We start from the raw sequence: 453,092 nt of genomic DNA on the forward strand, positions 1-453,092 counted from the left end.
TACCTGGAATGCGAACGCGACTACCGGTCCCTGGGCGTGCCGCTGGGGCTGATCCGCCGCAAGGTGCTGGAACAGGAACACTTTGCGCTGGCGGCAAAGGTCGTGGCGACCACGCCCAAATCGTGTTCGAACAACATCATGATCGCGTCGGCGGCGGGCTTCGGCATCGACTTCGAATGCGCGCCGGACGAAGCGTTTCCGCTGTACCCGGACGACGGCCTGATCGTGCACGCGAACCACTGGGTCGGCGCCATCGCGCTGTCCAAGCTGCGCGACACGGGCATTCCGCACGTGCCCGAGAGCTTCTACCGCGATTGGCGGGTGCGCCGGCTGCTACAGGCGCAAGGCCGCCTGCTTGACCGCGAAGGCGTCAAAGCCGCTCTGTTCGACGACTTCCTGGCGCCCTATTCCGTCTGCCGCCCCGCGCGCCACGGCGACGGCGGCAACCTGACTGCCACGGTGGCGATGATCGTGATGGAACCGGCACTGGGCATCATGGAAATCGCCCCCATGCCCGCGGCCAATCGGCGCTTCACCACCTACCGGCTGGATGGCGCCGAACCGGGCGACGCGGTCGACGTGCGCGAGTCCGAACTGGCGGCACGCTGACGCCATGCTCAGATTCGTCGCCTCGCGCATCGGCATGGCGCTGCCCACGCTGCTGATCGTCGCGCTTGCCGTGTTTATCCTGGTGCGGTTGATCCCGGGAGATCCGGCCGCGCTGATGTTGGGCGACTCGGCCGATGCGGCCAGTCTTGCCGCGTTGCGCGAACAACTGGGGCTGAACGCCAGTTGGCCGACGCAATTCGCCATCTGGGCCGGGCACGTGCTGCAAGGCGATCTGGGGCAATCCATCGCCAACCGGCAACCAGTGATGACGCTGATCCTGGACCGGTTCGCCGTCAGCGCGCAGATCGTGCTGCCCGCCGTGGTGCTGGCCACTCTGGTGGCCGTGCCCGCTGGCATGTTCGCCGCCTGGCGCCAAGGCCGCATGGCGGATCTGGCGCTGGTGGCCGGCGCCACGCTACTGCTGTCGTTGCCAGCGTTCTGGATGGGCCTGCTGCTGTTGCTGCTGTTTGCGCTGAAACTGGGCTGGTTCCCCGTCGTGGGCTTCGTGGCCTTTAGCGAAAACCCAGGTCGCGCGCTGCTCTACCTGGTGCTGCCGGTCGCCACGCTGCTGCTACACGAAATCGGCGTGATCTTGCGCATGACCCGGGCCTCGACGCTGGAAGTGCTGCACCTGGACTACATCACGCACGCACGCGCCAAGGGCCTGCCGGAAAGCAAGGTGATGTGGCGCCACGCCTTCAAAAATTCGTTCGGCCCCACCTGGACGCTGCTGGGCCTGATTCTGGGCAACCTGCTGGCGGGCATCGCGGTCATTGAAACCGTCTTCACCATCCCCGGGCTGGGGCGTTTGCTGGTGGACGCGATCTTCGCCCGGGACTATCCCGTCATCCAGGGCTGCCTGCTTTTCATCGCCACGGTCTACGTCCTGGTGAACTTGCTGGTGGACCTGCTTTATCCGATTTTCGATCCCAGGGTGGCCGCGAAATGAACCGTCGTTCCCTTACCGCCGTCCTCGGCGGCACCTTGGTCGCGGCCGTGGTGATCACGGCGTTGGTGGCCCTGTTCTGGACGCCCTACGACCCGCTCAAGCTTGATTTCAAGGCGCGCCTGGCCGCGCCCAGCCTGAGCCACCTGATGGGCACCGACGAACTGGGCCGCGACGTGTTCAGCCGGCTGATGCGCGGCACCACCGCCAGCCTGCGCGTCAGTCTGGTGACCGTGCTGCTGGCCACCGGCGCCGGCGTCCTGATCGGCGCCATCAGCGGTTATCTACGCGGCTGGCCTGACCGGGTGCTGATGGCGCTGAACGACGCGCTGCTGGCCTTTCCCGGCCTGCTGCTGGCGCTGGGCCTGCTGGCCGTTTTCGGCGCCAGCGAAACCGGCATCATCCTGGCGCTGGCGCTGGCCTACATGTCGTCGGTCGTGCGGGTGGTGCGCGGCACCGTGATGAGCCTGCGCGAACGCGAATTCGTCCGGGCGTCCCGCGTGATGGGCAATTCCGAGCTCTATACGCTGATGCGGCATCTGCTGCCCAACTGCCTGGCGCCGGTGATCGTCATGGCAACGTCGATGTGCGGCTGGATCATCCTGGCGGAAAGCTCGCTCAGTTTCCTGGGCCTGGGCGTGGCGCCGCCCGCGCCGACCTGGGGCAACATGCTGGCCGGCAGCCGTACCTACATTGGCCAGGCTGCCTGGCTGGCTATTTTTCCCGGCCTGGCGATCTCGCTGTCGCTACTGGGCATCAATTTGCTGGGCGACGCACTGCGCGACCGGCTGGACCCGCGCATGCGGAGGCGCGTATGACTTCCCCCGTCCTGCTCGATATCGACGGCTTGACGCTCACCGCCGGCCATGGCCACAACGTGGTTTCGCAAGCCAGCCTGCAGGTGGCGCGTGGCGAGATCGTCGGTGTGGTCGGCGAATCGGGCTCCGGCAAGACCATGCTGGGCCGCGCCATCATGCGGCTGACCCCGCAGGCCATTGACCGCGCGGGCGGCGACATCCGGCTGGACGGCACCTCCGTCTACGGGCTGCGGCCCGCGCAATTGCGCGCCCTGCCCGGCCCGAAGGTGGCGATGGTGTTCCAGGAACCCATGACGTCGCTGACCCCGTCGCTGACCGTGGGCCAACAATTGGTCGAGGGGCTGGAACAGCATGCGCCCGGCGAACGCGCCACGCATCGCGATCGCATCGAAGCCATGCTGCGCCGCGTGGGCCTGCCCGATGTGTCCCGCGTGCTGGATGCCTATCCGCACGAATTCTCGGGAGGCATGCGTCAACGCATCATGATCGCCTCGGCCATGCTGCTGCGCCCGGCGTTGCTGATCGCCGACGAACCCACCACGGCGCTGGACGCCCTGATCCAGCGGGAGGTGATGGAAATGCTGGTGGAGCTGACCCGCGAAAACGGCACGGCCGTGCTGCTGATCAGCCACGACCTGCCGATGGTGGCCCGCTATGCGCAGCGCATGGTGGTCATGCGGCGCGGCGATATCGTCGAAGCCGGCCCAACCGCGCAATTGCTGGCCGCGCCCGCGCATGACTACACGCGGCAACTGCTGGCGACGCTGCCGCAACGGCGCCCCCCGCGTCCGCTTGCCACGCAGGCGCCGTTGCTGTCGGCGCGCGGCCTTACGGTGGAATACGGCGCACGCCAGGGCTGGTTTACCCGGCAGGCCGGCAACCGCGTGCTGCACGGCATCGATCTGGACATCCATCCCGGCGAGGTCGTGGCCGTGGTGGGCGAATCCGGCTCCGGCAAGACCACGCTGGGGTCCGTGCTGACGGGGCTGGTCGCGCCGACGGGCGGCGTGCTGCGCTACAAGGGCCAGCCGCTGGCCGCGCGCGGCGCCGCCTTCAACGACTATCGCTACAACTGCCAGATGGTTTTCCAGGACCCGTATTCGTCCTTGGACCCGCGCATGACCGTATCGGCGCTGGTGGCCGAAGCGCTGCGGCTGGCGCCCGGGTTGAGCCCCGCGCAGAAAGACGAGCGCGTCGCCTCGACCTTGCAAGACGTGGGCCTGGGCGGCAGCTTCGGCTTGCGCTACCCGCACGAACTGTCCGGCGGCCAACGCCAGCGCGTGGCCATCGCCCGCGCGCTCGTGCGGCGGCCGGCGCTGCTGATCGCCGACGAAGCGGTATCGGCGCTGGACGTCACGGTCCGCGCCCAGGTGCTGGACCTGCTGGCGGACCTGCAACAGCGCTACGGTTTTTCCTGTCTGTTCATCAGCCATGACCTGGGCGTGGTGGAACAGATCGCCGACCGCGTCATCGTGATGCAGGCGGGCCGGATCGTCGAAGCCGGCACCCGCGACGCCATCTTTGACCGCCCCCGCGAACCCTATACACGTCAGTTGCTGGGCGCCATCCCCCTGCTTGAAGCCACCGCCGCAGGCGGCGTCCGCCTGAAGTGGCGCAACGACGCGCTTGCCATGGCGCAACCCGCCGAATCGTTTTCCTAGGAGATCCCGCCCATGTCCACGACACCCCCGCCCCGCCAGGGCCACGGCGTCAAACTCAGCTTCTACGACTTCGGCGCCACGCCGTTCTTCGCCAGCCAGTTCGACCAGCGCTTCAGCTACTGCCTCTATGTGCCGCCCGATTATGACGAGGCCGGCTCCAAGGCCTACGACCTGGCCGTCATCGTGCACGGCACCGGCCGCACGGCGGCGCAGTACCGCGACCGCTTCGCTGATTTCGCGCAACGCAATGACTGCATCGTGCTGGCCCCCCTGTTCCCGGTAGGCATTATCGAACCGGGCGACCTGGCCAATTACAAGCGCATCCAATTCCACGATATCCGCTACGACCACGTGCTGCTGTCCATGGTGGACGAGGCCATCGCCAAATACCGCATCAACGGCCGCCGCTTCCTGCTGTACGGCTATTCGGGCGGCGGGCAGTTCTGCCAGCGCTTTTTCATGCTGCACCCCGAACGCCTGCAGGCCGTCTCCATCGGCGCCCCTGGCGTGGTGACGCTGTTGAATCAGGACTACGACTGGTGGGTGGGCGTGCGCGACGTGCCGGCGCGCTTTGGCCGCGCGATCGATATCGACGCCATGCGCGACGTTGCCGTGCAGACGCTGGTGGGCACGGAAGACACCGCCACCTGGGAGATCACCATTCCGCGGGACAGCAAGCTGTGGATGCCGGGCGCCGAACTGCAAGGCGACAACCGCATCCAGCGGATCGAGGCACTGGCCGCAAGCTTCGAGGCCCATGGCGTGAAGGTGCGCCGCGACACCGTTCCGGGCGTAGCCCATGAACCGTTCAATGTCATTGAAGCGGTGGAAAATTTCTTCGAGGACTTTTTGAAGTCCCGGCGCTAAGCACTTAACAATAAAGGGGAAATCATGAACCGACACCTTGCTTTTCTCGCCCTGCTGTCTGGCGGCCTGCTGACCGCGAGCGCCCACGCCGCCGGCGACGCCCAGATGTTGCGCGTGGCGCTGCACGCCGACATCGCCAGCCTCAACCCCGGCGTCAACCGTGACGCCAACGCCGACATGGTCTTGGCGCACGTCGTCGAAGGCCTGGTGGCCTATGGCGAAGACCTGAAGATCAAACCCGTGCTGGCGCAAAGCTGGCAGGCAAGCGACGACGGCAAGGTCTACGAGTTCAAGTTACGCCCCCAGGTGCATTTCCAGAACGGCGCGGTGCTGACCGCCGACACCGTCGTCTGGAACTTCAAGCGCTATCTGGACCCCAAGACCAACTTCCAGTGCGTCAACCGCTACAACGGCAAGATCGGCCCCGCGTTGCAGGAGGTGCAAGCGGTGGACCCGCTGACCGTGCGCTTCACGTTCGCCGCGCCCGCGCCCAACTTCCCCATGACGATGGCTACCGTCCAGTGCACGCCGTGGATTCAGCACCCGGAATCCGTCAAGGCGGACGGCAGCTTCGACACCCCCATCGGCACCGGCCCCTACGCCTTCGGCGGCATGATGCAGGGCCGCCAATTGGACCTGAAGCGCTTCGCCGGCTACGACGCGCTGCCCGGGGCGCGCGATGGCTATGCCGGCAACAAGACGGCCACCATCCCCGTCCTGCGCTTCATGACCGTGCCGGACGCCAGCACCCGCAGCAACGGACTGCTCTCGGGCGACCTGGACGTGGTGGACGGCATTGAACCCACCACCCTGGCCACGCTGCGCGCCCAGGGCATCCCCGTACAGGTGCAGCAAACGCCCAGCTGGCTTGTGATGCAGGTGCAATCCAACGCGCCCGCCCTGCAAGACGTGCGCATGCGGCAGGCCATTGCCCAGGCGCTGAGCCTGCCGGATCTGGCCGAAGCCTCGGGCGAAGGGCTGTACACGGCCAACCCCTCGGTGTTGGTCCCGCAAAGCCCCTATTACGACGAACGCAGCAAGACGTGGCCGGCCTACGACCCCGCCGCGGCCCGCAAGCTGCTGGCGCAGGCCGGTTACAAGGGCCAGCCGATCACGCTGCTGGTGGCCAACCGCCAGGAACGCGTGCAGGCGGCCACCATCGTGCAGGCCATGCTGGCCGCCTCCGGCATCAATGTGGAACTGAAAGTGCGCGATTGGGCGTCGCAGCTGGACCTTTACGGACGCGGCCAGTATGAACTGGCCATCTTCGGCTATTCGGCGCGTCTGGACCCGTTGCTGATGTACGAATCGCTGATAGGCGACAAAAAGCTCGAACCCACCCGCCAATGGGACGACCCCAAGGCCGCCGCGCTGCTCAAGCAGGTGGCGATGGAGCCGGATCTGGCCAAGCGGCGCGACCTCTTCAACCAACTGCACGAACTCATGGCGCGCGACATCCCCATCATTGGCCTGTTCAACCTGCCCGTCGTGACGGCCTTGCGGCCCGTGGTGCAGGGCTACGCGGGCTGGCCTGCGGGCACGCACCGCTTCTGGGGCGTGACCAAAACCCAACCCTGACACGGCCGCCCAATATGTCCTACGCTGATATCGATTACCGTCACGCCGACGCCACCGCGCTGGCAGCCGCCATCCGCGGCGGCCAACTCAGCCCCGCCGAGGCCGTCGCGCAGGCGTTCGCCGCCATCGGCCGGGCCAATCCCCGCTTGAATGCCGTCATCCTGACCATGCGCGAAGCGGCCGAAGAGCAACTGCGTCACTTGCCCGCCAACGCGCCGCTGCGTGGCGTGCCAGTGCTGCTGAAAGACGACTGCCCGACCTACGCCGGCGTGCCGATGTCGTTCGGCTGCCGCGCCGCCCGCGGCTACGTGCCGGCGCACGACCACGAAATCGTGCGCCGCTACAAGGCCGCAGGCATGGTGATCGTAGGCAAGACGAACCTGCCGGAGTTCTCCGGCAACATCGCCACGTCGCCCACGCTACACGGCCCCACGCTGAACCCCTGGGACGCCAGCCGCAGCATCGGCGGCTCATCTGGCGGCGCGGCGGCGGCCGTGGCCGCTCGCATGGTGCCCTTGGCCTATGGGAACGACGGCGCGGGCTCGATCCGCATCCCGGCATCCTGCGGCGGTTTGTTCGGCCTGCGGGCGTCTCGCGGGCGCACGCCTTGCGGCCCGGTGTCCAGCGAAAACTGGGGCGGGCTGGTCAGCCACCACGCCCTGACCCGGTCCGTGCGCGACTCGGCCTTGCTGCTGGACCTGACCGACGCGCCGGAACCCGGCGCCCTCTACGCCGCGCCCGCCAAGTCGGGACCCTACGTCCAGGCGGCCGCGCGCGATCCTCGGCCGCTGCGCATCGGCGTCGTGGCCCGGCCAGGCATGGGCTTGCGCCTGGATGACGACATCGCCGCCGCGCTGGACGATGCCGCGGCCCTTTGCCGCCGCTTGGGGCACCGCGTCCAGGCCGCCGCCTTCAACTTCGACGAATCCGCCCTGGCCGACGCCTACCTGCGCATCATCGCCGCCTACACGGCGCTGGAAGTGGACGCGCTTGCCGCCGACACCGGCCGCCCGCCCGACGCGGACGGCTTCGAACCCGTCAATCTAGGCCTGGCCGAGTACGGCCGTGGCCTGTCCGCCCCCGCCTTGCTTGCCGCGCGCAACACGGCCAACAGCGTCGCCCGCAGCATGGGCCGCTTGTTCGCGGACGTCGACGTGCTGCTGACGCCCGTCCTGCCGACCCTGCCCGCGCCCATGACCGCCCTGGACGTGCGCGGCTCGGACTGGCGCGCCTTCGCGGACGAATTCATGCAGGGCACGGTGTTCACCCGCCCGGCCAACGCCGCCGGCATCCCCGCCATGAGCGTGCCGCTTTGCCAGACCGCGGCGGGCCTGCCCATCGGTATCCAGTTCATGGCGCCCTACGGCGACGAAACCACGCTGTTCGAACTGGCCGGCCAACTGGAACGCGCGCGTCCCTGGGCAGGCCGGCTGCCCCCGACCCATGCGTGACGCCTTCGCCCTGCTCGATCGCCAAGCCCGCGGCAAGCGATAAACCCCGGCAGGCAGCGCCCGCGCAGACGCGGGCTTGCGGCCGATGACAACCGCCGCAAGCCGTCGCTTTGCCCCTACGGACCGTCGGTTTACCCGACGCCGCCAGCGTCGGGTCGTGATAATGTCCGTCGCCTCCAACCTGGCGCCGGCCTCTTGACGCCAGCCCCTGTTCCCCGCCGCTTTCAGTAGGAATCCCCGCGTGTTTCATGTTTTCACCGGACTGATCAGTCTCTATGTCATCTGGCGTTTCGTTCTGCCGCTGTCCGTTTCCAAGCCTGCCAAAGCGCTGCTTTCCCTTCTGCTGGTGGCGGCGGCGGAACATCATCTGGTCACGCGCAATTTCTTTGGCAGCATGGCCTCGCCGGAAATTCCGGCCACCCTGTTGATGCTGCTGGGCTGGCTGTTCGGCAGCCTGCTTCTGCTGGCCATGCTGCTGCTCGCCCGCGACGTGGCGGGCCTGGCGGTCTACGCCGTCTCGCGCGAACGTGGCCGCCGGCTGTGGGCCGCGCCCCGCTGGCGCCAGGCCGCCGCCGGGCTGGCCATGGCCCTGGCGGCCATCGGCGTCTGGCAGGCGGTGCGCGTGCCGGACGTGAAGACGCTTGAAATCGTCTTGCCCAAGCTGCCGCCCGAGCTGGACGGTTTCCGCGTGGTGCAACTGACCGACCTGCACGCCAGCCGTCTGCTGGAAGCGCCCTGGATCGACGCCGTCGTCAAAAAGACCAACCACCTGAACCCGGACCTGCTGGTCATCACGGGCGATCTGGTCGACGGCACGACCGCCGCCCGCGTCGCCGACGTGCTGCCCCTGCAAGCGCTGCGCGCCCGCCACGGCGTCTACGCGATTCCCGGCAATCACGAGTACTACGCCGAATACCAGCGCTGGCTGCCGGCGTTCGACAAGCTGGGCCTGCGCCTGCTGTTGAACGACCACGTCACGCTTACGCCGAACGGCAAGCGCCTGGTGCTGGCCGGCGTCACCGACAGAATGGCGGCGGCCTACGACCAGCCCACGCCCGACGTGAAGCAGGCGCTGGCCGGTGTGCAGGCGGATGATCCCGTCATCCTTTTAAGCCACCGCCCCGCCGGCGCGGCGCTGAACGCAGAAGCCGGCGCAGGCCTGCAATTGTCCGGGCACACGCACGGCGGCCAAATCCTGGGCCCGCACCTGCTAACGCAACTGGCCAACGAAGGCTATGTTTCCGGGCGCTACCAAGTGGGCGGCATGAGCCTGTATGTCAGCAATGGCACCGGCCTGTGGCCCGGCTTCCCGATCCGGCTGGGCCGCCCCTCGGAAATCACGCAGATCGTGCTGCGTTCGCCCGCGGCGTCCGCACCGCAATAAACTCGCCGACATGACGTATCTTCTGTGGTCCCTGCCCGCCCTGACCGTGATCGCCGCCATCGCCAGCGGGCGGGTCAACACCACGATCGCCGCGGTGCTGGGGCTGCTTGCCGCCGTTCCCATCGCGCTCTACGCCGCGCCTGTGCCCTTTAGCGGCGCGCAGCTGGCCGTGACGCTTGAACGCGGCCTGTGGATCGGCTGGATCATCACCCCGTACATCCTGGGCGGGCTGCTGTTCTGGCAAATGGCCTCGCAAGGGAACACGCCGTTGGCGGCAGGCCAGGCCGGGCTGCACGACCCGCTGGCCCGCCGCCGGCGCCTGTTCTTTGCCTGTTTCCTGGTCGGGCCGTTCGCCGAGTCCGCCACGGGTTTCGGCGTAGGCATGCTGGGCACCGTGCTGCTGATTCGTCCATTGGGCCTGAAACCGCGCGACATCATGGTGTTCGCCTTGCTCAGCCAGACCCTGATCCCCTGGGGGGCAATGGGCAGCGGCACCTTGCTGGCGTCGGCGTATGCGCGCGTGCCGGCCCCGCAGCTGGCGTTGTACAGCATGGTGGCGGTGGCGCTGCTGATGGCCGTGTGGATGATCCTGTTCTGGCGGACGGCCCGCCGCGCCGGCCTGCGGGCGGACGCCGCCGAACACGGGCGGGAAGCCGCCTGGATGGCGGCCAGCCTGGGCCTGTTGACGGCGGCCACGGCCTGGCTAGGACCGGAAACGGCATTGCTGGCCGCCTACGGCCCGTTGATCGTGCTGCGCTTTCTGCTGGACCGCCGCCCCGACCGCCCGCAAGCGCTGGCCGCGGCGCGGCGCGCGTTACCGTACATCCTGGTCATCGCCTGTCTGGTGGCGACGCGCCTGATCCCTGCCGTCAACCACGCCTTGGGCGCGCTGGCCGACTTCCGCCCATTCGCCGATCTGCCGGCCTGGCTGCCGTTCCTGCATGCCGGCAGCTGGCTGATCGCGGGCGCGCTTGCCATGGCTGCCTGGCGCCGCCAACCCGGCACGCTGGCCGCCCAGGCGCGCGCATCCTGGCAAACGGGCCGCCATGCCGTCATGTCCGTGTTCCTTTTCGCCATGATGGCCGAAGTGCTGGCGGGCGCCGGCATCTCGCAGGCGTATGCGGACGGCTTGTTCGCCGCTTTTCAGGACTGGACCATCCTGGTGACCCCGGTGCTGGCCGGCGCGTTCGGCATATTGGCCAACAGCGGCAACGCGCCGAACAGCCTGTTCATGCCGTCCCAGCTATCATTGGCAGTTCAAGCGGGCCTGAACGTGCCGGCAGCGGCTGCGCTGTTACACGTATCGGGCACGGCGATGGGCATTTTTTCACCGGTAAGAATGTCGATCGCGGCCGGTTTGGCTCACGGCCAAGGGCAAGAACGCGGCGTGTATGTTCTACTACTGCCGTTCGCCTTGGCCGCGTTCGGCATTCTTTTGTCCCTGGCACTGCTTGTCGTGGTGTCGGGATAGCCGCCGGAGCGCTGATGCTCACGGCCTCAACCTTTTTTTTGTGTAGCACATGGGACTAGAACAGTTAGCCGCGATCCGGGCATTGATCACCAAGCAAGCGCCCGAAGAGCCGACCCCCAAGAAGGAATCGCGTCCGCAGGGCGGCGGCAAGGGCCCCCGTTCGCCGCAAGGCGCCGGCAAGGGCCCGCGTCCGCAAGGCAGCGATAAAGGCGCCCGCCCGCAAGGCGGCGACAAGGGCCAACGGCCGCAGCGCGCGGAACGCCGCGAGCGCGAAACGCCCGTGGACCCAGTCGTGGTCGCGATTTCGCGCCTGCAACGCCACTTCCCCAAGGCATTCCCCAAGAATCCCGCTCCCAAACTTCCGCTGAAGCTGGGCGTGCTGGCGGACCTGGTGCAACACGCACAGGCCCTGCAGCTGGACGAGGCGCAGATCAAGGAAGCCGTCAAGACCTGGTGTGATGGCCGCCGCTACTGGACCTGCATGGTGGAAGACGCGCCGCGCGTGGACCTGAACGGCGAGCCCTCGGGCGCCGTGACGGCCAACGAAGCCAAGCACGCCAAACGCATGGCTTCGCGCAGCGCTTCCAAGAACGCCGCCGCCCGCAACAAGGCCAAGAAGGCGGAAGCCGCTGCCGCGGCAGGCGCTCCTGCCGCCGGAACGCCGGCCGCCGGAACGCCGGCCGCCGACGAGGCTGTTGCCAAGGTCGCTGATGGAGCGGTTGCCGATACGACGGCTACTGATTCGCCGGCACCCGCCGCCGCCACGCCCGCTGCCACCGAAGCGCCCGCGGCTGACGCATCGGCCAATACCCCGGCTGATGCCCCCGCCGATGCCCCGGCATCCGGCAAGCCCGCGTCCGATACGCCTGCGTAATACCGCCGCCAGGCGGTACTGATGGCGACAAGCAACCCGGCCTGCGGCCTATGCCGCAGGCCGGGTTTGCCATTGCGCGGCCAACAACGCGTCAGCCAGCCAGCGCCTTTTCGATATGCGCCATCCCTGCCGGCGAATACGGCAGCGTCAACGCCCACTTATGGCCGGCCGCGTCCATCTTCAGCAGCGACTTCTTCAGGATATCGACGATCTTCTCGCCGTGGGCGGGATGAAAATCTTCGTACTGGTATTGCAGGAACACCAGACACAAGGCGTTTTCCATCGTCTGCACATCGGCATCCTGCTTAATGCCTTGCTTCATGACAATCGCCGTCACGCGGTCGATCACGTCTTGCGGGTAGCCGGTATCGCGCAGAATGCCTTCTGCGATGCCCGCATGATGGCGCGCCAACGCCTTGCGCCACGTCAGGTAGCCGATACGCCCTTCAGGGTAGGACTTTCTGGTGATCTCCCAGCGCCCGATATGCTGGCAACGAGAGGCCAGGATCAGCGGCTCGGACGCATCCGGCGCCAATTTCAGCACCCATTCATGCAGCTTTTGCGCCAGGAACAATTCTTGAGGACAGGTTTCGCCCTGCCACGAAAACAGATTGGGGTCGGCGCTGTTGTACTGGTCGAACCGAAGCAGCGCCTGTTGTAGACGGTCATCCATGCGTAGCGTATCCAAGAAGGCGCCGGTGGCCGGCGGAAGTCCGGGTGCGTCCGGAAAGGAAATCATCATAGCGCCCGGATGGCAGGCACATCGCGGCGAAGCGGGACCAATATGCCTCGCCCTTATTTGGCCGGGCGCCGCGAAGCGCGTCATACTGACGGGATGCGAGCACTGGAATTTATATGAGCAACGCCACCTTCACCCCTGCCCTGGCCGCCGACGTGCTGGCCGCGCAAGCACTGGCCAAGCAGCACGGCGTGGGTACGCCCAACGTGCTGACCACCCCGCTAGCCGAAACCCGCGAGCAAAGCCGCGCGTACCAACAATGGCTGAGCCAGCCCGCGCCGCCGGTCGGCCGCGTGGTCGAACACCGGCTGGATCATTTGCCAGTGCCCGCGACGTTGCGCCTGTACTACCCGGAAGGCGCCTCGGACGCCCCGCTGCCGCTGTATCTGCACCTGCACGGCGGCGGCTTCGCGCACGGCGACCTTGACACGCTAGACCGCTGGAAGCGGGAAATCGCAGCCGACGCCGGCATCGTCACCGCCGGCCTGTCTTACGCGCTGTCGCCTGAAGCCCGCTACCCCGTGGCGCTGGAACAGGTGTTGGGCGCGCTGCGTTGGCTGCGCGACCAGGCGCCATCCCTGGGCCTGGACGCGCGGCGCTTGTCGGTCGGCGGCGAATCGGCCGGCGGGAACCTGACGCTGGCCGCGTTGCAGCGGCTGCGCGACGAAGGCGACGCCTTCATCAAGACCGGCGTGGTGATCTACGGCATGCTGTCGGCCCGGCGCGATACGGCCTCGCACGAGTCATTTGGCGACGGGCGCTTCGGGCTGTCGACGGAAAAACTGGACTGGTTCTGGCGCCAGTACGTGACCGACGCCGCCCAACTGACCGATCCCGGCGTCGCGCCGCTGCATGCGGACGTGGCCGGCCTGCCTCCGCTGATTCTGCAAGCCGCCGCATTGGACCCCCTGCTGGACGACACGCTGGACTTGGCCAACAAGCTGTTCGCCGCTGGCGCCGCCCCGAACTTCATTGTGTATTCCGGCGTGCCGCACAGCTTCATCGGCATGACGCGCCTGCTGCCCCAGGCGCAAGAAGCCCGGGCCGACCTCGTTCAGGCGCTGAAACGCAATCTGGCGGCGTAGCAGAGCGCCCTGCGCCAAAGGCCCCACGAGACTCCGATCCGATGGGGCCTTTTTGCGTCGGGGGCAACGCCGGCCAACAGCCGCCGTCAGCTGCGCGCCGGCTTGTTGCCGTGCGACACGCTGGGCGTATCGCGGAACAGCGACATGTGTGTATGGGTGGCGACCCAGGGTTCGCCCACGGCCTCGCGCGCGAACGACACCGTAGCGCGGCCGACACGCTCGAACGGCTTGCCGTCCGGGTGATAACCGGTCGAATCCCACACCGCCATCCCCACGGCGAACAGGCGGTCGGGCGACACGAAATTCTGCACATCGTCCAGCCGCCACACGAAATCGTCGATCGTGAACCACACGTTGCGCCACTGCGTCTTTTCCGCATGGTCGCGGCCGGTGACGAAATTCGTATACGTGCCAAAGGCGACGAAATCGTCGGCGAACAGATGACGGGCGGCCGCGTAATCCACGGCTTGCACGTGGTCGGACAGTTCTTTGAACCAGGCGCGCACAGCGGCGGCGTCAGCGGGGTCCACGGGAACCAGGGCTTGCACGGACATGGGCATAACTCCTTTTGTTGCGGCGATAAAGCCAAAGCGGGCTAGCGACGGCGTGCGGGCGTCTTGCCGGGGGGGCCTCCCGACCCCGACCCTGGGCCCGGCCCGCCCAGCATGCGCAGACAGTCTTCCGCCACACGCTGCGCGAACGCCGAACAATCGTCCAACCGCGCCGCGATGGCATCGTCACTTACGCCGTGCACGCCCGAGTAGATCAGTAAGGCGGTGATCCTGGGCTGCGGCAACGGCCATGCGCCGGCCGCCTTTCCGCCCTGCAGGATCTGCAGCAATTGGTCCAGGATCGCGTTCTTTTCGGGGTTCTGGCGGTCGTGATGGTGGTGGTTGCCGTAGACGATGTCATGCGTGCGGTAGGTATCCACGTAGGTCTGGATGCTGGCGTGGATCCAGGCTTGCAGCTTGCCCGCCCAATCGTCGTCCTCGCAGGCGGCCACGGCGCGCTCCAGCGCGTCCAGGTACTGGCGCGTGTAGCGGGCGGCCAGTGCCGCCAGCATGTCGGTCTTGGCCGCGAAGTAATGGTAGAAGGTGCCCTTGGCGACCTGGGCCTCTTCCACGATGCTGCTGATCGTGGTGGCCTCCACACCGTTAGCCAGGAACAGCTTTTCGGCGGCGGCCATCAATTCCTCCAGGCGCACTTCGGCAGGCTTGGTCCGGGGCGGACGCGGCTGAGAGGTCGGCTGGGGCGCGTTGGCGCGGGGTGAAGTCATGAGCGAATCGGCGAACGGATAAAGACGCCAAGTGTAGGGGACGGCGGCCCCATCATGCCAAGCCGCCAACATCCTAGTGGTTTTCCCTGAAAACCATAGAAAACGGGCGATTCCCGATTCCCAAGCGGAATGTCGTCCGGTACATTTCGTCCAGTGGCCTGACCACTGGACCATCAGGCACCTGAACCCCATTTCCGCCCTCCTTCGATCCCGCGCAAGACACCGCCGCCCCGGACCTATTACGCTCTACCCCCCAAACACTCCTTCCTCCGCCACAATGACTTCCCTTCAGGCCGTAGCCTCGACCCGCCTCTACCGCATGATCGCCGACCAGATCGCCGCGCGCATCAAGGCGGGCGATTTCCCCGCCGGCGGCAGATTGCCCGCCGAACGAGAGTTGGCGGAACAGTTGCAAGTCAGCCGCGCGTCAGTGCGGGAAGCGCTGATCGCGCTGGAAATCGAGGGTTATGTGGACGTGCGCGTCGGCACCGGCGTGTTCGTCTGCCCGCCGCGCGAAGACGGCGGCTACCAGGACGCCCCCTTGCCCCCGCCGGCGGACAGCGTCGAAGCCACCGACATCGGCCCCTTCGACCTGCTGGAAACGCGCCTGCTGATCGAGCCGGAATGCGCCGCGCTGGCCGCGCAGAAGGCGTCGCCCGCGCAGATCGCGGCGATCCGCGTGGCGCACGAAGGCATGTCGTTGACCGAATCGCCCAGCGTGCATGACCGCGCCTTCCATAGCGCCATCGGCGCGGCCTGCGGCAATGCCGCGCTGGCGGCGGCCATCTCGCACATCTGGCACCTCAGCACGCTCAGCCCGGTCTTTCACCGGCTGGAAGAACACTTCGTGACCACCAAAGTGTGGAGCGAAGCGCAGAAAGAACATGAACGCATCCTCGCGGCCATCGTCGACCGCGATCCCATCCGCGCGCGCCATGCCATGCACGACCATCTGGTCGGCATCCTGGCGCGCTTGCGGGAAGACTTCGGCAACGCTGGGATCCGATGATTTGATGACCCGATAACCCGCCGCCTGGACGCCCCGGGCCTCTCTCCCTACCGACCGTGCATGCACCGCCGGCGCAAAGCGCGCCGCCTGCGGCAAGGGGAGCGGCTTGCCTGCGATTTTGCATGTCTGCGCTGTTCCTGCTGTACCTGCTGTTCCCGTAAGACCCCGTAAGACCTGTACGTCAAATACTTAAAACACATCAAGGTGAAAACATGCAGCTGACCCGTACCATGAAGCTAATAAGCGCGGCGCTATTGGCGCTAGGCGCCCATGCCGCCCAGGCCAACAAGGCCGACAACTCCCTCAACATCGCCTTCGACGCGGCGCCCGCCACGCTGGACGCGTACAAGGAATCGGACCGTCCCGGCCTAGCGCTGGCGCGCATGGTCTTCTCGGGGCTGCTGCAAAAAAACCAGGACACGGGTGAATTCGGCCCCGCCATCGCCACGGGCTACAAGTTCGTGGACGACACCACCATCGAACTGCCCATCCGCCGCGATGTGAAGTTCCACGACGGGTCGCTGCTGACCATCGACGACGTGCTGTACACGCTGAATCTGGTGTCGTCCGACGGCTACAAGGCGCGCTTCCAGAACCAGGTTGCCTGGATCGCCAAGGCCGAAAAGGCCGGCGACGACACCGTGCGCATCAAGATGAAGACGCCCTACCCGCTGGCGCTGGAGATGCTGTCCGAGAACCTGCCGATCTACCCGCGCAAGTACTACGAGGCCAACCAGTCCGACATGGGCGCCAAGCCGATCGGCACCGGTCCGTACCGCCTGACCGACAGCCAACCCGGCAGCCGCTACGTCTATGAGCGCTTCGACGACTACTTCGGCGCCAAGCCGGCCGTGAAAAAGCTGGTGGTGCGCGTACTGCCCGACGCCAACACCCAGTACGCCGAACTGCTGTCCGGCGGCCTGGACTGGATCTGGCGCGTACCGCCGGACGTGGCCCGCCGCATGGAGAAGACGCCGTCGGTCACGGTCAAGAGCAGCAGCATCATGCGCATCAGCTATATCTCGCTGAATCCGCGTTTCGACGACGGCAAGTCGCCGCTGGCCAAGCAGGAAGTGCGCCAAGCCATCAACTACGCGATTGACCGCGAAGCGATCCGCCGCGCGCTGGTGGGCGGCGCCTCGAAGGTCATCAACGCGGCATGCAACCCGGCCCAGTTCGGTTGCGCGGCCGACGTGCAGACCTACAAATTCGACCCGGCCCGCGCCAAGCAGTTGCTGGCGTCCGCCGGCTATCCCAACGGCATCACGCTGGACCTGGTGATCTCGGCCCCGCCGCGCAGCATCCTGGACGCGGCCGCCGCGCAAATGGCGCAGGCCGGCATCAAGCTGAACCTCGTTGAACAGCAGTACGGCACCGCCATGACCAACTGGCGCGACGGCAAAATCGCCATGCTGTCGTCCAACTGGGGCTCTTACGGCATCGCCGACGCGGCGCTGTCCACCAGCAATTTCTTCCGCGGCGGCCCGGACGACCAGGCCCGCAACCCCGAAGTCATCAAGTACCTGGAAGCGGCCGACACGTCGGTAGACCGCGACCTGCGCGCCAAGAACTACGCGGCGGCCCAGAAGATCGTGGCGGATCAGGCGTACTGGGTGCCGCTGTGGAATCACTCGCTGAATGCGGTGCAGGCCAAAGACCTGAACTTCTCGGTAGACGGCGACGAATTCCCGCGCTTCTACAAGGCCACCTGGAACTGATCCGGAGGGCCGCCGCGCCGGCGCGATGCTAGTCCGGCCGGGGCGCTTCGGCGTCCCGCCCGGCGGCGTGCCGGTGCATCGGTGCATCGGTGCGCCACGACAAAGGTTGACCCATGATTGCATTCCTGTTTCGCCGCTTGCTGGTTGCCGCCTTGCTGGTGGTGTTCGTATCGCTGATCAGCTTTTCGCTGGTGTTCGCCTCTGGCGATCCGGCCGCGCGCCTGGCCGGTGAAGGCAGCGCCGCCGACGCCGCCCGGCTGTCGCAGCAGCACGGCTTCAGCGACCCGATTTTGGTGCAGTATGGCCGTTGGCTTTCCGGCGTCGTGCGCGGTGATTTTGGCGACAGCCTGTACTTCAGCCGCCCCGTGGCCGAATTGCTGGGCCAGCACTTCCCCGCCACCGCCAAGCTGGGCCTGGCCGCGATGGCGTTCGCGCTGTTGCTGGCAATTCCGCTGGGCGTGCTGGCCGGACTGCGCAAGGGCTCGCTGATCGACCGCGCGACCATGCTGCTGTCGGCCTGCGCGCAGGCCATGCCGCCGTTCTGCCTGGCTTTCCTGCTGATCATCGTGTTCAGCGTGCGCAACCAATGGCTGCCTGCCTCGGGCTTCGATAGCTGGAAACACTACGTGATGCCCGTCATCGCGCTGGGGCTTTTCGCCATGCCGGCGATGCTGCGCCTGATGAAATCCGAAATGGAGACGGTGCTGGCCACCGACTACATCCGCACCGCCCGCGCCATGGGCCTGGGCGGCGCCAGTGTCGTGCTCAAGTACGCGCTGCGCAACGCCCTGCGCCCCCTGGTGTCGCTGGCGGCTGCCCAGATGGGCACGCTGCTGGCCGGTTCTGTCGTCATCGAAACCGTCTTCGCGATCAACGGCGCCGGGCTGCTGGCCTGGACGTCCATCCTGCGCGGCGACTTCCCCACGATGCAGGCGTTGATCCTGATCTTCGCGCTGATCTACATCGTCCTGACCCTGGCCGCCGATTTGATCAATGGTTGGCTGGATCCTCGCGTGCGAGCCGCCTCATGAGCACCCTCCTCTCTTCTTCCCTGCCCGCCGCGCCGCGCGGCGACCGCATGGCCCGCGCCGGACGCCGCATCGGCCTGGCCGTGCTGGCGCTGCTGGTGCTGGCCGGCCTGGTCGGCCCCTACCTGATTGCGCACGACCCGTATTCCCAAGACCTGCTGGCACGGCTGCAAGAACCCGTGTGGGCCGAAGGCGGAGACTGGAACCACATCCTGGGCACCGATCAACTCGGCCGCGACGTGCTGGCCCGCGCCCTGTACGGCGTGCGCGTATCGGCGCTGATCGGCCTGTCCGTCGCGCTGATGGGCGGCCTGATCGGCACGACGCTGGGCGTCGTCGCGGGCTACTTCGGCGGCACCGTCGACCGCGTCGTGTCGTTCCTGATCACCGCCCGCCTCGCGCTGCCCATCATCCTGGTGGCGCTGGCCGTGGTGTCGGTGGTGGGCGCCTCGTTGACCGTCGTGATGCTGGTGCTGGGCCTGCTGCTATGGGAACGCTATGCGCTGGTTGCGCGCACCATGGCGGCCGGTCTGCGCAACGCCGAGTTCGTCACCGCGTCGCGCCTGCAAGGCTGCACGCACTTGCAGATTATCTGGCGCGACATCCTGCCCAACCTGGTGGGCAACCTGCTCATCATCGGCACGGTGGACGCCGCCATGGCGATCACGCTGGAAGCGTCGCTGTCGTTCCTGGGCCTGGGCGTGCCGGCCCCGATGCCGTCGCTGGGCCTGATGATCGCCGAGGGCAAAGAGAACATGCTGTTCCAGCCGTCGCTCGTGGTCATTCCCAGCATCGTGCTGTTCGTGCTGGTCCTGTGCGTGAACCGCGCGGGCGAGACGCTGCGCGCCATCCAAATGAAAAAGGGCTGACGCCATGACCGCCACCGGCCACCCCCTTCTGCAGGTCCAGGGCCTGCACATCGACATCCACACCCCCACGCACGTCAAACACGTCGTGCGCGCGGTGGACTTCAGCCTGGAACGCGGCAAGACCCTGTGCATCGTCGGCGAATCGGGCTGCGGCAAATCGCTGACCGCGCTGGCGCTGCTGGATTTGCTGCCCGCCGCCGCGCGCCGCCGCGTGGCCAAGCTGGAATTTGCCGGCCAGGACCTGTCGGCCCTGACGCCTCGCCAACTGGCGGCGTTGCGCGGAGCGCGCATCGCCATGATTTTCCAGGATCCGATGACATCGCTGAATCCGGTGTTTCCGATCGGCACGCAGTTGATCGACGTGCTTCGGCGGCACCAGCCGGTCAGCCGCCGCCAGGCCGCCGAACGCGCCGAATACCTGCTGCGCCGCGTCGGCATCGCCAACCCGCAAGACCGCATGAAGCAGTACCCATTCGAGCTATCCGGCGGCCTGCGCCAGCGCGTGATGATCGCCATGGCGCTCATGTGCGGTCCGGAACTGCTGATCGCCGACGAGCCCACTACCGCGCTGGACGTGACCGTGCAGGCCGAGCTGCTGGACCTGCTGCGCGACATCCAGGCGGAATTCGGCTTGGGCATGGTGTTCATCTCGCACGATATGGGGCTGGTGGCGCGCATCGCCGACCACGTCATCGTCATGTACGCAGGCGACATCGTTGAAGCCGGCAGCGTCCAGGATGTGCTGGGACAACCCCGCCACCCCTACACCGCCATGCTGTTGAACTGCATTCCGCAGCCCGGCCGCACCGCGCCCCGCACCGATCTGCCGACCATCGCGGGCGCGGTGCCATCGCTGGACACGGCCATCCGCGGCTGCGCCTTCCAAGAACGCTGCCCGGTGGCGGAAGCGCGCTGCGCGCAGCCGATCGCCGCCCGCGTGCAGGGCGCGCACCGCTGTCTTTGCATCAAACCCGGCGCCATGCGCGCAGGAGCCCCGGCATGAATCCGACCTCCGCCAGCATCAGCCTGAATGGCCTGTGTTTCCAGTACGGCCGCGCCAGTCTGTTCTCGCGCCGCCCCGCGCCGCGCATCCTGCACGACATCGACCTGCACGTGCCGGCCGGCCAGACCATCGGCCTGGTAGGCGAATCCGGCAGCGGCAAATCCACTATCGCCAAACTGATGCTGGGCCTGTTGGCCCCAACGCAGGGCCAGGCGCTGCTGGACGGCCAACCGCTGGCCGCAATGCCGGCGCGCGCCCGCGCCCGCCGTATCCAGATGGTCTTCCAGGACCCGTACTCGTCGCTGAATCCGCGCCGCACCATCAACGAAATCCTGACCGCGCCGTTGCGCGTGCACGGGATGGGCGACGCCGCCAGCCAGGCGGCTTCAGTGCGCCGGATGATGGACGCCGTGGGGCTGGTTCCGGCTTTCGCGGCGCGCTATCCGCGGGAATTGTCCGGCGGCCAGCGCCAGCGCGTCGCCATCGCCCGCGCACTGATGCTGGAACCCCAACTGCTGATCTGCGACGAACCCACATCGGCGCTGGACGTATCGGTGCAGGCCCAGATCCTGAACCTGCTGATGGCATTGCAGCGCGAGCGCGGCCTGGGCTACCTGTTCATCAGTCACAACCTGGCCGTCGTGCAGCACATCGCGGACCAGATCGTCGTGCTGCAGGGCGGCCGGGTGGTCGAACGCGGCGACGCGGACCGTGTGTATTTTTCGCCCGTCCATCCCTATACGCGCCAACTGATCGGGGCGACGCTGGCCGTGCCGCAGCCCCAGGAGTTGGCGGCATGACATCGGCGCCCCACTTCCTGCTGGTCGGTAACGACGAGAAAGTCACCTGGGACGATGGCCAGATCCGTTTCCTGGCCCCCGGGCGCGACACCCTCAGCATCTTCGACGCCGCCGCCGATCCCGCCGCGCCCACGCTGGTGGCGACCTTGCCGCTGCCCAACTCGCTGTTCGGCCCGCCGGTCAATCTGGCCGTCACGCCGGACCAGCGGCTGGCGTTGGTCGCCGATTCCATGGCGTGGCCGGCACAAGACGACGGCGCGGGCTGGCAGCCGACGCCCGGCCGCGACCTGCACGTGATCGACTTGCGCGCAAACCCGCCCGTCTTGGTGCAAACACTGCGGATCGGCCTGCAGCCGTCCGGCTTGTCCATCAACCGCGCGGGAACGCTGGCCCTGGTCGCCAACAAAGCCGGCCGTTCCGTGTCGGTGTTGAAGATTGCCGATGGCCGCGTCGAGTCCTGCGGCGAAGTCGACGTGGGCACGCCCGTGGTCGCGGTCTCGTTTTCCGCCGATGGCCGCCGCGCCTTCGTCGTCAAGACCGACACGCATCGGCTGGGCGTCCTGCGCATCAACGAAGACGGCCCCGCGCCCCGCGTCACGCATGACCCTGCCGAAGACCTGACCACCGGCCTGGTGCCCTTCAACCTGGTCGTGTCGCCAGACGGCACGCTGGCGCTGGTGGTGGACATGGGCAGCCCCACGGCGTCCGATGGCCATGCGGACTCCGTCAGCGTGGTCGACCTGTCGGCCACGCCGCCCCGCGTCATTGACCGCCTGATGGTGGAAGACGGCCCGGAAGGCATCGCCATCAGCCCCGATGGCCGGCATGCCGCCGTGGCCATCGTGCAGGGGTCCAACAACCCGGCGTCGGCATGGTTCCACCATCCCCGCGGCCAGATCGTGCTGCTGCGCATCGACGGCCGGCGCGTCGCGCGGGTCAACGCCATCGACGTCGGCGCGCTACCGGAGGGCGTGGCCTTCAGCCCCGACAGCCGCTACCTGTATGTCGGCAATTTCCTGGATGCCACGCTGCAGGTGCTGGCCGTCGGAGACAACGGCCTGACCGATACCGGCACGCGCATTCCTTTGCCCGGCCACCCCGCATCCATGCGGGGGCAATCCTACTGAGCGGGGCCGCACCCTGCCTTCGATCTCCTATCCATCCATCCCCTTTCGCTTCTGGAATCCCACCATGATCCAAAAACTCAAGAAAACCAACGTCCTGCTGGCGGGCGCCGTCTTCGCCATGGCGGGCCTGGCGCCGTTGTCGGCCCACGCCCTGGACATCAAACTGGGCCACGTGCTGGCGCCCAGCCACAGCTGGAACAAGGCCGCCGAAGGCTTCGCCGCCGAGGTCAAGGAAAAGACCGCCGGCCGCGTCAACTTCATCCTGTTCCCGAGCGGCCAGCTGGGCAACGAAAAGACCATGCTGGAAGGCCTGCAGATCGGCAGCCAGGGCGCGGCCATCATTGGCTCGGGCTCGCTGCAGCCGATCGAACCCAAATTCGGCGTGGTGGAACTGCCCTACACGTGGTCCAGCTCGCAGCAGGCCTACAAAGCCTATGACGGCGAACTGGGCGAGGCGCTGGCCAAGCTGGCCGACAAGAAGAACCTGACCATCGTTTCGTGGTGGGAAAACGGCTTCCGCCACGTCACCAACAACCGTGGCCCGGTGGCCAAGCCCGCCGACCTGAACGGGCTGAAAACCCGCGTAACGCCCGACAAGATGCGCCTGGACACCTTCACCGCGCTGGGCGCCAACCCGGCCCCGCTGGCATTTGGCGAACTGTATTCGGCGTTGCAGCAGAAGGTATTCGATGCGCAGGAGAACCCGCTGTCCATCATCTACACCTCGTCGTTCTTCGAAGTGCAGAAATACCTGTCGCTGACCGGTCACGTCTGGGGCCCGGCCAACCTGATCGTTTCCAAGCCGGTATGGAACCGCATTTCGGCCGACGACAAGAAGATCGTGCAGGCCGCCGCCGATAAGTGGCGCGACGCCCAGCGCAAGATGATCACCGACGGCGACCAGCAGTTCGTGGCGCAGCTGAAAGAAAAAGGCATGCAGGTCAACGAGGTGGACAAGGCCGCCTTTGCCGCGGCCGTCCAGCCCGTGTGGAAAACCTATTCGGTCACCTACGGCCCCGAGCTGATGGCCATCGTGCAGAAGTACCGCGAGGCCCGGTAATGCTGAACCGACTGTCCGCCATCCTGTCGGGCATCAGCAAGGCCTTCGCCGCGTTGGCGGTGGCCTTGCTGGCGATCCTGATCACTTATGTGGTGTTTTCCCGCTTTGTTACCCACACCACGCCCCATTGGGCCGAAGAACTGCCGCGCCTGGTCCTGGTGTGGTCCGCCTTCATCGGCGGCGTCGCCTGCAGCTACGAACGGTCGCACCTGATGGCCGGATTGCTGCCCTTCGTCGTGCGCAGTCCGCGCGTGCTGAATGTGTTCGAACGCATCAACCAGGTGCTGGTTATCGCCGGACTGGCCGCGCTGGGCTACGCCGGCTGGCAGCTGGCCGAGCTGACGATGGACCAGACGCTGCCCGCGCTGGACGTGTCCGCCGGCACGGTCTACCTGGCGCTGCCGTTCGCCTGCGCCATCACCATCATGGTGCATTTGGCGCAACTGTTCTCGCCCGCTCCCGCCGCGGCAAAGGATTAACAAGATGTCTTCGGGTGCTCTCTTCCTGATGGGCGTGTTCACGATCACGGTGTTGATCGACATGCCCATCGCATTCGGCCTGGTGCTGTCCTGCCTGGTCTATCTGGCGGTGTACGATGCCGCGCCCATGATGGTGGCGGCGCAGCAGTATGTCGTGGGGCTGGACAGCTTCACCTTGCTGGCGATCCCGCTCTTCATTCTGGCCGCGCAACTCATGAACAGCGCGGGCCTGACCCAGCGCATCGTGCGCCTGTGCGCCGCCATCGTCGGCGACATCAAGGGCGGCCTGGCCGTCGTGGCCGTGCTGGCCTGCCTGATGTTCGGCGCGCTGTCGGGTTCCGGGGTGGCCGACGTGGTGGCCATCGGCAGCCTGTTGCTGCCCGCCATGGCGCGCAGCGGTTACGACAAGGGCTTTTCCTGCGCCCTGGTCGGCAGCGCCGGCGCCACGTCCACCATCATCCCGCCCAGCATCGTGCTGATCGTCTACGGCACCATCACCGACACGTCGGTGGGCAAGCTGTTCGTCGCGGGCATCATCCCGGGCATTCTGCTGGGCCTGTCGCTGATCGGCGTGGCCATCTGGCAGTCGCGCAAGCACAACTGGGCTGGCGGCCAACCCTTCTCGTGGGGCGAACTGCGCGCCGCCGCCATCGACGCCCTGCCCGCCCTGATGGTGCCCGTACTGATCATCGGCGGCATCCGCTTCGGCATCTTCACGGCCACCGAAGCCGCCTCCAGCGCCATCGTCTACGCGTTGCTGATCGGCTTTTTCTGGTACCGCACGCTAAGCGTGAAGTCGCTGTGGAACAACCTGAAGTCCACGGGCGAAAGCAGCGCCTCCATTCTGCTGATCATCGGCGCGTCCGGCTTGTTCGCCTGGGTGCTGGTGGCCGAACAAGTGCCGCAGGCGCTGTCCACCCTGCTGGTGGAATGGACTGACAGCAAGACGGCCGTGCTGCTGGTGCTGACGGTGGTGCTGTTGCTGCTGGGCACGTTCATGGAAGCCATCCCGGTCATCATCATCGTGGCGCCCGTCGTCATGCCCGTGCTGGCCCACTACAACATCGATCCGGTGCACTTCGGCATCCTGCTGTCCATCAACATGGCTATCGGCGCCAACACGCCGCCCGTGGGGGTCGACCTGATGGCCGCCTGCAAGATCGGCGGCATCAACATGATGCAGACGCTGCGCCCCCTGTCGTGGATGATGCTGGCAATGACCGCCGTCATGCTGCTGCTGACCTTTGTTCCTGAACTGGTACTGTTCCTGCCGAGGCACGTGCAATGACCCATTCCACCTATCTCCGCCGGCCCGCGGCGCTGCGCCGCAGCTGGATGTTCGTGCCGGGCCTGGACGCAGCCGCCCAGGCCACGGGCCTGGCCAGCGGCGCCGACGCCCTGGTTGCCGACCTGGAAGAATTCACCGCGCCGGCCGACCGCCCGGCGGCGCGTCCGCGCATTGCCGCGTTGTTCGCCCGCTGCCGCGCCCGGGGCGTGGTGGCCGCCGTGCGCATCAATAAGCTGGAAGACGACGGCCTGGCCGACTTGCGCGGCGTGATGCCCGGCGCGCCGGACGCGGTGTTTCTGCCGCATGCCGAAAGCGCCGCGCAGATCATCGCGCTGGACGAAGCCATCACCGCGCTGGAAACTACGCTGGGCTTGGCGCCGGGCAGCACCGAAATCGTGCCCACGCTGGAGTCGGCGCTGGGGCTGGTGCGCGCCCATGACATCCTGACCGCCAGCCCGCGCGTGTCCGCCTGCCTGCTGGCCGCCGAGGACTTGACCGCCAGCCTGGGCGCGGAACGCGGCAAGGACGGCATCGAACTGCACGCCGTGCGCGCCCGCTTCCTGGTGGACTGCACCGCCGCCGGCTGCATCCCGATCGACTGCCCGTTCAACTACCGCGACCTGCCCGCGCTAGAGACGGACCTGCGCTGGGCGCGCCGCCTGGGCCTGAAATCGAAATGCGCCACCGTGGCCGAACAGGTCCCGCTGATCCACGCGGTCTTCACGCCCAATACCGCCGACGTCGCCGCGGCCCGCGACTGCGTGGCCCGCTTCGAGGCCCAGCAGGCCGGCCGCCACGACGCCGAGCGTATCGATCCCCCGACTTACAACACCGCGCGCCGCCTGCTGGCGCGCCATGACCAATTCGAACGATGGGCCGCCGAGCGCCAGGCGCAGGCCGTCCCGCAACAAGGAGACTCCGCATGACGTCAGCCGCATTACCCGAACGCAATGGCGGTCAGATCTTGATGCAGCAATTGCGCATACACGGCGCGCGCCGCGTCTTCATGATTCCCGGCGAAAGCTATCTGCCCTGCATCGACGCGCTGAACGAGCACACCGATGCCATCGAACCGATCGTCTGCCGCCAGGAAAGCGGCGCGGCCTATATGGCCGAGGCCTACGGCAAGCTGACCGGCGAGCCCGGCATCTGCTTCGTGACGCGCGGTCCGGGCGCCACCAACGCCAGCATTGGCGTGCACACCGCCTACCAGGACTCCACGCCGATGATTCTGTTCGTCGGCCAGGTGGGCAACGACTTCATGGAGCGCGAAGCCTTCCAGGAAATCGACTACCGCCGCATGTTCGGTCAGATGGCCAAGTGGGTGGCGCAGATCGACCGCACCGACCGCATCCCCGAGTACATTTCCCGCGCGTTCGCCGTTGCCACCAGCGGCCGTCCCGGCCCGGTGGTGCTGGCCCTGCCCGAAGACACGCTGTGGGGCACCGCCCGGGTGGCCGACCTGCCGCGCTATCCGCGCGTGCACAGCCACCCCGGCGCCGCCGACCTGGCGCGCATGACGCAATTGCTGGATGCGGCCGAACGCCCCTTCCTGCTGCTGGGCGGCAACGGCTGGCAGCAGACCGCCATTGAACAGATCGCCGGTTTCGCCGAACGCTTCGAGCTGCCGGTAGGCACCGCGTGGCGTCGCCTGGAGTGCTTCGACCAGCGTCATCCCAACGCGGCCGGGCACGTCGGCTGGGCGATGACGCCCGCGCTGCGCCAACGGCTGCGCGACGCCGACCTGGTGCTGGCGGTGGGCACGCGCCTGGGCGAGGCCACCACCGAAGGCTATACCGTCATTGAAAGCCCGCTGCCGCGCCAGAAGCTGATCCACGTCTACCCCGACGCCGCCGAACTGGGCCGCGTGTTCTCGCCCACGCAAGCCATCGTGGCCGACGTGGCCAGCTTTGCCGCCAGCGTCGCCACGCTGGCCCCCGGCCACGTTACGCCGCGCGGCGACGCCGTGCGCGCCGCGCACCGGGAACTGGTGGACAGCCTGACGCCGCTGCCCTCGCCCGGCCCCATGAGCCTGGACGCAGCCGCCGCCTATGTCGACGCGCATGTGCCGCCCGATGCCTGCATCACCGTGGGCGCGGGCAACTACGCGCTGTACCCGCACCGCTACCGCCGCTACACCGGCCCCGGCACCAGCCTGACCCCGACGGTCGGCTCGATGGGCTACGGCCTGCCCGCCGCCATTTCGGCCAAGCTGGAAGACCGCCAACGCACCGTCGTCTGCTACGCCGGCGACGGCTGCTTCCAGATGAACATGCAGGAACTGGGCGTGGCCTTGCAGTACAAGCTGGGCGTGGTGGTGCTGGTGTTCAACAATGGCATCTGGGGCACCATCCGCGCGCACCAGGAACGCGAATTCCCGGCGCGCACGATCGCCCTGGGCTTCCAGAACCCCGACTTCACGCAGATCATCCGCGGTTACGGCGGCTATGGCGAAGCCGTCGAGCGGACCGAGGATTTCGGCCCGGCCTTCGAGCGCGCGCTGGCCTTCGCCCAGGAACACAGCATGCCCGCGCTGCTTGAGATCCGTTACGACGCCGACGGCATCGCACCGGGCGAAACGCTCATGGGCATCCGCGAAGCCGCGCAAGCGCGCATCGCGCGGGCCGGGCATTAATACGGGAACACGACACAGGAACATGACACAGGAACAATGACGATGACCACGATATCAATCAACGGGCAGCGGCTGTGGCAGTCGCTGATGGACCTGGCCAAAATCGGCGCCACGCCCAAGGGCGGCAACTGCCGGCTGGCGCTGACGGCGCTGGACGGCCAGGGGCGCGACCTGGTCACGGGGTGGATGCGCGACGCGGGCATGACGCTGCGCGTGGACCAGGTGGGCAATATCTTCGCGCGCCGCGCCGGCCGCGACAACAACCTGGCGCCCGTCATGACCGGCAGCCACATCGACACCCAGCCCACCGGCGGCAGGTTCGACGGCTGCTACGGCGTGCTGGCCGGGCTGGAAGTCATCCGTACCCTGAACGACCATGGCGTCGTCACCGAGGCGCCGCTGGAAGTGGCCATCTGGACCAACGAGGAAGGCTCGCGCTTCCTGCCCGTGATGATGGGTTCCGGCGTATTCGCGGGCAAGTTCCCGCTGGAAACCGCGCTGAACGCCCGCGACCATGACGGCAAGTCGGTCGCCGACGAGCTGGCCGCCATCGGCTACGCCGGCCCGGACCCGGTTGGCGGCCGCCCGCTGGGCGCCTACTTCGAGGCGCATATCGAACAAGGCCCGATCCTGGAACACGAAGACAAGGTGGTCGGCGTGGTGACGGGCTCGCTGGGGGTGCGCTGGTACGACGTGGTCGTGACCGGCATGGAAATGCACGCCGGCCCGACGCCCATGCCGATCCGCCGCGACGCGCTATACGCCACCACGTTCTTGCTGCAATCGGTCATCGGCATCGCCAACGACAATCAGCCCCATGGCCGCGGCACCGTCGGCGAGATCCACGCGCACCCCGGTTCGCGCAACGTCATCCCCGGCCAGGTGCGCTTCACCGTGGACCTGCGCCATGAAGACGAAGCCACGTTGACGCAGATGGACGCGCGCTGGCTGGCGGCCTGCACCGACGTGGCCGAGCGCCACGGCGTAACGGTGGACGTCAAGCAAGTGCAGTACTTCCCGCCCACGCCGTTCGACCCGGACCTGATCGGCAAAGTGCGCGACGGCGCGGTCCGCCGTGGCCTGCCCGCCATGGACATCGTGACGGGCGCCGGCCACGATGCGGTCTACATGGCCAGCGTCACGCCCACCGCCATGATCTTCGTGCCCTGCAAGGACGGCGTGAGCCACAACGAAATCGAAGACGCCAAGCCCTCGGACCTGGAAGCCGGCTGCAACGTGCTGCTGGACGCCATGGTCGCGCGCGCCAATTCCACGGGAGCCCCCGCATGAGCCACCACGACTCCGCCACCTGGCACGCCCGCGCCGCCGCCCTGCGCTTCAATGGCCGGGCCTACATCGACGGCGCCTATTGCGACGCCGCCGATGGCGCGACCTTCGCCGCGTCCAGCCCCATCGACGGCCGCAAGCTGACCGACGTGGCCGCCTGCGGCCAGGCCGATGTGGACCGCGCCGTGCAGGCCGCGCGCCGCGCCTTCGACGCCGGCGTCTGGAGCGGGCTTGCGCCGCGCCAACGCAAGGAACGCCTGCTGCGCCTGGCAGCCCTGATCAACCAGCACACCGAAGAACTTGCGCTGCTGGAAACACTGGACATGGGCAAGCCCATCCGCGATGCGCTGGCATTCGACGTGCCCGAGACGGCGCGCTGCTACGCCTGGTACGCCGAAGCCATCGACAAGATCTACGACGAGATCGCGCCGACCGGTCCCGATGCCCTGGCCACCATCACGCGCGAACCGCTGGGCGTGGTAGCCGCCGTGGTGCCGTGGAACTACCCGCTGATGATGGCCGCCTGGAAGGTCGCGCCCGCGCTGGCCGCCGGCAACAGCGTCATCCTGAAGCCGGCCGAACAGGCCTCGCTGTCGTCCATCCGGCTGGCGGCGCTGGCCGAGGAAGCCGGCATCCCCGCTGGCGTCTTCAGCGTCGTGCCCGGATTGGGCGCGGTGGCCGGCCAGGCGCTGGGCCTGCACCCGGACGTGGACTGCGTGGCCTTTACCGGATCCACCGCTACCGGCAAGCGGTTCATGACGTACTCCGGCGAATCGAACTTGAAGCGCGTGTGGCTGGAATGCGGCGGCAAGTCGCCCCACATCGTGTTCGACGACTGCCCTGACCTGGACCGCGCCGCGCAGGCCGCGGCCCTGGCCATCTTCTCGAACCAGGGCGAGGTCTGCATCGCCGGGTCCCGCCTGTATGTGCAGGACGGCATCTACGACGCGTTCATGGACAAAGTGGCCGCCTATGCCGCCACCCTGCAGCCCGGCGATCCGCTGGACCCCGCCACCGCCATGGGCGCGATGGTGGACGAACGCCAGATGCAAGGCGTGTTGGCCCGCATCGCGGCCGGCCAGGCCGATGGCGCCAGCCTGCGCATGGGTGGCAAGCAGGCCCGCACCGCGACGGGCGGCTACTACATCGAACCCACCATCTTCGATTGCGCGAACCAGGATTCCGCGCTGGTCCGCGAAGAGATCTTCGGGCCGGTGCTGGCGGCGCAGCGCTTCGCCACCGAAGACGATGCCGTCCGCCTGGCCAACGATTCGGTCTATGGACTGGGCGCCGGCCTGTGGACGTCGAACCTGTCGCGCGCGCACCGGCTGTCGCGCCGCCTGCGCGCCGGCCTCGTCTGGGTCAACTGCTACGCCGACGGCGATATCACGGTGCCTTTCGGCGGCGTCAAGCAGTCAGGCTTCGGCCGCGACAAGTCCCTGCATGCCCTGGACAAGTATTCAGACCTGAAGACCACCTGGATCAGCCTGACGGTGTAACGCCGCCCCGTCCGCGCAGGCGCGAGACTCGCCCGGGCCGAATGCGCCCGGCCAGCCTCGCCCATGCCGTTTCGCGCTATCTGCTTGGCCGCCCGGGGCATTGAACCGCCCCGCCCCTTGTGCCACCTTGGACGGCATCGGGGCAGGATGAGGAGCCCGCCCCGATGCGGGCCGGCGCCAGCGCGCTCCCGCCATGAAAAACATGACAGGAGACAACCATGCGCAATCCCCCCGCCCTTGCCTTTGCCCGGCGCCGCCGGCTAGCCGTCGCGTTGGCACTGGCTGCCCCACTGTGGGCAACCAGTGCCGCGGCACAGGCGCAGGACGCCCCATACCCCGCCAAACCCGTGACCATCCTGGTCGGCTTCCCGCCCGGCACCGCGACGGATACCGTTGCGCGCATGCTGAGCGAGCGGCTGGCCCAGCGCATGGGTCAGCAATTCATCGTCGAAAACAAGCCTGGCGCGGGCGGCTCGATCGCCGCGGGCCTGGGCGCCCGCGCCAAGCCCGACGGCTACACCCTGATGATCGGCGCCTCGGCCCCCCAGGCGATCAACCCGCACGTCTATCCCAACCTGAACTACGACGCCCGCAAGGACTTCGCGCCTATCGGCCTGATCACCTGGCTGCCGTACCTGTTCGTCGTCAGCCCCGACAACCCCGCCCGGGACTTGAAGGGGTTCCTGGCGGCGGCGAAGGCCAAGCCCGGTCAGCTGACCTACGCCACCACCGGCATGGGCACGACCAGCCATCTGGTCACGGCCGTGCTGTTGTCCAAGGCCGGCGCCACCATGGTCCACGTGCCCTACAAGGGCAGCAGCCAGGGCCAGACCGACATCGTCGGCGGCCGCACCACCGCGACTTTCGACACGATGGTGTCCTCGCTGGCCATGGTCAAGTCGGGCCGGCTGAAGGCGCTGGCGGTCAGCACGCCCGAACGCGTCGCCATGCTGCCGGACGTGCCAACCGTGGCCGAGCAAGGCTTCCCGGGGTTCGACATGGGCGCCTGGCTGGGCCTGATCGCACCCGCCGGCATCCCGCCCGCTATCCAGGAACGGCTGGCCCGCGAGATGAACGCCGTGCTGGCCGACACGGCGGTGCGCGACAAGCTGGGCGACCTGGGCGCCCAGGTGCGGACCACGCCCACGCCCGCCGCCTTCGGCGCCATGATGAAGTCCGAATACGACGCCTGGGGCGCCATCGTCAGCGAATTCAAGGTCAAAGCCACCGACTGAACAGGACACAACCATGCACGCCCACCCCGACATGAGCCCGCAGGAACACGACACACGCATCCAATTGGCCGCCTGCTACCGATTGGTGTCGCATTTCGGCATGAGCGACCTGATTTATAACCACATCACCGCACGCATTCCCGGCACGGACGATCACTTGCTGATCAACCCTTACGGCATGATGTATGACGAAATCACCGCGTCCAGCCTGGTCAAAATCGACCTGGCCGGCCGTATCCTGACCCCGTCGGCCACCGGCTACGGCATCAACGCCGCGGGCTATGTGATCCACAGCGCGGTGCATGGCGCCCGGCCGGACGTGGGATGCGTGATCCACACGCACACCCGCGCCGGCATGGCCGTATCGGCGCTGGAATGCGGCCTGCTGCCGCTGACGCAGACCGCCATGCGCTTTGCCAAGATTCCGTATCACGACTACGAAAGCGTCGCCATCGACCTGAGCGAACGCGAGCGGCTGGTGGCGGACCTGGGCGCGTCCGAGGCGATGATCCTGCGAAATCATGGTCTGCTGGCCGTGGGGCCCACCATCGCCCAGGCGTTCAATACCCTGTACTGGCTGGAGATGGCCTGCAAGGCGCAGGTGGACGCCCTGAGCGCCAACCAAGCGCTTTGCCTGCCCTCGCCCGACGTCATCGAAAAAACCTGGCACCTGTACCAGCCGACGACGCGCCGGCCCTTCGGCGAACTGGAATGGCCCGCCATGCTACGCCTGATGGACCGCAAGGATCCCGGCTACAAGGAATGACGGCCGCCGCCCCCGGCCCCTTTTCGCCGGCAGGCCGCCGGTTCATGCCCGTTCGTCTCGCGGCACCAGGTCCACGCCCGCGGCATGGCCGGCCCCGGCGGGCAGGATGACGGACAAGCTGGTGCGCACCTCAAGAAAATACGGGCGGGCGGACGCCAGGCCGCGCGCGATGGCGGCGTCCAGTTGGTCCACGCGCGTCAGATATTCGGCCTGCATGCCGAAGGCGCGCGCCATCATCGCGAAATCCGGGCTGGACAGGTCCGTGCCCACATGGCGGCCCGGATACGTGCGCGCCTGATGCAGGCGGATCGACCCGTAGCAATTGTTGTTCGACACGATGAATAGAATGGGCAAGCCTCGTTCGGCGGCGGCCGTCATCTCGTTGCCCGTCATCATGAATCCGCCGTCGCCCACCAGGCACACCACCTTGCGGTCGGGGTGCCGCAATTGCGTCGCCACCGCCGCGGGCGTGCCGTAGCCCATCGCGCCGGATTGCGACGCCATCAACCGCTGCGGATACACGAACGGAAAGTGCCGGTACACGGGCGCGGCGAAGGTACCCGCGTCCAGGCAGATCGCCACGTCGTTGGGCGCCTGCCGCGTCAGCGCCCGCACCACCGACACGAAGGGCACGCCGTCTTCCGCGTCGGCTTGCGGCCATGCAGCGGTGCGCTGCTGGATGGCCCGCAACGACGCCGCCCAGTCATCCCGCGCAAGACCCTGGCCCGTGGCGGGCAGATTGGCCAGCGCATGGGCGGTGGCAGCGGGGTCGGCCACCAGGCCGATATCCGCGGCAAAATGCTGGTTCACGATGTGCGGGTCGGGGTAGCAATGGACCAGCGCCTGCGCCGGCTTGGGATAGTCCGGAAAGGCGTAGCCCTGGGTCGTGATGTCGCCCAGCCGCGTGCCCAGGGCCAGGATCAGATCGCTGGAATTGAACGCCGCCACCTGCGCCGCGGGCGTCGCCAAATCCAGGTCGCCGGCGTACAGGGCGTGTGTGTTGGGAAAAATATCGTGTTGCCGGAACGACACCGCCACGGGAACCGTGTGCCGCTCGGCCAGCCGCCGCAGCGCCTCGCGCCCGTCGGGCCGATTGAAGGCGCCGCCCGCAATGATCAGAGGCCGGCGCGCCTGCGCCAACAATCCGTGGATGCGTTCCAACGTGCCGGGGGCTGGCTGCGCGGGGCTGTCCGGCGCCGCGACCCACGCGGGCTGCGGCACGGCAGCCTGCTGCACGTCTTCCGGCACCACCATCACCACCGGTCCCGGCGTGCCCGACACCGCCACGCGGATCGCCTTGAAGGCCGCCGCCGCCAGTTCTTCCGGCGTGGACACTTCGACCACCCATTTAGCCATCGACCCGAACATCTTCTGGTAGTCGATCTCTTGGAAGGCTTCCTTGCGCACATCCTTCTTCGGCACCTGGCCGATCAGCAGGATCATCGGCACGCCATCCTGCTGCGCGGCATGCACGCCGATGGACGCGTTGGTCGCGCCCGGTCCGCGCGACACCATCGCCACACCCGGCCGTCCGGTCAGCCGCGCATCCGCGCCCGCCATGAACGCCGCGCCGCTCTCGTGGCGGCACGTCACCACGTCGATCCGCGGAAAATCATACAGGGCGTCCAGCACGCCCAGATAGCTTTCGCCGGGCACCACGAAAATGCGGTCGATGCCATTGGCGGCGAAGACCTTCAGCAAAGCATGGGAAGACGTGTTCGAGTCGGCGGATACGGTCATGGGCGTCGTCTGGAGTCAGGGTGGGATCCTGGAAATTCTAGATTGGCAAGGCGGGACCGACTAGGCATACTCTGGCAATCAGATATACAAGAAACGCACACTAGAGACAGCGGCGCGCCCCCGCGCGCGGACCCGGGATGGACCTACGCAAGATCGAAAACCTGATCCACGTCGCCGATCAGGGCAGCTTTTCAAAAGCCGCTTCCGTGCTGGGCATCGCCCAGTCGGCACTGGGCCGGCAAGTGCGCAAGCTGGAAGATGAATGCGGCTGCGCGCTGCTATACCGCAATGGGCGCGGCGTGTCGCTGACGCCCGACGGCGAAAAGCTGTTGGACCGGCTGCGGCCGCTGTTGCGGCAGATGGACCACGTGGTCACCGAATTCCACAACGACCAGAAGTCACCGTCCGGCCAGGTCACGCTGGGCTTGACGCCAACGCTCTGCCACATGGTCGGCACGCGTTTAGTGGCCGAGGTCTGGAAGCGGCACCCGCGCATCCAGCTCAACATCATCACCGGATACAGCGGCTATGTGCATGAATGGCTGACCAATGCCCGCGTGGATATCGCCGTGCTGCACGACGCGCGGCGCTCGCAGCACATCGCGGTGGACCCGCTGGCCGAACTGGAATTGGCGCTGGTGTCGCCGCCGCAGAGCCTGTCGCCCGCCGCGCGCGCCATGACGTCCATCGACTTCGACCAATTGCGCAGCCTGCCGCTGGTTCTGCCCACGCGCAACCACGGCCTGCGCCGCACGCTCGAGCACGCCGCCACGCAGGCGGACATGCCGCTTACCGTGGCGTTTGAAATCGACGCGCTGGAACTGATGAAGGAAATCGTGGCCGAAGGCCTGGCCCATACCGTGCTGGGCCTGCCCGCCGTGATCAAGGAAGTGGCCGCCGGCCAGCTGATCGCCCGACGCATCACGCATCCGGGCCTGTCCACCCGCCTGATGCTGGCCACGGCCGCCAGCCGCCCCATGACGCAGGCCGTGAAGATCGTGCAGGGAATGCTGCGAGAGGTGCTGGCGCAGATGACGGCGGCGGAGCCTTATCGGGATGGGATGAGAATGGTGGACGCCCCCTTCACCACCTGATGCACGAACTGCAGCTTGCCAACCACCTGGGTCGGCAGCACGAAGGGATAGAAATCCCGTTGCCCCATGCTGCGCGACAGCTCGTTCAACACCCCGGTCAGCGCCACCCAGGCATTGAGCAGATCCAGGAAGGCCTGCCCGTCGGGATCTTGCGGGTCGTAGAGCGACGCGGTGGTGAACGGCTCGTAGGACTGCTCGACGGCCATCCGGGTGACGCCAAAGCTGATGGCCGTGTCCAGCGTATCCATCATGTGCAGGTAGTGCGCCCAGGTTTCGGCCCAGTCTTCCCACGGATGGCAGGACGCATACGTGCTGATGAAATGCAGGTCCCAGTCCGCCGGGGGGCCCTGTTCGTAGTTGCGTTGCAAGGCTTGCGCGTAATCGGTCCGTTCGTCGCCGAACACCTGGCGGAACGGTTCCAGCCACGAACTGCCCGCAATCAGCTGGTCCCAGTAGTAATGGCCGATCTCGTGGCGAAAGTGGCCCAGCAAGGTCCGGTACGGCTCACGCATGTCTTCGCGCACCTTCACGCGGTAGGCGTCGTCGGCCTCCAGCACGTTGATGGTGATGAGGCCCTGCGCATGCCCCGTCAACAGCGGCGCGCCATCGGCGCCGGGCGCCAGCAAATCAAAGGCCAGGCCGCCGTCATCGGGCTCCACCGATCGGCGGATTGGCAGGCCCAGCGTCATCAGTTGCGCGATCATCTGGCGCTTGGCCGCTTCCACCTTGAACCACAGCGGGCCGTTGTCCGGCACGGACATGTCGGGAATCGTGCGGTTCAGGCTGCACGCGGTACACAGCGCGTCGGGCGAATGCGCCGGCAGCAGCCAATTGCACAAAGCCGGCAGCGTGAAGTTGGCGCAGCGTTTGTAGGTTTTGCCTCGCGCCCGGCCTGCTTCCCGCCAGGTGCCGGGCGTGGCGCCTTCGTCCAGCGCCAGCACGTGGCCGCGCTTGGGGTCAAAACCAAGTTGCCGATGGCAGTTCAGGCATTCGGTGTTGGAAAAGAAGATGGGCTGCCCGCACACGCATTGGAACGCCTTCGCGCGGGCGTGCCGCACGCGCTGGCGTTTCGGGGCACGCAGCTGGCGGTTGATCGCGTCGAAAAAATAGCTCATGTATCCGTCCCGAGGGGAAACTCGTCGATAGGCGCGACCGTCACGCGCACATCCAATTCATGGCCGCCGCCCCGGATCACGCCGCGTAGCGGCGTGACGTCGCCGTAGTCCCGCCCATAGGCCAGGATGACGTGCGCGGCGCCCGGCACCACGTCATTGGTGGGGTCCATATCGACCCAGCCCGCGTTGGCCGGCACCCCGGCGCAATGCACCGAGACCCACGCGTGCGAAGCGTCCGCGCCGATCAGCCGCGGTTTGCCGGGCGGCGGCTGCGACATCAGGTAGCCGCTGACGTATCGCGCCGGCAGGCCGATCGCGCGCAGGCAGCCGATCATTACATGCGCGAAGTCCTGGCACACGCCTACCCTTTCCTGAAACGCCTGCAGGACGGGCGTGGACACCTGCGTATGCGCCGGCCGGTAACAGAAGTCGGCGTGAATGCGGTGCATCAGATCGATCGCGGCCTGGGCCACGGGCCGCCCGGCGGTGAACGACAGCAAGGCGTATTCCCGAAATTCCGCGTGCAACGGCACGTAGGTCGACGGAAACGTGAACTCGGCCTCGGGCGCGAACGGCACGGCGGGGTCATAGCGCAGGCGCTGCGCCGCGGCTTCCCAAGGCAACCCCGCCCCGGGGTCCAGGCCGTCGAAACGGGGGGTGACGGTGACGCGGCTGGTGGCTCGCACCGTCAACGATTCATGCGGCGCGGCCAACGCAAACGTGCAACGCGTATTGCCGAACCCGTCGACGGATTCACTGAAATCGGACGGCGCGGGCGTGACGGTCAGCGCGTAGTCTTCCACCACTTGGCAGGCGTCATTCAACGGGCGCAAATAGCCCAGATGGTGGGCCAATTCCACGGGCGCGTCGTAGCGGTAGGCGGTTTGATGATCCACCCCCAACGTCACACCCGCTTCGCCTGCGAAAACAGCGGGGGGCAAGAAGGTCGGCAAAGTCATGGCGGTGGCGGGCTGGAATGGCGGTCGGTTGGGGGGACGGGCGGGTTTTGTTGCCGGCGACTACGCCGACAGCGTCTGGCCGTAGCCGGCCGCGTGGCTGAAATAACGCCGGCTGATTTCGTTGGACAACGCACCGGCCGCGGCATCCAGTGTGTCGGACAGCGCCAGCACGCCGGCATACAGCCCCTGCGTCTGCTGACACAGCGCGGCCAATGTCGGCCCCGCGTCTTCCGACGGCAGCCACCCCAGCAGGTCCGTGGCGGGGCCCGCCACGGTGGCGGGCAATCGCGCCACCTCCGTGCGAAGCACGCTTAGTACGCAGGCGATGGATCGCGGGTTGGCGGGTTCGTGCACCAGCAGGTTCAGCAGCGCGGGCACTTCCTGGCGGCCCGGATAGTAGGCGCGATACGTAATCTTGCTGTCGAACAGGTCCAGCAGGATATTGAACCCGCTGTCGCCCAACACCGCGTTGCGGCGGAACAGCTCGCCCAGCAGGCCGGCCATGGCCGACAGCCGTTCAATCTGCCGTCCGATGGTCAGCAGCCGCCAGCCGTCGTCGCGCGTCATGCGGTCGGTTTGCGAACCCGTGATGGCCGACAGCTGCATGCCCAGGTTTTTCAGCGCGCGCAGCACATCCGGCGCGGTCGCCGGCGCATCGGCGTCGCGGTCCTTGGCGCCCGACGCCATGCGCCTGAAGAGCTCGTTCGCCGTTACCACCAGCCGCCAGTGGTCCGGCGACAGGCGGTCGCGGATCTGTCCGGCCGCAAAGGCCAGCGCGCCCAGATTGCGCGATACGCCGCCCTGGGCGTCCGCACCCGCCAGTTCCGCAACCAGCGTGGATTCGAACATGCGCACCGACAGGGTCGGCGCGGGCGGCACCAGGCCGCTGCGCCGGCATAGCGCGGCGACGGCGGCGAACAGCTCGCCCGCGTTGTCCTCGTCGCTGTTCAGCCAGGTCAGCGCCACGTTGGCCAGCCGCACGTCGTTTTCGGCGCGCTCGGTATAGCGGCCCATCCAGAACAGGTTCTCGGCCGCCCGGCTGGATACCGGGCGATGCGCGGGCACCAGGTCTTCGGGCCGCAACTGCGCGGGCAGCATCGAAAACGTGTCGACCGCGCCGCGGGTCGTGACCCAGGTGTCCATGCTGCTGCCGCCGCGCTGCATCGACACGATCTGCTGTTCGCGGCTGGCGATGCGGGTCAGCCCGCCAGGCAGCACGTTCCAACCGCCCTCGCCGTCGGCGATGACGAATACGCGCAGCATGGCGGCGCGCGGCACGATGCGGCCCGCGATCCAGCTGGGCGCCTGGGATAGCGGCAGGTATTCCTGGATGGTGTAGGCATCGGGATTGGCGGCGATGCGCGCCTGTAGCGCCTCGCGCTCGGAGGGCGGCACGGCGCCGCCGATCACCGGTTCGAACCCGCCACGCGCATTGCTGGGATAGGTGGACTTGACCACGGCGCCCGGCAAGTTGGCCAACACTTGTTCGCGCGCCGCGGCCTCGCCGCACCACCATGACGGCAGCGATGGCAGCAACAGGTCGGCGTCCAGCAGGCGGCGGCTGATGGCCGGCAAAAAGCCATTGATGGCGGGCGACTCGAGAAAGCTCGTGCCCAGCGAATTCGCCACCAGCACATTGCCCGCCCGCATCACCTGCAACAAGCCGGGCACGCCCAGCGTCGAATCCGAACGCAGCTCCAGCGGGTCGCAGAAATCGTCGTCCAGCCGGCGCAGCACCGCATGCACGCGTTCCAGTCCGTGCAGGGTCTTCAGGTACAGCAGCTTGTCGCGCACGACCAGGTCGCCGCCTTCCACCAGGGTCACCCCCAGGTAGCGCGCCAGATAGGTCTGTTCAAAGTAGGTCTCGTTGTAGGGGCCCGGCGTCAGCAGCACGATGCGCGGCGGCGTCTGCGCCGACCGTCCGCCGGGGCTGAGCTTGTACAGCATGTCCATCAGCCGCCGGTAGCTGGTGGCCAGATGCTGCACCCGCAGCTCCTGGAACGCCTCGGGGAACATGCCCGAGATGGTCAGGCGGTTTTCCAGCAGGTACCCCAGCCCGGACGGCGCCTGGGTGCGCTGCGACACGACCCACCAACCGCCGTCGCTGGCCCGCGCCAGATCGAAAGCGGCGATGTGCAAGAACGTGTCCCCCGGCGGCGCGTACCCGCGCAGCGGACGCAAATAACCCGGGTGGCCTAACACCAGCGCGGGCGGGATCAACCTGTCGGCCAGCAGCGACTGCGGCCCGTAGACGTCGCCCAGCAGCCGGTTCAGCAAGGCGGCCCGTTGGCGCACTCCCTGTTCGATGGCCGCCCAGTCGGTGTCGTTGATGACGAATGGCAGCAGGTCCAGCGACCAGGGCCGCGCCGACCCGTTGGCCTCGGCGTAGATGTTGTAAGTGATGCCGTTTTCGCGGATCCGGCGGGCCACTCCGTCGGCGCGCCGGTCCAGATCGGCAAAGCCGCCGGTGCCCAGGAGCTCGAAAAAACGGGGCCACGGTTCACGCAGGCGGGTGGCGCCCGATGCACCGGTGGTGTCGCGCAGCTCGTCGTAATGCCCGGGCCGTGCGGGCAATGCCGCATGAACCGCCAGGGATGCGACATCCTGCGACGGGTCCGTCTGAAAAAGAAATTGCGGCATAGCGGCTTTATCGCCGGCGGCTAGGCCGGGTTTCAACATGCGGTAAGGCTCAATCGTGCCTCAAATCCAACGAGAACGGAAATTCCCGGCCGGCCACGGCTGGCGCGACGTCCATGCGCCCCGGCGTATGACCGGTCTTTTCAAAGCGCGCCAGCCGGCGGCTTTCGGCCTCGTAGGAATTGACGGGGAACGATTCCGGGTTCAGCCCGCCCGGATGCGCGACATGGTATTTGCAGCCCCCCAGCGATCGCTGGTTCCAGGTATCGACAATATCCACGGTCAGCGGCACATGCACGGCAATGGTGGGATGCAGCGCCGACGGCGGCGCCCACGCCTTGTACCGGACGCCCGCCACGTATTCACCGACCCGGCCGGTGGGCTGCAACGGCAGCGCGCGGCCGTTCACCGTCACGACATAGCGGTTACCGTTCAGGCCCGACACCCGGATTTCCACCCGTTCCAGCGACGAATCCACATAGCGCACCGTCCCGGCGGACGAGCCCTCTTCGCCCATGACGTGCCAGGGTTCCAGCGCCCCACGCAACTCCAGATGGATGCCGCGTGCCGCGACGTCGCCGAACAGCGGGAAGCGGAATTCGAAATGGGGAGCAAACCAGGCGGGATCGAAGCCATAGCCGGCCTCGTTCAGATCGGCCAGCACATCCTCGAAATCCATCTTCACGAACGTGGGCAACAGGAACCGGTCATGCAGTTCGGTGCCCCAGCGCGTCAGCCGCGCCGTGTAAGGCGTCTTCCAGAAGCGCGCGATCAGGCCGCGCAACAACAATTGTTGCGCCAGGCTCATGCGCGCGTGCGGTGGCATTTCAAAGGCGCGCAGTTCCAGCAGCCCCAGCCGGCCCGTGGCGCTGTCGGGCGAATACAGCTTGTCGATGCAGAACTCCGAGCGATGAGTATTGCCGGTCACGTCGACCAGAATGTTGCGCAAGGCCCGGTCTACCATCCACGGCGGGACCGCCGCGCCCGGCTCCGCGCAGCGCCGGTGGATTTCCTGGAATGCCAGTTCCAGCTCGTAGACCTGATCGTTGCGGGCTTCGTCGATGCGCGGCGCCTGGCTGGTCGGTCCGATGAACAGGCCGGAAAACAGGTAGGACAGCGAGGGGTGGTTCACCCAATACGCGAGCAGGCTGGCCAGCACGTCGGGGCGGCGCAGGAACGGGCTGTCGGCCGGCGTGGCGCCGCCCAGCACGAAGTGGTTGCCGCCCCCCGTGCCGGTATGGCGGCCGTCCGCCATGAACTTTTCGGTGGACAGCCGGGTTTCAAATGCCGCTTCGTAAAGGAACTCGGTGTGGTCGACCAACTCTGCCCAGTTGCTGGCCGGGTGGATATTGACCTCGATGACGCCAGGGTCCGGCGTCACTTGCAGCACCTGCAATCGCGGATCGCGCGGCGGCGGATAGCCTTCCATCACGATCTTCACGTCCAGGTCGCGCGCCGTGGCCTCTATCTGGGCGACAAGCGCCAGGTAATCTTCCAGGCGCGGCAACGGCGGCATGAACACATACAGGACGCCGTTGCGCGTTTCGACACACATCGCGGTCCGCGTCAGCCCGGCGGCGGATTCAAACCGGGCGGGCGCGGGCGTTTCCGGCATGCCCGCCGCCCCGCCGTGGGATGCGCCCGGTGCATCGCACGCGGCGTGCGGATCGTGGCGCGTGGCGGCGCGCAGGTTCTGCGTCAACAGCTGCGCCGGGCCAGGCAGCGAACGCCGCGCATCAAACGGATCGCGTTCCACCGCCATGGGCGCGTCGGCCTCATCCGCCCACGGCAGCGAATCCAGCGGCAGGCGGTAGCCCATTGGGGAATCGCCGGGAAACAGGTACATGCGCTCGTCGCGCAAGAACCACGGGCCGGACACCCAGGGGCCGCCCTCGCCCGGCTGGATCGGCAAGGCGTAACCCACCACGCTGTCCAGCTTCTGTTCGAACACGCGGCGCAGGCGCGCCCGCTCCATCTCGTCGTCCAGCCGCGAATCGAACGGATCCACGTTGGCGGGCAGCCGGCGTTCACGCCACAAGTAATAGAACACGTCCTCGTAGCCGGGCACGACATGCTGCCCGCTAACGCCCAGCCGCTCGCACAGCCTTGCCATGAACCGCCGCGCGTCCGCCACCTTGTACGCGCTGCGCTGGCGCTCGTCGGCGAATAGCGCCGGGTCGTCCCAGCACGGCTGGCCGTCCGCGCGCCAATAGATCGACAACGCCCAGCGTGGCAGTTGCTCCCCCGGATACCACTTGCCCTGCCCGAAATGCAGGAAGCCATTACCGCCATAGCGCGTGCGCAGCCGGTTCAGCAGTTCCAGCGCATAGCCGCGCTTGGTCGGCCCCAGGGCGGCGGTATTCCACTCCGCGCCCTGCCGGTCCGATACGGACACGAACGTCGGTTCGCCGCCCATCGTCAAACGTACATCCATGTGGTCCAGGTGGTCGTCGATCTTGTCGCCCAGGTCGAGGATGGCGTGCCACTGCGCGTCCGTATAGGGCTTGGTCACGCGCGGGGACTCGAACACCCGCTTCACTTCCATCGTGTGCGTGAACACCACCTCGGCCTCGTCGACCGCGCCCGTGACCGGCGCGGCGCTGCCGGGTTCGGGCGTGGCCGCCAGCGGGATGTGGCCTTCACCGGCCAGCAAGCCCGACGTCGGATCCAGCCCGATCCACCCCGCTCCCGGCAAATAGACTTCGCACCACGCATGCAGGTCGGTGAAGTCCGATTGCGCGCCGCTGGGGCCGTCAAGCGCGCGCACGTCGGGCTTCAACTGGATCAGGTAGCCCGACACGAAGCGCGCCGCCAGTCCCAGATGGCGCAGCGCCTGCACCAGCAGCCACCCCGAATCGCGGCACGATCCGGCATTACGCGCCAGGGTTTCTTCAGGCGTCTGCACGCCGGGCTCCATGCGGATCAAGTAGTTGATCTCTTGATGGATCTGTTGGTTCAGGCCCACCAGGAAGTCCACGGTGCGCTGCGGGCGCACGTCCACGCGAGACAGGAACTCGGCAAAGCGCGGCGTGGCCTTGTCGCACACCAGGTACGGCGCCAGCTCACGCGCCAGGCCGTCGTCATAGGTGAAGGGAAACGTCTCGGCGTCCGGCTCCAGAAAGAAGTCGAACGGGTTGTAGACCGCCATCTCGGCAACCAGATCCACGGTGATCTTGAATTCGCGTGTCTTGCCGGGAAAGTTCAACCGCGCCAAGTAGTTGGCGAACGGATCCTGCTGCCAGTTGATGAAGTGGTCCGCCGGTTCGACGGTCAGTGAATACGACAGGATGGGGGTGCGGCTGTGCGGCGCGGGGCGCAACCGCAGCACTTGCGCCGACAGCCCCACAAGGCGGTCGTATTGGTATTGCGTAACGTGCTTGAGGGCTACGTGGATCGTCACTGCCATCTCCGGGTGTGGACTGGGGCGGCCGCAACACGGCCAATGCACTGCTACGGGATCACGCGGATGTTTCAGTGGCTGGTCTGCACCTGCACCGACACGTTCATGGTCAACGCGGCGGCCGCGCCGTGCAGCCATCGCACGGGCGAGGCCGATTCATAGTCGCGCGCCACCGCCAGCCGGCAATGGCCGTCGGACGCGAAGCACGCGTGGCTGACGTCCACGCTGACCCAGCCGTGCCGCGCCAGCCAGACATCCGCCCAGCCGTGGCTGGCGGCATCGTCGCCTGCCATGTGCCAATAGCCGCTGACGTAGCGGGCCGGCGTACCGAAAGCGCGCACGCAAGCCAGCAGAAGATGTGTGTGGTCCTGGCTGCCGCCGCGCCCTGCCGCCAGCACTTGCGCCGCCGTCATCGGCGCATCGTTCAGCCCCGGCGCATAGGCCACCCGTTCGCGGATGGCGGCGCTTAACCGCAGCACGTCCTCGGGCGCCTGCATGCCGCGCGGAACGACGTGGCGGCAGAATTCCCGGATGCTGTCATCGCACTGGGTCAACGCCGTCGGCACGCCGTAGATGTGGACGGGCAAGCGGTCGTCTTCGTCGCCCACATGGCCCTGGGCCAACGGATGGATGTCCACCTGGCCCACCGCATGGATTTCGATTTCGCTGTGGGTACGATGCAGGGTCAGCGTGTGGATGACGTTGCCGTAGGCGTCCACCTGCGGCTGGATCTCGCCGGGCGTCTGGATCTGCCATCGCAGCGCATGCTGGTGGTCGTCGCGCCGTGGCGTCAGCCGTAGCGTCTGGATGCTGTAGTTCACCGGGGCGGCATAACGGTAGCGAGTCACGTGCTTGATGAGATGCTTCATGAAGGTCTCCACACTGCAAAGTCACGCTGACAACGTCGGGGCCGTCCGCCCCCTGGCCCGGCGGGCATGACGACCGATAGTAGCAATAGTGCGTTGAAATAATTAAGCAACTTGCATGCCAAGCGCGGGCGCCGACCGTTGTCGACAACTTCCCCTGGGGAAACGGGCCGCGACGGCCCCGGCGTCAAGGCCGCGGCTCCCCGGGACGACGCGCTTGGCACCAATGCGGTGCATGCTTCGCCCGATTGCGGGTCGCGCCGTGCGCGCGGCCCAACGTGGCCACGGCACGGTCCAGAACCGGCTGCGCAATCACAATCTTCAAACCGGCGGACAAACGTTCAATACGCCAAGTGGGCGCGCTGGCACATTGCAGGGGTTTTCCCACCCAGGCATTCGCAGGAGTCATCCATGCCCATCACCGCTACCCCCACCCCCGGCGCCAAGCTGCTTTCCCCCAAGGACCACACGCTCATCATGATCGACTTCCAGTCGCAGATGGCGTTCGCCACGCATTCCATCGACGCGGTCACGCTGCGCAACAATGCCGCGCTGGTCGCCCACGCCGCCGCAGGCTTCGGCGCGTCCACGATCCTCACGACGGTTGCCGAAAAGAGTTTTTCGGGCCCGATGTTCGACGAAGTCGTCCAGCCCTTCCCCGGCAAGACCCTGCTGGACCGCACGTCCATGAATACGTGGGAAGATGCCGCAGTCATCAAGCAGGTCAATGAAATCGGCAAGAAGCGCATCGTGCTGGCCGGCCTGTGGACCAGCGTCTGCATCGTCGGCCCGGCCCTGTCCGCGATGGATCAGGGTTTTGAGGTGTACGTCATCACCGACGCGTGCGGCGACGTTTCGGTCGAAGCCCACAATCGCGCTATCGAGCGTATCGTGCAAGCGGGCGGCCAGCCGATCACGGCGCTGCAGTACCTGCTGGAAATGCAGCGCGACTGGGCACGCACGGATACCTACGACATGACCACCGGCATCGCCAAGCGGTTCGGCGGCGCCTATGGCTTGGGCATCATTTACGCCAAGACCATGTTCAACGCCCACGAAGGCTGATCGGAGTCTGCGAATGAAGGTCTACCTGGTTTCATTGGGGCTCGGCCTGCTGGTCGGGATTATCTATGCGCTGTTCAATGTGCGGTCTCCCGCGCCTCCCGTGATTGCCCTGGTAGGCCTGCTTGGCATCCTGGCGGGCGAACAGATTCCCCCGCTGGTCAAACGCCTGTTGTCCGACGAGGCCACCCGCACGTCCTGGCTTCATCAACAGGTTAAACCGCACATGTTCGGCGAACTGCCCAGTTGCCCCAAGCCCCCCGCCAACCCCGCCCAATCGACCCCGGATGCCTGTGGAGACAAGCGCAATGCCTGACACCCCCGAGACCGCGCGCCACGGCGCGCCCGACCTGATCCTGCATCAGGGCCGCTTCACGACGCTGGACCCCGCCAACCCCACGGCCGATGCCGTCGCCATCCGGGACGGCCGCTTCACCCGCGTGGGCACGGCCGCCGACATCCTGCCGCTGGCCGGCCCCCGCACGAAGGTCATCGGCCTGAACGGGCGCGGCGTGCTGCCTGGCCTGATCGACAACCACCTGCACATCATCCGCGGCGGGCTGAACTACAACATGGAGCTGCGCTGGGACGGCGTAACCAGCCTGGCCGACGCCATGTCCATGTTGCGCCGGCAAGTCGCCATCACCCCCGCCCCGCAGTGGGTGCGCGTGGTGGGCGGCTTCACCGAACATCAGTTCGCCGAAAAGCGCTTGCCGACCATTGAAGAATTGAATGCGGCGGCGCCCGACACGCCCGTGTTCATCTTGCATCTGTACGACCGCGCGTTGCTGAACGCCGCCGCCTTGCGCGCCGTGGGCTACGACAAGACCACGCCGGCGCCCCCGGGCGGCGAGATCGTGCGCGACGCGGCTGGCAACCCCACGGGGCTGCTGCTGGCCAAGCCCAATGCTTCGATCCTGTATGCCACCCTGGCCAAAGGCCCGAAGCTGCCGTTCGACTATCAGCTGAATTCCACGCGCCATTTCATGCGCGACCTGAACCGCTTGGGCGTCACCGGCGCGATCGACGCCGGCGGCGGCTTCCAGAACTACCCCGAGGACTATCAGGTCATCCAGCAACTTGCCGACGCCGGCCAGTTGACGATCCGCCTGGCCTACAACTTGTTCACGCAGAAGCCCAAGCAGGAAAAGGAAGACTTCCTGAACTGGACCGCCACGTCGCAATACAAACAAGGCACGGATTACTTCCGCCATAACGGCGCTGGCGAAATGCTGGTGTTTTCCGCAGCCGACTTCGAAGACTTCCGCCAGCCGCGGCCCGACATGGGCCCCGAAATGGAAGGCGAACTGGAAGAAGTCGTGCGCATCCTGGCGCAGAACCGCTGGCCGTGGCGCTTGCACGCAACCTACGACGAAACGATTTCGCGCGCGCTGGACGTGTTCGAACGCGTCAACCGGGACGTGCCGCTGGCGGGCCTGAACTGGTTCTTCGACCACGCCGAGACGATTTCGGAACGCTCCATCGACCGCATCGCGGCGTTGGGCGGCGGCGTGGCCGTGCAGCACCGCATGGCCTATCAGGGCGAGTACTTCGTCGAGCGCTATGGCGCGGGCGCGGCAGAAGCCACGCCGCCGGTCAAGCGCATGCTGGAGCAAGGCGTGAACGTGTCCGCCGGCACCGACGCCACGCGGGTGGCGTCCTACAACCCCTGGGTGTCGCTATCCTGGCTGATCACCGGCAAGACGGTCGGCGGCCTGCGGTTGACGCCGCAACGCAATTGCCTGGACCGCGACGCCGCGCTGCGCATGTGGACCGAAAACGTCACCTGGTTCTCGAACGAACAAGGCAAGAAGGGCCGCATCGCCGAGGGCCAGCTGGCCGACTTGATCGTGCCCGACCGCGACTTTTTCGCCTGCCCGGAAGCCGACATCGCCGACACGGCAAGCCTGCTCACGATGGTGGGCGGCAAGGTCGTGTGGGGCGCCGGCGAATTCGCCGCCCATGACGAGGCCGCACCGCCGCCCGCGATGCCGGATTGGTCGCCCACGCGGCTGTTCGGCGGTTACGGCGCTTGGGGCGACACGGAAGGCAAGCCCTTGCAAGCCGCCGTGCGCGAAGCCGCCTCGGGCTGCGCGTGCGCCAACGACTGCAATGTCCACGGTCATCAGCACGCGGGCGCCTGGGCCAGCCAACTGCCCGTCTCGGACCTGAAGGGTTTCTGGGGCGCGCTGGGTTGCGCATGCTGGGCTGTATGACGATGCACGCGGCATTCACCTCGCGCGCCGTCCATTGGCTTGCCCTGCTGGCGCTATGCGGCGCCTATCTTCAGGGCGGGCTGGTCAAGCTGCTGGACTTCGATGGCGCCCAGGCCGAAATGGCGCATTTCGGCCTGCATCCCGCCCCGCTCGCGGCCGCTGCCGTTATTCTGCTGGAATTGGGCGCAAGCGCGCTGGTCCTGACCGGCCGGCTGCGCTGGCTGGGCGCCCTGGCGCTGGCTGGCTTTACCGCCGTGGCCGCGCTGATGGCCAACCGGTACTGGGAAGCGCCCGCCAGCACGCGTTTCATGACCATGAACGCCTTCTACGAGCACTTCGGATTGGCCGGGGCATGGGTCCTGGTCGCATGGCATGACTTGACAGGGCGCTCTCATGACAAGCGTTAACCGCAACACCCCTCCGCCCGCCGCCGCTGTCGGCGGCATGGCCCCGCTCAAGCACACGCTGTTCGCCGTGCTATGGGGCGCGACCATCCTGGGCAATATCGGCAGCTTCATGCGCGACGTGGCCAGCGCCTGGCTCGTCACCGATCTATCCTCCAACCCTGCCGCCGTCGCGATGATGCAGACCGCCGCCACGCTGCCGGTCTTTCTGCTGGCGATCCCGGCCGGCGTGCTGTCCGACATCCTGGACCGGCGCCGGTTCCTGATCGTCATCCAGGTGCTGCTAGCCTGCGTCAGTTTCACTCTGCTGATGATGGCCAAGACCAACACGTTGACCGTGGAGTATCTGATCGCTTTGACCTTTCTGGGCGGCGTGGGCACCGCGCTGATGGGCCCCACCTGGCAGGCCATCGTGCCCGAACTGGTGCCCAAGGCCGAACTGAAAACGGCGGTCGGCCTGAACTCGCTGGGCATCAACATTGCGCGCGCCTTGGGCCCGGCGGTGGGCGGCCTGCTGCTGGCCGCGTTCGGCGCCGCCGCCGCGTATGGGGCCGACGTGCTCAGCTATGTATTCGTGATCGGCGCCCTGCTCTGGTGGAAGCGGCCCAAGAAGGTGGACGACGGGCTATCCGAACAGTTCTTCGGCGCATTCCGCGCTGGTGTGCGCTTCGCCCGCGCCAGCCGCGAGCTGCATGTGGTGCTGCTGCGCGCTGCGGTGTTCTTCATTTTTGCCAGTTCCGTCTGGGCGTTGCTGCCGTTGGTGGCGCGGCGAATGCTGGGCGGCAGCGCGGGCTTTTACGGCATCTTGCTGGGCGCCGTGGGCGTTGGCGCGATCCTGGGCGCCGTCATCCTGCCCAAGCTGCGCCAGCGCTTGAACACGGACGGCCTGGTGTTGGCTGCCGCCGCCATGACGGCCGTCGTGATGGCGGCCCTGTCCTTCGCGCCCCCGCAATGGGCGGCGGTGCTGCTTCTGTTGCTGCTGGGCATGGGCTGGATCGTCGCGCTGACCACCTTCAACGGCGTTGCGCAATCCATCCTGCCCAACTGGGTGCGCGGCCGGGGCCTGGCGATCTACCTGATGGTCTTTAACGGCGCGATGGCTGCCGGCAGCTTGGGCTGGGGCTTGCTGGCGCAAGAGATCGGCGTGCCGGCCACCCTGCTTGCCGGCGCTGCCGGCCTGTTCATCGCGGGACTCGTGCTGCACCGCATGCGCCTGCCGCAAGGCGAGGCCAATCTGGATCCCTCCAATCATTGGCCCGAACCGTTGCTGGACGCGCCGGTGGAACATGACCGGGGCCCCGTCATGGTGCAGATCGAATACCGCATCCGCGTCCAGGATCGCCCGGCTTTCCTGCAAGCGCTCAAGGCCGTGGCCGAAGAGCGTCGGCGCGACGGCGCTTACGCCTGGGGCATTGCCGAACATACCAGCGACCCGGAACGGGTGCAGGAATGGTTCCTGGTGGAGTCCTGGGCGGAACACCTGCGCCAGCATCAGCGGGTGTCGCAGGCCGACGCCGACTTGCAGGGCGAAGCCCAGCGCTTTCACATCGGTCCGGAAAAGCCCGTGGTGCATCATTTCCTGGCGTTGGACATCCGCCAGGCCAAGCCGGGGCCCGTGGCCTGACGGCGCGGCGGCCTCAGTGCGCCGAGGCGTCCAGGAAGCGGTGCACCACGCGCACCGCGGCCGCGCCTTCGGCGATGCTGGCCAATACGTGCTTGGCCGACCCCGCCCGCACCGCGCCCACCGCGAACACGCCGGGCTGCGAGCTCTCATAGGCCCTGGCCTGCATGGAGCCCGCCGCCGCGCGGCCGGTATGGATGTAGCCCCGGTCATCCATGTCCAGGCAACCGTCCAGCCACGCCGTGTTGGCCTCCGGCGCCGCCAGATGCGGGCCATCTCGCATGCCCGTCGCCACAATCAGGCTGCGGGTTTCGATGACCTGCCCGTCGTCCAGCGAAATCCGGTAGGGATAACAGTCGCTATCGAACGCATGCGCCGTGCGCAGCGGCAGCACATGCGATCCGAAGCGGCGGCTTTGTACCTCGGCCCGGCGCAGCAGGCCGCCGCCGCACAACCCCGAAATGGTGCCCGGAAAACCCGGCAGCACATCGGCGCGCGGAGAATTGGCGCGGCATAGGGAACTACCCACCAGCAGCGTGTGCAATCCTTCGGACGCGGCATAACTCGCGGCCGCCAGGCCCGCCGGCCCGCCGCCGATCACAGCCAGATCCAGCACGGAATCTTCCTGCTCCGGCTTCGTGGTCGAACGGAGGATCGCCCCGCCGTAGGGCCGTTGGCGCAAATAGCTGATCCGGCGCAGCATGAAGGCCCGCAACACCACATCGGCAAATTCGGGGTCGGCCAGGATCAATTGCGCCAGCGCCGCCCGGCTGACGCGCAGCAACCGGCTTGCGGATTCCGCGCGCACGGTCACGGCATTGGGGCGGTCGGTGAACAGATCAAGGCTGCCCGTGAACTCGCCGTCGCGATGGGTCAACAGGCGTTCCATCGTGCCGTCGGGCTCGCATTCCAGCACCTCGACATACCCTTCCAGGACGACATAGAACGCGCCCTCGCGCTCGCCGCAGTTCAACAGGACGCTGCCGCTGGCCGCCGAGATTTCTTCGCCATAGGACGCGGCCCGCATCATCAAGGCGGGCGGCAGCATCGGAAACGCCTGCGCATGCAACGCCGGCAAATCGGCCGGGCGGCAGGCAGAGGCGGCAGAAGCGCCAAGATGGTTGCTGAACTCAGTCACGGATCCTCCGGGAAAGCGGCACGATACCCCGAAAGGTAGCGCTCTGCTGCCGGCCGCGTCTTGCGCGCTTGCGCCCTGCTTTGTACGAAAGAGCAATGACGCGACGGCGGACTTATGACGCGTTCGCGCGGCGCCAGGCGCCCGGCGACACGCCCACCAGACTGGTGAACACCCGCGTCATATGCGCTTGGTCGGCAAAGCCGCAGAGCTGCGCGATATCGGTGATGGACCGTCCGGGCGCCCGCAACAGGTCCTGGGCTTTTTGCACGCGCTGCTCCAGCAGCCAGCGGTGCGGCGTCGTGCCCACCGTTTGCCGGAATGCCTTGATGAAGTAGCTACGCGACAGGCCGCAGGCTTCGGCGATGTCGGCAATGGAATTGTCGTCGCGCACGGTGGCCAGCAGCATGTCCTTGGCGCGCGCCTCCAGGTTGCGCGACAACACGCGGCCGCCGCCCGAGTCCGCCCAGCCCGAGGTGCCGCCCGCGCCATACCGCTCAAGCACGTGGGTGCCGATGGCCAGGCTCAGGTGATCGACGAACAAGCCGCTGCTTTCCGCAGGCTGCTCCATCACGCAGCCCACCACTTTCGACAGATGCGCCAATACGGGGTCGTGCGTGCCCGCGCGCGGCAACAGGCTGCTGATCCGCGGCCCGCCTCTTTCGTCGTTCACGCGTTCGATGAACGCACGCGACAATTCGATCAGCACGAAATCGAATCCGCCATTCAGGTCGGCGCGGTAGTCGTTGTTGAAGTCCCGGATGTAGATCGAACCGGTGTCGAAGTCATGGGTCGATGCGTGATGGCCTTCCAGGATGCGCCGGCGGTGTCCGCTCTGCATCGCCACGCCAACGAGAAACCCGCGGTCGGAGCCGGGCGTCGAGACATTGCCGAAGTGTTCCCGGGCGGTGCTCTTGCGATAGAAGGTCAGGCCGCCGCCTTCGAATTGCTGATTCACCAGCAACTTGCTGGCCGCGCAGCCCAGCGCGTCGGTGGACGGCGGCGGCATCGGGACGGGATCAAGGGACAGGCGTTGACGGGCAGGCATGGATAAGGTCCCCAGGGTGCGGCGAACGCGTAACGGGCAAGAAGATAGCAGGCTATGTTGCCACGCAACAAGCACCGTCATGAATTTTTTCAAGCTGGCCGCGCGCGCCTTCAGTTCGGTTTCCTAACGCGGCAATACGGGTCCTGGCGTCAACGGCCCGATGGGTTGCCCCGAGCGCGATGGCATCGGCGGAAGCCGGGGCTGGGCGGGCCCGCTCCAGGGGGCGGGGGCCGGACTTGCGCCCGGTTTCGCCCCCGGCACCGAAGAACCGGCACCCGAACAAGCCGTACCCAGGCATGGCGCTTGGCTTCGTCCGGGATCCACCGTCTTCGGGCACGAGGTTCCCAAACATGCGTCGGGCAACGTGCGCGCTGACGCCGGCGGTTGCGGCACGCTTGGCACGCCGTCCCGCGCCCAAGCGGGCGCGGCGGCCAGCGCCATCCATGCGGCAAGAATCAGGGCTTTCATGACGGCTCCGTGACAAGACGGCATGCCGGCCAGTGTGCGCCCATCCTTACCGCATCGCAAGACGCAGCGTCCGCGGCTCGGGGTCAATCCAAGCGGATATCCGCGCTTTGCACCACCTTGGCCCAACGGGCGCGCTCGCTGTTGAAGAACTGCGTCAGCTCGGCGGGATTGCGCGTCACGATCTCGGCGCCCTGCTCGTTCAACTGCGCCTTCACGTCTGGCTGGTTGACGATCTGCGCCATCAGCATCGCCAGCTTTTCCGCCACCGGATCCGTCGTCGTGACCGGCGCCATCACGCCTTGCCACGTGCCCGATTCAAATCCTTTGACGCCTTGTTCCGAAATGGTCGGGATGTCCGGCACCAATTGCATGCGTTCTCCCTTGGAAATCGCGATCGGCCGCAGCTTGCCCGCCTTGATGTGCGGCAACGTGGCCAGCAGTCCGTTCATGATGATCTGCGTCTGCCCGCCGATCGTATCCGTCACCGCCTGCGAACCGCCCTTGTAAGGAACGTATTCCCACTGGGCGCCGGTGGCCTGCTGCACGGCGACCGCGGCCAGGTGCGGCGCGCTGCCGATCGCCGTCACGGCGAAGTTCAGGCGTTGCTGCTTCGACAGCGCCACCAGTTCCTGCACGGTCTTGGCCGGCACATCGGGATGCACGGCCAGCACGTGCGGCGAATACGCCAGCATGCTGACGGCGCGCAGGTCTTTGGAGGGGTCGAACGACAACTTGGTGTAGACGGACGGGCTGATCGCCAACGCGCCCACATCGCACAACAGCACGGTATGGCCTTCCGCCGCCGACTGCACGACCAGGCCGGCGCCCAGGTTGCCGTTGGCGCCCGGCTTGTTCTCCACGACCACGGTCTGCTTAAGCGCGTCGGCCAGGCGTGGCGCCAGGATGCGCGCGATGATGTCCGACGATCCGCCGGGCGGATACGGCACGATGATGCGCACGGGGCGCGTCGGCCAGTTGGCGGCGGCGCCGGCCGTCGATGCGTTGGCCTGTCGCGCCCAGGCGGGCACCCACGGCGACAGGCAAAGCGCCGCGGCGCCGCCCAGGAATTGCCTCTTGCTTACGTTCATGCTGTCTCCACACGGTTTGATGTGTTGTCGGTCAATCGGGCGCAGGCGGCTGTCTCGCCGCCTTGCGCGAAAGTCAGGCGGCGCCCCGCGTTTCAACGTACAGGGCGTAAAGGGAATGGCTGCTGGCCATGAACAGGCGGTTGCGCTTGGCGCCGCCAAAACACAGGTTGGCGCAGCGCTCGGGCAGGCGGATGTGGCCGATGGGCTTGCCGGCGGGGTTGAACACCATCACGCCATCCAGCTCGTCGGATTTGGCATTGGGCGCGCCGTTGCTGCCCCAGCCGCACCACAAGTTGCCGTCTTCGTCGCACTTGATGCCGTCGATGGCGCCCGGGCCCTGCGCGTCCACCACCACCCGCTTGCCCGACAATGCGCCGTCCGCGCCCACGTCGTAGGCCCAGATCACGCGATTGGGCTGATGGCGCGACTCCACCACGTACAGCAACTTTTCGTCCGGTGAAAAGCACAGTCCGTTGGGGCCGGCCAGATCGTCCACCGCGCGCGTCACGCGGCCGTCCGACGGGTCGATGCGGTACACGCCATGCGGTAGTTCGGGCTTGGCCTTGTCGCCCTCCCAGTGGCCGCCGATGCCGAACGGCGGGTCCGTGAACCAGACGGCGCCATTGCGCTGGCAGACGATGTCATTGGGGGAATTGAAGCGTTTGCCGTCAAAGCGGTCGGCCAGCACGGTGATGGACCCGTCGTACTCCGTGCGCGTGACCCGCCGCGTCAGGTGTTCGCAGGCCAGCAATCGGCCTTGCCGGTCGCGAGCCAGCCCGTTGCTGAAGTTGGCGGGTTGACGGAATACGCTGATCGCGCCCGTGGTTTCGTCCCAACGCAAGATGCGGTCGTTGGGAATGTCGGACACCAGCAGATAGCGTCCGTCGCCCACCCAAACGGGCCCTTCCAGCCACCGAAAACCGCTGGCCAGTTGCTCGACGCTGCTGCTGTAGATGCGGTATTTGGAAAACTCCGGGTCCAGGATTCGCACGGACGGGTCCGGATAACGCTGCTGGGGCGTAAAGCTGAACGACTGCGCTTGTGCCAGTGCGGCCGGTCCCAGCGCCAACGCGGCGCCCAGCAGCCGGCGGCGGCCGGGCTGGGCCAAGGGGGCATGCTCCATCGGTGTCTCCTCTGTTATCGGTGTATTGCGATGGCAATGCGGCAAGGGCTGCGTGCGGCTCTCAGGTCACCGGGCCGGGATTGAACAGCGCCAGCGCGTTGTGCAGCTTGAGCTTTTCCGCACAGGTCTGCTGCCGGCCGCTGGCCACATCCAGCATCAGCCGGAACAGCTCCCAGCCCACGTCTTCGATCGTGGCCTGGCCCGTGGCGATGCGCCCCGCATTCACATCCATCAGGTCATGCCAACGGCGCGCCAGGCTGTCGCGCGTGGCCACCTTGATAACCGGCACCTGCGCCAGCCCATAGGGCGTGCCGCGTCCGGTGGTGAAAATATGCAGGTTCATGCCCGCGGCCAGCTGCAACGTGCCGCAGATGAAATCACTGGCGGGCGTGGCCGCGAATATCAGGCCTTTTTGCGTCAGGCGGTTGCCAGGCGACAGCACGCCATGAATCGGCGACGAGCCCGATTTCACGATCGACCCCATCGCCTTTTCGACGATGTTCGACAAGCCGCCCTTCTTGTTGCCCGGACTGGTATTGGCGCTGCGGTCGGCCATGCCGCGTTGCAGGTAGTCGTCGTACCAGGCCATCTCGCGCACCAGCGCCTCGGCCACCTCGGGTGTGGCGGCGCGCGCGGTCAGTTGATCGATGCCGTCGCGCACTTCGGTGTTCTCGGAAAACATCACCGTGCCGCCGGCCCGCACCAGCAGGTCCGTCGCGAAGCCCACGGCCGGGTTGGCGGTCACGCCGGAAAACGCGTCGCTGCCCCCGCATTGCACCCCGACGGTCAGGTCCGACACGGGGCAGGTTTCCCGCCGGCGCGCATTCAGTTTTTGCAGATGGCGTTCGGCCGTGCGCATGATCAGGTCGATCATGGATTGAAAGCCGATGTTCTCTTCGTCCTGCAATACGATGGTGTCCACGCCCTCGCCCTCGGCACCCATGCCCTCGCCCGCGCGGATCGGGATGGCGCCCGGCGCCAGCAGCCGTTCGGGCTGGAGCTTTTCGCATCCCAGGCTGACCACCATCGACGTGCCGCCGAAATTCGGGTTGCGCGCAATGTTGTGCAGGGTGCGGATGGGGATCGCGGCGCCGGGCGCATCAATGGCCACGCCGCAGCCATAGGTGTGTTCGATGCCCACCACGTCGTCCACGTTGGGATAGCGCGGCAGCATTTCCTGCCGTATCCGCGCCACGGCGTGCTCCACCACGCCCTGCACGCACTGCACGGTGGTGCTGATGGCCAGAATGTTGCGCGTACCCACGGTGCCGTCCGCGTTGCGAAAGCCTTCGAAGGTATAGCCTTCCAGCGGCGGCAACGGCGTAATGCGCGTGCCCACGGGCAGATCCTGCAACGTGCGCACCGCGGGCATGGTCGTGACGCGTTCATTGATCCAGCTGCCGCGCGGCAACGCTTTCGCGGCAAAGCCGACCACCACGTTGTAGCGCACGACGGCGTCGCCTTCGGCCAGATCGGTCAACGCAACCTTGTGCCCCTGCGGCACCGCGTCCACCAACCGCAGCCCGTCGGGCAGTTCGGTACCGGCGGGCAAGCCGCCCTCGTTGGCCACGATCGCCACATTGTCCTGGGGATGAATCTTGATAAGCACCGGCGCTTGGTCTGCCGCAACCTGCATGAAGAATCCTTTCACATGGGGATGCGCCTACATCGCATCCGATACGTTATCGTACAACTAAGAGAATATCCTCGAACAGTATCAGAAATAAATTTCGGGTTTCCCCTTGTCTACAAGTAGTCTCATAGGGAAACATCCCTTGAAACGAACAAAATCGTGTTGTACGATGACTTACCTTTTCAACCCCCGCCCACCGTTCCACGCCGCAACCGCCGGCCGCAACGGACCCACCGGACGATCGCGCTATGACCACCCCGCAGGAACTCAAGGAAATCGTGTCGGAAGGATTGCTCTCCTTCCCCGTGACGGACTTTGACCAGAACGGCGACTTCAACGCCAAGACCTACGCCGCCCGCCTTGAATGGCTGGCCCCGTATGGCGCCACCGCCCTCTTCGCCGCCGGCGGCACCGGCGAGTTCTTCTCCCTCGCCCCCCAGGAGTATTCGGACGTCATCCGCACCGCCGTCCAGACCTGCGCCGGCAAGGTGCCCATCCTGGCCGGCGCCGGCGGCCCCACCCGCACCGCCATCGCCTACGCCCAGGAAGCCGAGCGCCAAGGCGCCAAGGGCATCCTGCTGCTGCCCCACTACCTGACCGAAGCCTCGCAAGACGGCATCGCCGCTTACGTCGAACAGGTCTGCAAGTCGGTCAAGATCGGCGTTATCGTCTACAACCGCGCCCAATCCCGCCTGTCGGCCGACAGCCTGGCCCAACTGGCCGACCGCTGCCCCAACCTGGTCGGCTTCAAGGACGGCATCGGCGACATCGAAGCCATGGTCCGCATCCGCCGCAAGATGGGCGACCGCTTCTCGTACCTGGGCGGCCTGCCCACCGCCGAAGTCTATGCCGCCGCCTATCGCGCACTCGGCGTGCCCGTCTACTCGTCGGCCGTCTTCAACTTCGTGCCCAAGACGGCCATGGATTTCTACCGCGCCATCGCCGCCGGCGACACCGACACCACCAACCGTTTGCTGGACGATTTCTTCCTGCCTTACCTGGAAATCCGCAACCGCAAGGCCGGCTACGCCGTCAGCATCGTCAAGGCCGGCGCCAAGCTGGTCGGCCACGATGCCGGCCCCGTGCGTGCACCGCTGACCGACCTGACCGGCGAAGAGCTTGAAATGCTTAACGCCCTGATCAAGAAGCTCGGCCCGCAGTAAGCCGCTAGCCAGGCGCGCAACCCCGCCACGCATTCCTGCCCCCGCTTCGGGGGCGCTTTTTTTCGGAGAATCCTCATGACCTTGACCGGCCAAATGCTGATCGGCGCCACCGCCGTCCTGGGCTCGGGCGCCGCCCAACACGCCATCAACCCCGCCACCGGCGAACGCCTGGAACCCGGCTTCCCCGCCGGTTCGTCGGACGACGTTGCACGCGCGGCCGAGCTGGCCCGTGCCGCATTCGATCCCTACCGCGCAGCGCCGCTGGAAACGCGCGCGCAGTTCCTGGAGACCATCGCGGAAGGCATCTTGGCGCTGGGCGACGCGCTGATTGAACGCACCCACCAGGAAACCGGCTTGCCGATTGCCCGCCTGCAAGGCGAACGCGGCCGCACCGTCGGCCAACTGCGCCTGTTCGCCCGCGTGGTCCGCGACGGCTACTTCCTGGACGCCACCATCGACCCCGCCCAGCCCGACCGCCAGCCGTTGCCGCGCGCCGACCTGCGCCTGGCCAACGTGCCGCTTGGCCCCGTGGCCGTCTTCGGCGCCAGCAACTTCCCGTTGGCCTTCTCGGTGGCCGGCGGCGACACCGCGTCGGCACTGGCCGCGGGTTGCCCCGTCATCGTCAAGGCCCACAACGCCCACCCGGGCGCCTCTGAAATGGTCGGCCGCGTGATCCAGGCCGCCGTCGCGCACCACGGCCTGCCCGAAGGCACGTTCTCGCTACTGTTCGGCGCCGGCAGCGAAATCGGCACCGCGTTGGCGACGCACCCCGCCATCACCGCCGTCGGCTTCACGGGCTCTCGCCGCGGCGGCCTGGCGCTGGTCGCCGCCGCCAACGCCCGCACCGTGCCGATTCCCGTCTACGCCGAGATGTCCAGCATCAACCCGGTGTTCTTGATGCCGGCCGCACTTGAGGCCCGCGCCGAAACCATCGCCCGCGGCTTCGTGGATTCGCTAGCCATGGGCGTCGGCCAGTTCTGCACCAACCCCGGCCTGGTCATCGGCATCGAAGGCCCTGCGCTGGAACGCTTCCGCCAGGCCGCCGCGCAAGCGGTCCAGGCCAAGGGCGCGGCCACCATGCTGACCCCGGGCATCTTCGCGGCCTACCAGCAAGGCGCCGACGCGCTGGCCAAGCACGCCAGCGTCGCCACGCTGGGCCGTGGCGAAGCTTCGAAACCGGCCGCCAATGCGGCCGGCGCCGTCGTCTTCGGCACCCAGGCCGACCGCTTCCTGGCCTCGCACGAACTCGAAGCCGAAGTCTTTGGCCCGGCCTCGCTGGTCGTCGCTTGCCAGGACGTTGCACAGATGAAGGCCGTGGCCGAACACCTGGAAGGCCAACTCACCGCCACGATTTTCGTGGACGATGCGGATGTGACGCAGGCGCAAACGCTGCTGCCCGTGCTGGAACGCAAGGCCGGCCGCATCCTGGCCAACGGCTACCCGACCGGCGTCGAAGTCAGCCACGCCATGGTGCATGGCGGCCCCTTCCCCGCCACGTCGAATGCCGCCTCTACCTCGGTGGGCGCCACGGCAATCCGCCGCTTCCTGCGCCCGGTCTGCTACCAGGACCTGCCCGACGCGCTTTTGCCCGACGGCGTGAAGCGCGGCAACCCGCTGGATCTGATGCGCATGGTTGATGGCGTGATGACGGCAGGCTGACCGCCCACCCGGCACCTTGTAGAAGCGCCGCGCCCCAGGCATGCCCTTCGGCAGCCTGAGGCCGGCGCGCCACACTCGGCTTTTCCCAGGGTTGCCAAGGCGGTCCGCGGCACGCCATAATCTGCGCTCATTTATTAATTGATACGTGTTCGCATTAGCAATGGTGCGGCCCCTTATCGTGAGCGGGCAAGATCGTGAGCGCATCACAAGGTTTATCCCAGGACTTCGAGCACCTGTACGGCAATCATCATCACTGGTTGCTCGCCTGGGTGAACTGGCGTCTGGGCAATGCCGCCGATGCAGCAGACCTGGCGCATGACGCGTTCGTGCGCCTGCTGACACGGCCCTGCCATTTCGAGAACCCGCAGCAAGTCCGCGCTTACCTGCGCAAAATGGCCAATGGCATGTGTGTCGACCTTTGGCGCCGGCGCAGCCTGGAGCAAGCGTGGCTGGAAGCGTTGGCGGCACAGCCGGAACCCACGGCCGCTTCCGCGGAACAACAGGCCATGGTGCTTGAGGCCCTGGGTGAAATCGACGCCATGCTGCGGGAATTGCCGCCCAAGGTGGCGCACGCCTTCGTCATGGCCGTCGCGTGCGACATGACGGACAACGAAGTCGCCGCGACGCTCAACGTGTCATCACGCATGGTGCGCAAATATGTCGCGCAGGCCATGCTGTGCTGCATGAAGCTGGAAGCCCGCTTGACCGCCGGCCTGGCCGACGCCTCGCCGGCTGTGGCCGCTTCCTTGTCCACCGAGCCATGACCGTCACGGCCCCGCCCGAGCCCTCGCACCGCGCCATGGAAGAAGCCGCCGAGTGGTACGCCTTGCTGCGCACCGGAGACGCTTCGGCCGCCGACCAACAGAAATGGAAACAGTGGCTGGCCCGCGATGACGCGCATCAGCAGGCGTGGCGTTACGTCGAACGTGTCGGCCGCCGCTTCGCTCCGCTGCAAGCCAGCCCGGACCGCGACGCCGCTGTCGCGGCGTTTCACCAGACCGTCAGTGCTGCGCCACGCCGGCGGCGCCAGGTGTTGCTGGGTCTGGCCGGCGGCCTTGGGTTGTCCTGGCTGGGATGGACCGGCTGGCGCCAAACCCCCTTGTCCGCCCTGGCATCGCTGTGGGGCACGGACTATCGCGCAGGCGTGGGCGAGACGCCTCGGGTGGCCCTGCCCGACGGCACCACGGTCTGGATCAAGGCCCTGAGCGGATTCAATCTGGCCTACAGCGGCACCCAGCGCCGCCTGGATTTGGTGGCCGGGGAAATCCTGATCGATACCGGCAAAGATCCGCTGCGCCCCTTCGTCGTCGACACCACGGAAGGCCGATTGCAGGCCTTGGGAACGCGTTTCTCCGTCAGCCTGGGCAATGCCGGGATCCTGGTTGCCGTCTACGACGGCGCTGTCCGCGTGACCCCGGCCGGCGCGGGCGCAAGCGCGGTCGTGCCGGCAGGCCGCCAGGCCCGTTTCACCGCCGACACGCTGCAGCCGCTGATGCCGGCCGATCCCGCGCGGGAAAGCTGGCGCAACGGCCTGCTGCTGGCCGATGGCACGCCCCTGGCCGACGTTGTCGCCGAACTGCGGCGCTATCACGCCGGGCACTTGGGCCTGTCACCCCAGGTGGCGCAATTGCGCGTCTTCGGCAGCTACCCCCTTGACGACGCGGATCGCGCGTTAGACATGCTGGCCTCGGTGCTGCCGATCCGGCTGAGCCGCGTCTTGCCTTGGTGGGTAAGCATCGAACCGCGAATGAAGTCGGATTGACGTTGCAAAAATAAAAGCGCCTGGCGGTTCCGCATTTCGCCGCCTCGTTCGATTAAGGAAAGTGAGAGTCAGAGAGCCCAGCCGCCGCCGTGCCTCTCGCTTCCTTCCTATCCCTTGATCGAGCGCACAGATTCCGTCATGCCCCATCGTTTCCCGCCTGCCCTGGCTATTTCCGCCCCGCCGCCTGCCGTGCGGCCCACGGCCTTGCGCGGCCACTTACACGGAACCCGTCTGCCGTTGGCGCTTGCCATCGCCCTTTCGGCCCTTTGGACGCCGGCGCCGCACGCCCAACCCGCGCCCGCCGGGTCCGGTCAAGCGTCCGAGTCGCTGACGTTCGACATTCCCGCAGCCCCGTTGAACCAGGTCCTGACGCGCCTGGCCAACGAATCGGGCATCTTGCTGGCCGCGCCCCCGGAATTGCTGGCAGGACGCCAGAGCGGCGGCGTGCGCGGACGGTATTCCCGCCCGGAAGCCCTGGACTTGGCGTTGGCCGGCACGGGCTTGCGCGCCACGCGCGAGGCCCCCAACCAGTACCGCCTGGTCGCTGCTCCCGACAGCGGGACGGCGCTGCTGGACACGGTGACGGTGACCGCCAGCGCGCTGTCCAGCGGCTTGCCTCCCACGTATGCCGGCGGCCAAGTGGCAAGCGGCGGACGCGTGGGGCTGCTGGGCAATCTGGGCGACCTGGACACCCCGTTCAGCGCCACGCAATACACCGCCAAGCTGATTGAAGATCAACAGGCGCAGAACATCGGCGATGTGTTGGTCAACGACCCTTCCGTGCGCAATACCTATTCGCGCGGCGCCGGGCGCGACGAATTCAATATCCGCGGCTTCACCCTGTTCAACTACGACGTCGCATTCAATGGCTTGTATGGCGTTTCGCCACGCAATTCAAGCTCGCTGATCGGCGTTGAACGCGTGGAAGTCCTGCGGGGCCCGAACGCGCTGCTGAACGGCATGGCGCCCTACGGGTCCGTAGGCGGCGCCATCAATCTCGTGCCCAAGCGCGCCGGCCCCGACCCGCTCAACCGCTATACGCTAAGCTACATCGGCGACTCCCAGTTCGGCGTCCACGCGGACCTGGCGCGCCGCTATGGGGACGATCAGCAATGGGGCGTGCGCTTGAACGTGGCCGGCAGCGGCGGCGACCTGCCCCAGGACGGCTCCAAGGAAGACCTGGGCGCGGTCGCCCTGGGCCTGGACTATCAAAGCGAGCGGTTTCGCGTCGACGGCGACATCAACTACCAGAACCGGACCACCGACGCGCGCAGCGGCTTGCTGTTCCCGCCCGAGCCCGGGATGGACATCGGCGCCGCGCCCGATGCGCGCCGCAACTTCTTCCCATCCTGGACCTATTGGAAGACAAAGGAATGGTCGGGCGCCCTCAGGGCCGAGTTCGACGTGACGCCGGATTGGACGGTCTATGGCGCCGTGGGCGCCCGCAAGCACGATTTCGAAAGCCTGCAGACCAGTTGGCTGATGCTGGACAGCGCGGGCGATATCGGCGCGGTCCCCGCGCGCCTGAACGAGTCGCTGCTTAGCAAGACGGGAGAAATCGGGGTACGCGGCCGTTTCAACACCGGTCCGGTCAAGCACGAGCCGTCGCTTTCGGCCAGCGCGCTGGCGATCGACTATTCCTCTGCCCGCATTCGCTCAAGCACCGTCTTCTCCAACCTGTATCACCCCGCCGACTTGCCGAAACCGGACATCGCCCGGCCGGACGACCTGCCGAAGACCAGCGAATCCCGGCTCTACAGCATTGCGCTGGCCGACAAGATCTCGTTCGCCGACGACCGGGTCCAGGTCATCGCGGGCGTGCGGCACCAGCGGATCGAGTCCACCAACTTCGACGCCGCCACGGGGCGCACCGCTTCGGAGTACGAGAAATCCGCCGTCACGCCGGCGTTCGCGTTGACGGTCCGGCCCACGCAGCGGCTGTCGCTGTACGGCAACTACATCGAAGGCCTCAGCCAGGGCGGCACCGCGCCGGAAGGCGCCATCAATGCCGGGCAGATGTTCCCGCCGGAGATCTCCAAACAATTCGAAGTGGGAGGCAAATACGACTTCGGCGATTTCTTCACCACGCTCAGCGCCTTCCAGATCGAGAAGCCCAACAGCTACCTGGACCCCGTCAGCCGTCGCTATGTGTCCAATGGCCAGCAACGCAACCGCGGCTTGGAATTCCTGGTGCAAGGCGACGCCGCGCCCGGGGTCCGCCTGTTGGGCGGCGTGGCCTACACCGACGGACGCCTCACGCGCACGGAAGGCGGTGTCAACAACGGCAACGTCGCGCCCGCGGTGCCGCGCTTCCAATTCAATGCCGCGGCCGAATGGGACACGCCGTTTCTTCCAGGGCTGACATTGACGGCGCGGATGCTGCGAACCAGCCAACAGTATGTGGATGTCGGCAATACGCAGCAGATTCCGGGATGGACGCGTTTCGACGTGGGCGCGCGCTATGCGTTCAAGGCCAACGGCACGCCGATGGTGGTCCGCGCAACGGTCGAAAACGTGTTCAACAAGGACTACTGGCAATCCGCCGCGCGGGAAGGCCTGACCGTCGGCGCGCCGCTGACGGTGCTGTTGTCGGTGTCCGCCGAGTTCTGATCCGGCTGACACCCGCGCCGCGCGGCGGGCCTACGCGCCGTCGCGCGTGGCCTCACGCGGCAGGTCCACCCGGAAATGCGTCAGGCCGCCTTCCGAAGACGCACTGAGGCGGCCGCCGTGGCTCAAGACGATCTGCTGCGCGATGAACAGGCCCAGGCCCAACCCCTTGTGGCCATCGGAACGGTGCTCACCGCCCCGGAACGGGTTGAACAAGTGGGGCAGCAGCGCCGGGGAGATGCTGCCCCCGTTGCTGACCGTGACGGCCACGCGGTCAGTCGCCGTCCCGTCTGCCCGGATGCGCACAGGGATGTCGGGAGTGCCGTGGTGGAGCGCGTTGCCCACCAGGTTGCTGAATACCTGGGAGAGACGCGCGGCATCCCAAGCGCCCGCCAGATGCCCGCCGCACGCGCATTCGATCTGGCGCCCCGGGTAGCCCGTCTGCACTTCGTCAACGGTCCGTTGCAGCAAGGCGTCAAGGGACATCCATGCCGGCTCTAGCGTCAGGCCGCCCGCCTGCCGGATGCGCGTGACGTCCAGCAGGTCGTCGATCAGGCGCGCCATGCGCTCGCTGCTTTGGATCATGCGCTGCGCCACGCTGGCCACGCGCGCGTCGTCGTTCTGGCGCTGCAACAGCGCGGCGCCCATGACGATGGATTGCAGCGGCGTGCGCAGATCGTGGCTTAGCACGGCCATGAACATTTCGTTGATGCGCAGGGCCTCCGTGCGCTCGTCCAACTGCTTGGCCAACGCACGCTTGCGCTCATGCAGTTCAAAGAAGACGTTCGCCTTCATGCTCAGCATGTGCGGATCGATGGGCTTGTACAGGAAGTCGACCGCGCCGCTTTCGTAGCCGCGGAATTGCCAGTTGTGCTCGCGCGAGCCGGCGGTTATGAAAATCAGCGGAATGTGGCGCGTGCGTTCGCTGCCGCGGATCAGCTCGGCCAATTCGAAGCCGTTCATGTCGGGCATTTGCACATCCAGCAGCGCCAGCGCCACATCGCCATGATGCAGCAGCAATTCCAGGGCCTCCGGCCCGGATTGCGCTTTCAGCACTTCGACCCGGCCGCTTTCCAGCAGCGCTTCCAGCGCGACCAGGTTTTCCGGGACGTCATCGACCAGCAGGCACTTGATGCGTTCGTCTTGCGGTTTGGCGGAAGTCAGGAACATAGTGTCGGAACAGGTTGGGATTACGGCAGGCGCGAGGTGCGCAGTTGAGCGAACAGCATGGCGATTTCACCTGGAGTCAACGCGTCGTGCGCGGGCTGGCGCGTCAACGCCGCCCGGGGCATGACGGGCATGGCGGCGCTGGACGGCGCTTGCACGATGCTGCGGCCGCCTGCGGCATGGATCGCCGCCAGGCCAGCGGCGCCGTCGCCATTCGCCCCGGAAAGCAGCACCCCCAGCAACTTCTCGGCATAGCAGTCGGCGGCGGACTCGAACAGCACGTCAATCGATGGCCGGGAAAAATACACCGGCTCGCCGACGGACAGCGCCAGCCTGGGGCCCTGATCCACCAGCAAGTGGTAGTCGGGCGGCGCGAAGTAAAGATGGCCGGGGCGTATCGGAAGCTGGTCTTCGGCCTCTTGCACGGTCAAGGCGCAGCGCTCGCTGAAAATATCGACAAGCAAGCTGCGCCGGTCGCGCACCAGATGCAACACGACGATCACCGCGGCATCCAGGTCCGCCGGCAACGCAGGCAGCAGCGTATTCAACGCATCGATCGCGCCGGACGATCCGCCGATGACGATCGCCTCCCAGGGGCAGGCCGCCGCCGGCACACGCGAAACGGACGCGCCCGCGATCATAGGCCCGCCTTCTTGCGGTAGATGCGGTCGTCCAGCACGAAGTCATCGAAGTTGCCGGCTTGCGAGGAAAACCGCAGGGACTCCCGCGACCCCAGCCCCAGGAAACCGCGATGGACCAGCGCATCATGGAACAGGCCCAATGCCCGGCTCTGGAGATCGCGCTCGAAATAGATCAGGACATTGCGGCAGGAAATCAGATGGACCTCGGCAAACACGCTGTCCGTGGCCAGGCTGTGATCGGAAAAGACCATGTGTTCGCGCAAGCGCTTGTCGAACACCACCCGGCCGTACCGGGCGGTGTAATAGTCCGACAGCGAACTGCGTCCGCCAGACCGGGCATGGTTCGCGGAAAAGGCGGCCACGCGGTCCATATCAAAAATGCCTTGCTCGGCGGCGCGCAACGCATGCGGATTGATGTCGGTCGCGTAGATCATCGCGCGCTCAAGCAGGCCCTCTTCGGCCAACAGGATGGCAAGCGAATAGACTTCTTCGCCCGCGCTGCACCCCGCCACCCACACCTTGATCGACGGATAGGTGCGCAGAATCGGCAAGACTTCGTTGCGCAACGCCAAAAAATATTCCGGATCGCGGAACATGTCGCTGACCTGCACCGTCAGGAACTGCAGCAGCGCCGTGAACACCGGGGGGTCGTGCAGCACGCGGTCCTGCAATTGCGACAACGTCTTGCACCCAAACTGCGTCAGCGCGCTTTGCAGGCGCCGCTTCAGCGACGCCTGCGCATACTCGCGGAAGTCATAGTGGTAGCGGTGATAGATCGCATCGAGCAACAGCCGTTGCTCGATGTCTGCGATACGCGCTTTGGGAGTGGTTGGCATGGTGGTGATCAACAGAGCGTTGCGCCGGCGGACGTCTTAGCTGCGCATCCAGACACGCACAAGCGACAGCAAGCGTTCCACGTCCAAGGGCTTGGCGATGTAGTCGTTGGCGCCCGCGGCCAGGCATTTCTCTTGGTCGTCCTTCATGGCCTTGGCGGTCAGCGCAATGATGGGCAGGCGCCGCCACTCGGGCCGCTTGCGGATCTCGCGCATCGCTGTATAGCCATCCATTTCGGGCATCATGATGTCCATCAGCACCAGGTCGATGGCCGGCCCGCCGTCAGATCCGGCACGGCCCAGGGCGTCCAACGCCTCGCGGCCGTTGCGCGCGATCTCCACGCGCACGCCGGTGGGCTCAAGGATGCTGGACAGCGCGAACACGTTGCGCACGTCGTCTTCCACCACCAGCACGGTGCGGCCTTCCAGCGCGGAATCGCGGCTGCGCGCCAGCTCCAGCATCTGGCGCTGTTCGGGCGGCAATTCCGCTTCGACCTGGTGCAGGAACAGCGTGACTTCATCCAGCAGGCGTTCGGGCGAGCGCGCATCCTTGATGATGATGGACTTGGAGAAGCGCCGCAAATGCTGTTCTTCATCGCGCGACAGCGCGCGGCCCGTATAGACGATGACCGGCGGGAACGACACGCCCTCCTGCTCGGTCATCTGCTGCAGCAGCTCGTAGCCGCTCATGTCGGGCAAGTTCAAATCCATGACAACGCAGTCGAAGGTCGTCTGGCGCAGCAGCGCCAGCGCGTCCGCGGCCGTGGCGGCCGGCGCGATCTCGACGTCGTTGCGCGCCAACAGCTGGCGCACGCTTTCGCGCTGTCGATCATCGTCTTCCACCACCAGCACATGCCGCACATGACGGGTGAATTTGGCTTCCAGGCGCTGCAAGGCGTGAACCAGTTCCTCGCGTTTGACCGGCTTCAGCGCGTAGCCGGCCGCGCCACGGCCCATGGCTTCACGGGCATAGTCGGCCACCGACACCACATGAACCGGAATATGCCGGGTCTGCGGGTTGCGCTTGAGCTGGTCCAGGACGCCCAGGCCCGAGAAGTCAGGCAGATTGATGTCCAGCACGATGGCGTTGGGACGCTCTCGCGAGGCAAGAGCCAGGCCGTCCGTGGCGGTGTGGGCCACCAAACACCCAAAGCCCATCTCGCGCGACAGGTCTGCAAGAATGGCCGCAAAGCGCTCATCGTCCTCGATGACGAGGATCCTGCGTTCGTTGGCGCCCGAATGGCCGGCCGTCTCGGAAGCTGCCCTGGTGGCGGACGCATCGGGCGTTCTGCCGGCGGCAGGGGTGTCCGCCCGACGGGCCGGCTCGTCCGGCGCGTCGCCCGAAAGCGCCACCGGCGCCGCGTGCGGGAACGCGGACGAGAACGCGGACGGCACGGCAGACGCCGCCCCGCTGCGCGCGCCCGGCACGGCGCGCGCGCCTTCCAGCCGCACAGGCAGCTCCAGCGTGAACACGCTGCCTTGCCCCGGCGTGCTTGCCACGGAAATGCCGCCGCCCAGCAACGCCGCCAGATCGCGTGAAATCGACAGGCCCAGTCCCGTGCCGCCAAATTTGCGGTGCGTGCTGCCGTCGGCCTGGCGGAAGGCCTCGAAAATCAATTCCTGCTGGTCCGCCGGCACGCCGATGCCGGTGTCCTGCACCGCAAACGCCACCCTGTCACGCGAGGCCCGCGAGACCCGCAACGCGACCGTACCGCGCTGCGTGAACTTGAGGGCATTGGACAGCAGGTTTTTCAGCACCTGGCCCAGGCGCTGCGGATCGGTCTGCAAGGTGGCGGGCACCGCCGGATCGATGTCCAGTTCCAGCGCCAACCCCTTGTCCAGCGCCATTGGCCGCAGCGGCTCCAGCAAGCGCTGCAGCATCGGGGCCACCGCCACCTGCTCGACCTCCAGCGTGGCCTGTCCGGCTTCGATCTTGGACAGATCCAGGATGTCGTTGATCAGCGTCAGCAGATCGCTGCCGGCCGAATAAATGGTCTGCGCGTACTTGACCTGCTCGGCGCTAAGGTTGCCGGGCTTGTTGTCCGATAGCAGCTTGGCCAGAATCAACGTCGAATTCAAGGGCGTGCGCAGCTCGTGGCTCATGTTGGCCAGGAACTCGCTCTTGAACTGGCTGGCCTGCGACAATTCGCGGGCCTTCTCGGTTAGCGCGCCCTGCACCCGCAGCAGCTGCTGGGTCTGCGTTTCCAGGTTGGCATTGGTCTGCTCAAGTTCGGTCTGCTGCAGTTCCATGCGCGCCTGGGACTCTTGCAGGATGCGGCTTTGCTGCTCAAGCTCTTCATTGCTGACGCGCAATTCCTCTTGCTGGGTCTGCAATTCTTCCGCCTGTTGCTGGGTTTCTTCCAACAGCGCTTCCAGCCGTGACCGGTCCTGGCCCGAGCGAATCGCCGAGGCCAGCATTTCCGAGGCCCTTTCCAACAGGTTGCGCTCGCTCTCGCCGACCGGGCGGTTGAAGCCCAATTCGATCACGGCATATACGCGTCCGTTCTGGATGGCTGGCGTCAGGACGAGCTCGGCGGGATTCGAGCGGCCCGTGGCGGAGGCGACCTCAAGGTGCCCCGCCGGCACATTACGCACGTGCAACAGCCGCCGCGACGTGACGGCCTGCCCGGCCAGGCCTTCGGGCGGCTGGATTTTCTGCGCCAGGCGTTCGGGCGGCAACGCAAAGCCGCCGAAGAGCTCCAGTTCGCCGCTGCTGCGGTCAACCACGTATCCCGCGCCCACGTCGGCGTCCAGGTACTCGGCCAGATAATCCAAGGCGCGCTTGCCGATCTCGTCCAGGCGGTGATCCCCTTGCAGGCGCAGGCTCAAGCCCGACAGGCCGGCCGTTACCCAAGATTGGCGCGCCTTGGCCCGGTACTCCCGCATGGTCATCCCGGCCGACGCCAGGATCAGCACCAGCAGCAACGCCGATCCGCCCCACGAGTAATAGGTCGACGTGGCGGCCGCCGCGGCCCAGGCTTCCTTGCCTTCAGTCAGTTCATCCATCTGCCGCGCGTACAGGTCGCCCACCATATCGCGCAACCGGTCCATTGCCTCTTTGCCGGAATCGGTGCGCACCACGGCCATCGCGGCGTCCACATTGCCGGCCTTGCGCATCTCGACCGTGTCATGCAATTCAGCCAGTTTTTGCCGCGTGATGCCTTCAATGTCGCTGATGATGCGCCGTTGCGCCGGATCGTTGGCCACCGCCTCTTTCACCCGAGCCAGGCGTTGATCGATGAGCCCCAGCGAACGCAGATACGGCTGCAGGTAGGTCGCGTCGCCGGTCAGCAGATAACCCCGCTGGCCGATCTCGGCATCCTTGAGCGCCGAGTTGAACAGGCTGAGCTGGCGCAACGTCTCGGTGGTGCGGTCCACGGCCCTGACCGCCTGCTGGCGGGTGTCTGCCGAACGCACATTGACGAAGGCGATAACCAGCGTCGCCAACGCCGCCGTCACGAACCCCGCCAATAGCGTCCGGGGAAAGGCATAGCGGTTGGCAGGCTGCGACGACGGATTCGGCATGGTAGCGGGTGGCTTGTTCTATAGAGGGGGGCGCGGCCCAGCGGTGCAACGATGCGGACGCCTGATGGAACAAGACGCGGTCGCTGCAGTGGCCTAAGCGATGGACTATACCTGTTTTGGCGGCACGGAAAAGTGGCCCGCCGCCTCACGATTCAATAAAGCGCGCGGCCTCGAATCTGGGTAAAGTCGCTCTGACGCAACGGCTCGGCCCATCCGCCTGCGCACCCCACATTTCCAGACACCGCGCCCTCTTGAATCGATGACAAACCCGCCCCCCACTCCTATCGTCGTGGTCCTGGCCGCCGGCGCCGGACGCCGGTTCCGCGAGGCCGGCGGCGTCGGCAACAAACTTGACGCCGACCTGCTGGGCCGGCCGGTGCTGGAATGGACGCTGGCCGCGGTGCGCGACAGCGGCTTGCCCTGGATCTTGGTGGAACGGCACGACGACGCCCCCGAGGCCAGCGGCATGGGCGACTCCATCGCCCGCGGCGTGGCTCGCCACGCGGACGCGCCCGGCTGGTTGATATTGCCGGGCGACCTGCCCTTGATCCAACCCGCCAGTCTGGTCGGCGTCGCGCAGTCGCTACGCGAAGCCGCGCTTGGCGAGCCCTGGGCGGTGGTGCGCCCTCAAGTGGCCATCGCCGACGGAACCCACCCGCCAGGCCACCCCGTGGGATTCGGGCCAGCATGGCGCAGTGCGCTGTTGAACTTAAGCGGCGAGTCCGGCGCAATGCCGCTGGTACGCCGGGCCGCCCAGCTAGGCACGCTGCGTCCGCTGGCGTCGCAAGACGCCGGGTGCGTCCAGGATATCGATCATCCCGACGACATCATCCGGGCAGAACAAGCGCTGCAAAGCCGGCCAGGCTGACGGCATTCGCCGGGCGTTCACCTTTGCGCCGCGCGGATCCGCTCCGCGCGGCTGCACTATTTACTGCACTCTTTACTGCACCCGCAGTTTCCCGTCGGCGATGATCTTTGCCCACTTGGCTTGCTCACCGGTCTGGAATGCCGTGAACTCGGCCGGCGTGTTCGGCGTGTAGGCCAAGCCCAGGCCCTTCATCTTGGCGTTGACGTCCGGCTTGGCGATGATGGTGGCGATGGCTTTGTTCAGCCGGTCCACCACGGCCGGCGGCGTGTTGGCCGGCGCGTAGATGGCTTGCCAGCTGCTGACGTCAAAGCCTGCGACGCCGGCTTCCTGCATCGTCGGCACATCCGGCATCACGTCGGTGCGCTTGGCCGATGTAACCGCCAGCGCGCGCACCTTGCCGCTTTGCACGTAAGGCAGCGCGACCAGCGCCGTTTCGAACGAACTGGGTATCTGGCCGCCGATCAAATCCTGGATAGCGGGCGCGCTGCCCCGGTACGGCACATGGGTCAGATGGGCGCCGGTCAATTGCTTGAAGACTTCGCCCGACAGATGCTGCGACGTCCCCTGCCCGGCCGATCCGAAGGCGATGGTATCCGGGTTGGCTTTGCCCGCGGCCACCACGTCCTGCACCGTTTTGTACGGCTGGCTGGCGCCCACCAGCAACACGTTCGAAATGCTGCCCAGCAGGATGACCGGCGCAAAATCCTTGGCCGCGTTGTAGTTGATGCCCGGCAGCAGCGACGGGTTGATCGCGTGGGTAGCGATCGTGCCCAACAACAGGGTGTAGCCGTCGGGCTTGGCCCGCGCCACGGCGTCGGCCCCCAGCACGCCGCCGGCGCCGCCCTTGTTCTCGACCAGCACGGTCTGGCTCAAGCTGGCGCCCAATTCCTGCGCAATCATGCGGCCCAGGATGTCCGACGTGCCGCCAGCGGCAAACGGGACCACCAGCGTGATGGGCTTGGCCTTCGGCCAATCGTCCGCGGCGTGCGCGCTGGCGGCGGTCAAGGCGGTCAACGCCAACGCGGCGAACGTGTGCTGCAACAAGGGGAATGCCTTCAAGCTTGTCTCCTGAAAAGGGATAGTTTCTTATCTTGTACGTTGTCGTATAACTACGCGACAAGGAGAATACTGTTGGCCGGTTCGCCTTTCAATCTAGGGAAATTCCGGACGCGCGACGTGATGGATCCTCATTCCTGGCCAGTGATACACAGACGACGGCTCACCCCTTGCCGCGATAACTTGTATGTTGTACGATGACATACATCTACTTCCCCTTTAATGGATGACAGGCATGACGACTCCCCAGGAACTCAAGGCAATCGTGTCGGAAGGGTTGCTTTCCTTCCCCGTGACGGACTTTGACCAGAACGGCGATTTCAACGCCAAGACCTACGCCGCCCGCCTTGAATGGCTGGCCCCGTATGGCGCCACCGCCCTCTTCGCCGCCGGCGGCACCGGCGAGTTCTTCTCCCTCGCCCCCCAGGAGTATTCGGACGTCATCCGCACCGCCGTCCAGACCTGCGCCGGCAAGGTGCCCATCCTGGCCGGCGCCGGCGGCCCCACCCGCACCGCCATCGCCTACGCCCAGGAAGCCGAGCGCCAAGGCGCCAAGGGCATCCTGCTGCTGCCCCACTACCTGACCGAAGCCTCGCAAGACGGCATCGCCGCTTACGTCGAACAGGTCTGCAAGTCGGTCAAGATCGGCGTTATCGTCTACAACCGCGCCCAATCCCGCCTGTCGGCCGACAGCCTGGCCCAACTGGCCGACCGCTGCCCCAACCTGGTCGGCTTCAAGGACGGCATCGGCGACATCGAAGCCATGGTCCGCATCCGCCGCAAGATGGGCGACCGCTTCTCGTACCTGGGCGGCCTGCCCACCGCCGAAGTCTATGCCGCCGCCTATCGCGCACTCGGCGTGCCCGTCTACTCGTCGGCCGTCTTCAACTTCGTGCCCAAGACGGCCATGGATTTCTACCGCGCCATCGCCGCCGGCGACACCGACACCACCAACCGTTTGCTGGACGATTTCTTCCTGCCTTACCTGGAAATCCGCAACCGCAAGGCCGGCTACGCCGTCAGCATCGTCAAGGCCGGCGCCAAGCTGGTCGGCCACGATGCCGGCCCCGTGCGTGCACCGCTGACCGACCTGACCGGCGAAGAGCTTGAAATGCTTAACGCCCTGATCAAGAAGCTCGGCCCGCAGTAAGCCTGCGCCGCGGCACCGCAGACGCCCTCCCTCCGGAGGGCTTTTTTATTGCCGGGCGTGATGGCTTGGGCGTGGGATGGGCCGCGCCAACGTCAAACAGACATTGGCGAAATCGCCGCTGTATGTTGTCATATGGCCATTCTTTTTTGCAGTCTGCCGGCCTGTTGCCGGACGGCCGCCACCGGGCCGGACACCCGGGTGGCGGGTTTGAAAAGCGTACACTTGCGGCTCCGGCCGCTGGCTTACGGCCTGCCTTTCCGCCTTATCCATAAGAGAGACGATGCAAACTCCTGCCCGGCCCCGCCCGCGTTCGCGCCTGACCGATGTGGTGATCGAGGAACTGACCAAGCGCCTGGATTCGCGCCTGTACCGCGCGGGCGACAAACTGCCTTCCGAACACCAGCTTTGCGACGAGTTCGACGTCAGCCGCACCGTCATTCGTGAAGCGGTCGCGTCGATGCGCCTGAGCGGCCGCCTGGTCAGCAAGCCCGGCATTGGCGTGTTCGTCACGGAAGACCGTGAAAAACCCATCGACTTCGTCATTGAACCCGCCGCGGATCCGCGCTGGGCCCTGCACATCATGGAACTGCGCGCCGGCCTTGAAGTCGAGGCCTGTGGGCTTGCGGCAGAGCGCCGCACCGCCACCGACCTGAGCGGCATCGTCGAAGCTTTTGACGCCTTCAACCGCGCCACGCGCGACATGGAAGCGGCGGTGAAGGCCGACTACGAATTCCACTTGTCCATCGCCAAAGCCTCCAACAACCCGCACTTTCCGGCGCTGTTGAAAGCGGCGGTGCGCGACGTGATGCTGGACCTGAACATCAAGCACGGCGGCAAGACGCCCGAAGAGCTTGAAACCTACGAAACCCGCAACGTTCGCGAACACGAAGCCATCCTGACGGCCATCATGCGGCGCGACCCCGGCGCCGCGCGCGCCGCGATGGCGCGCCACCTGGGCGACAGCATCGCGCGCTACCGCAAACTACTGTCGCAAGCGCCGGCTCAATAGACCTTTGCGTATCGACGGGTGCCCCTCCAACGCCCACGGCGCATCAGGGAATTACGGGATTCCCCTTACTTGCCTACTTGTATGACGGCTGCCATCATACGTCTTATGACCTAGCGCCGCGCTGCCCGACGATGTGTCGGCCAGAACGCCCCGCTACCGTATGACCCACGTTGTACAAGTGCCGCCGATGAGCCCGATCCTTTCCCTTCGCACGACGTTCCACCGCTACGCCACGCGCATCCATCGGCATATCACCTGACCGGCCTCCGGTCGCTTGCGGCTTCGCCGCGAACCTTCCCCGTTTCCATCCCCGTCCGCTTACGCGGCGCCGCTTGCTCCGGGCTCCTTCCGGGGTGCGTCGGCGCGCACCTGGCGGACCCGATTTTCCCGCTTATCCCAAGCGCTTTCCGACCCCCAGGAGAATTCTCCATGCGTAAATTCCTAAGCACCGCCGTTGCGGCGACCTTGCTGTGCGCCGCGTCCGGCGCCCAAGCCGGCGTGACGTTCGACGCCGTCAAGAAGAAGGGCTTTCTGCAGTGCGGCTTTGCCGGCATCCCCGGCTTCTCGGTGCTGGACAGCAAGGGCGAATGGACCGGCCTGGACGTGGACATGTGCCGCGCCGTGGCCGCCGCCATGTTCGGCGATGCGTCCAAGGTGAAGGGCAATGTGCTGACGGCGCAGGCGAAGTTCACGGCGCTGCAATCGGGCGAAATCGACATGCTGTCGCGCAACACGACGCAGACGCTGACCCGCGACACCACGCTGGGCCTGATTGGCGTGGGTGTGAACTTCTATGACGCGCAAGGCCTGATCGTCAAGAAGTCCATGAACGTGAAAAGCGTGAAGGAGCTGGACGGCGCCACGATCTGCGTGCAGCCGGGCACCACCACCGAACTGAACCTGGCCGACTACTTCCGCAGCCGCGGAATGACCTTCAAGCCGGTTCTGGTCGAGAACTACGACGAGAACTTCCGCCTGCTGGAGTCGGGTCGCTGCGACGCCTACACCAACGACAAGTCGAACACCGCCGCCAATATGCGCACGCGGCTGGCCAAGCCGGACGACTGGGAAATCCTGGACGAGAACTTGTCCAAGGAGCCGTTGGGCCCGATGGTCCGCCAGGGTGACGAGCAGTGGTTCAACGTGGTCCGCTGGTCGTTGAATGCCATGCTGGAAGCCGAGGAATACGGCATCACGTCCAAGAACGTAGACGACATGCTAAAGAGCACCAACCCCAACGTGCAGCGCATCCTGGGCGTGACGCCGGGCATGGGCAAGAACCTGGGGCTGGATGACAAGTGGGCCTACAACATCATCAAGCAAGTGGGCAACTACGGTGAAAGCTATGACCGCGCCATGGGCAAGGACAGCCCGCTGAAGCTGGAACGCGGCTTGAACAAACAATGGACGCAAGGCGGCCTGATGTACGGCTGGCCGGTGCGCTAATCATGAACAGCATCGTCAACGCCCGTCTTAAACAAATCAAACCTTCGCCCAGCATGGCCGCCAAGATCGTGGTCGATGAGCTGCGCCGCCAAGGCCGTGAAATCGCCGACTTCACGCTTGGCGAACCCGACATGCCCACGCCCGCCCACATCGCGCGCGCCGGCCAGGAGGCCATTGCCGGCGGCGATATCCGCTACACCAGCCCCAACGGCACGGCAGGCCTGCGCCGCGCCATCGCCAACAGCCTGCAACTGGGCCTGGGCGTGTCCTACGGCATGGACCAGATCACCGTGGGCGCCGGCGCCAAGCAGATCATCGGCGCCGCGCTGACGGCCAGCCTGGAACCGGGCGACGAAGTGATTGTGTGCGCGCCGTACTGGGTGTCGTATCCCGACATGGTGCTGCTGAACGAAGGCAAGCCCGTGGTCGTGACCGGTCCGGAATCGCAAGGCTTCAAGCTGGACGCCGCCACGCTGGAAGCCGCCATCACGCCGCGGACCCGCTGGCTGATCCTGAATTCGCCCAGTAATCCCAGCGGCGCCGTGTACAGCGCCGCCGAGTTGCGCGCCCTGACCGACGTGCTGCTGCGCCACCCGCAGGTATGGGTTCTTAGCGACGAGATCTACGCGCCCTTCTGCTATAGCGGCCAGGCGCACGCGTCGCCCGTGCAGGTGGAACCGCAACTGATCCCGCGCACGCTGATCGTCAACGGCATGTCCAAGTCCTATGCCATGACTGGCTGGCGCATCGGCTACGGCGCCGGCCCCGCCGACCTGATCAAGGCGATGAGCACGGTCATGTCGCAAAGCACATCCTGCCCCAGCGCGATCTCGCAGGTGGCGGCACAGGCTGCGCTGGAAGGCGACCAATCCAGCGTCACGCAAATGGTCGACATCTTCAAGGCGCGCCGCGACCTGATCGTGCGCCGCCTGAACGCCATTCCCGGCATCTCGTGCGCCATGCCCGACGGCGCCTTCTACGTGTATGCCAACGTGCAGGGCCTGATCGGACGTACCGGCCCGGCCGGCGAACTGAAGACCGACCTGGACGTCAGCCTGTTCTTCCTGCGCGAGGCTGGCGTAGCGGTAATCGACGGCGGCTCTTACGGCTTGTCGCCCTACGTGCGCTTTTCGTTCGCAACGTCGACCGAGGTGATCGAACAAGGCATGGACCGCCTGGAAGCGGCCGTCAAAGCCTTGATGGCGGGATAAGCCGTGGCCAAGCACACCGCGCAATCCCCGGTGCCGCGGCCCGCGCACCGGGTTTCCTGGAACGATCCGGCCACCCGCGCGCTGGTCTACCAGGTGCTGGCCCTGACCCTGGTCGGGGCCAGCGTCTGGTTCCTGGTGCACAACACGCTGCACAACCTGTCGATGCGCAACATCGCCACGGGGTTCGGTTTTCTGGACCGCGAGGCGGGCTTTGCGATCGGCGAATCCGTGATTGCCTACGGCCCGGCGGACACCTATGGCCGCGCCATCTTCGTGGGCGTGCTGAACACGCTGCGCGTGGGATTGCTGGCGCTGGTCGCCGCGACGTTTCTGGGCATCTTGATCGGCATCGGCCGCCTGTCGAAGAACTGGCTCGTCAAGAAAATCACCTCGGTGTACGTCGAGGTGATGCGCAACGTGCCGCTCTTGCTGCAACTGTTCTTCTGGTATGCGCTGATCACCGAAAACATGCCCGGCCCGCGCCAGGCGCACACCCCCCTGCCGGGCGTGTTCATTTCCAACCGGGGCCTGAAAGTGCCCGGGCTGGAAGGCACGTCGCTGGACTGGGTGCTGGCCGGCCTGGCCCTGGCCGTCCTGGTAATCCTGGTGCTGGGCCATTGGGGCACCAAGCGCCAGGAAGCCACGGGGCGCGCGTTTCCGTTGGGCCGCGTGGCCATCGGCCTGTTGATCGGCCTGCCGTTCGCGGGGTGGCTGGCCGGCGGCGCATCGCTGACGCTGGACATGCCGGCATTGAAGGGCTTCAACTTCGTCGGCGGGCTGACCCTGTCGCCGGAATTTGTCGCCCTGTTCCTGGGCCTGACCGTCTACACCTCGGCGTTCATCGCCGAAGTGGTGCGCTCGGGCATCCAGGCGGTCAACAACGGCCAATGGGAAGCCGCCGGTTCGCTGGGCTTGCCACGCGCCAAGGTGCTGCGTCTGGTCGTGCTGCCGCAGGCCTTGCGCGTGATCATTCCGCCGATGACCAGCCAATACCTGAACCTGCTGAAGAACAGTTCGCTGGCGGTCGCCATCGGCTACCCCGATATCGTGTCGGTCGTGAACACCACGCTGAACCAGACGGGCCAAGCCATCGAGGGCATCCTCATCATCATGGGCGCCTACCTGACGGTCAGCCTGTCGATCTCGATATTCATGAACTGGTACAACAAGCGCATCGCGCTGGTGGAGCGTTGAGATGAGCAGCACTACGCATTCCTTCACCGACGCCCTGCCCCCGCCCAGCACACAGGTGGGCGCGTGGGCCTGGGTACGGTCCCGCCTGTTTTCGTCGCCGCTGAACATCCTGATCACGGTACTGCTGGCGTGGTTCCTGTTGATGTCGCTGCCGGCGCTGGTCGAATGGGCGTTCCTGAAGGCGAACTTCACCGCCACCAACGCAATGGAGTGCCGCGCTTCGGCGGGCGGCGCCTGCTGGGCGTTCATCATCGAAAAGCACAGGCTGATCCTGTTCGGCACCTATCCGTTCGACGAGCAATGGCGCCCTCTGATCGCGACGCTGATCCTGGTTGGCGTGATCGCGTGCAGCGGCATGCGCCGCTTCTGGAATGGAAAGCTGGCGGTTATCTGGACCGTCGGCCTGACGGCCGTGGCGCTGTTGATGTGGGGCGGCGTGTTCGGCCTGACCTACGTGGAAAATGCGCGCTGGGGCGGCCTGCCGCTGACGCTGATCCTGGCCACGTTCGGCATTGCCTTCGCGTTTCCCATCGGCGTGCTGCTGGCCCTGGGCCGGCGCTCGAAAATGCCGGCCATCAAGGCGTTGTGCGTCGTGTACATCGAGCTGATCCGGGGCGTGCCGCTGATCAGCCTGCTGTTCATGTCATCGGTGATGCTGCCGTTGTTCCTGCCGGAAGGGTTCACCATCGACAAGCTGCTGCGCGCGCAGATCGCCATCATCCTGTTCGCCGCCGCCTACATTGCGGAAACGGTGCGCGGCGGTTTGCAGGCGATTCCCAAGGGGCAGTACGAAGGCGCCGATTCGCTGGGCCTGAACTACTGGCAGCAGATGCGCAAGATCATCCTGCCGCAAGCGCTGAAGATCGTGATTCCGCCCCTGGTCGGCATTTTCATCAGCCTGTTCAAAGACACGTCGCTGGTCGTGATCATCGGCATTTTCGATTTGACGCTGGCGGCCAAGGCGGCCCTGTCCGATGCCGCATGGCGGGGTTTCGGGGTAGAGGCTTATCTCTTTATCTCGCTGATCTACTTCGCCTTCTGCTATTCCATGTCCAAATACAGCCAGGCGCTTGAAAAGCGGCTGGCCACCGGGCACGCGCGTTGAACGCGGCGCGTCAACCCGGTAACCCTTTACGGAGACCAAGCATGCCGGATTCCATTATCCGATTGCAGGGCGTGAACAAGTGGTACGGCCAGTTCCACGTGCTGCGCAACATCAACCTGGACGTCGCACCCGGTGAGCGCATCGTGGTGTGCGGCCCGTCGGGCTCGGGCAAGTCCACCATGATCCGCTGCATCAACCGGCTGGAAGAGCACCAGCAGGGGCAGATCATTGTCGACGGCACCGAGCTGACCAACGACCTGAAGCATATCGAGACCATCCGCCGCGAGGTCGGCATGGTGTTCCAGCACTTCAACCTGTTCCCTCACATGACCGTGCTGGAAAACCTGACGCTGGGCCCCATGTGGGTGCTGAAGCAGCCGCGCGCCGAAGCCGAGGCCACCGCGATGAAGTATCTGGAGCGCGTGCGCATCCCGGATCAAGCCAAGAAATTTCCCGGCCAGTTGTCGGGCGGCCAACAGCAGCGCGTGGCCATCGCACGCTCGCTTTGCATGAACCCCAAGGTCATGCTGTTCGACGAACCGACATCCGCGCTGGATCCAGAGATGGTCAAGGAAGTGCTGGACGTGATGGTGACGCTAGCCCAGGAAAGCGGCATGACGATGATCTGCGTGACCCATGAAATGGGCTTCGCGCGCAAAGTCGCCAACCGCGTGATCTTCATGGACCGCGGCGAGATCATCGAACAGAACAACCCGGACGCGTTCTTCGATAACCCGCAGAACGAGCGGACACAGCTGTTCCTGAGCCAGATCCTGCACTAAACCGGTGTGGCTTCATCCCCCCGCGCACCGATTCAATACCGGTGCCGGATTCCGATGGCGTATTGCGACTCGTGCCACGACGGGTCCGCCCATGCGCCACGCAAATAGCCATAGACGGCGTACAGGTTGGTGCGCTTGGACAGGTCGAAGGCGTAGCCCGCCGAATACGTCTGCTGCGTATGCGTGGCGCCCTGGCGAGCCAAACCGCCGCCGCCTGGCAAGCTGGCCTGCCATGACGCCATGATCGTGCCGGCGCCGATGCGCCACGTGGCGCCCGCCATCACCCCATGCACGGTGCTGCCGGGAAAATATACGCGTTGCCCTGGCGATGGCACGGAAGGAATCGTCGAACCATGGCGCATGACGGAACCGGCCGCATACAGCGTGAACGCGCCAAGGGTGGCGCGGCCCGCCAGTGTGTAGGCATCGGGCTGCTGCGCGCCGCCCGCCCGGGCCATGGCGGCCGACTGCGCCGTACCGTTGGCCCAGCGCGCGCCCTCGTAGGTAACCGTGACGGCGTAGGCAGGCTGTTCATAGATCAACGCCGCGCTGTACAGCTTGTTGGTGGACGCGGTTTGAAACCCGCCGCCCCCGTCATAGTCCAGGCTGACGCCGGCCGCCGCGCGCCACCCGCCCGCCGACGGGCTCCAGAACGCCATGGTGTTGTCCGCCCGATTGGCGTTGAACGGCAGCAGCGCGGTCTGTGCGCCCAGGTTCAGGTAGGACGCCAGGAACGCGTCGTAGTCCGCCAACGTGGCCGAGGAGACCGACGTCTGGCGGCCCAGCCGCAGGTCGCCCCACGCCCCGGAAACCCCCGCCCACGCGGCCCGGCCGAACAACCGTCCGCCCTGCGCGGATTTGCCGTTGTTTGCCGCAACACCGCTTTCCAGCTGGAAGTTGGCGCGCAGGCCATTGCCCAGGTCTTCGGTGCCGCGCAGGCCCCAGCGCGATCCCGACTGCACGCCGGACTGCATGCTGAGCGACGTGCCACGGTCCGGCGTCGACACGCCCGTCATGCTTAGGTCCACCACGCCATACAGCGTGACGGAGCGGGACTGGGGGCTGGACTGGGCCCCGGCCGCGCACGCCGCCGACAAGGCGGCCACGCCCACGCACCTGACACGCCACCGGCACCGACCCTTAGCCATCACAGGTATTTGAGCCAGAAGATGTCGCGGCGCGCCGCCTTCAGGCGGCCGAACCATCGCACGGGCCAATACAGCGCTACCGCCAGCAGCGCCGCGATCAGCCAGACCGCCCATAACTGATCCACGCCAAAGAACTTGCCGTGGTTCAAGCCCCAGACGCCCTCGCCCGCCAGGTACAGCGCCTTCAACACGTAAAGGTGCAGCAGGTAGAAGAACATCGGCGCGGCGCCGAACACACATAGCACGCCGACCCACGCGGCCGACTGTGCGCGTTCGATCAGCACCAGCAGGCACATGCCAAGGCCCAGCGTCAGCAGCAGGAACATCAGCGACGGCGGGTACTTGGTGATATTCAGGAAGCTCATCACGGTATGCAGCGCATCCGTCTGCACGGCCCACGCTTGTGCCTGCCCATAGCCGTTGATCGCGCGCAGCACGGCAAAGCCGGCCAGCGCCGCGAAGCCCGCCAGCCACAGGCGGCGTTGCCGCACGGCGGCCGGCATTCCCGCCTGGAACCACGGACCCACGGCAAAGCCCAGCGCGATCACGCCGATCCAGGGCAGCAAGGGATACGACGTCCGCAGACGCAAGGCGTCGCCCAGGTGTATCCAGCCCCTGTCGTGCAGCACCGCCCAGGGCACGTGCATGATTTCGCCTTCGGCGAAGTGCACGGCGTCCAGCGCGTTGTGCCCCGCCACCAACACCACGCCGATCACCACCAGCGCGGCGCGCGGCAGCCACAGCAAGGCGGCCAGCGCAAGCATGCTCAAGCCGATCACCCAGATCACTTGCAGGTAGACGACCGACGGCGGGAACTGGAACGTCCACGCGAAATTCACGACCAGCACTTCCAGCAGGACAAGGAACAGCCCGCGCTTGGCCAGGAATGCGGCTGCCGCGCCCCGGCTACCCGCCTTGGCGCCGTACAGCCAGGCGGACATACCCGTCAGAAAAACAAACACCGGTGCGCAAAGATGCGCCAGCAGACGTGAAAAGTACAGCGCGGGGTCCGTGGCCGACACATCCATCGGGTCGACGACCTGATGATGCAAAAAGAAGGTCTCGCGCACATGGTCGAGCAACATGATGACGATGACCAAGCCGCGCAAGGCGTCAATGGAACGCAGGCGCGCGCCCGGTGCGGCGGGTGAGGCGAAAGGCTGGGATGACATGGATGCGGCTGCGGCGAATGCAAATCGGCCGCGTCAGAATGGAGCAAACGGGCCGCAAGTGTAATGTAATAACATTCTTAATTTCAAGGCAGCGATTGTGGGAGCGGGATCCCGGGCGGTATATAGTCACCCCCGTGACGTTTCATCATGCACGCCATCCAGGGGAGCCCGCCGAATGACGAGAAGCCGCATCATGGCGTTTTTTCTAAGCTTGCTTGCCGCGCCTGCGGGCGCCTCGGTGGTCTACGACCACCACGGCCTCGTCGTCGAAATCACCACCAATGGCCGCCACGACTGGAATACCGGCCAGCGCCAAAACACCCGCAGCACCACCATTTCGTTCCAGGGCAACAAGCTCTGCGGCAAGGACGTGGGCAAGCTGTTGTACCCGGATGGGCGCAACATGGCCGCTGGCGCCTTCTTCTGTGCGGCCAATGCGCGCGCGCTGGAGACCGACGCCGTGCTGGCCTACTTCACCAGTTCCAGCGCCGACCCCGCGCTGGCGCACTTGCAAGTGGTCAACGGCGCGTTGCGCGTGAACCGGTTGGCGCTGTCCACGCAGCCCGGCCGCGACAAGCCCGGCGGCACCCGTTTTGAAGACGCGCGCCTGCCCGGCTGGACGCGCGTGGAAACCTCATGGGCCGAAACCGTGATGATCCGGCACGCGCCGCTCAAGGCCGCGAACCTGGGCGTGGGCAAGTTGCTGGACGTGGATGGCGACGTGGTCTATCTGGCCATTCCGCCCGGCCGCGACGCCGTGGTGGTGCAACCGGCAACGCGTATCAAGGACGCGCAGGGCGACATGCGGATCGTGCCGGAGGTGGTCAAGTTCGTGGACACGCCCCTGGCATTTCGTGCGGTGCGCCTGTCCACTGGCCAGGAACTGGCGCGCCTGGATGTCAAGGACACCTGCGTCGCCTTGCCCGCCATCGAATTCAATCGGCCGGATCCGCTATATCCGTCTTCGACCAAGCGCGACGTGCTGTTTGACGACGTGCCCGCCTGGCGCGCCGCCACGCTGCAATTGGCGCAGGAGGCGGGCCGCGCCACGTTGCAGTTCAAACCCGGCGTGACCTTGCCGTCCAAGCCGAATTGCAAACGGGGCTGAGCGGCAGACTCATCTACGTGGCGCTTAGATCAGAAACTGCCGATACGCCTCGTTGTCGGTTTCTTCGAAGTGCGCATAGCCCAATTGCAGCAGGAACGCGTCCAGCGCGGCGCTGTCGGCCAGCGGCGCCTGGATGCCCACCAGCGCCGAACTGAAGTCCGCACCCTGGTTGCGATAGTGGAACAGGCTGATGTTCCAGTTGGGCGCCATTTCCGACAGGAACTTCATCAGCGCGCCTGGCCGTTCGGGGAACTCGAAGCGGAACAGGCGTTCGCCGCCCGCCAAGGGCGAACGCCCGCCCACCATGTAGCGGATGTGCTGCTTGGACACCTCGTTGTTCGTCAGGTCGCTGACCGAAAATCCCTGTTCCTCCAGGGCGGCCATGATGTCGGCGGCCTCTCCGCGGCGCGCGATCTGCATGCTGACGAAAATATGCGCGGTACGCGCATCGGCGATGCGGTAGTTGAATTCGGTCACGCTGCGCGGCCCCAGCACGCGGCAAAAGCGGCGGAAGCTGCCGCGCTCTTCGGGCACCGTCACGGCAAACACGGCTTCACGCGCTTCGCCGACTTCTGCGCGATCGGCCACGAAGCGCATGCGGTCGAAGTTCATGTTGGCGCCAGACGTCACCGCCACCAGCGACAGCCCCTGCGCACCTTCGCGTTCCACGTATTTCTTCAGTCCCGCCACCGCCAGCGCGCCGGCCGGCTCCAGCACGCTGCGCGTGTCCAGGAACATATCCTTGATCGCCGCGCATACCGCGTCCGTGTCCACCAGGATCACTTCGTCCAGATACTCGCGGCACAGGCGGAACGTTTCCTCGCCCACCAGTTTGACCGCCGTCCCGTCCGAAAATAGCCCCACTTCCGGCAGATTCACGCGTTCGCCCGCCCGGATCGATTGCGCCATCGCGCAGGAATCCTCGGTCTGCACGCCAATGACCTTTACCTCTGGATTCACCGTCTTCACATACGCCGATACGCCTGCCGCCAGGCTGCCCCCGCCGATCGGCACGAAAATCGCATGCAAGGCGCCGCGGTGCTGGCGCAGGATTTCCATGCCGACGGTGCCCTGCCCCGCGATCACATACGGATCGTCGAAGGCGGGAATGAAGGTCAGATCCTGCTGTTGCGCCAGCGTTTGCGCATGCGCGTAGGCGTCGCTGTAGGAGTCTCCCTCCTGCACCACCGTGACGGTCGGGCCGCCATGCGCGCGCACCGCGTCCACCTTGACCTGCGGCGCCGTCTGCGGCACGACGATAATGGCCCGCACGCCCAGCTTCGCTGCTGAAATGGCCACGCCCTGCGCATGGTTGCCGGCCGACGCGGTGATCACGCCGCGGTCCAGCGCCGCTTGCGGCGTGTTGCGCATCTTGTTGTAGGCGCCGCGCACCTTGAACGAAAAAACGGGCTGATTGTCTTCCCGCTTCAGATGAACCGTGTTGTTCAGGCGGGCCGACAGGCCGCGCGCGGGGTCCAGCTCGGTCTCGCGGGCAATGTCATACACCCGGGCGGTCAGGATCTGGCGCAGGTATTCCATGGGCGAGGCATTGCCGTCCTGGAACGTGCGGGGGTTGTTCGGGGTGTCGTTCGGGGTGTCGTCTGGACTGTCGGCGGGGGTGTCGACAGGGACAGCGGCGGAGGAGCAAGCGGACATGGGGTTCTCTGCGGTGGGGTTTTGCCCTGCAGAGGCGGCCACAAAAAACCCGCCTCGTGGGGCGGGTGGCTGTGACTGACTGCGGTCGCGCGCTAACCCACCATTCCAGGAATGATGGTAATAATCAGCGAAATGCGGACGGCGCGGGAAGTCATGGACCAAAGCTTGCGCCCGGCGCGCCGCTTTGTCAAATACGGGCGCCATGCCCGGGCGGGGTCCGTTGCTGAAATTCGGCCATCCCGCCATATCGAGGCCGTATTGCTGCGATATCGAGCCCATAAGACAGACTTTGGCGGCTATTTCCATGCGCGTTGGCGGTATCGCGGTATTACAATGTTCGGTTCGTGGCAGTCGCACCTCTCGGAATGCGCCGGACAACCGGCCATCAAATAAAGGGCGGGCTCCTGCCGATTTGGGCCGATCCGGGTCATTGATCCGCGTCTGCCCATACGAACCCACTCTCGATAACATCTACCGGCGTATGCCGCTTAGCATGTTCGGGTTTGCGCCCAAAGCGCCTCAGCCGAACAGATTCAAGGATCATGTCTCTTACTCCGAAGATTATCTATACCCTCACCGATGAAGCTCCGGCGCTTGCAACCCGTTCGCTGCTTCCCATCGTCCAGGCTTTCGCCAAGCCCGCGGGCATCACGGTCGAGACGCGCGACATCTCCCTGGCCGGCCGCATCATCGCCCTCTTCCCGGATTATCTCGAAGACAGCCAGAAGCTCTCGGATGCACTGGCCGAGCTGGGCGCGCTGGCCGTCAAGCCGGAAGCCAACATCATCAAGCTGCCGAACATCAGCGCCTCGATGCCCCAACTGAAGGCGGCCATCAAGGAACTGCAGGAACAAGGCTACAAGCTGCCCGACTATCCGGACGCCCCTGCCAACGACACCGAACGCGACGTGAAAGCGCGCTACGACAAGGTCAAGGGCAGCGCCGTGAATCCGGTCCTGCGCGAAGGCAACTCCGACCGCCGCGCGCCGCTGTCGGTCAAGAACTACGCCCGCAAGCACCCGCACAAGATGGGCGCGTGGTCGGCCGATTCGAAGTCGCATGTGGCCCACATGTCCGAAGGCGATTTCTACGGCACCGAAAAATCGGCGCTGATCGCCGAAGCCGGCGACGTCAAGATCGAACTGACCGCCGCCGACGGCACCAAGACCGTGCTGAAGGAAAAGACCCCGGTCAAGGCCGGCGAAATCATCGACGCCGCCGTGCTGTCGACCGCCAAGCTGAAGTCCTTCCTGCAAGCCCAGATCGACGACGCCAAGGCCACCGGCGTGCTGTTCTCGGTACACCTGAAGGCCACGATGATGAAGGTCTCCGACCCCGTCATCTTCGGCCACGTCGTGTCCGTGTTCTACAAGGACGTGCTGGCCAAGCACGCCGCCGTGCTCAAGCAAGCCGGCTTCGACGCCAACAACGGTATTGGCGACCTGTACGCCAAGATCCAATCGCTGCCCGCTGACCAGCAAGCCGCGATCACCGCCGACATCGACGCCGCCTACAAGACGCTGCCGCAATTGGCCATGGTGAATTCCGACCGCGGCATCACCAATCTGCACGTGCCCAGCGACGTCATCGTCGACGCGTCCATGCCCGCCATGATCCGCGACTCGGGCAAGATGTGGAATGCCGAAGGCCACCTGCAAGACACCAAGGCCGTCATCCCCGACCGCAGCTACGCCGGCGTCTACCAGGCCGTCATCGACGACTGCAAGAAAAATGGCGCCTTCAATCCGGTCACGATGGGCAGCGTGCCCAACGTCGGCCTGATGGCGCAAGCCGCCGAAGAATACGGTTCGCACAACAAGACCTTCGTCGTCCCGGCATCGGGCACCGTGCGCGTCACCGATGCGTCGGGCAAGGTCCTGCTGGAACAAGCCGTGGAAGCCGGCGACCTCTGGCGCATGTGCCAGACCAAGGACGCCGCGATCCAGGATTGGGTCAAGCTGGCCGTCGCCCGCGCCCGGGCCAGCAAGACGCCCGCCGTCTTCTGGCTGGACGAAAAGCGCGCCCACGACGCCCAGGTCATCGCGAAGGTCAAGCAGTACCTGAACGACCACGACACCAGCGGCCTGGACCTGCGCATCCTGGATCCGGTTGAAGCCACCAAGTTCTCGGTCAAGCGCATCCGCGAAGGCCTGGACACGATCTCGGTCACCGGCAACGTGCTGCGCGACTACCTGACCGACTTGTTCCCCATCATGGAACTGGGCACCAGCGCCAAGATGCTGTCGATCGTTCCGCTGGTCGCCGGCGGCGGCCTGTTCGAAACGGGCGCGGGCGGTTCGGCGCCGAAGCACGTGCAGCAGTTCCTGGAAGAAGGCTTCCTGCGCTGGGATTCGCTGGGCGAATTCATGGCCTTGGCCGAATCCCTGGACCACCTGGGCCGCGCGTACAAGAACCCGACCGCCCAGATCCTGGCCAAGACGCTGGATCAGGCAACCGCCAAGTTCCTGGACGAGAACAAGTCGCCCGACCGCAAGGTCGGCGGCCTGGACAACCGCGGCAGCCACTTCTACCTGGCCATGTATTGGGCACAGGCCGTGGCCGCGCAAACCGACGACCGCGCACTGGCAGCCCAGTTCGCCGGCGCCGCTGGCGCGCTTGCCGAAAGCGAAGGCAAGATCGTTGAAGAACTGAAGGCGGCCCAAGGCAAGCCGGTCGACATCGGCGGCTACTACCAGCCGAACGAATCGAAGGCCAGCCAAGCCATGCGCCCCAGCGCCACGCTGAATCAGGTGCTGGCCTCCATCGGCTAAGCCCTTCATCGCCGGGCGGCTGCTCGCCGCCCGCGCGAAGAAAAAGCCGGCAGCCCTTCCAGGCTGCCGGCTTTTTTTCATGGCTCAGCGGTCAGCGCGGCGGCTGACCGTCAGCGGGCGGGCCCGCGCACATCCGCTGACGGAACGCCACATCGATATCAAGACGCCACACCGCGCGCGTTTCGCCGGCGATGCGCGCGGGAACGCCGGTGATGGCGGGGTAGCGTGAGGCATCGTCGTCCCGGCCCCATATCCAGAAGCGCGCGCCGTCGGCCGACGCGCACAGGCGGGCGGTCAAATCAGCGTTGTCGACCAGCACCCGCTTGCCCGCGACGGGATCGAACTGCGCCGCGTCGTACAACTCTTTGCGCCAGTTATCCCGGGTGGGAATCTCGGGGTCTTGCCAGTTGTCGACGATCCAGGCGGGCGCCAAGGCGTGGGTGTAGAAGCCCAGGTCGAACGGCAGCGCATGCAAGGCGACCTGCCCGTCTTGCGGCCGCATTTCGCCGCGCAATTCCTGCATGGCCGGGCCGGCGCTGCCGCGCGGGTTGGTCGATGCCACAATGACCGCGCCCACGCAAACGACAGCCGCCACGCCCACCGCGATGGCAACGCCCCGACGCCTGCCCGCCGCCCAGGCTGGCGCGATACGTTCGCTGAGCAGCAGCGCCAGCGGGGGAAATACCGGCAGCACATAGCCGATCAGCTTGGACTGCGGGATGGAGAAGAACACCACCACCACCGCGATCCAGATCGCCATCAATCGGCGCAAGCCCTGCGGATCGGCTTCGCGCCAGAATGCGGGCGCCAAGAGCGACACGCCCCAGACCGTCCACGGCAGCGCCAACCCAACCATGATCGGAACATAGAACCACACCGGCTGCGCATTATTGAAGCCGCTCTGCGCGAAACGTTCAAAGTGCTGATAGACAAAGAAATAGTGGAAAAAGCCCGGAAACTTTACCTGCATCAACCAGAACCACGGCACCGCCACGGCCGCGAACGCCAGCAAGGCCGGCACCCAAAGCAGCGCGCGCATGCCGCGCCAATCCCGCCGCAGCAGCAACCAGGCCAGCACGATGGCGCCGGGCAGCGCCAGGCCGATCAATCCCTTGGCCAGCACGGCCAGCGCCGCCAGGACGCCAGTGGCGACTGACATCGCACGAAACGGCCGCCCCTGCCCTCGCCGCAACGCCGTGTCGGCAGCGGCCAGCACGCATAACGTGATCATGCTGGCGACCAGCATGTCCATATTGGCGAATTGCGCCGCCCCGAAAAACAAAGGCGTCAGCCCCAGGATGGCCACGGCCCAGCGCGCCTGCGCCGCGTTCCGGTAGCGCGAGACAAAGGCATAGAGCCCCGCGCCGGCGCTCCAGGCGCCGATCAACGACGGGATGCGTGCGCTGAACTCGTTCACGCCGAACAACGCATAGCTGGCCTGCGCCAACCAGTAATACAGTGGCGGCTTGTGGAAATACGGCATCCCGTCCAACAGCGGCACCATGGGAGAGCGGCTACGCAGCATCTCCCAAGCCACGCCGGCATAGCGCCCTTCGTCGGGCAGCGTCAGCCAACGCGCCCACGCCAGAGCGGCCAGCCACAGGGCCAGGCACGACAGAACCCGCCAGGCGGAGACGGTTTTTTGCATGCTGGCGGGCCGCGCGGCGGCGAACGTCATGACGGCGCTCATGCACGGCGCTCCGGATTGCAGGACGCGGCGGCAAAACGGGCCAGCAGGGGCAAAAGGGGCAAGCAAGACTCAAATGGCATCTGATTGGGGGAAACGCATTCAAAAGAAAGGGAAGCTCGCGCCATTATGGAAAGCCCCGCGTCGATTTCTCATGAAATTTCGCGCCCCACGCTGCCTTTTTCAGTCATCCGGAGCCTGCGGGAATGGACAGGCGCCGGCGATAGGCGCCGCGCAGCCGCAGCACCCGGGCGGCGTCAGCCAGCCGCTCGGCTCTCGGCCGCCGCCAACATGGATTGCGCGGGCGCCGGTTGCGCCGCTTCGGCCTTCACCCAGTCGATGAACGCCTGCACTTCCGGCCGGGCCACGGCGTCCGGCCGGCTGACGATGTAGTACGCAAACCGCGCCGGCCAAGGCCGGTCCAGCGCCAGCGCCAGCCGGCCCGAATCGATGTCTTCCCGGGCATGGGTGTCCTGCACCAGCGCGATGCCCTGCCCCGTGCCGGCCGCGCGCAGCAACAGCAGGTCGTCTTCAAAACTGGGGCCGCGCTGCGCGTCGGCCCCGGCGTCCACCCCGTGCGCCTGCAGCCACAGCGCCCAATCGGCGCGGTCGGAATCCTGCAGCAACGGGTACTTCAGGCAATCTTCGGGCGATCGGATGGCCGGGCCTTGCGCCAGCAGGGCCGGACTAGCCACCGGCAGCAGCACGGGCGTCATCAGCCTGAACGTCGACAAGCCCGGGTAATGCCCCAAGCCATGGCGCAACGCCACGTCGATGCGGTCGCGCTTGAAGTCCACCAGCTTGGACGACGCCTCGACCCTGACTTCGATATCGGGATGCAACGCCGAGAACCGGCCGATGCGCGGCACCAGCCACGACGACGCGAACGACGGCACCGTGCTGACCGTCAGCGTGCGCTGGGCGCCGTAGGACTCCAGCAGCGACAACGATTTTTCAATCTGGTCGAAAGCACGCAGCAAGCCGGGATAGGCGCTGGCGCCGGCGGGCGTCAGGCGCACGCCGTGACGTTCGCGCACGAACAGCGCCAGGCCCAGCCGGTCTTCCAGCAAGCGGATCTGCTGGCTGACGGCGCCCGGCGTCACGCCCAGGGCCTCGGCGGCCGCTTTGAGGCTGCCCAGGCGCGCAGTCTCGGTAAAGGCTCGCAAGGCAAGCAAAGGCAGCACGGCACCCATGACGCATTCCTTTAGAAAAACTAATCTCTTATCCAGGCAAGAATATCACGGACTAGCGGCAACAATTACCATGATGTGGAGACTACCTGATCCCTCAAAAGATAGCTGAACTAAAAACAAAACAGCCCGCTGGAAGGCGGGCTGCTACGGGCGATGCCAGGCCGCAAGCGGCCACCGGATCAGAGCATATGCGCCAGGAACTCCCGGCTGCGCGCGTGCTGCGGGACACGGAAGAAGTCCGCGGATGGGGCTTCCTCGACGATGCGGCCCTCGTCCATGAAAATGACGCGGTGCGCCACTTCGCGGGCGAAGCCCATTTCGTGCGTGACGACCAGCATCGTCATGCGCTCGTCGGCCAACTGCTTCATCGTGCGCAGCACCTCGCCCGTCAGTTCGGGGTCCAGCGCGGACGTGGGTTCGTCGAACAGCATGATGTCGGGTTCCATCGCCAGCGCGCGGGCGATCGCCACGCGCTGCTTCTGGCCGCCAGACAGGCGCGTGGGATAGTTGTCGCGTTTGTTCAGCAGGCCGACCTTGCGCAGCAGCTCTTCCGCTTTCGGAATGATCTGGGCCTTGGACATGCCCTTCACCGTCAACGGCGCTTCGATGATGTTCTGCAGCACCGTCATGTGCGGAAACAGATTGAACGACTGGAACACCATGCCCATCTTGCGGCAGATGCGGCGCACGTCGGCGTCGCTGGCGTACTGGCTGCGGCCGCCAGCGACGGCGCGGGCCATGGTTTCGCCTTCGATGTCGATGCTGCCTTCGTCGATGGTCTCAAGATGGTTCAGGCACCGCAGGAACGTGCTCTTGCCCGACCCCGACGGGCCGATCACCGCCACGACCTCGCCCTGGCCCAGGGTCAGCGACACCTGGTCCAGTACGCGGTTGGCGCCGAACGACTTGATGATGCCGCGGGCCTGGATCATGACGGGACGCGCGGCCGCGTCGGCGCCGGGCGTCGGATCACTGATCATATTTGGCATAGCGCTTTTCCATGTGCTGGAAGAACCACGTCAACACCAGCGTCATGAGGAGATAGAAGGCGGCGGCGACCAGGAACGGCGTGGTCGTGAAGTCGCGCTGCACGATGCCGCGCGCCGTCCGCAGGATGTCGTTCAGCGCCAGCACGTAGATCAGCGACGTGTCCTTCACCAGCGTGATGGTCTCGTTGCTCATCGGCGGCAGCACGCGCTGCACCATCTGGGGCAACACGATGCGGCGCAGCGTCTGCAGGTAGGTCATGCCCAGCACCTTGCTGCCTTCGTACTGGCCGCGGTCCACCGACTGGATACCGGCGCGGAAGATCTCGGCGAAATACGCCGCGTAGTTCAGCGCGAACGCCACCACGGCGGCCGGAAAATCCGGCAGGCGCACGCCCACCACCGGCACGAACGGCAACGCGAAATAGATGAACAGCATCTGCAGCATCAGCGGCGTGCCGCGCATCAGCCAGATGTAGCCATTGACCAGGCTGCTTAGCAGCGGCCATTTCGAAATACGCGCCAGCGCCAGCACCAGCCCCAGGGGCACTGCCAGGGCCAAGGTGATGAAAAACAGCGTCAAGGTCACTTTCGCGCCTTCCGCCATGGGCCCCAACAGGGAGAGTACGTAGTCCATTCAGTGGATCGCGCCGCTCGCTTACTTGATGATGTTGGCGCCGAACCACTGGGTCGCGATGCGGCCGGCGGTGCCGTCCTGCTTCATCGAATCCAGCGTCTTGTCCAGCTTGCCCAACAGTTCGGTGTCGTCCTTGCGCACGCCCACACCGTAGTCTTCGGTGCCGAAGTTCTCTTCCAGCACGCGGTATTCGCCCGCGCGCTTGCTGATCAGGTAGCGGCCCACCACTTCGTCGACGACGATGGCGTCCAGGCGACCGGCGGCCAGGTCCATCAAGGCCGTGACGTTGTCGCCGAATTTCTTCACTTCCTTGATCTGGGCGGCAACCGGGTCCTTGGCGATGGCGTCGGTAGCGCTGCTGCCGTCCTGCGCGCCCACGGTCTTGCCCGCCAGATCGGCCTTCGCCTTCACGGGCGAGGCGTTGCCGACGATGATGATCTGGTGGTTGGCCATGTACGGCGCGGTGAAGCTGATGTTCTTCTTGCGCTCTTCGGTGATGGTCAGGCCGTTCCACAGGACGTCGACCCGCTTGCCGTTAAGTTCGGCTTCCTTGGCGCTCCAGTCGATCGGCTTGAATTCCACTTCCAGCCCCAGGCGCTTGCTGGCTTCCTTGGCCATGTCGATGTCGAAACCGACGATCTGGTTGCTCGTGTCACGAAAACCCATGGGCGGGAAATTGTCGTCCAGGCCCACCACGACCTTCTTGGCGGCAGCCGGCGCCTGCGCGCCAGCGGTGGGCGCGTTGTCGCTGGGGCCGCAAGCGGTCAGCATCGTGGTTGCGGACACGAGAAGAACAGCAGTCAGTTTTTTCATAGTTATGGGTGCGCGGGGCGCAAAAATGAAGAAGCCGGAGGGGCTGGGCATTCAGCCGAGAGCCGACATTTTAGCGTCACTACGGAACCTGCCCATGGAAGGCCAGCCTGCGTCCTGCCGCCGGCCGGCCAGGCGCGGTGAATCACCCGCGATGGGGCGTGATGGAACGCCTGCGGATCACGGCGCTGGTCAGCCTGATCGGCATCCCGCCGGGCATGCGGATCGGCGCCCTGGCCGCCCTTTTCGGCGCGGCATGATAGGCTTTCCCGTTAACTTGGGAAGGCAGCATGCAACTGAAGACCAATGACCGTGGCGCAACCTCCCGCTATCTGACCGGAGCGGGCGCATGATGCCCGCCCTGCGCCTTGGCCCGCTTGTCATCCCCACCGACTTCGCCCTCCTGATCGCGGCCGCCGCCGTGGGCCTGCTGGCGGCGCGCCTATTGAACCGCCAACGTGATCTGGCCACTGACCTGAGCACCGCCTTGTGGCGGGCGCTCTTGATCGGCCTGCTGGTGGCCCGGCTGAGTTTCGTCTGGCAGTACCGCGAACACTACCTGCCTGATCCGCTGAAGGTGCTGGACCTGCGCGACGGCGGCTGGCACGGATGGGCCGGCCTGGCCGCCGCCTGGGCCTACACCCTGTTCGCGGCCCTGCGGCGCCATGCCCCGCGTGCCGCGCTGGTGGGCGCCTTGGCGCTGGCAAGCGCCGTCTGGGTGGGCGGCGGACGCTGGCTGGCGCCCACGCCGCAAGCGCAGCCAGAACTGGCCGCGTTGGCCGTGCAGGGTGTCGACGGCGCGCCCGCCGCGCTGACCGCCTTCCACGGCAAACCCACGGTCATCAATCTGTGGGCCAGTTGGTGCCCGCCATGCCGCCGCGAAATGCCGGCTTTCGCCAAAGCGCAGGCCGCCAATCCCGACGTCAATTTCGTGTTCCTGAATCAGGCCGAGGCGCCGCCAGACGTGGCTAAGTTCCTGGAGCAGCATGCGCCCTCCCTGCGTAACGTGCTGCTGGATCCGACAGGCGCTGCCTCGCGCAAGTTCAGCAACCGCGGCTTGCCCGCCACGCTGTTCCTGGACGCGCAGGGTCGTTTGGTCGACTTGCGCGTGGGCGAGCTGTCCACGGCGTCGCTCGCGCAGCGCCTGGAAGCCATTCAGAAAGCGGACGGCGGCTGACCGGCGCCTCAGTGCGGCGTTGCGCTTGCCCAGGGCAACGCCAGCCCCTGCGTCATCCGCACAAAGAGATGCAGGCGCTGGCCGGCATGGGTGGGCGGCGCGTCCAGCCGCACCACCATCTGGGGGCCGTCAGGCAAGGCGCGCACGGTGGCAATAACGGCGGAAGCCGCGTCGCCCGGCTTGGCGGGCATCTCGGTCCACGCCAGCAATTCGGCAGCTTGCACGGCGATTTCTCGCGCCTGGTTCTGATCCTGTCCGCAGGCCGGGCACCACAAGCGCGCGGGATACACGCGATGACCGCATGCCTGGCATTCAAAGACGTTCGCGCTCATGCTTCCTCCGCTGCAAGCACCGCGGCATTGGCACACATGCCGTAGCGCAGCTGCACCATGCCGTAGCCGGTGACGACGCCATATCGCAACCCGCGCAATTGGCGCCCACCTGCCTGACCCAGCAACTGCCGCGAGACCTCGACCAACCCGTGCATGCCGCCCGCCGTGCCCGCCTGCCCCGCAGACAGCTGGCCCCCCGCCGTATTGACGGGCAAGGAACGCGTGGCAATGCGCCGGGCGATAAAACCCGGCAGATCGTTCGCATCGGCAAACCCCAGATCGCACAATTGCGCCAGCGCCATGGCGGGATAGTCGTCGTATACGCTGACGACGTCCATGTCTTCCGGCCCCACGCCCGCGCGGCGCCACAGCGCCGGCGCGAACTCGGCGATGCCGGTTTGCAGACCATCCCCTTCCTGCTGATCGGCGTTATAGCGCCCGTCGCTGGCGATCAACCGCACGCTGATGCCTTGCGGCCTCGCGCGCAGCACCAACGCGCTGGCCCCGCTGATGACGGGCACGCAATCCAGCCGGCCCAGCGGCGGCGCCACCAGCGGTGCGTCCAGGTATTGCGCCAGGGTCAGCGGCTGGCGATATGCGGCATTCGGGTTTTCGGCCGCCCACTGCCGTTGCGCCACGCACAGGGCGCCATAGTCTTCGCGGCGCAAACCCGTGCGCGCCATTTGCCGCTGCGTCAGCATGGCGAAAAGCGGGTTCGGCCCTTCGCAGCCCAGCGGGCTGAGATAATCTTGCGCGCTGCGGTTGTAGCCGCGCACCAGCCCCGCGAAATCCGCGCCGGTGAAATGGTCGCCCGACACCAGCACGATGGTGTCGGCCTGCCCGGCTTCCAACGCCAGCCACGCCTGGCGCAGCAGATTGATGGCGCTGGCGCCGCCCATTTCGTCCTGCATGCACCAGTTCAGCCGCAGCCCCAAGCGCCAGGCCAAATCGATAGCCCGGTCGGGGCGCAGCGTGAACGACGCCACGCCCAGCCCGTCCACATCCGCCGGGGCCAGGCCCGCGCTGCGCAGCGCTTCGCCAATGGCCTGCGCCATCAGTCCAGCGGTACTGCACGACGCGTCGGGGTGGCGCAGCGACGGCGTTTCGCCCACGCTGACGATGCCGGGACCACGGGCCACGCTCATTCCGAGTCCTCGCGGGGCGGCTCGCGCGTCAGCAGCAAGGTGACCACCGTGATGGCGGCCATGCCCACCAGGAACCACGCGACCGGCGTGGCCGATTCATACTTGCGCAGCAGCGCCATCGCGATCAACGGCGACAAGCCGCCCGCGAACACCGACGCCAGTTCATGCCCCAGCGCCAGGCCGGTATAGCGGACTTCGGCCGGGAACAGTTCCGCGAAGTACGCGGGCTGCGTGCCGATCATGGCGGCATGGCACACCGTGTTGCCCAGAAAGAAGGCCAGGAAGATCCAGACGGGTTCCTTGGTCTGCACCAGCCAGAAGAACGGAAACGCCACCAGCAACAGCCCGGCTGAACCGATCAGGTACACCGTGCGGCGCCCGATGCGGTCGGACAGATGGCCGAACCACACCAGCGACCCCAATTCGACGAACATGGATGCCAGCACACCGCCCAGCATGACGTCATTAGGGATGCCCAGGAATTTTCCGTAGGCCAGCGCAAACGCCAGGAAAATGTATGACCCGCCGTTCTCGGCCACGCGCAACCCCATCGCGGTCAGGACCTGGCGCGGATAGCGGCGGAAGACTTCCACGGCGGGCATGCCGCGCTTAGCCGTCTTCTTGGCCTGCACGAATTCTTCACTTTCGGGAATGTGCTTGCGGATGTACAGGCCCACGCCAAAGATCAGCACGCTAAGCAGGAACGGCAAGCGCCATCCCCAGCTCATGAACGACTCTTGCGGCAATTGCTGGGCCAGCATGAAGACGGCTGACGACAGCACGAAGCCGCCCGCCACGCCCAGCTGGCTGAACGACGAGAAATACCCGCGCCGCTTGCCGCCAACGGCCTCGCTGATCAGCAACACGCCGCCGCCCCATTCGCCGCCCGCGGCCGCGCCCTGCAAGATGCGCAGGACCACCATCGCCACCGGCGCCCAGAATCCAACCTGGTCGTAGGTCGGCAGCAGGCCAATGAGGAACGTCGCCGCGCCCATCAGTCCCAGCGTCCATTCCAGCGCCAGCTTGCGGCCATAGCGGTCGCCGATGTGGCCGAACACCACCCCACCCAGGGGTCGCGCCAAAAAGCCCACCGCGAAACCCGCGAACGCGCCCATCGTGCCCAGCAACGGGTCGGTCCCTTTGGGAAAGAAGAGTTCTCCGAACACCAGCGCCGCCGCCGTGCCGTAGATGAAGAAGTCGTACCACTCCATCGCGTTGCCCGCGACCGAGGCCATCACCACGCGCCGGGTTCGCTTTCTTTTCGCCTCGTCGCCAGCGGACAACGCCGCCCCCTCGTATGCCATCGTCATTGCCGCCCCTTGGATTTTTGAATGGATCAATGGCGCGAGATGCGCCGGTTAGCGCTATCGCGCCACGCGATAGCCGGCGGCGTCCCGGTCCCAGGTGTCGCCGGTGACGCCTTCTTCCCGCAAGCGGAACTTGCGGACCTTGCCGTTCTCGGTGCGCGGCAGATCGTCCAGCACGCGCAGATAGCGCGGCACGGCGAAATACGGCATGCGGGGCTGGCAGAAATCCAGCAGCGCCGCATGCGTCAACGATTGGCCGGGCTTGTAGACCACCGCCGCCATCACTTCGTCTTCGGCCAGCTCCGAGCGCACGGCATAAACCGCCACGACCGCCACGGCCGGATGCGCGAGCAGCACTTGTTCCACCTCGTAGGACGAAATGTTCTCGCCCCGGCGGCGGATGGCGTCCTTCGTGCGGTCCAGGAATCTGAAATAACCGTCGGCGTCGCGGACCACGCGGTCGCCCGTGTGGAACCACAGGTTGCGCCAGGCTTCGACCGTCTTGTCGTCCATGCCGAAGTAGCCCGTCGCCACCGCGAACGGCGGCCTGGCGCGCAACAGCAGTTCGCCCGGTTCGCCGTCCGGCACCGGCGCGTCGTCCTCGTTGGCCACCATCGCGTCGAATTCGGGCGCAACGCGGCCCATGGTGCCGGGTCGTTGTTCGGCCAGCGTCCCGCCCAGTGCGAAATTGGTTTCGGTGGACCCGTAGCCCTCCAGCAGCGCAATGCCGGTACGTTCGGTGAAGGCGCCATGGAAGCGCTCGGGCACGCCGGGCGCCAAGGCGATGCGCGTGCGGTGCCGGCGCTCCGCCGCCGTCGGTTCATGCGCGAGCAGCATCGGCACCATCGCCCCCAACAGATACGTCACGGTCGCGCCGGTGGCTTCCAGCCGATCGAAGTAGCGGCTGGCCGAGAAACGCTCGTCGCAAATGATGGAAGCGCCCGTCACCAGCGCCTGGAAACAGGCGTTCAACGCGTTGGTGTGAAACAGCGGCAGGCTGGTGTAGAGCACATCGGCGTCGCGGATCTCCAGGTTGCGCGCCGCGATCGTGCCCCACCAATAGAACTGCGCATGCGGGCAGCACACGCCCTTGGACAGGCCCGATGTGCCCGAGGTGTACAAGATTGCCAGCATGTCGCCAGGGCGGATGTCGGCGGCCGGCGGCAGCGGCGCATCCGGCGGCGACGGTGGTGGACTGGCCGGCGCGGGCAGGCCGGCGACCGGCGCGGCCGCGTCCAGCAGCCAGATGGCGCGCAGCGCCAAGCCGGCAACAGATTCCGTGTCGGCCAACGCCGACACGGCCGCGCAGGACGCCGCGTCCGCCACCAGCAGCACGCATCCGCTATTGGCCAACATGTGCCGAAGCTGCATGCCGCGCGACGCGGTGTTGATGGGCACCACCACCGCGCCCAGCCAGCCGCAACCCAGCACCACGGACAGGAACTCGTGCCGGTTGCCCGACATCAGGCCCACGCGGTCGCCCCGCCCCACGCCAACCGACGCCAGGCGCGCGGCCCAGCTTGCCGCGTGGTCCGGCGCATCGCCGAAGCGCAGGACGCCGCCCGGCGCCTGCACCCATACGCGCTCGCCCAGACGGGCGCCCTGCTCAACCAACAACGACGGCAATGTCAACGCATGCATGGCGACGATTTCCCCGGTGGCGCGGCCGCTGCCAAGGCGGCGCGGCTCTGAGAAATTAGTCTAAGAATCAACTATTTATGTGTCAAATTTATGGGTATTATTTATCTTATAAATCACATTGATATCAAGGGCATGCGTGGACTTCGACCTGAATCTCATGCGGGTTTTCCTGATCGTGCTGCATGAACGCAGCGTCACGCGTGCGGCGCAACGCCTGAACCTCACGCAGCCCGCCGTCAGCTATGCGCTGGCCCGGCTGCGCGAGCGCTTCGACGACCCGCTCTTCGTGCGCACGGCCACGGGAATGCAACCCACGCCAATCGCATTTGCGCTGGCGGGCCCCATCGAACGCGGCATGAACAGCTTTGCCGAAGCGGTCAATCTGCGCCAGCGGTTCGACCCGGCCACCAGCACCCGCCGTTTCCGGCTGTCGATGTCCGACATCGGTGAAATGGTCTTCCTGCCGGTACTGATGGAACGCGTCCATGCGCTGGCCCCGCGCTTACGAGTCGAAGTGGTCGAGATCGCGCTGGAACAGTTGCCGCAGGCGCTAAAGGACGGCGAGATCGACCTGGCCATCGGCAATCTGGCGGGACTGGGCCGCCACACCCGCCATGCCGACCTGTTCAGCGAGCGCTACGCCTGCATGGGCCGGCGCGGCCATCCGGTGTTGTCGGCCGGCCTGACGCGCGGCCAGTTCAAGCGCCTGGACCATATCCTGGTGGCGGCGCGCGGCAGTGCGCACCGCCTGTTGGACGACGTGCTGGGCGAAGCCGGCCTGCACCGTCAGCCCTATTTGACACTGCCGCACTTTTCCGCCGCCGCCGAGATCGTGCGCCGCACCGACCTGACCGTCACGCTGCCCTTTCGCGCAGCCCTCTGGTTCAACCGCGACAACGCCTTCCACATCCGCCCCCTGCCCATCGCGCTGCCGCCCTTGTGCGTTACGGTGCACTGGCATCCGCGCTTCGAAAACGATCCTGGCACGATGTGGCTGCGCAATCTGGTCGAAACCACCCTGGCTGACGAGAAGCCCGGTTGATATGAACGATATATGCAACAGACTCAGCCGAAAGCGCGGATAGATCCGAACGTTTCATGCAACTAGACTGGCTCCACTTTCACTCACTTCCGTCCGAGAGCCCGCCATGCCCCGCCTTTCTTCCCTGCGCCGCCTGCTGCAAACCGTCACGCTCGCCATGCTGGTCGCCCCGCTTCACGCCGCAGGAACCGACCTTGCGCTGACCCATTTCAATCCCGGCAACGACGCGATTTTCCAGGTGTCTTCGGTGCTGGTCAGCGGCCAGCATGAAGCCATCCTGATCGACGCCCAGTTCGGCAAATCACAAGCCGAGAAAGTCGTGCAGATGGTGCGCGCCAGCGGCAAGAAACTGACCACCATCTACATCAGCCACGGCGACCCCGACTTTTATTTCGGCCTGGACACGGTGCTGGCCGCCTTCCCCGACGCCCGCGTCGTGGCCACCGAACCGACCGTGCGGCACATCAAGGAAACCGTGGACGGCAAGCTCGCGTTCTGGGGCCCGAAGCTGGGCGCCGACGCGCCTTCCAAGGCCGTCATCCCGCAAGTGCTGCCCGGCCGCACACTGACGCTTGAAGGCAAGACGCTGCAAGTCACCGGGCTCGACGGCCCGCAACCGGACCGCAGTTTCGTATGGATCCCGTCGCTTAAGGCCGTGGTGGGTGGCGTGGTGGTGTTCGGCAATCTGCACGTCTGGATGGCCGACACGCAAACGCCGCAATCGCACCAGGACTGGCTGGCCACGCTGGCCCGCATTGAAAAGCTGGCCCCCGTTACCGTCATACCCGGCCACTATGCACCGGGCGCCCCGCTGAACCTGGAATCGGTCCGCTACACGCAAGGCTATATCCGCGCGTTCGACCAGCAAACCGCCAAGGCCGCCGACGGCACCGCGTTGATCGCCGCGATGAAGGCGCAATATCCCCAGTCTGGCGCGGCGGCATCGCTGGACATCAGCGCCAAGGTCGCCAAGGGCGAAATGAAATGGTGATACCTGCGGCGCGGTGACCCCTGCCGCAGGACAAGACTATGCGGCCAGCATCAGGTTCAGGTTCTGCACCGCCGCGCCCGACGCGCCCTTGCCCAGGTTGTCGAACACCGCGGTCAGCAGCACCTGGCCATGTGCCTCGTTACCGTAGACGGCCAGGCGCAAATCGTTGGTGCCATTAAGCGCCTGCGGATCCAGATGGGTGTGGCCCTGGGCTTCCAGGTTGTCCACCACCTGCACGTGCGCCGTGCCTGCGTAGTGCTGTTGCAGGCAATCATGCAGCCGCTGGCGCGTGACGCCCGCCGGCAACAGACGCAAATGCAGCGCAATCGTCAGCACGATGCCTTGGCGGAACGCGCCGTAGGCCGGCACGAACACGGGCCGTTGCGTCAGGCCGGCGTGCGCTTCGATCTCGGGCGTGTGTTTGTGCGCCAGGCTCAGCCCATACAGCTGGAAGGCCGGACCTTTCGCGCCATCCGGTCCTTCATAAGCCTCCACGCTGGCGCGGCCGCCGCCCGAATAGCCCGATACCGCGTGCACCACGGCCGGGTAGTCCGCCGGCACCAGTCCGGCGTGAATCAACGGGCGCAGCAAGGCAATGGCCCCGGTCGGATAGCAGCCCGGGTTGGTGACGCGCGTGGCACGGGCGATCTTCTCCGCCTGGGCCGCTTCCATCTCCGGAAAGCCGTACACCCAACCCGGCGTCGTGCGATGCGCCGAACTGGCGTCGATTACGCGCACCTTGGGGTTGACGACGGAGGCCGCCGCCTGGCGCGCCGCCTCGTCGGGCAGGCACAGGATGGCCACGTCGCTGGCATTGATCGCTTCGGCGCGGCGCTGCGGATCCTTGCGTTCGGCCTCGGGCAGCGTCAGCAGGCGCAGATCAGTCCGGCCGTGCAACCGTTCATGAATCTGCAGGCCCGTCGTGCCTTGGTCGCCGTCGATGAAAACAAGAGGATGGGTCATGGCGTGCTCCGTCCCGTTCGGGAGGTGAGAATGGTAGTGACAAGTCCGTATCATCGATCGGGTCTCAACATAAGAAAAGTCGAATATCATGACTGTCGAATTCACGTTTTCTGAACGATAAGCCGATGCGAGAAATCAGCCTGGACCGCTTGCGTACCCTGGTGGCCATTGCCGACCTGGGGTCGTTCGCGGACGCCGCCCGCGCGCTGCATCTGGCGCCCCCTACCGTCAGCCTGCACGTAGCCGACCTGGAAGCCCGCATCGGCGCCCCGCTGCTGACCCGCAAGCGGGGGCAGGTGCGGCCTACCTCGATCGGCGACACGCTGCTGGAACGCGCACGCCGCCTGCTGGCCGAGGCCGACCAGGCCCTGGACGACGTGCAGCGGCAGGTACAGGGCCTGTCCGGCCGCGTGCGGCTAGGCGCATCCACCGGCGCCATCGCCCATCTGCTGCCCCAGGCGCTGGAGTCGCTGGGCCGCCATCACCCCGGCATCGACGTGCAAGTCGCGGTGCTGACCTCTCAGGAAACGTTGCAGCGCCTGCATGACGGCACGCTGGACGTGGGGCTGGTGGCGCTGCCGCAACCGCCCCTGGACGGGCTGGTGCTCAAGCCCTGGCGGCGCGACCCGGTCATGGCATTCCTGCCCGCCAGTTGGGCAGCGCCGGCGCGCGTCACGCCGGCCTGGCTGGCGGATCGGCCGCTGATCCTGAACGACGCCACGACACGGCTATCGCGCCAGACCGGCGAATGGTTCGCCAACGCCGGCTTGAACCCACGCGCCCGTATCCAGCTGAACTACAACGACGCGATCAAAAGCCTGGTGGCGGCCGGCTACGGCGCCACGTTGCTGCCGCACGAAGCCACCGCGCCCCAACCGGATCCGCGCATCGTCATGCGCCCGCTGCGGCCCGCGTTATGGCGCCCGCTGGGCATCGCGCACCGGGCGGAAAAGGTGGAACAGGCCACCCGCCATGTGCTGGATGTGCTGTGGGAACTACGGGCGGCAAACGGCGGCGGATAACGCCAACACCGTCACGGGGCGCGGCGGAAGTACGCCATGCGTTCGCTTTCGTCGCGCAGCCGGCGCGCGCGCGAACGGAACAGGTCCTTGCGGCCCACGATGACCAGGCGGCCCGTCGCGCGATCCACGATGGGTACGCGTCCCGCCAGCGTGCGTCGATACGGAAATTCAAGAAAACAACACGAAGAAAGCGCCGGGGTTTGCGCCAGATCATTTATATCGTATCCCGACATATATTAGAATCGGCGGGTGAAAACCTCTCCGTCCCCCACTCCGCTGTCGCCCGCTGATTACGAACTGCTGGCCGACTTCCGCTACGCGTTGCGCATGTTCGCCGCCTTCAGTGAAGGCGCCGCCGCGGAACTGGCACTGACCCCGCAGCAGCACCAGACCTTGCTGGCCATCAAGGGCACCGGCAAAAGCCCGTCTGGCCGGCGCGGCCTGTATGTGGGCGAAATCGCCGACCGCCTGTTGATCCGCCCGCACACGGCGGCCGAACTGGTCGGCCGCCTGGCCCGGCTGGACCTGGTCAGCCGCGAGGCCGACCCCGAAGACGGCCGCCGCGTCGAAGTCGTGCTGACCCCTAAAGCCGAACGCGTGCTGGAAAGCCTGTCCGCCTCGCACCTGGAGGAACTGCGCGCCATGCGGCCCCTGCTGGCCCGCCTGCTGACTCGCATCGGCGACGACCCCGTCTGAATCCCCCGACCACGACTCGCGGTGCCCCACCGCCGCGTGATAAATTGTCGTCCCCCGACATATTTAAGGCATGCAAGGAGATCGTTTTGGGTGTGGCAATCAAGCGCTGGCTGAGCGCGTTCGCGCCGGCGCCTGTCGGCGTCAACCGGCGCGAGAAGCTGTATGGCGCCGTGGGCGCGCTTGTCGGGCTGTTCTGCACGGAATGGGTGGGGCACCACGCGCTGGGCAGCGCCAACCCGTGGTTCATCGCCCCGATGGGCGCATCCGCCGTGCTGCTGTTCGCCGCGCCCGCCAGCCCGCTGGCCCAACCCTGGTCCATCCTGGCAGGCAACCTGGTGTCCGCCCTGATCGGCGTGTTCTGCGCGCAAATGATCCCGATGCCAGGCGTGGCCGCCGCCGTCGCGGTGGCGCTGGCCATCGGCGCCATGTTCAGCCTGCGGTGCCTGCATCCGCCCAGTGGCGCCGTCGCGTTGACCGCGGTGTTGGGCGGACCTTCCGTCGCCAGCCTGGGCTACGGCTTCGCGCTGTGGCCGGTGGGATTGAATTCCCTGATCCTGCTGTGCATCGCCGTGGCATTCAATGGCGCGCTCAAGCGCAACTATCCCCGCCGCCACGCCGACCCGGCCCCGGGCCACCACACCCGCGACGCCGCGCCCAGCGCCCGGCTGGGCTTTAGCCGCGCGGATCTGGACGACGCCCTGTCCCAACGCGGCGAACTGCTGGACATCAGCAAAGAAGACCTGGAAGACATCGTGTTGGCCGCCGAGCTGCGCGCCAGCCTGCGCCGCTTCGGCGACGTGTCCTGCGCCGACATCATGTCGCGCGACGTCGTCACCGTGCAGGAGCAAGACCCGCTGGACGACGCGATCCGGCTGTTCGACAAGCACCGCCTGCAGGCGCTGCCGGTATTGGATTCGGCCGGCCGCTATGCCGGCATGCTGGCGCAGGGAGACGTGCTGGCGCGCAAGAGCCGGCTGGTGACCGCCACCGTCGACGGCGTTCCGACCTTCGACCTGCGGGTGGCCGACTGCATGCGCAGCGAAGTGCCTTTCGCCACGCCCGGCTTGCCCGTGATCGAACTGGCGCGCCCCATGTCCGACAGCCTGCACTGCGTGCCGGTGCTGGACGCGTCGCGCACCTTGCAAGGGCTGATCACCCAGTCCGATCTGGTGGCGGCGCTGTACCAGATGGCGGTATCCGCCAGCTCGCAGGCGGCTGCGGGCGCGGATCCGGGCAAGCGCGTCGCCTGAGTCCTCCGTAGCCCTACGGATTCCTGTCCGCGCTGGCCGCAAGGCATAATTTCAGGCGTGAACCTCTTATCGCGCACGCGCGCCCTCTTCTGCTGGCTGTTCCTGTTCTGCCTGGGCGCCGCCTGGATCGCCCGCCAGGAATACGTCGACCAGTACGACCGCTTCTTCCAAAGCACCAGCATTGCCCAGCGCATGCTGAGCCAAAAGACGGTGCAGCACGAAGCCGTGTTGGCCACGTTAACGGCGCTGTCGCATCCGCCCGCGCCCGAGCGCCTGTACCCCAGCCTGCAACCTGCCCTGCCGCAATTGTTGGGCCTGGGCTATTTGGCCGACGGCGCGTGGTCGGGCAGCACGGCCGCGCCCCCCGGCTGGGCCGCCGCGCGGGAACGCGCGCGCCAGATCGGGCGGCCCGTCGCCTTGCCGGTAGACACCGCGCAGTACTGGTTGATCGCGCCGTCCAGCTGGAGCCTGCTGCTGGATGCCCGCCAACTGGTGCCCGCCGCCGACTTCCCGCCGGGCTTGGCCAACCTGAGCCTGACGGTGGACCGCGTTCCTTTGCCGCTGCTGGACAAGCAGCCGGCTGACGCGTTGGGATTAACGATGAGCCTGCAGAAACCGCTGGGTGCAATCAGCCAGCCTTTCCAGATGCGCAGCACGCGCACGGCGACGCCCGGCTACTGGCCATGGCTGGCCTGGCTGGCGTGGGCCGTGGCCAGCGCGTTGCTCGTGGCCGGCGCGGCGGCGTGGCAGCGCTCGCGCGCCGACGCGCGCCGGCAGCAGGAACAGGTGCGGTTGGCGGCGATGGCCCGCTTGAGCACGCTGGGCGAAATGGCCGCGGGCATCGCACATGAACTGAACCAACCCCTGACCGCCATTCTGGCGCATACGCGCGCCGCCGACCGCCTGCTGGACGACGATGACGAACGGCCCGCCGTGCGCCATGCCCTGCTGGCCAGCTCTGAACAAGCCAAACGCGCCGCCGACATCATCAGCCGCCTGCGCGCCCTGGTGCAGCCCAGTTCGCCGGCGCAGCGCCAGGCCCTGGATCCGGACGCGCTGGTGGCGTCCTTGCGCTTTCTGCGCGAACCGGACCTGGCCCGGCAAGGCATCCGCCTCGGGTGGCACAACGCCAGCCCTGGCGCGCAGCCGCTGGGCGACCGCGTGGCGCTAGAGCAAATCCTGCACAATCTTGTTCAAAACGCCGCGGATGCGCTGGCGGGTGCCGATGGCCCGCGCCACATCCAGATCGAAGGCCGCGCCGAAGGCGACGACTACCTGTTCATCGTGACTGATACCGGGGCGGGCATTGCGGCCGACGCGCTGCCGCGCCTGTTCGCGCCGTTCTACACCACGCGACCGCAGGGCATGGGCCTGGGGCTGGCGCTGTGCGACACGCTGGCCGGCGCCATGGACGGCCGCATCGCTGCCCGCAACCTCCACCCTTGCGGCGCCTGCTTCACCGTCAGCCTGCCGCGTTCAGGAGCCTCCGCATGACCGCCACCGACGCGCGCACCCTGGCGCTTTCGCCCCAGGTTTATCTGGTCGACGACGACGACGCCGTGCGGGACGGGCTGGCGCTGCTGTTGCGCAGCGTCGGCCTGCGCAGTGCCGGTTTCGGCGATCCGTTGGCCTTTTTGGCGCAGTTGGTTCCCAGCGCCATCGGCTGCGTCGTGCTGGATATCCGCATGCCCGGCATCAGTGGGCTGGACGTGCTGAGCCGGCTGGCCGAACAATCCGACTTGCCCGTGGTCATGCTGACCGGGCACGCCAACGTCGACCTGTGCCGCCGCGCCTTCAAGGGCGGCGCCATGGAATTCCTGCAAAAGCCCGTGGATGACGACGTGTTCCTGGACGCCGTGCAGGCCGCCGTACGCACCCACATCGCCAGCCGCGAACGGTTGGCTGTGACGCAAGCCGCCGCCGAACGGCTGGCGCGGCTGTCGGGGCGCGAACACGAGGTGCTGGAACGCATCGTGCAAGGCCTGAGCAATAAAGAAATCGCGCGCGAGTTCGACCTGTCGCCTCGCACGGTGGAAACCTACCGCGCCAATGTCTTTGCCAAGTTGGAAGCCGATTCGCTGGCGCAGTTGATCCGCCAGTACGCCACGTTGCTGGATCGAGGTCCTCCGTAGCGCTACGGAGGCATCCGCGTATTCGGGCGTATACCGCCCGCGCGGGGTTTTGGCCACACTGACGGCTCCTACCGAATGTTCCCGAAAAGGACGCAGACCATGACCCGTTTCTCGCTTGCCACCTTGATGTCCACCCTGGCCTTCGCCGGCGCCGCCAACGCCGCCGTGCTGAACGAAAGCAACCTGTCCATGGCCGATGCGCAAAAGCTCGCTACCGCCACCGTGGCCGCGTGCCAGGCCAAGGGCTACAACGTCAGCGCCTCGGTCGTGGACCGCGCCGGCTTGCTCAAGGCCTTTGCCCGCGCCGACAACGCCGGCCCGCACACCATCGAAGCCAGCCGCGCCAAGGCCTTCACCGCCGTCTCGGCCAAGACCCCGACGCTGACCATGATGGAAAACGCGCAGAAGAACCCGGGCGCGGCCAACCTGAAAGACATCCCCGGTTTCCTGCTGCTGGGCGGCGGCGTGCCGGTCAAGGCCGGCGCCAACGTCATCGGCGCGATCGGCGTGGCCGGTGCCCCCGGCGGCAACCTGGATGCGCAATGCGCCGACGCCGTGCTGGAAGAAAACGCGGCGATGTTCAAGTAAGGCGGTTGGGAGGGTTGCGGTTGGAAGCGTTGCGGCGGGTCCTGGTGCCCTGATCGCGCAATCCGCATCACGTCAGCCGGGCCCGCTTCATGCGACACTGCTGGTCATTGCCTGACCGCTGATGCTTGCCAATGCCGCTGCCGCCCTCCCCACCGTTGCTGGACACGATTCTCCGCACCGTTGCGCGGCGCTACCGCGTGCCGCCCACGCCCGAAGCGGCAATGCACACGCCGAATGCCGGCCCGGCCGCCCACCTGGCCATGACCATCGAACATGCACGCCAGGCCCTGGCCCAGGGCTTGACGCCAGGAACGGCGACCCAGCAGGATTTTCTTCGCGCGCTGGCACAACTGATCCACGAGGCCATGCGCGCGAAAGAAGGCGACCCCGCCTTCCAGGCCATCGTGCTGCGGCATCGGGCGCCGCAGGTACGCGAATTCGCGTCGCTGTCCGCCGTCGCCGACCAAGACCGCCGCCAGATCCATGCCGCCGCCAACGCGATCGCGCATCCGGCCAAGCTGCAACGCATGGCGCCGGGCCCGGACCGTGACGCCCTGGCGCCGCTGCAAGCGGCAGTCTCCACCGCGTCCTGGACGGCGCTGCGTGACGCTGCGCGCCGACTCCGCGCCGTCTCGGATAAGGGGGGCGACCCCTCCGTCCAGCGAGCCCTGGCCCGCCTGCTGGACGATCAGGCGCTGGAGCGCCTGCAGCGCCTGGAGGCCTTGGCGCCGGATGCGCAGGTGCGGCAGTATCAATCGCTATGGGACCGCCACGGCCCGCGCTCCGGAAGCCCTGGCGCCGCCGCGCAAGGTTCAGCGGCCCAGCGCCGTGGCGCCGCTGTCGAAGCGTTGGCCACGCAAGCGCTGGAGGCCCTGGCGCAGCGCCTGAATAACGCCGAAGGCGACCCTGCGCGTTATCGCGTGGTGACGGCAATGTTGGTGCCATCGTCCATACCCGCCAGTTCGGAACGCGCCAAGAGCGAATGGGACGCCGTCCTGCTACGCCAGACCGGCACGGCCGCCGCCGCGCCGGTCTGGGACGTCTGCCTGCTGATTGAAGCCAAGGCGTCGGTGGACGCCGCCACCGCCGACCTGCCCCGCCTTCAGCGCGGCTTGCGCCTGCTTGCGCACGCCGAAGCCCACATGGTCTATCCCTTCCAGACCCGGCAAGGAATCGTGAACCTGCGCGGCGCATCGCTGCGGGCGCTGCCGACCGATTCGCCCGCGCTGAATGGCACGGTGCTCTATTGCTGCGATGCGCCGGCCGACGCCGCACCGCGCCTGCTCAGCGCCGCCAGCCGGATGCAACTGCTGTCGGCGCCGGCCAGCGTGGACTACGCGTGCAAGCTCGAGGCCGGGCAGCAGCCAGATCCGTCGGCGCTGGAACCTGTTTGGCGGCAATTGCTGGAGTCGCCTCAGTGGGTGCCGGTGCTGCACCAGTATCCGACGCTGCGCCAAGTTCGCGATTTGATGGTTCACGTCGACGATCTGCTGGCTGTGGTGTAGCCGTTCGGCGGCCGCAATGACCACGGTGCCGCTTGACCCAATTGGCGGGGCCGGCCGCGGCCGCCCAGGCTGCCGCGGACACGCATCAGCCGGCCGAGCGTCCAATCCCGTCCAAGGCCTGGATCTCCGCGGCCGGCAGCGTCAGGGTCGCCGCAGCCAGGTTCTCGCGCAGGTGGGCCACCGACGAGGTACCGGGGATGACCAGGATATTCGGCGCGCGCTGCAACAACCATGCAATCGCCACCTGCATGGGCGTCGCGCCCACCCGCTGCGCCACCTCGGTCAACGTGGCGGATTGCAACGGACTGAAGCCGCCCAACGGAAAGTACGGCACATAGGCAATGCCGTCCCGCGCCAGCGCGTCAATCAGCGCGTCGTCGTGGCGGTGCGCCAGGTTGTACTGATTTTGCACGCAGACGATGTCGCACAGCCCGCGGCCTTCCTGAACCTGCGCGGCGGTAACGTTGCTTAGGCCAATATGCCGCACCAGGCCGCGTTGCTGCAGCTTGATCAGCGCCGACAACGGCTCGGCGATCGACCCTTCCTCGGGCCCGTGCACGCCAAACATGATGCGCATATTCACCACGTCCAGGACGTCCAGCCCCAGATTGCGCAGATTGTCTTCGACCGCGCTTTCCAGGTCGGCCGCGCCATCCGCGCGTATCCAGGAGGCATCCTCGCCGCGCCTGGCCCCGATCTTGGTCACCAGCACCAGGTCATCCGGGTAAGGTGACAACGCCTCGCGAATAATCTGGTTGGTGACGTGCGGCCCGTAGAAGTCGCTGGTGTCGATGTGATTGACGCCGTTGGCCACGGCTTCGCGCAGCACGGCCAGCGCCGCGTCGCGGTCGCGCGGCGGGCCGAAGACGCCCGGGCCGGCCAATTGCATCGCGCCGTAACCCATGCGTCTGACCGATTTGGTCCCCAGCGTGTAGGTGTCTTGGCGATGACCTTCGTTGTGTAGCGTTGGCATGTCGGATCTCCTGGCGAAAAGGAAAGATTAGCCCTTTCCGCCGCCTTGGATAATCAGGCAAAAAACCCGGACGCGCTACCGCCCCGCGCGGGTTTGGCGGCCGGGCCGCCCGCCCGGGTGCCCTACCCCGCCGCAATCAGCCGGATGCCCCCGCTGCCCTCGCGTTCCAGCTGCGCGACCAACCCCAATTCCCAGTCCAGATACTCGCGGAACCCTTGGTCTCGGGCCGACAGGTCGTCGAACAGATACGGGCTGATGCTTTGATCGTCGTCGCCGGTCAGCACGCCTTCGCTTCCGGTCGCCAGCGTCAGGCCCTGCGCCTTCCAGGCGCGCGTGCCGCCCAGCAGATACTGAACCGGGCGTTTGCCGCGCCAAGCCAGTTCTGCCGCCACGACGGCCGCCAGCACGCCGTCGGACGACGTCAGCACGATGACCCGCGCGTCGTCGGGCGACAGGAACTCCGCCAGCCGATCCGGCGCCGCGAACCGCGCGCCCGGCACGTGGCCGCGCTCGTAGGCCACGCGCGATTCCACGTCGAACACGATGGCCTCGTCCGATTGCAACGCGCTATTCAGCGCGGCCGGGCGCACGCCCACGGCATGGGGGCGATGGCGCAGCACGCGGCGCGGTTCGGGGCCGCTTTGCACGGAGGCCAGCGCGGGCGGCTGGTACAGGTAGACCTCGACCGCGCCCAATTGCGCCAGCCAGGCGCCGGTCGTCAGCGCCCGCACGCCGTCCCAGTCGGCCAGTACGACGCGGGCGCGGCGGGTGGCCAGATATTCGTCAGTCGCCTGCACAAGCTGCCCGCCTGGCGCCCAGCGCCAGCCTTCCAGGTGCCCGGTCTCGTATTCCTCGCGGGTGCGCACGTCGAACTTGTAGAGCGTGCGCGTCGCCTGTTCCGCTTCAAACGCGGCCAGCGCGGCGTCATCGATGTACCCGATGCCGGCGCGCTGCGCCACGTCGCGGGCTTGTTCGCGCGCGGCGGCCAGCCCGGCGGCGCCCGGCTCCGGCAACGCGGCGTGACGGCCATAGGCCAATTCGCGGCCCGACAGCAGCCATTCCATCGTGCCGTTACGCAACGAGGCCACGCGGTTGGGGATGCCGGCATCGATCAGCGTCTGCGCGCCCACGATGCTGCGCGTGCGGCCGGCGCAGTTCACCACCACGAAGGTCTTGGGATCGGGCGCCAGCTCACGGATGCGGTAGACCAGTTCCGCGCCCGGCAAGCTATGCGAAAACGGCAGCGTAAAGTTGTGGAATTCTTCAGGCGTGCGGCTGTCGACCACGACGATGTCATCGCCCCGCGCCACGCGTGCGTGCAGCTCTTCCACGTCTATCCACGGCGTGTGTTTCTCGTGTTCGATCACTTCGCCGAACGCCTTGCTGGGCACGTTGGTGCCCGAAAACAGTTCCAGACCCGCCTGCTCCCAGCCGTCCGTTCCGCCGGCCAACACCAACACATCGGTCCAGCCCAGGCGCGTCAGCTTGGCGGCGGCCTGATGGGCCTGCGTCTCATCGTCGTCCACCAGCACGATGCGGGTGCTGCGGCGCGGCACCAGCCGGTCGGCCAACAGCTCCAGGCGCCACAACGGCGCAGGCACGGCGTAGAGCAGATGCCGGCGCGCATACCGCCCGGCCTCCCGCACATCCAGCACGGCGATCTCGGCCTCGCCGCGCAGCTCGTCTTGCAGCGCCTGGGGCGACAAGCGCGCGTGGTAGATCGCCGCAGGCGGAGAAAAGGTGCGGTACGTGCCGCCCGCCGTGCTCTCGAACACCACGCGGCCGGGCAGCCGGTCCAGCGCCAGGCCATAGAAATGCAGATGCGCGCCAGGCTGATCGCCGATCAGTTCAATCGTGTGCACGTCGCCTGGCCCCAGCACGATCGAAACGCCGGGACCGACATCCACGCGCCGCGCGTGGGTCAGGGTGTCGCGCGCGGGGTCCTGGGTCGAGGCGCGCGTGTAGACCTCGTTGCGCTCGTTGCCGTTCACGCCGGCGATCATGGCCCACGTCGTATGGTCGTGCGGCGGCTGCGCCTTGCCCGGTTCGCCCAACGACAGGTACAGCGCATAGCAGCCATCGATGTCCTCGGCCAAACGGTAGATGGCGGTCGGACGACCCGGCACCGCCGCGAATGCGTCGGCGCCGAACAGGTCGCGGCGTTGGCCCAGCGTTTCCAGAAGCGCGGCCACCTTGGCCAATTGCGCGGGCGTGGCGCGCGCCGCATCGGGCGCCAGTTGCCGGGCCTGTTCAATAAAGGCCTGCACGGCTTGCGCGCGTTCGGTGTGTTTGCTGAGGGCCGGCGCGGCCGCTTGGACAGAGGTGCTCATGGGGTAGCCTGGGCTTCGTGAAATGACAAGAAGCCCAGGCTACGTGCGCGCCTCGCGCGGGACAACGTAAAAATGCGTCTATGGATATGCGGCGGCCGGTACAACGCGTATCAAGCGCGACATGCCGCGCTTGATACGCGCCCCTCAGGCCTCGCCCTTCAATTCCCGGTCCACCACGTCGCGCGTCAGCGTCGGCACGAACATCTCGATGAAATGGAAGGCGTAGCCGCGCAGCCAGGCGCCGCGGCGAATGGCCAGCCGCGTCAGGTTGATCTCGAAGAGGTGGCGCGCGTCGATGGCCGTCAAGCGCGTGTCGCGCTCCGCGTCCCAGGCCACCGCCGCCACGATGCCCACGCCCAGCTCCAGTTCCACATAGGTCTTGATCACGTCCGCATCCATCGCGGTCATGACGATGTCGGGCGTGATGCCAGCACGCGCGAAGGCCTCGTCGATATGCGCCCGGCCGGTGTAGCCGTGCCCATACGTGATGAGCGGGTAGCGCGACAGCTGCGACAAACTAATGCCGTCATGTTCGCGTTCCAGCGGGTGGTCACGCGGCACGATGATGCTGTGGCTCCACCGGTAGCAAGGCAGGTTCACCAGCCCGGGATAGTCCGCCACCGCCTCGGTCGCCACGCCGATGTCCGCCTCGCCCTCAAGCAGCATTTCAGACACCTGTTTGGGCGATCCCTGGTGCAGATGCAGCACCACATCCGGGTAGCGCTGGCGGAATTCCTTGACGACGGGCGGCAACGCGTAGCGCGCCTGCGAATGCGTGGCGGCGATGGAGAGCACGCCCTTGCGGCTATCGGCGTACTCCGCGCCCGCGTGCCGGATGTTGTCGGCGCATTGCAGGATCTGTTCGACCAAGGGCAGGATCAGTGCCCCGGGCGGCGTCAAGCCGATCAGCCGCTTGCCAGAACGCACGAAGATGTCCACGCCCACCTCTTCTTCCAATTCGCGGATCTGGCGGCTGACGCCGGGCTGGGACGTGTGCAGGCTTTCGGAGACATCGGTCAGGTTGAAGTCCTGGCGCACGGCTTCGCGCACCGACCGGAGTTGCTGGAAGTTCATCGCGCGCCTTCAGCCTAGAAAGGCCAGTTGATTGCCGGACGGGTCTTTCACGTACATGACGCGCGGCTGCGCATCGGGCAGCGAACAGACGGGGTGGTGCCCGGCTTGGCGCAAACGCGCCAGCAAGTCGTCGTAGGCGGGCGTCTTGAAAGCCAGGTAATCAGGTTTGACGGCCCGGCTCACTTCCGCCACCGGCGACAACGACAACGTTGCCCCGCCCAGAGAAAAAAGCAGGCGCTGACCATCGGCGCCCGCCAGTTCTTCCAGGCCGATCACGCGGTGATAAAAATCCCGGACCGCTTCCGCCCGGCGCGACAAGAACGGAAGCTGTACCGATTCGATCGAAAGAAATGGAGTCATGCCCTGCTGCCAGCCATGGAACAAGGCAAATTCTAGTACCCGCGGGTACAACCGGACAAAGAGGTTGTAATTGCTTCTACATAGCCAGAAACCCTAAAGCGCGGGGCTTATTTGCATATGCGTCAGGCGCTGCGGCGCAAGGCATCGCGGGTGACGGCGAACGCGTGATCCAGGTCGCCGATCAGGTCCAGCGGGCTTTCCAGGCCGATGTGCAAGCGCACGACGGAGGGCTTGCCAGCGCCCTGCTGCCAGACACTATGCTCTGCCAAGCGCTCTGGCGCCGCCTCCAGCGCCAGGCTTTCATAGCCGCCCCAGGACGCGCCAATCGAGAAGTAGCGCAGCGCGTCGATGAAGCGCGACGCGGCCGCCGGATCCGGGTTGTCGAATGCGAACGAGACCAGCCCGCTCGCGCCGCTGAAGTCGCGCTGCCACCGCGCATGGCCGGGGTCTTGTGGCAACGGCGGGTAGTACACCCGCGCCACGTCCGCATGCCGCGCCAGGTATTCGGCCACGGCCAGCGCGTTTTCGTGATGGCGCGCCAATCGCACGTCCAACGTGCGCAGGCCCCGCAACGTCAGGTAGGCATCGTCCGCGCCCACCGACAAGCCCAGCGCGTCGTAGGCCACGCCGATCTTCTGCGCCAGCTCGGCGCTGTCCACGGTGACGACCCCCATCATCACGTCCGAATGGCCCGCCAGGTACTTGGTGGCCGCCTGGATAGACACGTTCGCGCCCAGCGCCAGCGGCTGGTAGTACAGGCCGCCGCTCCAGGTATTGTCGGCCGCGACCAGCACGCCGTGGCGTCGCGCCGTGGCGGCCAGGGCGGGCAGGTCCAGCACCTCGAACAACAACGAACTGGGGGACTCCAGGTACAGCAGCCGCGTATTGGGCCGGATGCGCGATTCCAGCGTGTCCTGCGCGGGCGAAAAATACTCTACCTCGATGCCGTAGCGTTGCAGCAGCGATTTATCCACCTTGCGCACGGGCGAATAGACGCTATCGGCCACCAGTGCGTGGTCGCCCGGCGCCAGCGTGGCCAGCAGCACCAATGCAATCGCCGACAGACCCGAGGGCGTCAGCAGCGCACGGTAGCCGCCTTCCAACGATGCCACCGCTTCCTCCAGCGCCTGGTGCGTATCCAGGCCATGCCGGCCATAGGTGGCCACGCGATCGCCTGCGGCGCGCTGCTTGTTCAACGCCGCATGGGTCGCGGTGTCGGCGAAACGCACGGTGCTGGTGCGCACGACGGGCACGTTCACGGGCCCGGAGCCGTTTTTCAGCGCCGGCGATCCCGCATGCACCAGCCGGGTCTGCACTTGCGCGTGACGCAGGTCGCCGCTCATGCGCGCACCTCTTGGCCGGGCTTCATCTGCGTGGCGTTGTAGTTCAGGATCTGGCCGGTGGCCAGGTCGATACCGATGCGGCCGGACAGCGTTTCCAGCGGCTGGCCATAAAGGTGGAAATGCAGCGTCGGCGTGTCCCCGGTAACGTGGATGCTATGGATATCGTCGGGCAGGAACGACACGGATTGTCCCGGCTGCACCACCACCTCGCGCACTTGCTCCAGCGTGGCGCGGCCTTCCTGCGAACCGTCGTCGCTGCGGCGGTAGACGCGATTCAGTTCCTGGCCCGACAGCGCCACGATGACCGCCCACGTCGTATGGTTGTGCGGCAAGGTCGTCTTGCCCGGGTTGATGGAATTCAAATACAGCGCCGGCGCACCCGCCGCATCGTCGGGGTTCAAGCGGTAGCGCGTCGATGCGCCCACGCCCTGTCCGGCCGTGGGCGGCGGGAAATCTGACACGGGAAACAGTTCACGGCGCTGGGCCAATTGCTCAAGGCGCGCGGTGACCGCGGCCAGCTGCTCGCGCGTCACGGAGCCGGTCGCGGGACCGGCACGCAACAAGGCTTGGATGTCGGACAGCGCCGCCTGAATGTGTTGGCGGCGTTCGATGGCGATTGCGGATTCAGTGCTCATGGTCAGGCTCCAATGGAAATCACACCGCCAGACGTAGCGGATCAAAGGTCAGATAGCTTGCGATGGGGTCGGGCGCAGCATGCCGGGCGGCCGGCGCGCCGGCCGACCGCTGCAGGAAGGCGCGCGTGCGCTCGCTCTGCGGCGAAACGAAGATGCGCGACGGCGGTCCGGACTCGACGATGCGCCCGGCCTCGGTGAAGTAAACGGTGTCGCTGACCTCTTCGGCAAAGCGCATTTCGTGCGTCACCAGCACGCAGGTCAAGCCGTCCTGCACCAGGTCGCGGATCACGGTCAACACTTCGCCTACCATCTCGGGGTCCAGCGCCGACGTCACTTCGTCGAACAGGATCAGTTCGGGTTGCAGCGTCAGCGCGCGGGCGATGGCCACCCGCTGCTGCTGGCCGCCCGACAATTCGCCGGGGTAGGCGCCTGCCTTGTGGTCCATCCGCACCTTGGCCAGCAATTCGCGCGCCCGGGCCTCGGCCTGCGCGCGCGGCTGCCCGCCCACTTTGATGGGCGATATCACCAGGTTTTCAAGCACGCTCAGGTGCGGAAACAGGTTGTATTGCTGGAACACGAACCCCACGCGCTTGCGCAGCGCGATGAAGTCGGATTCCGTCTTCAGCCCGTCCACGCGCACGTCGCCCACCTGGATCGCGCCGCGCTGCGGACGCAGCAACCCCGTGATGCAGCGCAGGATGGTCGATTTGCCCGAGCCGGACGGGCCGATGATGGACACGGCCTGCCCCTGCTTGACCTCAACGTCGATGCCCTTCAGCACCTCGGTATCGCCAAAAGCCAGGTGGACGTCGCGCAGGCTGACCAGCGGCGAAAAATCAATAATGTTCATGGCGTCGTTCCAGATACCGCGTCCAACGCGCGATGGGGTAGCAATAGGCGAAGAAAAGCGCCAATAGCGTGAAATAGACCAGGACGGTGAAGTCGCTGCGGGCCACGGTATTGCTGGCGACGGTGGCGGTGTCGACCAGATCGTGCACGCCCACCAGCGAGGCCAGCGATGTGCTCATGGTGATACTGGCCATCAGGTTCATCCACGACGGCAGCATGCGCCGCACGCACTGCGGCAGCACGATCATCCGGAAGATCTGCGACCGCCTGAACGCCAGGGACTGCGCGGCCTCCCATTGCGCGCTGGGAATCGACTGGATCGCCCCGCGGAAGATCTCGGCCACATTGGCGCTGGCGGGCAGCCCCAGTCCGATCACCACCTTGATCCAGTCCGGAAACGGCAAATACCACCCCGCCACATTGACTTCGAACGGGAAGACGTAGGTCGTGAAATACACCAGCACCAGAATGGGCGCGTTGCGGAACAACAGCACATAGGCGCGCGTCACGCGCCGCAGCAGCCGCGACGGCGACAAGGACAATGCGCCCACCACCAGCCCCACGACCGTGCCCAGCGCCATCGCCAGCACGCTGATCTGGATGTTCATGCCCAGCCCGCGCAGCAGTGCCGGCGACCAATGCCACAGCGCCAGCACGGCAGCGGGCGTGGTGCCGGTCACGGCCCAGCCGGCAGCCAGCGCCGCAAGCGCCAGCAACAGCCCAAACCACGGATCGCGCAGCAGCGCGGGCAGGAACCGTCCGGACGCCGGGGCGCGGCCGGGTTGCAATGCCAGGTCATTGGCCATAGCCGGGCATCCTCAAGCGATCTTCCAGCCAGCGCCCCGCCAGACTGACCAGCCAGGTCAGCAGGCCGAAGTAAAGCAGGATCAATAGCAGCAGTTCCAGCACGTTGTCGCGATGCGACCAGATCATGATGGACTCGTAGGTCACGTCGCCCACCGCGATGGCCGACGCGATCGCGGTCATCTTCACCAGGTCGACCAGGTTGTTGACCAGTGCCGGCAAGGCGAAGCGCACCGCCAGCGGCAGTTGCACCTGCGTAAGAATCTGCCGTCGCGAGAAGGCCAGCGATCGCGCCGCCTCCATCGTCACCTGCGGCACCGCCTCGATCCCCGCACGCAGCGCTTCGGCATGGAACACGCCCTTGTGCAGCGCCACCACGATCACCACCCAGGCAAATGGGGTAATGGGATTGCCGCCGCCCAGCTTTTGCGTGATCAACATGTTCAGTACCAGGAAGGCGCAGTACAGCTGCACCAGCGTGGGCGTATTGCGGGTAAGTTCCACAAAAGCCTGCAACGGCCCCGCCAGCCACGGCCGGCCGCTGGTCAGCGCCGCCGCGATCAGCACGCCAAACAGCAGGCTGACCGGGATGGTCCAGGCGCACAGCTGCAACGTGACCAGCAGGCCATGCCCGAACGCCGATAGCTCCCCTGCGTCTTGCACGAAGCTGTAGTTAAGACCCAGGGGCTTGAAGAACGCGACCCAGGCGTGCAACACCGTATCGATCATGCGGCGGCCTCCTGCGGCAGAGGCAGCGACAACGCCGCCACCGCCCGGCCGATACGTTCCAACGCCGCGTCGATATGCGCATCCGACGCGGCGAACGACAGCCGCAGGTACGGCGACAAACCATATGCCGCGCCGCGCACCACCGCCACGCCCTGGGACTCCAACAACCAATCCACGACGTCGCCATCGTCTTCGATGCGTCTGCCGTCGGGCCGCGTCGCGCCGATCAGCCCGCCCACGCCGATCCAGGCAAAGAATGATCCCTGCGGCGCGTGCACCTGCACACCGGGCACCCCGCCCAGGCCGTTCACGACCCGCTGCGCGCGACGCGCGTAGGCGGCACGGGCGGTATCGACAAAGCCATCCGCCGCGCCCTGCAAGGCCGCCAGCGCCGCCGCCTGGCCCACCGAGCTGGGGCCGGACGACACTTGCGACTGCACGGCCTCCAGCGCATGGATCAGGGCCCTCGGGCCCACGCCCCAGCCGATCCGCCACCCCGTCATGGCGTAGGCCTTGGATACGCCGTTCACCACCAGCGTGCGGCCGGCCAGGTCGGGCGCGGCGCGCAGCCAGTGCGCGGGCGCCTGGCTGAACCAGATTTCTTCGTACATTTCGTCCCACAGCACCAGCACGTTCGGCGCAGCGCGCAGCACGTCGGCCAGCGCCAGCAGTTCATCGGCCGTATAGACCGCGCCGGTCGGGTTGCTGGGCGAGTTCAGGATCAGCCACTTGGTGCGCGGCGTGATCGCGTCGCGCAGCGCCTGGGGCGTCAGCTTGAAACCGTCATCCGCTTGCGTGCCCACAACGACGGGCACGCCGCCGTTGATCCGCACCGCATCCGGGAACGTCGGCCAGTACGGCGCCGGCACGATGACTTCGTCGCCGTCGTCCAGGGTGGCGTTCAACGCAAGATAGATCACCTGCTTGCCGCCGTTGGAAATGATGACGTTGGACGTGTCGACGTCCAGTCCGTGGCGTTGGCGATAGCCGTCGGCCACGGCCCGGCGCAGCGCCGCCGTGCCTGCAGTGGGCGTGTACTTGGTCTGGCCGCGCTCCAGCGCCGCGCGGGCGGCATCCTTGATCGGGGCCGGCGTGTCGAAGTCCGGTTCGCCAGAGGTCAGCACAATGATCGAGCGGCCCTCGGCCGCCAGCCGCGCCGCGCGGGCGCCCGCGGCGGCAATAGGAGACAGCTGGGCGCTACGGGCGCGCCGCGACAACACGGCGGGGAACAGGGTTTCGTTCATCTTGGCTGTCATGGCTTGGCCTGCGCCTCGGGCGGCGCGCTATCGAACTCGCCGGTTTGCGCCTGCGCGGTCGCTTGCTTCAGATAGTCCGCCGGCACCCCAAAGCGGTCGGCTTGTTTCACCAACAAGCCGGTCTTCAGCCAATCCCGGATCACGCCGTCGACGAAGGCGCGCGTGTCGGTCTCGTTGCGGCGCGTCCAGATGACCGTGGGCGACGGAATCAACTGATCCGACGTGGCCAGTTCGAAGTCGTTCCACTCCTTGCCGTTCGGGCCATGCAGCGTTTCGTACAGCGCGGGCTGGATATGCACTGACGCGTCGCAACTGCCGCCTTTCAGCGCCAGCAACGATTCGGGAATGTTGCGCAAGCCCTTGACCACCGCGCCGTAGGTATCCTGCAAGGGTTTGGCGAAGTTGCTGCCCTGCGACACGCAAGCCACCTTGCCCTTCAGGTCTTCCCAGCGTTTGATGCCGCTTTGCTTGGACACCATCGCCGCACCGCCCACCAGGTTATAGGGCGTGGGCGCATAGCTCAGGATCTCGCTACGCTCCTGGGTCCACTGGATGTTGGCGATCAACACGTCGACTTTGCCCGCCTGCAGGAACTGCACGCGCGTGGACGCCGTGACCGGCACGGTTTCCAGTGTTACGCCCAGGCGGCGGGCGATGTCTTCGCCCAGTTCGGTCTGAAAGCCGCCGACTTTGCCGGTTGCCGGATCCAGGATGCCGAATGGCGGGCTGGCCCCGTCCACGCCGATCACGATCTTGCCGCGCTGCTTGATTTTGTCCAGGGTCGCGTCCGCCTGTGCGGCGCCCGAGGCCAATCCGGCCAGGACGGCCAAGGCCGCCGCCGCTTTCATTCCCGTCTTCATTACTGTTTCCTTCCCGATTGCTGCGCGCAGATAAGCGCCATGTCTTCTTTCCGTACCCGGCCCGGCTCAGCTGCCTTGCTTGAATTTCGCGTTGAGTTCCTGCAGCAGGGGCTGCGCCGGCTCGATCCCCAAGCGCTTTTCGGTGGCGATCAGCCAGCCCGTGCGGTGCCAGTCCTGCACCACCTTGTCGACGGCGGCGATGGTGTCGGCCTCGCCCTTGCGGGTCCACACAACGGAATTGGCTGGCAGCACCTCGGTCGCGATGGGCGCGTGATAATCGGCCCATTCGGGATTGCTGCGCAGCAACGGATGGATCAGCGTGGAATCGTGCACGGCCGCCACGCATTGGCCGCCCCGCAACGCCAGCAAGGAATCCGACGAACTTTTGTAGCCCTTGACCACCGCGCCGTAGTCGGCCGACAGCGGCCGGGCAAAGCTGCTGCCCTGCGATACGCACACCGGCTTGCCGCGCAGATCCTCCCACTTGGCGATGCCGCTTGTCTTCAGGGTGGCGGCCGCGCCGCCGACGCGAAAGAACGGCGTGGGGGCATAGCCGAGAATGTCCGCACGCTCCGGGTTCAGCTCCATCGACGCGATCAGCAGATCCACCTTGCCGGAAATCAGGAACTGCGTGCGGGTGGCGGTCTGCACCTGCACCAACTCGGCCTTCACGCCCAGGCCCCGGGCCAGCTCGCGCGCCAGCTCCGGGTTCCAGCCAACCAGTTGCTGCGTGGCGGGGTCCAGCGAACCGAACACGCCGCCGTTGGCCAGCACGCCAATCGTGACAGTGCCGCGCGCTTTGATCTTGTCCAGCGTGGCGTCGGCGTGGGCGGCGCCGGCGGCGCATGCCAGCGCCAGCGCGATTGCGATGCGGGCGTGGCCCGATGTCTTGCGGATTGCCATGTTGTCGTCTTGTCGTATGCATTGAACGGAGGTCCATGCTGCGTGCCGCGCGCCGGCAAGACAAAGAAGACTTTCAGATATCAATATGCGGCGCGTCGTTTCCCCGAGGGAAGACGCGCCCGCGCCTATAACGATATGACACGGAACCGCACTACTTAAGCTTCACTTCGGCAGAAGCGATCACCCGCCGGTACGTCGCGATGTCGTCCCGCACGGTCTGGTCGACGGCTTCGGGCGTGGTCGCCGCGATGGTGAAGCCCTGGTTCTCCAGCAGCGCCGCGGTCTCGGGTTCGCGCAGCACCGCCACCACGTCCCGGTTGATCCGGTCCACAATGGCGCGCGGCGTCGAAGCCGGCACCGAGAACCCTTGCCAGCTTTCGACCGCGTAGTCCGCGAGCCCCGCCTCCTGGATTGTCGGCACCTGTGGCAACGCCTTGGAGCGGTACGGCGTGGTGACGGCCAGCGCCACGAGCTTGCCGTTGCGGACGTTCTCGGTAGCCGCGGCCAGCGTGATCAGCATGGCGTCCACATGGCCGCCCAGCACGTCCAGCGTGGCCGGCCCGCCACCCGGATACGGGATTTGATTGGTTTTGGCTCCGATGCGCTCGTTCAGCAGTTCCACCGCCAGATGCTGCAAACTGCCGGTGCCGCCGGGCAACGCCAGCGATATCTCGCCCGGACGCCGCTTGACCAGCGCCACGAACTCCTGGAAGGTTTTTACGCCCAAGCCGGGCCGCACCACCAGCAGTTGCGGGTTCACCACCGCCTTGGTCACCCCTTGCAGGTCCTTCACCGGGTCATAGGGCAACTTGCCCGGCTGCAAGGCGTTCAGCGACAGGGCGTCGCCGCTTAGCAGCAAGGTGTAGCCATCGCCCCGCGCATGCGCGACCGCCGCATTGCCGATGGCGCTGCTGGCGCCGGGCTGATTCTCGACCACCACGCTTTGATGCCACTTTTCGCTGAGTTTCTGCGCCACCGTGCGCGCCAGCTTGTCGGCGCTGCCGCCTGCGGACACCGGCACGATGATCTTGACCGGACGGTTCGGATAGCGGTTGGCGTCTTCACCCGGCACCGGCGCCGAGCCAGCGAAATTGCTTAACAGCCCTGCCCCCAGCACCACGCCCGCCAGCAACCCCGCGCCCGCCCGCCATGCGGACGGGCGGAACCATCTGCGAATCACGCTCATGCCGCGGCTCCCGCGTCTGCCCGATAAATGAAATCGCCGCGCAGCGGCAGGATGTCCCGCCGCGTGTGTACCATCGTGCTCATATGCCGCCCCTGTCTGTTCGGTAAAAACAGAATAGGTGCGGCGCAGGGCCTCAACAAATACCGATAGGCAATGTGGAAATAGCCCGGGTTCCGTGCGATGACGACCGTTATGCGGGGGCTGTGTGGCCGGCCAGAACTTGGGCCTGCGACCCTTGCACCGGTCAAGGACCTGACGGGCTGATCCGGCGTCTTAGTCGACGCCGGAAAAGAAGGCGCACTGCCCCGGGTATCCGGGCCGCGCATCGCAGGCCTTCAGGCAGCCGGGTTTGCCGCCCGGAAAGCTGGCCGCAACCGACATCCCGAACCCATACGTCGGCGTCGTTACGTCAAAGCGGCTGTCGCACACCGATTTCGGGCTGTAGGCGAACGTCATGCCCTCGCGCCGGCCGTTGATGGCAAACGCAACCTGGAAGCTATTCATGCTGTTCCATCCCGGCCGCGGCAGCACCACGAAGCGATAGTGCGTCGGGTCCAGCCGTTCGCCGAAGATCTTCAATTGCGCGGCAGTTGTCCGAATGGCCGGCGACGGGTAGGGCAACGCCAGCAAAGCTCTCGGATCGCCCAGCACGCCCAGGTCGAAGCCCACGCCCTTCTGGTAGAACGGCACGTCCAGGCTGGGATAGCCGGAATATTCCACCCGCTTGGCCGTCGATCCGTATTCGTTCGTCTTCGGCTCGTAGTCGGGGGCCCGCGCGAACGTCACGTCAAGCGTCAACGCCACATCGGCCGGATCGGCGTCTTCCGCGCGGACGTGTTTCTGGTACACGTCGGGCGAGCTTGCGCACCCGGCAAGCACCGCGACACACGCCAGGACCAGGCCGCGCAGAACAGGGAACACAGGAATTCGCATCACGTCATCGCTCCTGCCGAGACGGGACCGGAAGCGCGACGGCCTTCAGGCCCTGCCCAACGAACTGCCAGCCGTCCTTGCTTTCCTGCCATCTGAAATTCCGGTTGATCCATTCCGCCTTCAGGTTGGCGTAGAGGCGGCGCTGGTCGATACGCTTGCCTTCATCCAGCGCTTTTTTGGCCAGCACGTAGCTCTGGTCCCATGCCGCCTTGAACGCGTTCTGCTGCATCGCCTTGGTGAACGGCACGCTGGCATAGGGGCCTTTGTCGAACATGCTCAGCCGGATCTCGTTATCCAGCAGCAACGCCCCATGGCGGTTGTCCGGCGACACCGACACGAGCAGCGGAAGGGAATGCACATATTCCTTGGGCAATGCGTGCTCGAACCACAGCACCTGTCCCGTGGACGTGACCAACGCGCGAGAGCCCGCCGTGAACAGCAACAAGTCCTGCCGCCCGGGTTGCGCCAGCCCCATGTCGGGGTCGCGCATATCGACGGTCGGGCTCAATACGCGCGCAAGCGGCGTGCCGTTCTGCACGGCGATCAGTATCGTGCCCACGCCCATGAAGTCGTTGGATACCGCCAGCAGCATCGGCTGGCCGCCCTGTGTCGGCCCCAGCGCCTTGACATAGATGAACTCATACGCGTTCAGAGGTCGGTAGACTTTGCCGCGATACTTGATTTGCCGCAGATTGGAATCGGGGTAGCCTTCCAGCTCGAAAGCGCCGCCCAGCGGCTCGGTGGCTTTCAGATGATTGGGCGCGGGCGCCGCTGCCTGCGCATGCGCGGCGGCGGGCATAAACAAGGCCGCCCCCAGCACGACACCGGCACACGCTTGCGTGCAGCGTCGACGGCTCAGAACGGTTCTACTCGGATAAAGCAAGGCATCCTTGGCGGACAGCGCCGCATGAAAGAGGTGCCCGCATTCTAGGGCAAGCCGCCGGGCGACGCTGGCCCGCTACGCGCCAGGCAGCCGCAACACACAATCCGCATCCAGCGCCTTCAGGTCCACCACGCCCATCAACCCCATGTTGCGGCGCACCTCTTCCACGATGAGGCCAATCGCATGCGCCACGCCGCGCTGCCCCGCCACCGTCGCCGCATAGTTGAAGGGCCGCCCCACGAAGACGCAGCGCGCGCCCAGCGCCATCGCCTTCAAGACGTCCGACCCGCGCCGCACACCGCTATCCAGCATCACATCCATGCCGCCCGCCGCGTCCACGATCGCCGGCAATGCCTGTAGCGGCGACAGGCTGCCGTCCAACTGCCTGCCCCCATGATTCGACACGATCACGCCGTCCATGCCGTGCGCGCGCGCCGTCCGCGCATCGTCGGGATGCAGGATGCCCTTGATCACCATCCGCCCCTGCCAGCGGCGCCGGATGGCCGCGACGTGCCGCCAGTTGAGGTGGCCCCGGTCCGAAAAATCTCGAAGCACATTGGCGGACAGAATGGGCGCGCCGCGCGTCGCGTAGTTGTTCTCGAAATGCGGCATGCCGTGGCGCCATAGCGTGCGCAGGAACGTGCCGAACAGCCAGCGCGGGTGGGTCAGCCCCTGCCAAGCCAGCGCGGCGCTGGGACGCAGCGGCGTCGAAAATCCCGCGCGCACATTGTTCTCGCGGTTGGCGGCGACCGGCGTGTCGACCGTCAGCACCAGCGTCGTGACGCCGGCCGCCGCCACGCGGTCGATCAACGCGGCGATCTGCGCGTCGTCGCCGGGCAGATAAGCCTGGAACCAGGTGCCGGGCGCCGCCTGCATCACTTCCTCCAGCCGGATCAGCGACGACCCGCTCATGATGCAGGGCACGTCCGCATCGGCGGCGGCGCGTGCCAGCACAATATCGCCGCGATAGCTGGACAGGGCCGAAATGCCCATGGGCGCCACGCCCACCGGCGCGGCGTACTCGCGGCCCAACACCGCGGCGCGCGTGCTGCGTTTGGACACATCCACCAGCACTTTGGGCCGAAAGCCGTACTGGGAAAACGCCTGCCGGTTAGCGCGTTCGGATTGGCCGTCTTCCACCGCCCCCGACACATAGGCGTAGATCGGCTTGGGCAAGCGCTTCTTCGCGACCGCCTCGAAATCGTGCAGGCTCAGCAGGTGGCGCAAGGGGTCGGGCATGGCATGGGCTCCGGGCGGGGATCGGCCGGCCATGGCTGGGGCCGCCGCGTTGGTCATGGGATGGCGGATGACTATAGGCGCGGCGCCACTTTGAATAAAGTGACTTTATCGATATTGGTTATTACACTTTTATTCGCCCTGGTCTCGCCTGCCTGTCTTTCCTGCCGTTCGCCATCTGAACCTCGCCCGGACACCCGACACCCGCCATGACGCTAAAGCAACTTGAAGCCTTCTACTGGGCCGCCACCTGCAAGAACTTCGCCATCGCCGCCAACCGGTTGAATATCTCGGTGTCGTCGCTATCCAAACGCATCGGGGAACTGGAAACCTCGATCGGCGCGGACCTGTTCAGCCGCAGCGCACGCAGCGCCACGCTAACTGCGTTGGGTGAGCAACTGGTGCCGCACGCCAAAGACCTGCTGCGCAACGCCGACCAGTTCATGCAGCAGGCCAGCAACAACCTTACGTATTCCGGGCGCTGCCGGTTTGGCGCGGGCGAACTCACGTCAATCACCTGGATGCCGCGCCTGATCGAGGAAATCCAGCGGGCGCATCCAAATCTGCTGGTGGAGCCCTACGTGGGTGTCGGCGAACTGGTGGAGCGCGGGCTGGAAGACGGCGACCTGGATTTCGCCGTGATCGCCGGCCCGTCGTCGCGCGCGTCCATCGCGTCGCACCTGATCGGCAGCGCGGACTTTGAATGGGTGGCGTCGTCCCGCGCCGTGCCCGATCCCGCCGCCGTCACGCCCGCCGACCTGCCCGGGCTGACCCTGATCACGCAGCCGCAAAGCTCCGGCGTGATCCGCATGCTGGACGACTGGTTGACCGAACAAGGCGTATCTCCCGGCCGCACCCAATGCTGCAACAGCTGGGGCGCGATCGCCGGCATGCTGCGCCAAGGCCTGGGGCTGGGTTTTTTGCCCACCGCCTGGGCGCGCATCCTGATTCAGCGCGGCGACTTGCACCGCTTGCCCGGCCTGGCACCGTTGCGCCCCCTGCCCTATACCTTCCAATGGCGGCGCGACGACACGCGCCCCATGCTGGAAAGCATGCGCATCATGGCCCAGGAAACGCTGGATTTCGATGCGCCGGCCGGGATGGTCTGACGCCGCTACTGTTTACTAAAATTCGCCCTTTCCTTAGAAAATTATTCGCTTTATCTCCGGTGTGCGCGGGCGTAGAGTCGCCTCGACAGCAACACCATGCCCCAGGAGACAACGCGCAATGCCGGATTTCGGTTCCCCCCCGCAAGACTTCCCCAAACGCCTGTGCCGGCTGGACCTGTGGCTGAACCCGGTGTTCGACCAGATCATCGGGGCGGCGTCCGACATCGGCTTGTCGGTGCTGCCGGCGCACGGCGACGATGCACGCACCCTGGCGGGCCTGAAGGCTGCGCATGCCTATCACGTGTCCGCCGCAAAAGATGAGCTGCCCCGCCAATGGTTCGTGAACGCCGCGCTGATCGCCCAGTGTCCCGACCTGGTGTGCGTGTCGTCCGGCGGCGCAGGCTACGACACGGTGGACGTGCCGGCCTGCACGGCGGCCGGCATCGCCGTGGTGAACCAGGCGGGCGGCAACGCCGCATCCGTCGCCGAACACACCTACGCGCTGCTGCTGGCCGTGCAGCGCCGCGTGGTCGAATCCCACCAGCGCCTGCGCCACGACACCGGCTTTTCCCGTGAAGACCTGATGGGCCACGAGATCCATGGCACGGTGATCGGCCTGGTGGGAATCGGCCAGATCGGGTCGCGGGTGGCGCGCATCGCGCAAGGCTTCGGCATGCGAGTAGTCGCGCACGATCCGCTGCTGGATGCCGACACCATCCGCCAGCGCGGCGCCGAGCCCGTGTCGCTGGCCGACCTGCTGGCGCAATCCGATGTCGTATCGCTGCATTGCCCGCTGGACGCGTCCACGCGCGGCCTGATCGATGCGCGCGCGTTCGCCGCCATGAAGCCGGACGCCGTATTCCTCTCGACCGCGCGCGGCGGCATCCATGACGAAGCAGCGCTGTACGACGCCTTGCGCGGCGGCCATCTGCGCGGCGCCGGCCTCGACGTCTGGCAGCAAGAGCCGCCCGCGCGCGACGCCCCGCTGCTGGGCTTGCCTAACGTGGTCGCTACGTTCCATACCGCGGGCGTTACCCACGAGGCCCGCCGCAATGTCGCGCAGTCGTCCGCCACGCAACTCATCGCGATGCTGCGCGGCGAACGGCCGCCGCAACTGGTCAACCCCGAAGTCTGGCCGATCGCGGCCGCACGCATCGCCGCACTGAAGCCGTAGCCGCACGAAACCGTCGTCCCGCCGAAGCCGTAGCCCCACTGAAATCGTGCAGTCCCCGCCGCGCCTTCCCCGCGTTGCGGCCCCTGATAAAACAGCGCGGCATCAAGCCGCCGACCCATCCCTTGAGGAGACAACATGCAACAACCCAACAAGCGCCGCACGCTGCGCGTCCTGGCGGCGTCCGCCGCCCTCCTGTCGGGCGCCGCGATCTTTGGCGGCACGGCCATCGCCGCCGGCTACCCGGAACGCCCCATCAACCTGATCGTGTCCTATGGGCCCGGCGGCGGCACGGACCTGGTGGCGCGCATGATGGCACCCTTCCTGCAGAAGTATCTGGGCAACGATGCCCGCATCGTGGTGTTGAATCGCCCCGGCGCCGGCGGCGCCATTGGCTTCACGGAGTTGGCCCGCGCGCAGCCTGACGGCTACACCATCGGCTTCATCAACACGCCCAACATGCTGACCATCCCCATCGAGCGCAAGTCCAATTTCACCTGGCAAAGCTACGACTTGCTGGGCAACCTGATCGACGATCCGGGCGCCTTCACCGTGCGCAGCGACAACGAGATGAAGACGCTGGCCGATCTGTCGGCCTATGCCAAGAAGAATCCGGGCAAAGTCACGGTGGGCACGACCGGCACGGGGTCGGACGACCATCTGGCCATGCTGCGTTTCGAGCGCGCCTCGGGCGTGAAGCTCAGCCACATCCCGTACAAGGGCGCCGGCGAAGTGCGCGGCGCCTTGGCGGGCGGAGAAATCACCATCGGCGCGATCAATGTCGGCGAGGCGCTGCAATATCAGAAAGGCGGTACCCCGCTGCGTTTCCTTGGCCAGATGGGCAAGGCGCGTTCGGCGGCGCTGCCCGATGTGCCCACCTTCAAGGAACAGGGGTACGACGTTGAACTGGCATCCCTGCGGGGCCTTGCCGCGCCCAAGGGTTTGCCGGCGGAAGTGCGGGGCAAGCTGGTGGACGCCGTGAAGCGCACGCTGGACGATCCGGAGTTCCAGACCAAGGCCCGGGACATGTTCGCGCCGCTGCGCTACCTGCCCCCGGCCGACTACGCCCGTGAACTTGCTGCGGGCGAAGCAGAATTCCAGACGTTGTGGAAGCAGACGCCCTGGCTGGACAAATAAGCGGGGCCGCAGGCCGGCGCAGAGGCCGGCTTGCCCCGCAAACCCTTATTGCGACTTGGCGTCCTGGCCCTTGTAGCCGTCCATATAGGCACGGCCCGAGCACCGCACCATCGCCACGCAAGCTGGCGCGCCGGTCTTGGCCGTGCAGGTCTCGCGGGACGCTTCGCGCGCCGAAACGGAGTCGGGGTTCAACGCGGTAAAGCGCGTGCCCCGGCCTTCGCTGCCCTTGATCCAGGCGATGCCCACGCAGGTGTCCTTATAGGTCAGGAGCTTGCGGCAGTCCTTGCAGTCTTCCCACTTCAGCAACGTATTGATCGCCTCGTCCTCGGAGGGATAACCATCCGAATAGACCGCCCCGCCATCAGCGTTTTCCGCCACGGCGCCCCAGTAGGCGCGGCTGTCCAGCTTGGCGGACAGCGCCTCAATGTCAGCGGGTTTGGCCCGCTTGGCGGCCGCCAGATCTTCGGCGCTATAGCCCGGGCCCGCGCACACCGGCAGGGAAGTCAACCGGCAGTTGCCGTCCGGGCTGCCCGCCGTGCAACGGCGCATGGCCTTCTTGGCCGCCATTTCGGGCGCCACGCTATTGCCCGGGAACAGATCCTGGCGCGAATTGCGCGCATAAACCATGCAGCTGTCCCAGAAGGTGGTCAGCGTCTTGCACCCTTTTCCCCCCGCGCGCTTGCACTCCGCGATGGCCGCCATTTCGGCCCATTGCTTGTTTTTTTCCGGCGCCACCGAGTAGACCTTGGTGTGGTCGCCGTCTGTCGCCATACCGCCATAGGCGTTTTGCGCCTGCGCCGAGGCAGAGGCCAGGCCTGCCACCAAAGCAAGAGCAGCGAATGCAGCGCGGATCACAGGAAAAAATCGAGCAGGCATCATCGTCGGTGTAACGGGTCGAGTGGAGAGCGGGGACGATCTTAGCAAGAAGCCCGTGGGGTCCGTCCCCGTGGGAATCTCCCAGCCGGCATATTACGTAACAAATTTCACACAGATCAAGGGCGATACTGGCCCCGATTTCCGGTAAAAATGTCGAACTTTTCGTAAGCGCGCCATCAGCGTCCGTCCCCTGCACTCCCGGGCGTCCCCCGCAGACGGGCCAGAAGCCTGTCACGAAAAGAAACAAAACGCGTTGAGCCACCTTGACCTGCCACGGAGCATCGACAGCACGCCATGAAGTCGTCCCAGCCCTCTCCAACCCGCCGCACGCCGCTCTGGCTGCCGGCCAGCCTGATTGCCGCTGCGGCCGCGCTCTCGGGATGCGCGCCGATGCCCACCGGCGGCAGTTCCTCGCTTCCTTCGCTAGGCAACGTGTTCAAGTCGGGCCTGTCGTTCTCGCCCAGCGTGAACGTGGCCAAGAACATGGAAGGCCGCTCGATCAATGACGCCATCGCCGCATTGGGCGAGCCGTCGAAGACGCGCGTCGTGGGCAACGAAGTAGAGCTGGAGTGGTCCGACTATCAGACCGCCCCCTACACGGAATGGGTCACCACCGGCTCCAGCCAGCAGGTGGTCGGCATGATTCCCGCCACCAACACCAGCGCCGCCACGCCCGTTTTCCAGACCAACACCACTGGCCACTACCAGAACCGTTCGCGGGTCTACGAATGCACCGTGCTAATGCGAATGCAGAACAGCGTCATCGTCAGTTCCAGCGTCGACGGCAACGTATGCCCCGAGTTCATCGCATCGCTGCGCAAATGGGCGGGCGAAAACGAGGCGAACAATTACGTGGTGAAGAAGTAAACGCGGCGGGTCAGCGCTACACCGGCTCCGGCAATTTCGCGATCACCTTGATCTCGAAGTCGAACCCGTACAGCCACGTCACGCCCACCGCGGTCAAGGCCGGATACGGCGCCTCGCCCCAGTATTCCGGCACCACTTGCCAAAGCGTTTCAAACTTGGACTGCGGGTCGACCATGAAGACCGTCACGTCCACGACATCGTCGAACGTGCAGCCTGCCGCCTGCAAGACGGCGTTCAGGTTTTCGAACGCCCGCCTCGCTTGCGTTTGAAGCTCGGGTTCCGGCGAGCCGTCTTCGCGGCTGCCCACCTGCCCCGACACGAACAGGAAGCCATTGGACCGGATTGCCGGCGAATAGCGGTTACGTTCATAAAGCGCCTGGCGGCCAGGCGGAAACACGACGTCGCGGGTTGCCATCGGTCATCTCCATCAATGGGCCGGAAGCGGCCCGTGGTTAACGATGGGTTCACTGTAGAGATCCGCCGGGCGCCGATAAACGGGCAATACTGTCCATCACTGTTTGTAGAATCCAAACAGTCCGCAACCCCGCGCCACCTCCTGGAGCCGCTATGGACCGATTCGATGCGATGCAGGCATTCGCCCGCGTGGTGGAAGCCGGCAGCTTCACCAAGGCGGCGCAAACGCTGCACATGAGCAAGACCAGCGTCACGCAATTGGTGCAGCAGCTGGAAGCCCGCCTGCGCGTCAAACTGCTGAACCGCACGACGCGTCGCGTCGCCGTCACCGCGGACGGCGCCGCGTATTACGAACGCGTCGTCAAATTGCTGGCCGACATGGATGATGCCGAAACGGGCCTGTCCGCCGCGTCGGCCGCGCCGCGGGGCCGCTTGCGCGTGGACGTGCCCAGTCCGCTGGCGCGCATGATCCTGATCCCCGCCCTGCCCGCGTTCCACGCGCGCTATCCCGACATCCAACTGGACATGGGCGTCAGCGACCGCATCGTGGATATCCTTGGCGAGAACGTGGATTGCGTGGTGCGCGGCGGCGAGATCACCGACCAGTCGCTGATGGCGCGCCGCGTTGCCGATCTGCGGCTGGGCGTCTACGCCGCCCCCGCCTATCTCGAGCGCGCCGGTCTGCCCGCGCATCCGCAAGAACTGGAAGACACGCACCACCGGATCGTCGGCTATCTATGGTCGCGTCTGGGCCGCGCCTTTCCCTACGCCATGCACCGCGGCGACGAAAGCGTGAACGTGCACGGCCGCTATGTGCTGGCGGTGGATGACGGCAACGCCTACCTGGCAGCCGGGCTGGCGGGATTGGGCGTGCTGTGGCTGCCGCATTACATGGCCGAGCCCTACCTGACGCGCAGCGCGCTGGTGCCGCTGTTCGAGGACTGGCGCCTGGACCCGATGCCGCTGACCATCGCGTTTCCACCGAACCGGCACGTCAGCGCCAAGCTGCGCCTGTTCATCGATTGGGTGACGGAATTGATGGGGCCTTATGCGCCCGCCCCGACCGACGCCGTGACGGCGCAAGCAACCGCAGCGCGATAACGCCGTCACGCCGGAACTGATCCCGACGACGCCGTCATGGCAGGCCTGCTAAGCCAGCCGTTCTAGCAAGCGGGGCACGCTGGAAGCCAGCAAGGCCAGGCCGGACGCCGTCAGCAAGCCCAGAACAATCTGCCGGAAACGCGCCTCGCTGATGCCGATGTAGAGCTTGGCACCCACCAGCGTCGGCACCAGCATCGCCGGTGCCACGATGGCGAACATCGGCAGCATGTCCCGCGTCACGATCCCCGTCGCCAGGTAGGTACCCATCGTCACCGCCAGCATGGACAGGTTGAAGTTCTGGATGACGGCACGCTGCTTGTCTTTGTCGAAACCGCGCAACGTGCACCACAGCGTGGGCAAGGTACCGGAAAACCCGCCGATGCCGCCCAGCACCCCGCCAGCGAACCCCACCGTGCCATCGGCCAACCTTCCGCCTGCCGAGATCCTGGGCAAGTTCCTGGCCACCAGCATGATCGGGCACCACACAATCAGCAAGGCGCCCAACAACGCCTTGAACCAATCCATGTCCAGATGGGGCAGCACCGCCACGCCCAGTGGAATACCGGCCAGGCCGCCCAACACGAAAGGCAGCAGCAATTTCAAGTTGAACCCGCGCCGGACCGTAACGGCCGCCAACACCTGACCCACCAACGCGCCGAACACCGCAAGCGTGGCCGCCAGGCGCGGCTCCAACGCCCACGCCCAGAACGACATGGCCACTAGCCCGAAGGCAAACCCCGACAATCCCTGGACGAAACCGGCGACCACCGCGCCCAGCGCCACCACCAGATACACCGATTCCATCATCGTCATCTTCTGTGCCCTGTGTCTCTTATGTTCTACTTTCTGGCCTCGCGCTTGTTGCTGGCGGGCGGTATGAATTGTGGTTCACAGCCATAACAGAACGATTCTATTTTTTGATGGACGAATAACGGATTGCTTATGAAGCGTCCAAGACCAAGCACCAAGGCCACCGATGGACACCCCCACGATCGCACTGCCCGACACCCTGCTGGCCACGCTACGGCCGCTTCGACCCCACGATGCCATTGCTTGGTCGGCGTATCTGAACAAGCCGGGCGTCATTGAACATACCAGCTGGGGCGATATCAGCCCGTCCGCGCTTGCGGTGCTGATCGAGAGTTATGCCGGCCACCGCGATGCGCTGCGCTGGGCCATCGTGGACGCAGGCGACGGGCTTTTGGGCACCGTCGGCTTGAACGAGATTTCCCCCGCGAATGGGCGCGCCGAATTGGCTTATGACCTTGACCCGCTGCATACCGGCCGTGGCCTGGCAACCCAGGCCGCCCGCGCCGTCACCGAGTGGGCGCAAGCGGCCTTGAAGCTCCAACGCGTCCAGGCCACCGTCCTGGACAGCAACGCGGCGTCCATCGCCGTTCTGGAACGCATGGGAATGCAACGCGAGGGCTTGCTGCGGCAGTACAGAAAAGTACGCGGGCAGTCGCGCGACTATTGGATGTACGCACGCTGTTTCTCGATGCCCGAATGATGGCCCGCCGATGACGGGTGAGTCGGGACGTTAAGCCTCTGATCGGGGGGGCTGCCCTCGTTTTAAAAATCTATAGCATCCCAGACGGCCATTTTAAAAATCAAAGGATGCCGGCCTTGAATCAACGCGGTTGGCTCCTATATCCGCATTGAAGCGATCGAGTGTGCGGGTCGCTATTGCGGTGACGTAGCTCGGTCTCGATCCTTCCGGACAATTCCTTGGAGGTAATTATGGCCAACTACCCTTTCAGCGATAACGGAGTCGACTCTCTCTTTGACGCGGTCCAGGAGCAGATGGACCGGATCTTTCGTAGCGCGGGCCTGCCGGCCACATTGCGGACGGTGCCACGCGGACGCTTCCCTGCCGTCAACATTGGGGTTTCCGACGACGCGGCCGTCGTCGTCGGCTTCATTCCCGGCATCGAACCCGAGACCTTGAAAGTGTCCATAGAGAAGGGGCTGCTCACCATCAGCGGCACGCGCAACATGCCGCCCTTGCCCGAAAACGGCCGCTACTACGCGCGGGAGCGCGCCGAAGGCGACTTCACCCGCGTTATCGAGTTGCCCGGGGACGTCGATCCCGACAACGTCGAGGCGAAATACATCGACGGCTGCCTCTTGATATCCATCAAGAAAAAAGAGTCGTCGAAACCGCGTCTTATCGCAATCCAGTGATGCAAGCGTCAAGCAAGACTCAGGAGAAACGATCATGAATGAGCGTAACGAACTCGTTGTTGAACCGGGCGGCCGTTCAAAAGAGCAACGCCCCGCCAACCTGCCGGTGGTCGACATTTTTGAAGACGCAACCGGTGTCACCGTGGTAGCCGACCTGCCTGGCGTCACGAAAGACACGTTGAACATTAAAGTGGAATCGGAGGTGCTTGTCATCGAAGGACAGGCGTCGGTGCCAGTTCCCGCCGATGTCCGGCTGATCCATTGCGAACTGCGCGAACCACTGTTTCGCCGCTCGTTCAGGTTGGGGCCGGAGTTCGACAAGGACGCCATCAGCGCCAGCCTGAAGCACGGTGTGCTAACCCTGCAAGTTCCGCGCATCCGCGAGGCGCAGCCGCGTCAGATTCCGGTGACGGTGATGTGACCGTACAGCCCGTGCCGCAGCGGCGTAGCGCCGCTGCGGCGTGTCGGAGCCCATCCATGAACGATCTCGTCCTTACCGAACACAAAGGCTTTCGCCTAGGGGTCCGGGCCGTGCCGTTGCGGTGCCTGGAGCAATTCGGCACGCTGCCCGAGGGGTTCCTGCCACTGGTTCAGGTCACATACTCAACGCTGGTGCTCCTGGATTGGTGCATTCCCTGCCCGCTGACGCCACGCGACACGCCCGCCCGCGCGATTTCCGAGGGCACGGCCTATTTGAAGCTGTTCATCGACTCGGGCAAGATCAATCAATACCTGCCCAGGTCGTAAGGCCGCCCTGGCAACGAAACGGCAGCGGGCCATTCCTCCCCGGAACAGCCCGCCCGATGAACGGCGCTACAATCCCCGCCGGTTTTCGCCCTTGGGCGGCGCCCGCCTCCCCCTCAGAAAAACCACCGCAGGCCCGCGACGGCGCCGGTTGTGATTTCCCCTGACTTTTTCATAGCAGTAATCCGGCCAGGCCGGATGGTTTTTCGCTTTTCGCGATCGAGGATGTCATGTCTCGGCAGTTGTTGGCCTTAGTCCTGGGGCCGCTTCTTGGCTTGTTCGTTGTCTGCATCGGCAACGCTTTTATTTCCTCCCTTACCACCTTGCGGCTGGACGCGGCCGGCGAGTCCGCCACGGTCATCGGCCTGATTTCGTCGTCGTATTTCATCGGCCTGACGCTGGGCGCCATCTTCAATGACCGGCTGATCGTGCGCATCGGCCATATCCGCGCCTATAGCAGTTTCGCCTCGCTGATCGCGGTCACGGTGTTGCTGCAAGGGCTGATCTTCGGCGCCGAGGCATGGTTCGTCCTGCGGCTGATCAACGGATGGGCAAGCGTTGGCGTGTTTTTGGTGGTGGAAAGCTGGCTGCTGCTGGCAGGCGACCCGAAGATGCGCGGACGCTTGCTGGCGTTCTATATGATTTCCCTGTACGGCTCCGGCATGCTGGGCCAGATTCAGCTGGGCGCTCTGGCGCAATTGGGCGACATGGCGCCTTTCATGGTGGCCGGGCTGCTGGCCTCGCTGTCAGTGATGCCGATGGTCATCATTCCGCGCATTTCACCGCTGGTCGAGCGCGTCGAACCGTTGATGCCACACCACCTGATCCGCATGACGCCCACCGGTGTCATGGGCTGCTTCGGTTCGGGAGTCGCTATCGCGGCGGTCTATACCCTGCTGCCGCTTTACCTGCAACGCATCGGGCTGGACGTAGCCGAAGTCGGCAAGATGATGGGCGCGGTGATCCTGGGCGCCATGGTGCTGCAGTATCCCGTTGGCCGCTGGTCGGACCTGCGCGACCGTCAGGTCGTGCTTATCGCGTTGGCCGTTTTCTGTACGGTGCTCAGCCTCTTGATCCTGCTGCTGCCCACCGGATCGCCGCTGCTGATCGTTCTGCTGTTCTTGCTGGGCGGCGGCGTGTTCGCCATCTATCCGGTCGCCGTGAGCCACGCCGCGGACCGTGCGCCCGCCGACGCCCTGGTGCGCATGATCCAAGGCCTGCTGCTGATCAATTCGCTGGGGTCGGCGTTGAGCCCGCTGGCAATCTCGCAGGTAATGGCCAAGTACGGCGCGGCCGGGCTGTTCTGGTGCTTTGCGGTGCTGAACGTCGGCCTGATGGCCTTCTTCATGTGGCGCCGCGGCGAACGCCCCGCCCCGTCGCCCGTCGCGCCATTTGCCGCGGCCGCCCAGATGTCGCCCGCTGGCGTGGAGCTACGCGTTACCGAAGACCTGGTCCAAGGTGCGTTGGACCATGAAATGACCGAAGACCTGACGAATGTCCTACCCGGCACGGACGCTGCGGAACCGGTGCTGTCGGCTGCGCAGGAAACGCCGCCCGTTTCGGGTGGCGGGTGAAACGCCGTCGGATGGAGTATATGTAACAGGTTAGCAATAACTGCAATATCGTGAAGCCTGGACGGCAAACAGGCCCCTTATACTCGCCTCCGCATCGAAAACCTGCCGGCGGTTAATGCGTTTCTGTGGCGACCCCGCGTCGGAAGATCGACCGTTCTATACCGACATCAACAATCAAAACGCTTTTATAGATATTCGACAGGACGTTCCCCAACTCATGAGAACCCTTATGAAGGCCAGCCCGAGTTTCAGCCGCCGGTGCGCGCGCACCGCCCTGGCGGGCCTGATTGCCGCCACTTTTGCCGTCCTGAGCCACCCGGCGCCCGTGCTCGCCGCCACGGACAACGCACCGGCAATTCAACGTTCCGTTGCCGCCGCCGTGACGCCTCCCGATGCCGCCACGGTGATGTATTTCATCTATCAAATCGACGGCAAAGGCGAAACGTCGTATGAAGTGGCAAACGGCAGCATCGCCACGTATTGGTTCGGCCATGCCTTCGAATCCGCAGGCCAGCATTACTACACCGGCTTTGTGTGGAAAACCGCGCAACGCTACGGCAAACCGGGCGAAGACCAGGTCGGACCCGAAACGCGGGTCAATATCGCTGAATCCACATTCGTGCTGAACGACCCGGCGTCCGAACGCCCCTGGAAATTCCTGGGCATGGAACCCTCCATCGGCGAATTCGGCGCCTACGAAAGAGCCCCGGACGTCGACACCCGCCGCAAGCCGGTCGAATACCGCACGCCCGCTGGCAAGCTGTTGCTGGCCGTGCCCGATACAAGCTTCGACAACGGCATCAATAGCGACGGCTATACCCTGCTGGTGTTCGATCCCCAACAGCTGAAACCCGACTCGGACAACAACGTCTGGACCTACGTCGGCAGCGTCCTGACCGGCGAAGACAATAGCGCCGCGTGCTCGGACGGCGAAGTCATGCCGTGCACCAGCAGCGCCGGCGAACTGGTGTTCACGGCGGCCGCCGGCAACGATATGCCGCGTGTGTCGGTCAAGCCCAGCGGCACGACGATCTCGGGGCCGAACAAGACCCGCCAGCTTGGCGCCGCCGACGTCACGCATTACACGTTCGACGCCAAGACCAAGCGGTACGTCAGCCAGTAACGTTTCGCCGCTACGCGGATAGCGGCATTCCATTCCTGCGCCATGACCCTGATCCTGCTCGTTCTTATCGCGCTGCTCGCGGCGGCAAGCGTCGCCCATCGGTGCCTGCGCCGGCAGCCTGGCGACACCGGCCGTTCCATCACGCGTAACGTCATTGCCGGCGCGTTGACCTACGGGTTGATCGGCCCGGCGATAGGCTTGCTGGTCGTGATGGGCACGATGACGCTTCCGGTCAGCCTGTACAGTTTCGACGGGTTGCGCGCCGCGTATCTATTCGGCGCGGCGCCGGCCGTGCTGTGCGGCGTGACGGCGGGTGCGCTCAAGCCCGCGCAATCGGCTTGGTCACGTCTGGCGTGGGTAGGCGCCGCCGGCACCGCATACGGATTCCTGTTCATGCTGGCCGTGTTCGGGACGGCGCGAATGGCGTATGTGATCGACGCCTTCAAAGCCGGCGCCCTGCCCAGCCTGGCCGCCGCCGTGGTCTGCACGCTGCTGTTTTACGGCGTGCCCGGCAAGCCGCGCGCAACACCTTCGCAACAACCCTGAAAGCCGCTTGAAATGTCGCTGAAACACGGCTGAAAACACAGCAAAACATCGTGAAATTCGTGGTGTTTCGGCCGCTGCTTAAAGCTGTTATTAAGCCCGCATGACTACAATTTTCGAATCGCATTCCCGGTTCGTCTGTCATGCCGTTTTCTCAGTTTTCACCGATAGATCCAGACCGGGGCGGCATCCTTATCGCACCGTCCGAGGCGCCTCAGGCGGCTCGCGCGCTGCCCGCCATCCAGCACTATCTGTCCGCGTTGGGCCTACGCGATATGGCGAACTGTTCCGGCGTTGCCGGCGCGGCGCCAGGTGCGCAGGCATGGCTTGACACCGCCTTCGCGGCAGCCCGCATGCCGAGCCACGACACCACCGGCGTCGCCCGCGCACTGAACCTGCGCACGGATACCTACGACATCGACCTGGACCGCGAGATCGTGCTGGCGATGCTGGCCAGCCCGGTCGCGTTCACGTTCCCCAGCATCGCGGAACTGGAATCGGCGGTGCGCATTCGCCGTTATATCGTCCAGGCCGCGCGCAAGACCGCGTTGGCGTTCGACACCGAACACGCCGAGCGGCCGTCGGACTACTGGACTTACGACGAAGCGCGGGGCTTTACCGTGCGGCCCGGGCGATCGCTGATCGAAGGCCTGCGCAAAGCCACGCAACCCGAGGCGTCGGGTCAGCTGTATGCGTTCTCGTGCTATCGGGCGACCGAGTATGTGACGGTTCTTGGCATTGCGCAGGAGCTGCAACACGTGAACCCGGAACTTGGACACCGCCTGCAGCGCCAATGGGAAACGCGCGCGGTCATGTCCGGCCGCTTCCACGAAACCTTCCTGCACGAATACGGTTCCCTTGCCGCCCCACTGCCCCACCACTTCTACGTGCCAGGCGACCGGCTGTGGTTCCGCAACCCGGACGCGGCCTCGTCCGACGTTGAAGGGTACGAGGGGTCGTGGGTGTTCTATCTGGGCAGCGGCCAGTTCAACAACTTCTGGGAACGCGGCAATCCATTCACGCTGACGACGAAGTGCGTGGAGATCTACCATTGGCGTCACGGCCTTCGGGTGGACGCCGCCGGTCAGCCCTTCATCGACGAACAGATCGTCAAGGAGCGCGTGCGGCAGACGCTCGCCAACCCCAAGGCTACCGCTGACGTCCTGGCGCGCATGTCGCGGATCCGGGATCCCCAGGGCATTTATGGCCAGGGCGGCTGCATCGACGCGACGCGCGAACGGGTACGCTGGGTGGGCTTGGGTCACTCGGATATCGCGCTACCCGACGTGCCGGAGGGGCCTCGGTGGTCGATCGCGGCCTGACCGCGCCCCATCCGTCCATTGGGGCGCTGGCGCCGCGTTACTTGGCCAGCCCTGCCGCCAACGCCAACGCCCGCGCCAGGAACGGCGACTGATCGTCTTTGCGGTAGCTCGCGATCACCGGCGACACGAACGCATCTGCCTCGATCCGCACATGGGCAATGTCCTGCCGCTGCAAGCGCTGTACCGAAGCCGGCACCACCGACACGCCCAGCCCCGCCGCCACCAGGCCGATCGCGGTCTGGAGCTCGTTGGCTTCCTGCACCACCTGCAACGCATGGCCCGCTGCGCGGAACAGCCCCAACACATGGTCCGCGAAATTGGGCCGCGGCCTGGCGGGATACAGCACGAAAGGCTCTTGCGCCAGGCGTTCGACCGACACGCTGCCCATCGCCGCCAGCGGATGTTGCAACGGGACGGCGGCCATCAGCGGTTCGGTCATCAACACCCGGCGTTCGATGGTGGGATCGTCCAGCAGGATCCGGCCAATTCCCAGGTCGATGCGCCCCGCCTTCAGGGCCTCGAGTTGGGGCAGCGTCGTCATTTCCGTCAGGCCGACTTCCACTTGCGGGTCCGCGCTGCGCAGTTGGCGGATCAGCTCGGGCACGAAGCCGTACAGGGTCGACGGCACGAATCCAATGCCGAACCAGCGCCGCTGCGTCTGCCCAAGACGGCGCGTGCCTTCCAGCACTTCGTCCAAACGCGCGGTCAACAGCCGTGATTGCTCCAACAGGAAGCGCCCGGCTTCGGTCAGCCGCAAGGCACGGGTGGTGCGTTCAAACAACTGCACGCCCAGCGCCTCCTCGAATTGGCGGATCTGGCGGCTTAGCGGCGGTTGGGCCATGTGCAATCGGGCAGCGGCACGAGTGAAGCTGCCTTCTTCCGCCACGGCCTGGAAATAGCGCAGCTGTCTGAGTTGCATCGCTTATTTAGACTATATAGGTATAAATCAGAACCCATATAGTCTTGGACTAGAAGGGAAAACGCAAGCCATACTGGCAACATCGAGACATTACTGGCAATAAAAGTATGAATCCGGCAAGCATTCTCTCCATCGAAACCATTCTGGTGGACCTGCCCACCATCCGCGCCCATCAACTGGCCATGGCGGTCATGCAGCGCCAGACGCTCGTGATGGTTCGCCTGGTTTGCAGCGACGGCATCGAAGGCATCGGCGAAGCCACCACCATTGGCGGGCTGTCCTATGGCGAAGAAAGCCCCGAAGGCATCAAACTGGCCATTGATACCTACCTGGCCCCGGCGTTGGCCGGCATGGACGCGACCAACATCCATGCGGCCATGCAGCGCCTGGAAAAGGTGGCGCGCGGCAACCGCTTTGCCAAGTCCGCGCTAGAGACGGCCTTGCTGGACGCCCAGGGCAAGCGCCTGAACGTACCGGTATCGACCTTGCTGGGTGGCGCGGTCCGCACGCGCATGCCGGTGCTGTGGACGCTGGCCAGCGGCGACACCGCGCGCGATATCGAAGAGGCCGAATCGCTGCTGCAAAGCCGCCGCCACAATACGTTCAAGCTGAAGGTGGGCCGCCGCGCGGTATTGGAAGATGTGGCGCACGTGGCGCGTATCAAGCAGGCGCTGGGCGACCGCGCCCGCGTAACGGTGGACGTGAACCAGGCCTGGAACGAGGCCGATGCCGCGGGCGCGATCGCGCGTCTGGAAGCGGCCGGCGTCGACCTGATCGAACAGCCCATCGCGCGCGCCAATCTGGCCGGCATGGCCCGGCTGGCGGCGCGTTTCGTGGTGCCCATCATGGCGGACGAAGCCGTGAACGGCCCCGAGGACGCGCTGGAGATCGCGCGCCAGGGCGCCGCCGACGTCCTGGCGTTGAAAATCGCCAAGTCAGGCGGCCTGTATGAAATGCTGCGCACCGCGGCCGTGGGCGATGCCGCCGGTATCTCGCTGTACGGCGGCACCATGCTGGAAGGCTCGGTCGGGTCGATTGCGTCGGCGCATGCGTTTGCATGCCTGCCGCGCCTGTCCTGGGGCACCGAACTGTTCGGCCCGCTGCTGCTCAAAGACGACATCGTCGCCAACCCGCCGCGCTACGCCGATTTTGAACTGGAATTGCCCGACGGCCCGGGCCTGGGCCTGACGCTGGACGAAGACAAACTGAATTTCTATCGCCGGGACCGCTGACGGGCAGGCACGCAAACAGCACCACGCGACTCGACACCCGGCCGCGCCCGCCTTGAAGGGCGCACCCACAATAATTCAAGCACCACGGAGACAACCATGCGCATGCGCCATGTACTCAAACCCTTTGCCCGCGCCGTCCTGGCGCTGTCGATGCTAAGCGGCGCGTCCGCCGCGCTGGCGGACAACTATCCCGACCGTCCGGTCAAATGGGTCGTGCCCTTCCCGCCGGGCGGCGCGATGGACAGCATCGCCCGCACGCTGGGCGAATCCATGGGCAGACAATTGAACACGTCCTTCATCGTGGAAAACCGTGCTGGCGCCGGCGGCAACATCGGCGCGGCCACGGTCGCGCGCGCCAAGCCCGACGGCTACACGATCTTGATCGTCGCCAATGGCATGGCCGTCAATCCGGCGCTGTACGCCGACCTGAACTACGACCCCATCAAGGACTTTGCGCCGATTTCGCTCTTGGCCGTCGTGCCCAATGTGCTGGTCACCAACCCCACGCGCACCGGCGCCACCAGCGTGCAGGACGTGATCGCCAAGGCAAAGGCCCAGCCCAACCATTACACCTATGCCTCGGCCGGCGTGGGCACGTCGATCCACCTGGCGGGCGAGCTTTTCGTGTCAATGACCGGCGTCGATATGCTGCACGTGCCTTATAAGGGCAGCGGCCCGGCCGTGGCCGATCTGCTGGGCGGCCAGGTCGATTACATGTTCGACAGCATCACGTCCGCCAAGCCGCACATTGCCACCGGCAAGCTGCGCGCGCTGGCGGTCACCACCGCCAAGCGCTCCGCCGCCCTGCCCGACGTCCCGACGCTGCAGGAAGCCGGCGTGCCCGGCTACGAACTGATGCCCTGGTTCGCGGCCTTCGCCCCCGCCGGCACCCCGCCGGAAGTGGTCGCCAAGCTGAACGAAGCCATGCGCACCGCGCTGGCCGAGCCGAAGGTGAAGGCGACCCTGGATTCGATCGGCGCGGAATCGATCGGAAGCAGCCCGGACGCACTGCGCGACCATCTGGGCAAAGAAACCGAACAGTGGAAGACCCTGGTCAAGGAACGCAACATCAAGATCCACTGATGCGTCGGGGCGGGCGCTGCCCGCCCCAACCTTACGCGGGCGAAAGGGTTGTCGAGGCATCCAGCAAATGGTCGACGATGGCCAGAATCTGTTCGGCAGCCAACCCGATGTGCCGTTCCAACGCCGCCTCGGCTTTCTCGGCCTGTCCCAGGCGGCTAAGCGCGATCAATTCCTTGTGCTCGTCATGGGCCTGCTGCCGGATCGGCGCATTGACGACCTGGAAGCGGAAATAGCGTTCGGATTTTTCATGCAGCGCACGCACCATGCCCAGCGCCGCCGGCCGTTGCGCGGATCGGTACAGCCACTCGTGAAGCTGCCAATTCAGCCGTCCCCACTGCTCGGGCGCCGCTGTATCCATCTGCGCCACCACCGCTTCGGCCCGGTCCAGATCGCCAGCGTCATGCTGCTGCACGGCAAGCCTGAACAGCCAGGGCTCCAACCGCATGCGGATATCGAAGAACTCTTGCACCTCGGTGCGCGACAGCATCGACACATAGGCGCCCCGGTGCGGGATCATGTCGATCAGGCCTTCGGCGCTTAGCTGGCGGATGGCCTCGCGCACCGGCAGACGGCTTACGCCCAACTCTTCCGCGAACAACTCCTGGCGTAGCGCCGAGCCTGGCGGGATCACACCGGAAAGAATGCGGTCCCGCAGTTCGTCCACCACCAGATCGACGGCGGTCTTGCGGACAAGCCGGCCGGCGGTTCCTGCCAAAGGACGGATCGGGGAAGCGGAAAGCGGCGAATTCTGGGACACGTGAGACCTGCCTGGTTGGGCCGCCCGGCAAACACCCGGCGGCATGGGAATGCCGGCGCCGGGAGCGGTGTGCCCAGGAAAACCCCGAGAGACAACCGGACCCCGAAGCCCGTTTAATGCGAGTATATTGGATCCATGATCCAGTTGGTACCGCCCGTCCCAGGATGCGGCGATCCGAGGCCAAGCGCCTCATTTTTTACACCGCTTATTTTTGGATCCAATATCCAATAACCAATATCCGTCTGCGGATCCCGCAGGCGGGCACGCATCAGGAGCCGCAGCATGAGCATTCAATGGCAAGGCGTTTTCCCCGCCGTGACCACCAAACTGAACCCCGATTTTTCGCTGGATCTGGACGCCTTGCGCCAGGGCCTGGAACGGCTGATCGTCAACGGCGTGGGCGGCGTCGTAATGATGGGCATGGTGGGCGAAAACGCTCAGCTATCGCCCGACGAAAAGCTGACGGTGCTGCGCACGGCCGTCGAAACCGTGCGCGGCCGCGTGCCGGTGATCTCCGGCGTGGCCGAAACCGGAACCGCCCGCGCCGCCGCGTTCGCGCAGGAAGCCGCCAAGATCGGCGTGAATGGCCTGATGGTGTTTCCCGGCCTGACCTACAAGTCGGACAATCGTGAAACGGTGGCGTTCTACCGGACGGTGGCGCAGGCCAGCCCCCTGCCCATCCTGCTTTACAACAACCCGCGCGGCTACGGCGTCGACCTGACGCCGGACGTGGTGGCCGAATTGCTGGAAGAACCGACCATCGTGGCCATCAAGGAAGAGTCTTACGACACCACCCGCGTAACCGACCTGATCACCCGTTTCGGTGACCGCCTGGCCGTGGTGTGCGGCGTGGACGACCTGATCCTGGAAAGCGCCGCGCTGGGCGTGACCGCCTGGGTATCGGGCATGGCCAACGCCGTTCCAAAAGCATCGGTCGACCTGCTGCGGCTGGCCGCCGAGGGCGATTTCGTGCGCGCGCGCAAGCTGTACGCGGCGCTGACACCGTTGTTCCACCTGGACACCGTGGTCAAGCTGGTGCAGCACATCAAGCTGGCCGAGCACCTGATCACCGGCAGCGCCGAAACCGTCAAGCCGCCGCGCCTGGACCTGGCCGGCGCCGAACGCGAACGCACCATCGCCATCACCAAACAGACGCTCGCGGACCTGTCCGCCCTGGGCTACTGATCACCGATTCCGGAACCGCCACCATGCGACTTATCCGCCTGCCCGCGCTGATCATCAGCGCCCTGATTGCCCAGTCCGCCGCGCATGCCGCGGACTACCCCACGCGCTCCATGGAACTGGTGGTCGCCTACCAGCCTGGCGGCGGCAGCGACAACACGGCGCGCGCCATCGCCGAAGCCGTGCGTCCGCCGCTGCTGGCGCAGCCCACCGTCGTGATCAACAAGCCCGGCGCAAGCGGTTCCATCGGTTGGTCGTATGTGGCCAATGCGCAGCCCGATGGCTACAAGCTCGTCCTGATGACCCCGGAAATGCTGGTGGTGCCGCTGATGGGCATCGGCAAGACGACGGTCAACGACTTCCAGCCGATCGCGCGCTTCACGGACGATCCGTCGTCGGTGACGGTGCGCGCCGATGCGCCATGGAAAACGGTGCAAGAGTTCCTGGAATACGCCAAGAAGAACCCGGAGCGGGTGGCAGTGTCCAACGCCGGCATCGGCACCGTACCGCACATGGCGGCCGCGGCGCTGGGCGAGCAAACCGGCGTGAAGTTCGTGCACGTGCCCTATCAAGGGTCGGCGCCGGCCATCATGGGCCTGCTGGCGGGCGACGTGCAAGCGACGACGGTCGCCTACGCCGAACTGCAGCAGCACGTTGAAACCGGCAAGCTGCGCACGCTTGCCGTGATGGCGCCCCAACGGCTGGAAAACCTGCCCGCGGTGCCCACCATGAAAGAGCTTGGCGCCGACCTGCAATTCAGCGTGTGGCGCGGCATCGGCCTGCCCAAGTCCGCCCCCGCGGATGCCGTGGCGAAATGGCGTGCCGCCGCCAGCCACGTCGCGCAATCCAAGGAATTCCAGAGCCTCATGCGCAAGCAGAACCTGACGCCCTCCTATGCCGACCAGCCCCAGTTCGCGGCTGACGTGGCCCGTCAGGAACAGGCCTTCAACATCCTGGTGCCCAAGCTGAACCTCAAACCGTAAGCCCAGCCGGGCGCCCAGCGCGTTATTCCACCGTTGCGCCGGACCGCTTCACCACTTCGGCCCAACGGGGAATCTCGGTGGCCATCAGCGCGCGCAGTTCGTCGGGCGTGCTGCCCACCAGTTCCATGCCCATGGTCTTGCCCAGCTTTTCCTGGACGTCGGGCTCTTTCAGGATGATCGCGATCTCCTGGGCCAGCTTGTCCAGGATCGGCTTGGGCGTGCCCTTGGGCGCATAGACGGCCTGCCATGAAGCCATCTGGAACCCCGCCACGCCAGCTTCCTGCATGGTCGGCACGTTAGGCGCCAGCGAGATGCGGTCCTTCGTGGTGACGGCCAGCAGCTTCAGCTTGCCCGTCTGCAACAGCGGCAAGGCCGCCGTCATCTGATCGAACATGAAGGTCACGGCGCCGGACGACACGTCCACCATCGCGGGCGGCGTGCCCTTGTACGGCACGTGCGTCAGCGGCACGCCGATCATGCTGGCAAACAGTTCGCCCGCCAGGTGCGTCGACGTGCCCGCGCCCGACGAGGCGAACGTGCGCTTGTTCGGATCGCGCTTAAGCAACGCAATCAGGTCGGCCACCGAATTCACGCCTAGATTGGGATCCACCAACAGCACGTTGGGCAGGTAGGCGATCAGCGATACCGGTTCAAAATCCTTGACCGGGTCGTACTTCAGGTTCTTGTACAGGCTGGCGTTGATGGCGTGCGTGCTGATGGTGCCGCCGAACAACGTGTAGCCGTCGGGCGGCGCCTTGGCCACATAGGTGGCGCCGATGCCGCCGGCCGCGCCGGGCTTGTTCTCGACGATGACGTTCTGGTGCAGGCGGTCGCCCAGCTTCTGGGCCAGCACCCGGCCCACCACGTCGGTCGAACCGCCGACGGTGAACGGCACCACGTAGGAAATCGGCTTCTGGGCGGGCCAGTCGGCCGCGCTGGCCGGCATGGCCGCAAGGCCAAGGGCGGCGCCGGCCAGCAGCGCGCCCAACGCACTGCGTCGTTGTGGGTTCATGTTGTCTCCTGCCTTGTTTTATGGGTATGGGTCGCCGGCCGGACGGCCGGCGGCAAGGCTCAGCGGCCCTGTTCTTTGCGCCAGGCGGCGAATTTGTCTTTAGTGCCCGGATCGGTGGGCGGATACAGACCCAGGATGGACGCGCCCTGCTGCACCTGGCTGGTCACGAAGTCTTCGAAGGCGGTCATTTCCACGGCTTCGACCGAGATCTCGTCGGCCAGATGCGCGGGAATTACCACGACGCCCTCGCGGTCGCCCACCACGATGTCGCCCGGCCACACAGCCACGTCGCCGCAACCGATGGGTGCATTGATGTCCAGCGCCTGATGCAGCGTCAGGTTGGTGGGCGCCGACGGCCGCTGGTGATACGCGGCAAAGCCCAGTTCGGCGATTTCGGGCGAATCGCGAAAGCCGCCATCGGTGACGACGCCGGCCACGCCGCGCTTCATCAGCCGCGTGACAAGGATGGAACCGGCCGACGCGGCGCGCGCGTCCTTGCGGCTGTCCATGACCAGCACCGCGCCTTCCGGGCAGGTCTCGACGGCGACGCGCTGCGGGTGCGAACGGTCTTCGAACACCTTGATGGTGTTCAGGTCTTCACGGGCGGGGATATAGCGCAGCGTGAAGGCCGGCCCGACCATATTGGGCAAATTGGCGTTCAGCGGGCGCACATCCTGGATGAACTGATTGCGCAGGCCGCGCTTGAACAGCGCCGTGCACAGCGTGGCCGTGCTGATGCCGGCCAGGCGGGCGCGGGTTTCGGGATTCATTTGGGACACGATGACTCCGGGGGTCGAAAGATGATGAAAAGCGGGCAAGCCGCCCGACGGGCCCTGCCCGCCTGGGCGCTTAGAAGATTTCGGGCTCCGGCACGGGCGCGCCGAATCCGGTTTCCAGGAAATCGAAATCGCAGCCGTCATTGGCTTGCAGGATGTGTTGGGAATACATCCAGCCATAGCCGCGCTCGTAGCGCTTGGGCGGCGGCGTCCAGGCGGCGCGGCGCGCGGCAAGTTCCTCGTCGCTGATGTTCAGGTGGATGCTGCGGGCCGGCACGTCCACCGTGATCATGTCGCCCGTCTTCACCAGCGCCAACGGACCGCCGATGTACGCTTCGGGCGCCGCGTGCAGAATGCAGGCGCCGTAGCTGGTGCCGCTCATGCGGGCATCCGACAGGCGCAACATATCGCGCACGCCCTGCTTGACCAGCTTGGTCGGAATGGGCAGCATGCCCCACTCCGGCATGCCGGGGCCGCCTTGCGGGCCGGCATTGCGCAAGATCATGATGTGCTCGGGCGTGACGTCCAGGTCCTCGTCGTCGACCGCGGCCTTCATGCTGGGATAGTCGTCGAACACCAGCGCCGGGCCGGTGTGTTGCAGGAACTGCGGCGCGCACGCGCTGGGCTTGATCACGCAACCATCGGGGGCGATATTGCCGCGCAGCACGGCCAGCGCGCCTTCGTCGTAGATGGCGGTGTCCAGCTTGCGGATCACGTCGTCGTTATAGACCTCGGCGCCCGCGATGTTCTCGCCCAGCGACTTGCCCGTGACGGTCATCGCCGTGGGATCCAGATGATCTTGCAAGCGCGACATCAGCGCGGGCAAGCCGCCCGCGTAATAGAAGTCTTCCATCAGGTAGGTGTCGCCGCTGGGCCGGATGTTGGCGATGACCGGCACCTTGCGGCTGGCGGCGTCGAAGTCGTCCAGGCCCACCGCATGGCCGGCACGGCGCGACATCGCAACCAGGTGCACGATGGCATTGGTGGAACAGCCCATCGCCATGGCGACGTTGATAGCGTTCTTGAACGACGCCAGGCTCAGGATGCGCTTGGGGGTCAAGTCTTCCCAGACCATCTCCACCACGCGGCGGCCGCACTCGGCGGACATGCGCATGTGGTTCACGTCCGCCGCCGGAATCGAGGACGCGCCCGGCAGCGTCATGCCAATGGCTTCCGCAATGGCCGTCATGGTGCTGGCCGTGCCCATCGTCATGCAGGTGCCGTAGCTGCGGGCGATGCCGCCTTCCACTTCGGTCCATTGTTCTTGCGTGATCTTGCCCGCGCGGCGCTCGTCCCACAACTTCCAGGCATCCGAGCCCGATCCCAGGATCTTGCCCTTCCAGTTGCCGCGCAGCATGGGGCCGGCGGGCACGTACACGCACGGCAACCCGGCGCTGATGGCGCCCATGAGCAAACCCGGCGTCGTCTTGTCGCAACCGCCCATCAACACGGCGCCGTCGACCGGATGGCTGCGCAGCAGCTCTTCCGTTTCCATCGCCAGGAAGTTGCGATACAGCATGGTCGTCGGCTTGACGAACGATTCCGACACCGAAATGGCCGGCAACTCCACCGGAAAACCGCCCGCCTGGAACACGCCGCGCTTCACGTCTTCGACGCGTTGCTTGAAATGGCTGTGACAGGGATTCAGGTCCGACCACGTGTTGATGATGGCGATGATGGGACGGCCGACCCAGTCGTCGGGGCCATAGCCCATTTGCATCATGCGGGAACGATGGCCGAACGAACGCAGGTCATCCTTGGCCATCCAGGCGGCGCTGCGCAGACTTTCGTAGGTACGTTTCATAGGGGAATAGGGAGTGAAGCGTGGTGGGGATGGGATCATTTAAACACTAATACATTAGTGCGTCAGCTAGGTAAAAACCCGCTACACTGCGGGCTTCGACCACCGTACTCCCGACACGCCTTCGGATGCAAAGCCCAAAGCTCAGACTGGACCGTTCGCGCCACGCGGCGCCCCAGGTCTTTGAACACTTACGCGAACAGATCGTATCGCTGGAGCTCGCCCCGGGTGCCGCCTTATCGCGCGTCACGCTGGCCGAAACCTACGGCCTGAGCCAGACGCCTATCCGCGACGCCCTGATGCGCCTGGCCGAAGAGGCGCTGGTCGAAATCTACCCGCAGCACACCACGGTCGTCAGCCGCATCGACATCCCTGCCGCCCGGCAGGCTCATTTCCTGCGCCAGTCGCTGGAACTGGAAATCGTGCATCAACTGGCGCAACGGCCCGACCCGATGCTGCACAAACGCCTGCAAGCCAGCATCGACCTGCAACGCGTGAGCCATGCCAATGGTGAATACCAGCAGTTCATCGACGCCGACCAGGCCTTCCATCGCGACATGCACGCCGCCGCAGGCGTGATCAGCCTGTGGCAACTGGAGCAACGCTATAGCGGCCACCTGGATCGCCTGCGTCGGCTGCATCTGCCGGAAGCCGGCAAGGCCGAACGCATCATGGACGACCATCAACGCCTGCTGGACGCCATCGTGGCGCAAGCGCCGGAGCGCGCGCAGCAGGTGCTGCGCGAGCACCTGTCCGGGACGCTCAGCCAGGTCGCCGAGATCTGCAAGCGCTACCCCGAGTACGTGCTGGCGGAGTAACGTCGCCCTGCCCGAAAATGTCCTCCTGCGCGGCCTTGTTAAGCGCGATGATGGCGGGATGCTGTAGCTGCCGGTCCGTGGTCAGCGCGTAAAGCTGCTCTTTAACGGCCGTGGTGCTGCCGATGGCGCGAACCCGATATTGCTTCACCAAATAGGCGGCCGTGGCCGTCGGCGCCACAAACAGGCCCACCCCCGTTTGGCCGAATGAATTCAACAAGGCGCTGTCGTCGAATTCGCCGACGATGCGGGGCCGGATATCGTGGTCGTCGAACCACTGCACCAGCCGCGCCCGGATCGCCGCGTCTTCGCCCGGCAGCAGGAATGGCGCCTGGTCCAGCATCTTGGGAAAACGGCCCGGTAATTGTTCAAGCAAGGCCGGCGCGCCAAAAAACGTCAGGCCGCTTTCGCCCAGCAGATGGCTGAAGCCACGGACATTCAAATGGCTGGGCATGGGACGATCGGCGATCACCATGTCATACCGGTGCACCGCCAGATCCGCCAGCAAGAAGGCAAGCCGGCCTTCGCGGCAAATCAGCCGCACGCGTTCTTCCAGGCGCAGCACCGGTTCGATCATCCGGTACACCAGCGATTTGGGCACGCCTTCGGCGATGCCGATCCGGAACTCCACGGCGGGCCGCGCGGGCCGGTTGCGAAGGTCGTCCAGCAATTCGTCGCCAAGGGTGAAGATGCGATCCGCATACTGCAACGCGCGGCGGCCGACATCCGTCAGTTCCAGGCCGCGCCCCACCCGCCGGAACAGTGGGGAATCCAGCGAGTCCTCCAGTTCCTGCAACTGGCCGCTGATCGATTGCGGCGTGCGCTGCAATTGCTGTGCCGCGCGGGCAATGCTGCCCGCCTTGGCGACCATCCAGAAATAGCGCAGATGTTTGTAGTTAAGAGAGACCATCGCGGATCCATCCAAAAAATCTGACTATCACTTCATGATATGCGAATTGTCCGACGAATAAGCCTGTTCTAGACTGGCCTTGTCCCTTGCAGGAGGCGGCAAATGGGTCAGATCGAGACTTTTGCCACAACGCCGATGTGGGTAGGGTTCATCGGCTTCGTGCTGGCGGTGCTGGCGCTTGATTTATATGCGCTGGGCGGCCGTCGCGCGCACCGGGTGTCGTCGCGGGAAGCGCTGGGCTGGGTGCTGGCCTGGGCCACGCTGGCCACGTTGTTCGGGCTGTCGATGTGGGCGTTTCTCGACGCCAGCGCCGGCCGCGCCGTGGCCAACCAGAAAACGCTGGAGTACTTCACCGGGTACCTCATCGAACTGTCGCTGTCCGCGGACAACATGTTCGTCTTCTCGCTGATATTCACGTACTTCGCGGTGCCTCCCGAACTACAGCGGCGGGTGTTGCTTTACGGCGTGCTGGGCGCCATCGTGATGCGCATCGGGATGATCCTTGCCGGGGTCTGGCTGTTGTCGAAATTCGTCTGGCTGTTCTACGTGCTTGGCGTCTTCCTCATCCTCAGCGGCGCCAGGATGCTGGCGACGGCCGGACGCCAGCCCGACATCGCCCAAAACCCGCTGGTCCGCTTCATGCGGGCACGAATGCGCATCACCCCGGACTACCACGGCCAGTCCTTCTTCGTCCGCATCGACGGGCTGCGCTACGCCACGCCGATGTTCGTCGTCCTGCTGATGATCGAAGCCACGGATGTGGTCTTTGCCGTCGATAGCATCCCGGCGATCTTCGCCGTCACGCGGGACCCCTTCCTGGTCTTCACCTCGAATATCTTCGCCATCATGGGCTTGCGGGCGCTGTACTTCCTGCTGGCGGACATGGTGGACCGCTTCCACTATTTGAAGTATGGACTGGCGATCGTGCTGATCGTCATCGGCGGCAAGATGCTGGCGGCGCAGTGGATCCATGTGCCGGTGCACTGGTCGCTTGGCGTGGTCGGGCTGGTATTGGCCGTCTCCATCGGCGCCAGCTTGCTGCTGCCCAGGCGGCGGGCGTCGGCCGGCCGCTATAACGTGAAGAAGTCACACTCCGAGGAACTGCCATGAACACGATCATTCTCGCTACCGACGGATCGACATACAGCGATGAAGCGGCCCGCTACCTGGTCGCGACGCCATTGCTGAACCGCGATTTCATCGTGCATGTGGTCCATTGCGAACCTCAGGTGTCGGGGGACGTCGAATCGTTCATCGGCAAGGCCGAGATCGACGCCTGGCACCACGAAGAAAGCGGCAAAGCGATGCGCTCGGTGGTGGACATCCTGCGCAGCGGAAACGTCAACTACGAATGCCACGAGCTGACCGGATTCACGCCCGAAAAAATCGTCAAGTACGCGGCAAGCGTCAACGCCGCGGCGATCGTGCTGGGATCGCATCACCGAAGTCCGGTGGTCAACGCCTTGATGGGGTCGGTCAGCGGAAGAATCTTGGCGCATGCGCCATGCCCGGTGCTGGTGGTTTAAGGTGGACGACCCGGTCGCACCATCCACCGACTGCTTGAATACCTTCCACTTAATCCAGGGGATACCGCCGGATCACCGTTTTTCCATCCCGTTCCGCCAGCGCTAACAAGGCTTCGCCCGAGGCATCCAGGCCCAGTAGCCCCGTCTCCACGTCCGGCGGCATTTGAAATGGGCGCCACGTTTTGCCCTGGTCGCGCGTGGCGAAATAGGTTTTGGTGTATTCGTTGAACGAAAACAGGTGGTCCGCGTAGGTCTTGATCACCCAGACTTTGCGGCCAAACCAGGCTTTGCCTATCCAGGTAGGTTCGCCACGCACGGCGGGCGACGCCGAACGCCGATGCCATGTCCGTTCGGCCTTGTCCAGTTCATAGATGGCATTGCCCGACGTTTCGAACACGGGTTCGTCGCGGGTATAGCGCGCGTCGGGCGCGGGGGTGGGGACGGGCGTCGCGTGCGGGGTAATGCGAAAAGCCGGCGATGCGCCATTCTGGAACTCCACTTCAAAACGCCGGGTTTCCAGCACTTCGTTCTTTTCCGCCGCGTTCAAGCTGATCCGCGTGCGCCAACTCCAGCCCACCGCCCGCCTGTCATCCAGCGGATATAGCGACCAGTCGTAGGCCAATTGGCTGCCGTCCTTGCCCGCTTTTTCCTGGAAAGCGCGGTCGAAGGCGCGGGCGTCGGGCCAAACCTGCTCATCAAGCAAGGTGGCCGACCAGTGCCGGGCGCCGTCTTCACTGACCAGCAGGCGTTGGCCGGCGTCATGCCGTTCCAGCGCGATCACGCGGTCTTGCGTCAGGAACACCGTGTATTGCAATGGCGGACCCAGGACGGCGTCCGGATCATACGTCCACGTCTTGCCCTGGTCGTCGGAGCGCAGCGTTTCCCAGGCAGCGGGCGGATCGCCGTTGCCGTTCTGGACGCCCGGGCTACGCGGCGTGCCCGTGATCAGGTACAGCGTGCGGCCTTCAGGGGAACCGATCAGCGTGACACCGGTATCGCCGCTGATGGACCCCAACAGCTCGAATACGCCTGTGCCCTGCCCGCCGTAGATCAGGTTGCGCGTGTCGGCCAGTTGCCATGGATTCTGCGGCCGCGTGTTCAGGGCAGGCACCAGCGCGTCAAGCAGCGGCGCTTTTTCAAGGCCGGCCATGTCTTTGCCCGTGACAAGACGTTGCCCGATCAGCAATTGGCGTTCGCCAAACCGTTGCAGCGACACCCGGGAAGACGAGGCCAACGGCGGGCCATTGAGCTCGCCGATGCGCTCGTGGCGGACGAGCGGCTGGCCCATCGGCGCGAGTTGATAGAGGCCATAGCCGATCACCCCCGCGACGACGATCGCGGCACCGCTGGCAAGCAGTCTAAGATTCATGGCTGCGGAGCATCCTGATGCGTGGGCGCCCGCCATCCGGCCGGCATCTTTTGGGGAATAGGCGAAACTATAGCGTGTTGCGCGACGTTCTCTATACTGGCGTGACATCCTCTCACGCCGCAACCGGCCTCACACGGAACCCCCACATGATCGCAAGGCATGCACGCTTCGCTCTGGCCCTGGCTTTGTCGGGGGTAGCCAGTTGGATGCCATCCGCCTTGGCCGCGCCGCCCGACGTCTGCCAGGCCGTGACCGTGCGCGAAGGCGATCCGATTCCACCGGATGCTTGCGCCGTGGATATCGTGCCTCGAGACCTGGACGTGTCGCGCATCGCGTTTGGCGACGGCCCGGCATGGACGCCGCTGGATCCCCGGGCCATGCCGGGCGTGTTCTACGACAGCTCGTCGATTGCCCCGGTATCCGAAAAGCCGGTGGTGATGGCAGTGACGGTCGCTTGGTTCTATGCGCAGCCCCGCGTGTCGGAGACGAACGGGCAACCTTATGGATCGGTATCGCAGCCCGTGCTGCTGAATTGCGGCGCCAACACCTATACGGTCACCGAGACCCGGCACTACGCCGGCAACGACGCGACCGGCGCGCTGGTGGAGTCGATTCCCGTGGCGGGCATCCACGATGCGCCGGTGGCGCGCGACCCCGTCCAGCGCAAGCTGCGCGCCATGGTATGCCCGCCCCCGGGAAAGACCGTGCGCAAGTAGGCGCGGCGCCCTACCCGCGCCAATAGCGGTACAGGGCCCGCGCCGCCGCGTCCAGCAAGAAGCCCAGCACGCCGATCATCAGCACCATGGCCATCAGTTCCGAATAGGCCAGCCGGTCACGCGTGTCCAGAATGAAATACCCCATTCCTGCCGACACGCCCAGCATTTCGCAAGGCACCAGGACAATCCACAGGATGCCTATCGCCAGCCGCACGCCGGTCAGGATGTGCCCAAGCACGCCGGGCAGGATGACGCTGCGCAGGGTCTCCCAGCGGGTGGCGGCCACGCTTTGCGCCAGTTGCAACCAGCGCGGGTCCAGCTGCTGCACGCCTGCCGCGGTATTCAGCACAATGGGCCAGACGGCCGCGAACGTCAGCAGGAAATAGACGGGATCATCCCCGACTCCGAACACCATGACGGCAATGGGCATCCAGGACAGCGGCGAGATCATCCGCAGGAACTGCATGGCGGGCGATACGGTGGCCTCCAGGCGCCGCCAGCTGCCAATCGCCAATCCCAGCGGCACGCCGATCAACAGTGCAAACCCCAGCCCCACGGCAATGCGCCGCAGGCTGACCAGGATGTGCATGGGCAGGTCGGATGCGGTCAGCAATTCCGCCAGGCTCACGAAGGTGGCGGCCGGCGAAAAACGCCGCGCCATGCCGCCAGCGGGCGACAAGACGTCGGTGCCCAGCCACCACAACGCCAGCAAGGCCGCCAACCCGCCCAGGCCCAACAGGCACCGGCGGCCCAGGCCCAAGCCACCGGCGCCCGGACGGCGTGACGGCTTGGCGGTTGATTCGGCCGGATCGGCGCTTCCGGCGGATCCGCCAGGCGCGGCCGCTGCGGGCGCTTGCGAACCGGCAAATGACTCGCGTGCCGTCACGCCTGCACCATTTCAGTCCGCGTGTAGGCATCCGGGAAGCCAAAGCGGTTCAGACCGCCCACGGATTCGATGGCGCGCTTGACGTAGCGGTCATCGACGAGTTCCCGGGCCGCGCGCGCCGGATCCAGGTCGGCCAGGAAGCCCCGATCGGCCTCGATCACCGTATCGCGCAAGCGGCGCACCAGCTCCTCGGTGTAGCTGGGAAACGGATAGGGCTGGAAGTCGATGCGGCGCTCGTCCCAGTCGGCATGGCGGATGGCGCCGCTGCCCAGGTAGCCTTCGCGGTCGGCGGCGGGCGGCGCCAGCACCTTGGTCAAGGCCGGCAAGCCGTGCGGCGTATAGCGGTTGATGCCTTCCTTGGACAACAGCTGCGCGGTTTCGGCCCGGTGGTCGCGTATCCATAATTGAGCCTGAACGATGGCATCGACCACCTTCTGCGACCACGCTGGGCGCTGTTCAAGGTCGCGTTCGTGCATGAACACGACGCAGCAGGCATGGTTGCGCCAGATGTCGCCGGTAAAGCGCAGCACCTTGCCCACGCCCAGCGTTTCGGCGACGGCATTGAAGGGCTCGGCCACGATGTAGCCGGCGATGCGGTTCTGCGCCAGGGCGGGCGGCATGTCCGAAGGCGCCATGACGATCAGGTTGACCTCGGTCGCACCGACCGAGCCGTCTTTGCGCGCCACAGGCGTCAAGCCGTTTTCGCGCAGCAGGTATTGCAGCATGACGTTGTGGATGGAATACCAGAACGGGATGGCTACCGTCTTGCCGCCCAGTTCCTTGACGCTGTTGATGGCCGGCGCGACGGTCAGGCCCGATCCGCCCACGTGGTTCCAGGCCACGACCTTGGCCGGCACCTTGCTGCCGAAGCGCGCCCATACCGTCATGGGAGACAGCAGGTGCACCACGTTCACCTGGCCGGAAATGAAGGCTTCGATTACCTGCGCCCAGCTGCGCAACAGCGTGGGCTTTTCCGCTTTGACGCCCGCCTTGTCGAACAAGCCGTTGTTGTGCGCCACCAGCAACGGCGCGGCGTCGGTGATAGGCAGGTAGCCGATCCGCACCGGCGCGTCCGGCTCGCTTTGCGCGCGGGCGTTGAACGCCGACAGCAACGTGCTTGCGCCGCCTGCCGTCAGCAGGGCCGAGAGTTTCAACCAGTCGCGACGCGACATGTGTTCCAGGCACATCTATGAGCTCCTTGGTGGACGAACGTCCGTTCAAACCAGCGCGGGATCGCCGCGCACGGCCCGCAGCGCGGCGCGCAGACGGGTCAGGATTTCCAGGCGCAGCACGCCCATTTCCGGCAGCAGGTCGGCGCGCGGCTGCGGCAGATCCACCTGCCATTCGCCCAGGATGCGTCCGGGCGCGCCGCCCAGCAGGACGATCCGGTCGGCCAGCACCAGCGCTTCGTCGATATCATGCGTGATCAGGACGGCGGCGGTCTGGAAATCGGCCACCACTTTACGCAGCAGCGTTTGCATGTCGCTGCGGGTGACTTCGTCCAGCGCGCCGAAGGGTTCGTCCAGCAGCAGCACCGACGGCTGACGCGCCAGGCAGCGTGCCAGCGCGGTGCGCTGCGCCATGCCGCCGGACAATTGCGACGGCCGCTGGTGCCGGGCATGCGACAGGCCGACTTCGTCAATGGCTTGGTCAATCCGCGTCCGGCGCTGGTCGTCCGTCAACACGGGTTGATGGGCGAAATCCAGACCGAACGCAACATTGCGTTCCAGCGACAGCCAAGGCAAGAGGCTGGGATCCTGGAAAGCAACGGCCACGCGGGGGTGCACGCCCGTCAACGGCGCGCCTTCCATCAACAGCGATCCGGCCGTGGCGGGCTGCAAGCCCGCCAGCACGCGCAGCAAGCTGGACTTGCCCGCCCCGCTGGCGCCCAGCACCGCCACCACTTCACCGCGCGCCAAATCCAGATCCACGCCATGGAAGACGGGGCTGGCCGCGCCGGCATAGCGCAGCGCCAGGCCGCGCGCCTGCAGAACCGGCGGTGTGCCGGCCGTCATGCGGCGACCTCGGCAGCCAGTCTGGCCTGCCGTTTGGCCAATTCGGTCTTCAATTGGACCAGGCTGGGCGTGACGATCGGCAGGAAGGCGGCTTCGCGCCAGCGCCGCGCAAAACCTGCCCCGGCGGGCTTCAGATACGCCGCGCCGCCGCTGGCCTGCAATTCCAGCTGCACCGCCTGATTGGCGGCTTCCGCCAGCGCGATGCGGATCTCGAACAAGGCCCAGGGTTCGGCCACGAAGCGTTCGCTGCGCACGCCGGCGATCAGGCTGGCGGCCAGCCCATCGACCTGCGCCCGCAGCGCTTGCAACGGTTCACCCAGGATGCCGCGCGACGCCTGGCCTTGGCCGGTTTGCGTTGCGGCTTGCAGCGCACGGCGGGCCAGCCCGATGGACAGGCCGCATTGCAGGCCGGCGAAGGCCGGACGCGCGCCGGGCAGGTACTGCCGGGCATCGGGATGGATCAGCCATTCCGGGCCGATGCGCACGCCCTGCACGGCCAACGCCGCGGTGTTGCTGGATTGCAGGGCCAGCAGGGACAGATCCGGGCTGCGGACCAGGCCCGCGATGTCGTGCGGCAGCGCCACCACGGCGGGCGTGCCGTCGGGCGCCGTAACGGCCGCCGCCACCAGAAACCCCTGCGGACGCAGGTTCGTCACCCACGGCATGCGGCCATCCAATACCCATTCGCCGCCAGCGTCGCTGGCGCCGATCTGCAGCGACTCGATACCCGACAAGAACTTCATGGCGTTCGATAGCGCGGTGGCGCCGGCCTGTTCGCCCGCCAACAGCCGCGCCATCCAGGCGTCGGCCAACGCCGTGTTCGGGCTGCGCAACAGGTATTCGATGAAGACGCGCTGGCTCCAGACCACGAAGGCGCTGGCGACCGAACGTTCCGCCACCTGCGATACCGCTTCGATCGCGTCGCCGATGTCGGTGCCGCGCAGGCCGCCCTGCTCTGCCGGCACGCCGATGCGGAACAGGCCGGCGCTAGCCAGCCGGGGCAGCACGGTGGCGGCGTCCAGGCTGCCGTCGTCCAGGGCGTCGGCGTGCTGATCCAGCCATGCCGCCAGATCCTGGGGCAAGGCCCAGCCCACGGCGCGCCCTGCGCCGAGCGGTTGCCCCGCCATCACGCGCCGCTCCAGGCGTAGTCGCGCAATTGATCGTTCAAGGGCGTCTGGGCCAGGTTGTTGCCAAAGTTGCAGATCGTGGCCAGCCCGACGCCCACGATGACTTCCAGCGCATTGCCATCCGAATAACCAGCGTCGCGCAGCGCCTGCAAGGCGTCGTCGCCCACACGGCCGCGCGTCTGGATGACGGCCTCGGTGAAGGCGGCCAGGGCCTGCAAACGTTCATCGGGCAGCACGCCCTGGGCGCGCAGCGCGTCCACGACTTCCGGCGATAGCCGCGCCTTGTTGCGCGCGATCGCCGTATGGCCGGCCACGCAGAACGTGCAGCCATGACGCGTTCCGGCCACCAACTGGACCACTTCGCGCTCTTGCAAGGTCAAGCCCGCGCGCGCATTGATCTGCGATAGCGTCTGATACGCTTCCAGCGCGACAGGCGCGTTAGCCAGCACTCCCAGCAGGTTGGACAGGTATCCCGACGCCTGTTCCGCCGCGGCCAATGCAGCGCGCGTGGGTTCGGGAGCGCTTTGCGCGGTATGGACGGGCAAACGAGCCATGAAGATCTCCTGGGGTATCGTAGAAAACCATATTGTGCGGGTGGCCGGCGGCAAGCGACAATGCATGAAGATCGCAACTTGATGCTAGATCTTATCGACTTTCAGCTATGCGCTTATAACCGGATTCAATCCGCGATCATCCTCCTGAACTGCACCGGCTTGCCGACCGGATCAGTTTCATGCCATCACCGCCTGCCTAACCACCTTGCCCTTGCATCCCGATCATACCGACCAGGCCGCCGTCGACGCGCTGCTGCTGTCCAGCCTGGAAGTTCAATCCAGCCTGTATCACCTGGGGCAGTACTGCGGCAATTGGTCCGCCAGCACCAGCGGGCGGGCGCGCGCCAGTTTCCATTTGATCTTGCACGGCCGCTGCCGGGTCGACCTGGGCGAAGACGAAGCGCCCTTGACCCTGGCCGCTGGCGACGGCATTTTTTTCCTGCGCGACATCCCGCATGCCTTGACGCCGCTGGACCCGCCCGCGCCCGGCGCCGCCCGGTGCGCCGCCATGGAACCGCTGCTGCCGCGGCAAGCCGACAGCACGGGCCTTGCTTGCGGTTTTTTCCAGTTTCGCCCCGGGCTGGCGGACCTGCTGGCCGATACCCTGCCCGACTATCTGGTGCTGCGCGCCGACGACGAACGCTTCCGCACGGCGCGGGGCGTGTTTGAATTGATATTGGGGGAAACCGCGCGCGAGCCCGGCGCGTCGCCCGTGGTGCTGGAACGGCTGACCGACCTGCTGATCTTCTTCATGCTGCGTCATCTGGCCATCCACGACCGGCAGGCCTACGGCCTGTTCGTGCTGGCGCGGGATCCGGCCATGGCGGGCCTGCTTCAAGCCATTCTGGAAGATCCCGCCGCCACCTGGAGCCTGCAGGACATGGCCGACCGCCTGCATATGTCCAAGGCGACGTTCCATCGGCGCTTCACGCTGCAAAGCGGCACAACCCCTGCGCAATTGCTGCAACGCCTGCGCATGCGCGTGGCGCGACGCCTCTTGAGCCAGGGCATGGGCATCCAGGACGCCGCCGAACGCGTGGGGTACCAATCCCAGGCCGCGTTCAGCCGCGTGTTCCAGCGGACAGAGGGCGTGGCCCCTTCGTCCTGGCGCAAACGGGGCGCTGCGCAAGGCTAGGCGCGCGGGCGCGCCCCGTCCTTCGGCACCGCCCCTTCAGGCGGCGTGCCATGAAGGAATCGATGTCAAGGCGTCACACCTGGGCCAGCGCCTGTTCCAGGTCGGCGATCAGGTCGTCGATGTGTTCGATGCCGATCGACAGGCGCACGGTCTCTTCGCGCACGCCGGCCTTTTGCAGCTCTTCCGGATTCAATTGACGGTGCGTGGTAGAGGCCGGATGCGTGGCCAGCGACTTCGAGTCGCCGATGTTGACCAGGCGCGTGAACAGCTGCAGGGCGTCCTGGAAGCGCGCGCCGGCATCGCGGCCGCCGTTCACGCCAAAGGTGAACAGGCCCGGGACCTTGCCGCCCAGGTATTTCTGCGCCAGCGCGTGGTCGGGGTGGTCCGGCAGGCCGGCGTAATTGACCCATTCCACCTTCGGGTGCTCGCGCAGGTAGCTGGCCACCTTGACGGCGTTCTCGACGATGCGGTCGACGCGCAGCGCCAGGGTTTCGATGCCTTGCAGGATCTGGAAGGAGTTGAACGGCGAAATCGCCGCGCCCGTATTGCGCAACGGCACCACCCGCGCGCGGCCGATGTACGCGGCCGCGCCGAAGGCTTCGGTATAGACCACGCCGTGATAGCTGACGTCGGGTTCGTTCAGGCGCTTGAAACGCGCTTTATGCTCGGCCCACGGGAACTTGCCGGAATCGATGATGGCGCCGCCCAGGCTGGTGCCGTGGCCGCCCAGGTACTTGGTCAACGACTGCACCACGATGTCGGCGCCGTGCTCGATCGGGCGCAGCAGGTACGGCGACGGCACGGTGTTGTCCACGATCAGCGGCAGGCCATGGCGGTGCGCCACGTCGGCCAGCGCAGCGATGTCGGTGATGTTGCCCAGCGGATTGCCCACCGATTCCGCGAAGATGGCCTTGGTGCGGTCGTCGATCAGCGCCTCGAAAGCCGCCACATCGCTGGGGTTGGCGAAGCGCGTCGTAATGCCGTACTGCGGCAACGTGTGCGCCAGCAAATTGTAGGTGCCGCCGTACAGCGTGCTGGACGACACGATGTTGTCGCCTGCTTCGGCGATGGTCAGGATGGAATAGGTGACCGCGGCCTGGCCCGAAGCCAGCGCCAGCGCGGCGATCCCGCCTTCCAATGCCGCCACGCGTTGCTCCAGCACGTCGGTCGTGGGGTTCATGATGCGGGTGTAGATGTTGCCCGGCACCTTCAAATCGAACAGGTCGGCGCCATGTTGCGTGTCGTCGAACGCATAGGCGACCGTTTGATAGATGGGCACGGCCACCGCGCGCGTCGTGGGGTCAGGCCGGTAGCCGCCATGCACGGCAATGGTTTCCAAGCGCCAATTGGGTTTCTTCGGTTCAGTCATGTGTCTCTCCTGGAAATACGTTATTGATGATTTTGGTCAGACGCCAAGCGCGCGCACCGCGCGCAAGATGCGTTCGACGTCTGCATGATTGTTATAGGCGCCGACGGACAAGCGCACGTAACCATACTCCACTACGCTGGCGATCACGCCCGCCTGGCGCAGATGCGCCAGGGCTGCGGCGGGATCGGGCACGCGCAATGCCGTGGTCGTGCTGCGCAACGCGGCGTCAGGCGGCGACACCACCTGCGCGCCCAACGCACGCAGGCCATCGCCAAGCGCCTGCGACAGTTCCAGCACCCAGGGTTCGATGCGCTCGGGTTCGGCGCCTTCGATCAAATCCAACGCCCCCGCCCAGCCGGCAATACCGGGATAGTTCAGGTTGCCGGATTCCAGCCGGCGGGCATCGCCCGCATCGGACACCCCCACCTGCCATTGCAGGCCGGACTTGTCCAGGGTGGTCACGCCTGACGGGCCGATATACAGCGGGTCCAACGCGTCCAGCAGCTTGGGGGACACATGCAAGAATCCCACGCCCAACGGGCCAAGCAGGCCTTTGTGCGCGCCGCAGGCGAACGCGTCCACGCGCCATTCGTCGACCTGGGCGCGTAGCAGGCCCGCGCCCTGGATGCCGTCGACAACCAGCCAGATGCCGCGCGCCGCGCAACGGCGGCCCAGCTCGGCGATGTCGGTGCGCAAGCCCGTTCCGTACTGCACCCAGGACACCGCGACCAGCCGGGTGCGGGCATCCACGTGGCGCCATAGATCATCCACTGTGTAGCGGTGCGCGTTGGCTTGCGCCACCCGCACCTGCACGCCGCGGCGGCGCAGATTCAGCCAGGGTAAGGCGTTTGTAGGGTGTTCCTGGTCGTCGACGATCAGGTTGTCGCCGTCTTGCCATGCCAAGCCCTGCGCGACGGTGTTCAAGCCTTCGGTGGTGTTCTTCGTGAAGGCCAGCCGGCGCGGGTCTCCGCCGATCAAACGGGCCACCCGCACGCGCAATGCGTCTGCATCGCGCAGCCATTGCGGCTTGTCGCTACGGGCATGCGTGATGCCGTCGAAGAAGGCGGCGACCGCGTCCGCCACCTTCGGCGACAACGGGCTGGTATAGGCGATGTTGGCGTAGGCCTTGTCACGCGTGATGGGAAACAACTGCCTGAATTCGTCCTGCCAGCTCATGCGCGACCTTCCCTGAGATTCCAACTTGGTATGCCGGAATTCTAGGTATATGACGCGGATCTGGATAAGGCTTAGTTCTTATATTGATATGACCATATAGTCGCTCGGAAACCCGGGGTGTCCGCCCATAATTCATGCCTTTCTTGCATACAAACGATACGGGAACGGCATGCGACTGACTCAACTACTCAACGTGGCGGGCGTGGCGGCGGCGCTGACGATCACCGGCGCGGCCCACGCCGGCACGGTGGACACCATCAAGAAACGCGGCGAACTGGTGTGCGGCGTGAGCCAGGGGTCGGCGGGCTTATCCATCGCCGACAAACAAGGCCGCTGGACCGGCCTGGACGCGGATCTGTGCCGCGCGCTGGCGGCCGCCGTGCTGGGCGACGCCGAGAAAACGCGCTTTGTCCCGCTCAGTTCGCAACAGCGGTTTCCGGCGTTGCAGTCCGGCGAGATCGACGTGCTGAACCGCAACACAACCATCACCTCCAGCCGCGACGCGGGCTTGGGGATCGTGTCCGCCGGCATCGTCTTCTATGACGGCCAGGGCTTCCTGGTGCCGCGCAAGCTGGGCGTCAAAAGCGCTACCGAACTGGACGGCGCGCAGGTCTGCGTGCAGCCTGGCACGGTCAACGAACAGAACCTGGTCGATTACTTCAAGAAGCACAAACTGACGTATCGCCCGGTGGTGATCGAAAACCTGGTGGAACTTGAACAGGCCTTCTATGCCGGCCGCTGCGACGTCTACCTGTCGGACGCCTCCACGCTGGCGGCCAGCCGCGCCGCGCGAGCCGGCAAGCCCGATGACTTCGTGATCTTGCCCGAACGCATCAACAAATCGCCCCTGGGTCCTTTCGTGCGGCAGGACGACGCCAACTGGGCGGCTATCGTGCGCTGGACCGTCAACGCCCTGATTGCCGCCGAAGAGCTCGGCATCACGGCCAAGAATGCCGACAGCCAGACGCAAAGCAGCGACGCGCAAGTCCGCCGCCTGCTGGGCGTGGATGCGGGCATCGGCAAGAGCTTCGGCCTGGACGAAAGTTGGGCGAAGAACGCCATCAAGGCCGTCGGCAACTATGGCGAAGTGTGGGACCGCAACCTGGGCGCCGCCACGCCGCTGAAATTGGACCGCGGCCTGAACGCGCAATGGAACCAGGGCGGTCTGCTGTACTCGCCGCCGTTCCAATGAATTTGACCTTCTGAGCGCGGCAGGCGGGCCCATGGCCCGCCTTTTGCATTGCTACTGGCCATGATGACCGTAACGACCCACCCCTTCCCTTCCCCCGGCCCGCTGCGCCGCTGGCTGCCATCCCTGGCCTGGATCATCGCGCTGGGCGCCATGGCGTCCGTGCTGCTGGGGCATATCGAATCCGTGCAGGCCTTGCGCGGCATCCAGGGCGGATTCGGATTCCTGCTTCAGCCTGCGGGCTTCCGGATTTCGGAAAGCCTGCTTGCCGTCACGCCGGACGACCCTTACTGGATGTCGATCGCGGCGGGCCTGGCCAATACGCTGACCGTTGCGGCCGTGGCGATTCCGCTTGCGACCGCGCTTGGCATCGCGTTGGGTCTCATGCGCTTGTCGGCCCATCCGCTGGCCGCGCGCTGCGCCGCCGCCCTCATCGCGCCGTTGCGCAACACGCCCGTGCTGCTGCAATTGTTCCTCTGGTACGGATTGCTGCTACGCCTGCCGGACGTGCGGCAGGCGTGGTCGCCCTTGCCGTCGGTGCTGTTGTCCAACCGCGGGCTGGCTTTGCCCGCCGTGCAAGGCGCGTTGCCTTATGCCGCCATCGCGCTGCTGGCCCTGGCGTTGGGTTGGCGGGCAAAACGCCGTTGGGGCAATAGCGCCGCCATCGCCACATTGGCCTTCGCCGCATTCGCCATCGCCATATTGGCGGGCACCCTGCTGCCCGCCATGCGGATTGACCTGCCGGTCAAACGCGGTTTGGGCCTGCAAGGCGGATGGCAACCCAGCATCGAGTTCGCGGCGCTGCTGATCGGCCTGGTCATCTTCCATGCCGCGTACATCGCCGACATCGTGCGGGCCTCGGTACGCGCCGTGCCGGTCGGGCTGGTCGAGGCGGGGCAGGCCATGGGCCTGACGCCTTGGGGCGTACTGCGCCGGGTGATCGCCCCCTACGCCACGCGCGTCGCCCTGCCCCCTTATGCAAACCAATGCCTGGCGCTGGTCAAGAACAGCACGCTGGCCATCGCCATTGGCTACCAGGAACTGATGGCCGTCATCAACACCGCCATCACGCAGACCGGCCTGGCGCTGGAGGGCATCGCTCTGGCGGTGGCGGTCTATCTGACGCTGGCGCTGGTGCTGGGCGGCGGCCTGTCGGCCTGGAACGCGCGCATTACCCGCCATGGCCCGGGCGACACGCACGGCGCAAGGCTGGGCGACCGCCCGTTGTGGCGCGCAGCCGGCAGCGACGCGCGCCCGTGGCGCCGCAAGGCGGTGTCGTTAGCCTTGACCGTGCTACTGGCCGCCGTCGCCTGGGCGCTGCTGGACTGGGCCGTGTTGCGGGCCGTCTGGCGGGGCGACCCCGCAGCGTGCGCCAGCGCGGCCGGCGCCTGCTGGGCCGCCGTGGGGGAAAACCTGCCGCTGCTGTTCTTCGGCACGATGGCACCGGCCGACCGCTATCCCGGCGCCATCGCCTGCGCGGCGCTGCTGGGCGGCATCGCGTTGACGCTGGGCGGGCAACGCGTGCCCGCCAGGACGCGCCTGGCCACGTTGGCCGCCCTGCTGCTGATCGTCGTCAGCGCACTGACGGGCTGGCCCTGGGAAGGCGCCTTGATCGGCCCGCAACGCTGGGGCGGGCTCTTGGTGACGCTGATACTCGCCATCGCCGCCTTGGCCGCCGCCGTGCCGCTGGCCTTTGCGCTGGCGCTACTGCGCCGGTCCGGCAGCCGCGTGGGCGCGCTGGCCGCCGCCGGCCTGATTGAAGCCGTGCGCGGCGTTCCACTGGTGACACAGTTGCTGTTCGCCTCTTTCGTGCTGCCGATGCTGCTGGGCGGCGGCGTGTCGAAATTCAACATGGCGCTGGCCGCGCTGACGCTGCATACCGCCTGCCTGCTTGCCGAAGTGCTGCGCGGTGCGCTACAGGCCATCCCGCCGGGACAATTGATGGCGGCGCGCGCATTGGGCATGCGCCCCGCCACGGCCTATGCCACGGTGATCTGGCCCCAGGCCCGCCGCATCGCCGCGCCGGCCGCCCTGGGCGTCTTCGTGGGCGCCGTCAAGGACACATCGCTGGTCAGCATCATTGGTGTATTTGACGTGCTGGGCGCGGCCAAGGCGGTGGTTGCCGGCACCGACTGGCGGCCCTACCACGTCGAGGTCTACCTGGCCGTGGCGTTGTTATATTTCGCGGCAAGCCTGGCGCTATCGCGCGTGGCCAAACGGATGGAAATCAACCCGCCCGCGACGCCAGCGGCGTGCGGCTTAAAAAGCGGTCGAAGGCATTCAGGTACGCCACTTCCACCGCGGTAAGCTTGCGCTGCTTGTGCCACGTCAGAAACACATCGATCTCGGCCACGGATTCGGCGGGCGGCAAGCGCCGCAGTTCGCCGTTGACAACATCCTGGCGAATCAGGTGTTCGGGCAAGAAGCTCAGCCCGATGCCGGCCACCACCATGCGCCGCACCTCTTCGATATTGGGCGACGTGCCGACGATCCGGCCCGTGAAGCCTTGCTGGTCACGGAAAATGGTCAGCGGTGACAGCGTGTCGCCGATCTGGTCGCTGGCAAAGCACACAAAGTTCTGGTCCATCAGGTCTTCGATGGTGACCCGTTGCTTCGAGAACAGCGGATGGTGGCGGCCGCAAACCACCGCGTACTGATGCCTAAGGAACAGGCGCCGCTCCAGGGCGTCGACCGGCTTGCGGCACAGGCAGATGCCTAAGGCTGGCACCCGCTTGGCCAGCGCCTCCAGGATGGCCGCGCTGGGCAGCACGTCCATGTGGAATTCGATCTTGGGATAGCGCCGATGGAATTGCGCCAGGAAGTCGTCGTAGGCCGGGCTTTGCACCTTGCTCATCACCAGCAGCCGCAGCGTGCCCGCGATTTCCGCCTTGTCCTGCGTGGCGGCATTCTCGATGCGCGCCATCGTGCCGTACATGTCGCGGGCAATCGCGTAGATCTCGTCGCCCAGGCCGGTCAAGCGGAATTCGCCGTTACGCCGGTGCAGCAGCAAGCCGCCCACCGCCTCTTCCAGCCGCTTGAGCGCCTGGCTGACGGCCGGCTGGCTCAGGTGCAGCGCCTGCGCCGCCCGGCCGACGCCGCGCTCTTGCACCACGAACATGAACGTGCGCAACAGGTTCCAGTCCATGCGTTCGGGCGCAAGTGTCAGCGCGGTGGGCGGCGAAGTGGGTTTTCGGGCAGGCGGCTGGGGCATGGCGTCGCGGAAGGGATCGAAAAAAAGGCTGTCGAACCCCGCTGGCCATGCCGGCGCCGCGCGCGTCAAACGCCGGACAGCCCCGCGAAAAACCGCGATGCGTTGGATTCCAACCCTTCGATATAGTAGCCGCCTTCCTGCACGATCACGGTCGGCAGCCGCAAGCTTCCGACTTCCCGGCCCAGACGTTCGAAGCCGTCTTCCGTCACACTGACCATGGCTTGCGGGTCTTTTTCAAAGATGTCGAAACCCAGCGACAGGACCAGCGCGTCCGGTTGGAACAGGTCGATCGCCCGACGCGCCTGGGCCAGCCGTTCGAAGAATACCGACTCGGGGGATCCATGCGGCATGGGCAGGTTGATGTTGTAGCCATAGCCCTCGCCGGCCCCGCGCTCGTCCTCGAAGCCCGCGACAACCGGGTAGAAATTTTCGGGGTCACCGTGGATGGACACGTACAGCACGTCGTTGCGCTCGTAGAAAATCTCCTGGATGCCCTGGCCGTGGTGCATGTCGGTGTCAAGAATCGCCACGCGGCCGAATGCCGACCGAAGACGCTGGGCCGCGATGGCGGCGTTGTTCAGATAGCAGAAACCGCCTGCCGCATCACGACGCGCATGGTGGCCGGGCGGGCGGCAGATGGCGTAGGCGTGGCGGTCGCCGGCCAACACGGCTTCGGCGCCGGCGACCGCGCACTGCGCCGCCCAATACGCCGACTGCCAGGTGTGCGGCCCCACCGGGCAACTGCCATCGGCCAAATAGCGGCCCGCCTTGGCCAACACGCCACGCAACGCATTGGGTTCGCGGACAAACACGTTGGAGACGACTTCGCCGCCCCAATCGCCCGGCAGTTTCATCCAGTCTTCATGGGCGCTTTGCAGGAATTGCAGATAGTCCAGGGAGTGCACGGCGGACAAGGCCCCTGCCCCGTGATCCGCCGGCGCCTGCACGTCGAACCCCAACTTGCGCGCCGCTTGCACCAGGCCATCCAGCCGCGCCGGCACCTCCTGCGGCGTGCGCATCTTGCCGCGCGAGAAATAGGTCTGCGGATGGTGCAGCTTTTGGTCGTCGTGGAAAAATGCCTTCATGCTTGCTGATCCTTCAGTTGGAAGTGCTGGGTGCGCTGGCCGGCATTGCCCAGCAGCAGGACGGAAACCAGGGAAAGCAACGATATCGCCGAAAACAGCAGCGCCAGCGGCCACCACTGGCCTTTGAAATTCTCGGCCAGCACGGTGCCCAGCAACGGCGTCAAGCCGCCGAAGATGGCGCCCGACAGCTGATAAGCCATGGAGATGCCGGTGTAGCGGATGCGGGTCGGAAAGCTGTCGCTGACGTACCCCGCGATCACCGCGTAGTAGGCGCCCATGAAGAATACCGCCACGCCGACGCCCAGCGTAATACTGGTTAGCGAGCCCTGGTCGACCAGGTTGAACATGACGTAGGGCGTGAACATCGAGACGAACGCCATGGCGCCCAGGAACCGCAGGTTGCCCACACGGCTGGCCACGTAAGCGGCCAGCGGCGTGATGAAGAACTGCATGATCGATACGACCAGCAGGCAGTCCAGGATCACGGCACGGTTCAGGCCCACGTACTGCGTGGTATAGGCGATCATGAACGTGTTGGTGAAGTAGAAGCCCGCGATGCCCAGCACATTGGCCCCAACCGCCAGCATCAACAGACGGGGCGCGCCGCGCAGCACCTGGGCAAGCGGCGCCTGCACGGGCGTGGCGGATGTGGTGCCCGAGGCGGACTTGGCGCGATCGGCCTGTGCCTGCTTCTCGGCCAGGAAATCGGGCGATTCATTGACGCTCAGGCGGATCACGAAACCCACGATCAGCAGCACGGCCGAAAACAGGAACGGCACGCGCCAGCCCCAGCTCAGGAACGCGTCGTCGTCCAGGCCCGTCACCAGCTTGAACATCAGCATCGACAAAATCAGGCCGGCGGGGCTGCCCAATTGCGCAAAAGACGCGAAGAAAGTGCGCTTGCTCTGGTCCGGCGAATGCTCGCCGGCCATCAGCACCGCCCCGCCCCATTCGCCGCCCACGGCGATGCCCTGCACGATGCGCAGCAGGATCAGCAGCACTGGCGCCCAGAAACCGATAGAGGCGTAGGTGGGCAACAGGCCGATCAATACGGTCACGCTGCCCATCATGACCAACGTGATCACCAGCGATTTCTTGCGCCCGATCTTGTCGCCAATATGGCCGAAGATCGCGCCGCCCAGCGGGCGTGCGAAAAAGCCCACCGCGAACGTGCCCAATGCGGCCAGGGTGCCGTAGAAGCCCGTGGCAGATGGGAAAAAGAGCTTGCCGAACACCAGCGCCGCGGCAGTGGCGTAGATGTAGAAGTCGTACCACTCGATCATGGTGCCGACGAAAGCGGCGGTCGACGCGCGCACCGGCTGGTGCCCTGTCGCAGGTTTTCCCCTCATGTTTGTCTCTCTTAAGGTGGTTGAGGTCTATCAGCCCGCTGTTATAGCCCTGGCCCCACCATAAGAAAAATTCTTATTTCTTATCCCCCGAATTACTTTGACTAATGAGTGAAAACCCTTATTTTTCCGCGCTATCGCGGGGCCGCCGTGGCGCTAAGCCGCCGCCCCGCGCAGCCGCTCCAGCCAAGCTGGCCGGGGCGCGGCATCCAGCCAGTTCTTCACGATCAGCCCAAGTTCCGTATCGCCCGAAATCCGCAGGCGGCGTTGGAAGAACAAGGTATCCGCGTCGGTTTCCGCCCGAACCAGGCTGACCAGGTCGGCCAGCTTGGCGCCCAGTTCCAGGTCACACACCGCACGGTCCCAAGCGGGCCGGAATGCGCCGTCACGCACCGAAAAAGCGCTGCGCAGGCCCAAGTCTTCAATGGTGATCGCGAAACTGCGGCCGTCCAGTTCGGCTGGCGGCTGCAACCAATTAAGCCGTCGCGACAGCTCCAGGCCCGCGACGAAGTGCAACGATACGATCGGCGTCGGCAGGCGCCGGCCCACGCGGGCAAGCCACGCCGGCGGACGCAGGTTCAAGGCGGAACTCATGCCGCGGCCTCCAGCAATTCGATGCCGGAGCGGCCGTGGTAATAGCCGTTGCATCGCCCCATGCCGGCCGGCGGCGCAACCGGCGCGGGCGTGCCGCCGCGACGGGTCGCGTCCAGCGCCGCCACGGCATCCAGCGTGCCGGCCGACTGCGGGCTGACGCGCAAGACATCCACGCCCATGCGGGCAAGGTCGGGCGCTTGCGCCAGCAAGTCCAGGCAGGCGGCGGACTGCACCTGAATGCCGTTGATGCCTAGGAATTCGCGCGACTCGCGGGTGCGCATGTCGAGCCCGTCGGGGTGTTCGATGCAACGGAAGCCGCAATCGTCCTTCTTTAGCCGGAAGTGCCGGGCGGTGAAGCAACGCGCCGAGAAGGCCAGCGCCATGCGGCCCCACACCATCACTTCGGCCGCCATGCCCTCAGGGCGCTCTTCCAACAGGCGCGCCAGGGTGGCGCCGTCCATTTCCAGCGGCGCCACGAAACGGACCGCGCCCTGGCTCGCCAGCCATTGCAGCGTGCCGCCGTGATAGGCGTTCACATGCGGGCCGGCTACGAAGGCGCGGCCTGCCAGATGCCGCATGGCGCCGAGTTCGCCGGCCTCGACCATGAAGTCGTCCTGGCCGCAGAGCTTTTTCAAGGCGTGCGCCTCTGCCCCGGTTTCGATCAGGGTGCGCCCCGACAGCACCACGGTCTTGCCGGCATCGCGGAGGTCTCGGGCCAGGTCCAGCCAGTCGTCCGCGCGCAGTTCGTGGCGGCGGCTACAGACGGTTTCGCCGATGTAGAGGATGTCGGCCGGGCTCTCGGCCAGGTCGGCGTAGAAGTCCAGCGTGCGCTGGCGCGGCCAGTAGTACAGCAACGGGCCAACGGATATCTGGAATGCGTTCGGGTTCATTTCCATGGACGTTCAAATGCGCCTTGGGTGACTTGGGATCCTTCCGCATGGCGCGCCAGCAAGGCGTTCCATTCGGGCCGCGGAGAAAAACGCGCGGCGTCGGCATGCACGCTGTCCAGCGCTGCGCGCAGCGTGGACACCACCTGCGTGACATAGGCCGGGCTGCGCTGGCGGCCTTCGATCTTGATGGCGGACACGCCCATTTCCGCCAAGCGCGGCAACAAGCCGATCGCGTTCAGGCTGGTGGGTTCTTCCAATGCGTGATCGGCCACGCCGTCGACGTCGAAACGCCCTTTGCACAGCGTGGGATAAGCGGCCGGCTCGCCGGGTTCGTAGCGGTCGATGAGAATGCCGGACAGGCGCGCGTCCATGCGGCCGTTCTCTTCCACCCAGCGCACGGCGTGCGCGGGCGAACAGACGCCTTTGTTGTTGGGCGAATTGCCCGTGGCGTAGGACGACAGCAGGCACCGGCCTTCCGCCATGACGCACAGACTGCCGAAGCCGAAGACTTCGACTTCCACGCTGACGTTCGCGCAGATGCGGGCGACTTCGGCCAGGGTCAGGACGCGTGGCAGCACCACACGGCGGATGCCGAACTGCGATTTCATCAGTTCAATGGCGTCGGCGTGCGTGGCGGAGCCCTGCACGGACAGGTGCAAGCGCAAGTCGGGATAGCGATCGCTGGCATAGGCCAAGAGGCCGGGATCGGCCATGATGACCGCATCCGCGCCCAGTCCGTGAGCGGCATCCACCGCGTCGCGCCACTCTTGCGCGCGACCCGCCTGCACGAATGTGTTGATGGCAAACAGCACCTGGCGCCCTTTTCGGTGCGCCAGTTCGACGCCGGCCCGGATGTCGTTTTCGGTGAAATTTAGCCCGGCGAAATTGCGGGCGTTGGTGGCGTTCTTGAGCCCGAGATAGACGGTGTCGGCGCCCGCCTCGATTGCGGCTTTCAAGGCAGCCAGGCTGCCGGCGGGGGCCACGAGCTCTATAGGAGAGGTTCGAGTTTGCATGCCGGCCAGTCTAGGGTCCGGCCGCCATCCGGGCCTTGTCGCAGATCAAACGCGGCCACGCCCGCGCGCTGAAAAACGCGGCGCTATTCTTCGGAATGCAGGCCGTGTTCCACGGCGTACACCGCGACCTGGACGCGGCTGGTCAGGTTCAGCTTCTTCAGCACATTCTGCACATGGATCTTGACGGTGCTTTCGCTGACGTCAAGCTCGCGCGCAATGACCTTGTTGCTGGCGCCGCGCGCCAGGCATTGGACGATCTGCGTTTCACGCGCGGTCAGCCGGTGGCGCTCCGCGTTGCCGGAAGCCTGCGCCGCCAGCGTGGCCTGCCCGCGGAATTGGTCGACCAGCTTGGCGGTCATGCTTTCAGCGATGACCGATTCGCCGGCCGCCGCCCGCCGGATGGCCGTGGTCAGCACTTCGGCGTCGATGTTCTTCACCAGATAGCCGCGCGCGCCGTCGCGCAGGGCCTGGCCCAGCTCGTCGGCCTCTTCCGAGACCGTCAGGATGATGACGGCACAAGACGGCAGGTCTTGGGTCAGCAGTTGCAGCGTTTCCAGGCCGGACAGGCCCGGCAGGTTCAAGTCCAGCAGCACCACATCGGGCTTCAGTTCCTTGGCGCGCTTGATGCCTTCGACGCCGTCCCCCGCCTCGGCCACCACTTCAAAATCGGGCTGGCGTTGCAACAGCAGGCGCACGCCGGAACGGAACAGCGTGTGGTCATCGACAAGGAGGATACGGATAGGCATGTTCGGAACGTGTCAGGCGGCCTGGCGTTCGCTGCCAGGCAAAGTCAGCGCGACGCGCGTGCCGGCGCCGGGCTGGGATTCGAGTTTTATCACGGCGCGCATTCGCGCGGCGCGCTCTTGCATGATGTGCAGGCCAACATGGGACTCGCCGCGCGCGGCCACTTCGTCCGCGTCGTAGCCTTGTCCGTTATCACGGACCGACAGCGAGAAGTCGCGCTCGTTGCTTACCGATATCTGCACCTGGCTGGCTTCGGAGTGCTTGCGCACATTGGATAGCGCCTCTTGCAGGATGAACAGCACCTGCAACTGCTGCTCGGGCGGCAGCGGACCGCCTTCGTCTCCACCGAACCGCAGCTCGGTGTCGATGCCGGTCTGGCGGCGGAAGCGATCCACGGTGGATTCGATGGCGGCCTGCAGATCCCCCTGCCCCAGCTTGCTGCGGAAGTTGGTCAACAGTTCGCGCACGTCCTGGTAGCTTTCATCCACGCCCGTGCGCAGCAACGGCAGGATCTCGGTGACTTCTTCCTGGTCGCCGCGCTTGACCGCGCCGTCCAGCATCTGCAATTGCAGGTTCAGGAAATTCAGGCCCTGCGCCAGGCTGTCGTGCAGGCCCTGCGCGACCAGCCCCCGTTCCTGCACCACCGCCAGTTGCCGCGCCTGCGCGCTTAAGCGCCGGTTGTCCAGCGCCACGCCCAGGTGCTGGCCCAGGGTCTCCAGCAACTGCGAATCGGACGGCGCCAAATGGCGTTGCTGGCGGAAATGCAGTGAATACGATCCCAGCACCTCGTCGCGGGTCACGATGCGGAACACCGCCACGCTGGCAAAGCCCTCGCGCTGGCAGTTCAGGTCCAGTTCGGGCGGCGCATGGCGGAAATCCTGGATGACGATGACGCCCGCCTGCCGGGTCGCCACGCCGCAATAGCAGTCGCCGACCTTCATGCAATGTTCGGATTCCACGAGTTCGTCGGACAAGCCCACCGACACCACGAGGTTCAGCTTTTCGTTGGTGGGATCCAGCGCGCGAATGCTGCCGCCTTCGGCGTCGAACTGCAGCATGACGCGGCGCAGGAAGCCGTCGCACATGGCCTCGATCTCGTTCGGCTGGTTCAAGAAAGCCGCCATGTCGTACAGCGCGCCGATGTCGCGGTTCTGCGCGGCCAACTGCGCGGTCTTTTGCTCTACCCGCTGTTCCAGGCCGGTGTAGAGGTCTTGCAGTTCGTCCGCCATGCGGTTGTAGCCACGGGCCAGCAGGCCGAATTCATCCTGGCTTTCCACTGGCAAACGCGTGCTGAATTCGCGTTCGGCCATGCGCTTCAAGCCGTCGCGCAACCGCAGCACCGGCGCGATAATCCATAAATACAGCAGATAGATCATCGCCAGCGTGCCGGCGCTGGCGATCGCGGCCAGAATGCCCTGCGACAACCGCAGCGACGTGGTCTTGCCCGCGTTGTCCTGCTCAATCATCCCCACCAGCGTATCGGCACGCGAGACGAACTCAGGCAGGGTCTGCAGATACGTCGCCGCGTCGGGCTGCCCCATGCTGCGCAGCGCGGCCGGCTTCATGACGTCTTGCCAGTAACTGGCCACGTCGTGCCATTGTGTGCGGATCTCGGCGTTGCTGGGCAGGAAGAGCGGACGGGCCGGGTTGCCCCGCGCCAGCCGCGCGATGGTTTCGTCCAGCACCGCGATTTGCTCTTGGGTGCGGGCTTCGCGGCCCGCCTGCGGGCGCATCAGTTCAACCGCCACGCGGTTGGCGCGCATGCGCAGGCTGCCCGTGTCGTTGATGGCCGCGCCCGCGCCTTCCAGTTGCCAGGACAGCCATAGCGTCCAACTGATCATCGACAACACCACCACCAGCGCCGCCAGTGAACTGGCGATGATGCGCGTGGACAGGCGATGCCGGGGCGAAGGCAGGCCATCAAGTCCGGCGATGGGTGAGGAAGACGTCATAACGATCGGTGCAGGCGGGGCGGTACGGCTGACAGTGTAGACGCCTTCATTCCAGGCCCAGCGCGCCGCACAGGAAATCCGCCACCCGCGCCGGCTCGTTCAACGGCAGGCAGGGCAATCCGGCGTCCAGCGGCGCGTCGGTCGCGACCGCCAGGAAACTGCTGTCTTGGGCGTGCAGCGGCGGTTTGCCCAGCGCGGGCCGGAAGACCTCGATCCGCGGGATCGCCGCCTGCTTGAACCCTTCGACCAGCACCAGATCGGCCGGCGACAGCCGGGCCAGCTGTTGCGCCAGCGACGGCTCCGGCGCATCCCGCAGCTCGTGCACGATGGCGTAGCGGTACGGCGACGCCACCATCACTTCCTGCGCGCCGGCCAACCGAAAGCGCGCGCTGTCCTTGCCCGGCGGTTCCATCTGGAAGTCGTGATGGCTGTGCTTGATGACATTCACGCGCAGGCCCCGCGCCGCCAGCAACGGCAACATCGCCTCGATCAGGGTGGTCTTGCCGCTGCCGGACCGGCCGGCAATACCGAAAACTGGGATCATGCATGCTCCGTAAACAAGGGACAGACCATGGGCAGAAACGCATCTGCCCGCGGCGAGTATGCCAGCAATGCCCCGGCTACCAGATCGAAGTACCAGCCGTGCAGCGTCAGATCGCCCGCCTGGACGGCACGGCGCACGAAAGGAAGGTCCTCGAGGTTGCGCAGCGAGATCAGGATGGACGCCTGTTCGCAGGCGCGGCGGCGCTCCGCGTCGGTGGCAGCCGGCATCTGCCGCAGCACGCGGTGGCGCGCCGGCTCGGCAATATCCATCCACCGTTCCAGATAATCGGTTTCGCCGTCGCTGCGGGTGCGCCGCTCCATCAGCGCCCGGATACCGCCGCAATGCGCGTGCCCCAGCACGATGACGCGGCTGACCCGCAACTGTTCCACCGCGAACTGTATCGCCGCCAGCACGCCCTGCAGGCCCCGATCCGCGCTGGCGGGCGGCACCAGATTGGCCACATTGCGCACCGCGAAGATGTCGCCGGGGTCGCAGCCCAGCATCATGGCGGGGTCTACGCGCGAATCGCAGCAGCCGATCAGCAGCGTGCTGGGGTGCTGGCCGTCGCGCAGGTTGCGGTACAGCGCGGGCGCCTGTTCGTAGTATTGCTGCTGAAACCGCTGGAAGCCGTCGATGAACCGTTCGATATCTCCCATGTCAGCCTCCCGTTTGCGCCATGAACCGCACGATACGTTCAGGGCGGCTTACGAAATCGTGGCGTTCCGGTTTGGCGGCGATGCCCGCCAGAATCGCCCGCGTCAGTTGGGCGTTGCTAGCCCCGCCGCGCAGCAGCCGGCCCAGCGGCAACTGGTCTTCCTGCCCCAGACACAGGTATAGCGTGCCGTCCACGCCCAGGCGCACCCGGTTGCACGCGGCGCAGAAATGGCGCGACATCGGGGTAATCACGCCCAGCACCGGCGCACCCTCGCCCGCTGTCCAGTACCGTGCCGGTCCGGTGCCCGCCCCGGCCAGCGACGGCACCAGCCCGGCGTCGGCCGCCAGCCGCGCGCCCAACGCGTTCAGGTCCGTATGCGTGAAGCCCCGGCCGCATTCGCCCATCGGCATCGGTTCGATCAGGCGCAGCACAAACCCTTGCGCCACGGCGTAGTCCAGTAAGCGCCGCACTTCGGCCTCGGGCGTGGCGGCGTGCACCACGCTGTTCAGCTTGATGGGGGAATAGCCCGCTTGCCGGGCCGCGGCCAAGCCGGCCAGCACCGAATCCAGGCAGTCCCGTCCGGTGATCTGGCTGAAGGCCGCGGCATCCAGGGTGTCCAGGCTGATGTTCAGCCGGTTCACGCCCGCGGCGCGCAGGGATTCGGCATGGCGGACCAGTTGCGTGCCGTTGGTCGAGACGGACAGGTCGGCCAGCCCCGGCATCGCGGCGATGTCTTGCGCCAGATCGGCCACGCCCCGGCGCAGCAGCGGTTCGCCGCCCGTCAGCCGGACCTTGCTGACGCCCAGGCCCACGAATAGACCGACCAGTCTGGCCATTTCGTCATGGCGCAGCCAATTGGCCGGCGTCTCGAACCCCTTGAAGTCCTTCGGCAGGCAGTAGCTGCAACGCAAATCGCAGCGGTCGGTAACGGAAACGCGCAGGTAATCGATCCGGCGCCCGAATCCGTCTGTCAGCGGTCCCGCAGCGGGCTCGTCCATCATGCGGCGCTCCCGCCGTAGACACGTTCGGGTTCGCCGCCAGCGGCAAGATCGATCCCCTGAACGTCGGCGCGCTCGACCAGCAGCTTGGTGTACTGCCGCCAGGCCGTGTCGCGGCTCATCGAGGTGAGCGCCATGGCAATCTGCTGCGCCACGTGCTCATACGGCAACAGCCGGCCTTCGATGCGGCGCGTCACCCGCACGATGTGCAGCCCGTGACGGGTTTGCAGCAACTGCGGCAGCAACCCGCCCGAGGGCAGCGCGAAGACGGCCCGTTCGAACTCCGGCACGGTGTCGCCGCGGCCCAACTGGCCCAAGTTGCCGCCCACCGTCGCCGATGGGCAGTTGGACTGCTCGCGCGCGACCTCGGCGAAGCGCGAAGGATCGGCCAGCAGCTCCTGCAGCACCACGTTGGCGTGGGCGCGCAGCATGTCCAGGTTCACGCTGGGCGTGACCTGGAACAGGATGTGGTCGGCTTCAACCAGCTCACCCACCATGAAACGTTGCGGGTGCATCTGATAAAAGCGGCGGCAGGCAGCGTCGTCGGCTTCGGGCGCCGGCGCCTGCGCGGCGAGCAAGGCGCCGAGGGCGGCCTCTTCGTCTTCGGCGGCCAGCCCAAGCCGTTCCGCTTCGTCCAGCAGCACCCGGCGCAAGACCAGCGCGGTGACCGCGTGGCGCATCGGATTGTCGGCATCCGCGTGCAGCGGCAGTTCACGTTCCAGATCTGCGTCGTTCAGTTCGACGCCATTGACGATGACAGGCATGTTCGGCTCCTGGGTGCGTGTCGATTCAGCGCGGGCGGACCAACTGCCACGCGCGGCCCAGATAGCCCAGCGAGGCAAAGCCGCTCCAGACGTGCACCAGGCGGGTGAACGGGAAGATGACAAACAGCGTCAGGCCCATGAACAGGTGCGCCTTGAACAGCAGGGGCACGTCGGCAATATGGCTGGCGGCGTCGCCCTGGAAGGTGACGATGTGCTGCGCCCAGGTCATCAGGCGCACCATCATTTCGCCGTCCATGTGGCCAGCCGACAGCACGATGGTCGACAGGCCCAGCAGCAAGGTGACAAGGATCCACAACAGCAGCAGCTTGTCGCCGGGGCGCGTCGTGCGGGCGATGCGCGGATCGGTCAGCCGGCGGTGGATCAGGATCAACAAGCCGATCAGGCAGATGCCGCCCATGATGCCGCCAGCCGCCATCGCGACCGTCTGCTTCAGCGTGTGCGAGACGCCCAGGATCTCCCACACCACGACCGGCGTGAGCAGGCCGGCCAGATGGCCGAAGAACAGGCCCAGGATGCCGACGTGGAACAGGATGTTCCCCAGCCGCAACTGGCCGCGGTGCAGCAGTTGCGAGCTATCTGTCTTCCAGGTGTATTGCTCGCGTTCGAAGCGCGCCAGGCTGCCCAGCAGGAAGACCGTCAGCGCAATATAGGGATAGATGCCGAAGAGAAACTGATTCAGGGAATTCATGATGCGTCGTCCTGAGCATTAATGGGCGGTCGGCGCCCGGGGGTAGAAGCGCAGGGTTTGCGCGCCATCGCCCGAGAACGGCCGCAGCAAGGGTTCCACGCCGTCCTGGCTGACGCCGAAGGTCTCCATGGCGTCATCCATGTCGCGCACGGGCGGCGCCGTCTGTTCGCGCGGAGTCACGGTGGACTGCGCGCGCAGCACCGCGAAGATGCCCGCGTAGGGGCTGCCGCCCTTGGCGAGCCGCGCGCCGATGGCGGCCAGCACATGGATCGCTTCGTCCAGCAGTTCCTGCGCTTCTCCGGGTTCGATCACCCCCAGAAACTCAAGGAACAACGGCACATGGTCGGGCAGCTCGGACACGATGGGTTCGAAGCCGTGGCCGCGGTAGGTCTCCAGCAGGTCGACCATGGCCTGGCCGCGGTCGCGGCTTTCGCCGTGCACGTGTTCAAACAGGTGCAGCGAATGCGAGCGGTTGCGGTCGAACGTGGCCACGTAGTTCTCTTGCACGGCGATCAAGCCGTTGGTGGCCAGGTAGGCGATAAGCGGCTGCAGGGATTCCTCGGCATCGGGGTCGGCGGCAAGCGCCGACTCCACGTCGCCCAAGGCGTCCAGCAGCTCGGGCTCGGGATAGCTGAGCAAAGCGGAAAGCAAACGGTACAGGTTCATGGAGTTCTCCTTTCCTAGCGCGCCACGGCGGCTTTCTTGCGGGATTTCGGCATCTCGATGAAGATCTCGCTGCCTTCGGGCTTGCGTCCGAACAAGGTGCCTTCGGACACGCCGCCCGAGCAGCCATTGCCGAATGTGAACCCGCAACTGCCCTTCTCGTTGAAGCTGTCTTCCACGACTTCCTTATGGCTGCTGGGCACGACGAAGCGGTCCTCGTAGTCGGCAATGGCCATGATCTTGTACATGTCCTGCACGGTGGCCTCGGTCAGGCCGACCTGTTCCAGCAAGGCTGTGTCGCGTTCGCCGTGCACGGTTTCCGACCGCTTGTAGGCGCGCATGGCCAGCATGCGCTCCAGGGCTTGCAACACCGGCGCTTCCTTGCCGGCCGTCAGCAGGTTGGCCAGGTAACGCACGGGAATGCGCAGGCTGGACACGTCCGGAATCATCGCGCTCTTGCCCACGGTGCGCTGAGGCATCTGGCCGGCTTCCGCGGCCGTCTGGATGGGCGACAGCGGCGGGATGTACCAAACCATCGGCAACGTGCGGTATTCCGGGTGCAGCGGGAAGGCAACGCGCCATTGCACCGCCATCTTGTAGACGGGCGATTGGCGCGCGGCTTCCAGCCACGATTCCGGAATGCCCTGTTCGCGGGCGGCGGTGATCACTTCCGGCGAATGCGGGTCCAGGAACAGATCCAGCTGCGATTCGTACAGGTCTTGCTCGTCGGCGGTGGCCGCCGCGCGCTCGATCTGGTCGGCGTCGTACAACATGACGCCCAGGTAGCGGATGCGGCCCACGCAGGTTTCCGAGCAGACGGTCGGCTGGCCGGCTTCGATGCGCGGGTAGCAGAACGTGCACTTTTCGGCCTTGCCGCTGCTCCAGTTGTAGTAGATCTTCTTGTACGGGCAGCCCGAGATGCACATGCGCCAGCCGCGGCACTTGTCCTGGTCCACCAGCACGATGCCGTCGTCTTCACGCTTGTAGATGGAACCGGACGGGCAGCTGGCGACACAGGCCGGGTTCAGGCAGTGTTCGCACAGGCGCGGCAGGTACATCATGAAGGTGTTCTCGAACGTCGAGTACATCTCTTTCTGCACGCCTTCGAAAAGCGCGTCCCGGCTGCGCGAACTGAATTCGCCGCCCAGGTCGTCCTCCCAGTTCGGGCCCCAGTGGATCTTGTCCATCTTCTTGCCCGTCAGCACCGAAATGGGGCGGGCGGTGGGCGGCGTCTGCAGCAAAGGCGCGTTCTGCAGATGCTCGTAGTCGAACGTGAAGGGTTCGTAGTAGTCGTCGATGGCCGGCAGGTTCGGGTTGGCGAACAGGTTGGCCAGGATACGCAGCTTGCCGCCCTGGCGCGGTTCCAGCTTGCCGGCGGCGGTGCGCTTCCAGCCGCCCTTCCACTTGTCCTGGTTCTCCCATTCCTTGGGATAACCGATGCCGGGCTTGGTCTCGACGTTGTTGAACCAGGCGTATTCGACACCGTCGCGGCTGGTCCAGACGTTCTTGCAGGTCACCGAGCAAGTGTGGCAGCCAATGCACTTGTCCAGGTTCAGCACCATGCCGATTTGGGCGCGTATCCTCATGATTGCTTCTCTTTTTGTTGCGTTGCTTCCATGGCGGGGTCCTCAACCAACGGGCCTTCCAGCCAGTCCACTTTCTTCATCTTGCGCAGCACCACGAATTCGTCGCGGTTGGCGCCGACCGTGCCGTAGTAGTTGAAACCGTAGGCCTGCTGCGCGTAGCCGCCGATCATGTGCGTGGGCTTGAGCACCGTGCGCGTGACCGAGTTGTGGATGCCGCCGCGCTTGCCGCTGGTTTCGGCGCCCGGCACGTTCACGATCTTTTCCTGCGCGTGATACATCAGGCACATGCCCACCGGCACGCGCTGGCTGACCACCACGCGCGCGGTCAAGGTGCCGTTCACGTTGAAGACTTCCACCCAATCGTTGTCGACCAGTCCGGCCTGCTTGGCTTCGGTTTCGGACACCCACACGTGGGGGCCGCCGCGGCTGAGGGTCAACATCCGGAGGTTGTCCGAGTACGTGCTGTGGATGCCCCATTTCTGGTGCGGCGTCAGCCAGTTCAGGACCAGTTCCTTTTCGCCGTTCGGGTAGCGGCCCAGCATGGGCGCCACCGTCTTGGTGTCGATGGCCGGCTTGTACACGCAGGAACCTTCACCAAAATCCAGCATCCAGCGGTGGTCCTGGTAGAACTGCTGGCGGCCGGTCAGCGTGCGCCACGGGATCAATTCGTGCACATTGGTATAGCCGGCGTTGTAGCTGACCTCTTCGCTTTCCAGGCCTGACCACGTCGGCGCGGAAATGATCTTGCGCGGCTGCGCCTGGACATCGCGAAAGCGGATCTTGTCGTGCTCGCGGCCGGCGGCCAGGTGCGTGTGTTCGCGTCCGGTGATCTTGCCCAGCGCTTCCCAGGCTTTGACCGACACGTGGCCGTTGGTCTCGGGCGCAAAGGTCAGGATCATTTCGGCGGCGTCGATGGCGGTATCCAGGCGCGGACGGCCCTGGCTGACGCCGGCCTCGGCCACGCTTTCATTGATGCCGGCCAACTCGCGCACTTCGTGCTCGGTGTTCCAGTTGATGCCCTTGCCGCCGTTGCCCAGCTTGTCCAGCAAGGGGCCGACGGACGTGAACTTGCGGTAGATGTCGTTGTAGTCGCGTTCGACGACGGTCATGGACGGCGCGGTCTTGCCCGGCACCAGGTCGCACTCGCCCAGTTTCCAGTCCTTCGGCTCGAAGGCCTGGCCCAGTTCTCCCGGCGTGTCGTGCATCAGCGGCGTCAGCACCAGGTCGCGGCGCTTGCCCAGGTAAGGACCGCCGATCTCGCTGAACTTCTTGGCCAGCAGTTTGTAGATCTCCCAGTCGGTCTTGCTTTCCCACAGCGGTTGCACCGCTTCGCTCAAGGGGTGGATGAACGGGTGCATGTCGGACGTGTTCAGGTCGTCCTTTTCATACCAGGTGGCCGTCGGCAGCACGATGTCGCCATACAGGCAGGTGGTGCTCATGCGGAAGTCCAGTACGGTCAGCAGGTCCAGCTTGCCTTCGGCCGCGTCGTCCTGGAACGTCACTTCCGTGGGCTTGATCGCGTCGCCTTCGTCGCCGAACACCGCGTTCTGCGTGCCCAGGAGGTACTTCAAAAAGTACTCGTGGCCCTTGCCGCTTGAACCCAGGATGTTGGAACGCCAGACGAACATGTTGCGCGGGAAGTTCGCCGGATCGTCCGGGTCTTCGCACGACATGCGCAGCGCCCCGGACTTCAGTTGCTCGACGGCATGCGCCACGGGGTCGACGCCGGCGGCTTCGGCCTGGGCCACCACGTCCAGCGGGTTGGTGCGCAGTTGCGGCGCCGACGGCAGCCAGCCCATGCGCTCGGCGCGGGCGTTCAGGTCGATCATGCTGAATTCGCCATACTTGGCGCGGTCGGCGGTCGGCCCCAGGATTTCCTGCACATTCAGCTTTTCATGACGCCACTGGCTGGTATGCGCATAGAAGAAGGACGTGCCGTTCATCTGGCGCGGCGGGCGCACCCAATCCGATCCGAACGCCAGCGGCGCCCAGCCAAACTGCGGACGCAGCTTTTCCTGGCCCACATAGTGCGCCCAGCCGCCCCCGCTCTTGCCGACGCAGCCGCACATCATCAGCATGTTGATGATGCCGCGGTAGATCATGTCCATGTGATACCAGTGATTCAGGCCAGCGCCCACGATCACCATCGACTTGCCTTCGGTATCGTGCGCGTTCTGCGCGAATTCGCGCGCCACCTGGATCACCTGCGCGCGCGGCACGCCGGTGTGCTTTTCCTGCCATGCGGGCGTATAGGGCACGTCGTCGTCGAAGGACGACGCGACGTTGCCGCCGCCCAGGCCGCGGTCCAGCCCGTAGTTGGCCATTTGCAGGTCATACACGGTGGCGACCAGCGCGTCCGTGCCGTCGGCCAGGCGGATGCGGCGGGCCGGCACGTTGCGCACCAGCAGTTCGTCGTGTTCGCTGCCGAAGTACGGAAAGCCCACGCCCACTACGTCGCCGTCGGCGCCGACCAGGCTCAAGGTCGGTTCGATCTCGCGGCCGTTGCCGCCGTCCTTGGATTCCAGGTTCCAGCGCCCGACCTTTTCGCCGCCGTTGACCGCGCCTTCGCCCCAGCGAAAGCCAATACTGCCGTTGGGCGCCACCAGGTCGCCGCTGCGCGCGTCCAGCACCAGCGTCTTCCAATCGGGGTTGTTCTGCTCACCCAGCGCGCCATCCAGGTGCGAGGCACGCAGGAAATGGTCGGGCGCATAGAAGCCGTCGCGTTCTTTCAGCAAGACCAGCATCGGCATGTCGGTATAGCGGCGCACGTAATCCTGGAAGTACGGCGACGGATTCGCCGACAGGTGGAATTCCTTCAGGATCACGTGCCCCATGGCCATCGCCAGCGCGGCATCGGTACCCTGTTTGGGCGCCAGCCAGATATCGCCGAACTTGACCATTTCGCCGAAATCGCTGGAAACAGCGACGGTCTTGGTGCCCTTGTAGCGGACCTCGGTGTAGAAGTGCGCGTCGGGCGTGCGGGTCTGGGGCACGTTCGAGCCCCACACCATCAAATAGGTGGAGTTGTACCAGTCGGCCGATTCCGGCACGTCGGTCTGTTCGCCCCAGACTTGCGGGCTGGCGGGCGGCAGATCGCAGTACCAGTCATAGAAGCTCAGGCAGGCGCCGCCCAGCAGGCTGAGGTAGCGCGCACCAGCGGCGTAGCTGACCATGGACATGGCCGGGATGGGCGAAAAGCCGATCACGCGGTCCGGGCCGTATTTCTTGATGGTCAGCGCGTTAGCGGCAGCGATGATTTCGGTGGCCGTATCCCAATCGGCGCGCACGAAGCCGCCCAGGCCGCGAATGGCCTTGTAGCGCTTGGCGCGAACGGGGTCCTGGCTGATCCATTCCCAGGCGGCGATGGGGTCCATGGTCTTGCGCGCTTCGCGCCACATTTCCATCAGGCGGCCCCGAATCATCGGGTACTTCACCCGCTGCGCCGAATACACGTACCAGCTGTAAGAAGCGCCACGGGGACAGCCGCGAGGTTCGTGGTTGGGCAGGTCGGGGCGCGTGCGCGGGTAGTCCGTCTGCTGCGTTTCCCAGGTGATCAGGCCGTTCTTGACGTAGACCTTCCACGAACACGACCCCGTGCAGTTCACGCCGTGGGTCGAACGCACGACCTTGTCGTGCTGCCAACGGGAGCGATAGGCGTTTTCCCACTTGCGGTCTTCGTTGACCGTTTCGCCGTGGCCGTTCGCGAAGGTGGACTTCACCCGCGACATGAACTTCAGCCGGTCCAGAAAATGACTCATTGTGTTTCTCCAAGAACGCCGGCCTGGCCGGCGCGTACTGCGATCAATGCCGTTGAAACCACTTTAGGCGCCGCTCCGTCCCCCGCCTATTCGCCAGTGGCACAGGCCGGGCGCGGCAAAGTGACTAGTCACCTGGCCGCGCGCGCGGCGCGCGCTCAGCAAGGCACCGGCGCGTTGCGGCGCGCGTAGAACCACCAGGTGATCAGCATGCAAGTGGCGTAGAAGCCGATGAAGCAATACAGCGCCGCCTGCACGCCGCCCGTCATTTCCAGCGACGTGCCGAAGCTGCGCGGGATGAAAAAGCCGCCGTAGGCGCCGATGGCGCCGGAAAAGCCCAGCACGGCGGCGGATTCCTTGGCCGCTTCGCTCATGGCCTGCTTCTGGCCCGCAGCGCCCTTGCCTTGCGCGGCCTGCGTGCGTTCGCGCAGGAAGATCACGGGGATCATGCGGAACGTGGACCCGTTGCCCAGGCCGGTCAGCGCGAACAGCACGATGAACATGGCCAGAAAGCCGTTGAAATCGCCGCCCTGCCCGCCCACGGGCAGGAACATCACCACGCCCAGCACCGCGGCGATCATGCCGGCGAAGGTGAACAGCGTGACGCGCGCGCCGCCCAGCTTGTCGGACACCCACCCGCCCACGGGACGCGTCAGCGAACCCACCAGCGGGCCGAGAAACGCGTAGGTCATGGGATTGACCTGCGGGAACAGCGTCTTGGTCAACATGGCGAAGCCTGCCGAAAACCCGATGAACGAACCGAACGTGCCGACGTACAGCCAGCACATCAGCCAGTTGTGCTTGCGTTTGAAGATCACGGCCTGATCGGCGAACGATGCGCGCGCGTCGGCGATGTCGTTCATGCCAAACCACGCGGCGATGGCCGCGATGGCGATGGGGATCACCCAGATGAAGCCCGCGTTCTGCAGCCACAGGTTCTGCTGCGCGCCGTTGACGGTGATTTCCTGCGGTGCGCCGCCCGCCACGCCGAAGACGCCCACCGAGATCACCACCGGCACCACGAACTGCACCAGCGATACGCCCAGGTTGCCGATGCCGGCGTTCAGGCCCGTGGCCAGGCCTTTCTTTTCTTTGGGAAAAAAGAAGCTGATGTTGGCCATGCTGGAACTGAAGTTGCCGCCGCCCAGGCCGCACAGCAGCGCCAGGATCAACAGCGTGGGAAACGAGGTGGTCGGGTCGCGCAGCGCAAAGCCCATGCCCAAGGCGGGGATCAGCAGCGAGGCCGTGGAGATGGCCGTCCATTTTCGGCCACCGAAAACGGGCACCAGGAAAGAATAGAAAATGCGCAACGTGGCGCCAGACAACGCGGGCAACGCGGTCAGCCAGAACAGCTGGTTCTTGGACAGCATGAAGCCGGCGCGGTCCAGGTTGACCACCACCACGCTCCACAGCATCCAGATACTGAAGGCCAGCATCAGCGCCGGAATGGAGATCCAGAGATTGCGGTTGGCGACGCGCGCGCCGGTCTGCTTCCAGAAACCGGGGTTATCCGGCTCCCAACGCGATAGCACTTGAGTGGACATGATGAAGGCTCTTTTTAGGTGAAGGGGTCGGACGCGGGATCAAGCGGTTTGCTTGCGAACGGCCGCCGAGGCGCTGGCCGCGCTTTCCGGCCGGAAACTGAAGTGCATGAAGACCAGCGATACGCAGACCGTGCCGTACAGCAGCATGAATGCGCTGGAGCGCACGCCGGTCAGGTCCAGCAGCACGCCGAACAGGATGGGCAGGACGAAACCGCCCAGGCCGCCCGCCAGGCCGACAATGCCGGACACGGCGCCGATGTTGTCGCCGAATTCATCCGAGATGAACTTGAAGACCGATGCCTTGCCGATTGCCATGGCGATGCCGACGATGAACAGCAGCACGGTGAACGAGACCGGCCCCAACGCGATGCCGAAGCTGCGCGGGCCATCGGCCGTCATGATGGTGAATTCGGTTTGCGGATAGCTCAGCAGGAAGAACGCCACCCAGCACACCCACATCACCCACCACGTGGTCTTGTAGGCGCCGTGGCGATCAGAAATCCAGCCGCCCAGCGCGCGCAGCACGCCGCCGGGCAACGAGAAGCAGGCGGCCAGCAACGCGGCCAGCTTCATGTCGAAGCCGTATTCGCCGATGTAGTACTTGGTCATCCACAGCGCCAGCGCGACGTACCCGCCGAACACCACCGAGTAGTACTGGCAGTAGCGCCAGACGCGCGGGTCTTTCAGCATGGCGAACTGCGCGGACAGCGTCGCGCCGCGCGTGACGCGGTGGGCGGGGTCCGACGCGGAAAACATCCAGAACAGCACGGCGGTGACCAGCAAGGCCACGGCATACACCTGGGGCACGATGACCCAGGCGCCGCCAGCGGCCGCGATCAGCGCCGGCGCCACGAACTTGGTAATGGCCGACCCGGAGTTGCCCGCGCCGAACACGCCCATCGCCAAGCCTTGCTTGCTGCGCGGGAACCAGCGCGCCACGTAGGGCGTGCCGACCGAGAACGAGCCGCCCGTCAGGCCGACGAACAAGGCCAGCACCAGGAACTGCCAGTACTCGGTGGCATAGGACAGCAGCCAGATCGGCACCACCGCCAGCAGCATCAGGATGAAGAACACCGGACGGCCGCCATAGCGGTCGGTCCAGATGCCCAGCGGCACCCGCACCAGCGACCCGGTCAGCACCGGCATGGCGGCCAACAGGCCGAACTGGGTTTCGGACAAGCCCAACTGGGCCTTGATGGGGATCCCCAACACCGCGAAGATCATCCAGACCGCGAAACAGATGGTGAAGGCGAACGTGCTGGAAATCAGGACCCGCATCGGCCTGCCGGACGGGGAAGTTGCTGCTGTCATGGTTACTCTCGCTTGGCTCACGGATACATGCGGCTAGCCTAGGGGCCAAGCGCCCCCGCCGCCATTCGCCGGCTGACCATCCGGCCCCTGCCAATGTGCCTAGTCACCGCAGCGTTCCCGGACCGGTTTGCGTTGCGTCAAACAACCGCGCTGGCGACTGCGCGGCCTCGGTATTAATATGTATTTTCAATACACCTTAAACACCGCAGACCGCCATGCCTCCGCTGATGACCATCGACGAACCCGCTCCGGCCGCCCGGCCGCCCCGCCCCCAATGGCGCGCCTTCACCGAAATGGGGTTCCGCCCGCTGTACCTGGCGGGCTGCTTCTGGGCGCTGGCGTCCGTGTGGCTGTGGGTACATGCCCCGGCGCGCATCACCGGCGTCATGGGCGGCATGTTCTGGCATGCCCACGAGATGCTGTGGGGCTTTGTCGCCACCATCGGCGTGGGGTTCCTGCTGACCGCCGGCGCCAACTGGACGGGCAAGAACCCGTTGCGCGGCAACGCGCTGGCCGGGCTGTGCCTGCTATGGATCGTGGCGCGCGCGGGCTACCTGATGCCGGGCCGGCCGGCGTTCCTGGTGGCCGCCGCCGCGGATATGGGCTTTTTCCTGTGGGGCGCCGCCGCCTTGGGCCGCGCCGTCTGGGTCACGCGCAATCAGCGCAACGCGGGCGTGCCTTTCCTGTTGTTGGGGCTGGCGGCCGCCAACGCGATGTACCTGTGGGCCGTCGTGCAGGGCGACTATCTGGCCTTGATGCGTTATTTCAATGCGGGGCTGCTGTGCATGGCGGTGCTGACGCTGCTGATCGCGCGCCGCGTCCTGCCCTTCTTCGCCAAGCGTGCGGTGGCCGGCCTGGACATCCCGCCGCATACGCGCAGCGGACATTGGCAACTGGCGCTGGGCGTGGTCGCCATCGCCTGCCTGGTTGCCGGCGCGCCGCGCGCGGCCTCGCTGGCGCTGGCCGCGACAGGACTGATCGCGCTGGCGCAATGGGTGTCGTGGAAGCCCTGGGCCGTGCGCCGCGTGCCGCTGCTATGGATTTTGTATGCCGGGTATCTGGGGGTGGGGATCGGCCTGCTGGTGGGCGCCGCGCACTTGGCCGGCTATGTCGTGCGCCCGGCCTGGCCCGCCCACGTGGTCGGGGTGGCCGGCTTTGCGGTGCTGATCCTGGGGATGGTCACCCGTACTGCCCTGGGCCATCTGGGCCGGCCGCTGCAAACCGACCGCAGCATGGTCGCCAGCTACGCGCTGATGATCCTGGCGGCGCTGCTACGCCTGGCCGCGCTGCTGCCCACCGCCGCGTCCGTCGGCTTCCTGCACGCGTCGACCACGGCCTGGGTGTTGGCGCTGGGGCTGTACCTGTGGCGTTTCTTTCCGATGATGATCCGGCCGCGCGCCGACGCCGCCAAGCCGGCGGCGCCCGTCATGCGCGTGGTGCCGGTGGCGCGGCGCACGTAGCACCCGCGGCGCGGGCGCCGACAGGGCCGCGCGTCTGGCGCGCAGCCCACCCGGCCCGGCAACGGCCTCAGTCGCGGCCCGCCCGGCCTTCCCGGCGCTCGATGGCCTCGACTTCGCGCTTCATCGCCTTGAGCCAGGACTTGAGCGCCCCCTGGTCCGAAAACTGCATGACCTCGTGCTCAAGTTCGCTGATGTATTCCTGGATGTCGACGATATCGGCGTCCAGTTCCTCGATCACCGTTTCCGGATCGAACGAGGCGAAGGGGTCCAGGTCGTAGCGCAGCTTGAAACCCGCTTCCGCATACGCGGACTGGTGCAACACCTCATCCAGCTGGGCTTGCAGGATGGCGTTGAGCTGCGGCAGGCGCGCGTCGGCGATGTCGCCAGCAGTGTCCACGTCGGCTTGAAGATCCGGATTACCGGCGGCCTGGCTGGCGCGTTCGCGCTCGGCATCTTGCAGCGCTTGCCACGCCACGGCATTCGGCGTGGTGGTCCGGGTGGCCAGGCGTGCCAGCGCCAGCAGTTCCTCGGCCTCGTCATCCTCGTATTCGTCCTGGATACGCTGGAGCAGTTGCGCCGGCGACCAGGCGGCCGCATCGGCGTCAGGGTCCAGGCCTAGCGCGTCGGCCAGCTCGATCTTGGCGTCTTCGGTCTCTTCGGACACGTCCGTGTCGTAATCGGAGCCGCCATGTTTCTTGTAAAGCGTCTTGAGCCGGCCCGTGTCGCAGCCCGCCGGCAACGCGCCCTTGGCGGCCAATTGCAGCAGTTCTTCCGAAAATTCCACCACCAGTTCGGACACGAATTCACGCTCCGACTTGGACAGCCCCATATTTTTGTGCGCGTGGTCGAAACACAGCACCAGCTTCATGCGCAGTTCATGCAGCTGGTGTTCCAACGGCACCAGCCCTTCGGCGTACTTCTGCCGGTAATCCGCCTCAATGGCGTGCCATTGCCGCAAACGGGCGCGTTCGGTCTCCAGCCTTGCCTGAAGGCGGTCGAACAACTGCCGCGGATTTTCGAGGGGATGCTCGCCCATGAACCTGCTCCTTGCTGATCGGGTATTGAAAATAGCCGCCACTATAACGACACGCGGGTCATGCGGCGGCGGAACTTGCCGGCAAGCGCGCCAATTCGACACGGTCGCCGCCCAGCGCCTTGGCGTGGTACAGCGCCCGATCGGCCTGGGCCAGCCCCGCAGCCAGCGCGGGTGCGTCGCCGTCGAACTGCGCCAGGCCGACGCTGACCGTGGCCCGCACGCCAACGCCCAAGGCCGGATCGGCCACGGCCTCGGCGAAGCGCCTGACGATGGCTTCGGCCAATAAATGCGCGCGGCGCGCATCGTCGCCCGACAGCAGGCACGCGAACTCTTCTCCGCCGATGCGGGCCAGCACGGCGCCGGGCGCGACCGCGGCCTGGGCCACGCCCGCGAACAACGTCAGCACCTTGTCGCCCGTTTCATGGCCATGCACGTCGTTGATGGCTTTGAAGTGGTCCAGGTCGAACGCCAAAATGGAAACCGGGCCGTGCCCGGCGGTGCCGATGACGCGCGCCCCCTGCTCGAAGAACCACCTGCGATTGCCCAGCCGGGTCAGATAATCCGTCTGGGATTCCTGCAAGAGCTGGCCGTGGGCCTCTTCGCGGATCAGCTTCAGCAGCGTCATCGGCAAAATGACCGAATACAACACGCCTTCGTACATGGTGATGTTGCTGGCGGCCATCAACACCGTCTGGCCGTATTCCGCCACCATCCAGGGCAGCACGAACGCCCTGCCCGTATACAGCAGCGCATGAATGGCCGTCACCACCACGATGATCCGCCGCGGCTGTAGCGGCTGCAACGCCCGGCACCGCAGCATCTCTAGCGACGTCATGCCACTGATCAGGGCGATCGGCACCGCGCTGGCATAGGCCCACACGACTTCCGGCCATCGGGGACCCGCCACGGCCCACACCAGCGCCATCACGGCCAACAATCCCAAGGAGGCAGCGCGAACCTGCGTCCCACGCAGGGACGACACGCCATTCAGGACCAGGAGATAGCCCGACAGCACGACCAGATTACTGAGGGCCGCGCCGTACACGCCGGGCAGGTCGCGGCGGAACAGGATCAGGACGCATCCCGCTGCCAACGTCGCAAAACCGGTACCCAGCAGGCGCAGCGTCTTGCTGCGCCGTGGATGGGCCCGAAGCTCCCAGAAGATCATCGCCGCGCTGGCCAGCAGCGTTCCGATGATAAGGAGATAAAGGGTATGGAGATCGACGTACATGCCGTGTGGAGAGGCGTATTGGGCCGATGCTTCGCGGCGTCGGCCGGATTTTACGTTGAATCCCCCACTGGGACATGGCGAAAACCCCTGTTGAAATCCATCGTTAATAACGCTAATCATTATTATTAATATAGAATCTCGGCTGTCCGCAACATCCTGCCTGGCAGCCCAGATGTCACTGCCCTATTCCGCGGGCCGCCCACCCCGAATCCAGCGCCTGATCCTGATTGCTGCCATCCTGTTGCTGGCCGTATTGATCGGGGTCGCGTACTGGTTGATGAGAAAGGGCCCCGCCGCCCCGCGTCCGCCCGAATACGGGCAAATCCCCGTCGCCGTCAGCGTGGCGGCCGCCCACGTGGGTCCGTTGCAGCGCGATCTGCACGCGTTGGGCACCATCACGCCGCTGGCGCAGGTAACGCTGCGTAGCCAGGTCGACGGCGAACTGATCCGCCTGCACTACACCGAAGGCCAGGCCGTCACCCGGGGCCAATTGCTGGCCGAGATCGACCCCCGCCCTTACTTGGCGGCGCTGGCGGCCGCCGAAGGCGCGCTGGCGACGACCCAGGCGTTGCTGGACAATGCCCAGGCCGATTTGCAACGCTACCGCCGGCTGGCGCGCCAGGAATCCGTGGCGGGCCAGCAGCTGGACACCGCGGAAGCGCAGGTGCGCGCGTACACGGCGCAACGGCAATTGAACCGCGCCCAGGTCGCCGACGCCGAGCGCCTGCTGTCCCATACGCGCATCGTCGCGCCGCAGGACGGCCGCATCGGGCTGCGCCGCATCGACGCCGGCAATCATGTGCGCGCCGACGACGCCAACGGTCTGACGACGTTGGTGCAGACGATGCCTATTTCCGCGATTTTCAGCATTTCCGAAACCCGGCTGGACATCCTGCGCCGCGCCCAGGCCAAGACGGCAGTCTTACGCGTGCAGGCCTGGGATGCGGACGACCGCCGCATCCTGGCCGAAGGCACGCTGGAAGCGCTGGACAACCGCATCCAGGCGGCCAGCGGCACCGTGCGGCTGCGCGCCCGCTTCGACAACGCCGACGAATCGCTGTTTCCCAACCAGTTCGTGAACATCCGGCTGGCCGTCGTGCAGCAGGATAACGTCATCACCATCCCCACTGCCGCCGTGCAGTACGGCACCGAGGGCGCTTTCGTCTTTGTCATCGGCGACGACCAGCGCGCCGTGCGCCGGGTCCTGCAACTGGGGTCCGCCAACGCCGGCCGCGTCGTCGTGGAAGCAGGCCTGGCGGCTTCCGAGCGCGTCGTGGTCGAGGGCGTGGACCGCCTGCACGACGGACGCGATGTCCAGATCGTCGAGTCCCTTACCTGAATCGCGCATGAGCCTGTCACGCCCCTTTATTCTGCGCCCGGTCGCAACGTCCTTCCTGATGATCGCGCTGCTGCTGTCGGGCATTCTGGCGTGGCGCATGCTGCCGGTGGCGGCGCTGCCGCAAGTGGATTACCCGATCATCCAGGTCACCACCCAATACCCCGGCGCCAGTCCCACCGTGACGGCGCGCGCGGTCACGGCCCCGCTAGAGCGGCGCTTTGGGCAGATACCGGGCGTCAAGCAGATGTCGTCAACCAGCGGCAGCGGCATGTCGGTGATTACGCTGCAATTCTCGCTGGACGTGTCCCTGGGCGTGGCCGAACAGGAAGTGCAGGCGGCGATCAGCGCCAGCGGCTCGCTGCTGCCCCCGGACTTGCCGACGCCGCCCGTTTATCGGAAGGTCAACCCCGCCGACGTGCCCATCCTGACGCTGGCCGTCACGTCGGACTCCCTGCCGTTGCCCAAGGTGTACGACCTGGTGGACACGCGCATGACGCAGCGGCTGTCGCAACTATCCGGCGTGGGCATGGTCAGCCTGGCCGGCGGCCAGCGGCCAGCCGTGCGGGTGCAGGTCAACCCGATGGCGCTGGCGGCCCGCGGCCTGCAACTGTCCGACGTGCAGGAAGCCATCGCCAAGGCCAACTCGAACCAACCCAAAGGCAGCTTCGACGGCCCCGTGCGGTCCGTCATCATGGACGCCAACGACCAATTGCAAAGCGCCGAGGAATACCGCGAGCTGATCGTCGCCTGGAAGAATGGCGCGCCGGTGCGGCTGGGCCAGGTCGCCATGATCGAAGACGGCGCGGAAGACCGTTACCTGGCCGCCTGGGTCGACAAGCAGCCCGCCGTGCTGGTCAACATCCAGCGCCAGCCGGGCGCCAACGTGATTGCCGTGGCCGATCAGGTCAAGGCCTTGCTGCCCCAGTTGACCGCCAGCCTGCCCGCCGCCGCGCAAGTGCGCATCCTGACCGACCGCACGGAGAGCATCCGCGCATCGGTGCGCGGCGTGCAGTGGGAACTCGTGTTCGCCGTGGGCCTGGTGGTGTTGGTGACCTTTCTATTCCTGCGCAACCTGCCGGCCACCCTGATCCCCAGCCTGGCGGTGCCGCTGTCCTTGATCGGCACCTTCGGCTTCATGTACCTGGCCGGCTTTTCCACCAACAACCTGACACTGATGGCCCTGACCATCGGCGCCGGTTTCGTGGTGGACGACGCCATCGTCATGCTGGAGAACATTGCGCGCTATCGCGAACAGGGGCACAGCCCCATGTCGGCCGCGCTGAAAGGCGCGGGGCAGATCGGCTTTACGCTGGTGTCGCTGACGCTATCGCTGATCGCCGTGCTTATTCCGCTGTTGTTCATGGAAGACGTGGTGGGCCGCCTGTTCCGCGAATTCGCCATCACGCTGGCCGTGGCCATTCTGATATCGCTGGCGGTGTCGTTGACGCTGACGCCCATGATGTGCGCCCGCCTGCTGCCCGCCCACGTGGAATCGCGCCCCGGCCTGCTGGACCGCGTGCAGGCGCGCTACGCCGGCTGGCTGGACGTGACCTTGCGCCACCAGCGCCTGACGCTTTTGGCCATGCTGGCCACCGTGGTGCTGACCGGCCTGCTGTACCTGGCGGTGCCCAAGGGCTTCTTCCCGGTGCAGGACGGCGGCGTGCTGCAAGGCGTGACCCAATCGTCGCAGAACACCTCGTTCGACGCCATGTCGCGGCGCCAGCAGGCGGTGGCGCACAGCCTGCTGGCCGACCCCGACGTGCAAAGCCTGTCGTCCTTCATCGGCATCGACGGCATGAACACCACGCTGAACACCGGCCGCCTGCTGATCAACCTGAAGCCCTGGGCCGAGCGCAGCGCGCCGCTGGCCGACATTCTGGCCCGGCTGGATGCGCGCGCCCGCGACGTCCAGGGCATTTCGCTGTTTCTGCAACCGGTGCAGGAATTGAACATCGAAGACCGCGTCAGCCGCGGCCAATACCAGTTCACCCTGACATCGCCTGACAACGCGCTGCTGACGCAATGGAGCCACGCGCTGACGCAGCGCCTGGCCCTATCGCCCGAATTGGCCGAGGTGTCCTCGGACCTGCAAGGCGACGGCCGCCAGGCATTCCTGGAAGTGTCCCGCGATACCGCCGCGCGGCTGGGCGTGACGATGGACGACGTGGTGCAAACCTTGTACAACGCGTTCGGCCAGCGCCAGGTTGCCACCTTGTTCACGCAGTCCAACCAGTACCGCGTGGTGCTGGAAGTGGACCGCCGGCTGGCCTTGAGCCCCGACGCGCTGGAACGCATCCATCTACAGACCGAAGCCGGCCAGGCGATCCCGCTATCGGCGCTGGCCACCGTCAGCGAACGCGCCGTGCCGCTGGCCGTGAACCACCTGTCGCAGTTCCCGGCTGTGAATCTGTCGTTCAACCTGCCCCCGGGCGGCTCGCTGGGCGAGGCCATCGCCGCCATCGAAGCGGCGCAGCGCGACATCGGCATGCCGCCCAGCGTGGAATTGCGCCTGCAGGGCGCCGCGTCGGCGTTCCAAGCCTCGTTGTCGAACACGCTGTGGCTGATGCTGGCCGCCGTGGTCACGATGTATCTGGTGCTGGGCATGCTGTATGAAAGCGCGATCCATCCCGTCACCATTCTGTCGACGCTGCCGTCGGCCACCGTGGGCGCGCTGCTGGCGCTGCTGATCACGGGCCGGCCGCTGGACCTGATCGCCGTCATCGGCATCATCCTGCTGATCGGGCTGGTGAAGAAGAACGGCATCATGATGGTGGACTTCGCGCTGGAAGCCGAGCGCTCGCGCGGCTTGCCGCCGGAAGCCGCCATCCGCGAAGCGGCGCTGCTGCGCCTGCGCCCCATTCTAATGACGACGCTGGCCGCCCTGTTCGGTGCATTGCCGCTGATGCTGGCCACCGGCTCCGGCGCCGAACTGCGCCAGCCGCTGGGGTGGGTCATGGTGGGCGGGCTTTTGGTCAGCCAGGTCCTGACGCTATTCACCACGCCCGCCGTCTACCTGTTCTTCCACCGCCTGGGCCAGCGGCGTGGCGGCGCCGTCAAACCCGCCGGGACTGACGGGCCCGCGCCATGATCCGGGCTCTGCTGCACCGGCCGGTCGCCTGCATTTTTCTGGCGCTGGCACTGACGCTGCTAGGCGCGGTGGCCTGGCGGCTGCTGCCCGTGGCCCCCCTGCCCCAGGTGGATTTCCCCACCATCGAAGTGCGCGCCGAACTGCCAGGCGCCAGCCCCGAAAGCATGGCCAGCACCGTGGCCGCCCCGCTGGAGCGCGCCTTGGGCAGCATTGCGGGCGTCAGCTCCATGACGTCGTCCAGCAATCAGGGCGCCACGCGCGTGCAGTTGCAGTTCAACCTGGACCGCGACGTCAACGAAGCCGCCCGCGACGTGCAGGCCGCCATCAATGCGGCCCGCGCCGAACTGCCTGCGGGCATGCCGGGCAATCCCAGCTATCGCAAGATCAACCCCTCGCAAGCGCCCATCATGGCGCTGGCGCTCAGTTCCCCGACGCGTCCCGCTGGCCAGCTGTACGACCTGGGCGCGACCGTGCTGGCGCAGAAGATCTCGCAGATCAACGGGGTGGGCGAAGTAACGATGGGGGGCAGTTCATTGCCCGCCGTGCGAGTGCAGGTCAATCCCAACGCGCTGGCTCACTACGGCGTGGCGCTGGACGACGTGCGCGAGGCCATCTCCGACGCGGCGCCGATGCGCCCGCAAGGCCAGCTGGATTCGGCGGGCCAGCGTTGGGAGGTCGGCACGCCCGCGCAACCGCGCACCGCCGCCGAGTACGACAGCCTGATCGTGCGTCACCGGGATGGCGCCGTCATCCGGCTGGCCCAGGTGGCAAAGGTCAGCGATTCGGTGGAAAACCGCTACAGCAGCGGTTTTCACAACCGCAATCCCGCTGTCGTGCTGACCATCAGCCGCCAGCCGGGCTCGAACATCATCGAAACCATCAACGCCATCAACGAGGCCCTGCCCGGCTTACGCGCGCTGATGCCGGCCGACGTGGACCTGACCGTGGCGCTGGACCGCTCGCCCGGCATCAACGCCACGCTGCGCGAAGCGCACATCACGCTGGGGCTGGCCACGGCGCTGGTCATCCTGGTGGTGTGGCTGTTCCTGGGCAACGCACGGGCAGCCGCCATCCCCAGCGTGGCGATTCCGGTGTGCCTGATCGCCACTTTCGCCGTCATGTATGTGTGGGGCTTTTCGCTGAACAACCTGTCGCTGATGGCGCTGATCGTGGCCGCCGGCCTGGTGGTGGATGATGCGATCGTGGTGCTGGAGAACATCTCGCGGCACCTCGAACGCGGTCTGTCGCCCCGCAAGGCGGCGCTGCGCGGGGTGCGCGAAGTGGGCTTCACGCTGGTCGCCATGACCGTCGCCCTGAGCGTGGTGTTCGTCTCCATCCTGTTCATGGGCGGGCTGGTCGAACGGCTGTTCCGCGAATTCTCGATCACGCTGGTGGCTGCCACGGTGATCTCGTTGGTGGTGTCGGTCGCGATCATCCCGGCCCTGTGCGCGCGCTGGCTCAAGCCCGGTCCGGCGCCGCATGCCGCGCCGGCCCGGCTCTCGCGCATGCAGGCAGCCTTTGCCCGCATGCACGAGGCGTATGGTGCGTCGCTTGCGCGGGTGCTGGGCCATGCGCGCCTGACGCTTCTGGTGCTGGCCGGCGTCATCGGGCTGAACGTCTACCTATATGTGGACGCCCCCAAGGGCTTCCTGCCGGTGCAGGATACCGGCCAACTGGTCGGGTTCGTGCGGGGCGACGACGGCTTCTCGTTCCAGGTCATGCAGCCCAAAATCGACCAATATCGCCAACTGGTGCTTAAGCACCCGGCCGTGCAAGACGTCATCGGCTATAACGGCGGCGGGCTCGGCATCAGCAATTCGCTGTTCCTGATCCGCCTGAAGCCCGTGTCCCAGCGTGGCGAATCCTCCACCGAAGTCATCAATTGGCTGCGGATGAATTCGCCGCCGGTGCCGGGCGGCATGTTCTTCCTGAACGTGGACCAAGACCTGCGCATGCCGGGCGGCTTCGGCAACTCGGGCGACCACGAATTGGCCATCATGGGCAGCGATGTGCCCGCGCTGCGGGAATGGTCGCGCAAGATTTCCAAGGCCATGCAAGCCATTCCGGAACTGCGCGACGTGGACGCAGTGGGCGATGGCGCCACCCAGCAGGTGGTGATCAACATCGACCGCAGCGCCGCCCAACGCCTGGGCGTGGATATGGCCACGATCAGCAGCGTGCTAAGCAATTCCTTCAGCCAACGCCAGGTGGCCACTCTTTACGACGCCATGAACCAGTACCGCGTGGTGCTGGAACTGGATCCGCGCTACACCGAAGACCCCGAAGTCCTGGAACAGGTGCAGGTCGTGGCCGCTGACGGCACCCGCATCCCGCTGACGACATTCGCCACCTACGAGAACGGCCTGGTCAATGACCGTGTCTTCCACGACGGCCTGTTCGCCGCCGTGGGCGTCGGCTTTTCCCTGGCCGAAGGCGTATCGCTGGAACAGGGCCTTGCCGCCATCGACGCCACGATGGCGAAACTGATGGTGCCCTCCTCGATCCAGACGCGCCTGGGCGGCGACGCCCGCAATTTCCAGCAAAGCGTGCAGGACCAGCCCTGGCTCATCCTGGCCGTGCTGGTCGCCATCTATCTGGTGTTGGGCATCCTGTATGAAAGTCCCCTGCATCCGCTGACCATCCTGTCCACCCTCCCCTCGGCGGGCGTGGGGGCCTTGCTGGCATTGCGGCTGGCGAACATTGAATTCACCCTGATCGCGCTGTTGGGCCTGTTCCTGCTTGTCGGCATCGTCATGAAGAACGCCATTTTGATGATCGACTTCGCGCTCAGCCTGGAACGGCGCGAAGGGCTGACGGCGGAACAAGCCATCCACCGCGCCGCGATGTTGCGCCTGCGGCCCATCGTCATGACGAATCTGGCCGGCCTGCTGGGCGCGCTACCCCTGGTGCTGGGCATGGGGGAAGGCTCCGAACTGCGACGCCCGCTGGGCGTCGCGATCGTAGGCGGCCTGATGATCAGCCAATTCCTGACGCTGTACACGACGCCGATCGTCTATCTGGCGCTGGAACGGCTACGGCTGAAAGTCCGGTCGGCACGCGCGTCGGCCGAATCAGCGGCGGACTGACGCTACTCCGGCAGCCGAGTCGCCACGGTCAGGCGCTCTGCCATGAACGCCAGGAACTCCCGGGCCAGCAGCGGCAATGTCCTTCCCTGCAAGGTCAGCACCTGGATGGTCCGCTGCCGCATTTCCGGATTCGTGAATGGCACGCCGGCCAGTCCTTCGCTACCCGCCTGGCCCATCAGGGTCAGATACCCGGTCAATGCCACAATGCGGCTGCCCGGCAGCATCGGCAGGAACGCCGCTGAATGGTTCGACACATAGGCCGGTTCGATATGCAGCCCCGCGTTGGCGCACGCGGCGTCGAACAGCTGCCGGACCGTCGTGCCTGTGTCGCCCAGCGATAGCGGGTAGTCCGCCAGGTCCCGCATGCCCACGCTACGGCGGCTGGCCAGCGGATGGCTGCGGCACATCACCGCATACACCGGCGCGCGCGTCAGCAATTCGGTCTTCAGTCGTTCGTCCTGCGCCGTCGAATAGCGCAGCGCGATCTGCGACAGGCCTTCCAGGACCTGCCGGCTGACCTCGTCCGGCCGCTCCACATGCAGGTGGAACCGGGCCTCTGGCCGCACGCGCTTGAACTCCGCCATGCTAAGCGGCAAGAACCGGTGCGCGAAGCCTTCGGTGCAGGCCAGCCGGATAGTGACATCCCCCACATGGCCACGCTGGCGGATCTGAGTCGTGACGCGCTCGGCCTCCAGCGCGGCGGCATTGGCGTAGGCGGCAAGCTGGCGGCCGGCCTCGCTCAACGCCATGCCGCGCGCCTGACGCTCGAACAGCGCGATGCCCAGATCGTCTTCCAGCTTGGCAATCTGTCGGCTGACGGCCGAGGCCGCCACGTGTTGCGCCGCCGCGGCCCCGGCGATGGAGCCGCAGCGGGCAACTTCCAGAAAGTATCTCAAGGCCAGTGAAATCATGGGTGGCTCCGTCTTCCATGCCTTAAAGGCATGGCAAAGATGCTAATTATCTAATTGTGGCACGGGTTGAAGCGTAATAACTTTGTGCTTCCCTTGCGCACCCGAGAGCCGATGTGAATCGCGAACAAGCCGTCCTCCACGCCGTTGAGGCTTTTGACTCCGGCGCCCTGCTGACCATGCTGGCGCGCCGCGTCGCCTACGCCACGGAAAGCGAAGTGCCGGAACAAGCAGCCGCCCAACACGCCTATCTGAATGAAGACCTGATCCCGCTGCTGACCGCGCTGGGCTTTGCCTGTGACGTCCATCCCAACCCCGCCGGGGTCGATTTGCCTATCCTGGTGGCGCGCCGCATCGAACAAGCGGGCCTGCCGACCGTGCTGATGTATGGCCACGGCGATGTCGTGCGCGGCAACGCCGCGAAATGGGAAGCCGGGCGTGACCCGTGGCGATTGCAGGTCGAGGGCGACCGCTGGTATGGCCGTGGCACGGCCGACAACAAGGGTCAGCACTCTGTCAACCTGGAAGCGCTGCGGCAGGTGATCGCCGCGCGCGATGGCAAGCTGGGTTTCAACACGACGTGGCTGATCGAAACCGGCGAAGAAGCCGGCTCGCCCGGCCTGGCCGCCTTCTGCCACGCGCAACGCGACGCGCTGGCAGCCGACGTGTTCATCGCCAGCGACGGCCCGCGCCTGAATGCCCAGCGTCCCACACTTTTCATGGGTTCGCGCGGCGCGGTGAATTTCGAGCTGAAACTGCGCGCGCGAGAACGTGGCTACCACTCTGGCAATTGGGGCGGCCTGCTGTCCAATCCCGCTATCGTGCTGATGCACGCCATCGGCACCCTGGTCGACGCTACGGGCCGCATCTGCGTCGACGGCTTGCGCCCCCCTCCCATACCCGCCGCGGTCGCCGACGCGCTGGCCGACCTGCAGGTAGGCGGCGGAGCGGACGATCCGGAGATCAACGCGTGGTGGGGCGAACCCGGCCTTTCCGCGCCCGAGAAGGTCTTTGGCTGGAACAGCCTGGACGTCCTGACGTTCGGCGCGGGCGACCCGTCCAAGCCGGTGAACGCGATTCCGCCCGAAGCGGTGGCCTGGTGCCAGTTGCGCTTCGTGGTCGGCACCGACTGGCGCGCGCTGGAAACCCATGTGCGCGAACATTTTCGCCAGTCGGGCTTCGAAGACGTGCAGGTACGGATCGGCATGCAGGCCGGCGCCACCCGCTTGTCGCCGGACAACGCCTGGGTGCGCTGGGCCGCCGCGTCGCTGGAACGCACGACTGGCAAACGGCCCGCGCTGCTGCCCAATCTGGGCGGCTCGTTGCCCAACGACATTTTTGCCGACCAACTGGGCCTGCCCACGCTGTGGGTGCCACACTCCTACCCCGCCTGCGCCCAGCACGCGCCCAATGAGCACCTGCTGGGCAGCGTCGCCCGCGAAGGCCTGGCCATCATGGCCGGGCTGTTCTGGGACTTGGGTGACCAGGGCGCCGCCTTGCGGGACGCCGCCGCCGCGCCGAAATCCCCTGCGGCGGCCTGACCGCTTGCCCCTTTTTCCGCGTTTCCCCCGACCCTTCGAGAGCTTTTCCATGACCGCTAGATTTTGTGCCGCCGTGATGGCGTTCAACCTTGCCGTCGCCGCCTATGCGGGCGAGGTCCACGCCGCGTACCCCGAACAGCCGATCAAGATCGTCGTGCCGTTCACGCCAGGCGGCGCCACGGACACGGTGGCCCGGCTGCTGGCCAACCGCCTGTCGGGCAGCCTGGGGCAATCCGTGATCGTGGAAAACCGCCCCGGGGCGTCCACCGTGATCGGCGCCGACGCGGTGGCGCGCGCGCAACCCGACGGCTACACGCTGCTGCTGTCGGGCAGCACCACCTATACGGTATTGCCGGCCTTGAACTCCAAGTTGCCCTATGACCCGATCAACAGCTACGAACCGATCGCCATCGTCGCCATGGCCCCGGTCGTGCTGCTGGCGCAGAATGGGCTGGCGGTCAGCACCGTGCAGGAAGCGGCCGCGCTGGCCAAGCGCCAAAGCGACAAGGGCGGCCTGATGTACGGCACCTTCGGACCTGGCTCCGCGCCGCACCTGGCCGGCGAAATGTTCGCCGAAGCCGTTGGCGCGAAGATGACGCCCGTGCCCTACAAGGGCAGCGCGCAATTGATTACCGCACTGATCGGCGGCGAGGTCGCGCTGGGCGTCGATACGGTATCGTCGGCCGCGCCGCAGGTGCGCGCCGGCAAGGTCCGCGCGCTGGCCGTCACGGGCGAGCATCGCGTGCCGCAGTTGCCGGACGTGCCCACCTTCACCGAAGCGGGCATTCCCGAGGTGTCCTTCGTCGGTTGGTACGCGTTGGCCGCACCGGCCCGCACGCCCGCGCCGGTTATCGACACCCTGAACCGCGCGGTCGCCAAGATCATGGAAGATCCGCAGGTGCGCAAGGCAGTGTCGGACCTGGCGCTGGAACCCGTGTACCTGCCGGGCCAGGCGTTCCACGAACAGATCGCCCGTGAACTGCGCACGTTCGGCGCGGTGGCCAAGCGCGCGAACATCGCGCTCGACTGAACGGCAACTGGCCGCGGCGCATGGACATGCGACGCGGCCAGTTGCGTGGGGCCGATCAATACTTGTAGTTCACGCCCAGCATGGCGCTGAACGGCGCGCCATAGTAGTTGCTGTAGACGTTGGTGCTGGCGTAGTACTTCTTGTCGAAAATGTTGTTCAGATTCAACGTCGCCGACCACTGGCGGCTGAACTGGTAGCGCGCCATCAAATCAACCAGCGCGTACCCGCTTTGCGACGACTGGAACGGCTGCCCGCCCGGGCCTCGGCTGGAATACTCGGTGCCGCTCTCCCAGCGCACTCCGCCGCCCACGGTCAGGGCGCTTAGATCCCCCGGCAGGCGGTACGTGGTGTACAGCTTGGCAATGTGGCGCGGCAGCCCGACTTGCGTGATGAAGCCCTGCGGCAAGCGGCGGTCCACGTAGGCATAGGACAGCTGCATCTGCCAGCCTGGCGTCAGTTCGCCGGTAATCTCGGCTTCCACGCCGCGCATCACCGCACCGTCGGCGGCAACGTAAGCGCTATCGCCGTTCGGCGCCAGCCGGTCGCCGTCCACCATCGCGTAGTTGTCCTGGCGCGTCCGGAACAAGGCCACGGACCCGTTCAAGCGGCCATCCAGAAAGGCCGACTTCAGACCGATCTCATAGGTATTGCCCTTGATGGGTTCAAGCACGCTGCCGGTGACGCTTTGCGCCTGTTGCGGCTGGAAGATGCTGGTGTAGCTGGCGTAGGCGGACACCGTGCTGGTCAGGTCGTAGACCACGCCGGCATACGGGGTGTAGACGCCCTGTTCGCGCATATTGTCCGGATAGGACGACCCATCGTTGTAGTTGTAGGACGCCTGCTGGTCCCACCACGTCACGCGTGAGCCCAACACCAGCGACAGCGCGTCGGTGGGACGCAGGCGCAACGCGCCATAGATCGACGCCTGTTTTTCGGTGTAGTAACGCTTGCCGGTCGACTGCCAGTCCGGTTCGGGCATGTCGCCATTCCACTGGCGGATGTCGGGAATCTTCGCGTTATAGCCCGGGGCCGTCCAAAGCGGATACATGTCGTAGTCGCCCCGGGTGCGCGACGCATTGGCGCCCACCACCAGATCGTGCTGGCGGCCAAAGGCATCGAACGCGCCCGTCAGGCTGGCGTCGACGGCGTTCTGGGTTTTCGGGATAGGCCATTTCGCCACCCACACCGACGCGCCCGCGCCCGTCGACGGATCCGCCCAGCCATTGCTGCTGAACCAGCCGTAGGTGCGGTCGTTGTCGTCGCCCGTGCGGGACACGGTCACCGAGCCCTTCCACAACGGCGCGAACTCGTGGTCCAGCGTTGCGAACACGTTGTAGCGCGTGCGATCCTGGCGGCTCCAGTCGGTGGCCGAATTGAAGCGCTGCGGGAAATCCGTCTTCGTGCCGTCGGCATACGCGGCGGGAAAGCCGAAGTACGAGCATGCCGTGCACTTTTTGCGTTGATACTCCGCGCCCAACGTCAGCAACGTGCGTTCGGCCAGGTCCGCCTCGACCACGCCGTACAGCAGTTGCGAATCCTGCTTGACGCGGTCGATGAACGACCCCCCCTCTTGCCACGCGCCGACCAGCCGGCCGCGCAGCTTGCCCGCTTCGTCCAGCGGGCTGCCCAGGTCGAATTCCGTGCGCTTGTAGTCCCACGAACCGACGGCCGCCCCCACGCTGGCCTCGAACTCCTGCGTGGGCCGCTTGCGCACCAGATTGATCGAGGCCGCGGGGTTACCAGCGCCGTTCAGCAGCCCGGTGGAACCACGCACCACTTCAATCCGGTCATACAGCGCGGTATCCAGGCCCAGCGCATTGAAGTCCTTGTGCGTGGGCACGCCGTCCACCTGCATGTTGGTGATTTCCATGCCCCGGGCGTACAAGCCCTTCTCGTTGTCGTCCGCCGACCCCTTCTTCTTGAAGGTCAGGCCAGGCGTATTGGCGATGGCGTCCTCCAGCGTATTGAGCCCCTGGTCGGATAAGCGCTGGCGCGTCATCACCGACACCGATTGCGGTGTCTCGCGCAGCGTCATCGGCAGCTTGGTGGCCGTCGTCGACAGGCCCACGGTGTAAGAATCCGTCCCCTCGCTGGGCCCGGGCTCGCGCGAACCCAGCACTTCCACGGGCGCAAGCGTCTGCGCGCCGGCGACGCGCAATCCGTAATTGTTGCCGCCTTGGCTGACCGCCTCCAGCCCGGTGCCCGACAGCATGGCCGCCAGCCCCGACGCGATGCCGTAATCGCCTTGCAAACCGGCGCTTTGCTTGCCTTGCGTCAGTTGGGCATCAAATGACAGCACCACCCCCGCCTGCGCGGCAAAGCGGCTCAACGCCAGGCCCAGCGGGCCGGCGGGAACCTCGTAGCGGCGGGCAGCCTCGGTGGACGGCACCGCCTGCGCCAGCGCGGGCGGCGCCGACGCAAGCGCCATCAAGGCGACAAAGACGGCGCGCGCGATGGGCGCCTGCGGCCCCGGATGGCGATGGAAGGACATGTTGAAAGGCATAAGTTCAGGTTTTCCGTGAATCAAATCCGACGTAATCCTTGCTAAGTCGGACGAGCGCGGAAAAAGGACAATGCCCAGTGAAAATAAATCAGCCGCGGGCGATCACCCGGGTGTAGTAACGGGTAAAGCGCGACACGCGCACGGGCAGCGCCCGTTCCACGGCCGCCAACGCGCGGTCGGTGTCGTCGATGGGAAATGCGCCCGACACGCGCAGGCCCGCCACCGCGTCTTCACAGCTAAGGCGGCCAGGACGGTAGCGGTCCAGTTGGGCGATGAAATCCCCCAGGCGCATGCCGTCCACGATCAGCAAGCCGCGGGTCCAGGCGTCGGGTTCACCCAGAATGACGCCTTCATGGCGGACGCCCGACGCTTCCAGCACGCCTTGTTCGCCCGCGTTCAGCACCAGTGGCGACGCCCCGCTGGCGGGCAGCAGCTCGACCGCATGCCGCAACACCGCGACGCGCGTGTGCGCCGCCTGCCGGTTGACGGTAAAGCGCGTGCCCAGCGGCCGAACCGTGCCGTGCAGCGTCGTCACTCGCAGGGGCGGCAGGCCCGGGGCGGCATGCTCGGTATCGATCAGGATCTCGCCCGCGTGGACGGTCACATGACGCCCCTGCGCATCCATGGCGACGTCTACCGCGCTTGCGCTGTCCAGCCACAGCAAGGTGCCGTCCGCCAGCAACAGTTCGCGCCGTTCGCCCGCGCCCATGCGATAGTCGGCCAGATAGCCGGCCGCCAGCCGCTCAACAGGCAAGGTCCGCCACGCCAGCACGCCCCCGGCCCCCAGCAGGGCTACCGCCCCCAGACCGTTGCGCAACACGGCGCGCCGCCGTGCGAAGTGCTGGTCTGCGCGGATGAGCGTATCGGCGGCCAGACGCGCGGGCGCCGCGCCCAATGTGCCGCGCAGCCGCTCAACCTGCCGCCAGATGCGGGCGTGTTCGGGGTCGGCGGCCAGCCAACGGCCATGCGCCGCCACATCGGCCGGATCCACGTCGTCGGCGCATAAGCGCGCGTACCATCGCGCCGCCGCAGTGATTGTCTTGTTCGCCATCGCCGCTATTGCCTTTCCAACGCGTGGACCAAGCAGTGCTCGGTCGCGCGGGCCATGTACTTCTTGACCGAACTGACCGTCACGCCCAACTTGGCCGCGATGTCCGCATAACTGGCGCCTTCCAGCTGTGACATCAGGAAAGCCCGCCGCACTTTGTCGCCCAGGCCGTGCAGCATGGCGTCGATCTCGCGGATGGTTTCCAGCAGGATAGCTTGCGTTTCAGGCGAGATCGCGTGGGCTTCCGGCTGCTGCGCCAACGTTTCCAGCCAGGCGCGCTCCAATACCTGCCGGCGGATGTGGTCCACCAGCGTGCGTTGCGCCACGGTGGCCAGGAAGCTGCGCGGCTGTCGCACCCCTTGCAGCTGCGCCATGGACGCAGGCGAAGCCAACAGGCGTAAAAAGGTGTCTTGCGCCAGGTCGGCCGCTTCGGCGGGCACGGCCAGCCGCCGCAGCAGCCAACCGCGCAGCCAGCCATGATGATCGCGATAGAGCAAGCCCAGCTCGCGGTGCTCCAGAGAATCCAAGGACGACATGGCCGTAGCGCGACCGCTTCCTGATTTTTTAAGAATGGGAATTGTAATCATTATTGATGATGACGGGCAATCGCCCGTCATCCCCATTCTGGCGGCGGTTCCTTGCCGCCCGCTCCCTTCGCCCTACACCCTGGGCGGCGCGGTCTCCCGTTCGGGATGCCGGTGCTTGGCCAACGCCTGAATGAACTCGGCCGCGCTGTTCGCGGGCGTCCCGCTGCCCGTCAACAGCCCGCCGTCCGGTGCGTCTGGCGCAATGCCCGCCGCCTCGAACAGCGTCGCACCCGCCCCCAGCGCCATCAGCGTCTTGCCGTGGCGAAAAGCGTCGCGCAGGAATTCCAGTGCCCGCCCGTCCGCCTGCAGCCGTCCCACGGCATCCACGCCGCCCGGAACGACCGCGCCGTCGAACAGCCCGGACGGATGATTGTCCAGCGAGGCATCCGCATCCCACGTGCTGCCGTCCTCGGCCTGCACCGGGCCAATACGCTGCCCCACCAGCCGCACCACCACGCCGGCCCGGATCAGCATATCGGCCACGGCCGCCACCGCCGCGCCGTCCACGCCTTCCGCGGCCAGGATGGCGACCTTGCGCGTGGCAACGCCGCCGTCACCCGGCCTGGCGGTCAGAGACAGTGCGGGCGACATCTCGACCTCGGGCGCGGGCGGCTGGGCGGCCGCGCGCGGCAGCGGCTCGGGCAAGACCATGCCCAACTGCTCCGCCACGCCTTGGGCCAGTGAGTCCGACACGTTGCGCAGCGACGCCACCATGCGCTGCCGGATAGCCGGCACGGTGACCTTGCTGAGTTCAAAGGCAAAAGCGCTGATGATGTGCCGCTGCTCCCAATCCGTCTGGCTATTGAAAAACAGCGCGGCCTGGTTGTAGTGCTCGGCGAACTTCTCGGGATGGCCGCGCAATTCGTCGCCCGCCACCGGCTCCGGGAATGGCACGTAGCCATCCATGCCAGCCTGGAACGGGCAACCGCCCGCCAGCGAATTCGGTTCATACGACACGCGCCCCCGATGGATCGTTTGGCGGTGCATGCCGTCGCGCTGGTTGTTGTGCACCGGGGCCAGCGGCGCATTGATGGGGATCTCGTGGAAATTCGGGCCGCCCAGGCGCGAGATCTGCGTGTCCACATACGAATGGATGCGGCCGGCCAGCAACGGGTCGTTGGTAAAGTCCACCCCCGGCACGACATGCGCCGCGCAGAAGGCGACCTGTTCCGTCTCGGCGAAGAAGTTGTCGGGATTGCGGTCCAGCACCATCCGCCCGATAGGCGTGATCGGCACCAGTTCTTCGGGCACGATCTTGGTGGCGTCCAGCACATCGAAGCTGAAGCGCTCTGCCTCTTCTTCCGTGAAAATCTGCACGCCCAATTCCCATTCGGGGCCGTTGCCGGCGTCGATGGCTTCCCACAGGTCGCGCCGGTGGAAGTCGGGATCGGCACCCGATACCTTGACCGCTTCGTCCCACACCAGGGAATGCGTGCCCAGCACCGGACTCCAATGGAACTTCACCAAGCGGGACTCGCCCTGCGCATTGACGAAGCGAAACGTATGCACGCCAAAGCCCTGCATCATGCGGTAGCTGCGCGGAATGGCGCGGTCGGACATCAGCCACATCAACATGTGCGTGGACTCCGGCATCAGCGACACGAAGTCCCAGAAGGTGTCGTGGGCCGACGCGGCCTGCGGCATGCCATGGTGCGGCTCGGTCTTCACCGCATGCACCAGGTCCGGGAACTTCATGGCGTCCTGGATGAAAAAGACCGGCATGTTGTTGCCCACCAAGTCCCAATTGCCTTCATCGGTGTAGAACTTCACCGCGAAGCCGCGCACGTCGCGCGCCGTATCCTTGGAGCCGCGTTCGCCCGCCACGGTCGAAAACCGCACGAACACCGGCGTGCGCTTGCCTTGCTCGGCAAACAACGAGGCGGCCGTCAGGTCGGTCAGCGGCTTGTAGCACTCAAAGTAGCCATGCGCAGCCGAGCCGCGCGCATGCACGATACGCTCCGGGATGCGCTCGTGGTCGAAATGCGTGATCTTCTCGCGCAGGATGAAGTCTTTCAGCAAGGCCGGGCCGCGCAATCCGACTTTCAGCGAATGCTGATTGTCGGCAACGCGCACGCCCTGGTTCGTCGTCAGCATCTGGTCGCTGGCGTCCGCGCGCACCCGCGCCAGCTCACCGCCCACGGCGTTGACGCCGGCCGCAGCGGCATCGACCGTCTTGCCCGAGGCCTCGGTTTCCGACAAGGTACTAGCGCCCACCGAGGGGTCCGCGGCGGCGACATGCGTGCCCGTGACGGGGCAACGCGCCGCATCGGCGCCGTACTCCGACGCCTTGCCGGCGTTGTGGGGAATGGCCGCCGCCGTGTCGCCCACCGCGGCGGCCCGCCTTAGCGCCGGGTGGCCTGGCTTGCCGGCCGGGCCAGCGGCCGGACCGCTATCGGTATTCATATAGGCGGTATCCAGCGCGCCGCCTTTGCCGGCGGCGGTCTTGCGCGCAGGCGGCGATCCTGCTGGCGCTTTTCCCGCGGGTTTCTTCGTTGCCATGGCCGGTCTCCTAGTGTTTCAGCATCTTGTCGCGCGCCTGCTCGGCCCGCGAAGCGCCGATGGCGGACTCCACCTGCTTGACCTCCTCGGGCGGGGGCAGCACGGCAGGAAAGCCCAGAGACTCCACCCACAATTCCCGCGACCAGCCCTGCGTGTGATACAGGTGATGATCTTCGTCGGTCGCCACGGCGTCATAGGCCTGCTTCAGGATCTTGCCTTCGCGCCCGCTGTCTTGGTCAGCGATCAGGCCGATCAACGACCAATTCGCGTGATCCTTGGTTTCGGCCAACACCACGCATTCGGTCGCCACCAACTGCGCGGCGCCGGGGTCCCCTTCGCTGATCGCCATCTTCATGGCTTTCACCAGCGACTCGCCCAGGTGACGCACCACTGCCCGGCCCGGCGATTGCGTTTCGGGGTCAAGTCCCAGTTGTTCAAACACGGTCAAAAGGACACGGTGGTGGGTGCGCGTTTCCTCCAGGTATTCCTTCCATTCTTTCTTCAAGTCTTCATTGATGGCACAGGACACGGCGGTTTCGTACACCGACAGACCGCCGATCTCGGTCTCCAGCGCCTGATACAGCAGTTCGTTGATCTGCTTGGTGTTTCCGGCATTGCGTTTCATCTCGAGGCTCCTCGTTCATTGGCATCGACCGCCTCCGGCCTGGGCGGACGGTCGGACGGGATGAAGCGCCCCTTCAGCAAGCGCCATGCCCGATTGCCCCGCGCTTGTCCGGAAATGGGAAGGCGCCCGGAATGCTTAGCATCGCAACTCCGGCCCCAATTCGCATAGAATTGGAACCATTCTCAATAAAACCAGCATCCGCCCGACTCGCGGCGGCAACAACAAAAAAGAGGCTCGCTCTGAAATCCGGTTTCCGCCTATCCATGGCCTGGTTGCACACCTGGGTCGGTCTGTGGTTCTCGTGGCTGCTGTTCGCGGTATTCCTGACTGGCTCGCTGGCTGTGTTCGCCGAACCCATCACCCACTGGATGACGCCCGAACACCATGCGGCCGAAGCCCTGGCCGCCCAGCAGGAAAGCGCGCCCGTGGACCGCGCCCGGCGCTTTGAGCTGGCGGTCGACTACATGCGGCAAAAGCACCCTGGCGCGGAAATGTGGGAAATCTGGCCCGTCAACCGTTTGCATGAGAACAGCCTGTCCGTCTACTGGTTCGATCAGAACGGGCAGTACGCCGACGCTGAACTGAACCCGGCCACCGGCGCCGAAATGAACGACCATCACGACGAGGAAGGCCGCGCCACGATGGGCGGCACCCACTTCGTGGACTTCCACTACATGCTGCATGAAAGCCGCTTCGGCCTATGGATCGTGGCGTTCGCCACCATGGCGATGCTGGTCGCGCTGATTTCAGGCGTGGTCACGCACAAGCGCATCTTCAAGGACTTCTTCACGTTCCGCGCGAAGAAGGGACAGCGTTCGTGGCTGGACGCGCACAATGCGGTCGCGGTGCTGACCTTGCCCTTCCAGTTCATGATCGCCTACACCGGCATCGTGATTTCCAGCGCCGCGCTGATGCCGGCGCCCGTCGCCGCCCACTACGGCGCCGGGATGGAAGGCACCCGCCTGTATCTGGCCGAGATGCAGGGCGAAGTCAAAGCGCAGCGCACCGGCCTGCCGCTTGCGGTACCCAAGCTGGAGCCCATCGTGGCCCAGGCGGAAGCACTGATCGGCCAAACCGCGCGCGCCATCGTCATCAACAATCCCGAAGACAGCTCCATGCGGATCGCCGTCTACGGCTGGAACGAAGATCGCGACACGTTCCACAATATCAGCGCCACGACGGGCATGGCCGAGTTCTCGGGCGCCACGGGCGACCTGCTGCGCAGCCGGCCAGCGGGCGGCGTCAACGGCGGCGCGCCGGCCCGGACGCGCCAGGTGATGGGCGACCTGCACATGGCGCACTTCGGCGGCTTGGCCATCCAGTGGCTGTATTTCGTCTGCGGCCTGGCGGGCGCCGCCATGATGGCCACGGGCGCCGTGCTCTTCATGGTGAAGCGGCGCGCCAAGGCGGGTGGTGAATTCGGCGCCGCCACGGCGCGCATGTATCGGCTGTTCGACGGCCTGAACGTGGCCGCGCTGGCCGGCCTGGCGGTGGCATGCGTGGGCTACTTCTGGGCCAACCGGCTGCTGCCCGTCGCGCTTGAAAACCGGGTGCTGTGGGAACTGCGCGGCTTCTTCGGTATCTGGGTGCTGATGCTGGCGTTGGCTTGGCTGTGCCGCCCGCGCCAGGCGTGGATCTTGCAGTTGGGCCTGCTGGCCGCGCTTTGCCTGCTGCTGCCGTTGATGTCGTTCATTGCCCTGGGCGATCACCTCTTCGCGCAGATCGGGCGGGGTGACTGGGAAAGCGCCGGCGTGGAACTGACGGCCGTCGCCTTTGGCGTACTATCCGCCTGGGCGGCCATCCGTTTGTGGAAAAAGCCACTGCCCGCGCCCGCCCAGCGCGCCCCCCGCGCGAACCAAGAGATTGCGGCATGAACATGAACGACGTATTCGCCATTGTGATGGCGTTGCTGCTGACCTACTCCGGCATGGCCTGCCTGAGCCTGGCCATGCCGCGCCATTACGACCAGGTCTGGGGCCGCGATCCGTTGGCCGGCCACACGCGCGTGCTGCGCGGCGCCGGCGTGCTGCTGCTGGCGCTGGCCCTGCTTCCCTGCGTGGGGCTGTGGGGCAATACCGTGGGCGTGGTTGCCTGGCTGGGCTGGCTTTCTGCTGGCGCGCTGCTGTGGGTCGGCATGCTGTCGTGGGCGCCTCGTCCGGCCGCCAGCACGGCCGCCCTTGCCGTGGCCATTTCGTTGGTTGGCATCGGCATCGGCTTCTGACGCCTGCCGTGCATTGCGCATTGCAGGGTCCGTTTTTCTCAGTTTGACCCGTATCAAATCAGGCTGATATCGGGCGCATTCCGCGCACCGATAGCACCATATGTGGTGGTAGAGTTTTCATACCCCACTACATATGGTGTCAATAATGCCCATCCAACACATCCTCAAGCGCGACGGCCGCGTCGCGGCCTTTGACCGCGACAAGATCGCGCATGCCATGGCGGCGGCCGGAACCAGCACCGGAGAGTTGGAGCTGGCGGGCGCCCAGGCCCTGACGGACACCGTCATCGGCGCGCTGGCGGACCAACCCTGCCCCGGCGTCGAAACCATCCAGAACCGGGTCGAAGAGGCCCTGGTCCAGGCGGGCCACTGGCGCACCGCCCGCGCCTACATCGTGTACCGCGAACAACACGCCCGGCTGCGCGCGCTGCGCCACACGCTCGTCGACGTGGAAAGCGCCATGGAGGAATACCTGGACCAGCGCGACTGGCGCGTCAACGCCAACGCGAACCAGGGCTACAGCCTGGGCGGCCTGATCCTGAACGTGGCCGGAAAAGTCACGGCCAACTACTGGCTGTCCAACGTCTTCACGCCCGAAGCCGGCCAAGCGCACCGCGACGGCGACATCCACATCCATGACCTGGACATGCTCAGCGGCTATTGCGCCGGCTGGTCGCTGCGCCAATTGCTGACCGAAGGCTTCAACGGCATCCCGGGCAAGGTGGAATCCACCCCACCCAAGCACATGTCGGCCGCCATCGGCCAGATCGTCAACTTCCTGGGCACGCTGCAAAACGAATGGGCGGGCGCGCAGGCGTTCAGCTCCTTCGACACCTACATGGCGCCCTTCATCCGCCGCGACGCGATGACCTACGCCGAGGTGAAGCAGTCGATGCAGGAACTGATCTTCAACCTGAACGTGCCCAGCCGCTGGGGCACACAGACGCCATTTACCAACCTGACGTTCGATTGGACCTGCCCGGCGGACCTGAAGGAACAGGTGCCTTACGTGGGCGGCCAGGAAATGCCGTTCCACTACGGCGACCTGCAAGCCGAAATGGACATGATCAACCGGGCCTACATTGAAGTGATGATGGCGGGCGACGCCAAAGGGCGCGTGTTCACCTTCCCGATTCCCACCTACAACATCACGCCCGACTTCGACTGGGATCACCCCAACGCCGACCGCCTGTTCGAGATGACGGCGCGCTACGGGCTGCCCTACTTTCAGAACTTCCTGAATTCGGACCTGGAACCCCATATGGTGCGGTCCATGTGCTGCCGCCTGCAGCTGGACTTGCGTGAACTGCTCAAGCGCGGCAACGGCCTGTTCGGATCGGCGGAACAGACGGGCTCGGTCGGCGTGGTGACGGTGAACTGCGCGCGCCTGGGCTACACCTGCCAAGGCGACGAAGCGCGGTTGATGGCACGGCTGGACACGCTGCTGGGCCTGGGGCGCGACGTGCTGGAAACCAAGCGCAAGGTGGTGCAGCGCTACATCGACCAAGGCCTGTATCCCTACACCCGCCGCTACCTGGGCACGCTGCGCAACCACTTCAGCACGCTGGGCGTGAACGGCATCAACGAGATGATCCGCAACTTCTCGAACGGCGCCGACGACGTCACCACGGCCGCAGGCCACGCCCTGGCCGTGCGCCTGCTGGACCGCGTGCGCGACCGCATGACGGAGTTCCAGGAGCAAACGGGCCACCTCTACAACCTGGAGGCCACGCCGGCCGAAGGCACGACCTACCGCTTTGCCCGAGAGGACAGGAAGCGCTATCCCGGCATTCTGCAAGCGGGCACGGACGCCCAGCCGTACTACACCAATTCCAGCCAGTTGCCCGTGGGCCACACCGACGACCCCTTCCATGCGTTGCAGCTTCAGGAAACCCTGCAAAGCAAGTACACGGGCGGCACCGTGCTGCATCTGTACATGAACGAAGCCGTGTCGTCCGCCGAAGCCTGCAAGCAATTGGTGCGCCGCGCCCTATCGAATTTCCGGCTGCCCTACATCACGGTCACGCCCACGTTTTCGATCTGCCCCAATCACGGTTACCTGGCCGGCCATCACGAGTTCTGCCCCAAATGCGACGCCGAATTGCTGGCCAAGCAATCCGCGTGCTGCGCACCTGCCTAGCGCGCGACACCCCGCCGGCCCAAGGCCGGCATTCACCCCAAGGAGTCCTCGATGCAAACCTTGACCGTCCCCGCCGCCACCGCCGCGCCCGTTCTGCAACTGGACGACAGCCAGCGCGTGCGCTGCGAAGTCTGGACCCGAGTGATGGGCTACCACCGTCCCGTCTCTTCCTTCAACACCGGCAAACAAGGCGAATTCAATGAACGCCGCTTCTTCGTCGAGCAACGCGCCTGAAGGCGCGCCTCAACACGCTGAACCCGGTACGCGCAGGCTGGCCATCAGGCCGGCCTACGCGGCGCCGCCCCAACCCGTCGCCCAACCGTTGCCGCGGCATTCGCCCGCGATCGGCGGTCTGGTGCCTTTTTCAACCGTGGATTGGCCGGGCCAGTTGGCCGCCGTCGTCTTCATCTCGGGCTGCCCCTGGCGCTGCCACTATTGCCACAACACCGAACTGCAAACCCGCACCGCCCGGTACGACTGGCGTGAAACGCGGGCCTTCCTGGAAACGCGCACCGGCCTGCTGGATGCCGTGGTGTTCTCGGGCGGCGAACCCCTGAGCGAGCCCCGGCTTCCGTCCCTGATCCGCGACGTGCGGCGCATGGGATACCGCGTGGGCCTGCACACGGCCGGCATCTACCCCCTGCGCCTGGCCGACGTGCTGCGCCATCTGGACTGGGTGGGGCTGGACATCAAAGCCGACGCGCAGGGCTACGACGACATCACCGGCCGCCGCGATTCCCAGCGCCCCGCGTTGGCGTGCCTGACGCAATTGCTGGCGGCCGGCACGGATTTCGAATGCCGCATCACCTGGCATCCTGACTGGCTGGACGAAACGCGGCTGCTGACGCTGGCCCGCGAGCTGGCCCGCCGCGGCGTGCAACGCTTCGCCGTCCAAGGGGCGCGCAGTTCGCCTGGCGCGCCAGCCGTCCGCGCGTTGAGCACGCAGGCGCAAACCATGCTGGCGCAGTGGTTTGCGGAATTCGCCTACCGCTGAGCCAACGCCGCCGCCAACGTCGGGTAAAAACGCGGCGAGCCAATCGCCCCGACGTTGCACCGCGACCAGGGGGATGTGGCCGTCGGGTCCACGCTGAATACGCGGCCCGGCGCCATGATGACCTTCTCTGGCATCAGGTCCGCGGCGAGCTTCAGCGAATCGTCCACGCCAGGAAAGGCCGACCACAGATAAAGCGAACTCGTGGGGCGCGCAAACACCTCTGCCCCAAGCGAATCCAGCACTTGCAGGGCGTGGCCCGTGGCAACCTCCAGCCGTTGACGCAACCGCACCAAGTGCCGCTCGTAATGGCCGTCGCGCAGCATCACGTCCACCATGCGCTCGCAATATTCCGAACTGCTGACATGCACCAGGGCTTTCAGGTCGGCCAGGTCGCTGGCCAGCGCCGCATTGCAGGCAATGAAACCCACCCGCAGCGCGGCCGAAAACGATTTCGAGAAGCTGCCGATGTAAATGGTGCGTTCCAACTGGTCCAGCGCCGACAGCCGGACCGCCGAGGTAGGCTTGAAGTCGGCCAGCGAGTCGTTTTCCACCACCATCAGGTTGTAGCGTTCGGACAGCTGCAGCACCTTATAGGCCTTGGCCAGCGAGATATCGGACCCCGTGGGGTTATGCGCCAGCGACTGCGTGAAAAACAGCCGGGGCTTCTCGCGTTGCAACAAGGCTTCCAACGCAACCACGTCGGGCCCGTCGGACAGGCGCGGCACGCCCAGCATGCGCACGCCCGCCAGTTTCAGTTTGCCGAACAAGGGGTAGTAACCGGGGTTGTCGACCAGCACGGTGGCGCCCGGCGGCACGAAATAGCGAATGACCAGGTCCATGGCCTCGTTCGCGCCATGCGTCAGCACCAATTGCGGCGGTGCCACATTCACGCCCACATCGCCCAGTTTACGAACCAGGCTCTCGCGCAGCGGCGCGTAGCCGAAGCGGCTGCCATAGCGGAACAGCGCCCCCAGGCCCGTGCGCACCACCTTCTGGTGATAGCGGTCCATGCGCATGTCGGCCAGCCACTCCACGGGCGGGAAACCGTCGCCGGCCTGCACCGCGTCCGGCTGCGTCTTGAGTTGTTCGCGCATCAACCAGACGATGTCCATGGCCCGGCTCAACTGCCCGGCCTCGTCGTCGACGGCCTTGCGCGCGAAGTCGCCGTCCAGGACATAGAAGCCGGCGCCCCGGCGCGGTTCCACCAGCCCCTGGGCCACCAGCATTTCAAACGCCACGACCACGGTGTTCTTGGCGTACCGGTGCAGTTGCGATAACTCTCGCAGAGACGGCAGCTTGTCGCCCGGGCGGTACACGCCGTCGGCGATCTGCTGGCCGATCAGCTTGGCCAGGCTTTCGGCGATCGGCGCGGCGCGTGGCCGCCTGCCCGGTTTGATTGCGTGTTGCATGCGTCGTCTATGCGTGAATCCCGGCCAAAAATTGGTGCAGTGCGATGGTACTGTTTGCCCAAACTGTACCTCTCAATAGCGGTACAGTTTACCTAGAATCAGGCCACTTGATACCTATACGGAGACCTGCCATCGTGGCCGATTCACGCTTGCCCAACTTCCGCGCGCTGACGCCTGCGCAACGCCTTGCCGCCATCGCGGACGCCGCCTCGCTGACCCCCGAAGAACAGCAGTTGCTGGCCCGTCCCGGGGCGCTTGGCCTGGACCGCGCCGACGGCATGATCGAAAACGTCATCGGCGCGTTCGAACTGCCGCTGGGGGTGGCCGGCAACTTTCAGGTCAATGGACGCGATGTGCTGGTGCCGATGGCCGTGGAAGAGCCGTCCGTCGTGGCGGCAGCGTCTTACATGGCCAAGCTCGCTCGCGAATGCGGCGGCTTCGAAACCTCCAGCAGCCGTCCGTTGATGCGCGCGCAGGTCCAGGTGCTGGGCCTGACCGATCCGCATGGCGCGCGGCTGGCGCTGCTGCGCGAACGCGAACGCATCGTGACGCTGGCCAACAGCCGCGACAAGGTGCTGATCGGGCTGGGCGGCGGCTGCCAGGACCTGGAGGTCCATGTATTCGCCGACACGCCGCGCGGCCCGATGATCGTCCTGCATCTGATCGTGGATGTGCGCGACGCGATGGGCGCCAACACCGTCAACACGATGGCCGAGGCCGTCGCGCCGCTGGTCGAGGAAATTACGGGCGGTTCGGTGCGCCTGCGCATCCTGTCCAATCTGGCCGACCTGCGGCTGGCGCGCGCCCGCGTTCGCTTGACGCCCCAGGCGCTGGACACCAAGGACCGCAGCGGCGCCGACATCATCGAAGGTGTCCTCGATGCCTACACGTTCGCCGCCGTCGACCCGTACCGCGCGGCGACGCACAACAAAGGCATCATGAACGGCATCGATCCTGTCATCGTGGCCACCGGCAACGATTGGCGCGCGGTCGAGGCCGGCGCCCACGCCTACGCGGCGCGTTCGGGCCGCTACACCTCGCTGACGCAATGGGAAAAAGACACGTCGGGCGCGCTGGTGGGCACGATTGAAATGCCAATGCCCGTGGGCTTGGTGGGCGGCGCGACCAAGACGCATCCGCTGGCCCGCCTGGCCCTGAAGATCATGGACGTGCGGTCGGCGCTGGAACTGGGCGAAGTGGCCGTCGCCGTGGGCTTGGCGCAGAATCTGGGCGCGTTGCGCGCGCTGGCGACCGAAGGCATCCAGCGCGGCCACATGGCGCTGCATGCCCGCAACATCGCCCTGGTGGCCGGGGCCTCGGGCGCCGAGATCGATACCATCGCCAAGCGCATGGCGGCGGAGCAGGACGTCCGCACCGACCGCGCGCTGGCCTTGCTGGAGGAACTGCGGCAGTCGCGTTAAGCCGGGCCGGCCAAGCCCTATAAGAACAGAGGCGGCGCACGGCAACGCCGGCGCCGCCCGACCACAACGGAGAGAGACATGAAAGCAAAATCCCCGGCGCCGTCCTGGCGCCTGGCCGAGGTATGGAGCGACACCGTCGACCTGCGCCAGCTGGCGTGGGCCATCGGCATCGGCATCACGATCAGCGTGGCCGGCTTCTACGCCGCCAGCCGGTGGCTGCGCGGCATGGTCGCCTCGCCGGAGCTGGCGCACGCCTACGCCATGCTGGCCGGATTGGCCGGCTGCGTAATCGCGGGCGTGATCTGCGCGCGCCTGTTCCCGCCCAAACGCGAAGTCATTGAACACACCTCCACGCATGACCCCGCCTGGCGCGCAGAGGTGCTGGCCGAACTGGCCGAGCAGCCCGGCGGCCTGGGCACGTTGGCCGACCTGCCCGAGGCGGTCGTGCGCGAACTGAAGGAACTTGACCTGTACGACCTGTTCACCGAACCGCCCTCGGCCGCGTCCGCCGTCACGCCTGCGCCCTCTGTCCGCCCGCAAGGCACAACCAAGGAGGCCTTGGCATGAGCGACCCTGCCCTGCTTGAACAAATCATGGTGGCCGCCGCGATGGGGCTGCTGGGTGCGGTGGTGTTCGCCGCGATCGGCCTGGTGTCGGGAACCGATGAAACCACGACGCTGGCCCCGCTGACCCTGCTGGTGGTGCTGCTGGGCGTGCCGCCTGCGGGCGTGTTCACCTTCTTCCTGGCCGGCGCGGTAGCCAAGCACATGACGCACGCGGTGCCCACGGCATTGCTGGGCATACCGGGCGACACGCTGGCCACGCCGCTGCTGCAGGACGCGAACATGCTGCGCAAGCTGGGCGTGCCGCACATCGCATTGCGCAAGATGGTGTCCGGCGCCATCGTCGCCGCCTTCGTCGCGGTGCCGCTGGCGGTGCTGTTCGCCGTGTTGCTGGCGCCGTTCGGCGCGGCCATCACAAAATCCGCGCCGTGGATCTTCCTGGCCGCGGCCGTGCTGATCGCCTACTTCTCGGCCGGACGCTGGGCCGCCGTGGCGCTGCTGGTGCCTTTCGTGGTGGTCATCATCGCGCTGCAAAGCCTCACGGCCAAATACGGCGTCAAGCTCAGCATCAGCTATTTCCTGGGCATCGCCATCGGCCCGTTGATCGCGGACCTGTTCACGGTCGTCTCGCCCATGGGCCGCGCCCAGATGATGCGCGACAAGGTGCGCACGTTTTCGCTGGCGCCGGACGTCAAGAGCTGGTCGGGTTACTTTCCGAACCCGCTGAAAGTGATGGACCGCACGCAGACCCGATGGACGCTGGCCACGGCCGCGATTTCCAGCGCCACCTTCGTGTTCAGCCCCGTCGCCATGACCGTGGTGCTGGGCGAACTGGTCGGTTCGCGCATCAAGCACGCCTACCATCGCCTGACAACGGTCCTGTCGGCGCGCAACGGCGTCACCGAAGCCACCTATATCGCTGAAGCCTTGATCCCGCTGATCGCGTTCGGCCTGCCGCTGAGCCCGGTGGCCGCCGGCCCTGCGGCGCCGCTGTTCAACGCGCCGCCGCGCTTCACGGTCGACGCCGCCACGGGCCAGACGCACAACCTGCACAATCTGCTGAACCACTGGGAATTCCTGGGCTACGGCATGCTGGCGGTGCTGCTGGCCGCGCTGGTCTCTTATCCCTTTGCGATGAACTTCGCGCGCCGCGCCGCGCTGTTCGTGTCGCGCAAGGTCAGCCACGAAGCCATCATCGCCACCTTCGTCGGCCTGATTATCGTGATCAGTGTTTGGGAAGGCCAGTTCCTGGGCCTGCTGGTCATCCTGACGATGGGCCTGTTCGGCGGCCTGCTTTCGCGCAAGTTCGGCTTCAACACCGGCGTGCAGTTCATGGGCTATTACACGGCCGTGCTGTCGGTGCCGGCCATCGTCAAGCTGATGGCGTAGGCGGCAAATAACAGTGACGGATCCGGCGGGGCAAGGCGCCCCGCCGCCCCGCCATTGCCTGCCCGCTTGATCCCGCGCAAGGCGACCCGTCATCCCTTGCTCTAGCCTCTGTCCACTTGACCAGAGGAAAGACTCAACATGACGTGGTTCAAATCACTCAAACTCGCCGGCCGCGAATTGCTGCCCATCGTTCAGGGCGGCATGGGCGTGGGCGTGTCCGCTCACCGCCTGGCTGGCGCGGTTGCCAGCCAGAACGCGGTAGGCACCATCGCCAGCATCGATTTGCGCCATCACCACCCCGACCTGCTTGAAAAAACCGACAAATGCAATGACCGCGACGTCATCGACAGCGCCAACCTGGTCGCGCTGGACCGCGAAGTGCGTGCCGCGCTGGACGCGGCGCAAGGGCGCGGCCTGATCGCGGTCAACGTCATGAAGGCCGTGCGCGGCCACCCCGCCCTGGTGCGCCAGGCGTGCGAAAGCGGCGCGCAGGCCATCGTGATGGGCGCGGGCCTGCCGATGGACCTGCCTGAAATGACGGCCGATTTCCCGAAGGTCGCGCTAGTGCCGATCCTGTCGGAAGCGCGCGGCGTGGCGGTCGTGCTGAAGAAATGGATGAAGAAAGGCAAGCTTGCCGACGCCGTGGTCATTGAACATCCGGGCCACGCGGGCGGGCATCTGGGCGCGGCGCGCCTGGACGACATCCACAACGAACGCTTCGATTTCCAACGCGTCCTGAGCGAATGCCACGCGCTTTTCGACGAGCTGCAACTGGGCCAGGACGCCCCCCGTCTGATCGTCGCGGGCGGCGTCGGCAGCCACGAACAGGTGCGCCACTGGCTGGCCAACGGCGCCGACTGCGTGCAGGTAGGGACGGCGTTCGCCGTCACCCATGAGGGCGATGCGCACGAGAACTTCAAGCGCGTGCTGATGGATGCGAACCCCGCCGAACTGGCCGAATTCACCAGCGTCGCCGGCCTGCCGGCACGCGCGGTGGCAACGCCGTGGCTGACCCGCTACCTGCGCCAGGAAAAGACGCTGCAAGCCGGCACCCGCGCCGATCCCCGACGTTGCAGCCAGCGCATGGATTGCCTGACGCAATGCGGCCTGCGCGATGGTCTGTCGCGTTTCGGCCAATTCTGCATTGACCTGAAGCTGGCCGCCGCCCTGCGCGGCGAAGTCAGCCGTGGCCTGTTCTTCCGGGGCGCGTCAAAGCTGCCGTTCGGCGACGCCATGCGCTCGGTACGCGAACTGATGGACTACCTGCTGCACGGCAAGATGCCCGCTGCAGCCTGACACCTTGGCGATGGGCCGGTGAACGTCAACGCGCTGCCGACAAGTCGAACTGGAACACCGCGCCACGCTCGGCGCGTTCCACCAGCCGGATCTCGCTTTGATGCAGCTGCAGGATGCGCTGCACGATCACCAGCCCCAACCCGCCGCCGTCGCGCGGCCCGCGGCTTAACGCCGAAGCCCGCGTGAACAGTCCCGCGCGCAGTTCGGGCGGAATCCCCTTGCCGGAATCACTGACCTGCACCTGCACCCGGCTCTGCGCAACGCCCAACTGCAGCTCGATCCGGCCACCCGGCGGACTGTGCCGGATGGCGTTGTCCAGCAAGTTCGTCAGGACGCGTTCGATCAGCCCCAGGTCGGCGCGCACCAGCGGCAAGGCCTGGGGGATATCCGTCGTCAATTGTTGCTGGCGCGCCTCTGCGGCTAATTCAAACTTCTGCAGCACGTCCTGCACCAGTTCCGGCAGTGAAAACGTTTCAGGCTCCAGCCGCACCAAGCCGGATTCCAGCCGCGCCAGTTCGAACAGTTCTTGCGCCAGCCGGCCTACCTTGCGGCTTTGCGCCAACGCAATGTCCAGATAGCGGCGGCGTTCGCTGGCATCCAGCGTGTCGTCCTTCAGGCGCAACGTTTCCAGATAGCCATGCAGGGATGTCAGGGGCGTGCGCAAATCGTGCGAGATATTGGCGACCAGGTCGCGCCGCTGCTGGTCCTGCCGGGTCAGTTCGCGCCATTGGTCGGAAATCCGGCGGCCCATCTGCACGAAGCTGCGCCGCAACACTGATATTTCGTCGCCGCTTTTGTCCGAGGCGTCGCCCGGGCGCTCCAGCGCGGCCAGCGCCTGGCCGTCGTCGCCGTCAAAGGCACGCACCGCCCGGGTCAGGCCGCGCAGTGGCCGCGTGATCAAGGCAAAGGCGGTCAGGCCGGCCACCAACCCCAGCAGGGCCACCAGCGCAATCGACCACAGCGTCGTGCGCAACACCGAACTGCGCGACACGGACATCGCCAACGCATCGTGCGCCTGGCCCTGCAGCACCACATACACATAGCCCTTGTCCTGCCCCGCCACCCGCACGGGCGCGGCGCTGAACACTTTCTGCGCGTCCAGACTGCGCGGATCGTCGCCCGCGATAGGCAGCATCCCGCCGTCCAGCAGCCGCTTGACAGGCGCCAGATCCACGCGGTCCCGCTTGATCTGCCCCGCTGGCGCCGCATCGCCCACGATGCGGCCGTCGTTCGACAACAGATAGACCTCTACCGCGGGATTCACCGCCATCAGCATATCGAACAGCGAACGCACGGCGTCCGGCTTCCAGCCATTGGTGTCCATCAGTTCGGTCGTGCCGGCGATATGCTGCGCCAGCCCGCTGGACAAACGCTGCACGACTTCCTGCTCGTAGCGGGAATTGGCGGCGATCTGCAACCAGGCCGATGCGCCGCAACTAGCCAGCAGCAGCAACGCAAAAACGCCGGACAGGCGTTGGGTCAAACTGAAACGTTTCATGATGCGGCTCCGTTGCCGCCCGACGCCGCCGCGAACTTGTAGCCCCTGCCCCAGACGGTCAGGATGCGCTGCGGGTTGGAGGGATCGGCTTCGATCTTGGTGCGCAGCCGATTGATGTGCGTATTCACGGTGTGTTCGTAGCCTTCGTGCTGGTACCCCCAGACATGGTTCAACAGATCCATGCGCGAGAAGACCTTGTCGGGGTGGCGCGCGAAGAAATGCAGCAGGTCGAACTCGCGCGGCGTCAGGTCCAGGCGGCGTTCGTCCACGTCCACCGTACGCGCGATCGGGTCGATGGACACCCCATGCACGGCCAGGCTGCCGGCATCGATGCGCGCATTGCGCTCCACCGCGTCGCTGCGGCGCAGCAGCGCCCGCACGCGCGCCACCAATTCCAGCATGGAAAACGGCTTGGCCAGATAGTCGTCCGCGCCCAACTCCAAACCCAGGATGCGGTGCACTTCGCTAGACCGCGCGCTGGTGATGATGATGGGGGTGTAGCGGGCCATGGCGCGCGCCCGCTTGCAAATTTCCAGCCCATCGATGCCGGGCAGCATCAAGTCCAGGACCAGCGCGTCCCAACTGCCCTCTTCCAGCCGCCGCATGCCTTCGTTGCCGTCCGCGGCATGTTCCACCGCATAGCCTTCGTCGCGCAGATGCAAGCGCAGCAATTCGGCGATGTGGACGTCGTCTTCAACTATCAGCACGCGGCGGGGCGTTTCCATGGGGGGCTCGGACCAATTCAGTACTGCCATTGTCGCCAATCCGCAGGCGAGGAGTTATCACAAATATTTTAAGTTTGCGTGAGGACTCCGATATCGGCTCCGGGGAAGAATGGCTTCAACGACAGAACACCCCGGAGACCCGCCATGATGGCAAGCCCCGCACGTCACGATACACCGGCCGGCCCCCGCCCGGCCGGCGTCATCCATCCCGGATGGCTGCGGGCGATGCATTGGATCAACGCGCTGGCCGTGGTGATCATGGTGATGAGCGGCTGGCGCATCTATAACGCCGCGCCGTTCTTCGACTTCACCTTCCCCAACGACATCACGCTAGGCGGCTGGCTGGGCGGCGCCCTGCAATGGCACTTTGCCGGCATGTGGCTGCTGTTCGCCAACGGCGTGCTGTATCTGGCGCTGAACGTGGCCACCGGCCGCCTGTGGCGCAAATTTTTCCCTGTCAGTCCCCGCGGCGTCGCCGCCGACCTTGGCGCGGCCCTGCGCGGCAAGCTCGCCCACGACGATCTGCGCCACTACAACCAGGTGCAAAAACTGGCCTACCTCTTCGTCATGGCCGACATCGTGGTGCTGGTGTTGTCCGGCCTGGTGTTGTGGAAGTCGGTGCAATTCGATCTGCTGCGTGAACTGCTGGGCGGCTACGAATTCGCGCGTCGAGTTCATTTCTTCGCCATGGCGCTGCTGGTCGCGTTCGTGGTGGTCCATCTGGTGATGGTGGCGCTGGTTCCGCGCAGCCTGCTCGCCATGATCCGCGGCAAATAAGGAGCCTTTCGTGAGCCAGAAAAGACGCTTGTCGCTGCTGGGCCTGGATGGCCCCGCCATCCTGAAAGAGGCCAGGAACCTGTTGGCCAAACGGGTCGAACAGCCTTCCCGCCGCACATTCCTGCGCAACAGCCTCACGCTGGGCGGGTTGGCAATGTTATCGGGCTGCTCGCTATCCGACGACGAAAACGTGGAAAAGGCGCTGGCTTCCGTGTCCCGATTCAACGACCGCGTGCAAGGCTGGATGTTCGACCCCAACAAGCTGGCGCCGACCTACCCCGAATCGATGATCACGCGGCCGTTTCCGTTCAACGCCTATTACGGCATCGACGAGGTCCGTCATGTCGACGAAGCGTCCTTCCGGCTGGAAGTCACCGGCATGGTGGCCGACAAGCGCCAATGGCGCCTGGAAGAACTGCGCGCCATGGCCCAGATTGACCAGGTCACGCGGCATATCTGCGTGGAAGGCTGGAGCGCCATCGGTAAATGGGGCGGCGTGCCGTTTTCCGCGTTCTTGAAGCGCGTGGGCGCCGACCTGACCGCGAAATACGTGGGCTTCAAGTGTTCGGACGACTACTACACCAGCATCGATATGCCGACGGCGCTGCACCCGCAGACCATCCTGGCACTGACCTATGACGGCAAAACCCTGCCGCCCGAATACGGCTTTCCCATGAAGCTGCGCATGCCCACCAAGCTTGGCTACAAGAACCCCAAGCACATCCGGGCGATTTTCGTCACCAACACCTACCCAGGCGGTTACTGGGAGGACCAGGGCTACAACTGGTTCGGCGGAAGCTAGGTGGAAATCTTGTCCACCCCTGTTTTACCCCCTCCATCAAAGGAATCCATCATGAAGACACTCACCACCGCCGCTTTCTCCCTGTGCCTGGCCTTTGGCGCCGTGACGGCCCATGCCGCCGACAATATGAGCAAGGACAATATGGCCAAAGATTCGATGTCGAAGGACAGCATGTCGAAAGACGGGATGTCCAAGGGCGGCATGTCGAAAGACGGCACGGCCAAGGATGGCATGGCGAAAGACGGGATGTCCAAAGGCGGCATGGCGAAAGACGGCATGGCGCACGACGGGATGAAGAAGGACGGCATGGCGCACGACGGGATGAAGAAGGACGGCATGGCCAAGGACGGGATGTCTAAGGATGGCATGTCCAAGGGCGGCATGGCCAACGACAGCATGAAAAAGTAAGCCCCGGCGGCAGCCCGCCCCGCTTCGCTTGCCAGCAAGGGCGGCGGGCCGCTTCCCTACCCCTCGACGGAGCCATCCCATGACATTGAATCGCAGACATTTCCTGAGCTTGGGCGGCGTTGCGGCGCTGGCCGCCGGCCTGGCTCCCATGCTGGCCGCGCGCGGCGCGACGCCCGCCGCCTCGTTTCCCTACGCCCTGACCGACGCGCAATGGCGCGCCCGCCTCACGCCCGCGCAATTCGACGTGTTGCGCCGCGAGGGTACCGAACGCCCGTACACCAGCCCGCTGAACGACGAACACCGCAAGGGCACGTTCTCTTGCGCGGGCTGCGAACAGCGGCTGTTTTCTTCAACGACCAAATTCGACAGCGGCACCGGCTGGCCCAGCTTCTGGCAGCCGCTGGACGCCGCCGTCGGCGAAACCCGCGACCGCAGTTTCGGCATGGTCCGTACCGCCATCCACTGCGCCAACTGCGGCGGCCATCTGGGCCACGTCTTCGACGATGGCCCGCGGCCGACCGGCCTGCGCTATTGCATGAACGGGGTGGCCATGACTTTCGCCCCCCAAGCCTGACCCCAGACCGCCCCTATCAGGACGCCAAACCATGAACCTCCCGTTCCGCAAAACCTGCGCCGCCCTGGCCGCCACCTGCGGCTTGCTGGCCGCCAGCGCCTCGCAGGGCGCCGAATCCGCCTTCATCATTCCGCCACCCGCCGCCGACCAGACTAAAGACCAGGCCTTGCAGGAAAAGGCCGTCATCGCCGGCGGCTGCTTCTGGGGCGTGCAAGCCGTTTTCCAGCATGTGAAGGGCGTGACCAATGCCGTATCCGGCTATGCCGGCGGCCAGGCCAGCGTGGCCAACTACGACGCCGTCAGCAGCGGACGAACCGGCCACGCCGAAGCCGTCGAAATCACCTACGACCCTAAGCAGGTCAGCTACGGCCAGCTGCTGCAGATCTATTTCTCGGTGGCGCATGACCCCACACAGCTGAACCGCCAAGGTCCGGATAGCGGCACGCAGTACCGGTCAACGGTCTTCCCGGCGAACGACGGCCAGCGCAAGGTGGCCGAAGCCTACATCGCGCAGCTGAACCAGACAGGCGTGTACCCCAAGGCGCTGGCCACCACGATCGAACCGTTGCAGGCGTTCTATCCGGCCGAAGGCTATCACCAGGATTATCTGGTGCGGCACCCGTACAGCATGTACATCATGGTGAATGACGTCCCCAAGGTGCAGAACCTGGCAAAGACGTTCCCCGACCGCTATCGCGACAAGCCGGTGCTGGTGAACTGAAAACGGGGAATGAAGTCGGTCGCAACGTGCATTGGGCAAGGTGGAGCCTTTTCCGGCAACAGGGTCACAGATGGATTGCGGGCGGTGCGGCTGGGAACACCACCTTTACGCTACGCCAACGAGTTGAAGATGCGTCTTGCCAGGCAATGGCTGACGCACGACAGGTTGCCGATCGACACGGTATGCGCCCGATGCCCTAGCGCTACACGCCTACACTTCAATGAGAACCTTGCCCACCACTGACGACGACTCAAGAGCAAGATGCGCGTCGGCGATACGATCCAGCCCGACTTTCAAACCGATGTGCGGGGTGTACGCGCCGCTCATCAAACACGATGTGATGTCTTTCACCGCTTGGCGCTTGGCCTCGGCGGGAACGGAATAGATGTAAACGAATCGCAGCACGCAGCCGCGCACCATCGCTTTCAGAAGGGGCACCGCAAGTTCATCCGTCGCATTCGTCATCGCGTATGAACTGATAATGCCGCCAGGGGCAAGACACGCAAGGTTGATGTCCAAATTCGCTTGGACATTGACATCCACGATGCGGTCCACGCCTTTATTGCCCGTATGCGCCGCGACGGCTTCAGGGATGCTATCCGCTCGGCGGTCCAATACCAGGTCGGCCCCGACCGCCCGCGCAATGGCGGCTTGCTCGGCGTTCAAGACCGTGGCCACGACCGATGCGCCAGCCCATTTGGCAAGCAGGATGGCAGCGGTTCCGACGACTCCTGCTCCGCCATGCACCAACACGTTCGATCCGCTTAGGCTCCCGTCCGCGAAGAGGCAGCGGTGGGCGGTAAGCGCTGGAATGCCAAGCGACGCTCCGGTGTCGAACGAGACAGGCTCGGGAAGCGGCACAGCTTGCGTGGACGGCACCACGACATACTCTGCTGCCGTTCCGCTTGGCCGCCCATGCTGGGCTTCATAGACCCACACTCTTTCGCCGATGCGCTTGGCGTCTTGCGGGTCTCCCACGGCATCGATCACGCCGGCGCCGTCTTGATGCGGGATGATCCGGCGGAATGGCATGGCCGATGAAAATCCCGTCCGGGCCTTGAGATCGGTTGGATTCAGGCCCGACACGTAAACGCGAACGCGGACCTCGCCCGGTCCGAGGTGCGGATCGGGCAGATCCGTAACGCGAAGCACCTCATCCGCGGGACCTTGGCGATCATAGTAAGCAGCCTTCATTGCATTCTCCTGCGGGCACTGACGTAGCGCCCTTTCCTGGCCGCATTATTTATTGCAAGGGGCTTATATACAAGTAGGCACACATATGATACGTAGGTATACTAAATATACTAATAGCGTCGTGAGAGCGTGATGCCAGACAGCAAACAGCGGGAATACAGATGCGCGGTCGAAATTACCGTGGACATCGCGGGAGGCAGATGGAAGCCGCTGATCATTCACTACCTGCTTAGCGGAACCAAACGCTTCGGAGAGTTGAGAAAACTCATCGGCGAGGTCACGCAACGCTCTTTGACACTCCAGCTTCGCGACCTGGAGGCCAACGGCATCATTAGCCGAGAAATCTTCGCTGAAGTGCCCCCGCGGGTGGAATACACGCTTACGCCACTCGGCGCGACGCTTGCCCCCACGCTAGAGGCAATGAAGTCGTGGGGCGAGCATTACCTGGCGGCTACCGCGGCAATCAAGCCCTCTTCCGGTAAACAGAGAAACCCTGTCACGAGCACTCGAAAGTGAATCGGGCACGCGTCTGGATAGATGGCGTCACCTGCCCCATCCGCCACGCTTCGATTCCAGAAACAGCGCTGCCTGCTAGCCGCGTGTAGACAGACCTGACAGCGCGCCCGCCACGTCCCCCAGCACCGGCGCCCACGCTTGCGGGGCGGGTTGGCGAAACAGCCGCATCGAGGGGTACCACGGGGTATCGGCGCGCTCGCGCAGCCAGCGCCAGTCCGGCTCGAATGGCAGCATGACCCAGACGGGGCAACCCAACGCGCCCGCAAGATGCGCGGGTGATGAATCCACGGACACCAGCACATCCAGCAGCGTAAGGAGGGCGGCAGTGTCGTCGAAATCGTGGATGTCATTGGAAAGCGACACCATTGCCATGCCCGGAGGCGGCGTGGCGGCTTGGGCCGCCGCATCGCCCTTTTGCAGTGCGATGAAGGTCATGCCGTGCTGCGCCAGCGGCGCCAGGTCGGCCAGCGACAATGACCGCTGCGCATCGTTGGGATGGCTTGGACGCCCCGCCCACACCAGCCCGACCCATGGCCGCGGCAACGCCGCCAGGCGTTTGCGCCAAAATTCGACCCTCGGCGGGTCGGCGCGCAGATACGCGGTACGAGCCGGCAGGTCGCTCAGGCGCAAACCCAGCGCAAGCGGCAAACTCATCAATTCACAGTGGAAATCGAACGCCGGCGGTATCGTTCCGGCACGGATGATCTCGTCGAAACCCTCGCCGCGCTTGGCCAGCGCATGGATATCCGCATTGATTTCCAGGACCACGCGCGCGCCGCTGCGTTCGCGCGCCCACGCCACCAGCTGCAAAAACTGGAAGGTGTCGCCGTATCCCTGTTCGTCATGGATCAGCAATGTCTTGCCTTCGATGAACTGCCCCGCCCATCGCGGCTTCTGCACGTGCCGTTCTCGCATCGCGGTATGCGCCATCCGGTAGCGGAAGCGATACTCGCGCCAACCCGCCTCGAAGTCCCCTTGCAGCAGCAACATTTCGGCCCAATTGAACCGCGCGCCGGCGTCGCCCGGCACGGCGCGCACGATGCGTTCAAGCATCGCGCACGCGTCGTCCACCCTGCCCTGCGAACGGAGTGTCTGGGCGGCTAGCCGCCACCGCGCAATCGTCTCTGGATCTGCCGGCACGCCTTCGGCCTTGGTGGTATCCCGAGCAAGCTCGACGCGCGCCAGGATCTGATGGCCGTTCGGCATCAAAGGGTCAAGGTCGATGGCGCGCCGAATGGCGGCCACGGCCTCTTCATGGCGACCGTCATCGCTTAAGGCCAGCGATTGGTTGCAGAGCGCTTGCGCGTAATCGGGATTCAATGCCAGCGCGCGGCCGTAATACGCCAGCGCCTGGGTGTTATCGCCCAGCCGCTTGCAGGTGTTGCCCAGATTGTTGTGGACCTCGGGACTGTCGGGCAATAGCGCCGCGACGCGCTGCAGGCATTCCAGGCTGGCGGCCAGTTGGCCGGACTCTTGCAAGATGATGCCCAGGTTGTTCCAGCCCTCAACCGATTGGGGCTCCAGCGCCACCGCGCGCCGTGCCGCCGTTTCCGCTTCGTCCAACAGCCCTTTCTGGCGGCACATCTCGGCCAGATTGCTGTAGCAGGCGCCCGGCGCAAGCGGCGACCGACAAGCCGCCCGCATGTGCTCGATACCGGCGTCCAACCGTCCGTAGGCATGCGCCATCAGACCCAGCAGATGGCGCGCGCCGGGATGGTCCGGCGCCACCTCCAGCACTCGCAAGCAAAGCTGTTCGGCATGCGCCGCCTGGCCCGCGTCCCAATGCGCGCACGCTTGGCTTAACGCGGTTGAGAGGGTCAGCGCAGGGACGGCGGGCGGGCTGTTCTTGTCCAAGCGATCAAGATCCACGACAGGAAGACGGCAGTCAACGAGCAGGCATTATCCCTCATGCCACGGGCGATTCCACGCAATGACCGGGCAGACGCCCCTGCGCCACGGCAGGCCCGCCCTATCCGCCCACATACGGCCGAAAAGACCGAATTTTTTCCTTTTTTCGACCGATTACCGTCCATGCCAATAGAGTATTTATTGAGCCCGATTACATTCACCCGCCGCAATCTTCCCAAAGCAGACATCTGGCGTTCGACCGTGCGACGAAAAGGCGCCTGCGGGCGATCTTGTCGCGCTGTTGGGAATGCCCGCCTTACCGCACCCCGGAGCTCCTGTTTTGAATCACATTTACCGCCTGGTATGGAACCGCAGCTTATGCGTCTGGCAGGCCGCGTCGGAACTGGCATCGCAATCGCGCGGCGGACAGTCGCCGGCCGGGGGCTGTGTAACGGGGCGCCGGCCCCGCTATGCGACACAGCTGGCGCTTACGATCGGCCTGTCCGCGTTAAGTGCGGCGGTTCAGGCCGCCTGCACGGAATTGGGCACCAGCGTGGTTTGCATAGGGGAAGCCGACCCCGCGGCGCCGAGCTTCTCCAGCGGCGCAAACGGCCTCATCGTCGACGTGGCGCCGGACGCATCGTTGGGGGTCTTGCTGAATAACGGCGGCGCGGCGATGGCGCTAACCGGCGACAATGTGGCATTGACCAACGCAGGCAGGATCGACTCCAACCTGCTCGGCCGCCCCACTCTGCCTTCGGCCGGGCTGACAGTCGGTAATGGCGCCGCCAGCATCCAGCGCATCGTCAACACGAGCAGCGGAACCATCGCGGGCACCGCAGGCGGCTACGTGGCCCTCCCCGACTTGAATGGCATGGCGATGGCCGTCCAGAACGTCAGCGGCGGCGTCAGCTATCTTAGTAATGCCGGCATGATACGCAGCGCCCCGATTTCGAGCCTGCAGATCGATGGCCCGGACCTGCCCGTCGTGGCCGCCTTTGGCGGCGGCAGGGTCGAATTCGTCAATCAGGGCACGATTACGGGCCGCGTCGCGTTCGAGGCCCCCGCGCTCGTCCAGACCGGAAACCGCTTTACCAATGCCGGGCTTATCGTTGGCAGCGTGTCGCTGGGCCAGGGCCGAGAGAACACCTTTACCGCCGTGACCGGCGGCACCGTCATAGCCGGACAGCACTCCGCCACGGCAGACCTTACCGTTACCGGCATGGCGGGCCTGCGCTTTGCGCCACCGGGCAAGATCGATGGCGGCGCGGGCGGCAACAACACGCTGGTTCTGCAAAACGTATTGCCGGCGGGTACGGGGAGTGGCACGAACGGCACGGGCAGCGCCTCGGGCGACACCTACATCAATTTCCAGCAATTGCAGATCAACAGCGGCACCTGGACGCTGACTGACGCGCCGCTGACCGACGGCGGCGCGATCAGCCTGAATGGCGGCTTAGCGAATCTTATGAATGGCGCGGTGCTTGGCACGGGCTCCATTACCGCACGCGGCGGTAGCCTCTCCGCCGCCGACGACGGCCTGACGGTGGCCAATCACATCGAACTCGTGCCCATCGACGCGGCCACGGGCGGACTGCTGGCAACCGGCGCCCGCCCCTTCACCCTGTCGGGCGACCTGTCGGGAACGGGCGGCCTGGCCGTGGCAAGCGGCAGCACGCTTACGCTGCGCGGCATGAACGCCTATGTCGGCGGCACCACCGTCAACGCCGGAGCCACCCTGCACGGTGACGCCGCCAGCTTGCAAGGCGACATCGCCAACAATGGCACGCTGGCGTTCGCGCAGGACACCAGCGGCACCTATGCCGGCGTCCTCTCCGGCACGGGAGTCCTTAGCAAATCCGGCGTGGGCACGCTGATGCTTGCTGGCGCGAATACCCATACCGGTGAAACCCGCGTCACCGCCGGCACGCTGGCAATCCGCGCGGGAGGCAGTCTGGCCTCGTCGATCACCAACCTGGCATCTGGCACGACACTGGATCTGAGCGCTGCGGGGAACCAGACGCTGCCGGCGCTGCTGGGCGCGGGCAACGTCATCCTGGGCGCCAATACGTTGACGCTGAACAGCAGCACCAGCAACACCTTCCAGGGCGTCATTTCCGGCACGGGCGGGCTGGTCAAGGCAGGCACCGGCACGCAGACGCTGACTGGCGCGAATCCGTTCGAGGGCGGTCTTACGATCAATGGCGGCACCCTGGCTTTGGGATTGGGAGCCAGCCTGAGCGCAAACGCGCCTATCACGGTCAACGCCGGCGGCGCGTTAAACCTGTCCGCCAGCGTCAACCATGCGTTTCAAACGCTGAACGGCAACGGCGGAGAGGTGACTCTTGGCGCCACGACGCTGACCTTGCAGACGGGCGCTTACGCCGGAAGGATCGCGGGCACCGGCGGCCTGGACAAGTATGGAATGGGCACGCTGGCGCTAAACGGCGTCAATAGCTATACCGGCAACACCCAGGTGATGGGGGGTTTGCTGCAGATCGGCGCCGACGCCTCGCACGCCACGGCGCGCGTCAATGGCGATATCACCGTGAACAACCAGGCCACGCTGGGCGGTTTTGGTCAAGTCAATGGTGACGTCACCGTCACGGCGGGCGGCCGCCTGGCGCCGGGTACTCCGGGCGGCGTGTTTACGGTTAACGGCGACCTCACCTTGGGGGCTTCCAGCCTGGTCGACTTCAGCCTGGGCGCGTCCGGCGCCAGCCATAGCGTGACGGTCAACGGCGACCTGCGCCTGAACGGCAGCCAGCTAAACATACAGAATGCCGGCGGTTTCGGCATCGGGGTGTATCGGCTATTCGACTATACCGGCTTGCTGTCCACGTCCGGCGCCGGCCTCGCCGGGCCTGCGGACATGTCCATTCAGTACCTTGCCGGATCGATCAACCTGGTCAACACCGCAGGCGCGGAACTGAATTTCTGGAACGCCAATGGATTGGCCAGCCCCAGCCAGATGGGCGGCGGCTCGGGCATATGGTCGTTGACCGGCGCCAACTGGACAAACGACGTTGGCGCCGTGACAGCGCCTCGCCAGCCCGCCGACGCTTTTGCGATTTTCGGCGGCGCCGCAGGCACTGTGACGGTCAATGCGACGCCAGGAGCGGTATCCGCCGTTGGCATACAGTTTGCCAGCGACGGCTATCGGCTGGACGGCGACGCGCTGACGCTGGGGGGCCTCCCGTCCACGCCGCTGGGCGAAGTGCGTGTCGGCGATGGCAGCCCGGCCTCTGCATCATGGACGGCCACCATCGACAACGTGCTGACCGGCAACGGTATCAACAAGACGGGGCTGGGCACGCTGGTGCTTAACGGCGCCAACGCCTACACGCTGGCCACGCGCCTGACCCTGGGCACGCTTTCGGTGTCCACCGACGGCAACCTCGGTGCCTCCACGGCCGGCCTGGAGTTTCAGGGCGGCACGCTACGCGTGACCGGCACGGGATTCCAGAGCACGGGCCGCGGCATGACGCTGGGCGCCGCGGGCGGCGGTCTTGACATTGCCGACGCCGGCAACACCTTCACGGTCGCACAGGCGCTTTCCGGCGAAGGCGGTTTGGCCAAATTGGGCGCTGGCACCCTCGTGCTGACCGGCGACAACACCTATCTGGGCGGCACCTCGGTCCGGGCCGGCACGCTGCAAGTGGGCAATGGCGCCGGCTCGGGCAGCATCGCCGGCAACGCCGATCTTTCCGCCGGGGCGGTGCTCGCCTTCAAGCGCGCCGACCGCGTGGTATTCGCGGGCAACCTCAGCGGAGCAGGCGAACTACGCCAGGCGGGCATGGGCACGCTGGTGCTAACGGGCCAGAACACACACACCGGCGTGACCACGATCGACTCAGGCACGCTGCAGGTCGGCGACGGCGGGGCTGCCGGTTCGATCCTCGGCGATATCGTCAACCAGGGCAGCCTGATCTTCAACCGCTCGGACGACTCCACCTACGCCGGCGCGCTTTCCGGCGCCGGCGCCACGACCAAGCTCGGCGCGGGCGCCCTGCTCATGACGGGCGACAGCAGCGCTTATACCGGCACGACACAGTTGGCCGCCGGCACCCTGCAGGTCGACGGCAAGCTCGGTGGCCAGCTCCAGGCCGCAGCGGGCACGACCCTCACGGGCATCGGCACCTTGAACAGCGTGACCATCGGATCCGGCGCCGCGCTGTCGCCCGGTAATGCCGCCCAACCTTTCGGCCAGATGCAGCTGCGGGGCGACCTGACATTCCAGCCGGGCGCCACCTATCGCGTCGCGTCGACCGCCGGCGGGCAGAATAGCGGCGTGCATGTGGCGGGCACGGCCACGCTGTCAGGTTCAGTCGTGCAGATGGCCCGAAACGGCAACTATGCCCCGTCGACGACCTACACCATCCTGAGCGCCGACAATGGCGTGCTGGGGCGTTTTGACGCGGTGTCCAGCAACCTGGCTTTCCTGACGCCGTCGCTGTCATACGGCAGCCACCGCGTCGATCTGACGGTGAACTTGAAGGAAGTGCCCGACGACGGTGGCACGCGCCCGATCCAGTTCGCCGACGCCGCCGACACGGGCAACCAGCGCGCCGTCGCCGGGGCGCTGCAAAGCCTGCCCACGAACAGCGCGCTCTACCAGCATGTGCTGAACCTGCCCGACGGCGCGCCGCCTGCGGCCTACAACGCCCTCTCCGGCGAACCGCACGCCAGCGCGATCTCGGCGCTGCAAGGATTGACCAGCACCTTCAGCCAGGCGCCCATCACGCGCCTGCGCGCCAATCTCGATGCGGGCTGGCTGCCCGGCGCGCCTACCGCCCAGCTTGGTCTGGGCGATGCGGCCGCGCTGCCGCGGACGGCCGCCCAGCCGTTGTGGACACAGGTATCGGGCAACTGGACCACGCTGGGTGGCGACGGCAATACGGCCAAAACGACCCTCTCCGACGCCGGCATCACCATCGGCGGGGACCACGCCGTCGGCGCCGGCTGGCGCCTGGGCGGCGCGTTAGGCTACAACGACGGCCGCAGCCGAACCGCCGACCGCGCCTCCAGCACCGAAGTCGACAGCTACAGCATCGCCGTCTACGGTGGCAAGGCGTTCGACGCGGGCGCGGGCAAGGTCAATTTAACGCTGGGTGCGGCCTACACCTGGAGCGATCTGGACACGCAGCGCAACACCGCCGCTGCGGGGCTCGACCAGACGCTGAAGGCCAGCTACAGCGCCAGCACCAGCCAGTTCTTCACCGAACTGGGCTACGCCGCAGCGGTAAATGACCATCTCACCCTGGAGCCTTTTGTCGCGGCGAACTACAGCGATATGCGCACGCGAGGCTTTTCGGAATCAGGCGGCGACGCGGCGCTGCGCGGACAAAGCAGCCGCAACGACGTCACCACCACCACCCTTGGGCTGCATGCGCTGACCCGCTTCGACAGCGCGGGCGCACGCGGTTACGCGCGCGGCACGCTGGGGTGGCGCCATGCCTTCGGCGACGTCAATCCGGCTAGCGCGCTGGCCTTCGTCCAGGGCGGCGATTCGTTCACGGTGACTGGCGCGCCCGTTGCGCGGGACGCGGCCGTGGTGGAACTGGCGGTGGGCATCGAGGTCAGCAAACGCACCACGGTCGGAGTCGCTTATGGCGGGCAATTCGGCGACGGCAACCGTCAAAACACCGGCACGCTGGACGTGCGCTACCGGTTCTGATCGGGCAGGGTCGACCGGAACGGTCGGAACGGTCGGAGGCGGCCTTGTACCGCCGCCGGCCGGCTGCCCATGCCTGTTATGGGTCCACCGACTGCTGCTGGTCCAACCCGGGAAGCTGCATGCCGTCCGGTCGAGAAGCCCGCCTTAACCCCGTGGCTCGCTATGCGCCGGGCGGCGCACGCCGGCCCCGAACCGTCAATGGTTGTATCCTTTCGGCCGTTGCAATCATTCGCGAGGAAGCGCACGTGCATTGCCAAACCTGTGGGGCCGCGCATCGTGGTCGCGGCCGTCTTTGCGATGAATGCCAAAGGACCTTATCCGGCCTTTCCGAGCCCAGGAAGACGCCGGCATCGGGCGGCTTCAATGCCGACCCGGATCCCATCATTGCGCCCGGGTATCAAACTCCCCCGTCCCGCGAGGGCGGCTGGAGCCGGCCGGCGCTCGTTCGAACCAGCGTCACTCCCATTGCGTTGGGCGGCCGCGCCCTGAAGCAGTCCTGGCTGGCGGCGGCGGGCGCGGCCGGCGTATTGGCGACGCTTGGCGAAATGGCTTTCAGATGGGGCGTCTGGTGGTTCTGGCTGGTCATTCCCAGCGGATTCGCGCTCTTTATCGGTTACCGCCTGATTCGGAATGGATTTGTCCGCCTTGCCGATCTGATCAACGTCGAATCCGACCCGTCGGGGCGCGTCTACCTCACCACCTTGAGCGGAGACTGCCCGGTATGTAACGGAGAGGTCAAGCTCAAGGATGTGGGCCCCAAGCGGTCCATCAAGACGGTCATTCAATGCACGGCTGATTCGACGCATCGCTGGGAATTCGACCCCGCCCGGCTGGATAAGCTATAGGCGGCAAGCGCCTGCCGCATGCGGTTATGCCAAAATTGTCCTGCAAGCCGCCCGGGCGCCCGGCATTCCCGCACGCGCCGGGCTACAGTGCCCAAGCTCACGACCGCCTAGCCGCGGCGCCGCACGCCACCGAATCCAGGAGAATTACCGCAGTGAATGACACCCTCACCCCCGAGACTGGCATGCCCGAAGACCGAAAGGAACAAGAGGCCAGGCTTTGGCGCGATGACGGCTGGACCGCCCGGATCATCAAAAACGAGGACGATGACGGTTGGGCTGTCGAAATGACCCTGGACGGACAAGCCGAGCCAGCCCTGGTGGGCCCCTGGACCATGGGCCGTGACAAAAAGAACCCCAAGCCGCTCGACTCCCCTGCCTTCTTCACGTTGGTCAAAACCGCCAATGAAGTCCTGCGCCGCCATGAACAGCAATTGCATGCGACGCTGCACAAAAGCGTGAAGATCGACGCCGCCGCCGGCCGCCTGACCGTGAAGCTGGACATCGTGCCGGACGAAGACGAACCCTATGCCGTGCTAAGCGCCTACGACGAATTCGGCGAGCAACTGGCCCAAACCCATGTCGCGCCGACCTACAAGCTAACCGTCCAGCGCGCCTCGGACTGGGCCAGCGGGGGTTTCGGCAAGCACGGCTGACATGCCGGCCTGACGCAGACGGGCATGGCCGGCGATGGATCTTTCAACCTCTCAAGGAGACCGACCATGCCAATGTTCGTAACGATCGGATATGGTGACCAGGCGGGCTACGACCGCACGCCGGCCGCCCTTCGCGATGCTGCCCATGCCCACGACGCCGCGCTGCAGAAAAGCGGCGTGCTGATGGGCATTGCAGGCCAGCCCGTGCAGGTGCGCAATCCCGAGGCCGCCGGGGTGGAAACCACGCATCAACCCTTCATGAAATCGCCCATGCCGGTGGCGGGCTTTGCCCTCATCGAAGCTGCCAATCTGGCCGAGGCGATAGACATGGTGTCGCGAACCCCCTGCGCGGTCGCGCACGGTGTCGTTGAGGTCTGGCCGCTGCAACAGCCGTAGCGGATCAGCCTGCCGCCGCCTGCAAACGCAACCATTGCGCCACCGCCTGGACGGGCGCCGAAGGCGGTCGATCAGCGTGCCTGGCCAAATGGTAGGTGTGCCCCTCGATCGCGGGTCCAAAGGGCTGCACCAGATGACCCGCTTCCAGTTCGTCGGCGATCAGCGCCAGGCTGACCAGCGCGATGCCATGGCCTGCCACGGCCGCCTGTATGGCATGGCCTTCGTCGGAAAATCGAAGTTGACCCGCTTCTGGCGGCAGGGGCCGCCCTGCGACCGCGAACCAACGTTCCCAGGTGGGGTTGTCCGGCAAGGGACGTTTCCAGTCGAAACGGATCAACGGCACGCGAGCCAGGTCGTCCGCCGACACGACACCCAGACGCGGATTGGCCACGGGCGCGAACCGATCGGTGAACAGGGGCTCGGTGACCAAGCCGGGATACGGCCCACGGCCATAACGAATCGCGATGTCAACCGCCGTCGATCGCAGGTCGACGAGGTCGTCGCTTGCCTGCAATTGCAAGTCGATGCCGGGATGCCGGCTGCGGAAATCGCTCATGCGCGGCACCAGCCATTTCACGGTAAAGGCATTCGTCGCCGAGATACTGACCTGACTGCGCGTTGGCTGTTGCATCAACCGGGCCAGCGTCGCCTCGAACGCGTCGAACCCGTCGCGCAGCACCGGGTACAGCTGCGCGCCCGCGTCGCTTAGCGACACCTTGCGCACCTGGCGATCAAACAGAACCCGCCCGATCTGCGCCTCCAGCGCGCGGATCTGGTGGCTGACGGCGGTCGGCGTTACCGCCAGCTCGCTGGCCGCGGCCTTGAAACTGCCCAGGCGCGCGGCGGCCTCGAAAGCCCGAAGCGCAGAGAGCGGAAGAAATCGGCGTTGCATCGACAGCCCCGGCATATAGATGAGATATTCTCTTCTTATAGCTGACAAATGAACCTTTGTCAGCCGCCCTGCGTATTCCTACATTAGCGGCACGGATCGGCGATTTACCGCCGGTCATCCAACCCACGATAAGTGAAGGAATTCGCATCATGCTAGAACGTGTCATCACCCAACCCGACAATTACGCCCCTTTCCTGCTGTCGCAAGGCATCCGTTTCGGCGACCTGCTCTTTATCTCGGGCCAGGCAGGCGCGGCCGATGACGGAAAGATCGTCGAAGGCGGCTTTCTCGCCCAGGGCGAGCAAGCCTTCTCGAATTTGCGCCGCGCGCTGGAAGCCGGCGGCTCCAGCCTGAATGACGTCATCAAGGTCACCATCTTCGTGACGGATATGGGGCATTTCCAGGACGTGGTGGCGCTGCGTCGCCGCTTCTTTTCAGCCCCCTACCCGGCCGACACGATTGCGGAGATCAAGGCGCTGTACGACCCCGCCGCAATGATCGAGATCGAAGCGATCGCTGCCGTGCGCCAAGCGGAGGACCGTTGACATGCGCACGCAAATCGATCGTCCGGCGGGCGATGCGCAGACCGCGCACGCCAGATTGTTCGCGCCGCTGCGGCTGGGACAGGAACTGCACTTGCCCAACCGTCTGGCGGTGGCACCCATGACCCGGGTCAGCGCCACGGCGGATGGCCGCGCCACGGCGCTGATGGCCGATTACTACGAAGCCTTCGCGGCGGGCGGCTTCGGCATGGTGATCACGGAAGGCATCTACACGGACAAGGCCCATGCGCAGGGCTACCTTTTCCAGCCTGGCTTGGCCGACGACGGGCAACGCGATGCGTGGCAAACCGTGGTGGACCGGGTGCATCGCCACGGCGGCCGCATTGTGGCGCAACTGATGCATGCTGGCGCGCTGTCGCAAGGCAATCCCCATCGAGGCGCGACAAAAGGGCCTTCGGCCGTGCTGCCGCGCGGGCAGCAGATGGCCTTCTATCGGGGCGAAGGACCTTACCGCATGCCCGACGCCATGTCCGCCGACGACATCGCCGAAACCATCGACGGCTTTGCGCACGCCGCGCGTCGGGCCCAGGAGGCCGGATTCGACGGTGTTGAAATACATGGCGCCAACGGGTATCTGCTGGATCAGTTCCTTACGGCCCACACCAACCTGCGCCACGACCGCTACGGCGGCAACCTGGACAACCGCCTGCGTCTGACGGTGGACGTCATCCAGGCGGTGCGACGCGCGACGTCGGCACATTTCGTGGTGGGCGTGCGCGTCTCGCAGGGCAAGGTCAACGACTTCACGCACAAATGGGCGGGTGGCGAGGCCGACGCGGCACAGATCTTCGGCACGCTCGGCAAGCAGCCTGTCGACTACCTTCACACCACCGAATTCGAGGCCTGGCGTCCCGCCTTCGGCACGGCCGGCCCCAGCCTGGCCGCGTTGGCGAAGCGACACGTTTCAGTGCCGGTGTTGGCGAACGGGTCGCTGCATGACGCGGGGCAGGCGGACGGGATGATCGCCAGGCAAGAGGCGGACTTTGTCTCACTAGGCCGTGGCGCGCTCACGCATGCCGATTGGCCGGCAAGACTGCACGCCGGTAAAGCGCATGAATCATTCGACCGGGGATTGCTGGCGCCGATCGCGGACCTTGCCAGCGCGGTTCGTCACCGCGCCGCATAAGGTCCATCCCGCGCGTGCCTTGCTATTTCGGGTAGGCCGCCGACATGGCTTTGAGTTGCGCGCAGGTCTTTTCCTTGTCCGCCGTGCTCAGCCCACCCAGTTGTCCGCGGGCCTTGGTGTATGACTGCGAGAAGGCGGTGTCGAAGTCCGTGGCGGTCATGCCATGGGCGCCTGCCGCGGTCTTTTGCTGTTGCTTCATCTGTTCCAGCTGCGCGGCCGTGTAGGCATTGCAATACTCGGCGGCGGCATGCATCTGGCCGCTCAACGCAGCCATGTTCGGCATTTGCCCCGGCGCGGCCTGCTGCGCGAGGGTGGCGCCGCTGCTCAAAGTCAGCGCGGCAGCCATCAAGAAGGCCTTACGGCGACGGGAAACAACAGCGCAAGCTTGCTTGAGAATCGGCAATTCAGGTCTCCAATGCGTTAAAGAGATCAGGTTTGCAGGCATCTGGTCTGCCCGCCGCCCATCGTGGCCGCCCGGCAATCTTGCCGTCGCGGCAGCGAAGGCAATATGCCCTATTTGGTGTTAGCCGCCGATGAATCTATGTAACCGTAAGCTTCAACGGCCCCATCGACGAATAGCCGATACTGAGTCCGGCGCTTACCGCGGGGCGGTGGTTCAGCCGTAGTCCGTTAACCGGTCGGCCACGCCAGCATCGCCGCGTCGATGATCATGTTGAGTTTCCTGGGCGAGGCGCCGTCACGTGCCTGGATGGAAAGCCCTTCAAGAACCGTGGTGTAAAAGGCGGCAAGCTGATCGACGTCTGCCGAAGCCAACAGGTCTCCTTGCGCAATGCCCTGCGCAAGGCGATCCCTTAGCATCGTTTCTCCCGCCAGTCGGTTGTCGGCAAGAAACGCGCGGACGCTCTCGTTTTCAGGCGCCCCGAGCAACGATGACAACACAATCATGCAACCTCGCGGCCCTTCATCTACCGCATAGGCGCTGGCATTCGACCGCAACATGGTTTCGACCGCTTCGCGGGCGGTTCGCGCTTCGCTAAGGCTCTGTGACGTCGCCCGTCCTTCGACGCGGTCATACAGTTCGACCGCCTCTCGAAAGATCTCTTCCTTGCAGCCAAAGGTCGAATAGAGGCTGGGCTTGTTGACGCCCATGGCGCTGACCAGATCCTGGACCGACGTGCCCTCATAGCCTTGCGTCCAGAATGTCCGCATGGCGGCAAGCAATGCCTCGTCTCTATCGAAGGCTCTCGGGCGCCCGATTTTGGCGGCTGGCGCCGACGGGGATTTCCTGCCTGGGCTCATGATTCAATCATCCGCAAACCCGCTACCCCGACCCCGATCAGCCCCAGGAACACCACCTTGGCCAACGACATGGGCTCGCCCAGCATCACTGTTCCGAAGACCGCCACACCGAAAACGCCGATCCCCACCCAAATGGCATACGCGGTGCCTACCGGCAGATCCTTCAGCGCCAACCCGAGTAGAACGAGGCTAAGCATCGCCACGCTGATACCGATCAGGCTCGGCCAGAATTTCGTCAATCCGTCTGCCTGTTTAAACGCCAACGCCCAGACGATTTCAAGCAGGCCAGCCAGAATCAATAGTCCCCATGCCATTCACGTTCTCACTTTTCCTTGTCTGCGATAGCGTCAACGTCGCCCCACGGCGTCCGCTGGCGATGCTATGCCGTGAAGCCTCCGTCAATGGCAAGCGATGCGCCGGTGATGAATCGGCTGTCCGGCCCCGCAAGGTATCCGACGGCGGCCGCGATCTCATCTGGCGTGGCATAGCGCTTGACCGCCATGAGTTCCAATTCCGCGGCGACCATCGGGCCGTCGGCGGGATTCATATCGGTGTCGGTCGATCCCGGATCGACAATATTCACCGTGATGCCACGGCTGCCGACCTCGCGCGCCAAGCCTTTGGTGAACCCGATCAGCGCGGATTTGCTCATCGCATAGAGGGTCACCCCCCCATAGGGCACGCGCTGGGCAAAACATGAGCCGATGGAAATAATGCGCCCGCCCGAACCCATGTAGGCCAGCGCGGCTTGCGAGGCCACGAAGACCGCCCTTGCGTGGATCGCCAACGTGTCGTCGATCTCTTCGAGCGTGACGCCTTCGATGGGACCTGCAGGGAATACGCCGGCACTATTGACAAGGATGTCCAGCGCGCCCAGTTCCCGGGCGGTCTGCGCGACGGCCGCTTGGACGGCGGCCGGATCGCGGCTGTCCGCCGTGATGGCCAAGGCCCTGCCGCCGGTCGCGGCCAGTTCGCGGGCAAGGTCTTGTGCCGCCTGATCCGACTTGGCGTAGGTGAAGGCAACATCAGCCCCCCGTTGGGCAAGCCGCCGGACGATGGCCGCGCCGATGCCCCGTGTCCCCCCGGTGACGAGGGCGACCTTTCCTTTGAATTCCATGTTGGCGGTTCCTTTTATACCGTTCGGTTAAAAAGACTACGCGAACTGGAATTCCCGGTCAAGGCTTGTTGAACGCACCTGTTGGACGGGGCGGCGCCGCATGCGTCACAAGAATGTTGAAACGTCGCTTGGCCGTCCAAACAGATAGCCTTGAAAGGCGGAACAACCCGCCCCTTTCAAGTACGTCAATTGCTCTGCCGTTTCGACGCCTTCGGCGACCACATCCACATCCAGCGCCTGAGCCAACATAAGGATGGCCCCGACAATACCCTGGTCCTTTTTGCTCACGGCAACGTCATCAATAAAGGTCTTGTCGATCTTGATTTGAGACACCGACAAATTCCTCAAATAGCACATGGACGAAAAGCCGGTGCCGAAGTCGTCTACCGCGATACCCACGCCCGCCTCGCGGATCCGTTGAAACCCCTTCTGTTGGCGGCTCGCTTTTGAATCCAGGAACACGTTCTCCGTCACTTCCAAAATCAGCCGGCCCGGCGCAATGCCATACCTTTGCACCAGATGCACGACATCATCAACGAAATCCGGTTCGCGGAATTGATGCGCGCTGACATTGACGCTCAATGTCCATTCGGAGGCCGTGGGGATCCTGGACCACTTCTTCAGTTGCTGACAGCCCTCGCGTAGCGCCCAGGCGCCCATGTAGACAATGGCTCCGCTGCGCTCGGCAAGCGGCACGAATTGCGCAGGCGGAATCTGGCCGTACTCCGCCGAGCTCCAGCGCATCAGTGCCTCCATGCCGGTGATTTTCAATGCGGCGTCGACAATGGGTTGGTATTGCAGAAACAACTCCCCGCGCGCTGTGGCATTGGCCAACGCATCGTGCAGCGAAAGGTTGGCCTTGTTAGAAGCGTGTTGTCTCATGACGTCTTCCATGTCCCGTGGACGAGGCCAGATTAGGGCAATGCGTCAACCGCGTCTTGCCATTCCGCGCCAAACGAAAAATGGCTTTCGGTCACGCGAAAACCGGCGTGTCGGCACGCCAATTCTGGCCTATTGACAAGGGTAGGCGCGATCTGAATACTCCAGCCGCGTTAGACAACGCAACGCGTAATCAGCGCAAAGGAATTACCCCAAAATGGCATACCCCAAATACCCGAAGCGTTTCCGCAGCGGGTTATCCCGCTGCTTGGCAGCGGCCCTGCTGACGGTGGTCAGCGTAACGGGTCTGCCGGCCACGGCATGGGCCGATAGCGCCCAGCAAATTCGCCAGGACTCCGCCAAAGCCCTTCAACATCTTTATGCGGTGGAGCCCAGCACGAAAGAACTGGGCGCAAAAGCCGTGGCGGTTCTGGTCTTTCCCAAGATCTACAAAGCGGGCCTCATCGTAGGGGGCGAGCACGGGCAAGGCACGTTATTCAAGGGCAAGGAACCCGTGGCTTATTACGATATTTCCGCCATGTCGCTGGGCTTGCAGGCCGGCGCCCAGACCTTTGGCTATGCGTTGTTTTTCATGAACCAGAAATCGCTGAACTATCTGGACCAAAGCGACGGCTGGGCGCTGGGCAGCGGCCCCAGCCTCGTGCTGTGGGATAAATCCACCGCATCGAGTCTGTCCACCACGACCTTGACGCAAGACGTTTTCGCCGTGCCGTTTGGCGCCCAGGGCCTGATGGCCGGCATGGGCCTTGAGGGCTCGAAGATCAGCAATATCAAGCCCTGACGCACTCCGTAAACCGCTTGACCCCGAGCCGGGATCGCCACAAATGTCTCATCATTCGCGGCGATTTGTCTCATCAGAAAGATTCTGGCGTCGGTTCGCGAAAGCCGCGGTGTAAATTCGGCCACGAATTCACGTCAAGCGGGCAGTTCAAGTCTCTGTGTCTGAAGCCATTTCGCATTCCATGCCATCCATCAAACTTCGCAGTTTTTTGCAGATGGCGCCTTACCTGGCGAGCCGGGGCGTATCCGCCCTTGAGTTTTTCAAACGCCTTGGCATCTCGCCGAACGTATTCCAAACGCCTGATATCTGGCTTCCGCGCCCCATGTGCTTTCGCATTTCAAACGAAATGGCCAGCATCGCGCAGGACCCGTTCGGCGGCGCCCATGTCGGCCAGCTGACGGAATTGCGCTCTCTGGGGGCCTGGGGATCCATGGTGTTGAACTCGGTCAATATCGCGCAGGCCTGCGCCAGGGCCGCCACGCACGCGGAGTTGCTGCACCAGGGCGGGAAAATCCACATCGTCACCGAAGGCCGCAGCACAAGGCTTATTCACAGTTTCACCGGACAACTCGAAGCCGATCCCCGCCAATTCATACTCGGGAGCTTGGCCGTGCTTCGAAAAATACCGCTTATGTCGGGCGACGCCTCGACCATACGCGTACACCTGAAGGCGACCCGGGCAAAGGGCGACGACGCGCTTGAAGCATGCTTGGGCCCGAACATCGTACTGGGCGCCGACTATGACATGATCGAATTCGACCGGGATTTGCTCGACAGCCCCTTGCTTGCGGTGAAGGACGATGCCCGCAAGATCACGACGGCATTGCAGTCTACGGTCGACACGGCAGGCCTGCTTATCGAACGCCTGTCCGATCAGGAAAGCGCCAAGCTCACCTCGATCGCCCGCGAAATCGGAATGTCGGCGCGCACCCTTCAGCGGCGCTTGAAATCCAGCGGCGTTGATTTTGAAGCGCTGCATGACGAGACCCGTCGAAGCGAAGCGCTTCGGCTCATTGGCATGCGCAAATACTCCGCCACTGAAATCGCGTATATGGTCGGCTACAGCGACCCCGCGCATTTCACCCGCGCGTTCAAGCGCTGGACCGGACAGGCCCCTTCGCGGTTCCGGGCGCTGCTACACAACAGCGCCTGACCCGATGCAGACCGTGTTGAACGCCCCTGGATCCGCCCGTTCATCATTGGCATGAAATGGCAAGCCTGCCACGCGACGCTCTTGTACAGTCCGCTTCGGCAAACTCCCCCTGCCTGGGCACGCCGCCCACCCACGACGCCGGCGTGCTGGAAGTGGAATCAGATCGATATTATTGAAGGACGTCAATGTCATATTCATCGGCCTCATGCGTCGCCGCCCTGGCGATAGCAGTTCTTGGCACCGCGAATGCGCAGTCTTCCCCGGATACGGGAACCGTGGTCGGGGTGGGTAATTTCATCCGGGCCGAGACTGACCTATATATGGCAAAGATCGTGGCCGACGGCAGTTTCGGGCGGTTCGTCCATACCCGAGAGCCCGTGTCCGTCGACGCGCAGAATGTCATCCGCATGAATCGGGACACGCTGTATTCAGGCGCGGTATTCGATCTGGACGCTGGCGCCGTCACAATCACCTTGCCCGAAGCCGGCAAGCGGTTCATGTCGATGCAACTTGTCAGCCAAGACCACTATGTGCCGGCCGTTTTTTACGGCGCTGGCAAGCACACGCTGACCAAAGAGGCGATCGGCACTCGCTATGTCTTTGTTGCGATCCGCACGCTGGTCGCCCCCGCCGACGCGAAAGATATCCAGCAGGTGCATGCGCTTCAAGACGCCATCACCGTCAGCCAGGCCCGGGTGGGAGCATTCGTCGTGCCGAAATGGGACCAGGCAAGCCAGAAGACGGTGCGCGATGCGCTGCTTGTCCTGGGGGCTACCATCCCCAACTACAACCAGGCTTTCGGCACGAAGGACACCGTCGACCCCATCCAGCACCTGATCGGCACGGCGACGGGCTGGGGTGGAAATCCGGCCAAGGACGCCATGTATCTGGGCTGGACGGCCCCGGACAATGACGGACGCGCCGTGTACCGGCTTAAAGTCGGCCAAGTGCCGGTCAACAGTTTCTGGTCCGTAATCGTCTACAACGCCCAAGGCTATTTCCAGAAGAATCCTTATAACGCTTACTCGTTGAATAGCCTGACGGCGGAAAAAAGCGCCGATGGCTCCATCGCCATCCAGTTTGGCGGCTGCGACGGCAAGATTGCAAATTGCCTGCCCACCATGCCCGGTTGGAACTACACCGTCAGGTTGTATCAGCCCCGCGAAGAGATCCTGAATGGCAGTTGGCGCTTTCCTGAGCCGCAGCGCGTCGCGCAATAGTCTCAGGGCCTGCGACTTGGGGTAAAACGTCGGCATGACCCGCGCTGAAACGTTCATTTCCACCCACGCCATCGCGCACTCGCTTCGCGACGAGTACTGGCGCGAGGTCACGCGCCCTTTCTGCGATACAACGCTGCTTGCCCCCGACAAGGGGGCAACTTTGGAGGGCACCATGCGGATTCGCCATCTGGGCGGATTGACGCTGGGTTCCACGACCTTCAATGCGCAGCGCTACAAGCGGGATCCCGCCACGATTGCCCGTAGCGGGCTGGACCACTATCTGGTCCACGTCTTGGTCGCGGGTTCCATTCACGGTGATTTTGACGACCGTGACGTCGTGGCCGGTCCGGGTGGGATTTGCTTCATCGACCTTGCCCGTCCCTACCAATGCCGGGTGGACGCCGGAGAACGCCTGGCCATGACGATTCCTCGCGCCAGTATCGATAAGGTATTGGGGGCCCGCGATATCCACGGTCTGGTGCTTAAGGCCGGCAATCCGATGACTCGCCTGCTGAAGGACTACCTTTGCGGGTTCCACGCCGTGTCGGGGCAGCTCTCCACCAGCGAAGACGTGGCGGCGCTAGAGGCCCTGAACGCCCTGCTTTCCGCAGGCCTGGTGAACGCGACGCCTATTCAACATGGCCCGGATTCCTTATTGGGCCAGGCATTGCGCGCGCGGGTCCTGGACTATATCGATCAGCACCTCGCGCAGCCCGAGCTAAGCCCCGAACAACTTATGCAACGATTCCGCGTGTCGCGCGCCCACCTATACCGCGTCTTTGCCGAGCTGGGCGGAATCGCCCACATCATCAAGTGCAAACGCCTTGATGCGGCCTATGCCCGCATTGTCGACCCCCGTCATGCCTGGCATCCGGTGGGCCAAGTCGCCGCGCATTTCGGTTTTCGGGACATGGCGCGGTTTCGCAAGGCGTTCATCGCGCGTTTCGGCGTGGCCCCGGACGAGGCCAGCGAGAAATGCCGCCTGACCGCGCCTTCGACCGGCGGCGACAACGTGCTGTCGAGCCATTTTTCCGCGCACGATCATGGCCGCGGTCATGGCTCGCGGGCGGCATAGCCGCCGTGCAACTTCAGAACCGGTAGGAAAGGCCCAGGATGGGTCCCTGCTGGACGACGTTGTAGACGAAGCCATTGCGGTTGTAGTTGACGCCAAGCGCCCGGTAGCCCAGCACCGCCGAGAAATTGGATTCGAACTGATAGGCCAGCGCGGCCGTCACATCCCAATCAAGCCGGGCCTGCCCCGCGCCGACGACTCCCCAGCCGGTCAGATACCAGTGTTCATTCAGCGCATATTGCCCGCGCAGCCCCGCCACCGCATCGATCCATGTGGCGCTGTCGCGTTCGCTGCGGCCGTCGAGCACGCCGCCTTTCAAGGATAATTTGGTGCTTGCGTGCCAGAGCCGCCCGCCTCCAATCACGTCAAGATGGCCATTGTCGCCCTCAAGCACGCTGTAGCCGGCGCCAAAGAACCCCGAGAAGGAGGTGGTCGTGATGTCGACGCGCCTGCTAAGCACGCCATACTGCGTGTCGCCCCCTGCCGAGAGCTTCCCATACATCACATCGCCGATCAGGCTGAATCGTTCGTAGCGCGCGTCGATGGCGCCCATGAAAGCCAGATCAAGCTCGCTAAGAATGTCGTTGAAACTGGAATCCAGCCTGGCCGGCGCTTGCCCGAATTGCCCGACTTTCCCTTTGATACCGGACGCCCAGGCATAGGGGCTTGCCGTGATACGCCACTGCGCGGACGAGTCGGCCTGCTTTTGCATCAACGGGCTGATCGCCAAGCCATCCTGGGCAATGGCCACCTGGGATATGCCGAATACCGCGCTGACGGCAATCAGGGGGAAAGCAAAGAATTTCATGGTTTCTCGACGGAACGGCGGCGTTGACGGGCGCGCGGATGGCGTTGTCACTGACCGGAAAGCGCCGCTTCCTCGGCCGCGCAGTCCATGCCCGGGGCGGCATGCCGCGCCATGGCCGCCTGGACTTCTTTGCGCGCGGCAGCAACATCGGCGACAAATTCGGGGTTGTTTTGCAGCAAGGCAACGGTCGCCGCGCCCATCGTGCGCCCCGCGTCCACATCGCTTTGCCAATGCGCGTTGCAGATGACCCGGCTTTGTCCAAACTCCAGTCCGCGCCGCAATAGGCGGTTGGCGCGTTCGGGGTTGATTTCGGCCAGGACAAGCGCCCATGCCCAGCCCGCCGCCGTATGGCCCGAGGGGTACGAGCCGTCCGAGCGCAGCAACGTTTCTTGCTCGGGGAAACATGTGCCTTCGTGATGGACAGCGAACGGGCGCACACGGTGATAGGCGTTCTTCACGCCATAAGTGGAAAGCCCCGCGTCGGTAAGGACCTTTTGCATCAGCTTATACAGGTGCGGCGTCCGCGCGTCGGAGATATCGACACCCATGGCGCACGAGAAACGCTTGGCGGGCTGCGGAAATTGCAGGTCTGCATCCAGACGCGCCAACTGCGCACGGGCCGAACCCCGCAACGGAATCGTTGCCGTCCTGGCCTCTTCGTCGCGCGCCAATGCGGCGCTGGCCGCGGCTGGCGGCGGCCCAAGCAGATCCAGGCTATTGGGCAAGTCTTCCTTGGGCAGGTAGCCCGGGGCCAGGTCGAAGTGCGGATCCGTGACTGCCGGATCCGACCCATCGCCCGCCGCGGCGGCCATCGCGTTGCTTATGCCAAGAGAAACAAAAAGAACGCGGATTGCCTTGCGACGTAGCTTTGAATACATGGGTGATCGTTACCGTCGGTCGAATTGCAGGACGCGCCACGCCCCACGCCAGCCATTCTGGCACCGCGGCGGGAGTGAAAGCGTTGGCGAATTTACACTGAACGCCCACGCAGAAAACGGCAAAACGGCAACCTGAGACAGAACGGCATGATTAATGGGACATTGCACTTGGCGCAGGGTCCGTCCGCTTCTGCATTGCCGTGATCGACGCGATCAACGCGCATGTTTTTCCGCTTGCCAGATTGCGGCGGCACCATGCAAAACCGCCCAGTCCGTCAGGGCTGGGCGGTTTTCATTTCCGACGGAACGAAGCCGGACTCAATGACCCGTGGAGTCACCCTGCCGACTGGCTTCGAACAGGAACCAGGTGCGCCGTTCGGTTTCGTCGATCCAGTTTTCGATGAGACTGGAACTGGCAATGTCGCGGTGTTCGTCGGTGATGTTGTGGGCCTCGCGCAGCGCGGCGGCCAGCACCTTATTGTCTTCGCGCAATTCGGCCAGCATATCCAACGGCTGCACGTAGTCGGCATCGTTGTCCGAAATACGCTGCATGCGCGAGATATGCCCGATCGAACGCAGCGTCGTGCCGCCGATCTTGCGGATGCGTTCCGCGATGGGGTCGGTCATGGCGAACAGCTGGTCGCCTTGTTCGTCAAGCAGCAGGTGGTAATCGCGGAAGTGCGGTCCGCTTACGTGCCAGTGGAAATTCTTGGTTTTCAGATACAGCGCGAACACGTCGGCCAGTAGCTGGTTCAGCGCGGCGGAGATGTCGCGGGTGGCGGCCGCCGCCAGGTCGGTAGGCGTTGCCAGCGGAAGCTTGCGGCGCTCTTTCAGCGTCTTGATGGTCTTCTCATTCAGTTTCTTGGCCATAAAATGCCGCTCCTTGGAATGATAGAAAGTACGCAGTCGCGGCATGGACGGAACCGTGCGCGATACCCAAGGGTAATCCCGCAAATCGGCTTTGCCAATGGCCGCGCTCAACTGGCGGCAAGCTGAACGCCGGACGGTGCCGTCGGCTATACAACTTTCAGCGCAAACCCTGGCCCGCCAAGGGTTTGCGTGCCGCAGCCGGTTCGGCGATCAGGCCACGCAGGGCCTGAGGCCGGCGCCAAGGAGTATGCTACGCGCCTTCGTATCAGCCAGATTGACACCATCGCTATGCGCGGCAATCCCGACGCCAGACAAGGCGCCATCGCGTTGCACGGGTTCTACTTCCTGTATTACGGCCTGCAGGGCGTCAGCATCCCGTTCTTGCCCTTGTGGTTCGCCGGCCGCGGCGTGGATCCCGCCGTCATCGGGCTGATCGTCGCCACCTCCTTCCTGCCCAAGATTTTGTCCACGCCGGTCGTTGCCCACGTGGCCGACCAGAGCGGCCGCGCGCACGCGCTGATCGCCGCGGCGCTGGCAGCGTCGCTTGTGCTGTTCTTCTGTTATCCGTTCTCGCAGACGTCCGGCGGGATGTTCGCCATCACGCTGCTGTTGAACGCCGTCTTCCCCGCCGTGCTGCCGCTGATGGACCGGATGGCCATATCGAGCGGCCGGGCGCAGGGTCATTCCTACACCATGATCCGGGCTTGCGGCTCGCTGGGGTTCGCGGCCATCACCGTCGTCGGCGGCTACCTGATCAAGACCTTCGACACCGACTGGGTGATGTGGCTGTCGATCCTGTTGATCATCGCCTGTCTGGCTTGCGTGCGGCTACTGCCGCAGGCCGCGCGCCCCGCCGCCGGCGAGGCGCCCGCCGACCGCGTGCGGCTGCCCATGCTGGCGGTCCTGCGCGACCGGCCGCTTGTGATGTGCATCGCGGCGGCGTCGCTGGTCCAGGCCAGCAACGGCTTCCTCTATTCCTATTCCACGCTTTACTGGACCGCAAGCGGCCTGTCGACCGCGCTGATCTCTCTGTTGTGGGTGGTGGGCGTCGGCAGCGAAGTGCTGTTTTTTTTCCTGGCGCCCAAGGTGCTGGCCCGGACCGGGGCGCAGTGGCTGATTCTGGCATCGGCGGTCATGACGGTCATCCGCTGGGCAGGCCTGTCGGCCACGACGGACCCGGCATTGATCGCCGGGCTGCAGCTGCTGCAGTGCTTTACCCTGGCCGGCAACAACGCCGCCATCATGTGGTACATCACGCGCCACGTGCCCGCCGCATGCAAGACATCGGCGATCGCGCTATACGCGATGCTGTCGGGTGGCGTGTTCATGTTCGCCAGCATCCAGCTGGGCGGCGCGCTGTACCGCAGCTACGCGCCCGGCGGCTTCATGGTGATGGCCGCGTGTGCGTTGTGCGCGGTGCCGCTGGTGCTGTATTCGGAGAAGCGCCGGCCACGCGCATCGTAGGATGGGTGAAGCGCGAGAATTCTTGCCGAAGAACCCCGCCGCCCAAAACGCGTAACCCATCAAGCAGCGGCGGATTCTTCGACAATTCGGCCACGGAGCCATCGCCGCTTGATGGGTTCTTCTATAATTCAGCCATGGAGCCATCGCCGCTTGATGGGTTACGCGCGCTAGGGGTCGGCGTTTTGGTGGCCGGATTGGCGCGCTCCACCCATCCTACGAGTCCTCGCGCGCGCTGCGATCCCCACGTCCAAAGGAAAAGCCCCCGCAGGGGCATTTTTTTATCGCGGACCGCCCCAAGATAAAAACGCTCCCTCGGGGGCAGCCAGCACACGCAGTGTGCGCAGCGTGGGGGAATGTTCCTTAGCAGCAGCCGATCCGTTTCTTTCCGCCGTAGCGCGCGTCCTGGCGCTCGCGAAAGAACGCTTCGTAAGTCATCGGCTCCTGATCAGGGTGGGTACGCCGCATGTGTTCCACATACGTCTCGTAGTCCGGCACGCCGACCATCAGCCGGAGCGTCTGCCCCAGGTAACGGCCGGCGGCGCCGGCGGCTGAACTCATGTTGCCAAACAGCATGCGGCGCCTCCTTGGGGATCAGTCCGCGCCCGCCGCGACGGGCAGCGCTTCGTAAGGCGTCTCGCGCGAGGTAGGCTTGTTCTCGGCGCGGGCGCGCTGCACCGACTTCAGGCCAAACACCACGATGCTGACCACCACGAACATGAAGATCGCGCACAAGCCGGCGTTGATGTAGTCGTTCATCACGACACGCGACATTTCGCCCAGCGACTTGGCAGGGGCCAGCACGCGGCCCTCGGCGATGGCCGCGTTGTACTTGGCGGCGTGAGCCAGGAAGCTGACGCGCGGGTCGGCATCGAACAGCTTTTGCCAGCCGGCCGTCAGCGTGCACGCCAGCAACCACAGCGTGGGCAGGATCGTGACCCAGGCGTAGCGGTCGCGTTTCATCTTGAACAGCACGACGGTGCCCAGCGTCAGCGCGATGGCGGCCAGCATCTGGTTGGCGATACCGAAAAGCGGCCACAACGTGTTGATGCCGCCCAGCGGATCCACCACGCCCTGATACAGGAAGTAGCCCCAGGCCGCCACGCACAAGGCGGTGGCGATCAGGTTGGCCGGCAACGAGTCCGTGCGCTTGAGCGACGGCGCGAAAGTGCCCAGCAGGTCTTGCAGCATGAAGCGGCCGGCGCGCGTGCCCGCGTCCACGGCGGTCAGAATGAACAGCGCTTCGAACAAGATGGCGAAGTGGTACCAGAAGGCCATCATGCCCGGGCCGCCCATGGCCTGGTGCAAAATGTGCGCCATGCCGACGGCCAGCGTGGGCGCCCCGCCCGCGCGCGAAATGATCGTGCTTTCGCCGACGTCCTTGGCGGTCTGGATCAGGTCTTGCGGCGTGACCACGAAGCCCCAGCTGGACACCACCTGGGCCACCTGGTCCGGCGTGGTGCCGATGACGGCAGCCGGGCTGTTCATGGCGTAGTAGATGCCGGGCTCGATCACGCAAGCCGCCACCAGCGCCATGATGGCCACGAACGATTCCATCAGCATGCCGCCGTAGCCGATATAACGTGCCTGGCTTTCGTTTTCGATCAGCTTGGGCGTGGTGCCCGACGCGATCAGGGCATGGAAGCCCGATACGGCGCCGCAGGCGATGGTGATGAACAGGAACGGGAACAGGTTGCCCGACCAGACCGGGCCGGTACCGTCCACGAACTGCGTCAGCGCGGGCATCTTCAGTTCCGGCGCCACGACCACGATACCGATCGCCAGGCCGAGGATGGTGCCGATCTTCAGGAAGGTCGACAGGTAATCGCGCGGGGCCAGCAGCAGCCACACGGGCAGCACGGCGGCGATGAAGCCGTAGACGATCAGGATCCAGGTCAGGCCCTTGCCGTCGAAATCGAACATCGGGCCCAGCACCGGATGCGCGGCCACGTCCTGGCCGAACGTGATGGCGGCCATCAGGCCGACGAAGCCGATGACCGAGACCTCGCCGATCTTGCCGGGGCGGATGTAGCGCAGGTACACGCCCATGAACAGCGCGATGGGGATGGTAGCCGCAACCGTGAAGGTGCCCCACGGCGAATGCGTCAGCGCCTTCACCACGATCAGCGCCAGCACGGCCAGGATGATCACCATGATCATGAAGGCGCCGAACAGCGCGATCACGCCCGGGATCTTGCCCAGCTCGGACTTGACCAGATCGCCGAGCGACCGGCCGTCGCGGCGGGTCGAGATAAAGAGGATGGTGAAGTCCTGCACGGCGCCGGCGAACACCACGCCCGCCAGGATCCACAGCATGCCGGGCAGATATCCCATCTGGGCGGCCAGCACCGGGCCCACCAGGGGGCCGGCGCCGGCGATGGCGGCAAAGTGGTGGCCGAACAGCACGTGCTTGTTGGTCGGCACGTAGTCCAGGCCATCGTTGTGCTTCCAGGCCGGCGTCATGCGCGAGGCGTCCAGCTGGAAGACGTTCTTGGCGATGAACCGGCTGTAATAGCGGTATGCGATCAAGTAGACGCATACGGCGGCAATCACCACCCAAAGCGCGTTGATGGTCTCTCCTCTGGCCAGCGCCACGGTACCCAGCGCGAACGCGCCCAGTACCGCAACCGCCAGCCAGACCAGGTGCTGACCCAGTCCCTTACTGCTGGAATGCATAAGTGCTCCTCTTGCCTCCCGCCATGCTTGTGGCGTGAAACGTTTTTGTCGTCCCGCGGAAGGCAGACTCATTGTTGTGGGGTGGCGGGCGCGCAGGCACCCGCACTGCGTCCTTTGAACGCGGGCGTTAGTATTTCGTTTTGCCCCCTTGCCAACAAGCGCGGAACTACGCAAGCCGCATACGTGTTACTACGCACCGCACCGCAACATAAGTCGGTGAAAAACGTAAAATCCAGCAGCACAACCGATATCGCCACTGGCGAAACCGTCGTGATGCATCGCACCAATCCTTATCGGGGTTGCCCCCCACAATATGAAGCTGCGCCTGAAAATCCTGCTGCTTGCCGCCGTGCCCCTGCTGGTGGCGTTGGCCGCCATTACCGTGGCCGTCTACGTGCAAGGCCTGCAACTGGCCCAGCGCGAAAAGCAAGTGGTGGAAAGCGCCTGGCTGGCCAGCAAGGAAAGCGAACTTCGCCACTACGTGAACCTGGCCTACAGCGCGGTCGCGCCCTTGCAGGAGGCGGGCGACGACGAGGCCGCACGCCAGCGGGCGCTGGCGCTGCTGGCGCAGATGGAGTTCGGCCATGACGGCTATTTCTTCGTCTATGACCTGCAGGGCAAGAACCTGATGCACCCGCGCCAGCCGGAATTGGTCGGCCAAGACCTCTGGAACCTGCGCGACACGCACGGCCAGGCGGTCATCCAGAACCTGCTCACGGCCGCCCGCCGCGGCGGCCAGCAAGGCGAAGTGGTGCATTACCTGTGGGAAAAGCCCTCTACCCACCAGACCGTGGAAAAACTAGGCTATGTGGTGGTGCTGGACCGCTGGGGCTGGATGCTGGGCACCGGCATATATCTGGACGATGTGGAGCAGGCCCTGGTGCGGATCGACGCCGCCGCGCAGGCCAACATCCGCAGCATGTTCGCCTGGGTGGCGGGCATCGCCGCCGTCTCCATCCTGGGGGTGGCGGCTTGCGGACTGGCGCTGAACATCAGCGACCACCGGCAGTCCGACGCCAAGCTGCGGCTGATGGCCCAGCAAGTGGTGCGCTCGCAGGAAGACGAGCGCGCCCGCCTGTCACGCGAACTGCACGACGGCATCAGCCAGGTGCTGGTGTCCATCAAACTGTCGCTGGAAGCGGCGCGCGAACGGCTGCGGCAATCATTACCGGAACAGCCGCAGGCCCTGACCCATATCGACCGGCCGCTGGGCGGCGCGCTTGACCGCCTGAACAGCGCCGTGGGCGAGGTGCGGCGCATTTCACACAACCTGCGCCCGACCCTGCTGGACGACCTGGGCCTGCCGGCCGCGCTGGAGCACCTGGGCCGCGAGTTCGCCATCCCCAGCGTGGACGGGGCGCCGCCGCTGGCCGTCCGCCTGCGCACTACTGGCCGCCCGGTCAAACTGCCCGAGGCTTATGCCACCGCGCTGTTCCGCGTCACCCAGGAAGCCCTGACCAACGTCATGCGCCATGCTGGCGCCACCCGTGCCGACATGACCCTGGCTTATAGTGCGCACGACCTGCGGCTGACCATTTCGGACGACGGCCGCGGCTTCGACTTCGCCGAAGTCCAGCAAGACCCCCGGCGCGGCATCGGGCTGCGCAACATGCGCGAACGCATGAGCGCGCTATCCGGTAACCTGAGTTTCCATACCAACGCGCAAGGCACGACCTTGCAGGCCTGGCTGCCCTTGCCGGCGCCGGCCGCCCCTACCGCGACGACCGAGGCATGACCGACACCCCCGACGCCATCCGACTCCTGCTGGTCGACGACCACCCCCTGGTGCGGGACGGGCTACGCCTGCGCCTGGAAACCGTGCCGCGCCTGCGCGTGGTGGGCGAAGCCGGCAATGCACAAGCGGCGCTATTGTTCCTGGCGGCATGCCTGGCGGAGGATCCCCAGGGCGACACCCTGCCCCATCTGGTGCTGATGGACCTGAACATGCCAGGCGTGGGCGGGCTGGAATTGACGGCGCAATTGCACGAACGCTATCCCCAGATCGCCGTGCTGGTGCTGTCCATGCACGACAACCCTGAATACATGGTGCAGGCGGTGAAGGCCGGCGCCCGGGGCTATCTGCTGAAGGATGAACCGGCCGAAGAGATCGTCACCGCCATCGGCGCGGTCATGGCGGGCCGTAGTTACTTCAGCGCGGCCGTGGCCGTGCGGCTGTCCCAGGCCAGCGCCCCCGCCACGCTATTGACGCAGCGCGAACGCGACGTGCTGCGCCACATCGCCAGCGGCCAGGCCAACAAGCAGATCGCGCAGGCGCTGGGCCTGTCCGTGCGCACGGTCGAAACGCACCGGCTGAACATCAAACGCAAGCTGGGCATCGACGGGCAGGCCGAACTGATCAAGTACGCCGTCGAGAACCGCGGCGTTTGAGCCTCGCGGATGGGGCCGGGCGCCTGACCCGCCGCCCGCGCTGCGGTAGACTTGCCTCCATTGCCGCGTCCCTGACGCCGGCCGACACGACACAACGCCACGACGAGCGCGCTGCCCCCAGGAGTCCCCTATGTCATTGGAAAAGAACTACACCGCCATTCTCGAAGCACTAGGGGAAGACCCGTCCCGCGAAGGGCTGGCCGATACGCCGGCCCGCGCGGCCAAGGCCATGCGCCACCTGTGCCGCGGTTACGGCCAGAACCTGGACGAAATCGTCAACGGCGCGCTGTTCACGTCGGACACGCGTGAAATCGTGCTGGTCAAAAACATCGAGCTTTACTCGCTGTGCGAACACCACATGCTGCCCTTCATCGGCAAGGCGCACGTGGCGTACCTGCCCGCCGGCCGCGTGCTGGGCCTGTCCAAGGTGGCGCGCATCGTCGAGATGTACGCCCGCCGCCTGCAAATCCAGGAAAACCTCAGCCGCCAGATCGCCGAAGCCGTCCAGACCGTCACCGGCGCGGCGGGAGTGGCCGTCGTCATCGAAGCGCAGCACATGTGCATGATGATGCGCGGCGTGGAAAAGCAGAACTCGTCCATGGTCACGTCCGTCATGCTGGGTGAATTCCACGACAACCCGTCGACCCGGGCCGAATTCCTCAGCCTCATCCGATAGCAGGACCGCCGCCCTTCTTTTGGCGCATATCGCGGGCCCGCCCGCTGCGACGACGATGCCTATACCCGGCACCGCCGGCGCGGCAGGCGGGCCCGGCCGCTTTGGGTCCGGGGTGTTTGGCTCCTACTGATCCAGGCATCTGGCCCTAGCGTTCTGGTCCCATCCGGGCAAACTGGCAGCCAGCAAGCCGGTTGCGCCGGGGCGCGGCCGCTCTCTCTCTCGGAGACCACCATGAACGCGATATTCCGCCACATCCGCCGCTGCACCCTTGCCGGCCTGGCCGCCGCGCTGCTAGCCGCACCCGCCTACGCCCAGACCAAGCTGGTGGTGGGCTACCAGCTGATCGTGGGGCCGTTCCTGTCCGCCATCGCCGACGGCAGCTTCGACACCGCCCTGAAAGAGGCCGGCTACCAGGTCGACTGGCGGCAGTTCACGTCCGGCGGCGACATTTCCACCGCGCTGGCCTCTGGCAACGTGCCGGTCGGCGTCCTGGGATCCACCGGCATCACCTCGGCGTCTACCCGGGGCGTGGACATGCAGTTGTTCTGGGTGCTGGACAACATCGGGAAATCCGAAGCGCTGGTCGCCCGCAACGGTTCCGGCATCAACAGCACCGCCGACCTGAAAGGCAAGCGCGTCGCCACGCCGTTCGTGTCGACCTCGCACTTCCATCTGCTGGTGGGCCTGGAACAGGTCTGGAAGATCGCGCCGCGCGACGTGCGTATTTTGAACATGCAGCCCCCGCAGATCGTCGCGGCCTGGCAGCGCGGCGACATCGACGCCGCCTACGTCTGGCCGCCCGCGCTGACTGAAATCGCCAAGAGCGGAAAGATCATCGCCGACTCCCAGCAGATCGGAGCCGCCAGCGTACCCACCTTCGACGGCATCGTGGTCGACCGCGCCTGGGCCGCCAAGCATCCGAAGTTCATGGCCGCCTTCACCGGCGTGCTGGCCAAGTCCTACGCCGACTACCGCGCCAACGGCGCCAAATGGACCGCCGAATCGCCCCAGGTCAAGGGCATCGTGCGCTTGATCGGCGGCAAGCCGGACGACGTCGTCGAAGCGCTGGGCCTGCTGGTATTCCCCACCGCGCAAGAGCAAGCGTCGAATGTATGGCTGGGCGGCGGCAAGGAAGGAGGCGCGGCGCGGGCCTTCGCGGCAAGCGCCACGTTCCTGAAGGACCAGAAGCAGATCGACCGCGCGCTGGCCGACTACAGCCCGCACGTCACCGACCAGTACGCGAAAGCCGCGGCCAAGTAAGCGGCCCGGCGCGCCTGAAGGGGAGCCCGCATGACCATGCCGTCCACCTCCGCCGCGCAGCGGCTATGCGCGGAACAAGTCAGCGTCACCTATCCCGGCCTGCACGACAGCGGCCCGGTGATCGCGCTGCAGAACGTCAACCTGACCATCCAGCCGGGCGAATTCGTCGTGGCGCTGGGCGCCTCGGGCTGCGGCAAGACCACCTTGCTTAGCCTGCTGGCCGGGTTCCTGTCGCCCACCGAGGGGGAAATCACGCTGGGCGGCCGGCCCATCGTCGGCCCCGGCGCCGACCGCGGCGTGGTCTTCCAGAAGCACGCCCTGCTGCCCTGGCTGAACGTGCTGGAGAACACGGAATTCGGGCTGAAGCTGCAAGGCGTCGACAAGGAAACGCGGCGCGCCCGCGCCCGCCGCAACCTGGAACTGGTAGGGCTGCAGGACTTTCACCGCCACATGATCTATCAGCTGTCTGGCGGCATGCAGCAGCGCGTGGGCATCGCCCGCGCGCTGACCTGCGACCCCGCCATGCTGCTGATGGACGAACCCATGGCGGCGCTGGACGCGCTGACGCGCGAAACCATCCAGGAGCTGCTCCTGGATATCTGGCAACAGACCAGCAAGATGTTCTTCTTCATCACCCACAGCGTGGAAGAAGCGCTCTTCCTGGGGTCGCGGCTGATCGTCATGTCGCCTCGCCCGGGCCGCATCACGCACACCTTCACGCCGGACTTCAACCGGCGCTACCTGGAGACCCGCGATGGACGTGGCATCAAATCCAGTCCCGACTTCATCGCCATGCGCGAACAAGTCCTTGGGATCATCTACGGCGACGAACGCGCCGCCGCCTCGCCCGAAGCCGTCCATGTCTAGGAACCGGTCCGGGCATAAGCCCGCGACGCCGGGGATGGTCTACGGTGCGCCGGGCGCCGGCTACAGCGGGCACATCAGCCTGATCACCAGCCTGGCGCTGATCGCCCTGTGGTTCCTGGTGACCAGCGCCGGCTGGGTGCGGCCGCTGTTCCTGCCGTCCCCGATTGCCGTGTACGACAAGTTCGTGTCGGCCATGACGGACGGCGTCGCCAATTCCACCCTGGCCGAACATGCGCTGGCCAGCCTGACGCGCGTCTTCGGCGCCTTTTTCCTGGCCTGCCTTACCGCCATTCCGGTTGGCATCCTGATGGGCGTGAACCGCTATGCGCGCGGCATCTTCGACCCACCCATCGAGTTTTACCGCCCGTTGCCGCCGCTGGCCTATCTGCCCCTGATCATCATCTGGTTCGGCATCGGCGAGTTCCCGAAGATTCTGCTGATCTACCTGGCCATCTTCGCGCCGATGGCGATTGCCGCCCGCGCGGGCGTCCGGTCGGTCTCTATCGAGCAGATCCATGCCGCCTATGCGATGGGCGGCACCCGCATGCAGATCGTCTGGCACGTGATCTTGAAGGCGGCCATGCCCGAGATCTTCACCGGCATGCGCATCGGCATCGGCGTGGGATGGACCACGCTGGTCGCCGCCGAAATGGTGGCCGCCGACCGGGGCCTGGGATTCATGGTGCTGAACGCCGCCCAATTCCTGGCCAGCGACACCGTCATCATGGGCATTATCGTGATCGGCGTGTTCGCCTTCGCCTTCGACCTGCTGGTGCGCTACCTGGAGAAATTCGCCATCCCCTGGAAGGGACGCATCTAAGACGTTTCCAACAGGGCAATCCCCCATTTCTTCGCCCTGGCGGCTCCTCTATCCTGAGGCTCAGATCCGGAACCCGACCCCGCACGCGTCCTGCGCCGGGGTCCCGCATCGCCTTCACAAGGAGCCGTCATGTCCAGCCAGGCCTCGATGCTCAAGCCTGTGTTGTGGGAACGCCTGTTTGAAAGGGAAAGCGCGCCCAACCTCAGCCTACAGGGCCGCGTGCGCCAGATGCTGGTGTCGGCCATTCTTAGCGGCCACTTGCCGCCCGGCATGCCGGTGCCGTCCAGCCGGCAGTTGGCCGACCAATTGCGCATCGCCCGCAACACGGTCGTTTTCGCATACCAGCAACTGGTCAGCGAGGGATACCTGGTGTCGCGCGAACGCAGCGGCCACTTTGTGTGCGATTCCGTCATGCAGGGGCACCCCGGTTCGGCCTGCGATGCCGCCCCCGCCGCGCCGCTGACCGATGCGCCCGATCCCCGGCGCGTGCGATGGGACGAACGGCTGCGCTTCCGGCCGTCGCGGCAGCGCAATATCACCAAACCGCAAGACTGGCAGAAGCAGCCCTACCCTTTCGTGTACGGCCAGTTCGACCCCGACCTGTTTCCCACCGCCGAATGGCGCGAATGCTGCATCAAGGCGCTGTCCGTGCTGGACATCCGCAGCTGGGCGCCCGACCTCATCACCCACGACGACCCGACACTGATTGAGCAGATCCGCACCCAGGTGCTGCCGCGCCGGGGCGTCTGGGCCGACGCCGAGGAGATTGTCATCACCGTCGGTGCGCAGCACGCGTTGTACCTGCTGGCGGATCTGCTGGTCAACGACGACACCGTGGTCGGCATGGAAGACCCCGGCTACCCCGATGCCCGCAATATCTTCGCCAGCCACACGCGCAACCTGCTGCCGTTGCCCGTGGACGAACGCGGCCTGTGCACAGGCACGCATCTGCTGGGCTGCGACTATGTGTTCGTCACGCCCGGCCACCAGTGCCCCACCACCGTCACGCTGGCGATGGAGCGCCGCGAAAGCCTGCTGGCATTGGCGCGCCAGGCCGACAGCATGATCATCGAAGACGATTTCGAAAGTGAAAGCCGTTGGGGCGAAGGCGCGATCCCCGCGCTGAAAAGCCTGGACCGCGACGGCCGCGTCATCTATGTCGGCAGCCTGGCCAAATCGTTCGCGCCGGGCCTGCGCATCGGCTATATCGTTGCCCCGCGCGAACTGACGAGCGAATTGCGCGCCCTGCGCCGGCTGATGCTGCGCCACCCGTCGGCCTATATCCAGCGCGCCTTCTCGCTGTTCATCTCGTTGGGCCATCACCATTCCCTGCTACGCAAGCAGTCGCAGGCCTACCAGAAGCGCGGCGCCGAACTGGCGCAGGCCCTGGCGCAGCACCTGCCCGACTTCAAGGCGATTCCCATCACGGGGTCGTCGTCCTGCTGGCTGGCCGGGCCGCCGTGGCTGGATGCCGCCGCGCTATCCGAAGCCGCATTGGCGGAAGGCGTGGTCGTAGAACCGGGGAACGTATTTTTCATGAATGGCGCCGACGCGCCGCGCAACTACCTGCGTGTGGGCTTCACGTCGATCCGGCCCGAGCATATCGGGCCGGGGATCGAAAAGCTGGCGCAAGTGGTGCACCGTTACCGCTTGCGGACGGCGGCGTAGGCAGGCCCGAACGCCCGTTCGACGTCCAGGGCTACAAATGTTCGTCCCGCAGGTGATACCAGCGGTACAGCAGCCCTTGGCCGATCCGGCGGAACGGCGCGAACAAATGCCCGGGCAGCGGCGAATCGTAGATGGGCAGGTCCCAGGCCAGGCCATCCTTGCCCATCATCCGTTCAGCCAGCCGCCTGCCCGCGTGCGCCGAGAACGCCACGCCATTGCCGCCGTAGCCGAACGCGTAGTACACGGGCAGCGCCGGATCCGGCTGCGTCACGCGCGGCATCATGTCGTGGCTGACGTCCACCCAGCCCCACCAGGAATACGCGACGTCCACGCCGCGCAGCGACGGGAATTTGCGCGCCAGGCCTTCACGCAGCAACGCCAGATGGCGGGGGTGCTCGGCATCGGCGCCGCGTAGCGCGCTGCGGCTGCCGATCTGCATGCGGCCGTCCGGCAGCAACCGGTAGTAGAAGCGCAAGGTGCGCGTATCGGTGATGAATACGGTGCTCTTCAACCCCGCCGCCTCGCGTTCGGCCGGCGACAACACCCGTGTCACCAGCGAATTCGACAGCACCGGCATGATGCGGTTGTCCAGTAACGGATTCACGCCCTGCGCGGTGTAGCCGCCGGTCGCGAACGCGACGCGGCGCGCGCGCACCACGCCCCCTGGCGTCTCTAGCAGGATGACGCCGTTTTCCTTGCGCCAGCCCAGCACGGGGCTGGAGGGATGCACGCGCACACCCAGCGCCCGCGCCTGCCGCAGGTAGCCATAGGCCAGCTTCAACGGGTGCACGCCCACGCCGTCGGGCTCGTGCATGGCGCCGACCGCTTCATGGTCGTCGACATAACGTTCGCGCAGTTCCGCCTTGCCGAGCATCCTGGCGTCGTAGCCGAACACCTCGCGCATCACGCGAGCCTCGTTCTGCAGGAACGCCATTTTCTTCTGGCGATGCGCCGTGTACAGATGGCCGCCCGGCTGCGCGTCGCAGTCCACTTGCGCGACCAGGCTCTTCCAGTATTCGAAGCCCTCGCGGATTTCCGCGTCCAGGCGTTTCGCGGTGTCCAACCCCCAGCGCTCGATCCATTGAGAACGGTACAAACGGCCCGAAGCGTTTTGTCCCTGGCCGCCGTTGCGGCTGGTGCAGCCCCACACGACGCGGTTGGCTTCCAGCACCACCGCCCGCACGCCGAAATCGCGCGCCAGGGTCAACGCGGCCGACAAGCCGGTGAAGCCCGAGCCCACGATCACCATGTCGGCATCGACATCGCCCTGGATCGGCCCGTCGTCCTCGGGCGGATCGCCGGCGCTGGCGACCCAATAGGTCGGCGCATAGTCCTGGCCCCGGCCAGGCGGGGACACCAGCGGGTCATAGGTCGGGTTGTAGGCGTTGGCCCCTGGGGTGGCCGCACGGGGCGGGCGTGAGGTGTCGAAGGGCATTTGGGTATCCATGCTTCGAATCCGTGTCCTGGGTGTTACCGGAGCGTTTCCGGAGTGATTCCAAGGCCCGAGGCGGCGCCTCAGGCACGGGCCGGCAAAGCCGGGCGCTGCTTGCGGAACGCGTTCTTGACGCGGATCTTGCCGTCCTGGAACGTGAAGACGTCCACCATGTCGGCCTCCGTCCTTGATCCATCGGCGGCGGTGCCGGTGAACGTGCATTCGGAGACGCCGCGATCGCCCGCCACCCAATGCCGGCCGTTGTTCCATTGGGCATCCGGGAAGTTCTTCCAGGCGGCGGCAAAGGCCGTGCGGACGGCCTGCGTTCCGGTGTGCCGACTGCCGCACGCATCCGGGCCGCCCACGGTCTCGAACACGCAGTCCTCGCTCATGAAACTCATCAAGGCATCGATGTCGTGGCGGTTCCATGCGGCCGCGAATTCGGCCAGCATTTCCACGGTGACGGTCTTGTGCATTGCCTACCCTCCGATAGACGCCGGCGCGGCATGCGCCCGCGTACAGGATCCAAGGTACGAGAGCGGTCCGGCAGGGTCTAGAACCAGAAGCGGGAAATCGCTTGCACCAGTCACGAAGCCGTGGCGGGCGCAAGCATCGCGGACACCTGCCGCGGATCGATGGCGTCACGCAAACCGATAAACACCAACCCCGGCGCGCCCAAGCCATCAGGCGGCGCCGCCTGCGTGTCATACCGCACGCGGCGGCCCGCCCACTGCACCAGCACCAGCCCGTGCCGGTCCGTGCGCACCCACCCCTTCGCCCTTAACAACTGCCGGGGCATTTGCCGAAGCTGCCCCGCCAGCCAGTCGGCGTTCAGCGTGCCGGGCGCCTGCCAGAGCCAGCTCTGAAACGGATGGTCGGGGTCCGCCTGCGGCATCGCGCAATGATGCGCGGCGTGGCCGCAACCGGCATGCCCGCAATCATGGACGGACGCGCCCGGCAAGGCTTCGCCGGACAGATAGCGCAGATCGACGCGCCCTTCCCGGGTGTCGATCATGGCGGCGCCTTGCGTCACACCGCGCAGCCACTCGCGCACCTGCCCCAGCGCTTCCGGCGTGACGAGGTCGGTCTTGTTCAGCACCAGCAGATCGGCTGCCCGCAGTTGCCGGGCGACCGTATCGCTTAACAGGGGATCATCGGCCAGGGCCCGCACGTTCGCGGCATCCACCAGCACCACCACGCCCTCTAGCTGCAGCAGCGGGTCGCACATGCCAACCTGTGCGATGCGCGACGGGTCCGACACGCCGCTGGCCTCGATCACGATCCATTCCGGCGGCGGGTCCAGCGCCAGCACGCGCGCCAACGCGTCGTCCAGGCCGCCGGCCATCGAACAGCAGACGCAGCCATTGGCCAACCGGATCACCTCGTCCGCGCGCTGCGCGATCAGGCCGGCGTCGATATCGATAGGCCCGAAGTCATTGACCAGCACCGCCGCGCGGCGGCGGCTGGCGCCCAGTACATGATTCAGCAGCGTGGTCTTGCCCGCACCCAAAAAGCCGCCCACGACCGTCAACGGAATGCGCGCCGCGCCGATGCCGGTCATCTCAGGCGCCCTCCAGGGCCAGCGGCCGTCCGCCGACGACGGTGCCGCGCACGGCGACGTCTTTCAACTGATGGGCGGGCACCGTCGAAGGGTCGTCTTCCAGCACGCAGAAGTCCGCGTACTTGCCCACTTCGATCGAGCCGACCAGGTGGTCCATGTGCAGGGTATAGGCCGCGCCCAGCGTGACGGCATGCAGCGCTGCATCCACGCTGATGCGCTCGGACTCGCCCAGCACACGGCCAGAAGCGGTCAGGCGGTTGACGGCGCACCACGCGGTGAACAACGGCCCCAGTGGCGTGATCGGGGCATCGGAATGGATCGAGAACGGCACGCCCGCCCGCGCCGCCGAGGCGCAGGCGTCCATGCGGTTAGCGCGGTCCGGCCCCATGGTGAGCGCGTAATGGGCGTCGCCCCAATAGTAGATGTGGTTGGCGAACAGGTTGGCGCACATGCCCAGGCTGGCCATCCGCCGGAACTGCGCCGCGTCGGCCATCTGGCAATGCTGCAGCGTGTGCCGATGATCGCGGCGCGGCGTGCGGCGCAGGGCCAGGTCCACGGCATCGATCGCGCGTTGCGTTGCTTCGTCGCCGTTGGTGTGGATGTGCAGTTGCACGCCGGCATCGTGATAAGCCTGGACCGTCGCGTCCAGCTCGGTCGGCGCGATAACCCAGATGCCATTGGGCGCGCCGTTGTAGTAGCCCGGCCAGCGCACTCGGGCAGTGAAGCCCTGGATCGACCCGTCCACCACCAGCTTGACCATGCCCAGATGCAGCTTGTCGTGGTTCAGCCGCTTGGCCGCCGCCAGCGTCTCCAGGCAGCGCGCCGGGTCGCCTGCGTAGGTCAGCGCCGACGCGGCGGGCACGATGCGCACGGGATAATCGGCTTCGGCCGTAACGCGCGCCAACGTCGCGATGCCTTCATCGCCCAGTTCATTGACCAGATCCGTCGCGGTGGTCACGCCCGCCCACTGCGCCACCTTGCCGAACATGCGCAGCCCGTCTTCCGACAACCCCACCGTGCGGAACGGGCTGCCGATCAAGCGCATGACCGGGAACATGGCGGCGAATTCGCAAAGCTCGCCGCTGGGCCGGCCGTCTTCCAGGCGCGTCACGCCCTCGATGTCGGTGTCGCGGTCAATGCCGGCGCGCGCCAGCATCGGCGTATTCACATTCATCAAGTGCATGCTGGCGTGCATGATGACGATGGGCCGTTCGGGCGACACGCGGTCCAGGTCCTGGACGCGCATGCGCTGGCCGTCAAAGAAGATCGGGTCGAAGCCCCAGCCGATCAGGGTTTCACCCGCCGGCAGGCTGCGTTCGGCCTCGCGCAGGCGGCCGGCGACCGCGTCAAAGCTCTTCAGCCCGCTCCACAGGCGGCCGTCCGGCCCGCGGCGGTCGTAGTAGCCCACATACACGAATTTCCACATGCCGCCTTCGGGCAGGTGGCAATGCCCCTCGACCAAGCCGGGCATCAGCACCCTGTCCGCATACCGGTCATCGACGTCGGCCGGCCCCCAGCCGGCCAGCTCTTCGCGGCTGCCCACGCCCAGGATGCGGCCGTCCCGCACGGCGACGTGCGTGGCGCGCGGCTGGGCCGGATTCATGGTCAGGATGCTGCGGGCGGCGTAGATCGTCGTATTGCCTTCGAGCCGGGTCATCGCGGGTTCCTTATGAGGGTTGGGATCAGCCCGCAAGCGGCGCGACCAGCGCGCCATCGCGGACCGTTACGAAATGGCAGGCGACACGGTGGCCGGGCACCACCTCGCGCAATTCGGGCTCGCGCAAGGAACAGTCGGGCTGCGCGGCCGGGCAACGCCCGGCGAAGCGACAGCCCGGCGGCGGGTTCACCGGACTGGGCGGGTCGCCCATCAGCCGCACGCGGCGGGCGGCGGACTCGCGCCCGCCCTTCACCGTCGGCACGGCCGACATCAGCGCTACGCTGTACGGATGCAGCGGACGCGCGAAGAAGGCGCGACGCGACGCCTGTTCAATGATCTTGCCCAAGTACATCACCGCGATGTCGTCGCAGATGTGCTCGACCACGGCCATGTCGTGCGAAATGAACAGGAACGATTGCCCCTGTTCGCGCTGGATCCGGCGCAGCAGGTTCAGGATCTGCGCCCGGATGGCGATATCCAGCGCCGACACGGGTTCGTCGCACACGATCAGGTCGGGTGCGCTGGCCAGCGCCCGGGCTACGTTCAAGCGCTGGCGCTGGCCGCCAGAAAACTGGTGCGGAAACAGTTGGCGCTGTTCGGGGCGCAGGCCGACCAGCTCGAACATCTTGGCGACGCGCGCTTCACGCCCGCCGGGCGGGTCGATGCGCATCAGGTCCAGCGGCGCCCGCACAATGTCCTCGGCGCGCTGGCGCGGATTCAACGACGAATACGGGTCCTGGAACACCAGTTGCAGCCGGCGGCGCATCTGCCGCAACGACGATCCGTTCAGGGCAGTCAGGTCCGTGCCGTCGAAATGAATGGCGCCCGAAGTCGGGTCCGCCAGCCGCAACACCGACAGGGCCGTGGTGGTTTTGCCGGAGCCGGACTCGCCCACGATCGCCAGCGTGCGCCCGCGCGCCAAGTCGAACGACACGCCGTCGACGGCCTTGACCACCACGGGTTTACCGTCGCGGCCCTTGCCACCCACGGGAAAATGCACGGCCAGGTTCCGGACCGACAGCAATGCGGGAACGTGCGGCTGCGCCATCATGCAGTCTCCTGATAGAGCCAACAGGCCACGTCCTGGCCGTCGGCCACACGCGCCAACGGCGGGAATTCGGTCCGGCAGCGCGCAAGCGACTGGCTGCAACGGTCCAGAAAGGGACACCCCACGCCGCGGTCCCACACCGACGGCACCACGCCGGGGATCTCGGGCAGGTCCGGACGGATATCGTCCGGTTCGCGGTCCAGTTCGGGCAGGCAGGCGATCAGCCCTTGGGTGTAGGGATGGCGCGGTTGCGCCAGAATCTGCCGCACGCCGCCCTGCTCCACCACGCGCCCGCCATACATGACCACGACGCGATCGGCCATCTCGGACACCGCGCCCATGTCATGCGTGATCAGCAGCACGGCGGTGCCGCGCCGCGCCTGTTGCTCGCGCAGCAGATCGAATATTTGCGCCTGCACGGTGACGTCCAATGCCGTGGTGGGTTCGTCCGCGATCAGCACGTCCGGATCGCACGCCAGCGCGATGGCGATCATCACCCGCTGGCGCATGCCGCCCGACATCTGATGCGGATAATCGTCCACGCGCCGCTCGGGCACGGGGATGCCCACCGACTTCAGCATGTCGATGGCGCGCGCGCGGGCGTCCGCTTTGCTCAGCCCCTGGTGCAGCCGCAAGGGCTCGGCGATCTGGTCGCCAACCGTGTAGACGGGATTCAGCGCGGTCATGGGCTCCTGAAAGATCATCGAGATCTTGTTGCCGCGGACGCGCCGCATCGCCTCGTCGTCATGCAGCGCCAGATCCGCGCCCGACAAGCGGACACGGCCCGCGCCGATCCGGCCCAGCGCGGGAATCAGCCGCATGATGGCCAGCGCCGTCATGCTCTTGCCGCAGCCGGACTCGCCTACCAGGCACAGGGTCTCGCCGGCACGCAGCTCGAAGCTGACCTGGCTCAATACCTCTGCCACCCGGCCACGCGCGCGGAACTCCAGGCTAAGCGACTCGACTTCCAGGGCGGGAACGTCCAAACGGGCGTTCATGACCGCCCCCGCGACGTGGGATTCAGCGCGTCGTTCAGCCCGTCGCCGATCAGGCTGACGGCCAGCACGGTCAGGAAGATGGCCGCGCCGGGCAACGTCACGGCCCACCAGGCCGTCAGGATGTACGGCCGGTTGCTGCCGATCATCAGCCCCCAACTCATGATGTTGGGATCGCCCAGCCCCAGGAACGACAGGCCTGCCTCGAACAGAATCGCCGTGCCGATGGCCAGCGTGGCCGATACGATCAGCGGCGCCAGGGCATTGGGCAGGATCACCCGCCAGATGATGCGCGCGTCGCTCGCGCCGATCACGCGTTCGGCCAGCACATATTCACGCCGCTTCAAGCGCAGGAATTCGCCCCGCGCCAACCGCGCGGTGCCCGTCCAGCTGACTACGCCGATCGCCACCGCGATGGTGGCGAGCGACGGCGTGAACAGCGTCACCAGCACCATGGCGAATAGCAAGGTGGGCAGCACCTGGAAGAACTCGGTAATGCGCATCAGTGTTTCGTCGACCCAGCCGCCGTAGTAGCCGGCCAGCGCGCCAACCGTCAGGCCGATGGCCATCGACAGCACCGCGGCCACCACCCCCACCAGCAGGGTCGCCCGCCCGCCATAGACCATGCCGGTCAGCACATCGCGGCCCAGATAGTCGGTGCCCAGCAGCCTATCGCCGCCGGGCGGATCCATCGGCGCGCTGGCGATTTCAAATGGATCCGCCTGCATCAGCATCGGCCCGAAGATCGTCACCGCCAGGATGAGCGTCAACAGCAGCACGCCGAACACCGCCGACGGATTACGGACGAACACCCGCAGGGCCTCGTAAGACTGCCTGGCCGGCGCGCGCGACGGCGCGGCAGTCACCGCGGCAAGGGGAATGACGGAAGGCGCTTGGCTCATGATGTCTTGATCCTGGGGTCGATCAGGCGGTAGGCCAGATCCGTTAGCTGATTCATCACCACCACCAGCAGCGACGCGAACAGCAGAATGCCCAGCAGCGTCGGATAGTCACGCCGGAGCACCGAGTCGAACGCCAGCCGCCCCAGCCCCGGCCAATTGAAGACCGTCTCGACCAGGATGGCGCCGGCCAGCACGTTGCCGAACTGCAAGCCCAGCATCGTCACGACCGGCAGCACGCCGTTGCGCAGCGCATGCTTGTACAGGACCACGCGTTCCGGCAAGCCTTTGGCGCGGGCGGTGCGGATGTAATCGGCGGACAACGCCTCCATGACGCTGGCCCGCGCCAGACGGCTGTACTGCGCCAGATAGACGAACGCCAGCGTGAAGGCCGGCAACACCAGGTGGTGCAGCACGTCCACCACGCCCGCCCAGCCGTCTTGCGGACCGCCCGCCGACCGCATGTCCGACACCGGGAAGATCGGCAAGGCGGACGCGAACAGGATGATGAGGATGATGCCCGTCCAGAACACGGGCGCCGAATAGCCCACCACCGACAGCAGCGTGATGCCCTGCGACAGGGGCCCATTCGGCTTCCTGGCGGCCAGCGTGCCCAGCAGCGTGCCCACGATGAACGCACTGAACACCGACGTCACCACCAGCAGCAGCGTGGCGGGCACGCGTTCCCAGATCAGGTGCGCCACCGGCACGTTGAAGAAGTAGGAATAGCCCAGGTCGCCCCGCAGCACCTGCGCCAGGTACAGGCCCAGTTGCACCAGGAAAGGCTTGTCCAGCCCGTACTGCGTGCGCAACTGCGCCCTCAGGTCTTCGCTGATGCCGCCCATGGAACCCGCGATGGTCTCGACGGGATCGCCGGGCGAGATATGGATCAACAGGAAGTTCAGTGTCACCACGGCCAGCAACAGCAGGCCCGCGTAAGCTAGGCGACGCAAGAGAAAACGCAGCATGGCGGCCTCGGCTTATTGCAGGTAGACGTCGTCCAGCGGCGACAGCACGCCCCAGATCCCGTCTGGCATGCCATGCACTTTCTTGGACGTCAGGGTGTGGTACGGAATGACCGTCAGAAAATCGATCGGCACATCATCGGTTACCAAGCGCTGGAACTCGGCGTACTGCGCGCGCCGTTTTTCCACGTCGGTCTCCATGCCCGCTTGCGCCAGCAGCGCATCCACCTTCGGATTGGAGTAGGACTGCGTATTGGTCCAGATGATGTCGCGGATATTGCTGGACAGGTAGGTGCGGTGCACGCCGATGACCGGGTCGCCCCAGTTGAAGACGATGTCCGTCGTCATATCGAAATCGTGGCTGGCAATGCGCTTGGCCCAGGTCGGGAAATCGGGCGAGGCGCGGACCTGCACCGCGATGCCCACCTTCTTCAGCTGGCTGCGCAGGTATTCCGCCACGTTCTTGCCCTGCACATCCGAGCCCGGCATGTAGTCGACCGTCAGCGTCAGGCGTTCGCCCTTGGCGTCTTTCTTGAAACCGGCCTCTTCCAGCAACTGCTCGGACTTCTTCAGGTCAAGCGGGTACTTCTTCACGTCAGGCGTCGCGAAGGGGCTGGTGCCAACGATGGGCCCGTCGGCGGGCTTTGCGAAGCCGGCGTTCAACGCCTTCGTGATGAAGCCCTTGTCGGTCGCGTATGCGATGGCCTGCCGCACGCGCACGTCGTTCAACGGCTTGCGCGCGGTATTGAAGGCCAGCCAGCTCAGCGCACCGATGCCTTCGTAACCTTGGTTGGTCATGACGATGGCGGGGTTATCCTTGGCGCGGCGCAAGATCGTCGGCTCGGTCATGAAAGGCAACGCGCCGATGTCGCCGCGCTCAAGTCCGATCAACAGATTGGTGGCATCCGGATTGATTTTCACGACGATCCGGTCCAGATAGGGCTTTCCCGGCAGAAAGAACTTATCGAAGCGTTCCAGCACGATCTCTTGCCCCGGCTTGAACTCCTTGAACTTGAATGGGCCGGATCCCACCACGTCGGTCGAATTCCGGGGATGGGTCTTGATGTCCTGGCCATCGTCGTAGATGTGCTTGGGCAGCACCGGCATCAGCGCCGGCGACAACGCCAGAAGAATCGCCGGGTGCGGTTGGCTCATGCGCAGCACGGCCGTGTAGGGATCAGGCGTTTCCACGCTTTGCACCGGTGCGAACATCGTCTGGAACGGGTGGTTGTTCTTGACCGCCATGACCGAAAACGCGACGTCCGCCGACGTAACGGGCTTGCCGTCATGGAACACGGCGTCTTTGCGCAAACGCAGGGTCAACGCCTTGCCGTCCGGCGCCAGTTCCCAGGACTCGGCCAGGTAGGGATGCGGCTTCCAGTCGGCGTCGTAGCGCAACGGACTGGCGAATAGCTGCGCGCTGGGCAAGGCGGTCGCGGTGCCCGATTGCACCGCCCCATTCAGGTGCCGCGGCACCTGCGTGGAGCCCACCACCAGCGTGCCGCCGGGTTTGGGCGCATCCGCCGCCACGGCCGCGCCCGCCATCGCCATCACTGCCAGAATCGTTGCAAAGCCTTGTCGTGCGCTGCGCATGGTTTTTCCCTTGATGTGTTTGCTGTCAGGCCATTCATCGGATGGCTTTCGCATTAGCGTAGCCATCCCGCGGACCAAGCCTTAGTACCAAACGGCCAGAGTCTTTGGTGCCAGCGTTGCCACGGGCAGGCTCAAGAAAAGTTGGCAGGGTTGGCGGCGACCGCGCGCGCATACAGAACCGCCACCGCGCAGCTGTTGACTCGCGCCTGCATGGAATCAGACCGGCTCGTCAGCAGCACCGGCACGCGCGTGCCCAGGACCAGCCCCGCCGTTCCCGCGCCCGCCAGCCAGGTCAGTTCCTTGTAGAGCATGTTGCCGGCTTCGATGTCGGGCACCAGCAAGATGTCGGCATCGCCAGCCACGCGCGACACGATGCCCTTCTGCTCAGCCGCGTCGCGCGAGATCGCGTTGTCGAACGCCAACGGCCCGTCGATGTCGCCGCCGCGAATCTGCTGGCGGTCGGCCATTTTCGACAGCGCGGCGGCGTCCAGCGTGGCCGGCATCGACGGATTGACGGATTCGGTGGCACACAACACGGCAAGCTTCGGGCGCGGCACGCCCAACGCCCGCGCCAGATCGATAGCGTTCTGGGCAATGTCCGCCTTTTCCTGCAAGGTGGGGGCAATGTTGACGGCGGCATCCGTCAGGATGAACCACTTGGGATAGGCCTCGACCGCCATGACGAAAGCGTGGCTGATGCGGCGCTCGGTGCGCAGCCCGGACTCGCGCGCCACCACGGCCGACATGAAGTGGTCCGTGTGCAGGCTGCCTTTCATCAGCATGCTGGCCGCGCCGTCGCGCGCCAACGCCGCGGCAGCGCGCGCGGCTAGCTTCTCGTCGTCCGGGGTATCCACGATCTCGACGCCGCCGGGGCTTATGCCCATCTCGGCCAGCAGGGCCGCGATGCGACGCGCCGGGCCCACCAGCACCGGATCGATGTAGCCGGCGTCTCGCGCCTGGATCGCCGCGCCCAAGCTCGACGGACACAAGGGATAGGCCACCGCGGTGCGCTGCCGCCCGGCCAATAGCGCGGCATCGCGCAGGGGTTCGAACAATCGGTCGATTGCCATGGGTACGTGCTCCTGCCGCGGATGTCCGCAAGGTCAGCGGGGAGGCTTGCGGCGCGGCGCCCGCCGCGCCGCAAGCATCGGTCAACCCTTGACGGGTTCGATCGACAGCGGCACTTCGCCTGAATGGAACGGCTGGTTCACGTACTGCTTGTATTTGTCCAGCAGGCGCAGCGGCTGCTTGAGCGCGTCGCGCCGGAACGGGTCGCCCAGCTCTTGGCTGACCATCATCTCCAGCACGGTGGTCTTGCCTTCCGACTGCGCCTTGCATGCCGCCTGCAGCGCGGCGCCAACCTGATCGGCGTGTTCGACGCGGATGCCTTCGGCGCCCATTGCCCGCGCCAGTTCGGCGAAGTTGGGGTTGAGCAGGTTGCTGCCCACGAAGCGGCGCCCGTAGAAGTCCACCTGATTCTTCTTTTCCGCGCCCCACTGCCCGTTGTGGAACACCACGGCGGTCACCGGAATCTTCTCACGCACGCAGGTCAGCAATTCCTGGAAGCTCATGCACCAGGCGCCGTCGCCCACATAGGCCACGGCCGGGCGGTCCGGGCGGCCCAGCTTGGCGCCGATCAGCGCGGGCAGCGCATAGCCGCAATTGCCGAAGCTCATCGCGGCCAGCATGGAGTTGGGCTCATCGAAACGCAGATAGCTGTTAGAGACCGAGCAGATGTTGCCGATGTCGGTGGACACCATGACATGCTTGGGCATCGCGCGTTCCAGCTCGCGCAGCATGCGGCGCGGGTGCATGCGGCCGCCGCCCTGTTCGATGATGTCCAGGCTCCAGTCATCGCGTTCGTGCGACCACCCGTCCAGTTCCTTTTCCCACTCGGCCTTCTGCGAGGCGATCTGGTCGCCACGCGCCGCCTTGGTGCGAGTGCAGGCCACCTCGCGGTCCTTCAGCTTGGCGGCCAGCGCCGCGGCGGCGGGCCGCGCGTCGCCGCAGATGCCGACCGACACCGGACGCACCAGGCCCAGCATGCGGTGGTCGGCGTCCACCTGGATGATGCGCGCGCCTTGCGGCCAATAGTCCAGGCCGTGCTGCGGCAAGGTGCCGAACGGCCCCAGCCGCGTGCCCAGCGCCAGCACCACGTCGGCTTGCGACAGCAGCTTCATGCCGGCCTTGGCGCCTTGGTAGCCCAACGGTCCGCACCACAGCGGATGACTGGCGGGGAAGGCGTCGTTATGCAAATAGCTGGTCACGACCGGCGCGCCCAGCAGTTCGGCCAAGGCCACGCATTCGGCCTGGCCTTCCGAGAACAGCACGCCGCCGCCGGCCACGATGACCGGGAACTTGGCCTCGGCCAACAGGCGGGCCGCCGCCTCCAGGTCTTCTTCCGAGCCCGGCCCGCGACGGATGCGGCGCGGCTCGGGGATGGCCACGTCGATCTCGCCATAGAAGTAGTCGCGCGGAATGTTCAACTGCGTCGGGCCGCGCTCGGCCAGCGCGTTGTCGAAGGCCTTGGCCGTGAATTCCGCCATGCGGTCCGGACGGTTCACATGCGCCTGGTACTTGGTGATGCGGGAAAAAATGGGCAGTTGTTCGGTCTCCTGGAAGCCGCCCAGGCCCATGCCGGCCGTGCCGGTCTCGGGCGTGATCGCCACCACCGGGCTATGCGCCCAGTACGCCGCGGCCACCCCCGTCACGAAGTTGGTGATGCCAGGGCCATTCTGCGCAATGCACACGCCATGGCGGCCGGTCACGCGTGAGTAGCCGTCCGCCATGTGCGCGGCGCCCTGCTCGTGCACCGTGGGCACGAAGCGGATGCCCGCGGCGGGAAACAGGTCCAGCGCATCCATGAAGGCCGAACCGACAATGCCGAATACGTCTTTGACGCCCTGCGCGACCAGCGTTTCAACAAACGCTTCGCTGGGGGTCATGTGTTGTTTGCTGCTCATGGTCTCTCTCCTGGCAGGCCGGCGCTTGTGTGGTTGCATCGTGGCCGGGGTGAATCGATACTGCCGGAGAAAACCCGCCCGTCCCACCCCCTGGCGTTTCATTTTCTGCAAAATCCGTGCGACGATAGGCCGTTGGCCGCCGAATCTTCAAATATTGAAAGATGAAAGACGAATCCTCCGCCGCGTTGCGCGCGCTGACCTTGCTGGAACAGGTCGCCCGATCCGAAACCCCCGTCTCGTTGGCCGCACTGACCGACGCCACCGGCCTGCCCAAGCCGTCCGTGCTGCGCATCCTGACGCGGCTGGTCGAAGCCGGTATGTTGCTGCGCGAGCCCGCCGGCAAAAGCTATGTCAGCGGCCCGCGGCTAAGCGCCCTGGCACGCGAAACCCTGCTGAATTCGCCATTGCGCGGAGAGCGCCACCGCATCCTGGACAGCCTGGTCGATGAAATCGGCGAAACCTGCAACTGCACCATGCTGGATGGCGACGAAGTCATTTATCTGGATCGGGTGGAAACCGCCTGGCCGCTACGCGTAAACCTGCAGACCGGTTCGCGCGTGCCGTTGCATTGTTCGGCCAGCGGCAAACTGTTCCTGGCCAACATGCGGCGCGAGCCGCGCGCGCGCCTGCTGGCCGCCGCCCCTTTGCCCCGCTATACGCCCAACACCCTGTGCGACGTCGCCTCGCTTGAGCTAGAGCTGCGCGCCATCAAGAAAGAAGGCGCCAGCTTCGACCGCGAGGAGTTCCTGCTGGGCATCGTCTGCATGGCCGTGCCCATTCTTCATGGCCCGCGCGTCATCGCCGCGGTGGCGCTACACGCGCCGGTCGCCCGGTTGTCCATCGACGGGGCGCGAGGCTGGCTGCCGCGCATGCAGGAAGCGGCGCGAGCCCTGGCGGGCACCTACGAACCGCAGCCGTAAAGGCAACCTTCATCACGGCCGTCACGCCAACCGCAAGCCGCGCCACGGCCGGGCAGGACGATGCCTGCCCGTAGACACCCCCCGAGACGTCCCCCATTTTTACGCCGCGCGGCCCTGCCCCGTGACGGCCGGGCCATGGCCAGGGCTTACACTGTCGGTCGACTCTGTTTTTCGCATTTTTTGCGATCCCCCTATTGTGACCAACACGCCCTTCTCCTCCCTGCCCCTCTTGCCCGCCCTGCTCGACAACCTGCAAAGCCTGGGGTTCGAGCAAATGACGCCCATCCAGGCGCAAAGCCTGCCGCTTATCCTGGAAGGCCGCGACATCATCGCGCAGGCCAAGACCGGCAGCGGCAAGACCGCGGCGTTCGGCCTGGGCGTGCTGCAAAAGCTGGACGCAAGCCAGTTGACGCCCCAGGCGCTGCTGGTCTGTCCCACCCGCGAACTGGCCGATCAAGTGGCGCAGGAACTGCGCCGGCTGGCGCGCCTGATCCCGAACATCAAGATTCTGACCCTGTGCGGCGGCGCGGCCGCCCGCCCCCAGGCTGAATCGCTGGCGCGCGGCGCCCATTTGGTCGTCGGCACGCCCGGCCGCATCCAAGATCACCTGACGCGCGGCAGCCTGGACTTGTCCGGCCTGACCACGCTGGTGCTGGACGAAGCCGATCGCATGGTCGATATGGGTTTCTACGACGACATCGTCGCCATCGCCTCGCACTGCCCGCCCAAGCGCCAGACGCTGCTGTTTTCGGCCACCTACCCGGACAACATCCGCAAACTCAGCGCCCGCTTCCTGCGCAACCCCGCCGAGGTCAAAGTAGAGGCGCAGCACGATGCCAGCCGCATCGAACAGATCTTCTACGAGATCGACGGCAAAGACCGCCTGGACGCCGTGGCCCGCCTGCTGGCGCATTTCCGTCCGGTTTCGACGCTGGCATTCTGCAACACCAAGGTCCGCAGCCACGACCTGGTCGAACGGCTGCAGGCCGACGGCATCAGCGCCCAAGCCCTGAACGGCGACCTGGAACAGCGCGAGCGCGACGAGATCCTGATCCAGTTCGCCAACCAAAGCTGCGCCGTGCTGGTCGCCACCGACGTCGCCGCCCGCGGGCTGGACATCCAGAACCTGGGCGCCGTCATCAATGTGGACGTCACCAAGGACACCGAAGTCCACGTCCACCGCATCGGCCGTAGCGGCCGAGGCGACCAGAAGGGCCTGGCGCTAAGCCTGTGTTCGCCCGACGAAATGCGTTGGGCCAACCTGGTCGAGCAATACCAGGGCTCGCCCCTGAAGTGGGGCGACATCAAGTCCCTGAAGCCCAAGGCGGATCGCCCCCTGCGCGCGCCGATGGTCACGTTGTGCATCCAGGGCGGCAAAAAAGACAAGCTGCGCCCGGGCGACTTGCTGGGCGCCCTGACGGGCGATGGCGGCCTGACCTTCGAACAGGTCGGCAAGATCAACATCACCGAATTCAATTCCTACGTCGCGCTGGACCGCCAGATCGCCAAGCAAGTGTTCTCGCGCGTGTCCAACAGCAACATCAAGGGCCGCCGCTTCCGCATGCGGTTCCTTGAAGAGTTTTGATTGCTGCCGGGGCAGGCGTTTTTTGCGATGTAGCGGTTAAAAGACCGCGATGATTGCTTGATGATTTTGCTCGGGTTTTGCCATAATGGCCCCGCCCGGCCCGGCGTTTCCGCTTAAATCGCGGCGCGCCGGATGCGGAACCAAAGGTCAACGGCGTCCTCCAACGGGCCGCTGTCCCCTTAACCATCACAAGAGAAACCCACCATGATCAAGTCCGACGATACCGGCAAGCTGATCCTGCGCCTGACCCTCGGCATTCTGATTCTGCTCCATGGCCTGTCCAAATTGATGGGCGGCGGCGTCACCGGCATCAGCGGCATGCTGTCGTCGCACGGGCTGCCCGGCTTTTTGGCCTATGGCGTCTATATCGGCGAGATCATCGCGCCGGTCTTGCTCATCATCGGCGTCTACACCCGCCTGGGCGGCCTGGTGATCGCCATCAATATGGTGGTTGCGATCTTGCTGGCCCACACCGGCCAGTTGAGCAGCGTCACCAACTCCGGCGGCTGGGCCCTGGAATTGCAAGGCATGTTCCTCTTCACCGCCCTGGCCATCGCCTTCATGGGCGCCGGCCGTTTCAGCCTGGCCGGCAACGGCGGCCGCTGGAACTGACACGCAACACCGCATGGCGCCGCTTGACGGCGTCACGCACGAAAAACGGGGTCGCTCAGGCGGCCCCGTGGCTTTTCCAGCAGAGATTGATACGAACGACATGGGCTGTCACTCAGGCGCAAACATCCGTCACCTGAAAGCTGTTTCGGAACGATTACAGGCACGAACTCGGGCCTGAGGGTATGGCCTAATCCGTATCAGCGCATCAGGCCTTGCATCGCACGCCCGGCGCTGGTTTGGAGTGACCGACATGAAAAAGCGTCTGCTGGTGGTCCTGGCGATAGCCAGTTCGTTGACGGGATGCGTCGTGGTCCCGGCCCGCCCGGGCTACTACCGCCCGGCCCCCGTCTATTACACGCCGCACTACTATTACCCGGCGTACCCCGCCCCGCATTATTACTATCGCGGATATTGATCCTCGCCACCGAGGCGATCAGGAACAGCCATGACATCTTCCGTCCGGATTTCCCGCGTGCGGCCCTTGGCCACCGCCGCCCTGCTGGCGGCCTGTGCCAGCGCGGCGGCGCAGACCTACGCCCCGCCGCCCCCGCCCGAGGCGCCCGCCGCGCCGGCCTATGACACCAGCGACCCCGCCAACGTCAACCTGGCGCTGGTGGACCGCAGCCCCGAGCCCCCACCGCCCCTGCCCGTCTACGTGCAGCCGCCCGCGCCTGCCGACGGCTACATGTGGGTACCCGGCTACTGGAGCCGCAACCGCTACGGCTTTTTCTGGGTGCCCGGCGCATGGGTGATGGCGCCCTACCACGGCGCGCTCTGGACGCCGGGATACTGGGGCTTCGTGAACGGGCTGTATATCTGGAATGCGGGCTACTGGGGCCCCCACGTGGGGTTCTATGGCGGCATCAACTATGGCTTCGGCTATGTCGGCATCGGCTACGTCGGCGGCTATTGGAAGCGCGACCGCTTCTACTACAACCGGTCGGTGACCAATGTGAACGTCACCCGCGTCACCAACGTCTACAACCACACTGTCGTCGTCAACAACATCGATAACCGTCGCGTCAGCTATCACGGGGGCCCCGATGGCATCCGCCGCAGCGCCGACCCGCGCGAGCTGGCCGCCCGCAACGACCGCCACGCGCCGCCCACCGACGTCCAGCGCAGCTTTGTGCGTGATGCCGGCAACAACCGCGCGCAGTTCTACGAACACAACAAGGGCCGTCCGCCTCAGGCGTTCGTCGACCATCCGAACAACCATGACCGCCCGTCCGACTCGCAGCGACCCGACATGCAGCGCCCCGGCGGGGATGGACGCCCGGGGAACGGGCGGGATCAAGGGCACGACAATCGCCAGGGCGCCGGCGCGCCCAATGGTGCACCCGCTTCCAATATGACCGGCGGCCCCAACGCCGGGCGTGGCCAGAATGGCAATCAGAACGGACGGCCTGGCTCGGACGGCCGACCCGGCGACGCCACGCCGCAGCGTGGCCCGCAACAGAATCCGGGGCAGACCGTCACGGGCACCTCGCGCCCGCAATCGCCGGCGCCGCAGCAAGCGCGGGATCCGGGGCGGGATCAGCAGCAGCAGCGCGCGCAACAGCAGCAAGCCCGCGATCAGCAAGCGCGGCAGCAACAAGACCGGGATGCGCAGCAGCAAGCGCGCCAGCAACAGGCCCGTGATGCGCAACAACAGCAAGCTCGTCAGCAGCAGGCCCGTGATGCGCAGCAACAGCAGGCTCGCCAGCAGCAGGCGCGTGAGGCGCAGCAGCAGGCTCGCGAATCGCAGCAACAGCAAGCGCGTGAGCAGCAGCATCAACAACGTCAGCAGGCGCAGCAACAAGCCCAGCAGCAAGCCCGCCAGCAGGCGCAGCCCCGGCCCGAGAACCGCCCGCAGCAACAAGGCGGCGGAGGTGGCGGAGGCGGCCGCGACGCGCAACGCGGCGAAGGCAAGGGCGGGCCCAACCGCGACTGAACTGGACCCCTGCCCGTGGCGGGACTACAGTAGGCACTTTGCCGCGCTCCCGCCCCGCGGCGCACTGGATACCGGAGCTTTCCTATGAACCGCCTTGTCTCTTGCTTGATGCTCTGCGGCGTGCTGGCCGGCACGTCGGCCCATGCCGCGTTGAACGTGGGCGCGCCCGCCCCCGACTTCAGCACACAGGCGTCTCTGGCCGGCAATGCCTTCACCTTTAAGCTGGCCGAAGCCCTGAAGCAAGGGCCGGTCGTGCTGTATTTCTTCCCCGCGGCGTTTTCTAAGGGCTGCACGATCGAAGCGCACAACTTCGCCGAAGCCACGGATGAGTACAAAGCACTGGGCGCCACCGTCATCGGGGTGTCGACGGACGACATCGACACGCTGAACAAATTCTCGGTCAGCGAATGCCGGGGCAAGTTCGCCGTGGCGGCCGATGGCGACGGCAAGATCATGAAGGCGTATGACGCCGTGCATGACAAGCGTCCCGAATACGCGCAACGGGTGTCCTACGTGATCTCGCCGCAAGGCAAGATCCTTTATGAATTCACGGACATGAACCCGGATTCGCACGTGGCCAACACCATGCGCGCGCTGCGCGACTGGAAGGCCAAGCAGTAAGGGCAATCGCCCCGGGCGGCGCCCCGGGGGCTCGGCGCGGAAGGCCTAATTGAACGGCCAGACCGGAGGATGCGTCCCGGGCGGACTGGACGGACGCGTCCAACGGGCGGGGGTTTCCGAGAACCGCGCGGCATGGCGCACGGCCAGCAATTCACCGAAGCCCGACGGCTCGGTCTCCAGCAAGCCCTCGAATCCGGGCATCTGACAGGCAAGGCCGTCCTCGACCCGCCCCAGGCCGCGCAACCAATGCGCGGTCTGCGCCAGCGACACGCGGACATGCCAACTGCCGCCTTCGGTTGCCTGCCGGGCCAGCGCGGCTTGCGCGCCGAACGCCATCAGGTAGCCCGACGCATGGTCCAGGATCTGCATGGGCAGCGGCTTGGGCGCTTCCTGGCCGGCGGCCTGCGCCTCGGCATGGTTGAAGCCCGTCGCCGTCTGCACCAGGGAATCGAAGCCGCGGCGGTTGGCCCAGGGCCCGACGTTGCCATAGGCCGACAGCGACACATAAACAATGCCCGGCCGGATGCGCGCCGCGTCCTGCGGGCCGAAGCCCAACGCCGCCATCCCGCCAGGCCGGTATCCCTGCACGAACACATGCGCGCTGCGCAGCAGATTGCCCAGCGCGATGCGGCCGTCGGCTGTGTCCAGATCGGCCAGCACGGACAATTTGCCGCGGCTGGTGTCGATGATGTTGTCGATATTGGGCAACTGCGGCGAATTCACCAGCATCACGTCAGCGCCATAGGCGGCCAGCGCGCGTCCGCAGACCGGCCCCGCGATGATGCGGGTAAGGTCAAGCACGCGGATGTCCTTCAGCGGGCGCGCATCGTGCCCGTACTTGGGCAAGGGGCGCGGATCGGCTTCGCCGATGCGCTCGATCGTCATCAAGGGTTGCGAGGCAATCGCCTGACCCTGCGCATGGCGGTCCCATTCGTCGAAGCTGCGCATGGCCGACACCACCATGCCGGCATCGGCGGCGACTTGCTCGAAATCCAGCGCCTTCCAGCGGCTCAACGCGCGCTCCACCGTTTCGCGGGTGGTGCCCTCGCCGGTCGGACAGCCCAACAATGCCAACGCGCCGTCGCGATGGTGCGCGAAATTGGCATGGATACGCACCCAGCCCCCATCGCCGCAGCGATACACGCCGCTGATCGGATCCCAGGGGTTGGGCGTCACCCCATTGATCTTGAAGTGGCTGCGGCACTCTTGAGCGGCGTGCAGCATATCGACGCTGACCTGCTGCCGGGCGCCGCCCCGCAGGTGCCAAAGCTCGGCCGCGGCCAAGGCGGCGGCGGCCATACTGGCTTGCGCCGCCGTGCCGACCGCGAAGGACGAAGGCAGCACCGGCTCGGCACCGGTCAACAGCACATGCTCAAGCGATTCGCCGGGAAGGTCCAGTGAACGCCAAAGCGCTTGCAGGACGTCGCGGGACGTCTTGCCGGCGGGGGTGCGTCCTCTCAGAAAGGACGGGCGGAGGTCCATCAGATTTCCCATAGCGTTCAACTTTGCTCTCGTCGTTAATGGCATTACATGGCGCAGGGGCAAGCGCGTCAATACATCCGCAGCGCCAGCGTGTTTCATGGTTTGACCGCCGCCGGACGGCACAAGCGCAGACTTGGCCCTGTACCCCGCTCCCCTGCGGACCCGAATCCTCCGTCACATCTACTCGTAGTTTTTACATCGTCTTCCAAGCCTGGCCTGCACGCTAGAATGCCACCCTCGCTGGCCGGACCTGCTTGTCCGCCAATCTTGCCCTGGACCGCCTAGATGAACACGCTGCTTTGGCTGCGCACCGACTTGCGCCTGCACGACAACCCCGCACTGGCTGCCGCCGCCGAGAACGGCACGGTCACCGCGCTGTTCCTGGCGTCGCCCGGACAGTGGCGCCAGCACGGCGACGCGCCGGCCAAGGTGGATTTCTGGCTGCGCAACCTGCGCAAGCTGGCAGGCGATCTGGGCGCGCTTGGCATTCCTCTGAAATTGTTGACGGTTGCCGACTGGGGCGATGCGCCCCGCGCCATCGCCGGCTTTTGCCAGGCGCACGGAATCGCGCAAGTCCATGCCAACACCGAATGGGCCATCAACGAACGCCGCCGCGACGCGGCAGTGGGCCTGGCACTGCAAGCGGACGGCGTGGACTGGACCCTGCACCACGGCGCCTCGCTGCTTCGTCCCGGCACGGTGCTGACTGGCAAAGGCGAGTGCTACCGCGTCTACACGCCCTATGCGCGCACCTGCCGGGAACGGCTGCGCACGGCGCCGCTGCGCCCCGTGCCCGCGCCGCGCGCCCAAGCCGCGCCGCCATGGGCAGCGGACCCCCTGCCCGACGCGTTCGACGGTTTTCCGCCCCCAAGCGACGCAGTGCGCGCGCTGTGGCCCGCGGGTGAAGCAGCAGCCGCTGACCGGTTAGCCGCCTTCGCCGACGGCGTCATCGACGCCTACAAGGAAGACCGCGACTTTCCATCGCGGCCCGGCACCAGCTGCCTGTCGCCCTATCTGGCGGCGGGCGTGCTGTCGCCCGGACAGGCGCTGCGCGCCGCACTTGCCGTCAACCATGGCGAACTGGACAGCGGTAAGGCCGGCGCCGCCACCTGGATTAACGAACTGCTGTGGCGCGAGTTCTATCAGCATCTATTGGCCGCGTATCCGTCGCTGTCCATGCATCAGCCCATGAAGCCGGAAACCGCCGCCGTGCCCTGGCGCGACGCGCCCGCGGACCTGCACGCCTGGCAATACGGCAAGACGGGCATCCCCATCGTCGATGCCGCCATGCGCCAGTTGCTGGCCCTGGGATGGATGCACAATCGGCTGCGCATGGTCGCCGCCATGTTCCTGTCGAAAAACCTGCTGATCGATTGGCGGTTGGGCGAAGCCTGGTTCATGGCGCAACTGGTGGATGGCGATTTGGCGGCCAATAACGGCGGCTGGCAATGGAGCGCGTCAACCGGGGCCGACGCGGTGCCCTACTTCCGAGTGTTCAACCCCTTATCCCAATCCCGCCGCTTCGATCCTCGCGGCGCGTTCCTGCGGGAATGGCTGCCCGAACTGGCGCACCTGGACGACCAGGCCATCCACGACCCCAGCCCGATGGAGCGCGCGGCCGCGGGCTATCCGGCGCCCATCGTGGACCTGGCGCAAAGCCGGCTGCGCGCGCTGGAAGCGTTCGGCAATCTGCCCGCCGCTTGAGAGCGGTTCACGCGCCCGCCGCGGCCTGCTTGTCCAGCCGCTTGATGAACACCTGCAATTCCTTTTCGACCTGCTTGTCGCCGCGCGCCTGGGCGGCTTCCAGGCCGGCGTTCCAGGCCGCCCGAGCGCCGTCCAGGTCGCCTTGCCCCTGGCACGCCTTGCCCAACCATTTCCACGCGACCGAGTAAGCAGGGTCGAACACCAGCGCCGCCCGCAGGTGTGGTTCGGCCTCGCGAAAGCAGTCTTGTTCGGCATAGGCCTTGCCCAGCGAAAACCGCAGCAGCATATTGTCGGTGCCCTTGGCCAGCATGGCTTCCAGGCGTTCAATCATTCCTTCCATCGCGGCTCTCCTGCCGACGCTCGATGTTGATGCGACATGATAGGACGGCCTTCCGCGCCAGGCATGAATGGCCCCGCCCGGCCCTCGGGATAGCCTCGTTCGCGCACGCGGTCCAGGCGCTACACTCGACGGCAGGCCGCGCATTGGCGCCCCCGCGTCCAGACGCCTGCCACAGGAGCCCGCATGAGCAAGATCTACGATTTCACCGCCCGCGACATCAACGGAGAGGACCGGTCACTAGACATTTACCGGGGCCGCGTGCTGCTCGTCGTGAACGTTGCCTCCAAATGCGGCTTCACGCCGCAATACGCGGGCCTGGAAGAACTCTACCGCTCGCTGCGCGACGACGGGCTGACCGTGCTGGGCTTTCCGTGCGACCAGTTCGGCCACCAGGAGCCGGGCGATGAAGCCGAGATCCGCAACTTCTGCGCGACCCAGTACGACATCACCTTCCCGCTGTACGCCAAAGTCGACGTCAATGGCGCGGACGCGCATCCCCTGTACCGCTGGCTGAAGGGCGAAAAGCCCGGCGTCTTCGGCACCGAAGGCATCAAGTGGAACTTCACCAAGTTCCTGGTCGGCCGCGACGGCCAGGTCATCAAGCGCTATGCCCCCACCGACACGCCCTCGGGCCTGAAGGACGACATCGTCCAGGCGCTCTCGGCCCCCGTCTGAGGCCATCAGCCCCGCCTACCGCAACGGCGGCAGGCGGCGGCGCACCGTGTGCGCCTTGACGATGGCGGTATTGGTTTCGGCAAATTCCGTCACGCGCTCAAGGATGCCGTCCAGGTGCGAAATCGACCTCAGCACCACGCGGGCGATGAAGCAGTCATCGCCCGTCACCTTGTCGCATTCCACGAATTCCGGGATTTCCTGGATCAACCCCTCGACGTGCCGCAGTTGCCCTGGCAACGGCCGGATGCGCACGATGGCTTCAAGGGTGTAGCCCAGCGCCACCGGATCCACATCCAGCGTATAGGCCCGAATCACGCCCGATTCCTCAAGGCGCCGCAGGCGATCCGCCACGCTGGGCGCCGACATGCCCACCTGCCGGGCCAGGTCGGCCGTAGTGGTGCGCGCGTTGACCGACAAGGTCTCGACCAGCCGGCGGTCGATGCCATCCAGAACAGGATTTTCGTTTTTTAGGTCGTTCTGCATAAATTCCACCTAAAAGAAGGTATGAAATTAAAAGCACCACATGAACATCATATAACCGCGTTTATCTGCCTGGGATAATTTCTCCATCGTACATCGCGGATCGCCCGCCCCCGGAGAACCCACATGAATTCCCCATCAGAACGCCTCGGCCTGGCACAAATGGCCGCCGCCATGACCCTGTCGGGCACGCTTGGCGTCTTTGTCATCGAATCCGGACAAAGCGCCTGGAACGTGGTTTTTTTCCGCTGCGTCTTCGGCGCCTTGTCCCTGTTCCTGTATTGCTGGGCACGCGGGCTGCTCAAGCCCGGCCTGTTCACGGCAAGAACGCTGGCCCTGGCGCTTGCGGCCGGCGCCGCGCTGGTGCTGAACTGGGTGCTGCTGTTCTCGGCATACCGGCTGGCATCGATCTCGCTGGCCACGGCGGTCTATAACGTGCAGCCCTTCTTCCTGATCGGCCTGGGCGTGCTGTTCCTGGGTGAGCGCCCGTCGCGCGGCAAGCTGGCCTGGACGCTCGTGGCCTTTGCCGGACTGCTGCTGGTGCTGCGCCTGTCGGACACGGGCGGCGCCGACGGCGCTGGCTATCTGACGGGCCTGATGCTGGGCCTGGGCGCGGCGGCCCTCTACGGCGTAACCGCCATCATCGTCAAGCGGTTGACGGGCATCCCGCCGCAAGTGCTGGCGCTGGTGCAAGTCGCGCTTGGCGCGATCATGCTGCTGCCCATGGCGGATTTCAACGCCCTGCCCGCCGCCCCCTTGCAATGGGGATATCTGGTAGCGCTGGGCCTGATCCATACCTGCCTGATGTACATCCTGATGTACTCGGCCATCCAGAAGCTGCCCACCACCTCCACCGCCGCGCTCAGTTTCATCTACCCTGCCGTGGCCATCCTGCTGGATTTCGTCGTCTATGGCCATCGCATGGACGCCACGCAGATCGTGGGCGTGGCGATGATTTTCCTGGCCGCCGCAGGCGTCAGCCTGAATTGGACGTGGCGCCTGCCGGGCCGCGCGCGCCCGGGCGCCGGCGCCGCCTGATACCGCCACCACGGGAAACCCGCACCCCGGCCCCGGTTATTCAGGCCAGCGCCAAGCCGTCCCCGCTATCATGGCTTTTCATCCGCCGGCCGACGCCGGCGGCGCCACGATTCCCAGGACGCAACCCCATGATCGATCTCTATTACTGGACCACCCCCAACGGCCACAAGATCACGCTGTTCCTTGAAGAAACCGGCCTGCCCTACAACATCCACCCGGTGAACATCAGCCGCGGCGACCAGTTCAAACCCGAATTTTTGGCCATCGCGCCGAACAACCGCATCCCTGCGATCGTCGATCAGGCCCCCGCCGACGGCGGCGCGCCGATCTCGTTGTTCGAATCCGGGGCCATCCTGCAGTACCTGGCCGAGAAGACTGGCCGCTTCCTGCCCGCCGACGTGCGCGGCCGCGCCGAAGTCTCGCAATGGCTGTTCTGGCAGATGGGCGGCCTGGGCCCCATGGCGGGCCAGAACCACCATTTCTCGGGCTACGCGCAAGAGCGCATCGCCTACGCCATCGACCGCTATGTCAAAGAGACGAACCGCCTGTACGGCGTGCTGAACAAGCGTCTGGCCGACCGCGAATTCGTCGCGGGCGATTACTCCATCGCGGACATGGCCGCCTACCCCTGGATCGTGCCGCACGCCAAGCAGGGCCAGGATTTGAACGACTTCCCGCACCTGCAGCGCTGGTTCAACGCGATTGCCGCGCGCCCCGCCACGCAGCGCGCCTATGCGCTGGCCGACACCATCAACACCGCGCCGTCGATCAGCGACGAAGAATCCCGCCGCATCCTGTTCGGCCAGACCGCGCAGCAAGTCGCCCGCTGAGCCTTCGGAGACGGCCCATGACAGAACCGAAACTGGCGTTCCGCCGCGCCCGCGCCGAAGACCTGCCGCATATTGTCGCGATGCTGGCCGACGACGCACTCGGCGCCACGCGGGAAGACCCTTCCGTACCGCCGAATCCGCGCTACGTCGCCGCGTTCGCGGCAATCAACCAGGATTCCAATCAATTCCTGGCGGTGGTCGAGCGCGATTCGCACCTGGTCGGCTGTTTGCAGTTATCGTTCATACCCGGCTTATCGCGTCAGGGCCAATGGCGCGGACAAATCGAGAGCGTGCGCATCGCTTCGTCGTCGCGCGGTGAAGGCTTGGGGCGCGCCATGTTTGAATGGGCGATCGAACAATGCCGCATCCAGGGATGCGGCATTGTCCAACTGACCACCGACCGCGCGCGCCCGGATGCGCGGCGATTCTATGAAAGCCTGGGTTTCACGGCCAGCCACGATGGCATGAAACTCAGCCTGTAGTGCAAGTACATGATTTTGCAAGGAGCGTCCATGCATGGTGAATACAAAGTCCCCGGCGGCAAATTGGTCGTCGCGGATCTGGAAGTGCGCGACGGCCGCCTGGCCAATGTCCGCATCAGCGGTGATTTTTTTCTCGAGCCTCCTGAAGCGCTTGAAGCCATCAATGACGGCTTGAACGGCATGCCCGCCGATGCTGGTGAACTGGAGTTGGCGCTCGCCGTCCAATCCGCGCTGCCCGCCGACGCCGAGCTGTTCGGCTTTTCCGCCGAAGCCGTGGCCGTCGTCCTGCGGAGGGCGCTGGCATGACGCGCACCGACTGGAACGACTACGACTGGCAACTGATCCACGAAGGCCCGCAGGCCCCGTCGCTGCACATGGCGCTGGACGCCGTCATCACCGACGAGGTCGGCGCCGGCCAGCGCCCGCCCACCTTGCGCATCTGGGAATGGTCCGCTCCCGCCGTCGTGATCGGCCGCTTCCAGTCCTTGAAAAACGAAGTCGATCCTGAAGGCGCCAAGCGCCACGGCATCGAGGTCGTGCGCCGCGTAAGCGGCGGCGGCGCGATGTTCATCGAACCTGGCAACTCCATCACGTATTCGCTCAGCGCCCCGCAAGCGCTGGTGCACGGCATGAGCTTCCAGGAATCCTACGCGTTCCTGGACGCGTGGGTGCTGACGGCGCTGCAAGGCCTGGGCATCAAAGCCTGGTACCAGCCGCTGAACGACATCGCCTCCGATATCGGCAAGATCGGCGGCGCGGCGCAAGCCCGGCGTGCCGGCGCCGTGCTGCACCACGTGACCATGTCCTACGACATCGACGCCGATAAAATGGTCGAAGTCTTGCGGATCGGCCGTGAAAAACTGTCGGACAAGGGCACCACCAGCGCCAAGAAGCGCGTGGACCCGCTGCGCACCCAAACCGGTCTGGCGCGCGCGGTCATCATCGACCGCATGGTGGAAACTTTTGCCGGCTTGCACCGTCTGACCCCCGGGCAGATCGGCAGCGGCACGCTGGCGCGCGCCCAGCAGCAGGCCGACGAAAAGTTCTCCACGTCCGAATGGACAGGCGTAGTGCCCTGAGGGCCTGTTGCCGTCAAGCCTTGATTTCTTGGAGGTAGTTCAATGCGTCGCACATTCACGCCGCAAGGCGCGATAAGCGGTCTGATCCTGGGCGCGGCCCTGTTGGCGCTTGCCGGCTGTGGCAGCACGCCCCCGGCGAACATCACGTTGGCCAGCCCCACGTCCTCCACGCCGGAGAAAGTGGGCGACCTGTCCACGGAACGCATCAAATGGGCCTCGAACAAGCCCGGCTGCGAAGGCGATTGCCCGCATATCGAAATCGACAGCGTCGCGTTCCCCGGCATCCCGAAACTGACGGCGCTGGTGGACCACGTGCTGGCCTACATGACCGGCACGGACGCCAACCGCCGCGGCCCCTACAACACCCTGTCGGAATACACGCAGTATTTCTGGTCCACCGCGCGGCCGCGCGACGCCACCTACTTCAAGGCCAGCGTCAAAGACACCGTTGGCGACATCGTGTCGATCGAACTGCACACCGAGCAGTTCCTGACCGGCGCCGCCCACGGCATCCCGGCCACCCAATACCTGAACTGGGAACGCAGCCGCGAACGCGTCATGAGCCTGGACGAAGCCCTGATCCCCGGGCGCCGCGCGGAATACGTCGCGGCGCTACAGCGCGCCCATGCCAAATGGCTGGCGGGCAACCCGGACGCCAAGCGCGACCCGGCGGCCTACAACAAGATGTGGCCCTTCCAGGAAAGCGACAACTTCGCGCTGACGCGCGACGGTATCGTCGTGAAGTACGACGCCTATTCAATCGCCCCCTACTCGCACGGCGAGCCGGAACTTGCGATCCCGTATGCCGATCTGCGCGGCATCCTGAAGCCGGAGCTGCTGCCGGCGTCGTAGCGCCCCTTGGATAAGCGAACGCCGGCAACAGGCATCTGGCCTGTTGCCGGCGTTCGCGCGCGCCGCTGCGCGCAAGGTCTCTTCGGGACCGGGGTTCGGGTGAGCGGACTGAGGGTGGAGCTAGGGAGGTGGCCGCTTTTTTCGCGTCTGTGGCCGGGTAAGACGCCCAGTCCGCTCAATGCAACCGCGGCCTGAAGGAACCGGCGGCGCGCGCTAGCGCACCGCGCCGCCGGCTCACGTCAGGCGCTTAGAAGCGGTGACGGACACCCACGATACCGACCGAGCTCTTCACGCCGTCGACAAACGCGAAGTCGGTGGAGTACGAAGCCAGCGCGTACAGATTGGTGCGCTTGGACAGGTTGTACGTGTAGCCGATGCTGTAGACGTTCATCGTCGAATCGTTGCCGGCCGTCAGCGGATTGCCGCTGGGGTCGGCGCGCTGCCACGACGCCAGGATGCTGCTGGCGCCGAACGGCACGGTCAGGCCGACCAGGTAGGAATTGGCCTTGAAGCCCGACACCGCGACGTTCGTGCCGAAGCTGGTCGCCGTGGGCGAGCCGCTGCCGAACGAGTTGATGCTTTGGCCGGTGAACCAGCCGTCGCGCGTCTGGCCAAAGCCCAACGCCAACTTCAGCACTTCGAAGTCGTAGGCGCCGGCGACGGTCCAGGACTTGGGCGTCGCGTCGTTGTTCAACTGGTTGGCGGGATTCAATTGGTCATACGTCAGCGCGACGTTCACCGGGCCGTTGACGTAGCGCAGGCCGGTCGTGATGGCGCGGGTGTTGTCGGCGGTCTTGAAGCCGGTTTGCGCGGTGGTCGTGTCCGAGGCGTTGAACGAATAGCCGACGCCGAATTGGAAGCCGCTGAACGACGGGGTCGAGTACTGCACCATGTTGTCGTAGCGGACCGTGTTGGCGGCGCTGAAGGCCACGCCGACGTTAGCCTGGCCGTAGCTGCCGGAGAACGGGTCGATCGCGGCAAGGTACTTCGAAGCGATGTTGGTCTGACGGCCGAATTCCAGCAGGCCCCACGAATCGGCCTTCAGGCCGACGGTGGCTTGGCGGCCGAACAGGCGGCTGCTTTGGCCCGATTGACCGTTGCCCGAGTTGAAGCCGCTTTCCAAGGTGAAGACCGCGCTCAGGCCATCGCCCAGGTCTTCGGCGCCGCGCAGGCCCCAACGCGAACCGCTCGACACGCCATTGACCATGCCGAACTTCGATTCTTTGTAGTCGTTATTGCCCTTGATTTGCTGGAAACCGATACCGGTATCGATCAGGCCGTACAGCGTCACCGAGGTTTCGGCTTGCGCCACGCCGGACAGGGCGGCGAACAGCGCGGTGACGAGCAGAGTCTTTTTCATTGCGTAATCCCTTTGATTGAACATACATGCGCAGGTGGCTTGGTTTGCAGTGCAAACGGCGTGCGGCGCATGGCAGGAACGAATTCTAGGGACGCAATGTGTCAGTTTTCTAAACGCAAGGAAAACCCGTCCAAGATCTCGAAAAAAACCCCTACTTGTGGCCTGAGCTCCACACCCGGGGCCAGTGTACGGCTCGGTCGCAAACCTGTCATGGGGGTGTGTTAACAAGCAACATTCGGCGCCGATCAGCCAGCCCGGCCAGGCAGTCCGCACCGGCGCACGCCGCTCAGCGCGCCCCTTGCAGCGGCAGCAACCGCCGGTAAGCGGTTGGCAGCGGATGCCGGGCGTGCTCGGCGACGGTGCTCGCCAGCCGCGCCGCCAGGTCGTCCGGGAATGGCGTGGCCCGCCGCGTATTCAGGTCGACATGCAGTGACAACTGTTCCATCGTGGCCGCCAGATACCCGTCGCGCGTCTGCGTCAGCTCCATCAGGCATAGCAAGCGCTTATTGTCCGATTCCAGCAGGCGGACCTGCAGCATCAGCGGGTCTCCCGCCAGCACTTCGCGCAGATAGGCCACGTGCACGTTCATCGTATAGATGCCGCAGCGCGTTGCTTCGGTGTAGTCCAGCCCCACGCCGACCTGGCTGAGCAGTTCGAAGCCCACCCTGTCGAAGATGCCGACATAGTGGGCGGCGTTCAGATGGCCGTATGCGTCGATCCAGGCGGGGTCCACGGTCAGCGTCGTGGACGGCAGGTGTTGCGTCATGCGTGTCTCCTGAAATGGAAATCGCCCCTTGCGGGGCGATTTCTGTTTTTGTCTTCCTCTGCCTCCTCGGCGAGTCGTTCAATCACGCATCGCCGATTCAGTCTTCAAGGATACAGGCCGCGCACTTGGCGCGCTTGGAGGATCCGGGTGCAAGCGACGATGAACGCGGCGGTGCGCAACGTCACCTTGTGTTCCTTGGCCACTTGCGACACGGCGCCGTAGGCTTCGCGCATGATGCGTTCCAGACGCTGGTTGATCTCTTCTTCGCTCCAGAAGAAGCTGGAGAAGTCCTGCACCCATTCAAAATAGGACACTGTCACGCCGCCGGCGTTGGCCAGCACGTCCGGCACGACGTAAACGCCGTGCTCAAACAGGATGTCGTCCGCTTCCGGCGTGGTCGGGCCGTTGGCGCCTTCCACCACGACCTTGGCGCGCACCTTGCCGGCGTTCTGGGCGGTAATCTGGCTTTCCAGGGCTGCCGGAATCAGGAATTCGGTTTCCAGCGTCCAGAACTCGTCCTTATCAAAGGCTTGGCCGCCCGAGAAGCCGCCCACGCCGCCATGTTGCGACACGTGCGACAGCAGCTTGTGGACGTCCAGCCCTTCAGCGTTGTGTACCGTGCCGGTATGGTCCTGCGCGGCGATGACCTTGGCGCCGGCTTCATGGAACAGGCGAGCAGCGGTGCCGCCCACGTTGCCGAAGCCCTGCACGACCACGCGCGACTTCGAGACGTCGATGTTCAGGTCGCGCGCGGCTTCGCACGCCACGACGAACACGCCGCGGCCCGTCGCTTCGACGCGGCCCAGGCTGCCGCCCAGCGCGATCGGCTTGCCGGTCACCACGCCCGTGGCGGTGGCGCCTTCGTTCATGGAATACGTGTCCATCATCCAGGCCATGGTCTGGGCGTTGGTGCCCACGTCAGGCGCCGGGATGTCCTTGGACGGGCCCACGATCACACCGATTTCGCTGGTGTAGCGGCGCGTCATGCGCTCAAGTTCGGATTGCGACAGGTTGCGCGGATCGACGCGGATGCCGCCCTTGGCGCCACCATACGGCAGGTTCACCGCGGCATTCTTCACCGACATCCAGGCCGCCAGCGCCATCACTTCGGACAGGGTGACGTCCTGGTGGAAGCGCACGCCGCCCTTACCCGGGCCGCGCGACACGTTGTGCTGCACGCGATAGCCCTCGAAGTGGGCGATCGTGCCGTTGTCCAGCTCGATCGGCACGTCAACGATCAGCGCGCGCTTCGGGCGCTTCAGCGTCTCGACCCACCGGCTCAGCGTGCCAAGGTACGGGGTGACCCGGTCGACTTGTTGCAGGTAATTACCCCAGGGGCCGAGGTCATCGGCATTCAGATAAGACGGCAAGGCATGAGTGGGCGTTTGAGACATGAGCATGATCTCCTGACAAAGTTGCGCCATTTTATCCGTGAAAAATATAGCGTCCCCATTTAAATTAAAAATATATTAAATGGGGACAGATATTTGTTGCGGATACCTTACGGGTCGCAAGCCCGGTCTTGAAGCTGCCCCTATCCTAAGCCGCCAACCGGGACGCGTCCAGCCTGCACGCGCGCTTTCCGTTGAGTGCTTTTCCGGTACTCAAAACACCCTATGATTGCATCACGGTAAATCCAAAAGGGGCAGCCATGCCACGTCCCGATCTCAATCTCCTGCTGGCGCTGGATGCGCTGCTCGACGAGGGCAGCGTCATTGGCGCTGCGCGCCGCATGCACCTGAGCGCGCCGGCGATGAGCCGCACCTTGGGCCGCATCCGGGAGGCGCTGGGCGATCCTGTGTTCGTCCAGGTCGGCCGCAAGCTCGTGCCCACGCCCAAGGCGTTGGCACTGCGCGAACAGGTGCGGGTGGCGGTCGAACAGGCCTCGCAGGTGTTCGCTTCCGATGCCGAGATCGACCTGAAAGTGCTGGATCGGCGTTTCAACGTCCGCGCCACCGATGAGTTCGTAAGCATCCACCTGGGCCATCTTCTGGACGCGATGGCGCGCGAGATGCCACGGGCGATGCTGCGCTTTTCGCCGGAGGAAGACGACGTGGACGAAGAGGCGCTGCGCAGCGGCCGCATCGACCTGTTCATCAGCGCGTCGCGCAAGTTGGGGCCTGAGATTCGCGTGCAGTCCCTGTTCACCACGACGTTCGTGGGCGTCGCGCGCGCCAACCATCCGATTTTCGACCACGAAATCACGCCCGAACGCCTCACGCACTGGGAGCACATCAACGTGTCTAGGCGCGGCAAGGCCGCCGGGCCGCTCGATGCCGCGCTGGAGGCGCAGGGGCTGCGCCGGCACGTCGCCCTGGTGGTGCCCAATCCGTACACGGCGCTGTTCGCATTGCAAGATTCGGATCTGCTGTTGCCCTTGCCCCGGCATCTGGCCAGCGCCGCGCTGTCCGCAGGCCTGCGCATTCGGGTGTTCGACCTGCCGACGCCGCTGGAAACGGTGCTGCTGACACAGGCCTGGCACCCGCGCCTGGAGGGCGATCCGGCCCATCAATGGCTGCGGCAGACCATCCATATGCTGTCCAACGAGAGCCAGGCGCAGGCGGCCAAGCGCGCTAAACCTTAGCGGGGTGCTTGCCCCTATGCGTGCGTATTACGCAATCATCCGAGTGCAATAAATTCACTTTTCGGAATGATTGGCCCTGCCTACAGTGATGCGTATTGATCACTGTAGAAGGGTTGCATCGTGCATTCGGCGAACGTGCCTGACGCAAATTCGCGCGTCTTTCCACGCCTTTCCCGCTGTCGGGAGGGGTTGGCGCGTGGGCTGCCTTATCTCGATCTGACGACGCCCCGCGCCACCTATGTGATGCGTTCGATCCTGGCCGCCTGCCTGGCCTTGGTGGTGGCCTATCTGCTGGAACTGCACGCGCCCTACGCGGCGGCTTCCAGCGTGCTGCTCGTCATCAACCCTGTCCAGGGCGGCGTGATCGGCAAGGGGGTGTGGCGGGTGCTGGGCACGCTGGTCGGGATGCTGGCCGCCGTCGTGCTGATGAGCGCCTTCGGCCAAATGCCCTGGCTCTTCCTGTTCGGGTTCGGCGTATGGCTGGGGGTGTGCGTGGTGGGCATGACGCTGCTGCGTCATTTCCGGGCCTATGGCGCCACGCTGGCGGGCTATACCGTGGGCCTGGCGGCCTACGGCGCCATGCAGCATCCGGAACGCACTTTCGATCAGGTGATGGGGCGCGGCGCGTCCGTGCTGATCGGCGTGGTTTGCCTGGCGCTGGTGTCGGCCCTGTTCAGCAGCCGCAGCGTGCATCGCCGCCTGGCCCTACTCCTTGACCGCCTCGCGGCCGCCACGGCGGGCGTGTTGGCGTCGCATCCCCAGGCCATTCAAGCCAGCGCGGAGCCGGGCGCCAAGCCTATGAATGCCGGACGGCGCTCACTGATCACCGAGGTGTATGGCTTGGACGATCTGCTGGCGCTGGGCAAGGCCGAGTCCGCCGATCTGGCCCATCGTGCCGGCACGGTGCGGCACACGATGGTGTCGCTGTTTTCCGCCTTGGTGGGCGGCGCGCCGCCCCTGCGCGAACACAGCGCCGCCCGCGCTGCGCTACGTGCGTTGCAACCGGACTGGGAGGAAGCATGGCGAGAGGTCGGGCAGGCGTTGGAGCAGGCCCCCGGCCCGGCCGAACGCGGCCCGGCCGAACGCGGCCCGACCGAACGCGGCCCGACCCGAAGGGCGCGTGCCATCGGGCGACTGAACGACCTGCGCGCCCGGCTGGTGGCCGTAATTGCCACGACCTCGCTGGACGATGCCGCCGAGCAGGCCGCGCTGATGATCGCAGGCGATCGCTTGATCGAGCAGATCGACGATTACCTGCAAGCCATCGAAGGCATCGAGCGTTTCCACCAACCCAGGCCAACGCCGGCGCGCGTGTCCGTGCCGTTTCACCGCGACACGGTGGCGGCTTTCCAGAATGGCGTGCGCGCCCTGTTGACTGTGGTGATGGGCGGTGCGTTCTGGATCGCCACCGGCTGGACGGAAGGCAACATGATGCTGGCGGGGTTGGCGGCGGCATGCGCGCTGCTGTCCACTGCGCCCAGTCCCGCGCTGGGTGCGGTCGAATTCATCAAGGGCACGGTGGCCGCGGTGGCGATGGCCTTTTTGTGCACCTTCATCGTGCTGCCGCACGTCTCGGGCCTGCCACTGCTGCTGGTGATCCTGAGCCTGTTCTGGCTGCCTGGCGTGTATGCCACCACGATGCCCCGTTATGCGCTGGCGGGCGTGGCCTATCTGGTGGCGTTCACGACTCTGGCGGCGGCGGACAACCCCATGCGCTACGACTTTGCACTGTTTCTCAATGGCGCCGTGGCCTGGATCCTGGCGACATGTTTCACGCTGCTGGGCTTCAGGATCGTGCTGCCGCGCAACCTGGCACGCGACGTCACGCGCTTGCGCCAGCGCATCCGCAACGCGGCGCTGGCCACCTTGCGCGACGAGCCGCCCGATGCACCGGCCTGGCAATGGCGCCAGCAACACCGCATCGCGCAACTCAGTGCCTTGCTCAGGACGCAGCCGCAGGCGATGGATCGCGCCATCGCCCAGGCGCTGACCAGCCTGCATCTGGGTCGGGAAATCCTGCGCCTGCGGCGCTGGGTGCGCCAGGCGCCCCCGGACGCCGAGTGGCCGCGCGTGGTAGCGCGCACGCTGCGCCATCTGCGCCAGCGGGCCGGTGATCCTGCGCGCGCCGCACGCCATGCTCGCCGCGCAGCGGCCTCTTTGGCGCGCTTGCCAGTGCGGCCCAGCGCCGCGATGGATGACGTGCGGCGCGTGGCGGTCGTGCTGCAGGACATCGCCGCGCTGCTGGAACGCCATGCGAACGACGTTCCGAACCCCTCTGAAGGCCATGCCCATGCTCAGTGAATTCTCTTTGGCGGGCATCTACCTGCCGCCCTTCCTTGTCTACGCCTGCCTGGCCCTGCCGATCTATATGGGCCTGCGCTTCGTGCTGGTGCGTTGCGGGGTGCTGCGCTGGGTGTGGCATCCGGGCCTGTTCGAGTTCGCCATTTCCCTCTGCCTTGTTTCCCTGTTGGTGCTTTATGTCTGAACGCTCATTTCCCGCCAAGCGCCTGCTGCGGGCAGGACTCACCCTTGCGGTGGTCGTTGCTGCCGGGTTTCTGGTCAGCGCGCTGTGGCGCGCCTACGTCGTCGCCCCCTGGACCCGCGATGGCCGTGTCAGTGCGCAGATCGTGCGTATCGCTCCCGAAGTGTCTGGCACCGTCGTCGCGGTCTCGGTCATGGACGATCAATACGTCAAACAGGGTGACCTGCTCTATCGCATCGACAATGCCAGCTTCGCACTGGCATTGGCCCAGGCCGAAGCGCAGTTGGCATCGGCCGAGGTGTCCTTGCGCCAGAAAACCGACGAGGCGCGGCGGCGCCGCGGCATGGAAAGCCTGGTGCCGGCCGAGGACATCCAGCGGGCGAGCCAGGCGGCCGCCATCGCCCGGTCCGACCTGCGCAGTGCACAGGTCGCCGTGGACAGGGCGAAGCTGGATCTTGCACGCACCGAACTGCGTGCGCCAACCGATGGCTACGTCACGCGCCTGCGATTGAACCAGGGCGACTACGCCGTGACGGGCCAGCCCAACATCGCCCTGATCGACGCCCACAGCTTCTGGATCACCGGCTACTTCGAGGAAACCAAACTGCGCGGCATCCAACCCGGCGCGGCGGCGCGGATCCGCCTGATGGGGTTCGACCAGGTGTTGCCGGGGCGGGTGGCCAGCATCGGGCGAGGCATTGCCGACAGCAACCAGCAGGCCGACGCGCAGGGCCTGCCTAGCGTGGAACCCAGCTTCAGTTGGGTCCGGCTGGCGCAGCGCATCCCGGTGCGCGTCGAGTTCCAGCATGTCCCGCATGACGTCGTGCTGGCGGCGGGCATGACCGGCAGCATCGAGGTCACGCCCTCGGCAGGCACGCCGGTGCCCCAGGGCCGGCTGATCTCGCTGCTACACCGCTGGATGTGAGGGCAAGGCCATGCATGTACCCATCCCTCGCACGCAACCGCGCCTTCGGCAGGCACTGCTTCCTTTTCTGCTGGCATTGCTGACCGCCTGCACGACGGTGGGTCCGGACTACCGCACGCCGACGCTGGCTGTGCCCGCGCACTGGATCAAGGCCAACGCCGCCATGTCCGATGGCGACCACGCTGGCCTGCGCACCTGGTGGCGCACCTTCCAGGACCCCTTGCTGGACCGCCTGGTCGAACAGGCCCTGGCGCACAATCAGGATCTGGACATTGCCTTGGCACGCCTGCGCCAGGCACGCGCCGAGCGTGTGCAAATCGCCTCGGCCGCCCTGCCCGAGGTCTCGGCCGCAGCCGCCGGCGAGGCCGCACGCGGCAGCAAGGCGCTCAGCTCGCAGCCCGGCGGGCGGGCGCGAACCTGGCAACTGGGGTTCGACGCGAGTTGGGAGCTGGACCTGTTTGGCGGCACGCGCCGCGCGGTCGAGGCCGCCGATGCCGGCATCGAAGCATTGGCCGAGGACCATCGTGCGCTACAAGTGAGTCTGGTGGCCGAACTGGTGGCCGATTACGCCGGGCTGCGTGCCGCGCAACTGCGCCTGGTCATCGCACAAGACAACATTCGCTCGCTGGCCGAGGCTGAGCGCCTGGCCGAACAAGCGCACCGCCGCGGCCTGGGCACGCTAGCCGACGTTACCCTGGCCCGCGCCGAGCGCGAAACCGCCGAGGCGCAGCCGCCCTTGCTGGAAGCGGACATCGCTCGTTTCGGCCATGCCATCGGTGTGCTGGCGGGCGGGTTTCCCGGGGACTGGCACGCCACCCTCGCAACGCCCGCCCCGGCTTTGCCCATGCCGGCCGACTTGCCGCTGTCACTGCCTTCGGACGTCATTCGCCAACGCCCCGACCTGCGCGCGGACGAACGACGCCTGGCCGCCGCCACCGCGCAAATCGGCGTGGCGCAGGCCGCACGCTTTCCCACGTTCCGTATTCCGTTGGGGTTGAGCACCACGGCCAGCGTCATCCACGACCTGTTCTCAGGCGCCAGCCTGGCGTGGTCGGCGGCGATGCAGGGCAGCCAGTCGCTCTACGACGCCGGCCGCGCGCAAGCAGGCGTGACCGCGGCACAGGCCAACGCCGACGCCGTGCTGCGCGTCTACGAGCGGGACGTGCGTTCGGCGCTGCGCGACGTGGAAGACGCCTTGACCGCATGGACCAGCGAACGCCAACGCCAAGCCGCGTTGCAGAAGGCCGTGACCGACAGCCAACAAGCCCTGAAACAGGCCACTCAACTGTACGCGCGCGGCTTAAGCGCTTACCTGCCGGTGCTGGTGGCGCAGCGCAGCCTGAACCAGGCGCGCGATGCCTTGGCCCTCAGTCAGTTGGCGCAGTTGCAGGGAGGCATTGCCTTGTACAAGGCGCTGGGGGCGGGGTCGTCGGACACGGAGTTGGTCTCTCAGTCCGACCCACCTCAATCCGACCCACAACGCGACCCACCTCAACGCGACAACAACTGCCACGCCAACCGGGCAGCCGCCCGGGCGCCGTGGCCGTCCACGTCGAAGCGCGGGTTGTATTCGGCCATGTCAGCCAACCGCAGCTTGCCGCTGGCCTTGATCCGCAGCACGATCTCTTCGACCACGGACATCGGCACCCCATAAGGCGCTGGCGCCGACACCCCGGGCATGACCGCCGCAGGCAACACGTCCAGGTCGATCGTCAGATACACATGGCGTGCGCGTGCCAGCAAGGCATCCACGTTGGCCAGCCGGGCCTCCAGGTGGCGTTCCTGCATATCGTGGTCTTCAACCCAGACCGCGCCGACCTCGGCCGCGCGGGCGTAGAGCGCCGGCGTATTGGCCAGCCGCGACACGCCAAGGCAGGCGTATTGCAACGCCTGGCCACGCGCCTCGCAATAGCGCGCGATCTGGTCGAACGGCGTGCCGGAACTGCCCGGGCGCCCGGTGCGCAAGTCGAAGTGGGCGTCCAGGTTCAGCACCAGGATGGGGTCCGTGTCGCCGCGGGCCTCCAGCCAGCGCGCCAGGCCCTGGAAACTGCCCCAGGCGATCTCGTGCCCGCCGCCCAGGACCAGCGGGCGCGCGCCCTGCTCCAGCAGTTCCGCCACACGCAGGCCCAGGCGCTCCTGGGCATCTTCCAACTGATCCCCCACGCACAAGACATCGCCCGCGTCCAGCAAACGCGTCATGCCATGCGCGGGCAGGCCCGCCATGAATTTGCGGATGCCGGCGGGGCCTTCGGCCGCGCCAACACGCCCCTGATTGCGCGCCACGCCCGCATCGCAGGCAAAGCCCAGCAACACGGGTTCGCCCTTTTCGGCCTGCCCTGCGGCGGCTTCGACAATATGCGCCAGGCGGCGCGTGTCGCCTTGCTCGGCGCTGTCGTCGCGCGCCTTCCACAGGCCCTTGTCCAATTGCGCAACGTTCATGCCGCCGCCCCCGCTCCGGCGCTCAGCACCGCCTGCAGGAATTCCCGCGTGCGCGCTTCGCGCGGCTGGCTGAAGATGACTTCCGGCGGACCCGACTCCAGGATCACCCCGCCATCCATCACGGCAACGACGTCGGCAACGTCACGGGCAAAGCCCATTTCGTGCGTCACGACCATCATCGTCATGCCCTCGCGGGCCAGCAGCTTCATCACTTGCAGCACTTCGCCCACCAGCTCCGGATCCAGCGCCGAGGTCGGCTCGTCGAACAGCATTACCTTAGGCTGCATGGCCAGCGCACGGGCGATGGCCACGCGCTGCTTTTGGCCGCCCGACAGGCTGGCCGGCATGGCCGCTGTCTTTTGCGACAAGCCCACTTTGCGCAGCAGGTCTTCGGCCAGCGCGTTGGCTTCGTCGCGGCCCATGCCGCGCAGCGTGCGCGGCCCGACCGTCACGTTATCCAGCACCGACAGATGGGGAAACAGGTTGAAGCCCTGGAATACCATGCCCACTTGCATGCGCAATTGGTTCAATTGCGCTTCCGGCAGCAGCATGCCGTCGTCCAGCAAGGCCTGGCCGCAAATATTCACGGTGCCGGCCTGCGCCACTTCCAACCCGTTGCAGCAGCGCAGCAAGGTGCTCTTGCCCGAACCGCTGGGCCCGATCACAACCACCACCTGCGAAGGCAGCACGTCGAAATCGATCCCGCGCAGCACGGCATGGTCGCCATAAGACTTATGCAGGCCGCGGATGCGGATCATTTCCTGCGGATTGCCGAACTGGCTCATTGCACCATCCCCCCGGCGCGCAGACGGTGTTCCACCTTGCGCAAAATAACCATGGCGGCGGTAGTCAGGACCAGATAGATCAAGGCCACCACCAGATACGTTTCCAGCGAGCGATACGACACGCTGATGATCTTCTGCCCTTCGTGCATCAGATCGTGGATGGTCAACAGCGACACCAGCGCCGAATTCTTGATCAGCGCGATGAACTCGTTGCCCAGCGGCGGAATCATCCGCACCACCGCCTGCGGCAGGATGATGATGCGCATGGCCTGCCCGGACGACATCCCCAGCGACCGCGCCGCTTCCGTCTGGCCGCGATCCACCGACTGGATCGCGCCGCGCACGATTTCCGACACGTAGGCGCCGGAATACATGCCCAGGCCCAGCACGCCGCAAGCGAACGCCGGCAGCGTCACGCCAAACTGCGGCAGGCCGAAGAACCAGATGAACAGCTGCACCAGCAAAGGCGTGCCGCGAAAGAGCAGCAGGTAGATGCTGCACAAGTGGTAGACGATGTGGCGCTGCGGGTTGAGCCGGCCAACGCCGACCAGCAGGCCGATGACGCAGCCCAGCAACAAGGCGCCGGCGGTCACCTCGACGGTGACCAACGCGCCACGCAGCAGCGCGTCGAAGTCGGCGAAGACGGGGGCGAAATCCAGGTTCATTTCGCGGGCGCCTCGAACCACTTGGTCACGATGGCCTGATAGCTGCCGTCGCTCTTCAACTTCTGCAGCGCGGCGTTCAGCTCACGGGTCAGTTCGGGCTTGCTCTTGGGCACGGCGATGCCGTAGTCCTCGGTGGTGACCTGGTCGTTCAGCACGGTCAGGCCGGTGGTGCTTTGCGCGAACAGCTTGGCGGCGGGCTTGCCCGTCACGGCGGCATCGGCGCGGCCGATCTGCACCAGGTTGAACATTTCCTGGTTCTTTTCAACTTCCACGCGCTGCACGGCGGGGAAGTGATCCTTCAGATAGTTGACCGACTTCGTGCCCACCTGCACCGACACCTTGCGGCCGTCCAGGTCCTTCAGCGTCTTGATGGGGCCGTCCGTCTTGGTCAGCACGACCAAGCCGCCCGCGTAGTAGGGGTCGGTGAAGTCCACGACTTTGCTGCGCTCGGGCGTGATGTAGATGGCCGACACGGCGATATCGGCGCGACCGGCTTGCAAGGCAGGGATCAAGCCTTTGAAGTCGATGTCGATCCATTCGACCTTCTTGCCCATGGCGCCTGCCAGCGCTTCGACCAGTTCAATATCGAAACCCGTGCGCTTGCCGTCTTTGACGAACTCCATCGGCGGGAAGGTGGCGTCGGTGACGGCGCGGATCGTTTCCTGGGCGTGCGCGGGGCCGGCGCTCCAGGCCAGGCCCAGCGTCAGGGCGGCGGTCAGCAATGTGCGGCGAGTGGTCATGGTCAGTCCTATGGGGAAGAGGTACGGCGATGAATACGGCGAGTGAATACGGCGGATGAATACGGCGAAAGAAGCGGTACAGCGTGGAATTCAAGAACACGGCGCAAGCCGGCAAACGCCCGGTCAGTGCGCCTTCAAACGGTCGGAAATGCGCCGGGCGGCGCCAACGGTCAGATCGATCAGCGCCTGGGGACGCTGCGCGGCGCGCGTGGAGGGCGCCATCAGCGTGATGGAGGCCACCGCCTGGTTGGGGCGCTGGAAGATGGGCACGCTGACGCCCCAGACGCCGGCATCGACTTCGCTGTCGGTCACGGCATAGCCTTGGGCCCGGATCGTTTCCAGTTCATCGGCCAGGCGGCCGGCATCCACGCCGGCTTCGGCGGCCAGATAGCCCAGCGCGGTCTGTAAGCGCGCCTGCGGCATGAACGCCAACAGGGATTTCGCCGAAGCGCCGCGCGCCAGCGGCAGGCCTCGGCCCTTGGTGAACGAGCAACGCAACGGGTGCTGGCTTTCCACCATGTCCAGGCAGACAGCCTGGTCCTTGACGGCCACCAGCAAGCCGATGGTTTCCCCGGAGGTGGCGGCCAACGCGGCCATGTCGGGCTGCGCTTCGTGGATCAGGAAGGACGACTGGTCAAAGCCCCAAGCCAGTTGCACGGACAGCGGCCCCGGACCATATTCGCCCTCGTGTTCGGCCACGAACCCCCACCGCTTCAGCAACGCCACCTGACGGTACAGCGTGCTTTGGGCCAGGCCGGTTTTCTCGGCTAGCGCGGCGATGGACAGGGTGCCGTCGTGCCTGGCCAAGGTGGCCAGCACATAAAGGACGCGATCCGCGCCTGCCCCCACCGAGGGATCCGACATCACTCTCAACTCCAATCAATATGGCGCTGAGATTATCAACTTTCGGCGAAATACCCGCTTTCAATTCCCGACTATTGAGAAATAACAGGGAAAACCCCGAATTTGATGATGAAAAAATGGCGCCCGAAGGCGCCAAACAGCCCGACATGGCCGGCGAACGGCGTCGGACGATACCCCGCAGGGGGCCGGTGACCGGTTTCAGGCCTGATGCGCTGTCGATCCCAGGATGCGTTCGGCGCAACGGGCCCAGTACAGCAGCCGGGCGTCCTCCTTGACGAAGCCCACCATCTGGAATCCCAGCGGCAAGCCGTTGGGTCCGCGCGCCACCGGCAACGTGATCGATGGGTTGTGCAATAGCGACCAGATGCGGATGAATGCCGAGCTGCCGGTGCTGCTGGCGGGCGGAGCTTCCCCCAGCGTGGACGGCATGACCACCGCATCGACGTCTCTCGCGGCGTCGTAGAACGCCCGCCGGCAGGCGTCGGCCGCGTCCAGGGCGCCGGCGTAATCGTCCGCCGACAATCCTTCGCCGAAGGTCAGATAGTCGATCAGGCCGGGATCGCACAAGGCGGCGTGATCGCGCTTGAGCGCCGCGTACTCGCGGGCCAGGTCGTAGGCCATGATCACGTCCTGCGCCTCGCCCATCGTCTCGAACGCCGCGGGCATGGCCAGCTCGGTCACCGTCACGCCCGCCGCGGACAATGCACGCAGGTTCGCCTCGAAGCGCTCGCGCATGCAGGGTTCGGTATCGGCCCAATCTTTAGGACGCCACACGCCTGCCCGGAAATCCGTCCGCAGCGGCAGGCTCGCGTCGTAGCGCGGGTCTCCCGTGAAGGCGCGCATGAACAGCGCCGCATCGTCCACGCTGCGGGAGATCGGCCCGATCACGTCCAACACCCGCGAGTAGCGGCGGATGCCGACGTAGGGAATGGCATCCAGCGTGGGCTTGAACCCTACCGCGCCGCAAAAGGCGGATGGCCGCAGGATGGATCCGGCGGTCTGCGTGCCGATGGACAGCGGCGTCATGAAGTCGGCGACCGCGGCGGCGGAGCCTGCGGACGATGCGGCGGGCGTGCGGCTCAGATCGTGCGGATTGCGCGCGGGCCCGGGCAGCATGATGGCGTGCCGCGACACCGTGTTTTTGCCCAGGACGTTGAAGCCCAGCGCATGCGCTTGCGCCACGACCGGCGCATCGGCCTGGGGTTGGCGCCCCGGAAAGATCTCCGGATCGCCCAGCTCGGTGGGCATGTCGGCGGTGTCGATCGTGTCTTTGATGCCGAGTGGCACGCCGTCCAGCAAGCGCTGGCGGCCGTGGCGGTCCCATTCGCGGGCCCGCGCCAGCGCACCGTCGGCATCCACCCGCACCCAGGCCTGGACGCCGGCGTTGCGTTCGTCGATCCGGTCCAGGCAGGCGCGCGCCCAGGCCTCGCAAGTCAAACTGCCCTGCGCAAGCGCGGCCAGCCCCTCGGTGGCGGTCAAGGCGGCAATGGCGCCGGGCGCAGGGCGGCGCACGGCGGACGCCGGGCGGTCAATCGTGTCGGAAGTGGGCAAGGTGCGGCTCCTGGATAAAGATTAAGGGTGGCGGGCTACGGCACGGCCGCCTCAGGCCGGCGGGCGGACATCGGTCGGCTGGCCGCCCCGCCCGATGTACAAATCGCTCATGTGCTGATTGGCCAGCAGCGCCTGCCCGGTGTCGGTCAGCACGATGCGGCCCGAATCCAGGATGTAGCCGCGGTCGCTGAACGCCAGCGCCTGGCGCGCGCGCTGCTCCACCATCAGCACGGCCACGCCAATCTGCGGCAAGCGGCGCACCTCGGCGAACACCTGCTCGGTCAACGCCGGCGACAGCGCGGCCGAGGGCTCGTCCAGCACCATCAGACGCGGTGAAGACATCAGCGCCCTGGCGAACGCCAGCTGCTGGCGTTCGCCGCCCGACAGGTTTTCGGCATGTGTCTTGCGGCGTCCGGCCAGGGCGGGAAACAGGTCGAACATGTCGCGGATGCGCTGATCGCGGCCCTGCACATGCTCGACCACCTGCAGGTTCTCCAGCACGGTCAGGGCGCCGAACACGTTGCGAACCTGGGGCACGTAAGAAATGCCAATGCGCACGCGTTCCTCGACGGGCAGCGCCAGCAAGTTCCGGCCGTCGAACGCCATCGCGCCCGCGATGCGCGGCAACAGCCCCATCACCGCCTTGACCAGCGTGGACTTGCCCGCGCCGTTGGTGCCGGCGATGGTGACGATCTCGTTGGCCGCCACGGTCATGTCGATGCCGCTGACGATGTCCACCTCGGCATAGCCGCCGGACAAGCCCTGCATGACGAGCAAACTCATATCACCCCTCCCATGTAGGCTTCGCGCACGCGCTCGTTGGCCAGCACGCTGTCCGGCGCGCCCTCTGCGATGACGCGCCCCCGGTCCATCACGTACATGCGGGGCACGATCCGCGCCAATTCATCCAGGTTGTGTTCGATGATCGCCACCGTCAGGCCACGCTGATTCAATTCCACGATGCGCGCGGACAGCTCCTCGATCAGCACCGGGTTGACGCCTGCAAACGGCTCGTCCAGCAGGATGCAGCGTGGCTCCAGCATCAGCAGCCGGCCCAATTCCAGCAGTTTCTTCTGGCCGCCCGACAACTTGCCGGCCGGCTCGTCAGCCACCCGCGACAGGTTCAGGAACGCCAGCAGTTCGTGCACGCGTTCGGCGTTGCGCGCCTCTTCGCGGGCCACTTCGCGGCGCGCGAAGACCAACGCCGCCAGCTTTTCGCCGCGCTGGTCGGGCGCCGCCGCCATCATGTTGTCAAAGACCGTCAATTGGCTGAATTCGCGCGGCACCTGGAACGTGCGCGCCAAGCCGCGGCGCACGCGTTGGTGCACGGCCACGCCGGTGATGTCTTCGTCCGCGAACCGCACGGACCCCGTGGTGGGCGGGATGTATCCGGTGACCACTGAAAACAGCGTGCTCTTGCCCGCGCCGTTGGTTCCGATCACCCCGACCAACTCGCCCCTGCGGACTTCGACCGTCACGTCGTCCAGGGCCTTGAAGCCGCCGAAACTGGCGCTTAGGCCGGTGATGGAAAGCAGCGTCATGCCTTTCTCCTGCGTGTGGAGGTATTGCCGAACAAGCCCTGCGGCCGATACAGCACCACGCAGATAAGCGCGATGCCGATGATGCCGATTCGTACACTGGCCATCTGGACTTCCGAGATGCCCCCCACGAAGTCCCGCACGAAACGCGACCCTTCCAGGAATCCGACCAGCAGCACCGTTCCGGCCACGACGCCGCTCAAGCGCCCGACACCGCCCAGGATGATGGCGATCCATATATAGAACGTGATCAGCGGCACGAACTGCTCGGGGCTGATGAAGGTCAGGTAGTGCGCCTGGAACGCGCCGGCCAGCCCGGCCAGCCCCGCCCCCAGCATCAGTGACCGCGTTTTGAACTTGGCCGGGTCCTTGCCCAGGGCGCGAACGGCAACCTCGTTGTCGCGCACCGCTTCGATGACGCGTCCGAAGGGGCTGCGGATCACCAGATGGATCAGCAGCAACGCGCCCGCGTTCACGGCCAACAGCAGCACCATGATCCACAGGTCCACGGTTTGCGGCGACGCCCAGCCCGCGAACAGACGTGGGATGCCGGGCAAGCCGTGCATGCCGCGCGTCAGCCATTCTTCGGTCTGCAAGACCATGCGCACGGATTCAGAGAACCCCAGGGTCACGATGGCCAGGTAGTCGCTGCCCAGGCGCAACGCGATCATGCCCAGCGGATAGGCCGCCAAGGCCGCGAACGCGGCGGCCGCAGCCATGGACACCGGCACCGGCACACCTTTTAACGACAGCAGGGCCGACGTGTACGCGCCGATCGCGAAAAAGCCGACGTGGCCGAAGTTGATCAACCCGGTGAACCCATAGTGCAGCGACAGGCCGAAGGCCAGCAGCATGTAGATCAGGATCCCGATGGCGATTGCAATCAGATAGGCTTCCATCATGTCACCTCGCCGCCATCGGCCGGCCGAAAATACCCTGGGGACGCAGCAGCAGCACGCACAACAGCACCGCGAACGCGAAGACGATCTTGTAGGCCGGCCCCACCACCAGGCTGGCGACTTCCTGGGCAATGCTGAACACCATGATCCCGACGATGGCGCCCACCGGATTGCCGATCCCGCCCAGGATCACCGCCGCGAACATGGGCATCAACAATTCCCATCCCAACTCGGGAATCACCACCGCTTTCACACCCAGCAGCACGCCGCCCAGGCCGCAATAGGCCCCGGCGATGCTCCACAGCGTGACCATCACGCGCCGTCCGCGGATGCCGCTGGCCGCCGCCAGCTCGGGGTTGTCGGCCACGGCCCGCATGCGGCGCCCGGTCGGCGTCATGTGCATCAGGGCGAAGACCAACGCCAGCGCCGCCACGGCGATGCCTACGATAGTGACGTCGGTCGGCAGGATCCGCACGCCGCCGAAGTTCCACGCCCGGGTCAGGGGAAGGTCAAAGGTGTACTGGTCTTGCCCGGCGAAGAAGGTGATCGTGCTGCGCAAGGCGAACGCGACGCCGATTGAAGCAATCAGCCGGGACACGTTGGACCGGGACTCCAGCGGCCGGAACACCCAGGCATAGAAAAAAAGGCTGACGGCGGTGGTCGCCGCGACGGCGGCCAGGCCGCCCGCCAGCATGGACCCGCCGGCCAGCGCCTGGGTGAAAACGGCCGTATAGGCTCCCAGCGTCATGTAGTCGCCGCTGGCGGCGTTGGGAAAGCGGGCAATGCCGAACACCAGCGTAATCGCCAGTGCCGGCAACGCCAGCAGCATCCCGATCACAACGCCGTTGATCCCGGCGTTGATGACGGTGATTGCATCCATCTTATGTTCCCCTTGGAATGGCCGTCAGACCTTGCCGGCGATGACTTCGTTAAGCACCAGCTTGCCGTCGCGGATGTCGAACACGCCGAAATCGGGCACGGTCTCGCCCTGCTTGCCGAAGTCCAGCCGCGAAGAGGCGCCGTCGTAATCCACCGGCTTGCCGGCGCGCAACAACGCCTGCCCCTGAGCAAAGCCGCTGACTTTTTCGCCGCCGCCCGCCCCGGTCACCGCGCGGATCTTGCCGTTGATGGCCGCCACATCCGCGCGGGCGCCCGCCGCCTCGATGGCCAGGGCCAGCGTGATCACCATGTCGTAGGACTGCGACGCGAAAATATCCGGCTCGCGCTTCGTGCGCTTGCGGAATTCGGCGGCAAAGCGCTTGTACGCCTGATGCTCGTGCGCCGCCACGTTCGAGATCGAAATGATGCCTTCCGTCGCCTCTTTGCCCAGCGCCTTGACCAGGTCTTCATTGGCGGTCCAACCCGGCATGATGAATTTGCAGTCCTGCCCGGTCTGGAACCATTCCTTCAGGATGATGGTGGCGTCGGGCCGGTACGCGCTTAGCGAAATCACATCGGGTTTGGACGCCAGCACCTTGTTCAGTTCGGTGCGGTACGTGGTCTGGTTGGGCTCGTAGACCGTGAACGCGCTGACGTCCCCGCCCTTCTCCCGCCACGCGTCGCGGAAATAGTTGGCCTGCCCGACAAAGGTGGAATTGTTGAACGCCATCACCGCCGGCCGCTTGAAGCCGCGCTGGCGCGCCACTTCGGCGAAGGCGCGGCCAAACACGGCATTGGACGCCTGGAACATCCACGCCAGCCCCTGCTTGTTCTCGGTCAGCATCTCGGGCGCGCCGCAGGTATTCATGGTGATGAGCCCCGCCGCATTCGTGATCGGCATGGCGGCCAGGCCCACCGACGACGGCCAGATGCCCACTACCGCTTCGGCCTTGTTGATTTCGATGAGCTTCTTCACCGCCAATACGGCGGCATCGGGTTTGGTCTGGTCGTCTTCGGCGTACAGCTGAATCTGCCGGCCTGCCGCGCCGCCCGCGGCGTTCACTTCCGCAATGGCGATCTTGATAGCCTCCAGCATGGCGGGGCCATACGGCCCGCCAACGCCAGTGATGGAATTGAGCGCGCCCAATCGGAACGGCGGAGCCGCCTGGGCCTGCGCCCAGGCCAGGCCGGGCATCGCGCCTGCCGCGGCCAGCGCGGCGCTGGCGGCGAGGAAATCGCGTCGGGAAAGATGAGTAGGCTGCGTCATGAAGGTTCCTTGCGGCGTGAACATCGTTGTTCAACTTCGAATAGCCGCCGGCGCGTGCCACGCCGGCGTCCCCTGTAGCTTGGATGCGACTTCGGTACTGCCTGCTGCGGGTGTCGGGACTACGCGATCACCCCCCGCGCGCGCATGCCCGCGATCTTGTCTTCGGGTACGCCGAAGCGCCGCAGCACGTCGTCGGTGTGCTGGCCCATCAGCGGCGCCGCGGTCCGCAAGGCGCCCGGCGTCCGCGAGAACTTGGTGGGGATGCCGATGGTCTTCATCACCCCCAGCGCGGGGTGGTCCAGTTCCTGCACCATGCCGCGGGCCAGATAGTGCGGGTCTTGCATCGCCTGGCCGAAATCGTTGATGGGCCCGCAAGGCACCGAGGCCCGTTCGCAGCGCGCGATCCATTCCGCCGCGTCGGCACGGGCGAACTCGGCCTCAAGAATGGGTTCCAGCTCGGCGATATTCGCCAGCCGGTCGGAGTTGGTGACGAAGCGCGGGTCGGTGATCAGTTCGGGGCGCTCCAGCACATCGGCGCACAGGCGTTCCCAGGTGCGCTGGTTGGCCGCGCCGATCATGATGAAGCCCTGGCGCGTGCCGAACGCCTGGTACGGCGCGGACACGCGATGGCGGCTGCCCGTGCCCTGCGGCACGGTGCCGTCGGCGAAGTAGGCCGCGGCCTCCCACACGAACCACGGCAAGCCGCATTCGGCCAGCGCGATATCGATGTGCTGGCCTTCGCCCGTCTTCATCTGGTGGATGCAGGCGGCCAGGATGGCGTAGACCGCCGTCAGCCCCGCGCCCACGTCATAGATGGCAATGCCGGATTTAAGCGGCCTTCCTCCCGGTTCGCCCGTCATGCTCATGATGCCGCTCATGCCTTGCGCCACCAGGTCGAAGCCGCCCTTGCCCGCATACGGCCCGGACTGCCCATAGCCGGAGATCGAGCAATACACCAGGCGCGGATTGATCCCTGAAAGCGTCTCGTAGTCCACACCCAAAGACCGGGTCACGCCCACGCGGTAATTCTCGACCACCACGTCGGCCCACCGCGCCAGCGCATACAGCACCTCGCGCGCCTCCGGGTCTTTCAAGTTCAGCGCGATGCCCTGCTTGTTGCGGTTGATCTGCGCGAAGCAGGTGGATTCCCCGTTCACATAGGGGCCCATCTCGCGGGAGTCGTCGCCCGTGCCGGTCTTCTCGACCTTGATCACTTCGGCGCCCAGGTCGGCCAGCACCATCGTGCAATACGGGCCGGCCATGATCTGGGACAGATCCAGGATCTTGATGCCGGCCAAGGGGGATGCAGCGTGAGTCATGTCGGATCCGTCTGGGGTCGGTGGCCGGGTCAACGGCCGGTAAATTCGGGAACCTGCTTGCGGGCGAACGCCTCGCGTCCGCGCCGATAATCTTCGGTGCCAAAACAGGCATAGGCCTCGCGGCGTTCGGCGTCGGTCAGCGGGCGGCCGGTGCGCAACTGGCTGACGAACCGCTTGTGCCAGCGGTTCACCAGCGGCGCGGCGGCGGCGATACGGGCCGCCGCGGCATAGGCCTGTTCAACGACGTGTTCGTCATCGACGACGCGGCTCAGCAGGCCCTTGGACATCGCTTCCTCGGCGCCGAAGACATGGCCTTCCAGCAGGATCTCCAAGGCCCGGGTGGCGCCGATAACCGCGATCAGGTCCGCCAATTCCTGGTGGTCGACGGTCAGGCCGATCCGATTGACGGGAATGCCGTATCGGCTGCCGCGCCCGGCGATCCGGATGTCGCACAACGCGGCCAACTCCAACCCGCCCCCCACGCACACGCCTTCGATGCAGGCCAGCGTCGGATGGCGCAAGTGCTTCAGCTGGTCGGTCATGGACAGTGTGAAGGCGGCATAGTCCGCGGCTTGCGCCACGCCGTCGCGGTCATCGCCAAAGCCCGCAATATCGCTGCCTGCGCAAAAAGCGCCGCCCGCGCCGCGCAGCACCACGCAACGCACGGCATCATCCGCATCCAGTTCGCCCATGACGCGGCCGAAATCCCGGTACATGTCCAACGTAAAGGCGTTGCGCTTGGCCGGACGGTTCATCAGCACGGTGGCCACGCCGTCCGGCTCACGGCTCAGATCGATGCTCATGCCGCCTCCTCCAGCCGCAGCTCGGTGCCTTGCAGCACCACGCGGCCGTCCAGGGCCAGCGTGGCGTCCGTGACAATGGTGTCGTAATGCGCCGCCGCTTTGACCGTGCCGCCGATATAGGCGCTGGTACCCAGCGCCAGTTGGATCGATCCGTAAACGGACTCATCCGACAGCATGGTGCCGTCCAGCTCGCAACGCGGATTCATGCCCACGCCCAGTTCGCCCAGGTTGTAGACCAGCGGGTCGTTGAAACTGGCCAGCAGGTCGCGGAACTGACGGGCCACCGCCCCGCCCTCGATCGCGACGGCCATCCCTTTCTCGATATAGATGCGCACCGGTTCGTCGCGGATCAGTGATACGCCAGGAATGCTGGCGTTCACCACGATCACCCCCTCGGCCGTCCCTTCCACCGGCGCCAGACTGGACTCCAGGCAATACCCGGCTGAAATGTCGGTCGTATTGGCGAAACCGTGCAGCGCCCGGCCCCGGCGGCCGGCAATGCTCATCGTGACGTCCGTGCCCAGCGCGGTCGTCACCCGGGCCGTGTCCGCCCGCGTCAGGGCGTCGGCCAGGCCTTCTATCTGTGGCCGCAACGCATCGAAGTCAGCGTCCCAGCCTTCGGCCAGGAAGAAATCGGCCTGATGCGATTCCGGCAGGACGATGACGCCCACACCGGCACGGGTGGCCTGTTGGCGCGCATCCGTATGCGCGGCATTGGCGCGAGTCAGCGCGATCACCAGGTCCGCTGCCCGCATGGCCTGGGCGACCACGGGAGAAAACTGGCGGCCGTGACGCGTGGAGCCGGCGATCTGCAACAGATTCAACCCCGCGCCCGCCTCATCGACGGCGATGGCCAAGGGCTCGACATTGTGGTCGGTATGCAGGTCGTACAGCACCAGCACTTCCATGCCGGGCCGGGCGGCGCCCAGTTGGCTGACGACTTTGCGGGCGTTCTTCAGTTTCAACAAGGTATGCATGAATTCCCCCTTTATGCCGCGCGTGGCGTGCCGCGTGTGGCGTACCGGCTGCCGGCGGGCCGTTGGCCACGACGAAGTGAAGTCACTATATTCTTGTGCGTTTTATTGTGTCAACGTCAATTTACAATTTAGCATTCTTGATTGTGCACAATCTTGAGTTCAAAATAATGCTATGCTTGCCGCGACTTAATCCAGGTGCCTTCATGCCCACAAAACGCGCCAATCCCCCCTCTGACGCGGCCCCGACAGAACCGCGCAAAACGGCCTCGACCCACGACGTCATTCGCGACCTGCGCGAACGCATTGCCTCGCAAGCGTTGCTACCCGGCACCCGCGTGCCCGAAGAGGATCTGGCCCAGGCCTACGACATTCCTCGCGCCAAGGCGCGTGAAGTACTGGCCACGCTGGAAGACCGGGCACTGGTGGAACGGGTGCCCAACAAGGGCGCGGTCGTGGCGCTGGTTGACATGGAAACCACGTATCGCCTTTATCAGGTACGAGAGGCGCTGGACGGGTTAGCGGTGCGGCTGGCAATCGCCAATGCGACGCCCGCCGATTGGGAAGCCATGCAGGCGCTGTTGGGCGAGCCTTTCGAGCAAAGCCTGAAAAACGGCGACATCGAGGCCCACGTGGCCACGATTGAACAATTCCGCAATCACGTCAAAGAGCTGGCGGGCAACCCCGTGCTTAGCGACATGATCGAGCGCATCTACGACCGCACCCGCGTGTCGATGCGCCGCGTGGCGTTGCTGCCGGGCCGCTCAGAAATGGGAATCAAGCAATACCGCGCCCTGCTGGACGCGATGGTTCGCGGCGATGCCGACGAAGCCGAGCGCTGCGTGCGCGAATTGAACGCCAGCGCCCGCGACTATATCGAGCGGTATAAGAACTACGTCATCTAAGCGGCGACGACAGTCGCGGCGGCGCGGCCCGGCCAGCATTGGCTGGCCGCCCGCGCCGGCGGGCCTCAGGGCGAGGCCGGCGTATCGTAGTTGTTCAGCCGCACGCCCGACACGCCGCCCACGCTGGGCGATGCCGCCGGTGCGGACGCGGCTGCGGGGGCAGGCGTGGGCGCGGGCTGCGCCTGAGGCGCCGCCGTCGGGGTAACTGCTTGCGGCGCCGGCGCCATCTGCGCGCCTTCGGGGGCCGGATTCGCCGCCCGGCGCGCGCGCTTGGCGTCATCGGCGCTGGCCACCAGCGCCGTCAGTTCGGTCGCCAGAGAGGCCGACTTGCCGGTGCGCGCCCAGTCGGCCGCGCTTTGCCCCTTCAAATCGCGCGTCGTCACATCGGCGCCCGATTTCAGCAGCAGGTCCACCATCGCTTTGTTACCGCCCAGCGCCGCCATCATCAGCGGTGTCTCGCCGCCGGGCGCCGGGGCATTAACGATCGCCTTCCTGGACAGCAGCAGCCGTGCCATCTCCATCTGCCCCTTGGACGCCGCGTAGTGCAACGGCGTCCAACCCAGCCGGTTAACCTGGGCGCCGCGTGCAATCAGATGTTTCGCCCGCTCGGTCTGACCGGCGATCGCCAGGTACATCAGCGGCGTCTCGCCCGCCGGATTCTCGGCATTCACGTCGGTGCGCTTGTCGGCGGCGATCACGTCGAACACCTTCCAGGCGCCGTCCACCACTGCGCGCATCAATGCGGGCTGGCCGTTCTGGTAGCGCACGTTGGGATCCGACCCCTGGGCCAGCAGTTCTTTGATGTCGTTGGGATAGTCGTTGGCGACGTAGACCCACCAATCGCCGGCGTTGGCGGCGTGCGCCGCAGGCGCCGCCAATCCGACGGCCAGCGCCAGCAGCGCTCCCCGGCAATGCGACAACAGGACGTGACGAGCGGTCGAAGCGTGGGCGGTCATGGCTATCCTAGCGTTCACATTAATAAAAAGGGTTAACTTATTTCTCTATCTGCTTGAAAAGACGAAAGAAATTTTCCGTAGATGCCTGTGCCACCTCGGCCGCCGTGATGCCTCTGAGGTCGGCGATCTTTTCGGCCACATGGATCACCTTGGACGGGTCGTTAAGCTTGCCCCGATACGGCACGGGCGCCAGATACGGCGAGTCGGTCTCGATCAGCAGACGGTCCAGCGGCACCTTGGCCGCCACTTCGTGCACCACCTGGGCGTTCTTGAACGTGACAATGCCCGACAGCGAAATGTAGAAATTCTGATCCAGCGCAGCTTGCGCCACTTCCCAATTCTCGGTGAAGCAGTGCATGACCCCGCCCACCTCCGACGCGCGCTCTTCTTGCAGCATGCGCACCGTGTCCTCGGCGGACGAACGCGTATGAACGATCAGCGGCAAGCCCGTATCGCGGGCGGCGCGGATGTGGCGGCGGAAGCGTTCGCGCTGCCAATCCAGCGGCTCCGACAACCGGTAGTAATCCAGCCCGGTCTCGCCGATGGCCACGACCTTCGGATGTTCGGACAGCCGGGCCAGCTCTTCCGGGGTGGGGTCCGGCGTGTCTTCGTAATCGGGATGCACGCCCACCGAAGCCCACAGATTGCGATGCGGCTCGACCAGCGCCATCAGGCCGGGCCATTCGGGCATGTTGACGCTGACGACCAGCGCGTGGGTCACCTGGTTGGCGGCCATCCGGTCAAGGATGGCCGGCAGATCAGCGGCCAGTTCCGGGAAATTCAAATGGCAGTGGGAATCGACGTACATGTTTTGACTACGAAAAAAGAGCCGCGGCGCCTCGTTCCGTTTGCGGAAGAAGCACCATGGGATCAGGGACTTACGCCTGGCAGGATAGCACCACGCGTTGCAGGGTGGCGTGCGCGAAAAGCTTGGCGTTCAGCGGATGGGTGGCCAGGGCGCGCTGCCGCGTCAGCCAGCGCGCGGCTTCGGCCACGCGCGCCTTGTCCATGCGGGCGGCAACCTGGGCAACGCCCACCGCCAGCGCCGGAAAGTAGCGCACCGGCGCCGCCGCGCTAGCCAGCATCAGGTCGGTATAAACGCGTTGCAACGCATCGATCCATTCGCTGGCCGACACCTTTTCCAGCAATTCAGCCAACGTGCCGACATCGGGCGACTGGCCCTGCGCAAGCGGGCCGATCAGCTGTTGCAACCACGGCGGGCAGGGTGCATCACCCGCCTGCGCCAGGCGCAGCGCAGCCAAGGGCGCGCCGCCGGCTGCCGCCAGCCATTCCTTCGCGGGCTCGACATTCTGCCCGCGCAGCCATTGCAGCGCGGTATCCGGATCCGGCGCCGGCAGCGGCAAACGCCGGCAGCGCGACACCAACGTCGGCAACAGGCGGTCCGGGGCATCGGCCACCAGCAGGAACACCGTATGCGGGGGCGGCTCTTCCAAAACCTTGAGCAACGCGTTGGACGACACCACGTTCAGCGCGTGCGCCGGATACAGCAGCGCCACGCGCCATCCGCCCCGGTGCGTCGCGGTGTTGAACCACGATTCCAGTGAACGGATCTGGTCGATGCGGATTTCCTTGGACGGCGCACGCTTGGCGGGTCCGGTGGCGGGTTCGGCGTCTTCAGCGGGTTCGGCGGCGTCAGCCCCCTCTTCCACGGCCACGGCTTCGGGCCGGATACGGCGCAAGTCGGGGTGGTTGCCGCTGGCAAACCAGGCACAGGCCGCGCAATGCCCACAAGCCAGGCCGTTGTCGGGCGTCTCGCACAGCAGGCTTGCTGCCGCGGCGATCGCGAAGTCCAGTTTGCCGATGCCGGCCAGGCCGTGCACCAGCCAGGCATGGGCGAAACGGTCGCGATTGCCCAGCCAGGATCGCGCCGTGTCCATCTGCCAAGGCAGGAATTGGGGGGCGCTCATGCGTCGGCGGCCAACAGTGCGCGCAGCCCGGCTTCCAGTTCCTTGCGGATCTGTTCGATGGACTGCGTGGAATCCACGATATGGATGCGGCCGGGGTCGGCCTTCGCGCGGGCGTGATAGGCCTCGCGAGTGCGCTCGAAGAATGCCGCGCCCTCGCGTTCGAAACGATCCGGTTCGCGCGCATCGGCCAACCGGGCGCGCGCCACATCCAGCGGCACATCGAAAAGCCAGGTGCGGTCGGGCTGGCCCGCCTGCATCCATGTTTCCAGCACGGCTATGCGCGCAGCGCCCAAGCCGCGCCCGCCGCCCTGGTAGGCGTAGGTGGCGTCGGTATAGCGGTCGCACACGACCCACGCGCCGCGCGCCAACGCCGGTTCGATCACTTGGCGCGCATGCTCACAGCGGGCCGCGAACATCAGCAGGGTTTCGGTGTCCAGACCCATGGTGTCGGTCAACACCAGGGCACGCAGCTTCTCGCCCAGCGGCGTGCCGCCGGGTTCGCGCGTGGACACCACGTCCACACCCTGGCCACGCAAAAAGTCCGCGATCCAGACGGTGTGCGTGCTTTTGCCCGCGCCGTCCACGCCCTCAAGCGTAATGAAGCGTCCGCGTGAGGTCATTGATCTTGTCCTTGTGCTGTTTCGGATTGGGTGCCGGGGTTTGCGCCAGCGGCCTGGCCATCATCGGCGGGCGTCGCGGCGGAGGCGTTCGGAGCTCCGGCGGGCGCCGGCGCGGCAGCGGGCGCCGGCACCGCGGTCGGACGCACGGTCTGGCCCTGGCCCAGGATGTACCGCGAAACGTTGCGATTGTGCCCCGACAGGTTCTCCGCGAATTCGCTGGTGCCGTTGCCCCGCGACACGAAGAACAGGTACTTGTGCTGTTCAGGCTGCACCGCGGCCAGCAGCGCCGCCCGGCCCGCCGCCGCGATCGGCGTGGGCGGCAGGCCCGGCCGGGTATAGGTGTTCCACGGGGTATCGGTTTGCAGGTCGCGCTTGCGGATCCGTCCCTGGTAGTTCTCGCCCATTCCGTAGATGACGGTGGGATCGGTCTGCAGCAACATGCCGATCTTCAAGCGGTTGGTGAACACGCCGGACACGCGGCGGCGGTCGGGGCCGTGGCCCGTTTCCTTTTCGATGATCGACGCCAGCACCAACGCTTCGTAAGGCGTGGCGACCGGCAGGTCGGACTGGCGCTTGGCCCAGGTGTCCTGCAGGATGCGCTGCCCTTCCTGATAGGCGCGGCGCAGCAGATCGTAATCGGTGCTGCCGGGCGTGAAGACATAGGTGTCCGGAAAGAACAGCCCTTCGGGGTGCTTGATGTCCGAGCCCAGGCGTTCCATCAGCGCTTCATCGCTGACGTCGCCCAAAGTCTGCTTGATGTCGGGATTCTCGCGCAGCGCCTGGCGGATCTGGCGGAATGTCCAGCCTTCCAGGAAGGTAATCTGGCGCTGGGTCATGTCGCCCCGCGCCAGCCGCTCCAGCAGCAACAAGGGCGTATCGCCGTTGATGGCCTGATACCCCCCGGCCTTCATCAGCTTGTCCTGTTCCGTCAGGCGCGCCATCCAGACAAAGCCCGGTTCCCACATCGGCACGCCGACCGCATTGAGCGCGCGCGCAACCGCGCGCGGGCTGCTGCCCGGGTCCACTACAAAATCGATCCTGTCGGCCGGTAACTGCATGGGCCGGTGCATCCAGCTCCATGCGGCGCCCACGGCCGCCGCGGCGGCAATCACGATGAGCAGGAATGACCACAAGACGTAAAAACGGAGTCGCTTCTTCATAAGTCCCAGAAGTTTAATGGATCGCGCGGAACTGTCGCGGCAAAAGTGGGGCCGGGGTGCCCGCGAGGCCCTGCGGCCGTCGGGGGCTTGCCTTCTGCCCCAGGGGGAAGACGGCTATCATCTGCACTTTGATGTTGCGATCACACCGCCGCCATGCACGCTTTCTACAATTCGATCCCTGTCCGCGCGGAAGGTTGCGCGCAATGCGCGCCGCTGGATGATTTTGTCGTCTTCAGCGCTTCCGGCGCCGACGCGCTGCCCTTCCTGCACGGCCAGCTTACGCAGGACGTTACCGGCCTGCCCGCCGACGCCGCCCGCCTGGCGGGCTATTGCACCGCCAAGGGCCGCCTGCTGGCCACCCTGGTGATGTGGCGCGCCGCCCCCGGCGCGGAAGATGGCCCGCAACTCTATGGCCTGGTGCGCCAGGACCTGTCGCAGGCCTTGCTCAAGCGCCTGTCGATGTTCGTGCTGCGGGCCAAGGTCAAACTGGCCGCCGCCCCGCTGCACGTCGCCGGTGTCCAGGCATCGCCTGCGGAGGCCGCCGCGCTGGAAGCCGTGGCCGGCGCCTTGCCCCGCGGCGCCTGGCAACGCGCCGACCTGCCGTCCGGCACCTGGATCGCGGCGCCGTCCGCCGACGGCCGCCTGCGCTGGTGGTGGATCGCCTCCGACGAGCAACTGGACCAGGCCGCCCCGCTGGCTGCCGCATTGGGCTTGGCGCCGGCCTCGCAATGGCAAGTGGCTGACCTGGCCGCCGGCATCCCCTGGATCGCCGCGGCCACGCAAGACGTCTTCATCCCGCAGACCGTCAACCTTGAGCTTATTCAGGGCGTGAGCTTCACCAAGGGCTGTTATCCGGGCCAGGAAGTCGTGGCGCGCAGCCACTATCGCGGCACCGTCAAACGCCGCATGGCCTACGGCACCATCGCCGACGCCAGCCTGCAAGGCGCGGCGCTGGCTGGCGTGGACGTGTTCGACGCCACCCAGCCCGGCGAACCCATCGGCCGCATCGTGGATGCCGCCAGCGAAGCCGGCTTGGCGTCCGTGCTGTTCGAAACCACGCTGGCCGCCTTGCCCGAAGGCGATCTGCGCCTGGGCGCGGCGGACGGCCCCCGCATTGCTGCGGCGCCGCTGCCGTACTCGATCTTGCCTTAAGCGTTTTCGCCCGGCGTCGGCCCTACACGGCCACGCCGAACAATGCGCCAACGGCGGCGGTCGCCGCCATCGCCAACGCGCCCAGCACCGTCACGCGCAACGCGGCCGGGCCTTTGGGCGCGCCCCCGGCGCCTGCGGCCAAGGCGCCAAGCGCGGCCAGGCAGGCCACCGACGTGCCGATCACCCAAGGGATCAACTGCGGCAAAGGCGCGGTCGCCGCCACCACCAGCGGCAATGCGGCGCCCCCCGCGAACGACGCCGCCGAAGCCACCGCGGCTTGCACGGGCTGCGCCCGGTTGTGGATCGAAATGCCCAGTTCGTCACGCGCGTGCGCATCCAGCGCGTCATGACGCGTCAACTGGCGCGCCACCTGCCCCGCCAGGTCACGCGTCAGGCCGCGTCCCACATAGATGTCCACCAATTCAGCCAGCTCTTCTTCCGAGTTGCCCTTCAGCGAACGCTGCTCCAGGCGCAGGTCGGCGGCCTCGGTATCGGCCTGCGACCGCACTGACACGTATTCGCCTGCCGCCATCGACAGCGCCCCCGCCACCAGGCCGGCCAGGCCCGACGTCAGGATGGCGCCATGCGTGGCCTGCGCCGCCGCCACACCGGTGATCAGGCTGGCGGTGGAGACGATGCCGTCGTTGGCGCCCAGCACGGCGGCGCGCAACCAGTTGCTGCGGAAAATCCGATGATGTTCTTTTGAAGGCATTGCGCGGTACCCAAACGGCGCGTGACAAGTGCGGCATGCGCCCGGCCGCCAAGGCCGGACGCGCACCGCGCCGCATTCATCGCGGCGTCACGCGTACCGCGGTAAGCAAGCCTATCACGCACATCGTGGCCTGCTCGCCTTCATACGCATGCACTTCGACCTGGCAGATGGACAGGCGCTTGCCCGGCTTCACCACCCGGCCGCTGGCCACAAAGCGGTCGCCCTTGGCCGGCGCCAGGAAGTTCATCTTGAACTCCGAGGTCAGGACGTCTTCGCCGGGCCCGAACAGCGTGTAGGCCGCATAGCCGCCCGCGCTATCGGCGATCGTCGTCGAAATGCCCGCATGCAAAAAGCCGTTCTGCTGGCACAGGTCGGCGCGGTAAGGCAGCACGATGTCCACCCTGCCCGGCTCCACCACGTCCAGCCCGGCGCCCAGCAGCCGCATGATGCTTTGCTGGTCGAAACTGGCCTTGACCCGTGCGGCCGGGTCGGACGGCGAGTGATGCCCGGCCATGTCAGTCCTGCTCGCGCTTGACCAGGTTGACGATGCTGGAAAAGTCCAGCTTGCCCGATCCGCCCGAGCTATGCAGCGAATACAGGTTGCGCGCCAGTTCGCCCAACGGGATGGAGGCGCGCGCCGACAGCGCCGCCTCGGCCGCCAGGCCCAGGTCCTTCAGCATCAGGTCCACGCCAAAGCCGCCCGCATAGCCTTTGGACGCCGGCGCATGGTCCATGACGCCCGGCCACGGGTTGTAGAGTTCGGTGGCCCAGTTGCGGCCTGAACTCTTGGCAATGATGTCGGACAGCACCTTCGGGTCCAGGCCGTTGGCCACGCCCAGCGCCAGCGCCTCGGACGTGCCCGCCATCAGGATGCCCAGCAGCATGTTGTTGCAGATCTTGGCCACTTGGCCGGCGCCTGCGGGGCCGGCGTGGAAGATGTTCTTGCCCATCTTCTCCAGCACGGGGCGCGCGCGCTCCAGCGCGGCGTCCTGCCCGCCGACGATGAACGTCAGCGTGCCGGCGGCCGCGCCGCCGGTGCCGCCCGACACCGGCGCGTCGATCATGGCGATGCCGCGCACGTCGGCCGCCTGCGCCACCTTGCGCGCGGAATCCGGCGCGATGGTGCTGCACTCGATGACCAGGGCGCTGGATGGGATCTTGCCCAGCAGGTCTTCGCCCAGATACAGGCCTTCCACGTGCTTGCTGGCCGGCAACATCGAAATCACCACGTCGGCGCCCTTGACGGCTTCGGAGGCGGATGCTGCCGCCTTGGCGCCAGCGTCGGTCAACAGCTTGACGGCGGCCGGCACCAGGTCGAACACCGTCAGGGTGTGGCCAGCCTTGACCAGATTCAATGCCATGGGCGCGCCCATGTTGCCCAAACCGATAAACGCGATACTGCTCATGATGTCTTGTCTCCTGTTGCTATTGCTGTAGGTATGGATTCATCGTGACCTGCATGACGGAAATCTTGGGTGGCCGGTCCACGGTGCGAACCGGCCGGCGCGTCAACGCCCTTCCTGGCCCAGATCGGCCAGGGGATGCGGCTCGCCTTCGGGCCACGGTTCTTCGAAGAACTTCTGCACCCAGGCGTCGGTCGCCATGTCCATGACCGCCGGATTCCAGCGCGGATTCTTGTCTTTGTCGACCAACAAAGCACGGATGCCCTCGGCAAAGTCACCGTGCGCCGTGCAGGCCAGCGCGGCGATGTACTCGGCGCGGAACACGTCGTCCAGCGACCGCAAGCGCGTGCGCTGCTGCAAGGCGAACGCCAGGCGCACCGACCCCGGCGAACCCGCCAGCATCGTCGTCGCCGCGCGCGCCAGCCAGGGATCGGCGTGATCCTTCAGCAGCGCCAGCTCTTCGTAGATCTCGTCCAGCCGGTTGCCGTTGCACAGGTTGTTGATCTGGAACGAATGCTGGCGCAGAGGGCCCGGCTCCAGCGGCGTCTGCGGCTCCAGCGCGGTCAACGCGCGGCGCAGCAGTCCATCGTTCAACGAACGCGGCGCCAGCGACGTTTCCGTCGCGCCCGCGCCCTGGCCGGCCCAGGGTTGCTCTTCCAGCGACGCCAGCAACTTCGGCCAATCCGCGTGGTTCAGGCGGAAATCCGCCAGCCCCGCGAAGAAGGCGTCGGCGGTGTTCACGTGCGCGCCCGTCAAGGCCAGGAACAGGCCGATGCGGCCCGGCATGCGGTTCAGCAGCCAACTGCCGCCCACATCGGGGAACAGGCCGATGGACACTTCCGGCATCGCCAGCCGCGAGGTCTCGCTGACCACGCGATGGCTGGCGCCCATCATCAGGCCGATACCGCCGCCCATGACGATGCCGTGGCCCCAGCACAGCACGGGCTTCGGATAGGTATGGATGCGGTAGTCCAACCGGTACTCGTGCTCGAAGAAGCGGCGCGCATACGCATTGCTCCAACCGCTCTTGCCCTGGTTCTCGCCCATGCTGCGGTACAGGCCGTGCAGGTCGCCGCCGGCGCAGAACGCCTTCTCGCCCGCGCCTTGCAGCACCACCAGCGCCACGCCCGGGTCGCGCGCCCATTCGTCCAGACGCCCCGCCAGCAAGTCCACCATTTCCAGCGACAGGCCGTTCAGGGTCTGCGGCGCATTCAGCGTCGCGATCCCGAACCGCATGCCGTTCGCCGCACTTCTTTCTTCGAACAACACCGGTGCATTCATCTTATGTCGGCTCCTTTTTCCAACAATTGGCGGGCAATGATCACGCGCATGATCTCGTTGGTGCCCTCCAGAATCTGATGAACGCGAGTATCGCGCACCAGACGCTCCAAGGGATAGTCCCGCAAGTATCCATAGCCGCCATGAATCTGTTGCGCGTCCAGGCAAATCTGGAAGCCCATATCCGTCGCGAAGCGCTTGGCCATGGCGCAGTAGGTCGCTGCATCCGGCGCGCCCGCATCCAGCTTGCAAGCGGCCAGGCGCACCATCTGGCGCGCCGCCACCAGGTGCGTGGCCATGTCGGCCAATTTGAACTGCAAGGCCTGGAATTCCGCCAGGCGGCGGTTGAACTGCCGGCGCTCGTCCATATAGCGGCGGGCGGCGTCCAGGGCGCCCTGCGCCGCGCCGACCGAGCAGGTGCCGATGTTGATGCGGCCACCATCCAGGCCCTTCATGGCGATCTTGAAGCCCTCGCCTTCCTGGCCCAGCAGGTTGCCAGCCGGCACGCGCACGTTCTCGAACGTGATGGGGCGCGTGGACTGGCTGTTCCAGCCCATCTTTTCTTCCTTGCGGCCATAGCTGATACCCGGCGTATCGGCAGGCACGGCGAACGCGCTGATACCGCCCGCCCCCTCGCCCCCGGTCCGCGCCATCACCACCAGCAGATCGGTATCGCCGCCGCCCGAAATAAAGGCCTTGGCCCCGTTCAGAACATAGTCATCGCCGTCGCGCTGCGCCCGGGTGGACAGCGATGCGGCATCGGAACCGGCGCCCGGCTCGGTCAGGCAATACGAGGCCAGCTTCTGGCCGCTGGCCAGCAATGGGCCCCAGGCCTCGCGCAGCGCGGGCTGTCCCCACTTGCCGACCATCCAGGTGGCCATGTTGTGGATCGTCAGGAACGCGGTCGTCGACGGGTCCACCGCCGCCATTTCCTCGAACACCAGCGTGGCATCCAGGCGCGGCAGGCCCAAACCGCCGATCTCTTCACTGGCGTAGATGGCGCAGAAGCCCATCTCGCCCGCCCGGGCGAAGGCTTCGCGCGGAAAAATGCCCTCGGCGTCCCAGCGCGCCGCATGGGGCGCCAGCTCGCCTTCGGCGTAGTCGCGGGCGGCCTGCGCGAACGCGCGCTGCTCGTCGGTCAGTTCCAAGTCCACAGCCTGTCTCCTGTTGTCATCGGTATTGTCTGTTGGCGTTGCTGCCGCCTCGTGAACGTCAGCCGGTCGATTTTGACATGACGTTAACGTAAACGTAAGTGCGAACCGTGTTTATGTTACGCCGGATGCCGCCGGGCGATTTGTCTTATTGATGACAATGTAAGCGGCCCCCGCAAGGCGCGCGAGGCCGCCTGGGTGCTGCCGGGCCTGGGGTTACAGCAGCCCCGCGGGGCGCACCCTGCCGTTTCTGGCCGTTTTGGCGCGACGGTGTTCCGCCCTGCGGCGGCGCGACTCCTTGGGGTCGAAACTCAGCCCGCGGTAGATCTCCACGCGGTCGCCGTCCGCCAGCCTGGCTTGCGGCTCGGTCGCGCGGCCGAAAATCCCCACACCACGCTCCCACGGCTGCACAACGGGAAAGGCTTGGGCGAATCCACTGGCGGCCAACGCGTCGGCCACCGTCGCGCCCTCGGGCAACTGGATTTCACGCAGCCACACATGGCCCGGCAGGGCATAGCAGACGCTGATGTTCAACAGCGCCGCACCGGCGGGTTCATTCCCCATACTTGGCCTGCGCCCGCTTGGTGAAGGAATCGATGAAGCTGGTCGCAATGCGGTTGAACACGGGCCCCACCACCATTTCCAAGGCGCGATTGGAAAACGCGTATTCCATGGTGAACAGCACCTTGCAGGCGTCTTCGGCCAGCGGTTGGAATTCCCAATGCCCGATCAGGCTGGAGAAAGGGCCGTCCACCAGCTCCAGGTCGATTCGGTCCGGATAGACGTGGGTATTGCGCGTGGTGAAGCGCTGCTTCATCCCGGCGAAGCTGATCAGGATAGAGGCCTGCATGCCATGTTCGTCGCGGGTCTGCACCTCGGCGCCGCCACACCACGGCATGAACTCGGGGTACTTTTCCACGTCAGCGACCAGATCGAACATCTGGGCGGCGCTGTAAGGCACCAGGACGGATCGTTGTACTTTGTGCATCGACTATCGCAAATGGCTAGAATGGCAAGATTTTACCGGCACCGCACGACCTGGGCCTAATAACGGGAAAAGCGCGGCGTGGCACGTCCAAACCCGGCCCCGCCAGTCAGCCCCCCCGAAAAGACCCGCAAAGCCCCCAGGCAAAAAAGGCGTTATGAGCATTATCGACAATCGCAAGGCCACGCACGACTATTTCATCGAAGACCGCTACGAAGCCGGCCTTGTCCTGCAAGGCTGGGAAGTCAAGGCGATCCGCGATGGCCGCGTGCAGCTCAAGGAAAGCTACGTCATCGTACGCGATGGCGAACTGTACCTGCTGGGCATGCACGTCAGCCCGTTGCCGACGGCTTCCACCCATATCCACCCCGATGCCATGCGCACGCGCAAGCTGCTGCTCAAGGCCGAGGAAATCAGCAAGCTCATCGGCAAGGTCGAGCAGCGCGGCTACACGCTGGTGCCGCTGAACCTGCACTACAAAAACGGGCGCATCAAGCTGGACTTCGCCCTGGGCCGCGGCAAGAAGATGTTCGACAAGCGCGACACCGCGCGCGAAAAAGACTGGCAGCGCGAAAAAGAACGCATCATGAAGCACGACACGCGGGCCCCTCGCAAAGACAAGGCCGATTAACGTCAGGCCACGGCCGCCAACGCGGCAGGCTCGACCAGCCCCACGATGCGGTTGCGCCCCGCCGACTTGGCCGCATAGAGCTTGCGGTCGGCCCTTTCGAAAAAAACCTGCAGGCTCTCGCCGGGCATCCATTCGGCGATGCCCGCGCTGAACGTGTATGAAATGGTGCTGCCGCCATGCGAACAAGGCGTTCGGTGCACGGAATCCAGCAGCCGGCCCGCTACGTCCATGACCGCATCGGCGCGCATTTCGGGAAACAGCACGCCGAATTCTTCGCCGCCCACGCGGCCGACGTGGTCGCCCGTGCGCAGCGTAGCCGTCGCCAGCAAGCCGAAATGCCGCAGGACCGCATCGCCCGCCGCATGGCCGTGCGTGTCGTTGATGGCCTTGAAGTGGTCAATGTCCAGCAACAGCAGGGTCAAGGGCCGGCGCATGCGCAACGCCTGCGCGCAATAGCGCTCCGCCTGCATCCACCACGCCTTGCGCGACATCAACCCGGTCAGGAAATCGGTATTGGCTTCGTGCTCGCGGTCGGCCAACATGCGATCGTGGATCACCATGATGGTGCCCAACGTCAGGCAAGGCATCACCAGCACGCCCAGCGTCAAATAGGCAATATTCCATACGCTGGGTTCAAGCAGCGTCTGCGGCGGCACCAGGTGCAGCACATGAGCGCCGGCCCGCACACCGCAAATCGCGGCCGACACCATCGCTACCGACCACACAAAACGGTAGCTGTAACGCGACCGGTGCGCCGGCATATTGCGCTGCACCGTGAAGGCCACGGCCAAAAGAAACCCCATCTGCAGCAGCGACATCGCCACGATGCGCGGCCCAACTTGCCAGTCCACGTAGGTATAGCCCAGCAGCACCACCAGCGCCGCCAGGCAAGCAAGCGTCATCAGGTGACGCGGCACGCCAAGCCCCATCAATCGCCGCACGCCTGTGTAGTACGAACAGAGCGCAAGCGCGATGGCCGAGTTCGGGACGATGACGGACAGCCACAAGGGCGCCGCCGTGTTCTGCAGGCCAAACGTAAAAAACGCCAACAGCGTGAGCAAGTTGGCGCGTATGGTTTCGCGAATGCCGGCCATGCCGCTACGCGCCAGGGATCCCAGCACGCACAAGGACAGCACTCCCGCCAGCCCTGCTATCAAAAGCAAATTCACGGGAGCGATCATGGCCGGGGCGCCGCAAGGCGCGGTGTCAAGTGTTGCGCGTAGACTTCACAATGGTCATGGCGGAAGCGATCATGCCGCCTACGTCCGCCAGGTTGGCCGGCAGGATCAGCGTATTGCCTTCCTTGGCCACATTGCCGAACGCCTCGACGTAGCGCTCGGCCACCTTCAGGTTCACGGCCTCCATGCCGCCCGGATGCCGCACGGCATCGGCCACTTGCGTGATGGCTTTGGCGGTGGCCTCGGCGATCGCCAGCACGGCAGCGGCCTCGCCCTGCGCCTGGTTGATCTGCGCCTGCTTTTCGCCTTCGGAACGGGCGATGGCAGCTTCACGCTCGCCGGTGGCGATGTTGATCTGTTCCTGGCGGCGGCCTTCCGAGGCCGCGATCAGCGCGCGCTTTTCACGTTCGGCGGTGATCTGCGCCTGCATCGAACGCAGGATCTCGTTGGGCGGCGTCAAATCCTTGATCTCGTAGCGCAAGACCTTCACGCCCCAGTTCAGCGCGGCCTCGTCCAGCGACGACACGATGTTGCTGTTGATGGAATCGCGCTCTTCGAAGGTGCGGTCCAGTTCCATCTTGCCGATGACGGAACGCAAGGTGGTCTGCGCCAGCTGCGTGATGGCCGAGATGTAGTTGGACGAACCGTAGGACGCGCGCATCGGGTCCGTCACCTGGAAGTACAGCACGCCGTCGACCTGCAATTGGGTATTGTCGCGCGTGATGCAAACCTGGCTGGGCACGTCCAGCGGGATTTCCTTTAGCGAGTGCTTGTACGACACGCGTTCGATGAACGGGATGACAAAGCCCGCGCCGGGCGACAGGACGCGGTCGAACTTGCCCAGGCGCTCGACCACCCAGGCGTGCTGCTGGGGAACGATGGCGATCGACTTGATGACGATCAGGATCGCCAGCGCGACGACGACGAGCAGGACGATAGTGGAAGTATCGATCATGATGTAAAGCCTCTCCTGGAGTAAGTGCGAGGGCGCCTTTACCTGCCGGCAAGGGCGCCCGCTGCGGGCTGCGCCTGGCGCAAGCCGGTTCTATTGTGCCGAGCCCGGCGTGCCCCGGGGGGTCAGCACCAGGATCGAACCACGCAGTTCGGTAATGATGTGTTCGCCGGCGCGTGGCGTCTGGCCGCGGGCCAGCTCGGCCTGCCAGTGGGCGCCGCGGTACCAGACGCGCGTGGTGCCCTGGTCTGACCAGGCTTCGACCGCCACCGTCTGGCCGATATCCAGATTGACGTCGGCATTGCGGGCCGAGTTGACCTCGCGCTTTTTCAGGACGCGTGTTTTGCGTAGCAGCAGCAAGCCCAGCAGCAGCACGACGCCGCACGCCACCAGTTGCCATTCCAGGCCGGCGCCCAGCCAGGCGGCAACGCCCGCAGCCGCCAATCCCAGGGCCACCAGCAGCAAATAGAAGGTCCCCGTCGCCAGTTCCCCGATAAGGGCCAGCGCGGCCAGTCCCAGCCAGATCCACATAGTCTTAAGGTCGCCTGAAAGGATGAGTCGTGAGCGGATTGTACGTATTTCCGGGACGCAACGGGGCGGCATCGCGTCCTCGTGCGCATTCGCACTGGATTATGATGTACGTAGATGCCGCAGTCCCATCCGGATCGTCGGCATCTGCCTCTTCCACGCACAAGCTTCCATGACCGCTGCAATATCTTCCGCCCTACCCGTCCTGATCCTGCACACCGGCGATCCGGACGACACGCTTAAAAGCCAGTTCGGCGGCTATGCCGAACAACTGGCGCAAGCGGCCGGCCTGGGCACGGACGCCGTCGAAATCGTCGCCGTGCACGAGGGCCAGCGCCCCCAGGCCCCCGCCCGCTATCGCGCCGCCCTGATCACCGGTTCACCCGCCATGGTCACGGACAAGGAACCCTGGAGCGAAGACACCGCCGCCTGGCTGCGCGATGCCGCCACAGCCGGCCTGCCCATGTTTGGCGTCTGCTACGGCCACCAGCTGCTGGCGCACGCGCTGGGGGGCAAGGTGGGCTATAACCCCGCCGGCCGCGAAGTGGGCACGCAAACGGTCGAACTGCTGCCGCCAGCGTCGGGCGACAAGCTGCTGGCCGGGCTGCCGCCCACCTTCCCCGCGCAAATGCTGCACGCCCAGACCGTGCTGCAACCGCCCCCCGGCTCGGCCGTGCTGGCGCGCTCCGACCTGGACGAGCATCAGATGATCCGTATCGGCCGCAACGTATTTTCCACCCAGTTCCACCCCGAATTCGGCCCGGACTTCGTCCGCGCGCACCTGGAGCGCTACGGCCGCCGCTATGCCGCCGAAAACCTCGACATTCCCGACCTGTCCGCCAATGTCCGCGCGACGCCGGTGGCGGGCGGGTTGCTGCGCCGGTTCCTGGATGTCTACGCACCTGCCTGATCGGCCCCTTCCGCACGCAACATCCGGAGTGCGGCGTCCGGGCTGCTTTGAGACCATGGGTCATCGCGCATCCGACCATGCGCACGACAGGAGTCCCGTATGAGCCCAGCCGCAGCCCCCTTGAGCAAACAGCATGCCGCCGCCGTCGAGCGCGCCTGCCGCGCCCTGGAGGCCGAGCAGCCGCCCGATCTGTCCACCCTGGCGGAACAGGCCGGCATGAGCCGTTTCCATTTCCACCGCATCTTCAAGGCCGCCACGGGCATCACGCCCAAGGCATATGCCAATGCCCTGCGCGCCAGCCGCGCGCGCCAGCAGCTCAAGCAAAGCGCCAGCGTCACGGACGCCATGTACGAGGCCGGCTTCAATTCCAGCGGCCGCTTCTATGAAGCCGCGCCGGCCATCCTGGGCATGACGCCCACCGCGTTCCGCAGGGATGGCGAAGGCGTGGATATCCGCTTCGCCGTGGCCCAATGCTCGCTGGGCGCGCTGCTGGTCGCGGCCAGCAGCACCGGCATCTGCGAAATCGCCCTGGATGCGGACCCCGAGCAATTGGTCCGCAACCTGCAAGACCGCTTCAAGGCGGCCCGGCTGATCGGCGCCGACACGGAATTCGAAGCCTGGGTGGCCGCCGTGGTGGGCTTCGTGGAAGACCCATCCCGGGGTCTCGACCTGCCGCTGGACGTGCGCGGCACCGCTTTCCAGCGCCGCGTCTGGGAAGCCCTGCGGGACATTCCCGCCGGCACGACCGCCACCTACACCGATATCGCCGAACGCATCGGTTCGCCGCGCGCCGTGCGCGCCGTGGCGCGCGCCTGCGCCACCAACAACATCGCGCTTGCCATTCCCTGCCACCGCGTGGTGCGAACCGACGGGGCGCTGGCCGGCTACCGCTGGGGCATCGACCGCAAACGCGTGCTACTCGCTCGAGAAGCGCAAGCGGCCTGATCTTGCCGTAACCCCGGCGCTTGTCCGGAAAGGTTCGGCGAAAAAAAAGCCCCGCATCGTTTCCGATGCGGGGCTTTTTGATCAGAGCCAGCCAGTCGTTACTTGGCCAGGCGCTGCCAGGTGTCGACCACGGTATCCGGGTTGAGCGACATCGACAGGATGCCCTCGTCCTTCAGCCATTGCGCAAAGTCCGGGTGGTCGCTGGGGCCTTGGCCGCAGATACCCACGTACTTGTTGGCGGCCAGGCAAGCCTTGATCGCGCGGCGCAGCATGAATTTCACGGCTTCATCGCGTTCATCGAAGTCGGCGGCCAGCAGTTCCATGCCCGAATCGCGGTCCAGGCCCAGCGTCAACTGCGTCATGTCGTTGGAACCGATCGAGAAGCCATCGAAGTACTGCAGGAATTCGTCGGCCAGGATGGCGTTGGACGGCACTTCGCACATCATGATCAGCTTCAGGCCGTTTTCACCGCGCGCCAAGCCGTGCTTGGCCAGCAGGTTGACGACCTTTTCCGCCTGGCCCACGGTGCGCACGAACGGCACCATGATCTCGACGTTGGTCAGGCCCATGTCATCGCGCACCTTCTTCAGCGCTTCGCATTCCATGCGGAAGCACTCGGCGAAGTCTTCGGCGATGTAGCGCGACGCGCCGCGGAAGCCCAGCATGGGGTTCTCTTCCTCGGGCTCGTAGCGCGAACCGCCAACCAGCTTGCGGTACTCGTTGGACTTGAAGTCCGACATGCGCACGATCACCGGCTTCGGGTAGAAGGCGGCGGCAATCGTCGCCACGCCTTCGGCCATCTTCTCGACAAAGAACGCGCGCGGGCTGGCGTGCCCGCGGGCCGCCGATTCCACGGCCTTCTTCAGTTCGCCGTCCACATTCGGGTAGTCCAGGACCGCCTTCGGGTGAATGCCGATGTTGTTGTTGATGATGAATTCCAGCCGGGCCAGGCCCACGCCGCTGTTCGGGATCTGCGCGAAATCGAACGCCAACTGCGGGTTGCCCACGTTCATCATGATCTTCAGATCGATGGCGGGCATGTCGCCGCGGCGCACTTCTTCCACTTCGGTTTCGATCAAGCCGTCATAAATGCGGCCTTCGTCGCCTTCCGCGCAAGACACGGTCACGGCCTGGCCTTCCTTCAGCAGGTCGGTGGCGTTGCCGCAACCCACGACAGCCGGAATGCCCAGTTCGCGCGCGATGATCGCCGCGTGGCAGGTACGGCCGCCACGGTTCGTCACGATGGCAGCGGCACGCTTCATCACGGGTTCCCAGTTGGGGTCCGTCATGTCGGTGACCAGCACGTCGCCCGGCTGGACCTTGTCCATGTCCGAAATGTCGGCCACGACGCGGACGGGGCCCGCACCGATCTTCTGGCCGATGGCGCGGCCGGTGATCAGGACCTGGCCGGTCGCCTTCAGGCGGTAGCGCTGCTGGACGTCGTTCACGCCCTGCTGCGACTTCACCGTTTCCGGACGCGCTTGCAGGATGTAGATCTTGCCGTCGACGCCGTCGCGGCCCCACTCGATGTCCATCGGGCGCTTGTAGTGCTTTTCGATGATGACGGCGTAGCGGGCCAGTTCATTGACCTCGTCGTCGGTCAGCGAATAGCGGTTGCGCTCGGACACCGGCACGTCGACGGTGCGCACGGCACGGCCTTCGGGACGCTCGGGGTCGAATTCCATCTTGATCAGCTTGGAGCCGATGCGGCGGCCGACGATGGGGAATTTGCCTTGAGCCAGCGTGGGCTTGAAGACGTAGAACTCGTCGGGGTTGACCGCGCCTTGGACGACGGTTTCGCCCAGGCCGTAGGACGACGTGATGAACACGACGTCTTCAAAGCCCGATTCGGTGTCGATGGTGAACATGACGCCGGCGCTGCCCTTGTCGGAACGCACCATGCGCTGGATGCCGGCCGACAAGGCCACATCGGCGTGGGCGTAGCCCTTGTGCACGCGATAGGAGATAGCGCGGTCGTTGTACAACGACGCGAACACGTGGCGGATCTTGTCCAGCACGTCGTCGATGCCGACGACGTTCAGGAAGGTTTCCTGCTGGCCGGCGAACGAGGCGTCGGGCAGGTCTTCCGCCGTGGCCGACGAGCGCACGGCGAACGAACCCTTGCCGTCAGCGTCCAGCTTGGCGAAGGCTTCGCGGATCTGGGATTCGAATTCAGCCGAGAACGGAGCTTCGACCAGCCATTGACGGATTTCCGCGCCGGCGTTGGCCAGTTCGCGCACGTCTTCGGGGTTCAGCGTCGTCAGGCGTTCAGCGATGCGCTTGTCCAGGCCCGAGGCCTTCAGGAAATCACGGAAGGCGTCAGCGGTCGTGGCAAAGCCGCCCGGCACGCGGACACCCGCGCCAGACAGCTGGCTGATCATTTCGCCTAGTGATGCGTTCTTGCCTCCTACCGAGTCCACGTCCGTCATGCGGAGCTGCTCGAACAAAACAACATACGACATTGAAGTCACCTTTTACAATGGAATGAAAGCGAGTTTGGTCAATGGATGGATAGGCGGAAAAATCCGCATTTCCAAACGCTGACCAAACTGGCCTTGGACCGCCCTTGGGGTGACTTATAGGGGCCTGATTGTACTCGGTGGAGTACCCTCGCCTATCTGACTGGTTGGAATTTTTTACACATGACATCTACCCCGATCGTACGCACGGTATACATCGTTTCCGACAGTACCGGCATCACCGCTGAGACCTTCAGCCAGTCGGTGCTCTCCCAGTTTGAAGAGGTCCAGTTCAAGCCGATCCGCCTGCCTTTTGTCGACACGCTGGAAAAAGCCGCCGAGGTCGCCATGCGCATCGACCGCAGCGCCCTGGAAGCGGGTGTGCCCCCCATTGTGTTTAGCACCCTGGTCAACCCCGAAATCCTGGCCCGTGTTCGCCAGGCGAACGGCATCTTCATGGATCTGTTCGGCACCTTCGTCAGCCATATCGAACAAGCGTTGGGCCTGAAGTCCAGCCATTCTATCGGCCGCTCCCATATGCAGGCCAATTCCGAAAAATACCGCAACCGGATTGACGCCATCAATTTCAGCCTGGCGCACGACGACGGCCAGTTCGTGAACCAGCTGGACCAAGCCGATGTGATCCTGGTGGGCGTTTCCCGTTGCGGCAAGACGCCCACCAGCCTGTATCTGGCCATGCAATATGCGATCAAGGCGGCCAACTTCCCGCTGACGCCCGACGATTTCGAACGCGGCACCCTGCCCTCCACCATCGCCCCACACCGCGGCAAGCTGTTCGGCCTGTCCATCCAGCCCGAACGCCTGGCCGAAGTCCGGAACGAGCGCCGCCCCAACAGCCGCTACGCGCAGCTGGAGCAATGCCGTTACGAGGTCGCCGAAGCCGAGCGCATGATGCGCCGCGAAGGTATTTCCTGGTTGTCCAGCACCACCAAATCCATCGAAGAAATCGCGACGACGGTATTGCAGGAAGTGGGTTTGGACCGCGGTTAAAAAAAGCCAGGCCGCACCGACGATGCGCCCTGGGCTGGACCCTTATTCAGTAGAAGGGGCCGTGATCAGAAACCCGGCATCCGCTCGGGACTGGCCGCGCCCCAATACCGCAAGCCTCGCATTTCGTTTTCAGCCACTTCGGGCGGGTCGACCAGTTGCATCGACAACTTGCCGACCGCGCCGGTGGCGCCATAGACCTCGGCCATGACGCGCACATACCGTGTCTGGCCCGGATCCAGCATGAAGCTCACCCCGTCGCCCGTCCAATGCAAATTGGTGACCACATAGCTGCCGGCAGGCCGATCGACAAAGAAAAAGCTGCCTGGCTTGTTTCGGCCGACCACAACATCGTTGACGCGCAGCTTCTGTTGGGCCGCCGCCAGGTTTGTGGGCTGCGGTTGATAGAAATAGATCCGCCCCTTGCCTTCGGCGATCGGTGGCAAGCGGCCATGCAGCGCGTCAAACTTCGGGCCCGCGCACCCCGCCAGCAACACAGCGGCGAAGATCAGTGCAGCACCCTTGATCCACGATTTCATTGACGCATCTCCACAGGCAAGGTGACGGGGCGGGACAGAGCCATATATGCGCTTTCGCCGGGCAGATAAAAACCCAGCAGCTTGCCGGATGACGCCACTAAATAGGCTTCACCCTGGCGCCGGGCCTGAATGGTGAACAAGCCGCTCATCGCGCGATAGACATCGCCCTGGGGCAATGCACCCACGCGACGCCACTGCGAGGCGGCCGGCAGCGTAACGCTGCTTTCATTTGGCAAGGCCGCGATCACAACGCGGGACAGCTGGATCGTGTGGATCGGGTCAGCGGCAGCGACGGGAGTCATGCCGATTTTCTCTGTACTGACCGACATGCAAGCGCCCAGCGCAAGCGCGCAAGTGGACACCACCAGCAATACCCGGCCGACACGGGACACCCGCCCTTGCGTCGTCCACGCCTTCGATCTCGTAACCGGCGATGCCGCCATAGCCACCTCGGAGAAATTTAAAAGCGTGAAGTATATGAGTGCGACTGATTTTTACAAAGCGTGCGTTGTCAATAACGCAGCCGCTGCCGGTCGTGCCGGCCCGCGCCCCAATAATGCAGGCCGGCCAGCGCTTGGGTAGCCGCTTCGGCGGAATCCTCCAGCCGCAGCGCCGGCTTGAGGCCGTCGGCGTCCACACGCACGTAGATCGTCTGGCCACTGGAAAGCTCGGTCTTGAGCGCGGCGTCGGGATCCTTACGGTCCGCGGCGATAACCAGCGTTCGCGCACCGGCGGGACGGTCGACAAAGAAGAACCTGCCCGGACTGGATCGGCCGACCTTGCGGCCATCAACCATAATGACGGGCCGCAAGGCGTCGGTGCGCAGGGCCAAGGCGGGTTGATAAAAATAGATGCGGCCCAAGCCCGGCTCAATATCCGGAATGCTGGACGAGACATCCGCATAGCGCGGTCCCGCGCAGCCCGCCAGCAACAACAGCGCCGCTGCCGAGGCAACCACCCACCTGGAAATCATCTTCATCTTTCGCCCTGTTTAATCGTCCGATTGATCGTTCGCGCACGGCCGTCACGCGTCACGCAACGCGCGAGTATAAACGGGGCCATGTCACTGGGCCCTGGCAAAAAAAGGGGAAAAAAGGGCGGATTTGTCAGTATCCAGCGCGGGAAAGTGCTTGGCGACGCTGCTCGAACAGGCAAACCGCCGCGGCCGCGCCGACGTTCAAGGACTCGACCGCAGCCATGTCGTGCGGGATACAAACCTTCAGGCGCGCGGCGGCAAGCAAGGCCGGATCCACGCCTTGACCTTCGTGCCCGAAAACCCAGGCACAGCGGGTTGGCAGCGCGCCTTCGTACAGGTTTTGTGCACCGTCCAAAGCTGCGGCCACCAGCGGCACCCGCAGGCTGGGCAGCAAAGCGGCAAGATCGACATGTTCGTGGATGGCCAGCGCGAAGTGCGCGCCCTGGCCACTACGCAAGACCTTGGGTGACCATGCGGCGGCGGTGCCGGTGGCCAGGAACACGCGTTTCACACCCGCCGCCGCGCAGGTACGCAACAGCGTGCCGACGTTGCCAGGGTCTTGGATGCGGTCAAAGAGCACACAGTTTTCGTCAACGTCGACGGGCATTTCCGACGCGGCGGGAGTGACGAGGAAGGCAACGCCCTGCCCGCTTTCCACGCTGGCCACCGAGTGCATCAGCCGCGCGTCCAGCGCCAGGCAGCGGGCATCCGGCACGGCGGCCGCCAGCGCTGCGATGTCGGGCTGCGACAGCCGGTCAACGTCGAACACTGCCTGGTCGGGCGCGCCGTAATGCTGCAGCCAAGCCTGGCACAGGTGAACGCCGTCAAGCAGGACCGGGGCGCCGCGCTTGCCCGCCGCCCCCGCCAGCTTGACCAGCGCCTTGACCGCGGGATTGTCGCGGGAACTGATGTGCTTCATGAGACCAGGCCGAAAGCCTTGATGGGAGCGAAACTGCGGCGATGTTCGGCGCAAGGGCCATGTTCGCGCAGCAACTGCAGGTGCAGCGCCGTGCCATAGCCCTTGTGCTGGTCGAACGCATACTGCGGATACAGCGCGTGCAAACGCATCAGGTCGGCATCGCGTGCGGTTTTGGCCAGGATGGATGCGGCGGAGATCGCCGGCACCAGAGCGTCGCCCTTGATGACCGTCTGCACCGTGCAGGCCAGCTTGGGCGCCTGGTTGCCGTCCACCAGCGCCACCTGGGCGGGCGTGGACAGGCCCTGCACGGCCCGCTGCATCGCCAGCATGGTGGCGCGCAGAATATTCAAGGAATCAATCTCGCCCACGCTGGCGCTGGCCACGCACCAGGCCAGCGCGCGTTCCTGGATCAGCAGCGCCAGCGCTTCGCGCGTGGCGGCTTTCAGTACCTTGGAATCGGCCAGCCCCTCGATCGGCCGATCGGGGTCCAGGATGACTGCCGCCGCGTACACGGCGCCCGCCAATGGGCCACGGCCGGCTTCATCCACCCCGGCCGTCAGCAGCGCCGGTTGCGCAGGCGCCACGAACAGGTCAGGCTGCTCCACCGGCCACCTCCAGGATCGCCTGCGCGGCCAGGGCTGGCGTGTCGCGCAGCAATTCCTGGTGCATGGCGGTAAAACGGGCTTCGACGCGCGCGACCAGCGCGTCGTCGGTCAGCGACGCCCAGGTGGCCTCGGCCAGCTTATCGGGCGTGGCGTCGTCCTGCAGAAGCTCGGGCACCGCGAAGTCGCGCAACAGCACGTTCGGCAGGCCTACCCAAGGCAGGTAAGGCCGTTGCTGACCGGACTTCCAGGTCATGATCCGGCGCATCCAGGGCGACAGCACGTAAGAGATCACCATGGGCCGCTTGTACAACGCCGTCTCGAGGGTGGCGGTGCCGCTGGCGACCAGCACCGCGTTCGCGGCTTCCATGACGGACCAGGCCACCGGCGCCTTGCGGTCGCCGCCCGCCCCGTGCAGGTCGTCCGCCGTGATGCAGCGCAGACCGGGCACGGGGTGTTCAGCCAGAATCGCCTGGAACTCCGCGCGCCGCTGATCGTTGACCATCGGGACGACGCATTGCAGGGCCGGGTCTTTTTTTAGCAGCCGTTGCGCCGCCTGAAGGAACCGGGGCGCCAACAACCGTATCTCGGATGAACGGCTGCCCGGCAAAATCGCCAGCACGCGGGCGTTCTGGTCGATGCCCAGCCGTTCGCGCGCGGCGGCACGGTCGGGTTCCATCGGAATGGCGCCTGCCAACGGATGGCCCACATACGTGACCGGAATGCGCTCTTTGCGGTAGATCTCTTCCTCGAACGGGAATAGCACCAGCATGTGCGACACCGATTCGCGGATCTTGTGGATGCGTTCGTAGCGCCAGGCCCAGATCGAGGGCCCGACGAAATGCACCGTGGGCGTGCCCGCCAGACGCAGCTGGTGCTCCAGCCGCAGATTGAAATCGGGCGCGTCGATGCCGACGAACACCGAGGGCGGTTCCGCCAGCCAGCGGCGCTTGACGTCGCGATACGTGCCCAGCAGGCTGGGCAGCCGCTTCAAGGCGTCTACGTAGCCGAATACGGTCAGGGCATGCATGGGATGCCAGGTGTCGAACTCGCGGGCCTGCATCTGCGGCCCGCCAATCCCTTCGCAGCGAACACCGGCGTCGCGTGCTTGCAGACCGGCAATGATGCGTCCGGCCAGCAAGTCGCCCGAAGGCTCGCCGGCCACCATGCCGATCCGCGCGCTCATGGACGAATGATGCCGCGCGATGCGACGTCAAGGAAATCGAGCAACGTTTGCAGATGCTCGGCCGCCTCGGGCGTGTCTTGCTGGCGCTTGCGCAACTCGGCGCGCGCCACGTCCAGCGGCAAGCCGCGGCGATACATGATCTTGTAGGCTTCACGCAGCGCCGAGACCATCACCGGGGTAAAGCCCCGGCGCTTCAGTCCTTCGACGTTGATGCCCACGGGACGGCACGGATTGCCGGCCGCCAGCACGAACGGAGGCGAATCCTGCATCAACGAACTATTGCCGCCGGTCATGGTGTGCGCGCCCACGCGCGAGAACTGGTGCACGCCGGTCAAGCCGCCGATAATTGCCCAGTCACCCACGTGGACGTGTCCGCCCAATTGGACCGAATTGGCCAGGATCGTGTGGCTGCCGATGTGGCAGTCATGCGCGACGTGCACATAGGCCATGATCCAGTTGTCGTTGCCCAGCGTCGTTTCGCCACCATCCTGCACCGTGCCGGTATTCAGCGTGACGAATTCACGCACGGTGTTGCCGTCGCCAATCGTCAGGCGCGTTTTTTCGCCCGCGTACTTCTTATCCTGCGGCATGCCGCCGATAGAGCAGTAACGGTAAAAACGGTTATTGCGCCCGATGGTCGTGACACCGTCGACCATGCAGTACGGGCCGATCTCGGTTCCCGCGCCGATGGTCACATCAGGCCCCACCACCGCGAACGGTCCGATCACGGCAGTCGGGTCGATTTTTGCCGCCGGATCAACGACAGCGGTAGGATGGATATGTCCTGCCATTTACTCTTCCAGGCTACGAATCGCGCACATCAGTTTGGCGGACGCCACTTCCTGTCCGTCGACTGTCGCGCGCGCGGCATATTTACAGATGCTGCGGCTCAGGCGTTCGGCTTCGACTTCGATGCGCAACTGGTCGCCCGGCACGACGGGGCGGCGGAAGCGCGCGCCATCGATGCCGACGAGGTAATACGCCGTCTTGGAGCCTTCGCACTTCAGTCCGCCGTTTTCATCCGTGAACGAAAACAAGGCCGAGGCTTGCGCCATGGCTTCGACGATGAGCACGCCCGGCATCACCGGATGGTGAGGAAAATGGCCGTTGAAAAACGGTTCGTTGATCGAGACATTCTTGATGGCGACAATGGATTTGCCGGGCACCATTTCAACGACGCGATCAATCAGCAGCATCGGGTAACGATGCGGCAGCCTCTCCATGATCCCCTTGATGTCGAGTTCCATTTTTCTATGCTTTCCTGCGAAATGAAATAATGTTGGCGCGTGCGCGCCAGGGCGGCAAACGCGCGCCCTAGTCTTTTTCCAGCGTCCGCACGCGGCGGCGCAGTTGCGCCAACTGTTGTATCACGGCAGCGTTGCGCTGCCATTCGCCATGCTCCGCATACGGGAACACCCCGGTATAGCGGCCAGGCTTCGAAATGCTGGACGTCACCGCCGTGCCGCCCGATATATGCACGTCGTCGGTCAGGCTGAGGTGGCCCGACAGCATCGCCGCGCCGCCAATGGTGCAGCGTTCGCCGATGGTGGTCGAGCCGGCAATGCCGACGCATGCCGCCACGGCGGTATGCGCGCCGATGCGCACGTTGTGCGCCACCATGATCTGGTTATCCAGCTTGACGCCGTCCGCCACCACGGTGTCGTCCAAGGCGCCACGGTCGATGGTGGTGTTGGCCCCGATTTCGACATCGGCGCCGACAGTCACGCCGCCCAACTGGGGAATCTTGCCCCAGGCGCCCTTGCCCAGCGTCGGATCCGGCGCGAAGCCGAATCCGTCCGCACCCAGCACGGCGCCGCTGTGGATGATTGCCCGGGCGCCGACCTTCACGCCTTCATACAGCGTGACGTGGGCATGCAGACGGCTTCCGGCGCCGACAGACGAGCCGGCGCCGATGACGCAGCCGGGTCCCAACACTGTGTCGCGGCCGATGCGCGCCCCGGCTTCCACCACGCAATTAGGGCCGATACGCACGCCTTCTTCGATCACCGCGTCGGGCGCGACCACCGCGGAAGGATGCGTGGCGGCAGGTTGCGCAGGCCGCCGGGCGGCATCGAACCATTGCGCGACACGCGCGTAAAGCAAATAGGGATGCTTACAGACGACCAGCGCGAACGGCGGCCGGGCGCCGCCCTCGGCTTCCAGGGCCTCGGCGACGTCGGCCGAGACGATGACTGCCCCTGCCTGCGTGGCGCCCAGTTGGCTTTGGTAGCGGGGGTTGGCCAGGAAAGCGATTTCCTGGCTGCCGGCCGAAGACAGCGTTCCGATGCCGCGGACCCGCAAGGGGTCCGCGCCGGGCGCCGCGCTGATACGCCAGTCCATTCCCTGGGTGTCGGCAGCGCTCAACAGTGCATCAAGTGTGGGCGCGCGGGCAAGATCCAGTAAAACCGGCATAACTCGACGGGTACTGCTTACTTGCCCAGGCTCTGAATCACCTTGTCGGTGATGTCGATGCGCGGGTTGACCGTCACGGCGTCCTGGATGATCAGGTCGTAGCTTTCTTGCTCGGCGATGCGCTTGATGGCCTCGTTGGCCTTCGTCACGATGCCCGAGAACTCTTCATTGCGGCGGCGATTGAAGTCTTCCTGGAATTCGCGACGCTTGCGTTGCAGGTCGGTATCCAGGTTCGACAGTTCGCGCTGGCGCTTGACGCGATCCGACTCCGACAGGACAGGCGCATCCTTGTCGAACTTTTCGGCTTGCGAACGCAGGCTGCTGTTAAGACGCTGCAGTTCGTCGTCGCGCTTCTTGAATTCAGCTTCGATCTTGCTTTGCGCCGTCTTGGCCGGGCCCGATTCACGCAGAATCCGCTCGGTGTTGACGAAGCCGATCTTGGTGTTTTGAGCTTGCGCGGGGATCGCAGCAGCCGAACCGAGAATGAGCGCACCCACCAGGGCAATGGAGCCGCCCAGCTTGCCACGGCGTTTCACGCCCGGCGTCTTCGATGATTTAAGTGCGAAATCAGACATCATGAAAATCTCACCTTCCAGTAAGGCAAAGCCAAAGTGTGTATTGTGCCACTAAACAGCAAGGGAGCCGGCCCAGCGGGCGCCTCCCTTGTTTTCAAGCGTAACGGCTCGCTTAGAAACCCGTTCCGATCTGGAACTGGAAGCTTTGCTTGTCGTCACCCGCCTTGGAATTAAGCGGACGGGCGTAAGACAACTGCAACGGCCCCATCGGCGACTGCCACGACAGGCCAATACCTGCCGAGAAGCGCCAGCCGCAAGGATCTTCGACCTCGGTGTTGTTGCGGCCGCGCGTGCAGCTCAAACCGCTGCCCGCCGCCACCTGGCCCGCATCGCTGAAGATAAACCAGCGCAACGTGCGGTCCTTCGAGGCGCCCGGGAACGGCAGATACAGCTGCGCGTTGGCGATCACGCGGCGGGTACCGCCCAGATAATCGCCCGTGAGCGTATCGCGCGGACCCAGCGACGACCCTTCGTAGCCCCGAACGGTACCGATACCGCCGGCGTAGACGTTCTTGATGATCGGGTAGTTCTTGCTGCCGTAGCTGCGGCCCCAATCCACCATGCCGTTCAAGGCCAGGGTGTAGGAGCCGCCCAGCGGCACGAAATACTGCTGCTGACCGGTCAGCATCGTGTATTGCAGGTCGACCGTGGACACATCGGCCTTCAGGCGGGTGTACGAGCCCTTGGTCGGGGCCAGCGCGCTGTCGCGCGTGTCGTTGGACCAGCCCGTGCTGAAGATCACCGAGTTCGTGGAATCGCCGTATTGGCCGACGAAGTCCTTGTAGGCCTGCGGCGAATTCGTGAACAGGTCGATCTGGTTGTGTTCGAAGTTGGCGCCCAGGAAGATTCGGTCGTATTCCGAGATCGGAATGCCGAAGTTCATGCCCAGGCCGATCGCCTTGACGCGGTAGTCGCCGTCGTTGTTGTTCCAGGGTTCGGTCACGCGGTAGTACGCGGAGGTCGTGCGGCTGATGCCGTCCTTGGTCCAGTACGGATCGGTGTGCGACAGCACGATCGCGCGGTTCGTCTTGCTGGTGTTCAACTGCAGCGTCAGGTTGGTGCCGCTGCCGAAGACGTTGTCTTCGCTGATGCCGGCCGACAGAATCGCCTTTTCGGACGAGCCGTAGCCCACGCCCAGGTTGATCATGCCAGTGGGCTTTTCCTTCACGTCGACGTTCACGTCGACCTGGTCGGGCGAACCCGGAACCGGATCGGTCTTGACGTTGACGTCGCTGAAGTAGCCCAGGCGATCCACGCGGTCGCGCGAGGTCTTGATGTCTTTGGCGTCGTACCAGGCGGCTTCTTGCTGGCGCATCTCGCGGCGCACGACTTCGTCGCGCGTGCGGGTGTTGCCGCCGATCTGGATGCGGCGCACGTAAACGCGGCGGCTGGGATCGACGTAGAACGTCAGGTCGGCTTCGTGCTTGGCGCGATCCAGCTGCGGATTCGGGTTGACGTTGGCAAACGCATAGCCCAGCTCACCGAGGTAATCCGTGATGGCTTTGGCCGAGCCGTTGGCCTTGGCGGCCGAAAACGTCTCATCCGGCTTGATCTGCACCAGCTCGTTGATTTCCTTGTCCAGGCCGAGCAGGTTGCCGGCCAGTTTCACGCTGCGCACCTTGTAGGGTTCGCCTTCGTGGACGGTAATCGTGATGCGGATATCTTTGCGGTCGGGAGAAATCGTGACCTGCGGGGGCTCGACCGAGAACTCCAGGTAACCCTGGTCCAGGTAGAACGAACGCAGGCGTTCAAGATCGCCCTCGAGCTTTTCGCGCGAGTACTTGTCGGTGTCCGTGTACCAGGTCAGCCAGCCCGGCGTCGTCAGCTTGAATTCATCAAGCAGATCGCTTTCGGAGAAGGCCTTGTTGCCGACGAAACGGATTTCCTGGATGCGGGCAACGTCGCCTTCGAACACGTCGAAGCTCACGCCGACGCGGTTGCGCGGCAGCGGAGTTACGGTGGACGTCACTTCGACGCCGTACTTGCCCTTGGACAAATACTGTTGCTTCAGTTCGTATTCGGCGCGTTCAAGCATGGAACGGTCGAAAATGCGGCCTTCGGCGAATCCCACCTGCCCGAGCGAGGTGGTGATGGCCTTGGAATCGAACTCGCGCATGCCGTTGAAGTTGACGGAGGCGATCGTCGGCCGTTCCTGCACGACCACGACGACCACATTATTGTCCGTCTGGATCTGCACGTCGGTGAAGAAGCCCGTGCCGTACAAGCGGCGGATCGCTTCCGTGGCTTCTTCTTCGGTGAACTTTTCGCCGACTTTGACGGGCAGATAACCGAACACCGTGCCGGCGTCAGTCCGTTGAATACCCTCTACGCGGATATCCCGCACGACAAAAGGGTCGAAGGCTTGGGCCATGGCCGGCAGCATTAATGCGGCGATCAGACCCGGCAGTACACCCTTTTTGTGATGAAACATCCGGCGAAAAGACATCCTTGAGTATCCTCGGTCGTGCAAATGGCGGGGGATTTTATGCTAAATCGCGTTTACGTGAATAAACGCGTGAAATCGTTGAACAGCGCAAGCCCCATAAGGCCTGCCAATAAACCTATGCCGGCGCGCTGCCCGATATCGATCCACCTCGCTGGCGGCGGGCTACCCCGCACAATTTCGACGAGATAGTACAGCAGATGGCCGCCATCCAGCATAGGAATAGGAAGCAAATTTAGTACGCCAAGGCTGATACTGATCAAGGCGATATAGGCGATATACGCAACAATGCCGATTCTTGCGGTCTGGCCGGCGTAATCCGCGATCGTGACGGGGCCGCTGACATTGCGCCAGGACACGTCGCCCGTCACCATGCGGCCCATCATGCGCAACGAGAACCAGGCGGTGTCCCACGTGCGCACGGCACCGCGCCACACGCTTTCGAAAACGCCATAGCGCACCGTGACCATTGGAATATCGCCGCCGAGCTGCACGCCCAGGCGGCCGATTTCCTGGCCGTTGACCAATTCCGGCCGAGGCGTGACGTTCAGCGTGATGGTCGCGCCTTGGCGCACCAGCGTCAGGGCCAGCGTCTTGCCAGCGCTTTCCTGGATTTGCTTGACGAGCGCGCCCGTGTCGGGCGTGGGCTGGTCATTCACGGCGATGACGAGGTCGCCCTGGCGCAAGCCGGCCGCCTGCCCTTCCCCGCCGTCGTTGACGGCGCGCACGGCAGGTTTGGGTTGCGCCAGGCGGATACCCGCCGCGGCGAGCGGATCGCCGCCAGAGGGGTCCATCGCGTTGGCGGGCAGGTTCAGTTCGCGCTGCTGGACGGCGCCTGCGGGCGTGCTGACTTCGATCTGGGCGCGACCGCCGGTGGCCATGACATCCATCAGGCGCCACCGGGCGTCAGACCAGGAACTGACTTCCTGGCCGTCGATCGCCAGGATGCGGTCGCCTGACAGCAGGCCGGCCTGCGAGGCAGGCGTATCGGCGGCAGGCTGGGCGATGATGGCTTGCGGTTCGTCGGTGCCGGCCATGTTCAGCCCGGCATACAGGAAGACGGCAAGAATGAGGTTGAAAATGGGGCCGGCGGCGACGATGGCGATGCGCTGGCCCACGGACTTGTTGTTGAACGAGCTGGCCACCTCGGCGGCCGAGGCGCCAGGAGGCGGATCGTCCTGCATCTTGACGTAGCCGCCCAGCGGCAAGGCCGAAACCGCCCATTCCGTGCCATGACGGTCGGTGCGGCGCAGGATGACCTTGCCGAAGCCTACCGAGAAACGCAGCACTTTCACCCCGCACAGGCGGGCTACCCAATAATGTCCCAGTTCATGGAAGATGATCAGGGAGCCAAGCGCTACCGCAAAGGCCAGCAGGGTGAAAAGCATCGGGATCGGAATCTAGAAAAGCTGAAAACAAGCGCGGCCAGCCATCAGGCCAGCCCCAGGTTACCCGCGAAGATGCGCGCTTCGGAATCCAGCGCGAGCACGTCGTCAAGACTGCCGAGCGTAACAGATGCTTGCCGTGCCTGCCACTCCAGGGAAGCCTCGATCACCCGCGGAATCCAGGTGTAGGCGAGCCGGCCGCCCAAAAAGGCCTCGACGGCCACCTCGTTGGCGGCGTTGAGCGCGACGCAGGCAGCCTGCCCCGCCCGCAGCGCGGCGAACGACAGCGCCAGACACGGGAAGCGGGCCAGATCGGGCTTTTCGAAATCGAGCCGGCCTAGGCGGGTCAGGTCCAGGGGGCCCACCCCGCTATCCAGCCGCTCGGGAAACCCCAGCCCATAGGCGATCGGGGTCCGCATGTCGGGTTGGCCCAGTTGCGCCAGGATCGAGCCGTCGTTGTACTCGACCATCGAATGCACGACGCTTTGAGGATGCACCACGACCTCGATGCGATCCGCCGACATGGCAAAAAGCCAATGCGCCTCGATCACTTCCAGGCCTTTGTTGAGCATGGTCGCGGAATCGACCGAAATCTTGCGGCCCATGCTCCAGTTGGGATGGGCGCAGGCCTGGTCCGGCGTCACGTCGTGCAGGTCTTCGAGATCGCGGTTTCGGAACGGCCCGCCCGACGCCGTGAGCAGCAGGCGGCGGACACCGGGCGCCATCGCATCCGGCGCGCCGGCCCGGCCGCCGTGCGGCATGCACTGAAAAATGGCGTTGTGTTCACTGTCGATAGGCAGCAATTCAGCGCCGTTATCGCGAATAGCCTGCATGAAGAGCGAACCGGCGGCGACTAGCGCCTCTTTGTTGGCCAGCAACACACGCTTGCCGGTGCGGGCGGCGGCAAGCGCCGCCGGCAGTCCGGCTGCGCCGACAATCGCGGCCATGACCGAATCGCATTCAGGATCAGCGGCCGTATCGGCCAGGGCTTGCGCGCCCACCCGGATCTCGGGCATAGGCTGACCCCCGGCCCATGCGGCGGCGAAACGCTTGCGGGCCGCCTCGTCGGGCACCACCACCACGGCGGCGCGGCTGGCCTGTGCCTGCTCGGCCAGGCGCTCCATGCGGCTGTACGCCGAAAGCGCGTAGACCGCCAGCCGCTCGGGGTGGCGGGCAATCACATCTAGCGTGCTTTCACCGATCGATCCGGTCGACCCCAGCACGACGACGCGTTGAAAAGCCCTCAAAACAACACTCCAGACAGAAGTAGCGCGAACGGCGCGACGGGAAGAATCGCGTCAATGCGGTCATAGACGCCACCGTGGCCGGGCAACAGCGTGCTGGAATCCTTGCGGCCGGCCCGACGCTTGAGCAGCGACTCGAACAGGTCTCCCACAATGGACAGCACGCCCAGCAACGCGGCGATCGGCAACGCCAGCCAGAAGCTCCAGCGCTCGACCAGGGCATGGCCGAACGACCCCGCCCACAAGCTGGACAGGCCTACCCAGACGACGGCGCCCAGCACGCCGGCGATAGCGCCTTCGATCGTCTTGCCGGGACTGACGCGCGGAGCCAGTTTACGCTTGCCAAAAGCCCGGCCGGCAAAATAGGCGGCAATATCCGCGACCCAGACCAGGGCCAACAGCGACACCACGAAACCCGCGCCGCGGGCCATGAACATCTGCGCCAGCACGGCCCACGCGGCAAAGGCGGCGGGAACCGAAAACGCGGACCAGGCCAGGCTGGCCGGCGCCGCATCGGAGCGGCCACGGACCACGGCGGTGACGCCGCCGAACAGCCACACGGCGGAGACAGCAGGCACAACGTAGTACAGCACCCAGGCGGGGTCGCTCACGCCGGTCCCGTCGCCGGTGAGCCATGCGGACGTCAGCGCCAGCATGCCGCCGAACAGCAGCACGGCGACACCCACGGCAATCAAGGGGGACGGGGGCTGCGGCAGCGTCAGGCGCAACCACTCCCAGTTGGCGCACGCGGCGGCCAAGGCAAGCAAGGCGACGAACCACCAGGGATTGGCGCTGATCATCGCGGCGGCCAGGACGGCCAACAGAATGACGGCGGTAACGATACGCTGACCCAACATATGACGGTCTCCTCGTGTGCTGCTTTGGAAAGGCGCGCTCGTCGCCGTCTGCTTATTGCGCGCCGTTTTCGCTGACTTGCGCGCTGGTGCGGCCAAAGCGCCGTTCGCGGGTGCGATACCAGTCAAAAGCCGCCTGCAGCTCCGCGGCGCCGAAATCCGGCCAATAGCGGTCCGTGAAGTAGAACTCCGCGTAGGCCATCTGCCAGATCAGGAAATTGGAAATGCGCTGTTCGCCGCCCGTGCGGATGAACAGGTCGGGCTCGGGCGCCCAGGACATGGAAAGGTGCCGGGCCAGCCGCTCTTCATCGACTTTTTCAGGATGGGAGGCAAGCGTCGGCTCCTCCGCCAACATGGCGCGGGTGGCCTGCAGGATGTCCCAGCGGCCGCCGTAGTTGGCGGCCACGGTCAGGTGCAGGCGGTCGTTGTGCGCGGTGCGTTCCTGGGCAGCGAAGATCAGCTCTTGCAAGCGAGGCTCGAAGGCGCTCAAGTCGCCGATCACGTGCAGGCGAACGCCCTGCTCTTCCAACTTACCGATCTCGCGCTCGAGGGCCTGCACGAACAGGCGCATCAGCAGCGACACCTCTTCGGCGGGCCGGCGCCAGTTCTCGGAGCTGAAAGCGAACAGGGTCAGGTAGCGCACGCCGGCGCGGCCACAGGCTTCGACCACGCGTCGCACCGCCTGCACACCCTTGGCATGCCCTGCCGTGCGGGGCAGCAACCGACGCGTCGCCCACCGGCCGTTGCCATCCATGATGATGGCGACATGCTCGGGGATATCGCGAGTATCGGGAACCGCCTGGGTCGAACTTGTTGCCATGGATTAGGGACTGCGCGGAAGACCGGCGAAATCAGAAATACGGGAGAAAAACCTGCGCCGTCGTTCCATCGCTGCTGCATGAAGGTGCTGCGGGGCAATGGAAAGGACGGCGCATAGGCAAGAAATCCTGATGCCGGAGCGAAACGGACGAACCGTCCGCCCCAGGGCGATCTGGAATTATACGGTCATGATTTCCGCTTCTTTCTGGACGACCATCTTATCGATGTCGGCCACGGCGCGATCGGTCAGCTTTTGGACATCATCCTGCGAACGACGCTCGTCGTCTTCGGAGATCTCTTTGTCCTTGACCAGCTTCTTCAGTGCTTCGTTCGCTTCGCGGCGCAAGTTGCGCACGGCGATCTTGGCATCTTCGCCTTCGCTGCGCACGACCTTGGTGAGGTCGCGGCGGCGCTCTTCCGTCAGGGCCGGCATCGGCACGCGGATGGTGTCGCCCATCGAGATGGGGTTCAGGCCCAGATCCGATTCGCGGATGGCCTTTTCGATCGGGCCGGACATGTGCTTTTCGTAGGGCTGCACGCTAAGGGTGCGAGCATCCACGAGGTTCACGTTGGCGACCTGCCCGACGGGCACCGGCGAACCGTAATACTCGACCTGCACGTGGTCCAGGATGCCGGTATGGGCGCGGCCCGTGCGGATCTTGCCCAGGTTGATCTTGAGCGTATCAAGCGACTTGGACATTCTGTCTTCGGCGGATTTGCGAATTTCTGCGGCGCTCATGGAATTTCCTTTTCTTTAAACGTGTACCAACGTGCCTTCGTCTTCGCCGCTGACGACTCGCTTGAGCGCGCCGGACTTATTGATCGAAAACACTTTGATCGGCAGTTTCTGGTCACGGCACAGCGCGAACGCGGTGGCGTCCATGACTTCCAGACGGCGCACGATCGCTTCATCGAAGCTGATCCGCGCATAGCGCGTAGCGGTGGGATCCTTGTTGGGATCCGCGCTGTAGATGCCGTCCACTTTGGTGGCCTTCAACACGATCTCGGCGCCGATTTCGGCGCCACGAAGCGCAGCGGCGGTATCGGTGGTGAAGAAGGGGTTGCCCGTGCCCGCGGCGAAGATGACCACCTTGCCCTCTTCGAGGTAACGCAAGGCCTTCGGGCGGATGTAGGGTTCAACGACCTGATCGATGTTCAGGGCGGATTGTACGCGGGTGTCGATACCCTTGTGCTTGAGCGCGTCTTGCAGCGCCAGCGCGTTCATGATGGTGGCCATCATGCCCATGTAGTCGGCGGTGGCGCGGTCCATGCCCTGCGCACCCGGGGCGACGCCACGGAAAATATTACCTCCGCCGATGACGATGGCCAATTCGACGCCTGTGGCGGCGACTTCGGCGATCTCATCGGTCATGCGGACGATGGTGGCGCGATTGATGCCAAATGCATCGTCGCCCATCAGCGCCTCGCCGGAAAGTTTGAGAAGAACCCGTTTGTATGCTCTGCTGCTCATAGGTGATATCCCGAAGAACAATCCGACGAAAGTGTAAGACAAGAATGGGGAGCCCTGCGGCGAAAAAGGCCGGACTAGAATTTAATCTAGTGCCGGCCTTTAAGCACTACCCCGAGGTCAGGCGGCGCCGGCGGCGGCGGCTGCAACCTCAGCGGCGAAGTCGCTGGTCTTTTTCTCAATACCTTCGCCGACAACGAACAGCACGAACTTGCTGATCGAAGCGCCCTTTTCCTTCAGGTGCTGCTCGACCGTGTGCTTGTCGCTCTTGACGAACGGCTGCGACAACAGGGTCACTTCCTTCAGGTACTTGGCGACCGAGCCTTCAACCATCTTGGCGACGATCTCGGCGGGCTTGCCCGATTCAGCAGCCTTTTGCTCGGCGACCGAGCGCTCGGCGGCGATGTCGGCCGGGTTCACGCCGTCGGCGTTCAGCGCCTTGGGCTTGGTGGCGGCGATGTGCATCGCCAGGTCCTTGCCCACTTCTTCGGCGCCGGTGTATTCCACCAGCACGCCGATCTTGCCGCCGTGCACGTAGCTGGCCAGCGAGTTCGGGGTCTGGATGCGCTCGAAGCGGCGGATCGAGATGTTTTCGCCGATCTTGCCGATCAAGGCGGTGCGGGTCGTTTCAACCGTGCCGTCGCCGTAGGGCAGCGCCGACAGAGCGGCCACGTCGGCCGGGTTCTGCGTGGCGACCAGTTCGGCCAGCTTGTTCACGAAGCCGACGAAGTCGTCGTTCTTGGCGACGAAGTCGGTTTCGCAGTTGATTTCGATCACGGCGCCTTGCTTGGCGTCGGCGGAGATGAACAGACCGATCAGGCCTTCGGCGGTGACGCGGGCAGCAGCCTTGCTGGCCTTGTTGCCCAGCTTGACGCGCAGGATTTCCTCGGCGCGAACCAGGTCGCCTTCGGCTTCCGTCAGGGCCTTCTTGCACTCCATCATGGGCGCGTCGGTCTTCTCGCGCAGTTCCTTGACCAGGGCAGCGGTAATTTCAGCCATGTTTGCTCCAATTTTGCTAAGACACGCCCCGGCTCGCCGGGGCAGTGATTTGATTCGATGGGACGCCCGCGATTGGCGGGTTCGGAAGATGGGAGCCCACCTTCGCAGTGCCGGCGAGGCGGGAACGGACCTTGTTCAGAGCCGTTCCCGGACACTAACCGCCGGACATGACAGCAGGCTTAGGCCTGGTTGTCCTGCACTTCGACGAACTCTTCCTGACCTTCGCCCTGCTCTTCGACCAGACCGTTCAGGTTCTGTTCGCGGCCTTCCAGCACGGCGTCGGCGATGCCCTTGGCGTACAGCGCGATGGCCTTGGCCGAGTCGTCGTTGCCGGGGATGACGTAGTCGATGCCGTCGGGCGAGTGGTTGGTGTCAACCACGGCGACCACGGGGATGCCCAGCGTCTTGGCTTCAGCGATGGCGATCTTGTGGTAGCCGACGTCGATGACGAACATGGCGTCAGGCAGACCGTTCATGTCCTTGATGCCGCCGATTGCCTTGTTCAGCTTGTCCAGTTCGCGTTGGAACAGCAGGCCTTCCTTCTTGATCATGCGCTCAGCGCCGCCGTCGGCAACGATGACTTCCATGTCTTTCAGGCGCTTGACCGAGGTCTTGACCGTCTTGAAGTTGGTCAGCATGCCGCCGAGCCAGCGGGCGTCGACGTAGGGCATGCCGCAACGGGCCGCTTCAGCAGCGACCAGGTCGCGCGCAGCGCGCTTGGTGCCGACGAACAGGATGTTGCCGCCGCGAGCAGCCAGCTGCTTCACGAACTTGGTGGCTTCCTGGTACTTATCAACCGTCTTTTCCAGGTTGATGATGTGAATCTTGTTGCGGTGACCGAAGATGTACTGAGCCATCTTGGGGTTCCAGTAACGGGTCTGGTGACCAAAGTGGACACCCGCTTCCAGCATTTCGCGCATCAAAGACATGTAATTCTCCAAGGGTTGATTTCTTGCGCCGCACCTGCATCAGCATCTGGCTGACACCCTGGGTGGTGTTGCGCGCGATTTCCCGCAACATGCGGGATGGACAAAATTTTAACCGGGCCGACCGATCACTGCCGCAATAAACATACTGCTTCCGCGATAAACCCAGACGGCCGCCACGACGAGAGCCTTGCACCGCACACTTGCATTGCGCTGATCCAGACACTCCAGGAATTTCCTGGAAGTTTCCGGCGGTTGCCCGCTCAGCGCACCCGGACTTGTTTTGTTGGCAGCGAAATCCAGCTCTTCGCAATGGGCTTGCGACCACAGGGGCTTTGCAGCCACTAAGATCATCGCCTTATGCGCATCAGGCCATCGGGGCATTTCTTAAGAAAACATGAATGTTTTCAAGAACTTAATCCGACGCCCATACCGAACCTGCATCGCCGCTCTAAAACATGACCGGGATTACAAGCACGCCGTGCCCCAGCTTCGCGGGCCTTGAACGCCCCCGCACGCATCTGCCGCATCCCTCTGCCCCTTACGCCCGGCCCGCCTACCCGCCCCATGGACCCTGACGACCTGCCCGATTTCGCTCCACAACCTTCGCTTGCGGTGAAACTTCAGGGCTTGCCGCCGATCTCATGGGATTGGCTGACTGACTAACAAGCGCTTCGGACAACGCTTGGGACAACGCTTGGAACAAACTTATTGGCTGATCCGTACCGGGCCATTTTTGGCCCCACCCGCTGGAATCGGCTCTTGCCGTAACCCGATTGCTCCCCAAAATTTTAGGGAAGCCTATAATTCTACTATTCTTTCAAGCAGACATTCAAGCGAGAGATCGTCAAGTTACTCCATGGGCACAATTACCAACCCGGCCGACCTGGCCAAGATGCGCGCCGCCTGCCAGGACGCCGCCAAAGTCCTCGATTTCATCACCCCTCACGTCAAGCCGGGCGTCACCACCGGGGAGCTGGACCGACTCTGCCTGGAATACCTGACTGACGAGCTGAAAGTGAAGTCCGCCACCGTCGGCTACGCCCCGCCCGGCTACCCGCCCTTCACTGGCGCCATCTGTACGTCCGTGAACCATCAGGTCTGCCATGGCATCCCGGGCGACAAGGTGCTGAAAAACGGCGACTCGCTGAACATCGACGTCACCATTATCAAGGACGGCTGGTTCGGCGACACGAGCCGCATGTACGCCGTGGGCGAGCAATCCATCCTGTCGCGCCGGCTGACCGACATCACGTTCGAGTGCATGTGGAAAGGCATCCAACAGGTGAAAAACGGGGCCACGTTGGGCGATGTGGGCCACGCGATCCAGAAGCACGCTGAATCCAACGGTTTTTCGGTGGTGCGTGAATTCTGCGGCCACGGCATTGGCCAGCGCTTCCATGAAGACCCCCAGGTGCTGCATTACGGCAAACCCGGCACGGGCGTGAAATTGGTGACCGGCATGCTTTTCACCATCGAACCCATGATCAACGCCGGCCGCCGCGAGATCCGCCAGCTGTCCGACGGTTGGACGGTCGTGACCCGGGACCACAGCCTGTCGGCCCAATGGGAGCATGCTGTCTGCGTCACCGACACCGGCTACGAAGTCCTTACCCTGTCCCCGGGCATGCCCCAGCCGCCGGCCTTCATCACCGAGCCCATCGTCATCCCCGCCGTCTGAGGCCCCGCCGCCCGCCGCCATGACCGCCGAAATCCTGAGTTCCCTGCGCGAACGCATCCAGCAATCCCGGCGGGCCGCGGTGGCCCAGTTCCGGGAACATGAACGGCCGGACACGCTGCTGTCCGAGCTGCGGCGCATCGTGGATGCGGGCCTGCGGGACCTGATCAAGCATTGCCCCCTGCCGGCTGGCGCCACGCTGGCCGCCGTGGGCGGCTATGGCCGCGGCGAACTCTACCCGCATTCCGACGTGGATCTGCTGATCCTGCTGCCGCACGCCCCCACGCGCGAGGACGAAACCGCCATCGAACGGCTGGTGGCATCGCTGTGGGACCTGGGCCTGGAGCCCGGCCACAGCGTGCGGACCATCGAAGACTGCGAGCGCGAGGCAGACGCCGACATTACGGTCGAAACGGCACTGCTGGAATCGCGCTGGCTGGCCGGCAGCCGCGCGCTGATGAAGAAATTCGACGCCGCGACCAAATCCCGGCTGGACCCGCGCGCCTTCTTCCGCGCCAAGCGCGTCGAGATGCAGCAGCGCCACGCCCGCTACCACGACACGCCCTACGCGCTGGAACCGAACTGCAAAGAGTCGCCCGGCGGCCTGCGTGACCTGCAGGTGATCCTGTGGATGGCGCGCGCGGCCGGATTCGGCAACAGCTGGCGGTCAGTGGCCCAGGCGGGCCTGCTGACGTCATCCGAAGCGCGCGATCTGCGAAAGGCCGAACAGGCCTTCAAGCGCCTGCGCATCGAATTGCACCTGCTATCGAACCGCCGCGAGGACCGCGTGCTGTTCGACCTGCAGCCGGCGCTGGCCGAGGTCTACGGCATCCATGCCACGGCCACGCGGCGCGGCAGCGAACTGCTGATGCAGCGCTATTACTGGGCGGCACGGCTGGTCACGCAGTTGAACGGCATCCTGGTGCAGAACATCGAAGAACGCCTGTTTCCGCGGCCCGACAGCGACGCGCGCGATATCGACGACGATTTCCGCAACCTGCGCGATCGCCTGGACATCATTCGGGACGACGGCTTCGAACGCAATCCCACGCTGCTGCTACGCGCCTTCCTGGTCATGCAGCAGCACCCCGAATTGACGGGCATGTCGGCCCGCACGCTGCGTGCCATCTGGCATTCGCGCCACCGCATCGACGCGCAGTTCCGCCGCAACCCGGTCAACCGCAAGCTGTTCCTGCAGATCCTGCAGCAGCCGCGCGGCATCGTGCACGAGCTGCGGCGCATGACGATGTTGAACATCCTGCCGCGCTATCTGCCGGTGTTCCGCCGCATTGTCGGCCAGATGCAGCACGACCTGTTCCACGCCTATACGGTTGACCAGCACACGCTGGCGGTGGTGCGCAATTTGCGCCGTTTCACCATGCCCGAACACGCCCAGGAGTATCCGCTGGCCAGCCAGTTGATCGCCGGCCTGGACCGGCACTGGGTGCTATACGTGGCGGCGCTGTTCCACGACATCGCCAAGGGCCGCGGCGGCGACCACTCCGAATTGGGCGCGCGCGAGGTGCGCAAGTTTGCGCAAGACCATGGCATGGACCCCGAAGACGCCAAACTGGCGGAATTCCTGGTGCGCCAGCACCTGCTGATGTCGGCCGTGGCGCAAAAGCGTGATCTGTCCGATCCGGCCGTGGTGCAGGAATTCGCTGCGACCGTCAAAGACGAACGCCACCTGACCGCGCTTTACCTGTTGACGGTGGCCGATATCCGCGGCACCAGCCCCAAGGTCTGGAACGCCTGGAAAGGCAAGCTGCTGGAAGACCTGTACAAGTTGACCCTGGCGGCCTTGGGCGGCGCCCACGCCGACGCCCACACCGTGCTGACCGAACGCAAGGAAGAAGCCGCCCGCCTGACGCGATTGGCCGGTTTGCGCGACGACGCCCGCGAAGCCTTCTGGAATCAGCTGGACGTGGCCTATTTCCTGCGCCATGACGCGTCCGACATCGCCTGGCACACGCGCCACCTGTACCACCAGGTCGCACCCGTGCAGGCGGTCGTCAAGGCCCGCCCCACGGAACAGGGCGAAGGCCTGCAGATCATGGTCTACACCCGCGACGCGCCCGACCTGTTCGTAGCCATCTGCGGCTACTTCGACGCCAAGAGCCTGTCCATCCAGGATGCGCGCATCCACACCACGCGGCATGGCTGGGCGCTGGACAGCTTCATCGTGTTGCTGCCCGAAGGGGCCAGCGATCTGCGGGCCCACGCCACGCTGGTCGAACATGAGCTGGCCGAACGCCTGAAGGATCCGCACGCGGCGGCCCAGGCGCAACCCAATCGCGGGGGCCACTACGGCCGCAACCGGCAATCGCGGGTGTCGCGGGTGTTCCCCGTCATGCCGCAAGCCGAACTGCAGCCCGACGAACGCAGCACGTCATGGCGCCTGTCGGTCACCGCAACCGACCGCCCCGGACTGCTGCACGCCCTGGCGCGCGTCTTCGCCCAGCACGAGGTCAACCTGCTCATGGCCAAGATCATGACGTTGGGCGACCGCGTGGAAGACGTTTTCATCGTGGACGGCTCGGCTTTGGCGCGCCCCCGCAGCCAGATGCAGTTCGAACGCGACGTCCTGGACGCGCTAGCCGGCGAAGAAGCGCAACAACGCGTCGCCTGATCCGGCCCCCAGGCATCGCCAGACCACCCCGGACCGCATACAATCCGGGTTTTCGGCCCGGCGATGCCCGCTCCCATGCAGCTCAATGACTATTTGCGCGTTTTCGGTGGCAGCTTTTTCTTCGCGCTGGCGACGCTCCTGCCCTTCCTGAATCCGCCGGCCATCGCGCCCATTTTCCTGTCGTTGACCGAAGGCGCGTCATCGTCCACGCGGATGGTGCTGGCCAAACGGGTGGCGATCAACGTTTGCCTGATGCTGATCGTGGCCATGGTGGCCGGCAACGTGCTGCTGAGCTTCTTCGGCATTTCGCTGTCTATCGTGCGGGTCGGCGGCGGCATGCTGGTGATTGCCAGCGCATGGCGGCTGGTGAACTCGCCCGATGCCGATACCGAGCGCGTGGCGCGCATGGCTGAATCCTTCACGCCGGAAATGGCCAAGGCCCGCGCCTTCTACCCGCTGACCTTCCCGATCAGTTGCGGCCCGGGGTCTATCGCGGCCGCCATCACCGTGGGCGTCTCGCTGCGCGACCAGAACCACGTGCTGAGCCTGGTGCGGCTGGGCGGCTCGATTCCCGGGATCATCGCCGTATCGCTGACGCTCTACATCTGCCTGCGCTTCGCCGCCCAGATGCTGCACCGGCTGGGCGACAACGGCACCGCCGTGTTCATGCGGCTGTCCGCTTTCATCATGCTTTGCCTGGGCGTGCAGATTTTCTGGGAAGGCGCGCGCGACCTGATGCTGGGTGTGTTGACGCAAGTCATGCAACCAATTCCGATTCCCAAGGCCTAAGCCAAGCCGGACGTAGATCCGCCCCGACCAACCCGCTACTCGCAACAACAATGACCACTCGTTCTGAACGCCTGCTTCGCCTGATCGCCCTCTTCTGTTTCGGCGCGGTCGGCGTCGCCCTCGTGTCCCAGCATGTCTTTGACATGCCGCCGTGCGCCTGGTGCGTCATGCAGCGCCTGATCTATCTGGTGATCGGCGTCATCGCCCTGGTCGGCGGCTTCGGCGGCGGGCGCGCGCTGACGCGCATCGCTGCTGCGCTGGCCGCCTTGCTATCGCTGGGCGGCGTGGCCGCGGCCTGGTACCAATACAGTGTCGCCGCGAACATGCTGTCCTGCGACCAGACCTTTGCCGACCGCTTCATGACCGGCATCGGCCTTGAAAGCGCCATCCCTTCGCTGTTCGGCATCTTTGCCACCTGCATGGACGCCAAGGTGCCGGTGCTGGGCATCGAGTACGCCCTGTGGAGCCTGGCGCTTTTCGTGGTCCTGTTCTTCATGGCGCTGCCCGTCGTCTTCGGGCGCGGCGGCGCACGGTAAGCGTCACCCCTGCGCAAGACGACCTTGAAATACCTGACCGGCTACCCGGAGACCTTGCTGCTCCAGGCCCAGCAACTGCTTGACCAAGGCAAACTGGGGCCCGCGCTACTTGCGCGCTATCCCGATGGTCCGCACACCGTGCGGACCGACCGCGCGCTGTACGAGTATGTGACGGACCTGAAGAATACCTATCTGCGCAATGGCGACCTGATCAACAAGGTGGCCTACGACAGCAAGATTCATGTGATCCAGCATGCGCTGGGGCAGCACACGTATATCTCGCGCGTGCAGGGCGGCAAATTGCGCGCCAAGCACGAGATCCGCGTGGCGACGCTGTTCAAATCCGTGCCCGCCGAATTCCTGAAGATGATCACGGTGCATGAACTGGCACACTTGAAAGAGAAGGACCACAACAAGGCGTTCTACAGCCTGTGCCTGCGCATGGAGCCGCACTATCACCAGTACGAATTCGACCTGCGCCTGTATCTGACGCATCTGGAAGCCACGCGGGAAGCGCTGTGGGACGCCAAGGGCTGAGGCCCCGTCCCTGACGCCATCGGCGCGAAAAAAATGCCGTCCCGAGGGACGGCATTTTCGTTGGGCGGAACAACGGCTGGTCAGGCGTCGTTGGCGGCGTAGCCCATATTGAACTGCAGGCCGCTTGCGCCTTCATCCTGGCCCGGTTCCGCGCGCGACTGGCCCAGGCGGGCCAGGTATTCGGCGGTGATGTCGCCGGTGACGTATTCACCGTCGAAGCACGAGGCTTCGAAACGCGACATCTTGGGGTTCAGGTCGCGCACCGATTGCTGCATGTCGGCGAGATCCTGGTAGATCAGGGAGTCGGCGCCGATCGCGCGGGCGATTTCCTCGTCGGTGCGGCCGGTGGCGATCAGCTCGGACTGCGTAGGCATGTCGATGCCGTAGACGTTGGGGAAACGGACCGGAGGCGCGGCCGAGGCAAAGTACACCTTGTTGGCGCCAGCCGCGCGCGCCATATCGACGATTTCGCGGCTGGTGGTGCCGCGCACGATGGAATCGTCGACCAGCAGCACGTTCTTGCCCTTGAATTCCATGCCGATGGCATTGAGCTTCTGGCGCACGGACTTACGGCGCACAGCCTGGCCCGGCATGATGAACGTCCGGCCCACGTAGCGGTTCTTGATGAGCCCTTCGCGGTAGTCCAGGTTCAGACGGGCAGCCAGTTGCATGGCGGCGGGACGCGAGGAGTCCGGGATCGGCATGACGACGTCGATGTCGCCCAGGCGCATGTTGCGCGCCACTTTGTCGGCCAGGTATTCACCCATGCGCAGGCGGGCGTCGTAGACCGACACGCCATCGATCAGTGAATCCGGGCGCGCGAAGTAGACGTATTCGAAAATGCAGGGCACCAACTGCGGATTGTCGGCGCACTGACGGCTGACGAAGCGGCCGTCCAGATCGACGAACACGGCTTCGCCGGGCTCGACGTCGCGCACGAAGACAAAGCCGCTGCCTTCCAGCGCCACGGATTCCGAGGCCACCATCCATTCGACGCCTTCGTCGGTTTCCATGCGGCCAATGCACAACGGACGAATGCCGTTGGGGTCGCGGAACGCCAGCAGGCCGTAACCGGAAATCTGGGCAACGACGGCGTAGGCGCCGCGCACGCGCTTGTGCACGGCGGACACCGCGCGGAAGATGGCGTCGTCGTCAAGCGACACGCCATTGGCCGACGATTGCAGTTCGTGCGCCAGCACGTTCAGCAGCACTTCGGAATCCGAATTGGTGTTGATATGGCGGCGATCGACCCGGTAGAGCGATTCGCGCAATTCACGCCAGTTGGTCAGGTTGCCGTTGTGGGCGAACATGATGCCGAACGGGGCGTTGACGTAGAACGGCTGGGCCTCTTCCTCGCTGGCGCTGGAGCCCGCGGTGGGATAGCGGACCTGGCCGACGCCAGACGTACCGGGCAGCGACCGCATGTTGCGCGTCCGGAAGACGTCGCGCACCAGGCCGTGAGCCTTGTACATATTGAATTGGTTGCCTTGCGACGTCGCGATGCCCGCGGCGTCCTGCCCGCGATGCTGCAACAGCAGCAAGCTGTCATAGAGCAGCTGGTTGACCGGCCCGCGCCCGATGACCCCTACGATTCCACACATGGTGAGATTTCCTGGTTGATTTGAAGCTAATCAATACGGCAGCCATGTCGCCAAAGACGGCGGCAGCCACGTTTTGATATGTTTGATGGCCTCGATGGCCGAATGCGAAAACATGGCGTCCTTCCACCACGGCTCTTGGGGCAGCGGCGTGTAGCCGGCGGCGGCGACCAGCGCCAGGACGATCACCAGACCACGGGCCAGCCCGAACATCCCGCCCAAGCCGTGATCGGCGGGGCTGAGTCCGGTACTGCGGATCAAGGCGGCTAGCGTCATGTTGACCAAACCCACACCGAGCAGCACAAGGATGAACACCACGGCGTATGAGACTCCCATGCGCAGCAGCGTCGTTTCAATATAGGGCTCCAGCCACGTGTAGACAGTGGGACCCCACCATATCGCGGCCACGAAGGCCAGCAGATAGGCGACCAGCGACAGCACCTCTTTGAGCAGGCCGCGCACCAGGCCCAGCACACCCGAGACCGCCAGGATGGCCAGCACGACGAAGTCGAAGCCGGTCACTATTGCGCGGCAATGAAACCATTGTCATAGCCCAAGGTGCGCAAACGCGCCTGGGCCGCCTGTGCCGCCTCGCGCGAAGGGAATGGCCCCACGCGCAAACGGTACTGCTGCTTGCCCCCGATGGAGGCTTGTTCCACAAATGCGTTCGTAACGCCGGCCTGATGCAGCTTGCCCCGGCGCGACTGCGCGTCTTCCGACGTCGTGTAGGCGGCGATCTGCAGCACGAAATTACCCTTGGCGGCAGGCTTCGGGGCGGGCGCGGCGGCGGCCGGCGCCGAACGGCCTTCCAGCAGGGCCAGCGCGCGCGCGCCGTCATCGGAGCGCGCGTCGGGCTTGGGCGTGGCCGGCTTCGGCTCGGGCTTCGGTTCCGGCTTCGGCTTGACGTCAGGCTTGGGCGGCGTGGCCGGCGGCGGCGTCACCGACGTGGCGGGCGGCGCCGTCGGCGCAACGGCCACGGGCGGCACCGAAGTGACCGGCGGCGGCGTGGGAACGGCGGCGGGATCGGCGGGCGCGGTGCTCGGCGCGGCGGCGGAACCCGGGGTGGCCGGCGCGGTGGCCTGCGGCTCGCTTACCTGAGGCTGGAAAGGCGTATTACGTTCCGGCACGCGGATCGGGATATTGTCGGCAACTGGTACCGGCTGCGAATCAAGCACCATGGGCAGGATGATGACAGCCGCCAGCACCAGGGCGACGGCGCCTGCCAACCTGCGCCGCGCGCGGCCGCGCAGCTCCGCAGCCTGCACCTCGCTAGGCACTGCCGCCCGTTTGGAGGACTGCGCCTGATCGGCAGGATCTTTGCGTTTGAAAAAACCCATGGAAGAGAATTCCTTGCGGCGCCTTGCGGCAATATGGCGGCGGGCCGCCAAGACCCGATTTGCCTATGCCTTGCGACCCAGAGCCTGCAAAACCGAGGCCACGGTGAGAAACGACCCGAACACCACGATTCTATCATTCTCGACCGCTCGTTCGCGCGCGGCGGCGAAGGCCTGCGCGGGATCCGAGTAGGCCGCGATGCTGGGACTTTCGGCGCCGGCGGGGGATGGCGGCAAGGCGGCGGCGACCTGTTCGGCCAACGCCTCGCCGGAGGTACCGCGCGGCCCGGGCAGGCCCGCGCAATACCAATGATCGATACGGGTGCCCAGCTTGGCCACCACGCCCGCGAGGTCCTTGTCGTTCAGCATGCCGAACACCGCGTGGGTGTACGGATGAAAGCCCATGTTGTCCAGGTTCTGCGCCAGTACGGCGGCCGCATGCGGGTTGTGCGCCACGTCAAGAATGACCGAAGGCTGGCCGGGCAGAATCTGGAAGCGGCCCGGCAGCGACGCCTGCAACAGCCCCAGGCGCACGGCCTGCTGCGGCACCGGCAGGCGGTCCCGCACGGATTCCAGCGCGGCCAGCGCCGCCGATGCGTTCAGCAATTGGTTGGCGCCGCGCAGGGCCGGGTACGCCAGCGCGCTGCGGCGCTGTTCGCGCCCCCCATAAGCCCATTGCTGGCGGTCGCCGGAATAGTTGTAGTCGCGCCCGAACAGCCACAGTTCGGCGCCGATCTGCTCGACGTGGTCCAGCAGTGACTGCGGGGGCACCGGGTCGCTGCAGATCGCGGGACGGCCGGCGCGGTAGATGTGGGCTTTTTCAAAGCCGATTTTCTCGCGGGTGTCGCCCAGCCAGTCAGTGTGATCGAGGTCGACGCTGGTGACGATGGCGCAATCCGCATCAACGATGTTCACGGCGTCCAGGCGGCCGCCCAGGCCGACCTCGAGCACGACGGCGTCCAGGCGGGACTGCGAGAACAGGCGCAGGATGGCCAGCGTGGTGAACTCGAAATAAGTCAGCGAGACTTCGCCGCGGGCCGCTTCCACCGCCTGGAACTGGGCGATCAGGGCGTCGTCCGAGGCGATCTGGCCATTGACGCGGGCGCGCTCGTTGAAGTCGATCAGGTGCGGGGAGGTGTACAGCCCCACCTTGTACCCCGCCGCCAGCAGAATGGCTTCGAGCATGGCACAGGTGGACCCCTTGCCGTTGGTGCCGCCGACGACGAATTTGACGCCGGACAGTTCCAGCCCCATGCGCGCGGCCACGTCGCGGACGCGGTCCAGGCCCATGTCGATCGCGGTGGCGTGGATGGATTCCAGGTACTGGAGCCAATCGGACAGGCTGGCGGATGCGTCGGGCGGGCGAACAAGGGACATGGCGGGGTCGCGAAGTGAGGTCAGCCTTGAATTTTAACAGTCCGCGCACGGTGTTTTCCCTAATCCCCTAGGGCGCGGCACGGTATCTGAACCGAAAAAGCGCTTGCCGATGTTTTTCTCATACGTGAAAATAAATTTACGTATGAAAATTTAAACGGATGAACATGTCGCAGCAGAAAACCCCAAGCTGGCTGGTCCGCGAGGCCGACGTTCCGGGCTATCACCCCGCCAACCACACCGGCACGCTGAACCGCCGGCTGATCAGCCCCGAGACGGTCGGCGCGCGGGGCGTGGAAGTGCTGCTGGGCGTGATCGACAAGGGCAAAGGCGCCCTGCCGCACGCCCACCCTGGCATCGAACAAGTCTGTTACCTGATCTCTGGGACGGCGCGCGCCCAGGTGCAGGACGAATGGGCCGACATGGGCCCGGGCGACTGCTGCTACTTCCCCCCCGACATCCCGCACGTCTTTACCGTGACCAGCGACGAACCCGCTCGTCTGCTGGTGATCTACACGCCCCCTTATGAAGAATCCCCCGATCGCGTGATCCGCGATTTCCCGGCGCCACCCCCTGCTGCCTGACGGCGCAGCGGCAAGCCGCGGACGAAGAGCCGCGCTTGACCTACAAAAACTGGAGACAAACCATGCGAAACCTACGCCTGCTGGGCGCCGCGCTGATCACCGGAGCAGCCGCGATAGCTGCCCCGGCCGCGCACGCCGCCGACTATCCCAACAAACCCATCACCCTGATCGTGCCCTTCCCGGCCGGTTCGGGCACGGATGCCGTCGGCCGGATTTTCGGGTCGGAGCTGTCCGCCATCCTGGGGCAGCAGATCGTCGTCGAGAACAAGCCCGGCGCCAACGCCACCATCGCGGCCAGCTATGTGGCGCGAGCCAAACCGGACGGCTACACGCTCTTCGTCACCACCAACACATCGCACTCGGCCGCGCCCTGGCTGATGAAGAACGTGCCCTACGACCCGGTCAAGGACTTCACCCCTATCGCGCGCGGCGGCAACCTGCCCTTCATCCTGGTCGTGAACCCGAAGCGCCCGTGGAAGAACGTGGGCGAACTGGTGGCCGACGCCAAGAAGCGCCCCGGCCGCATCACCTATGCCAGCGGCAATAGCACCGGCATCGTCGCCGGCGCCACGCTGGCGGACCGCGCCAAGATCGACATCTTGCACGTGCCCTATAAAGGCACGCCGCAAGGCCTGACCGATGTGGTCGGCGGACAGGTGGACTTCATGTTCACCGACCTGGCCTCCGGCCTGCCCTTCGTGCAATCGGGCCAGTTGCGCGCGCTGGCCGTGTCCACCGCCGAACGCAGCACCATCGTGCCGGACCTGCCGTCCATGGCCGAAGCCGGCGTGAACGACTTCGACCTGAATTCGTGGAACGGCTATTTCGGTCCGGCCGGCCTGCCTCCCGACGTCGTGGCCAAACTGAACGCCGCGATCAATCAGGTCGTGGCCAAACCCGAGGTGAAGAAGCGCCTGGCCGGCCTGGGCTTCGACGCCTTTTCCAGCACGCCCCAGGCGTTTGCCCAGTTCGTCAGTGAACAACGCGACCTGTGGGGCAAGCTGATCCGCGATGCGGGGATTGAACAACAATGACGCAGCAGAACGCTTCTGATGCGACGCCCGGCGCCGGCCCGCTGGCCGGCGTGCGCATCCTGGACCTGAGCTCAGTCGTGATGGGTCCCTATGCCACGCAAACCCTGGCGGACCTGGGCGCCGACGTCATCAAAGTCGAACCGCCTTCGGGCGACAACATGCGGGCCGTCGGCCCCATGCGCAACCCCGGCATGGGCCACCTGTACCTGCACCTGAACCGCAACAAACGGTCCATCGTGCTGGACCTGAAGACGCCCGAGGGCCTGGATGCCTGCTTGAAATTGGCCGAAAGCTACGATGCCCTGCTCTATAACATCCGGCCGCAAGCCATGGCCCGCCTGGGTCTGTCGTATGAAGCGGTGGCCGCGCGCAACCCGCGCATCGTGTACCTGGGCGCCTATGGCTTTGGCGAGGCCGGCCCCTATGCGGGGCGTCCGGCCTACGACGATCTGATTCAAGGCCAGACCGGGATCGCCGCGCTGTCCGCGCAACAAAGCGGCGACGTGCCGCGCTACGCGCCGTTGACGCTGGCGGACCGCGCCGTCGGCCTGCACGTGGGCATCGCGCTGGTGTCGGCGGTGCTGCACGCCAAGACCACGGGACGCGGCCAGCAGGTCGAGATCCCCATGTTCGAAGGCATGGCGCACTTGGTGTTGGGCGACCACCTGGGCGGCGCCACCTTCGAACCCCCGCTGGGCCCCACTGGCTACGCGCGTCTGCTGGCGCCGCATCGCCGGCCTTACGCGACGGCCGACGGCTATATCTGCCTGCTGATCTACAACGACAAGCATTGGCGCAATTTCTTCACGCTGATCGGCCGGCCGGAACTTGGGCAGGACCCGCGCTTCTGCACTCACGGGGCGCGGGCCGCGCACATCGGCGAGGTCTACGCTTTCGTGGCGGAGGTGGTCAGCACGCGCACAAGCCAGGAATGGCTGGACGATCTGGCGCGCGCCGACATCCCGGCGTCGCAGCTTTACACGGTGGACGGCCTGCTGCAGGACGAGCATCTGGCCGCCACCGGCTTCATCCGCGAAATGGACCACCCCTCCGAGGGCCGGATACGCACCACCGCCCCGCTGGGCCAGTACCAGGGCACGCCGACTTCCCTGCGCCGGCCCGCCCCCAGGCTGGGCGAACACAGCCGCGAGGTGCTGGCCGAAGCCGGCTATGACGCCGCCCGGATCGACGCCCTGATCGACCGCGGCATTACCCAAGACGGAAACGAATGATGGACTTTGCCTTCACCCCCGAGCAATTGGCGCTGCGCGACGCCGTTTCGCGCATCTGCGACCGCTATCCCGATGAATATTGGCTGGAACGAGACCGCGAAGGCGGTTTCCCCGAACCGTTGCACGCCGACCTGGCCCGCGACGGCTGGCTGGGCATCGCCATGCCTCAGGAGTACGGCGGCGCCGGGCTGGGCATGACCGAGGCCGCGCTGATGATGCAGACCATCGCCGCCTCCGGCGCCGGCTTTACCGGCGCGTCGGCGGTGCATATGAACATCTTCGGCCTGAACCCCGTGGTGGTGTTCGGCAGCGACGAGCAGCGTGGGCGGTGGCTGGAACCGCTGATCGCCGGGCGCGAGAAGGCTTGCTTCGCCGTGACCGAACCCGACGCCGGGCTGGACACCACCAAGCTGTCCACGCGCGCCGTGCGCCAGGGTGACGAATACGTGGTGCATGGCCGCAAGATCTGGATTTCGACGGCGCAGGTGGCCAACAAAATGCTGCTGCTGGCCCGCACTACCCCTTTGTCAGAGGTGGACAAGCCCACGCAGGGCCTGTCGCTGTTCTATACCGACCTGGACCGCGAGAAGATTGAAGTGCGGGAAATCGAGAAAATGGGCCGCAAGGCCGTGGACTCGAACATGTTGTTCATTGATGGCCTACGCATTCCGGTGGCCGACCGCATTGGCGAAGAAGGCCGCGGTTTTGAGTACATCCTGCACGGCTTGAACCCGGAGCGCATCTTGATCGCCGCCGAAGCCGTGGGCATCGGCCGCGCCGCGCTGGACCGGGCCGTGAAATACGCCGGCGAACGCACCGTGTTTGGCCGCCCCATCGGACAGAACCAAGGCATTCAGCATCCGCTGGCCCAGGCCTGGATGCAGCTGGAAGCGGCGGACCTGATGGTGTTCAAGGCCGCCAGCCTGTACGACGCGGGGCAGCCTTGCGGCCCCTACGCCAATTCGGCCAAGTACCTGGCGGCCGAAGCCGGCTACAACGCCTGCCAGACCGCCGTGATGACGCTGGGCGGCATGGGCTACGCCAAGGAATACCATGTAGAGCGCCTGCTGCGCGAGAGCTTCATCCCGCGCATCGCACCCGTCAGCCCGCAGCTGATCATGTGCTTCATCGCGGAAAAGGTGCTTGGGCTGCCGAAGTCGTACTGAGCCATGGACGGCTGCCGCGCGACCTGCGTGGCAGCCCCTCAGGCTTGCTGTTCCAGCCCGGTGCAGGCCGCGCGCAGAATACGCGCATAGGCTTCCTGCTGCGGTTCGATCCGGTAGATCGGGCCGCCTACCGAAATCGCGTAGTGCTCGCCCGACAGCGTGACGGGCCACGCGATAGCGCCGACATCGGCAATGGATTCCCCGCTGTTCATGAACCATCCCCGCTGCCGCGACTGTTGGATGTCGGCCTCCAGTGCCTGCGGCGTGACAAGCGTGCGCGTGTTGTAGCGGGTCATCGCCATGCCCGACAGCATCGCGGCGCGGGCGGGCTCGGCCATTAACGACACCAGGGCTTTGCCCAGCGAATTAGCGTGAACGTCTTTGAACTCGCCTGCAACGGGCGCGTATCGGATGGTATGCGGCGAATCCAGCACATCCAGATAGACCACCCGCCCATCTTGGGTGAGCTTGGCGAAAACCACCGTTTCGCGGGTGGCATCCCTTAATTCAACCAGGCTGGGATAGACGCGGTCCAGGACGGGGTCGGCCCGCGCGATGCGCTGGGCCATGGCCAGCAGACGGCCCGTGGGGTAATAACCCTGGCGGCGGCTGGTTTCGTACAGGTATCCCAGGCCGGTCAAGGTACGGATCAGCGCCAGGCAGCTGGAGACGGGGACATCCAGCAGCCGGGCCAACTCCGACAAGGGCAGCGCGCGCTTTTCGCGGGCAAAGGTTTCGATGATTTCGATAACGCGTAGCGCCGTCTTGACACTCATTGCCCGATCCAACTGTTTAGCACGTGAAACATCTGCCGCGCCGAGGCTAAAGTTCCCTGCGGGCATGCCGTTATGGTAGCTGAGAATTCCCTGAAAACAGCGCGTTCCTCCGAGACGCCCACATCGCCGCTGGAGTGATCATGGCCGTAACCCCCTTAGCCCCCGCTACGTATGCACCCGCTGCAATGACGCCGGCACCTGTCGTGGCCGAACCGGCCGTGAGCGTGACGCCTGCGGCCGCAGCGACCAATAGCGGTGCTTCCGACAGCGCCACGTCGGACCAGTCCGACTCGCAGAAACTGCCTTTGGACAAGGCGCTGGACGAGATCAACGACCAGATGAAAGCCTGGTCCACACAGCTCCAGTTCGAAATCGACCCCAATGTCCATCAAGTCGTGGTGTCGGTCGTGGACGCGGAAACGGGCGACGTTATTCGCACCATTCCCAGCGAAACCGTGCTGAAAATCGCCAAAATGATCGTGAACATGCAAGGCAACGGCATCAAAACAACAGCCTGACGTGGCCCTTAAAACGGTGTTTAGCGCTGTTTTGGCGCCAATCCGTGAGAGAAGCACCGAATTAGGCCCGCCTTATGCCCTTACCCGGCCAATCGCCGGCACCGTATTTTTGACAGAATCGCTTCGCAAGAAAGGAATTTCACATGGCTTCCATCACTAACCTCGGCTCGGTTTCCGGCTTGCCGCTGGAAAAGATCCTGTCTGACCTGCAAGACGCCGAGACGAAAAAGCTCTCCGTCTACACCACGCGCGCGCAAAGCTATCAGACCCGCATTGACGCTTACTCGCAGCTGCAAAGCGCGCTGGAAGCCCTGCAGTCGTCGGCCGCGGTATTGGGCAAAGCGGAAACGATGGGGGCCATCAAGGGTAGCGTCACGGGGGGTACCGCCTTGACGGCCACCGTGGCGGCCGAAGGCGCCACCGCGGGCCAATACACGATTGAAGTCAAGAACCTGGCACGCGCCCAAAGCCTGCAATCCACGGCTGTCGCTGACCGCACCGCCAAGAACGGCGCCACGGGCACGTTCGAGATTGAACTGGCCGACGGCACCAAGCACACGATCGACCTGAAAAGCGACACCTCGCTGAACGGCATCGTCAAAGCCGTCAACGCCGACGACAAGGCCGGCGTGCGCGCCACCGTCATCAACGACGGCAACGGCAACAATTACCTGATGTTGACGGCGCGGGACACCGGCGAAAAGGCTTCGGTCAAGTCCATCACCGTGAACGGCGACGCGTCGCTTCAGAACATCCTGGGCTTCAGCACGGACGCCGGTGGCAACACGACCGGCATGGCGGCCACCAAGGCCGAAGACGCTGAAGTCATTATCAACGGCATTACCGTCAAGAGCGGTTCGAACAACATGTCGACCGCCATCGACGGCATTACGCTGAACCTGGCTGAAAAGACGGAAGCAGGCAAGCCCATCACGCTGAAGCTGGAAGCCGACTCCTCGGTGGCCAGCAAGGCGATCCAGGACTTCGTCACCAAGTACAAGACGCTGCAAACCACGATCAAGAACCTGACGTCGTTCGATGCAAAAGCGGCAACCAACCAGCCCCTGACGGGCGACGGCACGACGCGCTCGATCCAGTCCTCGCTGGCGGGCGCTTTGCAGAACGTCTTGGGCACCGGCACGCTGCGTTCGCTGGCGGATCTGGGAATCACGACCGATGCCACCGCCCGCGAATTGAAGCTGGACACGACCAAGCTGACCAAGGCGCTGACCGAGAATCCCGCCGATGTCGCCAAGCTGCTGACCGGCGAAAACGGCTTAGCCAAGAATATCGACGCCGCGCTGAAGGACGTGCTGGGATCGACGGGTTCGTTGAAGACGCGCAAGGACGGCCTGGCCAAGACGATCACCGCGCTGGACGCGCAAAAGGCGCGCGCCAAGGCGTCAAGCGACGCGGAAATCGAACGGATGCGCACGCAGTTCGTGGCGCTTGATACGTTCTACATGAAGATGCAAAGCACGGGCAATTACCTGACCCAGCAGTTCGAGGCCCTGAACAAGTCCACCAAGTAACCTATAGAAGATGCATTAAATGACGTATGCCGCCCGACGGCCCTCAGGGTCTTATTCCGTTCGTTCCTATGCCGATATCGGCTTGGAAACGCAAGTCCTGGGCGCCAGTCCGGAGCGGCTGATCACATTGCTCTACCTGGGCGCCCGGGCAGCCATCGGGCAGGCCCGGATTCATTTGAATGAAGGCCGTATCGCCGAACGCGGCGCGGCCATCTCGAAAGCGATCAAGATTGTCGATGAAGGCCTGAAGACCGGCCTGAATATGGAAGCTGGCGGTGACATTGCCGCCAATCTTGCCCTTCTATATGACTACATCATCCGCTCGTTGTTGACGGCGAACCTAAAGGCAGATGTCGAGCAGCTCGATATTGCCGACCGACTGCTGGCCGACCTGGCCGAAGCCTGGCAGACTTCCATCGACCGGCCGGCTGGCGGCCTGGAGCCGTAATGGCCCGACATATGCCTACAGTTAGCCTGCGAACGCCCGAGATTTCCATGACGTCCCTTACCCAGTCCACCCCGTCCATCCTGGAAAACTACCAGGAAATCCTGTTCATTACGGGTGAAATGCTGACTGCCGCGAAGGCGGGCGACTGGGACTTGGCGATGGTCCATGGCCAACAGTATTGCGAACGGGTTGAGCTGCTGCGCCGGTCCGAGCAGAAAGTGCCGCTGGACGAAGCCGAACGCGCAATGAAATACGACCTGCTGGTGCGCATTCTGGAAAACGATGCGTTGACCCGCGATCTGGCCTTGCCTCAACTGGCTCGCCTGGGCGAATTACTGGGACGCATGAAACGGCAGCAGACCTTGCTCTCGGCTTACGGCTATCAGGCGTCTGAAGAATGAGCGTAGGTCCCGCCGCACTCGGTAACGTCCTGGTGCAGCGGTTGGACGCCGTCCTTGGCACGACGATGTCCGCCGCTAACGCCAATCAGGTCTCGGGCGCGCGGCCTGACGCCGTCAGCCAGCCCGGAGGCATGGAGAAACCCGGGCCGTCCGACGGCACGCCCCGCGACCCCCGGCAAGGCATACAAACTGGCGGCGCCCGAGGCGACCGCCAGAATACTGTCGTGGACGCGAAGACGGCTGCCGCGCTGGCCTTGGCCGCCCGAGGGCTTGTCACCAGCAACGACACCACGGCATCCGCCCCGACCACGCTGGGCACAACCGCGCGGACGATCCTGGCCTTGCTGGCCCAATATCCGGAAACGGCGCCTGCCGTGCAGGGCCGCGCGCCGTTATGGAACCCCAGCGGCGCGGCAGAGCAACCTGCCGCCCAGGCCGCCGCAAGCCAGACTGCCCCGGGACAAGCAGCCACCGGCCAAGCCGCCACCGGCCAGGCGACTGCTGGCCAGCCCGCGCCAGGAGCAGGCCACGCGCCGCCCTCCGCGACGCCAGCGCCAACCCTGCCTGCCGGCCTTGCTGGCTCAACGGATGCCGCCGCCCTCAAAACAGCCCGTCCCGCCGGACAAGCCGACGCCCACGCCTCGCGTGGCGCCGATGCCGCGGCCCACGCCTCGATGGCGGCCAACGGCCCGTCCGCCCGCATGCTGGGACAGGCGCTGCGCCAGGCGCTGCAAACCAGCGGACTGTTCTATGAATCGCATCTGACCAACATGGTGTTCGGCCGGATCAGCCCTTCGTCGCTACAGAATGAGCCCCAGGCCAAGCTGAGCAAGGACGACATTCCGCAGGACACCGCGCCGGCGCGCGGCCGCCCCGAGGCCTCCGCCGCGGGACGCGCGGGCGGCGGGGCAGACGCGCCATCCGGCAGCGGATCGTCCACGACGCCCGCCCCGGGCACGCCCATCGCGGGAATCCACCAGGATCTGACGGTGCTGGTGCGCCAGCAGCTGGATGTGCTGGCCAACCAGTCACTGGCCTGGCAAGGCGAAGCCTGGCCCGGCACGCCGATGGAATGGGAAGTGGAACGCGAGCCCTATGGCGGCGACCCCGATTCGGCGACGCCCACCTGGGCCACCCGCCTGAAACTGGATCTACCCCGCCTTGGCCTGGTCGACGCCCGGCTGAATCTGGCCGGCGACCAAATCGTCCTGCAACTGGTTGCGCCGCTGGCCGCCGCCGAGATCAATGATGCGTCCGACCAATTGCGGTCGCGTCTGCTGGCCGCTGGCCTGACCCTGAGCAACCTGGCGGTCAGCGTGACGGATCCGCGACCCGCCATTCCTAACGACTACTGATGAGCATCAGCCCTAACGCCGAGGACAACGGCCCCAACGCCAACCGCAACGCGGCAGTCGCCATTTCCTATGACGACAAAGACGGCGCGCCGCGCGTGGTCGCCAAAGGCTATGGCCAACTGGCCGACACCATCGTGCGCGCCGCCGAAGAAAACGGCTTGTACGTGCACGAGTCGCGTGAACTGGTTGGCCTGCTTATGCAAGTGGACCTGGATGCACATATTCCCCCCCAACTGTACGTAGCAGTGGCAGAATTGCTGGCCTGGCTCTATCGCCTGGAATCGCGCGAGCTTCCCGACGCCGCGCCGCCTGACCTCACTCTCTAAGGACCACCATCGTGTTGGATGCCAGCGACCCGGAATTCCTGCTGACCCGGCCGGAAGACATGCGCTCAGCCTTGTTTGAACTGACGCACCCCGACAGCCACATCCTCGTGCGCGATGCGGCCGACCGCGAGATGGCCGTACTGGTACTGGGCGCCGACAAGCAAACCCGCCAGTTTTTTTGGCGGCCCCGCGACTACGCGGGCGCTGACTTCGAACACTCCGACAGCATGGGCCTGCTAAGCGGCACCACGTTCCATTTCCACGCCACGGCCTATGGCGGCGTGCAGATCCGGTTCCGCATTCAGCGTCCCGAAGTGATCCACTTCGATGATGGCAGCGCGGCATTGATGTCGCCCTTCCCTGACCGGCTGGCTCGTATCCAACGGCGCAAGATGTTCCGCGCTTCGCTGGCCGGTAGCGCAAACCTGTGCCAGGCCCGTTGGCAGCCCGATGCCAAGGCAAAGCCCTATCACTTCACGGTGCGCGATCTATCGGTGGATGGCGTGGGATTGCGCGTGGAACTGGCGGTGCCGGCGTTGCCCGAACGCGGCACGGTGATGGAAGACGTGCAACTGGACTTCGGCGAACTGGGAAGCCTGACCGCCAATCTGGAAGTCCGCAACCTCTACCCGATTTCGGGCCAGCCGATGATCCAGCCCGACATGCCCGAAGGGCAAGCGCCCCGGCACGTGTCCCTGACCGGCGAACCGCCGATGAGCCATGTAGGCGCCGTCTTCCTGAATCTGGATGCGCGCCGGGAGAACTGGCTGCAGAAAGTGGTGTGGCGCCTGGAGAAAGGCACGCCGCGCGACTGACCCCGGCCCGGACGGGCGGGAAGCAAGCGCAGCGCGGGGTTTTTCCTTTTTTGGAGAACCCCGTTTCCTCGCCTGGCCTTAAACGGCCATCGAGGAAATTTCCTTGTAGGCGGCAACCAGCTTATTGCGCACCTGGACCGCGGTCTGAAAGCCGAGGCTGGCTTTCTGCATGTCGATGATCACATCATTGAGCGAAATGTCGGGCGCGCCCATTTCGAAGGCTTTCGCCTGCGCCGACGAGGCATTCTGCGCCGCCGTCACGCGGCGGATCGAGCGTTGCAATTCGGCGGCGAAGCCGTCGGGCTGGCCGACCATTTCGCCTGCGGCGAGATTGCCGGTTTCCGCCTTGCTCACGACGGTGCGCATCTGCTGGAGCATGCTTTCGATGCCGGACAAGCCTGATACAGCCATTACTTGATTCCTTGCTGGTGGGGCATGACGCCAATGTTGCACAGAGCGTAACGCCGAACATGCGCCGTCATAGCCGATAAAAACCGCCAAAAACCCCGACATTTCAGCGAATGCCGCGACCCGGGCCGGATGCCATGGCCGCAGCGGCTGCCTTGCCGGCGACATAGAGGATAAGTAACGCCAAAAACCGGCTGTTTTCAACGATTGGGATTGTCGTACCTACGGCAATAATCCAGGCTCTCCCCAGACCAGAAGCACGTTGCATGTGTAATCTGCCCTACCCAGACATGAAGTCCTTTTCCCTGCTCCGCGTAGCCAGCGGGAGCCATCGATGAATCAGCAGGCCACTCTGAGTTCGTCGCTGCTGGCGAAGTTCCCCGCCCTGGAAAAGGTACGCGCGCTGCCCAAGCCTATCCTGCTTGGCGCGGCGGCTGCCGTCGTTGCGCTGATCGTCGCCGCGGTGATGTGGAGCAGCGAACCGAAATACAAGGTTCTGTTCTCGAACCTGGACGACCGCGACGGCGGCGCCATCGTCACGGCACTGGGCACGATGAACGTGCCCTACCGTTACAACGAGACCGGCACCGCCTTGCTGGTGCCGGCCGACCGCGTGTACGACGCGCGGTTGCAATTGGCCTCGCAGGGGCTGCCGCGCGGCGGTTCCGTCGGCTTCGAACTGATGGACAACGCCCGTTTCGGCGCCAGCCAGTTCGCCGAGCAGATCAACTACCAGCGCGGTCTGGAAGGCGAGCTGGCCCGTTCGATCGAAGCCATGCACACCGTGCAGCACGCCCGCGTCCACCTGGCCATGCCGCGCCAGTCGCTGTTCGTGCGTGAGCGCCAGGCGCCCACCGCGTCGGTGCTGCTGAACGTTTACCCGGGCCGCAGCCTGAGCGATGCCCAGGTCTCCGCCATTTCGTGGCTGGTGGCCTCCAGCGTGCCCGAACTGACCGCTGAAAACGTGTCCATCGTCGACCAGAACGGCCGCCTGCTGTCCGCGCCGCTGGGCGAAGGGCGCGGCATGGACGCCGATCAGATGCGTTTTGTTCGCGAAATGGAACAGCGCACGGTCGAACGCATCCTGACCATCCTGAACCCGCTGGTTGGCCCGGGCAATGTCCACGCCCAGGCCAGCGCCGACGTCGACTTCGCCCGCCGCGAAGAAACGTCCGAAGTCTATCGTCCCAACCAGGAACCGGGCCAGTCCGCCATCCGCAGCCAGCAGACCAGCGATTCCACCCAGCGCGGTGTGAATCCCGCCCAGGGTGTGCCCGGCGCGCTGTCGAACCAGGCGCCGGCCAACGCGCAAGCGCCCATCGCCAATCCGCCCGCGCCGCAACCGCCCCGTCCGGGCCAGCCGCAGCAGCCGGCCAATGCCCAGCAGCAACAGCAGACCGGCACGCAGACCGCCGCGACCAATCTGAACGAACGCCGCGACGCCACCACCAACTATGAAGTGGATCGCACGATCAGCCACATCAAGCAGCCGGTGGGCAACCTGAAGCGCCTGTCGGTCGCCGTGGTGGTGAACTACATCCGCGACAAGGACGGCGAGCCGCAAGCCCTGCCGCCCGAAGAGCTGAACAAGCTGACCAATCTGGTCCGCGAAGCCATGGGCTATTCCGAAACGCGCGGCGACTCGCTGAATCTGGTGAACAGCCAGTTCAACGATGGCCCGCCGCCGCTGCCGATGTGGCGCGACCCGGAAATGATTGCCCTGTTCAAGACCATTTTGGCTTGGCTGGTGGGTCTGGTGGTTGCCTTGTGGCTGTATCGCAAGGTCCGCCGCTCGGTCACCGAGTACCTGTATCCGCCGGTTGATCCCGAAATGGCCGAGGCCGAGCGCATCGAAGCCGCACGCGAGGCTCAGGACGCGGCCCGCACGAAGGAAGTCAACCGCTACGAAGACAACCTGGAACGCGCCCGCACGATGGCCAATAAAGATCCGCGCGCCGTCGCGATGGTTCTGCGCACCTGGATGAGCAAAGATGAAAAATGATTCCACCCCGATGGACGGCATGACGCGCAGCGCCGTCCTGATGATGTCGCTGGGCGAGGACGCGGCAGCCGAGGTGTTCAAGTATCTCAGCGCCCGTGAAGTGCAGCAGGTCGGTGCGGCGATGGCCAGCCTGAAGCAGGTGACCCGCAACGACGTGGCCGTCGTCCTGGAAGAATTCCGCCAGGAAGCCGACCAGTTCATGGCCGTCACGCTGGGCTCGGACGACTACATCCGCAGCGTGCTGACCAAGGCGCTGGGCAGCGACCGCGCCGCCGGCCTGATCGAAGACATTCTGGAAGCGGGCGACGGCGGCAGCGGCATCGACGCGCTGAACTGGCTGGATCCCAACACCGTCGCCGAACTGATCGGCGACGAACACCCGCAGATCATCGCGACGATTCTGGTCCACCTGGAGCGCGACCGCGCGGCCGGCGTGCTGGCATTGCTGACCGACCGCCTGCGCAACGACGTCATGCTGCGCATTGCGACCTTCGGCGGCGTGCAGCCGGCGGCGTTGTCCGAACTGACCGAAGTGCTGAATTCCGTGCTGGCCGGCCAGGGCGCCAAGCGCAGCAAGATGGGCGGCGTGCGCACCGCGGCCGAGATCCTGAACATGATGAATTCCTCGGACGAGGAAACCGTCGTGGCCAGCCTGCGCGAACGCGACAACGATCTGGCGCAGAAGATCATCGACGAGATGTTCGTCTTCGACAACCTGCTGGACGTCGAGGACCGCGCCATCCAGCTCATCCTCAAGGAAATCGACAACGACACGCTCATGGTCGCGCTCAAGGGCGCGCAGGAAGAGCTGCGCGCCAAGTTCCTGCGCAACATGTCCAGCCGCGCCGCCGAAATGCTGCGCGAGGACCTGGAAGCCCAGGGCCCGATCCGCATGTCGAAGGTCGAAGCCGAACAGAAGAAGATCCTGCAGATCGCCCGCCGCCTGGCCGAAAGCGGCCAGATCGTGCTGGGCAACTCCGGAGACGATGCGTATGTCTGAAGCGGACAACGGCGCGACGACGCTCATCTCGCGCAGTGCCGCCTGGCGGCGCTGGCAGATGCTGTCGTTCGACGAGCCGACGGCCGTCGAAGTCGAACCCGAGCCCGCCCCCGATCCGGGCCCGGACCCTGCCGTGGTGATGGCGCAACTGCGCGCCCAGGCAATGGCCGAAGGCCGCGAGGAAGGCTATGCCCACGGCCATGCGGCCGGCATGGAAGCCGGCCAGCAGACCGGCCACGAAGCCGGTTTCGCCGCCGGGCGCGAAGCCGGTTTCACCGAGGGCCTGGCCCAGGCGCGCGAACAGGGCGCCGCGGAAGCGCAGCGCCTGCACGCATTGGTCGAGGCCTGCGCCACGTCGCTGGGCGCACTGGAAGAAAAAATGGGCCAGAGTTTGCTGACGCTGGCCCTGGACATCGCGCAGCAGGTCGTGCGCACGACGTTGGCCGAGCAGCCGGAGACGGTCGTGGCCGCCGTGCGCGACGTCCTGCACATCAATCCGTCGGCGGGCGGCCAGATGCGGTTGTGGGCCAACCCCGACGACATCGAGCTGATCCGCCTGCACCTGGCGGACGAACTGAAGGAAGGCCATTGGCGCGTGCTGGCCGATGAGTCGATCGCGCGCGGCGGCTGCCGCGCCGAAACGCCCTATGGCGACATCGACGCCACGCTGCAGACGCGCTGGCGTCGCGTGGCGGCCTCGCTGGGCCGCAATGTGTCGTGGGAGGAGCCGGCGTGAACAGCCATCCGGCTCCGGCGCAACCCGGCCAGACGGCCGCGCCGCCGACTTCCGCGACCGCCCCGATGACGGTCGCCGCGCCGGCTGCGGCCATCCCGGTCATCGACCGCTGGAAGACGCAGCTCGAGATCGGCTCGATCCGCGCCGCGTCGACCGACCCGTGGCTGGTCAGCGGCAAGATCACCCGCGCCACCGGCCTGGTGCTGCATGCGACGGGCCTGCGCCTGCCGGTGGGCGCCGCCGCCCGCATCGAAATCGCGCGGGGCCATGATCATTGGGCCGACGCCGAAGTCGTGGGCTTTGACGGCCACACGCTATACCTGATGCCGCAGGCCGACATTTCCGGCCTGCCGCCCGGCGCGCGCGTCGTGCCCGGCGAGCCGCCGGTGCAACGGCAGATTCCGTTGCCGCGCAAGGCCGAATTGAACGGCAACGCAAAGCCCCAGCTTGGCCGCCACCTGCCCGTTGGCAACGCCCTGCTGGGCCGCGTGCTGGACGGCGCCGGCCGCCCGCTGGACGGGCTGGGCCCGTTGACGGGCGCGGAGCTGGCGCCGTTGTCCGCCCTGCCCATCAATCCCTTGTCGCGCGCGCCGATCGACACCGTGCTGGACACGGGCGTGCGCGCGATCAACGGGCTGCTGACCGTCGGCCGAGGCCAACGCATGGGGCTGTTCGCCGGCTCCGGCGTGGGTAAATCCGTGCTGCTGGGCATGATGGCCCGCTACACCAAGGCCGACGTGATCGTCGTCGGCCTGATTGGCGAACGGGGCCGGGAAGTCAAGGAGTTCATCGAGCACAACCTGGGCCCCGAGGGCCTGGCGCGCTCGGTCGTGGTGGCGGCGCCTGCCGACGTGTCGGCTTTGCTGCGCCTGCAAGGCGCCGCGTATGCCACCCGCTTGGCCGAGCACTTCCGCGATCAGGGCCTGGACGTGCTGCTGATCATGGACTCGCTGACCCGTTACGCGATGGCCCAGCGGGAAATCGCGCTGGCCATCGGCGAGCCGCCCGCCACCAAAGGCTATCCGCCGTCGGTGTTCGCCAAGCTGCCCATGCTGGTCGAACGCGCCGGGATGGGCGCGCCCGGACCATCGGGCAAGGCCGGCTCCATCACGGCGTTCTATACCGTGCTGGCCGAAGGCGACGACCAGCAAGATCCGATCGCCGATTCGGCGCGCGCCATCCTGGACGGCCACGTCGTGCTGTCGCGCCATCTGGCCGAGGCAGGGCACTACCCCGCCATCGACATCGAGGCGTCGATTTCCCGCGCGATGACCTCGCTGATCACGCCCCAGCAATTCGCCGTCGTGCGCCGCTTCAAGCAGAACCTGTCGCGCTACCAGCGCAACCGCGACCTGATCGCCGTTGGCGCCTACGCAGCCGGCAACGATCCGCAACTGGACGAAGCCATCGCCCGCTATCCCCGTCTGGAGGCGTTCTTGCAGCAGGACATCGGCGAGAACGTCGGCTATGACGACGCCGTCAACCAGTTGCGCGCCAGTTTCGAGTTAAGGGACACCTATGCCTAGCCAATTGCCCTTGGACATGCTGATTAACCTGGCCAAGGAAAGCACGGATGAAGCCGCGCGCCTGCTGGGACGGCTGAGCGCCGAGCGCACCAATGCCGAGCGTCAGCTGGGCATGCTGAACGACTACCGCCAGGACTATCTGGAACGTTTGCAGCAAGCGATGACGACCGGAATGTCGGCCAGCGACTGCCACAACTACCAGCGCTTCATCGGAACGCTGGACGACGCGATCGGCCAACAGCAGACCGTCTTGCGTCAGGCCGATGAAAACCTGGCCAAGGGCCGCCAATATTGGCAGCAGGAAAAACGCAAGCTCAATTCCTATGACGCTTTGGCGCAGCGCGAAATGCGCGCGCAAGCCGTCGTGGAATCCCGGCGCGAACAGCGCGCCAACGATGAATACTCCGCCCGCCTGGTTCAACGCCAGGCAGGCCTGCATTAAGCAATACCTAACAGGAAGCCCAAGATGACCGCTCCCCTGCCCTTGCCCACGATCGCACCCGTCGCGCAGACTTCGATCGCCGACACGCTTGGCGCCAACAAGTCCGCCTCCGCGAACAAGAAAGGCCCCAGCTTCTCCGACGTGCTGGCCCAGCAGCGCCCGAAGCCGTCCGCCGATTCGCGTCCCGCTGACAACGGCGCCAAGACGCCCGGCAAGAACACCACCGCCAGCGACCCTGCCAGCAAGGCTGAAAGCGCCGCCGCCGGCGCGATCAACGATGCCGTGAACACGGCCACCGCCGCGGAAGCCGGCGCGCTCGCCGTTGCCGCCACGCAACAACCGGCAGCGCCCGTGTTGCCGCAGCAGGCGCTTGAGATCGCGGCCCAGGCCGCCGAACAGGTACAGCTTGCCCGCGGCAATGCCGAGGCCGCTGCCGCCGCGATGAGTTCCGGCGCCGCCGTGCTGACCGCGACGCTGACCGCCGCCGATACGGCCGCCCCGCTACATACCGCCGACGGCGCCGCCGCGCCGCGCCTGCCGGTCGCCGCGACGGCCGCACAGGCCGAAGCGGCCGCCGCGCTTGCCACGCGCGACGCCCAGGCCGCCGTGCCCGTTGTCACCGCCGCCGTCAAAGCCGGCAGCGCGGTGACGGCTGCTCTGGAAGCCGCGCCCGCGAACGTAAAGCCCGCCGTGAAGGTCGAGCCGCCGCGCCTTGCCGCCGATCTGGCGCTGCCGCGCGCGCCACGCGATGCCCGCGCGGACACCGAACGCACCACGACCCTGCCCGTCCATACCGAAGAAGAGCTGACGGCCGCGCTGACCAGCACGGCGCAGCAATTCCAAGCGCCTCAACACGGCGCGTCGGCCCAGGACCACTTGGCCCAGGCCCTTGCCGCCGCCACGCAGCGCCAGGCCGCGCCTGTCGTGAATCAAGCCGCCGTGGCCGCGCCGGTAGTGCCGGTCGTGATGCAGGTCGCCACGCCCGTGGGCGGCACGCATTGGGGCACCGAGCTTGGCCAGCAAGTCGTCATGATGAGCGCCAATGCGCGTCAGGGCATGCAAACCGCCGAACTGCGCCTGGATCCGCCGGACCTGGGTCCGTTGCGCGTCAGCCTGAATCTGGCGGATGGCGTGGCGACCGCCTCGTTCGTATCGGCCCACGCATCGGTGCGCCAGGCGATCGAGACCGCCATTCCGCAATTGCAGCAAGCGCTGGCGCAAGCCGGCATTTCGCTGGGCCAGACCAGCGTCGGCGAACAGGCCGCGCAACAGGAGTTCGCGCAGCAGCAAGGGGGCAACGGTTCGCAGCGCCAGTCCGGCGGCGGATCGGCGGTTGCCGATGCGGCGGCCGGCAACGCCGCGCCTGTCGTGGCCACCCCGCGCAATGCCAACGCCCTGGTCGACACCTTCGCGTAGCAAACAGGCGGCCCGCAGCCAGCAATGGACGCGGGCAGTGCAGCAATAGCTTGAGATACGCGGCTTTCGCCCTGTTTTTCGCCTCCAAGACGAGGCGGGATTTGGGGCAGAATGCTTTCATCCACTAAGTATCCGTTTTCACCAGCGGCCCAATACGCATCGAAACCGAGATGGCGACTTCCAAATCCATATCCGCGCCGTCGGGCGCGAAGAACTCCGGCGGCGTCGGCCGCATCCTTCGCCCGATCCTGGCCATACTGGTCCTGCTCCTCGTTGCCGCCGCCAGCGCCGGCGCAACCTGGTTCATCAGCCAACGCATGCAACAGCCGCCAGCCGGCGCTGCCGTGCAGCTGGGCGTCGGCCAGGTTCCTGGCGGCCAGCCAGGCCAGCCCGGCCAAGCCGGCCAAGGCCCGCAAGCCACGCCGACGACCTTCGTCGCGCCGCCGGCCGGCCCCGTGGCCGTGCCCGCGCCGATCTTCGTGCCGATCGAAGCATTCACCGTCACGTTGCAGAACGCCGACACGGAACGCATCATGCACGTCGGCCTGACCCTGCGCGTGAGCGACGAACAGACCCGCACGCGCCTTGAAAAGTACATGCCCGAAGTGCGCAGCCGCATCCTGATGGTGCTGTCGTCGCAATCGCCCACCGGCGTGCAGACCCAGCAAGGCAAGACCGACATGGCCGCCGCGATCAAGCAGGCAGTCAACCGTCCCTTCTCGCCCCTGCCGGACGGCCAGTATGTCACCGACGTGCTGTTCACGGCGTTCGTGGTGCAATAAGCATGGCCTACGAGGCATTCCTTTCACAGGACGAAGTCGATGCGCTGCTAGCCGGCGTCACCGGCGAGAGCGACAGCAAGACCGCGGCCGCCAGCTCCAACGACGGCGCGCGCGCCTACGACCTGAGTTCACCCGAACGCGTCGTGCGCCGCCGCATGCAGACGCTGGAGCTGATCAACGAACGTTTCGCGCGCCATATGCGCAACGTGCTGTTGAACTTCATGCGCCGCAGCGCGGACATCACAGTCGGCTCGATCAAGATCCAGAAGTACGCGGACTTTGAGCGCAACCTGCCCGTGCCCAGCAATCTGAACATGATTCAGATGAAGCCGTTGCGCGGCACCGCGCTCTTCACGTATGACCCGAACCTGGTGTTCCTGGTCATCGACAGCCTGTTCGGCGGCGATGGCCGCTACCACACGCGCGTCGAAGGCCGGGACTTCACCACTACCGAACAGCGCATCATCCGGCGGCTGCTCAACCTGACCCTGGAAAGCTACGGCAAATCCTGGGATCCGGTCTATCCGATCGAATTCGAGTATGTGCGCTCGGAGATGCACACCAAGTTCGCCAGCATCACCGGCAACAATGAAGTGGTGGTCGTCACGTCGTTCCACATCGAATTCGGCGCGACCGGCGGCGACCTGAACATCTGCCTGCCCTACTCGATGATCGAGCCGGTGCGGGATCTGCTGACGCGGCCGCTGCAGGAAACCACGCTGGAAGAAGTCGACCAGCGTTGGTCGCAGCAGCTGTCGCGACAGGTTCGCAGCGCCGACATCGACGTGGTCGCGGAATTTGCGCGGATCCCGTCGTCGATCCGCGAACTGATGAGCCTGAAAGTGGGCGACGTCCTTCCCGTGGACGTGCCCGAAACCATCATCGCCAATGTGGATGGCGTGCCGCTGATGGAATGCGGCTACGGCGTTTTCAACGGCCAGTACGCGCTTCGCGTACAGAACATGTTTACCTACGATACCGATTCTCACGAGGCCCCCGACCATGACTGACAAGAACGAGCCCGGCACCGGCTCGTCCCCGGCCGACGACTGGGCCGACGCGCTCGCCGAACAATCCCGCGCCAATCCGCCCACCCAGGCCGATGGCCTGAAGCCGCAGGACGACTGGGCAGCCGCGATGGCTGAACAATCCGCCGCCACGCCCGCAGCACCCGAAGCGCCCGCGCAAGCGGCGCCCGCGCCCACGGCCCCTGCGAAGCCCGCCGCGCAATCGGCGTCGCAGTCGGTCTTCAAGCCCCTGGCCGGCACCACTGGCGGCGCCGGCACCGACATCGACCTGATCATGGACGTTCCCGTCCAGCTGACGGTCGAACTGGGACGCACTCGCCTGACCATCAAGAACCTGCTCCAACTGGGCCAGGGATCGGTGGTCGAGCTGGACGGCCTGGCCGGCGAACCGATGGACATCTTCGTCAACGGCTACCTGATCGCCCAGGGCGAAGTCGTCGTCGTCGAAGATAAGTACGGCATCCGCCTGACCGACATCATCACCCCGTCCGAGCGGATCAACCGCTTGAACAACCGCCGTTGACGGCACCGGCGCCATGACCGAGTCCTCCCTGCTGCGCGTCATCATCGGCCTGGTGCTGGTGGTGGCCGCCATCCTGGTTTCGGCATGGCTTGCCAAGCGCGCCGGTTTAACCCAGCGCGGCGGCGGCAATCTGCTTAAACAGGTCGCCAGCCTGCCGGTCGGCGCGCGCCAGAGCATCGTCGTCGTCGAGATCGACAACACCTGGCTGGTGGTGGGCGTCGGCCCGAACCAGATCAGTACCCTGCATACCCTGCCCGCCGGCGATATGCCGACGGGTTCGCCCTTGCCCGCCGCAGCATTCGCGGCCAAGCTGGGCCAGGCGCTCAAGCGCCGCTAGCGCCTCGCGCGCGATCCAAGCGATACCCATGAGTTTGCTCACCCGCACGACCTTCACCCGCGCCCGCCAGAACGCGCTGCCGTTGCTAGCGGCCGCCGCCGTGCTGGGCCTGGCTTTCTTTCCCGCTGGCGTCGTGGCCCAAGCCACGCTGCCGGCGCTGACCACCACCCCGGGTCCCAACGGTTCCGAGACGTATTCGCTCAGCATGCAGACGCTGCTGCTGATGACCTCGTTGTCGTTCCTGCCGGCCGCGCTGCTGATGATGACCGGCTTCACCCGCATCATCATCGTGCTGGGCCTGTTACGCAGCGCGATGGGCACCGCGATGTCGCCGCCCAACCACGTGCTGATCGGGCTGGCGCTGTTTTTGACCTTCTATACGATGTCTCCGGTGTTCGACAAAATCTACGCCGACGCCTACAAGCCGCTGTCCGAGGGATCGATCCAGTTCGAAACCGCCGTCGAACGCGCGGCGGCGCCGCTGCGCACGTTCATGCTGCACCAGACCCGCGAGAACGATCTGTCGCTGTTCGCCAACCTGGCCAAGCAGCCGGCGCTGGAAGACCCCTCGCAAGTGCCGCTGCGCATCCTGGTGCCGGCATTCATCACCAGCGAACTGAAGACGGCATTCCAGATCGGTTTCACTATCTTCATCCCCTTTCTCATCATCGATCTGGTCGTGGCCAGCGTGCTGATGGCGCTGGGCATGATGATGGTGCCGCCCGTTACCGTGGCCCTGCCCTTCAAACTGATGCTGTTCGTGCTGGCCGACGGCTGGAACCTGCTCATGGGCTCGCTGGCCCAGAGCTTCTACCAATAACGCCGGGAGCAGAATCGCCATGACAGCCGAAACCGTCATGACCATGGCCTACCAGGCGATGAAGATCGTTCTGGCGATGGCCGGTCCGCTACTGCTGGTGGTGCTGGTGGTTGGCCTGGTCATCAGCATTTTCCAGGCCGCCACGCAGATCAACGAAATGACGCTGTCGTTCATTCCGAAGCTGCTGGCGATGTGCGGCGTGCTGGTGCTGCTGGGCCCGTGGCTGATTGGCGTCATGGTCGACTACATCCGGCAATTGATCGGCCAGATCCCCATGCTGGTGTCCTGAGCGCGCCCGCGCCGCTGGACCCCGGACGCGTCCCATGATCGCCTTCACGCTCGAACAGCTCAACGGCTGGATCGGCCAGTTCCTCTGGCCGTTCGTGCGCATCCTGGCGCTGGTAGGCACGGCCCCCCTCTTCTCGGAATCAATCATCCCCGTCAAGGTCAAGGTCGGCCTGGCGTTTGTGCTGGCGGTGGCCATCAGCCCGGCGCTGGACCCCATGCCGCCGATCGCGCCCGGATCGTTCGCCGGCCTGTGGATGGTGATGCAACAGGTGCTGATCGGCATCGCCATGGGTTTCACGATGCGAATCGTGTTCGCGGCGGTGCAGACCGCCGGCGAATTCGTCGGGCTGCAGATGGGCCTGTCGTTCGCCTCGTTCTTCGACCCGAGTTCGGGCGCGAACACGGCCGTGCTCTCTCGCCTGTTCAACATCATCGCGATGCTGACTTTCCTGGCGTTGGACGGCCACCTGCTGGTTCTGGCCGCCTTGGTTCGGTCTTTCGACACCCTGCCCGTGGCCATGATCCAGCTACATCAAAACGGCTGGGGCGTCGTCGTGGAATGGGGCAAGACGGTATTCGTTTCCGGCCTGTTGCTTGCCTTGCCGCTGATCTGCGCCCTGCTGACCATCAACCTGGCCATGGGCATCCTGAACCGCGCGGCCCAGCAGCTGTCCGTGTTCTCCGTGGGCTTTCCGGTAACGCTGATCATCGGCGTTGCGGTGCTAACCGTGGTGTTGCCGCATTCGGGGCCCTTTCTGGAATCATTATTCGAGTCGGGCTTGGGCGCCATGAGCCGCGTGGTCGACGCATTGGCCGGCCGATAACACCAAACCGCGGACGCTGCCCGCCATGCGAAACGGCCACGTTCCCGTGGCCGTTTCGCATGGTTCAAACGACTTGTGCCAGTCAGGGATGGCCGGTCAGGCGGAACACGCAAATCGTTTCCCGCAGCGCGCCGGACTGGTTGCCCAGTTGCAGCACCGCGCCGCCCAGCTCTTGCACCAGCGCCGTATTCTGCACCGTCATCACGTCCATCTGCGACACGGCGGAATCCACTTGCTCGATGCCGCTGGACTGCTCTTGCGAGGCTTGCGAGATCTCGCCAATGATGTCCGTGACGCGATGCACCGCGGCAACGATCTCTTCCATCGTCGCGCCAGCCTGTTCGGCCTGGGCCGATCCTTCCGATACCCGGTCCACGGAATCCTCGATCAAGCCCTTGATTTCCTTGGCTGCCTGCGCGCTCTTTTGCGCCAGGCTGCGCACCTCGCCCGCGACCACGGCAAAGCCCTTGCCGGACTCGCCCGCCCGCGCGGCCTCCACGGCGGCGTTCAAGGCCAGGATGTTGGTCTGGAACGCGATGCCCTCAATGATGCTGACGATGTCCGCGATCTTGCGCGAGCTATCGGAGATGCCGTGCATGGTGTTCACCACCTGCCCCACCGCGACGCCGCCCCGGCGCGCCACGTCCATGCTGCTGGCGGCCAGCTGATTGGCCTGGCGCGCGTTGTCGGCGTTCTGACGCACGGTTGACGTCAGCTGCTCCATGCTGGCGGCCGTCTGCTGCAGCGAGGCCGCCTGGCCTTCCGTGCGCCCGGCCAGTTCCTGGTTGCCCCGCGCGATGTGCACCGCGGCATGCGTCGTGCCCTCGATGCCGCGATAGACGTCCTGCGCGATGCCGATCAGGCTCTTGCGCATGACTTCGAGCGAGAACTTCAGGCTGCCCACTTCGTCGTCGGAATCCGCCACGATCTGCGTGGTCAGATTGCCGGCAGCGACTTGCCGCGCCATGTTGGCGGCGTCCACCATCGGATCCAGCAACGACCGGGACAGGCTCCATCCCATGGCGAAAATGGCGATCACGCCCAGCGCGATCGCGCCGCCACCCAGGCTGGCGCCCAGCACGTCCAGACTGGCCCAGTTGGCATGCAGGCCGTAGGCGCCCGCGGCAGCTACGATGCCGCCCGACAGCAAGGCGTGGCGCAGCATGCGGCTACGCACGCTGCGTTTGAAGGGAAACGCCACGATATCCAGGCCACGCCGCCAGCCGGCGCGCACGGGCCGCCCACGGCGGATGCGCACGCCGCGCGCCGAACCTTCCCGGATGCGGGCGTACAGGTCTTCGGCCATTTCGATTTGTTCGTCCGACGGGCGCACGCGCACCGACGAATACGCGACGACTTCGCCGTTTTCAACAATGGGCGTGGCGTTGGCCAGCACCCAGTAGTAGCCGCCGTCCTTGCGCCGGTTCTTGACCAGCCCCAGCCACGATTCGCCTGCTTCCAGCGTGTCCCAGAGGTCCACGTAGGCTTCGGACGGCATGTCGGGATGACGCACGATGTTGTGCGGCTTGCCGATCAGCTCTTCACGGGTGAATCCGCTGACCTCGACGAATGCCGGGTTCGCGTAGACGATGCGGCCCTTGGTGTCGGTGCGCGAGATCAGATACTGATCCTCGCGCAGCTTGGTTTCCACATCATGGACGGGTAAGTTTACGCGCACAGCTAGTCTCCAGTTACCTCAATAGCGCAGCGAATGAATAGCAGCAAGCACACCGGAACCGACGCCGTGGCATCGGCCTGTACCCGCGCTGGTTGATCTGGCGGGCACGCCGCCATTCAAACGCTGTTCACCGCCCGTTTCGGGCGTTATTGTTATTTACGGCTGAATTGTCAAAAACTTAACGTGCGTAGGAATTACACGTGGCGTCGCGCTGGCGCCTGCCCCAAGACATACGGCCGCGCACAGGCGCGGCCGTATGTCTTGCCTTCAAGGCGTCTTCAGGCAAGCCGCGCCCATCGCGCGGCCCGCCCTACGGAGGTCCAACGGGCCGCCCGAGGTCAGCCTTGCGTCAACGTCGGCGCGGCATAGCCGCCGAGCTGATGCGCGGGCACTTCGATCACTTCACCCGCGTTGATCTTGAACACCGCCACCGCTTCCGCCAAACGGTGCGCTTGGTCTTGCAGCGACCCGGCAGCCGCCGCGGCTTCTTCCACCAACGCCGCGTTCTGCTGCGTCACTTCGTCCATCTGCGACACCGCGCGGTTGACTTGGTCGATGCCGCTGGACTGTTCTTCGGACGCCGCCGAAATTTCGCCCATGATGTCCGTCACGCGCTTGACCGATGCCACGATCTCTTGCATCGTCGCGCCTGCGCGTTCCACCTGCTGCGAACCCGCGCCCACCTTCGTGACCGAGTCTTCGATCAGGCCCTTGATTTCCTTGGCCGCCTGCGCGCTGCGCTGCGCCAGCGAGCGGACTTCGCCCGCCACCACCGCAAAGCCCTTGCCCTGTTCACCGGCACGCGCCGCTTCCACTGCCGCGTTCAGCGCCAGGATGTTGGTCTGGAAGGCAATGCCGTCGATCACCGACACGATTTCCGAGATCTTGCGCGAGCTGGCCGAAATACCCTGCATCGTGCTGACCACTTCCGACACCGCCGAACCGCCGCGCTCGGCGACGTCCGACGCGCTGGCCGCCAGCTGGTTCGCCTGGCGCGCGTTATCCGCGTTCTGCTTCACCGTGGACGCCAACTCTTCCATCGACGCCGCTGTCTCTTCAAGCGACGCAGCCTGCTCTTCCGTGCGGCTGGACAAGTCGGTATTGCCGGCGGCGATTTCCCGCGAGCCCACCGTGATCTCGTCCACGCCGCGACGCACCGTCGCCACCGTGCGCGTCAGGCTTTCCTGCATGCGCTTGACCGCCGCCATCAACTGGCCGATTTCATTGTGCGAGCGCACCTCGACGCGGCTGGTCAGGTCGCCTGCGGCGATCTTGTCGAAGTGCTGGCCGGCTTCCACCAGCGGGCGCACCACCAAACGGCCGAACAAGATTCGGCAGAACACCATCAGCAGCAGCGCCAGGCCCACGGCCACGGCCACGGCCACCATGGCGCGATTGAAGTTCGCCTCGGCCTGGTCAATCGTGGCTTGCTGCTGGTTGCCGATGTACTTGCCAAAATCGCTCAACGCCTCGATGAAGGCGGCGCTGCGCGGCGTGCCGTACTCGTTGTTCACCATGTAGAACGTCGAATAGTCTTCGCTGCGCAAGGCTTCCACCATCGTGTCCACGCCGTCGTCGATGTACGAGCGATAGCGGCGGACCAGGTTCATCGACAGCTGGCGGCCCGTATCGTCCTGCAGCATGTTCTTCTGGAAGTCCGCGAACCGCGCGCGCACCCCGGTCAGCAGGTCGGTGGCGCCCTTGAGGGCCGCTGCCGCGTCGCGTGCCGAGTTCTCGCCGCTGCCCCAGCCGGATTCCTGCAGGTGGCGCGCGGCCACCATCAGGCTTACGCGGGCACGCAGCATGTCGCTGTTGATGACTTCCACTTGCTTGGCGCGCTCGGTCAGCGCGTTGACTTCCCGGATGGACTCGTAATTGTGCTGCAGGAAAAATGCGGCCAGGCCGCCTACCGCAGCGATCAAGATCGCGAAGAACGCCATGACCCACAGCAGCATCGTACCGACGCGGGCATCACGCAAACGGAGCTTGCGTTTCACCTTGGGCGCACGCGCCGCCTTTTTCTTGCCGCCTTTGCCGGCCTTGGCGCCGGATTCGAGACTCGCTTCCATATTTTTTCCCCATCCCTCAGGAACTGCTCAGACCAAATGAAAAACCACCCTGCCGACACGCCCTGTTACATGGGGTGTGCATTCAGGGCGACGGTCATTGCGGCTTGCGCCGCAATGCTCTCTGCCGGACGACGACAAGCCTATTTGCTTGCAGGCGCCAACCCAGCCGGTTCACCCGGGCCAGGAATGTAGATGGTTTGCACCTCGGGTTCGGCCGAGGGCGCCGGCGTCCACGCCTGATTCGCATCAGGCGCGGGCGCGGGCCCCAGCAGTTTTTGCCGTTCCCAGGGTTCCAGCAGAATATTGGTGCTGTCGACCAACCGCATCAAACGGCCGTCGGGGCCGAATTGCAGCAGGGCTTCCTTGCGGCTGTACAGGCCGTCGGCGACAAACGTGATCTTGAAGGACCAGAGGGCCAACAGCGTGCCGTCAGTCTGCTTGTATAGCTTGTCGGGCGGCGCGGTCAGCGCCCGCGAGGCGTCTTCCAGCGTCGTCTGGCCGGGGGTCAGGGTCGACAGCTTGCCGGGGTCGAAGTTATGCCCCGTTGCCGCGCAGCCTGCCAGCACTACCGCGATGGCGGCTGCCGCCAGAAGATGTATATAGCCTCGCATACCCTACCCATTCACCGGCAACGCCGGTATCAGAAAGATTCCCAATCGTCGTCCGACGGCGCCTGACGGCGGCTTGCGGCCGGCGTCGGTTTGGCGTCGTTGGCGGTGGTTGCCGCGCGCGGCGCCGGGCGGCGTAGCGGACGCGACGCCGTGGCGCCTTCCGCCGCGGCCGGCGCGGGCTTCGCCCGGGCGGCATGCGTCAGCCGAACGGCCGGCGCCGGCTTGGCCGGCGTAGCCGGCGCGTCGGACGCAGCGGCAGGCGGCGCGACGCGGGCCGCGACCCGCGCGGCCGGGCGCTGCTGCACCAACTGGCGGGCCGGCACTTCAATGACTTCACCCGCATTGACTTTGAACACCGCCACGGCCTGGGCCAGACGTTCGGCCTGTTCCTCCAAGGAACCCGCCGCAGCCGCCGCTTCTTCCACCAGCGCCGCGTTCTGCTGCGTCACTTCGTCCATCTGCGACACCGCGCGATTGACTTGGTCGATGCCGCTGGACTGTTCGTCGGACGCCGCCGAGATTTCGCCCATGATGTCCGTCACGCGCTTGACCGACGCCACGATCTCTTGCATCGTCGCGCCCGCGCGTTCCACCTGCTGCGAACCCGCGCCCACCTTCGTGACCGAGTCTTCGATCAGGCCCTTGATTTCCTTGGCCGCCTGCGCGCTGCGCTGCGCCAGCGAGCGGACTTCGCCCGCCACCACCGCAAAACCCTTGCCTTGTTCACCGGCACGCGCGGCTTCCACCGCCGCGTTCAGCGCCAGGATGTTGGTCTGGAACGCGATACCGTCGATGACCGACACGATTTCCGAGATCTTGCGCGAGCTGGCCGAAATGCTCTGCATGGTATTCACAACTTCCGCCACGGCCGAGCCGCCGCGTTCGGCCACGTCCGACGCGCTGGCCGCCAGCTGGTTCGCCTGGCGCGCATTGTCCGCGTTCTGCTTCACCGTGGACGCCAATTGCTCCATCGACGCCGCGGTTTCTTCCAACGACGCCGCCTGCTGTTCGGTACGGCTGGACAGGTCCGTGTTGCCCGCGGAAATCTCGCGCGAACCGACGTTGATTTCGTCCACGCCGCGGCGCACCGTCGACACCGTGCGCGACAGGCTTTCCTGCATGCGCTTGACCGCCGCCATCAACTGGCCGATTTCGTTCGTCGAGTTGACATCCACGCGCACCGTCAGGTCACCACCCGCGATCTTGTCGAAGCTGTCGCTCACGGCGCGCAACGGACGCAGAATCACCCGGTTCATGAACAGGAAGGCGGCCAAGGCCACCACCAGGATCACCACGGCCAGCGCCAGATACACATAGGCCATCATCGAGGCCTGGCTGCGCGCGGATTCGACCTCGCGCTCGCTGAAGGCATTGATCTCGTTGGCGAATTCGGTCAACTGTTTGGAAAACGCCCCGCTGGCCGCGCCCGCCTTGGTGTTCTTCAAGGACAGATATGCCGCCGCATCGCCCTTGTCCAGCGCGCCCATCATGGATTGCAGCGCGTCGGAGAAGGTGTTGAATGACGTCATCAGGTCGCCTTCAGCGGCCTTGCCCAACGCCGTCACCTTCGGGATCGCCTTGAAGCTCTCCATCTTCTTCTTGGCATCGGCAATCAATTGCTGCACCGTGCGCGAGTTCTCGGCCGCGCCGTTGGCATCGCCCGCCGCGCGCTGCGCGGCGGTGATGTCGGCGCGGATCGTCGCACGCAGCATCTGCGTGTAAGCGTCCTTGATCAGGTTGCTTTGCTGGACGCTCAGGGAATCCAGGGCGTTGATCGTGTCGGCGCTGGAGCGCATGCTATTCCAGCCCAGGGCAATGGCAACCAGTGCGGCCAGGGCAACTGCCAACTGAGCGAGCATTAAGCCCGTGCGCACCTTCAGATTGCTGAACATTTTCCGATAGTTCCGGTAGTCGTTCCAGCGGCGCGCGGTGGCCGCCGGACCGTAAAAGGGGGTACTGCGTGTGCTACTGCCTGTTCAATGCACTGAGCGGGTCGTCCCGTCAGAAAGACTCCCAATCATCGTCCGCGGGCGGGGGCCGGCGGCTGGCGGACGCAGCCGGCGCCGCATCCATGGCGCTGTCCGCGCGGGTAGCCGGACGGCGCAAGGGGCGCGCCACCGTGGCCGCCGTCGCAGCGGGTTTGGGACGCGCCACTTGAGTCTTGCGGGGCGCGGGCTTGGCGGCCTGCGCATCGCCAGCGTCCGTATCTGCCTGAACTGCCTCTGAAGATTCCGATCCGGCGTGAGCCGCGCTGTGCGGCGCCTGCTCGGCCGGCGCCGAAGCCGGTTTGGCCAATCGAGCGGCGGGCGCCGACGGGCGCGAGGCCTGGGTCGGCGCGCGCGGCGCAGGCATGCGTGGAGCGGCTGGCTGCTGCGCCAACGCGTGCGCCGGCACTTCAATGACTTCGCCCGCATTGATCTTGAACACGGCGACCGCTTCCGCCAGGCGCTGGGCCTGCTCTTGCAGCGACCCGGCGGCGGCTGCCGCTTCTTCCACCAGTGCCGCGTTTTGCTGCGTCACTTCGTCCATCTGCGACACCGCGCGGTTGACTTGGTCGATGCCGCTGGACTGCTCTTCGGACGCCGCCGAGATTTCGCCCATGATGTCCGTTACGCGCTTGACCGATGCCACGATCTCTTGCATCGTCGCGCCTGCGCGTTCCACCTGCTGCGAACCCGCGCCCACCTTCGTGACCGAGTCTTCGATCAGGCCCTTGATTTCCTTGGCCGCCTGCGCGCTGCGCTGCGCCAGCGAGCGCACTTCGCCCGCCACCACCGCAAAGCCCTTGCCCTGTTCACCGGCACGCGCCGCTTCCACCGCCGCGTTCAGCGCCAGGATGTTGGTCTGGAAGGCAATGCCGTCGATCACCGACACGATTTCCGAGATCTTGCGCGAGCTGGCCGAAATGCCCTGCATCGTGCTGACCACTTCCGCCACGGCCGAGCCGCCGCGTTCCGCCACGTCCGATGCGCTGGCCGCCAGCTGGTTCGCCTGGCGCGCATTGTCCGCGTTCTGCTTCACCGTGGACGCCAATTGCTCCATCGACGCCGCGGTTTCCTCCAGCGACGCCGCCTGCTGTTCGGTGCGGCTGGACAGGTCCGTGTTGCCCGCGGAAATCTCGCGCGAACCCACGTTGATCTCGTCCACGCCGCGGCGCACCGTTGCGACCGTGCGCGTCAGGCTTTCCTGCATGCGCTTGATGGCGCCGAACAGCTGCCCGATCTCGTTCGTGCTGCGCACCTCGATACGGCCGGTGAAGTCGCCGCCGGCGATCTTGTCGAAGTGGTCGCCCGCCTGGTGCAGCGGACGCAGCACCGTGCGGTTGATGAAGATCCAGCAGCCCAACGCCAGCACCAGCGCAATGGCCAGCAATGCGATGGTGACCGTGCGCGAGATGCGGTGGTCCACTTCGGCCTGCGCCACCAGTTCGTCGGTGCGCTTATCCAGGAAATCCAGCACGCCATTGACGGCTTCCCGGAAGCCCGTATTGGCCGCGCTGCCCGCATCGTTCAGATCCAGGTATTCCTGCACCGCCATCTTGGACAGTGCGGCAGCCTGACGCTTATAGACATCGTCGAACTGCTTGTAAGCCGTTTCCAGCTTGGCGACCAGCGCCTCGGAACCGGCCATGCGCGGCGCCTTGTGGAACGCGTCCAGCCACTTGGCGCCTTCCCGCATCAGGGCGTCGGCGCGTTGGGTCTGCGCGTTGGCCTGCTCGGTCTTGCCTTGCTGCATGTCCATCAGGGACGAGGCCAGCAACAGACGGCCACGCAGCAGGGCCGCGTTGGCGCGATTAAGCTGGGTGCCCTGATTGGAATAGGCGGCGTTGACCTGCTCCAGCTTATCGTTGCTGGAGTTCAACCCCATCCAAGCCACGCCATTGGATATGAACATGGCGCCCGTGAAGAGCAACAGCACCAGAACGATACAGGTGCGAACTTTCAAATTGACAAGCATGAAATATCCGAGCGTTAAGCAACGTGAAACGACACTACCTACCCTGCACGCAACCACGGACGCCCCGGCCTTTGGCCAGTAGCGTCCGCAAGGGCGCAACTTTCCGCACGCGGTCCGTGCGGCTTGTGGGGTCCCGCCGCGTTACTTGCGGCTGAACAGGCTGGACCCCTGAATGGTCATGAATGCCGCCGATGCAGCCTGCAGCGCCACCTGGCGCAAGGCAAGCTGGCTGGCGCCGGCGTAATAATCCAGATCTTCCAGGTCGGACAAGGACTTGGCGTAAGACAGCCCTTTTTGCGTGCCGGTCGCGTCCAACGCTTCAAGCTCGTTCATGCGCGCGCCGACCGATGCCGCGACGGTCAGCACGTTGTCATAATTGCTTGCCAGCTTCTTGTTGGCGCTAGCCAGCTCGTTATTCAGTTTGGCCAGCGCCACCTCATCGCCAGCGATGGGGGAATCAAGCACTTTGATCAGGCTGTCCAACGTGTTGAACATATCGACGTCAGCCGATTGGATGTTCTGCACTTCGATCACATCGCCGTTCTGAGGCATGCCCTTGACCACAACCGCAACGCCGCCGAAATCGATCGACGAGTCAGGCGTATAAGCGGTGGGGCTGGCCGGCGGCGCGGGATTGATGACGGCCGGCACTGGCGGATTGGCGTTCGGATCCGTCGTGATCACGCGATATCCCATGTTGCCCGTTGTCGTATCGGTTTCGAACTGCAAGCTGAAGTTCTTGCCGATATTGGGGCTGCCGGGTGTGACCGACACCGTGCCATACTGGGCCGTGCCCTGGTTGGCCGAACTGGCGGTGGCAACATAGGCCTGTGAACCGGGATTGGCGCGATTGAAAATATCGCTGCCCAGATCGGCCGTCGAAAGCTGGCGCGACTGATCCACCTGCACCGTGCGCTCGCCCGTGGCGCCGCTATAGACGATCTTGCCGTTGGCGTCTTGCGAATAGGGAATCACGCTGCCCTGGTAGCCCGAAAACAGATACTGGCCGTTTCCGTCCGTGCTGTTCGCCAAGCCCAACAAGGCATCGCGGGCGCTCTTCAACGCGGTGGACAGCGCTTGACGGTCGCTGTCGGCAAACGTCCCGTTGCCTGCCTGGATGACGCGCGTGCGGACGTCCTGCAACGCCGTCGTGACGGCGTCCAGCACGTTGTTTTCCTGCCCCAGGTTGGTCTTTGCCGTGTTGCGGTTCAGCCCGTAGGTCGCGTTCATGCTTTGCGTCTGCGCCACGCCGATCGACAAGGAGGCGGCCAGCGGATCATCCGCCGGGCTCAAGAACTTGCGACCGCTACCGACCTGCTCGACCAGGCGGTTCATGTCGGATTCCTGCGCGAGAACGCCGCTCAGGCCGTTCGTGTACATCATGGTGGTGCTCAGGCGCATGATTCAACTCCGGGTATTTTTTTAATCATCACAGTTCAACGGTCTGATTAGCCGCGCAGACCCAACAGCGTGTCAAAGACGGTGCTTGCCACGTCGATGATGCGGGCGCTGGCCTGATACTGCTCCTGATAAAGCGACAGGCTGACATACTCTTCATTCAGGTTGACGCCCGACACCGCTTGCTGGGCGGCGGTTGTCTGCTTGATCAGGTTGACCTGCGCCGTGGCGGCCGACTTGATCTGCGCCGTCTGGACACCCACCGTGTTCACCACCTGGGCGAACATGTCGCTGGTGCTCATCGTGCCGTGGCCCAACAATTTGGCGTTCTGCAGCTCGGCGAGCTTCAGCGCATTCTTGCCGTTGGCGTCGCCCCCTGCGGCATCGGCCGCGGCGATCTTGTCCGGATCCTTGATCAAGACATCAATGTCGCGGGCAGCATTGCGCGTGGGCGACAACGACCATTTGTCGCCCGCTTGCGGCGGTGCGTCGATCGTCAGCGTCACGCCCATTTCCGCGTCCATATTCAGGACGGCGGTGGGCGGGGTGCCGGTTGCAGGGCCGTTATAGACTTGCGCGCCTTCCGGCATGCGCAATACCTGATAGTTCGTACCGTCGAACGAGATCTCGTAGTCTTTGGCGTTGATATTCGCCAAGTTCGAGAACTGGCCCGAAATCTGCGCATTGCTCTTATTCTGGGTATTCGGGACGGCGCCGGGCGCGCCGATACTGAAGAAATCCGTGCCGGGGTTGCCGTTTTGGTCAAGGCCCTGCTTGTGCTGTTCGTTGAAGGACAACGCCAGCCCAACGGCCAGCTGGCCCAGCTGGTTCTGCATGACGTCCAGCGACGACGCGCGGAACTGCAGCAGGCCGCCCAGCTTGCCGCCCGTCACGTCGCCATCAGGCATCTCGACCGCCACGGTCTTACCCGAACCCGCGGGCAGCGTGTAGGCCAACACCGTGCGGCCGGCGTCCTTGGTGGACGGCACGGCCTGCAGCGGATAAATCGTCGTGCCGGACAACAGCGACTGGCCGCCCTTGGCAAGCGAGATATTGATCTTGCCGCCCTGCTCGTAGGTCGTGATGCCGACAAGCTGGTTCAGCTCCATCACGGCTTGATCGCGTTGATCAAGCAGATCGTTGGGGGGGCTGCCGCCCGCTTTCCCCGACGCCAGGGAAATCTGCGAATTCAGGTCGTCGATTCGGGCCAGGTAGCTATTGACCTGTTCGACCGTCGTCGTGATCTGCGAGTTAAGGCCTTCGCGCAGATTCTGCATTTCGGTGTAGGCCGAACGGATCTGCGTGGTCAGGCTGTTGGCTTTACCCAGCAAATCGGCGCGCGCGGCCGGATCGGCGGGCTTGCTGGCCACCGTGTTCATGCTGGTGAAGAAGTTGGTGAGGCCAGGGGCGATACCGACCGTGCGATCGGAGAACAGGTTGTTGACTTGCGACACCTGGTCCAGCTGGGCCTGCAATTGGGCGCCACTGCCTTGCGCGCCGACCAGCTGCTTGTACAAGAAGCTGTCGTAACTGCGCTCGACCGTGTCGACCTGGACGCCGCGGCCGATGTAACCGTTGCTGGTAGCTTGGGCACCCGCGGTGGACGTCATCACGCGCTGACGGTTGTAGCCGACCGTGGTGGCATTGTTGATGTTGTGGCTGGTGGTGGCCAAACCCGCCTGAGCGGCGTTCAGCCCGCCCAATGCCGTTTTATACAAATTCATGCTGACAATGCCCCGTGTGTAACCGCAGCTGTTATCTCTGGATACTCCATTAACGGCAGGAGATCATCCAAATTTAGAGTCCTTCCAACATCTGGCGAGAATTTTCCACGCGGGATGCGGCGCCGCGCAGCTGGCCCATGATGCCGATCAGTTTCTGCGCATAGCGCGGGTCGGTCGCATAGCCGGCGTCCTGGATCTTGCGCGCTGCGTCGATCTCGTTGCGCGCCTGCGTGACCGCTTCGTAGCGCGGGCTGTTGCCGATCAGGCGAGCGTAGTCCGCGAACGATTCCTCGTAGGAGGCGTAGGCGCGGAAGGGTTGCGTCACTTTTTTCGCCACGCCGTCTTCGTATTCGGTGGTGAGCACGTTGACGACCTTGCCCTTCCAGCTTGCGCCCGCCTTGATGCCGAACAAGTTGTAGCTGGTGCTGCCGTCGGCATGCTTGATCTCGCGACGGCCCCAACCCGACTCCAGGGCCGCCTGGCCCATGATGAGACGAGCCGGCACCCCGCTTTGCTGCGACGCCAGATTGGCCGCGCGCGACATCTTCGACACGAAGTCCACGACGTGCTCCGGTGCGCCTTCGGCCGCGGCCAGCGCGCGATCGCTGGCGCGGTTGTTGCGCATCACATTCAGCAGCGCCGACACTTCGCGCGACCCGCCCGTGCGGAAATCCAGGTCGCCGCCCTGCCCGATCGCCCGGACCGCCTCGTCCGACACATCCGCGGGCTTGCCCTGCTGCATCTGCGCCAGGATGGACTGCGACAGCCCGATCCCCGGCGTCGCCAGGTGCAGGGCCAACTGCTCGTCCGCCATGGATTGCAGCATCTGCGTCTGCTGCGAGTCGAACAGCCCTTCCTTGGGCGTCGCCTCGCGCATGCGCTTGACCATCATCTGCAGGAACAGGGCTTCGAACTGCTTGGCAACCTGCTTCTGCTGATCCGTACCCTCGGGGTCTTTCTTGACGTCCCGCTTCAGGTCCGACAGGCGGCCCATGTCGAACACCGAATCTTGCCGGGCGGCGCCCCGGGACGCGTCGTTTGCGACAGCCATCGTCAGATGATTTCCAGTTCGGCGCGCAAGGCGCCCGCAGTCTTCATGGCCTGAAGGATGGCCAGCAGATCCTGGGGCGTCGCGCCCAGGGCGTTCAGGCCCTTGACCACGTCAGCCAGATTGGCGCTGGTGCTTACGCGCTGCAGCGAACCATTGTCCTGGCGCACTTCGATCTGGGTGTTGGGCACCACCACCGTCTGGCCTTCCGTGAAAGGCGTATCCGGTTGCGACACCTGGTTCTGGCGGTTGATGATGACCGAGAGGTTGCCGTGCGCCACCGCCGCCTCTTCGATCATGACGGTGCGGTTCATGACGACCGAGCCCGTGCGCGCATTGATGATGACCTTGGCCACCGTCGGCGCGCGCGCCACTTGCAGGTCTTCGACCAGCGACAGGAAGCGCGCTTGCGACGCTTGCTCCATCGGCGTGCGCACCTGCACCACCCGGCCGTCCAGCGCCGTGGCCGTGCCCTGGCCGAACTTCTTGTTCAATGCCGTCGCCACGTTCTGCGCCGTGCCGAAGTCGGTGTTGTTCAGTTCCACATGGATGTAGCCGTCGCGCGAAAACGTGGTGGGCACGCCGCGTTCGACGATGGCGCCCGCGCTGATGCGGCCGCCGTTCAACTGGTTGATCTGCACACTGGAGCCGCCCGCGGAAGCGCCCGCGCCACCCACCAGGATGTTGCCCTGGGCAATGGCGTAGACCTGGCTATCCGCGCCTTTCATGGGCGTCATCAGCAACGTGCCGCCGCGCAGGCTCTTCGCGTTGCCCATCGACGACACCACCACGTCAAGCGTCTGGCCGGGCCGGGCAAACGCCGGCAGCGTGGTCGTGACCATGACTGCCGCCACGTTCTTTAACTGCATGTTGCTGCCTGCGGGCACCGTGATGCCCAGCTGCGACAGCATGTTCGTCAAGCTTTGCTGCGTGAAGGGCGTCTGGCGCACCTGGTCGCCACTGCCGTCCAGGCCCACGACCAGGCCATAACCGATCAACTGGTTGCCTCGCACGCCCTGGATCGTTGCCAGGTCCTTGAGCCGTTCGGCCTGGGCCGCGCCGGCGCCAGCCACCAGTCCGACCGCCACGCAAACGCGGGCGAACAGGGACAGCAAGGCAGATATCGGAGTCGGTTGTGTCATAGTCAGAACGGCGAAGCGAGCAGGAAGAAGCGTTGCAGCCAGCCCATGGTCTGGACTTCATCCATGACGCCCTTGCTGCGGTATTCGATGCGGGCGTCGGCCACCTGGGTGGACGACACGGTGTTCGTTCCGGTAATGGAACGCGGATCCACCACCCCGGCAAAGCGCACGTACTCGCTTCCGCGGTTGATGGCGATCTGCTTTTCGCCGGCCACTTGCAGGTTGCCGTTGGACATCACGCCCACGACCGTCGTGGTGATGGTGCCGGTAAACGCGTTGTTGGCCGTGCTGTCGCCCTTGCCCTGCGCCACGTTGCCGCCCTTGGCGTCGGTATTCAGGTTCGCGCCCGCCCAACTGTCCATGAACGACGGCGCCGCGGCGATGCCAAGCGTGGCCGATCCGGTGCGATTCGTGTTGGTGGCCACATTCTTGGAGGCGTTCGTCCGCTCGTTCAGCACGATGGTGACGATGTCGCCCACGTTGCGCGGCCGGCGGTCCTCGAACAAGGGATAGTTGCCGTAGGTGGTCGGCTGATAGATCGAGCCCGTAGGTTGCGCCAAGGGCATCGGCGGCGGCGGCGGCGCCGCCGTCGTCGGCCCGGTCACGATGGGCTCGGGCGGGATCATGGCGCAACCGGCCGCCAGCATCGCCAGCGCCGCAACAAATACCAGACGCAGGACAGACATGGGCATCACAGTTGGGTCAGGCGGGCCAGCATCTCGTCGGAGGTCTTGACCGCTTTGCTGTTCATTTCGTAAGCGCGTTGCGTGGTGATCATGTTGACCAGTTCTTCGGCAACGTTCACGTTGGACGTTTCCACGTAGTTCTGCATGATCGAACCCGCGCCATCCACGCCCGGCTGCAGCAGGTTGGCCGGACCCGACGCATCGGTTTCCAGATACAGGTTTTCGCCGATGCTTTGCAGGCCGGTGGGGTTGATGAACGTGGCGATCTGCAACTGGCCGATCTGCACGTTCACGCCGGCGGCGCCGGGCTGCGTCACCGAAACGATGCCGTCTTTGCCGATCGAGATCGACAGCGCGTTGTCGGGCACGTTCATCGGCGGCTGGATCACGTAGCCGCTGACGGTCGTCAACTGGCCGTTCTGATCGCGCTGCAAGGCGCCGTCGCGCGTGTACGCCTGGGTGCCGTCAGGCAGCTCGATCTGCAGGAAGCCCCGGCCGTTGATGGCGATGTCCATTTCGCCGCCGGTGTTGTTCAGGTTGCCCGACGTGTGGATGCGCTCGGTGGCGGCCACGCGCGCGCCCGTGCCCAGTTGCAGGCCGGACGGTAGTTGGGTCGCGTCGCCCACTTGGGCGCCGGGCTGGCGCAGCGTCTGGTACATCAGGTCCTGGAACACGGCGCGGCCGCGCTTGAACCCGTTGGTGGAGACGTTGGCCAAGTTGTTGGAAATCACGTCCATGGAGGTCTGTTGACCTTCCAGGCCCGTTTTGGCAATCCACAACGAACGCATCATGATGAAGTACTCCTGGTGCCGCGGCCTGGCCGCGCGCGAAAATTGTTTAAATCAACCCGCTGGATCAGCTGACGGACAGGATGCCGTTGGCACGCTCGGCATTGCGGTCCGACTGCTGGATCACCTGCATCTGCTGTTCGAACCGGCGCGCGTTCTCGATCATGCCCACCATCACTTTCATGGGATTGGTGTTGCTGCCTTCCAGCACGCCGGACAGCACGCGCAAGCTGGGGTCGGCGGGCACGGGCGGCGCAGGCTGTCCGTTCACCGGCGCCATGCGGAACACGCCGTCGTCGCCATGCACCAGTTGCGCATTGTTCGGGTTGGCCAGTTTGATGCGGCCCAGGTTCAGGATGTTGTTCGGACCGTCGCCCGCGCCGATGGCCGTGATCGTGCCGTCCGACGTAATCGTCAGCGCGGCCCGGTCCGGCACATCGATGGGGCCGCCCTGGTCGGACAGCACCGGCTGGCCCAGCGAGGTCTGCAGCAGGCCGTTGATGCCGACCTGCAGGCTGCCGCCCCGGGTGTAGGCCTCGCCCTGCGGCGTCTGCACCGCGATCCAGCCGTTTTCGCCGGCCAGCGCCACGTCCAGGTCCCGGCCCGTGGTCTGCATGGTGCCCATCTGGAAGCTGTTGCCAGGCGTGGACGCCACCGTCGAAACGCGCGTAGGCAGACTCACCCCGTCCGTCATCGGAACCGACCGGTACAGCGCGATCTGCTCGCGGAACCCCGTCGTGTTCACGTTGGCCATATTGTTGGCCAGCGCGGCCTGATGCTCAGTGATACGCGCTGCGCCATTCATGGCGGTGTAGATGATTCGATCCATTGCCTATTCCGTCGGTGTCGTCGCGAGCCTGTCCGGCTTTACTTCAGGTTCATCAGGACTTGCATGATTTCGTCCTGGGTCTTGATGGTTTGCGAATTGGCCTGATAGGTACGCTGGGCGATGATCATGTTCACCAGCTCTTTGCTCATGTCGACGTTGGACGCTTCCGTCGCCTGGCCCACCACCTTGGACAAGCCGTTGGTGCCGGGCTGGCCCAGGATGGGCTGGCCGGACGCGGCCGTTTCGGTCCAGGCGTTGTTGCCCACGGGCTGCAGGCCCTGCAGGTTGGAGAAATCAGCCAGCACGATGGTGCCGACAATCTGCGTTTCGCCGTTGGTATAGCTGGCAACCAGACTGCCATCGCCGCCAATGTTGATGCCGCTGAATTCGCCGGAGGTGTAGCCGTTGGGCTTGGCGACCAGTTTGTAATCGCTGCCGTACTGCGTGGTGCCGGTGTAGTTCATCGTGATGCTCAGCGGGTCTGCCGGCGTCGTCGTGCCGCCGGGCGTCGCGAAGCTCAACGTCACGACCGGGGCGCTGGTCATCGCGCCGGACTTGTTGAACGTGAATTGCTGAGGGTTGCCCCACACGCCGGCCGCCTGGGTCGTCGGCGCCATGGGCTGGCCGTCCATCGTGTAGTACACGTCATAGACGCTGTTGCCGCCGGCGTCCGCCGGGCGCTTGACGAAGTACTGCATAACCTGGTGCGAATTACCCAGGGAGTCGAACACCGTCATCGGCGAGGCGTTCGTGTAGCTGCTGGAAATGGCGGGGTCGAACGGACGGCCGATTTCGGTGACGGCGGCGGTGTAGTTCGTGTAGCCCGGGACTTGGGTAATGTCGCCCGTGGTGACGGCGCCCGCGCCATCCACCGTGATCAGGTTGGGGGCCGTGCCGTAAGTGCCCGCCGGCGGCTGGTTCACCCAGACAATGCCGCCCGCCGGGTTGCGCGTGAATTCATAGGGGGTAGCCGGCGAAGGCGGCGTCGTACCCGTCATGGTCACCGAACCGTTCACGGCAGGAGCGGTCACCGTATCCGTCAGGTACACCACCTTCGCGTTCGCATCCAGGTTGGCCACGGTCGTGCCGGTGCTGGTCGCCTGCGGCGCCACGTTGGCCGTGGGCAGCTGCAGTTCCACCGGGTTCGCGCCGATGGCGCCTGCCGGGTAACCCGTCATGCGGTAGCCCTGCGCGTTCACGATGAAGTTGTTCTTGTCGACCAGGAATTCGCCGTTGCGGGTGTACATCACCGCGCCGCTCTGATCGGTGACGCGGAACATGCCCTTCGCGCCGTCGATGGCGATGTCGTATTCGCCGCCGCCGCCGTTCACGGCGCCAACCGTGAAGCGCTGCGTGATCGCCGACACCTTGACGCCCAGGCCCACGCGGGAGCTGGCGTAGACGTCAGCAAACGACGCGGTCGACGACTTGAAGCCGACGGTGCCGGAGTTGGCGATGTTGTTGCCGATCACGTCCAGGTTCTGCGATGCGGCGTTCAAGCCGCTTAATCCTTGTCCGAAGCCCATGTTTTCTCTCGCTAATCTTTATCTAGTGAAGCCGCCGCGCATGCGCCGGCGCCGATTCAAATCCGCCCGGTTCAGGCGCCGATAACCTTACGCACGTCCAGCATGCTGGTCTGACCGTCCAGGCCCAGATCCAGGCGCAAGCCGTTAGTGGAATACGCCACGCTCTTGACCTGGCCGTAGCTCAGCACTTCCGCATTCACCTTCTTGCCATCGCCGTCCGAGGCCAGGACGGACACCGTGTACGCGCCAGCATCCAACGCCACGCCGCTGTCGTTCTTGCCGTCCCAGTTCAGGGTGAAAACCCCCGTTTTCTGTTCGCCCATTTCAATAGTGCGCACGACCGCACCGTTCGAGTCCGAAATCCGGACCTGCACCTTCTGCGCGTCGCCTTGCAGGTCCAGGCCATAAGGCGTGACCACGCGTTCGGCGGCGTTCTCGCCGTCCACGCCGACCTTGACCTTCGAGCCCGGAATCAGCACGCCCTTGCCGATCATCGCCACGGCGTTCATCGACTGCGACACATCGATCTGGCCGCTGATGGCCAGCATGGTGTTCTTCAGGTTCGTGATGCCTTCCACCGTGGAGATCTGCGCCAGCTGCGAGGTCAGCTCGGCGTTCTGCATCGGGTTCAGCGGATCCTGGTTCTGCAGTTGGGTCACCAGCAGCTTCAGGAACTGGTCCTGCAGGCCCTGCGCCGTGCTGGAGCCGTTGGCGCCGCTTTGCGCCAGGCCCAGGCCGGTGGTGCTCGTGTTTTGGTCGACGGTGGTCATGGATTCACTCTGTCAAAAAATTAGGATTGACCGATGGTCAGCGTCTTCTGCATCAACGCCTTGGCGGTGTTGAGCACCTCGACGTTCGCCTGGTAGGAGCGCGATGCCGCGATCATGTTGACCGTCTCGGCCACCGGATCGACGTTGGGCATGCTGATATAACCCTGGGCGTCAGCCAGCGGATGCTTGGGGTCGTAGACCTGCTTCAGGGGCGACGGATCCTGGACCACGCCGGCCACCCGCACGCCGCCGATCTCTTGCCCAAGCGCCTGGCCGGCAGCCGGGTTGACCTGGAACACGACCTGGCGGGCGCGATACGGCTGGCCGTCCGGACCCACGACGCTGTCGGCGTTGGCCATGTTGCTGGCCGACACGTTCATGCGCTGCGATTGCGCGCTGAGCGCCGAACCGGCGATATCGAAAATGCTCAACAAGGACATTGCCTGTCGCTCCCTTTATGGATCAATCCTGAATAGCGGTCTGCATGGTCCGGATGCGGCCGGAGATCATCTGCATCGTGCTCTGGTAGTGCAAGGTGTTGTCGGCGAACTGCACGCGTTCGATATCCATGTCCACCGTGTTGCCGTCCATGCTGGGCTGGTACGGCAGGCGGTACAACAGCTCGGTCGGCCCCTGGGACACGGCCTTGGCTGGAATGTGCCGCGCCGACGTCAGCGCCAGCGACGTGTCCGGCAGGCGCTTGGAGCCTTCCATCGCCGTCTGCATCGCGGCCTTGAAATCAAAGTCGCGGGCCTTGTAGTTGGGCGTATCGGCGTTGGCGATGTTCGACGACAGCACTTCCTGCCGCTGCGCGCGCAGCCCCAAGGCCTGCTGGTAGAACCGGAAATCTTCGTTAAGCCTGTCTAGCATCGTGGCGCCTTCGTGCGTTGCAATACGGATAGAGCAAGGGACTTCGGACACACCGTTATCCCATTGGATGACGGCATCATAGGGGCCGGCGGCAAAACACAATCAGCCAAATAACCCGCCATTTCTCATCCAATTCACGTATTGCCGAACGCCGCGGACTCCTACAATTCATTCATCATGAAAATCTCCGCACGACATCTCCGCGCGCGCGCCAGCTGCCTGACCGCGCTGGCCCTGGCCTCCTTCGGGACCGTCCAGGCGCAGGACGCCGCCAGCCAGGCGCCCGAGGCGATCGCCGTCGCGGCGCAGAGCTATCTGCTGGACCAATTGGCCGGGCTGCCCGGGCAGCCGGCCGTCTCCATCGACCCGCCGCGCACCGAACGCCTGGCCCCCTGCGAAGCCATGTCCCCATTTATGCCATCGGGCATGAAGCTGCGGTCCCGCATGACGGTCGGCGTGCGCTGCAACGCGCCCAAGCCCTGGACGACGTATGTGCAGGCGACCGTCAGCGTCCCCGGCTACTATTACGTCGCCTCAAGGATGATCTCGGCCGGCCAGGCTTTGACGCCGGACGACCTGTCCCCCCGGGACGGCGACCTGGTTTCGCTTCCCCCCGGCGCCATCACCGATCCGCAGACCGTCGTCGGCATGACGGCCGCCTACCGAATCAATGCCGGGCAACCGGTCCGGGGGTCGTCGCTGCGCAACGCGCAGTCGGTCGTTCGCGGCTCCAACGTTCGTATCAATGCGCGCGGCAACGGCTTCGTGGTCAGCAGCGAAGGCCAGGCGATGGACAACGCCGCGCCCGGTGCGATGGTCCAGGTGCGCACGGCCAGCGGGCAGGTAGTCAGCGGCGTGGTGCGGAATGCGGGGCTGGTTGAAATACAACTGTAGGTAATGTTACAAATCGCGCTGCGCGAGCTGACGACCTGCCCTAAAGTTCGTTCCTGCCCTGCCGTTACAGAGACATAAGTAGGCGGATCCGTCGCAAAGCGACCCAGGACGCCCTGCGGAGAAAACCTTGAAAATCAATTCGACCCCCAACCGGCCCATTTCTGCCGACGCCGTTGCCCAACGCCCGGATTCCGCGGTGGCGCAGGCGTATGGCGCCAGCAATGGCAGCGGCTCCAGCAGCTCGCAAGTGGCGCTGAGCTCGGCGTCGCGCAAGATGCTGGCCCTGCAAGACGGATCGAACGACATCAACGTCGAGCGCGTGGCCGCCATCCGCGCCGCGATCGCCTCCGGCCAATTGAAGATCGATACCGGCAAAATCGCCGACAGCCTGATCGCCAGCGCGCGCGATCTGCTGAAGTAACCCTCCGTTCATTGCCCCACCGCCTTCTAAGCATGACCATGAACCCCGTCGATTCCCTTCAGTCCTGCATGCGGCAGGAAGATGCCCTGATCACCGAGTTCTCCTCCGTCCTGGAAGAAGAGACCGAAGTATTGGTGGGCCCGGGAAACGTCGGCGCGCTGCAGGCCATCACCGAACGCAAGGGGCGCATTGCCCAGCAACTGGTCGACCTGAGCGAAACCCGCGACGGCCTGCTGTCTGAAATCGGCCTGCCCCACGGGCACGCCGGCACCGAACAGGCTGCCGTGCTGCACCCGCAGTTATCCGGCATCTGGCAGGCGCTGTTGACCAAGTCCGCTTCGGCCAATGAAATCAATATGCGCAACGGCGCCCTGATCGATGTGCACCTGCGCTATACCCAGCAATCGCTGGACGCGCTGCGCAACATCAATGGCGTCGGCGTCGCCACGACGTATGACGCGCAGGGCCGTGGCGCGCGCGGCATGCCCGGACGCAAGCCGATCGTGGCGGGCTGACCGCCCGTCCGGATTCCTGCCATGAAAAAGGCGGCGCAATGCGCCGCCTTTTTGCTTGCCACGTGGGGGCCTTACGCGCCGCCCGTCATCTCCAGCATCGCGAACATTTTCAAAATCGCCACGGGCAACATGCGGCCCGATAGCTTGCGTTCCGACCCCACGATGCCCGACAACGGCCCGCGCACCACATCGGCGGCTGGCGAATGCGCCATCTGCCAGCAGGCGGCGCCCAGCTGGCCGGCCATCAGCGATTGGCGCGCGAGCGTATGCGCGCCATCGACGGCCGGTAACGCCTGCCACGCATTGGCCATATAGCGGAAGGCCGCGCGCGCCTCGTCCTGCAGCACCAGCCAACGCGCCACGCTGGCGGCATCGGCTTGTGCGGCCGACAGGTTCGTCAGGCCGAACAATTGCGCGGCGATCTCGCCGCTGTCCGTATCGATCAACCGGGCGCATACCAGGCGGATCGGCGCCCCGCCGCTCTTGCCGGGCAACGCCACTTCGGTGCCGGAGGCCCATAGCGCCAGCGGCACCCGCTTGCCCGCCTTGTCGGCCAGCAGGCCAGGCATGTCGCCCGGTTGGCCCACCGGCAGGTAGCCAACGCTTTTGCCGACCGCGTTCAGGTTGGTGGGGCATTCGTCCTGGATCACGCGCATGCCGCCCGCGCAGCGCGCCACCCACGACGCGCCCTGTCCGCTTAGCGACTGCCACTGGCCGGACGTGCCCGTCTCCAGCAGGTGCACCAGCGGCAGGCGCGGCAACTGCTCGCCCAACCAGCGCACGCGCGATTCCAACGCCAGGCCGGCATCGGGCTGGCCCGACGCTGCGGGCGCAAACGACGTCAGCATGCCGTGCGCCAGCGCCAACTGTTGCGCCGGCGCAGCCATCGCGGCGCCGCGATCGCTCATCAACAGCGACCCCAACAGCGTGCCACCGGGCAGGCCCTCGCCCTTCATGGTGGTCTTGCCGTGCATGACCAACAAGTGGCGATGGCAGGCGGCGGAGAATTCACGCCGCACCATCGCCAACGGCGCTTCACCCAACGCCTCCAGGCTCGCGCCCGCGCCATCGGCCACATACTCTCGCCAGGAGGCGCGCGCTTGCGCGCATGCCGGATCGCTGTCCAGCATTGCGATCGTGTCATCCAGGTTCTGTGCGGCCGTGATCGAGGCCGAGCCGCCCTGCGGACGCAGGATTGCCGACGCCAGCAACTGCCGGCGGCGTGCCGGGTCCACGGCCTCGGCGTCGCGGGCGGCCGGCGCCAGGGACGCCAGGTCCGCCTCGCTGGGCGTATACAGCGCGCGGGCGCGCTCGACCATTGCGAACGCGCGGTCGATCAGCACGTCGGCGCGGGCCAGTTCCATGTGCTCGGGCACCTTTTGCCCGACCGACATGTAGTGGATGGGCAGCCGGTGGCGGATCGCCGTGTCCAGCGCCGCGCCCAGCCGCGTGGCCTCGTCCAGTTTGGTGATGATGCAGCCGGCCACATCCTCGCCCACGCCATTGCGGTAGGCATGGGCCACTTCGTCCAGCGTGTCGCCCTGGCTGGCGGCATTCAGCACCAGCAGGCGGCGCACCGGCTTGCCGGCGTTGCACAGCATGGCGGCCTGTTCGGCGACCAGACGGTCGCGCTGACTGATGCCGGTGGTGTCGATCAACACAATCTTGCGGTTGCCCAGCTCTGCCAGGATGCGGCGCAGCTCTGCGGCATCGCGCACCGAATGCGCGGGCACGCCCATCAGCCGGCCGTAGATCTGCAACTGTTCAAGCGCGCCGATCCGGAACAAGTCCGTGGTCAGCATCGCGACCTGGTCGCGGCCTTCGCGGGCCACGCACCGGGCAGCCAGCTTTGCCAGCGTGGTGGTCTTGCCGACGCCGGTCGGGCCCACCAACGCGTACACGCCGCCGGCCAGGAATTCGTCTTCTGACGCAACGACGGGCAAGTGCGTCATCAGTTCGTTGCGCGCCCAGGCCTGGGCGGCATCGGCCGCCATGCCTGGCGGAAGGCGGTCCACCAGGGCGCGGACCAGCTTGGTGCTGAAACCCGCGTCCAGCAGGCTGCGGAACAACGCGGCAGCCGCGGGTTCGCGGCCCGAGCCCGAACGGCCGCCCCACAGCAGGCCATCCATGCGGGTTTCCAGCGCCCCGCGCAAGGCGCTGATCGCATCTTGCAAACCGGCTGCGGTATCGGTCGGCAGCGCGGCGGCGGGCATCGCCGGCGCCTGGCGCAGCGGCGCATCCGGCGTCTGGGCCATCGATGGTGCAGCGGCGGCAGGTGCCGGCATCCGGGCCATCGATGGCGCAGCGGCCACAGGCGCCGGCATCCGGGCCATCGATGGCGCAGCGGCCGCAGGCGCAGGCGTCGCGGGCGCCGGCGGCAACGACGGCAGTTCCACCCGAGTCGTCGCGGGCTGCAACGCCGTTGGGTACGGCACCACGGGCTGGGCCGAGGCCCCCACGCCTTCTTCAGGCGCCGCGTTTTCATCACGCGCCGCGTCTTCTTCCGGCAAGGCCGACGACGCGTAGGCGGATTGATAAGCAGCGATCGATCGCGACGGCGCCGCGTAGCCAGGCTGCGGCTGCGGCTGGGACACGGGCGCGGAATAGGCCCGCGCGGCAGGCGCCGGCGCGTCGACCAGAGAACTGGCGGGCGGCTGCGATTGCGGATGCAGCTGCGGGCGAACCTGAACAGCGGGCGGGGAATGCGGCGTGGTGTCCCGTTGCGGCGTCTCGGCCGCCGCATCGTCGAACGCGCCCTCTACCGTGGCCAGCACTTCCACACCGCCGTCCACGCTGCGATTCGACACGATCAGCGCGTCCGGCCCCAACACCTGGCGCACCTGGCGCATCACTTCCCGGCTGTTGACGCCAAAAAATCGGCTTATCTTCATTGCCCATTGCTCCCGCCGATCAGCGCGGTCACGCGGACCATGCGCTCATCGGGTATTTCAGTATTCGACAACACGCCCAGCTGCGGCAGGTGATGACGCAAGAACCGCGACAGCGGCGCGCGCAGCACCGGCGACACCAGCAACACCGGCGCGTTGCCCTGCGATTCCTGGCGCTCGACCGCCGCCTGCGTTTCGCGCAGCAGGGTGTCGGCCAGGCCGGGCTCCAGCCCGCCGCTGGTGGTCATGGCCTGCGACAGCACGCGCTCCAGCTTCACGTCCAGCCCGATCACCCGCAGCTCGCCCTCGCCCGGGAACCATTGCTGCGTGATCGCCCGGCCCAGCGAACGGCGGGTCAGCATGATCAATTCGTTGATATCGGGCTGGCCGCCAGCGCCGGCCGCCTGCGCCGCCAGGCGCGGACCATGCTCGGACAGCGTATCGATGATGGTCCGCATATCGCGGATCGGCACTTCTTCCGACAGCAGGCCTTGCAGCACCTTTTGCAGCGCGGTCAGGGACAGCGTCTTGGGCACCAGGTCCTCGACCAGCTTCGGCGCGTCGCGGCCGATGCGGTCCAGCAACTGCTGCACTTCCTGGCGGCCCAGCAGATTCGAGCCGTGGCGGTGCATCAAGTGGTTCAAGTGCGTCGCCACCACCGTGCCAGCATCCACCACGGTATAGCCCGCCACCTGCGCCTGATCGCGCAGGCCGCCGTCGATCCACAGCGCCGGCAAACCGAAAGCCGGATCGGTCGTCGGGGTGCCCTTGATCTGTATGGTGACGCCGCCCGGATCGATGGCCAGCCATTGGCCCGGCATCGCCACGCCATGCCCCACTTCCACCCCCGACAACAGAATGCGGTAGTCGTTGGGCTTGAGTTCCAGGTTGTCGCGGATGTGCACGACCGGCGGCAGGAAACCGACGTCCTGGGCAAACTTCTTGCGCAGGCTGCGGATGCGATGCAGCAGCTCGCCGTTCTGGGCATGGTCCACCAGCGGAATCAGGCGGTAGCCTACTTCCAGGCCCAACTGGTCCACCATGGACACATCGTCCCAGCTCGCCTCAGCCGCGGCGGCCTGCGCCTGCGTGACGGCTTGCGGCGGGATCTGCTCGGCAGCCTGCGCCGCCGCCTGCCGCCGCTTGTGCAGCATCCACCCGCCCCAGCCCAGCGCGCCCGCCAGCGTCAGGAACGCGATGTGCGGCATGTTGGGGATCAGGCCCATGATGCCGATGATGCCGGCCGTCAGGAACAGCACGGCCGGGTTCGAGAACAGCTGGCTGATGATCTGCTGGCCGATGTCCTGGTCGGTCGACACGCGCGACACGACCACGCCGGCGGCAGTCGAGATCACCAGCGCCGGGATCTGCGCGACCAGGCCGTCGCCGATCGTCAGCAGCGTGTAGACGCGGGCCGAATCGCTCATTGACATGTCGTGCTGGGCCACGCCCACGATCAGGCCGCCGATGATGTTGATCGCCATGATCAACAGGCCGGCGATGGCGTCGCCACGGACGAACTTGCTGGCGCCGTCCATCGAACCGAAGAAGTCCGATTCCTGCGAGACTTCCGCGCGGCGGCGGCGCGCCTCGTCTTCGCCGATCAAACCGGCATTCAGGTCGGCGTCGATCGCCATCTGTTTGCCGGGCATGGCGTCCAGGGTGAAACGCGCGCCCACTTCGGCGATCCGGCCGGCACCCTTGGTAATGACGATGAAGTTGATGATGGTCAGGATCACGAACACGATGATCCCGACGGCGAAGTTGCCGCCCACCAGGAAGTGGCCGAACGCCTCGATCACCTTGCCCGCGGCATCCGGGCCCGTGTGGCCGTTCAGCAGCACGACGCGGGTCGACGCCACGTTCAGCGACAGGCGCAGCAACGTGGCGAACAGCAGCACGGCCGGGAAGGCGGCGAAATCCAGCGGCTTCTTCGTGAACATGGCCACCAGCAGGATCATCACGGACAACGCGATGTTGAAGGTGAACAGCAGGTCCAGCAGGAACGTGGGCAGGGGCAGCACCATCATGCCCAACACCATCACGATCAGGATCGGCCCCGCCAGAAGCCGCGCATGGCCGGCCCCGTTATTCTTCAACATGGTGAGCAAAGCGCTCATTCCTTAAACTCCTTGTGCTGCGGTGTTTGCCTGCGGGTCCAGTGCGGCGGGCACGGCCAGCCGGGTCGGGGCCGTCGGTTCGACTCCCCATCCCGAGCGCCACGAACGCAGCTGGAAGACCCACGCCAGCACTTCGGCCACCGCGGTATATAGCTCGCCCGGGATTTCTTGTCCCAGTTCGACGTGTTGATGCAATGCGCGCGCCAGCGGCGGCGCTTCCAATGTCGGGACGCGGTTCTCGGCGGCCAGTTCGCGGATCTTCGCCGCGATCAATCCGGTGCCCTTGGCCACCACGCGCGGCGCGCCGCTCTTTTCCTCGTCGTACTTCAGCGCCACGGCATAGTGCGTCGGGTTGGTCACCACGACGTCCGCCTTCGGCACTTCAGACATCATCCGGCGCCGCGCCGCCTGGCGCTGCTGCTGGCGGATGCGCGCCTTGACGTGCGGATCGCCTTCGCTTTCCTTGTGTTCCTGGCGCACATCCTCCTTGGACATGCGCAACTTCTTCAAGTGGCTCCAGATCTGCCAGGGCACGTCCAGCATCACGATGACCAGCAGCGACGCCACGATGAAGGCGCAGCACATGGCCACCAGCGAAAGCGCCTTGGTCAACGCGGCCGACGGCGACACGTGCATCAGGCTCAACATGTCGTCGTGGTAACGCCAGATGACCCAGACCGCCACGCCCCCCACCAGCAGGGCCTTGGCCAACGCCTTGATCAGCTCCACCACGGTCTGCGACGAGAACATCCGCTTCAAACCGGCAAATAGGCTGAGCTTCGAGAAATTCGCCTGTAGCGGCTTGCCCGAAATGACGATGCCGCCAAGCAGCACGCTGGACAGGACGGCCACCACCACCAGCACCCCAAACACGGGCAAAGTCGCCAGCAAGGCGTGGCCGAACCCGCTGACGGCCAGTTCCACCATCACGCCGGGGTCGGCCACGACGCGCTGATCGAACGCCAAACCGTTGCGCAGCACCCCGCTCAGGCCCTGATAAAGCGAGCCGCCGCCCATCCAGATTACCGCGACACCGGCGGCCAGCATCATGAACGTGCCCAATTCGCGGGAACGCGCAATCTGCCCCTCCTCGCGCGCCTTTTCCAGGCGCCTGGGAGAGGCGGCTTCGGATTTTTCGAGGTCGCTTTCTTCGGCCATGCTCTGCGGTGTCGTTGCGGCTCGCGGATTTTCGGATTACGAGCTGCCCGCCGAGATTCTAGGAGGCCCCGGCCTTCGGCGATAAGCCAAGAAACGGGGGGAAAGCGGCGCTATTCCCGGCTGCGTCGCCGACCCGGCCGCCCGCCCTCTTCAGGACGCCTCGCCATGGGCGCCCGCAAGCCCCGTCAGCGCCGCGCCGGAACGGCCTCTTGTAACGGCGCCGCGCCTTCCAGCGCGGCCTGGAAGCGCATATAGTCCAGGCCGATGCGCACCGCGCCCCAATGTTCCGGCCCCAAATACAAGGGGATTGAAATGTCATTGACGATTTCGCCGGTATCCCGAGAATAGGTCTGAAACAGCATCGACCCCGTATTGGCGGCAAGCCGGGCGCCGACGGGGTCGTCGAAAATTCGCTTGTGCCGGACTCGGGCGATATCGACTGCCGCGTCGCCCGTCGGCGCGTGCGAAAACCGGCTATTGTGCGCGGGCGCGTAACCGCGGCTGTCCACCAGAATGGTATAGATGCCGCCGGGCACCCCCTCCAGCACGTCGTCCAGCAAGCCCGTCAGGGCCTCGTCTATCTCCCGGTCATACCGCGTGTGGTAGCGCGCCGGCTCGCTGCCGGGGATGCGCTGGTAGTGCCGGTCAAAGACGTCCACGCCACGGCGGCGGGCCGATTCCAACAGGCGGACGGCGGCGGCCCGGAAATCATCCACCGCGTCGCACAGGTGATCGAACGCCGTATTGCCAGTACGCATGTCGGCCAGCACTTCCTGCACGCTCTCGGTCTGGCGGCGGATCCGGTCAATCTCGCCCGACATGTGGCCCACGCGTTCCAGCACATCGGCGCTCAGCGCCGCAATACGCCCCACTTCCTGGCTCATGCCGTGGTTGGTGGCGGCGACGTCGCCAATGGCCTGCACCACCTCGCCCACCTGCCGGTTCATGCCGTCGAAGTCACGCACGAAACGCTGGAAGTCGGAACAGGTCCGGTCCAGCACGGCGCCAGAAACGTCCACGTCATCCCGCAGCGTGCCGGTCTGCCGCTGCGTGGTGTCCACCAGTTCCAGCATTTCGGCCGTATGCCGGCCGATATCGTTGGTAGCGGCGTTCACGCGTTCGGCCAAGCGGCCGACCTCGGTGGCAACCACCGCGAAACCGCGCCCCGCATCCCCCGCCCGCGCCGCCTCCACGCCCGCGTTCAACGCCAGCAGCTGCGTCTGCAGGGCAATGTCCTTGATCAGTTTGCTGATGTCGCCCACCGAGCGTGCGCGCCCGGTCAACTGCCCCACCACCTCGGTGAAGGCGGCCATCTCCCGGGTCATGCGGTCCACGCGCGCGCGCACGTCGGACAGCTCGGCCAACGCCGCTTCGGCCGCGTGCAGGTTCTGGCCGGACAGATGGGCGATCTCGCGGGCATGGGTGGATGTGGAGGTGGACAACGCGGCGATCTGCGCGCCGCTATCGGCCAGTGCGCCGGCGGCCCGCGCCTGCTCCTGCGCCAGCAGCGCGCAACGTCCCGCCTGGAACTGCGTGCGCGCCGCGTTCAATGCGATTTCAATGCTGGATTGCCGCACGGTCATGATCCGCCGGCGGATCTGCCCCAAAAAACGGTGCAGCGGAAAAACGGCGGGCGTGATCGGCAGCGTGCGCTCCGACAGCATGGCGTCGCCGCGGTTGAGTCGGCGCAACAACCCCCACATGCCGCCCAGGCGGAATACGGATCTGGCCATGATGGACCTCCTTGTGCTGGCCCGGATCGCCTTCTATGGGCATCCGTTGCCTGGCGCGCGGTGCACGCCCTGTCTTTCGCTGCAAGGCCCCGATTTTTCTTATGGCCGAAGTCTATCGACCAGGCCGCCTTCGCGCCCTTAGGGAATACGTTCATGCGCGCGCAAGCGCCATGCGCGCCCCGCGCAACGCCGGCCGCAAGGACTGGCGATGCGCGGAAACGGTCAGAAGCCCAGGCTGGCCAGCAGATCGTCGACCTGGTCCTGGCTGGTGACGACATCCGTCTTGCCCTGCGGGCTGATCTGCGGCCCGTTGAGCAGGCTGTTGGCCTCGTCGCGACGCTCTTGCGGCACGTTGTCCAGCAGCACTTGCAGCAGTTCGCGCTCGATCGCGCCCACCACGTCCATCATGCGCATGATGACCTGGCCCGTCAGGTCCTGGAAATCCTGCGCCATGATGATTTCCATCAACTTGGACTGGGTCTGCTGCGTCTGCTTGGGCACATCGGCCAGGAACGCTCGGGTATCCTTGACCAGTTCGCGTGCTTCCGGCAGCTCCAGCGGCTGGTCATACCATTGCTGCCAGCGCGAATCCAGCGCCTGCGCCGAACGCGACATGCCGTCCTGAATGGGGCCAGCCTGCTCGGTCGCGTTCAATACGCGGTTAGCCGCCTGCTCGGTCATCTGCGCCACATAGCGCAGGCGATCCCGGGCGTCCGGGATGGCATTGGCCGCGTCCTTGATCGCCTGATCCAGGCCCAGTTCGCGCATGCTGTCGCGCAGCATGCGGGTCAAAGAGGCAATCCGGTGAATCAGGTCAGGATTCTCGGCGGCGTGTTCAACGTTTTCCGTTGTGCTCATTGCACACCTCAGCCGGCAATTTTCTCGAAGATCTTGGTGAGCTTTTCTTCCAGCGTCGCCGCGGTGAAAGGCTTGACCACGTACCCGTTGGCGCCGGCCTGGGCCGCCGCCACGATGTTTTCCTTCTTGGCTTCAGCCGTCACCATCAGCACCGGCAAAGACGCCAGGGCCGCGTCGGCACGGATCTGCTTGAGCATTTCCAGGCCATCCAGGTTGGGCATGTTCCAGTCGGAAACGACGAACTGGAAGCCGCCGTTACGCAGCTTCTCCAACCCGATCGCACCGTCCTCGGCCTCATCCACGTTCTCGAAACCCAGCTCTTTAAGCAGGTTGCGGATGATCCGTCGCATGGTGGGGAAGTCATCCACCACCAGAATCTTCAGGCCCTTGTCTACCATCTTTCACTCCAGAAAAAATTTGCTTGAGATCGATCGTGGATACATCCGCGTCAAACGCGGTGTCCCCGGTCGCCCAGGCGAGTCAGAATGCGTTCGCTAATCGCCGACAGCGCTACCACTTCGTCCGCGGCACCCATGGCGATGGCCTCACGGGGCATGCCGAACACCACGCAGCTGGCTTCATCTTGCGCGATCGTGTGCGCGCCGGCCCGGTGCATCGCCAGCATGCCGGCGGCGCCGTCCTTGCCCATTCCCGTCAAGATGACGCCAATGGCGTTCTTGCCGGCGGCAACGGCCGCTGAATTGAACAACACGTCCACCGACGGGCGGTGGCGGTTGACGGGTTCGCTGGCTTCAAGCTCGATCACATAGTTGGCGCCGCTGCGGCCCAGCCGCATGTGCGTGTCGCCGCCCGGCGCCAGATAGACGTGGCCGGGCAGCACCCGGTCGCCGTGGACCGCTTCGCGCACCGTCACGGCGCACAGCGCATCCAGGCGCTGGGCGAACGACCGCGTGAAACCGGCAGGCATGTGCTGCGTGATCAGAATGGCCGGGCTGTCCGGCGGCAACGGTTGAAGGACTTCGCGGATGGCTTCGGTACCGCCCGTGGACGCCCCCACGATGACCAGTTTTTCCGAGCTCGACAACGGACGGCGCAGCATCGCCGCGGGCGCCGCTTGCGGTGCGTGCGGCGCGGGCGCGCGCAGCTTGGCGCGCGAGGCGGCGCGAATCTTGTCCGCGATAAGTTCCGTGTATTCCAGCAGCCCGTCGCGGATGCCCAGCTTGGGCTTCGTGACGAAGTCGATGGCGCCCAGCTCCAGCGCGCGCAGCGTGATTTCCCCGCCCCGCTCGGTCAGCGACGACACCATCACGACCGGCATCGGCCGCAGGCGCATCAGCTTTTCCAGGAAATCCAGCCCGTCCATGCGGGGCATTTCCACGTCCAGCGTCAGCACGTCGGGGTTATGGCGCTTGATCAATTCGCGCGCCACCAACGGATCCGGCGCGGTCGCGACCACTTCCATATCCGGCTGGCTATTGATGATTTCGGTCATCAGCCCACGCACCAGCGCGGAGTCGTCTACACACAAAACGCTTATTTTTTTCATTGCTTGCTGCCTCGGCCTGTTCAGGCCTTACTCGCACATTCGTAGACTGTCTGCCCGCGCAGACGAAAATCCCGGCTGATGTAGGTGAAGTTCTCGGAGTGCCCGGCAAACAGCAAGCCGCCCGGCTTAAGCAGCGGCGCGAAGCGTTCCAAGATCTTCGCCTGCGTCGGCTTATCGAAATAGATCATGACGTTGCGGCAGAAGATCACGTCGAACTTTTCGTTGATCGCCCACGACGGCGCCAACAGGTTCAGGGTTTCGTAACGCACCATATCGGCAATCTCGGGCCGCACCCGGACCTGGCCCGCATTCGCGCCGCGCCCCTTGAGAAAGAACCGCCGCAGGCGTTCGTCATCCATCTTCGCCACCCGTTCGGCGGGATATACCGCCGCCCGCGCGCGGTTCAACACATTCGTGTCGATATCGGTGGCCAGCACCGTGCAGGCGCTGGCACGCGGCCCCATGGCCTCGACCAGCGTCATCGCGATGGAATACGGTTCTTCGCCGGTGGAGGCGGCGCAACACCATACCGATATCGGGCCGCCGCGCTTCTGCGCGAAATCGGCCAGGATGGGAAAGTGGTGCGACTCGCGGAAAAACGCCGTCAAATTGGTCGTGAGCGCGTTGACGAAATCTTCCCACTCGGCCGCATCGGGCTCGTTTTCAAGCTGGTCCAGATAGCTGCCGAAATCCTGCCGGCCCAAGGCGCGAAGGCGCCGCGCCAGACGGCTGTAGACCATCTCGCGCTTGTGCGTACCCAGCGAAATCCCGGCGCGCGCATGAATCATCTTGCGCACGCGGGAAAAGTCCGCGTCGCGGAAATCGAATTGGCGGTCCACCGCGATGGACGGCGCCGAAGTTGCTGCGGTTGCCACTACGCTCCTCGGTGCCCAAGCGCAAACGCATCGGGCGCTTGCAAACGGGAATCGTCATCGGACGAGCGCGTGGAAGACAGACGATGCGCCGGCACTTCAATCACTTCGCCCGCATTGATCTTAAACACAGCGACCGCTTCCGCCAGGCGCTGCGATTGCTCTTGCAGCGAGCCGGCGGCCGCTGCCGCTTCTTCCACCAGCGCCGCGTTCTGCTGCGTCACTTCGTCCATCTGCGACACCGCGCGGTTGACTTGGTCGATGCCGCTGGACTGTTCTTCGGACGCCGCCGAGATTTCGCCCATGATGTCCGTCACGCGCTTGACCGACGCCACGATCTCTTGCATCGTCGCGCCCGCGCGTTCCACCTGCTGCGAACCCGCGCCCACCTTCGTGACCGAGTCTTCGATCAGGCCCTTGATTTCCTTGGCCGCCTGCGCGCTGCGCTGCGCCAGCGAGCGCACTTCGCCCGCCACCACCGCAAAACCCTTGCCCTGTTCACCGGCACGCGCGGCTTCCACCGCCGCGTTCAGCGCCAGGATGTTGGTCTGGAACGCGATACCGTCGATCACCGACACGATTTCCGAGATCTTGCGCGAACTGGCCGAAATGCCATGCATCGTGTTCACCACTTCCGCCACGGCCGAGCCGCCGCGTTCGGCCACGTCCGATGCGCTGGCCGCCAGCTGGTTCGCCTGACGCGCGTTTTCCGCGTTCTGCTTCACCGTGGACGCCAATTGCTCCATCGACGCCGCGGTTTCTTCCAACGACGCCGCCTGCTGCTCGGTACGGCTGGACAGGTCGGTATTACCGGCCGCGATTTCATGCGAGCCCACGTTGATCTCGTCCACGCCGCGGCGCACCGTCGACACCGTGCGCGTCAGGCTTTCCTGCATGCGCTTGAGCGCCGCGAACAGCTGGCCGATCTCGTTGGTATTGCGCACGTCCACGCGGGCGGTCAGGTCGCCGCCGGCGATGCGGTCGAAATGATGGCCGGCTTCCTTCAACGGCTGCAGCACACGCCGGCGCAGGAAGACATAGGTGGCGAACACCAGCAGCGCGGCGATCACGCCACCCGCGCCGACAGCGATCAATACGAATTGGTAGCGGACCTCGGCCACTTCATGCGCGTCCAGCATTTTGCTGGCACGCCAGAAATCGAAACCTTCGACGGCACGGGCGAAGCGGCCTTCCAGCGCATCCTGCACGGTCTGCACCTGCTTCTGGTAGGCCTGCATATCGGCCTTTTCCAGGGCGGCAACCAGCGGCGTCAGCCCTTGCTGCACCAGCGCCGCATAGGACGCCTCGATTTCCTTCAGCGATTCGGACGCCTCCGCGGGCTGCGGCAGCGTCTTGTAGTATTCGAATTCCGCCTGGCCTTTGTTCATGGCCGCCTTGGCGCGCTCCAACAGCCCGGTCGCTTCCGCGGACAGCCCCTGCGTCAGCAAGGCCGCCTGGCCCACGCTGCCGACGATGTCCGCATAGTTGGCGGCCGCCGCGCGGCCCAGGCCGTTCATGGAATCCTTATAGCTGGACACAACGCGACCCACCGCGTCATCCAGTTCCTGCGATTGCTTGATTTCGGCCAGGGTCCCATTGCTGATGCGCAAAGACAACACGCCAAGCGCCGCCCCGATCACCAACATGAATGAGAAAAACGCCAGTACCCACAACAGGCTGCTGCGTATCGTCATGTTCGCGAAAAACTTGCGCATCACAAGAACCATCCCTTGACTGCAATCGTTAAAGGAAAGCGCCACATCGGATTCAATATGGCGCCTCTACCCCGCATTCCGGCCGGTTTCCGATCAGGAAGCGGCCTTCTCCACCAGCGCCATTTCATCGCTGGTCATCATCTTTTCGATATCCACCAGGATCAGCATGCGCTCATCCACCGTGCCCAGGCCGGTCAGGTATTCGGTGGACAAGGTCGCGCCGAATTCCGGCGCCGGACGGATCTGGCCGGCGTTCAGCATCAGCACGTCGGACACGCCGTCGACCACGATACCGACCACGCGGCGGTCCAGGTTCAGGATGATCACAACGGTCTGCTCGTTGTATTCGACCCGGCTCAGGTTGAACTTGATACGCAGGTCGACGATCGGAACGATGATGCCGCGCAGGTTCGTCACGCCCTTGATGAACGAAGGGACGTTGGCGATGCGGGTCACCGTGTCGGCGTCGTAGCCGCGGATTTCCTGCACTTTCAGGATGTCGATGCCGTACTCTTCATCGCCCAGCGTGAAGACCAGGAATTCGCTGCCGACATCTTCGTTGCGCGCGGATTGCGCGTGCGGTTTGGCTGCCATGATTTTTTAGTGCTCCATCAATTCAGAATGGCTTCGGGCTGCGACCAACGCTCACGATTGGCGCGCGCAAGCGCAAATACGTCGACAATCAGCGCTACGCTGCCATCGCCCAGGATGGTGGCGGCGGAGATGCCAGGGACCTTGCGGTAGTTCGACTCAAGGTTCTTGACCACGACCTGGTGCTGCCCGATCAAGTGATCGACCAGCAGCGCGAAACGACGGTCTTCGGCCTGCATGATGACGGCGATGGCCTGCGTGGGATCCGTCTGGGCGCCCGCCACCGAGAACACGCGGTGCATTTCGACCAGCGGCAGGTATTCGCCGCGCACGTGCATCACGCGTTCGTTGCCGGCCACCGAATAGATCTGGTCATTCGTCGGCTGCAGCGACTCGGTCACATGGTTCAACGGCAGGATGAAGGTCTCTTCACCCACGCGCACCGACATGCCGTCCAGGATGGCCAGCGTCAGCGGCAGCACGATGCGCGTCGTGGTGCCGTTGCCCGGCTCGCACGACAGCTGCACATGGCCGCCCATGTCCTGGATGTTCCGGCGCACCACGTCCATGCCGACACCGCGGCCGGAAATGTCCGTGACCTTCTCGGCGGTGGAGAACCCCGGCGCGAAGATCAGTTGCCAGATTTCGTCGTCCGGCGAATTTTCATTGACCGGCAGGCCTTGGGCCATGGCCTTCTTCAGAATCTTGTCGCGGCTCAGGCCGCCGCCGTCGTCGCTGACCTCGATCACGATATTGCCGCCGTTATGCTGGGCGGACAGCACCAACTGGCCCACCGGATCCTTGCCAGCGGCGATACGCTTTTCGGGCGTCTCGATGCCGTGGTCCAAGCTGTTGCGCACCAGGTGGGTCAGCGGGTCGATAATGCGTTCGATCAGGCTCTTGTCCAGTTCGGTCGCGCGGCCGTAGGTCTGCAGTTCGATCTGCTTGCCCATCTTGCCGGCGATATCGCGTACCAGACGGGGAAAGCGGCTGAACACGTAGTCCATCGGCATCATGCGGATCGACATCACCGCTTCTTGCAGGTCGCGGGCGTTGCGTTCCAGCTGTTCCATGCCATTCAGCAGGCGGTCGTGCAAGACCGGGTCCAGCGTCGACGCCGTCTGCGCCAACATGGCTTGCGTGATGACAAGTTCGCCCACCAGGTTGATCACCTGGTCGACTTTTTCCACGCCCACGCGGATCGACGTGGATTCCTTGTCGGCGTGCGCTGGCGCCGCCGGACGCGACGCGCGGGCGGCGGCCTGGGTGATCGCTTCGGCGGCGGCTGCCGAGTCCGCGACAACCGGCGCCGGCGCCACGGGCGCCACCACCGGCGCGGGGGCTACCGCAGCCGGGGCTGCCGCAGCACCGGCTGCCGGATCCGTCGCCGGCGCCGATTCGGCCGCCGGGGCCGCTTCGCGGCTGATATTCAATTGATCGCCGTCGACGATGAAGCAGCAAACGGCCTCGATGTCGTCCGGCGTGCAGGTGCTATCCACCCACACGGTCAAGACACCATTGGCGCGTTCGCTGGCCTTGACCGTGCCCAGGTTGCCCATTTCTTCAAGCAACGAGGCGGCGTCCTTATCGGACACTTTGGTAATCCGCACCTTCAGGGGCAGATCGCCAGCGGCCGTTGCCGCCACCGCGGAAGCCGCTGCGGGAGCCGGAGGCGGGGCAGCCGCGACCGGGGCGGCCACCACCGGCGCCGGCGCAGGCGCCGCAGCCACGACAGGGGCAGCCCCGGCCGCGGCAGGCTCCTTATGCTCCAGCGCCAGCTGCCTCAATACGGCGCAGATACGCTCAAACACGGCTTCATCGGGCTCTTCGGAGGCCCGATAGGCGTCCAGTTGGCTTTTGAGCACGTCTTTCGTTTCCAAGAAGATATCAATCATGTCCGTGCGCAGCGCCATTTCGCCGCGACGGATTGCGTCCAGAAGGTTTTCCAGCAGGTGGGTGGTGCCCGCAAGCTGCGTGAAACAGCCGAATGTCGCCGCCCCGCCCTTGATCGAGTGGGCCGCGCGGAAGATGGCATTGAGCTGCTCGATGTCGGGCGCGCCCACATCCAGCTCTAGCAGCAACTGCTCCATTTGCGCGAGCAGCTCATCCGCCTCGTCGAAAAAGGTCTCGTAAAACTGACTGAGGTCCAAACCAGCACTCATGACCCGTACGCCTTCATAAATGAACCTGCTTTACGCGCCGGCCTGCTCGTCGAGCAGTTCGGTCGCCAATTCCACCAGCACATCGGGGTCGACCGGCTTTGAAAGCCAGCCACAAACGCCCAGATCCCGAGCGGCCATCTTGCTGTCCACGTCGTCTTCGGTGGTCAGCACCAGCACCGGCACATCCAGGTACTGGTCTTGCTCGCGCAAGCCTTGAATCAGTTGCAGCCCGCCCATGACAGGCATGTTCCAGTCGCTGACGACCAGATCCACCGGGTGGTTTTTGGCCACTTCCAGCGCTTCCTGGCCATTGCCGGCCGTCAGTACTTTCCATCCCGCGCCCGTCAGCGTCGCCTGCACGATCATTCGCATCGTCGCTGAATCGTCCGCTACCAGAATCGTTGCCGCCATTGCTATCGAACCCCTTCAACGGGCGGCGCATTCGCCGCGTCGCCTTGCTTGGTTGCCGTCGCGGCCCGGGTGGCGGCTTGCACCGCCTCCACGGCCGTCCCTACCTCGCGGGCATCCTTCGCGCTCACGTCCGCCGCAGCGGCGTTCTCGTTTTCGATGCGCTTTTGGGTGTTCATATTGAGCACCACGAGGCTGATACGTCTATTAACGGCCGCGTAAGGATCATCTTTAACCAGACTCATGCTGGAAGACAGTCCCTGGATACGCATGACCTTGCTTTCGTTCATGCCGCCGGCCACCAATTCCTGGCGGGAGGCGTTCGCGCGGTCGGCCGAAAGCTCCCAATTGCTGTAGGCGCGTTCGCCGCGCGCATACTGCGAGGCGTCCGTGTGGCCCGAAATGCTGACCTTGTTCGGCAGCTCGTTCAGTACCGGCCCCAATTCCCGGAGGATGTCGCGCATGTAAGGCTGCACTTCCGCGCGGCCGGTGGCGAACATCGGACGGTTCTGGTTATCGATGATCTGGATGCGCAGGCCTTCGGTCGTCAGGTCGATCAGCAGCTGTGGCCTGAAGCTTTTCAGGACGGGGCTGGTATCGATGACGTTCTCTAGCCGCTTCTTCAGATTTTCCAGACGGTGCTGTTCGCGGCGCTCCGCGTCGCCCATCGGCTGTGCTTCGACCCGGTTGCCCTGGGCGCGGCGCACATCGCCCTCGCTGCGCAGGGGGTCTTGCCCGCCCCCAGGCACTGCGCTGGTTTCGGCCGAATTGTTGGGCCCGCCCATGATCGCCACGCGCAACGGCATGCGGAAATACTCCGCGATGCCCTTGAGTTCTTCGCGCGGCACGATGCTGATCAGCCACATCACCAGGAAAAACGCCATCATCGCCGTGATGAAGTCGGCGTAGGCGATCTTCCAGCTGCCGCCGTGGTGCCCGCCGCCCTTGACCTTCTTGCGGCGGATCACCACACGGTGGTTGTTTACCGTGCTCATGGCCCGCTCCGTCAGGCCTTGCCGGTTGCGGTCGACTTGGTTTGCCGGACATGCTCTTCCAGCTCACCGAAGGTCGGACGCACGGACGAGAACAGCACCTTGCGGCCGAACTCCACCGCCAACTGGGGCGGGTAGCCGTTCATGCTGGCCAGCAGCGTGGTCTTAATGCACTCCAGCACTTTCATGGCTTCGTCGGTGCGGCGCTCGACGCGCGAAGCTAGCGGCCCCACGAAACCGTATGCCAGCAGAATGCCCAGGAACGTGCCGACCATGGCCTTGGAGATCAGGTCGCCCAGGATCGCGGGCGGCTGGTCCACGGCCGCCAGCGCCTTGATCACACCCAGCACCGCGGCCACGATCCCGAACGCCGGCAGGCCATCGGCCATCTGGTGCAATGCGTGCGCCGGCACCTCGCGCTCATGGCGATAGGTCTCGATTTCTTCATCCATGAGCGTCTCGATTTCGAACGAACTCATGTTGCCGCTGATCATGATGCGCAGGTAGTCCGTAATGAACTCCATGAGCTTCGCGTCTTTGGCGATGCGGGGATACTCGCTGAAGATCGGGCTGGACGCCGGATCCTCGATATGCGATTCGATGGCCATCAGGCCTTCGCGACGCGCTTTGTTCAGCAACACATACAGGAGCGCCATCAGCTCCATATACACGTCCTTGCCGTAGCGCGAGCTCTTCAGCGCGTCAGGTAGCGCCTTCTTCACCAGCATCAGCGATTTTTTGCTGTTGCCGGCAATGAACGCCCCAAGGGCCGAACCGAAGATCAGCGTCAGCTCGAAGGGCTGGTAAAGCGCGCCCAAGTGGCCGCCCAGCGCTATGAAGCTACCGACGACCGACACGATCACCACGAGAAAACCGATAACAATCAACACATCAGGCCCCTGCCAACGAAGTCTAAAACTGGCGTCAATGATCCCCTGTTCCCCCCGACCCAAAAAGGCGGGTTACGGGGGGTTTTACAGGGCTTTTGATGTATTTGGGCACGGCGGGCGGGGTGCGGCCGGCCAGATGCGGCCGGCTTGGATGCACCGGGCCAAGCGCCGGCGGTCAAGGCCGCGCGGCGTCGACCGCGGGTGCCGGACGGGTGCCGGCGCGCGCCTTGGCTGCCGCGCGCGTCTTGCCGGCGCGAGGTGGCGGGCGGCAGATCGCGCACACGAAGTCCGATTGCGGATCGTGAGCGTGGGCAATGAAATGGCCGCCGCACTGGCGGCACGCGGACAACTGAAGCATGCCGCTATCGAAGAAGCGAACCAGCATCCAGGCCCGGGTAAAGCTCAGGACCGGCTCAGCGCTTTCGGCGGCATCCAGGCCGGCGTTCTCAAGATACAGGCGGTACGCGTCGATGGTGGCGCGGATGCCTTTGCTGCGGGTGCGCGCGTTCAGGAACGAATAAACGTTGTAGAACAGCGACGAATGAATGTTCGGCAGCCAGGTCATGAACCAGTCAACCGAAAAAGGCAGCATGCCTTTAGGTGGCGAGCAACCGCGGATTTCGCGATACAAGCGCGCCAGACGGTCGTGGCTGAGGCTGGTTTCAGCCTCCAGCACCTGCAACCGCGCCCCCAAGGTAATCATGGAGCTGGCAAGCAGGATGTCGTCCGCTTCCTGTGAAACGCTTTTGGAGGCCATTGCGCGAGTCTCGAGTGAGGGTCCGAACGGCCGTCAGGCCAGTTCTTCCACAGGTTGCTTGGCCAGCAAGATGGTTGCATGCGCTTGTTGCAGTGCACCACCCAAAACGTCATGGGTCAGCGCCGACAGCAGGCTGTAATCATCGAAGCGGAACCGGCACAGCAGCGAGCTGGAGCTGGCCAGCTTGACCAATTGCGCGGGCGACAGACGCATCAGGATGTCAGCAACTTCGTTGCTGAACCCTAGACGGAACATCGACGCAGCATAGTCATCACGCAACATACGTTGCGCAAGTAACAAATATGACAGATTCACTTCACGAATGTCTGCCAGCAATGAATTTTCGACTTGTTGCACGCCCTACTCCCTATCCCTATCCCACGCACGGGGGCTCGATAACCAAAAGCGCCGGCAACCCGAATTGCCTGGCGGCTTGCTGCGATCTGTTTTAATGCGAAATGTATCATTTGTTCGCAATTTAAGTAAAATTTACCACAGCTCATGTCATTTTCTATGACTTATATGACAAATCTTTGTTGATATTGCGCAACGTGATGATTTAGATACACCTTGACATAGAAATCCGAAGCGAATTTACGTCAATTTGGCAAATAAGCATTCAAAACATTGCGTACTTCACGGAATGAAATGTTGTGCAGTCCCGACAATGACACCTTGCCGATCACCTAATTGCTAGCTTTAGCGCAGCCGCGCGTTTGTCGACAATGTCGCAAATTGACAACGTCTGACAACGCGTCACGATGGACACCGCCTGACATTCCCGCAATGCCCCACGCAGATGACAGCTTGGTCGAATATGCCCCGCTAGTGCGGAAGCTGGCCCTGCAATTGCTCGCCCGGCTACCCGCCAGCGTTGAGCTCGACGACCTGATACAGGCCGGCATGATCGGCCTGCTTGACGCCGTAAGGCGCTATCAGGAAACGGCAGACGCCCAATTCGAGACCTACGCCACGACTCGTATCCGTGGCGCGATGCTGGACGAACTCCGCGGCCAGGATTGGCTGCCGCGCAGCGTCCGCGCCAAGGCGCGCAAGATCGAACAAGCCATCCAGCAGCTGGAGCAGCGGCTGATGCGCGCGCCCAACGAGGCCGAGATCGCCGCCCAGCTCGACATCCCGCTGAACGAATACCAGACACTGCTGCACGATGCCCAAGGCGTGCAGATCGTGCATTACGAAGATTTCACGACCGAGCCGGACTCGGCGTCCGGCCAGGCCGACTGGTCCGCGACCCTTAACCACGGCTCGGCCGGCGGCAACCCGCTCGACTCGCTCTTGGCGGGCGATTTCCGCCAAGCGCTGATCCACGCCATCGACACCCTGCCCGACCGCGAAAAGCTGCTGCTGTCGCTGTGTTACGAGCAGGGCCTGAACTTGAAGGAAATCGGCGCGATCATGAATGTGACCGAAGCGCGGGTATGCCAGCTGCGTTCGCAGGCCACGGCCCGGATTCGCGCCAAGCTGAAAGACCAGGCTTGGCATGCGCTGCCCCAGGAGGGGCAGATCGCGCAGATTATTTAGGGGAGGTTTCGCGATGAGAAACTCCCCAGGAAGTGCATCGCTGTTCGGGCCATCCAACCGAACGCCGCGCTGACAGCCTTACGCACAGCCCACCCAATCCGCAAGCAGTCGCGTCCCAACCGCGTGCCGCGCCCTCCCTGGAACTCTGCAATGACCGCAGCCGATCATTTGACGCAGGCCATCTCCGACGCCTACGACGAAACCCCCTATATATCGAACGCATTCGCGTACACGTCGCCGGGCAACCTGCGTGCCGTGGCAAGCCTATATGGCTTGGCCACGCCCGCGCTTGATACCGCACGCGTGCTGGAACTGGGCTGCGCAGCGGGCGGGAACCTGCTTCCCTTCGCGCTGGCCTACCCCAACGCGCGCGTCGTCGGCATTGACTTGGCGCCGCAACAAATCGAAGCAGGCCAGCAGGTTGCCGAAAAAACCGGCGCCCGCAATCTGGACCTGCGCGCAATGAGCTTGACCGACGTCACCCCTGAATTGGGCCTTTTCGACTACATCATCTGCCACGGTGTGTTCAGTTGGGTGCCGCCCGAAGTCCGGGACGCCATCCTGCGCATCTGTCGTGAAAACCTGGCGCCCGAGGGAGTTGCCTACGTCAGTTACAACACCTACCCCGGATGGAAAGCCGCGGACGTGGTCCGCGATGCGATGATCCTGAACAGCTTTGGCGCGCAAACCGCGCAAGAGAAGCTGGCGCGCGCCAAAGAGATGCTGGACCTGTTGGAAAACGGCTTGTGGCACAACAATCCGCTGCAGTCGGCGCTGCAAGGCGCGGCGCACAAGCTGCGCGGACAGTCCGACCACTACCTGCTGCACGAATACCTGGAAGCGATCAACACGCCTTGCTACTTCCTGGAATTCGCCGCTGCCGCCCAGCAGGCGGGGCTGGCGTATGTAACCGACGCCGAACCGCATCTGACGTTCGCTTCCACCTACGGCAGCAAGGTAGCGCTGGGACTGAACGGCTTGTCGGCGAAGAGCAACCGCGAAATGCGCGAACAATATCTGGATTTCGCCGTGGGCCGCTCGTTCCGCAAAAGTCTGCTGGTGCATGGCGACCGCGCTGAAAACATGCTGGAACAGCCCGAAGGTACGGCGTTCAAGGCAATGCACTTCGCCACCCGGCTTGATGCCACCGCCCCCTCGCCTGGCGCCTCGGCGGAACATCGCCACTACCTGACCCCCAACGGCGCGACGCTCAGCAGCAAAGACCCGGCCATGCTCGGCATGATCGACGCGATGAACAAGGCATGGCCGCGCTCGGTGCCGTTCGACGCGCTGCTGGACATTGCGCGCTCCCACCATGCTGGCGTGCAAGGCGACGATCTGGCCAACGTGGTCTATATGAACCTGATCACCCTGGTGCAATCCAGCGCGGTTCATTTCCGCATGGAAGCATCGTCCTACCGCGCGCCCGACAGCCAGCCCGCGTTGATCCCGGGCGCACGCGAACTACTACATGAAGTAACAAGCACGGCATGCCAAGTGGGCATGTACAACCTGTGGCACCAGCCGGTGACGCCGCCGGCTGACGCATTGGGCCGATTCGTCGCCCTGCAGATGGACGGCTCGCGCAGCGTCGCGGAGCTTCGCACCCTGACGCGCGATGCCTTGACGTCCGGACGCACGCCCCACCCCAACGGCCAATCTTATAAGGGTGCGCGGAACCTGGAGCCCGTGGCGCAGGAATTCCTGAATGCTCTGCTGACCGAATTGCGTCGCACGGGCCTGCTGGTGAATTGACGCTTACAACTTCCGCGGCCAGCGCCTCACGAGCAACCGCGGGGCAAGCGCCGCGGAACCGCCTCATAAAGCCAACATATTTACGATTGCCAAAAAAAAAGCCTAAAGATTGATTTGCGACTGCCGTAATCCTGACAACGGAGAAATTCGAAGACGCAAGAAAGCGAATTCTCCCGTTAACACGATGGGCGGCCCCGCTGCCCGGTTTGAAGAAGCCTTTCTCTCTTGGGAGCCTAAACATGGCTGCAGTCATTAACACCAACTACTTGTCGCTCGTTGCTCAGAACAACCTGAACAAGTCGCAATCGTCCCTGGGTACCGCCATCGAACGCCTGTCGTCGGGCCTGCGCATCAACAGCGCCAAGGACGACGCCGCCGGTATGGCCATTGCCAACCGCTTCACCGCGAACGTCAAGGGCCTGACCCAAGCCGCTCGTAACGCCAACGACGGTATCTCGCTGGCTCAGACGACGGAAGGCGCCGCCTCCGAAGTCAACACCCACCTGCAACGTGTTCGCGAACTGTCGGTGCAAGCCGCCAACGGCAGCTACTCGCAAGAGCAGCTGAACTCGATGCAAGACGAAATCAACCAACGTCTGTCGGACATCGACCGTATCTCGGAACAAACCGACTTCAACGGCGTGAAGGTTCTGTCGGATTCGGCCAAGCCCCTGACGCTGCAAGTTGGCGCCAACGACGGCGAAACGATCACCCTGAACCTGTCGGAAATCAGCGTCAAGACGCTGGGTCTGGACGGCTTCAACGTCAACGGCTCGGGCGTGACCCAAAACCGTTCGGCCACCGTGTCCGACCTGCAAGCTGCTAGCGGCGTTGCTGCCGGCAACGACTGGACCGTCACCACCACGCACGCTGCTGCCACGGCTGACCAAACCTTCGCCAAGCTGGAAAACGGTAACACCGTCAGCGTCGGCGCTGGCGCTACCGGCGTGACCTACACGTACGACGCCGCCAACAAGAACTTCACGTTCACCGACAAGTCGGCTTCGAACGCTGCCGCCGTGACGGCTCTGGCGACCTCGCTGCGCCCGGCTACCGGCACCGCGAACGGCACCTACACGCACGCCAATGGCTCGTCGACGACCTCGTTCCAAGTTGACGCTACGGGCAAGGTTACGGTCGGCGGCCAAGACGCCTTCCTGGATGCCGCTGGCAACCTGACCACCAACAGCGCCAGCGCTACCGCTGCTACGCTGGAAACCGTGATGACCGCCGCCTCGAACGGCACCGGCGCCGCCGGCAACTCGTCGGTGTCCATCGGTGGCAAGACGTACTCCAACACGGGTACGGCTGCTCAACTGTCCTTCACCAACACCATCGCTTCGGATGCGCTGCTGGCAGCGGTCAATTCCAACGCCACCGCCGGCGGCGTGGTCATCAAGCTGGGTCAAGGCATCACCAGCGCCAACGTCACCTTCACCAGCGGCGAGTCGACCGACACGTACGTTGACGACAAGGGCACGTTCACCACGACCAAGACGTACGACACGACCTACACCGTTGACCCCAACACGGGCAAGGCTACGGTCAAGAGCGGCACGGGCACGGGCGACTACGAAGCCAAGGTTGGCGCCGAAGCCAAGGTCAACAGCTCGGGCAAGCTGACCACGGAAGACACCAGCAAGGGTACGAAGACCACCGATCCGCTGAAGACGCTGGACGCTGCCTTCACCAAGCTGGACAAGCTGACCGGCGAACTGGGTGCTGTGCAGAACCGTCTGGAATCGACGATCTCGAACCTGAACAACGTGGTCAACAACCTGTCCAACGCTCGTTCGCGTATTCAAGACGCCGACTACGCCACGGAAGTGTCGAACATGTCCAAGGCTCAGATCCTGCAACAAGCTGGTACCTCGGTTCTGGCGCAAGCCAACCAAGTGCCGCAGACCGTTCTGTCCCTGCTGCGTTAATTCTCGGCAAAGACACGAACCCGCGGGGGAAGCTTCGGTTTCCCCGGCTGGCGGCCAGTACCGGACCTTCGCGCCGGGCCTGGCCATCTCAAGAAACCCGCTTTCAGCGGGTTTTTTTTCGTCTGTCGTGCAAAGCGAGCTCTTTCGGGAAAGTGGCGCGGAATTCAGACGCTGATTCACGGAATGAAGGCCCGGGGCAGTTCGTAGAATCGTCAAGATTCCATTCACTGGCCCCGCGCCTTCCCGTTACAAGCACTCATGTCGAATCCGGCTTATTTCCACCGCCAGGCGATCGCCGAACCGGGACTTCTTGACCCCAGCCACTCTCCTGTGCACCTGCGGGCAACCGCTTATCTGTATGGAGTGACGGCACCGGCGCTGGAACAAGCGCGGGTGCTCAGCCTGGGCTGCGGCACCGGCGAAGGCCTGTTCCCCTTCGCCCTGGCCTACCCGCAGGCCCGGATCCTCGGCATTGACGCCTCGGACGCCGTTATTGGGCAAGGCCAGCAGATGGCGGCCTCGTTGGGTCTGGCCAATGTCACGCTGCTGGCGCAGGGCTACGACAGCCTGGACGCGGAACAAGGCCAGTTCGACTACATCATTGCGACAGGCCTCTATAGTTACCTGCCCCCCGAACATGCCCAGGCCTTGCTTGAGCGCTGCGGCCAGCTGCTGACGCCCAATGGCGTCCTGTATGTGGATTACCACGTATACCCGGGCGCCAAGGCGCAAGAAGTCGTTCGAGACGCCATCCTGTTGCACGGGCATGCCGCGCAATCACAAGAGCAACTTCGAAGCAGCGCGGCTGCCGCGCTGACACTATTCACGGAAGGCGTCTCTGGCGCCAATCCGATGGCGAATCAATTGGCCGTCGTCGCCGCCCAGGTACAACGTGCCTTGGACGGGCAGGTGCAAGCTACCGTTGACCCGTTCGCCTGCAACCCTTGCTACTTCATCGAATTCGCCGGACGCGCAGCACAGGCGGGTCTGGGCTATGTGGGCGACGCCCAAGCGCTGGCCGAAATTCCGCTGAACATGGGGCAGAACGTCTCGTTGACGAATAGCCTGCTGACGATGGGGCAGCCAGCGACCGTCAAACAGCAATACCTGGACTTCGCGACGGGGCGCGGATTCCGCCAAAGCCTGTTCACCACCCAGGACACCGCTGAACAAGCCAAACCCCGTCCGGACCTTGCCCGCATGAAAGACCTGCGCTGGGCCAGCGGCGCGCAACGTCTTGCCGCGAACGGCCAGGAGCAGGGAGCCACGTATGTGAACCACCTGGCCCGCGGCCTGGTGACCACGGAACCCCATATGGTCAGGCTGTTGGACACGCTGTGGCACGCCTGGCCCGGTTCCTTGCCCTACACGACGCTGGTCGCCGTGTTGATGCATTCGGAAGAACTGGACGATTCGGCGGCCCGCAAGCTGCTGGACAAATCACTGCTGACGTTGTTGGAACACGACCTCGTTCACTACTGCCTTGAGGCCGGGCCGTATGATCGCGACGACGACGCCCCCACCCGTCCGCTGCATTGCGTTGCGATGTCGGCACCTGACTCGGGTTCAGTGCCGACGCCACGCTGCTTTAACCTGTGGCACGAACCTGTAAAGCTGGTTTTGTCGGAAAACCAGCACGAGATGGCCCGCCGCCTTGGCGCGGGAATGCCGCTGCTAGAAGTGAATACCACGCCCGCTTCGACAGAAGAGGGCATCATCCAGGATACGTCGAGCCTGCTTGAATTCCTGGGCTTGCTCAAACGCTATGGGCTATGCCAAGGTTCCGCGGCGTCGTGGGCGTCCATGCTTGGCGACGCCCTTTCCGCCAGCGGCGGCCAAGCGCAATTTTTCGGACTGTATGGCGGCGCCTTGGCCCGCCAGTGCCTGAACCAACGGATATTGGCGGCCAGTGCAATGCGAGGCGGCCTGCCCACCTCGGCCGAATCCATGGCGATGCGTATCCAGGATCTGCTGACCGAACGCCAATTCGATAAGGCCGAGGCCTTGGCACGGCAACTGGCCAAGACCGTGCCGGGCGCGTCCGCCGCCTGGGAACCGCTGGCTGTCACCCTGTGCAATTCCGGACGTTTCCAGGAGGCGCTTGCCCCCGCGCTGCAGATGCTGGACCTGGCGCCGGCCCGGGCACAGTGCTACATCATTCTGGCGTCTTGCCTGACCGCGTTGATGCGCACGTCGGAAGCGATCGGTACCGCGCGCCGTGCCGTGGAGCTTGCTCCCAAGGATGCGAATGCCCACGGCGTGCTTGGCGATGCGCTATGCGCCGAGCTGCGCTACAAAGAGGCCCAGGCAAGCTGCCTGACCGCCTTGGCCCTGGATCCCCTGCAGGAAAAGGCCAGAACCAATCTCAGCAAGATCCTGATGGACCGGGGCGACGCCGAAGGCGCGGTTGCCGCCGCAAGGGCCGCGGTAGCTATCGCCCCCAAGGCGCTCATCCCCCACAACAACCTGCTGTTTGCCCTGAACTACTCGCCAAGCGCCAGCGCTGAAGAAGTCTTCGAGGCGTACCGCCAATACAATCGCACGCACTGTGAAGCGCTGCGCGCGACGTGGCAGCCGCACACGAATAAGCGCGATACCCGCCGCCGTATTCGCGTGGCCTACGTATCGCCGGACTTTCGCCAGCATTCGGGTAATTACTTTATTGAACCCCTGCTGGCCAACCATGATCGCGAGGCCTTCGAACTCTGCGCCTATGCCGAATTCGTGGCGAAGGACGCGGTCACCGCACGCTTTGAAGGCTACTTCGATCAGTGGACACCGACCGCGGGCATGAGCGACAGCGCGCTGGCCGAGCGCATCCGCGCGGACGGTATCGACGTTCTTATCGATGTTGCCGGGCACACCGGCGGCAACCGCCTGGGCGTGTTCGCGCGCAAGCCCGCCCCGGTTTCCCTGACCTGGCTTGGTTTCGGCTACACAACCGGCCTGAATGCCATCGACTACATCATGAGCGATGAAGTTATGGCGCCCACCGGCTCCGAAGCGCTGTTCTCGGAAAAGCCCTGGCGCTTGGCCGACACCAACTTCGTCTATCGGGCCGGCACGACGATGGGAGACTGCGGCGACCTCCCCGCGCTGAAGAACGGCTATGTCACGCTGGGCAGCCTGACGCGCGCGATCCGCATGAACGACAAGGTGGTACGTGTGTGGTCGGACATTTTGCGCCGTCTGCCCAATGCACGCCTGGTGGTGAACAGCAACAGCTATCGAGACGGCCCCATGCGTGAAGAGCTGGCCAGCCGCTTCATGGCCCAAGGTATCGAGCGCGAACGGCTGCTGATTGGCTGGGAATCGCCCCCGTGGAATGTCCTGCGCAACATGGACATCGGCCTGGACTGCTTCCCCCACAACTCGGGCGTCACGCTGGTGGAAACACTGTATATGGGTGTGCCCTACGTGACGCTTGCCAGCCGCCCCAGCGTTGGCCGCATTGGCAGTTCCGTGTTGCACGGCATCGGTCGCCCGGAGTGGATCGCCCAGACCGAAGAGGAGTACATCCAGAAGGTCGTGGCCCTGGCCAGCGACTTGCCGACGCTGGCGCGCACCCGCGCCGGCCTGCGCGCCGAGATGCACGTCAGCCCCTTGATGGACGAACCCGCGTTCGCCCGGAAGTTCGAAACCGCCCTGCGCGGCATGTTCACTACCTGGTGCGAATCCCAAGCATGAAAGCCATCATTCTTGCCGGGGGCCTGGGCACCCGGATCTCTGAAGAAACCCACACGCGTCCCAAGCCGATGATCGAGATCGGCGGGCGGCCGATCCTGTGGCACATCATGAAGACCTATTCTGCCCACGGGGTAAACGACTTCGTGATCTGCTGCGGCTACAAGGGCTACATGATCAAGGAGTATTTCGCCAACTACTTCCTGCACATGTCCGACGTAACCTTCGATATGGCGGACAACCGCATGGAAGTCCACCAGCGCAAGGCCGAACCGTGGCGCGTCACGTTGGTGGACACCGGCGAATCCACCATGACCGGTGGCCGCCTGAAGCGCGTGGCGGACTATGTCAAGGAAGACGACGCGTTCTGCTTCACCTATGGCGACGGCGTGGCCGACATCGACGTCGGGGCGCTGATTGCCTTTCACCGTAAGCACGGCAAGGCCGCCACCGTCACCGCCGTGCAGCCGCCCGGACGCTATGGCGCGTTGCGTCGCGACGGCGACCGTGTGACGGGCTTTACGGAAAAGCCTCGTGGCGACGGCGGCCTGATCAACGGCGGCTTTTTTGTGTTGTCGCCCAGCGTGCTTTCCCTGATCGAAGACGACGACACGACCTGGGAAGCCGGCCCGCTTGAAACCCTGAGCCGCGAAGGCCAGTTGCATGCCTTCGAACACCTGGGCTTCTGGCAGCCTATGGACACGTTACGCGAAAAGAACCTGCTGGAGTCGCTGTGGAGCACGGGCAAGGCGCCATGGAAAGTCTGGTGAACCCTTCCGCCGCGTTCTGGCGCGGCAAGCGCGTCCTGCTGACCGGCCACACAGGCTTCAAAGGAAGCTGGCTGGCGTTGTGGTTGCACCGGCTGGGCGCCCGGGTGACCGGGGTGGCGTTGCCGCCCAGCACTCAACCCAGCCTGTACCAGTCCGCCGGCGTGGCCAAGCTGATCGACAGCCGTCATGCCGACATCCGCGATGCCGCCTTGCTGCGCGACATCGTGCTGGCCGCCCAGCCCGACGTCGTGCTGCATCTGGCTGCGCAAGCGCTGGTGCGCCCCAGCTACGCCGCACCGATCGATACCTTCGCGACCAACATCATGGGTACGGCGCATCTGCTGGATGCGCTGCGGGCCGAACCGTCCGCGCGCGTGGCAGTCATGGTCACGACCGACAAGGTGTATCGCAACAACGAATGGCTCTACCCCTACCGCGAAAGCGACACGCTGGGCGGGCACGACCCATACAGCGCCAGCAAGGCGGCCAGCGAACTGGTCATCGCATCGTATCGGGACTCCTTCCTTCAGGCACAAGGGCTGGCCCTGGCCACGGCGCGCGCCGGCAATGTCATTGGAGGGGGCGACTGGTCGGTCGACCGCTTGCTGCCCGACGCCGTTCGCGCCTGGCGCGACGACGGCGATCTGCACATCCGTCGTCCGGACGCCGTGCGACCCTGGCAGCACGTGCTGGAACCCTTGGCGGGCTATCTGGTGCTGGCGCAGGCGCTATGGGACCAACCTGCGCTTGCCGGCCCGTATAACTTCGGCCCGGATGCCGCGGAAGCGGCCTCGGTACGCACGGTGGTCGATATCGCGCAGACCGCCTACGGACGTGGCCGCACGGCCTACGCCGACCAAATCGAAGGCCCGCACGAAGCCGGTTTGTTAACGCTGGACACGTCCAGGGCGCGAGCCGTTTTAAACGTGGCCCCGCGCTGGCCGCTGGCCCGGGCCGTCACGCGCAGCATGGACTGGTATCGACGCTTTGATGCGGGTGAACACGCGCTGGCGTTGTGTCACGCCGACATCGACCAGTACGAGGCGCAGCCATGAGCCTTGAGATCACCGATACGCCGCTGGCCGGTTTGAAGGTCGTGCAGCGCCATCCCCGTGGCGACTCACGGGGCTTTCTGGCACGGCTGTTCGACGCAGGCGACTTGCACGCTTGCGGCTGGCAACGCGGCATCGAGCAGGTCAATCACACCTATACCGCGCAGGCCGGCACAATACGCGGCATGCATTACCAGCTGCCGCCACACGCCGAAATGAAGCTGGTCAGTTGCATCCGTGGCGCCGTCTGGGATGTCGCCGTGGATCTGCGCGCGGGTTCGCCCACGTTCCTGCAATGGCACGCCGAGCGTTTAAGCGCCGACAACGGCCGCGCCCTGCTGATTCCCGAGGGCTTTGCCCATGGTTTCCAAACGCTGACCGACGACGCGGAAATGCTGTATTGCCATTCCGCCCCCTATTCGCCGCAGGCCGAAGCCGGCCTGCACTTCCAGGATGCCCGCGTGGGCATCGCCTGGCCGTTACCCCCGACCCTGGTGTCCGAGCGCGATCAGCAACACCCCCGCCTGGACACTGCTTTTTCTGGAGTCGCACTGTGAAGTGCCGCCATTGCCAGGCCGACTTGCGCCTTCCTTTCCTGGACCTTGGCCATGCGCCGCCGTCCAACGCCTATCTGACCGAGACCGCACTGCGCGGCCCCGAGACGTGGTTCCCGTTGCGCATCCTGGTATGCGAATCGTGCTGGCTGGTCCAGACCGAAGATCACGCAGGACGCGAGGCATTGTTCACCGACGACTACGCCTACTTCAGCTCGTTCTCGTCGTCGTGGCTGGCGCATTCGCGCCGGTACGTCGATACGATGATCAGCCGCTTCGGACTGGGTGCGGACAGCATGGTGACCGAGATAGCCGCCAATGACGGCTATCTGTTGCAGTACGTGAAAGCAGCCGGCGTACCGTGCTATGGCGTGGAGCCCACCGCCAGCACGGCGCAGGCTGCGCGTGAGCGTGGCATCGATATCGTGCAACGCTTCTTTGGCGTGGCGCTGGGTGATGAGCTTGCCGAGCAAGGCCGTGCGGCCGACCTGATTGCAGCCAATAACGTGCTGGCTCACGTGCCTGACATCAACGATTTCGTGTCGGGTTTTACGGCGTTGCTCAAGCCGCAAGGCGTGGCGACGTTCGAGTTTCCGCATCTGCTGCGCATGGTGCAGGAAAGTCAGTTCGATACGGCATATCACGAGCACTATTCCTATCTATCGCTGACGGCCGTGTCGCGCATTTTCCAATCCAACGGTTTGGCGGTGTTCGATGTCGAGCATCTGGGCACGCACGGCGGCAGCCTGCGCGTCTTCGCGCAGCGCGCCGACACGGGCAAGCATGACGTCTCCGACAACGTCGCCCACACCCTGGCCCAAGAGCAACAGGCCGGCATGACGGGCCCCGAGTTTTATTCGCGTTTTCAGCAAGAGGCAGAGCGGGTCAAGAACGATCTGCTGGCGTTTCTGGTGGAACTGCGCCGCGGCGGCAAGCGCATCGCGGCCTATGGCGCGGCCGCCAAGGGCAACACGCTGCTGAACTTCGCCGGTGTGCGCCCGGACCTGCTGCCCTATGTGGTGGACTTGAACCCCGCCAAGCAAGACAAGTACTTGCCCGGCAGCCATATCCCGATCGTCGCGGAAGCCCGATTGCGCGAAGACAAGCCCGAGTACATCCTGATCCTGCCCTGGAACCTGAAGGCGGAAGTTTCCGAACAACTGGACTACGCCCGCCGCGAATGGCACGCCAAGCTGGTCACGGCGATCCCGTCGTTGTCCATTGAAAGTGGCGCATCCGCATGAGCCAGGGGCTGGTCACCGTCCTGGGTGCGTCTGGCTTTGTCGGCCGCCATCTGGTCGCGCGCCTGCGCGCGGACGGCGTGCCTTGCAACGCACCGCCCCGAGGCGACGCCGACCTGCTGCGCCGCTCTTTGGGCCATGTGATCTATGCAATCGGCCTGACCTCGGACTTTCGCAGCCGTCCGCTCGAAACCGTGGAAGCGCACGTCTGCCTGCTCAGGACCTTGCTGGCCGACGGCGACTTCGACAGCCTGACCTATCTATCCAGCACGCGCGTCTACGCCGGATCCGCCGACACTCGCGAGAGTGCAACGCTTGCCGTCAATCCGAACGACCCCAGCGATCTCTACAATTTGTCCAAGCTGATGGGCGAATCGCTCTGCCTGCACGGTGGCCGCAGGGGCACGAAGGTCGCGCGCCTGTCCAATATCGTGGGCGTGCGTGACACGCCGGACAGCTTTATCGACCAGTTGCTGGAAGAAGGCGCGCGCGGCAACGGCATCACGCTGCGCACCTCGCTTTCATCCTGCAAGGACTATCTCTACGTTGACGATGCCGTGTCGCAGATACTGGACATCGCCCTGTCGCCCGCGGCCAGCGGCATCTACAACGTTGCCCATGGCGTCGGCGTTGCCAACCGCGAGGTGGCGCGCTGGCTGCTCCAGACACTGGGCTATCACTGCACCGTGGCGCCCGGCGCGCCCGAATGGACCTTTGCCGATGTCGACGTGAAGCGCGTCCGAGCGCTTGGCGGGGCTGTTCCGCGTGCCTTCTCCGACTATTTCCCGCATTTTCTAGCGCAGTACCGTCTGCACAAAGGAATCTGAATGTCCTACCTTGAAACCACGCCCGACGCGCACCCCGAGTACCGTCAGGAAAAGCAAGCCCGCATCGCTGGGTTCGCCAGCGATCAGGAATTTCGCGAGCTATCCATTGCGTGGCGCCAGATGGCGCTGGAACGCAAGTACATGAACAACTTTTCGTGGGCAGGCCGCCCGCTGATCCAGCTGCCCATGGACGCCATGGCGATGCAGGAACTGATCTGGGCCGTCAAGCCCGACCTGATCATCGAAACGGGCATTGCGCATGGCGGTTCGTTGATGCTGTCGGCGTCCATGTTGCAGTTGCTGGGTGCGGGCGAAGTCGTGGGGGTCGACATCGAGATCCGTGAACACAACCGCAAGGCAATCGAAGCCCATCCGCTGGCCAAGCGCATCCACCTGATCGAAGGCTCGAGCATCGACGCTGCCACGATCGCCCAGGTGCGAGCACACGCCGAAGGCAAGAAGAACATCATGGTCTGCCTGGATTCGAATCACACGCATGACCATGTGCTGGCGGAGTTGAACGCCTATGCGGATCTGGTAAGCGTTGGCAGCTACTGCGTGGTGTTCGACACCTTTGTGGAAGACATGCCCGCCGACTACGAATGGCCCGGTCGCCATTGGGGCAAGGGCAACAACCCCAAGACCGCCGTGTGGGAATGGATCAAGCAGCACCCCGAGTTTGAAATCGACCGTTCGGTGGAAGACCGCCTGCTGGTCACGTCCGCCCCCGACGGCTTTCTGCGCCGCAAGGCCTGACGCACCGGGCGGCATTGTGATATTGATCGACCCCACCGCGCGCGTATCGCCGCTGGCCGACATCGAAGACTCCACGCGCGGCACCCGCATCGCCGTCGGCGCCCGGGCGGTCGTGGATGCGTTCGTGAAGATCAAGCCGGCCGGAGGGGCGGGTGATGTCGAGATCGGGCCGGACTGCGTCATCAATTCCGGCTGCGTGCTGTACACCGGCAACGGCATCCGAATGGGCGCCCGTGTAGCGGTCGCGGCAAACTGCACATTTGCCCCCGCCAACCACGAATTCCGACGCCGCGACCTGCCCATCCGCGCCCAGGGCTTTCGCCCAAGCAAGGGCGGTATCGTGATCGAGAACGACGTCTGGATCGGCGCCAACTGCGTCTTGCTGGACGGCGCAGTCCTGCGCGAAGGTTGTGTCATTGCCGCGGGCACCATCGTGCGCGGCGAGGTCGCAGCTTTCTCGATCCAGGGCGGCAACCCGATGAAGCTCATGGGCTGGCGGGAAGACACGGGCGGCTGATTCCCCACACCGGCATTGCCGGCTTCGCTGACCGCTGGCAGGCGGGTGTACGCCGAATCGTCTCCAAGCCGCCCTTTTCCCGTTCTATTCCCCTTTTGAGGCGCTCTTCGCTTCCTTCATAATTGCCACCGCACCGCTTTTGTATCTATATTTTTCAGCCCCATGACCGCCACGCCCCCAGATCCCCACGCTACGCAGCATGACAGCACGACGGATCCTGATGCCACGGCGCCGGTCGATGCACAGACCCTGCATCTGCGGGAAGAAAACCGTGCGTTGCGTGAATTGCTGGCCGCCCAAGTGCAGGCCGCGAGACCGCAACCGCGGCCCAGCTGCCTGCGCCGTATCGGCTGGGCGCTGATTTCGGCGCCAGGCGCCGCGCTGGTGGGTTGGCGCGCCCTGTTGGGCCGAGAGGATGGCACGCCGATGACAGGCCGACGCGTGGGTTCCGCCACGCTGACGGTGCTGTACACATTGGCGATCTATGGCGCGTTGGTGCTGTTGGTGGTGTCCTGGAATGCGCCGAACAACGGCATCACGGGTGCCAGGTCGGCCAGCCCGGTGCGCGTACCGCTGGCGCCCCTGCCGGCTTTGCCTACGGTAGAGACGCCCAGCGAATGGGAGACGACGAAGCCGACGGCCCCCGTGCCCGTTGACGTGGCGCCGGCGACGTCGCCTGCGCCGTCCCCGCCAGGGAACCGTGCGCCCTCCCCAAGCAACGCTGAAGCCGCGCCCACTCATCCCGCCGAGGCATCCACTCATCCCGCCGAGGCATCCACTCCTGCGGCTGCGGCATCCACTCCTGCTACAACGGCTCCCACCGCCGCTACCACCACCGCCGTAACAGCTGCGCCTGTCACGCCGCAGTCCACGCTGCGCATCACCGAAATACCGGCCGAGAACCCGATGGCCTGGGTAGAGGCGCTGGACGGTGAACTGGCGGATTGCGCAAAGCTTGGTTTTTTTGAACGGCCGGACTGTGCGTGGGCAGCTCGCAGGCAATATTGCGAACCGAACCATGGCTGGGGCGTGGTCAAGGAATGCCCGGTGCAACCTTAAGGCGGCATGCCACGCCACGCGCATGACGCACACCTCGCGCTGTCACATCCCCGCCACGCAACACCCCGACAATTCTTTGCACCACAACCACAAATTCGCGCAATAATGCGACATATTTGAAGTTGGCCCAGCCACATCAACCCGTCGTATCGCCTGCCGCAAGCACGCTCCGACAAGGACACAGACCATGGATTCCATCAGCAACACCGTCAACACCGCGCTGGCCTTGCAAGACGTGAACCTCTCGCAGGAAATTCAAGCCCGCGTGTTGAAGAAGGCGCTGAACGCGCAAGCCGATACCGCGTTGACGCTCATGCAGTCGGTAGCCCCTATGGCCGTTGACGCTACGCTGGGTTCACGGATCAACACGCACGCCTGATATTCCGCGCCGGGTATTCCACGCCGGATACCTCGCGCATAACATCGGACACCGTTCCACTCGCGCGGCGGCATTCGATAAAAAAAGCGCTGGTCCTTTTACAAGGCCAGCGCTTTTTGCATTGCAGCATCAACGTGCGGCGGCAAACGCCGCCACACACTGATCGCAACCTTACTTCTTCTTCATCGGCGGCAAGTCGGTGCAGACGCCTTCGGCGACTTCCGCCGCCATGCCCACCGATTCACCCAGCGTCGGGTGCGGGTGGATGGTCTTGGCGATGTCGACCACGTCGGCGCCCATTTCCACGGCCAGGGCCAGTTCGCTGATCAGGTCGCCAGCGTGGGTGCCCACGATGCTGCCGCCCAGGATGCGATGCGTTTCCGCGTCGAAAATCAGCTTGGTGAAGCCCTCGTCGCGGCCGTTGGCGATGGCGCGGCCGGAAGCCGCCCATGGGAACACGCCCTTCTCGATCTTGATGCCTTGCTTCTTGGCTTCGTCTTCGGTCAAGCCCACCCACGCCACTTCCGGATCGGTGTAGGCTACCGACGGAATGACGCGTGCGTCGAAGAACGACTTCTGGCCGGCGGCCGCTTCCGCCGCCACGTGGCCTTCGTGCACGGCCTTGTGCGCCAGCATCGGCTGGCCGACGATGTCGCCGATGGCGTAGATGTGCGGCACGTTGGTGCGCATCTGGCGATCGACCTCGATGAAGCCGCGGTCGGTCACGGCGATGCCGGCCTTTTCAGCGCCGATCTTCTTGCCGTTGGGGCTGCGGCCCACGGCTTGCAGCACCAGGTCGTAGCGCTGCGGTTCCTTGGGCGCGCCTTCGCCTTCGAAGGTGACGTAGATGCCGTCCTTCTTGGCTTCGGCGCCCACGGTCTTCGTCTTCAACATGATGTTGTCGAAGCGGTAGGCGTTTTTCTTTTGCCAGACCTTGACCAGGTCGCGGTCGGCGCCTTGCATCAGGCCGTCCAGCATTTCCACGACGTCCAGGCGCGCGCCCAGCGTCGAGTACACCGTGCCCATTTCCAGGCCGATGATGCCGCCGCCCACGATCAACATCTTCTTGGGCACTTCACGCAGCAGCAATGCGCCGGTGGAGTCGACGACGCGGTCGTCCTTGGGCATGAACGGCAGCTTCACCGATTGGCTGCCGGCGGCGATGATGGCTTGCTTGAAGCGCAGCGTCTGGCTCTTGCCATCGGCCGACGTCACGGTCAGGTGGTTGGCATCGGCGAATTCGCCCACGCCCGTCACCACGGTGACCTTGCGGGCCTTGGCCATGCCGGCCAGGCCACCGGTCAGCTTGGCGACCACGCTGTCCTTGTAGCCGCGCAGCTTGTCCAGATCAATCTTGGGCTCGCCAAAGCTGATGCCGTGGGCAGCCAGTTCGCGCGCTTCGTCGATGACGGCGGCGTTGTGCAACAGCGCCTTGGACGGAATGCAGCCCACGTTCAGGCAGACGCCGCCCAGCGTTGCGTAGCGCTCGACCAGGACCACGGACAGGCCCAGGTCGGCGGCGCGGAAGGCGGCGGAATAGCCGCCAGGACCCGCACCCAGCACCAGCATGTCGTATTCACCGTCGGCCGAACCCTTGAAGCTGGCGGCAGCGGGTGCGGCGGCCTTCGCAGCCGGCGCCGCAGCAGCCGCAGCTTGCTTGGGGGCCTCGGCCGCCTTGGGCGCTTCCTTGGCGGCCGGCGCGGCGGCATCCGATGCCTCCACTTCCAGCACGACCGCGCCTTCGGCGACCTTGTCGCCGACCTTCACCGCAATGGACTTCACCACGCCGCCTTGCGACGCGGGGATTTCCATCGAGGCCTTGTCGGATTCAACGGTGATCAGGCTTTGTTCGGCCTTGATCGTGTCGCCCACGGCCACCAGCACTTCGATGACTTCCACTTCCTTGAAGTCACCGATGTCCGGCACTTTGATTTGAACGGTATTGCTCATGGGGCTCCCCGTTTACAGCGCGATGCGGCGGAAGTCGGCCAGCAAGGCGCCCAGATAGGCGTTGAAGCGGGCAGCGGAAGCGCCGTCGATGACGCGGTGGTCGTAAGACAGCGACAGCGGCACGATCAGGCGCGGCACGAATTGCTTGCCGTCCCAAACCGGCTTGTGCGACGAACGCGACACGCCCAGGATGGCCACTTCGGGCGCATTGATGATCGGCGTGAACGACGTGCCGCCGATACCGCCCAGGGACGAAATCGAGAAGCAGCCGCCCTGCATTTCAGCGGGCGAGATCTTGCCGTCGCGCGCCTTTTTGGACAGGTCCGTCATTTCTTGCGCGATCTGCAAGATGCCCTTCTTGTCGGCGTCGCGAATCACCGGCACCACCAGCCCGTTGGGCGTGTCGGCGGCAAAGCCGATGTGGTAGTACTGCTTCAACACCAGGTTGTCGCCGTCCAGCGACGCATTGAACTCGGGGAACTTCTTCAGGGCCGCAACCACGGCCTTGATCAGGAAGGCCAGCATCGTGACCTTGATGCCCGACTTCTCGTTTTCCTTGTTCAGCGTGACGCGCAGCGCTTCCAGGTCGGTGATGTCCGCTTCGTCGTTGTTGGTGACGTGCGGGATCATGACCCAGTTGCGGTGCAGGTTCGCGCCGGAAATCTTCTTGATGCGCGACAGCGGCTTGGCTTCGATCGGGCCGAACTTGGTAAAGTCGACCTTCGGCCACGGCAACAGGCCCAGCGCGGCGCCATCGGCCGAACCGCCGGCTGCGGCAGCGGGGGCAGCGGCCAGCGCTTGCTTGACGAAACCGCGCACGTCGTCGGCGGTGATGCGTTCCTTGGGACCCGAACCCTTGACCTTGCTCAGGTTCACGCCCAGTTCGCGCGCGAACTTGCGCACGGAAGGCGACGCGTGCGGCAATTGGCCGGGCTTCAGGTTGGGATCTTCCAGCGCGGCGGCGGGGGCCGGGCGCGAAGCGGGTGCGGCGGCGGGCGCGTCAGCCTTGGCGGCCGGCGCGGCAGCGGCGGCTTCGCTCTTGGCGTCGGCCTTGGCTTCCGTCTTGGCGGCAGGCGCGGCGCCGGCGCCGCCTTCCACCACCACGACGACCGAACCCTTGGCGACCTTGTCGCCGACCTTGACCTTCACTTCCTTGACCACGCCGCCTTGCGACGCCGGGATCTCCATCGAGGCCTTGTCGGACTCCACGGTGATGAGGCTTTGCTCGGCCTTGATGGTGTCGCCCACGGCGACCATCACTTCAATGACTTCCACTTCCTTGAAGTCGCCAATGTCCGGCACTTCGACATTGACCGGACCGCTGGCGGCGGCCGGCGCGGCGGCTTCCGCCTTGGCGGCCGGGGCAGCGGCAGCAGCCTGCTTCGGCGCTTCCTTGGCGGCAGCCTTGGGGGCTTCTTCCTTGGCGGCCGGGGCAGCGCCCGAGCCTTCGGCTTCCGCTTCCACTTCCAGCACGACCGCGCCTTCGGCGACCTTGTCGCCAACCTTCACGGTGATGGACTTCACCACGCCGCCCTGCGACGCGGGAATCTCCATCGAGGCCTTGTCGGACTCGACCGTGATCAGGCTTTGTTCGGCCTTGATCGTGTCGCCCACCGCCACCAGCACTTCAATGACTTCCACTTCCTTGAAGTCGCCGATGTCGGGAACCTTGATTTGCACGATGTTGCTCATGTCTCTTTACCCTCAGGCGTATTGCGGGTTGGCTTTGTTCGGATTGATGCCGTACTTCTTGATGGCTTCGGCCACCTTGGCAACCGGCACCTTGCCCTCGTCGGCCAATGCGCGCAGCGCGGCGACGACGACGAAGTGGCGGTCCACTTCGAAGTGCTCGCGCAGCTTCGAGCGGAAATCCGAGCGGCCGAAACCATCGGTGCCCAGCACCTTGTATTCGCGGCCCTTGGGCACGAACGGACGGATCTGATCCGCAAACAACTTCATGTAGTCGGTCGACGCGATGATCGGGCCTTCCGTCTTCGCCAGCTGTTCCGTGACGTAAGCCACCTGCGGCTTCTTTTCCTCGGGGTGCAGCATGTTGTGGCGCTCGGCGTCCAGGCCGTTGCGGCGCAGTTCGGTGAAGCTGGTCACGCTCCAGATGTCCGAAGCGACGTCCCAGTCGGCGGCCAGCAGGTCTTGCGCGGCCATGACTTCGCGCAGGATCGTGCCCGAACCCATCAACTGGACGCGGTTCTTGCCCTTGCCGTGCGACTTCAGCTTGTACATCCCCTTGATGATGCCTTCCTCGTCGCCCTGGGTCAGCCCCGGCTGCGGGTAGTTCTCGTTCATCACCGTCAGGTAGTAATAGACGTTTTCCTGGTTTTCCACCATGCGCTTCAAGCCATGCTGGATGATCACGGCCAGCTCGTGGCCGAACGTCGGGTCGTAGGACACGCAGTTCGGGATGGTGGACGCCAGGATGTGGCTGTGGCCGTCTTCGTGCTGCAAGCCTTCGCCGTTCAGCGTCGTGCGGCCGGCAGTGCCGCCCAGCAGGAAGCCGCGCGCCTGCATGTCGCCCGCTGCCCAGGCCAGGTCGCCGATGCGCTGGAACCCGAACATCGAGTAATAGATGAAGAACGGGATCATGATGCGGTTGTTCGAGGAGTACGACGTGGCCGCCGCGATCCACGAGCTCATTGCGCCCGCTTCGTTGATGCCTTCCTGCAGAAGCTGGCCGTCGGCCGCTTCCTTGTAGTACATCACCTGGTCCTTATCGACCGGGGTGTACTTCTGGCCTTCCGGCGCGTAGATGCCGATTTGGCGGAACAGGCCTTCCATGCCGAACGTGCGCGATTCGTCGGCCAGGATCGGCACGACGCGCGGACCCAGATCCTTGTCGCGCAGCACCTGGTTCAGGATGCGCACGAAGGCTTGCGTGGTCGAGATTTCGCGGCCTTCGGCGGTGGGCTCGAGCACGGCCTTGAACGCGTCCAGCGCGGGCGCCTTCAGTTGTTCGTCGGCGCGGGCGCGGCGGCGCGGCAGGTAGCCGCCCAGCGCGGCGCGGCGCTCGTGCAGGTACTTCATTTCCGGCGAGTCTTCAGCCGGCTTGAAGTACGGCAGGTCCGCCAATTGGTCGTCGGGGATCGGGATGCCGAAACGGTCGCGGAATTCGCGGATCGATTCCAGCTCCAGCTTCTTTTGCTGGTGAGTCGGGTTCTTGGCCTGGCCCACGTGGCCCATGCCGTAGCCCTTGATGGTCTTGGCCAGGATGACGGTGGGTTGGCCCGTGTGGCTGGTCGCGGCGTCGAACGCGGCGTACACCTTGTGGGGATCGTGGCCGCCACGGTTCAGGCGCCAGATGTCTTCGTCGCTCATGCGCGACACGGCTTCCAGCAGCTTGGGGTGCTTGCCGAAGAAGTGTTCACGGACGAACTTGCCGTCGTTGGCCTTGTACGCTTGGTACTCGCCGTCGACGGTGTCTTCCATGATCTGGCGCAGGATGCCTTCCTTGTCGTGCGCCAACAGCGGATCCCAGTAGCCGCCCCAGATCAGCTTGATCACGTTCCAGCCCGAACCGCGGAAGTCGCCTTCCAGTTCCTGGATGATCTTGCCGTTGCCGCGCACCGGACCGTCAAGGCGCTGCAGGTTGCAGTTCACCACGAAGATCAGGTTGTCGAGCTTTTCACGGGCGGCCAGGGCGATGGCGCCCAGCGATTCCGGTTCGTCCATTTCGCCGTCGCCGCAGAATACCCAGACCTTGCGGTTGCTGGTGTCGGCAATGCCGCGGGCGTGCAGGTATTTCAGGAAGCGGGCCTGGTAAATGGCCATCAGCGGGCCCAGGCCCATCGACACCGTCGGGAACTGCCAGAAATCCGGCATCAGCTTCGGGTGGGGATAGGACGACAGGCCCTTGCCGTCCACTTCCTGGCGGAAGTGGTTCAGCTGGTCTTCGGTCAGGCGGCCTTCAAGGTAGGCGCGGCCGTACATGCCGGGGGACGTGTGGCCCTGGAAATAGACCAGGTCGCCGCCGTGGCCTTCGTCTTCGGCGTGCCAGAAGTGGTTCTGGCCGCAGCCGATCATGGTGGCCAGCGAAGCGAACGACGCGATGTGGCCGCCCAGGTCGCCGCCATCCGGCGGGTTGTGCTTGTTGGCGCGCACGACCATCGCCATGGCGTTCCAGCGCACGTAGGAACGGATGCGCGATTCCAGCTCCAGGTTGCCCGGATGCGCGGGCTCCAGGCCCGGGGGAATCGTGTTGACGTAAGCGGTATTCGGCGAGAACGGGATGTGGGCGCCAGAGCGACGGGCTTCGTCGATCAGGCGTTCCAGCAGGTAGTGCGCGCGCTGCGGTCCTTCGCGATCAAGGACTGCCGCCAGGGCTTCGAGCCACTCCTGGGTTTCAAGGGTGTCTTCGTCGTTGGCAGCCTGCGGGGCGCCAGCCTGGGCGAAAGAGGACATCGTGTGTCTCCTGTTGGGGTTCGTTCGTGACCACACCCGCTTATCTACTCGCGGACTCTGCATGGTAGCCGGGATCATCCGGGCTACCATGTCAGGCATGGGTCGGGGTGTTTTTCTAGAGACCTGCTTTGGGTCGGTTCCCTATCAGCCGGCATTCTAAGAAAGAAGATTAACCGCTCGCAAGGAAAATTTCATGTTGCGGTACGGCATTTCATAATATGAAATTATGAATGCAAGCTGAACGCCTGCGGACCGCACTTTTTTAGGCTTACGCTAAAAGCAGGGGCCGATTCCCGGCACTTCGCTGCCAACCCGCACTAAAATGCGCGGTCTATCTGGCCCGAATTCCATGTCCAGCGCGCCCAAGTCCAATATACCTACGCCTTTCCACGATCACGCCCGCACCCGCCGCCGCGGGGTGTACTGGGTCACGCCTGCCATGGTGCTGATCCTCTACATCTGTGTGATGGCGGTGTTCTTCTGGCTGCAACGCATTCATGACGACAGTGTCATGTTTGTCACGATCGACCAGGAAATGCGCCAGCAACGCCTGATCTGGGTGGTGCTGGCCCTGTCCTGCGTGATCGTCATCAGCTTGCTGATGCTATGGCGCTACACGCGCTTCCGCTCCACCGCCGAAGCCGCCCTGATCGCCGAAACCGGTTTCCGGCGCGCCATGGAAAATTCCATGTCCACCGGCATGCGCGTGCTGGATATGGAAGGCCGCATCGCCTACGTGAACCCGGCCTTCTGCCGGATGATCGGCTGGAACGAGGCCGACCTGATCGGCCGCAGCCCGCCCTTCCCTTACTGGGTGCCGGGCCGCCACGAACAACACCAGCACACGCTGGACGTGCTGATGTCCGGCAAGACGCCCAGCAGCGGCCTGGAAGTCGAAGCGCAGCGCCGCGACGGGTCTCGCTTCACGGCCCGCATGTACGTGTCGCCGCTGCTGGACCCCAACGGCAACCAGATCGGTTGGATGACGTCCATGACGGACATCACCGAACCCAAGCGCATCCGCGAAGCCCTGACCGCCGCGCACGAACGTTTCATGACGGTGCTGGAAGGCCTGGACGACGCCATTTCGGTCACGGCCGACACCCACGACGGCCTGGAATTGCTGTTTGCCAACCGCACCTATCGCCGCGTGTTCGGCGCGCAGACGGGCGGCCACGACGAATTGCTGGCTGGCCGCCGCGGCCGCTTCACCGACGAATCAGTGGAAGTGTTCGCGCCGTCCGTGCAGCGCTGGTTTGAAGTGCATCACCGGATGCTGGCCTGGACCGACGGCCGCCGCGTGCGCATGCAGGTGGCGCGCGACATCACCGAACGCCGCGGCCACGAAGAGGCGTCCCGCCTGCAGCAGGAAAAAATCCAGCTGACCAGCCGGCTGACGACGATGGGCGAAATGGCCTCGTCGCTGGCGCACGAACTGAACCAGCCCCTGACCGCCATCGCCAACTACAGCATGGGCGCCGTCGCCTTGGTCAAGGCTGGGCACACCAGCCCCAACATGCTGCTGCCGGCGCTGGAAAAGGCCGCTTCGCAAGCCGAGCGCGCCGGCAAGATCATCAGCCGCATCCGCGAATTCGTGAAGCGCAGCGAACCGCGCCGCCAGCGCGTGGCCATCGGCCGCATTGTCGACAATGCCATCGGTTTCGCCGAAATCGACGCGCGTAAACGCCGCATCCGCATCGACAGCTTCGTGCCGTCGAACGCGCCCGATGTGCTGGCCGACCCGATCCTGATCGAGCAGGTGTTGCTGAACTTGCTGAAAAACGGGTTGGAAGCCATGGAAAAGAGCGAGTCCGACGAGCTCAAGGTGGCGGTCATCCTGCACGAGCAGCACATCGAAGTGGCCGTGGTGGACCGCGGCCATGGCCTGGCCGAGCCCGAACGCCTGTTCGAACCCTTCTTCAGCACCAAGTCCCAGGGCCTGGGCATGGGGCTGAATATCTGCCGTACCATTATTGAATCGCACCACGGCCGCCTGTGGGCGGACCCCAACCCCGCCGGCGGTACTATTTTCCGCTTTACCCTGCCCTGCGCTGCGTCCCAGACGCAGGCCCAGAATGATCAGTCCGAGGAGTTGCACGCATGAACACGCCCCACCTGTCGAGCACGGTATTTATTGTTGACGACGACGAAGCGGTCCGCGATTCGTTGCGCTGGCTGTTGGAGGCCAATGGCTACCGCGTTCGCGCCTATGCCAGCGGCGAATCCTTCCTGGAAGACTACGACGCCAGCCAGATCGGCGTGCTGATCGCCGATGTGCGCATGCCCGGCATGAGCGGCCTGGAACTCCAGGAACAGCTGCTTGCCCGCAACGCGCCGCTGCCCATCGTATTCATCACCGGTCACGGCGACGTGCCCATGGCCGTGTCCACGATGAAGAAAGGCGCCGTCGACTTCCTGGAAAAGCCCTTCAACGAGTCCGACCTGCGCGAGATCGTCGCGCGCATGCTGGAACAGGCCACGCAACGCGTCAGCAAGCACCAGGCCCAAAAGGACCACGAAGCCATGCTGGCGCGCCTGACCGCGCGCGAGCAGCAGGTGCTGGAGCGCATCGTCGCCGGCCGCTTGAACAAGCAGATCGCCGACGACCTGGGCATCAGTATCAAGACCGTCGAGGCGCACCGCGCCAATATTATGGAAAAACTGGAAGTGACTACCGTTGCTGATTTGATGAAAGTGGCCTTGGCCAAACCCGAGGCACATGCATGACCGCTAGGATTATTGATGGCGCGGCACTGTCGCTGCGCATTCGCGAAGAAGTCGCCCAGCGCGTCGCCGCCCTGGCCGCCAAGGGAACCCGCCCGGGTCTAGCGGTGGTGTTGGTGGGCGCGGACCCCGCGTCCCAGGTGTATGTGCGCAACAAGGTTGCCGCCTGCGAGAAAGCCGGCCTGCATTCCGTCAAGGAACAGTACCCGGCCGACATGACCGAGGCCGAACTGCTGGCCCGCATCGCCGTCCTGAACCAGGACCCGACGATCCACGGCATCCTGGTGCAGTTGCCGCTGCCCAAGCACATGGATTCCCACAAGGTCATCGAAGCCATCGCGGCCGAGAAGGACGTGGACGGCTTCCATATCAGCAACGCCGGGCTGCTCATGACGGGCCAGCCCCTGTTCCGCCCCTGCACGCCCTACGGCGTGATGAAGATGCTGGAATCCGAAGGCGTGGCCCTGCGCGGCGCGGAAGCCGTGATCGTGGGCGCCAGCAACATCGTCGGCAAGCCGATGGCCATGCTGCTCCTGCAAGCTGGCGCCACCATCACCCTCTGCAACTCCAAGACGCGCGACCTGGCGGCCCAGACCCGCCGCGCCGACGTGCTGGTGGTAGCCACCGGCAAGCCCGGCATGATCGACGGCTCCATGATCAAACCCGGCGCCGTGGTCATCGACGTGGGCATCAACCGCGGCGACGACGGCAAGCTGTGCGGCGACGTGGACTTTGCTTCCGCCCGCGACGTGGCCGGCGCCATCACCCCCGTCCCTGGCGGCGTGGGCCCCATGACCATCGCCATGCTGCTGGTCAATACGGTTGAAGCCGCGGAACGGGCTGCCGCCTGATCCCCGCCATGCGGCCCGGGCCAGGCGCCCGGGTCCGCCCGGGCTCTTCGCATCGCCCCGCCCCGGGGCGCCGCCGCGCCCTTGCATTCGGGCAGATCGCCCTTACCTGATTCCTATGAACTCCGCCGGCGTCCGGGTGCATGCCCCGCGCGCCGCTCGCCATTGCTCACGCCGGTAACACCATGACCCAGAACCCCCTGCTTGCCCCCGTTTCCGACCTGGTCGACTATGCAGCCGTCAAGCCGGGACATATCGTGCCCGCCATCGAGGAACTGCTGGGCATCGCCCGCCAGGCGGTCGATCACGCGGCCGACGCCGGCCTGGCGCCCACCTGGGAGGCGGTGGTAGAACCGCTGGATACCGCCTCCGAGCGCCTGTGGCGCGCCTGGTCCGTGGCCGGGCACCTGAACGCGGTCGTCAATACGCCGGAACTGCGCGAAGCCTATAACGCCGCGCTGCCGCTGATCACCGAATTTTCGACGTGGGTGGGCCTGCACGAAGGCCTGTACAAGCAATACCAGCGGCTGGCCGCCGCCCCCGATTTTGCGTCGTGGTCGCCGGTGCGCCGCCGCATCGTCGAGATGGCGCTGCGCGACTTCCGCTTAAGCGGCGTCGAGCTCCAGGGCGCCGACCGCGAGCGCTACGCCCAGATCTCCGACCGCGAAGCGCAGGCCTCGCAGAAGTTCTCGGAAAACGTGCTGGATTCGATTGACGCGTGGTCGCTGCAGGTGGAAGACGAGGCCCGCCTGGCCGGTATTCCCGCGGATGTCCTGTCCGCCGCCCGCGCCGCTGCCGAGGAAGACGGCAAGCCGGGCTGGAAGCTGACGCTGAAGATGCCGTGCTACCTGCCCGTCATGCAGTACGCGCAAGACCGCTCACTGCGTGAAGCGCTGTACCGCGGCTATGGAACCGTTGCGTCCGAGCAAGGCGACGCCCAATTCGATAACTCTCCGCTGATCGAAGAATTGCTGTCCCTGCGCGCCGAAGAGTCCGGCTTGCTGGGCCTGGGCACGTTCGCCGCGCTGCGCCTGCAAACCCGCATGGCGCGCGACGCCCGCGAAGTGACCGTTTTCCTTCGCGACCTGGCCGCCCGCGCCAAGCCCTACGCGCAGCGCGATCTGGCCGAACTGACCGCTTACGCCACTGGCGAATTGGGCCTGGACAGCTTGCAGCCTTGGGACGTGGCCTTCGCATCGGAACGCCTGCGCGAATCGCGCTACGCCTATTCCGAAGACGAGGTAAAGCAGTACTTCACCGAACCGCGCGTCTTGGCGGGCCTGTATGAAGTAATCGAAAAACTGTTCGACGTGCGCCTGACGGAAACGCCGGTGTCCACGTGGCACAGCGACGCGCGCGGCGTGCGCGTGGAAAACGCCGCGGGCGGCCTGATCGGCTACCTGTACCTGGACCTGTACGCGCGTTCGGGCAAACAAAGCGGCGCCTGGGTCGACAGCGAGCGCACGCGACGCGTCGTGGCCGGCCGCGTGCAAACGCCCGTCGTCTACCTGACCTGCAATTTCTCGCGCCCCAACGGCGACCGCGCCGCCGTGCTGACGCACGACGACGTCATCACCCTGTTCCACGAAACCGGCCATGCGCTGCATGCGCTGCTGTCTGAGGTCGACGAGCCGGGCGCCGCCGCGTTCGCCAGCGTGGAATGGGATGCCATTGAACTGCCCTCGCAATTCATGGAGAACTTCTGCTGGGAATGGGCCGTGGTGCAAAAGCTGTCGGCCCACGTGGATACCGGCGAAACGCTGCCGCGCGCCCTCTATGACCGCCTGATCGCTGCCCGCAACTATCAGAGCGGCATGCAGACCGTGCGCCAGATCGAGTTCGCCTTGTTCGATATGTTGATGCACGACCGTGCCCGCGGCGCCACCATTGACGAAGTGCTGGCGTTGCTGCAGGAAGTGCGCCAGGAAGTGGCCGTGCTGTTCCCGCCGGCCTGGCATCGGTTGCCGCATGCCTTTTCGCACCTGTTCGCGGGCGGCTACGGCGCGGGCTACTACAGCTACAAGTGGGCGGAAGTGCTGTCCGCCGACGCGTATGAAGCCTTCGAAGAGGCCGCCGCCAAACAGGCTGAAAATCAGGCTGAAAATCAGGCTGAAAATCCGCTGGGCACACTGGACGCCGAGACCGGCGCGCGCTTCCGCCGCGAAGTGCTGGCCGTGGGCGGTTCGCGCCCGGCCGCCGATTCGTTCGCCGCGTTCCGTGGCCGCCCGCCGCGCATCGACGCCCTGCTACGCCATAGCGGCATGAGCGGCAACTAAGCCCTGCGCGTTTCTCCCGACGGCCCGCCACGCGCGGGCCGTTATTTTCCGTCGGCCGGTTTGCGCGCCGACACCACCAGCCAGCGCCCGTGCACCGACTGATCGGACCCCGCCTGCTTCCAGAACTGGCGCACGGCTTCGGTGTCGGCGCGCTTGCGCTGCCGCCGGTAGTACAACCGCGAGGGCACCGCCAGCAGGTGTTCGATCCACCGCTTGGGCTTGACCTCGTCGACCTCGTGCAGCGTGATGTCCGTAAACCCGTAATGCGACAACAGCAGGTGCAGCTGCGGAAAACTCCACGGAAAGTAGGTGATGTAGTCTTGGCCCCGATGGCGGCCCACCATGGGGCGAAAGCCCGAATGAAAGCCACGCATCAGGAACTGCAGGCGCGATCGGAAGTACCACGTATTCGGCGTGCTGATGACCAAGGTGCCGTCCGGGCGCAGGGCCTGGTACAAGCTCTGGACCAGCACCCCGGGATTGGTCAGCAGGTGGATGGCCTCGCAGCAGACGGCGGCGTCATAGTTTTCGGCGACGGTCAGCGGGGTTTCCAGGTCGTGCTCGGTCACGGTGCGGTACCCGGCGCTTGCCGGCGGAAATTGCCACAGGCCCACGCCGTCCAGCACCACTTGCCGGCCGCTTGCGCCCGGCAACGTGTCGCCCAGCCAGCCCAGCCCGCATGGCGCATCCAGCACCCGGTCGGATTGGCGGCTGCGCAGAATGTCCACCACCACCGGGTAGTACGGGTAATACGGATAACGAAGGGCGGTGCCCACGGCCATGTCCACGTTTGAAGTCCCCTGACGCCAGTTGCACTGGCAAAGTGACGCGAATGTAGAGCGCCGACGGGGCGCGGCGGGGCGATCTTGCCAGTTCTCCAACAATATTCAGACAAAGCTTCACAAGTCGGTCCGCGCCCTTCCCGCGCCGCATTTCCCGTACCGGTTCTTTGCGCCAGGACAAGAAGCCTGCTCGCACGCCGTCAAGGACGGCTTGCGCCGGCCGGTCCGCCCGGGGCTTGCAGGTAGAATCAACGGGTTTGCCGGGCTTTTCCCCAATCAACCTTTCGGCCCCTGGACTTATGCGACACCTCATTACAGGCCGCGCCTGGCGTGGCTTGCTGCTGGCCCTGTGCGTCTTGCTTGCCGCTTGCGGCGACCGGAATGTCGACTGGACGCTCTACAACGTGAAGGGCCACCTGCCCGACCTGAAATTCTCGCTGCCCGGCGCGGGCGGCAAGACGGTCAGCAGTGAAGACCTCAAGGGCAAGACGGTGCTGCTTTTCTTCGGCTACGCCAGTTGCCCGGACATCTGCCCCACCACCATGGCGCAATTGACGGCGGTGTTGCAGAATCTGGGCGACAAGGCCCGGAACGTGCGCATTCTGTTTGTCAGCGTGGACCCCCACCGCGATACGCCCGACATCCTGCAGGCCTACGTCAACGCGTTCAACAACAACGCGATCGGCGTGACCGGCGACGAAAAGCAGATCGCCGACCTGGCCCGCCGCTACCGCGTCGCCTACCAGATTGAAAAGCCCCGCCCGGGCGATGACGCCGACATGTACGAGGTAACGCACAGCCGCGGCGTGTACATTTTCGACAACGAAGGCCGCGCGCGCCTGCTGGCCTCGGACACCGACAGCATCGAAGCGCTGACCAAGGACGTCCGCCAGCTGATCGACCTGACCTCCTGACGCCAGCGGGGCAGCAACGATGCGCCGCAACATGTTGCGGCCGTGCGCCACATACCAGTTGTTACAGCGGCGCGATTCAGAGCGTGAGTATCATCACAGCTAATTGCCCTTTTCCCCCTAGTAAGGAGTACGCGCATGAGCTTCATCATCATGATCATCGTCGGGTTCATCGTGGGCCTGATCGCCCGGGCCATCATGCCCGGAGACCAGAACATGGGAATCATCATGACCACCATCCTGGGCATCATCGGCGCTGTCGTCGCCGGCTTCCTGGGCCAGACGATGGGCTGGTACGCGGAAGGCGAACCCGCAGGCTGGATCGCATCCGTGGTGGGCGCCATCATCGTGCTGTTCGTGGTCGGCATGATCGCCAAGAAGCGAGCCTGACGTTCCCCTAGGCAAGGTTCAATAAAAACGGGCCGATCTTTCGATCGGCCCGTTTTTTATTGCAGCCACAGACGACCCGCAGGCAACGCGTTGGCCTTGGCGGGCGTCTGCTGTCCTACCCCTCGTACCGCTTGCCGCGCTCGAGCAACGCTGGCGTGCCGATCACGACGTTCAGTCCGTCGAAATCCAGCATGCGCTCTTTCCACGGCAGCGTCGTGCCGTGGCGGTGCAGGCTGCCGTAATAGCCCTGCAAGGCATGTGCCACGGCGCGCGCCGTGCCCCCGGGAAATATAACGATGCGAAAACCCAGCGCGGCCAACGCATCGGCGTCCTGCACGGGCG

Annotated in this window: 412 protein-coding genes and 1 pseudogene (2 of these 413 cut by a window edge); 197 read left to right on the forward strand and 216 right to left on the reverse strand. The window is 65.5% G+C overall.

What is annotated here, in order from left to right; translation table 11 throughout:
* From ACI0FO_RS05085 to ACI0FO_RS05130, 10 genes are all read left to right on the forward strand, one after another.
* Window positions 1–609 carry the 3' portion of a C45 family autoproteolytic acyltransferase/hydolase gene (locus ACI0FO_RS05085; protein WP_416024644.1) on the forward strand. The gene continues 555 nt to the left of window position 1, outside the view, so 609 of the gene's 1,164 nt are visible here — the last part of the coding sequence; its start codon lies off the left edge, out of view; its stop codon occupies window positions 607–609.
* A 4-nt stretch (window positions 610–613) separates the two neighbouring features.
* Window positions 614–1,558, forward strand: a complete 945-nt coding sequence (locus ACI0FO_RS05090) for an ABC transporter permease (RefSeq protein ID WP_416024646.1) — start codon at window positions 614–616, stop codon at window positions 1,556–1,558.
* Window positions 1,555–2,373, forward strand: coding sequence for an ABC transporter permease (locus ACI0FO_RS05095; protein ID WP_416024647.1), 819 nt, complete (start codon window positions 1,555–1,557; stop codon window positions 2,371–2,373). Before ACI0FO_RS05090 ends, ACI0FO_RS05095 begins: the two co-directional genes overlap by 4 nt.
* Window positions 2,370–4,034 (forward strand): dipeptide ABC transporter ATP-binding protein, encoded by a 1,665-nt coding sequence (locus ACI0FO_RS05100; RefSeq protein WP_416024649.1) that lies wholly within the window; start codon window positions 2,370–2,372, stop codon window positions 4,032–4,034. Before ACI0FO_RS05095 ends, ACI0FO_RS05100 begins: the two co-directional genes overlap by 4 nt.
* 12 nt (window positions 4,035–4,046) lie before the next feature.
* A complete protein-coding gene (locus ACI0FO_RS05105; protein ID WP_416024651.1) occupies window positions 4,047–4,901 on the forward strand; it encodes an alpha/beta hydrolase in 855 nt (284 codons plus the stop codon).
* Between the two features lie 24 nt (window positions 4,902–4,925).
* Window positions 4,926–6,479, forward strand: coding sequence for an ABC transporter substrate-binding protein (locus ACI0FO_RS05110; protein ID WP_416024652.1), 1,554 nt, complete (start codon window positions 4,926–4,928; stop codon window positions 6,477–6,479).
* A 14-nt stretch (window positions 6,480–6,493) separates the two neighbouring features.
* Complete coding sequence (locus tag ACI0FO_RS05115; RefSeq protein WP_416024654.1) at window positions 6,494–7,930, forward strand: amidase; 1,437 nt, start codon at window positions 6,494–6,496, stop codon at window positions 7,928–7,930.
* Between the two features lie 241 nt (window positions 7,931–8,171).
* Complete coding sequence (locus ACI0FO_RS05120) at window positions 8,172–9,314, forward strand: metallophosphoesterase (protein ID WP_416024656.1); 1,143 nt, start codon at window positions 8,172–8,174, stop codon at window positions 9,312–9,314.
* Between the two features lie 10 nt (window positions 9,315–9,324).
* Window positions 9,325–10,785: a hypothetical protein gene (locus ACI0FO_RS05125; protein ID WP_416024657.1), complete on the forward strand. Its 1,461-nt coding sequence runs from the start codon at window positions 9,325–9,327 to the stop codon at window positions 10,783–10,785.
* Window positions 10,786–10,834: 49 nt separating this feature from the next.
* On the forward strand, window positions 10,835–11,659 hold the full coding sequence (locus tag ACI0FO_RS05130; protein WP_416024659.1) for a ProQ/FinO family protein: 825 nt from the start codon (window positions 10,835–10,837) through the stop codon (window positions 11,657–11,659).
* A 91-nt stretch (window positions 11,660–11,750) separates the two neighbouring features.
* Here ACI0FO_RS05130 and ACI0FO_RS05135 read toward each other — a convergent pair whose 3' ends face one another.
* Window positions 11,751–12,332 carry a DUF4202 domain-containing protein gene (locus tag ACI0FO_RS05135; protein ID WP_416024661.1) on the reverse strand — a complete coding sequence of 194 codons (582 nt, stop codon included), beginning with the start codon at window positions 12,330–12,332 and terminating at the stop codon, window positions 11,751–11,753.
* A 182-nt stretch (window positions 12,333–12,514) separates the two neighbouring features.
* On the opposite strand from ACI0FO_RS05135, the gene ACI0FO_RS05140 reads away from it, so the two are divergent.
* Complete coding sequence (locus ACI0FO_RS05140) at window positions 12,515–13,483, forward strand: alpha/beta hydrolase (protein ID WP_416024662.1); 969 nt, start codon at window positions 12,515–12,517, stop codon at window positions 13,481–13,483.
* An 86-nt stretch (window positions 13,484–13,569) separates the two neighbouring features.
* Here ACI0FO_RS05140 and ACI0FO_RS05145 read toward each other — a convergent pair whose 3' ends face one another.
* Window positions 13,570–14,037 carry a YybH family protein gene (locus ACI0FO_RS05145; RefSeq protein ID WP_416024664.1) on the reverse strand — a complete coding sequence of 156 codons (468 nt, stop codon included), beginning with the start codon at window positions 14,035–14,037 and terminating at the stop codon, window positions 13,570–13,572.
* A gap of 41 nt (window positions 14,038–14,078) precedes the next feature.
* Entirely contained in the window at window positions 14,079–14,669 is a 591-nt protein-coding gene (locus ACI0FO_RS05150) for a TetR/AcrR family transcriptional regulator (protein WP_416025646.1), read from the reverse strand.
* 367 nt (window positions 14,670–15,036) lie between these two features.
* Between ACI0FO_RS05150 and ACI0FO_RS05155 the strand changes: the two genes are divergently transcribed.
* The 16 genes from ACI0FO_RS05155 to ACI0FO_RS05230 all read left to right on the forward strand — a co-directional run bounded on the left by ACI0FO_RS05155 (window position 15,037) and on the right by ACI0FO_RS05230 (window position 32,562).
* The gene (locus tag ACI0FO_RS05155; protein ID WP_416024665.1) at window positions 15,037–15,768 is read left to right on the forward strand and encodes a FadR/GntR family transcriptional regulator; all 732 of its coding nucleotides are present in this window, start codon (window positions 15,037–15,039) and stop codon (window positions 15,766–15,768) included.
* 212 nt (window positions 15,769–15,980) lie between these two features.
* Window positions 15,981–17,486, forward strand: a complete 1,506-nt coding sequence (locus ACI0FO_RS05160) for an ABC transporter substrate-binding protein (RefSeq protein WP_416024667.1) — start codon at window positions 15,981–15,983, stop codon at window positions 17,484–17,486.
* 113 nt (window positions 17,487–17,599) lie between these two features.
* Complete coding sequence (locus tag ACI0FO_RS05165; RefSeq protein ID WP_416024669.1) at window positions 17,600–18,517, forward strand: ABC transporter permease; 918 nt, start codon at window positions 17,600–17,602, stop codon at window positions 18,515–18,517.
* Window positions 18,514–19,383 carry an ABC transporter permease gene (locus ACI0FO_RS05170; RefSeq protein WP_416024671.1) on the forward strand — a complete coding sequence of 290 codons (870 nt, stop codon included), beginning with the start codon at window positions 18,514–18,516 and terminating at the stop codon, window positions 19,381–19,383. Before ACI0FO_RS05165 ends, ACI0FO_RS05170 begins: the two co-directional genes overlap by 4 nt.
* A 4-nt stretch (window positions 19,384–19,387) precedes the next feature.
* Window positions 19,388–20,386 carry an ABC transporter ATP-binding protein gene (locus ACI0FO_RS05175; RefSeq protein WP_416024673.1) on the forward strand — a complete coding sequence of 333 codons (999 nt, stop codon included), beginning with the start codon at window positions 19,388–19,390 and terminating at the stop codon, window positions 20,384–20,386.
* A complete protein-coding gene (locus ACI0FO_RS05180) occupies window positions 20,383–21,186 on the forward strand; it encodes an ATP-binding cassette domain-containing protein (RefSeq protein WP_416024675.1) in 804 nt (267 codons plus the stop codon). The genes ACI0FO_RS05175 and ACI0FO_RS05180 overlap by 4 nt, the downstream gene beginning before the upstream one ends.
* Window positions 21,183–22,313: a lactonase family protein gene (locus ACI0FO_RS05185; protein ID WP_416024677.1), complete on the forward strand. Its 1,131-nt coding sequence runs from the start codon at window positions 21,183–21,185 to the stop codon at window positions 22,311–22,313. The genes ACI0FO_RS05180 and ACI0FO_RS05185 overlap by 4 nt, the downstream gene beginning before the upstream one ends.
* Window positions 22,314–22,377: 64 nt before the next feature.
* A complete protein-coding gene (locus ACI0FO_RS05190; protein ID WP_416024679.1) occupies window positions 22,378–23,373 on the forward strand; it encodes a DctP family TRAP transporter solute-binding subunit in 996 nt (331 codons plus the stop codon).
* The gene (locus tag ACI0FO_RS05195; RefSeq protein ID WP_416024680.1) at window positions 23,373–23,852 is read left to right on the forward strand and encodes a TRAP transporter small permease; all 480 of its coding nucleotides are present in this window, start codon (window positions 23,373–23,375) and stop codon (window positions 23,850–23,852) included. Before ACI0FO_RS05190 ends, ACI0FO_RS05195 begins: the two co-directional genes overlap by 1 nt.
* Before the next feature lie 4 nt (window positions 23,853–23,856).
* A complete protein-coding gene (locus ACI0FO_RS05200; protein ID WP_416024682.1) occupies window positions 23,857–25,140 on the forward strand; it encodes a TRAP transporter large permease in 1,284 nt (427 codons plus the stop codon).
* Complete coding sequence (locus ACI0FO_RS05205; RefSeq protein ID WP_416024684.1) at window positions 25,137–26,066, forward strand: HpcH/HpaI aldolase/citrate lyase family protein; 930 nt, start codon at window positions 25,137–25,139, stop codon at window positions 26,064–26,066. Before ACI0FO_RS05200 ends, ACI0FO_RS05205 begins: the two co-directional genes overlap by 4 nt.
* Window positions 26,063–27,775: a thiamine pyrophosphate-binding protein gene (locus tag ACI0FO_RS05210; protein WP_416024686.1), complete on the forward strand. Its 1,713-nt coding sequence runs from the start codon at window positions 26,063–26,065 to the stop codon at window positions 27,773–27,775. Before ACI0FO_RS05205 ends, ACI0FO_RS05210 begins: the two co-directional genes overlap by 4 nt.
* A 36-nt stretch (window positions 27,776–27,811) precedes the next feature.
* A complete protein-coding gene (locus tag ACI0FO_RS05215) occupies window positions 27,812–29,065 on the forward strand; it encodes a Zn-dependent hydrolase (protein WP_416024687.1) in 1,254 nt (417 codons plus the stop codon).
* On the forward strand, window positions 29,062–30,561 hold the full coding sequence (locus ACI0FO_RS05220; RefSeq protein ID WP_416024689.1) for an aldehyde dehydrogenase: 1,500 nt from the start codon (window positions 29,062–29,064) through the stop codon (window positions 30,559–30,561). The genes ACI0FO_RS05215 and ACI0FO_RS05220 overlap by 4 nt, the downstream gene beginning before the upstream one ends.
* A gap of 218 nt (window positions 30,562–30,779) precedes the next feature.
* On the forward strand, window positions 30,780–31,796 hold the full coding sequence (locus tag ACI0FO_RS05225) for a Bug family tripartite tricarboxylate transporter substrate binding protein (RefSeq protein WP_416024691.1): 1,017 nt from the start codon (window positions 30,780–30,782) through the stop codon (window positions 31,794–31,796).
* Window positions 31,797–31,809: 13 nt separating this feature from the next.
* On the forward strand, window positions 31,810–32,562 hold the full coding sequence (locus ACI0FO_RS05230) for a class II aldolase/adducin family protein (RefSeq protein ID WP_416024692.1): 753 nt from the start codon (window positions 31,810–31,812) through the stop codon (window positions 32,560–32,562).
* A 42-nt stretch (window positions 32,563–32,604) separates the two neighbouring features.
* Here ACI0FO_RS05230 and ACI0FO_RS05235 read toward each other — a convergent pair whose 3' ends face one another.
* Window positions 32,605–34,302, reverse strand: coding sequence for a thiamine pyrophosphate-dependent enzyme (locus tag ACI0FO_RS05235; RefSeq protein ID WP_416024694.1), 1,698 nt, complete (start codon window positions 34,300–34,302; stop codon window positions 32,605–32,607).
* A 137-nt stretch (window positions 34,303–34,439) separates the two neighbouring features.
* Here ACI0FO_RS05235 and ACI0FO_RS05240 point away from each other — a divergent pair, with 137 nt between their 5' ends.
* On the forward strand, window positions 34,440–35,396 hold the full coding sequence (locus tag ACI0FO_RS05240; RefSeq protein ID WP_416024696.1) for a LysR family transcriptional regulator: 957 nt from the start codon (window positions 34,440–34,442) through the stop codon (window positions 35,394–35,396).
* Here ACI0FO_RS05240 and ACI0FO_RS05245 read toward each other — a convergent pair.
* The 5 genes from ACI0FO_RS05245 to ACI0FO_RS05265 form a co-directional block, all read right to left on the reverse strand.
* Window positions 35,351–36,511, reverse strand: a complete 1,161-nt coding sequence (locus tag ACI0FO_RS05245; protein WP_416024698.1) for a zinc-binding metallopeptidase family protein — start codon at window positions 36,509–36,511, stop codon at window positions 35,351–35,353. The genes ACI0FO_RS05240 and ACI0FO_RS05245 overlap by 46 nt on opposite strands.
* Window positions 36,508–37,470 carry a transglutaminase family protein gene (locus tag ACI0FO_RS05250; protein WP_416024699.1) on the reverse strand — a complete coding sequence of 321 codons (963 nt, stop codon included), beginning with the start codon at window positions 37,468–37,470 and terminating at the stop codon, window positions 36,508–36,510. The genes ACI0FO_RS05245 and ACI0FO_RS05250 overlap by 4 nt, the downstream gene beginning before the upstream one ends.
* A 60-nt stretch (window positions 37,471–37,530) precedes the next feature.
* A complete protein-coding gene (locus ACI0FO_RS05255) occupies window positions 37,531–40,110 on the reverse strand; it encodes a circularly permuted type 2 ATP-grasp protein (protein ID WP_416024701.1) in 2,580 nt (859 codons plus the stop codon).
* A gap of 49 nt (window positions 40,111–40,159) precedes the next feature.
* Window positions 40,160–43,507: a DUF2126 domain-containing protein gene (locus tag ACI0FO_RS05260; RefSeq protein ID WP_416024703.1), complete on the reverse strand. Its 3,348-nt coding sequence runs from the start codon at window positions 43,505–43,507 to the stop codon at window positions 40,160–40,162.
* Between the two features lie 71 nt (window positions 43,508–43,578).
* Window positions 43,579–44,376: a transglutaminase family protein gene (locus tag ACI0FO_RS05265; protein WP_416024704.1), complete on the reverse strand. Its 798-nt coding sequence runs from the start codon at window positions 44,374–44,376 to the stop codon at window positions 43,579–43,581.
* Window positions 44,377–44,784: 408 nt separating this feature from the next.
* Between ACI0FO_RS05265 and ACI0FO_RS05270 the strand changes: the two genes are divergently transcribed.
* From ACI0FO_RS05270 to ACI0FO_RS05290, 5 genes are read left to right on the forward strand one after another with little or no spacing between them, the layout of a single operon-like run.
* Window positions 44,785–45,438, forward strand: coding sequence for an isochorismatase family protein (locus ACI0FO_RS05270; protein WP_416024706.1), 654 nt, complete (start codon window positions 44,785–44,787; stop codon window positions 45,436–45,438).
* 13 nt (window positions 45,439–45,451) lie between these two features.
* Window positions 45,452–45,751 carry a XapX domain-containing protein gene (locus ACI0FO_RS05275; RefSeq protein WP_416024708.1) on the forward strand — a complete coding sequence of 100 codons (300 nt, stop codon included), beginning with the start codon at window positions 45,452–45,454 and terminating at the stop codon, window positions 45,749–45,751.
* Window positions 45,744–47,651 (forward strand): amidohydrolase, encoded by a 1,908-nt coding sequence (locus ACI0FO_RS05280; RefSeq protein WP_416024709.1) that lies wholly within the window; start codon window positions 45,744–45,746, stop codon window positions 47,649–47,651. The genes ACI0FO_RS05275 and ACI0FO_RS05280 overlap by 8 nt, the downstream gene beginning before the upstream one ends.
* A complete protein-coding gene (locus tag ACI0FO_RS05285) occupies window positions 47,636–48,058 on the forward strand; it encodes a DoxX family protein (RefSeq protein ID WP_416024711.1) in 423 nt (140 codons plus the stop codon). The genes ACI0FO_RS05280 and ACI0FO_RS05285 overlap by 16 nt, the downstream gene beginning before the upstream one ends.
* Window positions 48,045–49,679, forward strand: a complete 1,635-nt coding sequence (locus tag ACI0FO_RS05290; RefSeq protein WP_416024712.1) for an MFS transporter — start codon at window positions 48,045–48,047, stop codon at window positions 49,677–49,679. The genes ACI0FO_RS05285 and ACI0FO_RS05290 overlap by 14 nt, the downstream gene beginning before the upstream one ends.
* A 13-nt stretch (window positions 49,680–49,692) precedes the next feature.
* On the opposite strand, the gene ACI0FO_RS05295 is transcribed toward ACI0FO_RS05290, so the two are convergent.
* The 5 genes from ACI0FO_RS05295 to garD form a co-directional block, all read right to left on the reverse strand.
* Complete coding sequence (locus ACI0FO_RS05295) at window positions 49,693–50,814, reverse strand: cyclic nucleotide-binding domain-containing protein (RefSeq protein ID WP_416024714.1); 1,122 nt, start codon at window positions 50,812–50,814, stop codon at window positions 49,693–49,695.
* Window positions 50,815–50,926: 112 nt separating this feature from the next.
* Window positions 50,927–51,859: a helix-turn-helix transcriptional regulator gene (locus ACI0FO_RS05300; protein WP_416024716.1), complete on the reverse strand. Its 933-nt coding sequence runs from the start codon at window positions 51,857–51,859 to the stop codon at window positions 50,927–50,929.
* Window positions 51,860–52,410: 551 nt separating this feature from the next.
* Entirely contained in the window at window positions 52,411–53,415 is a 1,005-nt protein-coding gene (locus ACI0FO_RS05305) for a Bug family tripartite tricarboxylate transporter substrate binding protein (protein WP_416024718.1), read from the reverse strand.
* Between the two features lie 73 nt (window positions 53,416–53,488).
* The gene (locus ACI0FO_RS05310; RefSeq protein WP_416024719.1) at window positions 53,489–54,538 is read right to left on the reverse strand and encodes an SMP-30/gluconolactonase/LRE family protein; all 1,050 of its coding nucleotides are present in this window, start codon (window positions 54,536–54,538) and stop codon (window positions 53,489–53,491) included.
* 61 nt (window positions 54,539–54,599) lie between these two features.
* Complete coding sequence (garD, locus tag ACI0FO_RS05315) at window positions 54,600–56,174, reverse strand: galactarate dehydratase (RefSeq protein ID WP_416024720.1); 1,575 nt, start codon at window positions 56,172–56,174, stop codon at window positions 54,600–54,602.
* Window positions 56,175–56,419: 245 nt separating this feature from the next.
* On the opposite strand from garD, the gene kdgD (ACI0FO_RS05320) reads away from it, so the two are divergent.
* The 5 genes from kdgD (ACI0FO_RS05320) to ACI0FO_RS05340 all read left to right on the forward strand — a co-directional run bounded on the left by kdgD (ACI0FO_RS05320) (window position 56,420) and on the right by ACI0FO_RS05340 (window position 63,365).
* Window positions 56,420–57,334, forward strand: a complete 915-nt coding sequence (gene kdgD, locus ACI0FO_RS05320; protein WP_416024722.1) for a 5-dehydro-4-deoxyglucarate dehydratase — start codon at window positions 56,420–56,422, stop codon at window positions 57,332–57,334.
* Window positions 57,335–57,409: 75 nt separating this feature from the next.
* Window positions 57,410–58,993 (forward strand): aldehyde dehydrogenase (NADP(+)), encoded by a 1,584-nt coding sequence (locus tag ACI0FO_RS05325; protein WP_416024723.1) that lies wholly within the window; start codon window positions 57,410–57,412, stop codon window positions 58,991–58,993.
* 191 nt (window positions 58,994–59,184) lie between these two features.
* Window positions 59,185–59,757, forward strand: a complete 573-nt coding sequence (locus ACI0FO_RS05330; RefSeq protein ID WP_416025648.1) for a sigma-70 family RNA polymerase sigma factor — start codon at window positions 59,185–59,187, stop codon at window positions 59,755–59,757.
* A complete protein-coding gene (locus ACI0FO_RS05335) occupies window positions 59,754–60,755 on the forward strand; it encodes a FecR domain-containing protein (protein ID WP_416024725.1) in 1,002 nt (333 codons plus the stop codon). Before ACI0FO_RS05330 ends, ACI0FO_RS05335 begins: the two co-directional genes overlap by 4 nt.
* Before the next feature lie 138 nt (window positions 60,756–60,893).
* Entirely contained in the window at window positions 60,894–63,365 is a 2,472-nt protein-coding gene (locus ACI0FO_RS05340; protein ID WP_416024727.1) for a TonB-dependent siderophore receptor, read from the forward strand.
* A gap of 30 nt (window positions 63,366–63,395) precedes the next feature.
* Here ACI0FO_RS05340 and ACI0FO_RS05345 read toward each other — a convergent pair whose 3' ends face one another.
* Genes ACI0FO_RS05345 through ACI0FO_RS05360 form a run of 4 tightly spaced genes read right to left on the reverse strand, consistent with a single transcriptional unit; the run spans window position 63,396 to window position 69,528 of the window.
* A complete protein-coding gene (locus tag ACI0FO_RS05345; protein WP_416024729.1) occupies window positions 63,396–64,532 on the reverse strand; it encodes a hybrid sensor histidine kinase/response regulator in 1,137 nt (378 codons plus the stop codon).
* Between the two features lie 20 nt (window positions 64,533–64,552).
* A complete protein-coding gene (locus ACI0FO_RS05350) occupies window positions 64,553–65,170 on the reverse strand; it encodes a chemotaxis protein CheB (RefSeq protein ID WP_416024730.1) in 618 nt (205 codons plus the stop codon).
* Window positions 65,167–66,006 (reverse strand): CheR family methyltransferase, encoded by an 840-nt coding sequence (locus tag ACI0FO_RS05355; RefSeq protein ID WP_416024732.1) that lies wholly within the window; start codon window positions 66,004–66,006, stop codon window positions 65,167–65,169. The genes ACI0FO_RS05350 and ACI0FO_RS05355 overlap by 4 nt, the downstream gene beginning before the upstream one ends.
* Window positions 66,007–66,042: 36 nt before the next feature.
* Window positions 66,043–69,528 (reverse strand): response regulator, encoded by a 3,486-nt coding sequence (locus ACI0FO_RS05360; RefSeq protein ID WP_416024734.1) that lies wholly within the window; start codon window positions 69,526–69,528, stop codon window positions 66,043–66,045.
* Between the two features lie 259 nt (window positions 69,529–69,787).
* Here ACI0FO_RS05360 and ACI0FO_RS05365 point away from each other — a divergent pair, with 259 nt between their 5' ends.
* Window positions 69,788–70,396 carry a nucleotidyltransferase family protein gene (locus ACI0FO_RS05365; protein ID WP_416024736.1) on the forward strand — a complete coding sequence of 203 codons (609 nt, stop codon included), beginning with the start codon at window positions 69,788–69,790 and terminating at the stop codon, window positions 70,394–70,396.
* A gap of 72 nt (window positions 70,397–70,468) precedes the next feature.
* Here ACI0FO_RS05365 and ACI0FO_RS05370 read toward each other — a convergent pair whose 3' ends face one another.
* On the reverse strand, window positions 70,469–71,455 hold the full coding sequence (locus ACI0FO_RS05370; RefSeq protein WP_416024738.1) for a Bug family tripartite tricarboxylate transporter substrate binding protein: 987 nt from the start codon (window positions 71,453–71,455) through the stop codon (window positions 70,469–70,471).
* A 232-nt stretch (window positions 71,456–71,687) separates the two neighbouring features.
* Here ACI0FO_RS05370 and kdgD (ACI0FO_RS05375) point away from each other — a divergent pair, with 232 nt between their 5' ends.
* The 7 genes from kdgD (ACI0FO_RS05375) to ACI0FO_RS05405 all read left to right on the forward strand — a co-directional run bounded on the left by kdgD (ACI0FO_RS05375) (window position 71,688) and on the right by ACI0FO_RS05405 (window position 79,349).
* Window positions 71,688–72,602, forward strand: coding sequence for a 5-dehydro-4-deoxyglucarate dehydratase (kdgD, locus tag ACI0FO_RS05375; protein ID WP_416024740.1), 915 nt, complete (start codon window positions 71,688–71,690; stop codon window positions 72,600–72,602).
* A 280-nt stretch (window positions 72,603–72,882) separates the two neighbouring features.
* Window positions 72,883–73,611 (forward strand): FadR/GntR family transcriptional regulator, encoded by a 729-nt coding sequence (locus ACI0FO_RS05380; protein ID WP_416024742.1) that lies wholly within the window; start codon window positions 72,883–72,885, stop codon window positions 73,609–73,611.
* Window positions 73,612–74,040: 429 nt separating this feature from the next.
* Entirely contained in the window at window positions 74,041–75,057 is a 1,017-nt protein-coding gene (locus ACI0FO_RS05385; RefSeq protein WP_416024744.1) for an amino acid ABC transporter substrate-binding protein, read from the forward strand.
* A 2-nt stretch (window positions 75,058–75,059) separates the two neighbouring features.
* Window positions 75,060–76,268 carry an aminotransferase class I/II-fold pyridoxal phosphate-dependent enzyme gene (locus tag ACI0FO_RS05390; protein WP_416024746.1) on the forward strand — a complete coding sequence of 403 codons (1,209 nt, stop codon included), beginning with the start codon at window positions 75,060–75,062 and terminating at the stop codon, window positions 76,266–76,268.
* 30 nt (window positions 76,269–76,298) lie between these two features.
* Window positions 76,299–77,462 carry an amino acid ABC transporter permease gene (locus ACI0FO_RS05395; RefSeq protein WP_416025649.1) on the forward strand — a complete coding sequence of 388 codons (1,164 nt, stop codon included), beginning with the start codon at window positions 76,299–76,301 and terminating at the stop codon, window positions 77,460–77,462.
* 1 nt (window position 77,463) lies between these two features.
* Complete coding sequence (locus ACI0FO_RS05400; RefSeq protein ID WP_416024747.1) at window positions 77,464–78,567, forward strand: amino acid ABC transporter permease; 1,104 nt, start codon at window positions 77,464–77,466, stop codon at window positions 78,565–78,567.
* A 41-nt stretch (window positions 78,568–78,608) separates the two neighbouring features.
* On the forward strand, window positions 78,609–79,349 hold the full coding sequence (locus ACI0FO_RS05405) for an amino acid ABC transporter ATP-binding protein (RefSeq protein WP_416024749.1): 741 nt from the start codon (window positions 78,609–78,611) through the stop codon (window positions 79,347–79,349).
* A gap of 32 nt (window positions 79,350–79,381) precedes the next feature.
* Here ACI0FO_RS05405 and ACI0FO_RS05410 read toward each other — a convergent pair whose 3' ends face one another.
* Both ACI0FO_RS05410 and ACI0FO_RS05415 read right to left on the reverse strand, forming a co-directional pair.
* Window positions 79,382–80,455, reverse strand: coding sequence for a porin (locus ACI0FO_RS05410; protein WP_416024751.1), 1,074 nt, complete (start codon window positions 80,453–80,455; stop codon window positions 79,382–79,384).
* 41 nt (window positions 80,456–80,496) lie between these two features.
* A complete protein-coding gene (locus ACI0FO_RS05415; protein WP_416024753.1) occupies window positions 80,497–81,669 on the reverse strand; it encodes a DUF1624 domain-containing protein in 1,173 nt (390 codons plus the stop codon).
* A gap of 193 nt (window positions 81,670–81,862) precedes the next feature.
* Between ACI0FO_RS05415 and ACI0FO_RS05420 the strand changes: the two genes are divergently transcribed.
* Window positions 81,863–82,777 (forward strand): hypothetical protein, encoded by a 915-nt coding sequence (locus ACI0FO_RS05420; protein WP_416024755.1) that lies wholly within the window; start codon window positions 81,863–81,865, stop codon window positions 82,775–82,777.
* Between the two features lie 24 nt (window positions 82,778–82,801).
* Here ACI0FO_RS05420 and ilvA read toward each other — a convergent pair whose 3' ends face one another.
* The gene (ilvA, locus tag ACI0FO_RS05425; RefSeq protein WP_416024758.1) at window positions 82,802–84,433 is read right to left on the reverse strand and encodes a threonine ammonia-lyase, biosynthetic; all 1,632 of its coding nucleotides are present in this window, start codon (window positions 84,431–84,433) and stop codon (window positions 82,802–82,804) included.
* Window positions 84,434–84,975: 542 nt separating this feature from the next.
* Between ilvA and ACI0FO_RS05430 the strand changes: the two genes are divergently transcribed.
* Window positions 84,976–87,204, forward strand: coding sequence for an NADP-dependent isocitrate dehydrogenase (locus ACI0FO_RS05430; RefSeq protein WP_416024760.1), 2,229 nt, complete (start codon window positions 84,976–84,978; stop codon window positions 87,202–87,204).
* A gap of 91 nt (window positions 87,205–87,295) precedes the next feature.
* On the opposite strand, the gene ACI0FO_RS05435 is transcribed toward ACI0FO_RS05430, so the two are convergent.
* The 5 genes from ACI0FO_RS05435 to ACI0FO_RS05455 all read right to left on the reverse strand — a co-directional run bounded on the left by ACI0FO_RS05435 (window position 87,296) and on the right by ACI0FO_RS05455 (window position 92,520).
* Window positions 87,296–88,882 carry an ArnT family glycosyltransferase gene (locus ACI0FO_RS05435; RefSeq protein ID WP_416025651.1) on the reverse strand — a complete coding sequence of 529 codons (1,587 nt, stop codon included), beginning with the start codon at window positions 88,880–88,882 and terminating at the stop codon, window positions 87,296–87,298.
* A gap of 266 nt (window positions 88,883–89,148) precedes the next feature.
* A complete protein-coding gene (gene gcvA, locus ACI0FO_RS05440) occupies window positions 89,149–90,084 on the reverse strand; it encodes a transcriptional regulator GcvA (protein ID WP_416024761.1) in 936 nt (311 codons plus the stop codon).
* Window positions 90,085–90,263: 179 nt separating this feature from the next.
* On the reverse strand, window positions 90,264–91,016 hold the full coding sequence (locus ACI0FO_RS05445) for an amino acid ABC transporter ATP-binding protein (RefSeq protein ID WP_416025653.1): 753 nt from the start codon (window positions 91,014–91,016) through the stop codon (window positions 90,264–90,266).
* 37 nt (window positions 91,017–91,053) lie between these two features.
* A complete protein-coding gene (locus ACI0FO_RS05450) occupies window positions 91,054–91,707 on the reverse strand; it encodes an amino acid ABC transporter permease (protein ID WP_006223039.1) in 654 nt (217 codons plus the stop codon).
* A gap of 21 nt (window positions 91,708–91,728) precedes the next feature.
* Window positions 91,729–92,520: an amino acid ABC transporter substrate-binding protein gene (locus ACI0FO_RS05455; RefSeq protein WP_416024764.1), complete on the reverse strand. Its 792-nt coding sequence runs from the start codon at window positions 92,518–92,520 to the stop codon at window positions 91,729–91,731.
* Window positions 92,521–92,866: 346 nt separating this feature from the next.
* Between ACI0FO_RS05455 and ACI0FO_RS05460 the strand changes: the two genes are divergently transcribed.
* A complete protein-coding gene (locus ACI0FO_RS05460) occupies window positions 92,867–93,694 on the forward strand; it encodes a TlpA family protein disulfide reductase (protein ID WP_416024766.1) in 828 nt (275 codons plus the stop codon).
* 8 nt (window positions 93,695–93,702) lie between these two features.
* Here the strand turns inward: ACI0FO_RS05460 and ACI0FO_RS05465 are convergent, their stop codons facing one another.
* The 4 genes from ACI0FO_RS05465 to ACI0FO_RS05480 are packed head-to-tail and all read right to left on the reverse strand — an operon-like array spanning window position 93,703 to window position 98,119.
* Window positions 93,703–94,026, reverse strand: a complete 324-nt coding sequence (locus ACI0FO_RS05465) for a zinc ribbon domain-containing protein (protein WP_416024768.1) — start codon at window positions 94,024–94,026, stop codon at window positions 93,703–93,705.
* Window positions 94,023–95,171 carry a thiolase family protein gene (locus ACI0FO_RS05470; RefSeq protein ID WP_416024770.1) on the reverse strand — a complete coding sequence of 383 codons (1,149 nt, stop codon included), beginning with the start codon at window positions 95,169–95,171 and terminating at the stop codon, window positions 94,023–94,025. The genes ACI0FO_RS05465 and ACI0FO_RS05470 overlap by 4 nt, the downstream gene beginning before the upstream one ends.
* Complete coding sequence (locus tag ACI0FO_RS05475) at window positions 95,168–96,481, reverse strand: MFS transporter (protein WP_416024771.1); 1,314 nt, start codon at window positions 96,479–96,481, stop codon at window positions 95,168–95,170. Before ACI0FO_RS05475 ends, ACI0FO_RS05470 begins: the two co-directional genes overlap by 4 nt.
* A gap of 54 nt (window positions 96,482–96,535) precedes the next feature.
* Window positions 96,536–98,119, reverse strand: coding sequence for an ATP-dependent acyl-CoA ligase (locus ACI0FO_RS05480; RefSeq protein WP_416024772.1), 1,584 nt, complete (start codon window positions 98,117–98,119; stop codon window positions 96,536–96,538).
* Between the two features lie 136 nt (window positions 98,120–98,255).
* Between ACI0FO_RS05480 and ACI0FO_RS05485 the strand changes: the two genes are divergently transcribed.
* Both ACI0FO_RS05485 and ACI0FO_RS05490 read left to right on the forward strand, forming a co-directional pair.
* Window positions 98,256–99,161: a LysR family transcriptional regulator gene (locus tag ACI0FO_RS05485; RefSeq protein WP_416024774.1), complete on the forward strand. Its 906-nt coding sequence runs from the start codon at window positions 98,256–98,258 to the stop codon at window positions 99,159–99,161.
* Window positions 99,162–99,267: 106 nt separating this feature from the next.
* Complete coding sequence (locus ACI0FO_RS05490) at window positions 99,268–100,152, forward strand: MBL fold metallo-hydrolase (protein ID WP_416024776.1); 885 nt, start codon at window positions 99,268–99,270, stop codon at window positions 100,150–100,152.
* 36 nt (window positions 100,153–100,188) lie between these two features.
* On the opposite strand, the gene argC is transcribed toward ACI0FO_RS05490, so the two are convergent.
* Complete coding sequence (gene argC / locus ACI0FO_RS05495; RefSeq protein ID WP_416024778.1) at window positions 100,189–101,115, reverse strand: N-acetyl-gamma-glutamyl-phosphate reductase; 927 nt, start codon at window positions 101,113–101,115, stop codon at window positions 100,189–100,191.
* 125 nt (window positions 101,116–101,240) lie between these two features.
* Here argC and ACI0FO_RS05500 point away from each other — a divergent pair, with 125 nt between their 5' ends.
* The 7 genes from ACI0FO_RS05500 to ACI0FO_RS05530 all read left to right on the forward strand — a co-directional run bounded on the left by ACI0FO_RS05500 (window position 101,241) and on the right by ACI0FO_RS05530 (window position 108,308).
* A complete protein-coding gene (locus tag ACI0FO_RS05500; protein WP_416024780.1) occupies window positions 101,241–102,137 on the forward strand; it encodes a LysR family transcriptional regulator in 897 nt (298 codons plus the stop codon).
* Between the two features lie 249 nt (window positions 102,138–102,386).
* A complete protein-coding gene (locus ACI0FO_RS05505; RefSeq protein ID WP_416024782.1) occupies window positions 102,387–102,833 on the forward strand; it encodes a MarR family winged helix-turn-helix transcriptional regulator in 447 nt (148 codons plus the stop codon).
* A gap of 86 nt (window positions 102,834–102,919) precedes the next feature.
* A complete protein-coding gene (locus ACI0FO_RS05510; protein ID WP_416024784.1) occupies window positions 102,920–104,083 on the forward strand; it encodes an HPP family protein in 1,164 nt (387 codons plus the stop codon).
* A gap of 57 nt (window positions 104,084–104,140) precedes the next feature.
* On the forward strand, window positions 104,141–105,577 hold the full coding sequence (locus tag ACI0FO_RS05515) for a sensor histidine kinase (protein ID WP_416024785.1): 1,437 nt from the start codon (window positions 104,141–104,143) through the stop codon (window positions 105,575–105,577).
* Entirely contained in the window at window positions 105,574–106,215 is a 642-nt protein-coding gene (locus tag ACI0FO_RS05520) for a response regulator transcription factor (RefSeq protein ID WP_416024787.1), read from the forward strand. The genes ACI0FO_RS05515 and ACI0FO_RS05520 overlap by 4 nt, the downstream gene beginning before the upstream one ends.
* Before the next feature lie 99 nt (window positions 106,216–106,314).
* A complete protein-coding gene (locus ACI0FO_RS05525) occupies window positions 106,315–106,803 on the forward strand; it encodes a GlcG/HbpS family heme-binding protein (RefSeq protein ID WP_416024789.1) in 489 nt (162 codons plus the stop codon).
* A gap of 131 nt (window positions 106,804–106,934) precedes the next feature.
* The gene (locus ACI0FO_RS05530; RefSeq protein WP_416024790.1) at window positions 106,935–108,308 is read left to right on the forward strand and encodes a 3-deoxy-D-arabino-heptulosonate 7-phosphate synthase; all 1,374 of its coding nucleotides are present in this window, start codon (window positions 106,935–106,937) and stop codon (window positions 108,306–108,308) included.
* Window positions 108,309–108,393: 85 nt separating this feature from the next.
* Here the strand turns inward: ACI0FO_RS05530 and ACI0FO_RS05535 are convergent, their stop codons facing one another.
* From ACI0FO_RS05535 to ACI0FO_RS05610, 16 genes are all read right to left on the reverse strand, one after another.
* Window positions 108,394–109,281 carry an aldo/keto reductase family oxidoreductase gene (locus ACI0FO_RS05535; protein WP_416024792.1) on the reverse strand — a complete coding sequence of 296 codons (888 nt, stop codon included), beginning with the start codon at window positions 109,279–109,281 and terminating at the stop codon, window positions 108,394–108,396.
* Window positions 109,282–109,403: 122 nt separating this feature from the next.
* The gene (locus ACI0FO_RS05540) at window positions 109,404–111,611 is read right to left on the reverse strand and encodes a rhodanese-like domain-containing protein (protein WP_416024793.1); all 2,208 of its coding nucleotides are present in this window, start codon (window positions 111,609–111,611) and stop codon (window positions 109,404–109,406) included.
* Between the two features lie 144 nt (window positions 111,612–111,755).
* Entirely contained in the window at window positions 111,756–112,685 is a 930-nt protein-coding gene (locus ACI0FO_RS05545; protein WP_416024794.1) for a CysB family HTH-type transcriptional regulator, read from the reverse strand.
* A 9-nt stretch (window positions 112,686–112,694) separates the two neighbouring features.
* Window positions 112,695–113,045 carry a VOC family protein gene (locus tag ACI0FO_RS05550; RefSeq protein ID WP_416024796.1) on the reverse strand — a complete coding sequence of 117 codons (351 nt, stop codon included), beginning with the start codon at window positions 113,043–113,045 and terminating at the stop codon, window positions 112,695–112,697.
* A gap of 122 nt (window positions 113,046–113,167) precedes the next feature.
* Window positions 113,168–114,388, reverse strand: a complete 1,221-nt coding sequence (gene metC / locus ACI0FO_RS05555; RefSeq protein ID WP_416024798.1) for a cystathionine beta-lyase — start codon at window positions 114,386–114,388, stop codon at window positions 113,168–113,170.
* On the reverse strand, window positions 114,385–115,023 hold the full coding sequence (locus ACI0FO_RS05560) for a cysteine dioxygenase (RefSeq protein WP_416024800.1): 639 nt from the start codon (window positions 115,021–115,023) through the stop codon (window positions 114,385–114,387). The genes metC and ACI0FO_RS05560 overlap by 4 nt, the downstream gene beginning before the upstream one ends.
* Before the next feature lie 19 nt (window positions 115,024–115,042).
* On the reverse strand, window positions 115,043–115,873 hold the full coding sequence (locus ACI0FO_RS05565; protein ID WP_416024802.1) for an amino acid ABC transporter ATP-binding protein: 831 nt from the start codon (window positions 115,871–115,873) through the stop codon (window positions 115,043–115,045).
* On the reverse strand, window positions 115,860–116,678 hold the full coding sequence (locus ACI0FO_RS05570) for an amino acid ABC transporter permease (protein WP_416024804.1): 819 nt from the start codon (window positions 116,676–116,678) through the stop codon (window positions 115,860–115,862). Before ACI0FO_RS05570 ends, ACI0FO_RS05565 begins: the two co-directional genes overlap by 14 nt.
* Window positions 116,668–117,405: an amino acid ABC transporter permease gene (locus ACI0FO_RS05575; protein WP_416024806.1), complete on the reverse strand. Its 738-nt coding sequence runs from the start codon at window positions 117,403–117,405 to the stop codon at window positions 116,668–116,670. The genes ACI0FO_RS05570 and ACI0FO_RS05575 overlap by 11 nt, the downstream gene beginning before the upstream one ends.
* Window positions 117,402–118,649, reverse strand: coding sequence for an aminotransferase class I/II-fold pyridoxal phosphate-dependent enzyme (locus ACI0FO_RS05580; protein WP_416025655.1), 1,248 nt, complete (start codon window positions 118,647–118,649; stop codon window positions 117,402–117,404). The genes ACI0FO_RS05575 and ACI0FO_RS05580 overlap by 4 nt, the downstream gene beginning before the upstream one ends.
* 8 nt (window positions 118,650–118,657) lie before the next feature.
* A complete protein-coding gene (locus ACI0FO_RS05585; protein WP_416024808.1) occupies window positions 118,658–119,521 on the reverse strand; it encodes a transporter substrate-binding domain-containing protein in 864 nt (287 codons plus the stop codon).
* 66 nt (window positions 119,522–119,587) lie between these two features.
* Entirely contained in the window at window positions 119,588–120,424 is an 837-nt protein-coding gene (locus tag ACI0FO_RS05590; RefSeq protein ID WP_416024810.1) for a transporter substrate-binding domain-containing protein, read from the reverse strand.
* 151 nt (window positions 120,425–120,575) lie between these two features.
* The gene (locus ACI0FO_RS05595; RefSeq protein ID WP_416024811.1) at window positions 120,576–121,610 is read right to left on the reverse strand and encodes a Bug family tripartite tricarboxylate transporter substrate binding protein; all 1,035 of its coding nucleotides are present in this window, start codon (window positions 121,608–121,610) and stop codon (window positions 120,576–120,578) included.
* Between the two features lie 273 nt (window positions 121,611–121,883).
* Window positions 121,884–122,543 (reverse strand): hypothetical protein, encoded by a 660-nt coding sequence (locus ACI0FO_RS05600; RefSeq protein ID WP_416025657.1) that lies wholly within the window; start codon window positions 122,541–122,543, stop codon window positions 121,884–121,886.
* 4 nt (window positions 122,544–122,547) lie between these two features.
* A complete protein-coding gene (locus ACI0FO_RS05605; RefSeq protein ID WP_416024812.1) occupies window positions 122,548–123,342 on the reverse strand; it encodes a hypothetical protein in 795 nt (264 codons plus the stop codon).
* A gap of 159 nt (window positions 123,343–123,501) precedes the next feature.
* Entirely contained in the window at window positions 123,502–124,722 is a 1,221-nt protein-coding gene (locus ACI0FO_RS05610; RefSeq protein WP_416024814.1) for an alpha-hydroxy acid oxidase, read from the reverse strand.
* A gap of 149 nt (window positions 124,723–124,871) precedes the next feature.
* Here ACI0FO_RS05610 and ACI0FO_RS05615 point away from each other — a divergent pair, with 149 nt between their 5' ends.
* The 3 genes from ACI0FO_RS05615 to ACI0FO_RS05625 all read left to right on the forward strand — a co-directional run bounded on the left by ACI0FO_RS05615 (window position 124,872) and on the right by ACI0FO_RS05625 (window position 128,079).
* A complete protein-coding gene (locus ACI0FO_RS05615) occupies window positions 124,872–125,771 on the forward strand; it encodes a LysR family transcriptional regulator (protein ID WP_416024816.1) in 900 nt (299 codons plus the stop codon).
* A 118-nt stretch (window positions 125,772–125,889) separates the two neighbouring features.
* Entirely contained in the window at window positions 125,890–126,945 is a 1,056-nt protein-coding gene (locus ACI0FO_RS05620; protein ID WP_416024818.1) for a hydroxyacid dehydrogenase, read from the forward strand.
* Between the two features lie 135 nt (window positions 126,946–127,080).
* Window positions 127,081–128,079, forward strand: a complete 999-nt coding sequence (locus tag ACI0FO_RS05625) for a tripartite tricarboxylate transporter substrate binding protein (protein ID WP_416024819.1) — start codon at window positions 127,081–127,083, stop codon at window positions 128,077–128,079.
* A 45-nt stretch (window positions 128,080–128,124) separates the two neighbouring features.
* Here ACI0FO_RS05625 and ACI0FO_RS05630 read toward each other — a convergent pair whose 3' ends face one another.
* The gene (locus ACI0FO_RS05630; protein WP_233214013.1) at window positions 128,125–128,934 is read right to left on the reverse strand and encodes a DUF4189 domain-containing protein; all 810 of its coding nucleotides are present in this window, start codon (window positions 128,932–128,934) and stop codon (window positions 128,125–128,127) included.
* A 315-nt stretch (window positions 128,935–129,249) separates the two neighbouring features.
* Here ACI0FO_RS05630 and ACI0FO_RS05635 point away from each other — a divergent pair, with 315 nt between their 5' ends.
* The gene (locus ACI0FO_RS05635; RefSeq protein WP_105557256.1) at window positions 129,250–129,822 is read left to right on the forward strand and encodes a hypothetical protein; all 573 of its coding nucleotides are present in this window, start codon (window positions 129,250–129,252) and stop codon (window positions 129,820–129,822) included.
* Between the two features lie 16 nt (window positions 129,823–129,838).
* Here the strand turns inward: ACI0FO_RS05635 and ACI0FO_RS05640 are convergent, their stop codons facing one another.
* The gene (locus tag ACI0FO_RS05640) at window positions 129,839–130,237 is read right to left on the reverse strand and encodes a RidA family protein (protein ID WP_416024822.1); all 399 of its coding nucleotides are present in this window, start codon (window positions 130,235–130,237) and stop codon (window positions 129,839–129,841) included.
* Window positions 130,238–130,389: 152 nt separating this feature from the next.
* Between ACI0FO_RS05640 and ACI0FO_RS05645 the strand changes: the two genes are divergently transcribed.
* Window positions 130,390–131,337, forward strand: a complete 948-nt coding sequence (locus ACI0FO_RS05645; protein WP_416024824.1) for a LysR substrate-binding domain-containing protein — start codon at window positions 130,390–130,392, stop codon at window positions 131,335–131,337.
* 48 nt (window positions 131,338–131,385) lie between these two features.
* On the opposite strand, the gene ACI0FO_RS05650 is transcribed toward ACI0FO_RS05645, so the two are convergent.
* Window positions 131,386–132,141, reverse strand: a complete 756-nt coding sequence (locus tag ACI0FO_RS05650) for a sulfite exporter TauE/SafE family protein (protein ID WP_416025659.1) — start codon at window positions 132,139–132,141, stop codon at window positions 131,386–131,388.
* A gap of 172 nt (window positions 132,142–132,313) precedes the next feature.
* Here ACI0FO_RS05650 and ACI0FO_RS05655 point away from each other — a divergent pair, with 172 nt between their 5' ends.
* From ACI0FO_RS05655 to ACI0FO_RS05690, 8 genes are all read left to right on the forward strand, one after another.
* Window positions 132,314–132,847 carry a GNAT family N-acetyltransferase gene (locus ACI0FO_RS05655; protein WP_416024826.1) on the forward strand — a complete coding sequence of 178 codons (534 nt, stop codon included), beginning with the start codon at window positions 132,314–132,316 and terminating at the stop codon, window positions 132,845–132,847.
* A 230-nt stretch (window positions 132,848–133,077) separates the two neighbouring features.
* A complete protein-coding gene (locus ACI0FO_RS05660; RefSeq protein ID WP_416024827.1) occupies window positions 133,078–133,521 on the forward strand; it encodes an Hsp20/alpha crystallin family protein in 444 nt (147 codons plus the stop codon).
* A gap of 34 nt (window positions 133,522–133,555) precedes the next feature.
* Window positions 133,556–133,942: an Hsp20/alpha crystallin family protein gene (locus ACI0FO_RS05665; RefSeq protein ID WP_416024829.1), complete on the forward strand. Its 387-nt coding sequence runs from the start codon at window positions 133,556–133,558 to the stop codon at window positions 133,940–133,942.
* Between the two features lie 56 nt (window positions 133,943–133,998).
* Window positions 133,999–134,268, forward strand: coding sequence for a hypothetical protein (locus ACI0FO_RS05670; RefSeq protein ID WP_105557249.1), 270 nt, complete (start codon window positions 133,999–134,001; stop codon window positions 134,266–134,268).
* Window positions 134,269–134,495: 227 nt separating this feature from the next.
* Complete coding sequence (locus ACI0FO_RS05675; protein WP_416024832.1) at window positions 134,496–135,839, forward strand: MFS transporter; 1,344 nt, start codon at window positions 134,496–134,498, stop codon at window positions 135,837–135,839.
* Window positions 135,840–136,068: 229 nt separating this feature from the next.
* Window positions 136,069–136,962 (forward strand): hypothetical protein, encoded by an 894-nt coding sequence (locus ACI0FO_RS05680; protein WP_416024834.1) that lies wholly within the window; start codon window positions 136,069–136,071, stop codon window positions 136,960–136,962.
* A gap of 42 nt (window positions 136,963–137,004) precedes the next feature.
* Window positions 137,005–137,508 carry a hypothetical protein gene (locus ACI0FO_RS05685; protein ID WP_416024836.1) on the forward strand — a complete coding sequence of 168 codons (504 nt, stop codon included), beginning with the start codon at window positions 137,005–137,007 and terminating at the stop codon, window positions 137,506–137,508.
* 140 nt (window positions 137,509–137,648) lie between these two features.
* Window positions 137,649–138,827, forward strand: coding sequence for a hypothetical protein (locus ACI0FO_RS05690; RefSeq protein WP_416024837.1), 1,179 nt, complete (start codon window positions 137,649–137,651; stop codon window positions 138,825–138,827).
* 37 nt (window positions 138,828–138,864) lie between these two features.
* Here the strand turns inward: ACI0FO_RS05690 and ACI0FO_RS05695 are convergent, their stop codons facing one another.
* Window positions 138,865–139,746 (reverse strand): LysR family transcriptional regulator, encoded by an 882-nt coding sequence (locus tag ACI0FO_RS05695; RefSeq protein WP_416024839.1) that lies wholly within the window; start codon window positions 139,744–139,746, stop codon window positions 138,865–138,867.
* A gap of 107 nt (window positions 139,747–139,853) precedes the next feature.
* Between ACI0FO_RS05695 and ACI0FO_RS05700 the strand changes: the two genes are divergently transcribed.
* Both ACI0FO_RS05700 and ACI0FO_RS05705 read left to right on the forward strand, forming a co-directional pair.
* Window positions 139,854–140,978 (forward strand): muconate/chloromuconate family cycloisomerase, encoded by a 1,125-nt coding sequence (locus ACI0FO_RS05700; protein WP_416024841.1) that lies wholly within the window; start codon window positions 139,854–139,856, stop codon window positions 140,976–140,978.
* A gap of 96 nt (window positions 140,979–141,074) precedes the next feature.
* Window positions 141,075–142,061: a Bug family tripartite tricarboxylate transporter substrate binding protein gene (locus ACI0FO_RS05705; RefSeq protein ID WP_416024843.1), complete on the forward strand. Its 987-nt coding sequence runs from the start codon at window positions 141,075–141,077 to the stop codon at window positions 142,059–142,061.
* 31 nt (window positions 142,062–142,092) lie between these two features.
* Here the strand turns inward: ACI0FO_RS05705 and ACI0FO_RS05710 are convergent, their stop codons facing one another.
* A complete protein-coding gene (locus tag ACI0FO_RS05710) occupies window positions 142,093–142,818 on the reverse strand; it encodes a GntR family transcriptional regulator (protein WP_416024845.1) in 726 nt (241 codons plus the stop codon).
* A 282-nt stretch (window positions 142,819–143,100) separates the two neighbouring features.
* On the opposite strand from ACI0FO_RS05710, the gene ACI0FO_RS05715 reads away from it, so the two are divergent.
* Entirely contained in the window at window positions 143,101–144,003 is a 903-nt protein-coding gene (locus ACI0FO_RS05715; RefSeq protein ID WP_416024847.1) for a dihydrodipicolinate synthase family protein, read from the forward strand.
* A 23-nt stretch (window positions 144,004–144,026) separates the two neighbouring features.
* Window positions 144,027–144,983, forward strand: a complete 957-nt coding sequence (locus ACI0FO_RS05720) for a Bug family tripartite tricarboxylate transporter substrate binding protein (RefSeq protein WP_416024849.1) — start codon at window positions 144,027–144,029, stop codon at window positions 144,981–144,983.
* Between the two features lie 22 nt (window positions 144,984–145,005).
* On the opposite strand, the gene ACI0FO_RS05725 is transcribed toward ACI0FO_RS05720, so the two are convergent.
* From ACI0FO_RS05725 to araD, 3 genes are all read right to left on the reverse strand, one after another.
* A complete protein-coding gene (locus ACI0FO_RS05725; RefSeq protein WP_416024851.1) occupies window positions 145,006–145,995 on the reverse strand; it encodes a Bug family tripartite tricarboxylate transporter substrate binding protein in 990 nt (329 codons plus the stop codon).
* 59 nt (window positions 145,996–146,054) lie between these two features.
* Complete coding sequence (locus ACI0FO_RS05730) at window positions 146,055–146,765, reverse strand: ribonuclease activity regulator RraA (RefSeq protein ID WP_105557239.1); 711 nt, start codon at window positions 146,763–146,765, stop codon at window positions 146,055–146,057.
* Window positions 146,766–146,844: 79 nt separating this feature from the next.
* Window positions 146,845–148,575 (reverse strand): L-arabinonate dehydratase, encoded by a 1,731-nt coding sequence (araD, locus tag ACI0FO_RS05735; protein ID WP_416024853.1) that lies wholly within the window; start codon window positions 148,573–148,575, stop codon window positions 146,845–146,847.
* A gap of 125 nt (window positions 148,576–148,700) precedes the next feature.
* Here araD and ACI0FO_RS05740 point away from each other — a divergent pair, with 125 nt between their 5' ends.
* Window positions 148,701–149,390 (forward strand): GntR family transcriptional regulator, encoded by a 690-nt coding sequence (locus ACI0FO_RS05740; protein ID WP_416024855.1) that lies wholly within the window; start codon window positions 148,701–148,703, stop codon window positions 149,388–149,390.
* Here ACI0FO_RS05740 and nhaR read toward each other — a convergent pair.
* Window positions 149,335–150,297: a transcriptional activator NhaR gene (gene nhaR / locus ACI0FO_RS05745; RefSeq protein ID WP_416024857.1), complete on the reverse strand. Its 963-nt coding sequence runs from the start codon at window positions 150,295–150,297 to the stop codon at window positions 149,335–149,337. The two genes, ACI0FO_RS05740 and nhaR, sit on opposite strands and share 56 nt — an antisense overlap.
* A 102-nt stretch (window positions 150,298–150,399) precedes the next feature.
* On the opposite strand from nhaR, the gene ACI0FO_RS05750 reads away from it, so the two are divergent.
* Entirely contained in the window at window positions 150,400–151,407 is a 1,008-nt protein-coding gene (locus ACI0FO_RS05750; RefSeq protein ID WP_416024859.1) for a TerC family protein, read from the forward strand.
* Window positions 151,404–151,823, forward strand: coding sequence for a universal stress protein (locus ACI0FO_RS05755; protein ID WP_416024861.1), 420 nt, complete (start codon window positions 151,404–151,406; stop codon window positions 151,821–151,823). The genes ACI0FO_RS05750 and ACI0FO_RS05755 overlap by 4 nt, the downstream gene beginning before the upstream one ends.
* A 49-nt stretch (window positions 151,824–151,872) precedes the next feature.
* On the opposite strand, the gene ACI0FO_RS05760 is transcribed toward ACI0FO_RS05755, so the two are convergent.
* Window positions 151,873–153,192: a hypothetical protein gene (locus ACI0FO_RS05760; RefSeq protein ID WP_416024863.1), complete on the reverse strand. Its 1,320-nt coding sequence runs from the start codon at window positions 153,190–153,192 to the stop codon at window positions 151,873–151,875.
* Between the two features lie 146 nt (window positions 153,193–153,338).
* Between ACI0FO_RS05760 and ACI0FO_RS05765 the strand changes: the two genes are divergently transcribed.
* Entirely contained in the window at window positions 153,339–153,908 is a 570-nt protein-coding gene (locus ACI0FO_RS05765; protein ID WP_416024865.1) for a surface-adhesin E family protein, read from the forward strand.
* Between the two features lie 10 nt (window positions 153,909–153,918).
* On the opposite strand, the gene ACI0FO_RS05770 is transcribed toward ACI0FO_RS05765, so the two are convergent.
* Genes ACI0FO_RS05770 through ACI0FO_RS05790 form a run of 5 tightly spaced genes read right to left on the reverse strand, consistent with a single transcriptional unit; the run spans window position 153,919 to window position 158,490 of the window.
* Window positions 153,919–154,794, reverse strand: coding sequence for an ABC transporter permease (locus tag ACI0FO_RS05770; RefSeq protein ID WP_416024867.1), 876 nt, complete (start codon window positions 154,792–154,794; stop codon window positions 153,919–153,921).
* Window positions 154,791–155,981, reverse strand: a complete 1,191-nt coding sequence (locus ACI0FO_RS05775; protein WP_416024869.1) for an ABC transporter substrate-binding protein — start codon at window positions 155,979–155,981, stop codon at window positions 154,791–154,793. The genes ACI0FO_RS05770 and ACI0FO_RS05775 overlap by 4 nt, the downstream gene beginning before the upstream one ends.
* Window positions 155,982–156,011: 30 nt before the next feature.
* Window positions 156,012–156,809 carry an ABC transporter ATP-binding protein gene (locus tag ACI0FO_RS05780; RefSeq protein ID WP_416024870.1) on the reverse strand — a complete coding sequence of 266 codons (798 nt, stop codon included), beginning with the start codon at window positions 156,807–156,809 and terminating at the stop codon, window positions 156,012–156,014.
* The gene (locus ACI0FO_RS05785; protein WP_416025661.1) at window positions 156,806–157,936 is read right to left on the reverse strand and encodes an acyl-CoA dehydrogenase family protein; all 1,131 of its coding nucleotides are present in this window, start codon (window positions 157,934–157,936) and stop codon (window positions 156,806–156,808) included. The genes ACI0FO_RS05780 and ACI0FO_RS05785 overlap by 4 nt, the downstream gene beginning before the upstream one ends.
* Window positions 157,936–158,490 carry a carboxymuconolactone decarboxylase family protein gene (locus ACI0FO_RS05790; protein WP_416024872.1) on the reverse strand — a complete coding sequence of 185 codons (555 nt, stop codon included), beginning with the start codon at window positions 158,488–158,490 and terminating at the stop codon, window positions 157,936–157,938. The genes ACI0FO_RS05785 and ACI0FO_RS05790 overlap by 1 nt, the downstream gene beginning before the upstream one ends.
* 211 nt (window positions 158,491–158,701) lie before the next feature.
* Here ACI0FO_RS05790 and ACI0FO_RS05795 point away from each other — a divergent pair, with 211 nt between their 5' ends.
* Window positions 158,702–159,625 carry an AraC family transcriptional regulator gene (locus tag ACI0FO_RS05795; RefSeq protein ID WP_416024874.1) on the forward strand — a complete coding sequence of 308 codons (924 nt, stop codon included), beginning with the start codon at window positions 158,702–158,704 and terminating at the stop codon, window positions 159,623–159,625.
* A gap of 73 nt (window positions 159,626–159,698) precedes the next feature.
* On the opposite strand, the gene ACI0FO_RS05800 is transcribed toward ACI0FO_RS05795, so the two are convergent.
* Both ACI0FO_RS05800 and ACI0FO_RS05805 read right to left on the reverse strand, forming a co-directional pair.
* Window positions 159,699–160,994, reverse strand: a complete 1,296-nt coding sequence (locus ACI0FO_RS05800) for an O-acetylhomoserine aminocarboxypropyltransferase/cysteine synthase family protein (protein ID WP_416024876.1) — start codon at window positions 160,992–160,994, stop codon at window positions 159,699–159,701.
* Window positions 160,995–161,030: 36 nt separating this feature from the next.
* Window positions 161,031–162,170, reverse strand: coding sequence for an aminotransferase class V-fold PLP-dependent enzyme (locus ACI0FO_RS05805; protein WP_416024878.1), 1,140 nt, complete (start codon window positions 162,168–162,170; stop codon window positions 161,031–161,033).
* A gap of 169 nt (window positions 162,171–162,339) precedes the next feature.
* Here ACI0FO_RS05805 and ACI0FO_RS05810 point away from each other — a divergent pair, with 169 nt between their 5' ends.
* Complete coding sequence (locus ACI0FO_RS05810) at window positions 162,340–163,362, forward strand: amino acid ABC transporter substrate-binding protein (RefSeq protein ID WP_416024880.1); 1,023 nt, start codon at window positions 162,340–162,342, stop codon at window positions 163,360–163,362.
* Window positions 163,363–163,422: 60 nt separating this feature from the next.
* Complete coding sequence (locus tag ACI0FO_RS05815; RefSeq protein ID WP_416024882.1) at window positions 163,423–165,666, forward strand: ABC transporter permease subunit; 2,244 nt, start codon at window positions 163,423–163,425, stop codon at window positions 165,664–165,666.
* Here ACI0FO_RS05815 and ACI0FO_RS05820 read toward each other — a convergent pair.
* From ACI0FO_RS05820 to ACI0FO_RS05905, 18 genes are all read right to left on the reverse strand, one after another.
* Entirely contained in the window at window positions 165,587–166,570 is a 984-nt protein-coding gene (locus ACI0FO_RS05820) for a LysR family transcriptional regulator (protein ID WP_416024884.1), read from the reverse strand. The genes ACI0FO_RS05815 and ACI0FO_RS05820 overlap by 80 nt on opposite strands.
* A gap of 65 nt (window positions 166,571–166,635) precedes the next feature.
* Window positions 166,636–167,655 (reverse strand): histone deacetylase family protein, encoded by a 1,020-nt coding sequence (locus ACI0FO_RS05825; protein WP_416024886.1) that lies wholly within the window; start codon window positions 167,653–167,655, stop codon window positions 166,636–166,638.
* A complete protein-coding gene (locus tag ACI0FO_RS05830; protein ID WP_416024887.1) occupies window positions 167,652–169,004 on the reverse strand; it encodes an MFS transporter in 1,353 nt (450 codons plus the stop codon). Before ACI0FO_RS05830 ends, ACI0FO_RS05825 begins: the two co-directional genes overlap by 4 nt.
* Before the next feature lie 153 nt (window positions 169,005–169,157).
* Window positions 169,158–169,595 carry a ubiquinone anaerobic biosynthesis accessory factor UbiT gene (ubiT, locus tag ACI0FO_RS05835; protein ID WP_416024888.1) on the reverse strand — a complete coding sequence of 146 codons (438 nt, stop codon included), beginning with the start codon at window positions 169,593–169,595 and terminating at the stop codon, window positions 169,158–169,160.
* Window positions 169,592–170,485: a U32 family peptidase gene (locus ACI0FO_RS05840; protein WP_416025663.1), complete on the reverse strand. Its 894-nt coding sequence runs from the start codon at window positions 170,483–170,485 to the stop codon at window positions 169,592–169,594. Before ACI0FO_RS05840 ends, ubiT begins: the two co-directional genes overlap by 4 nt.
* Complete coding sequence (ubiU, locus tag ACI0FO_RS05845; RefSeq protein WP_416024889.1) at window positions 170,482–171,498, reverse strand: ubiquinone anaerobic biosynthesis protein UbiU; 1,017 nt, start codon at window positions 171,496–171,498, stop codon at window positions 170,482–170,484. Before ubiU ends, ACI0FO_RS05840 begins: the two co-directional genes overlap by 4 nt.
* A gap of 83 nt (window positions 171,499–171,581) precedes the next feature.
* The gene (locus ACI0FO_RS05850; RefSeq protein WP_416024890.1) at window positions 171,582–172,244 is read right to left on the reverse strand and encodes a response regulator; all 663 of its coding nucleotides are present in this window, start codon (window positions 172,242–172,244) and stop codon (window positions 171,582–171,584) included.
* A 12-nt stretch (window positions 172,245–172,256) separates the two neighbouring features.
* On the reverse strand, window positions 172,257–174,194 hold the full coding sequence (locus tag ACI0FO_RS05855; RefSeq protein ID WP_416024892.1) for a type IV pili methyl-accepting chemotaxis transducer N-terminal domain-containing protein: 1,938 nt from the start codon (window positions 174,192–174,194) through the stop codon (window positions 172,257–172,259).
* A gap of 46 nt (window positions 174,195–174,240) precedes the next feature.
* The gene (gene mobB / locus ACI0FO_RS05860; protein WP_416024894.1) at window positions 174,241–174,738 is read right to left on the reverse strand and encodes a molybdopterin-guanine dinucleotide biosynthesis protein B; all 498 of its coding nucleotides are present in this window, start codon (window positions 174,736–174,738) and stop codon (window positions 174,241–174,243) included.
* The gene (locus ACI0FO_RS05865) at window positions 174,735–175,394 is read right to left on the reverse strand and encodes a carbonic anhydrase (protein WP_169270287.1); all 660 of its coding nucleotides are present in this window, start codon (window positions 175,392–175,394) and stop codon (window positions 174,735–174,737) included. Before ACI0FO_RS05865 ends, mobB begins: the two co-directional genes overlap by 4 nt.
* A gap of 1 nt (window position 175,395) precedes the next feature.
* Complete coding sequence (moaA, locus tag ACI0FO_RS05870) at window positions 175,396–176,394, reverse strand: GTP 3',8-cyclase MoaA (RefSeq protein WP_416024897.1); 999 nt, start codon at window positions 176,392–176,394, stop codon at window positions 175,396–175,398.
* Window positions 176,391–177,155: a peptidylprolyl isomerase gene (locus ACI0FO_RS05875; RefSeq protein ID WP_416024898.1), complete on the reverse strand. Its 765-nt coding sequence runs from the start codon at window positions 177,153–177,155 to the stop codon at window positions 176,391–176,393. Before ACI0FO_RS05875 ends, moaA begins: the two co-directional genes overlap by 4 nt.
* Before the next feature lie 25 nt (window positions 177,156–177,180).
* Window positions 177,181–177,864, reverse strand: a complete 684-nt coding sequence (gene narI / locus ACI0FO_RS05880) for a respiratory nitrate reductase subunit gamma (RefSeq protein WP_416024899.1) — start codon at window positions 177,862–177,864, stop codon at window positions 177,181–177,183.
* 18 nt (window positions 177,865–177,882) lie between these two features.
* Window positions 177,883–178,530: a nitrate reductase molybdenum cofactor assembly chaperone gene (gene narJ, locus ACI0FO_RS05885; RefSeq protein ID WP_416024901.1), complete on the reverse strand. Its 648-nt coding sequence runs from the start codon at window positions 178,528–178,530 to the stop codon at window positions 177,883–177,885.
* Window positions 178,531–178,544: 14 nt separating this feature from the next.
* Complete coding sequence (gene narH / locus ACI0FO_RS05890; protein WP_416024903.1) at window positions 178,545–180,113, reverse strand: nitrate reductase subunit beta; 1,569 nt, start codon at window positions 180,111–180,113, stop codon at window positions 178,545–178,547.
* Entirely contained in the window at window positions 180,110–183,871 is a 3,762-nt protein-coding gene (locus tag ACI0FO_RS05895; RefSeq protein WP_416024905.1) for a nitrate reductase subunit alpha, read from the reverse strand. The genes narH and ACI0FO_RS05895 overlap by 4 nt, the downstream gene beginning before the upstream one ends.
* A gap of 155 nt (window positions 183,872–184,026) precedes the next feature.
* Complete coding sequence (locus ACI0FO_RS05900; protein ID WP_416024907.1) at window positions 184,027–185,412, reverse strand: NarK family nitrate/nitrite MFS transporter; 1,386 nt, start codon at window positions 185,410–185,412, stop codon at window positions 184,027–184,029.
* 39 nt (window positions 185,413–185,451) lie between these two features.
* Entirely contained in the window at window positions 185,452–186,690 is a 1,239-nt protein-coding gene (locus ACI0FO_RS05905) for an MFS transporter (protein ID WP_416025665.1), read from the reverse strand.
* A 248-nt stretch (window positions 186,691–186,938) separates the two neighbouring features.
* Between ACI0FO_RS05905 and ACI0FO_RS05910 the strand changes: the two genes are divergently transcribed.
* Entirely contained in the window at window positions 186,939–188,183 is a 1,245-nt protein-coding gene (locus tag ACI0FO_RS05910; RefSeq protein ID WP_416024909.1) for an NnrS family protein, read from the forward strand.
* A gap of 67 nt (window positions 188,184–188,250) precedes the next feature.
* Here the strand turns inward: ACI0FO_RS05910 and ACI0FO_RS05915 are convergent, their stop codons facing one another.
* Together ACI0FO_RS05915 and ACI0FO_RS05920 are read right to left on the reverse strand one after the other, a co-directional pair.
* Window positions 188,251–189,219, reverse strand: a complete 969-nt coding sequence (locus tag ACI0FO_RS05915; protein ID WP_416024911.1) for a molecular chaperone DnaJ — start codon at window positions 189,217–189,219, stop codon at window positions 188,251–188,253.
* Between the two features lie 58 nt (window positions 189,220–189,277).
* Window positions 189,278–190,450, reverse strand: coding sequence for a GGDEF domain-containing protein (locus ACI0FO_RS05920; protein ID WP_416024913.1), 1,173 nt, complete (start codon window positions 190,448–190,450; stop codon window positions 189,278–189,280).
* 172 nt (window positions 190,451–190,622) lie between these two features.
* Between ACI0FO_RS05920 and ACI0FO_RS05925 the strand changes: the two genes are divergently transcribed.
* Genes ACI0FO_RS05925 through ACI0FO_RS05935 form a run of 3 tightly spaced genes read left to right on the forward strand, consistent with a single transcriptional unit; the run spans window position 190,623 to window position 197,963 of the window.
* Window positions 190,623–191,789, forward strand: a complete 1,167-nt coding sequence (locus ACI0FO_RS05925; protein ID WP_416024915.1) for an efflux RND transporter periplasmic adaptor subunit — start codon at window positions 190,623–190,625, stop codon at window positions 191,787–191,789.
* Window positions 191,790–191,796: 7 nt separating this feature from the next.
* Window positions 191,797–194,877, forward strand: a complete 3,081-nt coding sequence (locus ACI0FO_RS05930) for a multidrug efflux RND transporter permease subunit (protein WP_416024917.1) — start codon at window positions 191,797–191,799, stop codon at window positions 194,875–194,877.
* Window positions 194,874–197,963 (forward strand): efflux RND transporter permease subunit, encoded by a 3,090-nt coding sequence (locus ACI0FO_RS05935; RefSeq protein WP_416024919.1) that lies wholly within the window; start codon window positions 194,874–194,876, stop codon window positions 197,961–197,963. The genes ACI0FO_RS05930 and ACI0FO_RS05935 overlap by 4 nt, the downstream gene beginning before the upstream one ends.
* Window positions 197,964–197,965: 2 nt before the next feature.
* On the opposite strand, the gene ACI0FO_RS05940 is transcribed toward ACI0FO_RS05935, so the two are convergent.
* Window positions 197,966–198,874, reverse strand: coding sequence for a LysR family transcriptional regulator (locus ACI0FO_RS05940; RefSeq protein WP_416024921.1), 909 nt, complete (start codon window positions 198,872–198,874; stop codon window positions 197,966–197,968).
* Window positions 198,875–198,987: 113 nt separating this feature from the next.
* On the opposite strand from ACI0FO_RS05940, the gene ACI0FO_RS05945 reads away from it, so the two are divergent.
* Complete coding sequence (locus tag ACI0FO_RS05945; RefSeq protein ID WP_416024923.1) at window positions 198,988–200,412, forward strand: M20 family metallopeptidase; 1,425 nt, start codon at window positions 198,988–198,990, stop codon at window positions 200,410–200,412.
* Between the two features lie 49 nt (window positions 200,413–200,461).
* Window positions 200,462–201,442, forward strand: coding sequence for a Bug family tripartite tricarboxylate transporter substrate binding protein (locus ACI0FO_RS05950; RefSeq protein ID WP_416024925.1), 981 nt, complete (start codon window positions 200,462–200,464; stop codon window positions 201,440–201,442).
* A 55-nt stretch (window positions 201,443–201,497) separates the two neighbouring features.
* Here ACI0FO_RS05950 and ACI0FO_RS05955 read toward each other — a convergent pair whose 3' ends face one another.
* The 5 genes from ACI0FO_RS05955 to ACI0FO_RS05975 all read right to left on the reverse strand — a co-directional run bounded on the left by ACI0FO_RS05955 (window position 201,498) and on the right by ACI0FO_RS05975 (window position 208,704).
* Window positions 201,498–203,945: a TonB-dependent siderophore receptor gene (locus ACI0FO_RS05955; RefSeq protein ID WP_416024927.1), complete on the reverse strand. Its 2,448-nt coding sequence runs from the start codon at window positions 203,943–203,945 to the stop codon at window positions 201,498–201,500.
* Window positions 203,946–204,033: 88 nt separating this feature from the next.
* Complete coding sequence (locus tag ACI0FO_RS05960) at window positions 204,034–204,996, reverse strand: FecR domain-containing protein (RefSeq protein WP_416024929.1); 963 nt, start codon at window positions 204,994–204,996, stop codon at window positions 204,034–204,036.
* A gap of 5 nt (window positions 204,997–205,001) precedes the next feature.
* Entirely contained in the window at window positions 205,002–205,529 is a 528-nt protein-coding gene (locus ACI0FO_RS05965; protein ID WP_416024931.1) for a sigma-70 family RNA polymerase sigma factor, read from the reverse strand.
* A 123-nt stretch (window positions 205,530–205,652) separates the two neighbouring features.
* Complete coding sequence (locus ACI0FO_RS05970; protein ID WP_416024932.1) at window positions 205,653–208,079, reverse strand: catalase; 2,427 nt, start codon at window positions 208,077–208,079, stop codon at window positions 205,653–205,655.
* 10 nt (window positions 208,080–208,089) lie between these two features.
* Window positions 208,090–208,704, reverse strand: coding sequence for a hypothetical protein (locus ACI0FO_RS05975; protein ID WP_416024934.1), 615 nt, complete (start codon window positions 208,702–208,704; stop codon window positions 208,090–208,092).
* Between the two features lie 263 nt (window positions 208,705–208,967).
* On the opposite strand from ACI0FO_RS05975, the gene ACI0FO_RS05980 reads away from it, so the two are divergent.
* The 5 genes from ACI0FO_RS05980 (at window position 208,968) to ACI0FO_RS06000 (ending at window position 214,059) form a co-directional block, all read left to right on the forward strand.
* Entirely contained in the window at window positions 208,968–210,578 is a 1,611-nt protein-coding gene (locus ACI0FO_RS05980; protein ID WP_416024936.1) for a PepSY-associated TM helix domain-containing protein, read from the forward strand.
* On the forward strand, window positions 210,575–210,925 hold the full coding sequence (locus ACI0FO_RS05985) for a DUF3325 domain-containing protein (RefSeq protein WP_416024938.1): 351 nt from the start codon (window positions 210,575–210,577) through the stop codon (window positions 210,923–210,925). The genes ACI0FO_RS05980 and ACI0FO_RS05985 overlap by 4 nt, the downstream gene beginning before the upstream one ends.
* 145 nt (window positions 210,926–211,070) lie before the next feature.
* Window positions 211,071–213,065, forward strand: a complete 1,995-nt coding sequence (locus ACI0FO_RS05990) for a ribonucleoside triphosphate reductase (protein WP_416024940.1) — start codon at window positions 211,071–211,073, stop codon at window positions 213,063–213,065.
* Window positions 213,066–213,116: 51 nt separating this feature from the next.
* Window positions 213,117–213,299 carry an anaerobic ribonucleoside-triphosphate reductase gene (gene nrdD / locus ACI0FO_RS05995; RefSeq protein ID WP_416024942.1) on the forward strand — a complete coding sequence of 61 codons (183 nt, stop codon included), beginning with the start codon at window positions 213,117–213,119 and terminating at the stop codon, window positions 213,297–213,299.
* The gene (locus tag ACI0FO_RS06000; RefSeq protein ID WP_416024943.1) at window positions 213,265–214,059 is read left to right on the forward strand and encodes an anaerobic ribonucleoside-triphosphate reductase activating protein; all 795 of its coding nucleotides are present in this window, start codon (window positions 213,265–213,267) and stop codon (window positions 214,057–214,059) included. Before nrdD ends, ACI0FO_RS06000 begins: the two co-directional genes overlap by 35 nt.
* Here ACI0FO_RS06000 and ACI0FO_RS06005 read toward each other — a convergent pair.
* Entirely contained in the window at window positions 214,050–215,468 is a 1,419-nt protein-coding gene (locus tag ACI0FO_RS06005; protein ID WP_416024944.1) for a PLP-dependent aminotransferase family protein, read from the reverse strand. The genes ACI0FO_RS06000 and ACI0FO_RS06005 overlap by 10 nt on opposite strands.
* Window positions 215,469–215,599: 131 nt before the next feature.
* Here ACI0FO_RS06005 and ACI0FO_RS06010 point away from each other — a divergent pair, with 131 nt between their 5' ends.
* The 4 genes from ACI0FO_RS06010 (at window position 215,600) to ACI0FO_RS06025 (ending at window position 220,137) form a co-directional block, all read left to right on the forward strand.
* Entirely contained in the window at window positions 215,600–216,889 is a 1,290-nt protein-coding gene (locus ACI0FO_RS06010) for a hydroxymethylglutaryl-CoA reductase, degradative (RefSeq protein WP_416025667.1), read from the forward strand.
* 78 nt (window positions 216,890–216,967) lie between these two features.
* Complete coding sequence (locus ACI0FO_RS06015) at window positions 216,968–217,456, forward strand: hypothetical protein (RefSeq protein WP_416024945.1); 489 nt, start codon at window positions 216,968–216,970, stop codon at window positions 217,454–217,456.
* Window positions 217,453–218,841 carry a tripartite tricarboxylate transporter permease gene (locus tag ACI0FO_RS06020; RefSeq protein ID WP_416024946.1) on the forward strand — a complete coding sequence of 463 codons (1,389 nt, stop codon included), beginning with the start codon at window positions 217,453–217,455 and terminating at the stop codon, window positions 218,839–218,841. Before ACI0FO_RS06015 ends, ACI0FO_RS06020 begins: the two co-directional genes overlap by 4 nt.
* Before the next feature lie 138 nt (window positions 218,842–218,979).
* Window positions 218,980–220,137 (forward strand): NAD(P)H-dependent flavin oxidoreductase, encoded by a 1,158-nt coding sequence (locus ACI0FO_RS06025; protein WP_416024947.1) that lies wholly within the window; start codon window positions 218,980–218,982, stop codon window positions 220,135–220,137.
* A 25-nt stretch (window positions 220,138–220,162) separates the two neighbouring features.
* On the opposite strand, the gene ACI0FO_RS06030 is transcribed toward ACI0FO_RS06025, so the two are convergent.
* Both ACI0FO_RS06030 and ACI0FO_RS06035 read right to left on the reverse strand, forming a co-directional pair.
* Window positions 220,163–221,635, reverse strand: a complete 1,473-nt coding sequence (locus ACI0FO_RS06030; protein WP_416024949.1) for a sensor histidine kinase — start codon at window positions 221,633–221,635, stop codon at window positions 220,163–220,165.
* On the reverse strand, window positions 221,632–222,360 hold the full coding sequence (locus ACI0FO_RS06035) for a response regulator transcription factor (RefSeq protein ID WP_416024951.1): 729 nt from the start codon (window positions 222,358–222,360) through the stop codon (window positions 221,632–221,634). Before ACI0FO_RS06035 ends, ACI0FO_RS06030 begins: the two co-directional genes overlap by 4 nt.
* 144 nt (window positions 222,361–222,504) lie before the next feature.
* Here ACI0FO_RS06035 and ACI0FO_RS06040 point away from each other — a divergent pair, with 144 nt between their 5' ends.
* The 5 genes from ACI0FO_RS06040 to msrA all read left to right on the forward strand — a co-directional run bounded on the left by ACI0FO_RS06040 (window position 222,505) and on the right by msrA (window position 225,642).
* A complete protein-coding gene (locus ACI0FO_RS06040) occupies window positions 222,505–223,137 on the forward strand; it encodes a cytochrome b/b6 domain-containing protein (protein WP_416024953.1) in 633 nt (210 codons plus the stop codon).
* 10 nt (window positions 223,138–223,147) lie between these two features.
* Complete coding sequence (locus tag ACI0FO_RS06045) at window positions 223,148–223,939, forward strand: molybdopterin-dependent oxidoreductase (RefSeq protein WP_416024955.1); 792 nt, start codon at window positions 223,148–223,150, stop codon at window positions 223,937–223,939.
* A 51-nt stretch (window positions 223,940–223,990) separates the two neighbouring features.
* Complete coding sequence (locus ACI0FO_RS06050; protein ID WP_416025669.1) at window positions 223,991–224,347, forward strand: pentapeptide MXKDX repeat protein; 357 nt, start codon at window positions 223,991–223,993, stop codon at window positions 224,345–224,347.
* Window positions 224,348–224,426: 79 nt separating this feature from the next.
* Window positions 224,427–224,921, forward strand: a complete 495-nt coding sequence (gene msrB / locus ACI0FO_RS06055) for a peptide-methionine (R)-S-oxide reductase MsrB (protein ID WP_416024957.1) — start codon at window positions 224,427–224,429, stop codon at window positions 224,919–224,921.
* Window positions 224,922–224,952: 31 nt separating this feature from the next.
* Window positions 224,953–225,642: a peptide-methionine (S)-S-oxide reductase MsrA gene (gene msrA / locus ACI0FO_RS06060; protein WP_416024959.1), complete on the forward strand. Its 690-nt coding sequence runs from the start codon at window positions 224,953–224,955 to the stop codon at window positions 225,640–225,642.
* 210 nt (window positions 225,643–225,852) lie between these two features.
* On the opposite strand, the gene ACI0FO_RS06065 is transcribed toward msrA, so the two are convergent.
* Window positions 225,853–226,836 (reverse strand): NADPH:quinone reductase, encoded by a 984-nt coding sequence (locus ACI0FO_RS06065; RefSeq protein WP_416024961.1) that lies wholly within the window; start codon window positions 226,834–226,836, stop codon window positions 225,853–225,855.
* A gap of 132 nt (window positions 226,837–226,968) precedes the next feature.
* Here ACI0FO_RS06065 and ACI0FO_RS06070 point away from each other — a divergent pair, with 132 nt between their 5' ends.
* Window positions 226,969–227,352: a winged helix-turn-helix transcriptional regulator gene (locus tag ACI0FO_RS06070; protein ID WP_416024963.1), complete on the forward strand. Its 384-nt coding sequence runs from the start codon at window positions 226,969–226,971 to the stop codon at window positions 227,350–227,352.
* A gap of 75 nt (window positions 227,353–227,427) precedes the next feature.
* Here ACI0FO_RS06070 and ACI0FO_RS06075 read toward each other — a convergent pair whose 3' ends face one another.
* A complete protein-coding gene (locus ACI0FO_RS06075; protein WP_416024965.1) occupies window positions 227,428–229,206 on the reverse strand; it encodes a tetratricopeptide repeat protein in 1,779 nt (592 codons plus the stop codon).
* A 334-nt stretch (window positions 229,207–229,540) separates the two neighbouring features.
* Between ACI0FO_RS06075 and ACI0FO_RS06080 the strand changes: the two genes are divergently transcribed.
* The 4 genes from ACI0FO_RS06080 to ACI0FO_RS06095 all read left to right on the forward strand — a co-directional run bounded on the left by ACI0FO_RS06080 (window position 229,541) and on the right by ACI0FO_RS06095 (window position 236,771).
* Window positions 229,541–234,877 (forward strand): autotransporter domain-containing protein, encoded by a 5,337-nt coding sequence (locus ACI0FO_RS06080; protein ID WP_416024967.1) that lies wholly within the window; start codon window positions 229,541–229,543, stop codon window positions 234,875–234,877.
* A gap of 152 nt (window positions 234,878–235,029) precedes the next feature.
* A complete protein-coding gene (locus ACI0FO_RS06085; RefSeq protein WP_416024969.1) occupies window positions 235,030–235,722 on the forward strand; it encodes a hypothetical protein in 693 nt (230 codons plus the stop codon).
* 152 nt (window positions 235,723–235,874) lie between these two features.
* Window positions 235,875–236,375, forward strand: coding sequence for a hypothetical protein (locus ACI0FO_RS06090; RefSeq protein ID WP_416024971.1), 501 nt, complete (start codon window positions 235,875–235,877; stop codon window positions 236,373–236,375).
* 66 nt (window positions 236,376–236,441) lie between these two features.
* Window positions 236,442–236,771 (forward strand): YciI family protein, encoded by a 330-nt coding sequence (locus ACI0FO_RS06095; RefSeq protein WP_416024973.1) that lies wholly within the window; start codon window positions 236,442–236,444, stop codon window positions 236,769–236,771.
* 4 nt (window positions 236,772–236,775) lie between these two features.
* On the opposite strand, the gene ACI0FO_RS06100 is transcribed toward ACI0FO_RS06095, so the two are convergent.
* Window positions 236,776–237,663, reverse strand: a complete 888-nt coding sequence (locus ACI0FO_RS06100) for a LysR substrate-binding domain-containing protein (protein WP_416024975.1) — start codon at window positions 237,661–237,663, stop codon at window positions 236,776–236,778.
* Window positions 237,664–237,812: 149 nt separating this feature from the next.
* Between ACI0FO_RS06100 and ACI0FO_RS06105 the strand changes: the two genes are divergently transcribed.
* Together ACI0FO_RS06105 and ACI0FO_RS06110 are read left to right on the forward strand one after the other, a co-directional pair.
* The gene (locus ACI0FO_RS06105) at window positions 237,813–238,208 is read left to right on the forward strand and encodes a RidA family protein (protein WP_416024977.1); all 396 of its coding nucleotides are present in this window, start codon (window positions 237,813–237,815) and stop codon (window positions 238,206–238,208) included.
* Window position 238,209: 1 nt separating this feature from the next.
* Window positions 238,210–239,352, forward strand: a complete 1,143-nt coding sequence (locus tag ACI0FO_RS06110) for an NADH:flavin oxidoreductase (protein ID WP_416024979.1) — start codon at window positions 238,210–238,212, stop codon at window positions 239,350–239,352.
* 22 nt (window positions 239,353–239,374) lie between these two features.
* Here the strand turns inward: ACI0FO_RS06110 and ACI0FO_RS06115 are convergent, their stop codons facing one another.
* From ACI0FO_RS06115 to ACI0FO_RS06135, 5 genes are all read right to left on the reverse strand, one after another.
* Window positions 239,375–239,797 (reverse strand): hypothetical protein, encoded by a 423-nt coding sequence (locus tag ACI0FO_RS06115; RefSeq protein WP_416024981.1) that lies wholly within the window; start codon window positions 239,795–239,797, stop codon window positions 239,375–239,377.
* A 185-nt stretch (window positions 239,798–239,982) separates the two neighbouring features.
* Window positions 239,983–240,534, reverse strand: coding sequence for a TetR/AcrR family transcriptional regulator (locus ACI0FO_RS06120; RefSeq protein ID WP_416024983.1), 552 nt, complete (start codon window positions 240,532–240,534; stop codon window positions 239,983–239,985).
* A 74-nt stretch (window positions 240,535–240,608) separates the two neighbouring features.
* Window positions 240,609–240,926, reverse strand: coding sequence for a DMT family transporter (locus tag ACI0FO_RS06125; RefSeq protein WP_416024985.1), 318 nt, complete (start codon window positions 240,924–240,926; stop codon window positions 240,609–240,611).
* A gap of 65 nt (window positions 240,927–240,991) precedes the next feature.
* Complete coding sequence (locus ACI0FO_RS06130) at window positions 240,992–241,729, reverse strand: SDR family oxidoreductase (protein WP_416024986.1); 738 nt, start codon at window positions 241,727–241,729, stop codon at window positions 240,992–240,994.
* A 105-nt stretch (window positions 241,730–241,834) separates the two neighbouring features.
* Window positions 241,835–242,611 carry a putative bifunctional diguanylate cyclase/phosphodiesterase gene (locus ACI0FO_RS06135; RefSeq protein ID WP_416024988.1) on the reverse strand — a complete coding sequence of 259 codons (777 nt, stop codon included), beginning with the start codon at window positions 242,609–242,611 and terminating at the stop codon, window positions 241,835–241,837.
* Window positions 242,612–242,825: 214 nt separating this feature from the next.
* Between ACI0FO_RS06135 and ACI0FO_RS06140 the strand changes: the two genes are divergently transcribed.
* From ACI0FO_RS06140 to ACI0FO_RS06155, 4 genes are all read left to right on the forward strand, one after another.
* Window positions 242,826–243,410: a YSC84-related protein gene (locus ACI0FO_RS06140; protein WP_416024990.1), complete on the forward strand. Its 585-nt coding sequence runs from the start codon at window positions 242,826–242,828 to the stop codon at window positions 243,408–243,410.
* 181 nt (window positions 243,411–243,591) lie between these two features.
* Window positions 243,592–244,563: an AraC family transcriptional regulator gene (locus ACI0FO_RS06145; RefSeq protein ID WP_416024991.1), complete on the forward strand. Its 972-nt coding sequence runs from the start codon at window positions 243,592–243,594 to the stop codon at window positions 244,561–244,563.
* A gap of 320 nt (window positions 244,564–244,883) precedes the next feature.
* Entirely contained in the window at window positions 244,884–245,783 is a 900-nt protein-coding gene (locus ACI0FO_RS06150) for a DUF1214 domain-containing protein (protein ID WP_416024993.1), read from the forward strand.
* A 34-nt stretch (window positions 245,784–245,817) separates the two neighbouring features.
* Window positions 245,818–246,858, forward strand: coding sequence for a helix-turn-helix domain-containing protein (locus tag ACI0FO_RS06155; RefSeq protein ID WP_416024995.1), 1,041 nt, complete (start codon window positions 245,818–245,820; stop codon window positions 246,856–246,858).
* A 13-nt stretch (window positions 246,859–246,871) separates the two neighbouring features.
* Here ACI0FO_RS06155 and ACI0FO_RS06160 read toward each other — a convergent pair whose 3' ends face one another.
* From ACI0FO_RS06160 to ACI0FO_RS06170, 3 genes are all read right to left on the reverse strand, one after another.
* The gene (locus tag ACI0FO_RS06160) at window positions 246,872–247,663 is read right to left on the reverse strand and encodes a hypothetical protein (protein ID WP_416024997.1); all 792 of its coding nucleotides are present in this window, start codon (window positions 247,661–247,663) and stop codon (window positions 246,872–246,874) included.
* A 47-nt stretch (window positions 247,664–247,710) separates the two neighbouring features.
* Window positions 247,711–248,475, reverse strand: coding sequence for an acid phosphatase (locus ACI0FO_RS06165; protein ID WP_416024998.1), 765 nt, complete (start codon window positions 248,473–248,475; stop codon window positions 247,711–247,713).
* Between the two features lie 384 nt (window positions 248,476–248,859).
* Window positions 248,860–249,411 (reverse strand): Dps family protein, encoded by a 552-nt coding sequence (locus ACI0FO_RS06170; protein ID WP_169270342.1) that lies wholly within the window; start codon window positions 249,409–249,411, stop codon window positions 248,860–248,862.
* Between the two features lie 288 nt (window positions 249,412–249,699).
* Here ACI0FO_RS06170 and ACI0FO_RS06175 point away from each other — a divergent pair, with 288 nt between their 5' ends.
* On the forward strand, window positions 249,700–250,875 hold the full coding sequence (locus ACI0FO_RS06175) for an MFS transporter (RefSeq protein ID WP_416025001.1): 1,176 nt from the start codon (window positions 249,700–249,702) through the stop codon (window positions 250,873–250,875).
* A 360-nt stretch (window positions 250,876–251,235) separates the two neighbouring features.
* Here ACI0FO_RS06175 and ACI0FO_RS06180 read toward each other — a convergent pair whose 3' ends face one another.
* Together ACI0FO_RS06180 and ACI0FO_RS06185 are read right to left on the reverse strand one after the other, a co-directional pair.
* Window positions 251,236–251,448 carry a YbdD/YjiX family protein gene (locus tag ACI0FO_RS06180; RefSeq protein WP_085946884.1) on the reverse strand — a complete coding sequence of 71 codons (213 nt, stop codon included), beginning with the start codon at window positions 251,446–251,448 and terminating at the stop codon, window positions 251,236–251,238.
* A gap of 18 nt (window positions 251,449–251,466) precedes the next feature.
* Window positions 251,467–253,548: a carbon starvation CstA family protein gene (locus ACI0FO_RS06185; RefSeq protein WP_416025004.1), complete on the reverse strand. Its 2,082-nt coding sequence runs from the start codon at window positions 253,546–253,548 to the stop codon at window positions 251,467–251,469.
* 313 nt (window positions 253,549–253,861) lie between these two features.
* Here ACI0FO_RS06185 and ACI0FO_RS06190 point away from each other — a divergent pair, with 313 nt between their 5' ends.
* The 7 genes from ACI0FO_RS06190 to ACI0FO_RS06220 all read left to right on the forward strand — a co-directional run bounded on the left by ACI0FO_RS06190 (window position 253,862) and on the right by ACI0FO_RS06220 (window position 261,227).
* Entirely contained in the window at window positions 253,862–255,283 is a 1,422-nt protein-coding gene (locus ACI0FO_RS06190) for a cache domain-containing protein (protein WP_416025006.1), read from the forward strand.
* Window positions 255,280–255,936 (forward strand): response regulator, encoded by a 657-nt coding sequence (locus ACI0FO_RS06195; RefSeq protein ID WP_416025008.1) that lies wholly within the window; start codon window positions 255,280–255,282, stop codon window positions 255,934–255,936. The genes ACI0FO_RS06190 and ACI0FO_RS06195 overlap by 4 nt, the downstream gene beginning before the upstream one ends.
* Window positions 255,937–256,066: 130 nt before the next feature.
* Window positions 256,067–256,612 carry a GTP cyclohydrolase I FolE gene (folE, locus tag ACI0FO_RS06200; RefSeq protein ID WP_105557148.1) on the forward strand — a complete coding sequence of 182 codons (546 nt, stop codon included), beginning with the start codon at window positions 256,067–256,069 and terminating at the stop codon, window positions 256,610–256,612.
* Window positions 256,613–256,843: 231 nt separating this feature from the next.
* Window positions 256,844–257,872, forward strand: coding sequence for a taurine ABC transporter substrate-binding protein (tauA, locus tag ACI0FO_RS06205; RefSeq protein ID WP_416025011.1), 1,029 nt, complete (start codon window positions 256,844–256,846; stop codon window positions 257,870–257,872).
* A 30-nt stretch (window positions 257,873–257,902) separates the two neighbouring features.
* Window positions 257,903–258,739, forward strand: coding sequence for a taurine ABC transporter ATP-binding protein (locus ACI0FO_RS06210; RefSeq protein WP_416025012.1), 837 nt, complete (start codon window positions 257,903–257,905; stop codon window positions 258,737–258,739).
* Window positions 258,732–259,559, forward strand: coding sequence for an ABC transporter permease subunit (locus ACI0FO_RS06215; RefSeq protein WP_105557145.1), 828 nt, complete (start codon window positions 258,732–258,734; stop codon window positions 259,557–259,559). Before ACI0FO_RS06210 ends, ACI0FO_RS06215 begins: the two co-directional genes overlap by 8 nt.
* Window positions 259,560–259,688: 129 nt before the next feature.
* Window positions 259,689–261,227, forward strand: a complete 1,539-nt coding sequence (locus ACI0FO_RS06220) for a PLP-dependent aminotransferase family protein (protein WP_416025015.1) — start codon at window positions 259,689–259,691, stop codon at window positions 261,225–261,227.
* A 31-nt stretch (window positions 261,228–261,258) separates the two neighbouring features.
* Here ACI0FO_RS06220 and ACI0FO_RS06225 read toward each other — a convergent pair whose 3' ends face one another.
* The 11 genes from ACI0FO_RS06225 to xsc all read right to left on the reverse strand — a co-directional run bounded on the left by ACI0FO_RS06225 (window position 261,259) and on the right by xsc (window position 274,340).
* Window positions 261,259–262,674 (reverse strand): NAD(P)/FAD-dependent oxidoreductase, encoded by a 1,416-nt coding sequence (locus tag ACI0FO_RS06225; RefSeq protein ID WP_416025017.1) that lies wholly within the window; start codon window positions 262,672–262,674, stop codon window positions 261,259–261,261.
* Between the two features lie 68 nt (window positions 262,675–262,742).
* The gene (locus ACI0FO_RS06230) at window positions 262,743–263,135 is read right to left on the reverse strand and encodes a nuclear transport factor 2 family protein (RefSeq protein ID WP_416025019.1); all 393 of its coding nucleotides are present in this window, start codon (window positions 263,133–263,135) and stop codon (window positions 262,743–262,745) included.
* 110 nt (window positions 263,136–263,245) lie between these two features.
* The gene (locus ACI0FO_RS06235; RefSeq protein WP_416025021.1) at window positions 263,246–264,220 is read right to left on the reverse strand and encodes a CobW family GTP-binding protein; all 975 of its coding nucleotides are present in this window, start codon (window positions 264,218–264,220) and stop codon (window positions 263,246–263,248) included.
* 1 nt (window position 264,221) lies between these two features.
* Window positions 264,222–265,877 (reverse strand): amidohydrolase, encoded by a 1,656-nt coding sequence (locus ACI0FO_RS06240; protein WP_416025023.1) that lies wholly within the window; start codon window positions 265,875–265,877, stop codon window positions 264,222–264,224.
* Between the two features lie 25 nt (window positions 265,878–265,902).
* Window positions 265,903–266,928 carry an ABC transporter ATP-binding protein gene (locus tag ACI0FO_RS06245; RefSeq protein WP_416025025.1) on the reverse strand — a complete coding sequence of 342 codons (1,026 nt, stop codon included), beginning with the start codon at window positions 266,926–266,928 and terminating at the stop codon, window positions 265,903–265,905.
* Window positions 266,925–267,923, reverse strand: coding sequence for an ABC transporter ATP-binding protein (locus ACI0FO_RS06250; RefSeq protein WP_416025027.1), 999 nt, complete (start codon window positions 267,921–267,923; stop codon window positions 266,925–266,927). The genes ACI0FO_RS06245 and ACI0FO_RS06250 overlap by 4 nt, the downstream gene beginning before the upstream one ends.
* A complete protein-coding gene (locus ACI0FO_RS06255) occupies window positions 267,920–268,822 on the reverse strand; it encodes an ABC transporter permease (protein WP_416025029.1) in 903 nt (300 codons plus the stop codon). The genes ACI0FO_RS06250 and ACI0FO_RS06255 overlap by 4 nt, the downstream gene beginning before the upstream one ends.
* A complete protein-coding gene (locus ACI0FO_RS06260) occupies window positions 268,819–269,787 on the reverse strand; it encodes an ABC transporter permease (protein ID WP_416025031.1) in 969 nt (322 codons plus the stop codon). The genes ACI0FO_RS06255 and ACI0FO_RS06260 overlap by 4 nt, the downstream gene beginning before the upstream one ends.
* 12 nt (window positions 269,788–269,799) lie before the next feature.
* Window positions 269,800–271,377 (reverse strand): ABC transporter substrate-binding protein, encoded by a 1,578-nt coding sequence (locus ACI0FO_RS06265; RefSeq protein ID WP_416025033.1) that lies wholly within the window; start codon window positions 271,375–271,377, stop codon window positions 269,800–269,802.
* A gap of 131 nt (window positions 271,378–271,508) precedes the next feature.
* Window positions 271,509–272,447 carry a bifunctional enoyl-CoA hydratase/phosphate acetyltransferase gene (locus ACI0FO_RS06270; RefSeq protein WP_416025035.1) on the reverse strand — a complete coding sequence of 313 codons (939 nt, stop codon included), beginning with the start codon at window positions 272,445–272,447 and terminating at the stop codon, window positions 271,509–271,511.
* 81 nt (window positions 272,448–272,528) lie between these two features.
* A complete protein-coding gene (gene xsc / locus ACI0FO_RS06275) occupies window positions 272,529–274,340 on the reverse strand; it encodes a sulfoacetaldehyde acetyltransferase (RefSeq protein ID WP_416025037.1) in 1,812 nt (603 codons plus the stop codon).
* A 161-nt stretch (window positions 274,341–274,501) separates the two neighbouring features.
* Between xsc and ACI0FO_RS06280 the strand changes: the two genes are divergently transcribed.
* The 6 genes from ACI0FO_RS06280 (at window position 274,502) to ACI0FO_RS06305 (ending at window position 280,011) form a co-directional block, all read left to right on the forward strand.
* Window positions 274,502–275,260: an IclR family transcriptional regulator gene (locus tag ACI0FO_RS06280; protein ID WP_416025039.1), complete on the forward strand. Its 759-nt coding sequence runs from the start codon at window positions 274,502–274,504 to the stop codon at window positions 275,258–275,260.
* A 196-nt stretch (window positions 275,261–275,456) separates the two neighbouring features.
* Entirely contained in the window at window positions 275,457–276,845 is a 1,389-nt protein-coding gene (gene dbpA, locus ACI0FO_RS06285) for an ATP-dependent RNA helicase DbpA (protein WP_416025041.1), read from the forward strand.
* Window positions 276,846–277,049: 204 nt separating this feature from the next.
* Window positions 277,050–277,457 (forward strand): DoxX family protein, encoded by a 408-nt coding sequence (locus tag ACI0FO_RS06290; protein WP_416025043.1) that lies wholly within the window; start codon window positions 277,050–277,052, stop codon window positions 277,455–277,457.
* 250 nt (window positions 277,458–277,707) lie between these two features.
* Complete coding sequence (locus tag ACI0FO_RS06295) at window positions 277,708–277,872, forward strand: hypothetical protein (RefSeq protein ID WP_416025045.1); 165 nt, start codon at window positions 277,708–277,710, stop codon at window positions 277,870–277,872.
* A 30-nt stretch (window positions 277,873–277,902) separates the two neighbouring features.
* Window positions 277,903–279,390, forward strand: coding sequence for an adenylate cyclase (locus ACI0FO_RS06300; RefSeq protein WP_416025047.1), 1,488 nt, complete (start codon window positions 277,903–277,905; stop codon window positions 279,388–279,390).
* Between the two features lie 84 nt (window positions 279,391–279,474).
* Window positions 279,475–280,011 carry a peroxiredoxin gene (locus ACI0FO_RS06305; protein WP_416025049.1) on the forward strand — a complete coding sequence of 179 codons (537 nt, stop codon included), beginning with the start codon at window positions 279,475–279,477 and terminating at the stop codon, window positions 280,009–280,011.
* A gap of 45 nt (window positions 280,012–280,056) precedes the next feature.
* On the opposite strand, the gene ACI0FO_RS06310 is transcribed toward ACI0FO_RS06305, so the two are convergent.
* A complete protein-coding gene (locus ACI0FO_RS06310; protein ID WP_416025670.1) occupies window positions 280,057–281,505 on the reverse strand; it encodes a CoA transferase in 1,449 nt (482 codons plus the stop codon).
* 273 nt (window positions 281,506–281,778) lie between these two features.
* Here ACI0FO_RS06310 and phrB point away from each other — a divergent pair, with 273 nt between their 5' ends.
* Window positions 281,779–283,197 (forward strand): deoxyribodipyrimidine photo-lyase, encoded by a 1,419-nt coding sequence (gene phrB / locus ACI0FO_RS06315; protein ID WP_416025051.1) that lies wholly within the window; start codon window positions 281,779–281,781, stop codon window positions 283,195–283,197.
* A 7-nt stretch (window positions 283,198–283,204) separates the two neighbouring features.
* On the opposite strand, the gene ACI0FO_RS06320 is transcribed toward phrB, so the two are convergent.
* Window positions 283,205–283,537 carry a hypothetical protein gene (locus tag ACI0FO_RS06320; RefSeq protein ID WP_416025053.1) on the reverse strand — a complete coding sequence of 111 codons (333 nt, stop codon included), beginning with the start codon at window positions 283,535–283,537 and terminating at the stop codon, window positions 283,205–283,207.
* A gap of 183 nt (window positions 283,538–283,720) precedes the next feature.
* Between ACI0FO_RS06320 and ACI0FO_RS06325 the strand changes: the two genes are divergently transcribed.
* Window positions 283,721–284,212, forward strand: coding sequence for a glutathione peroxidase (locus ACI0FO_RS06325; RefSeq protein WP_416025055.1), 492 nt, complete (start codon window positions 283,721–283,723; stop codon window positions 284,210–284,212).
* Between the two features lie 15 nt (window positions 284,213–284,227).
* Here ACI0FO_RS06325 and ACI0FO_RS06330 read toward each other — a convergent pair whose 3' ends face one another.
* Window positions 284,228–284,695: an Lrp/AsnC family transcriptional regulator gene (locus ACI0FO_RS06330; RefSeq protein WP_105559636.1), complete on the reverse strand. Its 468-nt coding sequence runs from the start codon at window positions 284,693–284,695 to the stop codon at window positions 284,228–284,230.
* Window positions 284,696–284,818: 123 nt separating this feature from the next.
* Between ACI0FO_RS06330 and ACI0FO_RS06335 the strand changes: the two genes are divergently transcribed.
* From ACI0FO_RS06335 to ACI0FO_RS06360, 6 genes are all read left to right on the forward strand, one after another.
* On the forward strand, window positions 284,819–285,730 hold the full coding sequence (locus ACI0FO_RS06335) for a DMT family transporter (protein WP_416025057.1): 912 nt from the start codon (window positions 284,819–284,821) through the stop codon (window positions 285,728–285,730).
* A gap of 128 nt (window positions 285,731–285,858) precedes the next feature.
* Complete coding sequence (locus ACI0FO_RS06340; RefSeq protein WP_416025059.1) at window positions 285,859–286,560, forward strand: glutathione S-transferase N-terminal domain-containing protein; 702 nt, start codon at window positions 285,859–285,861, stop codon at window positions 286,558–286,560.
* A gap of 17 nt (window positions 286,561–286,577) precedes the next feature.
* Entirely contained in the window at window positions 286,578–287,042 is a 465-nt protein-coding gene (locus tag ACI0FO_RS06345; protein ID WP_416025061.1) for a GNAT family N-acetyltransferase, read from the forward strand.
* Between the two features lie 30 nt (window positions 287,043–287,072).
* The gene (locus tag ACI0FO_RS06350; protein ID WP_416025063.1) at window positions 287,073–287,348 is read left to right on the forward strand and encodes a lipoate protein ligase C-terminal domain-containing protein; all 276 of its coding nucleotides are present in this window, start codon (window positions 287,073–287,075) and stop codon (window positions 287,346–287,348) included.
* A complete protein-coding gene (locus ACI0FO_RS06355) occupies window positions 287,345–288,121 on the forward strand; it encodes a lipoate--protein ligase family protein (RefSeq protein WP_416025064.1) in 777 nt (258 codons plus the stop codon). The genes ACI0FO_RS06350 and ACI0FO_RS06355 overlap by 4 nt, the downstream gene beginning before the upstream one ends.
* A 42-nt stretch (window positions 288,122–288,163) precedes the next feature.
* On the forward strand, window positions 288,164–288,973 hold the full coding sequence (locus ACI0FO_RS06360; protein ID WP_416025066.1) for an RsiV family protein: 810 nt from the start codon (window positions 288,164–288,166) through the stop codon (window positions 288,971–288,973).
* Window positions 288,974–289,220: 247 nt separating this feature from the next.
* Here the strand turns inward: ACI0FO_RS06360 and ACI0FO_RS06365 are convergent, their stop codons facing one another.
* The 3 genes from ACI0FO_RS06365 to ACI0FO_RS06375 all read right to left on the reverse strand — a co-directional run bounded on the left by ACI0FO_RS06365 (window position 289,221) and on the right by ACI0FO_RS06375 (window position 292,493).
* Window positions 289,221–290,333, reverse strand: a complete 1,113-nt coding sequence (locus tag ACI0FO_RS06365) for a porin (protein WP_416025068.1) — start codon at window positions 290,331–290,333, stop codon at window positions 289,221–289,223.
* 286 nt (window positions 290,334–290,619) lie between these two features.
* On the reverse strand, window positions 290,620–291,099 hold the full coding sequence (locus ACI0FO_RS06370; RefSeq protein WP_416025070.1) for a thioesterase family protein: 480 nt from the start codon (window positions 291,097–291,099) through the stop codon (window positions 290,620–290,622).
* Window positions 291,100–291,203: 104 nt separating this feature from the next.
* The gene (locus ACI0FO_RS06375) at window positions 291,204–292,493 is read right to left on the reverse strand and encodes a Glu/Leu/Phe/Val family dehydrogenase (RefSeq protein WP_416025072.1); all 1,290 of its coding nucleotides are present in this window, start codon (window positions 292,491–292,493) and stop codon (window positions 291,204–291,206) included.
* A 257-nt stretch (window positions 292,494–292,750) separates the two neighbouring features.
* Between ACI0FO_RS06375 and ACI0FO_RS06380 the strand changes: the two genes are divergently transcribed.
* From ACI0FO_RS06380 to ACI0FO_RS06400, 5 genes and pseudogenes are all read left to right on the forward strand, one after another.
* Window positions 292,751–293,683: a LysR family transcriptional regulator gene (locus ACI0FO_RS06380; protein ID WP_416025073.1), complete on the forward strand. Its 933-nt coding sequence runs from the start codon at window positions 292,751–292,753 to the stop codon at window positions 293,681–293,683.
* Window positions 293,684–293,872: 189 nt separating this feature from the next.
* Window positions 293,873–295,984 (forward strand): FUSC family protein, encoded by a 2,112-nt coding sequence (locus ACI0FO_RS06385; protein WP_416025075.1) that lies wholly within the window; start codon window positions 293,873–293,875, stop codon window positions 295,982–295,984.
* Window positions 295,974–296,168 (forward strand): DUF1656 domain-containing protein, encoded by a 195-nt coding sequence (locus ACI0FO_RS06390; RefSeq protein WP_050446448.1) that lies wholly within the window; start codon window positions 295,974–295,976, stop codon window positions 296,166–296,168. Before ACI0FO_RS06385 ends, ACI0FO_RS06390 begins: the two co-directional genes overlap by 11 nt.
* Window positions 296,161–297,090 carry a biotin/lipoyl-binding protein gene (locus tag ACI0FO_RS06395; protein WP_416025077.1) on the forward strand — a complete coding sequence of 310 codons (930 nt, stop codon included), beginning with the start codon at window positions 296,161–296,163 and terminating at the stop codon, window positions 297,088–297,090. The genes ACI0FO_RS06390 and ACI0FO_RS06395 overlap by 8 nt, the downstream gene beginning before the upstream one ends.
* Window positions 297,091–297,100: 10 nt before the next feature.
* Window positions 297,101–298,504: pseudogene (locus ACI0FO_RS06400) on the forward strand (efflux transporter outer membrane subunit); the annotation flags it as partial.
* Window positions 298,505–298,581: 77 nt separating this feature from the next.
* Here ACI0FO_RS06400 and hutG read toward each other — a convergent pair.
* The 14 genes from hutG to ACI0FO_RS06470 form a co-directional block, all read right to left on the reverse strand.
* The gene (gene hutG / locus ACI0FO_RS06405) at window positions 298,582–299,529 is read right to left on the reverse strand and encodes a formimidoylglutamase (protein WP_416025079.1); all 948 of its coding nucleotides are present in this window, start codon (window positions 299,527–299,529) and stop codon (window positions 298,582–298,584) included.
* Complete coding sequence (locus ACI0FO_RS06410; RefSeq protein ID WP_416025081.1) at window positions 299,526–300,314, reverse strand: amino acid ABC transporter ATP-binding protein; 789 nt, start codon at window positions 300,312–300,314, stop codon at window positions 299,526–299,528. Before ACI0FO_RS06410 ends, hutG begins: the two co-directional genes overlap by 4 nt.
* Window positions 300,311–300,979, reverse strand: a complete 669-nt coding sequence (locus tag ACI0FO_RS06415; protein WP_416025083.1) for an amino acid ABC transporter permease — start codon at window positions 300,977–300,979, stop codon at window positions 300,311–300,313. The genes ACI0FO_RS06410 and ACI0FO_RS06415 overlap by 4 nt, the downstream gene beginning before the upstream one ends.
* Entirely contained in the window at window positions 300,976–301,719 is a 744-nt protein-coding gene (locus ACI0FO_RS06420; protein ID WP_105559656.1) for a transporter substrate-binding domain-containing protein, read from the reverse strand. Before ACI0FO_RS06420 ends, ACI0FO_RS06415 begins: the two co-directional genes overlap by 4 nt.
* A 123-nt stretch (window positions 301,720–301,842) precedes the next feature.
* Window positions 301,843–302,583: an IclR family transcriptional regulator gene (locus ACI0FO_RS06425; RefSeq protein WP_416025085.1), complete on the reverse strand. Its 741-nt coding sequence runs from the start codon at window positions 302,581–302,583 to the stop codon at window positions 301,843–301,845.
* Between the two features lie 198 nt (window positions 302,584–302,781).
* Window positions 302,782–304,134, reverse strand: a complete 1,353-nt coding sequence (locus tag ACI0FO_RS06430) for an amidase (protein ID WP_416025086.1) — start codon at window positions 304,132–304,134, stop codon at window positions 302,782–302,784.
* Window positions 304,135–304,185: 51 nt separating this feature from the next.
* Window positions 304,186–304,917: an ABC transporter ATP-binding protein gene (locus ACI0FO_RS06435; RefSeq protein WP_416025088.1), complete on the reverse strand. Its 732-nt coding sequence runs from the start codon at window positions 304,915–304,917 to the stop codon at window positions 304,186–304,188.
* Window positions 304,914–305,675 (reverse strand): ABC transporter ATP-binding protein, encoded by a 762-nt coding sequence (locus ACI0FO_RS06440; protein ID WP_416025089.1) that lies wholly within the window; start codon window positions 305,673–305,675, stop codon window positions 304,914–304,916. The genes ACI0FO_RS06435 and ACI0FO_RS06440 overlap by 4 nt, the downstream gene beginning before the upstream one ends.
* On the reverse strand, window positions 305,672–306,574 hold the full coding sequence (locus ACI0FO_RS06445) for a branched-chain amino acid ABC transporter permease (RefSeq protein WP_199196934.1): 903 nt from the start codon (window positions 306,572–306,574) through the stop codon (window positions 305,672–305,674). Before ACI0FO_RS06445 ends, ACI0FO_RS06440 begins: the two co-directional genes overlap by 4 nt.
* 1 nt (window position 306,575) lies before the next feature.
* Window positions 306,576–307,451: a branched-chain amino acid ABC transporter permease gene (locus tag ACI0FO_RS06450; protein WP_416025091.1), complete on the reverse strand. Its 876-nt coding sequence runs from the start codon at window positions 307,449–307,451 to the stop codon at window positions 306,576–306,578.
* A 24-nt stretch (window positions 307,452–307,475) separates the two neighbouring features.
* Window positions 307,476–308,717: an ABC transporter substrate-binding protein gene (locus ACI0FO_RS06455; RefSeq protein WP_416025093.1), complete on the reverse strand. Its 1,242-nt coding sequence runs from the start codon at window positions 308,715–308,717 to the stop codon at window positions 307,476–307,478.
* 119 nt (window positions 308,718–308,836) lie between these two features.
* On the reverse strand, window positions 308,837–310,036 hold the full coding sequence (locus ACI0FO_RS06460; RefSeq protein ID WP_416025095.1) for a CaiB/BaiF CoA transferase family protein: 1,200 nt from the start codon (window positions 310,034–310,036) through the stop codon (window positions 308,837–308,839).
* 29 nt (window positions 310,037–310,065) lie between these two features.
* Window positions 310,066–310,839 (reverse strand): enoyl-CoA hydratase/isomerase family protein, encoded by a 774-nt coding sequence (locus ACI0FO_RS06465; protein ID WP_416025096.1) that lies wholly within the window; start codon window positions 310,837–310,839, stop codon window positions 310,066–310,068.
* On the reverse strand, window positions 310,836–311,816 hold the full coding sequence (locus tag ACI0FO_RS06470) for an aminopeptidase (RefSeq protein ID WP_416025098.1): 981 nt from the start codon (window positions 311,814–311,816) through the stop codon (window positions 310,836–310,838). The genes ACI0FO_RS06465 and ACI0FO_RS06470 overlap by 4 nt, the downstream gene beginning before the upstream one ends.
* Before the next feature lie 203 nt (window positions 311,817–312,019).
* Between ACI0FO_RS06470 and ACI0FO_RS06475 the strand changes: the two genes are divergently transcribed.
* A complete protein-coding gene (locus ACI0FO_RS06475; protein WP_416025100.1) occupies window positions 312,020–312,718 on the forward strand; it encodes a GntR family transcriptional regulator in 699 nt (232 codons plus the stop codon).
* A 65-nt stretch (window positions 312,719–312,783) separates the two neighbouring features.
* Here the strand turns inward: ACI0FO_RS06475 and ACI0FO_RS06480 are convergent, their stop codons facing one another.
* The 5 genes from ACI0FO_RS06480 to mltG all read right to left on the reverse strand — a co-directional run bounded on the left by ACI0FO_RS06480 (window position 312,784) and on the right by mltG (window position 317,382).
* Window positions 312,784–313,674 carry an ankyrin repeat domain-containing protein gene (locus ACI0FO_RS06480; protein ID WP_416025101.1) on the reverse strand — a complete coding sequence of 297 codons (891 nt, stop codon included), beginning with the start codon at window positions 313,672–313,674 and terminating at the stop codon, window positions 312,784–312,786.
* Window positions 313,675–313,711: 37 nt separating this feature from the next.
* Window positions 313,712–314,482: a TatD family hydrolase gene (locus ACI0FO_RS06485; protein WP_416025103.1), complete on the reverse strand. Its 771-nt coding sequence runs from the start codon at window positions 314,480–314,482 to the stop codon at window positions 313,712–313,714.
* A gap of 70 nt (window positions 314,483–314,552) precedes the next feature.
* Window positions 314,553–315,602, reverse strand: a complete 1,050-nt coding sequence (holB, locus tag ACI0FO_RS06490) for a DNA polymerase III subunit delta' (RefSeq protein ID WP_416025105.1) — start codon at window positions 315,600–315,602, stop codon at window positions 314,553–314,555.
* A complete protein-coding gene (gene tmk / locus ACI0FO_RS06495) occupies window positions 315,599–316,222 on the reverse strand; it encodes a dTMP kinase (RefSeq protein WP_416025107.1) in 624 nt (207 codons plus the stop codon). The genes holB and tmk overlap by 4 nt, the downstream gene beginning before the upstream one ends.
* Window positions 316,219–317,382, reverse strand: coding sequence for an endolytic transglycosylase MltG (mltG, locus tag ACI0FO_RS06500; protein WP_416025109.1), 1,164 nt, complete (start codon window positions 317,380–317,382; stop codon window positions 316,219–316,221). Before mltG ends, tmk begins: the two co-directional genes overlap by 4 nt.
* Window positions 317,383–317,535: 153 nt before the next feature.
* Between mltG and ACI0FO_RS06505 the strand changes: the two genes are divergently transcribed.
* Window positions 317,536–318,534: a YgfZ/GcvT domain-containing protein gene (locus ACI0FO_RS06505; RefSeq protein WP_416025111.1), complete on the forward strand. Its 999-nt coding sequence runs from the start codon at window positions 317,536–317,538 to the stop codon at window positions 318,532–318,534.
* A 22-nt stretch (window positions 318,535–318,556) separates the two neighbouring features.
* On the opposite strand, the gene ACI0FO_RS06510 is transcribed toward ACI0FO_RS06505, so the two are convergent.
* From ACI0FO_RS06510 to ACI0FO_RS06540, 7 genes are all read right to left on the reverse strand, one after another.
* Entirely contained in the window at window positions 318,557–319,246 is a 690-nt protein-coding gene (locus ACI0FO_RS06510) for a VIT1/CCC1 transporter family protein (RefSeq protein WP_416025113.1), read from the reverse strand.
* A 76-nt stretch (window positions 319,247–319,322) separates the two neighbouring features.
* Window positions 319,323–319,760 (reverse strand): PaaI family thioesterase, encoded by a 438-nt coding sequence (locus ACI0FO_RS06515; protein WP_416025115.1) that lies wholly within the window; start codon window positions 319,758–319,760, stop codon window positions 319,323–319,325.
* A 1-nt stretch (window position 319,761) separates the two neighbouring features.
* Complete coding sequence (mmsB, locus tag ACI0FO_RS06520) at window positions 319,762–320,652, reverse strand: 3-hydroxyisobutyrate dehydrogenase (protein WP_416025117.1); 891 nt, start codon at window positions 320,650–320,652, stop codon at window positions 319,762–319,764.
* Between the two features lie 102 nt (window positions 320,653–320,754).
* Complete coding sequence (locus ACI0FO_RS06525) at window positions 320,755–321,930, reverse strand: enoyl-CoA hydratase/isomerase family protein (protein ID WP_416025119.1); 1,176 nt, start codon at window positions 321,928–321,930, stop codon at window positions 320,755–320,757.
* A complete protein-coding gene (locus ACI0FO_RS06530) occupies window positions 321,927–323,081 on the reverse strand; it encodes an acyl-CoA dehydrogenase family protein (RefSeq protein ID WP_416025121.1) in 1,155 nt (384 codons plus the stop codon). The genes ACI0FO_RS06525 and ACI0FO_RS06530 overlap by 4 nt, the downstream gene beginning before the upstream one ends.
* Before the next feature lie 213 nt (window positions 323,082–323,294).
* The gene (locus ACI0FO_RS06535) at window positions 323,295–323,642 is read right to left on the reverse strand and encodes an RnfH family protein (protein WP_416025123.1); all 348 of its coding nucleotides are present in this window, start codon (window positions 323,640–323,642) and stop codon (window positions 323,295–323,297) included.
* Window positions 323,632–324,066 carry a type II toxin-antitoxin system RatA family toxin gene (locus tag ACI0FO_RS06540; RefSeq protein WP_105559689.1) on the reverse strand — a complete coding sequence of 145 codons (435 nt, stop codon included), beginning with the start codon at window positions 324,064–324,066 and terminating at the stop codon, window positions 323,632–323,634. Before ACI0FO_RS06540 ends, ACI0FO_RS06535 begins: the two co-directional genes overlap by 11 nt.
* A gap of 154 nt (window positions 324,067–324,220) precedes the next feature.
* On the opposite strand from ACI0FO_RS06540, the gene smpB reads away from it, so the two are divergent.
* On the forward strand, window positions 324,221–324,694 hold the full coding sequence (gene smpB / locus ACI0FO_RS06545) for an SsrA-binding protein SmpB (protein WP_105559690.1): 474 nt from the start codon (window positions 324,221–324,223) through the stop codon (window positions 324,692–324,694).
* 2 nt (window positions 324,695–324,696) lie between these two features.
* Here the strand turns inward: smpB and ACI0FO_RS06550 are convergent, their stop codons facing one another.
* From ACI0FO_RS06550 to ACI0FO_RS06560, 3 genes are all read right to left on the reverse strand, one after another.
* Window positions 324,697–325,875, reverse strand: coding sequence for a GGDEF domain-containing protein (locus tag ACI0FO_RS06550; protein WP_416025126.1), 1,179 nt, complete (start codon window positions 325,873–325,875; stop codon window positions 324,697–324,699).
* Window positions 325,876–325,900: 25 nt separating this feature from the next.
* Window positions 325,901–326,827, reverse strand: coding sequence for an SPFH domain-containing protein (locus ACI0FO_RS06555; RefSeq protein ID WP_105559693.1), 927 nt, complete (start codon window positions 326,825–326,827; stop codon window positions 325,901–325,903).
* Between the two features lie 90 nt (window positions 326,828–326,917).
* Window positions 326,918–327,355 (reverse strand): NfeD family protein, encoded by a 438-nt coding sequence (locus ACI0FO_RS06560; RefSeq protein WP_416025128.1) that lies wholly within the window; start codon window positions 327,353–327,355, stop codon window positions 326,918–326,920.
* 169 nt (window positions 327,356–327,524) lie between these two features.
* Between ACI0FO_RS06560 and ACI0FO_RS06565 the strand changes: the two genes are divergently transcribed.
* Window positions 327,525–328,262, forward strand: coding sequence for a glutamine amidotransferase (locus ACI0FO_RS06565; protein ID WP_416025130.1), 738 nt, complete (start codon window positions 327,525–327,527; stop codon window positions 328,260–328,262).
* 99 nt (window positions 328,263–328,361) lie between these two features.
* The gene (locus tag ACI0FO_RS06570) at window positions 328,362–329,207 is read left to right on the forward strand and encodes a bifunctional transcriptional activator/DNA repair enzyme AdaA (RefSeq protein ID WP_416025132.1); all 846 of its coding nucleotides are present in this window, start codon (window positions 328,362–328,364) and stop codon (window positions 329,205–329,207) included.
* Window positions 329,208–329,305: 98 nt separating this feature from the next.
* Here ACI0FO_RS06570 and ppsA read toward each other — a convergent pair whose 3' ends face one another.
* Window positions 329,306–331,669, reverse strand: a complete 2,364-nt coding sequence (gene ppsA / locus ACI0FO_RS06575) for a phosphoenolpyruvate synthase (protein ID WP_105559698.1) — start codon at window positions 331,667–331,669, stop codon at window positions 329,306–329,308.
* Window positions 331,670–331,849: 180 nt separating this feature from the next.
* On the opposite strand from ppsA, the gene ppsR reads away from it, so the two are divergent.
* Window positions 331,850–332,677 carry a posphoenolpyruvate synthetase regulatory kinase/phosphorylase PpsR gene (gene ppsR / locus ACI0FO_RS06580; protein ID WP_416025134.1) on the forward strand — a complete coding sequence of 276 codons (828 nt, stop codon included), beginning with the start codon at window positions 331,850–331,852 and terminating at the stop codon, window positions 332,675–332,677.
* A 65-nt stretch (window positions 332,678–332,742) separates the two neighbouring features.
* Here ppsR and ACI0FO_RS06585 read toward each other — a convergent pair whose 3' ends face one another.
* The 19 genes from ACI0FO_RS06585 to rpsB all read right to left on the reverse strand — a co-directional run bounded on the left by ACI0FO_RS06585 (window position 332,743) and on the right by rpsB (window position 350,024).
* Entirely contained in the window at window positions 332,743–333,213 is a 471-nt protein-coding gene (locus tag ACI0FO_RS06585; RefSeq protein ID WP_416025136.1) for a DUF2846 domain-containing protein, read from the reverse strand.
* Complete coding sequence (locus tag ACI0FO_RS06590; RefSeq protein ID WP_416025138.1) at window positions 333,210–333,542, reverse strand: hypothetical protein; 333 nt, start codon at window positions 333,540–333,542, stop codon at window positions 333,210–333,212. The genes ACI0FO_RS06585 and ACI0FO_RS06590 overlap by 4 nt, the downstream gene beginning before the upstream one ends.
* A 182-nt stretch (window positions 333,543–333,724) precedes the next feature.
* On the reverse strand, window positions 333,725–334,192 hold the full coding sequence (locus tag ACI0FO_RS06595) for a DUF2846 domain-containing protein (protein ID WP_416025140.1): 468 nt from the start codon (window positions 334,190–334,192) through the stop codon (window positions 333,725–333,727).
* A 127-nt stretch (window positions 334,193–334,319) separates the two neighbouring features.
* The gene (locus ACI0FO_RS06600; RefSeq protein WP_416025142.1) at window positions 334,320–335,108 is read right to left on the reverse strand and encodes a TrmH family RNA methyltransferase; all 789 of its coding nucleotides are present in this window, start codon (window positions 335,106–335,108) and stop codon (window positions 334,320–334,322) included.
* A complete protein-coding gene (gene rnhB / locus ACI0FO_RS06605; protein WP_416025144.1) occupies window positions 335,105–335,713 on the reverse strand; it encodes a ribonuclease HII in 609 nt (202 codons plus the stop codon). Before rnhB ends, ACI0FO_RS06600 begins: the two co-directional genes overlap by 4 nt.
* Window positions 335,700–336,896, reverse strand: a complete 1,197-nt coding sequence (gene lpxB, locus ACI0FO_RS06610) for a lipid-A-disaccharide synthase (protein ID WP_416025146.1) — start codon at window positions 336,894–336,896, stop codon at window positions 335,700–335,702. Before lpxB ends, rnhB begins: the two co-directional genes overlap by 14 nt.
* Window positions 336,893–337,687: an acyl-ACP--UDP-N-acetylglucosamine O-acyltransferase gene (gene lpxA, locus ACI0FO_RS06615; protein WP_416025148.1), complete on the reverse strand. Its 795-nt coding sequence runs from the start codon at window positions 337,685–337,687 to the stop codon at window positions 336,893–336,895. The genes lpxB and lpxA overlap by 4 nt, the downstream gene beginning before the upstream one ends.
* On the reverse strand, window positions 337,688–338,143 hold the full coding sequence (gene fabZ, locus ACI0FO_RS06620; RefSeq protein ID WP_006223429.1) for a 3-hydroxyacyl-ACP dehydratase FabZ: 456 nt from the start codon (window positions 338,141–338,143) through the stop codon (window positions 337,688–337,690).
* A 67-nt stretch (window positions 338,144–338,210) separates the two neighbouring features.
* Window positions 338,211–339,308 (reverse strand): UDP-3-O-(3-hydroxymyristoyl)glucosamine N-acyltransferase, encoded by a 1,098-nt coding sequence (gene lpxD, locus ACI0FO_RS06625; protein ID WP_416025151.1) that lies wholly within the window; start codon window positions 339,306–339,308, stop codon window positions 338,211–338,213.
* Between the two features lie 17 nt (window positions 339,309–339,325).
* Window positions 339,326–339,886 carry an OmpH family outer membrane protein gene (locus tag ACI0FO_RS06630; RefSeq protein WP_416025153.1) on the reverse strand — a complete coding sequence of 187 codons (561 nt, stop codon included), beginning with the start codon at window positions 339,884–339,886 and terminating at the stop codon, window positions 339,326–339,328.
* Window positions 339,887–339,995: 109 nt separating this feature from the next.
* Window positions 339,996–342,329: an outer membrane protein assembly factor BamA gene (bamA, locus tag ACI0FO_RS06635; RefSeq protein ID WP_416025155.1), complete on the reverse strand. Its 2,334-nt coding sequence runs from the start codon at window positions 342,327–342,329 to the stop codon at window positions 339,996–339,998.
* A gap of 53 nt (window positions 342,330–342,382) precedes the next feature.
* A complete protein-coding gene (rseP, locus tag ACI0FO_RS06640) occupies window positions 342,383–343,714 on the reverse strand; it encodes an RIP metalloprotease RseP (RefSeq protein WP_416025157.1) in 1,332 nt (443 codons plus the stop codon).
* Between the two features lie 44 nt (window positions 343,715–343,758).
* On the reverse strand, window positions 343,759–344,958 hold the full coding sequence (locus ACI0FO_RS06645; protein ID WP_416025159.1) for a 1-deoxy-D-xylulose-5-phosphate reductoisomerase: 1,200 nt from the start codon (window positions 344,956–344,958) through the stop codon (window positions 343,759–343,761).
* On the reverse strand, window positions 344,955–345,812 hold the full coding sequence (locus ACI0FO_RS06650) for a phosphatidate cytidylyltransferase (RefSeq protein WP_416025161.1): 858 nt from the start codon (window positions 345,810–345,812) through the stop codon (window positions 344,955–344,957). The genes ACI0FO_RS06645 and ACI0FO_RS06650 overlap by 4 nt, the downstream gene beginning before the upstream one ends.
* A 52-nt stretch (window positions 345,813–345,864) precedes the next feature.
* A complete protein-coding gene (gene uppS, locus ACI0FO_RS06655) occupies window positions 345,865–346,629 on the reverse strand; it encodes a polyprenyl diphosphate synthase (RefSeq protein WP_105559718.1) in 765 nt (254 codons plus the stop codon).
* Window positions 346,630–346,806: 177 nt separating this feature from the next.
* Window positions 346,807–347,367 carry a ribosome recycling factor gene (gene frr, locus ACI0FO_RS06660; protein WP_416025164.1) on the reverse strand — a complete coding sequence of 187 codons (561 nt, stop codon included), beginning with the start codon at window positions 347,365–347,367 and terminating at the stop codon, window positions 346,807–346,809.
* Window positions 347,368–347,382: 15 nt separating this feature from the next.
* Complete coding sequence (gene pyrH, locus ACI0FO_RS06665; protein ID WP_006223440.1) at window positions 347,383–348,099, reverse strand: UMP kinase; 717 nt, start codon at window positions 348,097–348,099, stop codon at window positions 347,383–347,385.
* Window positions 348,100–348,216: 117 nt separating this feature from the next.
* On the reverse strand, window positions 348,217–349,095 hold the full coding sequence (gene tsf, locus ACI0FO_RS06670; RefSeq protein ID WP_105559719.1) for a translation elongation factor Ts: 879 nt from the start codon (window positions 349,093–349,095) through the stop codon (window positions 348,217–348,219).
* Between the two features lie 179 nt (window positions 349,096–349,274).
* Window positions 349,275–350,024 (reverse strand): 30S ribosomal protein S2, encoded by a 750-nt coding sequence (gene rpsB / locus ACI0FO_RS06675; protein WP_169273511.1) that lies wholly within the window; start codon window positions 350,022–350,024, stop codon window positions 349,275–349,277.
* Window positions 350,025–350,880: 856 nt separating this feature from the next.
* Between rpsB and map the strand changes: the two genes are divergently transcribed.
* From map to ACI0FO_RS06700, 5 genes are all read left to right on the forward strand, one after another.
* Complete coding sequence (map, locus tag ACI0FO_RS06680) at window positions 350,881–351,702, forward strand: type I methionyl aminopeptidase (RefSeq protein ID WP_416025167.1); 822 nt, start codon at window positions 350,881–350,883, stop codon at window positions 351,700–351,702.
* 19 nt (window positions 351,703–351,721) lie between these two features.
* Complete coding sequence (locus tag ACI0FO_RS06685) at window positions 351,722–354,328, forward strand: [protein-PII] uridylyltransferase (RefSeq protein WP_416025169.1); 2,607 nt, start codon at window positions 351,722–351,724, stop codon at window positions 354,326–354,328.
* 75 nt (window positions 354,329–354,403) lie between these two features.
* The gene (locus ACI0FO_RS06690; protein ID WP_006223445.1) at window positions 354,404–355,117 is read left to right on the forward strand and encodes a MarC family protein; all 714 of its coding nucleotides are present in this window, start codon (window positions 354,404–354,406) and stop codon (window positions 355,115–355,117) included.
* A gap of 50 nt (window positions 355,118–355,167) precedes the next feature.
* On the forward strand, window positions 355,168–355,653 hold the full coding sequence (locus ACI0FO_RS06695; RefSeq protein WP_416025171.1) for a disulfide bond formation protein B: 486 nt from the start codon (window positions 355,168–355,170) through the stop codon (window positions 355,651–355,653).
* 24 nt (window positions 355,654–355,677) lie between these two features.
* Window positions 355,678–356,190 carry a M48 family metallopeptidase gene (locus ACI0FO_RS06700; protein ID WP_416025173.1) on the forward strand — a complete coding sequence of 171 codons (513 nt, stop codon included), beginning with the start codon at window positions 355,678–355,680 and terminating at the stop codon, window positions 356,188–356,190.
* Window positions 356,191–356,270: 80 nt separating this feature from the next.
* Here ACI0FO_RS06700 and purF read toward each other — a convergent pair whose 3' ends face one another.
* From purF to folC, 4 genes are all read right to left on the reverse strand, one after another.
* On the reverse strand, window positions 356,271–357,791 hold the full coding sequence (gene purF, locus ACI0FO_RS06705) for an amidophosphoribosyltransferase (RefSeq protein ID WP_416025174.1): 1,521 nt from the start codon (window positions 357,789–357,791) through the stop codon (window positions 356,271–356,273).
* A gap of 30 nt (window positions 357,792–357,821) precedes the next feature.
* Window positions 357,822–358,310, reverse strand: coding sequence for a CvpA family protein (locus tag ACI0FO_RS06710; RefSeq protein WP_088588337.1), 489 nt, complete (start codon window positions 358,308–358,310; stop codon window positions 357,822–357,824).
* Window positions 358,310–359,125, reverse strand: a complete 816-nt coding sequence (locus tag ACI0FO_RS06715) for an SPOR domain-containing protein (RefSeq protein ID WP_416025176.1) — start codon at window positions 359,123–359,125, stop codon at window positions 358,310–358,312. The genes ACI0FO_RS06710 and ACI0FO_RS06715 overlap by 1 nt, the downstream gene beginning before the upstream one ends.
* A gap of 63 nt (window positions 359,126–359,188) precedes the next feature.
* On the reverse strand, window positions 359,189–360,499 hold the full coding sequence (folC, locus tag ACI0FO_RS06720; RefSeq protein ID WP_416025178.1) for a bifunctional tetrahydrofolate synthase/dihydrofolate synthase: 1,311 nt from the start codon (window positions 360,497–360,499) through the stop codon (window positions 359,189–359,191).
* Window positions 360,500–360,663: 164 nt separating this feature from the next.
* Here folC and ACI0FO_RS06725 point away from each other — a divergent pair, with 164 nt between their 5' ends.
* The 4 genes from ACI0FO_RS06725 (at window position 360,664) to ACI0FO_RS06740 (ending at window position 364,512) form a co-directional block, all read left to right on the forward strand.
* Entirely contained in the window at window positions 360,664–361,080 is a 417-nt protein-coding gene (locus ACI0FO_RS06725; RefSeq protein WP_105559751.1) for a cupin domain-containing protein, read from the forward strand.
* A 62-nt stretch (window positions 361,081–361,142) separates the two neighbouring features.
* Complete coding sequence (locus ACI0FO_RS06730; RefSeq protein WP_416025180.1) at window positions 361,143–362,114, forward strand: Bug family tripartite tricarboxylate transporter substrate binding protein; 972 nt, start codon at window positions 361,143–361,145, stop codon at window positions 362,112–362,114.
* On the forward strand, window positions 362,111–363,346 hold the full coding sequence (locus tag ACI0FO_RS06735) for a CaiB/BaiF CoA transferase family protein (RefSeq protein ID WP_416025182.1): 1,236 nt from the start codon (window positions 362,111–362,113) through the stop codon (window positions 363,344–363,346). Before ACI0FO_RS06730 ends, ACI0FO_RS06735 begins: the two co-directional genes overlap by 4 nt.
* Entirely contained in the window at window positions 363,346–364,512 is a 1,167-nt protein-coding gene (locus ACI0FO_RS06740; protein ID WP_416025672.1) for an acyl-CoA dehydrogenase family protein, read from the forward strand. Before ACI0FO_RS06735 ends, ACI0FO_RS06740 begins: the two co-directional genes overlap by 1 nt.
* A gap of 38 nt (window positions 364,513–364,550) precedes the next feature.
* Here ACI0FO_RS06740 and ACI0FO_RS06745 read toward each other — a convergent pair whose 3' ends face one another.
* Complete coding sequence (locus ACI0FO_RS06745; protein WP_416025184.1) at window positions 364,551–365,288, reverse strand: IclR family transcriptional regulator; 738 nt, start codon at window positions 365,286–365,288, stop codon at window positions 364,551–364,553.
* A gap of 140 nt (window positions 365,289–365,428) precedes the next feature.
* Here ACI0FO_RS06745 and ACI0FO_RS06750 point away from each other — a divergent pair, with 140 nt between their 5' ends.
* The 7 genes from ACI0FO_RS06750 (at window position 365,429) to ACI0FO_RS06780 (ending at window position 370,683) form a co-directional block, all read left to right on the forward strand.
* Entirely contained in the window at window positions 365,429–365,806 is a 378-nt protein-coding gene (locus ACI0FO_RS06750; protein ID WP_416025186.1) for a flagellar protein FlaG, read from the forward strand.
* A 143-nt stretch (window positions 365,807–365,949) separates the two neighbouring features.
* A complete protein-coding gene (fliD, locus tag ACI0FO_RS06755; protein ID WP_416025187.1) occupies window positions 365,950–367,338 on the forward strand; it encodes a flagellar filament capping protein FliD in 1,389 nt (462 codons plus the stop codon).
* A 19-nt stretch (window positions 367,339–367,357) separates the two neighbouring features.
* Entirely contained in the window at window positions 367,358–367,786 is a 429-nt protein-coding gene (fliS, locus tag ACI0FO_RS06760) for a flagellar export chaperone FliS (protein ID WP_416025189.1), read from the forward strand.
* 47 nt (window positions 367,787–367,833) lie between these two features.
* Entirely contained in the window at window positions 367,834–368,187 is a 354-nt protein-coding gene (locus ACI0FO_RS06765; protein ID WP_416025191.1) for a flagellar protein FliT, read from the forward strand.
* Window positions 368,184–369,542, forward strand: a complete 1,359-nt coding sequence (locus ACI0FO_RS06770) for a flagellar hook-length control protein FliK (protein ID WP_416025193.1) — start codon at window positions 368,184–368,186, stop codon at window positions 369,540–369,542. The genes ACI0FO_RS06765 and ACI0FO_RS06770 overlap by 4 nt, the downstream gene beginning before the upstream one ends.
* Entirely contained in the window at window positions 369,542–369,868 is a 327-nt protein-coding gene (locus ACI0FO_RS06775; RefSeq protein WP_416025195.1) for an EscU/YscU/HrcU family type III secretion system export apparatus switch protein, read from the forward strand. Before ACI0FO_RS06770 ends, ACI0FO_RS06775 begins: the two co-directional genes overlap by 1 nt.
* A gap of 11 nt (window positions 369,869–369,879) precedes the next feature.
* On the forward strand, window positions 369,880–370,683 hold the full coding sequence (locus ACI0FO_RS06780; RefSeq protein WP_416025196.1) for a flagellar brake protein: 804 nt from the start codon (window positions 369,880–369,882) through the stop codon (window positions 370,681–370,683).
* Between the two features lie 78 nt (window positions 370,684–370,761).
* On the opposite strand, the gene fliE is transcribed toward ACI0FO_RS06780, so the two are convergent.
* On the reverse strand, window positions 370,762–371,094 hold the full coding sequence (fliE, locus tag ACI0FO_RS06785) for a flagellar hook-basal body complex protein FliE (protein ID WP_105560508.1): 333 nt from the start codon (window positions 371,092–371,094) through the stop codon (window positions 370,762–370,764).
* 331 nt (window positions 371,095–371,425) lie between these two features.
* Between fliE and fliF the strand changes: the two genes are divergently transcribed.
* From fliF to fliR, 13 genes are all read left to right on the forward strand, one after another.
* Window positions 371,426–373,093: a flagellar basal-body MS-ring/collar protein FliF gene (gene fliF / locus ACI0FO_RS06790; protein ID WP_416025198.1), complete on the forward strand. Its 1,668-nt coding sequence runs from the start codon at window positions 371,426–371,428 to the stop codon at window positions 373,091–373,093.
* Entirely contained in the window at window positions 373,083–374,093 is a 1,011-nt protein-coding gene (gene fliG, locus ACI0FO_RS06795; protein WP_088588349.1) for a flagellar motor switch protein FliG, read from the forward strand. The genes fliF and fliG overlap by 11 nt, the downstream gene beginning before the upstream one ends.
* On the forward strand, window positions 374,086–374,829 hold the full coding sequence (gene fliH / locus ACI0FO_RS06800) for a flagellar assembly protein FliH (protein ID WP_416025200.1): 744 nt from the start codon (window positions 374,086–374,088) through the stop codon (window positions 374,827–374,829). Before fliG ends, fliH begins: the two co-directional genes overlap by 8 nt.
* A gap of 65 nt (window positions 374,830–374,894) precedes the next feature.
* Window positions 374,895–376,355, forward strand: a complete 1,461-nt coding sequence (fliI, locus tag ACI0FO_RS06805; protein WP_416025674.1) for a flagellar protein export ATPase FliI — start codon at window positions 374,895–374,897, stop codon at window positions 376,353–376,355.
* Window positions 376,348–376,797, forward strand: coding sequence for a flagellar export protein FliJ (gene fliJ / locus ACI0FO_RS06810; protein ID WP_088588351.1), 450 nt, complete (start codon window positions 376,348–376,350; stop codon window positions 376,795–376,797). The genes fliI and fliJ overlap by 8 nt, the downstream gene beginning before the upstream one ends.
* A 24-nt stretch (window positions 376,798–376,821) precedes the next feature.
* The gene (locus ACI0FO_RS06815) at window positions 376,822–378,213 is read left to right on the forward strand and encodes a flagellar hook-length control protein FliK (RefSeq protein WP_416025202.1); all 1,392 of its coding nucleotides are present in this window, start codon (window positions 376,822–376,824) and stop codon (window positions 378,211–378,213) included.
* Window positions 378,214–378,383: 170 nt separating this feature from the next.
* Window positions 378,384–378,995: a flagellar basal body-associated protein FliL gene (fliL, locus tag ACI0FO_RS06820; RefSeq protein ID WP_416025204.1), complete on the forward strand. Its 612-nt coding sequence runs from the start codon at window positions 378,384–378,386 to the stop codon at window positions 378,993–378,995.
* A gap of 2 nt (window positions 378,996–378,997) precedes the next feature.
* Window positions 378,998–380,005: a flagellar motor switch protein FliM gene (fliM, locus tag ACI0FO_RS06825; protein ID WP_416025205.1), complete on the forward strand. Its 1,008-nt coding sequence runs from the start codon at window positions 378,998–379,000 to the stop codon at window positions 380,003–380,005.
* Complete coding sequence (gene fliN, locus ACI0FO_RS06830) at window positions 379,998–380,546, forward strand: flagellar motor switch protein FliN (RefSeq protein WP_416025206.1); 549 nt, start codon at window positions 379,998–380,000, stop codon at window positions 380,544–380,546. The genes fliM and fliN overlap by 8 nt, the downstream gene beginning before the upstream one ends.
* Before the next feature lie 13 nt (window positions 380,547–380,559).
* A complete protein-coding gene (gene fliO / locus ACI0FO_RS06835) occupies window positions 380,560–380,883 on the forward strand; it encodes a flagellar biosynthetic protein FliO (RefSeq protein ID WP_416025208.1) in 324 nt (107 codons plus the stop codon).
* 28 nt (window positions 380,884–380,911) lie between these two features.
* Window positions 380,912–381,703: a flagellar type III secretion system pore protein FliP gene (fliP, locus tag ACI0FO_RS06840; RefSeq protein WP_416025210.1), complete on the forward strand. Its 792-nt coding sequence runs from the start codon at window positions 380,912–380,914 to the stop codon at window positions 381,701–381,703.
* A 19-nt stretch (window positions 381,704–381,722) separates the two neighbouring features.
* Window positions 381,723–381,992 (forward strand): flagellar biosynthesis protein FliQ, encoded by a 270-nt coding sequence (gene fliQ / locus ACI0FO_RS06845; RefSeq protein ID WP_006219058.1) that lies wholly within the window; start codon window positions 381,723–381,725, stop codon window positions 381,990–381,992.
* A gap of 34 nt (window positions 381,993–382,026) precedes the next feature.
* Complete coding sequence (gene fliR, locus ACI0FO_RS06850; RefSeq protein WP_416025212.1) at window positions 382,027–382,815, forward strand: flagellar biosynthetic protein FliR; 789 nt, start codon at window positions 382,027–382,029, stop codon at window positions 382,813–382,815.
* 82 nt (window positions 382,816–382,897) lie between these two features.
* On the opposite strand, the gene ACI0FO_RS06855 is transcribed toward fliR, so the two are convergent.
* The 16 genes from ACI0FO_RS06855 to flgB form a co-directional block, all read right to left on the reverse strand.
* Window positions 382,898–384,493, reverse strand: coding sequence for a methyl-accepting chemotaxis protein (locus ACI0FO_RS06855; protein WP_416025214.1), 1,596 nt, complete (start codon window positions 384,491–384,493; stop codon window positions 382,898–382,900).
* 338 nt (window positions 384,494–384,831) lie between these two features.
* Window positions 384,832–386,562 (reverse strand): methyl-accepting chemotaxis protein, encoded by a 1,731-nt coding sequence (locus ACI0FO_RS06860; RefSeq protein WP_416025215.1) that lies wholly within the window; start codon window positions 386,560–386,562, stop codon window positions 384,832–384,834.
* Window positions 386,563–386,702: 140 nt separating this feature from the next.
* A complete protein-coding gene (locus ACI0FO_RS06865; RefSeq protein WP_416025217.1) occupies window positions 386,703–387,173 on the reverse strand; it encodes a hypothetical protein in 471 nt (156 codons plus the stop codon).
* 29 nt (window positions 387,174–387,202) lie between these two features.
* The gene (locus ACI0FO_RS06870) at window positions 387,203–389,065 is read right to left on the reverse strand and encodes a methyl-accepting chemotaxis protein (protein WP_416025219.1); all 1,863 of its coding nucleotides are present in this window, start codon (window positions 389,063–389,065) and stop codon (window positions 387,203–387,205) included.
* A 109-nt stretch (window positions 389,066–389,174) separates the two neighbouring features.
* Entirely contained in the window at window positions 389,175–391,130 is a 1,956-nt protein-coding gene (locus ACI0FO_RS06875; RefSeq protein WP_416025221.1) for a methyl-accepting chemotaxis protein, read from the reverse strand.
* Window positions 391,131–391,271: 141 nt separating this feature from the next.
* On the reverse strand, window positions 391,272–392,531 hold the full coding sequence (gene flgL, locus ACI0FO_RS06880) for a flagellar hook-associated protein FlgL (protein ID WP_416025223.1): 1,260 nt from the start codon (window positions 392,529–392,531) through the stop codon (window positions 391,272–391,274).
* Window positions 392,532–392,578: 47 nt separating this feature from the next.
* Window positions 392,579–394,252 carry a flagellar hook-associated protein FlgK gene (flgK, locus tag ACI0FO_RS06885; RefSeq protein ID WP_416025225.1) on the reverse strand — a complete coding sequence of 558 codons (1,674 nt, stop codon included), beginning with the start codon at window positions 394,250–394,252 and terminating at the stop codon, window positions 392,579–392,581.
* Between the two features lie 73 nt (window positions 394,253–394,325).
* The gene (flgJ, locus tag ACI0FO_RS06890; protein ID WP_416025227.1) at window positions 394,326–395,303 is read right to left on the reverse strand and encodes a flagellar assembly peptidoglycan hydrolase FlgJ; all 978 of its coding nucleotides are present in this window, start codon (window positions 395,301–395,303) and stop codon (window positions 394,326–394,328) included.
* A 2-nt stretch (window positions 395,304–395,305) separates the two neighbouring features.
* Window positions 395,306–396,442, reverse strand: a complete 1,137-nt coding sequence (locus ACI0FO_RS06895) for a flagellar basal body P-ring protein FlgI (protein WP_416025229.1) — start codon at window positions 396,440–396,442, stop codon at window positions 395,306–395,308.
* Between the two features lie 2 nt (window positions 396,443–396,444).
* Window positions 396,445–397,134 carry a flagellar basal body L-ring protein FlgH gene (locus ACI0FO_RS06900; RefSeq protein WP_416025231.1) on the reverse strand — a complete coding sequence of 230 codons (690 nt, stop codon included), beginning with the start codon at window positions 397,132–397,134 and terminating at the stop codon, window positions 396,445–396,447.
* A complete protein-coding gene (gene flgG / locus ACI0FO_RS06905; RefSeq protein ID WP_416025233.1) occupies window positions 397,134–397,919 on the reverse strand; it encodes a flagellar basal-body rod protein FlgG in 786 nt (261 codons plus the stop codon). Before flgG ends, ACI0FO_RS06900 begins: the two co-directional genes overlap by 1 nt.
* Window positions 397,920–397,983: 64 nt before the next feature.
* Window positions 397,984–398,745, reverse strand: a complete 762-nt coding sequence (locus ACI0FO_RS06910) for a flagellar basal body rod protein FlgF (protein WP_416025235.1) — start codon at window positions 398,743–398,745, stop codon at window positions 397,984–397,986.
* Window positions 398,746–398,783: 38 nt separating this feature from the next.
* Complete coding sequence (locus tag ACI0FO_RS06915; RefSeq protein WP_416025237.1) at window positions 398,784–400,271, reverse strand: flagellar hook-basal body complex protein; 1,488 nt, start codon at window positions 400,269–400,271, stop codon at window positions 398,784–398,786.
* Between the two features lie 71 nt (window positions 400,272–400,342).
* On the reverse strand, window positions 400,343–401,041 hold the full coding sequence (locus ACI0FO_RS06920; protein WP_416025239.1) for a flagellar hook capping FlgD N-terminal domain-containing protein: 699 nt from the start codon (window positions 401,039–401,041) through the stop codon (window positions 400,343–400,345).
* A gap of 20 nt (window positions 401,042–401,061) precedes the next feature.
* Complete coding sequence (gene flgC, locus ACI0FO_RS06925; RefSeq protein ID WP_416025241.1) at window positions 401,062–401,481, reverse strand: flagellar basal body rod protein FlgC; 420 nt, start codon at window positions 401,479–401,481, stop codon at window positions 401,062–401,064.
* Window positions 401,482–401,503: 22 nt separating this feature from the next.
* The gene (gene flgB / locus ACI0FO_RS06930) at window positions 401,504–401,911 is read right to left on the reverse strand and encodes a flagellar basal body rod protein FlgB (RefSeq protein ID WP_169274356.1); all 408 of its coding nucleotides are present in this window, start codon (window positions 401,909–401,911) and stop codon (window positions 401,504–401,506) included.
* A 177-nt stretch (window positions 401,912–402,088) separates the two neighbouring features.
* On the opposite strand from flgB, the gene flgA reads away from it, so the two are divergent.
* From flgA to ACI0FO_RS06945, 3 genes are all read left to right on the forward strand, one after another.
* Window positions 402,089–402,805: a flagellar basal body P-ring formation chaperone FlgA gene (gene flgA, locus ACI0FO_RS06935; RefSeq protein ID WP_416025244.1), complete on the forward strand. Its 717-nt coding sequence runs from the start codon at window positions 402,089–402,091 to the stop codon at window positions 402,803–402,805.
* Between the two features lie 127 nt (window positions 402,806–402,932).
* Complete coding sequence (gene flgM, locus ACI0FO_RS06940) at window positions 402,933–403,226, forward strand: flagellar biosynthesis anti-sigma factor FlgM (protein WP_416025246.1); 294 nt, start codon at window positions 402,933–402,935, stop codon at window positions 403,224–403,226.
* 38 nt (window positions 403,227–403,264) lie between these two features.
* Window positions 403,265–403,741: a flagella synthesis protein FlgN gene (locus tag ACI0FO_RS06945; RefSeq protein ID WP_416025676.1), complete on the forward strand. Its 477-nt coding sequence runs from the start codon at window positions 403,265–403,267 to the stop codon at window positions 403,739–403,741.
* 71 nt (window positions 403,742–403,812) lie between these two features.
* On the opposite strand, the gene flhF is transcribed toward ACI0FO_RS06945, so the two are convergent.
* The 16 genes from flhF to flhD all read right to left on the reverse strand — a co-directional run bounded on the left by flhF (window position 403,813) and on the right by flhD (window position 422,749).
* The gene (flhF, locus tag ACI0FO_RS06950) at window positions 403,813–406,632 is read right to left on the reverse strand and encodes a flagellar biosynthesis protein FlhF (protein WP_416025248.1); all 2,820 of its coding nucleotides are present in this window, start codon (window positions 406,630–406,632) and stop codon (window positions 403,813–403,815) included.
* Entirely contained in the window at window positions 406,629–408,749 is a 2,121-nt protein-coding gene (flhA, locus tag ACI0FO_RS06955) for a flagellar biosynthesis protein FlhA (RefSeq protein ID WP_105560559.1), read from the reverse strand. Before flhA ends, flhF begins: the two co-directional genes overlap by 4 nt.
* 3 nt (window positions 408,750–408,752) lie before the next feature.
* Window positions 408,753–409,907 (reverse strand): flagellar biosynthesis protein FlhB, encoded by a 1,155-nt coding sequence (gene flhB / locus ACI0FO_RS06960; RefSeq protein WP_416025251.1) that lies wholly within the window; start codon window positions 409,905–409,907, stop codon window positions 408,753–408,755.
* Window positions 409,908–410,092: 185 nt separating this feature from the next.
* Window positions 410,093–411,640 (reverse strand): methyl-accepting chemotaxis protein, encoded by a 1,548-nt coding sequence (locus ACI0FO_RS06965; protein WP_416025253.1) that lies wholly within the window; start codon window positions 411,638–411,640, stop codon window positions 410,093–410,095.
* Between the two features lie 222 nt (window positions 411,641–411,862).
* A complete protein-coding gene (gene cheZ / locus ACI0FO_RS06970) occupies window positions 411,863–412,498 on the reverse strand; it encodes a protein phosphatase CheZ (protein WP_416025255.1) in 636 nt (211 codons plus the stop codon).
* A gap of 8 nt (window positions 412,499–412,506) precedes the next feature.
* Window positions 412,507–412,896 (reverse strand): chemotaxis response regulator CheY, encoded by a 390-nt coding sequence (cheY, locus tag ACI0FO_RS06975; protein WP_006224583.1) that lies wholly within the window; start codon window positions 412,894–412,896, stop codon window positions 412,507–412,509.
* Window positions 412,897–412,946: 50 nt separating this feature from the next.
* Window positions 412,947–414,005 (reverse strand): protein-glutamate methylesterase/protein-glutamine glutaminase, encoded by a 1,059-nt coding sequence (locus ACI0FO_RS06980; protein ID WP_416025258.1) that lies wholly within the window; start codon window positions 414,003–414,005, stop codon window positions 412,947–412,949.
* A gap of 20 nt (window positions 414,006–414,025) precedes the next feature.
* Window positions 414,026–414,880: a CheR family methyltransferase gene (locus ACI0FO_RS06985; RefSeq protein ID WP_416025259.1), complete on the reverse strand. Its 855-nt coding sequence runs from the start codon at window positions 414,878–414,880 to the stop codon at window positions 414,026–414,028.
* Window positions 414,880–416,592 (reverse strand): methyl-accepting chemotaxis protein, encoded by a 1,713-nt coding sequence (locus ACI0FO_RS06990; protein WP_416025261.1) that lies wholly within the window; start codon window positions 416,590–416,592, stop codon window positions 414,880–414,882. Before ACI0FO_RS06990 ends, ACI0FO_RS06985 begins: the two co-directional genes overlap by 1 nt.
* Before the next feature lie 93 nt (window positions 416,593–416,685).
* Window positions 416,686–417,186 (reverse strand): chemotaxis protein CheW, encoded by a 501-nt coding sequence (gene cheW / locus ACI0FO_RS06995; protein WP_416025263.1) that lies wholly within the window; start codon window positions 417,184–417,186, stop codon window positions 416,686–416,688.
* Window positions 417,187–417,203: 17 nt separating this feature from the next.
* Complete coding sequence (gene cheA / locus ACI0FO_RS07000) at window positions 417,204–419,345, reverse strand: chemotaxis protein CheA (RefSeq protein ID WP_416025265.1); 2,142 nt, start codon at window positions 419,343–419,345, stop codon at window positions 417,204–417,206.
* Window positions 419,346–419,375: 30 nt separating this feature from the next.
* A complete protein-coding gene (locus ACI0FO_RS07005) occupies window positions 419,376–419,756 on the reverse strand; it encodes a response regulator (RefSeq protein ID WP_183011949.1) in 381 nt (126 codons plus the stop codon).
* Between the two features lie 2 nt (window positions 419,757–419,758).
* Window positions 419,759–420,748: a flagellar motor protein MotB gene (gene motB, locus ACI0FO_RS07010; protein ID WP_416025267.1), complete on the reverse strand. Its 990-nt coding sequence runs from the start codon at window positions 420,746–420,748 to the stop codon at window positions 419,759–419,761.
* Between the two features lie 11 nt (window positions 420,749–420,759).
* On the reverse strand, window positions 420,760–421,635 hold the full coding sequence (gene motA, locus ACI0FO_RS07015; RefSeq protein ID WP_416025269.1) for a flagellar motor stator protein MotA: 876 nt from the start codon (window positions 421,633–421,635) through the stop codon (window positions 420,760–420,762).
* 175 nt (window positions 421,636–421,810) lie between these two features.
* A complete protein-coding gene (gene flhC, locus ACI0FO_RS07020; RefSeq protein ID WP_416025271.1) occupies window positions 421,811–422,392 on the reverse strand; it encodes a flagellar transcriptional regulator FlhC in 582 nt (193 codons plus the stop codon).
* A 33-nt stretch (window positions 422,393–422,425) separates the two neighbouring features.
* Window positions 422,426–422,749 carry a flagellar transcriptional regulator FlhD gene (flhD, locus tag ACI0FO_RS07025; RefSeq protein WP_006219025.1) on the reverse strand — a complete coding sequence of 108 codons (324 nt, stop codon included), beginning with the start codon at window positions 422,747–422,749 and terminating at the stop codon, window positions 422,426–422,428.
* Between the two features lie 429 nt (window positions 422,750–423,178).
* On the opposite strand from flhD, the gene ACI0FO_RS07030 reads away from it, so the two are divergent.
* From ACI0FO_RS07030 to ACI0FO_RS07090, 13 genes are all read left to right on the forward strand, one after another.
* Window positions 423,179–423,934 carry an RNA polymerase sigma factor FliA gene (locus ACI0FO_RS07030; protein WP_416025274.1) on the forward strand — a complete coding sequence of 252 codons (756 nt, stop codon included), beginning with the start codon at window positions 423,179–423,181 and terminating at the stop codon, window positions 423,932–423,934.
* 150 nt (window positions 423,935–424,084) lie between these two features.
* On the forward strand, window positions 424,085–425,689 hold the full coding sequence (locus ACI0FO_RS07035) for a methyltransferase regulatory domain-containing protein (RefSeq protein ID WP_416025275.1): 1,605 nt from the start codon (window positions 424,085–424,087) through the stop codon (window positions 425,687–425,689).
* Between the two features lie 239 nt (window positions 425,690–425,928).
* On the forward strand, window positions 425,929–427,617 hold the full coding sequence (locus tag ACI0FO_RS07040) for a flagellin (protein ID WP_416025276.1): 1,689 nt from the start codon (window positions 425,929–425,931) through the stop codon (window positions 427,615–427,617).
* Between the two features lie 258 nt (window positions 427,618–427,875).
* Window positions 427,876–431,304 carry a methyltransferase domain-containing protein gene (locus ACI0FO_RS07045; protein ID WP_416025278.1) on the forward strand — a complete coding sequence of 1,143 codons (3,429 nt, stop codon included), beginning with the start codon at window positions 427,876–427,878 and terminating at the stop codon, window positions 431,302–431,304.
* Window positions 431,301–432,071, forward strand: a complete 771-nt coding sequence (gene rfbF, locus ACI0FO_RS07050) for a glucose-1-phosphate cytidylyltransferase (protein WP_416025280.1) — start codon at window positions 431,301–431,303, stop codon at window positions 432,069–432,071. Before ACI0FO_RS07045 ends, rfbF begins: the two co-directional genes overlap by 4 nt.
* Window positions 432,056–433,126: a CDP-glucose 4,6-dehydratase gene (gene rfbG / locus ACI0FO_RS07055; RefSeq protein ID WP_416025282.1), complete on the forward strand. Its 1,071-nt coding sequence runs from the start codon at window positions 432,056–432,058 to the stop codon at window positions 433,124–433,126. Before rfbF ends, rfbG begins: the two co-directional genes overlap by 16 nt.
* Window positions 433,123–433,680: a dTDP-4-dehydrorhamnose 3,5-epimerase gene (rfbC, locus tag ACI0FO_RS07060; protein WP_416025284.1), complete on the forward strand. Its 558-nt coding sequence runs from the start codon at window positions 433,123–433,125 to the stop codon at window positions 433,678–433,680. Before rfbG ends, rfbC begins: the two co-directional genes overlap by 4 nt.
* Window positions 433,677–434,921, forward strand: coding sequence for a methyltransferase domain-containing protein (locus ACI0FO_RS07065; protein ID WP_416025285.1), 1,245 nt, complete (start codon window positions 433,677–433,679; stop codon window positions 434,919–434,921). The genes rfbC and ACI0FO_RS07065 overlap by 4 nt, the downstream gene beginning before the upstream one ends.
* Window positions 434,918–435,745: an NAD-dependent epimerase/dehydratase family protein gene (locus tag ACI0FO_RS07070; protein WP_416025287.1), complete on the forward strand. Its 828-nt coding sequence runs from the start codon at window positions 434,918–434,920 to the stop codon at window positions 435,743–435,745. The genes ACI0FO_RS07065 and ACI0FO_RS07070 overlap by 4 nt, the downstream gene beginning before the upstream one ends.
* A complete protein-coding gene (locus ACI0FO_RS07075; protein ID WP_416025289.1) occupies window positions 435,746–436,501 on the forward strand; it encodes a cephalosporin hydroxylase family protein in 756 nt (251 codons plus the stop codon).
* 16 nt (window positions 436,502–436,517) lie between these two features.
* On the forward strand, window positions 436,518–437,018 hold the full coding sequence (locus ACI0FO_RS07080; RefSeq protein ID WP_416025291.1) for an acyltransferase: 501 nt from the start codon (window positions 436,518–436,520) through the stop codon (window positions 437,016–437,018).
* 162 nt (window positions 437,019–437,180) lie between these two features.
* Window positions 437,181–438,077 (forward strand): hypothetical protein, encoded by an 897-nt coding sequence (locus ACI0FO_RS07085; RefSeq protein ID WP_416025292.1) that lies wholly within the window; start codon window positions 437,181–437,183, stop codon window positions 438,075–438,077.
* Window positions 438,078–438,264: 187 nt separating this feature from the next.
* Window positions 438,265–438,456, forward strand: coding sequence for a putative motility protein (locus tag ACI0FO_RS07090; RefSeq protein ID WP_039884074.1), 192 nt, complete (start codon window positions 438,265–438,267; stop codon window positions 438,454–438,456).
* A gap of 171 nt (window positions 438,457–438,627) precedes the next feature.
* On the opposite strand, the gene lpdA is transcribed toward ACI0FO_RS07090, so the two are convergent.
* The 3 genes from lpdA to aceE are packed head-to-tail and all read right to left on the reverse strand — an operon-like array spanning window position 438,628 to window position 444,819.
* On the reverse strand, window positions 438,628–440,406 hold the full coding sequence (lpdA, locus tag ACI0FO_RS07095; protein ID WP_416025295.1) for a dihydrolipoyl dehydrogenase: 1,779 nt from the start codon (window positions 440,404–440,406) through the stop codon (window positions 438,628–438,630).
* Between the two features lie 12 nt (window positions 440,407–440,418).
* Entirely contained in the window at window positions 440,419–442,098 is a 1,680-nt protein-coding gene (gene aceF / locus ACI0FO_RS07100) for a dihydrolipoyllysine-residue acetyltransferase (protein WP_416025296.1), read from the reverse strand.
* 12 nt (window positions 442,099–442,110) lie between these two features.
* Window positions 442,111–444,819 (reverse strand): pyruvate dehydrogenase (acetyl-transferring), homodimeric type, encoded by a 2,709-nt coding sequence (gene aceE / locus ACI0FO_RS07105; RefSeq protein WP_416025297.1) that lies wholly within the window; start codon window positions 444,817–444,819, stop codon window positions 442,111–442,113.
* A gap of 349 nt (window positions 444,820–445,168) precedes the next feature.
* On the opposite strand from aceE, the gene ACI0FO_RS07110 reads away from it, so the two are divergent.
* The 4 genes from ACI0FO_RS07110 (at window position 445,169) to ACI0FO_RS07125 (ending at window position 450,667) form a co-directional block, all read left to right on the forward strand.
* Window positions 445,169–446,923, forward strand: a complete 1,755-nt coding sequence (locus tag ACI0FO_RS07110; RefSeq protein ID WP_416025299.1) for a PAS domain-containing sensor histidine kinase — start codon at window positions 445,169–445,171, stop codon at window positions 446,921–446,923.
* A complete protein-coding gene (locus tag ACI0FO_RS07115) occupies window positions 446,920–447,546 on the forward strand; it encodes a response regulator transcription factor (protein WP_416025300.1) in 627 nt (208 codons plus the stop codon). The genes ACI0FO_RS07110 and ACI0FO_RS07115 overlap by 4 nt, the downstream gene beginning before the upstream one ends.
* Complete coding sequence (folD, locus tag ACI0FO_RS07120; protein WP_416025302.1) at window positions 447,543–448,394, forward strand: bifunctional methylenetetrahydrofolate dehydrogenase/methenyltetrahydrofolate cyclohydrolase FolD; 852 nt, start codon at window positions 447,543–447,545, stop codon at window positions 448,392–448,394. The genes ACI0FO_RS07115 and folD overlap by 4 nt, the downstream gene beginning before the upstream one ends.
* Before the next feature lie 182 nt (window positions 448,395–448,576).
* Window positions 448,577–450,667: a M3 family metallopeptidase gene (locus tag ACI0FO_RS07125; RefSeq protein ID WP_416025304.1), complete on the forward strand. Its 2,091-nt coding sequence runs from the start codon at window positions 448,577–448,579 to the stop codon at window positions 450,665–450,667.
* A 41-nt stretch (window positions 450,668–450,708) separates the two neighbouring features.
* Here the strand turns inward: ACI0FO_RS07125 and ACI0FO_RS07130 are convergent, their stop codons facing one another.
* Window positions 450,709–451,449, reverse strand: a complete 741-nt coding sequence (locus ACI0FO_RS07130) for a class I SAM-dependent methyltransferase (protein ID WP_416025678.1) — start codon at window positions 451,447–451,449, stop codon at window positions 450,709–450,711.
* Window positions 451,450–451,748: 299 nt separating this feature from the next.
* Between ACI0FO_RS07130 and ACI0FO_RS07135 the strand changes: the two genes are divergently transcribed.
* Both ACI0FO_RS07135 and ACI0FO_RS07140 read left to right on the forward strand, forming a co-directional pair.
* On the forward strand, window positions 451,749–452,363 hold the full coding sequence (locus ACI0FO_RS07135; RefSeq protein WP_416025306.1) for an SCO family protein: 615 nt from the start codon (window positions 451,749–451,751) through the stop codon (window positions 452,361–452,363).
* 135 nt (window positions 452,364–452,498) lie between these two features.
* Window positions 452,499–452,750, forward strand: a complete 252-nt coding sequence (locus ACI0FO_RS07140) for a GlsB/YeaQ/YmgE family stress response membrane protein (protein WP_416025308.1) — start codon at window positions 452,499–452,501, stop codon at window positions 452,748–452,750.
* Between the two features lie 115 nt (window positions 452,751–452,865).
* Here the strand turns inward: ACI0FO_RS07140 and ACI0FO_RS07145 are convergent, their stop codons facing one another.
* On the reverse strand, window positions 452,866–453,092 hold the 3' end of the coding sequence (locus ACI0FO_RS07145) for an isocitrate lyase/PEP mutase family protein (RefSeq protein WP_416025309.1). The gene runs 634 nt beyond the window's last position; 227 of the gene's 861 nt are visible here — the last part of the coding sequence; its start codon lies off the right edge, out of view; its stop codon occupies window positions 452,866–452,868.

This window comes from Achromobacter marplatensis (assembly GCF_049060505.1).
GTDB lineage: Bacteria > Pseudomonadota > Gammaproteobacteria > Burkholderiales > Burkholderiaceae_B > Achromobacter > Achromobacter marplatensis_A.

Excerpts from the sequence above, each read along its gene's own strand:
- ACI0FO_RS05090 (WP_416024646.1), top strand. The coding sequence starts at position 614 with ATGCTCAGATTCGTCGCCTCGCGCATCGGCATGGCGCTGCCCACGCTG.
- ACI0FO_RS05095 (WP_416024647.1), top strand. The coding sequence starts at position 1,555 with ATGAACCGTCGTTCCCTTACCGCCGTCCTCGGCGGCACCTTGGTCGCG.
- ACI0FO_RS05100 (WP_416024649.1), top strand. The coding sequence starts at position 2,370 with ATGACTTCCCCCGTCCTGCTCGATATCGACGGCTTGACGCTCACCGCC.
- ACI0FO_RS05105 (WP_416024651.1), top strand. The coding sequence starts at position 4,047 with ATGTCCACGACACCCCCGCCCCGCCAGGGCCACGGCGTCAAACTCAGC.
- ACI0FO_RS05110 (WP_416024652.1), top strand. The coding sequence starts at position 4,926 with ATGAACCGACACCTTGCTTTTCTCGCCCTGCTGTCTGGCGGCCTGCTG.
- ACI0FO_RS05115 (WP_416024654.1), top strand. The coding sequence starts at position 6,494 with ATGTCCTACGCTGATATCGATTACCGTCACGCCGACGCCACCGCGCTG.
- ACI0FO_RS05125 (WP_416024657.1), top strand. The coding sequence starts at position 9,325 with ATGACGTATCTTCTGTGGTCCCTGCCCGCCCTGACCGTGATCGCCGCC.
- ACI0FO_RS05130 (WP_416024659.1), top strand. The coding sequence starts at position 10,835 with ATGGGACTAGAACAGTTAGCCGCGATCCGGGCATTGATCACCAAGCAA.
- ACI0FO_RS05135 (WP_416024661.1), bottom strand. The coding sequence starts at position 12,332 with ATGGATGACCGTCTACAACAGGCGCTGCTTCGGTTCGACCAGTACAAC.
- ACI0FO_RS05140 (WP_416024662.1), top strand. The coding sequence starts at position 12,515 with ATGAGCAACGCCACCTTCACCCCTGCCCTGGCCGCCGACGTGCTGGCC.
- ACI0FO_RS05145 (WP_416024664.1), bottom strand. The coding sequence starts at position 14,037 with ATGTCCGTGCAAGCCCTGGTTCCCGTGGACCCCGCTGACGCCGCCGCT.
- ACI0FO_RS05150 (WP_416025646.1), bottom strand. The coding sequence starts at position 14,669 with ATGGCCGCCGCCGAAAAGCTGTTCCTGGCTAACGGTGTGGAGGCCACC.
- ACI0FO_RS05155 (WP_416024665.1), top strand. The coding sequence starts at position 15,037 with ATGACTTCCCTTCAGGCCGTAGCCTCGACCCGCCTCTACCGCATGATC.
- ACI0FO_RS05160 (WP_416024667.1), top strand. The coding sequence starts at position 15,981 with ATGCAGCTGACCCGTACCATGAAGCTAATAAGCGCGGCGCTATTGGCG.
- ACI0FO_RS05165 (WP_416024669.1), top strand. The coding sequence starts at position 17,600 with ATGATTGCATTCCTGTTTCGCCGCTTGCTGGTTGCCGCCTTGCTGGTG.
- ACI0FO_RS05170 (WP_416024671.1), top strand. The coding sequence starts at position 18,514 with ATGAGCACCCTCCTCTCTTCTTCCCTGCCCGCCGCGCCGCGCGGCGAC.
- ACI0FO_RS05175 (WP_416024673.1), top strand. The coding sequence starts at position 19,388 with ATGACCGCCACCGGCCACCCCCTTCTGCAGGTCCAGGGCCTGCACATC.
- ACI0FO_RS05180 (WP_416024675.1), top strand. The coding sequence starts at position 20,383 with ATGAATCCGACCTCCGCCAGCATCAGCCTGAATGGCCTGTGTTTCCAG.
- ACI0FO_RS05185 (WP_416024677.1), top strand. The coding sequence starts at position 21,183 with ATGACATCGGCGCCCCACTTCCTGCTGGTCGGTAACGACGAGAAAGTC.
- ACI0FO_RS05190 (WP_416024679.1), top strand. The coding sequence starts at position 22,378 with ATGATCCAAAAACTCAAGAAAACCAACGTCCTGCTGGCGGGCGCCGTC.
- ACI0FO_RS05195 (WP_416024680.1), top strand. The coding sequence starts at position 23,373 with ATGCTGAACCGACTGTCCGCCATCCTGTCGGGCATCAGCAAGGCCTTC.
- ACI0FO_RS05200 (WP_416024682.1), top strand. The coding sequence starts at position 23,857 with ATGTCTTCGGGTGCTCTCTTCCTGATGGGCGTGTTCACGATCACGGTG.
- ACI0FO_RS05205 (WP_416024684.1), top strand. The coding sequence starts at position 25,137 with ATGACCCATTCCACCTATCTCCGCCGGCCCGCGGCGCTGCGCCGCAGC.
- ACI0FO_RS05210 (WP_416024686.1), top strand. The coding sequence starts at position 26,063 with ATGACGTCAGCCGCATTACCCGAACGCAATGGCGGTCAGATCTTGATG.
- ACI0FO_RS05215 (WP_416024687.1), top strand. The coding sequence starts at position 27,812 with ATGACGATGACCACGATATCAATCAACGGGCAGCGGCTGTGGCAGTCG.
- ACI0FO_RS05220 (WP_416024689.1), top strand. The coding sequence starts at position 29,062 with ATGAGCCACCACGACTCCGCCACCTGGCACGCCCGCGCCGCCGCCCTG.
- ACI0FO_RS05225 (WP_416024691.1), top strand. The coding sequence starts at position 30,780 with ATGCGCAATCCCCCCGCCCTTGCCTTTGCCCGGCGCCGCCGGCTAGCC.
- ACI0FO_RS05230 (WP_416024692.1), top strand. The coding sequence starts at position 31,810 with ATGCACGCCCACCCCGACATGAGCCCGCAGGAACACGACACACGCATC.
- ACI0FO_RS05235 (WP_416024694.1), bottom strand. The coding sequence starts at position 34,302 with ATGACCGTATCCGCCGACTCGAACACGTCTTCCCATGCTTTGCTGAAG.
- ACI0FO_RS05240 (WP_416024696.1), top strand. The coding sequence starts at position 34,440 with ATGGACCTACGCAAGATCGAAAACCTGATCCACGTCGCCGATCAGGGC.
- ACI0FO_RS05245 (WP_416024698.1), bottom strand. The coding sequence starts at position 36,511 with ATGAGCTATTTTTTCGACGCGATCAACCGCCAGCTGCGTGCCCCGAAA.
- ACI0FO_RS05250 (WP_416024699.1), bottom strand. The coding sequence starts at position 37,470 with ATGACTTTGCCGACCTTCTTGCCCCCCGCTGTTTTCGCAGGCGAAGCG.
- ACI0FO_RS05255 (WP_416024701.1), bottom strand. The coding sequence starts at position 40,110 with ATGCCGCAATTTCTTTTTCAGACGGACCCGTCGCAGGATGTCGCATCC.
- ACI0FO_RS05265 (WP_416024704.1), bottom strand. The coding sequence starts at position 44,376 with ATGAAGCATCTCATCAAGCACGTGACTCGCTACCGTTATGCCGCCCCG.
- ACI0FO_RS05270 (WP_416024706.1), top strand. The coding sequence starts at position 44,785 with ATGCCCATCACCGCTACCCCCACCCCCGGCGCCAAGCTGCTTTCCCCC.
- ACI0FO_RS05275 (WP_416024708.1), top strand. The coding sequence starts at position 45,452 with ATGAAGGTCTACCTGGTTTCATTGGGGCTCGGCCTGCTGGTCGGGATT.
- ACI0FO_RS05280 (WP_416024709.1), top strand. The coding sequence starts at position 45,744 with ATGCCTGACACCCCCGAGACCGCGCGCCACGGCGCGCCCGACCTGATC.
- ACI0FO_RS05285 (WP_416024711.1), top strand. The coding sequence starts at position 47,636 with ATGCTGGGCTGTATGACGATGCACGCGGCATTCACCTCGCGCGCCGTC.
- ACI0FO_RS05290 (WP_416024712.1), top strand. The coding sequence starts at position 48,045 with ATGACAAGCGTTAACCGCAACACCCCTCCGCCCGCCGCCGCTGTCGGC.
- ACI0FO_RS05300 (WP_416024716.1), bottom strand. The coding sequence starts at position 51,859 with ATGCCTGCCCGTCAACGCCTGTCCCTTGATCCCGTCCCGATGCCGCCG.
- ACI0FO_RS05305 (WP_416024718.1), bottom strand. The coding sequence starts at position 53,415 with ATGAACGTAAGCAAGAGGCAATTCCTGGGCGGCGCCGCGGCGCTTTGC.
- ACI0FO_RS05310 (WP_416024719.1), bottom strand. The coding sequence starts at position 54,538 with ATGGAGCATGCCCCCTTGGCCCAGCCCGGCCGCCGCCGGCTGCTGGGC.
- garD (WP_416024720.1), bottom strand. The coding sequence starts at position 56,174 with ATGCAGGTTGCGGCAGACCAAGCGCCGGTGCTTATCAAGATTCATCCC.
- kdgD (WP_416024722.1), top strand. The coding sequence starts at position 56,420 with ATGACCACCCCGCAGGAACTCAAGGAAATCGTGTCGGAAGGATTGCTC.
- ACI0FO_RS05325 (WP_416024723.1), top strand. The coding sequence starts at position 57,410 with ATGACCTTGACCGGCCAAATGCTGATCGGCGCCACCGCCGTCCTGGGC.
- ACI0FO_RS05335 (WP_416024725.1), top strand. The coding sequence starts at position 59,754 with ATGACCGTCACGGCCCCGCCCGAGCCCTCGCACCGCGCCATGGAAGAA.
- ACI0FO_RS05340 (WP_416024727.1), top strand. The coding sequence starts at position 60,894 with ATGCCCCATCGTTTCCCGCCTGCCCTGGCTATTTCCGCCCCGCCGCCT.
- ACI0FO_RS05345 (WP_416024729.1), bottom strand. The coding sequence starts at position 64,532 with ATGTTCCTGACTTCCGCCAAACCGCAAGACGAACGCATCAAGTGCCTG.
- ACI0FO_RS05350 (WP_416024730.1), bottom strand. The coding sequence starts at position 65,170 with ATGATCGCGGGCGCGTCCGTTTCGCGTGTGCCGGCGGCGGCCTGCCCC.
- ACI0FO_RS05355 (WP_416024732.1), bottom strand. The coding sequence starts at position 66,006 with ATGCCAACCACTCCCAAAGCGCGTATCGCAGACATCGAGCAACGGCTG.
- ACI0FO_RS05360 (WP_416024734.1), bottom strand. The coding sequence starts at position 69,528 with ATGCCGAATCCGTCGTCGCAGCCTGCCAACCGCTATGCCTTTCCCCGG.
- ACI0FO_RS05365 (WP_416024736.1), top strand. The coding sequence starts at position 69,788 with ATGACAAACCCGCCCCCCACTCCTATCGTCGTGGTCCTGGCCGCCGGC.
- kdgD (WP_416024740.1), top strand. The coding sequence starts at position 71,688 with ATGACGACTCCCCAGGAACTCAAGGCAATCGTGTCGGAAGGGTTGCTT.
- ACI0FO_RS05380 (WP_416024742.1), top strand. The coding sequence starts at position 72,883 with ATGCAAACTCCTGCCCGGCCCCGCCCGCGTTCGCGCCTGACCGATGTG.
- ACI0FO_RS05385 (WP_416024744.1), top strand. The coding sequence starts at position 74,041 with ATGCGTAAATTCCTAAGCACCGCCGTTGCGGCGACCTTGCTGTGCGCC.
- ACI0FO_RS05390 (WP_416024746.1), top strand. The coding sequence starts at position 75,060 with ATGAACAGCATCGTCAACGCCCGTCTTAAACAAATCAAACCTTCGCCC.
- ACI0FO_RS05400 (WP_416024747.1), top strand. The coding sequence starts at position 77,464 with ATGAGCAGCACTACGCATTCCTTCACCGACGCCCTGCCCCCGCCCAGC.
- ACI0FO_RS05405 (WP_416024749.1), top strand. The coding sequence starts at position 78,609 with ATGCCGGATTCCATTATCCGATTGCAGGGCGTGAACAAGTGGTACGGC.
- ACI0FO_RS05415 (WP_416024753.1), bottom strand. The coding sequence starts at position 81,669 with ATGTCATCCCAGCCTTTCGCCTCACCCGCCGCACCGGGCGCGCGCCTG.
- ACI0FO_RS05420 (WP_416024755.1), top strand. The coding sequence starts at position 81,863 with ATGGCGTTTTTTCTAAGCTTGCTTGCCGCGCCTGCGGGCGCCTCGGTG.
- ilvA (WP_416024758.1), bottom strand. The coding sequence starts at position 84,433 with ATGTCCGCTTGCTCCTCCGCCGCTGTCCCTGTCGACACCCCCGCCGAC.
- ACI0FO_RS05430 (WP_416024760.1), top strand. The coding sequence starts at position 84,976 with ATGTCTCTTACTCCGAAGATTATCTATACCCTCACCGATGAAGCTCCG.
- ACI0FO_RS05435 (WP_416025651.1), bottom strand. The coding sequence starts at position 88,882 with ATGACGTTCGCCGCCGCGCGGCCCGCCAGCATGCAAAAAACCGTCTCC.
- gcvA (WP_416024761.1), bottom strand. The coding sequence starts at position 90,084 with ATGGGTGCCGTGCTGCCTTTGCTTGCCTTGCGAGCCTTTACCGAGACT.
- ACI0FO_RS05445 (WP_416025653.1), bottom strand. The coding sequence starts at position 91,016 with ATGATCCAGGCCCGCGGCATCATCAAGTCGTTCGGCGCCAACCGCGTA.
- ACI0FO_RS05450 (WP_006223039.1), bottom strand. The coding sequence starts at position 91,707 with ATGGACTACGTACTCTCCCTGTTGGGGCCCATGGCGGAAGGCGCGAAA.
- ACI0FO_RS05455 (WP_416024764.1), bottom strand. The coding sequence starts at position 92,520 with ATGAAAAAACTGACTGCTGTTCTTCTCGTGTCCGCAACCACGATGCTG.
- ACI0FO_RS05460 (WP_416024766.1), top strand. The coding sequence starts at position 92,867 with ATGATGCCCGCCCTGCGCCTTGGCCCGCTTGTCATCCCCACCGACTTC.
- ACI0FO_RS05465 (WP_416024768.1), bottom strand. The coding sequence starts at position 94,026 with ATGAGCGCGAACGTCTTTGAATGCCAGGCATGCGGTCATCGCGTGTAT.
- ACI0FO_RS05470 (WP_416024770.1), bottom strand. The coding sequence starts at position 95,171 with ATGAGCGTGGCCCGTGGTCCCGGCATCGTCAGCGTGGGCGAAACGCCG.
- ACI0FO_RS05475 (WP_416024771.1), bottom strand. The coding sequence starts at position 96,481 with ATGACGATGGCATACGAGGGGGCGGCGTTGTCCGCTGGCGACGAGGCG.
- ACI0FO_RS05480 (WP_416024772.1), bottom strand. The coding sequence starts at position 98,119 with ATGCATGCGTTGACATTGCCGTCGTTGTTGGTTGAGCAGGGCGCCCGT.
- ACI0FO_RS05490 (WP_416024776.1), top strand. The coding sequence starts at position 99,268 with ATGCCCCGCCTTTCTTCCCTGCGCCGCCTGCTGCAAACCGTCACGCTC.
- argC (WP_416024778.1), bottom strand. The coding sequence starts at position 101,115 with ATGACCCATCCTCTTGTTTTCATCGACGGCGACCAAGGCACGACGGGC.
- ACI0FO_RS05500 (WP_416024780.1), top strand. The coding sequence starts at position 101,241 with ATGCGAGAAATCAGCCTGGACCGCTTGCGTACCCTGGTGGCCATTGCC.
- ACI0FO_RS05520 (WP_416024787.1), top strand. The coding sequence starts at position 105,574 with ATGACCGCCACCGACGCGCGCACCCTGGCGCTTTCGCCCCAGGTTTAT.
- ACI0FO_RS05525 (WP_416024789.1), top strand. The coding sequence starts at position 106,315 with ATGACCCGTTTCTCGCTTGCCACCTTGATGTCCACCCTGGCCTTCGCC.
- ACI0FO_RS05530 (WP_416024790.1), top strand. The coding sequence starts at position 106,935 with ATGCCGCTGCCGCCCTCCCCACCGTTGCTGGACACGATTCTCCGCACC.
- ACI0FO_RS05535 (WP_416024792.1), bottom strand. The coding sequence starts at position 109,281 with ATGCCAACGCTACACAACGAAGGTCATCGCCAAGACACCTACACGCTG.
- ACI0FO_RS05540 (WP_416024793.1), bottom strand. The coding sequence starts at position 111,611 with ATGAGCACCTCTGTCCAAGCGGCCGCGCCGGCCCTCAGCAAACACACC.
- ACI0FO_RS05545 (WP_416024794.1), bottom strand. The coding sequence starts at position 112,685 with ATGAACTTCCAGCAACTCCGGTCGGTGCGCGAAGCCGTGCGCCAGGAC.
- ACI0FO_RS05550 (WP_416024796.1), bottom strand. The coding sequence starts at position 113,045 with ATGACTCCATTTCTTTCGATCGAATCGGTACAGCTTCCGTTCTTGTCG.
- metC (WP_416024798.1), bottom strand. The coding sequence starts at position 114,388 with ATGAGCGGCGACCTGCGTCACGCGCAAGTGCAGACCCGGCTGGTGCAT.
- ACI0FO_RS05560 (WP_416024800.1), bottom strand. The coding sequence starts at position 115,023 with ATGAGCACTGAATCCGCAATCGCCATCGAACGCCGCCAACACATTCAG.
- ACI0FO_RS05565 (WP_416024802.1), bottom strand. The coding sequence starts at position 115,873 with ATGAACATTATTGATTTTTCGCCGCTGGTCAGCCTGCGCGACGTCCAC.
- ACI0FO_RS05570 (WP_416024804.1), bottom strand. The coding sequence starts at position 116,678 with ATGGCCAATGACCTGGCATTGCAACCCGGCCGCGCCCCGGCGTCCGGA.
- ACI0FO_RS05575 (WP_416024806.1), bottom strand. The coding sequence starts at position 117,405 with ATGATCGATACGGTGTTGCACGCCTGGGTCGCGTTCTTCAAGCCCCTG.
- ACI0FO_RS05580 (WP_416025655.1), bottom strand. The coding sequence starts at position 118,649 with ATGAACGAAACCCTGTTCCCCGCCGTGTTGTCGCGGCGCGCCCGTAGC.
- ACI0FO_RS05585 (WP_416024808.1), bottom strand. The coding sequence starts at position 119,521 with ATGAAGACGGGAATGAAAGCGGCGGCGGCCTTGGCCGTCCTGGCCGGA.
- ACI0FO_RS05590 (WP_416024810.1), bottom strand. The coding sequence starts at position 120,424 with ATGGCAATCCGCAAGACATCGGGCCACGCCCGCATCGCAATCGCGCTG.
- ACI0FO_RS05595 (WP_416024811.1), bottom strand. The coding sequence starts at position 121,610 with ATGAGCGTGATTCGCAGATGGTTCCGCCCGTCCGCATGGCGGGCGGGC.
- ACI0FO_RS05600 (WP_416025657.1), bottom strand. The coding sequence starts at position 122,543 with ATGCGAATTCCTGTGTTCCCTGTTCTGCGCGGCCTGGTCCTGGCGTGT.
- ACI0FO_RS05605 (WP_416024812.1), bottom strand. The coding sequence starts at position 123,342 with ATGCCCGCCGCCGCGCATGCGCAGGCAGCGGCGCCCGCGCCCAATCAT.
- ACI0FO_RS05610 (WP_416024814.1), bottom strand. The coding sequence starts at position 124,722 with ATGACCAACGCGGCGGCCCCAGCCATGGCCGGCCGATCCCCGCCCGGA.
- ACI0FO_RS05615 (WP_416024816.1), top strand. The coding sequence starts at position 124,872 with ATGACGCTAAAGCAACTTGAAGCCTTCTACTGGGCCGCCACCTGCAAG.
- ACI0FO_RS05620 (WP_416024818.1), top strand. The coding sequence starts at position 125,890 with ATGCCGGATTTCGGTTCCCCCCCGCAAGACTTCCCCAAACGCCTGTGC.
- ACI0FO_RS05625 (WP_416024819.1), top strand. The coding sequence starts at position 127,081 with ATGCAACAACCCAACAAGCGCCGCACGCTGCGCGTCCTGGCGGCGTCC.
- ACI0FO_RS05635 (WP_105557256.1), top strand. The coding sequence starts at position 129,250 with ATGAAGTCGTCCCAGCCCTCTCCAACCCGCCGCACGCCGCTCTGGCTG.
- ACI0FO_RS05640 (WP_416024822.1), bottom strand. The coding sequence starts at position 130,237 with ATGGCAACCCGCGACGTCGTGTTTCCGCCTGGCCGCCAGGCGCTTTAT.
- ACI0FO_RS05645 (WP_416024824.1), top strand. The coding sequence starts at position 130,390 with ATGGACCGATTCGATGCGATGCAGGCATTCGCCCGCGTGGTGGAAGCC.
- ACI0FO_RS05650 (WP_416025659.1), bottom strand. The coding sequence starts at position 132,141 with ATGGAATCGGTGTATCTGGTGGTGGCGCTGGGCGCGGTGGTCGCCGGT.
- ACI0FO_RS05655 (WP_416024826.1), top strand. The coding sequence starts at position 132,314 with ATGGACACCCCCACGATCGCACTGCCCGACACCCTGCTGGCCACGCTA.
- ACI0FO_RS05660 (WP_416024827.1), top strand. The coding sequence starts at position 133,078 with ATGGCCAACTACCCTTTCAGCGATAACGGAGTCGACTCTCTCTTTGAC.
- ACI0FO_RS05665 (WP_416024829.1), top strand. The coding sequence starts at position 133,556 with ATGAATGAGCGTAACGAACTCGTTGTTGAACCGGGCGGCCGTTCAAAA.
- ACI0FO_RS05670 (WP_105557249.1), top strand. The coding sequence starts at position 133,999 with ATGAACGATCTCGTCCTTACCGAACACAAAGGCTTTCGCCTAGGGGTC.
- ACI0FO_RS05675 (WP_416024832.1), top strand. The coding sequence starts at position 134,496 with ATGTCTCGGCAGTTGTTGGCCTTAGTCCTGGGGCCGCTTCTTGGCTTG.
- ACI0FO_RS05680 (WP_416024834.1), top strand. The coding sequence starts at position 136,069 with ATGAAGGCCAGCCCGAGTTTCAGCCGCCGGTGCGCGCGCACCGCCCTG.
- ACI0FO_RS05685 (WP_416024836.1), top strand. The coding sequence starts at position 137,005 with ATGACCCTGATCCTGCTCGTTCTTATCGCGCTGCTCGCGGCGGCAAGC.
- ACI0FO_RS05690 (WP_416024837.1), top strand. The coding sequence starts at position 137,649 with ATGCCGTTTTCTCAGTTTTCACCGATAGATCCAGACCGGGGCGGCATC.
- ACI0FO_RS05695 (WP_416024839.1), bottom strand. The coding sequence starts at position 139,746 with ATGCAACTCAGACAGCTGCGCTATTTCCAGGCCGTGGCGGAAGAAGGC.
- ACI0FO_RS05700 (WP_416024841.1), top strand. The coding sequence starts at position 139,854 with ATGAATCCGGCAAGCATTCTCTCCATCGAAACCATTCTGGTGGACCTG.
- ACI0FO_RS05705 (WP_416024843.1), top strand. The coding sequence starts at position 141,075 with ATGCGCATGCGCCATGTACTCAAACCCTTTGCCCGCGCCGTCCTGGCG.
- ACI0FO_RS05715 (WP_416024847.1), top strand. The coding sequence starts at position 143,101 with ATGAGCATTCAATGGCAAGGCGTTTTCCCCGCCGTGACCACCAAACTG.
- ACI0FO_RS05720 (WP_416024849.1), top strand. The coding sequence starts at position 144,027 with ATGCGACTTATCCGCCTGCCCGCGCTGATCATCAGCGCCCTGATTGCC.
- ACI0FO_RS05725 (WP_416024851.1), bottom strand. The coding sequence starts at position 145,995 with ATGAACCCACAACGACGCAGTGCGTTGGGCGCGCTGCTGGCCGGCGCC.
- ACI0FO_RS05730 (WP_105557239.1), bottom strand. The coding sequence starts at position 146,765 with ATGAATCCCGAAACCCGCGCCCGCCTGGCCGGCATCAGCACGGCCACG.
- araD (WP_416024853.1), bottom strand. The coding sequence starts at position 148,575 with ATGAAACGTACCTACGAAAGTCTGCGCAGCGCCGCCTGGATGGCCAAG.
- ACI0FO_RS05740 (WP_416024855.1), top strand. The coding sequence starts at position 148,701 with ATGCAAAGCCCAAAGCTCAGACTGGACCGTTCGCGCCACGCGGCGCCC.
- nhaR (WP_416024857.1), bottom strand. The coding sequence starts at position 150,297 with ATGGTCTCTCTTAACTACAAACATCTGCGCTATTTCTGGATGGTCGCC.
- ACI0FO_RS05750 (WP_416024859.1), top strand. The coding sequence starts at position 150,400 with ATGGGTCAGATCGAGACTTTTGCCACAACGCCGATGTGGGTAGGGTTC.
- ACI0FO_RS05755 (WP_416024861.1), top strand. The coding sequence starts at position 151,404 with ATGAACACGATCATTCTCGCTACCGACGGATCGACATACAGCGATGAA.
- ACI0FO_RS05760 (WP_416024863.1), bottom strand. The coding sequence starts at position 153,192 with ATGAATCTTAGACTGCTTGCCAGCGGTGCCGCGATCGTCGTCGCGGGG.
- ACI0FO_RS05765 (WP_416024865.1), top strand. The coding sequence starts at position 153,339 with ATGATCGCAAGGCATGCACGCTTCGCTCTGGCCCTGGCTTTGTCGGGG.
- ACI0FO_RS05775 (WP_416024869.1), bottom strand. The coding sequence starts at position 155,981 with ATGTGCCTGGAACACATGTCGCGTCGCGACTGGTTGAAACTCTCGGCC.
- ACI0FO_RS05780 (WP_416024870.1), bottom strand. The coding sequence starts at position 156,809 with ATGACGGCCGGCACACCGCCGGTTCTGCAGGCGCGCGGCCTGGCGCTG.
- ACI0FO_RS05785 (WP_416025661.1), bottom strand. The coding sequence starts at position 157,936 with ATGGCGGGGCAACCGCTCGGCGCAGGGCGCGCCGTGGGCTGGGCCTTG.
- ACI0FO_RS05790 (WP_416024872.1), bottom strand. The coding sequence starts at position 158,490 with ATGGCTCGTTTGCCCGTCCATACCGCGCAAAGCGCTCCCGAACCCACG.
- ACI0FO_RS05800 (WP_416024876.1), bottom strand. The coding sequence starts at position 160,994 with ATGACTGAACCGAAGAAACCCAATTGGCGCTTGGAAACCATTGCCGTG.
- ACI0FO_RS05805 (WP_416024878.1), bottom strand. The coding sequence starts at position 162,170 with ATGAGCTGGCAGGACGAATTCAGGCAGTTGTTTCCCATCACGCGTGAC.
- ACI0FO_RS05810 (WP_416024880.1), top strand. The coding sequence starts at position 162,340 with ATGCGACTGACTCAACTACTCAACGTGGCGGGCGTGGCGGCGGCGCTG.
- ACI0FO_RS05815 (WP_416024882.1), top strand. The coding sequence starts at position 163,423 with ATGATGACCGTAACGACCCACCCCTTCCCTTCCCCCGGCCCGCTGCGC.
- ACI0FO_RS05820 (WP_416024884.1), bottom strand. The coding sequence starts at position 166,570 with ATGCCCCAGCCGCCTGCCCGAAAACCCACTTCGCCGCCCACCGCGCTG.
- ACI0FO_RS05825 (WP_416024886.1), bottom strand. The coding sequence starts at position 167,655 with ATGAAGGCATTTTTCCACGACGACCAAAAGCTGCACCATCCGCAGACC.
- ACI0FO_RS05830 (WP_416024887.1), bottom strand. The coding sequence starts at position 169,004 with ATGAGGGGAAAACCTGCGACAGGGCACCAGCCGGTGCGCGCGTCGACC.
- ubiT (WP_416024888.1), bottom strand. The coding sequence starts at position 169,595 with ATGAGTTCCGCCTTGAACCTGCGTCCGCCGGCGTGGCTTGCCCGCGTG.
- ACI0FO_RS05840 (WP_416025663.1), bottom strand. The coding sequence starts at position 170,485 with ATGAACCCGAACGCATTCCAGATATCCGTTGGCCCGTTGCTGTACTAC.
- ubiU (WP_416024889.1), bottom strand. The coding sequence starts at position 171,498 with ATGCAAACTCGAACCTCTCCTATAGAGCTCGTGGCCCCCGCCGGCAGC.
- ACI0FO_RS05850 (WP_416024890.1), bottom strand. The coding sequence starts at position 172,244 with ATGCCTATCCGTATCCTCCTTGTCGATGACCACACGCTGTTCCGTTCC.
- ACI0FO_RS05855 (WP_416024892.1), bottom strand. The coding sequence starts at position 174,194 with ATGACGTCTTCCTCACCCATCGCCGGACTTGATGGCCTGCCTTCGCCC.
- mobB (WP_416024894.1), bottom strand. The coding sequence starts at position 174,738 with ATGATCCCAGTTTTCGGTATTGCCGGCCGGTCCGGCAGCGGCAAGACC.
- ACI0FO_RS05865 (WP_169270287.1), bottom strand. The coding sequence starts at position 175,394 with ATGGGAGATATCGAACGGTTCATCGACGGCTTCCAGCGGTTTCAGCAG.
- moaA (WP_416024897.1), bottom strand. The coding sequence starts at position 176,394 with ATGATGGACGAGCCCGCTGCGGGACCGCTGACAGACGGATTCGGGCGC.
- ACI0FO_RS05875 (WP_416024898.1), bottom strand. The coding sequence starts at position 177,155 with ATGCCTGTCATCGTCAATGGCGTCGAACTGAACGACGCAGATCTGGAA.
- narI (WP_416024899.1), bottom strand. The coding sequence starts at position 177,864 with ATGAATTCCCTGAATCAGTTTCTCTTCGGCATCTATCCCTATATTGCG.
- narJ (WP_416024901.1), bottom strand. The coding sequence starts at position 178,530 with ATGAACCTGTACCGTTTGCTTTCCGCTTTGCTCAGCTATCCCGAGCCC.
- narH (WP_416024903.1), bottom strand. The coding sequence starts at position 180,113 with ATGAGGATACGCGCCCAAATCGGCATGGTGCTGAACCTGGACAAGTGC.
- ACI0FO_RS05895 (WP_416024905.1), bottom strand. The coding sequence starts at position 183,871 with ATGAGTCATTTTCTGGACCGGCTGAAGTTCATGTCGCGGGTGAAGTCC.
- ACI0FO_RS05900 (WP_416024907.1), bottom strand. The coding sequence starts at position 185,412 with ATGTCCACTCAAGTGCTATCGCGTTGGGAGCCGGATAACCCCGGTTTC.
- ACI0FO_RS05905 (WP_416025665.1), bottom strand. The coding sequence starts at position 186,690 with ATGCGGGTCCTGATTTCCAGCACGTTCGCCTTCACCATCTGTTTCGCG.
- ACI0FO_RS05910 (WP_416024909.1), top strand. The coding sequence starts at position 186,939 with ATGCCTCCGCTGATGACCATCGACGAACCCGCTCCGGCCGCCCGGCCG.
- ACI0FO_RS05915 (WP_416024911.1), bottom strand. The coding sequence starts at position 189,219 with ATGGGCGAGCATCCCCTCGAAAATCCGCGGCAGTTGTTCGACCGCCTT.
- ACI0FO_RS05920 (WP_416024913.1), bottom strand. The coding sequence starts at position 190,450 with ATGTACGTCGATCTCCATACCCTTTATCTCCTTATCATCGGAACGCTG.
- ACI0FO_RS05925 (WP_416024915.1), top strand. The coding sequence starts at position 190,623 with ATGTCACTGCCCTATTCCGCGGGCCGCCCACCCCGAATCCAGCGCCTG.
- ACI0FO_RS05930 (WP_416024917.1), top strand. The coding sequence starts at position 191,797 with ATGAGCCTGTCACGCCCCTTTATTCTGCGCCCGGTCGCAACGTCCTTC.
- ACI0FO_RS05935 (WP_416024919.1), top strand. The coding sequence starts at position 194,874 with ATGATCCGGGCTCTGCTGCACCGGCCGGTCGCCTGCATTTTTCTGGCG.
- ACI0FO_RS05940 (WP_416024921.1), bottom strand. The coding sequence starts at position 198,874 with ATGATTTCACTGGCCTTGAGATACTTTCTGGAAGTTGCCCGCTGCGGC.
- ACI0FO_RS05950 (WP_416024925.1), top strand. The coding sequence starts at position 200,462 with ATGACCGCTAGATTTTGTGCCGCCGTGATGGCGTTCAACCTTGCCGTC.
- ACI0FO_RS05955 (WP_416024927.1), bottom strand. The coding sequence starts at position 203,945 with ATGCCTTTCAACATGTCCTTCCATCGCCATCCGGGGCCGCAGGCGCCC.
- ACI0FO_RS05960 (WP_416024929.1), bottom strand. The coding sequence starts at position 204,996 with ATGGCGAACAAGACAATCACTGCGGCGGCGCGATGGTACGCGCGCTTA.
- ACI0FO_RS05965 (WP_416024931.1), bottom strand. The coding sequence starts at position 205,529 with ATGTCGTCCTTGGATTCTCTGGAGCACCGCGAGCTGGGCTTGCTCTAT.
- ACI0FO_RS05970 (WP_416024932.1), bottom strand. The coding sequence starts at position 208,079 with ATGGCAACGAAGAAACCCGCGGGAAAAGCGCCAGCAGGATCGCCGCCT.
- ACI0FO_RS05975 (WP_416024934.1), bottom strand. The coding sequence starts at position 208,704 with ATGAAACGCAATGCCGGAAACACCAAGCAGATCAACGAACTGCTGTAT.
- ACI0FO_RS05980 (WP_416024936.1), top strand. The coding sequence starts at position 208,968 with ATGGCCTGGTTGCACACCTGGGTCGGTCTGTGGTTCTCGTGGCTGCTG.
- ACI0FO_RS05985 (WP_416024938.1), top strand. The coding sequence starts at position 210,575 with ATGAACATGAACGACGTATTCGCCATTGTGATGGCGTTGCTGCTGACC.
- ACI0FO_RS05990 (WP_416024940.1), top strand. The coding sequence starts at position 211,071 with ATGCCCATCCAACACATCCTCAAGCGCGACGGCCGCGTCGCGGCCTTT.
- nrdD (WP_416024942.1), top strand. The coding sequence starts at position 213,117 with ATGCAAACCTTGACCGTCCCCGCCGCCACCGCCGCGCCCGTTCTGCAA.
- ACI0FO_RS06000 (WP_416024943.1), top strand. The coding sequence starts at position 213,265 with ATGAACGCCGCTTCTTCGTCGAGCAACGCGCCTGAAGGCGCGCCTCAA.
- ACI0FO_RS06005 (WP_416024944.1), bottom strand. The coding sequence starts at position 215,468 with ATGCAACACGCAATCAAACCGGGCAGGCGGCCACGCGCCGCGCCGATC.
- ACI0FO_RS06015 (WP_416024945.1), top strand. The coding sequence starts at position 216,968 with ATGAAAGCAAAATCCCCGGCGCCGTCCTGGCGCCTGGCCGAGGTATGG.
- ACI0FO_RS06020 (WP_416024946.1), top strand. The coding sequence starts at position 217,453 with ATGAGCGACCCTGCCCTGCTTGAACAAATCATGGTGGCCGCCGCGATG.
- ACI0FO_RS06025 (WP_416024947.1), top strand. The coding sequence starts at position 218,980 with ATGACGTGGTTCAAATCACTCAAACTCGCCGGCCGCGAATTGCTGCCC.
- ACI0FO_RS06030 (WP_416024949.1), bottom strand. The coding sequence starts at position 221,635 with ATGAAACGTTTCAGTTTGACCCAACGCCTGTCCGGCGTTTTTGCGTTG.
- ACI0FO_RS06035 (WP_416024951.1), bottom strand. The coding sequence starts at position 222,360 with ATGGAAACGCCCCGCCGCGTGCTGATAGTTGAAGACGACGTCCACATC.
- ACI0FO_RS06040 (WP_416024953.1), top strand. The coding sequence starts at position 222,505 with ATGATGGCAAGCCCCGCACGTCACGATACACCGGCCGGCCCCCGCCCG.
- ACI0FO_RS06050 (WP_416025669.1), top strand. The coding sequence starts at position 223,991 with ATGAAGACACTCACCACCGCCGCTTTCTCCCTGTGCCTGGCCTTTGGC.
- msrB (WP_416024957.1), top strand. The coding sequence starts at position 224,427 with ATGACATTGAATCGCAGACATTTCCTGAGCTTGGGCGGCGTTGCGGCG.
- msrA (WP_416024959.1), top strand. The coding sequence starts at position 224,953 with ATGAACCTCCCGTTCCGCAAAACCTGCGCCGCCCTGGCCGCCACCTGC.
- ACI0FO_RS06065 (WP_416024961.1), bottom strand. The coding sequence starts at position 226,836 with ATGAAGGCTGCTTACTATGATCGCCAAGGTCCCGCGGATGAGGTGCTT.
- ACI0FO_RS06070 (WP_416024963.1), top strand. The coding sequence starts at position 226,969 with ATGCCAGACAGCAAACAGCGGGAATACAGATGCGCGGTCGAAATTACC.
- ACI0FO_RS06095 (WP_416024973.1), top strand. The coding sequence starts at position 236,442 with ATGCCAATGTTCGTAACGATCGGATATGGTGACCAGGCGGGCTACGAC.
- ACI0FO_RS06100 (WP_416024975.1), bottom strand. The coding sequence starts at position 237,663 with ATGCAACGCCGATTTCTTCCGCTCTCTGCGCTTCGGGCTTTCGAGGCC.
- ACI0FO_RS06105 (WP_416024977.1), top strand. The coding sequence starts at position 237,813 with ATGCTAGAACGTGTCATCACCCAACCCGACAATTACGCCCCTTTCCTG.
- ACI0FO_RS06110 (WP_416024979.1), top strand. The coding sequence starts at position 238,210 with ATGCGCACGCAAATCGATCGTCCGGCGGGCGATGCGCAGACCGCGCAC.
- ACI0FO_RS06115 (WP_416024981.1), bottom strand. The coding sequence starts at position 239,797 with ATGCCTGCAAACCTGATCTCTTTAACGCATTGGAGACCTGAATTGCCG.
- ACI0FO_RS06125 (WP_416024985.1), bottom strand. The coding sequence starts at position 240,926 with ATGGCATGGGGACTATTGATTCTGGCTGGCCTGCTTGAAATCGTCTGG.
- ACI0FO_RS06130 (WP_416024986.1), bottom strand. The coding sequence starts at position 241,729 with ATGGAATTCAAAGGAAAGGTCGCCCTCGTCACCGGGGGGACACGGGGC.
- ACI0FO_RS06135 (WP_416024988.1), bottom strand. The coding sequence starts at position 242,611 with ATGAGACAACACGCTTCTAACAAGGCCAACCTTTCGCTGCACGATGCG.
- ACI0FO_RS06140 (WP_416024990.1), top strand. The coding sequence starts at position 242,826 with ATGGCATACCCCAAATACCCGAAGCGTTTCCGCAGCGGGTTATCCCGC.
- ACI0FO_RS06145 (WP_416024991.1), top strand. The coding sequence starts at position 243,592 with ATGCCATCCATCAAACTTCGCAGTTTTTTGCAGATGGCGCCTTACCTG.
- ACI0FO_RS06150 (WP_416024993.1), top strand. The coding sequence starts at position 244,884 with ATGGCAAAGATCGTGGCCGACGGCAGTTTCGGGCGGTTCGTCCATACC.
- ACI0FO_RS06155 (WP_416024995.1), top strand. The coding sequence starts at position 245,818 with ATGACCCGCGCTGAAACGTTCATTTCCACCCACGCCATCGCGCACTCG.
- ACI0FO_RS06160 (WP_416024997.1), bottom strand. The coding sequence starts at position 247,663 with ATGAAATTCTTTGCTTTCCCCCTGATTGCCGTCAGCGCGGTATTCGGC.
- ACI0FO_RS06165 (WP_416024998.1), bottom strand. The coding sequence starts at position 248,475 with ATGGCCGCCGCGGCGGGCGATGGGTCGGATCCGGCAGTCACGGATCCG.
- ACI0FO_RS06170 (WP_169270342.1), bottom strand. The coding sequence starts at position 249,411 with ATGGCCAAGAAACTGAATGAGAAGACCATCAAGACGCTGAAAGAGCGC.
- ACI0FO_RS06175 (WP_416025001.1), top strand. The coding sequence starts at position 249,700 with ATGCGCGGCAATCCCGACGCCAGACAAGGCGCCATCGCGTTGCACGGG.
- ACI0FO_RS06180 (WP_085946884.1), bottom strand. The coding sequence starts at position 251,448 with ATGCTGTTTGGCAACATGAGTTCAGCCGCCGGCGCCGCCGGCCGTTAC.
- ACI0FO_RS06185 (WP_416025004.1), bottom strand. The coding sequence starts at position 253,548 with ATGCATTCCAGCAGTAAGGGACTGGGTCAGCACCTGGTCTGGCTGGCG.
- ACI0FO_RS06190 (WP_416025006.1), top strand. The coding sequence starts at position 253,862 with ATGAAGCTGCGCCTGAAAATCCTGCTGCTTGCCGCCGTGCCCCTGCTG.
- ACI0FO_RS06195 (WP_416025008.1), top strand. The coding sequence starts at position 255,280 with ATGACCGACACCCCCGACGCCATCCGACTCCTGCTGGTCGACGACCAC.
- folE (WP_105557148.1), top strand. The coding sequence starts at position 256,067 with ATGTCATTGGAAAAGAACTACACCGCCATTCTCGAAGCACTAGGGGAA.
- tauA (WP_416025011.1), top strand. The coding sequence starts at position 256,844 with ATGAACGCGATATTCCGCCACATCCGCCGCTGCACCCTTGCCGGCCTG.
- ACI0FO_RS06210 (WP_416025012.1), top strand. The coding sequence starts at position 257,903 with ATGACCATGCCGTCCACCTCCGCCGCGCAGCGGCTATGCGCGGAACAA.
- ACI0FO_RS06215 (WP_105557145.1), top strand. The coding sequence starts at position 258,732 with ATGTCTAGGAACCGGTCCGGGCATAAGCCCGCGACGCCGGGGATGGTC.
- ACI0FO_RS06220 (WP_416025015.1), top strand. The coding sequence starts at position 259,689 with ATGTCCAGCCAGGCCTCGATGCTCAAGCCTGTGTTGTGGGAACGCCTG.
- ACI0FO_RS06225 (WP_416025017.1), bottom strand. The coding sequence starts at position 262,674 with ATGGATACCCAAATGCCCTTCGACACCTCACGCCCGCCCCGTGCGGCC.
- ACI0FO_RS06230 (WP_416025019.1), bottom strand. The coding sequence starts at position 263,135 with ATGCACAAGACCGTCACCGTGGAAATGCTGGCCGAATTCGCGGCCGCA.
- ACI0FO_RS06235 (WP_416025021.1), bottom strand. The coding sequence starts at position 264,220 with ATGACCGGCATCGGCGCGGCGCGCATTCCGTTGACGGTCGTGGGCGGC.
- ACI0FO_RS06240 (WP_416025023.1), bottom strand. The coding sequence starts at position 265,877 with ATGACCCGGCTCGAAGGCAATACGACGATCTACGCCGCCCGCAGCATC.
- ACI0FO_RS06245 (WP_416025025.1), bottom strand. The coding sequence starts at position 266,928 with ATGATGGCGCAGCCGCACGTTCCCGCATTGCTGTCGGTCCGGAACCTG.
- ACI0FO_RS06250 (WP_416025027.1), bottom strand. The coding sequence starts at position 267,923 with ATGAACGCCCGTTTGGACGTTCCCGCCCTGGAAGTCGAGTCGCTTAGC.
- ACI0FO_RS06255 (WP_416025029.1), bottom strand. The coding sequence starts at position 268,822 with ATGAGCCAAGCGCCTTCCGTCATTCCCCTTGCCGCGGTGACTGCCGCG.
- ACI0FO_RS06260 (WP_416025031.1), bottom strand. The coding sequence starts at position 269,787 with ATGCTGCGTTTTCTCTTGCGTCGCCTAGCTTACGCGGGCCTGCTGTTG.
- ACI0FO_RS06265 (WP_416025033.1), bottom strand. The coding sequence starts at position 271,377 with ATGCGCAGCGCACGACAAGGCTTTGCAACGATTCTGGCAGTGATGGCG.
- ACI0FO_RS06270 (WP_416025035.1), bottom strand. The coding sequence starts at position 272,447 with ATGGCAATCGACCGATTGTTCGAACCCCTGCGCGATGCCGCGCTATTG.
- xsc (WP_416025037.1), bottom strand. The coding sequence starts at position 274,340 with ATGAGCAGCAAACAACACATGACCCCCAGCGAAGCGTTTGTTGAAACG.
- ACI0FO_RS06280 (WP_416025039.1), top strand. The coding sequence starts at position 274,502 with ATGAAAGACGAATCCTCCGCCGCGTTGCGCGCGCTGACCTTGCTGGAA.
- ACI0FO_RS06290 (WP_416025043.1), top strand. The coding sequence starts at position 277,050 with ATGATCAAGTCCGACGATACCGGCAAGCTGATCCTGCGCCTGACCCTC.
- ACI0FO_RS06295 (WP_416025045.1), top strand. The coding sequence starts at position 277,708 with ATGAAAAAGCGTCTGCTGGTGGTCCTGGCGATAGCCAGTTCGTTGACG.
- ACI0FO_RS06300 (WP_416025047.1), top strand. The coding sequence starts at position 277,903 with ATGACATCTTCCGTCCGGATTTCCCGCGTGCGGCCCTTGGCCACCGCC.
- ACI0FO_RS06305 (WP_416025049.1), top strand. The coding sequence starts at position 279,475 with ATGAACCGCCTTGTCTCTTGCTTGATGCTCTGCGGCGTGCTGGCCGGC.
- ACI0FO_RS06310 (WP_416025670.1), bottom strand. The coding sequence starts at position 281,505 with ATGGGAAATCTGATGGACCTCCGCCCGTCCTTTCTGAGAGGACGCACC.
- phrB (WP_416025051.1), top strand. The coding sequence starts at position 281,779 with ATGAACACGCTGCTTTGGCTGCGCACCGACTTGCGCCTGCACGACAAC.
- ACI0FO_RS06320 (WP_416025053.1), bottom strand. The coding sequence starts at position 283,537 with ATGGAAGGAATGATTGAACGCCTGGAAGCCATGCTGGCCAAGGGCACC.
- ACI0FO_RS06325 (WP_416025055.1), top strand. The coding sequence starts at position 283,721 with ATGAGCAAGATCTACGATTTCACCGCCCGCGACATCAACGGAGAGGAC.
- ACI0FO_RS06330 (WP_105559636.1), bottom strand. The coding sequence starts at position 284,695 with ATGCAGAACGACCTAAAAAACGAAAATCCTGTTCTGGATGGCATCGAC.
- ACI0FO_RS06335 (WP_416025057.1), top strand. The coding sequence starts at position 284,819 with ATGAATTCCCCATCAGAACGCCTCGGCCTGGCACAAATGGCCGCCGCC.
- ACI0FO_RS06340 (WP_416025059.1), top strand. The coding sequence starts at position 285,859 with ATGATCGATCTCTATTACTGGACCACCCCCAACGGCCACAAGATCACG.
- ACI0FO_RS06345 (WP_416025061.1), top strand. The coding sequence starts at position 286,578 with ATGACAGAACCGAAACTGGCGTTCCGCCGCGCCCGCGCCGAAGACCTG.
- ACI0FO_RS06350 (WP_416025063.1), top strand. The coding sequence starts at position 287,073 with ATGCATGGTGAATACAAAGTCCCCGGCGGCAAATTGGTCGTCGCGGAT.
- ACI0FO_RS06355 (WP_416025064.1), top strand. The coding sequence starts at position 287,345 with ATGACGCGCACCGACTGGAACGACTACGACTGGCAACTGATCCACGAA.
- ACI0FO_RS06360 (WP_416025066.1), top strand. The coding sequence starts at position 288,164 with ATGCGTCGCACATTCACGCCGCAAGGCGCGATAAGCGGTCTGATCCTG.
- ACI0FO_RS06365 (WP_416025068.1), bottom strand. The coding sequence starts at position 290,333 with ATGAAAAAGACTCTGCTCGTCACCGCGCTGTTCGCCGCCCTGTCCGGC.
- ACI0FO_RS06370 (WP_416025070.1), bottom strand. The coding sequence starts at position 291,099 with ATGACGCAACACCTGCCGTCCACGACGCTGACCGTGGACCCCGCCTGG.
- ACI0FO_RS06375 (WP_416025072.1), bottom strand. The coding sequence starts at position 292,493 with ATGTCTCAAACGCCCACTCATGCCTTGCCGTCTTATCTGAATGCCGAT.
- ACI0FO_RS06380 (WP_416025073.1), top strand. The coding sequence starts at position 292,751 with ATGCCACGTCCCGATCTCAATCTCCTGCTGGCGCTGGATGCGCTGCTC.
- ACI0FO_RS06390 (WP_050446448.1), top strand. The coding sequence starts at position 295,974 with ATGCTCAGTGAATTCTCTTTGGCGGGCATCTACCTGCCGCCCTTCCTT.
- ACI0FO_RS06395 (WP_416025077.1), top strand. The coding sequence starts at position 296,161 with ATGTCTGAACGCTCATTTCCCGCCAAGCGCCTGCTGCGGGCAGGACTC.
- hutG (WP_416025079.1), bottom strand. The coding sequence starts at position 299,529 with ATGAACGTTGCGCAATTGGACAAGGGCCTGTGGAAGGCGCGCGACGAC.
- ACI0FO_RS06410 (WP_416025081.1), bottom strand. The coding sequence starts at position 300,314 with ATGAGCCAGTTCGGCAATCCGCAGGAAATGATCCGCATCCGCGGCCTG.
- ACI0FO_RS06415 (WP_416025083.1), bottom strand. The coding sequence starts at position 300,979 with ATGAACCTGGATTTCGCCCCCGTCTTCGCCGACTTCGACGCGCTGCTG.
- ACI0FO_RS06420 (WP_105559656.1), bottom strand. The coding sequence starts at position 301,719 with ATGACCACTCGCCGCACATTGCTGACCGCCGCCCTGACGCTGGGCCTG.
- ACI0FO_RS06425 (WP_416025085.1), bottom strand. The coding sequence starts at position 302,583 with ATGTCGGATCCCTCGGTGGGGGCAGGCGCGGATCGCGTCCTTTATGTG.
- ACI0FO_RS06435 (WP_416025088.1), bottom strand. The coding sequence starts at position 304,917 with ATGAGTTTGCTCGTCATGCAGGGCTTGTCCGGCGGCTATGCCGAGGTG.
- ACI0FO_RS06440 (WP_416025089.1), bottom strand. The coding sequence starts at position 305,675 with ATGACGCTGCTTTCCATCACCGGCCTAAGCGCCAGTTTCGGCGGCTTC.
- ACI0FO_RS06445 (WP_199196934.1), bottom strand. The coding sequence starts at position 306,574 with ATGATGGAAGCCTATCTGATTGCAATCGCCATCGGGATCCTGATCTAC.
- ACI0FO_RS06450 (WP_416025091.1), bottom strand. The coding sequence starts at position 307,451 with ATGGATGCAATCACCGTCATCAACGCCGGGATCAACGGCGTTGTGATC.
- ACI0FO_RS06455 (WP_416025093.1), bottom strand. The coding sequence starts at position 308,717 with ATGACGCAGCCTACTCATCTTTCCCGACGCGATTTCCTCGCCGCCAGC.
- ACI0FO_RS06460 (WP_416025095.1), bottom strand. The coding sequence starts at position 310,036 with ATGACTCACGCTGCATCCCCCTTGGCCGGCATCAAGATCCTGGATCTG.
- ACI0FO_RS06465 (WP_416025096.1), bottom strand. The coding sequence starts at position 310,839 with ATGAGCATCGATCTGAGCCGTGAGCCGGACGGCGTGGCCACCGTGCTG.
- ACI0FO_RS06470 (WP_416025098.1), bottom strand. The coding sequence starts at position 311,816 with ATGCATACCTTGTTGAAACTGAAGAACGCCCGCAAAGTCGTCAGCCAA.
- ACI0FO_RS06475 (WP_416025100.1), top strand. The coding sequence starts at position 312,020 with ATGCCCACAAAACGCGCCAATCCCCCCTCTGACGCGGCCCCGACAGAA.
- ACI0FO_RS06480 (WP_416025101.1), bottom strand. The coding sequence starts at position 313,674 with ATGACCGCCCACGCTTCGACCGCTCGTCACGTCCTGTTGTCGCATTGC.
- ACI0FO_RS06485 (WP_416025103.1), bottom strand. The coding sequence starts at position 314,482 with ATGTACGTCGATTCCCACTGCCATTTGAATTTCCCGGAACTGGCCGCT.
- holB (WP_416025105.1), bottom strand. The coding sequence starts at position 315,602 with ATGAGCGCCCCCCAATTCCTGCCTTGGCAGATGGACACGGCGCGATCC.
- tmk (WP_416025107.1), bottom strand. The coding sequence starts at position 316,222 with ATGACCTCACGCGGACGCTTCATTACGCTTGAGGGCGTGGACGGCGCG.
- mltG (WP_416025109.1), bottom strand. The coding sequence starts at position 317,382 with ATGAAGAAGCGACTCCGTTTTTACGTCTTGTGGTCATTCCTGCTCATC.
- ACI0FO_RS06505 (WP_416025111.1), top strand. The coding sequence starts at position 317,536 with ATGCACGCTTTCTACAATTCGATCCCTGTCCGCGCGGAAGGTTGCGCG.
- ACI0FO_RS06510 (WP_416025113.1), bottom strand. The coding sequence starts at position 319,246 with ATGCCTTCAAAAGAACATCATCGGATTTTCCGCAGCAACTGGTTGCGC.
- ACI0FO_RS06515 (WP_416025115.1), bottom strand. The coding sequence starts at position 319,760 with ATGGCCGGGCATCACTCGCCGTCCGACCCGGCCGCACGGGTCAAGGCC.
- mmsB (WP_416025117.1), bottom strand. The coding sequence starts at position 320,652 with ATGAGCAGTATCGCGTTTATCGGTTTGGGCAACATGGGCGCGCCCATG.
- ACI0FO_RS06525 (WP_416025119.1), bottom strand. The coding sequence starts at position 321,930 with ATGAATGCACCGGTGTTGTTCGAAGAAAGAAGTGCGGCGAACGGCATG.
- ACI0FO_RS06535 (WP_416025123.1), bottom strand. The coding sequence starts at position 323,642 with ATGGGGAATGAACCCGCCGGTGCGGCGCTGTTGAACATCAGCGTCTGC.
- ACI0FO_RS06540 (WP_105559689.1), bottom strand. The coding sequence starts at position 324,066 with ATGCACAAAGTACAACGATCCGTCCTGGTGCCTTACAGCGCCGCCCAG.
- smpB (WP_105559690.1), top strand. The coding sequence starts at position 324,221 with ATGAGCATTATCGACAATCGCAAGGCCACGCACGACTATTTCATCGAA.
- ACI0FO_RS06550 (WP_416025126.1), bottom strand. The coding sequence starts at position 325,875 with ATGATCGCTCCCGTGAATTTGCTTTTGATAGCAGGGCTGGCGGGAGTG.
- ACI0FO_RS06555 (WP_105559693.1), bottom strand. The coding sequence starts at position 326,827 with ATGATCGATACTTCCACTATCGTCCTGCTCGTCGTCGTCGCGCTGGCG.
- ACI0FO_RS06560 (WP_416025128.1), bottom strand. The coding sequence starts at position 327,355 with ATGTGGATCTGGCTGGGACTGGCCGCGCTGGCCCTTATCGGGGAACTG.
- ACI0FO_RS06565 (WP_416025130.1), top strand. The coding sequence starts at position 327,525 with ATGACCGCTGCAATATCTTCCGCCCTACCCGTCCTGATCCTGCACACC.
- ACI0FO_RS06570 (WP_416025132.1), top strand. The coding sequence starts at position 328,362 with ATGAGCCCAGCCGCAGCCCCCTTGAGCAAACAGCATGCCGCCGCCGTC.
- ppsA (WP_105559698.1), bottom strand. The coding sequence starts at position 331,669 with ATGTCGTATGTTGTTTTGTTCGAGCAGCTCCGCATGACGGACGTGGAC.
- ppsR (WP_416025134.1), top strand. The coding sequence starts at position 331,850 with ATGACATCTACCCCGATCGTACGCACGGTATACATCGTTTCCGACAGT.
- ACI0FO_RS06585 (WP_416025136.1), bottom strand. The coding sequence starts at position 333,213 with ATGAAATCGTGGATCAAGGGTGCTGCACTGATCTTCGCCGCTGTGTTG.
- ACI0FO_RS06590 (WP_416025138.1), bottom strand. The coding sequence starts at position 333,542 with ATGTCGGTCAGTACAGAGAAAATCGGCATGACTCCCGTCGCTGCCGCT.
- ACI0FO_RS06595 (WP_416025140.1), bottom strand. The coding sequence starts at position 334,192 with ATGAAGATGATTTCCAGGTGGGTGGTTGCCTCGGCAGCGGCGCTGTTG.
- ACI0FO_RS06600 (WP_416025142.1), bottom strand. The coding sequence starts at position 335,108 with ATGAAGCACATCAGTTCCCGCGACAATCCCGCGGTCAAGGCGCTGGTC.
- lpxB (WP_416025146.1), bottom strand. The coding sequence starts at position 336,896 with ATGAGCGCGCGGATCGGCATGGTGGCCGGCGAGCCTTCGGGCGACTTG.
- lpxA (WP_416025148.1), bottom strand. The coding sequence starts at position 337,687 with ATGGCAGGACATATCCATCCTACCGCTGTCGTTGATCCGGCGGCAAAA.
- fabZ (WP_006223429.1), bottom strand. The coding sequence starts at position 338,143 with ATGGAACTCGACATCAAGGGGATCATGGAGAGGCTGCCGCATCGTTAC.
- lpxD (WP_416025151.1), bottom strand. The coding sequence starts at position 339,308 with ATGCCGGTTTTACTGGATCTTGCCCGCGCGCCCACACTTGATGCACTG.
- ACI0FO_RS06630 (WP_416025153.1), bottom strand. The coding sequence starts at position 339,886 with ATGATGTCTGATTTCGCACTTAAATCATCGAAGACGCCGGGCGTGAAA.
- bamA (WP_416025155.1), bottom strand. The coding sequence starts at position 342,329 with ATGTCTTTTCGCCGGATGTTTCATCACAAAAAGGGTGTACTGCCGGGT.
- rseP (WP_416025157.1), bottom strand. The coding sequence starts at position 343,714 with ATGCTTTTCACCCTGCTGGCCTTTGCGGTAGCGCTTGGCTCCCTGATC.
- ACI0FO_RS06650 (WP_416025161.1), bottom strand. The coding sequence starts at position 345,812 with ATGTTGGGTCAGCGTATCGTTACCGCCGTCATTCTGTTGGCCGTCCTG.
- uppS (WP_105559718.1), bottom strand. The coding sequence starts at position 346,629 with ATGGCAACAAGTTCGACCCAGGCGGTTCCCGATACTCGCGATATCCCC.
- frr (WP_416025164.1), bottom strand. The coding sequence starts at position 347,367 with ATGAGCGCCGCAGAAATTCGCAAATCCGCCGAAGACAGAATGTCCAAG.
- pyrH (WP_006223440.1), bottom strand. The coding sequence starts at position 348,099 with ATGAGCAGCAGAGCATACAAACGGGTTCTTCTCAAACTTTCCGGCGAG.
- tsf (WP_105559719.1), bottom strand. The coding sequence starts at position 349,095 with ATGGCTGAAATTACCGCTGCCCTGGTCAAGGAACTGCGCGAGAAGACC.
- rpsB (WP_169273511.1), bottom strand. The coding sequence starts at position 350,024 with ATGTCTTTGATGCGCGAAATGCTGGAAGCGGGTGTCCACTTTGGTCAC.
- map (WP_416025167.1), top strand. The coding sequence starts at position 350,881 with ATGGGCACAATTACCAACCCGGCCGACCTGGCCAAGATGCGCGCCGCC.
- ACI0FO_RS06685 (WP_416025169.1), top strand. The coding sequence starts at position 351,722 with ATGACCGCCGAAATCCTGAGTTCCCTGCGCGAACGCATCCAGCAATCC.
- ACI0FO_RS06690 (WP_006223445.1), top strand. The coding sequence starts at position 354,404 with ATGCAGCTCAATGACTATTTGCGCGTTTTCGGTGGCAGCTTTTTCTTC.
- ACI0FO_RS06695 (WP_416025171.1), top strand. The coding sequence starts at position 355,168 with ATGACCACTCGTTCTGAACGCCTGCTTCGCCTGATCGCCCTCTTCTGT.
- purF (WP_416025174.1), bottom strand. The coding sequence starts at position 357,791 with ATGTGTGGAATCGTAGGGGTCATCGGGCGCGGGCCGGTCAACCAGCTG.
- ACI0FO_RS06715 (WP_416025176.1), bottom strand. The coding sequence starts at position 359,125 with ATGGGTTTTTTCAAACGCAAAGATCCTGCCGATCAGGCGCAGTCCTCC.
- folC (WP_416025178.1), bottom strand. The coding sequence starts at position 360,499 with ATGTCCCTTGTTCGCCCGCCCGACGCATCCGCCAGCCTGTCCGATTGG.
- ACI0FO_RS06725 (WP_105559751.1), top strand. The coding sequence starts at position 360,664 with ATGTCGCAGCAGAAAACCCCAAGCTGGCTGGTCCGCGAGGCCGACGTT.
- ACI0FO_RS06730 (WP_416025180.1), top strand. The coding sequence starts at position 361,143 with ATGCGAAACCTACGCCTGCTGGGCGCCGCGCTGATCACCGGAGCAGCC.
- ACI0FO_RS06735 (WP_416025182.1), top strand. The coding sequence starts at position 362,111 with ATGACGCAGCAGAACGCTTCTGATGCGACGCCCGGCGCCGGCCCGCTG.
- ACI0FO_RS06740 (WP_416025672.1), top strand. The coding sequence starts at position 363,346 with ATGGACTTTGCCTTCACCCCCGAGCAATTGGCGCTGCGCGACGCCGTT.
- ACI0FO_RS06745 (WP_416025184.1), bottom strand. The coding sequence starts at position 365,288 with ATGAGTGTCAAGACGGCGCTACGCGTTATCGAAATCATCGAAACCTTT.
- ACI0FO_RS06750 (WP_416025186.1), top strand. The coding sequence starts at position 365,429 with ATGGCCGTAACCCCCTTAGCCCCCGCTACGTATGCACCCGCTGCAATG.
- fliD (WP_416025187.1), top strand. The coding sequence starts at position 365,950 with ATGGCTTCCATCACTAACCTCGGCTCGGTTTCCGGCTTGCCGCTGGAA.
- fliS (WP_416025189.1), top strand. The coding sequence starts at position 367,358 with ATGACGTATGCCGCCCGACGGCCCTCAGGGTCTTATTCCGTTCGTTCC.
- ACI0FO_RS06765 (WP_416025191.1), top strand. The coding sequence starts at position 367,834 with ATGACGTCCCTTACCCAGTCCACCCCGTCCATCCTGGAAAACTACCAG.
- ACI0FO_RS06770 (WP_416025193.1), top strand. The coding sequence starts at position 368,184 with ATGAGCGTAGGTCCCGCCGCACTCGGTAACGTCCTGGTGCAGCGGTTG.
- ACI0FO_RS06775 (WP_416025195.1), top strand. The coding sequence starts at position 369,542 with ATGAGCATCAGCCCTAACGCCGAGGACAACGGCCCCAACGCCAACCGC.
- fliE (WP_105560508.1), bottom strand. The coding sequence starts at position 371,094 with ATGGCTGTATCAGGCTTGTCCGGCATCGAAAGCATGCTCCAGCAGATG.
- fliF (WP_416025198.1), top strand. The coding sequence starts at position 371,426 with ATGAATCAGCAGGCCACTCTGAGTTCGTCGCTGCTGGCGAAGTTCCCC.
- fliG (WP_088588349.1), top strand. The coding sequence starts at position 373,083 with ATGAAAAATGATTCCACCCCGATGGACGGCATGACGCGCAGCGCCGTC.
- fliH (WP_416025200.1), top strand. The coding sequence starts at position 374,086 with ATGTCTGAAGCGGACAACGGCGCGACGACGCTCATCTCGCGCAGTGCC.
- fliI (WP_416025674.1), top strand. The coding sequence starts at position 374,895 with ATGACGGTCGCCGCGCCGGCTGCGGCCATCCCGGTCATCGACCGCTGG.
- fliJ (WP_088588351.1), top strand. The coding sequence starts at position 376,348 with ATGCCTAGCCAATTGCCCTTGGACATGCTGATTAACCTGGCCAAGGAA.
- ACI0FO_RS06815 (WP_416025202.1), top strand. The coding sequence starts at position 376,822 with ATGACCGCTCCCCTGCCCTTGCCCACGATCGCACCCGTCGCGCAGACT.
- fliL (WP_416025204.1), top strand. The coding sequence starts at position 378,384 with ATGGCGACTTCCAAATCCATATCCGCGCCGTCGGGCGCGAAGAACTCC.
- fliM (WP_416025205.1), top strand. The coding sequence starts at position 378,998 with ATGGCCTACGAGGCATTCCTTTCACAGGACGAAGTCGATGCGCTGCTA.
- fliN (WP_416025206.1), top strand. The coding sequence starts at position 379,998 with ATGACTGACAAGAACGAGCCCGGCACCGGCTCGTCCCCGGCCGACGAC.
- fliO (WP_416025208.1), top strand. The coding sequence starts at position 380,560 with ATGACCGAGTCCTCCCTGCTGCGCGTCATCATCGGCCTGGTGCTGGTG.
- fliP (WP_416025210.1), top strand. The coding sequence starts at position 380,912 with ATGAGTTTGCTCACCCGCACGACCTTCACCCGCGCCCGCCAGAACGCG.
- fliQ (WP_006219058.1), top strand. The coding sequence starts at position 381,723 with ATGACAGCCGAAACCGTCATGACCATGGCCTACCAGGCGATGAAGATC.
- fliR (WP_416025212.1), top strand. The coding sequence starts at position 382,027 with ATGATCGCCTTCACGCTCGAACAGCTCAACGGCTGGATCGGCCAGTTC.
- ACI0FO_RS06860 (WP_416025215.1), bottom strand. The coding sequence starts at position 386,562 with ATGGAAGCGAGTCTCGAATCCGGCGCCAAGGCCGGCAAAGGCGGCAAG.
- ACI0FO_RS06865 (WP_416025217.1), bottom strand. The coding sequence starts at position 387,173 with ATGCGAGGCTATATACATCTTCTGGCGGCAGCCGCCATCGCGGTAGTG.
- ACI0FO_RS06870 (WP_416025219.1), bottom strand. The coding sequence starts at position 389,065 with ATGTTCAGCAATCTGAAGGTGCGCACGGGCTTAATGCTCGCTCAGTTG.
- ACI0FO_RS06875 (WP_416025221.1), bottom strand. The coding sequence starts at position 391,130 with ATGCTTGTCAATTTGAAAGTTCGCACCTGTATCGTTCTGGTGCTGTTG.
- flgL (WP_416025223.1), bottom strand. The coding sequence starts at position 392,531 with ATGCGCCTGAGCACCACCATGATGTACACGAACGGCCTGAGCGGCGTT.
- flgK (WP_416025225.1), bottom strand. The coding sequence starts at position 394,252 with ATGAATTTGTATAAAACGGCATTGGGCGGGCTGAACGCCGCTCAGGCG.
- flgJ (WP_416025227.1), bottom strand. The coding sequence starts at position 395,303 with ATGGCTGTCGCAAACGACGCGTCCCGGGGCGCCGCCCGGCAAGATTCG.
- ACI0FO_RS06895 (WP_416025229.1), bottom strand. The coding sequence starts at position 396,442 with ATGACACAACCGACTCCGATATCTGCCTTGCTGTCCCTGTTCGCCCGC.
- ACI0FO_RS06900 (WP_416025231.1), bottom strand. The coding sequence starts at position 397,134 with ATGCCCATGTCTGTCCTGCGTCTGGTATTTGTTGCGGCGCTGGCGATG.
- flgG (WP_416025233.1), bottom strand. The coding sequence starts at position 397,919 with ATGATGCGTTCGTTGTGGATTGCCAAAACGGGCCTGGAAGGTCAACAG.
- ACI0FO_RS06910 (WP_416025235.1), bottom strand. The coding sequence starts at position 398,745 with ATGGATCGAATCATCTACACCGCCATGAATGGCGCAGCGCGTATCACT.
- ACI0FO_RS06915 (WP_416025237.1), bottom strand. The coding sequence starts at position 400,271 with ATGGGCTTCGGACAAGGATTAAGCGGCTTGAACGCCGCATCGCAGAAC.
- ACI0FO_RS06920 (WP_416025239.1), bottom strand. The coding sequence starts at position 401,041 with ATGACCACCGTCGACCAAAACACGAGCACCACCGGCCTGGGCCTGGCG.
- flgC (WP_416025241.1), bottom strand. The coding sequence starts at position 401,481 with ATGTCCTTGTTGAGCATTTTCGATATCGCCGGTTCGGCGCTCAGCGCG.
- flgB (WP_169274356.1), bottom strand. The coding sequence starts at position 401,911 with ATGCTAGACAGGCTTAACGAAGATTTCCGGTTCTACCAGCAGGCCTTG.
- flgA (WP_416025244.1), top strand. The coding sequence starts at position 402,089 with ATGAAAATCTCCGCACGACATCTCCGCGCGCGCGCCAGCTGCCTGACC.
- ACI0FO_RS06945 (WP_416025676.1), top strand. The coding sequence starts at position 403,265 with ATGAACCCCGTCGATTCCCTTCAGTCCTGCATGCGGCAGGAAGATGCC.
- flhF (WP_416025248.1), bottom strand. The coding sequence starts at position 406,632 with ATGAAGATAAGCCGATTTTTTGGCGTCAACAGCCGGGAAGTGATGCGC.
- flhA (WP_105560559.1), bottom strand. The coding sequence starts at position 408,749 with ATGAGCGCTTTGCTCACCATGTTGAAGAATAACGGGGCCGGCCATGCG.
- flhB (WP_416025251.1), bottom strand. The coding sequence starts at position 409,907 with ATGGCCGAAGAAAGCGACCTCGAAAAATCCGAAGCCGCCTCTCCCAGG.
- ACI0FO_RS06965 (WP_416025253.1), bottom strand. The coding sequence starts at position 411,640 with ATGGCCAGATCCGTATTCCGCCTGGGCGGCATGTGGGGGTTGTTGCGC.
- cheZ (WP_416025255.1), bottom strand. The coding sequence starts at position 412,498 with ATGAGCACAACGGAAAACGTTGAACACGCCGCCGAGAATCCTGACCTG.
- cheY (WP_006224583.1), bottom strand. The coding sequence starts at position 412,896 with ATGGTAGACAAGGGCCTGAAGATTCTGGTGGTGGATGACTTCCCCACC.
- ACI0FO_RS06980 (WP_416025258.1), bottom strand. The coding sequence starts at position 414,005 with ATGAAAAAAATAAGCGTTTTGTGTGTAGACGACTCCGCGCTGGTGCGT.
- ACI0FO_RS06990 (WP_416025261.1), bottom strand. The coding sequence starts at position 416,592 with ATGCGCAAGTTTTTCGCGAACATGACGATACGCAGCAGCCTGTTGTGG.
- cheW (WP_416025263.1), bottom strand. The coding sequence starts at position 417,186 with ATGGCAGCCAAACCGCACGCGCAATCCGCGCGCAACGAAGATGTCGGC.
- cheA (WP_416025265.1), bottom strand. The coding sequence starts at position 419,345 with ATGAGTGCTGGTTTGGACCTCAGTCAGTTTTACGAGACCTTTTTCGAC.
- ACI0FO_RS07005 (WP_183011949.1), bottom strand. The coding sequence starts at position 419,756 with ATGGCGGCAACGATTCTGGTAGCGGACGATTCAGCGACGATGCGAATG.
- motB (WP_416025267.1), bottom strand. The coding sequence starts at position 420,748 with ATGAGCACGGTAAACAACCACCGTGTGGTGATCCGCCGCAAGAAGGTC.
- flhC (WP_416025271.1), bottom strand. The coding sequence starts at position 422,392 with ATGGCCTCCAAAAGCGTTTCACAGGAAGCGGACGACATCCTGCTTGCC.
- ACI0FO_RS07030 (WP_416025274.1), top strand. The coding sequence starts at position 423,179 with ATGCCCCACGCAGATGACAGCTTGGTCGAATATGCCCCGCTAGTGCGG.
- ACI0FO_RS07035 (WP_416025275.1), top strand. The coding sequence starts at position 424,085 with ATGACCGCAGCCGATCATTTGACGCAGGCCATCTCCGACGCCTACGAC.
- ACI0FO_RS07040 (WP_416025276.1), top strand. The coding sequence starts at position 425,929 with ATGGCTGCAGTCATTAACACCAACTACTTGTCGCTCGTTGCTCAGAAC.
- ACI0FO_RS07045 (WP_416025278.1), top strand. The coding sequence starts at position 427,876 with ATGTCGAATCCGGCTTATTTCCACCGCCAGGCGATCGCCGAACCGGGA.
- rfbF (WP_416025280.1), top strand. The coding sequence starts at position 431,301 with ATGAAAGCCATCATTCTTGCCGGGGGCCTGGGCACCCGGATCTCTGAA.
- rfbG (WP_416025282.1), top strand. The coding sequence starts at position 432,056 with ATGGAAAGTCTGGTGAACCCTTCCGCCGCGTTCTGGCGCGGCAAGCGC.
- rfbC (WP_416025284.1), top strand. The coding sequence starts at position 433,123 with ATGAGCCTTGAGATCACCGATACGCCGCTGGCCGGTTTGAAGGTCGTG.
- ACI0FO_RS07070 (WP_416025287.1), top strand. The coding sequence starts at position 434,918 with ATGAGCCAGGGGCTGGTCACCGTCCTGGGTGCGTCTGGCTTTGTCGGC.
- ACI0FO_RS07075 (WP_416025289.1), top strand. The coding sequence starts at position 435,746 with ATGTCCTACCTTGAAACCACGCCCGACGCGCACCCCGAGTACCGTCAG.
- ACI0FO_RS07085 (WP_416025292.1), top strand. The coding sequence starts at position 437,181 with ATGACCGCCACGCCCCCAGATCCCCACGCTACGCAGCATGACAGCACG.
- ACI0FO_RS07090 (WP_039884074.1), top strand. The coding sequence starts at position 438,265 with ATGGATTCCATCAGCAACACCGTCAACACCGCGCTGGCCTTGCAAGAC.
- lpdA (WP_416025295.1), bottom strand. The coding sequence starts at position 440,406 with ATGAGCAATACCGTTCAAATCAAAGTGCCGGACATCGGTGACTTCAAG.
- aceF (WP_416025296.1), bottom strand. The coding sequence starts at position 442,098 with ATGAGCAACATCGTGCAAATCAAGGTTCCCGACATCGGCGACTTCAAG.
- aceE (WP_416025297.1), bottom strand. The coding sequence starts at position 444,819 with ATGTCCTCTTTCGCCCAGGCTGGCGCCCCGCAGGCTGCCAACGACGAA.
- ACI0FO_RS07110 (WP_416025299.1), top strand. The coding sequence starts at position 445,169 with ATGTCCAGCGCGCCCAAGTCCAATATACCTACGCCTTTCCACGATCAC.
- ACI0FO_RS07115 (WP_416025300.1), top strand. The coding sequence starts at position 446,920 with ATGAACACGCCCCACCTGTCGAGCACGGTATTTATTGTTGACGACGAC.
- folD (WP_416025302.1), top strand. The coding sequence starts at position 447,543 with ATGACCGCTAGGATTATTGATGGCGCGGCACTGTCGCTGCGCATTCGC.
- ACI0FO_RS07125 (WP_416025304.1), top strand. The coding sequence starts at position 448,577 with ATGACCCAGAACCCCCTGCTTGCCCCCGTTTCCGACCTGGTCGACTAT.
- ACI0FO_RS07130 (WP_416025678.1), bottom strand. The coding sequence starts at position 451,449 with ATGGCCGTGGGCACCGCCCTTCGTTATCCGTATTACCCGTACTACCCG.
- ACI0FO_RS07135 (WP_416025306.1), top strand. The coding sequence starts at position 451,749 with ATGCGACACCTCATTACAGGCCGCGCCTGGCGTGGCTTGCTGCTGGCC.
- ACI0FO_RS07140 (WP_416025308.1), top strand. The coding sequence starts at position 452,499 with ATGAGCTTCATCATCATGATCATCGTCGGGTTCATCGTGGGCCTGATC.